This is a genomic window from Terriglobus tenax (assembly GCF_025685395.1).
Classification (GTDB): Bacteria; Acidobacteriota; Terriglobia; order Terriglobales; family Acidobacteriaceae; genus Terriglobus; species Terriglobus tenax.
Genome location: NZ_JAGSYA010000003.1, coordinates 862,008 through 1,323,380 on the forward strand (window position 1 = coordinate 862,008; position 461,373 = coordinate 1,323,380).

General features: G+C 57.6%; 342 protein-coding genes, 5 tRNA genes and 7 pseudogenes (2 of these 354 running past the window's edge). 177 read left to right on the top strand and 177 right to left on the bottom strand.

Annotated features, from left to right (window positions below; all coding sequences use genetic code 11):
- Both OHL13_RS03700 and dnaX read right to left on the bottom strand, forming a co-directional pair.
- On the bottom strand, nt 1–323 hold the 5' portion of the coding sequence (locus OHL13_RS03700) for a YbaB/EbfC family nucleoid-associated protein (RefSeq protein ID WP_263408761.1). The gene continues 10 nt to the left of window position 1, outside the view; 323 of the gene's 333 nt are visible here — the first part of the coding sequence; the start codon lies at nt 321–323; its stop codon lies beyond the left edge, outside the window.
- A gap of 41 nt (nt 324–364) precedes the next feature.
- Entirely contained in the window at nt 365–2,425 is a 2,061-nt protein-coding gene (dnaX, locus tag OHL13_RS03705) for a DNA polymerase III subunit gamma/tau (protein ID WP_263408762.1), read from the bottom strand.
- A gap of 147 nt (nt 2,426–2,572) precedes the next feature.
- Here dnaX and OHL13_RS03710 point away from each other — a divergent pair, with 147 nt between their 5' ends.
- Both OHL13_RS03710 and OHL13_RS03715 read left to right on the top strand, forming a co-directional pair.
- Nucleotides 2,573–4,048, top strand: a complete 1,476-nt coding sequence (locus OHL13_RS03710; RefSeq protein ID WP_263408763.1) for a carboxylesterase/lipase family protein — start codon at nt 2,573–2,575, stop codon at nt 4,046–4,048.
- Between the two features lie 208 nt (nt 4,049–4,256).
- Nucleotides 4,257–4,733 carry a winged helix-turn-helix domain-containing protein gene (locus tag OHL13_RS03715; protein WP_263408764.1) on the top strand — a complete coding sequence of 159 codons (477 nt, stop codon included), beginning with the start codon at nt 4,257–4,259 and terminating at the stop codon, nt 4,731–4,733.
- Between the two features lie 4 nt (nt 4,734–4,737).
- Here OHL13_RS03715 and OHL13_RS03720 read toward each other — a convergent pair whose 3' ends face one another.
- Nucleotides 4,738–5,202 carry an SET domain-containing protein gene (locus OHL13_RS03720; protein ID WP_263408765.1) on the bottom strand — a complete coding sequence of 155 codons (465 nt, stop codon included), beginning with the start codon at nt 5,200–5,202 and terminating at the stop codon, nt 4,738–4,740.
- A gap of 121 nt (nt 5,203–5,323) precedes the next feature.
- Here OHL13_RS03720 and OHL13_RS03725 point away from each other — a divergent pair, with 121 nt between their 5' ends.
- Nucleotides 5,324–6,070: a tetratricopeptide repeat protein gene (locus OHL13_RS03725; protein WP_263408766.1), complete on the top strand. Its 747-nt coding sequence runs from the start codon at nt 5,324–5,326 to the stop codon at nt 6,068–6,070.
- 11 nt (nt 6,071–6,081) lie between these two features.
- On the opposite strand, the gene OHL13_RS03730 is transcribed toward OHL13_RS03725, so the two are convergent.
- On the bottom strand, nt 6,082–6,495 hold the full coding sequence (locus OHL13_RS03730; protein ID WP_263408767.1) for a hypothetical protein: 414 nt from the start codon (nt 6,493–6,495) through the stop codon (nt 6,082–6,084).
- Between the two features lie 106 nt (nt 6,496–6,601).
- Here OHL13_RS03730 and OHL13_RS03735 point away from each other — a divergent pair, with 106 nt between their 5' ends.
- Nucleotides 6,602–7,831 carry a tetratricopeptide repeat protein gene (locus OHL13_RS03735; protein WP_263408768.1) on the top strand — a complete coding sequence of 410 codons (1,230 nt, stop codon included), beginning with the start codon at nt 6,602–6,604 and terminating at the stop codon, nt 7,829–7,831.
- Between the two features lie 17 nt (nt 7,832–7,848).
- Here OHL13_RS03735 and OHL13_RS03740 read toward each other — a convergent pair whose 3' ends face one another.
- Together OHL13_RS03740 and OHL13_RS03745 are read right to left on the bottom strand one after the other, a co-directional pair.
- Nucleotides 7,849–8,493 carry a YqaA family protein gene (locus OHL13_RS03740; protein ID WP_263408769.1) on the bottom strand — a complete coding sequence of 215 codons (645 nt, stop codon included), beginning with the start codon at nt 8,491–8,493 and terminating at the stop codon, nt 7,849–7,851.
- A gap of 52 nt (nt 8,494–8,545) precedes the next feature.
- On the bottom strand, nt 8,546–9,394 hold the full coding sequence (locus OHL13_RS03745) for a menaquinone biosynthetic enzyme MqnA/MqnD family protein (RefSeq protein ID WP_263408770.1): 849 nt from the start codon (nt 9,392–9,394) through the stop codon (nt 8,546–8,548).
- Nucleotides 9,395–9,508: 114 nt separating this feature from the next.
- Between OHL13_RS03745 and dprA the strand changes: the two genes are divergently transcribed.
- The 4 genes from dprA to OHL13_RS03765 all read left to right on the top strand — a co-directional run bounded on the left by dprA (nt 9,509) and on the right by OHL13_RS03765 (nt 14,442).
- Complete coding sequence (dprA, locus tag OHL13_RS03750) at nt 9,509–10,669, top strand: DNA-processing protein DprA (RefSeq protein ID WP_263408771.1); 1,161 nt, start codon at nt 9,509–9,511, stop codon at nt 10,667–10,669.
- Nucleotides 10,670–10,829: 160 nt separating this feature from the next.
- Nucleotides 10,830–13,685, top strand: coding sequence for a type I DNA topoisomerase (gene topA, locus OHL13_RS03755; protein ID WP_263408772.1), 2,856 nt, complete (start codon nt 10,830–10,832; stop codon nt 13,683–13,685).
- A gap of 135 nt (nt 13,686–13,820) precedes the next feature.
- A complete protein-coding gene (locus OHL13_RS03760) occupies nt 13,821–14,105 on the top strand; it encodes a DUF427 domain-containing protein (protein ID WP_263408773.1) in 285 nt (94 codons plus the stop codon).
- A 97-nt stretch (nt 14,106–14,202) separates the two neighbouring features.
- Entirely contained in the window at nt 14,203–14,442 is a 240-nt protein-coding gene (locus tag OHL13_RS03765; RefSeq protein ID WP_263408774.1) for a hypothetical protein, read from the top strand.
- Nucleotides 14,443–14,504: 62 nt separating this feature from the next.
- On the opposite strand, the gene OHL13_RS03770 is transcribed toward OHL13_RS03765, so the two are convergent.
- From OHL13_RS03770 to OHL13_RS03785, 4 genes are all read right to left on the bottom strand, one after another.
- Nucleotides 14,505–15,953 (bottom strand): sensor histidine kinase, encoded by a 1,449-nt coding sequence (locus OHL13_RS03770; RefSeq protein WP_263408775.1) that lies wholly within the window; start codon nt 15,951–15,953, stop codon nt 14,505–14,507.
- Between the two features lie 198 nt (nt 15,954–16,151).
- The gene (locus tag OHL13_RS03775) at nt 16,152–16,778 is read right to left on the bottom strand and encodes a hypothetical protein (protein ID WP_263408776.1); all 627 of its coding nucleotides are present in this window, start codon (nt 16,776–16,778) and stop codon (nt 16,152–16,154) included.
- 268 nt (nt 16,779–17,046) lie between these two features.
- Nucleotides 17,047–18,177, bottom strand: coding sequence for a DNA polymerase IV (dinB, locus tag OHL13_RS03780; RefSeq protein WP_263408777.1), 1,131 nt, complete (start codon nt 18,175–18,177; stop codon nt 17,047–17,049).
- Between the two features lie 83 nt (nt 18,178–18,260).
- Nucleotides 18,261–18,860 (bottom strand): class IV adenylate cyclase, encoded by a 600-nt coding sequence (locus tag OHL13_RS03785; RefSeq protein WP_263408778.1) that lies wholly within the window; start codon nt 18,858–18,860, stop codon nt 18,261–18,263.
- A gap of 56 nt (nt 18,861–18,916) precedes the next feature.
- Between OHL13_RS03785 and OHL13_RS03790 the strand changes: the two genes are divergently transcribed.
- Nucleotides 18,917–19,909, top strand: coding sequence for an L-threonylcarbamoyladenylate synthase (locus OHL13_RS03790; RefSeq protein ID WP_263408779.1), 993 nt, complete (start codon nt 18,917–18,919; stop codon nt 19,907–19,909).
- Here OHL13_RS03790 and OHL13_RS03795 read toward each other — a convergent pair.
- The 4 genes from OHL13_RS03795 to tmk form a co-directional block, all read right to left on the bottom strand.
- Nucleotides 19,906–20,286: an Hfq-like protein gene (locus OHL13_RS03795; protein WP_263408780.1), complete on the bottom strand. Its 381-nt coding sequence runs from the start codon at nt 20,284–20,286 to the stop codon at nt 19,906–19,908. The genes OHL13_RS03790 and OHL13_RS03795 overlap by 4 nt on opposite strands.
- A 155-nt stretch (nt 20,287–20,441) precedes the next feature.
- On the bottom strand, nt 20,442–21,554 hold the full coding sequence (locus OHL13_RS03800) for a DNA polymerase III subunit (RefSeq protein WP_263408781.1): 1,113 nt from the start codon (nt 21,552–21,554) through the stop codon (nt 20,442–20,444).
- A 28-nt stretch (nt 21,555–21,582) separates the two neighbouring features.
- Nucleotides 21,583–22,968 (bottom strand): cytochrome P450, encoded by a 1,386-nt coding sequence (locus tag OHL13_RS03805; RefSeq protein WP_263408782.1) that lies wholly within the window; start codon nt 22,966–22,968, stop codon nt 21,583–21,585.
- A 14-nt stretch (nt 22,969–22,982) separates the two neighbouring features.
- Nucleotides 22,983–23,612, bottom strand: a complete 630-nt coding sequence (gene tmk / locus OHL13_RS03810; protein WP_317889896.1) for a dTMP kinase — start codon at nt 23,610–23,612, stop codon at nt 22,983–22,985.
- A 158-nt stretch (nt 23,613–23,770) separates the two neighbouring features.
- On the opposite strand from tmk, the gene OHL13_RS03815 reads away from it, so the two are divergent.
- Nucleotides 23,771–23,926, top strand: a complete 156-nt coding sequence (locus OHL13_RS03815) for a hypothetical protein (protein WP_263408784.1) — start codon at nt 23,771–23,773, stop codon at nt 23,924–23,926.
- On the opposite strand, the gene OHL13_RS03820 is transcribed toward OHL13_RS03815, so the two are convergent.
- The 5 genes from OHL13_RS03820 to lpxD are packed head-to-tail and all read right to left on the bottom strand — an operon-like array spanning nt 23,927 to nt 28,099.
- Nucleotides 23,927–24,286, bottom strand: a complete 360-nt coding sequence (locus OHL13_RS03820) for a hypothetical protein (RefSeq protein WP_263408785.1) — start codon at nt 24,284–24,286, stop codon at nt 23,927–23,929.
- Between the two features lie 13 nt (nt 24,287–24,299).
- A complete protein-coding gene (locus tag OHL13_RS03825; protein WP_263408786.1) occupies nt 24,300–25,184 on the bottom strand; it encodes an intradiol ring-cleavage dioxygenase in 885 nt (294 codons plus the stop codon).
- A gap of 18 nt (nt 25,185–25,202) precedes the next feature.
- The gene (locus OHL13_RS03830) at nt 25,203–26,210 is read right to left on the bottom strand and encodes a zinc-dependent alcohol dehydrogenase family protein (RefSeq protein ID WP_263408787.1); all 1,008 of its coding nucleotides are present in this window, start codon (nt 26,208–26,210) and stop codon (nt 25,203–25,205) included.
- A gap of 32 nt (nt 26,211–26,242) precedes the next feature.
- The gene (locus tag OHL13_RS03835; RefSeq protein WP_263408788.1) at nt 26,243–27,055 is read right to left on the bottom strand and encodes a response regulator; all 813 of its coding nucleotides are present in this window, start codon (nt 27,053–27,055) and stop codon (nt 26,243–26,245) included.
- Between the two features lie 33 nt (nt 27,056–27,088).
- Nucleotides 27,089–28,099 (bottom strand): UDP-3-O-(3-hydroxymyristoyl)glucosamine N-acyltransferase, encoded by a 1,011-nt coding sequence (lpxD, locus tag OHL13_RS03840; RefSeq protein WP_263408789.1) that lies wholly within the window; start codon nt 28,097–28,099, stop codon nt 27,089–27,091.
- A gap of 46 nt (nt 28,100–28,145) precedes the next feature.
- On the opposite strand from lpxD, the gene OHL13_RS03845 reads away from it, so the two are divergent.
- The 4 genes and pseudogenes from OHL13_RS03845 to OHL13_RS03860 form a co-directional block, all read left to right on the top strand.
- Complete coding sequence (locus OHL13_RS03845) at nt 28,146–30,623, top strand: glycosyl hydrolase 115 family protein (protein WP_263408790.1); 2,478 nt, start codon at nt 28,146–28,148, stop codon at nt 30,621–30,623.
- Between the two features lie 54 nt (nt 30,624–30,677).
- Nucleotides 30,678–31,541 carry a helix-turn-helix domain-containing protein gene (locus tag OHL13_RS03850; RefSeq protein WP_263408791.1) on the top strand — a complete coding sequence of 288 codons (864 nt, stop codon included), beginning with the start codon at nt 30,678–30,680 and terminating at the stop codon, nt 31,539–31,541.
- A gap of 59 nt (nt 31,542–31,600) precedes the next feature.
- Nucleotides 31,601–33,268 (top strand): cytochrome c oxidase subunit I, encoded by a 1,668-nt coding sequence (locus OHL13_RS03855; protein WP_263409120.1) that lies wholly within the window; start codon nt 31,601–31,603, stop codon nt 33,266–33,268.
- Between the two features lie 51 nt (nt 33,269–33,319).
- A pseudogene (locus OHL13_RS03860) lies at nt 33,320–34,051 on the top strand (YoaK family protein); the annotation flags it as partial.
- Nucleotides 34,052–34,119: 68 nt separating this feature from the next.
- Here the strand turns inward: OHL13_RS03860 and OHL13_RS03865 are convergent.
- Together OHL13_RS03865 and OHL13_RS03870 are read right to left on the bottom strand one after the other, a co-directional pair.
- A complete protein-coding gene (locus OHL13_RS03865) occupies nt 34,120–34,872 on the bottom strand; it encodes an ABC transporter ATP-binding protein (RefSeq protein WP_317889897.1) in 753 nt (250 codons plus the stop codon).
- Nucleotides 34,873–34,942: 70 nt separating this feature from the next.
- Nucleotides 34,943–36,328, bottom strand: a complete 1,386-nt coding sequence (locus OHL13_RS03870) for an efflux RND transporter periplasmic adaptor subunit (protein WP_263408792.1) — start codon at nt 36,326–36,328, stop codon at nt 34,943–34,945.
- 222 nt (nt 36,329–36,550) lie between these two features.
- Between OHL13_RS03870 and OHL13_RS03875 the strand changes: the two genes are divergently transcribed.
- Nucleotides 36,551–38,281: a GWxTD domain-containing protein gene (locus tag OHL13_RS03875; protein WP_263408793.1), complete on the top strand. Its 1,731-nt coding sequence runs from the start codon at nt 36,551–36,553 to the stop codon at nt 38,279–38,281.
- A 154-nt stretch (nt 38,282–38,435) separates the two neighbouring features.
- A complete protein-coding gene (locus OHL13_RS03880; protein WP_263408794.1) occupies nt 38,436–40,124 on the top strand; it encodes a carboxypeptidase-like regulatory domain-containing protein in 1,689 nt (562 codons plus the stop codon).
- Nucleotides 40,125–40,191: 67 nt separating this feature from the next.
- Here OHL13_RS03880 and gnd read toward each other — a convergent pair whose 3' ends face one another.
- Complete coding sequence (gene gnd, locus OHL13_RS03885; protein ID WP_263408795.1) at nt 40,192–41,655, bottom strand: decarboxylating NADP(+)-dependent phosphogluconate dehydrogenase; 1,464 nt, start codon at nt 41,653–41,655, stop codon at nt 40,192–40,194.
- Nucleotides 41,656–41,879: 224 nt separating this feature from the next.
- Between gnd and OHL13_RS03890 the strand changes: the two genes are divergently transcribed.
- Nucleotides 41,880–44,423, top strand: a complete 2,544-nt coding sequence (locus OHL13_RS03890; protein WP_263408796.1) for a hypothetical protein — start codon at nt 41,880–41,882, stop codon at nt 44,421–44,423.
- 51 nt (nt 44,424–44,474) lie between these two features.
- On the opposite strand, the gene OHL13_RS03895 is transcribed toward OHL13_RS03890, so the two are convergent.
- Together OHL13_RS03895 and OHL13_RS03900 are read right to left on the bottom strand one after the other, a co-directional pair.
- Nucleotides 44,475–47,672, bottom strand: coding sequence for a TonB-dependent receptor (locus tag OHL13_RS03895; RefSeq protein ID WP_263408797.1), 3,198 nt, complete (start codon nt 47,670–47,672; stop codon nt 44,475–44,477).
- Between the two features lie 282 nt (nt 47,673–47,954).
- A tRNA-Ser gene (locus tag OHL13_RS03900) sits at nt 47,955–48,046 on the bottom strand.
- Between the two features lie 30 nt (nt 48,047–48,076).
- Here OHL13_RS03900 and queG point away from each other — a divergent pair.
- Nucleotides 48,077–49,213, top strand: coding sequence for a tRNA epoxyqueuosine(34) reductase QueG (gene queG / locus OHL13_RS03905; protein WP_263408798.1), 1,137 nt, complete (start codon nt 48,077–48,079; stop codon nt 49,211–49,213).
- On the opposite strand, the gene OHL13_RS03910 is transcribed toward queG, so the two are convergent.
- Nucleotides 49,210–49,416 carry a cold-shock protein gene (locus tag OHL13_RS03910; RefSeq protein ID WP_263408799.1) on the bottom strand — a complete coding sequence of 69 codons (207 nt, stop codon included), beginning with the start codon at nt 49,414–49,416 and terminating at the stop codon, nt 49,210–49,212. The genes queG and OHL13_RS03910 overlap by 4 nt on opposite strands.
- A gap of 277 nt (nt 49,417–49,693) precedes the next feature.
- On the opposite strand from OHL13_RS03910, the gene OHL13_RS03915 reads away from it, so the two are divergent.
- Both OHL13_RS03915 and OHL13_RS03920 read left to right on the top strand, forming a co-directional pair.
- The gene (locus tag OHL13_RS03915; protein WP_263408800.1) at nt 49,694–50,638 is read left to right on the top strand and encodes a YihY/virulence factor BrkB family protein; all 945 of its coding nucleotides are present in this window, start codon (nt 49,694–49,696) and stop codon (nt 50,636–50,638) included.
- Nucleotides 50,635–52,716, top strand: a complete 2,082-nt coding sequence (locus OHL13_RS03920; RefSeq protein ID WP_263408801.1) for a PP2C family protein-serine/threonine phosphatase — start codon at nt 50,635–50,637, stop codon at nt 52,714–52,716. Before OHL13_RS03915 ends, OHL13_RS03920 begins: the two co-directional genes overlap by 4 nt.
- A gap of 4 nt (nt 52,717–52,720) precedes the next feature.
- Here OHL13_RS03920 and OHL13_RS03925 read toward each other — a convergent pair whose 3' ends face one another.
- Together OHL13_RS03925 and OHL13_RS03930 are read right to left on the bottom strand one after the other, a co-directional pair.
- Nucleotides 52,721–54,016 carry an alkaline phosphatase family protein gene (locus tag OHL13_RS03925; RefSeq protein ID WP_263408802.1) on the bottom strand — a complete coding sequence of 432 codons (1,296 nt, stop codon included), beginning with the start codon at nt 54,014–54,016 and terminating at the stop codon, nt 52,721–52,723.
- Between the two features lie 62 nt (nt 54,017–54,078).
- Nucleotides 54,079–55,266 carry a YncE family protein gene (locus OHL13_RS03930; RefSeq protein WP_263408803.1) on the bottom strand — a complete coding sequence of 396 codons (1,188 nt, stop codon included), beginning with the start codon at nt 55,264–55,266 and terminating at the stop codon, nt 54,079–54,081.
- Nucleotides 55,267–55,402: 136 nt separating this feature from the next.
- On the opposite strand from OHL13_RS03930, the gene OHL13_RS03935 reads away from it, so the two are divergent.
- Nucleotides 55,403–56,272: a proline dehydrogenase family protein gene (locus OHL13_RS03935; protein WP_263408804.1), complete on the top strand. Its 870-nt coding sequence runs from the start codon at nt 55,403–55,405 to the stop codon at nt 56,270–56,272.
- A gap of 72 nt (nt 56,273–56,344) precedes the next feature.
- On the opposite strand, the gene OHL13_RS03940 is transcribed toward OHL13_RS03935, so the two are convergent.
- The 4 genes from OHL13_RS03940 to OHL13_RS03955 form a co-directional block, all read right to left on the bottom strand.
- A complete protein-coding gene (locus OHL13_RS03940) occupies nt 56,345–57,580 on the bottom strand; it encodes a TlpA disulfide reductase family protein (RefSeq protein WP_263408805.1) in 1,236 nt (411 codons plus the stop codon).
- A gap of 269 nt (nt 57,581–57,849) precedes the next feature.
- Nucleotides 57,850–58,437 carry a DUF3106 domain-containing protein gene (locus OHL13_RS03945; RefSeq protein WP_263408806.1) on the bottom strand — a complete coding sequence of 196 codons (588 nt, stop codon included), beginning with the start codon at nt 58,435–58,437 and terminating at the stop codon, nt 57,850–57,852.
- A gap of 184 nt (nt 58,438–58,621) precedes the next feature.
- Nucleotides 58,622–59,113, bottom strand: a complete 492-nt coding sequence (locus OHL13_RS03950; RefSeq protein ID WP_263408807.1) for an anti-sigma factor — start codon at nt 59,111–59,113, stop codon at nt 58,622–58,624.
- Between the two features lie 28 nt (nt 59,114–59,141).
- Nucleotides 59,142–59,795 carry an RNA polymerase sigma factor gene (locus OHL13_RS03955; RefSeq protein ID WP_263408808.1) on the bottom strand — a complete coding sequence of 218 codons (654 nt, stop codon included), beginning with the start codon at nt 59,793–59,795 and terminating at the stop codon, nt 59,142–59,144.
- A gap of 202 nt (nt 59,796–59,997) precedes the next feature.
- On the opposite strand from OHL13_RS03955, the gene OHL13_RS03960 reads away from it, so the two are divergent.
- Nucleotides 59,998–60,072, top strand: a tRNA-Val gene (locus OHL13_RS03960).
- A gap of 99 nt (nt 60,073–60,171) precedes the next feature.
- On the opposite strand, the gene OHL13_RS03965 is transcribed toward OHL13_RS03960, so the two are convergent.
- Nucleotides 60,172–61,428 (bottom strand): tyrosine-type recombinase/integrase, encoded by a 1,257-nt coding sequence (locus OHL13_RS03965; protein ID WP_263408809.1) that lies wholly within the window; start codon nt 61,426–61,428, stop codon nt 60,172–60,174.
- Nucleotides 61,335–61,697, bottom strand: a complete 363-nt coding sequence (locus tag OHL13_RS18675; protein WP_399255175.1) for a helix-turn-helix domain-containing protein — start codon at nt 61,695–61,697, stop codon at nt 61,335–61,337. Before OHL13_RS18675 ends, OHL13_RS03965 begins: the two co-directional genes overlap by 94 nt.
- Nucleotides 61,698–61,996: 299 nt before the next feature.
- On the opposite strand from OHL13_RS18675, the gene OHL13_RS03970 reads away from it, so the two are divergent.
- The 17 genes from OHL13_RS03970 to mobF all read left to right on the top strand — a co-directional run bounded on the left by OHL13_RS03970 (nt 61,997) and on the right by mobF (nt 81,059).
- Nucleotides 61,997–63,007, top strand: coding sequence for a LysR family transcriptional regulator (locus OHL13_RS03970; RefSeq protein WP_263408810.1), 1,011 nt, complete (start codon nt 61,997–61,999; stop codon nt 63,005–63,007).
- A 142-nt stretch (nt 63,008–63,149) separates the two neighbouring features.
- A complete protein-coding gene (locus OHL13_RS03975) occupies nt 63,150–63,530 on the top strand; it encodes a hypothetical protein (protein ID WP_263408811.1) in 381 nt (126 codons plus the stop codon).
- Between the two features lie 15 nt (nt 63,531–63,545).
- The gene (locus OHL13_RS03980) at nt 63,546–63,809 is read left to right on the top strand and encodes a VirB3 family type IV secretion system protein (protein ID WP_263408812.1); all 264 of its coding nucleotides are present in this window, start codon (nt 63,546–63,548) and stop codon (nt 63,807–63,809) included.
- Nucleotides 63,790–66,159: a VirB4 family type IV secretion system protein gene (locus OHL13_RS03985; RefSeq protein ID WP_263408813.1), complete on the top strand. Its 2,370-nt coding sequence runs from the start codon at nt 63,790–63,792 to the stop codon at nt 66,157–66,159. The genes OHL13_RS03980 and OHL13_RS03985 overlap by 20 nt, the downstream gene beginning before the upstream one ends.
- A 20-nt stretch (nt 66,160–66,179) precedes the next feature.
- A complete protein-coding gene (locus OHL13_RS03990; RefSeq protein WP_263408814.1) occupies nt 66,180–67,013 on the top strand; it encodes a TrbG/VirB9 family P-type conjugative transfer protein in 834 nt (277 codons plus the stop codon).
- Nucleotides 67,014–67,015: 2 nt separating this feature from the next.
- A complete protein-coding gene (locus OHL13_RS03995; RefSeq protein ID WP_263408815.1) occupies nt 67,016–68,284 on the top strand; it encodes a TrbI/VirB10 family protein in 1,269 nt (422 codons plus the stop codon).
- Nucleotides 68,285–68,525: 241 nt separating this feature from the next.
- Nucleotides 68,526–69,311, top strand: a complete 786-nt coding sequence (locus OHL13_RS04000; protein WP_263408816.1) for a hypothetical protein — start codon at nt 68,526–68,528, stop codon at nt 69,309–69,311.
- A 9-nt stretch (nt 69,312–69,320) separates the two neighbouring features.
- Nucleotides 69,321–69,569 carry a hypothetical protein gene (locus tag OHL13_RS04005; RefSeq protein ID WP_263408817.1) on the top strand — a complete coding sequence of 83 codons (249 nt, stop codon included), beginning with the start codon at nt 69,321–69,323 and terminating at the stop codon, nt 69,567–69,569.
- A gap of 17 nt (nt 69,570–69,586) precedes the next feature.
- On the top strand, nt 69,587–70,504 hold the full coding sequence (locus OHL13_RS04010) for a type IV secretion system protein (RefSeq protein ID WP_263408818.1): 918 nt from the start codon (nt 69,587–69,589) through the stop codon (nt 70,502–70,504).
- A gap of 174 nt (nt 70,505–70,678) precedes the next feature.
- Complete coding sequence (locus OHL13_RS04015; RefSeq protein ID WP_263408819.1) at nt 70,679–71,485, top strand: type IV secretion system protein; 807 nt, start codon at nt 70,679–70,681, stop codon at nt 71,483–71,485.
- Nucleotides 71,482–72,450, top strand: a complete 969-nt coding sequence (locus OHL13_RS04020) for a CpaF family protein (RefSeq protein WP_263408820.1) — start codon at nt 71,482–71,484, stop codon at nt 72,448–72,450. The genes OHL13_RS04015 and OHL13_RS04020 overlap by 4 nt, the downstream gene beginning before the upstream one ends.
- Nucleotides 72,451–72,993: 543 nt before the next feature.
- Nucleotides 72,994–73,368, top strand: a complete 375-nt coding sequence (locus tag OHL13_RS04025; protein ID WP_263408821.1) for a single-stranded DNA-binding protein — start codon at nt 72,994–72,996, stop codon at nt 73,366–73,368.
- Between the two features lie 103 nt (nt 73,369–73,471).
- The gene (locus tag OHL13_RS04030; RefSeq protein ID WP_263408822.1) at nt 73,472–74,419 is read left to right on the top strand and encodes a RepB family DNA primase; all 948 of its coding nucleotides are present in this window, start codon (nt 73,472–73,474) and stop codon (nt 74,417–74,419) included.
- Nucleotides 74,420–74,443: 24 nt separating this feature from the next.
- Nucleotides 74,444–74,770 (top strand): hypothetical protein, encoded by a 327-nt coding sequence (locus tag OHL13_RS04035; RefSeq protein WP_263408823.1) that lies wholly within the window; start codon nt 74,444–74,446, stop codon nt 74,768–74,770.
- A gap of 279 nt (nt 74,771–75,049) precedes the next feature.
- Nucleotides 75,050–75,385 carry a plasmid mobilization protein gene (locus OHL13_RS04040; protein ID WP_263408824.1) on the top strand — a complete coding sequence of 112 codons (336 nt, stop codon included), beginning with the start codon at nt 75,050–75,052 and terminating at the stop codon, nt 75,383–75,385.
- Nucleotides 75,366–77,423 carry a type IV secretion system DNA-binding domain-containing protein gene (locus OHL13_RS04045; RefSeq protein WP_263408825.1) on the top strand — a complete coding sequence of 686 codons (2,058 nt, stop codon included), beginning with the start codon at nt 75,366–75,368 and terminating at the stop codon, nt 77,421–77,423. Before OHL13_RS04040 ends, OHL13_RS04045 begins: the two co-directional genes overlap by 20 nt.
- 3 nt (nt 77,424–77,426) lie before the next feature.
- Complete coding sequence (gene mobF / locus OHL13_RS04050; protein WP_263408826.1) at nt 77,427–81,059, top strand: MobF family relaxase; 3,633 nt, start codon at nt 77,427–77,429, stop codon at nt 81,057–81,059.
- 396 nt (nt 81,060–81,455) lie between these two features.
- Here the strand turns inward: mobF and OHL13_RS04055 are convergent, their stop codons facing one another.
- The 14 genes from OHL13_RS04055 to OHL13_RS04120 all read right to left on the bottom strand — a co-directional run bounded on the left by OHL13_RS04055 (nt 81,456) and on the right by OHL13_RS04120 (nt 104,840).
- Nucleotides 81,456–83,873, bottom strand: coding sequence for a DUF262 domain-containing protein (locus OHL13_RS04055; RefSeq protein ID WP_263408827.1), 2,418 nt, complete (start codon nt 83,871–83,873; stop codon nt 81,456–81,458).
- A 38-nt stretch (nt 83,874–83,911) separates the two neighbouring features.
- Nucleotides 83,912–84,721, bottom strand: a complete 810-nt coding sequence (locus OHL13_RS04060; protein ID WP_263408828.1) for a phosphoadenosine phosphosulfate reductase family protein — start codon at nt 84,719–84,721, stop codon at nt 83,912–83,914.
- Complete coding sequence (locus tag OHL13_RS04065) at nt 84,708–88,217, bottom strand: hypothetical protein (protein ID WP_263408829.1); 3,510 nt, start codon at nt 88,215–88,217, stop codon at nt 84,708–84,710. The genes OHL13_RS04060 and OHL13_RS04065 overlap by 14 nt, the downstream gene beginning before the upstream one ends.
- Nucleotides 88,217–89,170: a DUF4007 family protein gene (locus OHL13_RS04070; protein WP_263408830.1), complete on the bottom strand. Its 954-nt coding sequence runs from the start codon at nt 89,168–89,170 to the stop codon at nt 88,217–88,219. The genes OHL13_RS04065 and OHL13_RS04070 overlap by 1 nt, the downstream gene beginning before the upstream one ends.
- A complete protein-coding gene (locus OHL13_RS04075) occupies nt 89,171–89,365 on the bottom strand; it encodes a ribbon-helix-helix domain-containing protein (protein ID WP_263408831.1) in 195 nt (64 codons plus the stop codon).
- A 204-nt stretch (nt 89,366–89,569) separates the two neighbouring features.
- On the bottom strand, nt 89,570–90,262 hold the full coding sequence (locus OHL13_RS04080) for an SIR2 family NAD-dependent protein deacylase (protein WP_263408832.1): 693 nt from the start codon (nt 90,260–90,262) through the stop codon (nt 89,570–89,572).
- A 155-nt stretch (nt 90,263–90,417) separates the two neighbouring features.
- Nucleotides 90,418–91,473, bottom strand: a complete 1,056-nt coding sequence (locus OHL13_RS04085) for a DUF262 domain-containing protein (protein WP_263408833.1) — start codon at nt 91,471–91,473, stop codon at nt 90,418–90,420.
- Nucleotides 91,474–91,795: 322 nt separating this feature from the next.
- The gene (locus OHL13_RS04090; RefSeq protein WP_263408834.1) at nt 91,796–95,023 is read right to left on the bottom strand and encodes a DNA polymerase III subunit alpha; all 3,228 of its coding nucleotides are present in this window, start codon (nt 95,021–95,023) and stop codon (nt 91,796–91,798) included.
- Complete coding sequence (locus OHL13_RS04095) at nt 95,016–96,527, bottom strand: DNA polymerase Y family protein (protein WP_263408835.1); 1,512 nt, start codon at nt 96,525–96,527, stop codon at nt 95,016–95,018. The genes OHL13_RS04090 and OHL13_RS04095 overlap by 8 nt, the downstream gene beginning before the upstream one ends.
- The gene (locus OHL13_RS04100) at nt 96,524–97,555 is read right to left on the bottom strand and encodes a DNA recombination/repair protein RecA (RefSeq protein ID WP_263408836.1); all 1,032 of its coding nucleotides are present in this window, start codon (nt 97,553–97,555) and stop codon (nt 96,524–96,526) included. Before OHL13_RS04100 ends, OHL13_RS04095 begins: the two co-directional genes overlap by 4 nt.
- A gap of 609 nt (nt 97,556–98,164) precedes the next feature.
- Complete coding sequence (locus OHL13_RS04105) at nt 98,165–99,073, bottom strand: hypothetical protein (protein WP_263408837.1); 909 nt, start codon at nt 99,071–99,073, stop codon at nt 98,165–98,167.
- A 221-nt stretch (nt 99,074–99,294) separates the two neighbouring features.
- Entirely contained in the window at nt 99,295–99,750 is a 456-nt protein-coding gene (locus OHL13_RS04110) for a GNAT family N-acetyltransferase (protein WP_263408838.1), read from the bottom strand.
- A gap of 273 nt (nt 99,751–100,023) precedes the next feature.
- Nucleotides 100,024–101,436: a phospholipase D-like domain-containing protein gene (locus OHL13_RS04115; protein WP_263408839.1), complete on the bottom strand. Its 1,413-nt coding sequence runs from the start codon at nt 101,434–101,436 to the stop codon at nt 100,024–100,026.
- Complete coding sequence (locus OHL13_RS04120) at nt 101,433–104,840, bottom strand: serine/threonine-protein kinase (protein WP_263408840.1); 3,408 nt, start codon at nt 104,838–104,840, stop codon at nt 101,433–101,435. The genes OHL13_RS04115 and OHL13_RS04120 overlap by 4 nt, the downstream gene beginning before the upstream one ends.
- 630 nt (nt 104,841–105,470) lie before the next feature.
- Here OHL13_RS04120 and OHL13_RS04125 point away from each other — a divergent pair.
- From OHL13_RS04125 to OHL13_RS04155, 7 genes are all read left to right on the top strand, one after another.
- Entirely contained in the window at nt 105,471–106,379 is a 909-nt protein-coding gene (locus tag OHL13_RS04125; RefSeq protein WP_263408841.1) for an ArdC family protein, read from the top strand.
- Nucleotides 106,379–106,795: a DUF6908 domain-containing protein gene (locus tag OHL13_RS04130; protein WP_263408842.1), complete on the top strand. Its 417-nt coding sequence runs from the start codon at nt 106,379–106,381 to the stop codon at nt 106,793–106,795. The genes OHL13_RS04125 and OHL13_RS04130 overlap by 1 nt, the downstream gene beginning before the upstream one ends.
- A gap of 89 nt (nt 106,796–106,884) precedes the next feature.
- A complete protein-coding gene (locus tag OHL13_RS04135; RefSeq protein WP_263408843.1) occupies nt 106,885–108,558 on the top strand; it encodes a ParB/RepB/Spo0J family partition protein in 1,674 nt (557 codons plus the stop codon).
- A 1,097-nt stretch (nt 108,559–109,655) separates the two neighbouring features.
- Nucleotides 109,656–110,264, top strand: a complete 609-nt coding sequence (locus OHL13_RS04140; RefSeq protein WP_263408844.1) for an RNA polymerase sigma factor — start codon at nt 109,656–109,658, stop codon at nt 110,262–110,264.
- On the top strand, nt 110,257–111,984 hold the full coding sequence (locus OHL13_RS04145; protein ID WP_263408845.1) for an anti-sigma factor family protein: 1,728 nt from the start codon (nt 110,257–110,259) through the stop codon (nt 111,982–111,984). The genes OHL13_RS04140 and OHL13_RS04145 overlap by 8 nt, the downstream gene beginning before the upstream one ends.
- 48 nt (nt 111,985–112,032) lie before the next feature.
- Nucleotides 112,033–115,152 carry a TonB-dependent receptor gene (locus tag OHL13_RS04150; RefSeq protein WP_263408846.1) on the top strand — a complete coding sequence of 1,040 codons (3,120 nt, stop codon included), beginning with the start codon at nt 112,033–112,035 and terminating at the stop codon, nt 115,150–115,152.
- Nucleotides 115,153–115,225: 73 nt separating this feature from the next.
- A complete protein-coding gene (locus OHL13_RS04155; protein WP_263408847.1) occupies nt 115,226–117,613 on the top strand; it encodes a hypothetical protein in 2,388 nt (795 codons plus the stop codon).
- Nucleotides 117,614–117,968: 355 nt separating this feature from the next.
- On the opposite strand, the gene OHL13_RS04160 is transcribed toward OHL13_RS04155, so the two are convergent.
- The 3 genes from OHL13_RS04160 to OHL13_RS18685 all read right to left on the bottom strand — a co-directional run bounded on the left by OHL13_RS04160 (nt 117,969) and on the right by OHL13_RS18685 (nt 120,385).
- Complete coding sequence (locus OHL13_RS04160) at nt 117,969–119,225, bottom strand: type II toxin-antitoxin system HipA family toxin (protein ID WP_263408848.1); 1,257 nt, start codon at nt 119,223–119,225, stop codon at nt 117,969–117,971.
- Entirely contained in the window at nt 119,225–119,575 is a 351-nt protein-coding gene (locus OHL13_RS18680) for a helix-turn-helix domain-containing protein (RefSeq protein WP_399255187.1), read from the bottom strand. The genes OHL13_RS04160 and OHL13_RS18680 overlap by 1 nt, the downstream gene beginning before the upstream one ends.
- A 567-nt stretch (nt 119,576–120,142) precedes the next feature.
- Nucleotides 120,143–120,385: a helix-turn-helix domain-containing protein gene (locus OHL13_RS18685; protein ID WP_399255188.1), complete on the bottom strand. Its 243-nt coding sequence runs from the start codon at nt 120,383–120,385 to the stop codon at nt 120,143–120,145.
- A gap of 211 nt (nt 120,386–120,596) precedes the next feature.
- Between OHL13_RS18685 and OHL13_RS04165 the strand changes: the two genes are divergently transcribed.
- The 4 genes from OHL13_RS04165 (at nt 120,597) to OHL13_RS04180 (ending at nt 128,247) form a co-directional block, all read left to right on the top strand.
- A complete protein-coding gene (locus OHL13_RS04165; RefSeq protein ID WP_263408849.1) occupies nt 120,597–121,265 on the top strand; it encodes an RNA polymerase sigma factor in 669 nt (222 codons plus the stop codon).
- A 137-nt stretch (nt 121,266–121,402) separates the two neighbouring features.
- Nucleotides 121,403–122,563: an anti-sigma factor gene (locus tag OHL13_RS04170; protein WP_399255278.1), complete on the top strand. Its 1,161-nt coding sequence runs from the start codon at nt 121,403–121,405 to the stop codon at nt 122,561–122,563.
- Between the two features lie 99 nt (nt 122,564–122,662).
- A complete protein-coding gene (locus OHL13_RS04175) occupies nt 122,663–125,776 on the top strand; it encodes a TonB-dependent receptor (protein WP_263408851.1) in 3,114 nt (1,037 codons plus the stop codon).
- A gap of 74 nt (nt 125,777–125,850) precedes the next feature.
- Nucleotides 125,851–128,247: a hypothetical protein gene (locus tag OHL13_RS04180; RefSeq protein ID WP_263408852.1), complete on the top strand. Its 2,397-nt coding sequence runs from the start codon at nt 125,851–125,853 to the stop codon at nt 128,245–128,247.
- A gap of 80 nt (nt 128,248–128,327) precedes the next feature.
- Here OHL13_RS04180 and OHL13_RS04185 read toward each other — a convergent pair whose 3' ends face one another.
- From OHL13_RS04185 to OHL13_RS04210, 6 genes are all read right to left on the bottom strand, one after another.
- Nucleotides 128,328–128,462: a hypothetical protein gene (locus OHL13_RS04185; RefSeq protein ID WP_263408853.1), complete on the bottom strand. Its 135-nt coding sequence runs from the start codon at nt 128,460–128,462 to the stop codon at nt 128,328–128,330.
- A 125-nt stretch (nt 128,463–128,587) separates the two neighbouring features.
- Nucleotides 128,588–130,456: an asparagine synthetase B family protein gene (locus tag OHL13_RS04190; protein ID WP_263408854.1), complete on the bottom strand. Its 1,869-nt coding sequence runs from the start codon at nt 130,454–130,456 to the stop codon at nt 128,588–128,590.
- A gap of 11 nt (nt 130,457–130,467) precedes the next feature.
- On the bottom strand, nt 130,468–130,842 hold the full coding sequence (locus OHL13_RS04195; RefSeq protein WP_263408855.1) for a lasso peptide biosynthesis B2 protein: 375 nt from the start codon (nt 130,840–130,842) through the stop codon (nt 130,468–130,470).
- 76 nt (nt 130,843–130,918) lie between these two features.
- Nucleotides 130,919–132,289 (bottom strand): phosphotransferase, encoded by a 1,371-nt coding sequence (locus OHL13_RS04200; protein ID WP_263408856.1) that lies wholly within the window; start codon nt 132,287–132,289, stop codon nt 130,919–130,921.
- Between the two features lie 17 nt (nt 132,290–132,306).
- On the bottom strand, nt 132,307–132,561 hold the full coding sequence (locus OHL13_RS04205; RefSeq protein ID WP_263408857.1) for a PqqD family protein: 255 nt from the start codon (nt 132,559–132,561) through the stop codon (nt 132,307–132,309).
- 204 nt (nt 132,562–132,765) lie between these two features.
- The gene (locus tag OHL13_RS04210) at nt 132,766–134,328 is read right to left on the bottom strand and encodes a hypothetical protein (RefSeq protein WP_263408858.1); all 1,563 of its coding nucleotides are present in this window, start codon (nt 134,326–134,328) and stop codon (nt 132,766–132,768) included.
- A 650-nt stretch (nt 134,329–134,978) separates the two neighbouring features.
- On the opposite strand from OHL13_RS04210, the gene OHL13_RS04215 reads away from it, so the two are divergent.
- Complete coding sequence (locus OHL13_RS04215) at nt 134,979–135,533, top strand: HD-GYP domain-containing protein (protein WP_263408859.1); 555 nt, start codon at nt 134,979–134,981, stop codon at nt 135,531–135,533.
- A gap of 95 nt (nt 135,534–135,628) precedes the next feature.
- On the opposite strand, the gene OHL13_RS04220 is transcribed toward OHL13_RS04215, so the two are convergent.
- The 6 genes from OHL13_RS04220 to OHL13_RS04245 form a co-directional block, all read right to left on the bottom strand.
- Complete coding sequence (locus OHL13_RS04220; protein ID WP_263408860.1) at nt 135,629–136,051, bottom strand: winged helix-turn-helix transcriptional regulator; 423 nt, start codon at nt 136,049–136,051, stop codon at nt 135,629–135,631.
- A 260-nt stretch (nt 136,052–136,311) separates the two neighbouring features.
- Nucleotides 136,312–136,674: a DUF5666 domain-containing protein gene (locus OHL13_RS04225; RefSeq protein ID WP_263408861.1), complete on the bottom strand. Its 363-nt coding sequence runs from the start codon at nt 136,672–136,674 to the stop codon at nt 136,312–136,314.
- A complete protein-coding gene (locus OHL13_RS04230; protein ID WP_263408862.1) occupies nt 136,671–137,117 on the bottom strand; it encodes a c-type cytochrome in 447 nt (148 codons plus the stop codon). Before OHL13_RS04230 ends, OHL13_RS04225 begins: the two co-directional genes overlap by 4 nt.
- A gap of 179 nt (nt 137,118–137,296) precedes the next feature.
- The gene (locus OHL13_RS04235; RefSeq protein ID WP_263408863.1) at nt 137,297–138,961 is read right to left on the bottom strand and encodes a TolC family protein; all 1,665 of its coding nucleotides are present in this window, start codon (nt 138,959–138,961) and stop codon (nt 137,297–137,299) included.
- Between the two features lie 22 nt (nt 138,962–138,983).
- Nucleotides 138,984–140,471, bottom strand: coding sequence for a multicopper oxidase family protein (locus OHL13_RS04240; protein ID WP_263408864.1), 1,488 nt, complete (start codon nt 140,469–140,471; stop codon nt 138,984–138,986).
- Between the two features lie 755 nt (nt 140,472–141,226).
- Nucleotides 141,227–141,610, bottom strand: a complete 384-nt coding sequence (locus OHL13_RS04245) for a winged helix-turn-helix transcriptional regulator (RefSeq protein ID WP_263408865.1) — start codon at nt 141,608–141,610, stop codon at nt 141,227–141,229.
- Nucleotides 141,611–141,763: 153 nt separating this feature from the next.
- Between OHL13_RS04245 and OHL13_RS04250 the strand changes: the two genes are divergently transcribed.
- The 3 genes from OHL13_RS04250 (at nt 141,764) to OHL13_RS04260 (ending at nt 143,750) form a co-directional block, all read left to right on the top strand.
- The gene (locus tag OHL13_RS04250) at nt 141,764–142,414 is read left to right on the top strand and encodes a DsbA family protein (RefSeq protein WP_263408866.1); all 651 of its coding nucleotides are present in this window, start codon (nt 141,764–141,766) and stop codon (nt 142,412–142,414) included.
- Between the two features lie 65 nt (nt 142,415–142,479).
- On the top strand, nt 142,480–143,355 hold the full coding sequence (locus OHL13_RS04255; RefSeq protein ID WP_263408867.1) for an MBL fold metallo-hydrolase: 876 nt from the start codon (nt 142,480–142,482) through the stop codon (nt 143,353–143,355).
- Nucleotides 143,356–143,357: 2 nt separating this feature from the next.
- Complete coding sequence (locus OHL13_RS04260) at nt 143,358–143,750, top strand: nuclear transport factor 2 family protein (RefSeq protein ID WP_263408868.1); 393 nt, start codon at nt 143,358–143,360, stop codon at nt 143,748–143,750.
- Between the two features lie 108 nt (nt 143,751–143,858).
- Here OHL13_RS04260 and OHL13_RS04265 read toward each other — a convergent pair whose 3' ends face one another.
- From OHL13_RS04265 to OHL13_RS04275, 3 genes are all read right to left on the bottom strand, one after another.
- Nucleotides 143,859–144,911: a quinone oxidoreductase family protein gene (locus OHL13_RS04265; RefSeq protein WP_263408869.1), complete on the bottom strand. Its 1,053-nt coding sequence runs from the start codon at nt 144,909–144,911 to the stop codon at nt 143,859–143,861.
- A 9-nt stretch (nt 144,912–144,920) separates the two neighbouring features.
- Nucleotides 144,921–145,454, bottom strand: coding sequence for an Rrf2 family transcriptional regulator (locus OHL13_RS04270; protein WP_317889898.1), 534 nt, complete (start codon nt 145,452–145,454; stop codon nt 144,921–144,923).
- A gap of 517 nt (nt 145,455–145,971) precedes the next feature.
- The gene (locus tag OHL13_RS04275; protein ID WP_263408870.1) at nt 145,972–146,598 is read right to left on the bottom strand and encodes a hypothetical protein; all 627 of its coding nucleotides are present in this window, start codon (nt 146,596–146,598) and stop codon (nt 145,972–145,974) included.
- 144 nt (nt 146,599–146,742) lie between these two features.
- On the opposite strand from OHL13_RS04275, the gene OHL13_RS04280 reads away from it, so the two are divergent.
- On the top strand, nt 146,743–147,294 hold the full coding sequence (locus OHL13_RS04280; RefSeq protein ID WP_263408871.1) for a superinfection exclusion B family protein: 552 nt from the start codon (nt 146,743–146,745) through the stop codon (nt 147,292–147,294).
- On the opposite strand, the gene OHL13_RS04285 is transcribed toward OHL13_RS04280, so the two are convergent.
- Nucleotides 147,291–148,166 carry a site-specific integrase gene (locus tag OHL13_RS04285; protein ID WP_263408872.1) on the bottom strand — a complete coding sequence of 292 codons (876 nt, stop codon included), beginning with the start codon at nt 148,164–148,166 and terminating at the stop codon, nt 147,291–147,293. The genes OHL13_RS04280 and OHL13_RS04285 overlap by 4 nt on opposite strands.
- 54 nt (nt 148,167–148,220) lie before the next feature.
- Here OHL13_RS04285 and OHL13_RS04290 point away from each other — a divergent pair, with 54 nt between their 5' ends.
- From OHL13_RS04290 to OHL13_RS04305, 4 genes are all read left to right on the top strand, one after another.
- A complete protein-coding gene (locus OHL13_RS04290; protein ID WP_263408873.1) occupies nt 148,221–151,130 on the top strand; it encodes a tetratricopeptide repeat protein in 2,910 nt (969 codons plus the stop codon).
- 581 nt (nt 151,131–151,711) lie between these two features.
- A complete protein-coding gene (locus tag OHL13_RS04295; RefSeq protein WP_263408874.1) occupies nt 151,712–154,489 on the top strand; it encodes a hypothetical protein in 2,778 nt (925 codons plus the stop codon).
- 145 nt (nt 154,490–154,634) lie between these two features.
- The gene (locus OHL13_RS04300; RefSeq protein ID WP_263408875.1) at nt 154,635–155,165 is read left to right on the top strand and encodes a cupin domain-containing protein; all 531 of its coding nucleotides are present in this window, start codon (nt 154,635–154,637) and stop codon (nt 155,163–155,165) included.
- Between the two features lie 175 nt (nt 155,166–155,340).
- Nucleotides 155,341–155,901, top strand: a complete 561-nt coding sequence (locus tag OHL13_RS04305; RefSeq protein WP_263408876.1) for a hypothetical protein — start codon at nt 155,341–155,343, stop codon at nt 155,899–155,901.
- A 252-nt stretch (nt 155,902–156,153) separates the two neighbouring features.
- Here the strand turns inward: OHL13_RS04305 and OHL13_RS04310 are convergent, their stop codons facing one another.
- Complete coding sequence (locus OHL13_RS04310; RefSeq protein ID WP_263408877.1) at nt 156,154–158,313, bottom strand: penicillin acylase family protein; 2,160 nt, start codon at nt 158,311–158,313, stop codon at nt 156,154–156,156.
- 280 nt (nt 158,314–158,593) lie between these two features.
- On the opposite strand from OHL13_RS04310, the gene OHL13_RS04315 reads away from it, so the two are divergent.
- The 4 genes from OHL13_RS04315 (at nt 158,594) to OHL13_RS04330 (ending at nt 167,631) form a co-directional block, all read left to right on the top strand.
- Nucleotides 158,594–161,458, top strand: a complete 2,865-nt coding sequence (locus tag OHL13_RS04315) for a TonB-dependent receptor (RefSeq protein ID WP_263408878.1) — start codon at nt 158,594–158,596, stop codon at nt 161,456–161,458.
- A 75-nt stretch (nt 161,459–161,533) separates the two neighbouring features.
- Nucleotides 161,534–165,418 carry a penicillin acylase family protein gene (locus tag OHL13_RS04320; RefSeq protein WP_263408879.1) on the top strand — a complete coding sequence of 1,295 codons (3,885 nt, stop codon included), beginning with the start codon at nt 161,534–161,536 and terminating at the stop codon, nt 165,416–165,418.
- A 260-nt stretch (nt 165,419–165,678) separates the two neighbouring features.
- The gene (locus OHL13_RS04325; protein ID WP_263408880.1) at nt 165,679–166,626 is read left to right on the top strand and encodes a LysR family transcriptional regulator; all 948 of its coding nucleotides are present in this window, start codon (nt 165,679–165,681) and stop codon (nt 166,624–166,626) included.
- Between the two features lie 48 nt (nt 166,627–166,674).
- Nucleotides 166,675–167,631, top strand: a complete 957-nt coding sequence (locus tag OHL13_RS04330; protein WP_263408881.1) for a DMT family transporter — start codon at nt 166,675–166,677, stop codon at nt 167,629–167,631.
- A 473-nt stretch (nt 167,632–168,104) separates the two neighbouring features.
- Here OHL13_RS04330 and OHL13_RS04340 read toward each other — a convergent pair whose 3' ends face one another.
- From OHL13_RS04340 to OHL13_RS04350, 3 genes are all read right to left on the bottom strand, one after another.
- Complete coding sequence (locus OHL13_RS04340; protein ID WP_263408882.1) at nt 168,105–169,574, bottom strand: ATP-binding protein; 1,470 nt, start codon at nt 169,572–169,574, stop codon at nt 168,105–168,107.
- Complete coding sequence (locus OHL13_RS04345) at nt 169,555–170,232, bottom strand: winged helix-turn-helix domain-containing protein (RefSeq protein WP_263408883.1); 678 nt, start codon at nt 170,230–170,232, stop codon at nt 169,555–169,557. The genes OHL13_RS04340 and OHL13_RS04345 overlap by 20 nt, the downstream gene beginning before the upstream one ends.
- 104 nt (nt 170,233–170,336) lie before the next feature.
- Entirely contained in the window at nt 170,337–170,804 is a 468-nt protein-coding gene (locus OHL13_RS04350; RefSeq protein ID WP_263408884.1) for a PepSY domain-containing protein, read from the bottom strand.
- Between the two features lie 363 nt (nt 170,805–171,167).
- Between OHL13_RS04350 and OHL13_RS04355 the strand changes: the two genes are divergently transcribed.
- The 3 genes from OHL13_RS04355 to OHL13_RS04365 all read left to right on the top strand — a co-directional run bounded on the left by OHL13_RS04355 (nt 171,168) and on the right by OHL13_RS04365 (nt 173,668).
- Complete coding sequence (locus OHL13_RS04355) at nt 171,168–172,229, top strand: type III polyketide synthase (RefSeq protein WP_263408885.1); 1,062 nt, start codon at nt 171,168–171,170, stop codon at nt 172,227–172,229.
- Nucleotides 172,219–172,932 carry a methyltransferase domain-containing protein gene (locus OHL13_RS04360; protein ID WP_263408886.1) on the top strand — a complete coding sequence of 238 codons (714 nt, stop codon included), beginning with the start codon at nt 172,219–172,221 and terminating at the stop codon, nt 172,930–172,932. Before OHL13_RS04355 ends, OHL13_RS04360 begins: the two co-directional genes overlap by 11 nt.
- A 100-nt stretch (nt 172,933–173,032) precedes the next feature.
- A complete protein-coding gene (locus tag OHL13_RS04365) occupies nt 173,033–173,668 on the top strand; it encodes a DUF2306 domain-containing protein (protein WP_263408887.1) in 636 nt (211 codons plus the stop codon).
- A 40-nt stretch (nt 173,669–173,708) separates the two neighbouring features.
- On the opposite strand, the gene OHL13_RS04370 is transcribed toward OHL13_RS04365, so the two are convergent.
- Nucleotides 173,709–174,488, bottom strand: a complete 780-nt coding sequence (locus OHL13_RS04370) for a hypothetical protein (protein ID WP_263408888.1) — start codon at nt 174,486–174,488, stop codon at nt 173,709–173,711.
- Between the two features lie 167 nt (nt 174,489–174,655).
- On the opposite strand from OHL13_RS04370, the gene OHL13_RS04375 reads away from it, so the two are divergent.
- The 4 genes from OHL13_RS04375 (at nt 174,656) to OHL13_RS04390 (ending at nt 180,166) form a co-directional block, all read left to right on the top strand.
- Nucleotides 174,656–175,786 (top strand): NAD(P)/FAD-dependent oxidoreductase, encoded by a 1,131-nt coding sequence (locus OHL13_RS04375; protein WP_263408889.1) that lies wholly within the window; start codon nt 174,656–174,658, stop codon nt 175,784–175,786.
- A 32-nt stretch (nt 175,787–175,818) separates the two neighbouring features.
- Nucleotides 175,819–176,382, top strand: coding sequence for a YceI family protein (locus OHL13_RS04380; RefSeq protein WP_263408890.1), 564 nt, complete (start codon nt 175,819–175,821; stop codon nt 176,380–176,382).
- Nucleotides 176,383–176,590: 208 nt separating this feature from the next.
- Complete coding sequence (locus tag OHL13_RS04385) at nt 176,591–178,267, top strand: TIGR03435 family protein (protein WP_263408891.1); 1,677 nt, start codon at nt 176,591–176,593, stop codon at nt 178,265–178,267.
- 90 nt (nt 178,268–178,357) lie between these two features.
- Entirely contained in the window at nt 178,358–180,166 is a 1,809-nt protein-coding gene (locus OHL13_RS04390) for an ABC transporter ATP-binding protein (RefSeq protein ID WP_263408892.1), read from the top strand.
- 40 nt (nt 180,167–180,206) lie between these two features.
- On the opposite strand, the gene OHL13_RS04395 is transcribed toward OHL13_RS04390, so the two are convergent.
- The gene (locus OHL13_RS04395; RefSeq protein ID WP_263408893.1) at nt 180,207–180,989 is read right to left on the bottom strand and encodes a Rossmann-fold NAD(P)-binding domain-containing protein; all 783 of its coding nucleotides are present in this window, start codon (nt 180,987–180,989) and stop codon (nt 180,207–180,209) included.
- A complete protein-coding gene (locus OHL13_RS04400) occupies nt 180,986–182,146 on the bottom strand; it encodes a glycosyltransferase (RefSeq protein WP_263408894.1) in 1,161 nt (386 codons plus the stop codon). Before OHL13_RS04400 ends, OHL13_RS04395 begins: the two co-directional genes overlap by 4 nt.
- A 225-nt stretch (nt 182,147–182,371) precedes the next feature.
- Between OHL13_RS04400 and OHL13_RS04405 the strand changes: the two genes are divergently transcribed.
- From OHL13_RS04405 to OHL13_RS04415, 3 genes are all read left to right on the top strand, one after another.
- Nucleotides 182,372–182,947: a class I SAM-dependent methyltransferase gene (locus OHL13_RS04405; RefSeq protein ID WP_263408895.1), complete on the top strand. Its 576-nt coding sequence runs from the start codon at nt 182,372–182,374 to the stop codon at nt 182,945–182,947.
- 68 nt (nt 182,948–183,015) lie between these two features.
- Complete coding sequence (locus OHL13_RS04410) at nt 183,016–183,942, top strand: glycosyltransferase (protein ID WP_263408896.1); 927 nt, start codon at nt 183,016–183,018, stop codon at nt 183,940–183,942.
- Between the two features lie 71 nt (nt 183,943–184,013).
- Nucleotides 184,014–184,697: a class I SAM-dependent methyltransferase gene (locus OHL13_RS04415; RefSeq protein ID WP_263408897.1), complete on the top strand. Its 684-nt coding sequence runs from the start codon at nt 184,014–184,016 to the stop codon at nt 184,695–184,697.
- Here the strand turns inward: OHL13_RS04415 and OHL13_RS04420 are convergent.
- Nucleotides 184,694–185,641, bottom strand: coding sequence for a glycosyltransferase (locus OHL13_RS04420; RefSeq protein WP_263408898.1), 948 nt, complete (start codon nt 185,639–185,641; stop codon nt 184,694–184,696). The two genes, OHL13_RS04415 and OHL13_RS04420, sit on opposite strands and share 4 nt — an antisense overlap.
- Before the next feature lie 40 nt (nt 185,642–185,681).
- Complete coding sequence (locus tag OHL13_RS04425; RefSeq protein ID WP_263408899.1) at nt 185,682–186,596, bottom strand: glycosyl transferase family 90; 915 nt, start codon at nt 186,594–186,596, stop codon at nt 185,682–185,684.
- Nucleotides 186,597–186,907: 311 nt separating this feature from the next.
- Between OHL13_RS04425 and OHL13_RS04430 the strand changes: the two genes are divergently transcribed.
- From OHL13_RS04430 to OHL13_RS04470, 9 genes are all read left to right on the top strand, one after another.
- Nucleotides 186,908–187,957 (top strand): MupA/Atu3671 family FMN-dependent luciferase-like monooxygenase, encoded by a 1,050-nt coding sequence (locus OHL13_RS04430; protein ID WP_263408900.1) that lies wholly within the window; start codon nt 186,908–186,910, stop codon nt 187,955–187,957.
- Nucleotides 187,958–188,017: 60 nt separating this feature from the next.
- Complete coding sequence (locus OHL13_RS04435) at nt 188,018–188,941, top strand: hypothetical protein (RefSeq protein WP_263408901.1); 924 nt, start codon at nt 188,018–188,020, stop codon at nt 188,939–188,941.
- A 137-nt stretch (nt 188,942–189,078) separates the two neighbouring features.
- On the top strand, nt 189,079–189,858 hold the full coding sequence (locus OHL13_RS04440; protein WP_263408902.1) for a glycosyltransferase family 2 protein: 780 nt from the start codon (nt 189,079–189,081) through the stop codon (nt 189,856–189,858).
- Between the two features lie 294 nt (nt 189,859–190,152).
- Nucleotides 190,153–190,395 (top strand): acyl carrier protein, encoded by a 243-nt coding sequence (locus tag OHL13_RS04445; protein WP_263408903.1) that lies wholly within the window; start codon nt 190,153–190,155, stop codon nt 190,393–190,395.
- A complete protein-coding gene (locus OHL13_RS04450) occupies nt 190,392–191,711 on the top strand; it encodes a hypothetical protein (RefSeq protein ID WP_263408904.1) in 1,320 nt (439 codons plus the stop codon). The genes OHL13_RS04445 and OHL13_RS04450 overlap by 4 nt, the downstream gene beginning before the upstream one ends.
- Before the next feature lie 49 nt (nt 191,712–191,760).
- Nucleotides 191,761–192,609 (top strand): class I SAM-dependent methyltransferase, encoded by an 849-nt coding sequence (locus OHL13_RS04455; protein ID WP_263408905.1) that lies wholly within the window; start codon nt 191,761–191,763, stop codon nt 192,607–192,609.
- A gap of 364 nt (nt 192,610–192,973) precedes the next feature.
- Nucleotides 192,974–193,846, top strand: a complete 873-nt coding sequence (locus tag OHL13_RS04460; protein ID WP_263408906.1) for a glycosyltransferase family protein — start codon at nt 192,974–192,976, stop codon at nt 193,844–193,846.
- A complete protein-coding gene (locus tag OHL13_RS04465; protein WP_263408907.1) occupies nt 193,843–195,006 on the top strand; it encodes a radical SAM protein in 1,164 nt (387 codons plus the stop codon). The genes OHL13_RS04460 and OHL13_RS04465 overlap by 4 nt, the downstream gene beginning before the upstream one ends.
- A 69-nt stretch (nt 195,007–195,075) precedes the next feature.
- The gene (locus OHL13_RS04470) at nt 195,076–196,260 is read left to right on the top strand and encodes a radical SAM protein (protein ID WP_263408908.1); all 1,185 of its coding nucleotides are present in this window, start codon (nt 195,076–195,078) and stop codon (nt 196,258–196,260) included.
- Between the two features lie 67 nt (nt 196,261–196,327).
- Here OHL13_RS04470 and pgm read toward each other — a convergent pair whose 3' ends face one another.
- A complete protein-coding gene (gene pgm, locus OHL13_RS04475) occupies nt 196,328–197,965 on the bottom strand; it encodes a phosphoglucomutase (alpha-D-glucose-1,6-bisphosphate-dependent) (RefSeq protein WP_263408909.1) in 1,638 nt (545 codons plus the stop codon).
- 260 nt (nt 197,966–198,225) lie between these two features.
- On the opposite strand from pgm, the gene OHL13_RS04480 reads away from it, so the two are divergent.
- The 3 genes from OHL13_RS04480 (at nt 198,226) to OHL13_RS04490 (ending at nt 210,567) form a co-directional block, all read left to right on the top strand.
- Nucleotides 198,226–201,357: a DNRLRE domain-containing protein gene (locus tag OHL13_RS04480; RefSeq protein ID WP_263408910.1), complete on the top strand. Its 3,132-nt coding sequence runs from the start codon at nt 198,226–198,228 to the stop codon at nt 201,355–201,357.
- A gap of 30 nt (nt 201,358–201,387) precedes the next feature.
- Nucleotides 201,388–202,530: a glycoside hydrolase family 88/105 protein gene (locus OHL13_RS04485; protein WP_263408911.1), complete on the top strand. Its 1,143-nt coding sequence runs from the start codon at nt 201,388–201,390 to the stop codon at nt 202,528–202,530.
- Between the two features lie 489 nt (nt 202,531–203,019).
- Nucleotides 203,020–210,567: an FG-GAP-like repeat-containing protein gene (locus OHL13_RS04490; protein WP_263409124.1), complete on the top strand. Its 7,548-nt coding sequence runs from the start codon at nt 203,020–203,022 to the stop codon at nt 210,565–210,567.
- A gap of 85 nt (nt 210,568–210,652) precedes the next feature.
- Here OHL13_RS04490 and OHL13_RS04495 read toward each other — a convergent pair whose 3' ends face one another.
- Both OHL13_RS04495 and OHL13_RS04500 read right to left on the bottom strand, forming a co-directional pair.
- Nucleotides 210,653–210,940, bottom strand: coding sequence for an Hpt domain-containing protein (locus OHL13_RS04495; RefSeq protein WP_263408912.1), 288 nt, complete (start codon nt 210,938–210,940; stop codon nt 210,653–210,655).
- A 6-nt stretch (nt 210,941–210,946) separates the two neighbouring features.
- Nucleotides 210,947–211,315 carry a response regulator gene (locus tag OHL13_RS04500; protein ID WP_263408913.1) on the bottom strand — a complete coding sequence of 123 codons (369 nt, stop codon included), beginning with the start codon at nt 211,313–211,315 and terminating at the stop codon, nt 210,947–210,949.
- 67 nt (nt 211,316–211,382) lie between these two features.
- Here OHL13_RS04500 and OHL13_RS04505 point away from each other — a divergent pair, with 67 nt between their 5' ends.
- A complete protein-coding gene (locus OHL13_RS04505; RefSeq protein ID WP_263408914.1) occupies nt 211,383–211,823 on the top strand; it encodes a nuclear transport factor 2 family protein in 441 nt (146 codons plus the stop codon).
- Between the two features lie 100 nt (nt 211,824–211,923).
- On the opposite strand, the gene OHL13_RS04510 is transcribed toward OHL13_RS04505, so the two are convergent.
- Nucleotides 211,924–212,994, bottom strand: coding sequence for a 1,9-bis(guanidino)-5-aza-nonane synthase (locus tag OHL13_RS04510; RefSeq protein ID WP_263408915.1), 1,071 nt, complete (start codon nt 212,992–212,994; stop codon nt 211,924–211,926).
- 159 nt (nt 212,995–213,153) lie between these two features.
- On the opposite strand from OHL13_RS04510, the gene OHL13_RS04515 reads away from it, so the two are divergent.
- The 3 genes from OHL13_RS04515 (at nt 213,154) to OHL13_RS04525 (ending at nt 215,793) form a co-directional block, all read left to right on the top strand.
- Nucleotides 213,154–214,080, top strand: a complete 927-nt coding sequence (locus OHL13_RS04515) for a phospholipase C/P1 nuclease family protein (protein WP_263408916.1) — start codon at nt 213,154–213,156, stop codon at nt 214,078–214,080.
- Nucleotides 214,081–214,238: 158 nt separating this feature from the next.
- Nucleotides 214,239–215,024 (top strand): GNAT family N-acetyltransferase, encoded by a 786-nt coding sequence (locus tag OHL13_RS04520; protein WP_263408917.1) that lies wholly within the window; start codon nt 214,239–214,241, stop codon nt 215,022–215,024.
- A 13-nt stretch (nt 215,025–215,037) separates the two neighbouring features.
- Entirely contained in the window at nt 215,038–215,793 is a 756-nt protein-coding gene (locus OHL13_RS04525; protein WP_263408918.1) for a lysophospholipid acyltransferase family protein, read from the top strand.
- Between the two features lie 114 nt (nt 215,794–215,907).
- On the opposite strand, the gene udk is transcribed toward OHL13_RS04525, so the two are convergent.
- The 3 genes from udk to ispG all read right to left on the bottom strand — a co-directional run bounded on the left by udk (nt 215,908) and on the right by ispG (nt 218,723).
- Nucleotides 215,908–216,528, bottom strand: coding sequence for a uridine kinase (gene udk, locus OHL13_RS04530; RefSeq protein ID WP_263408919.1), 621 nt, complete (start codon nt 216,526–216,528; stop codon nt 215,908–215,910).
- Nucleotides 216,529–216,531: 3 nt separating this feature from the next.
- The gene (locus OHL13_RS04535; protein WP_263408920.1) at nt 216,532–217,353 is read right to left on the bottom strand and encodes a purine-nucleoside phosphorylase; all 822 of its coding nucleotides are present in this window, start codon (nt 217,351–217,353) and stop codon (nt 216,532–216,534) included.
- A 122-nt stretch (nt 217,354–217,475) separates the two neighbouring features.
- Nucleotides 217,476–218,723: a flavodoxin-dependent (E)-4-hydroxy-3-methylbut-2-enyl-diphosphate synthase gene (gene ispG, locus OHL13_RS04540; RefSeq protein WP_263408921.1), complete on the bottom strand. Its 1,248-nt coding sequence runs from the start codon at nt 218,721–218,723 to the stop codon at nt 217,476–217,478.
- A gap of 62 nt (nt 218,724–218,785) precedes the next feature.
- On the opposite strand from ispG, the gene OHL13_RS04545 reads away from it, so the two are divergent.
- From OHL13_RS04545 to OHL13_RS18690, 3 genes are all read left to right on the top strand, one after another.
- Nucleotides 218,786–218,862: transfer RNA gene (locus OHL13_RS04545), tRNA-Arg, on the top strand.
- A gap of 700 nt (nt 218,863–219,562) precedes the next feature.
- Nucleotides 219,563–219,865 carry a LysR family transcriptional regulator gene (locus tag OHL13_RS04550; RefSeq protein WP_263408922.1) on the top strand — a complete coding sequence of 101 codons (303 nt, stop codon included), beginning with the start codon at nt 219,563–219,565 and terminating at the stop codon, nt 219,863–219,865.
- Nucleotides 219,866–219,909: 44 nt separating this feature from the next.
- Nucleotides 219,910–220,089, top strand: a complete 180-nt coding sequence (locus OHL13_RS18690; protein ID WP_399255280.1) for a helix-turn-helix domain-containing protein — start codon at nt 219,910–219,912, stop codon at nt 220,087–220,089.
- Nucleotides 220,090–220,267: 178 nt separating this feature from the next.
- Here the strand turns inward: OHL13_RS18690 and OHL13_RS04555 are convergent, their stop codons facing one another.
- From OHL13_RS04555 to OHL13_RS04565, 3 genes are all read right to left on the bottom strand, one after another.
- Nucleotides 220,268–220,558, bottom strand: a complete 291-nt coding sequence (locus OHL13_RS04555; protein ID WP_263408923.1) for a hypothetical protein — start codon at nt 220,556–220,558, stop codon at nt 220,268–220,270.
- The gene (locus OHL13_RS04560; protein ID WP_263408924.1) at nt 220,545–220,772 is read right to left on the bottom strand and encodes an OB-fold nucleic acid binding domain-containing protein; all 228 of its coding nucleotides are present in this window, start codon (nt 220,770–220,772) and stop codon (nt 220,545–220,547) included. Before OHL13_RS04560 ends, OHL13_RS04555 begins: the two co-directional genes overlap by 14 nt.
- A gap of 80 nt (nt 220,773–220,852) precedes the next feature.
- Nucleotides 220,853–221,989, bottom strand: coding sequence for a helix-hairpin-helix domain-containing protein (locus OHL13_RS04565; RefSeq protein ID WP_263408925.1), 1,137 nt, complete (start codon nt 221,987–221,989; stop codon nt 220,853–220,855).
- Here OHL13_RS04565 and OHL13_RS04570 point away from each other — a divergent pair.
- Nucleotides 221,988–222,563 carry a TetR/AcrR family transcriptional regulator gene (locus OHL13_RS04570; protein ID WP_263408926.1) on the top strand — a complete coding sequence of 192 codons (576 nt, stop codon included), beginning with the start codon at nt 221,988–221,990 and terminating at the stop codon, nt 222,561–222,563. The two genes, OHL13_RS04565 and OHL13_RS04570, sit on opposite strands and share 2 nt — an antisense overlap.
- 279 nt (nt 222,564–222,842) lie before the next feature.
- On the opposite strand, the gene OHL13_RS04575 is transcribed toward OHL13_RS04570, so the two are convergent.
- A complete protein-coding gene (locus OHL13_RS04575; RefSeq protein ID WP_263408927.1) occupies nt 222,843–223,724 on the bottom strand; it encodes a LysR family transcriptional regulator in 882 nt (293 codons plus the stop codon).
- A 92-nt stretch (nt 223,725–223,816) separates the two neighbouring features.
- Here OHL13_RS04575 and mdcA point away from each other — a divergent pair, with 92 nt between their 5' ends.
- From mdcA to OHL13_RS04625, 10 genes are all read left to right on the top strand, one after another.
- Entirely contained in the window at nt 223,817–225,478 is a 1,662-nt protein-coding gene (gene mdcA / locus OHL13_RS04580) for a malonate decarboxylase subunit alpha (protein WP_263408928.1), read from the top strand.
- 2 nt (nt 225,479–225,480) lie between these two features.
- Nucleotides 225,481–226,368, top strand: a complete 888-nt coding sequence (locus OHL13_RS04585) for a triphosphoribosyl-dephospho-CoA synthase (RefSeq protein WP_263409125.1) — start codon at nt 225,481–225,483, stop codon at nt 226,366–226,368.
- Nucleotides 226,369–226,370: 2 nt separating this feature from the next.
- Nucleotides 226,371–226,667, top strand: coding sequence for a malonate decarboxylase subunit delta (locus OHL13_RS04590; RefSeq protein ID WP_263408929.1), 297 nt, complete (start codon nt 226,371–226,373; stop codon nt 226,665–226,667).
- A complete protein-coding gene (locus OHL13_RS04595) occupies nt 226,664–227,539 on the top strand; it encodes a biotin-independent malonate decarboxylase subunit beta (protein WP_263408930.1) in 876 nt (291 codons plus the stop codon). Before OHL13_RS04590 ends, OHL13_RS04595 begins: the two co-directional genes overlap by 4 nt.
- A complete protein-coding gene (mdcE, locus tag OHL13_RS04600; protein WP_263408931.1) occupies nt 227,536–228,369 on the top strand; it encodes a biotin-independent malonate decarboxylase subunit gamma in 834 nt (277 codons plus the stop codon). The genes OHL13_RS04595 and mdcE overlap by 4 nt, the downstream gene beginning before the upstream one ends.
- A gap of 4 nt (nt 228,370–228,373) precedes the next feature.
- On the top strand, nt 228,374–229,321 hold the full coding sequence (locus OHL13_RS04605) for an AEC family transporter (protein WP_263408932.1): 948 nt from the start codon (nt 228,374–228,376) through the stop codon (nt 229,319–229,321).
- A gap of 18 nt (nt 229,322–229,339) precedes the next feature.
- The gene (locus tag OHL13_RS04610; protein ID WP_263408933.1) at nt 229,340–229,963 is read left to right on the top strand and encodes a malonate decarboxylase holo-ACP synthase; all 624 of its coding nucleotides are present in this window, start codon (nt 229,340–229,342) and stop codon (nt 229,961–229,963) included.
- Nucleotides 229,964–229,965: 2 nt separating this feature from the next.
- A complete protein-coding gene (mdcH, locus tag OHL13_RS04615; RefSeq protein WP_263408934.1) occupies nt 229,966–230,898 on the top strand; it encodes a malonate decarboxylase subunit epsilon in 933 nt (310 codons plus the stop codon).
- A gap of 634 nt (nt 230,899–231,532) precedes the next feature.
- The gene (locus tag OHL13_RS04620) at nt 231,533–234,616 is read left to right on the top strand and encodes a ligand-binding sensor domain-containing protein (RefSeq protein WP_263408935.1); all 3,084 of its coding nucleotides are present in this window, start codon (nt 231,533–231,535) and stop codon (nt 234,614–234,616) included.
- A 345-nt stretch (nt 234,617–234,961) separates the two neighbouring features.
- The gene (locus tag OHL13_RS04625) at nt 234,962–235,993 is read left to right on the top strand and encodes an IS110 family RNA-guided transposase (RefSeq protein ID WP_263408936.1); all 1,032 of its coding nucleotides are present in this window, start codon (nt 234,962–234,964) and stop codon (nt 235,991–235,993) included.
- Nucleotides 235,994–236,347: 354 nt separating this feature from the next.
- Here the strand turns inward: OHL13_RS04625 and OHL13_RS04630 are convergent, their stop codons facing one another.
- Nucleotides 236,348–237,301: an alpha/beta fold hydrolase gene (locus tag OHL13_RS04630; protein WP_263408937.1), complete on the bottom strand. Its 954-nt coding sequence runs from the start codon at nt 237,299–237,301 to the stop codon at nt 236,348–236,350.
- Between the two features lie 151 nt (nt 237,302–237,452).
- Here OHL13_RS04630 and OHL13_RS04635 point away from each other — a divergent pair, with 151 nt between their 5' ends.
- The 5 genes and pseudogenes from OHL13_RS04635 to OHL13_RS04655 all read left to right on the top strand — a co-directional run bounded on the left by OHL13_RS04635 (nt 237,453) and on the right by OHL13_RS04655 (nt 242,250).
- Nucleotides 237,453–237,947 (top strand): RNA polymerase sigma factor, encoded by a 495-nt coding sequence (locus OHL13_RS04635; RefSeq protein ID WP_263408938.1) that lies wholly within the window; start codon nt 237,453–237,455, stop codon nt 237,945–237,947.
- An 89-nt stretch (nt 237,948–238,036) separates the two neighbouring features.
- Nucleotides 238,037–238,537: a hypothetical protein gene (locus OHL13_RS04640; RefSeq protein ID WP_263408939.1), complete on the top strand. Its 501-nt coding sequence runs from the start codon at nt 238,037–238,039 to the stop codon at nt 238,535–238,537.
- A gap of 835 nt (nt 238,538–239,372) precedes the next feature.
- Nucleotides 239,373–240,275, top strand: a pseudogene (locus tag OHL13_RS04645) (ArdC family protein); the annotation flags it as partial.
- A 2-nt stretch (nt 240,276–240,277) separates the two neighbouring features.
- Nucleotides 240,278–240,690: pseudogene (locus tag OHL13_RS04650) on the top strand (DUF6908 domain-containing protein).
- Nucleotides 240,691–240,774: 84 nt separating this feature from the next.
- The gene (locus tag OHL13_RS04655) at nt 240,775–242,250 is read left to right on the top strand and encodes a ParB/RepB/Spo0J family partition protein (protein WP_263408940.1); all 1,476 of its coding nucleotides are present in this window, start codon (nt 240,775–240,777) and stop codon (nt 242,248–242,250) included.
- Between the two features lie 394 nt (nt 242,251–242,644).
- On the opposite strand, the gene OHL13_RS04660 is transcribed toward OHL13_RS04655, so the two are convergent.
- The 3 genes from OHL13_RS04660 to OHL13_RS04670 form a co-directional block, all read right to left on the bottom strand.
- On the bottom strand, nt 242,645–244,795 hold the full coding sequence (locus OHL13_RS04660) for a DEAD/DEAH box helicase (protein ID WP_263408941.1): 2,151 nt from the start codon (nt 244,793–244,795) through the stop codon (nt 242,645–242,647).
- Between the two features lie 76 nt (nt 244,796–244,871).
- The gene (locus tag OHL13_RS04665; RefSeq protein WP_263408942.1) at nt 244,872–246,167 is read right to left on the bottom strand and encodes an ATP-binding protein; all 1,296 of its coding nucleotides are present in this window, start codon (nt 246,165–246,167) and stop codon (nt 244,872–244,874) included.
- A 2-nt stretch (nt 246,168–246,169) separates the two neighbouring features.
- A complete protein-coding gene (locus OHL13_RS04670; RefSeq protein ID WP_263408943.1) occupies nt 246,170–249,361 on the bottom strand; it encodes a TerB N-terminal domain-containing protein in 3,192 nt (1,063 codons plus the stop codon).
- A 598-nt stretch (nt 249,362–249,959) separates the two neighbouring features.
- Here OHL13_RS04670 and OHL13_RS04675 point away from each other — a divergent pair.
- Together OHL13_RS04675 and OHL13_RS04680 are read left to right on the top strand one after the other, a co-directional pair.
- Nucleotides 249,960–251,693, top strand: a complete 1,734-nt coding sequence (locus tag OHL13_RS04675; RefSeq protein ID WP_263408944.1) for a hypothetical protein — start codon at nt 249,960–249,962, stop codon at nt 251,691–251,693.
- Nucleotides 251,690–253,426 (top strand): hypothetical protein, encoded by a 1,737-nt coding sequence (locus OHL13_RS04680; RefSeq protein WP_263408945.1) that lies wholly within the window; start codon nt 251,690–251,692, stop codon nt 253,424–253,426. Before OHL13_RS04675 ends, OHL13_RS04680 begins: the two co-directional genes overlap by 4 nt.
- Nucleotides 253,427–253,577: 151 nt before the next feature.
- Here OHL13_RS04680 and OHL13_RS04685 read toward each other — a convergent pair whose 3' ends face one another.
- Together OHL13_RS04685 and OHL13_RS04690 are read right to left on the bottom strand one after the other, a co-directional pair.
- Nucleotides 253,578–254,198, bottom strand: coding sequence for a hypothetical protein (locus tag OHL13_RS04685; protein WP_263408946.1), 621 nt, complete (start codon nt 254,196–254,198; stop codon nt 253,578–253,580).
- Between the two features lie 39 nt (nt 254,199–254,237).
- Entirely contained in the window at nt 254,238–254,789 is a 552-nt protein-coding gene (locus tag OHL13_RS04690) for a hypothetical protein (RefSeq protein ID WP_263408947.1), read from the bottom strand.
- 327 nt (nt 254,790–255,116) lie between these two features.
- On the opposite strand from OHL13_RS04690, the pseudogene OHL13_RS18695 reads away from it, so the two are divergent.
- The 3 genes and pseudogenes from OHL13_RS18695 to OHL13_RS04700 all read left to right on the top strand — a co-directional run.
- Nucleotides 255,117–255,380, top strand: a pseudogene (locus OHL13_RS18695) (PadR family transcriptional regulator); the annotation flags it as partial.
- 27 nt (nt 255,381–255,407) lie between these two features.
- Complete coding sequence (locus OHL13_RS04695; RefSeq protein ID WP_263408948.1) at nt 255,408–259,487, top strand: tetratricopeptide repeat protein; 4,080 nt, start codon at nt 255,408–255,410, stop codon at nt 259,485–259,487.
- A gap of 15 nt (nt 259,488–259,502) precedes the next feature.
- The gene (locus tag OHL13_RS04700) at nt 259,503–261,443 is read left to right on the top strand and encodes a hypothetical protein (protein ID WP_263408949.1); all 1,941 of its coding nucleotides are present in this window, start codon (nt 259,503–259,505) and stop codon (nt 261,441–261,443) included.
- A 49-nt stretch (nt 261,444–261,492) separates the two neighbouring features.
- Here the strand turns inward: OHL13_RS04700 and OHL13_RS04705 are convergent, their stop codons facing one another.
- From OHL13_RS04705 to OHL13_RS04725, 5 genes are all read right to left on the bottom strand, one after another.
- A complete protein-coding gene (locus OHL13_RS04705) occupies nt 261,493–261,807 on the bottom strand; it encodes a helix-turn-helix domain-containing protein (RefSeq protein WP_263408950.1) in 315 nt (104 codons plus the stop codon).
- Nucleotides 261,804–262,130, bottom strand: coding sequence for a type II toxin-antitoxin system RelE/ParE family toxin (locus OHL13_RS04710; RefSeq protein ID WP_263408951.1), 327 nt, complete (start codon nt 262,128–262,130; stop codon nt 261,804–261,806). Before OHL13_RS04710 ends, OHL13_RS04705 begins: the two co-directional genes overlap by 4 nt.
- A gap of 40 nt (nt 262,131–262,170) precedes the next feature.
- Nucleotides 262,171–262,506, bottom strand: a complete 336-nt coding sequence (locus OHL13_RS04715; protein ID WP_263408952.1) for a TonB-dependent receptor domain-containing protein — start codon at nt 262,504–262,506, stop codon at nt 262,171–262,173.
- A 51-nt stretch (nt 262,507–262,557) separates the two neighbouring features.
- Nucleotides 262,558–264,777, bottom strand: a complete 2,220-nt coding sequence (locus OHL13_RS04720) for a GH92 family glycosyl hydrolase (protein WP_263408953.1) — start codon at nt 264,775–264,777, stop codon at nt 262,558–262,560.
- A gap of 290 nt (nt 264,778–265,067) precedes the next feature.
- Complete coding sequence (locus OHL13_RS04725; RefSeq protein WP_263408954.1) at nt 265,068–265,724, bottom strand: TetR/AcrR family transcriptional regulator; 657 nt, start codon at nt 265,722–265,724, stop codon at nt 265,068–265,070.
- Nucleotides 265,725–266,039: 315 nt separating this feature from the next.
- Here OHL13_RS04725 and OHL13_RS04730 point away from each other — a divergent pair, with 315 nt between their 5' ends.
- Nucleotides 266,040–267,671: an oleate hydratase gene (locus OHL13_RS04730; RefSeq protein WP_263408955.1), complete on the top strand. Its 1,632-nt coding sequence runs from the start codon at nt 266,040–266,042 to the stop codon at nt 267,669–267,671.
- A 38-nt stretch (nt 267,672–267,709) separates the two neighbouring features.
- Here OHL13_RS04730 and OHL13_RS04735 read toward each other — a convergent pair whose 3' ends face one another.
- Nucleotides 267,710–269,908, bottom strand: coding sequence for a DPP IV N-terminal domain-containing protein (locus OHL13_RS04735; protein WP_263408956.1), 2,199 nt, complete (start codon nt 269,906–269,908; stop codon nt 267,710–267,712).
- Nucleotides 269,909–270,132: 224 nt separating this feature from the next.
- On the opposite strand from OHL13_RS04735, the gene OHL13_RS04740 reads away from it, so the two are divergent.
- The 3 genes from OHL13_RS04740 (at nt 270,133) to bglX (ending at nt 277,478) form a co-directional block, all read left to right on the top strand.
- Complete coding sequence (locus OHL13_RS04740; protein ID WP_263408957.1) at nt 270,133–273,624, top strand: TonB-dependent receptor; 3,492 nt, start codon at nt 270,133–270,135, stop codon at nt 273,622–273,624.
- A 242-nt stretch (nt 273,625–273,866) separates the two neighbouring features.
- Nucleotides 273,867–275,123, top strand: coding sequence for a glycoside hydrolase family 30 protein (locus OHL13_RS04745; protein WP_263408958.1), 1,257 nt, complete (start codon nt 273,867–273,869; stop codon nt 275,121–275,123).
- A gap of 69 nt (nt 275,124–275,192) precedes the next feature.
- Complete coding sequence (bglX, locus tag OHL13_RS04750; RefSeq protein WP_263408959.1) at nt 275,193–277,478, top strand: beta-glucosidase BglX; 2,286 nt, start codon at nt 275,193–275,195, stop codon at nt 277,476–277,478.
- Between the two features lie 91 nt (nt 277,479–277,569).
- On the opposite strand, the gene OHL13_RS04755 is transcribed toward bglX, so the two are convergent.
- The gene (locus OHL13_RS04755) at nt 277,570–279,909 is read right to left on the bottom strand and encodes a xanthine dehydrogenase family protein molybdopterin-binding subunit (protein ID WP_263408960.1); all 2,340 of its coding nucleotides are present in this window, start codon (nt 279,907–279,909) and stop codon (nt 277,570–277,572) included.
- Nucleotides 279,909–280,433 (bottom strand): (2Fe-2S)-binding protein, encoded by a 525-nt coding sequence (locus OHL13_RS04760; RefSeq protein ID WP_263408961.1) that lies wholly within the window; start codon nt 280,431–280,433, stop codon nt 279,909–279,911. Before OHL13_RS04760 ends, OHL13_RS04755 begins: the two co-directional genes overlap by 1 nt.
- 284 nt (nt 280,434–280,717) lie before the next feature.
- Between OHL13_RS04760 and OHL13_RS04765 the strand changes: the two genes are divergently transcribed.
- The 7 genes from OHL13_RS04765 (at nt 280,718) to OHL13_RS04795 (ending at nt 290,515) form a co-directional block, all read left to right on the top strand.
- Nucleotides 280,718–281,500 carry a coiled-coil domain-containing protein gene (locus OHL13_RS04765; protein WP_263408962.1) on the top strand — a complete coding sequence of 261 codons (783 nt, stop codon included), beginning with the start codon at nt 280,718–280,720 and terminating at the stop codon, nt 281,498–281,500.
- On the top strand, nt 281,490–282,278 hold the full coding sequence (locus OHL13_RS04770; protein WP_263408963.1) for a tetratricopeptide repeat protein: 789 nt from the start codon (nt 281,490–281,492) through the stop codon (nt 282,276–282,278). Before OHL13_RS04765 ends, OHL13_RS04770 begins: the two co-directional genes overlap by 11 nt.
- A gap of 235 nt (nt 282,279–282,513) precedes the next feature.
- On the top strand, nt 282,514–284,001 hold the full coding sequence (locus OHL13_RS04775; protein ID WP_263408964.1) for a sulfatase family protein: 1,488 nt from the start codon (nt 282,514–282,516) through the stop codon (nt 283,999–284,001).
- Between the two features lie 64 nt (nt 284,002–284,065).
- Nucleotides 284,066–287,362, top strand: a complete 3,297-nt coding sequence (locus OHL13_RS04780; RefSeq protein WP_263408965.1) for a carboxypeptidase-like regulatory domain-containing protein — start codon at nt 284,066–284,068, stop codon at nt 287,360–287,362.
- A 15-nt stretch (nt 287,363–287,377) separates the two neighbouring features.
- Complete coding sequence (locus OHL13_RS04785; RefSeq protein WP_263408966.1) at nt 287,378–288,805, top strand: sulfatase family protein; 1,428 nt, start codon at nt 287,378–287,380, stop codon at nt 288,803–288,805.
- 81 nt (nt 288,806–288,886) lie between these two features.
- Nucleotides 288,887–289,789, top strand: a complete 903-nt coding sequence (locus OHL13_RS04790) for a formylglycine-generating enzyme family protein (protein ID WP_263408967.1) — start codon at nt 288,887–288,889, stop codon at nt 289,787–289,789.
- A 54-nt stretch (nt 289,790–289,843) separates the two neighbouring features.
- Nucleotides 289,844–290,515, top strand: a complete 672-nt coding sequence (locus tag OHL13_RS04795; protein WP_263408968.1) for an SGNH/GDSL hydrolase family protein — start codon at nt 289,844–289,846, stop codon at nt 290,513–290,515.
- A gap of 39 nt (nt 290,516–290,554) precedes the next feature.
- Here OHL13_RS04795 and OHL13_RS04800 read toward each other — a convergent pair whose 3' ends face one another.
- From OHL13_RS04800 to OHL13_RS04810, 3 genes are all read right to left on the bottom strand, one after another.
- Nucleotides 290,555–292,684 carry a winged helix-turn-helix domain-containing protein gene (locus OHL13_RS04800; protein ID WP_263408969.1) on the bottom strand — a complete coding sequence of 710 codons (2,130 nt, stop codon included), beginning with the start codon at nt 292,682–292,684 and terminating at the stop codon, nt 290,555–290,557.
- Nucleotides 292,685–293,035: 351 nt separating this feature from the next.
- Nucleotides 293,036–294,301 carry a D-alanyl-D-alanine-carboxypeptidase/endopeptidase AmpH gene (gene ampH / locus OHL13_RS04805; protein ID WP_263408970.1) on the bottom strand — a complete coding sequence of 422 codons (1,266 nt, stop codon included), beginning with the start codon at nt 294,299–294,301 and terminating at the stop codon, nt 293,036–293,038.
- Nucleotides 294,302–294,399: 98 nt separating this feature from the next.
- Nucleotides 294,400–295,446 carry a 6-phosphofructokinase gene (locus OHL13_RS04810; RefSeq protein ID WP_263408971.1) on the bottom strand — a complete coding sequence of 349 codons (1,047 nt, stop codon included), beginning with the start codon at nt 295,444–295,446 and terminating at the stop codon, nt 294,400–294,402.
- Between the two features lie 179 nt (nt 295,447–295,625).
- Between OHL13_RS04810 and mtgA the strand changes: the two genes are divergently transcribed.
- Complete coding sequence (mtgA, locus tag OHL13_RS04815) at nt 295,626–296,273, top strand: monofunctional biosynthetic peptidoglycan transglycosylase (RefSeq protein WP_263408972.1); 648 nt, start codon at nt 295,626–295,628, stop codon at nt 296,271–296,273.
- A gap of 6 nt (nt 296,274–296,279) precedes the next feature.
- Here the strand turns inward: mtgA and OHL13_RS04820 are convergent, their stop codons facing one another.
- Nucleotides 296,280–297,008, bottom strand: a complete 729-nt coding sequence (locus OHL13_RS04820; RefSeq protein ID WP_263408973.1) for an arylesterase — start codon at nt 297,006–297,008, stop codon at nt 296,280–296,282.
- 44 nt (nt 297,009–297,052) lie between these two features.
- Between OHL13_RS04820 and OHL13_RS04825 the strand changes: the two genes are divergently transcribed.
- The 6 genes from OHL13_RS04825 to OHL13_RS18700 all read left to right on the top strand — a co-directional run bounded on the left by OHL13_RS04825 (nt 297,053) and on the right by OHL13_RS18700 (nt 302,572).
- Entirely contained in the window at nt 297,053–297,733 is a 681-nt protein-coding gene (locus tag OHL13_RS04825; RefSeq protein ID WP_263409126.1) for an ABC transporter ATP-binding protein, read from the top strand.
- A 50-nt stretch (nt 297,734–297,783) separates the two neighbouring features.
- Nucleotides 297,784–300,303 (top strand): ABC transporter permease, encoded by a 2,520-nt coding sequence (locus tag OHL13_RS04830; protein WP_317889900.1) that lies wholly within the window; start codon nt 297,784–297,786, stop codon nt 300,301–300,303.
- Nucleotides 300,304–300,346: 43 nt separating this feature from the next.
- Nucleotides 300,347–301,366 (top strand): Atu2307/SP_0267 family LLM class monooxygenase, encoded by a 1,020-nt coding sequence (locus tag OHL13_RS04835; protein WP_263408975.1) that lies wholly within the window; start codon nt 300,347–300,349, stop codon nt 301,364–301,366.
- 231 nt (nt 301,367–301,597) lie between these two features.
- A tRNA-Gln gene (locus OHL13_RS04840) sits at nt 301,598–301,671 on the top strand.
- 203 nt (nt 301,672–301,874) lie between these two features.
- Complete coding sequence (locus OHL13_RS04845) at nt 301,875–302,168, top strand: Arm DNA-binding domain-containing protein (protein ID WP_263408976.1); 294 nt, start codon at nt 301,875–301,877, stop codon at nt 302,166–302,168.
- Between the two features lie 98 nt (nt 302,169–302,266).
- Nucleotides 302,267–302,572: a tyrosine-type recombinase/integrase gene (locus OHL13_RS18700; protein WP_399255225.1), complete on the top strand. Its 306-nt coding sequence runs from the start codon at nt 302,267–302,269 to the stop codon at nt 302,570–302,572.
- Nucleotides 302,573–302,934: 362 nt separating this feature from the next.
- Here the strand turns inward: OHL13_RS18700 and OHL13_RS04850 are convergent, their stop codons facing one another.
- Both OHL13_RS04850 and OHL13_RS04855 read right to left on the bottom strand, forming a co-directional pair.
- Entirely contained in the window at nt 302,935–303,579 is a 645-nt protein-coding gene (locus OHL13_RS04850; RefSeq protein ID WP_263408977.1) for a response regulator, read from the bottom strand.
- On the bottom strand, nt 303,579–304,514 hold the full coding sequence (locus OHL13_RS04855) for a sensor histidine kinase (RefSeq protein WP_263408978.1): 936 nt from the start codon (nt 304,512–304,514) through the stop codon (nt 303,579–303,581). Before OHL13_RS04855 ends, OHL13_RS04850 begins: the two co-directional genes overlap by 1 nt.
- A gap of 525 nt (nt 304,515–305,039) precedes the next feature.
- Between OHL13_RS04855 and OHL13_RS04860 the strand changes: the two genes are divergently transcribed.
- From OHL13_RS04860 to OHL13_RS04870, 3 genes are all read left to right on the top strand, one after another.
- Nucleotides 305,040–307,976, top strand: coding sequence for a TonB-dependent receptor (locus OHL13_RS04860; RefSeq protein ID WP_263408979.1), 2,937 nt, complete (start codon nt 305,040–305,042; stop codon nt 307,974–307,976).
- 134 nt (nt 307,977–308,110) lie between these two features.
- A complete protein-coding gene (locus tag OHL13_RS04865; protein WP_263408980.1) occupies nt 308,111–309,556 on the top strand; it encodes a M20/M25/M40 family metallo-hydrolase in 1,446 nt (481 codons plus the stop codon).
- A gap of 37 nt (nt 309,557–309,593) precedes the next feature.
- Nucleotides 309,594–310,859: an aminotransferase class I/II-fold pyridoxal phosphate-dependent enzyme gene (locus tag OHL13_RS04870; protein ID WP_263408981.1), complete on the top strand. Its 1,266-nt coding sequence runs from the start codon at nt 309,594–309,596 to the stop codon at nt 310,857–310,859.
- 690 nt (nt 310,860–311,549) lie between these two features.
- Here the strand turns inward: OHL13_RS04870 and OHL13_RS04875 are convergent.
- Nucleotides 311,550–312,290: an SDR family oxidoreductase gene (locus OHL13_RS04875; protein ID WP_263408982.1), complete on the bottom strand. Its 741-nt coding sequence runs from the start codon at nt 312,288–312,290 to the stop codon at nt 311,550–311,552.
- A gap of 132 nt (nt 312,291–312,422) precedes the next feature.
- On the opposite strand from OHL13_RS04875, the gene OHL13_RS04880 reads away from it, so the two are divergent.
- From OHL13_RS04880 to OHL13_RS04905, 6 genes and pseudogenes are all read left to right on the top strand, one after another.
- Entirely contained in the window at nt 312,423–313,403 is a 981-nt protein-coding gene (locus OHL13_RS04880) for a LysR substrate-binding domain-containing protein (protein WP_263408983.1), read from the top strand.
- Nucleotides 313,404–314,081: 678 nt separating this feature from the next.
- Nucleotides 314,082–314,895 (top strand): annotated as a pseudogene (locus OHL13_RS04885) (DUF1738 domain-containing protein).
- Between the two features lie 170 nt (nt 314,896–315,065).
- Nucleotides 315,066–315,629: a carboxymuconolactone decarboxylase family protein gene (locus tag OHL13_RS04890; RefSeq protein ID WP_263408984.1), complete on the top strand. Its 564-nt coding sequence runs from the start codon at nt 315,066–315,068 to the stop codon at nt 315,627–315,629.
- 60 nt (nt 315,630–315,689) lie between these two features.
- On the top strand, nt 315,690–316,121 hold the full coding sequence (locus tag OHL13_RS04895; RefSeq protein ID WP_263408985.1) for a DUF4437 domain-containing protein: 432 nt from the start codon (nt 315,690–315,692) through the stop codon (nt 316,119–316,121).
- A 333-nt stretch (nt 316,122–316,454) separates the two neighbouring features.
- Nucleotides 316,455–316,841, top strand: coding sequence for a glycine cleavage system protein GcvH (gene gcvH / locus OHL13_RS04900; protein WP_263408986.1), 387 nt, complete (start codon nt 316,455–316,457; stop codon nt 316,839–316,841).
- A gap of 72 nt (nt 316,842–316,913) precedes the next feature.
- On the top strand, nt 316,914–317,480 hold the full coding sequence (locus OHL13_RS04905) for a TetR/AcrR family transcriptional regulator (protein WP_263408987.1): 567 nt from the start codon (nt 316,914–316,916) through the stop codon (nt 317,478–317,480).
- Between the two features lie 89 nt (nt 317,481–317,569).
- Here OHL13_RS04905 and OHL13_RS04910 read toward each other — a convergent pair whose 3' ends face one another.
- The 7 genes and pseudogenes from OHL13_RS04910 to OHL13_RS04935 form a co-directional block, all read right to left on the bottom strand.
- The gene (locus tag OHL13_RS04910) at nt 317,570–317,956 is read right to left on the bottom strand and encodes a limonene-1,2-epoxide hydrolase family protein (protein WP_263408988.1); all 387 of its coding nucleotides are present in this window, start codon (nt 317,954–317,956) and stop codon (nt 317,570–317,572) included.
- Complete coding sequence (locus OHL13_RS04915; RefSeq protein ID WP_263408989.1) at nt 317,907–318,260, bottom strand: hypothetical protein; 354 nt, start codon at nt 318,258–318,260, stop codon at nt 317,907–317,909. The genes OHL13_RS04910 and OHL13_RS04915 overlap by 50 nt, the downstream gene beginning before the upstream one ends.
- A gap of 31 nt (nt 318,261–318,291) precedes the next feature.
- Nucleotides 318,292–318,414, bottom strand: a pseudogene (locus tag OHL13_RS18705) (hypothetical protein); the annotation flags it as partial.
- Nucleotides 318,415–318,435: 21 nt separating this feature from the next.
- Nucleotides 318,436–319,023 (bottom strand): peroxiredoxin family protein, encoded by a 588-nt coding sequence (locus tag OHL13_RS04920; RefSeq protein WP_263408990.1) that lies wholly within the window; start codon nt 319,021–319,023, stop codon nt 318,436–318,438.
- 77 nt (nt 319,024–319,100) lie between these two features.
- Nucleotides 319,101–319,991: an HvfC/BufC N-terminal domain-containing protein gene (locus tag OHL13_RS04925; RefSeq protein WP_263408991.1), complete on the bottom strand. Its 891-nt coding sequence runs from the start codon at nt 319,989–319,991 to the stop codon at nt 319,101–319,103.
- Complete coding sequence (gene bufB, locus OHL13_RS04930; RefSeq protein ID WP_263408992.1) at nt 319,988–320,854, bottom strand: MNIO family bufferin maturase; 867 nt, start codon at nt 320,852–320,854, stop codon at nt 319,988–319,990. Before bufB ends, OHL13_RS04925 begins: the two co-directional genes overlap by 4 nt.
- A gap of 72 nt (nt 320,855–320,926) precedes the next feature.
- On the bottom strand, nt 320,927–321,211 hold the full coding sequence (locus OHL13_RS04935; protein ID WP_263408993.1) for a hypothetical protein: 285 nt from the start codon (nt 321,209–321,211) through the stop codon (nt 320,927–320,929).
- 234 nt (nt 321,212–321,445) lie between these two features.
- Here OHL13_RS04935 and OHL13_RS04940 point away from each other — a divergent pair, with 234 nt between their 5' ends.
- Genes OHL13_RS04940 through OHL13_RS04950 form a run of 3 tightly spaced genes read left to right on the top strand, consistent with a single transcriptional unit; the run spans nt 321,446 to nt 322,799 of the window.
- Nucleotides 321,446–321,919, top strand: a complete 474-nt coding sequence (locus OHL13_RS04940; protein ID WP_263408994.1) for a DoxX family protein — start codon at nt 321,446–321,448, stop codon at nt 321,917–321,919.
- Nucleotides 321,916–322,545 carry a sigma-70 family RNA polymerase sigma factor gene (locus tag OHL13_RS04945; protein WP_263408995.1) on the top strand — a complete coding sequence of 210 codons (630 nt, stop codon included), beginning with the start codon at nt 321,916–321,918 and terminating at the stop codon, nt 322,543–322,545. The genes OHL13_RS04940 and OHL13_RS04945 overlap by 4 nt, the downstream gene beginning before the upstream one ends.
- An 11-nt stretch (nt 322,546–322,556) precedes the next feature.
- Complete coding sequence (locus tag OHL13_RS04950) at nt 322,557–322,799, top strand: anti-sigma factor family protein (protein WP_399255232.1); 243 nt, start codon at nt 322,557–322,559, stop codon at nt 322,797–322,799.
- Here OHL13_RS04950 and OHL13_RS04955 read toward each other — a convergent pair.
- From OHL13_RS04955 to OHL13_RS04970, 4 genes are all read right to left on the bottom strand, one after another.
- A complete protein-coding gene (locus tag OHL13_RS04955) occupies nt 322,796–323,116 on the bottom strand; it encodes a hypothetical protein (protein WP_263408996.1) in 321 nt (106 codons plus the stop codon). The two genes, OHL13_RS04950 and OHL13_RS04955, sit on opposite strands and share 4 nt — an antisense overlap.
- Before the next feature lie 329 nt (nt 323,117–323,445).
- Nucleotides 323,446–324,945 carry an efflux transporter outer membrane subunit gene (locus tag OHL13_RS04960; protein WP_263408997.1) on the bottom strand — a complete coding sequence of 500 codons (1,500 nt, stop codon included), beginning with the start codon at nt 324,943–324,945 and terminating at the stop codon, nt 323,446–323,448.
- 2 nt (nt 324,946–324,947) lie between these two features.
- The gene (locus tag OHL13_RS04965; RefSeq protein ID WP_263408998.1) at nt 324,948–326,189 is read right to left on the bottom strand and encodes an efflux RND transporter periplasmic adaptor subunit; all 1,242 of its coding nucleotides are present in this window, start codon (nt 326,187–326,189) and stop codon (nt 324,948–324,950) included.
- Nucleotide 326,190: 1 nt separating this feature from the next.
- Complete coding sequence (locus tag OHL13_RS04970) at nt 326,191–329,355, bottom strand: efflux RND transporter permease subunit (protein ID WP_263408999.1); 3,165 nt, start codon at nt 329,353–329,355, stop codon at nt 326,191–326,193.
- Nucleotides 329,356–329,636: 281 nt separating this feature from the next.
- Here OHL13_RS04970 and OHL13_RS04975 point away from each other — a divergent pair, with 281 nt between their 5' ends.
- Entirely contained in the window at nt 329,637–330,659 is a 1,023-nt protein-coding gene (locus OHL13_RS04975; protein ID WP_263409000.1) for a sensor histidine kinase, read from the top strand.
- Nucleotides 330,652–331,293 (top strand): response regulator, encoded by a 642-nt coding sequence (locus tag OHL13_RS04980; RefSeq protein WP_263409001.1) that lies wholly within the window; start codon nt 330,652–330,654, stop codon nt 331,291–331,293. Before OHL13_RS04975 ends, OHL13_RS04980 begins: the two co-directional genes overlap by 8 nt.
- Before the next feature lie 684 nt (nt 331,294–331,977).
- On the opposite strand, the gene OHL13_RS04985 is transcribed toward OHL13_RS04980, so the two are convergent.
- From OHL13_RS04985 to OHL13_RS05020, 9 genes and pseudogenes are all read right to left on the bottom strand, one after another.
- Nucleotides 331,978–332,400 (bottom strand): type II toxin-antitoxin system VapC family toxin, encoded by a 423-nt coding sequence (locus OHL13_RS04985; protein WP_263409002.1) that lies wholly within the window; start codon nt 332,398–332,400, stop codon nt 331,978–331,980.
- Nucleotides 332,397–332,642 (bottom strand): type II toxin-antitoxin system Phd/YefM family antitoxin, encoded by a 246-nt coding sequence (locus tag OHL13_RS04990; RefSeq protein WP_263409003.1) that lies wholly within the window; start codon nt 332,640–332,642, stop codon nt 332,397–332,399. Before OHL13_RS04990 ends, OHL13_RS04985 begins: the two co-directional genes overlap by 4 nt.
- A gap of 82 nt (nt 332,643–332,724) precedes the next feature.
- Complete coding sequence (locus OHL13_RS18710) at nt 332,725–332,943, bottom strand: helix-turn-helix domain-containing protein (RefSeq protein WP_399255236.1); 219 nt, start codon at nt 332,941–332,943, stop codon at nt 332,725–332,727.
- 54 nt (nt 332,944–332,997) lie between these two features.
- A pseudogene (locus OHL13_RS04995) lies at nt 332,998–333,489 on the bottom strand (integrase core domain-containing protein); the annotation flags it as partial.
- Between the two features lie 589 nt (nt 333,490–334,078).
- Entirely contained in the window at nt 334,079–335,017 is a 939-nt protein-coding gene (locus tag OHL13_RS05000; RefSeq protein WP_263409004.1) for an alpha/beta hydrolase, read from the bottom strand.
- Between the two features lie 9 nt (nt 335,018–335,026).
- On the bottom strand, nt 335,027–336,262 hold the full coding sequence (locus tag OHL13_RS05005) for an MFS transporter (RefSeq protein WP_263409005.1): 1,236 nt from the start codon (nt 336,260–336,262) through the stop codon (nt 335,027–335,029).
- Nucleotides 336,259–337,755 (bottom strand): L-fucose/L-arabinose isomerase family protein, encoded by a 1,497-nt coding sequence (locus OHL13_RS05010; RefSeq protein WP_263409006.1) that lies wholly within the window; start codon nt 337,753–337,755, stop codon nt 336,259–336,261. Before OHL13_RS05010 ends, OHL13_RS05005 begins: the two co-directional genes overlap by 4 nt.
- 43 nt (nt 337,756–337,798) lie before the next feature.
- On the bottom strand, nt 337,799–340,351 hold the full coding sequence (locus OHL13_RS05015; RefSeq protein WP_263409007.1) for a hypothetical protein: 2,553 nt from the start codon (nt 340,349–340,351) through the stop codon (nt 337,799–337,801).
- 276 nt (nt 340,352–340,627) lie between these two features.
- Nucleotides 340,628–341,728 (bottom strand): substrate-binding domain-containing protein, encoded by a 1,101-nt coding sequence (locus OHL13_RS05020; RefSeq protein WP_263409008.1) that lies wholly within the window; start codon nt 341,726–341,728, stop codon nt 340,628–340,630.
- Nucleotides 341,729–341,939: 211 nt separating this feature from the next.
- Here OHL13_RS05020 and OHL13_RS05025 point away from each other — a divergent pair, with 211 nt between their 5' ends.
- Entirely contained in the window at nt 341,940–345,272 is a 3,333-nt protein-coding gene (locus OHL13_RS05025) for a TonB-dependent receptor (protein ID WP_263409009.1), read from the top strand.
- 98 nt (nt 345,273–345,370) lie between these two features.
- The gene (locus tag OHL13_RS05030; protein ID WP_263409010.1) at nt 345,371–347,542 is read left to right on the top strand and encodes an outer membrane protein assembly factor BamB family protein; all 2,172 of its coding nucleotides are present in this window, start codon (nt 345,371–345,373) and stop codon (nt 347,540–347,542) included.
- Nucleotides 347,543–347,764: 222 nt separating this feature from the next.
- Here the strand turns inward: OHL13_RS05030 and OHL13_RS05035 are convergent, their stop codons facing one another.
- From OHL13_RS05035 to OHL13_RS05070, 7 genes are all read right to left on the bottom strand, one after another.
- A complete protein-coding gene (locus OHL13_RS05035; RefSeq protein ID WP_263409011.1) occupies nt 347,765–349,300 on the bottom strand; it encodes a chemotaxis protein CheW in 1,536 nt (511 codons plus the stop codon).
- Nucleotides 349,301–349,314: 14 nt separating this feature from the next.
- Nucleotides 349,315–349,779, bottom strand: coding sequence for a chemotaxis protein CheD (locus OHL13_RS05040; protein WP_263409012.1), 465 nt, complete (start codon nt 349,777–349,779; stop codon nt 349,315–349,317).
- A 32-nt stretch (nt 349,780–349,811) separates the two neighbouring features.
- Nucleotides 349,812–350,651, bottom strand: coding sequence for a CheR family methyltransferase (locus OHL13_RS05045; protein ID WP_263409013.1), 840 nt, complete (start codon nt 350,649–350,651; stop codon nt 349,812–349,814).
- The gene (locus tag OHL13_RS18600; protein ID WP_317889901.1) at nt 350,638–352,185 is read right to left on the bottom strand and encodes a methyl-accepting chemotaxis protein; all 1,548 of its coding nucleotides are present in this window, start codon (nt 352,183–352,185) and stop codon (nt 350,638–350,640) included. The genes OHL13_RS05045 and OHL13_RS18600 overlap by 14 nt, the downstream gene beginning before the upstream one ends.
- 133 nt (nt 352,186–352,318) lie before the next feature.
- The gene (locus OHL13_RS05060; protein ID WP_263409014.1) at nt 352,319–355,327 is read right to left on the bottom strand and encodes a ligand-binding sensor domain-containing protein; all 3,009 of its coding nucleotides are present in this window, start codon (nt 355,325–355,327) and stop codon (nt 352,319–352,321) included.
- Nucleotides 355,328–355,851: 524 nt separating this feature from the next.
- The gene (locus tag OHL13_RS05065) at nt 355,852–357,408 is read right to left on the bottom strand and encodes a carboxylesterase/lipase family protein (protein ID WP_317889905.1); all 1,557 of its coding nucleotides are present in this window, start codon (nt 357,406–357,408) and stop codon (nt 355,852–355,854) included.
- Nucleotides 357,409–357,437: 29 nt separating this feature from the next.
- Nucleotides 357,438–359,801: a TonB-dependent receptor gene (locus OHL13_RS05070; protein ID WP_263409016.1), complete on the bottom strand. Its 2,364-nt coding sequence runs from the start codon at nt 359,799–359,801 to the stop codon at nt 357,438–357,440.
- 1,176 nt (nt 359,802–360,977) lie between these two features.
- On the opposite strand from OHL13_RS05070, the gene OHL13_RS05075 reads away from it, so the two are divergent.
- The 4 genes from OHL13_RS05075 to OHL13_RS05090 all read left to right on the top strand — a co-directional run bounded on the left by OHL13_RS05075 (nt 360,978) and on the right by OHL13_RS05090 (nt 371,807).
- Nucleotides 360,978–364,997: a fibronectin type III domain-containing protein gene (locus OHL13_RS05075; RefSeq protein ID WP_263409017.1), complete on the top strand. Its 4,020-nt coding sequence runs from the start codon at nt 360,978–360,980 to the stop codon at nt 364,995–364,997.
- A gap of 154 nt (nt 364,998–365,151) precedes the next feature.
- Complete coding sequence (locus OHL13_RS05080; RefSeq protein ID WP_263409018.1) at nt 365,152–366,420, top strand: helix-turn-helix domain-containing protein; 1,269 nt, start codon at nt 365,152–365,154, stop codon at nt 366,418–366,420.
- A gap of 61 nt (nt 366,421–366,481) precedes the next feature.
- A complete protein-coding gene (locus OHL13_RS05085; protein ID WP_263409019.1) occupies nt 366,482–368,101 on the top strand; it encodes an FAD-dependent oxidoreductase in 1,620 nt (539 codons plus the stop codon).
- Between the two features lie 145 nt (nt 368,102–368,246).
- The gene (locus OHL13_RS05090; RefSeq protein WP_263409020.1) at nt 368,247–371,807 is read left to right on the top strand and encodes a TonB-dependent receptor; all 3,561 of its coding nucleotides are present in this window, start codon (nt 368,247–368,249) and stop codon (nt 371,805–371,807) included.
- 122 nt (nt 371,808–371,929) lie between these two features.
- Here the strand turns inward: OHL13_RS05090 and OHL13_RS05095 are convergent, their stop codons facing one another.
- Nucleotides 371,930–373,378: a GH1 family beta-glucosidase gene (locus OHL13_RS05095; protein WP_263409021.1), complete on the bottom strand. Its 1,449-nt coding sequence runs from the start codon at nt 373,376–373,378 to the stop codon at nt 371,930–371,932.
- Between the two features lie 145 nt (nt 373,379–373,523).
- On the opposite strand from OHL13_RS05095, the gene OHL13_RS05100 reads away from it, so the two are divergent.
- From OHL13_RS05100 to OHL13_RS05110, 3 genes are read left to right on the top strand one after another with little or no spacing between them, the layout of a single operon-like run.
- A complete protein-coding gene (locus tag OHL13_RS05100; protein WP_263409022.1) occupies nt 373,524–374,966 on the top strand; it encodes a hypothetical protein in 1,443 nt (480 codons plus the stop codon).
- Nucleotides 374,967–374,983: 17 nt separating this feature from the next.
- Nucleotides 374,984–376,528 carry a hypothetical protein gene (locus OHL13_RS05105; protein ID WP_263409023.1) on the top strand — a complete coding sequence of 515 codons (1,545 nt, stop codon included), beginning with the start codon at nt 374,984–374,986 and terminating at the stop codon, nt 376,526–376,528.
- Between the two features lie 21 nt (nt 376,529–376,549).
- Nucleotides 376,550–377,995, top strand: a complete 1,446-nt coding sequence (locus OHL13_RS05110) for a phytoene desaturase family protein (RefSeq protein WP_263409024.1) — start codon at nt 376,550–376,552, stop codon at nt 377,993–377,995.
- A 195-nt stretch (nt 377,996–378,190) separates the two neighbouring features.
- On the opposite strand, the gene OHL13_RS05115 is transcribed toward OHL13_RS05110, so the two are convergent.
- Nucleotides 378,191–379,546 carry an alpha/beta fold hydrolase gene (locus OHL13_RS05115; RefSeq protein WP_263409025.1) on the bottom strand — a complete coding sequence of 452 codons (1,356 nt, stop codon included), beginning with the start codon at nt 379,544–379,546 and terminating at the stop codon, nt 378,191–378,193.
- Nucleotides 379,546–382,842: a TonB-dependent receptor gene (locus OHL13_RS05120; RefSeq protein WP_263409026.1), complete on the bottom strand. Its 3,297-nt coding sequence runs from the start codon at nt 382,840–382,842 to the stop codon at nt 379,546–379,548. Before OHL13_RS05120 ends, OHL13_RS05115 begins: the two co-directional genes overlap by 1 nt.
- Before the next feature lie 137 nt (nt 382,843–382,979).
- Here OHL13_RS05120 and OHL13_RS05125 point away from each other — a divergent pair, with 137 nt between their 5' ends.
- A complete protein-coding gene (locus OHL13_RS05125) occupies nt 382,980–383,603 on the top strand; it encodes a TetR/AcrR family transcriptional regulator (RefSeq protein WP_263409027.1) in 624 nt (207 codons plus the stop codon).
- A gap of 33 nt (nt 383,604–383,636) precedes the next feature.
- On the opposite strand, the gene OHL13_RS05130 is transcribed toward OHL13_RS05125, so the two are convergent.
- From OHL13_RS05130 to OHL13_RS05150, 5 genes are all read right to left on the bottom strand, one after another.
- Nucleotides 383,637–384,725, bottom strand: a complete 1,089-nt coding sequence (locus OHL13_RS05130; protein WP_263409028.1) for an efflux RND transporter periplasmic adaptor subunit — start codon at nt 384,723–384,725, stop codon at nt 383,637–383,639.
- On the bottom strand, nt 384,712–387,858 hold the full coding sequence (locus OHL13_RS05135) for an efflux RND transporter permease subunit (protein ID WP_263409029.1): 3,147 nt from the start codon (nt 387,856–387,858) through the stop codon (nt 384,712–384,714). Before OHL13_RS05135 ends, OHL13_RS05130 begins: the two co-directional genes overlap by 14 nt.
- A 22-nt stretch (nt 387,859–387,880) precedes the next feature.
- The gene (locus OHL13_RS05140; RefSeq protein ID WP_263409030.1) at nt 387,881–389,332 is read right to left on the bottom strand and encodes a TolC family protein; all 1,452 of its coding nucleotides are present in this window, start codon (nt 389,330–389,332) and stop codon (nt 387,881–387,883) included.
- Nucleotides 389,319–389,627: a PadR family transcriptional regulator gene (locus OHL13_RS05145; RefSeq protein ID WP_263409031.1), complete on the bottom strand. Its 309-nt coding sequence runs from the start codon at nt 389,625–389,627 to the stop codon at nt 389,319–389,321. Before OHL13_RS05145 ends, OHL13_RS05140 begins: the two co-directional genes overlap by 14 nt.
- A gap of 176 nt (nt 389,628–389,803) precedes the next feature.
- Entirely contained in the window at nt 389,804–393,109 is a 3,306-nt protein-coding gene (locus OHL13_RS05150; protein ID WP_263409032.1) for a TonB-dependent receptor, read from the bottom strand.
- On the opposite strand from OHL13_RS05150, the gene OHL13_RS05155 reads away from it, so the two are divergent.
- Genes OHL13_RS05155 through OHL13_RS05165 form a run of 3 tightly spaced genes read left to right on the top strand, consistent with a single transcriptional unit; the run spans nt 393,080 to nt 395,850 of the window.
- Complete coding sequence (locus OHL13_RS05155) at nt 393,080–394,738, top strand: ATP-binding protein (protein ID WP_263409033.1); 1,659 nt, start codon at nt 393,080–393,082, stop codon at nt 394,736–394,738. The two genes, OHL13_RS05150 and OHL13_RS05155, sit on opposite strands and share 30 nt — an antisense overlap.
- Nucleotides 394,735–395,436, top strand: a complete 702-nt coding sequence (locus OHL13_RS05160; RefSeq protein WP_263409034.1) for a response regulator transcription factor — start codon at nt 394,735–394,737, stop codon at nt 395,434–395,436. The genes OHL13_RS05155 and OHL13_RS05160 overlap by 4 nt, the downstream gene beginning before the upstream one ends.
- 54 nt (nt 395,437–395,490) lie before the next feature.
- Nucleotides 395,491–395,850 carry a hypothetical protein gene (locus tag OHL13_RS05165; protein WP_263409035.1) on the top strand — a complete coding sequence of 120 codons (360 nt, stop codon included), beginning with the start codon at nt 395,491–395,493 and terminating at the stop codon, nt 395,848–395,850.
- Nucleotides 395,851–396,069: 219 nt separating this feature from the next.
- Here the strand turns inward: OHL13_RS05165 and OHL13_RS05170 are convergent, their stop codons facing one another.
- From OHL13_RS05170 to modA, 9 genes are all read right to left on the bottom strand, one after another.
- A complete protein-coding gene (locus OHL13_RS05170; RefSeq protein ID WP_263409036.1) occupies nt 396,070–397,863 on the bottom strand; it encodes a hypothetical protein in 1,794 nt (597 codons plus the stop codon).
- A 422-nt stretch (nt 397,864–398,285) separates the two neighbouring features.
- Nucleotides 398,286–399,785, bottom strand: coding sequence for a PepSY domain-containing protein (locus tag OHL13_RS05175; protein ID WP_263409037.1), 1,500 nt, complete (start codon nt 399,783–399,785; stop codon nt 398,286–398,288).
- Complete coding sequence (locus tag OHL13_RS05180) at nt 399,785–399,928, bottom strand: hypothetical protein (RefSeq protein WP_263409038.1); 144 nt, start codon at nt 399,926–399,928, stop codon at nt 399,785–399,787. The genes OHL13_RS05175 and OHL13_RS05180 overlap by 1 nt, the downstream gene beginning before the upstream one ends.
- Nucleotides 399,929–400,323: 395 nt before the next feature.
- Nucleotides 400,324–400,399 (bottom strand) — tRNA-Lys (locus OHL13_RS05185).
- 215 nt (nt 400,400–400,614) lie between these two features.
- A complete protein-coding gene (locus OHL13_RS05190) occupies nt 400,615–401,040 on the bottom strand; it encodes a BrxA/BrxB family bacilliredoxin (protein ID WP_263409039.1) in 426 nt (141 codons plus the stop codon).
- A 34-nt stretch (nt 401,041–401,074) separates the two neighbouring features.
- The gene (locus OHL13_RS05195; RefSeq protein WP_263409040.1) at nt 401,075–402,085 is read right to left on the bottom strand and encodes a UDP-N-acetylmuramate dehydrogenase; all 1,011 of its coding nucleotides are present in this window, start codon (nt 402,083–402,085) and stop codon (nt 401,075–401,077) included.
- Between the two features lie 121 nt (nt 402,086–402,206).
- Complete coding sequence (locus OHL13_RS05200) at nt 402,207–402,848, bottom strand: ATP-binding cassette domain-containing protein (protein ID WP_263409041.1); 642 nt, start codon at nt 402,846–402,848, stop codon at nt 402,207–402,209.
- Nucleotides 402,841–403,488, bottom strand: coding sequence for a molybdate ABC transporter permease subunit (gene modB, locus OHL13_RS05205; RefSeq protein ID WP_317889902.1), 648 nt, complete (start codon nt 403,486–403,488; stop codon nt 402,841–402,843). Before modB ends, OHL13_RS05200 begins: the two co-directional genes overlap by 8 nt.
- 147 nt (nt 403,489–403,635) lie before the next feature.
- A complete protein-coding gene (modA, locus tag OHL13_RS05210) occupies nt 403,636–404,373 on the bottom strand; it encodes a molybdate ABC transporter substrate-binding protein (RefSeq protein WP_263409043.1) in 738 nt (245 codons plus the stop codon).
- A gap of 50 nt (nt 404,374–404,423) precedes the next feature.
- Between modA and thrC the strand changes: the two genes are divergently transcribed.
- From thrC to trxA, 3 genes are all read left to right on the top strand, one after another.
- The gene (gene thrC / locus OHL13_RS05215) at nt 404,424–405,755 is read left to right on the top strand and encodes a threonine synthase (RefSeq protein ID WP_263409044.1); all 1,332 of its coding nucleotides are present in this window, start codon (nt 404,424–404,426) and stop codon (nt 405,753–405,755) included.
- Nucleotides 405,752–406,651 (top strand): homoserine kinase, encoded by a 900-nt coding sequence (gene thrB / locus OHL13_RS05220; RefSeq protein WP_263409045.1) that lies wholly within the window; start codon nt 405,752–405,754, stop codon nt 406,649–406,651. The genes thrC and thrB overlap by 4 nt, the downstream gene beginning before the upstream one ends.
- Nucleotides 406,652–406,897: 246 nt before the next feature.
- Nucleotides 406,898–407,224 carry a thioredoxin gene (gene trxA / locus OHL13_RS05225; RefSeq protein WP_263409046.1) on the top strand — a complete coding sequence of 109 codons (327 nt, stop codon included), beginning with the start codon at nt 406,898–406,900 and terminating at the stop codon, nt 407,222–407,224.
- 109 nt (nt 407,225–407,333) lie between these two features.
- On the opposite strand, the gene OHL13_RS05230 is transcribed toward trxA, so the two are convergent.
- Nucleotides 407,334–408,878: a GGDEF domain-containing protein gene (locus tag OHL13_RS05230; RefSeq protein WP_263409047.1), complete on the bottom strand. Its 1,545-nt coding sequence runs from the start codon at nt 408,876–408,878 to the stop codon at nt 407,334–407,336.
- A 191-nt stretch (nt 408,879–409,069) separates the two neighbouring features.
- Nucleotides 409,070–409,783 (bottom strand): HAD family hydrolase, encoded by a 714-nt coding sequence (locus OHL13_RS05235; RefSeq protein ID WP_263409048.1) that lies wholly within the window; start codon nt 409,781–409,783, stop codon nt 409,070–409,072.
- 144 nt (nt 409,784–409,927) lie between these two features.
- Between OHL13_RS05235 and OHL13_RS05240 the strand changes: the two genes are divergently transcribed.
- A complete protein-coding gene (locus OHL13_RS05240) occupies nt 409,928–413,065 on the top strand; it encodes a serine/threonine-protein kinase (protein WP_263409049.1) in 3,138 nt (1,045 codons plus the stop codon).
- A gap of 24 nt (nt 413,066–413,089) precedes the next feature.
- On the opposite strand, the gene OHL13_RS05245 is transcribed toward OHL13_RS05240, so the two are convergent.
- The 3 genes from OHL13_RS05245 to OHL13_RS05255 all read right to left on the bottom strand — a co-directional run bounded on the left by OHL13_RS05245 (nt 413,090) and on the right by OHL13_RS05255 (nt 417,606).
- Nucleotides 413,090–414,763, bottom strand: coding sequence for a SpoIIE family protein phosphatase (locus tag OHL13_RS05245; protein ID WP_263409050.1), 1,674 nt, complete (start codon nt 414,761–414,763; stop codon nt 413,090–413,092).
- A 77-nt stretch (nt 414,764–414,840) separates the two neighbouring features.
- Nucleotides 414,841–417,138, bottom strand: coding sequence for a xanthine dehydrogenase family protein molybdopterin-binding subunit (locus OHL13_RS05250; RefSeq protein ID WP_263409051.1), 2,298 nt, complete (start codon nt 417,136–417,138; stop codon nt 414,841–414,843).
- 9 nt (nt 417,139–417,147) lie between these two features.
- Nucleotides 417,148–417,606 (bottom strand): (2Fe-2S)-binding protein, encoded by a 459-nt coding sequence (locus OHL13_RS05255; RefSeq protein WP_263409052.1) that lies wholly within the window; start codon nt 417,604–417,606, stop codon nt 417,148–417,150.
- Nucleotides 417,607–417,884: 278 nt separating this feature from the next.
- Between OHL13_RS05255 and rocD the strand changes: the two genes are divergently transcribed.
- A complete protein-coding gene (gene rocD / locus OHL13_RS05260; protein ID WP_317889903.1) occupies nt 417,885–419,087 on the top strand; it encodes an ornithine--oxo-acid transaminase in 1,203 nt (400 codons plus the stop codon).
- Between the two features lie 66 nt (nt 419,088–419,153).
- Here rocD and OHL13_RS05265 read toward each other — a convergent pair whose 3' ends face one another.
- On the bottom strand, nt 419,154–422,588 hold the full coding sequence (locus OHL13_RS05265; protein WP_263409053.1) for a TonB-dependent receptor: 3,435 nt from the start codon (nt 422,586–422,588) through the stop codon (nt 419,154–419,156).
- A 608-nt stretch (nt 422,589–423,196) separates the two neighbouring features.
- Between OHL13_RS05265 and OHL13_RS05270 the strand changes: the two genes are divergently transcribed.
- From OHL13_RS05270 to OHL13_RS05280, 3 genes are all read left to right on the top strand, one after another.
- Complete coding sequence (locus OHL13_RS05270) at nt 423,197–423,631, top strand: CHRD domain-containing protein (protein WP_263409054.1); 435 nt, start codon at nt 423,197–423,199, stop codon at nt 423,629–423,631.
- A 39-nt stretch (nt 423,632–423,670) separates the two neighbouring features.
- Nucleotides 423,671–425,122 carry a lanthionine synthetase LanC family protein gene (locus OHL13_RS05275; protein WP_263409055.1) on the top strand — a complete coding sequence of 484 codons (1,452 nt, stop codon included), beginning with the start codon at nt 423,671–423,673 and terminating at the stop codon, nt 425,120–425,122.
- Between the two features lie 122 nt (nt 425,123–425,244).
- Complete coding sequence (locus OHL13_RS05280; RefSeq protein WP_263409056.1) at nt 425,245–426,609, top strand: MFS transporter; 1,365 nt, start codon at nt 425,245–425,247, stop codon at nt 426,607–426,609.
- Here OHL13_RS05280 and OHL13_RS05285 read toward each other — a convergent pair.
- The 3 genes from OHL13_RS05285 to OHL13_RS05295 form a co-directional block, all read right to left on the bottom strand.
- The gene (locus OHL13_RS05285; RefSeq protein ID WP_263409057.1) at nt 426,524–427,480 is read right to left on the bottom strand and encodes a LysR family transcriptional regulator; all 957 of its coding nucleotides are present in this window, start codon (nt 427,478–427,480) and stop codon (nt 426,524–426,526) included. The genes OHL13_RS05280 and OHL13_RS05285 overlap by 86 nt on opposite strands.
- Before the next feature lie 177 nt (nt 427,481–427,657).
- Nucleotides 427,658–429,022, bottom strand: a complete 1,365-nt coding sequence (locus tag OHL13_RS05290) for an amidohydrolase family protein (RefSeq protein ID WP_263409058.1) — start codon at nt 429,020–429,022, stop codon at nt 427,658–427,660.
- 19 nt (nt 429,023–429,041) lie between these two features.
- Complete coding sequence (locus OHL13_RS05295; RefSeq protein WP_263409059.1) at nt 429,042–430,940, bottom strand: pyrroloquinoline quinone-dependent dehydrogenase; 1,899 nt, start codon at nt 430,938–430,940, stop codon at nt 429,042–429,044.
- A 618-nt stretch (nt 430,941–431,558) separates the two neighbouring features.
- Here OHL13_RS05295 and OHL13_RS05300 point away from each other — a divergent pair.
- Nucleotides 431,559–434,513 carry a TonB-dependent receptor gene (locus OHL13_RS05300; RefSeq protein ID WP_263409060.1) on the top strand — a complete coding sequence of 985 codons (2,955 nt, stop codon included), beginning with the start codon at nt 431,559–431,561 and terminating at the stop codon, nt 434,511–434,513.
- 150 nt (nt 434,514–434,663) lie between these two features.
- On the opposite strand, the gene ggt is transcribed toward OHL13_RS05300, so the two are convergent.
- Nucleotides 434,664–436,505, bottom strand: a complete 1,842-nt coding sequence (gene ggt, locus OHL13_RS05305; protein WP_263409061.1) for a gamma-glutamyltransferase — start codon at nt 436,503–436,505, stop codon at nt 434,664–434,666.
- Between the two features lie 280 nt (nt 436,506–436,785).
- On the opposite strand from ggt, the gene OHL13_RS05310 reads away from it, so the two are divergent.
- Nucleotides 436,786–438,651, top strand: coding sequence for an outer membrane protein assembly factor BamB family protein (locus tag OHL13_RS05310; RefSeq protein WP_263409062.1), 1,866 nt, complete (start codon nt 436,786–436,788; stop codon nt 438,649–438,651).
- 12 nt (nt 438,652–438,663) lie between these two features.
- On the opposite strand, the gene OHL13_RS05315 is transcribed toward OHL13_RS05310, so the two are convergent.
- Complete coding sequence (locus OHL13_RS05315; RefSeq protein WP_263409063.1) at nt 438,664–439,083, bottom strand: hypothetical protein; 420 nt, start codon at nt 439,081–439,083, stop codon at nt 438,664–438,666.
- A 136-nt stretch (nt 439,084–439,219) separates the two neighbouring features.
- Between OHL13_RS05315 and OHL13_RS05320 the strand changes: the two genes are divergently transcribed.
- The gene (locus tag OHL13_RS05320) at nt 439,220–440,197 is read left to right on the top strand and encodes a glycosyltransferase family 2 protein (protein ID WP_263409064.1); all 978 of its coding nucleotides are present in this window, start codon (nt 439,220–439,222) and stop codon (nt 440,195–440,197) included.
- On the opposite strand, the gene OHL13_RS05325 is transcribed toward OHL13_RS05320, so the two are convergent.
- Together OHL13_RS05325 and OHL13_RS05330 are read right to left on the bottom strand one after the other, a co-directional pair.
- Nucleotides 440,157–440,414 (bottom strand): FliM/FliN family flagellar motor C-terminal domain-containing protein, encoded by a 258-nt coding sequence (locus OHL13_RS05325; RefSeq protein WP_263409065.1) that lies wholly within the window; start codon nt 440,412–440,414, stop codon nt 440,157–440,159. The genes OHL13_RS05320 and OHL13_RS05325 overlap by 41 nt on opposite strands.
- Nucleotides 440,411–440,752 (bottom strand): FliM/FliN family flagellar motor C-terminal domain-containing protein, encoded by a 342-nt coding sequence (locus OHL13_RS05330; protein WP_263409066.1) that lies wholly within the window; start codon nt 440,750–440,752, stop codon nt 440,411–440,413. The genes OHL13_RS05325 and OHL13_RS05330 overlap by 4 nt, the downstream gene beginning before the upstream one ends.
- Nucleotides 440,753–440,854: 102 nt before the next feature.
- Here OHL13_RS05330 and OHL13_RS05335 point away from each other — a divergent pair, with 102 nt between their 5' ends.
- Complete coding sequence (locus OHL13_RS05335; protein WP_263409067.1) at nt 440,855–441,733, top strand: flagellar motor switch protein FliM; 879 nt, start codon at nt 440,855–440,857, stop codon at nt 441,731–441,733.
- Here OHL13_RS05335 and OHL13_RS05340 read toward each other — a convergent pair.
- Both OHL13_RS05340 and OHL13_RS05345 read right to left on the bottom strand, forming a co-directional pair.
- The gene (locus tag OHL13_RS05340) at nt 441,711–443,861 is read right to left on the bottom strand and encodes a WD40 repeat domain-containing protein (RefSeq protein ID WP_263409068.1); all 2,151 of its coding nucleotides are present in this window, start codon (nt 443,859–443,861) and stop codon (nt 441,711–441,713) included. The genes OHL13_RS05335 and OHL13_RS05340 overlap by 23 nt on opposite strands.
- Complete coding sequence (locus OHL13_RS05345; RefSeq protein ID WP_263409069.1) at nt 443,862–445,676, bottom strand: SpoIVB peptidase S55 domain-containing protein; 1,815 nt, start codon at nt 445,674–445,676, stop codon at nt 443,862–443,864.
- 266 nt (nt 445,677–445,942) lie between these two features.
- Between OHL13_RS05345 and OHL13_RS05350 the strand changes: the two genes are divergently transcribed.
- From OHL13_RS05350 to OHL13_RS05360, 3 genes are all read left to right on the top strand, one after another.
- Complete coding sequence (locus tag OHL13_RS05350) at nt 445,943–446,482, top strand: sigma-70 family RNA polymerase sigma factor (protein WP_263409070.1); 540 nt, start codon at nt 445,943–445,945, stop codon at nt 446,480–446,482.
- A gap of 93 nt (nt 446,483–446,575) precedes the next feature.
- A complete protein-coding gene (locus tag OHL13_RS05355) occupies nt 446,576–447,706 on the top strand; it encodes a VWA domain-containing protein (RefSeq protein WP_263409071.1) in 1,131 nt (376 codons plus the stop codon).
- A 120-nt stretch (nt 447,707–447,826) separates the two neighbouring features.
- Nucleotides 447,827–448,447, top strand: a complete 621-nt coding sequence (locus OHL13_RS05360; RefSeq protein ID WP_263409072.1) for an FMN-binding negative transcriptional regulator — start codon at nt 447,827–447,829, stop codon at nt 448,445–448,447.
- 3 nt (nt 448,448–448,450) lie between these two features.
- Here the strand turns inward: OHL13_RS05360 and OHL13_RS05365 are convergent, their stop codons facing one another.
- The 7 genes from OHL13_RS05365 to OHL13_RS05395 form a co-directional block, all read right to left on the bottom strand.
- Nucleotides 448,451–448,957, bottom strand: coding sequence for a DinB family protein (locus tag OHL13_RS05365; protein ID WP_263409073.1), 507 nt, complete (start codon nt 448,955–448,957; stop codon nt 448,451–448,453).
- 81 nt (nt 448,958–449,038) lie between these two features.
- Nucleotides 449,039–449,713: a TetR/AcrR family transcriptional regulator gene (locus OHL13_RS05370; protein ID WP_263409074.1), complete on the bottom strand. Its 675-nt coding sequence runs from the start codon at nt 449,711–449,713 to the stop codon at nt 449,039–449,041.
- Nucleotides 449,710–450,117 (bottom strand): hypothetical protein, encoded by a 408-nt coding sequence (locus OHL13_RS05375; protein WP_263409075.1) that lies wholly within the window; start codon nt 450,115–450,117, stop codon nt 449,710–449,712. The genes OHL13_RS05370 and OHL13_RS05375 overlap by 4 nt, the downstream gene beginning before the upstream one ends.
- 91 nt (nt 450,118–450,208) lie before the next feature.
- Entirely contained in the window at nt 450,209–450,817 is a 609-nt protein-coding gene (locus tag OHL13_RS05380) for an HAD family hydrolase (protein WP_263409076.1), read from the bottom strand.
- Between the two features lie 3 nt (nt 450,818–450,820).
- Entirely contained in the window at nt 450,821–451,741 is a 921-nt protein-coding gene (locus OHL13_RS05385) for an HAD-IIB family hydrolase (RefSeq protein WP_263409077.1), read from the bottom strand.
- Nucleotides 451,738–452,067 carry a type II toxin-antitoxin system RelE/ParE family toxin gene (locus tag OHL13_RS05390; protein WP_263409078.1) on the bottom strand — a complete coding sequence of 110 codons (330 nt, stop codon included), beginning with the start codon at nt 452,065–452,067 and terminating at the stop codon, nt 451,738–451,740. The genes OHL13_RS05385 and OHL13_RS05390 overlap by 4 nt, the downstream gene beginning before the upstream one ends.
- 194 nt (nt 452,068–452,261) lie before the next feature.
- Nucleotides 452,262–453,182 carry a DMT family transporter gene (locus OHL13_RS05395; protein WP_263409079.1) on the bottom strand — a complete coding sequence of 307 codons (921 nt, stop codon included), beginning with the start codon at nt 453,180–453,182 and terminating at the stop codon, nt 452,262–452,264.
- 75 nt (nt 453,183–453,257) lie between these two features.
- Between OHL13_RS05395 and OHL13_RS05400 the strand changes: the two genes are divergently transcribed.
- Nucleotides 453,258–454,580: a hypothetical protein gene (locus tag OHL13_RS05400; RefSeq protein ID WP_263409080.1), complete on the top strand. Its 1,323-nt coding sequence runs from the start codon at nt 453,258–453,260 to the stop codon at nt 454,578–454,580.
- Nucleotides 454,581–454,639: 59 nt separating this feature from the next.
- Here the strand turns inward: OHL13_RS05400 and rpsT are convergent, their stop codons facing one another.
- The gene (gene rpsT / locus OHL13_RS05405) at nt 454,640–454,963 is read right to left on the bottom strand and encodes a 30S ribosomal protein S20 (RefSeq protein ID WP_263409081.1); all 324 of its coding nucleotides are present in this window, start codon (nt 454,961–454,963) and stop codon (nt 454,640–454,642) included.
- Between the two features lie 159 nt (nt 454,964–455,122).
- Between rpsT and OHL13_RS05410 the strand changes: the two genes are divergently transcribed.
- A complete protein-coding gene (locus OHL13_RS05410; RefSeq protein WP_263409082.1) occupies nt 455,123–456,097 on the top strand; it encodes a 2-hydroxyacid dehydrogenase in 975 nt (324 codons plus the stop codon).
- Between the two features lie 13 nt (nt 456,098–456,110).
- Here the strand turns inward: OHL13_RS05410 and OHL13_RS05415 are convergent, their stop codons facing one another.
- The 3 genes from OHL13_RS05415 to OHL13_RS05425 form a co-directional block, all read right to left on the bottom strand.
- Nucleotides 456,111–457,691 carry a bifunctional metallophosphatase/5'-nucleotidase gene (locus OHL13_RS05415; protein ID WP_263409083.1) on the bottom strand — a complete coding sequence of 527 codons (1,581 nt, stop codon included), beginning with the start codon at nt 457,689–457,691 and terminating at the stop codon, nt 456,111–456,113.
- 198 nt (nt 457,692–457,889) lie between these two features.
- Nucleotides 457,890–459,425 (bottom strand): monocarboxylate uptake permease MctP, encoded by a 1,536-nt coding sequence (gene mctP / locus OHL13_RS05420; RefSeq protein WP_263409084.1) that lies wholly within the window; start codon nt 459,423–459,425, stop codon nt 457,890–457,892.
- Nucleotides 459,426–459,642: 217 nt separating this feature from the next.
- On the bottom strand, nt 459,643–460,191 hold the full coding sequence (locus OHL13_RS05425; RefSeq protein WP_263409085.1) for a hypothetical protein: 549 nt from the start codon (nt 460,189–460,191) through the stop codon (nt 459,643–459,645).
- A 40-nt stretch (nt 460,192–460,231) separates the two neighbouring features.
- On the opposite strand from OHL13_RS05425, the gene ribH reads away from it, so the two are divergent.
- Both ribH and nusB read left to right on the top strand, forming a co-directional pair.
- Nucleotides 460,232–461,077 (top strand): 6,7-dimethyl-8-ribityllumazine synthase, encoded by an 846-nt coding sequence (ribH, locus tag OHL13_RS18605; protein WP_317889904.1) that lies wholly within the window; start codon nt 460,232–460,234, stop codon nt 461,075–461,077.
- A protein-coding gene (gene nusB / locus OHL13_RS05435; RefSeq protein WP_263409086.1) for a transcription antitermination factor NusB crosses the window boundary here: on the top strand, nt 461,077–461,373 show its 5' portion. It continues 138 nt past the right edge of the window; 297 of the gene's 435 nt are visible here — the first part of the coding sequence; its start codon is at nt 461,077–461,079; its stop codon lies off the right edge, out of view. The genes ribH and nusB overlap by 1 nt, the downstream gene beginning before the upstream one ends.

Below are 461,373 nucleotides of genomic sequence, written 5' to 3' on the forward strand. Positions count from 1 at the left end.
CCGGGGATGTTCAGGCCGCCAAGCGCGGACTGCACGCCCTGCTTGATCAGTTCATCGGCCTTTCGGCCGGCCTCGTTGATGGCCGCCTTGATCAGGTCTTCCAGCAGCTCAATGTCAGCCGGGGTGCCCATGCCGGAGGAGAAGGCCGTCGGGTCGATCTTGAGGGCCAGCAGCTCCTTCTTGCCGTTCATCTTCGCGGTGACCATGCCGCCGCCGGAGCTGGCTTCGACCACCGTCTGCTGGAGCCGCTGCTCCATCTGGTCCTGCATCTGACGGGCCTGGCCCATCATGTCTTTCATCTTCGCAATGTCGGAGAAGTTCATAAATAGTTGGATGGTTGGATAGTCATCTGGTTGGATGGTTTCTATTTTTCCCGCAGGTCAATCACGGTGCGGACCTCGGCGTTGAACAGCTTCTGCGCCTGCTGCACGATGGGATGCTCCATGGCTGCGGCCTTGATGGAGCCGGCGGCAGCTGGACGGTCTTTCTTTGCGGCAGCGTTGGCGGCTGAGCCGGGAAGGAGGATGAGCTTCAGGTCGCCGGCGCCGTTCAGCCGCAGCGAGGTCTTGATGATCTTCTCGGCTTCGGCGTTGATCAGCAGCTTCAGCATGCCGGCCGAGAGCGTGGTCTGGATGCGGAGCTCGTTGCCTTCGATGCTGAAGGTGAACTCGTCAAGCTGTTCGGCGGCAGAGCTGTGGCCCTTGGAGGCGGAGAGCTCATTGACGATGGCGTTTTGCAGGGCGGCAACATCGTAGGAGCCGGTTGGCTGGATGGCTGGTTGGCTGGATGGCTCGTCTTCAGAAACCAGGGTTTCAGTGGCGGAGCTGTCTACCCCTTGCTGCGCAAGGGATGGGCCACCCGGGGTCGTGGCTGTTTCAGGAGCAGGAGGTCCTTCGCTGTCGCTCAGGATGACAGGAGATATTTCAGTGGCGGGCTCTCCCACATCTGCTTTTGCCAGATATGGGGCACCCGGTTCCTTGACTGGCAGCACCGGTTCCGGGGCCAGGGCCAGGTTGCCAGCGGTCTGGTCAATGGGGATGACGTTGTTCAGCGTCGGCCGGGTGGACATCTCCGTCTTACGAGACCGATCGGTCTCAAAGGGGGAGAAGGCCGGCTTGGCCGGGGCGGCTGGCGATGCCGATCCCTCCACTCCGCTGCGCTCCGGTCGGGATGACAGGCCCGGAGTGGGGCGCGCGGGAGGTGGCGTGGGGCGTGGGGATGCAGGGGCAACACCCGGCTTTGCGGCGCTGGTCGGAAGGGCGCTGAGCAGGTCTTCGACCGGGAGCAGGCGCTGCAGGTGGACCAGTTTCAGAAGGCCCAATTCGAGATGGAAACGCGGTTCCTGACGGAAGCCGAGGTCGTCAAATGTCCGAAGTATAACTTGAAGAAATCTCGTTAACTCTTCTTCTGAAAAGAGTTGTGCGCTGCGAGCAGCCCGTTTGCGTTCGTCCACGCTGATCTGCAGGAGGTCGGTCTGGTTGTTCTCTTCGGTCAGGTTGGCGATCTTGGCGACGACGCAGTTGCGCAGGTAGCGGACGAACTGGCGGGAGATCTGCGTGGGCGAGTTTCCGGCGTCCAAAAGGCGGGCAGCGGTCTGGATGACCACGGCTGACTGGTTGGCACTGACGGCTTCAAGGATCTCTTCAAAGACGGTGTTGGGTACCGAGCCCATCAGGTCGCGGATCTGGGAGCCGTCGAGGACGGGCTTGCCGTCGGCGATCGGGGCGGAGGCGATGGCCTGGTCCATGATGGACAGGGCGTCGCGCATGGAGCCGTCGCCGGCCTCGGCCAGCAGGGCAAGCGCGGTGTCATCGGCAATGACACCTTCGTGCTGGGCGATGCCGCGCAGCTCGGCCAGGATGTCGTCATGCTTCACGGCGTGGAAGCTGAAATGCTGGCAGCGGGAGCGGATGGTCTGCGGGATGTTCTCCGGCTCGGTGGTCGCCATCATGAAGACGATGTGGTCAGGTGGCTCCTCCAGCGTCTTGAGAAGGGCATTGAAGGCGGCATCGGTGATCTGGTGCGCCTCATCGAGGATGTAGATCTTGAACTTGTCGCGGGCCGGGCGGTAGCGGGCGGCGTCGCGCAGCTCGCGGATCTCGTCGATGCCGCGGTTGGTAGCCGCGTCGATTTCGATGACATCGACGGCGTTACCCTGGCGGATTTCGATGCAGGAGTCGCATTGCAGGCAGGGCTCGGCGGTGGGCCGTTCGGCGGAGCCGATGGTGTTACGGCAGTTCAGCGCGGAGGCCAGGATGCGGGCGATGGTCGTCTTCCCGATGCCGCGATGGCCCGAGAAGATGTAGCCGTGGGCGATGCGCTGCTGCTCGAGCGCATTGATCAGCGTCCGGGTGACGTGGTCCTGTCCGGCCACGTCGGCAAAGCGGAGAGGGCGATACTTTCGGGCGAGAACCTGGTAGGCCATTACTGGCGTTGATTGTATCGCCGCACGGGGTGTGGAGAGGTGGGGACAGAAGTTGCGGGGTGTGGGATGAGTCAGGGAGCGGATAGAATTTCGCGGAAGACGGGTGGCGGAATGCAGGTAACGCGAAGGAAGTTTCTTGGATTGACGATGGCGGCGGTTGCGATGCCATCGTGGGCAAGTCTGACTCCGGTGGTGGCGAAGACGCAGGCAGGAGAGGTCGAGGGAGTCCTGGAGGGAGGAGTGCGTGTCTTCCGCGGGGTTCCGTTTGCCGAGCCTCCGGTTGGCACATTGCGTTTCCGGCCTCCGGTGCCGGTGAAGCCATGGAAGGGGGTACGGCAGGCAAAGTCATTTGCAGCGGCGGCCATGCAACCCGGCAGCGGAGTCAGCGAAGATTGCCTGTACCTGAATGTGTGGGCTCCGGCAGAGAAAAGACCACATCCGGTCTATGTGTGGATCCATGGCGGCGGCATGACCGGGGGACGGTCTTCCGACCCGATGTTTGATGGCCGCGACTTTGCAAGGGAAGGCGTGGTGGTGGTCACGATCGCCTACCGGCTGGGCGTCTTCGGGTTCCTGGAGATGGAGCCGATGCTCGGCAAGGCTTATCGTGGCAGCGCGAATAACGGTCTCCGGGACGCAATTGAGGCGCTGCGCTGGGTGAAGACGAATATCGCGGCCTTTGGCGGCGATCCGTCACGGGTGACCATTGGTGGCGAATCGGCTGGGGCCAAGATCGTGGACCTGCTGTTGGCCAGCGAGCAGGCGACGGGGTTGTTCCGGCAGGCGATCTCGCAGAGCGGAGGGGAAGACCGCTGCTTCAGTCTGGAGGCTTCGCACAAGGTAGGCGAGGAGTTCGGGGCGTTCTGGGACAAGAGCGGCGAGGATGAGATTGGAACCGTGGAAAGCGGGAAGCTTCTGGCGCGGCAGACGGCATTTCTCGCGCAGTGGCCGGGGTGGAAGTATCCGCTGCGGGCGCAGGCCGATGGGATGCTTCTCCCCATTGTTCCCCTGGAGGGAGTGGAGCGGCTGGCCAAAGGACGCCGGGTGCTGATTGGTACGAATCGCGATGAGAGCGCGGCCTTTATCGGAGCGCATCCCGGCAAGGAGCCAGTGCAGGCGGAGCTGTCGAACCTGTCCCTGGAAAGGTTTGCGCCCGTCTATGGACGGTATGAAGCGGTGTATCCGCAGATGGAGACGGATGCCCGGCATGTGCGGGCGGTGACGGCGGAAGAGTACTGGGTGCCGACTGTGCGTGTGGCCGAGGCTGTCGCGCGTGGCGGCGCGGAGGTCTATATGTACCGGCTGGACTACCCGCAGACGGGCGGGGCTTTGGCGGGAACCTCTCCCCATGGGTTTGATCTGCATCTCACGTGGGAGCGTCCGCAGGCGAACAATGTGGATGCGGCGGTGGATGCCGCGATGGCACAGCGGGTGCATGCCGCCTGGCTTGGCTTTATTCGCGGAGAGACGCCGAAGCTGGAAGGTGCACCCCTGTGGCCGGGGTTCGAGGTGAGGGAGAGGAAGACGATGGTGCTGGATGTGGCCAGCCGCGTGGAGACGATGCCGCAGGAAAAGGAACTGAGCCTGTGGGAAGGGCTGCTGGAGGGAGCGCCGGCGGGGTAAGGGGGAGGGTACCCGCAGGGAGGAATGCGGATTACCTTCACGTACAGTCCCTAAAAGTTGTAATTACAAATTTTAATCTTTCCCGGTAGGATGATCTTCCAAAATGGGATGGACTACTCCGCGTCTTGAAAAGTGGGGAAGTCTTTCGTGAACGAGAACTGACAGCGAATGTAGAGAAATAAATTGCAGTCTTTTCCTGGAGTTTGTTATGCACGGAACAACCTACTTCTTTGGGGACTATGTCTTCGAGGCAGAGACGAGATCCTTGACAAGCAAGGGAAGCAAAGTCAAAGCGACTTCGCGGCAGCTTGACCTGTTGCATGCATTGCTTCGTGCTGACGGCAAGATCGTCAGTAAAACAGGCCTGATGAATGAGGTCTGGAAGGATGTCTGCGTCGAGGAGCACACCCTGTTGCAAACCATGTTTACCCTGCGGCGCACTCTCGGCAAGCTGGCGAGCGGGGAAGAGTACATCGAGACGGTTCCCCGGCTTGGATACCGGATCGCCGCCGAAGCGTACTGCTCCATCTCGGAGAAATCTTTGAAAAAGCGTCCGCCACAACGGGTGCAAATATCTGTTGCGGCAGGGCAGCTCGAGGAAGCAGACCGCCAGGGGACGATTCGCGCCTGGTGGAGCAGGATGAGTCTGGCGCTTCAGGCCTACACGCGGATGCGCGTAGGCTAGAGCGTCAGGCTCTGGCTACTTTGGCCATGCGACGGGCTGCGAGGCGTTTGCGGCGCTTGACCTCTTCTTCGCTGAACATGGTGCCGCGGCAGTTGGTGGCGCTGCAGTAGCAGGGCTGTTCCTCGTCGTCGGAGTCATAGAGGTTGTACTCGTAGGTCAGTTCTTCTCCCGCGGCGATATTGCGCAGCGCCACGACGAAGACGCGCTCGTCCTCCTCCTGCGTCTCGCAGTTGGGATTGCAGGAGTGATTGATGAACATGGCCGCGCCAAAGCCGTCGATGACGGTATTGCGATCACCTACACCGAACAGATACGTGACAAAGCGGTCGGCATAGCGTTCGTCAGCGAGATCTTTGCTGATGCGTGGGCCGTCGTACTCGCAGACACGCGCGCCCTTGCGGATGGGCGTGGTGGTGTAACAACCGGCGGCGTGGATAGAGCTGGAGCGAATGAGAAGCGTCGCTGGCATAGATCGTTTGAGGTGTCCCCGTTGGGAGAGAGTAGCACGGTTTTATGGCGCGGTGGTGTCACGCTGCATTGGGCAACGGAAGCAGTAGCGTGACAGGCGTTTGTAGCGTCTAATTTCTTGTATGCGTTGGATGGTTCTGAGTTCGGTGATGGTGTTGAGCAGTGCCTGCTGGGCGCAACAGCCGCAGCCTGCCAGGCCCTGCCAGGATGCGGCAGGCAAGCCGGTGGCGTGCGAGGATGCGAAGCCGAAGACGGGTACTCCGCAATCGCCGAAGGATGTGAAGCAGGCCTTTCCCTTCCCCGAGGATGAGTCGCGTAAGGCAGCCGAGGGCAAGGACACGGATGCTCCGCAGGCTGATGCTCCTTCGGCCCGGAAGCCGGCGACGACTCCGGCGGATGTAAAGAAGAGCTTTCCGTTCCCCGGAGAGGATGCTCCAACGCCGGGCGACGCGCCTTCTTCCTCGTCTTCAGCGCCGGCGGGTGAGAGTTCGAGCAACCCGAACAATTCGAATGCTTCGCCCGAGGATGAAGATGCCGGCCCGGCGACTCCGACGGGCATCAAGTTGAAGGACATGGGCAGCCGTGGTGAGATTACCAAGAAGCTGACTCCGGAACAGCGGTTTGACGAGGACCTGAAGGTCGCGGATTTCTACCGCAAGGATGGCAACTTCGAGGGAGCGTATGGCCGTTACCTGGACGCGCTGGAGCAGTTCTCCGATGACCCGGAAGCTCATCTTGGCGCCGGGGACATGGCGCGAAAGCTGGGCAAGAAGGATGAGGCGAAGCAGCACTACGAGGCCGTGTTGAAGGCTGATGCCGAGCCGAAGGACAAGAAGGCTGCACAGAAGGCACTGGCGGAGTTGAAGTAGGCCGGCTGCGGCTAACTTTTTGTCTCTGCCGTCGCGGGGTCTTCGAAGTCTTCTTCGATATTGAGGTAGCGGCGCATGTAGCGCAGTGGTTCTTCAGCCATGGCCATCTCGCGCAGGTGGTACTTCCAGGCGTCGGAACGGGCTGAGCGGCGGGTGTAGGGCTTGCGATTGACCGTGCCGATGGTTCCGTCGGCCATGCGGCGCTGGAAGCTTTGCGAGGGCACCTGGAAGGTGATGGGCTCCCCGGGCTTCCAGAAGGCGTGCGCGAACTCGTGTGAGAAGAGCAGTGCGTAGTAGCGGCGCTGTTCACACAGGGTGGCTATGGCGTCGTCGCCACCGGTCCATGGCAGACCGAGGCGGCTGGAGTACCACTTTCGAAAAGGGAAACCGTTGGTACGGGCTTTCCCCACAAGCAAAGTCAGCAATTCAAACCGCGTCATATGGGCAGAAGGTGCGTCCAACTACAGGTACGGCAATGCCCCTAACCCTAGGCCGCCCGCAGTGGATGGTCAAGACAAAAAGGCGTGTTTGATGATGAGATGGAGTCTGATGAGCGTGCGCAACGTGGTGGCAAGTGTAGCAGCGGTATGTGTCCTGGCGATATCGCAGTCCGGGTGGTCGCAGACCTATCACACCAACCCATTGAATCTTGATCCGACGGTACGGGAAGGGTTCCAGGCGTTCTACAACCTGGACTACGATACCGCTTTGCAGCGGTTCGACAAGGTTCAGGAGGCGCACCAGGACGACCCGATGGCTGTCGGGTACCAGTTGCTGGTCACGCTGTACCGCGAGCTGTACCGGCAGGACCTGCTGGACACGACGTATTACGCGCACGACAGCTTTATCTTCAACAAGCGTGAGACCAATGTGAGCCCGGCGGCGCGGCAGCGGATTGAAGAGCTGACCAGCAAGGCTGTGGACCTCGCCGATCGCCGTCTCAAGGCGAATCCCCGGGACAAGGACGCCCTGTTTGCGCGCGGCTATGCCCGGGGAATGCATGCTTCGTTTGCGACGCTGGTGGACCACTCCTTTACCAAGGCGGCGAAAGAGGGGCTATCGTCCCGTTCGGACTCTGAGGATGTGCTGAAGATCGATCCGCAGTACGTGGACGCGAAGATGGCGATGGGGATTCAGCAGTTTGCCGTGGCCAGCCTGCCTCGCTTTGTCCGGATTATGGTGGGTGTGTTCGGTGTGGGCGGCAACAAGGAAAAAGGGCTGGATATGCTTCGCGACTGCGCGGCGCATGGCACGGTGACCAGCGTGGAGTCCCGCACGGCGCTCAGCCTTTTTCTACGGCACGATGGCCGCTATGCCGAGGCACTGGGGGTAACGCAGACCCTGGTGACGCAGTATCCGCATGACTACCTGTTCCGGCTGGAAGAAGCCAACCTGCTGAAGGATGGCGGCACCGGCATGCGCGCCGTGGAGTCCTACCGTACGGTGATTGCCGATGCGAACAAGAAGGGCTACTTCAATGAGCCGCGGCTGCACATGGCGTACTACGGCATGGCCGAGGCCGAGCGCGGGCAGAACCTGGTTCAGAATGCGGCGGACCACTACCTGGCCGCGGCATCGACCAATGGCGTCAGCGACTGGGTGAAGAAGCGTGCGGAGCTCAACGCGGGCCAGATGCTGGACTTGCTGGGGCGTCGCGCGGACGCCGTGCGGCAGTATCAACTGGCGTCAGCCCCGGTGGGCGACCAGACGCAGGCCGACGATGCGCGGAAGTATCTGAAGAAGCCGTTCACCGGGAAGTAGAACTCAGCCGATACGCTCTAGGCGGAGATGTGTTCGTGTGCCTCGCTGCGTACGCGCTTGATCAGCTTGTAGATGCCCCATGCGGACGCGACGATGATGACCGCCCAGAGAGCAATCAGCAGGGGCATGGACCATTCCCGGGAAAATTTTGTCCATACATGCAGAATGGGACGGCCGTAGCGGTAGCCAAGCCATGCGGCCAATCCATACCGGATCATCCGGCTCAGGGCAAAGGCGGCATAGAACTTTTTCTGGGGAACCCTCAGAACTCCTGCCGCGATCAGGAAAGGGGTCAGCGGCACAGGGGGCGGCAGCAGAGCCGGCACGGCCACGGCCAGAAAGCCCCTTTTCTCTGTCCAACTGGTGATGTCCTTCAGATACTTCTTTGGGACGTATTTTTCGAGAGCACGCATTCCGCCCGCTTTGCCCAGGTGGTAGGTCATGCCGCCACCCACCATGGCGCCCGCCGAAGCGACCACAGAGATCCCGAGCCACGCATGGTGCCGTGCCGCAAGAATCACCAGAAGGAGATCGGTTGCGCCTGGAATCGGCAGCGGGATGAACGATGAGTCCAGTGTCGCCAGCAGGAACAGACCTGCCATCCCCATCCCTGCAACCAGTTGGAGTAATCCACGATGCGGATGGGCGGCCTGCAGGCTCATACCTGCTAGGACGTCAACCTGCCGTACAAAGTTCTCGTAGGACGAGGAAAAGTTATTCGACGAACCGCAGCGGAGGCGGGGCGGGGATGGCTCCGGTGGCCGCGGCCAGCTCAAAGAAGAGCTTCATGGCTTCAATGCAGCGGTCGTCCAGCACGTAATGGATGTTCTCGGTCAGGTAGGTGCGGATGACCGGCTGGGAGACGGCGATGCGTGTCTTCCAGTGCGCCACCAACTCGTCAATATGGGCCATACCGGCGTCACGTGAGGCCGTCAGGTCGTCGATGAGCAGTTTTGAGTCGGTCTGCGGCAGCGCCTCGCCGCGCAGGGCCCATATGGCGGCTACCCAGGGCAGGCCGGTGCGTGTGGTCCACTCATCGGCGACGTCATACCAGTAAAGCCGCTGGTCCGCGCGCATCTCGATGGCCGGGTGCGATTCGCTGGCCACCAGGGCAGGGTCGCCGATCAGAAGGGCGGCGTCGGCGCTCTCCAGCATGGTGTCGACCAGGGGGGCGTGGGGTTTGAACTCGGGGTCTGTGCCGAGGAAGTGACGGAAGAGCACCTTGGAGTATGCCACCGAGGAACGCGACGAGGTGTCCGCGGCCAGGGTCCTGATCTTGTCGAGAGGAACCCGGCTGACGATCTGGATGGAGCGCACGCGGCGGAGGGAGGCGATGGTGCAGCCGGGCACGACGAGAAGGTCTGGAATGCTGCCGAGCGCTGCAATCGGGATCAGGCCAAGGTCGGCTTCGCCTTCGGCCAGTTCGCGCGCGCACTGCGAGGGCAGGGTGTAGTGAATGTCATACCGGCTGGCCAGCTCATCGCGCTTCGGAGAGTGCTCGAAGTCGTACAGCAGGGGAGCGGGATTGAGAAAACTGATCGCCGAAATGCGTAAACGTCCCACAGTTCCAAGTTTATCGAAGAACGGCCTGTCCGGTGTGATGGGTGTCACGCGAGGGCATGGTGTAAGGTGGCTACAAAACGCTGTGCAGGAGCTGAGCTGGATATGAATGCACGCATGACTGACGCCCGTCTGGCGTGGATGGCACTGGTGTTGACCCCAGGGATGGGAGCGATCCGTAGCTGGCGCGCCATGCAGCGCCTTGGAGACGCTGCGCGGCTGCTGAGCCTGCCGCTGACCGGGTTGGAGGGGCTGGGCCTGCCTGCGGCCTCGGCACAGTTTGTCGCCGATGGCCGCGCACTGACCGCAGCCGAGGCGGAGATTCGCAAAACGGAGGAGGCCGGAGCGGCCTTCCTGACGCCGGAGGATGAGCACTATCCGCAGCGGCTGAAAGAGATTTATGACCCGCCCGCGGTGCTGTGGATGCGGGGCGATCCCACGATTCTGAACCTGCCGGGCATTGCCGTGGTGGGAACACGGCACCCTTCGACCTATGGGCAGGGCATGGCGGAATTATTGAGCCGCGACCTGGCGGCGCGAGGTCTGGTGATCCAGAGCGGCATGGCCCGCGGAGTGGATACGGCCGCGCACAAGGGGGCGATGCTGGCCGGTGGAAAGACGGTGGCCGTGTGGGGAACCGGGGTGGATGTGATCTACCCGAAGGAGAACAAGCGGCTGGCGGAGGAGATACTGGAGAAGGGCGGTGCGATCCTGAGTGAGTACCCGCTTGGGACCTTTCCCGCACCGCAGAACTTTCCGGTCCGGAACCGGATTTTGAGCGGGATGAGCGTGGGTGTACTGGTGGTGGAGGCCGGGGAGTATTCCGGCACGCGGGTAACGGCCCGGTGCGCCATTGACCAGGGGCGGGATGTCTACGCGGTGCCGGGTAACGTGACCAATAAGAACGCCTGGGGGCCGAACACGCTGATCAAACAGGGAGCGGCGCTAACTGCAACATGGGAAGACATTTGGGAGGGTTTGCCGAGCCATGTCCGGGTGCAATTAGCGGCCGGGGATGAATCTTCACCGGGGGGAGCCGCATCCTTATTCCCCGAAGACAGCCCACAGAGTGCAGGAAGGCTGGCAGGGTTGGGGGAGCAGGAGCTTGAGGTGCTCGGCGCTCTGACCATGGACAATGCCCTTCAACTGGATGAACTGATTGAAAAGCTGGAAGGATCGCTTGGTTCGGCCGAGATTTTTGCGGCATTGTTTGAGTTGGAATTAGCAGGGCAGGTGCGGCAATTACCGGGCAAGAACTACGTCCGTGTGATGGTCTGAACCGTTCGGGCTTCCGTTACGTTTTCCTCTGCGAAGCGTCGAAGGAGCCATGCTGCCCATTTGACCGCAGGGCCGGGAGCCGTGTTAGGTTCTCCAACAGTATTAAGCGAGAGTTGGCCGCCACCTGCAGCGGCCGGTTTGCAAGACAGAAGGAAGACCCATGGCGAAGTCACTAGTGATTGTCGAAAGCCCGGCAAAGGCAAAGACAATCGGAAAATATCTCGGCAACGACTACACGGTGGAGGCCTCCATTGGCCACATCATGGACCTGCCGAAGAACGATATTGGCGTAGAGCTCAAGAAACGTACCTTTGAGCCGACGCTGATCGTCTCTCCGGGCAAGGAAAAGGTGGTCGATCGCCTCAAAAAGCTCGCCGCGAAGGCGGATGCGATCTATCTGGCGCCTGACCCTGACCGCGAAGGCGAGGCCATCGCGGCCCATCTGAAGATGCAGATCGCACCCGCGGTCCGTAACAAGAAGATTCAGCGCGTGACCTTCAACGAGATCACGCCCAAGGCCGTGAAGGCGGCTTTCAGCCACGCCCGCGACATCAACGACAACCTGATGTATGCGCAGCAGACGCGGCGCGTCCTGGACCGTCTGGTGGGCTACCAGATCTCGCCCCTGCTGTGGGACAAGGTCAAGCGCGGCCTCTCGGCCGGACGTGTGCAGACGGTGGCTCTGCGGTTGATCGTCGAGCGGGAACGCGAGATCAACGCTTTCAATCCGGTGGAGTACTGGACCATCGACGCCGAGCTGATGCCCAAGGGCGGCAAACAGAGCTTCCTGGCGCGCCTGGTTGGCATCAACGGCGAACCGGCCCGTGTGGCCAACGGCACGGACAAGGAAGGCAAGCCGCAGTTTCTGTCCAACGCTCTGGCCGACCAGAAGATTACTGATGCAACCATCGAAGCCCTGAAGAAGGCGACGTGGACGGTGCGCGGCGTTGAGAAGAAGGAGCGCCGCCGCAATGCTCCTGCTCCGTTTACCACCTCCAAGCTGCAGCAGGACGCTGCCGGACGGCTGGGCTTCAACGTGCGCCGCACCATGGGCGTGGCGCAGCGTCTGTATGAAGGAATTGACGTCGGCAAGGATGGCACGGTGGGTCTGATCACCTACATGCGTACCGACTCGGTGCGTGTGTCGCCGGATGCCATCACCGAGGCGCGCGACTACATCGGCAAGAAGCTGGGCGCGAAGTACCTGCCAGCCTCTGCCAACCAGTTCAAGGGCAAGAAGGACGCGCAGGATGCGCACGAAGCCATCCGTCCGACGCACGTGGAGTACACGCCTGAGTCAATTCGCCGCTATCTGACCGATGAGCAGTTCCGGTTGTACAAGCTGATCTGGAACCGCTTCGTTGCCAGCCAGATGACGCCGGCGGTCTTTGACCAGACCTCGGTCGACATTGCCGCAAAATCCGACAAGACCTATGATTTCCGCGTATCCGGTTCGGTACTCAAGTTCGATGGCTTCCTGAAGGTCTACGAGGCTCCGCAGGCGGTTGCCGCAACGGAGAAGAAGGCCGAGGAAGAGTCGGGTAAGCAGAGTGAAGACTCGGAAGATGCCGAGACCAGCCTGCCGGCGCTGAACCAGGGCGATCCCCTGGGGTTGAACCGGCTCGATCCGCAGCAGAAGTTTACCGATCCGCCGCCACGCTTCAACGAGGCCTCGCTGGTCAAGACGCTGGAAGAGCTGGGCATTGGGCGGCCGTCGACCTATGCCTCGATCATCAACACCATCCAGGAGCGCGACTACGTCAAGAAGATGAAGTCGAAGCTGGTGCCGACCGAGATCGGCATGGTGGTAACGGAGCTGCTGGTCAAGAACTTCCCATACATCTTCAAGTTCGATTACACGGCGCAGCTTGAGAGCGAGCTGGACGACGTGGAAGACGGCAAGGAGAAGTGGACCGACCTGCTGAAGGGCTTCTACGACCACTTCGAAAAGGAACTGGTCGTCGCCGACAAAAACATGGAGGAGATCAAGCGGTGGGAGAAGCCGACCACCGAGATCTGCGAGAAGTGTGGATCGCCCTTGATTCTGAAGTGGGGCAAGTTCGGCAGCTTCTTCTCGTGTTCGAACTTCTCGAAAGCCAAGCCGATGGCCGTGGCTATTGGCCCGGTGAAGAAGGACGTGAAGGCCGTTGTCAAGAAGGTGACCGCCAAGCTGGGCTTCCCCATGACCGTGAAGGGCATGGTGGACGATGCCGAGGCCTTTGCCGAAGAGGTGGAGGACGACAAGCACCTTCGGGATGCCCTGACTGAGGCTGCCGAGCGGTCGAAGAAGATCGTGGTTGAGCCATTCTCCTGTGACTACACCCGCGAGAACTTCGCGGACAAGCCGGATCTGGCTTCGCCGGATGCTCAGGACGCCGAAGCGGAAGAGGAGTACTGCGATAACTGCGGCAAGCAAATGGTGCTGAAGAACGGGCCTTTCGGGCCGTTCATGAGCTGTCCGGACTACAGTGCGGACCCGCCGTGCAAGACCATTCGCAAGCTGAACCAGAAGCAGCAGCAGAAGCCGCCGGAGCCGACAGGGGAGATCTGCCCGGAGTGCGGCAAGCACGAGCTGGTGAAGCGCCAGGGGCCGTATGGAGAGTTCATCTCCTGCTCGGGTTACCCGAAGTGCAAGTACATCAAGCAGAACCTGCTGGAGGTGCCCTGCCCGAAGGACGGAGCTCCCATCGCCGAGCGTCGTACGCGTCGCAACACGACCTTCTACGGTTGCACCAACTATCCGAAGTGCGACTTCACCTCGAACCAGAAGCTGGTTCCGGGACCATGCCCCAAGTGCAAGTCCAGCTACCTGCTGGAGGTGGAGCGCAAGGACGGTGTGTACCTGGTATGCCCCAACAACGTGGAGGCTCTTCCGAAGCGCAAGGCCAAGGCGGGGGAAGAGGCTGCCAAACCGGCTACGGAGTGCCACTTCGAGAAGCGCATCGGGGACAAGCCGGAGCCGAAGGAACTGGAGCGTCCTGACCCGGAGAAGACACGTCCTCTGGTTGAGGCATAGCCCTTCTAAGTTGATGAGATGAAAGGCCGGGGAGCTACCCGGCCTTTCGTTTTTGCTCCGAACCTGATAAAACATACATCTGGGAACTAGGTTCCCAATATCTTGTAAGTTGCTGAAAATACTAGGACGCTTTTCATGGCGAAGGCAGTATGGAACGGCCAGCTTCTGGCCGAGAGTGACAAGTTTGAGACGGTCGAGGGGAACATTTATTTCCCCGAAGAGTCCGTTAAGCGCGAGTTTCTGCGCTCCAGCTCGACGACTTCGAGCTGCCCCTGGAAAGGCCAGGCCCGCTACTACACCATTGTGGTGGACGGCCAGGAGAACCCCGATGCAGCCTGGTACTACCCGGATCCGAAGCCGGCAGCTCGGCAGGTTAAGCACCACATCGCCTTCTGGCGTGGCGTGGAAGTTTCCAAGTAATCAAACTCTAGTAACTTTCTGTTGATTTGATCTTGCAAGTCGTGCCTTACAGCAATTAGCGTCTTGATCCGTAGTCCGCAGAAAGGGTTGAGACGTTATGGTTCTGGGGTTCGTATTGCTGTATCTCGTGGTGAATGCTCTTCTTGGTTTCTCGATGCACGAGTCGCTGCGGCACTCGTCCTTGACGGAGCCTAAATCCGGTGAGCTGGCGATGTATTCGCTGGTTTTCCTGTTTGCCGGTCTGCCCACTGTGCTGGTTGCGCTTGCGTTCGGAGCTCTTCGGAATGCCGTGCGGAATTACCAGCATCACCACCATCATCCTCTGCACCACAGCTAAGAGTCCTCCAAACGCAAAATAGCCGCATCGCGCGGCTATTTTGCGTTTGGAAGACTGCTTTCTCAGTAGGCTTGCATCTGTTCGATGGGCAGGCGTACCTGGAAGCAGGTGGCACCGGGCTTTGATTCCACGGAAATGTGGCCGGAGTGCTTGGAGATGATGCGCTGCACGGTATCGAGTCCAAGTCCGAGCCCGAAGCCGGGAGCCTTGGTGGTGAAGAAGGGCTCGAAGATGCGTGACTGGAGCTCGACCGGGATGCCGGGGCCGGAGTCCCAGATCTCGACCAGTGCCAGCTGCCCGGAGGTGCGGGTGCGCAGCCGCAGGGTGCCGTTGTCCTGCATGGCGTCCAGTGCGTTTTCAATAATGGCGGTAAAGACCTGGTTCAGTTCGCTGCCGTAGGCAGGCACGGGAGGGAGCAGGGGATCGAAGTCACGCTCCACCGTGATGTGCGTCAGGCGTGAGCCGAGCATTGCCAGCGTGTTGTCGAGCGCCGCGGCAAGATCGATGTCCTGAATCGGAGCCTGGTCCATATAGGAGTAGTCCTTGATGGCCGTGATCAGGTCAAAGATGCGCACGGTGGCGTCGATGACGGTCTCGGTCATGCGCTCAGTGCGGATGGCCGACGAGATGGTCCCGATGGCGATGGGCAGGATATCCGCGCCGATCAGCGACAGTTCATCCAGGTCGCAGACCTCAAGCGTCGTCTCGGCGAGCACGGGAGCGAACTTCCAGGGATCCGCCACATTGTGCTCGGTCAGCCACTGACCGAAGTCGTCCTCGCGGTTGGAGATGGCGATGGAGTCGCGTGCCAGCACGGGGCGGCTGCCGGTGGGCGACTTGAGGCGCAGGCGCGTGACCCACTGGCGGTACATCGCCTTTTGCTCTTCTGTAAGGCACAGGGAGCCGAGCTGGTATTTCAGGTCGCCATAGGTGCGGAGTTCGCCCAGCAGAGAGGAGGCAGCCCGCTGTGCGGCCGAGGCGGGGTTGTTGAGCTCGTGCGAGAGGTTGGCGGCGAGCTTGCCCAGAGCGGCAATCTTCTCTGACTGCTGCTCCATGCGCGTGACCTCGCGGACGCGGTTCAGCAGGGTAGAGACGCAGCGCTGTCCCATGCTGGGAATGGCGCGCAGCAGGTCGTCAAACTGGTTGCGGAGAATGTGCAGGCCCCATACGTCGCCGACAGCGTAGCCGGTGCCGCCGTAGGTCTGCATGCGGGAGTAGGGCAGAAGGCCGGAGAGCTGGCCGACACGCGAGATGAAGAACGCAACAGAGCCGCGTTCGCGGCGGCGAACGTGAACCTCTCCCTGGAGAAGGATGGTCATGCGATCGGCAGGATCACCTTCCTGAAAGACCTCCTGGCCGGCAGAGAGCTTCTGCTCGGTGCCATTTTCGGCAAGCCAGAGATAATCAGCGTCGGTGAGCCCATCCAGAGCCTCGACGCGGCGCAGCGCAACGATGATCTCATCGACCGGGGTACAGGCGGGGGTGGGTGCTTCCGGAGTAGCGGTAGCCATGCGTGCAAACTCTCCTCGAGCTTTCAACTACTGATGTTAGCTGAAGCTTAGACGGAGTTCCGGATGATTGGCAGCGAACGGTGGAAAGTTGACGCTGAGATGTCGAAACTTCGCCTTCACAAGGGCATACGCGGGGCAGGATGCGATGGTTCCAAAAAGGCAAGACCAGCCCCGGCGTCATGCCGGGGCTGGAAGGAGCTACTCGACAATACCGGAGTCATTTCCAGCGCCGCTGCCGGCCTTGGTAAGCTGCCATCCCTGCGTGGTGTTCGTCAGGGTAGCCGTCGCGGATCGGGGTCCTGCCAGAGCAGTCTGAATGGAAGGAAATGCGGTCTGCGTTTCCGCGGCCTTTGCCCAGTCAGGAACACTGTCGAGGGTGTAGTGGTACGCGACACTCGTGGTGGCTCCCGGCTGATCGTTGGTCGGCGTGTTGCTGTCGATGGAGCTGACCTTGCGGTGGCCATAGCAGAAGTTGCCATAGCCGGGCTGCGAGGAATCGGCTGTCCATGCGGAGCGGCCCTTCTCGCTGACGTCGTAGTTGTTCATCTGCTTGGAGACGATGATGATCTTTTTCTCGGTGGAGGTACGCGTCAGCAGTCCCTGGTCAACGAGCGCATCGAACTGGCGGGTCTTGTCGTCATCCGAGTGCGCTACCTGCACGGGAAACTGCTGGGGCGTGCTCCATACACAGGACGGGTGCGCGGCGTAGTAGGTGTCAATGGCACCGGCATAGTTGGGCTTCACGTCGTCTGTCTTTTTGCAGGCAGTCAAGGCGAAGGTCAGAGCACTGACGGAAAGGGCGGCAACCTGCAAACGCTGTTTCATCTTCCGGTTCATGGAGGCTTAGTTGCCCGCGCGGGAATTGAAGTTGTCATGCGGAAGGGATTTCTTTCTTGTCCTGAGGCCTCGGTGCGGCTGGTTCTAGAGGATGGGGGGAGCACTCCTCCACTGGTTGCCAGAGTTGAGGTGCGGATGAAGAAGACTGTTCCGGAAGAGTCTGCCAGTGCACGGATCGACGCGACGATTGGGGAGCTCGAAGACTGGCGTGGAGAGATGTTCGCTCTGGTGGTGAGTAAGCGGATGCAGCCGCTGGCTAGGCCGTCTCCACGCTGCAAGCCTCCAGCAGCGGCTGGAACAGCGGCGGGTCTTCTTCATCCTGGAAGTTGCTGAGCCCCACCCCGACGAGACGGAAGAGCGAGTCCTGCTGAACCTCTACGCGGTCGAAGAGTGAGAGGGCAGCCATGGCCAGCTCCTCCTCCGTGGAGGGCATGGCGAGCGGAGTCATGCTCCTGGTCAGGGTTTCAAACTGAGCCGTCTTGAGCTTTAGAACGATGGTTCGTGCCCGACGCGCGTTTGCGCTGGAGGCGGCCCATACTTTTTTCGCCAGCTTGCGCAGGGCTTCTTCTGTCTCGCGCAATGGAATATCGGCGGGGAAGGTATCTTCCGCGGAAATCTGCTTGCGGATGCGGTTGGGGACAACGGGGCTATGGTCGATGCCTTGCGCCAGACGGAAGAGGCGCTGGCCAAAGCGGCCAAAGACAGCCTCAAGCTCCGGTAGTTGTTTTTGCCGGACGTCGCCAACTGTCCTGATGCCAGCCTGCAGCAGAGACTGCTCGGTGACTTTGCCGACGCCGGGGATCCGGCCGATGGGCAGATCTCGCAGAAACTCCACAACCTCGTGCGGCTGGATGACGAAGAGTCCGTCGGGCTTTCTCCAGTCCGATGCGATCTTCGCCAGGAATTTATTCGGAGCGACCCCGGCGGAAGCGGTCAGGTTCAGCTCCTGCCGGATGGCCTCGCGAATCCGGCTGGCCACCTTTGTGGCGGTTGGCAGGCCGCTCTTGTTGGTCGTGACGTCGAGGTAGGCCTCATCCAGCGAGAGCGGCTCGATCAGGTCTGTGTGCCGGCTGAAGATCTCGCGTACGGCGACAGAGACTGCTTTGTATCGGGGAAAGTCGGGGGGAAGGAAGATCGCCTGCGGGCACAGCCGCTCGGCGCGCAGCGCGGGCATCGCGGAGCGCACACCGAACTGCCGCGCTTCGTAGGAGGCGGCACAAACTACGGACCGGGCACCGCGCCATGCAACCACGACCGGCCGTCCCTTAAGCGAAGGGTCATCGCGCTGCTCCACGGAGGCGTAGAACGCGTCCATGTCCACGTGGACAATCTTGCGAGGCTGCGATTCGGAAGAACCTTCCAGAACGGTCATTGCGCGAACACTCACCCGTGCGATCCGGAGCCGGTTCAGGCTCCAGATCTATTCTGGCATATTCGCTTCTTGTTCGCCTTGGGAAAGTGGGGGGCTCTCTAAATCGCGGCGACCGGATCGAGGGCAATTTCTTCAAAGGTAAGGTTCTCGGCGGGATGGCCGGTCTGTTCTTTCCAGGAAAGGAACAGGCGTCCATAGCTGTCCGTGATGGAGCCGTCATCCGGGATGCCGAGACCGGCGAGCATGGCGTCAATCCACTCCGGCGCGCCTTCCAGTTCAGCCCAGGTGCCGATCGGGGTCTCGTCGATGACCATATGACCGCCGCTGCCGGAGTGCAGCCACTCTTCGCGGTACTTTTCGTAGCGGAAGGCAGGTGCGTAGCCCAGGTGTTCGAAGACTTCACCCAGCGCGGGGCCGTCGGTGACTTCGGTCTCAGTCTCGTAGCGCAGTTTGAAGCGGGTATCCAGCGGGTGCTCCTCGCTGGGAGGGCGCTTGTAGGTCAGCGTCCAGCGGCCGCCGTAGTTGCGGATGCGCAGAATCTGTTTCCGCTCGCGCAGGGCGCGGTCTGGCGTATCGTACAGCGTGTTCTGTTCGAAGGTACGCGGGGTGAGGAGGGTGAGTCCGAGGGCAGGGAGTTGAGCGCGGAGGGTTTCTACGGAAAGTACGGCGAACTTCAGCTCAATCTCGGCTGAGGACATGCTCGAAGTATAGGCCCGTTTCTTCTTCGGCGGCTAGGATGGAACATGTGGATTTTGTGAACGAAACGAAACGATTCCGGGAAACAGATGCCGATATAGCCCAGGCGGCGGAGATCCTTCGACACGGAGGAACGGTCGCCCTGCCTACGGAGACGGTGTATGGGCTGGGAGCCAATGCGATGGACCCGTCTGCGGTGGCGAAGATCTTTGCCGCGAAGGAGCGCCCCAACTGGGATCCGCTGATCGTGCATGTGTCGGATGAGACGATGCTTCATCGCGTGGTGCGGGAGGTTTCGCCCGCGGGGCAGAAGCTGATGGACGCTTTCTGGCCGGGGCCGTTGACGCTGCTTTTGCCGAAGTCGGATGCCGTGCCGGAGAGCGTGACGGCTGGCCGCTCACTGGTGGGTGTGAGAATGCCGCGTCACCGGGTGATGCTGAGGGTGATCCGTGAGGCTGGGGTGCCGGTAGCCGCGCCCAGCGCCAACCGCTTTGGCCGCACCAGCCCAACGACCGCCGCGCACGTCCTGGAGGACCTGGACGGCCGCATGGACGCCATTGTGGACGGCGGGGCGACCGAGGTCGGCGTGGAGTCGACGGTGGTCGATCCGTCGCAGAGCCCGATGGTCGTCTACCGGCCGGGAGCGGTGACGCTGGAGATGCTGCAGGCCGCAACCGGCATTCCGGCGGTGTTGTTTGATCCTCCTGCCACACAGCAGCAGCCCGAAAGCCTGCCCTCGCCGGGGGTGGGTATACGGCACTATGCCCCGCGCGCGCGGCTGCTGCTGGTCAAAGATGAGGCGGCGCTGGCGGAAACGGTGAAATCCCTGGCTCCCGAGCGCGTGGGCGTTTTGCTGCCGGCAGGCTGGAGGCCGGTGGGCGAGGTCTTCCACTGGGGCAATACGCCGGAGGAGATGGCGCAGAGGCTGTTTGCGGGGATGCGGGAGCTGGATGCACGCGGTGTGACGGTGATCGTCTGCCCGCTGCCGGGAGAAGAGGGCGTAGGCGCAGCTCTTCTGGATCGCTTACGGAAGGCGTCGCGAACCAGCTAGAGCAGCGTCGAGGTGGGGACCTCGCTGGCCTTGTAGATGTACTTGACGGAGCTCTTATAGATCAGCATCCGCTGGCGCGAGGTGGTGCAGAACTTGATGGCGCTGCGGTCGTACCATTCAATCTGCCCTTCGAGCCGTTCGCCGTCGTCCAGAATAATGACCATGTCGGTCTTCTGCTGAATCTGCTTCTGGAAGTAGAAGGCTTCGGCGTGGCTGCTTTCGCCAGGGTGCTGCTCCTGCGTGGCGGCATTGGAGAGCGGCTCTTCCTGCCGCGTGTGAGGTCGGCGGAGCATACGTCCTACCAGGGAGGGGCGAACCAGCTTGCGGTTGCCATTGAAGCTCTGGTCGGCAGGCGGAATGGTGGTGTGATCACTCATGAGGACAGCGCAAACGGGCAATGCAACAAGGGCGGGCTCAAAGGCTCGACATGCCCGCGGGGACGAATTTAACTAAGTAGAGCTCTTAGTGAGAGAGATGCCCCTAGTCTAGCGGAGGTCGCAGCAGGTTGGCGACTTTTTGTGCGAGACCGTACTTAGCGGGCCACCAGTTGCGTCGCGAAGGCATCCAGCGAGAGAGACCGCAGAAGGTTGCGGCGCATGCCGGAGTAGACCTGGTCCAGCGCGCGGGAGGCGCCTTCAATCCACTCAAACGGCACGGCTTCGGCGGTGCGCGCCAGTTCCGCCTGCAGATCCACGTTGCGGATCATCTCCGGCGTGCCGGCCTGCAGAAGCAACATATCTTCGAGCAGGGAGGCCAAAGCTCCAAGCAGGGACTGTGTTTTCTGCTGGCCCTCGGCGCCGGCGCGGTAGCTCTCCGTCATTTTGAACAGGACGGTATGGTCGGGGTCACCGACGGCGTTGCGCAGGATGACGAGTGCATCGGCGCGCGCGGAGGTGAAGGCTTCCAGGTTGAAACCAAGGGCACGCCCCGCGGCTCCCTGGGCAAGCCGTGCGACCAGCTGGCGCTGGGCAGGCTTCCACTCCGGGTGCTCGGCGGCGAGCAGGCCTTCAATCTCCTGCGGGGGCAGCGCCCCCAGCCGCACCATGGCGCAGCGTGAGCGGATGGTGGGCAACAGCTCTCCGGGGTTGTCAGCCAGCAAGATCAGGTGAGCGTAGGCGGGCGGCTCCTCCAGCACCTTAAGGAGCGAGTTGGCCGCCTCCTTCATGAAGCTGGACGCGGTCAGGATGAAGACCTTGCGGTTGGCCTCGGCCGGGGCGCGGTAGGAGGAAGAGATCAGGGTACGGATCTGGCCGACCTTGATGAGCAACTGCGGCGGGTCGGGCGGAATGATCAGCACGTCCGGGTGCGTCTGGATCAGGACGCGGGTCTCTTTCTTGTCGGTCTCACGCATCTCCTCGCGTGTAGCGACAGCTTCGTCGACGAGCGTGTCCAGAGCCATGGCGGCGGCGATGCGTGTGCAGTTGACGCAGGTGCCGCAGGCCAGCGCGGCCGGCTGGCCGTTGGCCAGTGTCTCTCGCGGCTGATTTCTGCAGAGCAGCGCCTGCGTCAGCAGGATGGCCAGCGTGTATTTTCCGGCACCCTTCGGCCCGGCAAGAATCATGGAGTGCGGCAGGCGTCCTGCGGCGATGGCCGAGCGAAGCTGGTCGACAGCCGCGGTGTTGCCGATGAAGCTGGAGAAGTCCACGATCAGATTTTACTTGGGTGCGGGGATTTCATGGGTTGCGGGCGTTTATCCGCATCATGATGGGGTACCGGGGGCGCAGGGTGATCTTCTCCTGCACATCGATCTTCTGGCCCGGCAGCACGTCGAGCCGCCAGCGCTGCGCCATGGTCGCCAGGCTGAGGATGCCCTCCATCCAGGCAAAGCTTTCGCCGATGCATTGACGCGCGCCTCCGCCGAAGGGGAAGTAGGCGAATTTAGGGCGGCCTGCCTTTGCGGCTTCCGTATGGCGCGCGGGGTCAAAGCGCAGAGGGTCGGGGTAGAACTCCGGATTGCGTTGGATCATCCATTGCGAGAAAAAGACGTGCGTTCCGGCGGGGAAGCGGTAGGGGCCAAGTTCGACATCGACGGCTGCCTGGCGGCCCATGGCCCATGCCGGTGGATAGAGTCGCATCGATTCCGCGAAGACCTGCTGCGTGTAGGGCAGGTTCGGATAATCGGCCAGCGTGGGCAGGCGACCGCCCAGAACATGGTCCAGCTCAGCGTGCATCTGTTCCCGTGCGTCAGGATTTTGCGAAAGCAGGTACCAGGTCCAGGTCAGGGCATTGGCCGTGGTCTCATAGCCGGCCAGGAAAATGGTCAGGACCTCGTCGCGCACCTGTTCGTCGCTGAGAACGTTGCCGTCCTCGTCGCGCGAGAGCAGGAGCATCGACAACAGGTCCTGGCGGTCTACCGGGTTGGCGCGGCGTTCACCGATGATGCGGTAGACGACGGAGTCAAGGTGCGCGCGTGCCTTTCGGAAGCGCGTGATGCCGGGGAGCGGCCAGTCGAGATAGCTCTCAAGCTTTGGCAGCAGCACCAGCAGGTTGTAGAGCCCCATAATGGCGTTGGTTTCGTCATTGATGGCGCGGACGTCGTCCGTGACCTCGCTGGCGAAGAGCGTGCGCGCGACAATCGTCAACGAGAGCTGCATCATGGACGCGCCGATGTCGACGATCCCTCCCGGTTCCCACCCCTCGGCCATCGCGGCGGCAGAGCAGACAATCTCGTCCGCGTAGGCGGCGATGCGCTGGCGATGGAAGGCCGGAGCGACAATGCGCCGCTGCTGCATGTGGCGCGGCTCATTGCTGGTCAGCAGGCCCTCGCCCAGCAGAATCTTCATGCGGCGCAGCGTGCGCTCGCGGATGAAACTGCTGTACTGCGTCACCAGAACCTCCTGCACAAAGTCAGGATGGTTGAGGAAGACGATGTTGGTGCCCATCATGCGGTAGTGGGCGGCGACTCCGTAGATCTTCGCCAGGTGTTCAAACAACAGGATGGGCCGCCCGATGCGCGCCCATGGCTTGCGGCCGATGTAGAAAGGCAGATTGTGGGCGAGACCCGGCGGAAACCGATAGCCTCCGCGTTCGATCACCGGAAGTGTGGCCGTGCTGCTCATCTTTTTATTGAACTCTACGTAAACAGCCGTGACGCCATTTCCTGACGAATCCTTACGTGCACATCCTCAATCGAGGCATTTCCTTCGATGAGAGCAACACGGTGTGGCTCGCGGGTTGCGATGGCCCTGTAGGTGTCCCAGACGCGATGGAAGAAATCGTTATGCTCCTGCTCGAAGCGTGACTCATCGCCGTCTCGACGGCGGGCACGTGTGAGCGATGCATCGAAGTCCGGCAACAGGAGAATGGTCAGGTCTGGCTGAAGGTTGCCGCAGATTAGACGATGCAGACCGAGAATCGTTTCGCTGCCAAGCTGGCGGCCTCCGCCCTGGTAGGCTTCGGACGAGTCCGTGTAGCGGTCGCAGAGCACGACATCGCCGCGATCCAGCGCCGGCCGGATGATCTCGGCGATGGACTGCGCGCGGTCGGCAAACATCAGGGCCAGTTCGGTGTAGGAGTCGATCCGTCCAACGGCAGCTTCGCCTTTATTAGAGACGATCAGTTCGCGAATGCCTTCGCCGAGCTTTGTTCCGCCCGGCTGGCGAAGCGTTGTCACGGTATGACCCTGTTCCAGCAGCCACTTGTGCAGCAGACGAAGCTGCGTTGTCTTCCCGGAGCCGTCAAGCCCTTCAAAAGTGATAAACAAGCCGTTCGGCATGGGGCAAGTGTAGTCGATTCCTCGCCTTGCAGGTGGCAAGCGCGCGGCGGCACAAATAAAACCGAGGTAATTGCAGACGGTTCTCCCGGCAGGCAACGAACCGCGATGCCCACGAGTCTGACAGTCAGTCATCTGGAGGTGCTGTCATGCTCTTTTATGGCTTCTTCATGCTGCTTCCGCTGTTCGCCATTCTGTTTCTGCTGTACATGCTGATGACCAAGCAGAACAGGCGTCCGCACATGTACAACCAGCCCCGGACGGAGTATCCGCAGACCGGCCGCGCGAACGGAAGTGACGATTAGTTACTTTGCTGCTGCTGTGGGAGTAAAGGCAAAGCTGGGGTCGGTGTCTGTCCGCAAGTGGATGACAAGCTGACCCTCTTCGCCTTCAGCAAGCTGCGGGCCGGTGGCATGCAGTTCCTTGCGATCGGCGGACAGCCAGGTCATCTTGACCGGACCTGAACCCTGAACCTTAAAGCGGTAGTTGAAGGTCTGTCCGGGCGCGAGCGACTGCGTGCCGAAGCTGGCAGAAGGGTAATCCACCTGGACCACGCTGATGGAGGTCTGCGTGTCGTTGGTGATGGTGGTGGCGATATAGCGAGAGCGGCAGCCCGCAAGGGTGAGTGGAAGTAAAAGAAGGGCCGCCGCTTTCATAAACCGCATGGGTTGAGTATAGCTACTGCCGCGGTGGGGGCGGCCCTCCCGGCCCAGGAAAGCCCTCTGGCCCCGGTTCGGCCTCCGGATCGACCCAGAAGGTGATGGAGCCATAGAGACCGTCTGAGAGCTTCTCCGGGGTGACCTGGCTGGAGTGCAGCATCACGCCGGAAAGATCGCCATGAAAGACGGTATCGTGGTTCGGCCGCGTGCGGGGAGCCTTGTGATGCGTATAGGGCTCCAGGAGCGCGACTTTGTCCGAGAGTTCGTCCGGAAAGGCAATCTGCCCGATGTGGCGCACGTGTCCGCCAGCATATTTGGCGTCCTGTGCGTGGCCTCCGGTATGCACCTTCAGGTGGATATGCGTATCCCGTGTGACATACCAGCCGGGATAGATCGTAAGAAATTTGGCGACTCCGTTCTTGCCGGTCCTCTGTACGCCGCGCAGGAAGGTCTCATTGTCGGTGGTGTGTGTCTGCGGCGGTCCATGCTGCCCATCGCCTGCGGGAGGCGGTCCCTGATGGCGCTCGGATCCCATGGGCGGCGGAGGTCCGCCTCCAGGGCCGAAGTCCATCTTGTCGGGGTTCATCTTCGTGTAGCCGGAGTAGATGCCGCCAGCATCGCAATGCCAGATATCGACCGCGGCGTCCGCCAGAGGCTGACAGGTGCGTGCATTCAGAATGACGATGGAGAGATGCAGCGGAAGGCCTGGCTTGTTCTCGCGGATATCGCTGCGTAACAACTCTTTGTCCACGTAGTACGGCCCGACGGTCAGCTCTGGTGTCAACCTGCAGGCGACCGCAGGAGCCGCGAGCAGCTCACGCGGGCTCAGAAGGGTAGCAGCGGAAGTGGCTGCCGCTGTCGAAAGTAAACGGCGGCGGGACCAGAGAGGTTGCGAAAGCGTCATGCCTTCTAGAGACGGGATTTATGCAACGCGGATGACGACCTTGCCGAAGGGGCCTGCGTCCAGATGTTGATAGGCGGCGTGCGCATCCTTGAAGTCGTATACCGCATCAACGGCCGGGTACAGGCCGAGGGCTTCGTACTTCTGCAGGAAGCGTTCAAGGGCGACACGAGGGCCTGTGGAGATGCCACGGATGACAGCCTGCTTCTGAATCGCCGTGAACATGGGCAGCCGTGCATCGGTGGACTCAAGCACGCCGATGATGGAGATCTGTCCTTCCGGACGCAACGCGCGCAGGGACTGTGCCAGGTTTTCGCCGCCCACTACTTCGAGAATGTGATCCACACCGCGCTTGCCGGTCAGCTCCAGTGCTTCTTTGTCCCACTCCGGTGTGCGGGTGTAGTTGATGGTCTCGTCGGCGCCCATCTGTACAACACGTTCCAGCTTCTGGTCAGAGCTGGAGGTAACAATCGTTGTCGCTCCAACGGAGTGTGCGATCTGCAGACCAAACAGAGAGACGCCGCCGGTACCCTGCAGAAGGACGGTGTCTCCGGCGCGCAGGCCTCCTTTTTCAATAAGAGCCTGCCATGCCGTGACTCCCGCGCAGGGCAGAGTCGCTGCTTCTTCATCGGAGAGATGCGCGGGGGCCATCACCAGCGCCTGCTCGCGCAGCACGAGATACTTCGCCAGGGCTCCGGGGTAGACATTGCCAAGGGTATAAAGCGATTCTTTGCCCTGGGCCGGTCCGTCGACCCAATGTGTTGCGTATTGCGTCAGCACACGGTCGCCAAGGCGGAAGCGCGAGGTTCCCGGGCCAAGTCCGACGACGGTGCCGCAGGCATCGGCCCCCTGCGTGATGGGGAACTCAAGACGTGGGTTGTAACCTCCGTCCATCAACAGCTTGTCGCGGTAATTCAGGGAAACGGCATGTACTTGAACCAACACCTCACCCTGGGCGGGAGATGGGTCAGGAATGTCATTCAGCCTGAGTGCGTCGAGACCAAAGCCTGTGAGCTGCCATGCCTTCATGCTTATGGGATGCCCGAGCATCCGCGATGGACTCAGGCAATGCTCAGGGGCGAGCTGATGCGTTCCAGAACGCGTGCGGTGAGTACGACACCGGTCTCACCCGAGTGCAGCGTCATGGGAAACGCCAGGATAGACCAAGTCCCCGGCCGTTCATCCGGTTTGGGAATGGAGAGCAAGCCCCGCCGCGTGCGATCGATATAAGTCTCTCGCGTGGTGGACACGGTAGCGATCACTCTCCGCCAATCACGCAGAAGCGTGGGCATCTCAACGAACATATTGCGGCCGGGGAACCATTCGCGCGGGTGGTTGAGGTAGTCGGAAGCGGCTTCATTCACATACTGCCAGGTGCCATCTGCGTCCAGAATCTGAACAAGGATGTCGTTGCCAAGCGCCATGGAGAGGCGCTCATAAAAGAAGTCCCGCGCGTCGACGACGACAGGTTTTCCGCGACGCTTTGCGGCCAGGGAGCTAAGTGCATTCAACAGATCGTCTACCGAGGAGTAGCCCTTGAGCAGGTGCATGTCCTCCGGGCCGCCGAAGCGATGCTCCAAGGTAGCCGAAAGAATGATGATCGGTACCTCGGGCCGGCGGCGGCGAAGCTCAGTCGCGACCTCCGTGCCGAACTTGCCATGGCCCAGGTGATAGTCCAGTACGGCGACATCGATCTGATCCAGAAGGTCGTTGGCCTCTTCCACCGTGGCGGCTGGCAGGCAATCGTAACCGTTTTTCCGCAGAATGGCGGTGCGCAGCAGCAGGTTCGCCGGTTCGTCGTCCAGCAGCAGCACTCGTACCATAGCAGGCACGGAAGCTTCCTGCAGGAGTTCGTCCATCGTGTCGTTGGCCATCGGTGTCTCTTTCTCTTAGAGACCCGCCGGGGTCTACTGGTTGCCGGAAGGCTCTTTCTTTTGCCGAAGCTCGCGGATTACCTCAGGCAGTTTGTTGAAGATAGCCGCCGACTTCAGCCACTGGCGGTTGTCGATGGCCGGATATCCGGAGACGACCTTTCCCGCGGGAACGTCGCTGGGAATGCCTGTCTGAGCCGTGGCGATGACGCCATCGCCGACATGCAGATGTCCCGCAACGCCCACCTGTCCGGCAAGGATGACATTTTTGCCGACAGTCGTGGAGCCCGCAAGGCCCACCTGTGCGCAGAGCAGGGTGTTTTCTCCCACACTTGAACCATGGCCGACCTGGACAAGATTATCGATCTTGGCGCCTGACCGGATACGGGTTTCGCCGATGGAGGCGCGGTCGACGGTGGCGTTTGCCTGGATCTCGACGTAGTCCTCCACAACGGCGGAGCCCGACTGCAGAATTTTGTGCCAGTCCCCCTGGCCGTCTTTGGCAAAACCAAAGCCGTCGGCGCCCAGAACCACGCCGTTCTGCAGCGTGACGTGATCGCCGACGATGCAGTGCTCCCGCACGGTGACATGGGCGTGGGCGAAGAAATGGCTGCCGATCGTTGCCCCGGGATAGAGCACCGTATGGGGAAGCAGGGTGGCGTTGTCGCCGATGGTCACGTTGGCCATGACCACGACATACGCGCCGATGTGGGCATCTTTGCCGATAGTCGCCGAAGGGTCGATGACTGCCGTGGGATGGATGCCCGGAGCATATGCGGGGGGCTGGTAGAACAACTCAATCGCGCGCGCGAAGGCGTAATACGGATTGGCGATGCGCAAGGTAGCGGCTTCGATCTCAAGGAACTTCGGGTCCACCAGTACGGCTGAAGCCTTTGTATTGCGCGCTGCCGACGCGTACTTCGGGTTGGCGACAAAGGTCAGGTGTCCGGCGCCGGCCTCTTCAATACCGGCCAGACCGGTGATTTCTACCTCGCCATCGCCAACCAGCGAGGCGCCCAGTGCCGCAGCAACCGCAGAAAGCTTCATGCTGGAAATTGTAGAAGTTGGGTCAGACGTTGGATAGTGGAAGCAGATGAAAGCTCAGGTTTGGTTGCTTACAGCCGGAATGCTGTGCGCTGTTGCAGGCGCACAGGTGGTGACGGATACGCCCAGGTCGGCGCAGACGTTTGACATGGCGCGGGGAGGCAGGGCGGTAAGCATCGTTGTCTCGCCGGAGGACTCCGCGACGGTCCGCCTGGCGGCAAAGTTGTTTGCCGACGATGTGGAGCGCGTGACGGGTACGCGTCCGCAGGTGGTGGATGCTCTTCCGGCAACCGGGGACGGGATCGTCGTGGGTTCGGTGGGGCATTCCACGGTTGTCGATGGGCTGAATCTTGCAGCTGTGACCGCTTTGCGCGGCAAGTGGGAGAGCGGGCTGGTCCGCGTGGTACCGCAGGGCGGTCGCCGGTTGCTGGTTGTCGCCGGAAGTGACCGTCGCGGAACGGCCTATGAGCTGTTGGGCATTTCTCGCGCCATGGGTGTTTCGCCCTGGTACTGGTGGGCCGATGTTCCAGCCAAAAAGCACGCCTCGGTCAGCATCCAGGACGGCTGGCAGACCGCCGGACCCAGCGTGCCCTATCGCGGCGTTTTCCTGAACGATGAGGATTGGGGTCTGCGTCCGTGGGCTGCCAGGAAGATGGACCCCGAGCTGAAGAACATCGGGCCGCATACCTACGAACGCATCTTTGAGCTACTGCTGCGCCTGCGTGCCAATCTGTTGTGGCCTGCCATGCACCCGGGCACGCTGGCATTCAATGCCGTACCGGCGAATGCAAAGCTGGCCGACGAATGGGGCATCGTGATGGGGGCTTCACACTCTGAGGCGCTGCTGCGTAACAACGTAGGAGAGTGGGATGAGCAGCGAGACGGCCCGTGGAACTACCAGCTCAATAAGCCCGCCATGGATGCCTACTGGGACAAGCGCATCGCCGAAAACGGCAGATACGAAAACTTCTACACCGTCGGTCTGCGCGGTGCGCATGACTCGGGCTTAGAGGCCACCGGAACCAAAGAGGTGAAGGCGCAGCTGGTGGAGAGCGTGATGGCCTCGCAGCAGGCCATCCTGAAGAAATACGGGCAGCAGGAGGCTCCGCAGGTGGACTGGCTCTACAAGGAGTCGATTGACCTGTACCGCGTGGGGATGAAAGTCCCCGAGAACGTGACGCTGGGCTGGACGGACGATAACTACGGCTACATCCGCCAGTTGCCCAACGCGGAAGAGCAGAAGCGCAAGGGAGGATCGGCGGTCTACTACCACGTCTCCTATTGGGGCTTTCCTCATGACCACCTGTGGCTGGCCACCACGCCTCTCTCGTTGATGCAGGAGGAGCTGACCAAGGCGTACGCCCACAATGCACGCAAGCTGTGGGTGCTGAATGTCGGCGACATCAAGCCCAGCGAGATTCAGATTGACTACTTCCTGCAGCTTGCCTGGGACGAACCGAAGATGGCGCAGCTGTCTCAGCGGCAGTTCCTGGAAGACTGGATGCGCGAGCAGTTCGGTGCCGCTTCGGCAAAGACCGCGGCAAGTGTGATGGCGGACTTCTACCGGCTCAACTTCGTTCGTCGGCCGGAGTTCATGGGCTTCAATGGGTACGACGACGATGTGAATCGCACTGCCTTCAACCCGCTGGCCTGGGGAGACCAGAACCAGCAGCGCATGGCAGCATGGAACGGGCTGGTCAAGCGCGAGCAGGCGATTCCGGTTCTTCCCGCAGCGAAGGCGGCCTGGTATGAGCTGGTGAAATATCCCATTGAGGCAGCCTCGGCACACAACGCGAAGTTCCTGTGGGCTGACCGCGCCGTGCTGGATGCACACGCGGGGAAGGCGGATGAGGCCAGGGCCGCAGCCGGAAAGTCACAGGCCGCGTATGATGCTGTCCAAAGCATGACCGCGGCGTATAACGCCCTTCAAGGCGGCAAGTGGGACGGAATGATGCCGGCGCACTCGCGCGATCGCCACGTCTTTGACATGCCGAAGATTCCGCTTGATAGCAGCACCGCACTGCCTGTGAGCTGGGGCAAGGGCGACGAGCATTTGGTCTCGTCCGTCAATGCCATGCAAGTTATCTTCAAAAGCAGCGGGGTATTGCCGCGTCCAGAGCTTGGTATCACTGGCGGATCGCTGGAACTGCGCGAGGACGGCGAGGCCGAGTTCGAACTGATGGCGGAGACATCCGGCGACGCGACTCTGGCGATCGACCTGCTGCCGGACTTCCCCATCGACAGCGACCATACGCTGCGCTACCAGGTGCAAGTGGACGGTGGCGAGTGGGTCCCGCTCGACGCTTCCGGCACCGAGCAGGAGCGGCCCGGTATCTCTACGTGGAAGACGAACGTGCTGCGTGGCTTTGCCGAGCAGACCCTCGCTTTACCCGCATTGAAGGCGGGCAGGCATACCGTCAAGCTGCGTTATGCGGGTGATCCGGGCGTCGTGATTGAGAATGTCTCGTTGCGGCTTGCGGGTGCGCCTCCGGCCTATCCGGTGGCCCCGGAGATGGCGCACCCGTAGTTCACCGCAATTTCGTACAAAACGGCTTTGCGGCGGCAGGCGCATACTGAAGTTGTGAACCTCTGCTGCGAAGCCGTTGCGGTTTCCGGGAAGACTGTCGCCGGCCGCGCGCCGGGGGAACAGGCGGCGCTTGCCCGCTGGGAAGACCTGCAGGGGCTCGAAGTTCTGACCGCAGACTTCTGTCGCCACGCCTTTCTTCCGCACTTCCATGACACCTACATGCTGGCCACGGTGGAAGAAGGCCGTGCCCGTATGCGCCACGAAGGCGGCCTCGCAGAGATACTGCCCGGCAGCACCGTCCTTTTGAACCCAGGTGCCCTGCACGATGCCGAGGGGATCGATTCCCGGCAGCGCTGGCACTACCGCGTCTTTTTTCTCACGGAGGCGATGCTTCGGCCGCTGTCGGAGAAAACGCATCTTGCCTTCAGGGCGCCGGTATCGGCTGACGGTCCACTGTGGCGGCGGCTGATGACGCTGCATCGCTCGCTGGAGGAGCGTGTGACGCTGTTGGAGCGCAGCACGGCATTGACCCGCCTGCTGGAATCGCTGGCGCCGCAGGTGGTTGGCTCTGTCATGGACCAGGACAGCCTGGCTCCGCGGGTGCCTCTGGACCGTGTCCGCCAGTTCCTGGAAGCCCACTGGATGGATGCTGTCTCGCTGGAAGAGCTTGCCGAGGTCGCCGGCCTGAGCCGCTTCCATTTGCTGCGTATCTTCCGCAGCCGGTATGGCCTGGCGCCGCACGCCTTTCAGTTGCAGCTTCGTGTCCAGCATGCCAAGACGATGCTCTTCGACGGGTTGCCCGCGAAGGATGCCGCTGTCGAGTGCGGTTTTTTTGACCAGGCTCACCTGACGCGCACCATGCGGCGCTACACGGGCGTGACGCCCGGCCGCATCGCAGCAATATCGTCCAAGCCTTAAACCTCACCTTGCTCCTACGCTCGTGGGTGTCACGCATCACGTGAACAGGGAGCCAGATGATGGGAAGCACGATCCTGACCTTGCCGCCGGTAGAGACAGCGTCTCTGCCGAAAGAGCACTACCTGAACAGCAGCCACGGACTTAAGAGCTGGCTGCTGACGCAGGACCACAAGCGCATTGCATGGCTGTATCTGATCGCGCTGAGCTTCTTTTTTCTGATAGGCAGCTTCTTCGCCGGCATGATCCGTCTGGAGCTGCTGACGCCCCTGCCGGACCTGGTTGCGTCTGACACCTACAACAAGCTGTTCACCATGCACGGCATCATCATGGTCTTTCTCTTTCTGGTGCCAAGTGTTCCGGCGACACTCGGTAACTTCCTTATCCCCATCATGATCGGCGCGCGCGATCTCGCCTTTCCGCGCATCAACCTGTTGAGCTGGTACCTGTACATGTTCGGCGGGCTTTGTACGCTAACCGCCATGGCGATGGGAGGTGTCGATACTGGCTGGACCTTCGTCGCGCCTCTGTCGACGCACTACCTGAACTCGAATGTCGTCATGACCGGCGTGGCCATCTTTATCGCGGGCTTCAGCTCCATCTTTACCGGGCTAAACTTCATCGTCACCATCCATCGCATGCGTGCTCCGGGAATGACGTGGTTCCGCCTGCCGCTGTTTGTCTGGGCCAACTACGCTGCAAGCATCATCATGGTGCTGGCGACTCCGGTGCTTGCCATTGCCGTGGTGCTGGTGGCCATTGAACGCCTGCTGAACTTCGGCATCTTCGATCCCACCAAGGGCGGCGACCCGCTGCTGTTCGAGCACCTGTTCTGGTTCTACTCACATCCGGCGGTCTACATCATGATCCTGCCGGGCATGGGCGTTATCAGCGAGGTAATCTCCACCTTCGCACGCAAGCGTATCTTCGGCTACACGGCGGTTGCCTTCAGTTCGGTCAGCATCGCGGTCTTCGGCTTCTTTGTGTGGGAGCACCACATGTTCATCATGGGCGTCTCCAACTACTCAGCGCTCATCTTCAGCCTGCTGACGATGCTGGTCGCCGTGCCCTCCGCCATCAAAGTCTTCAACTGGGCCAGCACGCTGTACAAGGGGTCGATCACCTTTGAGACGCCGATGCTCTACGCGCTGGGCTTCATCGGCCTGTTCACCATCGGCGGATTGACAGGGGTCTTTCTCGGGTCGATGGGCATGGACGTTCAGTTGACGGAGACGTACTTCCTGGTCGCGCACTTCCATTTTGTGATGGTGGGAGGCATGCTCATGGCCTTCCTCGCGGGACTGCACTTCTGGTGGCCAAAGATGACCGGCCGCATGTATCCGGAGTCGATCTCGAAGCTGGCCGCGGTGACGACCTTTATCGGCTTCATCCTCACTTTTATGCCGCAGTTCGTTCTGGGCTACATGGGCATGCCGCGGCGGTATCACTCCTACCCACCGGAATTCCAGGTGTTGAACGTGCTCTCGACCGCTGGAGCAACGGTTCTCGGCGTTGGCTACCTGATGCCGGTGCTCTACTTTGCCTGGTCGCTGAAGTACGGCCGAATTGCAGGCAGCAATCCCTGGCATGCCACCGGGCTGGAGTGGCAGATGCAGTCGCCGCCGCTGACGGAGAACTTCACCACGGTTCCGGTCGTGGAGCAGGAGGCCTACGACTACGAGTGGCTGGCAAAGAAGGAAGCCGAAGAGCGCCAGGAAATCACGGTATAGCGATTCCTGCGGCCCGGACTTGCGATAATCAAGAGCAGGGAAGGGCTGCGGGTGCCGATACCATATCTTCGACGGCTGACGGGCAAGGAGCGCGAGCGCTCCTTCAACCTGCGCCTCGCCTTCCTGCTGGCGTTTATTGCAGGTGCAACCAATGCAGGCGGACTTTTTGCCGTTGGCCAGTACACCTCGCACATGTCGGGCATTGTTTCCTCCATCGCCGATAACCTGTCGATTCACGAGGTGCGCCTCGCGCTGTCCGGGCTTGGTTCACTGGCTGCGTTCATGCTGGGCGCTGCCTGCACGGCTCTGTTGGTCAACTGGGGACGCCGCCGCAACCTGCAGAGCCAGTACGCCTTTCCCCTGATGCTGGAGGCAGTTTTACTGCTTTGTTTTGGGGTGCTGGGGAACCGGTTGGTGCGGCACGAATGGTTCTTCGTCTCCGCCACCGTGGTTCTGCTGTGCTTCATCATGGGACTGCAGAACGCCATTATCACCAAGCTGTCGCAGGCGGAGATCCGCACGACTCACGTGACCGGCATGGTCACCGACGCAGGCATTGAGCTGGGGAAGATGCTCTATTGGAACCGCCGCAAGGGGGAACCGGTCGGCGCCGACCGCACCAAGCTCTTCATTCTGATGGGACTGATCGGTCTCTTTTTTCTGGGAGGCCTGGTGGGAGCCGTTTCCTTCAAGCGCGTCGGCTTTGTCTCGACGGTGCCGTTGGCGCTGTTGCTTGTGCTGCTGTCCGTGGTGCCTATCGCGGACGACCTGCGCGCGCGTCTGCACTAAAACGAAACGATAAAAAGGCCGCCTGTCAGAAAGGCGGCCTTTTCAAGAGCAGGGAAGCTGGATTAGCGTGCGCGGCTGCTTGGGTTGTCGCTTGCGATCACGCCATCCTTGATGGTGACGACGCGGTGCGCGTACTCGGCGATGTCCGGCTCGTGCGTAACCAGGACGATGGTGTTGCCGCGGGCGTGCAGTTCGTCGAACAGCGCCATGATCTCGTCGCCGGTCTTCGAGTCCAGGTTTCCGGTGGGTTCGTCGGCGAGGATGATGGACGGCGAGTTGACCAGGGCGCGGGCAATGGCCACGCGCTGGCGCTGACCGCCCGACATCTCGTTCGGCTTGTGATCCATGCGGGTGCCCAGGCCGACCGAGGTCAGCACCTCCTTGGCCCGTTCAATGCGCTGCGCGGCGGGGGTGCCGTTGTAGATCAGCGGCAGCTCGACGTTGTGCAGCGCCGTGGCGCGGGCCAGAAGGTTGAAGGTCTGGAAGACGAAGCCGATCTCCTTGTTGCGGATACGTGCCAGTTCGTCGTCATCCAGCTGCGAAACATCGTGACCATTCAGCCAGTAGCGGCCCTTGGAGGGCGAGTCCAGGCAGCCGATCAGGTTCATAAAGGTCGACTTGCCGGAGCCCGACGGGCCCATGATGGCGACGTACTCATTGTGCTTGATGCGGAGATTGACGCCACGCAGGGCGTGGACCTCCTGCTCGCCCATGACGTAGGTCTTCCACAGGTCGTCGGTAACGATGACTTCGCCGGCGTGGGGGCCATCGGCGTTCGGGGTCAGGGTCGGTTCCACTTGAGTCTCCGTGAGCATGCGGGTTACATCTCCAATCGTCGTATGCGTGTTGGTACGCTGGCAAGTCGGGTTTGGTTCCCGGAATCGCCTACGAGCTGGTTTCCGTTGCGGTCTCCGGGGTATTGTCGCGTTTCACCTTCATGCCCGACTTCAAAGTCCGCAGCACCTTGAAGCGGCCAATCACGATCTCCTGACCCTGGGTAAGCCCCGAAAGAACCTGGATTTCGGTTGTTCCGGTGACACCTGTGGCTACGGGGACAAAACGCACCGTGGGCTTGCCGTCCTTGTTCTCCACGACATAGACGCCCTGCACCGGGTTGGCCTTGATTTCGGCGGCCTTGGTGGCTGCCTCTGTGGTCTTCTTGGTGGTGGCGTAAATGTTCTCAATCACCGGATCGCGCTGCACCAGGGCCTGGATGGGCAGGCTGAGCGCGTCAGCTATCTTGGCAGTGGTGATCTTGGCCGTGCAGGAAAGGCCCGGCTTCAACTCCGGTGAGACCTCATCCAGCGTAACGACGACCTTGAAGTCCTTGGCCTCTTCGGTTCCGGTGGTGGACTGGGAGGTCGCGATGCCGGTGGTGCGCAGCAGCGCCTGGTCGCCAACCTCGGTCACATGGCCCCGGAAGCTCTTGCCGGGCAGGGCGTCGACGGTCACGTTCACCGGCTGATCCAGCTTCAGGTTGACGATGTCGGTCTCGTCGACCTTCACCTCCGCCGTAATGACGGACATATCGGCCAACGACATCAGCGTGGAGCCCAGCGCGTTCTGGATGCCGGTAACCATGGTCTCCCCCTCGCGAACCGGGACATTGGTTACCAGGGCGTCAAAGGGAGCGCGGGCGACCGTTTTGTCCAGAGTGTCGAAATTGGCCTTCTGGTTGGCGACTGCCTGCTGGATCTTGCTGGCGGAGGAATCTGCCTGCGCCTTGGACTGGTTCACCGAGGCTTCCCGCTGGGCCAGCGTGGCGACGGCCACATCAAAGGCGCCCTTTTTGGCGTCGTAATCCTGCTTGGAGACCAGCTTCTCGCGGTAGAGCTGGACGTAGCGCTCATAATCAAACCGCTTCTGGGTCAGGTCAGCCTTCGCCTGCTCCAGGTTGGCCTCCGCGGTCCTGATGGCAGCCTGCGAGGAGGCATAATCGGTCTTTGCGGCAGAGATATTGGCCGTCTGTGCGGCGACGGCGGACTCCGGCTGCACGCTTTCGATCGCCGCCAGGGTCTGCCCCTTCTTCACGTGGTCACCTTCTTTGACATAGAGGTGCGTGATGCGGCCAAAGGCGGTGGCGCCTACGTTGACATAGGTTTTGGGCTTGATCTGGCCGGTACCGCTGACGATGGAGACCAGCTCTTCCCGCTTCACCTTGGCCGTGGCCACGGGAGTGACGCCGGAACGGCTTTTCATGATCGACGCGATAACGATAATGGCAACTACAAGGACAACAGAAAGGGTAATAACGATTTTTTTAGCGCTCATGGATGCCTTGGCAGGGACCTCTGCTCAGCTTCTCTACGCAGACGAATGCTCGTAGGTTTCATGGTTTGGAGAAAGATTCCATGACTGGCGAATCATAGGGCCTTAAGATTGGTGACCATCATAGCAGCCGAACGTCCAACCGATACACCCCTGCGAAAGTTGAGTTCGGTCGAAAACCGCACTAAAATGGGGCGTACAACTCACGGAGTGTTGTTATTCGCTATGAAGACCTGTGGTTTCCTTCTGCTCGGCGCAAGTCTGGTATTTTCTGCGACAGTCGGAGGTGCGGTCACCTACGGTCAGGACGCGCAGTCCGGCGAGGGCGCGCCTGCCGCCAAACCGCAGGTTGTTGAGCATCCCGACCCTTTGAAGCGCCGTCTTTCCGACCGCGAACGGATCCAGCAGCAAAAGGATCTTCGCAAGGAAATCAAGGGCGAGTACAAGAAATGGCTCGACCAGGACGTCATCTGGATCATCACGGACGAAGAACTCCAGGCATTCAAGCAGCTCTCGAACGACGAAGAGCGCGATGCGTTCATTGAAGCCTTCTGGCAGCGCCGCAATCCGAACCCGGATTCGCCTGACAACGAGTACCGCGAAGAGCATTATCAGCGCATTGCCTATGCGAATGAGCACTTTGCAGCCGGTAAACCAGGCTGGAAGACCGACCGCGGACATATCTATATTGCTTTCGGCAAGCCGGATAGCACCGATTCGCACCCCTCGGGCGGCAACTATGAGCGTCCCATCGACGAGGGCGGCGGCTCTACGTCGACCTACCCGTTCGAGACGTGGCATTACCGCTACCTTGAAGGTATCGGCGACAACATCGACATCGAATTTGTAGACACCTGCATGTGCGGTGACTACCACATGACCATTGACCGTTCCGAAAAGGACGCGCTCAAGATGGTTCCCGGCGCCGGTCTGACCATGTACGAGCAGTGGGGACAGGGAAGCAAGACCGATCGCTTTACCCAGGGCGGTCTGGAGCAGCTTGGTCTTGGACCCCGCAGCTCCATGAACCAGTCCAAGCAGTTTGACCGCCTGAATACCTACGCCAAGCTGATGGCGGCTCCGCAGATCAAGTTCAAGGATCTGGAGCAGTTCCTGACCAAGTCAACGATTCTGAGCGGACCTCCGTTCCTGTTCGACGTGCGCACGGACTATGTCAAGGTCACCAACGAGACGGTTCTGGTGCCGCTGACCCTTCAGGTGAAGAACCGCGACGTCACCTTCTCCAATAAGGACGGCGTTGCGACCGGCACGGTGAACATCCTGGGCCGTGTCACCAACCTGAACCACAAGGTGGTGCAGACCTTTGAAGACACGGTCAGCATTCAGGTGCCCAGCGAGCTGCTGCCGCGCACGCAGGACAATGTTTCGGTGTACTGGAAGTCTCTTCCGCTGAAGCCGGGCCTGTACAAGGTGGACATAGCCATCAAGGACGTCAACAATCCGGACCACATCGGAACCTGGAAGCGCAGCGTCAATGTTCCGAAGTTTGACGATGACCGCCTGGCGGTCTCCAGCCTGATCCTGGCTGACAAGATGGAGCGTGTCAGCACGCACGAGATCAGCGCGGGCAACTTCGTCATTGGTAACACCCGCCTTCGTCCGCGCGTTTCCGCGGGTACGGGAGTTCCGGTGACCTTCAAGCGCGATCAGAGCCTGAACTTCTGGATGCAGGTCTACAACTTGGGCATCGATGAAAAGAGCAAGCAGAACGGCGCCAAGATCGAGTACCAGATCACCGATCTGGCGACCAACAAGCAGCTTCTGGACGCGACGGAAGAGACGGTCAAGATGAATCCGCACGCGGATCAGGTCACGCTGGAGAAGAGCGTTCCCCTGTCCAGCCTGCAGCCGGGTAAGTACCAGGTAACGATCAAGGTGGATGACGGTGTATCAAAACAGCAGATTGCTGAGTCAGCACCGTTTGTAGTGGAGTAAAATTACAGGTCAGGAAGCTGGAGTGTGCTGCACAGCCGTGCCGAGGGAGTACGGCGGCAGAGGCAACCTGAGAAACGCTGTTCTTGCCATTTGGCAAGGGCGCGGATTTTTTGGAATTGGCCAACGGCGCAGTGTTGTGGTCTGTACAAGCGCAGTGAAGCGAGTCCGCCTCCAATCCGTAACGTTGCTGCTGGTTTTGCTGCCAGTAGCCGCAAACGCAGCAGCACAGACCCGTGCCGCAGGCGTGACCGGCGTTGTGCGCGATGCGAAGGGCATTCCGCAGATGGGTGCGCTGGTGCAGGCATTGCTGCCGGACGCTACTCCCGTGGGCCAGGCCATTACGGACCTGAAGGGCCACTACCTTATTCGCAATCTGAAGCCGGGCAAGTACCAGGTGCGCGCCAGTGCGGCTCTGTATATGCCGTCGATGCGCGGCGATCTTCGCCTGCGCGCCGGCGCCCAGGCCATTGTTGACCTTACGCTGACCACCCTGTTTGAGGAGAGCAACTGGCTTCCGGCCGAGCGCCGCCAGCCGGACGAACCCGCTGACGAGTGGAAGTGGTCGCTGCGCACGGCGGCCAATCGCCCCATCCTTCGCCTGGCGGATGAGAAGGACGTGGTGCTGATTTCAGCCAGCGCGGAAAACAACAAGCGTGCGACCCATACCCGCGTGGAGATTCTGGGTGGCAACGGCTTTGCCAATGGCGGTCTGCAGAACGCCGTGACCTACGGCGAGGCCTCCCGCGATGGACATGGGGTGCTGATGCGCGCCAGCGGTGGCGTTGTGAGTGGCCCCTCTTCCCTTGGTTCCGCGACGAAGGGCTCGGTTGTTTACCAGCAGCCGGCTGGGATGTTCGGGTATTCCCGCACGCGCATTTCCTTCCAGGACCATCCGGAGATTGTTGGCCAGGGCGGTGGAAACGGCTACCAGGCCTACACGCTGGATTCAGCCGAGGTGATGAACTTTGGCGACACCCTTGCATTGGAGGTAGGCAGCTCGCTGCGCGCCGTCCGCATGGGAGCCGCTTCCATGGAAGCGCGTCCGTTTGTGAAGCTTGCGATGCAGCCGAACGAGATGCTGGTCTTCAGCTATCGCATGGCACGTTCGCGCGAACTGCAGGGCGCCGATGATATTGATTCGGCCGATGCGCCGCTGCCTTTGGCGGTGCTGCAGAACGGCCGTATGCTGCAGGAGCGTGGACTGCACCAGCAGCTAGGCGTTACGGTCAAGAACAGCAAGGGAAGCATTCGCACGGCGTATTATCGCGACTCGATTGAGCGGCCCATGATTGCCGGTTTTGGCTCGGTTGAAAGTTCTGGCCTGGCACGCGGCAACATGCTGGTCGATGCCAATACCAGTACAGCCCGCGTGATGGGTGATGCATATAGCTCCGTTGGCTGGAGCATTGCCGCGACTGAGCAGCTTGGCCAGAATCTCTGGACGACGCTGGAAGTGAACACGGGCGATGCGCTCTCCGTCGTGGACTCGCCCGTGATTGGCCCGAAGCTTCATGCTGGCCGTGCCAAGTCCGCGGCAGTAGGCTTCAAGGCGCAGATGCCGGCCTCCGGCACGCAGCTTCGGGCCAGCTACCGCTGGCAGAGTGAGCAGACCGTAACCCCGGTGAATATGTTCTCGGGTATGAGCCGGCAGCCATACCTGAGCTTCTCCGTACGGCAGCCGCTGCGCATTCGCCGCTTCCGCCTGGAGAACATGGAAGCCTTCCTTGATGTCACGAACCTGCTGGCGCAGGGCTACCAGCCGTTCCTCTCCTCGGATGGCAAAACCCTGTACCTGGCGCAGTCGCCGCGCATGCTGCAGGCGGGTGTCGCCTTTACGTTCTAAGCATTTTCTTCTGCAAAGCAGAAGGGCGAGGGCCATTGGCCCTCGCCCTTCGTGTTTTCGCCGAAGCTCAGGCGTTATAGGTGCTGGATGAAACGCGTCCGCCGCGTCCGGTCCAATTGGTGTGGAAGAACTCGCCGCGGGGCTTGTCGACGCGCTCGTAGGTGTGCGCCCCGAAGAAATCACGCTGCGCCTGCAGCAGGTTGGCCGGCAGACGATCCGTGCGATAGCCGTCGTAGAAGGCCAGCGCGGTGGAGAACGCCGGGGTCGGAACGCCACTCTCGATGGCATGGATGAGCGCCTTGCGCCAGCTGGCGTGGTACTCGTTCAGAATGCCCGAGAAGAAGCTGTCCAGCAGCAGGTTTTCCAGCTTCGGATTCTTGTCATAGGCGGCCTTGATGTTGCCCAGGAAGACCGAACGGATGATGCAGCCGCCGCGCCACATCAGCGCGATGCCACCCATGTTCAGGTTCCAGCCCTGTACCTTCGCGGCTTCGCGGAGAAGCATGTAGCCCTGCGCATAGCTGATCAGCTTGGAGCAGAAGAGAGCACGGCGTACCTCTTCGATGAAGGCCTTCTTGTGATCAGCGGAGATGGCCACCTTGGCGGGTCCCTGCAATACCTTCGACGCCTCAACGCGCTCTTCCTTCAGCGCGGACAGGCAGCGAGCGAAGACGCTCTCTCCGATCAGCGTGACCGGCATGCCGTTGTCCAGCGCATCAATGGCGGTCCACTTGCCGGTGCCCTTCTGTCCGGCGGTGTCCAGAATCTTATCGAGCAGCGGGGAACCGTCTTCGTCTTTCTTGGCGAAGATCTCGGCCGAGATCTCGATCAGGAAGCTGTCCAGCTCGCCCTTGTTCCACTCGGCAAAGACCTCGTGCAGCTCGTCGGCGGACAGGCCCAGGCCGTCCTTCAGCAACTGGTAGGCTTCGCAGATCAGCTGCATGTCACCGTACTCAATGCCGTTGTGCACCATCTTGACGTAGTGGCCAGCTCCGCCTTCGCCTACCCAGTCGCAGCAGGGGGTTCCGTCTTCTACCTTGGCTGCAATGCCCTGGAAGATGGCCTTGACGTGCGGCCATGCCTCGGGATTGCCACCCGGCATGATGGACGGGCCGAAACGCGCACCTTCTTCACCGCCAGAGACGCCGGAGCCGATGTAGAGAATGCCCTTCTCGGCGAGGTCCTTGGTGCGGCGATTGGAGTCAGTGAACAGCGAGTTGCCGCCGTCGATAATGATGTCGCCCTTTTCGAGGAAGGGAACGATGGAGTCGATCGTCTGGTCCACCACCGAGCCGGCCTTCACCATGATCATGATGCGGCGCGGGCGCTTCAGCTTGGAGACCAGTTCTTCGATGGAGTGCGCGCCCTCAATGGGAGTGCCCTTTGCTTCGTTCGCCAGAAACTCGTCCACCTTGGAGGTGGTGCGGTTGTAGACAGCGACCTTGAAGCCGTGGTCGTTCATGTTGAGAACGAGGTTCTGGCCCATGACGGCAAGACCAATCAGGCCGATATCGCAGGTTGCTTCAGACATTTCTTTGAAACCCTTTCAGCTAACGCTTCCTGTATTGCGGGGGATCGTTGTTGCATACAAGCATAGTCCATATGTCCTACGGCTGGTCTGAAAGTGTATGAAAGAACAGCAGTAAGATCGAAGCGTAAACGATTGCGCAGCCTCTTTTCCCCATACCCGCCACAACCTGCCAGCCGTTTCCGCGTCTCAGTCAAAGAACTGTCTTTCCCCGGGAGAGTGCTTTCATGCCGTCGTCTGCTCGTCTGTTTCTTCTGCTCGCTTCGTTTCTGCCGGTCATTCCGTTGGCCGGACAGCAGCCGCAGGCCGCTCCTACAGCGCCTGGCCAGACGATTCAGGTCGATGCTGCCAGCAGCATCAGCGCGGTCAATGCACGTCGTTTCCAGCAGACCCATCTCTGGACGCGGGCCGGCGGTGTGGAGGCGCATGAGATGTACGACATGCCTTACAGCGTGCCGGGATTATTTGCCGCCGGTCAGAGTGTCGGTTATGGCGAACTGCATCGCTGTGTCCAGAACACAAGCTCGCCGAAGGCGGTCGGTGGCCAGTTCTGCAATGTCATCATCAACATCGGCGACCAAACCGGGATGAGCCTTGGCAACGCGGGCGGATGGATGAGCACCGGCCTGCTGCATCTCACCAACTTTACGTCGTATGCCGGTATCTCCCAGGCACTGCAGATCCAGCATCACCACAGCGGCGTGGGGGATAGTTCGATGATCTATGGCTATCCCTTCTGCGCGGGAGGAACGACGGCTGCTTCCGATGAGGGCTGTGCTCATTGGAGCTCTGTGGGTGGTCAGTACTCGGAATACTTTTCCGGCCGGTTTCCCGCGAACACCATCACAGGGCAGACCACCTTTGCAGACTTCGATCAGAAGAGTGGCACCTGCTACAACAACTCCGGCCAGGGAGACCGCTATTGCTATGGGCAGGGCGAGTACCTGGTCGACAGCAGCGCGCCGATTGCCAGGGGATCCATTGCATCCGCGCAGCCTGAAGCGAAAGACAATATGCCTGCCCTGATGCGTGTGGAGCCTGCTGACCTGGTTCCCGTCGATACGTGGGGGTACATTCCGGCAACGGTAGAGATACCGCGTGCGCAAACGCAGAACCTTCCCAAGCCGACAGCGGATCTGCCGGTGAATATCGCGCGTGGGCGTGGTTTTACCGCGGGAGATGCTGTCTGCTTTATGGGCAGCTCTTTTCCGGAGAATTCAACGGTGCTGTCGGCGACAGCCCTGGTGGACGGCCACCAGACGATCACCCTGTCCTTGCGCAAGCCGCAGAGCAAGGGGACGCCGCACTTCCTCTATAAAGCCCCCGCCTGCGGACAACTGAGTCCGACAGCCGAAGAGGAGCAAACCGGATGGCCGGCCGGGTATTTTGCGGTACCCGTGGACGAAGGCCACCTGGCCTGGGCGTTTTACAGCCGCGGTACCCGCACCGGGATCTCGCCGCCTTTCAATGTCCGCGGTGGAACTTCGGAGTCGCCGTTCGTGGTTCCCGTACAGAACCGTGCGGTGAATCTGGAGCGCGCGCCAGACGGTGCAGTGACCATGACGGAACGCGGCGGAGGTCTTCCGATTGGCTCTTTTGCGCATCTCAAGCAGGTCAGTGTGAGCGGATGCCAGGATGCTTCCTTCAACGAGGTCATCCAGCTTCCGGAGCCGTCGGCGGATCTCTCCAGCCTTACGTACAAGAGCGTCTCTTCCCGTAAAGGCTCCTGCAATACGGCGGTAGTGAATATTACCGGCGCCAATGGCTATGTTTTGTACTATGGCGCGGAGATTGTCGCGACCAGTAACCCGGATGCTCCGGGTAACGGCGTGAACGGCTATATGCAGGTGGAGCAGAACCGGATTCCGTGGCAGCCCGGCCACCTGGCCAAGGTTGGCCACTCGGAATCGTATAACGGCGCCGTGCTTCATATTGACCAGACGCAGCTGACCCCGAGCAATGGCCTGAATCACAGTGGAGCGATCCTTCGCGCCAACCTGCATGGCGTGGACTCCGGGTGTGCTCTTTGTGTCGATAACTTCGTCCCGGCAGATCACTACGAAGGGCTGGGCGGATGGCAGATGATGCCCAGCTACCTGTTCTGGAAAGGGCCGCTGGGGACGATGGCGGAACTGATCTATGCGCCGAAGACCGTGATCGCTGCGGGCCACTCCATCAACTACCCCAAGGGAAGTCCGAACGAGCCAGACTACCGCCTGTTTTCGTTGAGTGGTTATCAGGCAGACGGCACGGTGATTGCTTCTCCATCGGCATTCAAAAGCCTGACAGCGCCGTCATGGAGCTTCTCCGGAGCGGCGCGCTTCCAGGGCGCCGTGATCAGTGGCACTGGCTTTTCAGTACGAGCGGAGAAGGGTGGAAGCTGGGCTCTTCAGACGGATGCACAGGGCAGGAACCTTGTGCTGAAGGATGAGGCGCATGGCAATGCCGTGATGTCGGTAGACTCCGGCGGCAGTGTGACCTTCGCGCAGCCAGTCACGGCGCCCAATCTGAAGGGAGCGCTTCGCGGCACCACGCAGGGCATTGGAGGAGCATCGCTTGCGGCGGGCAGTTGCGCGAGTGGAATCGTCAAGGTGAGCGGCGCGACGCCGGGCGATCCCGTTGCAGTCTCTGCAAGCGATGGCAGTCTTCCGCCGCCCACCGTCCTGCTTTCAGCCGCCGTAGTGGCTGCGGATACGGTGAAGGTGCAGCTCTGTGTCGTCGCTCCGGTAACACCGCAGGCAAAGGCCTACAACGTTCGCGTGATTCCTTAAGGTATCCGCGGATGCGCCGTGCAACAGGTGTTGGCACATCCGCGGATCCGGTTAGAAGGTGACCTTCAGGCCGCCCTGCATCACGCGCGGCTTGATGGGGCCGGTGCCCGTAATGCGGCCATAGGTGCCGCTCGAAGGATTCGCATCGGGCAGCGCATAGGAGGTGCGGTTGAAGGCGTTGAACAGCTCCCAGCGGAACTGGATTTTCAGACGCTCACGCGCGCTCCAGTTCTTCATCAGGGCTGCATCGCTGTAGTTGATCCCCGGTCCTTGCAGGATATTGCGTCCGGAGTTGCCGAAGGTTCCAGCGGCGTTCTGCTGGAAGGCGGCGGTGGTGAAGTACTGGTTCAGCCACTGCTGCTTGCTGCCCTGGTGAGTCTGCAGCACGGAACCCGGAACGCGGTCTGCGCGGTCGCCATAGATGAGTGCGCCGGAGTTGTTGTTGCCGTTGCCCCCGTTGATGCTGAACGGGCGTCCTGACTGCAGCGTATAGATGCCGCTGACCTCCCACTCGCCCAGTAGACCGCGCGCCAGCCCATTCCACCCCTTGAGCGCAGGTGTTGTGTAGACGAAGTTGGTTACGGAGACGAACGGGTAGTTCAGATCAGAGAGACCGCGGTTGAAGCGGAGATCGTACGGGTTGGCGATTCCGTTGCCGGTAAACGAAGCATTCCCGGAGGCGGAGACATCGATGTTCTTTGACCAGGTAAAGCTGCTCTGTGCCTGGAAGCTGTGCGAGAAGCGTTTTTCAAACTGCGCCTGCAGCGAGTGATAGCTACTGGTGCCGTTGCTATTGATGGTCAGGATCTGGCCATAGTTGTTCAGCGCGCGCGTGCCGCGAACAGCCGCCGCCGTCTGGCCGGGGTTCGCATCAATGATCAGCGTCTGGTGGTACGACTGGCTGCCTACATAGGCAAGGTGCATGACCAGGTCACCGCTGAACTGCTGCTCCAGTGATGCGTTCCAGCTCTGCGTCATGCCGAGCTTGAAGTCCGGACGGAAGGCAGCGGGAACGGTTGTTTGCGCTGGAAAGACATAGTTCGGTGAAGGCTTCACGTTGTCATACGCAAAGGGAGGGAAGGGACTCGTTCCACCGGTGGAAGAGAAGTTCGACCACGGATTGGAGAAGTCGATGGGGTTGGATGCGCTGCCGTTCAGAGTGAAGGTCGGGCTGAACGGGCTGACGTCGGCTACGTGGTTGTACGCCGAGTAGGGCAGCGGAGCCGTGAACATACCGAAGCCCGCGCGGAAGGCTGTCTTGGGGCCAACCTGGTAGGCAACAGCGATACGCGGCTCCCAGTAGCCATAGGTGTTTTTTGCAAGACTGTTCGGAACACCACGGTCGCCGGGGAAGACCAGACCAGTGGGGGCGTTGGGGAACATCGTGCTCTGCTGACCGGGGTTGTAGACTGCGCCACGGCCGTCCTTCGAGGCAGGAGCAAGGTTCGGGTCCCAGCGCAGGCCAACCGTGATGGTCAGGTTCGGACGCAGACGGAACTGGTCCTGGCCGAAGGCGCCCAGCAGGTTGCCGCTGACGTCGGCAATTTCGCCGGCGCCCTGCGTATAGGTTCCCACGCGGCCCAGCAGAAAGTCCGCAAGACCGAAGCCGGTGGAGTAGCCGTTGAAGCCGATGATCGGCGCTGCGGGGTAGTACGTCTGCTCCCGCGCACGCTGGTGCCACAGGTCTACACCGAAGGAGAGAGTGTGGTTGCCAAGCGTCTTCGTGATCGAATCCGAGAAGCCCCACGAGCGGCGCATCTCACCGGTGTATTCCGAGTAAGGTGTGCTGAAGCCTCCGTTGGCGTTCAGACCCTCGGAGTAGCAGGTGCCCGCCGGATCGCTGACGTTGATGTACTTCGACAGGCAGAAGGCGTTGCCGCTGCTGTCGAACTGCGTGCCTGCGTTGTAGACATGCATCTGGTTCCAGAACAGAGAGAGCGCATTGACCAGGCTCGGGCTGAGGGTCCAGGTATGGTTCAGCACCTCGTTGAAGAACTTACCCTGCTTTCCCGGATTGATGGCGAGAATGTTGCCGGCAATGGCCGACTCGCCACGGTTGTAGTACTGGATGTAGCTGCGCAGCGTCAGGCGTTGCTTATCGTTGATGACGTAGTCCAGGCGGCCCGTGCCTTCGTCGTACTTTTCTACCGAGGCAGGAGCGGTGTAGTACACCAGACCGCTGGCCGGGTCCTGCCCGCGAGGCAGCGCCGTATTAGCAATGCGAACCGATGCTGCGTTGAACAGGCTGGGGTCGATGCGGTTGTTGACGAAGCCGCCGGTCAGCGTCTTGGGATAGGCGGAGAAGTCGCCCGCAAGCATCGCCGCCGTCGGTGTATTTGTGCTGTTGGAGGTTGCCGTGGTGGACTGACGTGTGCCCTGATAATTGCCGAAGAAGAACAGCCTGTTCCTCTTGATGGGACCACCCAGGAAGCCGCCAAACTGGTTGCGCTTCAGAGGGTCCACTTTCTTGGAGAAGTAATCGGCGGAGTTGAGAGCGCTGTTGCGCAGAAACTCGAAGGCTCCTCCATGAAACGCATTGGTGCCGCCCTTGGTGTCAATGCTGACAACCGCGCCAGGAGAGAAGCCGTAGTGCGCGTCGAAGTTGTTCGAGATGACACGGAACTCGCCGGTAGCATCCGCGTTGGGAGACGGAGCGGAGAGCGCCATGTAGGTGTCCATGTTCGGTACGCCGTCCAGCAGGTAGAGCGTGCTGCCCTGGCGTCCGCCACCGGCAGATGCCCCGGTCTCATTGGGAAAGGTGGTTTCTCCCTGCAGAGTGCCGGCGCCGGTATTCAACACATTGATGGTGCCCGGCGACAGCAGGACAAGGCTCGATGGATCGCGTCCGTTGAGCGGAAGCTCCCGGATGGCATGTTCGCCTACCGTATTGCTGACTTCAGCGTTGGTGGTGTTGATCAGCGCGGCTCCGGCGGTAACGTTCACGGTCTCAGTCTCACTGCCGATCTGCAGACCAATGTCCAGCGTCGCCTGCTGGCTTACCGTGAGCTGAATACCGGTCTGCTGAAACTTCTGAAAGCCGGATAACTCCGCTGTGATGGTGTAGTGCCCTGGAGGGATGGTTGGGAAACGGTAGAGACCGGATGAGTTTGTCTCGCTGGTAAGAACAAGATTGGTTTCAACGTTCGTTGCGGTCACATGTGCCGAGGGAACAAGGGCTCCGGTCGAGTCCGTTACGGTTCCGCTTAGAACAGCGCTGCCACCTTGTGCCAGAACACCTGCCGACGTCATGCAAAAAGCAAGCGTGCAGAACAAAAGCCTTAACAGCTTTTGGATAGTCATAGATTTTGGGCCTCAACGTATAGGGGAGTTATGGGGAGTTCGAAATCGTGTGCTTGCTGCACATCTGCACGAAACAATTTCTTTCAACAAGGCAGGCCTGGGGAAGCCTTCAGTAAAGTTGATGGCCATCATAGTAGACACAATCGACAACTGTCTAACGCAGGACTGGAAGCCCGGAAGAAGGTATTTAGAGATTTCGAAGGAGACCGGCTCTAGCGGATGAGGAAGGAGTGGCGGACAGGGAGGGATTCGAACCCCCGGTAGCCTTGCGACTACGTCTGATTTCGAGTCAGGTGCATTCAACCGGGCTCTGCCACCTGTCCGTACAATCAGTTTATCGCAAACCTGCGCTTATGGGGAACCCTGCTACCTTCATCCCGCTCGAACTACGCGACGCCCTTGTGGCCCATGCGAAGGAGTGTGGTTTTACGGCTGCGGGAATTGCCTCTGTTCCCGAAGACGATCCTGAAGCGCGCCACCGTTATGAGGCCTGGGTGGAGCATGGTTATGCCGGCGAGATGGAGTATCTGCAACGGCGCGATGAAGCCGGAAGATTATTGCGTTCGTCGCTGCGGCTGGCGATTCCGTGGGCTCGTTCGGTCATCGTTTGCGCGCTGAACTATAACGCCGCTCAGCCGCGTTCAATTGATCCTGCGCCCGAAGGCTCGGGCTGGATTGCCCGTTATGCGTGGAGTGGACGACCGGAAGGCGAACGCCTTGTGCCCACGGATTATCACGATGTTCTGCTGGAGAAGCTGCGCCGCCTGGAGAGTTTCGTGAGGGAGCGCGTGGGCGATGAGGTCGAGCTTCGCAGCTATGTCGATACCGGGCCGGTGGTGGAGCGCGGCTTTGCCGAGGCTGCAGGCATTGGCTGGGTAGGGAAGAATACCTGCATCATCCGGCAGGGAACTGGTTCATGGATGCTGCTGGCGGTTATTGTGACCTCTCTTCCGTTGGCGGAAGACGCTGTTCTGCTGCCAGCCGCGGATCGCTGTGGCAGCTGTACCCGTTGCATCGACGCGTGCCCTACGGATGCGTTGATTGCCCCGCGCAAGATGGATGCGCGAAAGTGCATTGCCTACCTGACGATTGAGAAGAAGGGCGAGATTGAGGAGTCGCTGCGGCCGCTGATGGGGCGCCAGATTTTTGGCTGCGATATCTGCCAGGATGTTTGTCCGTGGAACCGCAAGGCTGCCATCGGCGGCAATGCCGAGATGCAGACGCGTATGGAACTGGTGAATCCTGACCTGTCGACGCTGGCCACCATGACGCCCGCGGAGTTTCGCCGCGGCTTCAATGGATCACCGCTGGAGAGGACACGGCTTAAGCGGCTGCGGCGGAATATCGCGATTGCGATGGGAAACAGCGAAGACGCGCGTTATCTGCCACAGCTTAAAGCCTGGCAGCAATCGGAGGATGCGGCATTGCGCACGACGGCGGCGTGGGCTGTGGAACGCATTGCCCATCACCGCCAGACTGCTGAAATCTAGGCTCCGCGAACTACGTTTGCGGCACTTAGACCTTTAGGACCCTGCTGGCACTCGAACTCAACCGCCTCGCCCTCGTTCAACGTCTTGTAGCCCTCGTCCTGGATGGCGGAGAAATGCACAAAGACATCTTTTCCGTCAGCACGCTGGATAAAGCCGTAACCCTTCGTTCCGTTGAACCACTTCACGACACCCTTTTCCTTCACAACTAGTCCCTTCTTTTTTCGCGAGCCTCTCCCTGGACGATCAGAGACACCTCGGAGACGTTCGCGGTAAGCGGAACAGAGGGGCCCCATCACCCGAAAGAGGATATGGAGGTTTTTTGAGTTACACGTGGAGTTGCAAGACAGCCGAGTCCCAGCAATTTTGATTGTGAGTTCGAATGTCTTATGCCTTTTATGGCAAAAATTGTCCTGTCATGCAACACAAATCTTTCAATCGTTCGGCTCTGCTAGCATCAAAGATTGCGGACTCCACCCCCTGATGCCATCGATTCTGCCATCCAATGAGGAACGCCGCGACGCCACCACCATGTCTGCCGGAGAGCTGGCGGAGCGCCCAGCCGTGCTGGAAGCCGGTTCCTGGCCGCAGATCAAGGCGTTGTTGAAGTACCTGACCAAGACAGAAGTCCACACCTATGCCTTCAGTGTCGCGGCACAGGTCATCCTCTCGCTGTTTCCCTTCATCGTGCTGATGCTGACGCTCAGCCGGCGCCTGTTTCATTCACGCGCCATGGAGGATGTGGTCGGCGACATGATGCACAACCTGCTGCCTGTGGGGCAGGACTTCATTGTGCGCAACATGCAGATCCTGGCCCATCCCCACAAGGGAGCGCAGTTGTTTTCGGTCTTCATGCTGCTGGTCACCTCCACCGGCGTATTTCTGCCGCTGGAGGTAGCGCTGAACAACGTGTGGGGGGTGAAGGAGAACCGCAGCTACCTGCACAACCAGGTCGTCTCGCTTGGGCTGGCGGGCGCTGTGGGTGTGCTGGCCATGGCTTCGGTTGCCGGCACCGCCGCCCAGCAGAAGCTGCTGAGCTGGATCTTCTTCGGCCACACGGAGAACTGGGTATACCGCTTTTTCTCTCACACCGTTCTTGAAATTCTTTCCATCATCGCGGGTATCCTGTTGTTCTTCCTGATCTACTGGCTACTGCCGAACCGGAAGATACCTGCAATGGCCGTGTTGCCGACCGCGATCGTGGTTGGGCTGCTGTGGCAGATTGCCAAGGTGATCTACGTAAAGGCGCTTCCGTTGCTGGATTTTCAGGGGGTCTACGGGCCGTTTTATATTTCGGTCGGGCTGATGACCTGGGCCTTTCTTTCCGGCCTGTTGTTGCTGGCAGGAGGGCACTTTTCGGCAAACCGCCATGCTGTGCGGATGGCCCGCATTGTGGAGCGGAAAGAGGCGGTAAAGGACGCGGCATGAGTGTGACACTGAAAGCCATGTGGAGACGCTGGACGCTGCTGACGCGTGTCGTCATGCTGCTGACCACGCTTTCGGTCCTGCTATGGCCGCTGAGCCGCCTTCAGAACTCGCTGGGGAGCACCGCACAGGACCTCTGGATCCTGGTGACGGGCGCCCTGCTGGTCTGCTTTATCCCATGGGGCATCCGGCAGGCACGGTCACGCTTTCTTTGGAGCCTGCGCAATAAGCTGGCGATTACCTATCTGCTGATCGGCCTAGCGCCGGTGGTGCTGTTTGTCACGCTGGTGCTTGTCTCGGCGTACGTGGCTGCGGGACAGTTTGCCATCCACCTGGTGGCACAGCGCATTCAAACGCAGCTTGAGCAGATGCAGACGGAGAACACGGACGCGGCCATACACTTTGCGCGCGTTCTTGCCCGGCCTGAGACGAAGGCCGATCTGCACAATCTCGATCCCAGCCTGCTGGGTTTTGACCGTTCCGAAATAGCCCAGGGGCAGGTGGCTATCTTTGTTGACCGGCAGCCGGCCCTGCTGGCGGCCGGCACCGGCATTGAGCACTCCAACCTGGGCATGCCGGACTGGACGCCTCCCCGTGAAGGCTTTCATGGCATCGTGGTGGACGACGGGCACTTGTATCTTGCAGCCGTGACGCAGCGCCGCAGCCGGAACGGGCACTCGGTCACGATCATGCGCAGCATGCCGCTGGACCGCCACATTATGGAACTGGTGGCGCAGGGGCTGGGACGCGCCTCGTTGGTGCCGTCGCTGGCGGAGACCACAAGCAGCACCCTGCGCACGAACCTGTCCATGGCGCGCCGCAATGATCCGAAGGCGCAAAGCGTCTCTGGCGGCAGCTTTCCCGGCGGGGTCAACCTTCTCGATCTTCCGGTCCATTTCTTCTCGACCATTCCGTTGACGGTGTGGGACACGGCAGCGAAGGAGAACATCCCGGTCGAGGTGGACTCACGTCCCTCGCTGCTCTACACGCAGTTATTTGCCGTTTCTATCGAAGGCCTGGTGCCGGAGCTGATCCGCGTGCTGCTGATCGTGCTTTGCGTGGTCTTTGCCGTGATCGAGGCCTTTGCTTTCTACATGGCGATGCGATTGAGCAGCACCATCACGGCGTCGGTATCGGACCTTTACGGTGCGACGCTGGCCATTGATCGCGGCGACTTCGCGCACCGCATTCATGTCACCCGTACGGATCAGTTGGCGGAACTGAGCCGCGCCTTCAACCGCATGACCGGCTCGCTTCAGCGGCTTCTGCTGGAGCAGCAGGAGAAGGAACGGCTGCAGAACGAGCTCTCCATTGCGCAGGAGGTGCAGGCCAACCTGTTCCCGCCGGGCGATGTGAAGGTGCCCACGCTGGAGCTGCACGGCGTCTGCAGGCCGGCGCGTACCGTCTCCGGCGACTACTATGACTTCCTGGTCTACCAGGACGATGACCAGCCGCCCACGGGCGTTGGCATTGCCATTGGTGACATCAGCGGCAAGGGAATTTCTGCCGCTCTGCTGATGGCTACGCTGCACTCGGCCGTGCGCGCCTATCGCTTTGCCAGCGGGGAGATTTCGCAGTTGCCCAACGGCTCGGACGAGCCCTGCGAGGAGCTGTTCGACTCGCCCGGGCATATCCTCGGCCTGCTGAACCGTCACCTGTACCGCAGCACGCAGCCGGAGAAGTACGCCACGCTATTCCTGGCGCAGTATGATGTTGCCCGCTCACTGCTGACCTACTCCAACGCTGGGCAGCTTCCGCCGCTGGTGCTTCGCCGCGATCGCTCCGTACAGCGTTTGGAGGAGGGAGGCACGGTGGTCGGCCTGATGGACAACATGTCTTACAAGGATGGCTCGGTGACGCTGCAGGCAGGCGACATCTTCATCGGCTACTCGGATGGAGTCACCGAGCCGGAGAATGACTTCGGCGACTTCGGGGAGCAGCGCCTGCTGGAGGTGGTGTGGCGTTATCGCAACGAGCCGCTGCATGTGATCTCAGCCCAGGTGCTGCAGGCGCTCGACGCCTGGATTGGCGACGCCGAGCAGCCTGACGACATTACGCTTGTGCTTGCCCGCCGCGTCTGACGGACTACTTCAGAATCTGCGTCAGCGGCGTGCCTTCCACGTTCTCCAGCCTCAGACCTAAAAGCTTTGCAATCGTAGGCGCGACCGACAGGTTGCGGATCGGCTCCAGTTGCCCGGCAGGCTTGATGCCGTTGCCCGCCGCGATGAAGATGGCCTGCATCAGCGGCTCGGTGTTGGGATAACCGTGCTGGCCGACCTCCTTGGTGTCGGTTACAAATGGACCGTCATTGCCGCCGGCAAAGGCATAGTCGTTGGCTGCATACAGCAGCAGGTCCGGGGCCTGGTCGCTCTGCTGCGGCGTCGGCCAGCCATCTTTGGCCGCTTCGTCCGGCGTCAGGGCTGCGCGGATGCCGGCCTGTGAGGCGAACAACGTCTTCAGCTTGGCGATGGACTCCTGCGTGGCGTTCTTTTGGTAGATGGCGGCAAAGCCGCCATCGGGAATGGCGAAGACGGCCTGCGCGCCCTGTTGCAGCCCCTGCGCGGTGAGCAGGGCATTGGGGTGCAGCATGTGGTGCGTGCTCTGCTGCCCATGGTCGGAGACGACAAGAAAGGTCGTGTTCGGCAGGTCGCCGGCTTCACGCACGGCCTCCACCAGTTCCTTCACGCGGTCGTCGAGAAAGGCGATAGTGTTGATGCCGGAGTTGTTGCCGTAGCCGGTCTGATGTTCGATCGAGTCCAGCGCAAGCAGGTGAAAGAGCATCAGGTTCGGGTGATGCTGCTTCAGGATATGTACGGCTGCCGCGGTGTAGAAACGGTCGCGCTGCGCCTGGGAGGTCTTGTTCCAGTGCCCGAGCTGCTCCTGCGTGATGAGCCTGGAGTGGAGCATTTCCTGCACGACGGGGCTGGCCGGCTCGGGGTCTTCGGCAAAGGCAAAGTCGATTGCGCCCGAGCGCTTGATCGCCACCCAGTCGATCTCTGAGGTGGTCATGCCGGCCTGGTGGGCGAGCTCGTACACCGTGGGGACGGGAACCATCTCCTGCTTGGCGGCATTGCTGTCCTGCTTCGGCATGGCATCGCCGCGCTGGCCGCGAATGACCGCATTCACAATCAGGTTGAAGTGGGAGTCATTCTGTCCGGTCACCATGGCGGAGTGATTGGGCCAGGTCACGGTCGGGTTGATGGGCTGCATCTGCGCCCACGCTCCCTGCTGCATCAGCCTGTGCAGAGTGGGAGCAGGAAGGTCAGGATTCTTCAGGCTTTCAAAGGCAAAGGCATCCAGCGAGATGACAACCACGTGCGGCCTGGGTTGCTGGGCGGCTGCGGTAACGGCGAGCAGGGAGGCGAGAAGGAAAGAACGCATGACCCGTCTATGAAAACAGATCATGCGTTCCGTGTGCATCAAAGTGCGGTGAGGAAAATTCTTTACCTGGCGTTGAACGCCTTGACGGCGATGGCATTGGGCTGCGGTCCGGCGGGCAGCATGGTGAAAAGCTCCGGTTGCCCGTTGCGGCCCGCAGTGCGGATGACAGCAACGTCGCCCGATTTTGCGTTGGCGGCCAGCAGCAGGTGCTCATCGGCGGAGAAGGCCAGGGCATCCGGAGCCGAACCGGCGCGGATGCTGTTGATGCGTTTGCCGTCGTCGATGCTGTAGAGGCTCAGATTGTCCGCACCGAAGTTCGAGATCCAGAGGCTGGAATTATCGCGGCTGATCACACCATGCGTGGGATGTGTGCCGATGGCATAGGTGCCGCTGACCTCGTTGGTCCAGGTAGAGATCTCCGAGATGGTGTTCGACTCAAAGTTTGAGACGAACACCTCGCCGCCATCCGGCTTCAACGTGAGCTGCAGCGGCATTTCGCCGACGTTCAGCATGGCCAGCAGGGCATCGTGCTGCAGGGAGGGGTCCTGCTTGCCACGCCACTCGTTCGGATCGGCGGAAAGCCATACAGCCATGACCTGCTTGTTGGCGGAGCAGGTGACGAACACCTTGGTCGAATCCTTGATGATGGCCGCATCGGTTGCGCCAGGGCAGTTGCCCCAGGTGCTGCGCAGTTTGAGTGGCGGTTGTGGTTTTTCCACGGAGACGGCATAGACGGAGACCGATCCCGAGGCCCGGTTGGTGACGACGACAGCGCGATTGTCCGGCGCGACGGTCACGACGCCCGGCTTTTCGCCTGTGCCCACGGCAGCAATCTGCCGGCGGGTGTCCAGGTCAATGACGGAAACGGTGTTCGAGCCGGAATTGGCGGTGTAGGCGCGCTTGCCGTCCGGCGAGACCGCGATGGAATACGGCTCGCGCTGTACGCCGATGGTGGCTTCAATGCGGTTGAGCTCGGTGTTGATGACGGTCACCGTGCCGGAGCCGGCGTTGACCACGTACACTTCGTTCCGCACCGGGTTGACGGCGATGCCGGAGGGCGAACGGCCCACCTGCAGGACCTTGTCCTGGCGCAGGTAGACGAGGTCCAGAACGGTGACGGTGTTGGCCGCTCCGTTGGAGATATAGGCAAACTCCCGGTAATTGGCGGGATACTCCGGAAAAGCGCCGCGCCTGCAGCCGGCGGCAAAGACCAGCAGCACGGGAAGGGCGGCTCGAAACAGCGATTTCACAGGCACATGTGCGAGTGTATCAACCCCACGCCCTTGCAAAGCAAGGTGAGCGGACGCTACATTGCAAGGAAGCCCCCAGAAGGAAAATCAGGCATTGCTTCGTAGCTTTTTTATTGCACTTTCTCAGAACAAACAGATGCGCTCTTTCTCAGAGAGCTCCCCGATCGGCAAGCGGATGTCGAGCCGGTTTGTAGCCGGCATGACCCTGGACGAAGCTCTGCATGCCTCGGATGAACTGAACCGGCAGGGAATGGCCGTCACGCTGGATGCGCTTGGCGAGAGCGTGCTGTCAGAAGAACACGCCCGCCGCACCGGCAAGCTATACGCCCAGATGCTGGAAGCAATTGCACTGCGCGGCCTGAATGCCAACGTCAGCCTGAAGCTGACGCAAATGGGGATGGATGTCGATCCTCTGATGGCCGAAGAAGTGGTTGGGGAGCTGGTCGAGCAGGCTTCGCACATCGATAACTTCGTGCGCCTCGACATGGAAGGCTCCGGTTACACGGAGGCCACCGTCGCCATGACCGAGCGTCTGCATGCGAAGTTCGGCCCGGCCGGTACCGTGATGCAGGCCTACCTGTATCGCACCGAACAGGATATTGAGCGGCTGCTAGGGCAGGGAATCCGTATCCGCCTGTGCAAGGGAGCCTACAAGGAGCCCGCGTCGCTGGCGTTTCCAGACAAGATCGACGTGGACGGCAACTACGTTAAGCTGGCCAAACGCTGCATGACCAGTGGTGTTTTCTGCGGCATGGCGACTCACGATGAAAAGATCATCGAGGAGCTGAAGCGTTTTGCCACGGAGAAAAAGCTGCCGAAGAACGCCTTCGAGTTCCAGATGCTCTATGGCGTGCGCCGCGACCTGCAGCGTGCGCTGGTGAAGCAGGGCTGGGGCGTCCGCGTCTATGTACCCTTCGGGCCGGAGTGGTACCCCTACTTCATGCGACGCCTGGCCGAGCGTCCGGCTAATGTACTGTTTCTGGCAAAGAACTTTTTCCGGAATTAAAGTCCGGTCAGCAAAAACAAAGCCCTCGTCCAGGATCAATGGACGAGGGCTTTTTGTGTGAGCGGAGAGGGATTACTTGCTGGCGCTCAGAGTCTTCGACTTCTCTGACAGCAGCTTCTCTACCAGTGCCGTAGTCTCCTGCACCAGCTCCTCGTGTGCCTTGCCGGTAGCAGGGCCGGAGAATCCAGCGTGGATCTCGCGCACCTTGCCTTCGCGGTCCACGAAGAAGCTGGTGGGCCAGCAGTTCAGGTTGTCGGCGCCGGTAATCTTCTCGTTCAACTGATCGGTGGTTCCGGCCAGCAGCACGGGGTAGGTCACACCGTAGCGCTTGATGAAGGCCTTGACGCGCGTGGGGTTCTTGATCTGCTCGTCGTCCTGCTCGAAGTCCAGGTTGATGATCTCCAGACCCTTGGCGTGGAACTTCTTGTAAAGCGATGCGAGCAGCGGAGCTTCGTCGTGGCAGTTTGGGCACCAGGAGCCACCAATCGCTACGAGAACGACCTTGTTCTTGAACTGGGCATCGGTGCTGGAGACGGTTTTGCCATTCAGATCAGGAAAGCTGAAGGTGAGAGGCGTGGCAGGGTCTTTCCACTTGGTCTGCTCCGTGGTGCCGGTCGGCGGGGCAAGGTTTTCCTTACGGGCTTCAGCAGGACGGCGTGCGGTCCACTGCTGGCCGTCCCGCAGGGGATTGATGACCAGAAGCGTGCCGTCTTCCTGGGGCTTGAAAGCGAAGATGGCCGGGCCGGCAGCGGTGAAGTGCGTCAGCACAAACTGCTTATTTTCGGCATCGTAGTTGCCATAAAGACCGCCGGTATCGCCGTCAATACGCAGGATGGCTGCCTTGACCAGCGCGGGGCTCTGGTCGACCTTCAGGTTCCAGGCCGACTCCCCCTTGGGCGACTTGCCTACGGCAATCTCCCAGTCGCCATGAATGTCCGGCGCCTTGACGGCAGCGGGCTTTGCAGCAGCTCCGCGATGCAGGCTCAGCGGGGACTTGGATTTGGCATTGCCGTAGGTGCCGGTCAGATCGTCACCGGTCACGGTAGCGTCAAGCTGGCGAGCGAAGTAGTCAAAGTTCAGCAGCAGGTGCCCGTTTTCCGCGGTTCCGCTGGTTGCTTCCCAGCGTTCGGGGCCACTCAGGAAAGCGCCTGAAACTCCGTTGGCCTGCTGCTTGATCTCCAGGGTGACCGGAATCTTCTGGCCGCGGATCTCCGAGAAGCCCTGCCAGGTACCGGTCAGCGCCGACTGGCCCAGGGCCGGCAGAGTAAACAGAAGGGCAGACGCGAAGGTTGCAAGACGTGCATTCATGGTTGTTTTCCTTGCTGGTTTGCGGTTTGGCTCTATCTCCGGGCAGACATAAGAAAGCCCGCGGACTTATGGATAAGTGCGCAGGCTCGCGGAGAATCGGATGTTGTCGGGTTGGATGGGAATCAGGCTACAGGCCTGACTCTACCGTCCGGAACGCGATCCAAGGGCGGCCTGCTGCGAACAGCAGCGGCAACAACAGCCCAGGATGGCGCGGGTAAACATTGTCGTTAGGGTAGTCAATAATCTGCGGCAGGTCAAGCAATGCCGGATTACGGCCGGGGCGGCATCATGGTTTCCACCATGGGCGCCACCTGCACCAGGTTGCTCAGGGTAGCTCTTTCCTGCGGAGTGAAATCACGGTAAGCAGGGGAGTTAAGGGCATTTTGCCGCTGCTCCGGGGGCATTCGGCGGATGTCCTGGAAGGCGCGAGCCACCATCCGGCGGCGCTCCAGGGGAAGCGTTCCGAGCTGGCCCAGCGCGCCACGTACCTGCTGCCGCTGCTGCGGCTCCAGCTTTTCCATCGCCTCGGCGCGGTTAATCACGCGCTCCCGCTGTTGCGGCGGCATGGCGTTCAACTGGCCCAGACGGTTCATCACGCGCGTCTGCGTCTCCGGCGGAAGCTGCTGGAAGCCCGGCTCACTGCGCAGGGCGTTCTGCTGCTGCTGCGGCGTCAGGTTGCGGTGCATATCCATCCACTGCGAGAGGTGCTGACCACGGACATTACCGGTTGGAGCGGCGGAACGTGGCTGCTGCGGCTGACGCTGTTGCGAAGGTGGGCTGGACGGACGACGAAGCTGCTGCGACAACGCAGGCACGGTCAGAACAGCCACCAGGGTGGCTGTTGCCAGACTACGCATTGTTCCCATGCAGTTCATTGTTTTTCCCAAAGCCGGTGTTTGCGTACAAAGAGTAGCAATGTTCGCGGCAAAATCCGCTGAAAATGTTAAGTAAAGCATTCATTTTCAGCTTCCAAACCTACATTTTGGGGCTCCTCTCACTCAGAAGGAACCCCGATTTCCATCAAAAGATGCGGGTGCAGGCCTAGGTCTGCGGAATCCCTTCGTCGTCCTGAGAAGCGTCGTCCAGAAGGTCCATCTCCTGGATGGCCTGGTCATTGCGGTCCAGAATCTGGAGGTCTTCCACCACCGCGGCACGCGGCGCCGGCGTGGACTTCACGCTTGCCAGGTAGGTTCCAGCGCCACCGACCATCAACACCAGCGCCATGGCAGTCGCCATCATCGGGCGGAACTGCGCCCCGGTGTTGTACAGCAGGCGAGCGCGCAGGCGCTCCAGGAAGTTGGCCGGAGCGGATTGCTGCTCGGCACGGACACGGGCAGTGACGCGGGTATCAAACCAGGGAGACGGCTCCGGAGCTGTCCAGGCATCCATCGCCGCAAAGGTGGCACGTAACTCCTTCAGCTCCGCACTGCATGGATCGCAGTTGGACAGATGAGCCTGGGCTACGGGCGACGGCGCCTGGGCTGGGTTCAGGACCAGGTCTTCGAGCTCGTTTTGGAATTCATGGCAGTTCATAACAGTTCATCCCGGCGCGCAGCGCGCCTTATACAAAATCCTTCAGCTTCACTCGTAACGTCTGGTACGCGCGAAACAACAGCGATTTGGTGGCAGACTCAGACAGTTTAAGCACTTCGCCAATCTGTTTGTAGTCCATCCCCTGATACTTATGCATTAGCACGGCGTTCCGCTGACGTTCCGGCAGCTCCATCACATGCTGCCGGATGGCCTTCATGCGCTCCTCGTGCAGCAGGTCGGCTTCCACGCTCGGTGTTCCATCGGCGACATCCGGCATCGTCCCGGTCTCATAGTCCGGCTCATCCAGGTGGATGGTCGGGGCAGAGCGCTCATTCTTCGTATCCCGGGCATGATTTACACCCAGGTTGGTGGCGATGCGGTACAACCAGGTGGAGAAACGAGCCTCCGCACGATAGGTCTCCCGCGAGCGGAAGACGCGCAGAAAAACCTCCTGAGCCAGTTCCTCGGCAATGGCCTGGTTGTGAACCATGCGGTACATAAAACTCACAATCGGCTTGCGATACTTGGCCAGAAGGACATCAAAGGCTTCAAGATTGCCGGCCTTCAGGGCCAGCATGGTCTGGACATCGTCGTTCGCGGTAAAGTCCGTCTGCGCGCTTGCCACGACTGCGTCCGGCAGTGTCACGTTTTTCAAATCCGGATTGAGCGCCATCGTGCCCATGTCCTCTTGAACACAGTCTTCTTCCAGAGGTTGCGCGCGGTCCTGACTGGAATTTGATTTTCGCGGTTCGGACATCCGTTTGCCTATTCTACTGTCTCAGATGCCGGGTACCACAGTAGCGTCAACGACAGGTCTTTGGTATCTTGAATAAGGCAGTTGATGCGGCGTGAGTGATGCTCCGCGGCAGGGTGCCACCCTTCAAGGGCGCATAACTCAGCGGTAGAGTGCCACCTTCACACGGTGGAAGTCGTAGGTTCGAATCCTGCTGTGCCCACCATCAAATCAACAACTTAGAGCCGACGATGCGTTCCCAAGGGCGCAAAACGGGCACAGAATGGGCACAAATCCCAAATCTGACGCTCGGTGCGTATCCTCCTCATACCATCGTCCTTTCCCGCCCAAACAGAACGTCCACGACCTTGCTCTGCGCCTGTCGCTTCTTCTCCATTCGAGCGTGCGTGTAGATCTCCATGGTGGTGTTGATCTTGGCGTGGCGCATAAGCTCCTGAACCACCTTCACGTCGTCCCCATATTCCGACAGCATGGAGCTGTAGGTATGGCGGAAGATGTGCCAACCGATGCGCTTGGTGATGCCTGCCCGTTTCGCGACCGGCTGCAAGATCTTCTGTAAGGACGAGACCGCCCAGACAGGCATCTTGCCGAAGGCATGATCGCTGGCAAACACCCAGTCTGTGTCGGACGAGTACATTGTGATCGTCCGCCAGGTCTGAAGCTCCGCCAGAACCAGATCGTCGAGCGGGACGGGCTGCTGTGAGACCTCTGTCTTGCAGCGGCCGACGGCTCCATCGACGACCGAACGAAGAACGTTTGCCTTCCCCGTTTGGAAATCGATGTCGCCCCACTTCAGTCCAAGCGTTTCGCTGATGCGGAGGCCTGTGGTCGCACAGACAACACCCATCGCCCGTTCCCGGTCTGGGAGCTTTCCCAAGAGAGCCAGAAACTCTTCAACCGTGAGCGTCTCAGGGATGCGCGTCCGTTTGGAACTGACACGCACCATGGCGATCGGATTCTCGTGCTGCCCGAGCCACTCCCACCGTATGCCATGGCGAAAGACCGTGCTCATGACATTGCGGAGCTTGGCCCTCGAACTAGGAGCCAGGCTGACGCGGTCCAGCCACTCCTCGACATCCACACTGCGGATGTCGCGAAGCCGGAAGGAACCCCATCGTGGAAGGATATGGTTCTTCAAGTTGCCCTCGTAGTTCTTTTTGGTCTTACGAGTCTTGCGTTGGTGATTCTCTTCAGGGAGTTCTTTCGAACGATAGTGGTTGACGAGATCCGAGAAGGTTTTGGGGCCGGCCATTCTCTGAAAGCCCTGCTGGTTGATTGTCAGCCTGAGCGATTCAATCGCTGACGATGCAAGGGCCTTCGTCGGATATTGCGTGACCGTTCCGATGACTTGCTTCCGCAACTGGCGCTCACCGTGCTCATCGGTTTCACGCCAGCGGTAGATCCAAACAGAGGCGCTACTTTTGCGGGGCATAAGTTTCAAACTGCCATTTTGATAACGAGGTCTGCTCAAGAAACTCTCCTTGAACAAGGCCCCGGCCGCTGGCATAAGTTTACCGCCGCCGACATCCAATGATCGAGCTCCGAGATACGGAACTTCCACATCCGTCGCTGCCCGGATCCTACGGGATGACCTGGCAGCCTCCCTCGACGAGCGAGTTCGAGAAGCGTCTTGCGTCGCATGGACAGAAAGCTAGCGGCGCGCTCTGCATCTACAAACGGCTCCTGCACCAAGACGTCCGGTGAGGCAGAGGTCGGCGGACGGCGATCAGGTATCTTGATCCCTCTCTCGTCCGAACGGCTAGCGACATCTGTGTTTGTGGGTACGACATCTCTGGTTCCAATTTGTTCGACGCTTGCGGCTAAGGCCATAGAGCATCTCCAAAAGGGGAATGCCGGTATCTGGCGATACCGGGAAATGTGCCTAGCCTCTCTCCGCTACCCCCTCGTGTCTAATACTTCTTATTTATCGGGTGATGCGTTTCATTTATCACCCCGTCTTTGTTGGCAGTTGCGGCGACGGAGTTCCGCAGGAGTAAGTTTGGCCAAAATGGACTTTCCTGTTGAAACCATGGGTGACGATTGACACAATCTTCCGCAGGTCGGAGATAGGATTCTCTCCGCTGTTGTGGAGTCAAATCGGAAGCGCTTTATCGACCGGGCAGAGCGCTATGTATGAATGGGCCGAGCTTCGCCACTTTCGGTATCTGCTTGCCATCCTGGAGAAACAGGGATTCAGGGCGGCAGCGGAACAATTGCGTACCGCCCAACCGAACCTCAGCATTCAAGCCAAACAGTTTCAGGAAAACGCCTCGGTTCGTCTCTTCCGCAAGATGAAAGGCCAGCGTATCCGGCCGACGGAATCTGGAATTGCGTTCAAAGTCCTTGCCCGGTATCTCTTAGAAACGCTCGAAGAGGTACTCGATGCACTGATCGCGATCGAACGTGGCGAGATTGGCTCCGTGCGATTCGGATGCACTCCCTTGGTCGATCAGGGCTTGTTTCGCACCTTTAGCGATCTACACCAAGAGATTCTTCCCGGCTGCCGGATTCGGCCCACCCATGGTGATACTGCCCAACTCGCGGATGAGGTTCTGCTAGGAAAGGTCGACGCCGCCATTGTGACTCTACCTCTTCATCATCCGGATTTGCGCATCGAAGAGGTGCGGCGAGACCGGCTTGTCGTGTGCCTGCGGCGAGACCATCCGCTGGCCACGAAAGCCTCGTTGCAAACCGCGGATCTGCAGGGCAACCTTGCCGTCCTCTATCACCCCCAACGTCACCCGGATGCGCACGCGCGTCTGCTCGAACTGCTCAGAGATGCCGGCGTGCAAATCGAAGAGTATTCCTGCGTCTCGCACCCAACCGAGATGCAGACGCTCGTCAAAGGCGGCCACGGCTTCGCGTTGATCCGCGAAGGAACCCATCTTGACGATGAATTGATGACACGTCCGATCGCAGGAGTGGACTGGACCGTGGATACTGCTTTGATTTACCACAAAGTGCGCCATCCGAAGACCATTCCCATCCTTGTCAAGCGGCTCAAGAAGCAACTCTCCAAGAACGAAAAAGAGAGGCCACTGAACCAGGTACCTGCTTACTTGCAGGCCTCCATGATTGCTGCTCAACGACCTCCTCAACCTGTGAAAGAAGGTCCGGTTCAGATGACGCTCTTGAGCTGAAAAGACCAAGAGCAGCACGGAGATAGGACGAGGTGATAGCTCGCAGCTATCACCCGATAAATAGGAAGTATTAGACGAGAGGCCCGAGCCGACCCAATCATCATGGCAGTTTCCCGACTGAGACCAGTCGACGGAGGTGCCGATGTCTCGAAGCAATCACGTTCTATCTCGCAGAACAGCCCGCCTTGCCAAGCGATTGGCGCAGCCTTCACTTACACCGCTACTTCTCCGCGCCGCGCGGACGGTGGGACCGACGCTCGTCGCGCTTACGTTCGCGAGCGTTGCTCACGCCCAGGGAACGATGGATTTTTCTGGGGCAACCACGCTGATGCAAACGTTCAAAACCTTCGCCATGTATGCCGGGGCTGTTATCTGCCTTGGCGGACTCATCTTTGCGGGGATTCGCATGATGAGCGGACGGTTTCAGGACGCGATTCCCGGACTCTTCGGCGCGCTCTTTGGCGCTGGAGTCCTCGGCTGGGGAGCCGGCTGGATCGGCTCACTGACCGGGCAGTCGATGTAGGAGGTGACATCGGCTATGGGACGGCGAGGAGAACCGCAGGCAATTAATCAGGCCCTGAACCGACCGAGAGCCAAGCTTGGTCTCGATCTTACGGCATGGATGGCGATCGTATTCGTCTGCATTGCGGTTTTCCTCGTCGGGTTTCGTCTCCTGGCGATGATGGCCTTCCCAACGCTCGCTGTTGGCGCGTGGCTCATCATCCGCAAACACCCAAAGATGTTTCAACTCTGGGGCTTGAGCCTCAACCAGAAGAGCTACTATGACCCGCGCAAATACTGAGCACGCAAAATTCGTTCCGTGGTTCGCCAAGGCAGGCGCAGCGTGCAGCATCGTGCCGATTGCACGCTTCGTGAGTGACCACATCTTTGCGCTGAAGGGTGGCGGCTACGGATCCCTCTTTGCTCTCACGGGCATCGATGAAGAAGGCTTGACCGATCAGGAGCTTGAGTCACAGCTCCGCATGATCGAAGGCGCATTGCGTGGCATGCCGGAGGGAGCTTGCCTCCACCAGTACACGCGCGTTCGCGCTGGCTTTGAGATTCCTCGCCAGCAGAGCTACACGAATCCCGTGACGCAGGTCTTCGTTGAAGAGCGTCTTCGTTTCCTCGAGCAGACTGCGGGCTTTCGCCGCATTGATCTCCACTGGTGCCTGACGCTGGAACCGTCGAAGGTCAAGTCCTTCGAGCGGAAATCGGAGGAGAACGCCGCTGGAACTTCACGGATACTGGCCGAGTTGCAAAAGACAGCCACGCTATTGGCCGGAAATCTCGGCAGCTCCATTGGACTCCAGTTGCGGAGCAAACAGGACACCTTCCGTTTCTTCAGCTACCTCTTCAATCTGGAGGACTGGGCCGAACAGGGGCAGCTACGCGCCGATACGGGCGTAGACCGCCAGATCGTGCAGGCACCTGTCTCGTGGGAGAGCGATCATCTGCGTGTCGGCAAGCGATACGTCCAGATGTACTCCCTGAAGACCACGCCAGAAGCATCGCGGCCGAGTCTTTTCGCAGACTTGCTTATGCTGGATTGCGACAGCATCCTCTGCTCGACGTGGAGGCCCAAGTCGAGTGCCACCGCGCGTCGTGAGATCGACCAGCAGGAAAAGTTCATCTCGTTCTTTAAAGTAGGGGTGCTCTCGCGCGTGATGGCCGGTAAAGACACGGCCTCGCTCGACACAGGAGCCGGAGCGAAGGCCGCCAATAACGCAGTCGATGACCTCAGCGATGTCATTCGGGCGCTCGATAAGAAGGCGCAAGGCGAATACTCGCTTCGTCTGTTGATCGCGGCACGCAGCGTAGCTGACCTCCACAGCATCGCTCCCGCTGTGCATCGCGTCTTCGTCGAAGCGCGTGCCCAGATCATGGAGGAGACGCTCGGCAATCTCTCCGCGTTCTACGCCATGTTTCCGGGCAATGGAAAGTTCAATGTATTCCCCATGTGGCTGGGAGAGGATCATCATGCGCGCTTGTCTTCCATCTTCGCACCGCATCTTGGACATCCCCTATCGGAGGACCTTGACCACGAATACCTGAATGTCTTCGAGACGCGCACAAGGACTCCCTTTTTCCAAGTTGCCTATGTCGACGGTGTGCGGGTCCAGCTCATCCTCGGGCCCACAGGGTCCGGGAAGTCAGTGATGGGTAACAGCACCATTGCGCACGAGCAAAAGTATGGCGGGTTCACCTACATCTTCGACATCGGCGGCAGCTATGAGAGTGTCGTCGAGCTGTACGGTGGGCGTGTCGATCGCATCGGCAAAGACGGCCCACGCGTGAATCCGTTCATTCTGGAGCCGACACAGAGCAACATCCAGTTCCTCTATAGCTTCATCAAGCTGTTGCTGACCAACGGCGGCGCGGAGCTTGAGCCAGAAGATGACGACGTCATTCATAAGGCCGTGCAGGACATGTACCTACTCGATCCGGGCAATCGTCGTCTGTCGAATCTCTATCTGCCGAAGAAACTTGATCGTTACCTGTCGAAATGGGTTGGTCGCGGCGTCTATAGCGCGATCTTCGACAACGTAGAAGACAGTCTCTCCCTCTCTCGACTGCAATGCTTTGACTTCCAGGGTGTGAACAACGCGCAGTATGCGGATCTGATCGAGCCACTGATGGTGTGGCTGCTGCGGCGCATCAACGACGTGCTGTTCAATCCCGCTAATTTAGGTGTTCCCAAGCACATCCTCATCGAAGAGATCTTCTCTTCGATGAAGAACCGTCAGCTCTTGGAAGCCGCGCTGGCTTCGATCAAGACAGTGCGTAAGAACCTTGGCGGCGTCACGATGATCGGTCAGTCCGCTGAGGATCTCGGTGCCAATGCCGACTCCATCGTCAACTCCTGCACATCGTTCCTCTTCCTGCGCGATGCGACATTCAACCGGAAGCGTTACGCCGAGCTCTTCAAGATGAACGAACAGCAGCTCGCTCTCTTCGAGAGCTTGCAGGATCGCGAAGCGCTCTACATGCGCCGCGATGGGCTCACCAAGGTCATTCGCCTAAATCTCGACAGCCGCAGTTACGCTGCCTTCTCCACCAAGCCGAAGGATCGTGTGCGCAGATCGAAGTTGATTGCCAGGTACGGACTCGCCGAGGGCATCGCCCGCTTTGCCCAAGGCGAGACGGAGTAGCCATTTCAGAAAGGACAAACATGAAACCGCCCATCCCCATCGCCGTTGCTCTCCATCTTGTGCTGGCTTCCGCATCGTTGCACGCGGCTACGCCGGTGCATGCTCTCCAGCCAAGTGCCCCGCGCACGGTCACCGTGTCGGAGTCGCAGACCCCGCCCGTAGTGCGCGCAGGCTTATTGCAATCGACGCTGATTGTCCTGCCTGCCGAGGAAAAGGTTGCGAACGTCTTCGCTGGGGACACGGTCGATTGGGTCTTCGACGGTGGTCATGTGGCTTCGCGCTTTATCAGCGTGAAGCCGAAGACGGCGAACGGATCGACCGACATCCATATCGTCTCCGACCACGGCAACGAGTACACCCTGCAATTGCGTGAAATCTCGGATGATGCCGATGCGCACTATGACTCGAAGGTGCTGATCGAGCCCGGCGACAAGGTGGCGAAGAACCGCTTGGCACAGTTGCCCGTCTTCGTGCCTGCGGCTGACCTCGACAAAGCCAGGCAGGAAGCTACGGCGGCGCAGGCGGCCCAGGCCGCCACGCTAAAAGCCGAGCAAACGAGGGAGGAGACCTATCGCAGCCAGTATCCCGGCTCGCTTCACTTCGATTTCGTCTGGGATGAGAAGAAAGGCAAGGAGCTTGGTCTTCAGCAGATATGGCGCGATGACAAGTTCACGTATCTGCGCGGGCACTTCCAGGAAACACCCGCCCTCTACGAAGTGAAGGATAAGAAACCCTCGCTCATCAACTTCGACTTCGCGAACGGTCTGTACATCGTGCCGAAGGAAGTGGATGCGGGTTATCTCGCCATCGGCAAACAGCGCGTGGACTTTCATCGCAGCGCAGAGGGGAGGTAGATATGTCGGAACTGAATGACAACACCCCCGCAACTGTCCCCGAACAGCCAGAGTCGAAGCCGCCACTGCGGAAGAGTATGCCCGTCGTGATCGCTCTCGTGGTGATCGTGGCCCTCGTCGGTCTCGCCAACCTCTCCAGCCTTCTGACCGGCAATAAGAAGAACGCCCCGGCCAGCGCCCTGAGCATGAGCCCGACGACGCCCAATGCCCAACAGGTGTCGAGCTTCCAGACCCAACAGCAGATGCAGGCACGGCATGATGCCGAAGAGCTGCAACGGCAACAGTCGCTCGCTGCCGCGATGCAGCAGCTCCAACAGGAGCAGAGCGTTCCCGGTCCGGAGAGCGCAACCGCTGCGCCGATGACTCCCGCCCAGCGGGATGCCATCTATGGCGGAAGCAGCAACGCTCCGCAACATACCTCCAATGTCTCGGAAGCCCAGGCGGAAGCGAAGCAGAAACGGCTCGCGGTCGAGAAACAGCACCAGGACGCCCTCAACAGCGATACCGTTGCGATCGATTTCTCTCACGCGGGATCGGGGGCGCCCGCCGCGGTCCTCAGTGCCAAAGCGGAGAGCACGGATAAAGCATCTGCGGAAGATATTCCCGGCAAGCTGCCGGCAAAGGATGCGTCCGCCTCAGCAGCCAAATCAAATCCGATGTCTGCTTACAACTTCGACCAGTACCAGGGCCAGCTCTATCGCATCTTCGAGGGCACGGTGCTGGAGGGCGTCGTCACCAACCATATCGACGGCGGATTGTCGGGGCCGATCCTCGTCATGCTAACGACGGATTATTACTCTCACGACCACCAGCAATTGCTCATGCCGCAAGGCACTCGCCTGATCGGCAACGTGCAGAGTGTCGGCAACGCCCAGCAGAGGAAGATGTTTGTCACCTTCCATCGCGCTGTCTGCCCCGATGGATTTTCGCTGGACTTCGACAAGTATCTCGGTCTCGACCAGATGGGGACCACGGGACTGGCCACCAAGGTAGATCACGGGTACCTGATGGCGTTCGGAGCAGCCGCCGCCATCGGTGGCCTCGGCGGCATGGCCCAGATCGGTAACAACGGCTCGGTGCTGTCTCCCTCGACGCAGATTCGGAATGGCATCTCGGAGCAGTCCGCAGCGGAAGGGGAACAGGTCCTCAATCACTTCCTAAACCGCCTGCCGGTCATCACGCTTAAAGAGGGATCACGCGCCCGCGTCTACATTGGCCGTGACATCCTCATACCGTCTTACGCAGAGCATCGCGTCGATCCCACCCTGTAAAGAAAGGAGGAACCATGTATCCCCGTATCCCCCGTTCGTGCCGTCCCTTGATTCTCGTCCTGCCGCTTGTGCTCATCGTCGCTTCCATCGGACTGTCAGGAGGCTTTTGGACACTCGCGCGAGCGGGCGTTGCATCGCTTGAATCTGTCGGCCACCTCATCACTAGGTTCCACGAATTTCCACTGGACCCCCTTGATCTGATGAACCCACGTTGCATCTGAGCCCCCACATCGGAGAGCCTATGAGTCTCGACCTCAAAAAACGTCGTAAGTGGATTCTGGGAGGCGGCTTGTTGCTGCTGACCGCCACTCCCAGCTTCGCGCTCTTTGGCATCGGAGACATCGTCTTCGATCCAACGAGCTACGCCAGCCTCGTCTCGCAGCTCACGACGCTGCAGACGCAGTACACGATGCTCAAGAACAATATCGAGCATTTCTCCATCAAGCAGCAGTGGCAAACCACATTGACTGCTCTCAAGAATGCGAACGTCAAAAACATGTTCGGTGAAACCAACGGCATGACGACGGCTCTCAACAGCAACTCGCCGTCTGCTTCGTCCACGGGATGGACAGCTGCGACCGTCCCGGTTAGCTCTGATCTGCCGACCTACATCGGTAGTCAGACGCCTGGAAGCCCGCAGCTCTCCCAACTCGCGATGATCGAGATGTCGGACTCCGTCTCACCGGATTGCATCACGGCAGTCGGTCAATACCGCGCCGCCCGTTTACAAAACACGGCCGCGACCACGAGCCTCACCGCCAACCAGCTCGACGGCACCAGCAGCACGAACAGCGAAGTCCAACAACTCAACATGCTCAACGCAGCAGAAGCGCAGAAGAGGTCGGAGGCGCAGAATCAAGGCGCTTTGCAGGCCTGCGTCGCGTCGCAGATGGCCCTCGCGAACATGCAGCAACGCAACGCTGCCGCCACCGACCTCAACACGGCCGTCTTCGTCCAGTCCCAGCACGCCACGCACGATATGAGCGCCGCGAGCGAAGGAAACACCTGGCAGACCTACTTGCCGTAACGGAGAGCCATGCTGAAACTGCTCAATAGCAAACTCTTACTTGCAATCGTTGCGGTGCTGGCTGCACTCGCCAGCGCCGCGATCTGTCAACGCCATGAGGCTGCCAAAGCCGCAGCCATCCTCGAACAACAGCAACGCGAAGCCGAGCGCCGCAGGCAGGAAGATGAGCTCTTCCGTAAGAAGGTCGAAGAAGACAAGAAGCGACACGACTCCGCTGCTGGCAACGAAGGCAAAACCTGGAAGAGCTATATCCCCTAGTCCAACGGGAGACCCTTATGAGCATCGCCGTTCTCGCACAAACACTACCGTCCGCAAGCTCGGGCATGGACTGGCTCTATCAGTTCACGAACAACCTCACCAATCTCACCACGCAGAACGGCGGCGCGCTCACCCAACTGGGTTGGACGGAGCTGAGTGGTATCTCCCTCTTCACCCTCGTGAACATGGTCATCAACTGGAACACGAGTACGATGACGTTCCGGCTGCATCATCATCCAGTACGTGCCGGCGACCTTACCCACTTCCTGCTCAAGCTGATCGTGTGCAGTCTGCTCTTGAATTACTGGGTCAATCCCTTCCCAGGTGCTAGTTTCGGCATCAATCACTTCTTCTCGTACATCGCGCAGGCGATGGTCGCAGCCTTCGATCAGCATTCTCTGGACCAGCTGCTTCAGCTTCTCAAGAACGCGGGCGATGGAACATCGATGCCGTCCTTCACCGCGCCGGTTCAGATCCTCTGCTATGTGCTCGTCCAGATCATGCTTGGACTCGCCTCCGCCATCTTGTTCGTCATCAATTGCAGCGCCTTCATCCTCTACGGTGTGACCGCACTCTTCGGTCCTATCTTTGTGCCGCTGCTCATGACGCAGACCTTCAAAGCCAAGTTCTTCCATTTCCTCGATGTCCTAATCTCGTTCGCCATGATTCGTGCTGTCGCTGCCGCCTTCATCTATGTCTGGGCCGGATTCATGAACGGGTTTCTGCAGCAGACCTTCAATGGCAACTATTCGATGGACATGTGGATCGCCAACCTCGTCCCTTGCTTGATGGTTTTCGTCGCGTTCATCATTAATATGCTGTTCATCCCGAGCATGACGCAGGCAATTTTTGGCGGTGCGGCGGGACTCGCATCATCAGGCCAACAGGCGGTCGGAAATATCGTCAGGACGCTCGCAATCACTGGAGGCGTCTAGATATGTGGAATAACGGAAACGGAAGCTCAATCGGCGATGCACTGGGAGCATTGGGATTTGGCCGTGGATTCGTCAAACCTCTTCTCAAGCTCCTCCTTATCGGAGTCGTGGTCGCGGGTCTGATCTATGCCTACGTCGTTTTCAAAGCCGTCTCGGAAAGGAGTAACAGCCCCCATGTCCACGCACACAGTACCCATTGAACGCGCGCTAACGCCCGAGCAAGCTCTTCTCACCGACCAGGTCGGCAATGAGGTCTATTCCTCGCACTATGCGGAGCGGAAGGCCTACCGTCTCATCATCGGTTGCGGGACTGTCTTGCTCTGTGGCTCCATGTGGCTGAACCTCTCCTTGGCGCATCGCCCGGTCGCCAATCGCTACATCCGTATCGATGAGATGGGGCGTGCGCAGGCGATCCAATACACCGACCTTAATTACAGTCCGCGCGAGGGCGAAGTCAGAACCTATCTCACTGACTGGGCCAACTATCGCTACACCATCAATCGGGACGTCATTGCGAAGAAGTATCCGCTCAACTACTACTTCCTCTCCGGCCCGCTTGCCTCGCAACTAATGGGAACGGATAACCAGAACCATCTCGTCTCGCAAGTGGCTGCAGGCCAAGTGGAATCGAGCGACGTGCAGGTGCGCAACGTGACCATCACATCGATGTCCGAGGAGATGGTTCAGGGCGTTCGCATTGCGCGCGGAACTGCACTTGTGACCTTCGACAAGATCTTCTCCGAGGAACACTCCCATCAGCCCCGTACCGAACACTGGTTGCTGTCTGTTACGTATTACCTGAACCCCAAGCAGGTCAGCGATCAGGCGAAGATTTATCCGCAGTACGAGTTCATCAATCCGTTGGGATTGACGATCACAGAGTTCCATGACAACCGAGTGTCAGTGGACCCCATGACACCTGGGACCACCGCCTCAAACCCGAACGCAATCGCCCAGCCTACAGCGGGAGCAGCGCGATGAGCTTCCAGCTCATACTCCCGTTCTTTCCGGAGGAGCTTCGAGCGCTTCTCCTGGACCCGTCGATCTCGGACTTGATGATCAACGGGACGACGGGAGTGTTCGCGGATCGTGGCGGCGTGGTCGAGCATATTCCGCTCTCCACGCCGTACACCAATGACCGTCTGACGGCGGCCATTGAGCGCGTCGCCCGCATCCTTGGACAGGACCTGACCGGCCAGAATCCCATCCTGAATACGCGCTTGCCGGACGGCTCGCGCGTGGCTGTTGTCGGCCCGCCCTCTTCGATCAACGGGCCTACGCTGACGGTGCGCAAATTCAACCGCTGGTACACGTCCGATGAGCTGGTGAATGCGGGCGGATTTCCCGCACACGTCCGTGACAGAGTTCTCACTCTCATCCAGAAGAGAAAGAACGGCATCATCAGCGGTGGAACCGGTTCGGGTAAGTCGACCCTGATGAAATCTCTTCTCGACCATGTTCCGCTCCATGAACGGCTGGTCGTGATCGAACAGCCGGCGGAGTTGAAGATCGCCCATCCAAACGCCGTTCGCTGGGAGGCGGTCGATGCGATTCCGGGCCAGGTTGCCATTACTCCGAGCCAGTTGGTGGCGGCAGCTCTCCGCCACCGTCCCGACCGCATCATCATGGGTGAAATCCGTGACGAATGCGGCTATGACCTGCTGCAGGCCATGAACACTGGCCACGGTGGGACCTTATCCACCTTGCATGCAGATTCCGCCGTGGATGCGTTGGATCGGTTGGCTGATATGGCCCTGAGTGCAAGAACGAATTTGGACCAGGCATTTGTCCGGTCCCAGACCGGCAAAGCCGTGGACTTCGTGTTGCATTGCGAGCGCGATCACACGGGCCGCCGCCGCGTCCGAGAACTGATTACCGTCTCCGGTTACAGCCACGCGGAGCAATGCTTCCAGACGGAGGACGTCTATCGTGCCTCCGACGCCTGACGCGCAGGCTTTCCGCTAGAGAATCCCAACCCGACCGAGGTCACTCCGATGGTCTTTCATGCGGCTCATTTAGCTGCACAGCCCAACTCGTCCCTGAACGCGCCCAGCATGGCGATTCCGGCTGGCGAGACGCTGTGGTACGGGTGCCATTCCGTGTACTCGAAGCCGTCCCAGACCGAGGATGTTGCGGGGTTCCATGAGTCTGCGATAGGTGGAACTTTCCGTCACAGGAATCGTCCGGGTGACTTTGGTGCATTTGGGCACTCACCGTTCGTATCCCGTCCTCTGCTTCGGGTTCACGCTTCGGGGCCAAACCGGCGCCCTGCGGCTCGGCGTCGTTCTGCTTTGGCTGCGCCGCCCCTGCGGGGTCTCGGTTCCTCCCAGAAAAAGTTTGAAAGCCGCAGCCAAGAACGCCGCTCAAACTTTTTCCGGGCCCCGCCAAGAAAGCACTCCTTGGCACTTGGGAGCCGGGCCCACTCGCTCGCTTCGCGAAGGGTGACCCGAGCAGGATACGGGAAATACAACGAAACGGAGATTACCACCATGTACTCAAACAAAGTCACCCTCATCGGCTTCCTCGGCAACGACGCAGAAGTTCGCACCAACGGCGATCGCAGCCTCACCACTCTCTCCCTCGCAACCAAGTCCTCGTACAAGAAGGACGGCAAGTACATCGAGCACACGGAATGGCACCGTTGCGTCGTCTTCGGCAAGCTCGGAGAGTTCGCCGCCAAGCTGACCAAGGGCGCTCACATCCAGGTCGAGGGCGAGTTGCGCAGCCGCAAGTACGAGAGCAAGAAGACCAACTCGGAACAAACCATCTGGGAGATCCGGGTGAACTCGATTCTCAAGCTGGATCGTGCCGCCAAAGCGGCAGCGGAAGACGACGAAGAACTCTCCGAGGAAGAGGCCGCATAGCCCCTTCCTTTCACCGAAGAGGTCCGGCATCGAGCCGGACTTCTTCGACTGCTAAGAGCCTGTGTGATCGCGCTCGCAATAGACGCGGATGGAGGGAATGCAGATGAACGAAACAGCCACGGACTTTCTCGCTCGGAGCTTCGCTCCTTGCTCGACAATTGCTCTCCTGCTGCGTACGGAGAGCGTGGGAAAGACTCAGCAGCGCGTCGTGACGCTGGAGCAGGCGCTCGCGCCTCGTTACCTCGGCTGGCTCGCTCACGAGAATCATGCAGGAGCCAATGTCTACGTGGCTGCCAATCCGCTTCGCTCTGGCAGCCGGAAGCGCACGAAAGAGTGCATCGACATCGTCCGGCATCTGTATCTGGACATCGACGAAGATGGAGATGCCCGGCTCGCTGCGCTCCGGGCATCAGATGGCCTGCCCGTTCCGAGCGCTGTCCTCTCCACATCACCGGGGAAATATCAGGTGTTGTGGCAGGTCGATGGTTTCGACGTTGAGGACCAGGAAGTCACGCTCAAACGGCTCGCCATCGCTTTCGGCGGCGATCCCGCCTGCACGGACTGCAACCGGGTGCTTCGCGTTCCCGGTTTTCGCAACCAGAAGTATTCTCCCGCTCACTGCGTCGCGGTCGAGTATCCCTCCGATGCAACCTACAGTCCTGCGGACTTCCGCTTGCCGAATCTTCCTTCCATTGCCGCGCTGCCGCTTCGCGGGAACGCGCGCCTTGGTTGGGCTCACAAGGACAGCCATTCGGAGTTGGATTGGGCGTGGGCTCGCCACCAGCTCGCCCTGGGCAAAGATGCCGGCAAGCTGACCCACGAGCTGGCTTCGCGCCGCTCGGACAAGCCCAATCCTCTCTACTACGCGCAGCGCACGATTGACGTCGCTTCCGCTCGTCAATGGCTGCGTGAAGGAGCCCCCATTGACGACGTCATCACCATGCTCAAGGTTCGCCGGGATGCCGAACTTCCCGCTGCACTTTGCTCCGCTCGTGCGCGGGAGATTGCCGCCACCGCAGTGCGAATGGTCGCACGTAGAAAGCTTGCCTAATTTCATCACCCAAAGGAGAACGTCATGCCGTTACTTGAAGTCACTCAAACCCGTCACCTCAGCGCTTCCATCCGCCTCACTGATTCGACTGCCACGCAGGTCGACCAGTACGCCGCTTTCATCCGGGCTTCTGCCGACGATGTCGTCGAGCAAGCGCTCGCCTACGTCTTCGGGAAAGATCGCGACTTCCAGGACTTTCTGAAGACGCCTGAAGCACAGCGGATTAGGCCGACACTTCGCGTTCGCCGTGGCGCTGCAAATGATGCCTCGGAGCAGCCCGGAAAGAAGCCCGCTGCTTCAGCATCATCGCCAGCACAAACACCTGCATCTGTGGCGGGATCGAAGGCATGATCCCGCTCCTACATCTGTGGCAGAGCCACAGCGGTGCTGCGCACCGGAAGAAGATTGACACTCCATCCCTCGGATGGGCGTGTTTCGAGCAGATACGAAAACAACCGTTTACGTGTTTGTCTTGTGAGCGACATAGCAGCATCGCGTAAACAACTGTTTTCTTTCTGAAAACTATTGTTTACGCGCGTTGGGGAGGAGTTTATGAATGCGCCAAAGAGAGACATAGTGCCTATCGAGATCAGGCTTGCACGTTCTGCGGGGCGGGCAGGCAGGGACAGGATGGCCAATGCGCGCGTCACCCACGCAGAACAACAGGAATTACAAGAGGCCGCGCGACGTTGCGGAAAATCACTGAGTGAATGGTCGCGCGACACCCTCTTGCGAGAAGCCCGCCGTGGCCCTGGGGATGCCGTCTTCACCGAGCTCATCGCCACCAGGATGCTGCTCGTGAACCTTATCAAGCCGCTCGCGCTTGGCGAGAAAGTCTCGCCTTCGTGGATCACCGAGGCCATGACCATGGTGCGGAAGGAGAAGCACAAGGCCGCCCATGAAGTCATGCAACAGTACACGCAACAGGCAGGAAAGGAGCCCTCCGATGGCAACACAATGGGGTAGAAAAGAGACGATCATCTGGCCGCCGCACGTTCCCTTGATGAGCTATTGCGCCATCGCCGGAACGCTTTTCCTCACGCTATTCTTCGCTTGGCAACGGTATGCCTTTCAGCTGTCACCTCTCCAGAAAGCGTATGTGGTGGATTACGTTCGGTCCGGTGTAGGCGATGTTTTTCATGCCCATCAGAGCTACCGGCTGCTGTATCTCGGAGGGGCCGCTACTAAGCCGCGTCTTGCACTGCCATCGGACTTCGCGGACGGGACGATGACATTGCCGGGCGGCAAGCGTATGCCGTTTGCCCTAGCAGCACTTCCACAGGCACAGGGCTACCGTTTCCCGTTCCGTGGCCCCGTTGAGAAGTTGGCCGATGCCTCGATGTACCGTTGGCTGCACGATGCGATCTTTGATCGTGAAAGTCCGTGGCGGGTGTTCACATTGAGCTTCGTCGAGGGCGTTGCTTGCCTCATCGGCCTGCTTGCTCTGGCGATACCGAAGGACATCCGGCGCTTCAAAGAGATGAAGTACGGACGCGTCCTCCGCGGTCCACGTTTGCTCGACCCAAAGGAGTTCAACAAGGCACAGAAGGGCGATGGTCTGGGCTTCAAAACCACCGAAGCCGACCAGATGATGCGCATTCCTCTGCGCAAGGAAGCGCAGCACCTTCAGCTCATGGGCGATACCGGAGTTGGGAAGACGCAGCTAATCATGCAATGCCTCCGCCAAATCCGGGGACGTGGCGATTCCGCTATCGTCTATGACCCTGCCTGTGAGTACATCCAGCGTTTTTACGATGCCGAACGCGGCGACATCGTGCTCAACCCCCTCGATGCACGCTGCCCTTATTGGGGACCGGCGCAGGAACTGGAATCGGAGGATGAAGCCTATGCCATCGCGGCATCTCTCTATGCGCCGAAGACCGATAAAGTCGATGAGTTTTTCCATGAGACCCCGGCGCAGATCTTCGCGCATCTGCTCAAACGTGGTCCAACTCCGCACCGGCTTGCCGAGTGGATGTCGAATGACCTGGAGCTAATGAAGCGGGTCGAAGGCACCGAGATGGCCTTCTATATCGACCGCAAGGCAGGACCACAAAGAGCGGGCGTTTTGTCCTCGCTCGGACTGGTCGCCAAGTGCTTCCGGATGCTGCCGGAGCGTGATGAGAAGCGCGATGTCTGGAACGCACGCACCTGGTCGAAGAATCGGCAAGGATGGATCTTCATTACCTCACGCCCACCGGAGCGGGATACGCTTCGTCCACTGCATTCTCTCTGGATCGATCTTCTTGTGATGCGGTTGCTGACCGCGCCGCAGCCGGGTCAAAAGCCGGTCTGGTTTGTGATCGATGAGTTGGCGAGCTTGCAGAAGCTGCCTCAGCTTCATACCGCAATCACGGAGAACCGGAAGTCGAAAAATCCGCTCATCCTTGGTTTCCAGGGCAAGGCTCAGCTCGAGGTCATTTACGGTCACCTCGCCGAGGTCATGCTGTCCCAGCCCGCAACCAAAATCTTCATGAAGACGGCGGAGCCGAAGGCCGCCGAGTGGATCTCCGAAGCCATCGGCAAGGTAGAAATTGAGCGTCTGAAAGAGACTAAGTTCGACGGCACCCGGTCAGGACATAACTTCACCGTCGAGCGTCAGATCGAACCCCTCGTCATGGGATCGGAGATCAGCGGCTTGGACGATCGCCACGCGTATCTGAAGCTGGGTAACAGCGTCGCCCGGTTCGCCTTCGAGTACATGGACCTGCCCACGCCCACGCCCGGATTTCTTCCGCGCAAGACTGCTGGCGGCCTCAGTTTCAACCCCGACACGCTGAAGCCCATTACTCCTGAAATTGCCGCCGAGGAGGGATCAGGCGAACCGGAGGATGCAGAGGTGACGACCGAGAGCGGAGGTCCACACGATAAGGAAAGGGCTCCTATTGCGTGGCCGAAGCCGGGCAAAGATCCCCAGCCAGAGCAGCCCATCGTTGGCACGCCCACAGAGGAAGACCTGGACGAGGAACAAGCGCTTGGTCCTGCGCTCATCCGGGAGACGTAGCTTATGCTCGATATCTCGAAGCACCTCAATGCCTCTCAGGCGCAGACGTATCACAAACTCGATTACACTTCGTCCACCCAGAGCTACTACGCCCAGGGCGACAGCGTAAAAGGCGAATGGCAAGGCAAACTTGCAGAGTCGATGGGCGTGTCTGGCGAAGTCTCCGCGCTGGAGTTTTCCAGGCTGACCGAAGGACAACATCCGGTGACTGGCGAGCAGATGGTGCGCCATCGTATCGCTACCGAGTACACCAATCCCGATGGCTCGACCACCAAGGCCGTCGCCCATCGCGCAGGTTGGGATGCGATGTTTGCTCCGACCAAATCGGTATCGTTGACCGCCTTGGTGGGCGGAGACGATCGCATCCGCGAAGCCCACCGAGCGGCAGTCACTGTCGCCCTGGATGAATTGGAGAAGTACACGCACGCTCGGTTGGGTGGCAACAAGCCCGCCGAGCAGACGGGCAAGTTTCTCGCGGCGAAGTTCGAGCACGATACCGCCCGCCCCGTTGACGGGTACGCCGCTCCCCAACTCCATACCCACGCCGTCATCTTCAACGTCACGCAACGTGCCGACGGTAAGACTAGCGCTTTGCAGGAGCAGCCATTCTTCGAAAGTCAGAACTTTGTCACAGCGGTCTATCAGTCGGAACTGATGTATCGGCTACGCTCACTGGGCTATGAGATCGTGCCTGGGGAGAGCGGCGCTCCCGAAATCAAGTCCTATTCTGCCGACTACCTCAAAGCTTCCAGCCAGAGGCGCGAAAAGATCAAGGAAGAGATGGAACGGCGCGGCTTCTCAGGTCCGGAAGCCGCAGAAATCGCTGCTCGTTCGACACGCGAAAAGAAACAGACGATGACTCCCGCCGAGGTATTAGCAGCCCATCGGGAGGTCGCTGCCGAACATGGCAACCAGCCGCAGCGGGTCGTAGCTGAGGCCCGGGAACGGGCTCGAGTCCAGCAGCACAATCCTGATCGCATCGCCCATGCGCGGGAGGCTGTCACCTATGCCAGGAGCAGCCTCTATGAACGTGAAGCCGTTCTAGACGAACGGGCCTTGCTGCGGGACGCGCTCCGTCGCGGTATGGGCAACACCACATATTCCGAGGTCCGTTCCGAGTTTGAGACGCGGCATCAGCGTGGCGACTTCCTCTCCGTGGAATCACAGAAACACGCTTCGAGCCGAAGCTTCACCACGGCGGAAACCATCGCGGCCGAACGAGCAAACATCGCCTTCGTTCGTAGCGCCAAGAACACCGTTGAACCGATCATGTCCGCCGAGGCCGCCCAGCAAGTGGCACGAGCCAAAGAGTTCCTGAACGATTCCCAACGCCTTGTCATCGAAGAGGTGTTGAATTCTACCGACCGCATCCACGGTTTGCAGGGGCGGGCCGGTACCGGCAAAACGTCAGTGGTTCGTTCCATCCGTGAAGGTGCCGAAAAGAGTGGTTATACCGTCGAGGGATTTGCTCCAACATCCCGCGCAGCGGCGCAGCTCCGCGAAGCTGGAATTGATGCTGGGACCTTACAGAGCTTTCTTGCGCGTAAGACAGAATCGCCCACCGAGCGGTCACAACCGCGCTTGTATATGCTCGACGAGTCCAGTCTTGCGAGCACGAAACAGATGCGCGATTTCCTCCAGAGAATAAAGCCAGAGGACCGTGTTCTGGTGATAGGTGACACGGCGCAACATCAGGGCGTGGACGCGGGCCGTCCGTTCCAGCAGATGCAGGAGGCTGGCATGCGAACCGCATTGCTCGACCGCATCATGCGGCAAAAAGACCCCGAGTTGCTCAAAGCTGTCGAGCACCTGTCGAAGAACGAAACCCGCGAGGGTATTGCGCTCCTCCAGCAGCAGGGCCGCATTTCCGAGCTGCCGGATCGGCGTGAACGCATCGCGGCAATCGCCAGGGACTATGCCGCAAAGCCGGAAAATACCATCGTCGTCTCTCCGGACAACAAGAGCCGCCAGGAAATCAATGACGCGGTCCGCTTAGAGCTGTTGCTATCGGGAACGCTAAAGGCCGATGGTAAGACCTTCTTAACCCTCAGCCACCGTTCTGATATGACTGGCGCAGACCGTACCTGGGTGGCACGGTATAACGCAGGGGATGTGATCCAGTACAACACCGGAAGCAAGGAGCTGGGTATCGAGCGCAACTCGCTTGCCACAGTTCGCGCGCTCGATGCCAAGGCAAATCTCTTGACCGTGGAAACCGAACAAGGAAACACCATCGCCTACGATCCGCGCCGCCTACGCGGTGTGAATGTCTTCCGCGAACAGGAACGTGAGTTCGCTACGGGAGACCGCATCCAGTTCACAGCCAGTCTGAAAGATCTTGGTGTAGCGAATCGTGATCTCGCTACCATCCAACGGATCGAAGAAGGACGCATGACCGTCTTGATGGAAGGTAAGAGTAGGCGCACGCTCACCTTCGAGACGGACAAGGTACGGCAATTCGATCATGGCTATGCCGTGACCTCGCACAGTTCACAAGGGCTGACTGCAGAGCGTGTGCTTGCCCACTTCGACACCGATGGCCCACGTGGTCTCATCAACACCAGGCTTGCGTACGTCGCTATCTCCCGTGCGTCCCACGAAGCCCATATCTATACGAACGACGTCACCCGCCTTGGCAGACGTCTCTCCAATGACGTTTCAAAAACGGCGGCCATCGACCTTTCGCAGCCCGTCCCGAAGAACGAGGCAGAGCGCGCTGTTACAGCCTTCCGCGCAGGCGATCCGGGGACTGCCACCACCATCCTGCAACAAGAGGATCGAGTCCACCAATTTGCCAACTCAGAACACCGCCTCGCCGCAGTTGCGCTTGCGTATGTGTCGCGTGAGGACCGTGCCGTGGTCGTAGCGCCTGACGCCAGTGAGCGCAAGGAACTAACGCAGCTCATCCGCGATGAGCAACGCCAGAGGGGACGACTTTCGACAGAGAGTCACGTACTACCCGTGTGGGTTGAGCAGCACTTCGGCAATCCGCGCCTGGCCGCCAACTATGCCCCCCGAGACCAGATTCGCTACAAGTCGGGCAGTCTGGAACATGGCATCGCCGACAACAGCACCATCACCGTCCTGTCGGTCGATGCGAAGGCCAATCGTCTCACGGTGGGCAGTCTTGATGGGTGTGAGGTGAGCTACAACCCTGCGTCGCTAAGGACTCAAACCGGGCAAAGTCACGTCTTTCGCGAAGAGTTACGTGAGATCTCAGAGGGTGAGCGCATTCGCTTCACGGCCACCTCAGAGCAGTTCCATATTCGCAAGGGAGAATTCGCCACCGTCGAGCGCATCGGCGAGGATCGTTCCTTGACGGTACGCAGCGACCAGGGAAAATTGATTGCACTCCCAGACAGAGAATCTCGGCACATCGACTACGGCTACGCAGTGGATCGGATACCGCAACGTGGCATGCATCGAGTCATTTTCAGCGGTGAGACGGCGCAGATCGTTCAGATGAACTTCGCTCGTCTGTCCAGGCAGACCCGCGGTATTGAGCTCTACACGACACCGGACCAGCAATTCCGTATGCAGAAGACGGCAGTAGGTAGGTTCAAAACAGAAATCCCGATTCCCACCGAAGAAAATATCTTCGAACAGGTGCGGGAAGGGTTTGGACGAGACCGCTGAAAGTCATACCTGAAATAGAATGAGAGCCTTTCGGACCTGGTGTGGGCTGCATCACGTTGACTAGACGCGATCTCGTTCCTTGGCAAGCGTGGATTCGGTAACTTAGCACCCGAGGGCGATCAGGTACTAAGGTGCGAGACGGCAATCGCGGACGTTCCAATTGCCGGTATATGGAACGTTGGTGCGGCCAACCGGGTCTCCATCGTCACACCACTCTAGCCGGGTCACCAGATAACTTGGGCATTCCGAATGGAACACTCAGGACTCTGCCTGCATAGAGGTAGGTCGATGACCGACGCGCACATTTTTGCGTACCACGAGACTAGCTAGATCCCTAATATCAACTGGCTACGATGCCCTCCTTCCATGGGAGGGGCAATTGCGGAGAGGGTCGCATCAACCAACTAGTGGCAGCCAAGACGATAGGCGCTTCCATGCAAGCTCGGCCAACGTACGACCACGAGCTTCGACCATGTCCGAATCCCAAACTTTCGTGACTTTGGTCAATGCCTTCAAATGAGGCAAAAACTGTCCCGAGTGTATGGCCTTCGCGACTTCAGAAACATTGACTCCGTTAGACTGAAGCTCGGCCAAGAAGGTCTGTGCCTCTTCAGGAGTGGCGGCAGCTAACGCGCAGAACAACAGCTTCTTGTGATTCCACGGACGATCGCTCACGGACTGGTTTGCACTTAAGGGCAAGAGGGTGAGGTTTCCAAGTCGGTCAATCTCGTCGTTCTCGTAGAGAGCGGCAGACCAGTCCTTCGACTTAGATTGCGGGGCAATGTGTTCGACAGAAGAGTAGCGGTCGCCAGCCCAGCGTTCGAAAGTCAGCGTGGGGTGACTGCCTTCCTTTCCATTCACCAGCAAACCTTCCTCCGCGTCAACAGAGTCATGAAACGCAATGAACAATAGAAACCTGGCAAGCGTCTCGTTAACCTCGTACAGGGGTTGCGTGACGACCTTGTCCACCCACTCCTGTTTATTGGCTATACCAGCGCCTCCGTCTGCTCGATCCGCCTGTAGGCGGGACATTAAGATTTCCTTGACCGTCTTAGAATCGGGCAGGGGCTTGCCATCTCGAAGTCCCCTAGCGAGTCCCCCAACACCCCTGGTGGGGTCGCCCTGACTCATCAGATTTCGATAAACCTGGTCAATTCGATCCGTCGTCGTGCGAGAAGCTCGCCACAAAACAGTGAACGCGGTAACAGCCTTCACCACGCTCTCAAATTCTGACAGGGCGATCTCGTTACGCTCCGGGTCACCTAGTGTGGCTGTGACCTCCGCAGCATATTGAGCGAGAAGGGGGGCCGTGATCGTGTGGTTTAGATCGACGAGGAATTGAATGCACAGGGCCGCAGGATCCCCGATCTTCACATTTCCGATATGAGGATACACCCCACTGTCGGACCAGACGCTGTCAAGAAAACCAGCCAAATCTGCAAGATGTCGAATAAAAGCCTGCTTCTCAGACTTGTCCTTGCATGTTTCGAAGGTGTCTCTCATGAAGCGACGCTGTTCAGCCAGATTTTTCGATCGTTTCTCGCCCTTTTCTGCGAGGGCAAACGCGACGATCAACTCCGCGGATCGTTTTTGCCGCTCCTCCGCCTTTGTGACTTTTCGAAGGTAGGATGAAGCCTTGTCAAGAAGTTTCTTCTCTTCGGACGCGTTGTAACTGGCTAAACCGACCGTCTGCACCACTTTTGGAGTGAATGTTTCGATCGCAGTAAGGGGCTGCCCAGTGGTGTTCAGGGCCTCGAAGACATCGAAAGCGAAGTCCTCTGTAGTGGCCTTCACTACAACCAGTGTGATGCGGTACAAGGCAAATCTAGAAAAGACCAACAGCGACAGGAGCTCTGTTGCAGCTTCCCACCACTTCTTATGTTTCGTATCTTCGACCTGTAGCTCAAGGTCGCCACGCTCGTCGAGCATCAGACCGTGTTCTTGTTTAGCCAGAATCGATTCAAGAGCAATCCGCATGGCATCGGGGAATTCCTCACCAAATAGAGCTTCCTGCTGAGCTGGCTCGCGCGCAATCTTCAGTAGCGCCGGAAACTCGTCGTTTGTTGGAAGCGCTTTTAGTTGAGTTTGTAAAACCTTCATCATCTTCAATGCGTGCCTGCGCCCTGGCCCCTCTTCTGACACTGCATCTTGGGACTTTTTGAGCTCGTTTAGAAATTTTCCCCAAGGAGCGTCAGGGCGGTTCATCAGCTGAACGTATTCAAAGAGTAGCCACGCAATCGGCGACTGATACGAAGCTTTATCTGCTTCGTATGACCAAGTGTCCTTAAACGCACGTATCATCTTTGGGAAATAGCGGTATGCACCTTCGCCGTTGTTCTGTCGCTCCGAAAGCATCTGCGAGAGAAGACCACGCATATCGTTCACGCGTGTTTCTAGCCAGAATTTCGTTTCCTCGTTGGGACACGCCTTCGCCCGATTCAACTCGGCCCACTGCGTCTCCATTTCGACGAGCAGTGATAGAACAAGCATCAGAAGTGTAGTAAGGCGTTGCTGACCATCGATGATGGTCATGACTTGGCTGTAGATCTGGTTTCGCACAAGCGGATTGATCGTGCTTTTCTTCACATCGTTCATCGCGATTATCGTACCGATAAACGTTATCGACTCGTCTGGTCGCTTTAGAAGCGCGCTCAACCCCTGCACTGTGTCGTCAATCAAGCGCTCGACGTTATCCTTATCCCAGGCGTATTCGCGCTGATACGGCGGAATATAAAGACCTCTTCCGTTCTTCGACACGAAGTCGTAAAAACTTTCTGAGTCGGCCTCAAAGATTTTCTGGGCTGGACTGATCACTTATGTTCTCCAAAGTTCAAGGGTTGAACTACGGCTAGCTAAAGGCTGCAGATAGTGCAGGGCTCCGTGTCGTCCTCTTCATCAAAGGTCGAACTGAGTATAGTGAACAAACTGTCCCCGGGTCTTGTCTTGGGAGCATTTGCAAGTGCCTTCTCATGCTTTTCCCAAATTTCCTGGAGACGGTCGGGGCGTGACAATTCCTCTAGACTCTCGCGCTGATTCCACGTGAAACGTTGACCAGTTATAGTGTCAAGCTTTTCATATTCCATCGCTTCCGCGAACGCATCTGGATGGCGCTCCAAGAGCCCCGCCCATTCCGCCTTTCTCTGGAAAAAACAGAAATAGCAGCCTGACCGGCTGCGCCATTCGTAGTACTTTGGGATGCCTACTCCGCTGTCTTCAAGGATGCGATAGATATCGTTGATTCGTAGATTGTCCTCGCGAAACGGGAATACGGCTTCAATGTTCGGCTTCGTGGAGATGTAGCCTTCGCGATCCTCGTCAGCCCTGATCCCCACATAGCTAATTACCGAATCTTGGCCAACAAAGTTCTCGAACGGCTCAATCTTGAGCTTGCGTGTGCACCAACGCATGCGTGACGAAGGAAGGTAGTTGCCGAAAATTTGTAACCAGTGATCGAAGTCTCTCTCTGGAAGCAACCTCGCAATCGGTTTCCCAAGATAGACCTCTAGCTTGTCGATGTACTCATAGGTCTCCTTGAGCTCCTTTCCCGTATCGCAGAAGAAGTACTCCATTTGTGGAACTTTGTCCCGCATATAGATCGCCAACGCCGATGAATCTTTGCCGCCGGAGATACCCAGAACGTGCCGTTTCTCAGTGTTTGCCATGGGCGACCTCCAAAGTCTTCGTTGCGTTTTGTCCTAGATATTGCTCCAAAGCTGCTTTTGAAACCGACGCAAGCGCTGCTAGAAAAACCTGAGGGGACACATTCGAGCGCAGGCGCTCGTCTTCCAATGCCTCAATAACGCGCTGGAAATCACCTAGAGAATCTTGTTCGACGGTTACGACTGCGCCGACCTCCATCGAGAGCCGGTCGGCTACACCTATTCGATACACAGCAGCAGAAGTCTGACCGGAGTCGACACGCTTATGTTCCTCGTAGAGAAGAGCTTCTAAGTGGCGAACGTTCCGCGATAGTTCAGCAATGCCAATCTCAAAACGAACTCGGTCGTCATCGGTCCACGATTTTGGTGCCTTCCCCACGATCGTTGTTGCTACCGCTTCAATCCACAAGTTGTCATCCATGTGTTCGTTTGAAAGATGATTCACCACTGCCTTGAATCGGGGATCCACGCAGTAAGCAAGTACTGCTTTAGATCGGTCCTGGAGACCGGACCTGTTGGGAGCATCAAATGCACGGCATAACAGTTGCGCGAGATCTTGCAGAAGTTCGTCGTACGCTCTCTGTAACTCAGTGATGGAATTTCTCAATGCCGAGAAAAACTTCGAGACGCGGCCACGATCGTTTACCGACGGATCGAACGGCTCCATACCGCACGCTTCAGGTAAAGCCACAAAAAGCAGCTTGTCCGGCTCCTTGGCTGTCATAAGGGCTAAGCGAACCCTAGCGGTCTGCTCCTCAATCCGATTAGTGTTCTTGCAGAACTCGGGGAGTCGATGAAGGAACAAGAAAAGAGGTCGGATCACGGACAGCAGGCTCTCGCCTTTGGTCGGTGTTGGCTTTCCGAAGAGATGGGCAAGTTCTATGTAGACATCACGCCTCAGCCCTTCGATGCGATAGTGTCGGATCTCAAAGGTGTCGGGAGCTTTGACCAGACGTTCAAAGGTGCTGGGAGTCAGGTCCGCAACAAATGCGCCATTCTCGTAGAAGGCTATCTCGCTATCAAAAGCAAGTGCAGCAGCACAGAAGAAAATGGGAATCACACCCATCTTGAGCCCAAAGGGAGGTGCTTGCAAGGTAGAAAATAACGATGCAACCGATGTCCTTTGATGCTCACAGTCTGCAAAAAACTGCGTGATCGCATTCCAAACGGCCGAGAGTGCTTTATCGTTCTGGCTCGGCGGTCCGAAGGCAAATAGCTCGCCCTCTGGGCGATGAATCCCGGTCGCCTTGAGGATGGAGCTGTATATGCTCATTTCTGGCGGGGTTCCCTCGATACCGAGGTTGGCTTCTGCATGCTTCGCGATCATCGCTGAGAACAAGTTCCCTCTGGCCGCCGCAGCGGCGGAAGAAAGGACACGCCGGTTTACCAATTCATTCAGCAGGATTGGGGTTGCGGGATAAACGTTGTTACAAATTGTGCTGATTTTGTGAGCAAGGGTACGGCTGGTTGGAACCGGTTGCCTAAAGCCTCGATGTAACCATGTAGTGTTCTTGGCTGTTTGCTCTTCGGGAGCAAATAGGCGCTGAACCTCTAGCGAGACACGGGCCTCTGCGATTGAGATTCGTGCTCTAAGCTCTCGTCGAGCAACGCCGTCTGCTTCTAGCTCGCGGGTGTGTAACTGAACGTAACGAAGGGCCTCGAGTTCTCTGACGGCCTCGGATAGCGCGCTGACTTCAGATGGAACCGCAACTAGAATTTCGGGGCGATCTTTAGCGAGGCCTTCCGAAGCCAGATCGATGAGGGTTGCTCGTTCATTGATACCCTGCGGCAAGCAGTACAGTAAGAGCCCATCGGCACCCGGATCCACAGTAAGGCTCTTTCCGTAGGTGGCCACGTCGGCAAAACGAATACCGAAATAGCGAAGTGTACCTGTCTTGAAGGAATGTTCTTTTGCAACGAGCGGTCTGGGCGCCCAAAGCTGGTTAAGCTTCTCCGCCAGAGACGCGTTCGACGCGACCAGTCGGGTAGCCTTGCGGACCTCTTCGTTCAGATCGAGATCACTGCCCTCCCAAAGGGCGAGCGTATTGTTATGGCGTCTCTCAACAATCAGTGAGCGATCAAGTAGGAGTCTCTTGATTCGCTTGAACTCAGGTGCTCCAAGGCCCAGAGCAAATCGAATAAGTTTCTCACTCGCACGGAAAGCGCCAACCTGTCCAATTGCGGCAAGAAGCCCTAATACTTTGATGAAGCTCCGCTCAGCTTTTCCTAAGTCAGCACCTCGATCGAGGGCATTTTGGACCTCGGCCCAGCGAGCAGCGGATTCACCGACTGCTAGGCCACTCCCAAACCCTTCGGTGAGAAAGTCATACAGATCGGCAAGCCCGAAGAACGACGGCGCTTGAGCAGGCCGTTGGAGAAAGCTGCTAAAACCGAATTTTTCCCGAGAGGTGAGAAACGAAAACAGGGATCGCTGATTTTGCCCAAACTTCTGGCATAAACGAACAAGCGCAAGGGCTGCCAGAGGATGAAGAGGTGCACACCTGGAAAGAACCGCCTCAAATCTACGTGGTGCCATTCCCCGCGGGGTCAGCTCGAGCTCAACCGCCTCGTGCGCCAAGGCTTTCGCTGCATTCACTAAGGGGCGTACAGCCGGGTGTGAGCGCACGACTATGGCGCGCGAAATCAATTCAAGTAGCTGTTCTGGCGTCTCTTGGAAGGCTACGTCTTCAAAACGACCTTGGACCTTGGCCCACTCATCTCGCGTTGAAGCTGCTAACTCAGCTGCATAACGTTCGAATGACTGATGCAGAACAGTTACGAGATACAACCCCTCAGCAGACGTGTGATTTGTCGCTTCGGCGAGTTGTTGCAGGAGATATATATCTCCTGCAGTGCTTGTCCGAGCAGCAAATTCTAAGAACTTACCAAGTTCGTCAATGATAAGCAGTAAGCCCATAGACCGCCCTGAGGAGACCAAGCTCTCAGAAAGTTTATGTATGGCTGCCATCACATCCGTGGTCGTAACCGATTTCCCGACAGTAAAACGCTCTTGAAGATTCTCAAGCTCGCGAAGAACGTCCGGCTTTCGGCCGCGACCAAAATATTCCCAAACGTCACGGATCACACAACGTAGGATCGCGCCCACTAACGGCTCGGATGCGCCGCTGACCACTACTGCGGTGAACCCTGCGGCGCCTAGGAGTCCTTTATTGCGCTTCTCGAAGAGTAGTTTGTGGGTAGATCCATGCTGCTCCAATAGCAATTCGCGGGCGGCGATGGAACCGCCAAAACCTTCGGGGCTGAACAGATTTGCTAGAAAGAGGGCAAACGATGATTTTCCCGCACCATAGGGGCCGGTCAGAGTCCAAGCGCGATGGCCGCCTTTCCCGGACAGAGCCCGCCCCAGGCGTTGAAGAAACAGGTCCGCCGTGGAAGTAATCACATACCCGTCTACGGCCGCATCCGTAAACCCGTCGCGCTCCAAATTGACGGACCGTGCGTAGCGAGGAGCGACCGAGACTAATTCATTTAGATTCATCAGATTCCAACTCCTATCGGGAGAGTCTCTTCGTAATGAGACCTTAGCCAATTCAGTGGATTGATCAATCCTTCTTTCCGATAGACCTGCTTGAGACCCGCTCCTTCCGCGTAACCAAGTAAGCCCTTTGTCACAAATTGCAGCTGCTCAAGGCGTTCCACAAGACTGTTCTCGTCCAGTTTGAAGATCACTCCCGGACTGTTTTGGGCATATGCAATTTCGCCGAAAGCGAGGCTAGTCAGCCCTGGAGCAGTGGCATTCCAAAATTGCAGCAGGCAGTAAGCAAAAACCTCGTTTGAAAGAGTGCTCTTCGGGCCCCGTCGGATTCGGTAGAGCTCTGTACCCGCCATCTCATCCATCAAACCAAGTTCCGTAAGGGGGCACGCGAGCGAATCTTCGATCGTCGCTGTCTTCGTTGCTCGGCTTCCGACATAAGTTCGTATGAAAACCTCAACGTCGCGGCGGAGCGTCCCATCGCTTGGGGGAGCGACATTTAGGCGATGGCATTCGTCGACGATGCTTTGTATCAACCCCTCCCGAGTGAACTCGTTCGACGGAAACCGGTTGAATGCCCATTGCCAAGTCGTGCTTCGTTCACGATTCGAAACCAAATTCCAATGGAGCTGCCATAAAGAACTAGGGTCTTCCAGATATGGATCAGCTCCCGCCTTCGCTTCATCTCCCAGAAGAAACAGCCCGTACTCTGATACACGTAAAGCGGTTCCGCGGCTTCTTGGTTCTTCTTCCAGAACACCGGTGGCAAGTCCCCAATGCCTGATGGATCTCACCATGTTTTTCCCAACACCCAGAGTCACGATGGCATCGTCGCGCGTGAATATCTTCGGATCCTTACGGACCGCATCGGCGCCTTTTTTAACCCACGGGTAGCGAAACACGAAGGTCTCGTGCCCCGAAAAGGAAAAGGAATGGCCGGCGAGTTCGAAGGAAGGCATCTACTGTATTCCCAGCGGCAACTGAAGCTGACCGCTTTCCAATTCATTGAGCAACTTCTCGATCGCAATGCGCACGATCACGGACTTGTCGATCTTCCGCCGCTCGGAAGCAGAAGCGAGTGCGGAGCTCAACTCGTCAGACAGGTAGAGGGTGTACGGCTTGCCATTCCGTTTGGCTGCTGTAAGCGTTCGCACCTGTGTCGCTCCCTGAGTACGCAATCAAAGCGCTCCGTAAAGACATGTAATTACATGCAAGTACAACTTTACTCTCCCCGGCGGACCAATGCAAAAAAAAGAGAAGAATGAAGCGTCCGAAAAATGCTTTGACGGGCCATTAGATCAAAGCGAACGGCCGCCATCTGTGGCAGCCGGAGCGTTCACGAGCCTTCCGCCACCATCTCAGGATGTCGCAAGTGCCAAAAGAAACTCGGTCACCTCAGCATAGTCGTCCGCTTTGCTGACCGGAACAAGCTGCACATTGAGGTCCTTTAGCCAACGCTCGCGCTCTACCTCAGTCGTATCTTCAGCGGCCATCAGGGCGTAATGCGTGGGCCCCGAACCGGGGGAGAATGAGTCGGCGATGTATCCAAGAAGGAGATTGACCTCAGGGTCCGTCATGGAAGCTCCTACAAAAATAATCGTAAACATCGTGAACATAGCCGAAAGCAGGCTTTGATATGCCCTCTGTCCGTACAGGATGTTTCGGTAATCTCCATCGGTCAGAATGATGCCGTTGCCGGAACGCGCCGCATCGCCATGAGCCTTCAGAATGAAGAATTCTCGTTTCGACAGACGGCGCTGAACTTCGCCCACGTCCCGAAATGTGCAGACCGGTACATCTGGATCCCTCGTGCGGAATGAGCGCTCGATGATTGTGTCGTAGTTGGTGGTCAACGCGAATTGAAGCTTGTCTAACGTAAGTAACGCATCATGCAGCGCTGTGGGTTTCGGCTTCGGTTCGATGAACGTATTGGTAATGAATTCATCGAAGTAAGGACCTAAATCTTCTTTGAGTCCAGAGGCGATCATGAGGTACTTACCGGAATTGGCAAGTAACTTTCGGTAATCCTCGGCTTTTTTGTCGTGAATCACACGATGTCTCTCTCCGGTTCTGATCATCTCTTCAAGGAGTGCACCCCAAAGAGGTAGGCCCGCCCCTTTTGAAGCTCCGGCTCCTACGAGGACAGCACATCTTTTCTTGGTATAAGCCTCTCTTAGGCCGTCCGGAATCACTGTTGGGTCAAAACTCACTTGGACCTCCCGTCAATGTCTGGGCAGTGTGCGCGCAAAGCTGCATTTCGTATCTTGAGATTCTCCTTCAGGCCGCCCTGTGAACGAAAGGCGTTGATGTACTGGTAGAGGTGGCGATCCAAGGCAGCGTTCGGGCGGCGACCTCGAATGAGGGCCTCTGGTTCACTATTGAACTGTCTACGCCTGCTTTCAAATGCCTCGTAGCACGCCGCCAGCTTCGTTGCGTCGACCGTCGCACCAGCGGCCTGTCTCTGCATGATCAACCACCCAAGATCCACGAAGATCCATTTTTGAGTAATTCTCGAATCCACAATCGTGTTGACTTCATGAAGCGTATTTAGCGCGTCCCCTACCCTGGCAGAGAGCTCTAGTGCTTCGTCCGCCCTCGTGTGGTCATATTCCCGCAGCATCGCCTTGAGATCCGGCGCTTTGATGTCCTTTGTGCCCTCGTAAGCGGCCATCGCAAAAGCGTGTGAGGCGTAATCCTGCCGTTTGTATCTCGCCTCTGGGATGCGCGAATCAATAAAGAATGCGTGAGACGTCGCAATCGCGGAGACGAGATGCCGAATTGGCGACAGAATAGCATTCCGCAACTCTGCTGGGTTCAGCGGCATACCCATCTGAAGCCGCGCAAACAAACCTGTTATGTCGTCGTTCGAACCTTGTTGTATCTCGGCCACGCTGACTTCGAAGTTATCGAATCGATCCCTTAAGTCTTTGTGCAGCTCAGAATACACAAGATTCTGCACGGGATGCCCATCGATTGGTGATAAGACCTCTTCATACTCAAGGCGCAGATCGTCGTTTCCGAATAACCAGATAGCGCGAAGGCGCTGCTGCCCATCGACTGCATCGAACTTATGTGCGCCGACTCCGGTGAGTCGGCGTAGATATACCTTCGGTATATCCATTCCTCGCAGAATGGAGTCGATCAGAAGTACCTGCCGAGGCGCCCTCCAGGTTGGACCCCGCTGCCAGATGGGGTTGAGGTTGATCGACTGCTGCTCCGTCTTGATCTTGCTGATAGGCCAGGATTGTTGTTTGATTTTCATTCGGGATTTAGACGTCGAACCAATTTACACTATGTCCGCATATCATCTCGGATGATCTTCGTCGTTCGCAACGTACCACGGCACTTGCTTCGCCTGAAAGAGGCCGGGGTATCTCGTGGTGAGGTGTGAGAGCACCAGGCGACCGATCCGAACGCTGTGCTCGACCTCTTTTTCCCACTCGGTATTCGAGAGCCCATCGCTATGAGTGGTAGGCCACCTCGCGGTACGGATTGCCAAGATCAGACTTGATGCGATGACGAGCGCAGGGCCGAGTTTTTGCTGATCTATTTCGGGGCGGTAGCCGCCTACGTGAGTCCCGTTCTTAGTGGAAGTCATGAGATATCACCTGAAGAGGGCCTGCCGCACTCTCGTTAGAGAGCTCTTGAAATGAACTCGCCATTACGTGGATCACTGGCCCTTGCTTTTGCAGCGGCCCTTCGACGGCGATGAATCTCGCCTTCGAAATCTCCCGCCGATGCCTTTCGAAAAACTCGGGTGCCACGAAGACGTTGAACACTCCGGTTTCGTCGGCTACGGAGAGAAAGACGACTCCGGATGCCGTGCCAGGGCGCTGTTTCACGATCGCAAGGCCCGCTACCTTCACATAGGTACCGTCAGGACGGTGCACGAGATCAGTCGCACGCAGATACCCCTTCCGTTGGAGTTCTTGTCGCCGGAACGACATTGGATGGGGCCCGGTCGTAACACTGCTTACGGCATAGTCTGTGACGAGTCTTTCCTCAGGCGTCATTGCTCGGAGCGGTGAGTCCGATGTCTCTTCTCGTAGCCACTGACTTTGCTGCATCAGCAGCGGCCCTTCCGGCTTACCGGCACGCTCAACTTGCCAGAGCGCGTCCCGGCGATGCGTCACACCGTTCAGGCTATTCAACGCGCCGACGCTCGCAAGAAGCGACAACTCCTTTCGATTGAGCTGCGGCACGCGCAACACGAGGTCATCGACGGAACTGAAGTTACTGTGAGCGCGGGATGCGACGACGAGTTCAGCGCAGTTTTTGCGCAGTCCTCGCACATAGCCGAGGCCCAGTCGCAGCGATAACGTGTGATCTGCTTCATGCTCAATCGAGCAGGACCAGCCGGAGACCTGAACATCGATAGGTTTGACCCGCAACCCATGTCGCCTTGCATCTTCGATGATGACCGACGGGCTGTAGAAGCCCATTGGTTGGTTATTGAGCATCGCGCAAGTGAACGCAGCAAGATACTTCACCTTCACGTAAGCGGACGCATAGGCGATGAGCGCAAAGCTAGCCGCATGACTCTCCGGGAAACCGTACAGAGCGAACGAACTGATGTTCTGAATGATCGTTTCCTGCGTTGCATCATCCAGTCCGTTCGTTGTCATACCGGCACGAAGACGCCCTTCCAGATTCTTCATCCGCTCCCAGGAGCGTCGCATGCCGACGGCGCGACGAAGCTCTTCCGCCTCCGAGCCTGTGAAGTTGGCAACCACCATCGCCATGCGCAGCAACTGCTCTTGGAAGAGCGGAACGCCGAGTGTTCGCTTGAGAGCCTGCTCCAATGACGGATGGGGGTAGGTGACCTCTTCCTGCTTCTGCCGGCGACGCATGTAGGGGTGCATCATCTTGCCAACAATCGGTCCCGGCCGAATGATCGCCACTTGGACGACCAGGTCGTAGAACTTCTCCGGCCGATTTCGGGGCAAGGATGCCATCTGCGCCCTGCTTTCGACCTGGAACATCCCGATGGTGTCCGCACGCTGGAGGGTCCGATAGACTTCATCGTCCTCAGGGAGTTGGGCCAAGTCGATGGGCTCACCATAGTGCTGTGGAATCAGCGTCAGGCAGTCTTTGAGTACCGCCATCATGCCCAGGCCGAGGAGATCGACCTTGATGATGCCGAGATTCGCGCAGTCTTCCTTGTCCCACTGGACAACGGTACGGCCCACCATCGATGACCGCTCCAGAGGAACGACCTTATTCAGTTGCCCTTGGCAGATCACCATGCCGCCGGAGTGTTGCCCAAGGTGACGCGGGAGATCTTGCACGCGCATGCAGAGTTCGAGGTATTTCGCGATGCGTGGATGCCGCACGTCGAAGCCTGCGTTCTGAAAAGAACGGGCCATCGTATCGTTCGGTCCTTGCCATTCGTAATTCGCAACGAGCCCAGAGAGGCGTTGCAGTGATTCGGGATCGAATCCGAGCGCCTTGCCTACCTCACGTGCTGCCGACTTGCCTCGGTAAGTGATGACGTTTGCCGTCATCGCCGCTCCCAGTTCGCCGTACCGCTGGTACACGTACTGGATTGCTTGCTCGCGCTTCTCTTCGGAAGGAAGGTCCAAATCGATGTCGGGCCACTCACCACGGCTCTCCGAAAGGAATCGTTCGAACAGAAGTTCCATGCCAACCGGATCGATCGCGGTGATCTCCAGCGCATAGCAGACCGCAGAGTTCGCCGCGCTTCCGCGACCTTGGATAAGGATGCCGTGCTTCTTACAGAATTCAACGATGTCCCACACGATGAGGAAGTAGCCAGCGAAGCCGAGCTTGGCAATGAGTTTGAGTTCGTGGGCTACTTGGCTCTTGGCTCGTTCGAGGAGTCCGGCATCGCGCTTCTGTCCATAGCGCCGTGCCACGCCTTCTGCGACGCGCTTCTCCAGAAAGCTGTCCATCGTTTCGCCATCGGGTACGGGATACCGTGGGAATTCGTACCCCAGATCGGACAGTTGGAATTGCAGCCGGGATGAGAGTTCGAGCGTGTTCTCGATTGCTCCCGGCACGTCCCGAAAGAGCGCCGCCATCTGGCTGGCGGGACGGAGATGCCGCTGATTGTTCAAGGCAAGCAGACGTCCAGCATCATCAAGGCGGGTATGGTTTCGTACAGCAGTGAACAGGTCGGCGATCTCCCGGTCATACTTCGTGGCGTAGCGCACTCCGTTCGTCGCCAACAGCGGCAACCGTAGCGATTGAGCGATACGGATCGCAGCCTGATTCCGCCACTCTTCCGCGCGTTCGCGGTGACGTTGCAGTTCGACATAGACGTTCTTTGGCCCGAAGATCCCGACGAGTCGTTCGACGACTTCGCGGCCTGCCGATTCGCCGCCGCGCATGAGTGCCGCTGCCAACGGTCCCTCATCGCCTCCGGTGAGGCAAATGACCCCACGGCTGTAATCCTCGATCTCTGCCAGCCTGGCCGATCCCTCTTGCTTTGTCGCCTCCCGCATTTTGAACCGCGTGATGAGTTGGCAGAGGTTCTGGTATCCCTCTCGTGTTTCACAGAGCAGTGAAAGACGAGCAGGCTCGGCGAGATGTTGATGAGGCATCCACATCGGCGGCGCAAGTCGATGGCCTAAGCCTGTAAGGGAAACCTCGGCTCCAACATGCGCCATGATCTTGTTTTCGGTGGCGATCTTGTGAAACCGCGCGGAGCCATAGAAACCGTTCCGATCCGTGAGGGCCATGGCGGGCATCTCGAGCGCGAACGCTCGTTCCGCGAGAGCTTCGGGTTGAGACCCACCTTCCAAGAATGAGAAGGCGCTTGCCGCATGGAGTTCAACATAGCGATCAGTCATAAAGACCTGCAACGTGCCAATCGTTTTGAATGAAGTCGCGCGCCAACCGGCATGCCAGGAACGCCCTGTCTTTCGCGCGAGCCACGACATCCCACTGCTCGTTGCCCCAGATGGCTTCGTTCCACCAATCACCACCGCTCAGCCAGGGTCCATACACCTGTTCAACGGCATACTGTCGCGAGCGGAAATAGATCGCACACGGACGCCCAGAGCGCATTGCCACGGTCGTTCTCTCAGCCGGGCGCAACACACGCAGGCAGAGCCGCGAAGCCGTGTTGGCTGAGACAGGCTCCGAGGATGGAATCGCGAACCGTTCGACATGGAAGTCGCTAGCCCGGCGCGTGTCGTCGAGCACTGCTTGGCCGACGTTGCCATCCCCGACGATGGCCGCGATGCGGGCCAACGTGACATCGAGCCGGCCTGGCTCCGGCAACTGTGGCGAGAAGAGACCCAACTGGACCTTGCTGGTGGCACCCGGTTCGGCATGGAGATGGACCGCGAGGATTGAAGCAGACGGAGGATAGCCTTGGAGATCAAGATGAAGCAGCTTCAACCAGAGCTGCTTGTCGTTCGTCGGAACCCGCGGATTGACTGTCCGCTCGTGCGAGCCGCCACCATCCAGGTGCAAAGTAATCGTGACCGAGGCGAGAGCGTACACGCGAGACTTAGCGCGCAGAATCAACTGCTCCAGCATCGTTGCAAGACCGAAGAGCAACGACTCCAGATCATCGAGCGGGAAATCGAGCTCGATCTGTTCCGCCAGTACAAAAGGCACATCCATCGGCTGCAGGAGGTGAGGCCGCTCGCCGCGTGCCAGTTGGAGCAGACGTTTGCCATCCTGCCCTAGACGCGAGATCAACGACTTCTCAGGTAGCGCTGAGAGTGCTCCGACCGACCGGATGCCCCACACGCGAAAGGTCTCTTCTTGAGCTTCCGTCATGTCGAGCACGGCAATCGGCAATGTAGCCAGAGCCTTGGCCTCCTCGCCTCGACGTACGACCTGCAGCGGAGTTCCGCCCGTCATTCCTCTGGCCAGGCAGATCGACGTGTGCAGGTTGGCGCTGATCGTCACAAAGGCCGTGATCCCGACTGCACGTACGCGCTGCCTAAGTTGCTTCGCCAGCATGAGCGGGGGGCCAAACAAGCTCTCCGTGCCGGACGCATCCAGCACACAGACAAAGACGCCATCAATACTGCGATCTTCGATTCGTGGCGAGAAATGCCCCGCACACTCCAGGAGAATCTTGCGCACCGCGTCTTCGGTTCGCAAGGAGCGTTCGAGGACGGCAACGCTTTCGAAGGTGTCGACCTCAACCTTGGTCATGCCACGACGCAGTCCCTGCAAACGCGCTCGCGTGTTCAGAGCACACACTGTCTGCGCGGGCGCTTCGCCTTGAAGGACGACAGCAGGTTTATCCTGCACCTCTGGACGCAAGCGCAGGAGTGACTGCGCAGGAAACTCCCGGGCGTAGATGCAGGCATAAAGCTCGGGCAGTTTCTTCATCGCGGCCCCACCCAGCTTGCCCGCTGACTCCACTCCGTCTCACGCACACCTTGGGGTGGCTTCCGCATCGGCACCACCTTGCTGGGCGCTTCCGTGAATCGCTGGCGCAAGACTTTGACCCGGGCCTTGAGGCCCGTGAACACCGTCCGTTCCTCGCGTGCATCCTCCATGGGGTGCAGCCGCAGCTGGAGTTCGGAACTGCTCTTCGCGCAGGGATACTGCGAAAGCAGAACGATGCTCGATTGGGTCTGTTCGGCAGCAACACGGTAGCGGTGCCAGGTCGATAGCTCGATGCGGGCGGCAAACTCCGGGGAGATGCCGCCAAGGTCGAGCACGATGGCGCTGAACCCGCCGGCTTGGATCAGGAGGTCCGTGCTGCGCAGGGCTTGCTCAATGGCATCGTAGGCCCGGGCGCGAGGAGGCACCCGCGTTGCCGTCGTCGCGGGTTGAAGACTCGATTCGAAGTGGGTTGAGGTCGGTCGGGCTCTTGAGATGGGCTCCGCACAACGGGCGGCAACCGTTTCGTCGTTGAGGAAGCGATTGACTGCGGCAGAGAGTCCCTTTGCCTCCGAACGGGGATGCGTCCCATGACCACCGCCGTGGAGGCCCTTCGTGATCGTCTTCGGCGCAAAACATGCAGCGGGCAGAGTGAACTTCTTGGTTTCCAGTTGAGCAACGGTTTCCTTGACCCCACAACGCACCCAAAGCAGTCGCTTCAGATCGACGCCTACGGACGCGGCAGCGGTTGGATTGAACGTATCCGATGCGTCGATCCAGGCGCAGACCCTGCCGGACGACGTGATGCCTGAGAGAAAGGAGAGTGCGACCGTGGTTCGGCCGGAACACTCCTCGCCCACAAGTTCGGTAAGGGCACCAATCGGAAAGCCACCGCCAAGGAGATCGTCCAGCGGGCCGATACCCGCGGGACTCACGGGACGAAGGATCTTCGGGGCCGGGGTGAGTGCAGAAGGGATCCGCGCGGAAAGCGCAGCTTCGATCTGGACACGGACTGTGTGAGCGGAAGCCATTATGTTCGCCTTATCTTCGCCCAAGGTGACCGGTCTCAGTCAACTGGCTTCTGCACCTTCATCGGGCATTACAGGGCTATGTCTTTGAAATGAAAGACAAAAAGAAATACTCGGATGTGTGATGTTATGGCAAAGTCCCACGGAGCGGGTTATCGTACGAAGGTTCGTTCCACGCGCCGCGGTTGAGCGAATACCTCTGTGAGGCCGCTCGTAAGGAACACCAGTCTTTTTGCTCTGGGCAGACTCAACCAACCCTGACGAACAACTTGAACCGCCAGCGACGCCAGTCCAGACATGCTTGGGGGGCTTTCGGTCCTTCTCACGAAGGTTTCTGGAGGGAGGAACTCCGCTCCTCGCCGGTCTCCAGCCGCTCATGCGGCTTCCGCCCTCCTCCTCAGCGGGGCTCGTTCCTGCCCGGCCACGCCGGCCCTGGAAGTGCGCTCACGTTCCGCACCGGTTTCGCTACAAACACGTCTTTTGACGGGAGTCGCGTTTCTCGGGATTAGCGCGAGGTCGGTTCCAACCTTTGCTCGATGAGCGAATTGGCCTGTTCTCGTCAGTCGAGCTCTTGATTAATCAAAACACGCCGACTTCTCGTTATCAATTGATTTAGCTGTAAAGACGCTCAAACTTGCGAAGGTATGGCTTCCACTTGTCGATTTCTGAAAGCAGATGAACAGCCTCAGTCCTCTCTGCGAGCTTTACCCGATACCGCCCCGTCAAAATTGTATTCAATAGCGCTTGAGCGGATTTCCTAGCGTTGGTTGCGATGGGACGTTTGCTCAGCAGCGAATGATGAGCCGCCATATATACGACCCCTTCATCACCCAGGTAGTTCAGTAAACGAGCGTTTGAGTCTATTGCGATTCGGCGACTGACCTCGCACGCCAAGATGGCATGCCTCGGCAAAACAGACACGAACTCCCCGAGGACGACCGCCGGGAGGGCCGGAAGCTTCTTTTTGCGAGGACCCGACCAATTTTCAACACAAGACTTCAGCCGCGCGCCAGCAGCATATCTGTTGAGCTCAGCATTCGCTCTACCAGAACGGTGCACGATGCAATTTCGAAGCTTCGCGAAGTATTCGTAGAGAGGCTCAACCTCTTGAATGGAGCTGGTATTCCAGCCAAGTTGTTTGTACAACGCCTTTGGCGAAATGCCTTCTGCGTCATCCTCTGACTGTGGCTGCTGCGAAACGGGCTTTCCTTGAAGTGCAGCCCAACGGCTGTGCTCAGCTTGAACGCCAACGCAAAAATCTTCAAGGATCGTCACCATACGGGCGACTCCCATCGCAGCGACGAAGCCTTTTGCCGATGGCACTTCCTTTCCAGGGCTATTCCATTGATTCTTTCCAAACGGTTCGCCGTCTGACGGAAGAGGGACTGGGCCTGACGCTGTGCGTTGTTGTTTGCGCACGTAAGCCAAACCGGCTACCGAAATGCGCACATTACGATTGAATTCCTCGCTAAAGCGATGGAATTGGTAATACGGCTCAGTGTTAGCAAGCGTGACGTCCATGAATACCTACCAATGATGGGTAATGATAATCGCCGTTCTCGGAAGTGAAATGACTTATATTGGTGCCAAATCGCCAATGCACTTAAGTACGACAACGGATTGCTTCCGCCATGCCGACATATCGTTACTAATCTTGCTCTGAGGGGCATTCAGGGGTCCCAAGAGTCGCCTTGAATGCGTTCAGGCAATCATCGCGGTTGAGAGTTGCGCGGTCTGGCCCGCTATTGCCGATGCAATTTCAGCAGCATGCCGTCCAGCTGCGGCTCGAACTCGAGGGAGCGATAGAGGGCACGTCCATCATCCGACGCGGTCAGCGTAACCTGATCGACCCCAGACTCCTGACACCAGCGCAACATCGCGTTCAGAAGAGATCTCGCAACACCTCGTTTGCGATGCTCCGCATGGGTGTAGACATTCGCTATATGGGCGCTTCTGCCTACCCGAAAAGAGCCGGGTAAAGGTCCAATCTCCGAGAGATGAAGGCCGCCTCCGGCAACGATTTGGCCGTTTTGCTCTACTACCCAGCCTTTGTACAGACCGCTTTTCATGACATCGATAAACCACGGAGCAGAGGCGGCAACTAGCCTTTCGGCATCGTCCTTGTCTACCAGCCCCATATCCAGGAACATCAGACCCCGGTGCCTGGCGATCTCATCAGCATCGGCTACGTTAGCCATCCTCAGAACGTACGGACTTTCCATTCCTTATTATGCTCATAAGCGATTCCGCACCGAATTAGCCCTTATCAGCGCCGTTCTAGCCAGTATTTGGCTTGGGTAAATGGCAAATCGCCAAGCTACTCATCTACCTGGGGCGTTCCAGATACACCCCTAAGACTTGTGCATGCCAATACCCAGTCCAAAAACTTGATTCAGACCTGGCGATACGGTGCTGTTACTGGCACCGATGACTCTCCGCAGGAGGAAGTGCTTTGGTCAATCCGTCGCGCGCTACGTGAGCAACCTTACTCGATCTTGAAATTTGAGTTCAACCATGCTGGGCAGAGAGATAAGGACGCTTTGCTCATCACGAAAGGCACGATCAGGATCGCCTCGGAAGGAGAGCCAATTGAAGCTTCCTAGTACGACAAAGAGGTCATCTTGAAGGAGTATCTTTGCGTGCGAGTCTACCTTCTTCAGAATAAGGTTGCGGAAGGTTCCGGCCACTTTTTGAAGGCGCTCAAGGATCTTGACATGACTCTTGGTCGGCTTATGTGTATCGCTGTCCGGCATGCCGTATCCGATATATACCTTGCAGTTGCGGCGAAGCAAAGCTTTCAGGTCGCTTAGAAATTCCTCCGTAACCACCTGTTCGTGTAAAAAAGGGGACACGATCACTAGCCGGAAACGGGCTGTCTTCAGCGCGTTCCGCAATAGCGGATAGTGATCCGAAGCATCGAGAAAAGAGAGTCCGGTGGATTCTATTTGTGTATGTTGGCTAGCCGATAAACTGGGCCATACTTCAGCCGGCACCACCTTAAGAGCCCTCATGATCGCGTTTTCCCCGCTCCCCTGTGATGATGAAAGAGCTTCTCGGATTTCGGGCGCTTGACTCACTTCTCGTTCGATGGATTCGATCTCACGCAATTCGCTCGCAAAGCGGTTCATATCGCGCTCGATATGCAGACGTCGAGTTCCATCCGCTTGAGCAAAGGCTTGGTCATGCTCAGGGGAGTGACTACCATCGACAAAGAACGACACCTGAATCTCTCCGCCGTCGATGGCGCGGTAGATGACGCAGACCGCTGGCAAGAAGTATAAAGTCCGTTTGTAGAGCTCACAAACACCAAGAACAACGCGACGGCTATCTCGCCTGTAGGAACTTTCGCTCATCGTCTTCTGAACGTCGCGGAGTGGAAGGTCGCCAATCACGATTTGGCGCTTCAGCAATGGTCTAACCTGCTTGATTCCGCGTTCGCGACACTGTTTGCCCGTCATTAAGGTATTTGGCGGATTTCGGACGACCTTCTGTAAAAGAGCGTCGAACTCAACTGTCAGGGAGCGCTCTTCGGGAAGCAGTGTTTCTTCTCCGTCAAGGAAACCTGAACCCTTTATGCTCAGCGTTAAGCGCTGCGTTCTATCACTTGTTGGCGTTAAGGAAAGCAATTCTCCTGCGATGAGTGAGGACAAAGTGCCATCGATGAACGGCACTGGAAGTCCGAGGAAGGCCGCTATTTCTTCGGTACGGTGAACGCCAGACGACACCAGGCGAAGTACAAATTCTTCAATTGCAGAAAGCTTCTTAGGAGCTTGGGCATACACGCGTGTTGAAAGCTTATAGATTGGTAGTCCCACTTCTGCATAGTCCGCGATACGGAAGCCAGGACGTGGCGGCAAATTGCGAACCGTCTCATCGATTCTCATGCTCTCTCCTCGATCAGGAGACAGTTCTTCGGATGAGATTGAACGAACGCAATCACCGGGCGGACGGGGTTCGGGTCGTCCGCCACCTGGCAGAAATAATGGTCGCCAACGATGACTAAGTATTCGCGTCCCCGCGAAAGTGCAACATTGAGCCGCCTCATTTCGCCGAGAAACCCCAATTCATGCTTTGAGTTTGACCGGGTGATGGAGTAAACGACAATGTCGACCTCTCTTCCTTGAAAGGCATCCACCGTGTTGCATTCGATCTTAAGGTGACGGTCGGGACCCATTCGGCTAGCAAGAGCGCGCTCGAGCGCCTCTTTCTGTGCCACATAGCCCGAGAGAACTCCTACGCTGTACGTCGCGTTGGCATTGGCGGCTTGCTTTTCGAGAGAGTCGATGAGCTGTGTGATGATGCGAACCTCCGCAGGATTGCTGAAGCTCGGGGTGTGACGGGTCTCCTCGCGGTTCCTCAGCTTGGAGGTTGTTATCCAAACGACAGGCTTGGGAAGAACCGGCGATAACCGTGAATCCCAAACCCGCTCCTCGCTCTTCAATTTATCGTCATAAAAACAATGACTCACGAGTTCGCCGATTGCGGGTGTCATGCGATGTTGCGTGTACAACTCAACATGACTCTGGTCGGGTAGACCGTTCTTCAGGTGCGTGAACAATGTGTCTCGGAGAGCTTTCTCATCGAGATCGTAGGTGTCTAGAAGCTTTGGCACAATCAATTTGTCATCGACGAAGGGTGGAAGTTGCCGATCGTCACCCACGATGATCCAGCGTCTCGCTTTAGCCATAGGAATCAGGAGTTCGGTAGACGCTGCCTTTGAGGCCTCATCAATGATGCAGAGATCGAACTGCACGTCTCGGGTCCCTCTCGAACTATCGATGCCGACACATGTACCGGCCACTAATTGCACTGAAGAGAGAATCGGTTCCTGAAAATCGGCAGTGCGCCCGCATTGCATCTCCCACTTTGCATGAAGATCGACGAGGCGGCGCAAGAGGTTTGACTGAGGAGTGGCAGGAATCTTTTCATTTGCCCACCGTTCTATGTCTGGTTCCTTCGCACTCAGAAGAGGCTCCGGTACCCCTGCCGCGACGGCCTCCTGACGCATCTGCAACACTAAGCGCTTGCTACGCTCTAAACTCATACGGTCGACATCTACCTGATCGCGGAGGAGCTTGGCTTCTTCTGTGCGAGAACGTCGTTCTTCGGCTGTCAACTCGGCTTCGACACTGCTCAGGCTTGCAAGCTTTGTCTCAAGCTCAGTAATGCTGTCGCGTAGCACCAACGACCTGTTGCGCTCCTCCATCAGCCGTCTCAATTGCAAAATCATATTCACGGTAGCAAGTGAAACGCCTGCAAGTTCGGCTCGCTGCTGAAGATATCGCCGGCCTGATTCGAGCGCCTCCTTCCTCCACTCTTCCATCTTGTTTTCCAGAAGGAAGCCTTCTGCCACTGATGAGATTCGGACATCTCCTAACCGTCCGATGCGGACAGTTGAAACGTCGCGCCCCGTTTTCTGGACGGCACCAATGACGTGGTCTAGGGCAACATGCGTTTGAGACGTCAGAAGTATCCGGGCACTCGGGTTATCCTCAAGCGTTTGCAAAATTACTTCAGTGATGAAGGTAGTTTTCCCGGTTCCGGGCGGTCCTTCGACCAATAGAACGTCTGGCGTCCCCAGCGCCGCTATCACGGCTGCCTTTTTGTCTGGTGATAAATTCTCCCGAAAGAACGTTCTCGATGTGGACGGGGCATCCGGAGGTCTCACTTCACCCGGAAAGACCAAAAAATTCCTTAGTTCAGGACGAACACATCGTTGATACCTTACGGCATTCAGCGCCCCTGTCTGACGTTCTAATGCGATTGTCGCGAGGCTCGCATCATAGGCCAGTATGCCAGTGAACGATTTGAGATCGGGATCCATGTCCTGCACGCGAAGGACAAGTCGTGTTCCCGAACTCAGCTCTACCTCTCCTCGAATCACTGTGCGCCCCCGGTTCCTTACGTGCCTTGGAAATCCGGCAACAATGTCCCTTACGGGCTCTAAGAGGTCGAAGACGATTCTCGAACCATCGACCTCGAATCCACGGAACCCGATGGGCGGCTGTTTCTCGCTCTCGACTTGAGCTTTCGCGCGGAGCGTTCTGGCCCACATGTCGAAGAGCTCATTCTCGCGAGCCGTTGCCTCCGCCAGCCTCATCTCTGCTTGATGGTTTTGGAATTGGATCAGCAGCTCGTTGAGCGTAGAGGACGCTTGCAGGGAAAGCTTTGGCTTACCGAGAGACCACGAGCAGTGGAGGGGAAAGGCTTTGTTCCTTCGAAATTCAAGAGACGCAGCCGGATGGTGAGATGCATCTTCCAACATCAAATAATCCGCAGAAGATCTTCCGACGGAAACGCGATAAACGAACTCCCCCCCGTATAGCTCCATCAGCTGTGCGGAGCCCTGCCCCGTACCGAGCGCGGGCATTTCCTTGAGATCGTTGAGGATTGCCTGTTCTACCTCGTTCGAAAGTATCCCTAGAGAAGTGCGAATCCTTTGAGTCACTTTCCCAGATGAGACGAGGTGAACCGAGGTGCGCAACTTTTCGCGATGACGCCGCTTTTCTGCAATCGCATCGATTGAGCTGAGAAGGAGTCCGCCGAGAACAGGCCGTTCGTGGGGCTCTGACAGGCAAAGCGCCAACTCACTACGGATTTCATCTGGAACCGGAGCAGATCGAAGCGCCTCTTGGACTCCCTGCAGATCTTCCAGCATGCCATTCGTTAGGCAACGGACTGTCAAAACCGCATAGCTGAAAAGGTCCTGGCTATAGCTTGATTCGGTGGTATGTTCTGGTGCGGAATAAAGCTGAGTTGCAAATTGGTTGAGAGTGTATCCCTCGTCGTGCCAAGTCTTCAGTTTTGCGATACTGAAATCGGAAAGCTTTGGAACCCCATTCGCATCCAGAAGAATGTTGCTTGGCTTGATGTCGCGATGGATAACCTGGCGAGCGTGCGCGAGTGCGAGAGCATCGAGGATAGGGCGTCCAAGTGATGTGTAAAATTGATCCCAATCACGGAAGTATTCGCGCTGGAGAAGCTCGCTCAGGCTGTCTGGCATCCACTCAAAGACCAAGTAATGTCGCTTTGAATTAGGTTCAATGCCACTATCGAGAAGGCGAAGAATGTTCGGGTGGGAACAATTCTTCATGGCTTGTGTTTCGCGGCGGAAAGCCTCTGCGATGAGAGCGTCGCTCAGGACGTCAAAACGAAATACTTTGACCGCTACCTCATTATCACCCGATAAATCCATCGCTCTGTAGACATCAGCCATCCCCCCGCGCTTCGGTTGAGCATGGAGAACGTAACGATCGTTGATAATCCTCGGTAATTGCGGAGCTGTCATAAGGACATTCCATCTTTTGCTGGCAATGAAAGCTAGTGTATTCTCTCCCCGGCTGTGATTCATTCTCTTGGCCCATGCAATGGGCGTGGCCGAGGGCTCGGCATCCAATTCTTCAACCTGGGCACCACGCGCAATAAGTACTCCAGCCCACTCCAGCCGTCCCCACCGGCGAGCCCAGCCGAGCGGCGTCGACTTGAGCAGATCATCCCGCAGATCAGCCGCAGAGCGAAGCGGAATGTTTCGCTGCAGCGGCCCTGTAGTAGGGAGGGGCTTTGCCCCTCGCCTGTCTCCAGCCGCGGACGCGGCTTCCGCCACCCACCCCAGCGGGCCGTTCCTTCCCGCAACGCCCTCCCGATAGTTCCCGTGCGCTGACGCGCACCCGTGCGGAAGACAAACCTTCCTAAGGGTGGCGCCGCCCCCTCGCGCGCGCAAGGAGTCTCCCCAGGCTTCCGCGCTGCGCTTGTGCAGCCCTTCGCCCTTTCCGCTCCAGCTTTGCCTGCGCTCCAAGGGTGGGAGATCCCCCTCTCCTTGCACTTGCTACCCCCCGCCTTCGCCAGGTGGCGTTCGGCATGTACATGCCGCGTTCAACGCGGACGTGCAAAAGCAAATGCCGACAAGGAGAAGCCCACCATGAGCAGCAATGCAAACACCACCGTCACCCCCATCGACAGCAAGAAGCCCATCACGAAACAGGAACTGATCGCCGCCAATATCAAGCTCTTGATTGAGCAGTTGGAGGCCGGACACTCCGACGCCCTCACCCACTACCTCACGGCGATGAGCCGTTTCCATAACTACAGCTTTGGGAATGTGCTGGAGATTGCACGACAGATGCCCACGGCCACCCGCGTGGCCGGGTTCTGGACGTGGAAGAACCTTGGCCGCTCCGTCAATGCGGGAGCCAAAGGCATCCGCATCCTCGCCCCGATTGTTGGCGTTCGCCGCAAGAAGGACGAGGAAGCGCAGAAGGACATCACCAAGCAGAATGAGCGCGTGTTGCTTGGCTTTCGCAATGCCTATGTCTTCGATATCTCGCAGACCAACGGCGTCGACTTGCCGAATCTGCACGAGGTGAGCGGCGACCCCGGCGAGAATATCGACCGCTTGGCCGCGTTCCTGAAGAGCAAAAGCATTCAGCTTGTCTACAACGAGACGATTGCTCCCGCTCTGGGCATGAGCTATGGCGGACGCATTGCGATTCTTCCCGGACAGTCCAAGGCCGAGGAATTTTCGACGCTCGTCCATGAGACGGCGCATGAACTCCTGCACAAGGCCGAACGCCGCACCGCGACCACCAAGACCGTTCGCGAACTGGAGGCCGAGGCCGTGGCCTTTGTCGTCGGCAAGGCCGTGGGGCTGGTGAACGGCAACGCCTCCGCCGACTATATCCAGCTTTACCAAGGCAACGCCTCACTCTTGGCCGAGAGCTTGGAGGTTATCCAGCAGACCGCCAGTGTGATTCTTGCCGCGTTGGAGCCGACCATCGCTGAAACGGAGGAGGAACCGCAGAGCGCAGCGGCAGATGAGGAGGCGGCCTAATGGATACCGTTCTCCGCATCCTCCACGCCGCAGGAGGCTGGCATCACGGCCTCCACCTGCGCATCGAGAGCCCACCCTATATGGCGTTGGTCATTGAGGCGACCGACGAATCCGGCCCCTGCGGTCTCCCCGCCCTCTCGGTCTGTCACTACGGAGAGCAGAACGGCGACGCCATGCGCGACCCGGAGATGTGTTTCGAACTCGGCTTCGCCGGAGGCGCACACCTCAATCCGTTCTATTGGCGGAACGACTATGTCGGCGTCGAGCAGTGGAGCCGCTTCCTCCGTGAGGACAACTACTGCGTTCACACGCAGCTTCACGCGGAGCACGAGCGCTTCGCCAGACTGTGGGACAACAACCTGCGGCAGCAAGGCTTCGCCGAAGCCTTCGAGCGGCAGCGCAGCCAGCACGCCTAACCCCGAGTTTCCCCGCCCACGGAGCGGATACAGGGTCAGCGTGTGCGCTCCACCAACCGCAAACCTCAATAGCCCACAAGGAGGGCACCATGCAGGACAGCAGCGCATTCCAATACATCGCCATCGACCAGATTCACGAGTCCACCACCAACCCCCGCCAGACCTTCGAGCAGACCAAGTTGGAAGAGCTTGCCGCGTCCATCCGCCAACATGGCCTGATCCAACCCATCACCATTCGGCCCAACGCCAGTGGCTTTGAAGTCGTTGCGGGGGCAAGGCGCTTCCGCGCCGCGCAGCTTGCCGAACTGTTTTCTCTCCCCGCCCGGATCGTTGAACTGGACGATGCCGCCGCGATGGAGTGGCAGTTGGTCGAGAATTCGCAGCGTGTCGATGTGCACCCGTACGAGGAGGCGCAAGGCTTTCAGCGTCTCTTAGACCTACCCGGCTATGACGTGGCCGCGCTTGTCGCCAAGTCCGGCAAGAGCGCCAGCCACATCTACGCCCGTCTCTCGCTGTTGCAACTCATCCCGGATGTTGCCCAGGCATTCGTCGACGAGCGCATCACGGCGAGTCACGCTAACCTCATCGCCCGTCTGCCGCAGGAGCATCAGGCCGAGGCCTTCGAGAACTGCTGGCGCAAGGACTGGCAGGACAAGGAAGCGCACCTGCTCCCCGCCAAGCACCTGAGCGCATGGATTCAGGCCAACCTGTATCTGAATCTTGCCGAAGCTCCCTTCGACCGCGAAGACATTACCCTCAAACCGGAGGCCGGGGCTTGCACCACCTGCCCACGGCGCAGCGGTTTCAATACCAGCCTGTTTGCCGATGTGCAGGGTGATCAGTGCCTTGACGCGCCTTGCTTTCAAGCGAAGGTGTCCGCCCACATCGACCGCGAGATTGCGGCGCGGCCTGAACTCGTCACCATCGAGACCGCATGGCGAGCGCCGAAGGAGCAACACCCCGGAGCCTTGCAGAAACACCAGTACCGGGAACTCGACATCCCCGACAACCCGGACTCCGATCCGCCCTGCAGTCACACGAAATCGGCCCTCATCGTCTTCGGCAAACACGCCGGACATACGTTGACTGTCTGTGTGGACCCCGATTGCCCGGTCCACAATCCGCGCGAAGCTGCCCGCATTGCCGCCGACCCGCCCCCCGTCATGGCTCCCCCTGCGGAGGAGGAGACGGAAGAGGAAGCAGCCCAACGTCAAGCCGACCATGAACAACGCATGGCCGAATACGCCGCCGAACAGGAGCGCAAAGGGGAGGAGCGCAAAGCCGAGTTCGAGCGCCAGCAGAAGGAGTACGAGGCCGAGCAAGCCCGCCGCGAAAAACAGCGCAAGGCGCGGATGGCCATCTTCGACCGCATCCTCGATCAGGCTCCCGCGATGTTCACCGCTGCGCAACTTCGCGTGTTTCTGCGTTTGCTGGTCTACATCGACCCCTACAGCTTCCTTGAGGATGTGGCCAGCCACTTCGCAGGGGATGACGAGAATCACGAACAGAACGAGCAGGAGACCGTCCTTTCCGCGCTCGAAAACACCACGGACGACAAGCTAACCAGCTTCGCCCTGCGTTTCGCCTTGACCGATCATCGCGGCATCCCGCGCGACACCGACCCCGACTTGCTCTCGGAAGCCCAAGCCGCATTCGCTCCAGTCCCAGCCAAACCCAAGAAAGCCAGCAGACCCAAACCCACTTCTGCCGTTGCCAAACCACCGTCGAAGATAACAGCCACGAAGAAACAGAAAGCCGCCTAATCTATTCCCTCTGGCCCCGGATTCGTCCGGGGCCGTTTTGTCTCCCGTGTCGTTTCCAAATTGCGGCGGGAGAAACCGCTTCGGTTTCTCCCGGCCCTCATCCCGCTTACCTCTCGGCCCCCGCTCGCCGGCTGCGCGGCAAAGAGTCAAGTTCCTCCTCTTTGCAATCTTTCCCTTGACTGCCGAGCAACCGGAGGAGTCGCCCCGTGCGGCTCGGAAACTGCATTGGTCGGCTCATGACTTCCCACCGTCCGCCCTCCATCAGCCAGGAACTCCGCCAGCAACTTCCGGGCGCTTTCGAGCTTGCGAGCGTCTGCTTGGTCGCGGATTCGGAGGACGGAGTCTGGGAGCAGATGCTTGCCCTCGCCGTTCGCCTGCGCGGTTGCGTGGAAGAGATTCAGGAGCATGTATCGGGTGGCCGACACCTCCGAGAGCAACAGCTCATTAGGGCCCGCCAGACGTAGCCGGGCCGTCTGGAACGCCAGATCGCGGAGCCATTCGGCGAGCGATTTGCCGTCGCGCGAAGCGGCGGCTTCGACCTCACGCAGCTCCTCCGGCGTAAGCCTCGTTGCTATGGTTTCGGCGCGAAGAGTAGGGCGAGTGTCGTCGTTCAACGACGCGGGAGGATCAACCGGAACCGGGATGCGGGGAGTATCCATGGGAGGCCCGCCCTCAAAAGCAGAGTGCCTCCACTCGCTCATCCAGTCAAGCCCCGGAATCGTGCGTAGCGTGTAAGGTATGCCTATTTAATGCGTTTACGCGACAGCATGAAACACAGCCCATACGCGTTTACATATGTAAACAGCTATGGGCTAAGTGTTTGAAATTCATCGTGTTCACCGACAGAGAGCAGCGGTTTCTCGCAGTTCCCAAATGGGGGTAAGATGTCGGCTCTTCTCCCGCCGCAAAGCAGCGTACCTCAGAAGTTGCCAGGCACGAAGTTGCGAGTCGCAAAGTTTGCGACGTTTCGCCGAAGACGAAAATATTTCTCAGGACCTCTATAAAAACGAGCTGCTCGATTGTTCTTACTGCAAGCGGAACCAAATACCTGGCCGTAGGGCTTGAGTTGGAGGGCATAGCAGAGGATGGTTAGTCGCATGAGTTTGGCCATGTTGTTGATGGCACAATTCGCAGGCAACGGCGACAACGCCATCCGACACGGGATGTTGGGTATCTTTTCGCTCGAAGAGCATGGGGGCCTAAGGCAGGGATCGAACATTGTTGAGCTGTACGACGAACTGCGTCCCTCTCTCTACGGATACCTGATCTGTCTTGGGCTGACACCGTATGAAGCTGACGACATCATCCAGGAAGCCTTCCTGAGTCTCTTCCAGCATCTCGAAGGAAGCGGAAAAACCGAAAATCTGCGCGGCTGGGTCTTCCGCGTTGCGCATAATCTCTCCCGCAATCTCCAGCGACGCGAACGCCGTCTCGTATCCGACACTCGCGCCGAAGGCGAACAGGCGACTCTGGAACTGCCCGATGCAGCCCTCAACCCAGAGGACAGCTATCTCTGGAAAGAACATCTGGAGCGGTTGGATATTGCCCTCGCCCAGCTCACGGAACAACAACGCCAATGCCTGCACCTACGCGCCGAAGGACTGCGTTATCGAGAGATAGCGACAGCGCTGGGCGTCGGCGTCTCTCGTGTCCCCCAACTGCTACAGCGCGCGATGGTGCGCATCATGGACGAACTCTATGGGTAATCTCTTCAATAAATTCTGGAGGATGTCGCGCGAGCATGTTGGCGAAGATGTCCTCCTCAGTCTGCTGGACGGAGAACTGTCGACCTCGCAGACAAAGAACGTGCAAAAACATCTGGAACGCTGCTGGACCTGTCGCGCGCGCCGCGATCAGCTCGAAAAGACCATTGGAAGTTTTGTGGGCTATCGGAAGCAGCTGATCAGGCCCTACATGCCCCCACCTCCGCGCGGACGCGAGATGTTCCTTGCCAGCCTCGATGAACTAACTAGGGCCAGGAGGCGGCCCTGGTACTCAGGACCGTTGCACACTCTCCGACGATTCACCCCACAAACTATGAGTCCAATCATTGCCAGTTCGCTCGTCGTGGGAGTGGCTGCCGTTCTTCTGCTCCTCATTTGGCAACGCGGTCGTCCACCCGTTTCAGCACACCAGCTTCTTGCGAAGGCTCAGGTGTGGGACATACAGCCCTCCCCGGCAGTGCCGTCCGTGGTCGTGTATCAGAAGGTTCAAATACGCACGAAGGCAAAGAAGCTGGAACGTGCGATCTATCGTGACGTCTCTGGAAAGCGCAAACCGCGTACAGTTGCCCTCGATGCGACCGACCGGGCGATCCAGCGGGAAGTTGAACTGGCTGGAGTGAACTGGCAGGAACCGCTCTCTGCTGCCAGCTTCCGGGATTGGCATGACCGTCAGCCTGTGTTCTCCGACAAGATCACGCGTACTGGCGACCGTCTTCTTACGCTGACTACGTCGTTGCCGTCGGGATCAGTTGCGAGTGAATCGTTGACGGTTCGCAACAACGACTTCCATCCGGTAGGGCGGACGATTGAACTGCGGGATGACGACCGTATTGAGATAGCGGAACTCAACTATGCCGTCCTGGGCTGGAATGAAGTCAACCAGGCGCTCTTCGAGCCACTGCACTCTGGTGCTCCTGTAGTGGCAGCTATTCATCTGCCGACGGTTCTGAGTCCAGAGCAACTGGACCTTGCTGAACTACAAGCCCGTCTTGTCCTCAATCGCCTCAATGCGGACTCGACAGAGCAACTTGACTTCTCTCGGTCGAACACATCGGTTCAGATCAAGGGCATTGTGGAAAGCACACAGCGCAGGAATGCCCTGGTGGCCCAGCTCCGGCTTGTGCCGCATGTCATTCCGGCGATCTTCAGTGTCGAAGAACTCAGTGCTCCTAGAGATTCCACGTCAAGGGCCTCTGGGGTCAAGGCGTATTCCATGGTGGGGCAGCCATCTCCGCTGGAACAGTTCTTCAAGACACATGGCAGAGGTCAGGACGCAGTAAGTCAGATCTCCCAGAAACTCCTTGATGCCGCCGCTTCGGTCAGGCAGGAGAGCAGCGCAATCCACGATCTACTCGAACGCTTCTCATCGGATGCAAACCTCGGCGATTCAGGAAGAGCAGCTTTAAACGAACTGATCCATAGTCACGCGACAAAGCTCCAGGCAGCCCTTGACGCTGAAGATCGTGTGATCGAGGACAGCGTGCCACTTGCGCATGCCGCTCGTCCGTTATCCCCAATGGCGGAGAGTACTCCAACAGGTCTTCGAGCCTTCGGAGATCACAACATGGCTCTCTGTCGAGAGTTCATTACCGGCAGTGATCGTACGTCACGTCCTGCTGAAGCTATTGCTTCCGATCTTCTTGCTTCCTCGGCGCAGTTGCGGACGCTGCTCCGCAGTATTTCAAGCAACAGCAAAACCTGATCCCAGGTTCCACCAGCATCGCCAAAAAACCAACAGGAGCACGACATCATGCGATGGATCATTCGCTGTACCCTTGCTGTACTCTTTGCCAGTTCGCTCAGTCTGACTTCGGTTGCCCAGACCGCACAGTTTCAGGGACGAGTCACCGATCCCCAGCAACGGGTCGTGCCCGAAGCCGAAGTTCGTATCTTTAACCAGGCGACTGGCGTAGAGCGGAAGGTCAAAACGAATCAGACCGGTCTCTATACAGCGCCGTTTATTCAGCCGGGTGTATATCAGGTCTATGTGCAAGCATCCGGCTTTAGCACGGTATCGAGCTCACCATTGACGGTTAGTGTCGGGCAGACGCTCGTCTTCGACGTGCAACTCAAGGTGGGAGGCACCCAGCAGGAGGTTACCGTCGATTCAGCCTCGCCTGTCATGAATACGACCGACGCTTCTGTATCCACCGTCGTAGACAGGAAGTTCATAGAGAACCTTCCTCTGAACGGAAGAAGTTTCCAAGACCTGATCTCGATGACGCCTGGAATCGTGACGCAGAGCCCGCAGAGCTCTAGTCAGGTTGTAGGTACCGGTGGCGACTTCAGCGTGAATGGGCAGCGGACGCAGTCGAACTACTACACCGTCGATGGCGTGACAGCGAATACCGGCTCGGGCAACGGCGGTGGCGTAGGAGCAGCTGCCTCCGGGGGAGCGCTCGGAGGATCGACGGCTCTCGGAACGACGCAGACACTGATATCGGTTGACGCGCTGCAGGAGTTTCGCGTTCAAAGCTCAACGTACTCCGCTGAATTTGGCAGATCACCCGGAGGGCAGTTTTCTCTCGGAACCCGCTCCGGCACCAACTTCCTCCACGGAAGCGCCTTCGACTATCTCCGCAATAACGTTTTCGATGCCAATGATTGGTTCAACGCGCATTACGGCAAGGCAACACCGGCTCTGCGCCAGAACGATTTCGGCGGTACAGTCGGAGGCCCGGTTTGGATCCCTCATCTTTACAGCGGTCGGAGTAAGAGCTTTTTCTTTGCCTCGTATGAAGGGCTTCGTCTGACGCAACCCACCGCCGCGACCATCCAGTATGTTCCGGACAGATTCATGCGACAGCAGGCAGTTGCTGCCATGCGCCCCATCTTGAATGCCTTTCCGCTTCCCAACGGAGTCGATTACGGGACGGCCGCGAATCCAAACCTGGCGCAGTTCATCACGACGTTCTCACTGCCCAGCACGATCAACTCGACCAGTGTCCGGATCGACCATACGCTGCGTCCTAAAGTCGCGCTGTTCTTCCGCATCGGCAACACGCCCAGTTCTACCGGCGCGAGGCCATACTTCGCTCGGACAACCACGAGTATCAATGCACAGAGCTACACCTTAGGAGCAACCGTCCAATTCTCAGATCAACTGACCAACGAGTTCCGACTTGGATATGCACGCTCCGATTCCACACAGGTTGGGGTATTGGACACCTTCGGAGGAGCCACTCCAATCGATCTGGCAGGGGCGATGGGTGCCGGAGCCTATCCCCAGGCGCAGCCGGTGATCACAATCTCCATCGCAGGAATCGGATCACCGCTGATGACCCCGTACAACGGACGGAATTCGAGCCGCCAGTGGAACGCCGTAAACACGGTCAGCCTGCTGAAGGGAGTTCACGCGCTCAAGTTTGGTTTCGACTACCGCCACATCAAGTCACCGATTGCTCCACCGACAGTGGAACCGTATGCCATCTTTCTCAGCACGCAGGAGGTTTTGAGTGGTGTACCAAGCCTTCCGTATGTCTATAACTTCGTTCCCGCTACGCCTCTCTTCCACCAGGCCGCCGTGTTCGCGCAGGACGAATGGCGTCTGTTGCCGCAGCTTCACCTTTCTGGAGGACTTCGCTGGGAGCTAAATCCTCCGCCAACAGAGCAACACGGTCAAGATGCCTATACGTTGTTGGGCGATATCAATGATCCCGCTTCACTCGCGCTTGCACCGCGGGGGACTCCGTTGTGGAAGACCACCTGGTATAACTTTGCGCCGCGGTTGGGCTTGGCTTGGACGGCACACGATCAACCGGGAGCTGAAACAGTCCTTCGTGTGGGAGCCGGTGTATTCTTCGACTCCGCCAATGAAGTTGCGACCCTCGGTTATAGCGGTCTTGGATTTCGATCGTTTCAACTTCAGTCCGGTGCGCAGATTCCGTTTACCGCGAACCAACTCGTCGTTCCGATTAGGGTGACTGGACCCTACAACAGCGGGACTATCACCGCGTTTCCTTCCCATCTCCAGTTGCCCTACACGTTGCAGTGGAACGTCAGTTTGCAGCAGGCGCTTGGAAAGAATCAATCGTTCACAGTCTCCTATGTTGCGGCAGAAGGACGGCGGCTGACTGGAGTGCAACAAAAAGCGCTCGCGAAGCTCAACCCCAACTTCGGGACCGTGCAGTACTTTGCTTCAGGGCTTACTTCGAACTATCAGTCGCTGCAGGTGAAGTTTCAGCGCTCGGTGGTGAAGGGTGTCCAGGCGCTCGGGTCCTACACTTGGTCTCACACGCTGGATTTCGGCTCCAATGCGAATGCTCTGCCGCTACTGCGAGGGAATGCGGACTTCGACGTTCGCAACAATCTGCAGGGTGGGGTCAGTTGGGAACTCCCCGATGTCCACGGTCGGAGACCCGTTGCGATCTTCTTGAGCAACTGGGGAGCGGATGCGCGACTGAGTACCCGCTCTGCATTTCCCGTAACGCTTGGCGGAGCGCTTACAACCAATGTGGCCACGGGTAGCCAGTACGCCGGCGGGCTGAATGTAGTCCCAGGCATCCCGATCTATCTCTACGGGGCGCAGTATCCCGGAGGCCGCTCCATCAACAAGGCCGCGTTCAGTCTTCCGGTCGCCGGTTCCGCCGGAGACGCTCCACGCAACTTCGTGCGAGGTTTCGGTATGACGCAGGTCAATCTGGCCCTCCGGCGCGACTTCCAGCTCCATGATGGCGTGGTCGTTCATTTTCGCGCGGAGACATTCAATCTGCTCAACCATCCGAACTTTGGATTCGTTGACTCGACCTACACAGACGCCACCTTTGGCCAGGCGATGAAGATGCTGAATGCGAGTCTTGGAACCGTTGCGTCGCAGTATCAACAAGGTGGAGCCCGCTCAATGCAGTTTGCGCTGAAGCTCACATTTTGACATGAGAGCACTACCTCCTCTTCGAACTAAAAGCTGACTCTCCGTCCTGCTCACAACCCCCATGGAGTTGAAGATGAAGCTACGTTTGCGTCTCGTTGGGATCAGCCTGGTCGCACTTTCCCTCCTGCCTGCCAGAGGTCAAGATCACTCGTTCTCCGTCAAGGACGATATCGCCATGGTGCGTTTCAGTGAGCCACGCTCTGATCCTGGCGTCGCGGGCAGTGAGAAGGCAACACCCTCTCCAAATGGCGAGTACGTCGCGCTTGTCACGACGAAAGGCCTTCTCGCATCAGACAGGATCGAATCCGATCTATGGGTCTACCGGCTCAGGGATGTATCGACCTTTCTTAGAGGAACACGGGCGCGGCTCCTGCCGCGCGTCATTGCCTCGATCATCTCGTATCCTCACCGCGAACAGACAACCGCGTATGCACCCGTGATCAAGGATCTTCGGTGGTCTTCGGATGGAAAGAGTATCTACTTTCGAGGGGAAAGCGTATCGGGTGCCTATCGGATCTATGAAGCAAGGTTGGACCGGAGGGATTTGCAAGCCCTCACGCCCGTAAATCAGAGTGTGGACCGCTTTGACGTTGTGAGAAACACGATCGTATACAAAGCGTCGATCTTTCCGGAAAAGCGTGTTCGACCCAGTAACGCGATCAATTCCGACGCCCTGGTAGCGACTGGCTCGCGGATTCAGGATCTGATCCTTCCAGATCAGCTGACCACGTTGACGCCCGAGACATTTACGATTTCGACTCTGCGCTACGCAAATGCCCACTGGAGTGCGAGATCGGTCCCGGGCTATTCGGACCGGGATATGACCTACCTCTCATCCCTGTTTCCGTTTGTGCTATCCCCCACGCAGACAAAGCTCATTGCTCTTTCTCCTGTCTTGAGCGTGCCTGATGCATGGAAGCGCTATGCCCCGGCAAACGGCTTCGAACATTTGCGCCTGTCCGAGAGCGTAGACGGTCGCCTTACGAGCGCCGACAATCTGGCGCGGCCCGAACAGTTGACGTTGATAGACCTCGTGACGGGAAAAAGCACACCGCTCGCGGACGCTCCTGCGGCTCGTAGCCTTGCGTACTACCTCGATAACAGCTCCGTCACGTGGGCTGCGGACGAGAAGCGAGTCCTGGCGACAAATACATTCCTTAAACTGGAGGAGCCCGATGGGTCTGACATAACAAGGCCCTGCGCGGTTGCAAGCTTCGATCTGCCAACGCTCAAAGCTCAGTGCCTCTTCTTCGAGACGGGGGACCTCGACCCATTTGCCTTGCATGTGCTTGCCGTGTCCTTCGGCTCCACGAGCGACCAGGCCACAGTTACATTGAAGCGAGGCGTGCACGAGCAAGTGATACAGCAGTATCGTTTGCGCGAAAACGTGTGGCGTCTCATCGCATCGAGTACCGTGAGTGGCGAGAACTGTGAATCTGCGGTCTCGGTTCAACGCACCACGACCGTGAGTTGCGATCTCGAAGTGACTGTTCGACAGACCCTCAACGATCCGCCGACCCTTTGGGCGTCCAGCGCGCGAACTGGGAAGTCCCTAAAACTATGGGACCCCAACCCCCAACTGAGCCGAATGCGTTTCGGAGAAGCGTCACGGTATGAATGGCAGGATAAAACTGGCCGAGCATGGTCCGGCATACTCGTAAAACCCGTAGGCTACGAGGCAGGAAAGAGGTATCCCCTTGTCGTGCAGATGTACTCCTATGTGGAAGGCGAATTTTTGACCGACGGGCTTTACCCAACCGCGTTTGCGGCGAGACATCTCGCCAGCGTAGGGTTCATTGTTTTGCAGATCAAGAAGAAGCCGGACACGCTGACGGAAGCCGATCCCCAGGTCCATCTGGAGGGCTATCGCAGCGCCATTGCAACGTTGGATGCGGCTGGAATGATCGATCGTAGTCGAGTTGGAGTGGTGGGATTCAGCTGGACCTGTTGGTATGCCATCAATGCCCTGATCAAGGATCCGAATCTTTTCGCAGCGGCGACGATAGCCGATGGGCTGGACAATAGCTACCTGCAATACCTGTTGTTTGGCGTGGGAGCCCACTCCATTCTTCGCCAGATGGAACGTATCCGGGAGACGAGTCCCTTTGGAGACGGACTCCAAAAGTGGATCGACGAGGCGCCAGGTTTCCATCTCAATCAGGTCCGATCCCCCGTCCGCATCGAGGCGATCAATCCAGGCTCGGTCCTGCAGGAGTGGGAGCTGTACGCCTCTCTCCGCATGCAGAAGAAACCCGTCGATCTGATCTACTTCCCGCATGGGACTCATATCCATCAGAAACCACTGGAAAGACTGGAATCGCAACAAGGAAATGTGGACTGGTTTCGTTTCTGGCTGCAAGGCTATGAAGACCCCGATCCAGAAAAACGGGCTCAATATCAACGGTGGCGAGCATTGGATCGTGGGCCGATCACAACTCAACCCGCCACTTCTTCACCGTAACCGATTGCTTCCTGAAAAAAGCCCAGCCTCTCCGGGAATCCGGAAAAGGCTGGGGCTGGCCATGCGACTGGGTTGGTCTACTCGTCTGCCTGATATGCGGCACCGTTCGTCATGAGGTTGCTGCTGACCTCCGAGTTGGGTGCGATTTTGACACTCTTGATGGTCGACGTGGCACTGAAAGTACCGAGGAGTCTCGGTTGGATAATTAAGCGGCCCGCGCCGGATTTGGATAACGTCTCCCGGCGTCTATGGACAAACCACGAACTCACTTGACGGCAGCTTTGGAGGGATGGCACGCATTCTATCCATGGATCCGCTTATTGTGCGATTTCGGAAGGAGGTGCCGCGATGCGCCTTAGCTCTCGTCGAACGCCGCGGCCATCAAATCCAGTTCATCTTTTGAGATACCAAGTGCTTTTGCTTCTAGTCTCCAATTGGAGACTGCAGCTTCGACGTCATGCAGCGCAGCTTTGGCTTGCGCAGCGGTGATCCCGTAGCTTTTGAAGGCTTCCATTGCGATCGCGACATCGCATGTTGCTTCCGTCTCATCGATGGAGAGGGAGAGATAATCTCGTTCGACGGAAGGGTTGAGATCATAGGCAGGTGAGAGAGCAATGCCTCGTGCATCGATGAAGAAGCCATGATTGCGCAGATGGTCGTCTGTGTTGTGAATGCGGATATTGAAGAGTACCCGTCGGAACAACTGCTCACAATCAGCAAGCGTTTGTGCACCACGCTGTTGCAACAGTTCAACGAGCTCAAGGTAGCTGGCGCCGTCCTCTCCGTCTTTGTGTTGGGTTAATGTCATGGCCGAGACAAACCCGCGACGGCGTCCATGGTGCGTGCGGTCAAAACGCTTCACGAGAAATGTCGTGTAGGGGCTTTCCGGAAAATGGAGCGGTCGAGCGTCGGGTACCTGAATACCGGCTTCGCGAGCCAGGGAGTTGGCAACCAGTTCCCATGCGCCGATATCGCGGAGGTCTTGTCGGCTCGGAAACTTGGCGATGCAGAGTGTCCCTTCCTCATCACGGACAGATGCTTTTGGACGTGCTCCACCGAGTGAGCTACCGGGGGCAATGAGCTGTCCTAGCCATTTTTCATACTCCGGATGATCCTGCTCGTTGATGTGTTCCTCGAACTGAAGACTGACAGCCTGCAACTCCCTCAGCGAGGTCAAAGGAGGAGCCGCAAATCTCTCGTCGCTATCGACAAAAGGCCCTTCGGGGAATCTGAAGCGGAGCGCGCCCAGTCTTGTCTCGTCGTGAACGCCTAAAAGAAAATCCCATTCCGTAAGAGTCCGTGGACGCGCTCCCTCCCGGCGCGCGCGCGCGTTCTCCCGCCGTTGCATGAGGAGACGCCCCCAACGATCGGGGGATGAGTCGGTAAAGATGCCAAAGTTGGTTCGATCGCCAGAGGGATACTGATGGCCGCTACCGAGTTGCAGATCAGGATCAAAGGCAAATGCCTCCGCGCGCGCCATCCAACTCTTGGCGTACTCGAAGGAAAACAGCTCTCCTTTGCCGCTTCTTTGCCGGTGAAGCATGCCCATCAACTCCGGTTCCGGCGCCGTTTCCAGATCGACGTGGACTTCGATGGAATCGAGACCTGCCATCACTTTTGTCCTTCCATTTCATCCGACTTTTTTGAGACAGGCCGCTTCGGGGACCGCAACTTGGGAGTAATTTCAGCGTCCTGCAGCTTGCGGCCAAGTTCATCGTCGACAGCTAACAGGGCGAGGTCCTCTTCGAGACGGAGCACCTGCATGACACGGGCGTACACCCCCAAAGCGACGCCTGGGTCGCCTTGTTCTGCTTTCCAGAGGGTCGTACGCGTAATGCCAGCCCGTTGGGCTACGGTTTCTGCTGAGTATTTTCTCCGCAAACGGGCAAGCTTGAGCCGACCTCCCAATTCACTGAGCAGCCGGGATACGCGCGGAACAAGCACTGGAGTGGTTTTCCCCATAACGTCTATTATTATAGACACAAAGTCTAATATTTGTTCATAATAATAAACGTTAGCGGGACCGGCTTCCTGATTGCCAGACACTGGTGTTCAAGAACTCTGTTCTGGATCTCTCTTGGGCAGATGGCGTGTCCGGCCTCTATCGGAACGGACAACGCCTCTCTTTGCGAAACGTTCTTCAAGAGGGAACATGCTCCGGATTCGCTGCTCTGTGAAATCGAACGCATCACGTACCTCAACGCCGAGGCCAACACAGAGAAGCTCTAAGTTTTCAGGTTCGGGCCACACGCCGTATAGTTCGTAGTCGGCAATTTGCCGAGGATCAAGCCCAGTCCGTCGAGAATCAAGTGCGGTCCGTTTGGCAAGCTCATCGCGCGTTAAGTGTGCCCAATTTCGCAATTCTTCCAATCGCAGACCTAGCATAAGCCTCAGATCGAGCATCCCTTTAGCGTGCCGATCTTAGGCGTCTTATAAAATGATCTTGGAGATCATAAAATATGATGCTATAGTTCACGAAACTGTTGAAATCCCCGTGCTGTCAAGGAAGGGAGCATGTTCTCTAAATCCTCAGAGCGGCTTGCGTGGTATCAGACGCGAAGAGGAGAAGTCGAAGAGGTCTCGCACTTGGACGTTGAAAGACCGAGCGATACGCTCCAGTGTGTCCGCTTTAGGCCAGCCGTTTCCCAATTCCAAGGTTGCAATACGGCGAGCGCTAAGATGTACGCGTGCAGAGTATTCTTCACGGCTCAACCCTGTGGAGTCGCGTAGCTCCCTGATCCTTGCACCAAGTTGAGTTTGAAGTTTGGACACAATCAAGTGTCGGAACAATCAGCGGCATAGAAAATGATCTCGGAGTTCATAAAGCAGGAATTGATGTTGCAAATCTGCTCATTCTCGAACTTACAGGTTGCCTATCAGGCTCATGCTTCTGAGCTATGCCAATGTCTCGTCCCTCTGGAGCTTCACCCTCCTCCCGTAATCACTATCGTTTTTTCTCATCCCAGGCGTCCCGAGGCTGCAGATGAGCTCTGAAGCGACCCTCAACATATTGCAATCACTAGCCGAACCTGCGGATGTCTCCCAGGAGCATATGCCTGCGTGTATGCCCCCTGCTGTCGATGTGTGGACAGATACTTCCTCGTCGCTCTCAGATGAAAAACTGATTGAAGCGGTAGGGAAAGGAGACAAGGCGGCCCTCGGTGTGCTCTTTCAGCGGCACGGCCGCTCCGTCTTGAACGTCGCAAGGCGGATATTGCGCGATGAGGTGGAAGCGGACGACCTTCGCCAGGACGTGTTCCTGTACCTGTTTGAGCGCGCACAGCTTTACGACGCCCAGAAATCTTCGGCAGTGTCGTGGATCATGCAGATTACGTATCACCGCGCCTTTAACCGGCGAAAGTTCTTGAGCCTCCGCCAAGGGAGCGGCGTGGAAGTCTTCGACGAGCAGCACATCGAGCAAAGCACCACGCAGCCCTCAACGGATCGGATCGATGGCCAAGCCATCCTCGGTAGACTTGCAGACCAGCTATCGCCAACCCAGCAACAAACCCTACACCTGCACTTCTTCGAGGGGTACACCCTCCGTGAGATCGCAGAGCAGAGCGGCCAGGCCATCGGCAATGTTCGACATCACTACTACCGCGCATTGGACACCCTCCGCTCCAACCTCTTTCCGAAAAAGCGTGGGTAGAGTGAGAGAATTGGTTGGACATTCGCAGCGCAAAGGGAACCGAACCGGTGAATCCTCTTTTGCATGATGAGTTCGTCGCACTCTGTGCTCTCTTCTACTCCGGAGAAATCACGGACGAGGAGTGGGCCTTGCTGCAGGTGCACATGGCCTATTGCGACTCCTGCCGTCGCACCTTCGAGGAGTACAGGCTCGTCGCACACGAAGTGATCCCCGCGATGGCCGCATCGGCTGCCGAGTCCGCCAATGGACCACGAGAATCCGCGGCCTCCCTGGACGATGCCGAGCGACGCCTGATGAACCGGTTAGATGCCGTTCCAAGGCCCCAGCCATCCCGGGGCTCTAAGGTCACCCCCTGGCGCATCCTGAGTGGCACATTCGCTGCCGGCGTCCTGGTCCTTGTAGCGTTTGCCAGTGCGCACTTCATTCGAGGGAAAGGAGTGGGGAGACGGGAGCCGTCAGCTTCCACCACGACCGGGCAACTCCCGGCGCCACAGGCGGCACCACGCAGTAACACGGAGGAGTCGCCTGTACTGCAGCGCGATGCGAACGAAGTCGCAGGGCTCCAGCAGCAGATTCGTGATCTGGCAAGCCAGTCGGCAAAATCCAGCTCTGCCTCGGCGGTCTTGCAACAGCTCCTTCAGAAGGAACAGGCCCAGCGCGAACAGCTTGCGTCTGAGAAAGACGAGCTGACGCGGCAACTCGCGAATGCCCAAGCGGGCATGCAAGCGTTGCAGGAGAAGCTGCGATCTGCCGATTCCAAGGCGGAGCAACAAGCGGTACAAGTCGCTGCCCTGGAAACAAAGGTGCATGCTCTGAACGTGTCGCTCGACGAAACCAAGAGCACACTCAACGACAGGGAGCGAATGCTTGCGCTCGACAAAGACTTCCTCGCGCACGACCGGGACATTCGCGATGTTGTAGGCGCACGCAATCTGTATATCGCCGATATCTACGACACGACCGAGAGCGGCAAGACCGCCAAGCCGTTTGGCCGCATCTTCTACACCCAGAATCGGTCATTGGTCTTTTACGGGTTCGACTTAGAAAAGCAACAGGGACTAGGACGCTCCGTAAATTTCCAGGCATGGGGCAGCGGAACGGACCGTCAGCCGGTAAGCCTCGGTCTGTTTTATCAGGACGACAGCCATCAGCGCTGGGTCGTGCGATGCAGCGATGCGAAGACGCTTGCCCGCCTCAATATGGTCTTTGTCACTGTGGAACCCCCGGGCGGGAGCGGCAAGCCAACAGGCAAACAGCTTCTTCGCGCCTATCTGCAAATCAATCCGAATCATCCATAATCGACAGGGAGTGCGACACAAGAAAGTTTGGTACACATCGGTGCGGTCAGTTGTAGACGGAGTGTACCCCTCACTTCCGCCCCTTCGGAGCGCCTTTCCATGAAGCGTTGCATTCTTTCTCTTGGTCTGTGTCTCACCTCTGGCCTTGCCCTATCTCAGTCGACAAACGCGACGATCAGTGGCGGTGTCGCCGATCCATCGGGCAAGCTCATTCTCGATGCCAATGTCGTCATCCAGAACGATGCGACAGGAGTTGTTTACTCCTCGAAGACCAACAGCGTTGGCATGTATCTGGTTCCGATTCTTCCCCCTGGCCACTACCACGTCCAGGTATCGAAGACCGGATTCAAGACCATCATCAAAGCCGATGTCATCCTGAATGTTCAGAGCGCCGTCGCGCTCAACTTCGTTCTGCCGGTCGGAGCGACGTCCGAGAGTGTAACCGTTGATTCCGCATCGCCTGTCATGAACACAACCGACGCTTCAGTATCTACGGTCGTGGACAGAAAGTTCGTAGAGAACCTTCCTCTGAATGGAAGGAGTTTCCAAGACCTGATCTCCATGACGCCGGGGATCGTGACGCAGAGCCCGCAGAGCACGTCGCAGGTGGTAGGGACGGGCGGCGATTTCAGCGTCAATGGGCAGCGAACGCAATCCAATTACTACACCGTGGATGGTGTCACGGCGAACATCAGTTCTGGTAATGCCGGGGGTGTCGCTGGACCTTCCACCGGAGGCGCCCTCGCAGGCTCTACCGCCCTCGGCACGACGCAGAGCATGATTTCAGTCGATGCACTCCAGGAGTTCCGCGTCCAGAGTTCCACATATTCCGCTGCCTACGGGAGGTCACCCGGCGGGCAGTTCTCTCTTGTGACGCGCTCCGGGACAAACGTGCTCCACGGGAGCGCTTTTAACTATCTCCGCAACAACTTCTTCGACGCCAACGACTGGTTCAACAAGTATTACGGTAAACCCACTCCCGCTGTACGCCAAAATGACTTCGGTGGCACGTTAGGCGGTCCCATCCTGATTCCGTCGTTATATGACGGGAGGGACCGCAGCTTCTTCTTCGCCTCCTATGAAGGACTTCGGCTCAAGCAACCCACGGCCGCGACGATCCAGTATGTTCCCGATTTCTTCATGAGACAGCAGGCAGTCGCTGCCATGCGCCCCATCCTCAATGCGTTTCCGTTACCGAACGGTCTCGACTACGGGTCGTCGGCCAACCCGAGCCTTGCACAATTCATCGCCCCGTTTTCTCTCCCAAGCTCCATCGACTCGACCAGCATTCGGATCGACCACACGTTGGGTTCGAAGTTGACCCTTTTCTTCCGGGTCGGCAATACCCCCAGTTCCACGAAGAGCAGGCCGAATTTTGCTCTTGCGAACACAACAAGCAACGCACAGACCTATACCTTGGGCGCCAGCAGCCAACTCTCCGATCGCTTCACGAACGAATTCAGACTTGGGTATGCTCGCTCCGACTCCACCCAAACTGGAACATTGGATAACTTCGGAGGAGCTACGCCAACTGATCTGGCAGCGGCGATGGGTGCAGGATCGTACCGTCAAGTCCTGCCTGTCGTCATCTTCTCGATCTCCGGAATTGGGTCTCCGCTTCTGTCCGAGTACAACGCACGGAATGCTGGACGGCAGTGGAATCTGGTCAACACGTTGAGCGTCCTCAATCAAACGCACCGCTTCAAAATTGGTGTCGACGATCGTCATATCAAATCGCCAATCTCGCCTCCCGACATGGAGCCCTACACCGTCTTCTCGACGACGCAACAAATCCTCAGCGGCGCACCGAGTACTCCGCTTGTCGTCCGCTTCTTGCCAGCGACTCCTCGCTTCCATCAGACGGGTGTTTTTGTGCAAGACGAATGGCGGCTGCATCCGCGGCTCAATCTTTCCCTGGGATTGCGTTGGGAATTGAATCCACCGCCGACCGAAGAGCACGGAAAGGATGCGTATACCCTCCGAGGCAACATCAATGATCCAAGCTCTCTCACCGTAGCTCCGCGCGGTACTCCATTATGGAAGACCGGCTGGTATAACTTTGCGCCGCGGCTCGGCTTGGCATGGACGGCGCACACGCAACCCGGTGCCGAAACCATTGTGAGAGCGGGTGGCGGAGTGTTTTTTGACTCTCCGAATGAGGTCGCAACGCAGGGCTATAGCGGCCTCGGGTTTCGGGCGAACAAAATCCAGACGGGAGCTCAGGTCCCATTCACGCCGAGCCAACTCGACATTCCGGTCACGGTGACCGCCCCCTATACGTCGGCAACGATTACAGCGTTTCCAGAGCATCTTCAACTGCCGTATACCTTGCAATGGAATCTCAGCCTGCAACAAGCGCTGGGAGCAAACCAATCGCTGACGATCTCTTATATTGGTGCGAATGGCAGACGCCTCATGGGGCTTCAACAGAAGAACTTGACGGCACTGAACGCGAACTTCGGTGCTATCCAATACTTTAGAACCGGGCTGTCCTCAAGCTATCAATCTCTCCAGGTCCAGTTCCAGCGGTCTGTGACGAAAGGCGTTCAGGCGCTTGCTTCGTATACGTGGTCACACGCTCTCGACTTCGGATCGAATGCAAGTGCGTTGCCGCTGCAACGTGGCAACGCGGACTTCGATGTCCGCAACAACTTCCAAGGTGGCCTGAGTTGGGAACTCCCAACGGTCGCGCGACATCCGTTGCTCCGCTCGGTATTGAATGACTGGGCGCTTGATCTCCGGGCCAGCACACGCAGCGCTTTCCCAGTAACGCTTGGCGGAAACCTCATCACTGATCCGACGACGGGAAGCCAATACGCTGGTGGCTTGAACATGGTGGATGGACGTCCGACATTCCTGTCAGGGCCGCAATATCCTGGAGGGCGAGCGCTGAATAAAGCCGCCTTCAGCTTGCCGGCATCAGGGACCTCGGGCAACGCGCCGCGCAACTTTGTCCGAGGCTTCGGTTCCAATCAACTCAACCTGGCAGCTAGGCGTGAAATCAGACTCCATGATCCAGTCGTATTGCGCTTCCGAGCGGAGACCTTCAATTTGTTGAACCATCCGAGCTTTGGCTATGTCGACCCCACCTACACTAGCGCCACATTTGGCCAGGCGACAAAGATGCTGAATGCAAGTCTCGGCACAGTGGCCTCGCAATATCAACAGGGCGGCGCTCGCTCCATGCAGTTCGCCGTGAAGTTGGTCTTCTAGCGCCCCGCTTGCCAAATCGACGATAGTTCCTCACTCTCCACGAACCTACGCTCCCCGAGCGATGGAGGCTTTCGATGAAAGCATCGCCTTTCTGCGTTCTCATGTTGTCTCTCGTGTGGCCTATCTACTCCGCACTTTCGCAGCAGCGTGCGTTTTCTGTCGTCGATGACATTGCAATGGTCCGCTTCAGCGACCCCTCTCCAGAGGAAAGCGATGCAGCGGCGAAGAGCGCCAGTATGTCACCGGATGGAAGGCACATCGCGGTTGTAACGACGAGGGGCCTGCTCGACTCGAACCGGATCGAGTCGAGGATCTCTGTCTTTGCAGTCTCTGACATACAACGCCTTCTGCGTGATCCGCTTCAGAAGTCCATCCAGCCTCGCCTCGTCGCAACCATCGCGTCGTTTCCGCACCACGAACAGACGGTACCGTACGCACCAGTGATCAAGGATCTTCGCTGGTCAGCAAATGGAAAACTCCTCTATTTCAGAGGCGAAAGTCTCAGGGGCGCCTATCAACTGTATCGGGCAAACACCGATGGGAGTGGGTTCCATCGTCTGACACCCGAGACCTTCAGTGTCAACCAGTTCGACATGACGAACAGTAGAGTCGTCTACACGTCTGCCCGAATTGGCCTCACGATCCCAGAGCGGGGCACCATCCTCAATGCAGACGCACTGGACGTAACCGGGTCCCGTCTCATCAATATTCTGTTCCCAGGGCAGATGGCATCTTATGAACCGGAAAGGTTCACCCTGTCTTTCTTCGAGAAGAACGAAAGCAAGACGGTGCCGCACCACGTCCCTGGCTTCTCAGTTGCGGAACTGTCCACGCTGCTGCACTTCCTTCCGTTTCGCGTATCGCCGGATCGACGCTATGTGCTTTTAACTGCACCGGCGGAATCTGTTCCCGACCACTGGAGGCAGTATGATCCAGCCCCTTCCTTCGAACATCGGCGACTGAGTAGCAACGATCCTGACCTTGTCAAAGCCAATAACCCTCTTCGCCCGCGACGATATTCATTGATCGACCTAGCGACCGGCAAGCTCACTCCACTTCTTGATAGCCCCAATGCCTGGATCCTTGGCTATTTTGCCGATAGTAACAACGCAGCATGGGCTGACGACAGCAGCCGAGTGCTGGTCACCAACACCTTCTATCCGCAGGCGCCAGACGAGGCCAACGCTTCCGAGCAACATCCTGAACCATGCGCGGTGGCCAGTGTTGATCTGCCGAACCTCAAGCCGCGCTGTCTCTTCTTTGAAACGAAACACGCCACGTCGACTTCTGTTCATGTGGACGATGTTTCGTTTGGCCACAACCGGGACGAGGCCCAAGTCCTGCTCCGGACGGGAGGAGCACAGTACGTGGTGAAGACATATGTGCTCCAGGGCAAGGACTGGAAACCTGTCGCAGAGGGGCCGGTCATGGATACGAAGCCGCTCACATTCGGCGCTCCCAGAACACATTCTGGATCGAAAACGCCGCCCAGAGTATTCGTCAAGCAGGGCCTTAATGAAAGACCCACCCTCTGGGCGAAAGATCCGAACACAGGAGCGGCGCGTCAGATTTGGGACCCCAATCCTCAACTGCAACATGTGAACCTCGGCGAAGCGAGTGTCTATCACTGGAAGGATGAATCAGGCAGCGGTTGGACGGGTGGACTTGTGAAGCCTGTGTCGTACGTCGCAGGCCAACGCTATCCTCTCGTGATCCAGATGTATCAATTTCACGAAAACCAATTCCTTACCGATGGAACGGACCCGACCGCATTCGCGGCAAGGCAGCTCGCGAGCGCGGGCTTCATGGTGTTACAGATCAGAAAGAGACCAAGCGTTCTTTCCGAAGAGGACCCCAAGGTTCACCTTGAAGCCTATCGAAGTGCCATCAAAAGCCTATCCGACGCCGGGCTGGTCGATGCGAGCAACGTCGGCGTCGTCGGCTTTAGCTGGACTTGCTGGTATGTCATCAACGCACTCATCAAGGCTCCTCAACTCTTCCGGGCAGCGACGATCGCTGACGGACTGGATAACAGCTACATGCAATATTTGATCTTTGGGCCGGGGCCGCCGGTCACGCATGAACAGATGGATACGATTCGAGGAACGAGTCCATTTGCTGCCGGCTTGCAAAAGTGGGTCGAGGACGCCCCGGGCTTTCACCTTGATCAAGTGCAGACTCCTGTTCGCATCGAAGCCATCAACCCTTCCTCAATCCTGCAAGAGTGGGAACTGTATGCCTCCCTCGCGATGCAACACAAACCTGTCGATATGATTTATTTCCCGGCAGGAACCCATATCCACCAGAGACCGCTCGAACGATTGGAGTCGCAGCAGGGCAACATCGATTGGCTTCGCTTTTGGATGCAAGGGTATGAAGATCCCGCGCCTCGAAAGCGAGCGCAGTACGAGCGCTGGCACATGCTAAAGGAGTCCTTGAAACGGGATCGCTCTGGTATGGGAATCGAGTAATGGAAAGAACGATCCGGTCCTTCGGTAAGACGCACCGAAAGACCGGACTGGTTGATCGTCAAGAGCACATCTTGATCGGCCTACTCGTCGGCTTGGTAGGCAGGACCATTGGTGAAGAAGACGCTGCCCATCTCTTGCTGCCCTGCGCCTTTCTGATTCTTGATCGCAGAGACAGCACGGAAAGTACCGGTGATTTGCGGACAAACGTAACGCATAAGATGGTTCCTCTCTTTTGTTTCGAATTTCCGTGCGATTCAGATCGTCTCCGATCTGTCCGCCCGGACTTGATGGCCCTACCAACGCGGCCAAACTCGGTTGGAGCAAAGCCCATAAGGTTCACTCAAGGGCGAAGCAGAGACTCTTGGCAGTCACTTGCTTTCAGCCAGAGCTCATATGCGATCGTTCTCAAAAGTGGCTGATACCATTCCGCACTCCCTGCTGCGGTACGCTTCAGTTCATCGAGCAATGCAGTCACATCCACGAGCCCTCGACGACCGATCTCGGAAGACTCCAGGACATGCTGAAGCTTGTGATAGGCCTGACCTATCGCATTCAAAGGGGCGCGAAGTTGATACGCTTTGCGTCGCCGTTCCAGAATCTCGGGTGGGACGATCGAGCGCAGGGAGCGCCGCATCAAAGACCGCCGCCTTCCTGGCCGCAGCAACTGCTCGCGCGGAATGCTAAACAGATAGTTCACCAGATCTTTATCGAGCATGGGATATAGGTATTCCGGTCGGAACAGAACTTGCGGTATCGCATGCGGAAGACCCTCCAGAACGGAGGACCAGGTGGATGCATTGACCAGACAATGGGGAGCGACTCCGAGCCGGCGATGGGTCATTCCTCGAGGTCCGACCGAATCCTGAACGTGACGGCGAAGCCGGAATGACATCCACGGCGGCAGCTTGCGAGAAGGCGAGTTCCTCTGCAGATACAAGCGGTGGGTGTAGAGAGCCGTCTCGCAGAGGGTGAAGATGATTGGGTTTCGGTCAACGAGAGACCATCGTAGGGATTGGGAAATGAGCCTACGAAGATCTCCCGAAACGAGATGGTCCGCAAGTTCGGGGAGCGGGTTCGGAACGCCTCCCATGACCTCATCTCCACCAATCCCGGACAGGAGGCTCCTATATCCCTTTTGCGAAACGAGCCGGAATAGCTTGCGTTCCTGCGTGACGGAGAAGCTGTCGGCCCCTGGCACGCGATAGACTCCATCGTCAACATAAGGCGGATCAAACGTTCGCTGAGAAAAGGCGTTATTGATATGAATTCCTGCTTTGCCGCGACGAGCCTCGGTGAGGGTGAAGTATGGCCTCTCGTTCAGAGAGGCCTCGGAGTCGTCGAAATACGAAAGTGTATCGAGGATCTCCGCGTGAGGATCGGCAGCACGGCGAAGACAGTCGGACATACAGACAATCGAGGTCGAATCCATTCCCCCACTCAGTTGCGCAAGTATCGGCGCACCCGGTCCTGTACGCCGCGTGACGGCCTGCCCGAATAAGGCGAGAAAATGTTCCTCATACTCTGCATCGTGCTTGTATCGAGTTGTGCCGGTGGTCACGGGGTTCCAATGGGTACGCCGAATCATCCCGCGGTGGCCGAAGGCAATGGATTGTCCGGGGAGAACGGAAAAGATTCCCTCATAGGGAGTGAGATCTCCGATCGGGAGGTGGGCCAGGTAGGAGGCAGCATACGGTTCCGAGAGCCGAACGTCTCCCTCTGCGGACAGGAACGGTTCAAGATACGTGGACCATAGAACTCGGTGAGGTAACTGCTGGTAGTAGAGCGTTCTGCTTCCTGCGTGGTCTCGCGCAAGAAAGAGTCTCTGATCTCTCGTGGACCACAGCGCCATGGCCCAATCGCCGGTGAAGCGCTGGAAACAGTTTTCTCCCCAGTGCTCGAAGGCTGCCAGCACGATCTCGGAATCGGAACGATCGACAGAATTGATTCCAAGCTCACGCGCAAGTTCTTGGTAGTTGTCCAAACGTCCATCAAAGCCGAGGATGTTCCCGCGGATGTCGGCGGAAGGGCCAGCATCCATCGCGGAACGTTCATGACTGATATAGGGCTGAACGCACATGGCCAACCGGCCGCTCATATAGACCTTGCCCGTGGCCGTGGCGAACCGCTCGGTCGAAAGCGAGAGATGGCGTAACTCGGACTCGGAGGCGAACGCTTCCGGATCATGCAACAACCCCAGCAGAATGCTCATGGCGACCTCGCTTAGCAGCGCTCCAGCACTTCAAACATCTCCGTGATGTAAGGCCTATCGTTGACGACTCGACCCTCAACTTCCACCCAGGCATGGGATTGGAATGGAAGGAGCTGTGCGCCGATGACCAACTCTGCGTCCCAGCTATAGCGGCGCAGAAGGACAGCCAGGGCAGCCGAACGTTGCAGGCACAGCACACGTTTGAAATAGAAGACACAGGCAAGATCCATCGCATGGGATAACATGCTGTCGTTCTGTAGTGCCCTGGATGTGTGCCGTATCGTCTGCGCCCGAACGACGGTGTGAACTCTCTGAAATCCGCGGGCGCGCATGAGCCAATCGAAATAGGCCAACAGCAGCCAGCTCTCAACAACCCGTCGTCTCATGACTCGCCTCCTGATGTTCTCGCACAGTGCATGCATAGAACTCGTGTACGACCTTGCCGACGAAGACCCTTCGCAACTAACAGCGCAAGCGCCTTAACAACGCAGGTTCCCGAGCCGCTCGATCCATATGCCGCGCAATCGCGCGCACGTAGGCCTGGCGTCTTGGATCGTCCCGCAAATGCGTCCGGAGCCAGTCTCCCCGGCCCAGGATGGATGATGCAGCGGCAATCATGGGCGCACACGCGAAGCCTTCATCGACTGCTCTTACGTCGAGTATTTTGCCTAAAGCTCCCCGATACACCTGTCGAAGGCATGCATCACGAGACGACTTTAGGGAGGGACAGTCGACTTGGTTCAGAAGCAAGATGTGTTCAAAGGTCACGAGCGGACTGCCCACGTAGGCTTCACTCCAGTCGATAAACACGCAACGGCCATCCGCGACGAGGATATTGCCGAGATTCATATCGCCGTGAAGAACCGTTGGCGGAAGGCCGAGCTGCTCCATGTGACCGCAAACGTCTTCGAAGATTCTCCGGAGTTCACAAAGCCTGCTTGCCCCAAGACGCGGCACCTTGGTTGAGGTTTGCAAAGACATTGCTTCGTCGATGTAGGCGAAGAGCGTTTCTGCTTTCGCTCGCAGGACATGCGTTCCGTGGTCGCATGCACCGACGGCAAATAACGCCTGCTCCGATCCCACCGTGTTCATCTGGAGCGCGGCCAGAGACTTCACCGCTCCCCGCAGTACATGCCAGATACCGGTCGCCTCGGTCGGCAGAGCCCTGCGAACACTGCCCTGACCGCGCATCATCCAGGCATTCCACTCTGGGATCTCCGCCACGACTTCAGGAACATGGCCCGCGCAAAGCCTAGACAATAGTGACGTGATGTTGCGCTCATGAAGGTTGGGCGCTCCGGTCGCTTTTAGCCAATAGTCGCAACCATCCTGCGTCCGAAATCGGAGCAGCGTGAAAGCTCCTCCAGCGTTGTGCTGCTCGATATCAGCCTTCGACGACAGTCTTCTCCCCGTCGCAGTCTCCAGCCACGCAATGGCTCTATCAATCCAACCGATCTCAGTGAAAGGGCTTCGTACAGTACCGCGGAGCATGTCCTGGAACAAACTGCGCCCCTCTTCGGATAGCTCGTCACGCCGAATCTGTTCGGGGAGGACGGCCCTGAACTCCGCAGGGACCTCACCGGCAAGAAGTTCAGCGACAGCGCATGGGGACATATTGTCGTGTACGGCGAGGAGATCCAAGATGAGGATCGTTACGCCCCATGACGTGCGAAATGTCTCCTGCAACTGGCGTGCGGGACGCGTCCCGAGAGGCACTGCAACGCGGGCCAGACAATACTCTCCGCATCGCTCCTGGGCGAGCAAGGTGTGCGACTTCGGATCTACAAGGAGCACTCGATACTCGTTGGTGATGACAGGGAGCGTGGTTGCCATAGCGGGCCTCTGTATCGTCACTGGGATAGCAGCTGCTGCGTCTTGAGGCTTGCGATGAACTCTCTGACGTCGCGTCCTACGACTTCGGAGGATTCACCCGTCTCGCGGGCGAGGTTCGCGACGATGCTTTCCTCACTCTCGCCCCGCTCCAACGCCTGCCAGACATAGCCGCCCGTAACGTTGAAAGTCGAGATGACGCCTCGCTCGGTATCAAGGACCGCCGCACCATCCTCATTCACAATCGTCCGAAGGGAAGCCTTGTCGGTGGCCATGCACACTCTCCGCGGCCAAGCGCGATTGGATCCGCAGCTGGCGGTGAAAGTGAGCTTCAACCTGTCTCCCGTCTCTTGCAAGCAGAAAACAGCAGTTGGCCAAACTTACTCCCGCGTGGCAGGAGCAGCAGTTATGGACAAAGCATGTTGCATGATTGGTGCGTGCCGAGAGCTATTTTGGCCAAAGTTACTCCTGTTCGATTTCTAAACCGGGATCACCACACCGCAGACACGGCGAAGCTGCAACAACTCGCTTGGGCCGAAGAGCGCTTTGGGGTGATTTGCCTCGCGACCGTTCAGCAGAGCAAAGCCGTTGCCGTCCCGGTCCAGGTATCCCAACACATGCTCCACTCCGCGACGCATCACGTAGAGAGGCCGGGCCCAGCCCCGTTTGCTCGTATCGATCCGTGCGTCCGGCAGCATCGAGAGATCTTCGAGAAGCACCCACGAACCTGGACGGAGAGGGGGTTGCATCCCGACCAACCCGGTCTCCTCCCCGATACGCAACACCCGCTCTCCTAGAAGGCTCGGCCGCGGAAACTTTCGCGCGAACAGTGCGGCATACTCTACCATCTCTTCGCGCCTCGCATCCCAGACCTCGGAAGGCATGGGAACCGCCGCCCTTGCCCGTGTCACGAACAGGTCGGTCGCATCGTTTGCGTGGAGCATCGTTTCAAGCGAAAACCTGTCGGCGTCCCGAATCGCATGCCCTCCCATCCGTAACGAGTCGGTGTATCGCGCGAAGTGCTCCACAGTGATCTGCATGAGAGCATCAGCATGGGGATTCGAATCCGTTTCACTGCGATACCGCCGCCGCGTTCTCTCGCTGACCTTTGAGTGCAAGTTCTCCTGAAGGAACTGCTGCACATAGCGTTCCTCGTCCGGGGATCGTACGAATCGCTTGTGCTTGTTCGCTAGCATCTGCCACCGGTGAGCGTGCTCCCAGGGCAAGAGGAGGTCCGCGTTGCCGTCATAAGACCAGAGCCCCCGCGGGGATGCATGGTGCTGCAACGGAAGTCCAAGGGCGAAGGCGCGGACGCGGCCCACGATCCGCACCCCACCACCGGGATACGAAAATTCCTCCTGCCCGAAGTAGGAGCGGTCGACGGTAAGCAACTGCAACTTGCCCCGCGTGGCGACACAGCGACTGCACCGATACCCGTTGCGGAATTGAAGCAGATAGATCGAACGCAGGTCCGGACGCATCTCCTCTTCTTTGTCGATCAGTTCCACCAGTGCCATGGACCCCGGAGGAATGCTCGATCCCAGACTGTCTTCCGTTCCTACATGCACGTAGAAGGCACCCGGATGGTGCCACTCGGAACGACTCAAAGCACGGATCGGAATGTCGCCTTGCCAGCTTCGCACCAGCGTGTCGAGCGAGGCCGTCCGTGAGAAGGCTTCTGCAGGAGCCAGTTCCAACGGCAGTTCCACGAGGTAATCCCGTTCGAAAACGTAAGACTCAACGACATGGGTCCGTCCACCGTTGAGAAAGAGGTCGTACTCACGCAAGGCATCGAGTGAATACCCAAAGAGACGGTAACCGCCATCCTTTGTCAGCAGGCAGTGCGTTCCCAGATCATCCACCATCTGGACCATCGCGCGGCTCTGCGTACGTCGCAGATTCGTAATGAAGTCTTTGAGCCGCTGTTCACGCCGTTCAAAGGCAAGGTGCTCGTGCTCATTCCTTGGTCGGATCTGCCGTAGCAGACCTCGGATATGCTCCACGCGTTCGATAATTTCATTGCTCGTGACAGGTCGATACACAGCGAAGGCGTCTCCTCTTGATTCACTGCAGCGGAGTAGCTACATCGCACAAAGCCGGGGGACAAGCGATACAACATCGAACACTGATAGAGCCTCAACCTTTGCTGAGATGTGCAGCATAGGTTTGAGAACCTGCAACTCGCCTGCGAGATCGATGCAGATTGAATCTGCGTGCTGGGTCTGATGCGCCCTCGTGTTCGGAATGTCTAGCAAGTGTGCCCGTGTCGTGCTCAATCCGCAAGCGTGAAGAAGCGAGCGTAGCGTGTCTAAGAGTCTTGTTACATCTCGTCGACCCTGAAGAAGGTTAGATAGATATGACTAAGTAAGACAGAGCAGACTTCTTGCGGAATCATTCCCTACGCATATAGCGTAGGAACATCTCTTCATCAGTTCGCAGTTAGGGTTTAGCGAGTGCATCGAGAGGGTACGACGATCCATCTCGATCTCTTGGTCTGCAATCACCCCTCCGTGAAGTTTCTTCAACCGATACGTCATTGCATGTATCCGACCGATCCACTTCAGATTCCGAGTGCAACTTTGCGAGGACGATCGCACGGCTCACTTGGGGAGGAAAGCGAGCGATGCTCATAGACCGGAGTGTGGTCCGAAGGGTTGGAAGAGAGCGAGAGATCGCTCCTTGGATGAAATTGTTGGCGCTGCACGATAAACAGGCTTACCGGCATAGCCTCCTCGTAGCCGAGATCACTGGAGCATTTGCAGCCACCATTGGCCTCAGTAGCAGAGCTCAGAAACATCTTGTCAGAGCGGCTTTACTGCATGATGTCGGAAAGATGGAAGTCCCCGTCGACCTGCTCAATAAGCCGGGCCGCCTCACCGAAGGGGAACTGCGGATCGTGCATTCCCACGCCGAGCGTGGTTACAGGATGCTATTGGAAACGGAAATGTTCTCGCCTGACATCCTCGACATCGTGTTGCACCACCATGAGAAATTGGATGGCTCAGGTTACCCGGCGGGGCTGCGCGGTCGATCCGTCCGCAACGTCGTGCGCATGGTCACAATCTGCGATATCTATGCAGCCCTCATCGAGCCGCGTGCATATAGAGCGTCCCTAAGTTCCCAGAAGGCGTTAGAGATCATGGTCGGGATGAGCGATGGACTGGATCGCGATCTTTTCGACATATTTCGGCTTCTTGCGCCGAGGTGGACCAACATCCCCATTGGTCTTCTATTTCTCCTTGCCTAGATCAGACCGCATCCTAGAGATCTTTCATTTCTTACAGTCGAGACGATTGGGATCGGCTAAACAGCGAGCAGCAAGTCGAAGCGGCACGAGAAAAATCATCTCCTCTCTGGTGCCTCAGCTTGTGCTGAGGCTTTCAAACCCTCTTGTCCCTCTCGATAGATCTTCCGTGCCGATTGGATCGACATATGGTTCTCGTTGGCCCAGGTGATCAGCATGAGGAGTGGCTCCAGAAATGATTTGCCCAAGGGTGTCAGAGCATAGTCGACTCGGGGCGGAATCACCGGAAAGACCGTCCGCGACACAAACCCGTCTTGTTCAAGCTGTTTCAGTGTCCGCGACAGCATATGCTGCGACACATCCCCGATCTCCCGTCTCAACTCGTTAAAGCGCATGGTGCCGTTGGATAAGGCACCGAGCACTAAACCACTCCATTGGTCGCCGACGCGGTCGAGGACATCGCGGATGGGGCAGGCCTCGCCCTTTGCTAGATCCGGTTGCTTGCTGAAATCGCCCTTCAATCTGCTTCCTCTCCTTCACTCCCCATGAGTCACATTGAGTCGACTTCGGAAGATAGGTTCAACTGACGATCACGACGGAATCGCACCGAACGAAGAATCATCGACCCGCTCGCCGACAGAGCGCGATGACTTCTCAGAACGCGACATCGGTTACCGAAGCACACCGCAGGTGGCTGCGAGCATCAGTTCTCGATCGAGATCGATGCACGTGAGTGAGGCGAATTGAATCGCCTCACTCCCACACACAATCTGTCGCGCTCTCAGTGAGGGGTGGTCGTCGCAGGATGGTCCATCTTCATCCCGTTCATGCCACCGGAGTCGCCCGTCATGCCCATGGTTCCAACCTTGACCTCAGCAGCAATCAACTGGTCAGCCTTTTTTGTGGCGTGAATGACGATAGGGTCCCCAACTCGGATGTCGCGAAGGGTGGCAACCTTGTCCCCCTTGGTAAACTTCGTCGTTGCCACCAGCACAACCGTTTGGGTCTTGCCGTCCGTCCCTTTGACGCTGAGGCTGGTATCCGCAATCGCGGTGACAGTCCCCATCATGTGGATCATGCCGTTGTGAGCAAATGCCGCGGTTGCAAATAGGCCGAATAGGACCGCCAGAAGAAGTCGTTTCATTTTGTGTGTCCTTTCATGTGATTCATCGTTTTGGTTGGGACGGACGGGAATCCGCCATTCAGGAACTGCTCTTCTGCTTTGTCCTCTTCGGACTCTTCAGAGGTCTTCGGATTAAGGGCTTCCATCTCTGTCTCTTCTGCAGCGGTCAGTTGCGGAAGGTGACGAATGAAATACACAAGCTTCCAACTGTCATCGCTCGAATCGTCCCCGCCGAAAGCGGGCATTCCTGACATCCGAATCCCGTTCTCCACGATGAAGAAGATCTCCCCATCGCTGAGACTTTGGGTGCGAGCGAGTCGGAGATCGGGAGGCTTTGGATAAAGGCCACTGCCGAACATCGTCTTGCCGCTCCCGTTGTTCGCGTGGCAAACCGCACAGTGATCCGCGAAGTGGCCTAAGGATTCGTGAAGAATCGAGGGAGTCATCGGCACCGGATTCTTCATTGCCTTTGCAGACGACGGCATAGCGGTTGCCCGCGCGTAGGTCGCGAGCAATCTCTCGATGCTGCTGGGGTCCTTCCTCGCACTGAATCCATGCATCGCCGTCCGAACATAGAAGAGAGCCCCGAAGAGAGCAGCGACAAACGCCAGGATCGCAACGATTCCAAGGACAGACCGGCGCCTCATTCCGCCCCCCCGCCGGATCCAGGTAAGTTGATCGAGGTGTTGGAGGTGCCGCGGGACTGGGGCTGATTCAACCCGCCCGTGAGCGCAAAGTTCTGGAGTGCAATCGCGCTCTGCCACGTCTCATGAAGGGACTGCAGATAGCTCACTTGAAGCTGAAACAGAGTTCTTTGTGAGACAAGAACCTGTGGGTAGGCTTGAGCCATGTTCTCGTACTTCGTGAGATAGAGCTCATAGGCTCTCTGAGCGCGAGGGATGAGTTGGTTTCTAAATCGTTCTGACTCGAAGCGCGCCGTCTCGTAGGACTGAGCAAGCGGTGCGGCTTCGCGTTGCAGATTGAGTTGTGTTCGTTGGACGTCTTGACGGGCGCGTTCCACTTCGACGCCGGCAGCGCGCTTGTTCCCTTGATTGCGATTCCAAAGCGGAATGTTCATCGCAGCGGTCGCAAAACTCTGCGCCCCTGTGGGTCGATTTGGGTTATCGCTGACCAGTTGTCCGTTGTACTGTTCGCCTACTTTCAGTTGAAGATCCGGGATCGACTCGCGCCGAGCGTTCTTCAATCGCGCCTCCGCAACGGTTACCTCCTGCTGGGCGCGGCGCACCTCGGGACTGTTCGCAACCAGCATGGTGACTTGCTGTTCAGCATCGATGATGGGAGGGTGTTCGAGATCGCCTTCGAGCGGCGAAACCACCATGTCTTTCTGACCGGCCAGCGCCGCGAGCATCCGGTACTCCTGCAAGAATGCTCTCTGGGCCCTAACGAAATCGACTTTGGCCTGTTCCGATTCAACTTCCGTTTGAAGGATGTCCGGTGCGTCGGCTTGGCCCACGTTCGCGAGCTGATGGACGGTCTCCACCGCATCAAGCGTCAGGCCGAGCAATCGTCGCCTGACATTCACGAGGGCCTGGGCTGTGAGCGCAGAGTAGAAAGCCTGGGTCACATCGCTGTGCACGCGAAGAGTCTGCTCCTCGACGTTGATTTCATCCGAGCGTTTTTGTTGCTCATAGATATCGCGGCGAAGAGCCAGTTTTCCTCCAAGGACGACCGTCTGCTGGACGAATCCTCCGCTCTGGCCTCCTCCGTAACTACCGCCACGGATCTGTTCTCCCTGATACCCCACGGTCGGGTTGGGGTAGAGTCCAGCCTGCGTTGCTTGAGCGGCGGAACGTCGGACAAGCGAGGTCGCTTGTGCGATCGTAGGGTTCGTTCTGTCTGCCATCCCCAGAAAATCCGCCAGAGATTTCGCCGGACGACCAGCTACATCCTTCAGGAGCTCAGGGGCCGGATGATTGCTTCCGGTCCTGCGCGAAGGATCTTCCGGTTCCTGAAGCGTCATCGTTGAATGTGTGACCGAAGGCTTCACAGGAGCTTGTGCATCGGAATCATCCATATGCATACCCGGCATAGGCTCCATCTGCATCCCGTTCATCTTGTCCATCGGTGCATTCTTGTCGTGAGCATGATCATGGTCTTTCATGTCCATCCCGGACATGTCCTCCGTCTTGGGAGCCGTCTCCGTGGTCTTCTTGGCCGGCGTCCCATGCTGGTGGGGTGGGGTTACGGGCTTCTGTTGTGCCGGCATCGGCATACCCGGCATCGTTGGATCTTGAGCGGCCGCGCCCGTCGCTATCAACAAGGCAGCGGCAAGAACTAAAGTCTTCATCGTGAATCTCCTCTGGATTGGCTTAGGCGCGGGTAAGGATGGAGGAATAGGGATCGTTCGGGCGATTGGCCTGCTTCATCCGCGCGATGACCTCGTCGTACTCATCCGGTGGCAATACGCGAACGAAGTTCATCATGCCTTGCATGAATTGGCTCCATCCCGGCTTCAGACCATAGTTCTCTGGTCGATCCACCCTCTTGTCCATCGCCATCATCGGCCCCTCCATGTACGCGTCTTGAGGGAAGTTCGGAACGTCGTTGGCATTCGGCGCGATATCAGGTTTCATGTCGCCCATGTCCATTCCGGACATCTCACCCGGGGTATGCTGCATGCCTTTCGTTGCCGCCTGCGCCTTGGCCTCCGAGAGGGGACCGTTCGTCGTAGCCGTCTCAGAGGTTCCACCGACCCCCATGCCACGACCAAGGATGGGTCCATAGTCCTCGCCCAAAGGCGCACCGGGTGCGCCTTGAAGCATCCCCATACCGGTATTCATTCCCCCACCCGCAGGCATTCCCGACATGCGGGTCATCCTTCCAACAGTCGAGGACATTTGGTTCATCATGTGGTGGGGGAGATGGCAATGCAGCATCCAATCACCGGGGTTGTTTGCAACGAACTCAACTGTCCGGCTCTGCGCTACGCCGACCAGAACGGTATTGCCCGGCCACCATGCAACCTCTGGGATCCTTCCGCCTTCTGTGCCGGTCGTATAGAAGGTGTGACCATGGATATGCATCGGGTGATGATCCATGCCGAGATTTACGAATCGGACCCGCACTCGATCGCCCAGGCGAACGATGAGAGGAGTCGCCGCTGGCCCGGCTTTGCCATTCAAAAGCAGCCAGTTATATTCCATGCTCATCGTGTTGGGAACGCTGTTGTTGGGGAGAACGGCGTACTCCTGCAAGTTGATTGCAAAGTCCTTTTCGCAATGCGGTTGGTACGGCTCCTTTGGGTGCATGATGAAGATCCCGAGCATCCCGGCCATCTCTTGCATCGCCATGTGAGCGTGATAAAAATAGGTGCCCTCTTGGTGGATGTTGAACTCATACACGAAACGTCCACCTGGCTTGACGGGCGGTTGACTGATTCCGGGTTGACCGTCGTACTGGATACGGTCTTCGAATCCGTGCCAGTGCAATGAGGTCGGTTCAGGCAGTTGGTTGTCGAAGATCACGCGAACACGGTCTCCCTGTGTCACCTGAATCGTCGGACCCGGCGCTGAGCCGTTAAAGCCCCAGGCGTAGATCTTCTTGTCGGGGGAGATTTGTTGTTCCACCACTTGTGCGATCAAGTGGAAGACTTTGACATCGCCGTCCATCGTGTACGGCAAGTCTCCAATGTCCGGCGTTACGACGGGAATATTGAAGGCCGTGCGAGCATCACGCGTGCGATGTTGTCTCAGCTTTTCCGCAGCGCTTTGCGTGACCTTAGCTTGCAACGTTTCCGTGGCAAATAGCCCTGCGGTGATACCGAGGGCACTTTGAAGAAATGAGCGACGATTCGACATGGACAACTCCTGGGACAGTGGGGGCTTGATAGGGGCGCACTGGCACAGGACGTCTCAGAGGTGCTTTCGCCCGCAAACGATCGCGGGTGCGCACACGCAGTGACATAATCCGGCCAGGACGAAATACGTCTGACAGGCGGGAAATGCCGAACTAGATGCGGAGGGAGGTAATTGAGGAAGGAGGGGAACTTGGAGGCGACCGGTACGCGAGAGTGCTCGACACGAATGTGTCCAACCGCTCTACCTTTGTCAAAAGAACAGTCGCAATCACATAGACGTGATCGAGGCGAACTGCCGGATCAGTGTTGGCAGCCGCTTCATCATGGCTGCACACGACATGAGGGCAAGTGGAATTGACCTTCATGTGTGCCAGGTCGTCTTTCCCGCCCTGCTCGTCTTCGCTATCTGTCATGCCAACGCAATCGCTGGACATAGAAGCAGTGTCGAATGATGTTGACTGAGACGGAGCGATACGGGAAGAGTCGTGAGATGAAAGAGCCTTGGCATCGCACTTGGCCGCACAAAGCGATGAGGCACACGTCATCAGCATCAAGATCATTGTGAAAAATGACGTCGCTGTTTTCATCTGCCGCACGTTTTCACTTTACTCCTACTGTGTGAATATGCAAGCAGTTTGCGCTTGAAGTAATCGGATGGATAGATTCGCTCAGTCCCGCCGTGACCCAGATGACATTGAAGGGCCACCACAGAGAAGAGAGACGTAGGAAGTGCGGTCGGTGCTTCCGCGATCCCGGTCAATCCGTTGATGCAGCCCGATAGGCTTTTCGGGCCGATTGAATCGAAACGTGATTTTGCTCGGCCCATCCGATGAGGACCCGCATTGGTTTGAGGAAAGACTCACCTAACGGGGTCAAGGCATAGTCGACTCGAGGTGGGATCACCGCAAAGGGTGTCCGCGACACGAGCCCGTCTTCCTCAAGGCGTTTCAAGGTTCGCGACAGCATCTGCTGGGACACGTCGCCGATCTCCTGTCTTAGTTCGTTGAAGCGCATCGTCCCCTTGGATAACGCACCGAGCGCCAATAGGCTCCATTGATCGCCGATGCGGTCAAGTACGTCACGGATGGGGCAAGCCTCTCCCTTTGCCATGTCCTGTTGCTGAGTGAAGTCGTCTTTCAATTTGCTTCTTATCTCCTTTGTTTCACCAAAGGTCACATCGATGTGACTTAGGAAGACTCAACAGACTTCTTGTGGAATGTCGTTCAATGGGTAATAGTCTTACATGAATTACAAGACCACCTACGAATTTCGGACTAAGTAGAAATTCTGATATTGCAGACCGACATGCCAGAGAAATCCATCACCTATCTCTTCGATCCGCTTTGTGGTTGGTGCTACGGCGCGTCCTCCGCGCTCCACGCATTGAGGGATGCAGGCGTCTCCATCGCACTCAATCCGACTGGGCTGTTTGCTGGAGCGAATGCACGAGCTGTGGACGCCACCTTCGCTGCCTTCGCCTGGAGCCAAGACCAGCGGATCGCGGAGTTATCCGGACAGAGCTTCACGCAAGCGTACCGGGATCAAGTCCTCGGTGCCGCGAATACCCGGCTCGATTCGAGCGCCGCTACACTTGCGCTGACGGCTATCTCCCAGGACGAGCCTGATCGCGAACTGGACGCCCTCAGCCTCATTCAGTCTGCTCGTTACCGCGAGGGAAGAGACATCATCCAGGCAGCAAGCCTGTCACAGATTCTGGCGGAGGCAGGCTTCGTCCGAGCGGCGGAGCAATTGGCGACACCAACTCCAGCGCTCCAGATAGCCAACCAGGAGCGGATCGCCCGTGGTCGAGCTTTATTGGTTTCGGTCGGCGCACGAGGGGTTCCCACCCTGGTTGTTACCGATAGGGATGGGGTTCGCGTTGTTGGAGCGGATGTTCTTTTTGGAGGAGTGGACCGGCTCCTGCCCCAACTCGAAATGGCCTAACGCCGGAACCAGAAGCCTGCCCTCACTGGAGGAGATTCCACATCGATGCGACAAGGAGAGAAAACATGAAACCGACGCTTGCTGTTGGAGCAATGGACCCCGCTCCGTCCGGGATTGCCAACGTTGCCGTCACACCCCTGACATGGAAACATTTTCCTGCAGGGCCGAATGGATTCTTTCGCGCACCAGTGCTCGTGACTGGTCCGACCGAAGCTCTGCTGATCGACGGTGGTTTCACCCTGCCCGACGGCCGTACGGTCGCGGAGGCAATGAAAGCCACAGGGAAACGACTGACGACGATCTATGTCAGCCAGAGTGACCCCGACTACTATTTCAGCTTGCAATCAATCAAGGATGCCTTCCCGGAGGCACGTGTGATCGCGGCGTCGGAGACTGTGTCCGCCATACGCGCGAGCGTGGAGAAGAAGCTTGCCACCTGGGGGCCGCAGCTCAAGGAGAACGGCCCCCAGACGCTCGGCGACGTTGTGATCCCCGACACCTTTGACGGCAAGACGCTCACAGTCGATGGACAGACGATCGAGATCGTGGACGCCGCCGGACTTACCAATCGCCGCTTTCTCTGGGTTCCTTCACTCCATGCCGTCTTCGGCGGTGTGCTGATCTTCGCAGGCGTACATGTCTGGACTGCTGATACCGCAACCAAGGAACAGCGCGCGGCCTGGATCGCCAACCTTGATGCGATCACCGCACGCAAGCCTCTGATTATCGTGCCTGGCCATATGGTGTCGGATGCCGCAACCAATCTGGCCGGCGTCGAGCACACCAAGGGCTATCTCATCGCCTTCGAGGAGGAGTTGGCCAAAGCCAAAGATTCGACCGCGCTCATCGCGGCGATGAAAGCCCGCTACCCCGGCCTCGGGATGGAGGTGGCTCTCGACATCGGGGCGAAGGTGGCTACGGGCGAAATGAAGTGGGGCTGATCATGGGCGCTCATCTCGACCTCATCCGTTCCACCTACGACGGCTCTTCTGAAGAAAACGGTCGCAATCTCCTGGCGGCGCTTGCTCCCGATGCTGAGTGGACGGAAGCCGAAGGCTTTCCGTACGCCGGCACCTATGTGGGCGCAGAAGCGATTCTTGCCGGCGTCTTTCATCGTCTGGGCACCGAGTGGGTCGGCTACCGTGCAGAGGTTCACACCTACCTGGAAGACGGCGACCGAGTCGCCGCCTTCGGAGTCTACTCCGGAACCTACAAAGCCACCGGGCAATCCATGCGTGCGGCATTCGCGCATCTCTGGGAACTGCGAGACGGCAAGATTACGCGCATGACGCAGTATGTCGATACCGTGATGGTGCGAAAGGCACTCGGCTATTAAACGTATTCATTGAGGTGGGTTTGAAGCGCGGCGGCGTCGCAGCGCTTGCTGCCGAACGATTGAATGCCGACCGCTCCAGAAGAAGATGCGGTCGGCACGTTGTGACGTCTATGGGATCAGCACGACTTTTCCTGTGGTCTTGCGTTCTCCGAAGAGAGTGTGGACCTTGGCCGCATCTGCCAGTGGGTAGTTCGTGATCTCGATCTTGAGGGTCCCGTCGGCGAAGAACTTGAAGAGATCACCCAGCGCGCGAGGGATATGTTGGAGGCTGGCTCCAAGGTTGTAGCCACGCAAGGTGATGTTCTCCTCAATCATTCTGCCAATAGCTTCGGGAGGAAGCGGCTTGCCGGCAGATCGGGCGCCGAAGACAATCCAATGGCCGAACGTACTGAGAAGGGAGAACGCTTCGGTGGAGGGGTCGCCAATGGAGTCGAGATAGACCTGTACGCCCTGACTTCCCACAGCCTCGCGCACCGAAGCAGCCCATTGAGCGTCGTTGTAGTCCACGACAAAATCTGCGCCGAGCTGCTTCACGGTGCCGAACTTTGACTTCGAAGCAAGGCCAATGACCGTCGCGCCTTTTGCTTTCGCCAGCTGAACCGCGATACTTCCCAGACCTCCCGCGGCAGCCGAGATCAGGACGGCGTCGCCCGCTTTGACTTTGGTTTCTTCAAGAAGCATGTATGCTGTGAGGCCCTGGACCAGGAGTGCAGCCACATTCGCGGGATCGAGTCCGGGAGGAAGAGGAATCGTTGCTGCGGCAGGAATCACAATATGAGTGGCATATCCTCCGCCCTCCATCGTGATTGCGGCAACGGAATCGCCTTCCTTGAAGCCCTCCACGCCATTGCCAACGCTCTTGACCACACCGACGATCTCAAACCCTGGAGAAAACGGGGCTGCGGGTATTTGCGGATAGAAGCCGGAGCGAGCCGCCAGATCCAGATAGTTGACGCCTGCGGCCTTCACTTCGACCAACAGCATTCCGTCGCCTGGGGTAGGGGTTTGTGTCTCAAGAAGCGTGAGGACCTCTGGCCCACCGAACTTTGTAGCTTGGATATATTTCACGTTTGTTTTCTCCTGTTTCAAACCCGGCAGAACCGAGTTGGACGATTCATGTATGTACGTATGTAGAGTACATACGTACATATTGCGATGCAAAAAAATGCATTAGCAGCCGTTCCAGGGAATCGTGAATTTGCCGAGCCGCGCCACTTCCTGTGCGATATCGGCAACGGTTACTGAGGCAAGTTGACGTTCAAGAGCCGCAGTCGCCTGGTCCAAGGAAGGCCGAATGGCTGCCTGAATGTTCTTTCCGACGACACAGGATTCGTTCGGGCCCTGCCGGTGAAAAGCAAAGACTTCGGAGTCTTCGACCGCGCGGTAGACATCGAGTAGACGGATTTTCTCAGCGGGCTTTGCGAGTAAGGCTCCTCCACCTGTTCCCATCTGCGAGGTCGTCAGGCCTGCTTCCTGGAGTCGGGAAAGCAAGGATCGGATAAAGGCAGCGTTGGTGTTGACACTGAAGGCCAAGTCCTCCGAGCGCATAGGTCCCCCTCCCGTTACCGCCAAGGATGCCAAGACGTGAATGGCCAGAACGAAACGCGTACTCGTGGGCAACGGGCACCTCTCAAAGTGTGTACATGTATATATTACACACTGGACGCGGCGCATCTTCCCTGGAAAAAGCATCGGCAAACTCATTCCCAAAACGTGGCGGAGACGACCGATAGAGGAGGCGAAAACGATACAAAAATGGATTAGAGAAGTGCCTTACCGCTCCGGAATGGTTCCAACCTGCGAGGGCACAAAACCGACACAGAGAGGGCACAGAATTCAACAGCTTACGCGGTTTACAAGGATTTAGGGGGCGGCCAGGGCCTTGTAAGTCGTTTTATTTCATAAAGTTAGGCTCTTCACACGGTGGAAGTCGTAGGTTCGAATCCTGCTGTGCCCACCATCAAATCAACAACTTAGCTTGTGAATCTGGGAACACGGTGAAAAGCGTGGGAACAGATGGGAACACTAGCGGCACACTTGTGCGGCAATGAGGTCTTGGGCCTCTCGCTTTGCCGGTGTAGGCAAACGGGCTGCCCTGTTCGGCCCGGCGAACGACGAACTTGGGGAAGTCGCCGAACGCGACCGGATTGCGGGCCGCGAACGTGCCGTCAGCATCGACGGAGTCCATATCGTTGTTCAAGACGATTGGGTAGGCGCGTGGCTAAACGGGCATTTGAGGGGGAAATGAGATACCGAGGCCTTTCCGAGCGGCGTCGATAATCGGGTCTAGTTTTAGCTCTACGTCGGCAACAACTTCGCCATAGTCCCTTGTAGACAGTGTCGCGGCGCGGGAAAAGGCATCGGCAACGGACTTGCGATATTCCATCGTAGCGACGCTCAGGGGGTACATGCCGAGAAACTGGCAGCGCACCTGTTCATGCTCCAAAGTATCGATTTCAGACCATAGGGCGTTATTTGCCTCTAACTTCTTTTCCTGGAAAACTGCGATATCTTCCCCTGTGCTTTTGGCGAGTGCTCGAACAACGGCGTCGAATTGCATCAACCTGTGGTTGATCGCATGAACTGTTTCTATTATTTGGAACGCAACATCGCGCTTCATCTCCCACAGCCGCTGTCTATTCCAGACGTCATCTGAGATCCGTGCCTCAATGGCTTTGGTAGCTTCCGTGGTGGCCCTCACCTGGTCAACTAGGATCGCTATGTCTTCGTGAGTCGCGAGGTCTTCACCCTTTTTCTTCATATACGAAGAGAGGTAGCCGCGTACAAAAAGCCGATCTACGATCACTCCAAGTAGGAAGAGAGCTACAGCAAACAATGTCTCAAGCATGGTTCAAATGATTGTAGGACGGGAGACGCGATGCTGGCACGATGAGTTCCTCACTATGCGAGATCCATTGAGGCTTTATCATCTCTACGAATCTGGAGTCGAGAATATTTTTGCCGCGCATATATGACAGAAGGACAACCCGAAATGCCTACCTGGATAACAACACTGTGGAACTGGCTCACCGGCAAACTATCGTTAGTCGCTCTTGCCATGTGGATTTTTCTTCTCGCGCTGCTACTCACGACGCTGCCAGCCCATTACCTTCAAGTGCTCCAAATAGATGCGCTTGTGCATCTATACCGTCCTTGGATATCGGGGGCATTGCTGCTTACTCTGACGCTGCTTATTGTCATCGGTGTGCGCAGTCTATCAGCATGGATAAAGGGCAAATGGCATGACAAAAAACATCTCCGAGAAATGAAAGCGCACCTCACCGCTTTGCCTCCCGATCAGCAATACATACTTGCGACCTATTTCCACAGAAAGTTCAATTCGCAAAAATGGAGCATAGAGGACGGGGCTGTTCTCGAATTACAGGCTCGTGGGTTTATCTATCAATCGAGCCGGTTGGGTAATTTCGCGGAAGGTTGGGCGTTCAACTTATCGAGGAAGGGTGCTGAACTACTACGAAACCCGGAGTATCGAAATCTGTGGGGTGAAGAAGCTCCATTGCCGCGCAGTTGGTGGGCACGCTAGGATGCTCGTATTCGGAACGTGCCTTCCGGTGGTTGGTATTCGAGTCCGATGAGGGTAGGTGCTCCAATCCGTCCGCGTGGGAACAATAAGAAAATGATCTGGGAACAATCTGGGAACAATAAGAATTCCCTGGTGTTCCTTTTCAAGGATTTAGCGGGTGTGGTGTTGCTCGTAAGTCGTTGAAAATGCGTGAATCGCAGATTTCGCACGGTGGAAGTCGTAGGTTCGAATCCTGCTGTGCCCACCAATCCTTTCAACAACTTAGGCGGCGTGACGGTCGAGGCATTTGCAGCTTTTTGTGGCAAATCGTCGGAAGACCGATCTTCTCCTCCTTTCATCAGCATTGCGTACACCGATCCGACCATCTCCTGCACGCTCTCAGGCAGTTCCTGCATGTACTCGTGGGCCGTCGTGTCCGGCCTTGAGTGTCTGAGATGCGTCTGGATGTCTTTCACCGATCCCATCTTCTGGGCCTGGGTCGCCATCGTCCGTCGCATCACCTGGAAGTTCAGCTTCGGAACGCCCAAGGCTTCCGCCAGCGGCTTTAAGACCCGGAAACGGTAGTTGTCCGCGTCCATGAATCCGCCATCCGCGTTCGGGAAGATGAACTCGTCCGGAGAGGCCTTTCGGTGTTCCGGTTTCGTGCAACCAACCTTCTTGCAGGAGGTCTTCTTGCACTCCATCTTCCAGAGCAACAGCTCCTCGGCGAGGCCGTCCGGCAGATGGACCTTAGTGAGGCTACCGGGAGTCTTGCCAAACGGCCTGAGGGTTCTCCGGTAGACAGTTTCGGTGAGGGTTAGCGTGTTCTGGTCGTCGAAGGATCGCCACCTCAGAGCGAATAGCTCGCTCGGCCGGAGCGCCTCCGTCACCATCGTAGCGTCAGATGCAGATGCCTCGTCTGCGATGATGCCACCGGCCCTCCACTTTTGGGGTCAAAGGTACACTGGATTTGCCAATATTCCATTTCTTCGTGGAATGGGGAGTCCTCGATTCGAGTTGGTTTTCATTCTTACGAGCTAGACCTCGAGAGCGGAGAGCTCTGGAAGGAAGGCTCGCTGGTCCGACTGCCTCCGCAGCCTGCAAAGGTCCTGTGCCTTTTAGTAGAGCAAGCGGGCGAACTCGTGACTCGTGAAGAAATTCAGAAAAGACTTTGGCTGAGTGAGACCTTCGTCGACTTCGATCAAGGGTTGAACTACTGTATCCGTCAGATCCGCGTGGCGCTTGAGGACAGCGCAGATCAACCGAAGTTTATCGCGACCTCTCCCAGGCGAGGCTATCGGTTCATTGCCGAAGTAGGCGAAGTTTCGAACTCGCGTCGTCCGCCTCTCGTACCTCGTGTTGCCCCATCCACACCTGAGAGTCCAAAGACCGAAGACGTGCAGCCGCAGATCTTGGCTGAAGAGCCCCAAAGATGGCTAGGGAAACTACAAGGCATTTATGTGGTTGCAGGGATAATCAGCATCCTGATTCTGGGAGGACTGATCTACCAAGCTGGATGGCACAGAAATGTGATCCGGGCTGTCGTGTCGGCAGGTGGCGTCAGCACTCCCCGGAGAGCGTCTGGGATTTCCCCACGGACTTCGGTGGCCGTGCTGCGCTTTGCCAATCTCGATGGGAAGCAGGAAGATGCGTGGCTCTCGACGGCCTTGTCGGAGATGCTGTCCACAGAGCTGTCAGAAGGTGGGAAACTGCGCCTGGTTTCCGGTGAAGAAATTGCTCGCGCCCAGCCCCCAATCCAACTGTCCGAGAGCCTCTCCATCAATACACTGAGCAGCCTACGCCGGCAGCTTGGAGCGGACCTGATCGTCCTGGGCTCTTATGCCGTTCTCCCACAAAGCGGCGGGAAGAAGATTCGTCTCGACCTGCGCCTCGAGAATGCTCAAAATGGGCAAACCTTGGCGGCGCTTGTCCAAATCGGGGATGAGGCTGAACTGTTCGACTTGATTTCGAGCGCCGGAACCAAGCTGCGACACATACTCGGCGCAGGAGCCCTCTCACCACTTCAAGAAGCCAGTTTTGATCGTTCGTTCCCATCTGACGCGGATGCGAGGCGGCTTTACGCGGTGGGGCTGGATCACTTGAGGCATTTCGACGCCTTAGGCGCCCAGGTGCCATTCGAGCAGGTTATTGAGCTTGAGCCACGATTTGCTCCTGCACATTCATCGCTGGCTTCCGTATGGTCGGCCCTTGGATATGATCTCAGGGCCAAGGAAGAAGCGAAGAAGGCGACGGACTTGGCTTCAGGCCTTTCACGAGAAGAACAGCTCTCGATTGAGGCGCAATATTACGAGATGACACTAGATCGCCCGAAGGCGGTGGAAGCCCTGCGGGCGCTTGTATCGTTCTTCCCGGACGATATCGATTACGGGATTCGCCTGGCGAATGTACAGTCCCAGGCGGATCAAAATCGAGATGCATTGGCCACCCTGGCGAGGCTCCGTACATTGCCTGAGCCGCTCGGCAACAGCCCAAGGCTGGACATACTTGAGGCGCAGATTTTGAACCATCAGGGAGATTTCAAAAAGGCCCTGAATCTGTCGGAGGACGCTGTTCGAAAAAGCAAGGCCATAGATGCCCGGTTCATGCTTGCCCAGGGGCTGATGACGAAGGCGGCAACGCTGGAGCGTTTGAGCTCTTTCGATGCGGCCCTTGTAACAGCCAGCGAAGCCAAGCAGGTGGCAACCGACGCGGCCTTCTATCGAGGAGTTGCCATTTCCTTGTTGACGAGCGGAGGTGCTCTCAATGGCAAGGGGGACTACGACACAGCAAGACAGCGGCTTGAAAGTGCGCTCTCTATATTTAGAGAGATCGGCGACAAGAAAAACCAGGGGCTGGCGCTGGAACAAATCGGGAACAGCTTCCACGACCAGGGAAAGTTCGCTGAGAGCCAAAGCGAATATCTTCGGGCGATCGAGATATATCGCGAAATCCAGTGGCCCAACGGCATTTCGAGCGCTACCGGAAACCTTGCCAACACCCTTGATGCGCTCGGTGATCTCAAAGGCTCTCTCAAGATGCACCAGGAGACCCTGCAAGCTCTCGAGCAAATTGGGAACAAACGAGCCATTGCTTCGGAAATCAATAATATTGCCTTTGTTCAGCAAGAGATCGGTGATCTACCGGCGGCGGCAGAAGGACATCGGAAAGCCCTTGAATTGCATCGGCAGACCGGACATCAACGAGGCGAAATGTATGCCCTGGGCGGACTAGGAGATGTGCTCCTCCTGCAGGGGAACCTCGACGCCGCCAGAAAACAATATGAAGCAGCGCGAGCTATCGGTGAAAAGACAAAGGAAGATGACAATGTTGCCCTGTTCGATATTGAGCTGGCGACAGTCGATCTACTCGAGCAGCGCGTACCGGAGGCGGAAGCACGCGTCCGCCACTCGTTAGCCCAGTTCCAGAAGAGCAACGATCCGGAAGGAAGCGCCGAGGGGTATGCCGTCCTGGTCGGCGTTCTGTTGGCCGAGAAGAAAATCGCCGCAGCCAGCGATGCAGGAAAACAGGCAGCGACCTGCTCGGGACAGATTACCTCACTGCCACCACAGTTCGAGGTGGAGCTTGCCCTTGCCGATATCGAAGTGGCTGCAGGGAAAAAAGACGCTGCCCGGGGGAGACTCATCGGGCTGTTGGAGCGAGCTCGCCGAGGCGGCTACATGCAGTATGTATTGGAAGCACGACGCGAATTGATTGGTCTCGAGACCGGGAAATCGCGTAACAGTCATCTTTCCGACTTGTCTGACGAAGCCAGACAGCAGGGCTTTGGTCTCGTTCTGGCTGAAATCGCGACGATGCCGGATCTAGGATCTGGTAGTCGCGACGCTGCAAAGCGCTGATTCTAAGCAACGTCAGTTCACTCATAAAAAACTCATCGGTTCTCACTTGACGGCAAATGGCTTTCGGGCCGACTTGCGGGCAAGATCAACCCGTCTCTGAATGGAATTCCATGTTTGATCCTCTTCAGTGCGGGGTTCACGCTCACATGGCTCTGAGAATCAGATGGATTCGTCTTCTGGCCATTCTGATTGGCGTGCTCGTGGTGCTGGCGGTAGCTTGCTTTGCCGCCCCGCTCACTTCGTCACGACCAATCGGAGATTGGTGAGGGAGCGAACTTGCGGCTTCGGTTGCGACCGGGGCCGCGGGATTTAGATGAGGAAAGGTTTCTTACATCGCTCCAACTGGAAACACGGCGGCAGCCGCACGATGCGGCGAGAGATAACGGTCGCGCGGGAAGAACGAACGCTTCTGGTTTTACACGACTTGGATGGTTGTCCCCTCTGTGGCCGGAAACCCCAAAACCGCCGAGGGCAACGAAGGAAATGACGATGGTGTACATATCGATTCTCTGTGAGCGCAGCTGCAGGCAGTTCGCTCTTAATTTTTCACGGGTTCGACTTGAGGTCTGCCAGGAGGCCCTATGCAGCTGAAAAAATTGCTTCTTGCTTTCTATTCTGTTTCAGTCCTCTTCACGTTCGCGCTCATAGGCTGCGCAGATAGTTCGCCCACGCCGACAATCACCTCTCTGTCTCCAGCCAGCGCCAATGCCGGATCGTCAGCGTTCACCCTGACTGTGACCGGAACGGGGTTCTCCAGCGGAGCAGCGGTTCAGTGGAACGGAAGCTCCCGCAGCACGACAGTGGTAAGCGCGACGCAGTTGACAGCCAGCATTCCGGCGGCCGATGTAGCAAGCGCAGGCACAGCCCAGGTAACGGTATTGAGTAAGGGCAGGACCTCGACGGCATCGTCCTTCACGATCAACGCGCCCGTTAATCCAAATCCGGCGCCAACGGTTTCCTCACTGAGCCCGGCAACTACAGTAGCGGGTGGGGCGGCGTTCAATCTTACGGTGAACGGCAGCAACTTCGTCTCCGGTGCGACAGTGCAATGGGATGGCGCCGCCCGGCCAACCTCATTTGTAAGTTCGACCCAGTTGACGGCGAACCTCACGGCAGCGGATATCGCGTCTGCTGGCTCCAAAGCAGTTACCGTAGTTAACCCTTCACCCGGTGGAGGCGCATCGAACGCGGTCGCCTTCACCATCACCAGCCCTCCCCCAACGCTGTCATCGCTGTTGCCTGCAACAGCGACAGCGGGTGGAGCAGCTTTCACGCTCACGGTGAACGGTTCAGGTTTTCTTACAGGAGCTGCCGTTGCCTGGAACGGATCGACAAGACCTACGACCGTCGTCAGCGTAACCCAACTCACTTCTTCCATTACCGCTGCGGACATTGCCACGGCCGGAACCGCTCAGGTGGACGTCGTACAGGGCAGTCTGCGCTCGACAAATCAGTTGAGCTTTACGATCAACGCCGCGCCGCCGACGCTTACATCTATCTCACCCAGCACCACCGGAGCGGGCAGTGCGGGCTTTGACCTCACGGTGAATGGAACTGGATTCACCAACTCCGCGCAGGTGGCCTGGAACGGCACACCTCTTACGACAACCTTTGTCAGCGCTACACAGTTGAAGGCTGCGGTGCCGGCTGTCAACGTGGCCTCGACTGGAAGCGTGAAGGTCGATGTGGTGCAAGGCGGTATCCACACATCCAGCCAACAGACCTTTACGGTGACAGCAGCTCGGCCTGTAATCTCAAGCATCTCTCCGACAAGTGTGCTGGTGAATGCGGCGGCCTTCACGATGACGGTCAATGGGACAGGCTTTACGTCGAACTCCGTTTTGCAATGGGGCGGTTCAGCGTTGGTGACCCATGTGCAAAGTAGCGCGGTGTTGACTGCGGACATTCCCGCAGCCGATCTCACCACGGCTGGTACCTTCCAGATCACCGTGTCGAATCCCGCAGCCGACGGAGGTACGTCGCAGCCGGTGAACTTCACCGTGGCACAACCGGTAACCGGCAAGATCGTGCAGCTCGTCTCTACGAGTTATCTCTCTGGAGGAGTCGCAAACAATAGCAGCTACGGCCAGACAGTAAGCCAGGATGGGCGGTATGTAGGATTCGCTTCAGCAGCAACCGACATCGTCGCCAACGATATAGACGGTAACAACAGCGGCTTTTTGCGCGATACCTGTGTGGGCCCCACGGCGCCGGCCGGATGCACGCCGGGCACCATCATGGTGTCTCAACCTGGCGCATTTACGACCGGAAGCGGAGTAGGGCCCCTTGTGATGGTCAGCAACAGCGGGCGGTATGTAGGTTTTGACACAGCAGGCCAGGACAAGATCGACGTGTACGATAGCTGCCTCGGCGCCACGACGTCCTGCACCTCCGGGATCACGCAGGTTCAGGAGCCATTTCCGGGCGTGTCCGGTTCGTATAGATACAACAACGGTTCGTCCTCGCGCATGAGCCCTGATGGGCGATATCTGTTCTACACCGTGCTGTATACTGAGACGGATAACACCGGAGCCACGGCACTGGTCGTAAAGGACACCTGCTTTGGTGCTTCCGCAGGTTGCACTCCCACTGTCAGGCGAGTAGCGACAGGCAAAGGAATCACTCCGCCCAAACAATCATTCCAGTCGGACGTCAGCGAAGGGGGGCGTTATGTGCTTTTCCGCGCCTACCTCACTGCCGTGGATCCGGCACTGACATCCGACGGTACTGTGCTCCATATCTGGCTCGAGGACACCTGCATCGGCGCACCGGCAGGATGCACGGAGAGCTATACCTTAATCGATATACGTGCCGACGGTACGCCCAGCGAGGGTAACCAGGCCAATGATTCGATCGCGGATGAGGAGCCTTCCTTCAGCCGGGACGGCAGATATGTAGTGTTCAGCACAACAGACAAGAACATGATTGCAGGACGGACCATCAACAACGGATCGCAGGTATACCTCCGCGACACCTGCATCGGAGCGCCTGCGGGCTGTACTTCCTCCACCATCCTGATTTCAGAATGGCCCGACATGGCTACTGCCGCCAGCAGGGCATATGTGGGCTGGCGCAGCGTGAGCGAACATGGCCGCTATGTTGCTTTCATGCACCAGGGAGATCAGGTCGGGAACTTCTATGCCCCCAATATCTTCGTGCGCGATACCTGCAACGGGGCGCCTGCGGGCTGTACTCCCTCTACCAGCATGGCTAGCAGCGACCCGGATGGCATCAATCCGGCCACAAATAAGGACTACAGAAACCCATCCATCAGCTCGGATGGCCACTATGTAGTAGTCCGTACCCCTGAGGGTGTCGTAAATGGCGGACACATTTTCCTGGCGTTGACGGGGTACTAAGCCGCATGGAGACACGTAACAAAATATTTTTAACGGTAAGTCCAGATGGTTAGAGTAATTACGATATCGCACGCCATATGTAGATCCGGATATTCAACCCTCTCGGACTGCTTGGGTGAATTCAGATGATGCTTGAGGAGACAACATGAAACGACGGGATTTCGTGAAGATGGGCTTGCTCTCGGCACCTGGCCTCGTACTCGCCCAATCGAAACAAGACCAACCAAGAGTGAAGACGGTACCGGCCGGTGCAGATCGCTTAGGCGAGACGCACTCACTTGGTTTCAGCAAGATCGCCTTCAAAGTCTCGCCTGCGGAAACAGAAGGGAACCTCTTCATGATGGAGCATTCCAATCTTGGCAAGGGTGGGCCGTTCCGCCACGTGCATCCTGCTCAAGATGAATGGCTGTATGCCATGGAAGGAGAATTCCGGGTTGAGATCGGCGACCAGAAATTGATATTGAAATCCGGCGATTCCGTGCTCATGCCAAGGAAGGTTCCCCATGTCTGGGCTCAGGTAGGCGATACTCCCGGCAAGTTATTGATTGCCTTCACGCCTGCTGGACGGATGGAGGAGTTCTTCCGAGAATTTGGGAAGACAGGCAAAATGCCTACGGATTCCGAAGTCGTGAAAGCCTACGGCCTCGAACGGGTTGGCCCTCCGCTCAGCATTTGAGCGTGCTCGGCCCTGTCATCCTTCCAACGTAATTCGAATCGGGGTAAACACTATGGTACACAACACATCTGGGATGCGACTCTCCTGGAAGGTTTCTGTTTTCCTATCATTGTTGATCTGTACTTTGAGTGCAGCTCATGCACAACAGCCACGCGATCTTGTGAGTTGTAAGCCTGTGAGCCAGAAGACGGGTGAGACCGGGTGCTGGATTCTTACAAGTCACCCACTTGGTATTCCCGATGGCCTTGTTTACTGGACGATTGATCTGTTCCCGACGAGGGATCTCGCGGAACAGGCGAAGGGAAAACATGGAACGGTTGTCGAATCGCTGGGCAAGGTATGGCTGCTCACTATCGGCGAAAAACCGAAGCCCTCTCCCCGTGGTACACGAGTAACCCAAATTGGGCCTTTGGCCGTGGAACCGGAGCGCAGCTACACCGCTCAATATATGGAAGCGAGTCTGCAACCTGGGATGGTGAGCAAGACTCATCTGCATTCAGGAGTTGAGGCGTTTTTCACCGACAGCGGTGAGACCTGCTTAGAGACCCCAAGCGGTATGCAGCTAGGAAAGAAAGGGAGCGACATCATTGTTCCTGAAGGCGTTCCCATGGAACTGACGGCCGTCGGACCAGAACCTCGTCGTGGCCTGATCCTTGTACTTCACGACACCTCTAAGCCTCCAACAACCTTAGTGGACACTTGGCAGTCAAAGCACCTTTGCTCGACTGCGCATTGAGAGACTGGCGGCGCGGACCAGGGAATCGTGAATTTATCGAGAATGAGGCAAATGTTTCAAGACAAAGACACGACAATCACCGCCGACGCAGCCCGCATTCGGTCCGTCGCGCTCTTTAGTCAGCTGGTTGGCAGTGTTTTGCTCTTCCGAGCCACGCCGTTGGGGTCGCTGCCCGTGACATCTTGAAAGACGGTAAGACTGACCGTAGTGAATGCCGGGCGCAACCCTATCCGGCCCCGGCATTCAATGTGGCTAAAACGACCAGCTTGATTCTTTATGCGTCTTGACTTCAGCCAACGTTCTCCAAAATGGACGGAACTTCTTTTCCGACAGGAACTGCAGCTGGTCTCCCTGGTGCGGTGATCCCGGCTGGCTCGACTCCCCATAGGCGGTGATGCCAACGGCCTTTGCTTTGTTGCCAAACTCCACCAATGCAATGAACGTCTCACCGTGAATGGGGGTGCGTTCGCCGTGCGACAGCGCGCTCCAGGTAATGACGCGAAAGATGCCCGTGTTGCCGAAGCCACCATTCCCCGGGAGGTTGACATTACCGAGATGGAAGCGGGAGACATCGCCGAAGGGACGATCGATTGCCCCATATTTGGCAATGGTCTCGCGGGCTGCGTCAGCCAGCATGCTTACGGCCTGCTGGGGATCTTTGATCCCGTTCGGCGTCCCCAATGGATCGCTCATAGTCCAGGGATGAAGATAGTTCTTATTGCTGCTGAACTGTGCGCCGGCAAATTTCGCAGCCCAGATTTCAAACAGCAGTGCTCCCCGTGCATCGTTGTCGTCGGAGTGGTTCCATGCGGCCAGCACGGATGCCGCCTGCTTGACCAGCGGATCGGTGTTGGAAGCGGCGGCGCGCAAGAGATCTGGCAGCAGGCGGTCTGCCATGAGGGAACGGGTGGAGAGCTTGAGGCTGACAAAGTCCTCAAAGGTCAGCTTTCCCTTGCTCTCCAGCAGCAGGGCAGACTGTTCGGAACGCAGCGACAAAGAGATGGGAGACATGTACGGCGGATACTTCGAGGGGTCCAGCAAAGGCAAAGCCGTGTTCAGCCAGGGAGGATTGTTGGTGTTCTGGATCCACCCGGCCGGCGGGTCCAGAACACGGGGCAGGTCTTCGTAGGGATGGACCTTGGTCCAGAGATTCTCAGACGTGTCACCCGGCACAAGTCCCGACCAGTAGGCGAAGTCTCCATGCGTCCTTACCGGCGAGACGCCATTGAACTGGTAGAGGATGTGTCCATCCTTACCGGCGTAAAGGATGTTGAACGTGGGGACCTGCAGCCGCTTGAGCTGAGCCTCCACCGCGGTGAAGCCCTCAGCCCGATCTATATTCCAGTACTCTTCAATACCGAAGGGACGATCGAGCCCGGCGACACGAATGGCCACCGTGGAGCCGTCTTTACGGGTGAACACCGGGCCGTGCACCGATGTGCGCACCTCGAAGTTCTCTTCCTTCAGAGAACCATCCGGTTGTCTGATCTTGATGGACCTGCTCTTGATCTCGAAGGGGTGGGTTGAGCCGTCAAAAACGTATCCATTACCGCTCAGCGTGAGTTTGTAGATCGTTCCGGCAGAGATGGTATTGACGGTGTTGGTGATGCCGTGATCATCCGTAAAGCAGAAACGCAAAACAGGGAAGCCCACCTGGGTAGCACCGTACATATCAATCCCAGGCGCGCTAAGCTGCGCTTCAAAATAGGTCTGGTACGAGGGTGCCCAGCCAAGATGGGGATTCATCAGCAACATGGGGTGGCCGTTTGCTGACTTGACCGGGGCAATGGCCCAGCCGTTTGATCCGTCCTCGTCGCGCGGAGACTCCAGTACATTGGGCATGTGCAGCTCCGCTTCATTGGTGGGCGTATTGGCGGGAAGCGCCCTTTGCTCCGGCATGATGTAGTTGAACTCCATGACGCGCTCCCAGTGAGTCATCACGTCGATGCCAGTGACGGGGAGTACACGTTTTGCCTCGCTGCTCAACTCATCGGGATGCTGTGCTGCAAAGTCATTGATGCCTTTCGCAAAGGCGTCCAGATACAACTTCATCTCCGCACTTTGCTGGCCGAACCACTCTGCACCGCGCTCGGCGACATTATTCGCTGCATAATAGCGGTCCGTGGCCGCGTACTCAGGCCCCCAGTATTCCGCTGCGCGACCGCGCGACTCGCCATACAGATGGAGCAGGAGGCTTCCATGTCCCTTGGCCTGCGCGTATCCAAAGCCATAGAAAAGCCCGGCCGTGTTCTTTGCGAAGATGTGCGGCACACCGTAGGTGTCCCATACGATCTGTCCATGCGGGCTGGATTCCGATAACTTCCGGCTGCTTTGGGCAAGGGTGGTTGTCCCAACAAAGATGGATGCTGCGAGGGCCGCAAGCGCCCCGCAGATTCGATGCCGTAGTTTCATGACAAATTTCCTTCCGGGGCAGATGACTTTCATCATGCCGGCTATGCGCAGAATCCCATGAAGACAAGAGAAGTTGGCGTACGTAGGTTCACTATCCTACGTCGGCCAATCCAGCGGTAATCGTTTGTTTCTATCGAAGGGAAGGAAGCTTCTATCAGTGAGTTTGTGAAAGCCCGCTTACACTCCGGCTTACAGATATCAATATGTGCGACGCCAGGCGGCCTTTAGGGAAGCGTGTGCCTCGCTCTCTTCAGGTATCGGAAATCTGGAGGTTATGGTGATGTTGAAGCGTCTTCTGGTCTTGTTTGGTCTTGTCCTGCTGCCGTTGACGGTGCGCGCTCAGACGGCGGAAATCCGTGTGGATGTCTCCGATGCGACAGGCTCCCTAATTGTGGGCGCGAAGGTCACGGTGACCAACACGGACACAGGTTTGACCCAAGTGCTTACAACGGATCAGGCGGGTATCTCCCGTGCTGCCGCACTCCCGCCCGGACCTTACCAGGTAGTCAGCAGTATGAGCGGCTTCAGCAATGACCGCAGCACCATCAACCTGACTGTAGGACAGGTCGGGGAACTGCATGTTCGCCTGGCCACAGGCAGCGACACGCAAACCGTTTCTGTTGAGGCGGCTCCCGCGGGCTTGGCGGTCGAGACCTCGACCACGACAGTCTCCGGCGTGATCACGCGGCAGCAGCTCTTCGACCTTCCCGTCATCAACCGCAGCTTTATCGCGCTGGCGCAATTGCTTCCAGGGGGCGCTCCATCGCTTTCGGGCGACGCGCGTTTTGGTACGCAAACCACAGTAGGCGGCAGCAACGTGCGCAGCGGCTACTCCACTCTGGTGGATGGAGCATCTCTGGACCATCCCATCTACGGCTTTTCCATCGTCGATGTGAACCAGGATTCCGTCCGCGAATTCCGCGTTCTGCGCAACCAGTTTGACGCTGAATATGGACGCGCCGGAACAGCGGTAGTGGATGTTGTCACCCGCTCCGGGACCAACAAATACGACGCACTCTTCAACTACTTCGGACGCCGCGATCCCCTGAACGCGCGCAACTACTTCAATAACGGAAACCAACCTCCGTTTTCGCTTAATCGCTACAGTACCGCGCTAGGTGGCCCTGTCGTTCATGACCGGACGCACTTTTTCGTTGCTGACGAGTACATCAAGCAGACGTCCGCCTATTATCAGTCACTGGCAGCTAGCAACCCGTTCGCCTCGCAGGTGAACGGGACCTATCCAAATAACACAACTGAGAAGACGCTGCAGGCGAAGCTGGATCATCAGATCAACAGCAAGAACTCCGGGTATTTGCGCTATCTGTGGGAGCAGCAGAACATCAATGAAACCTATGCGTACAACGACAATTACTCCATTACGTTTCACGATGTCCTTGGACAGTGGAGTCATATCTTTACGCCGTCCATGTTGAACAGCTTTCAACTGGAGTTTCTTGACCAGAACACATACCGATTCATCCTTGCGCAGGGGGCACAGCAGGTGCGTCCATCGTTCACGTTGGGAGCGCAACCGAACAAGCCACAGGGCTACCCGCGTAAGCGGGTTGGTTTGAACGATACTTTTTACCTGACCAAAGGACGCAACACGATCAAGTTTGGGACTCGCCTGACGTACGAGGTGCTTCACTTCGACTCGAACTATTATGGGCAGGGTGTCTGGAACTTTAATACGGATGCCGCGTTTGATATCAATAATTCTGCTACCTGGCCAACCCGGCTCACCATCGGTTCAGGCTTCTCCAGCAAGGTCTACAAGAATTCAGAGCAGAGCTATTTTGTACAGGATGACGTCAAACTGTCGCCACGGCTGACATTGAATGCCGGTCTGCGGTATGACATCGAAACCGACCTTCGTAGCCAGCGGTACGTCGACCATCTGCTGACGAATCCTGCCTATACGGGGCTCTCGAACTATGTCTCCGCCAATCGGGGAAACGACTGGAACAATATCCAGCCGCGTGTTGGACTGGCATACGACCTGATGGGCAAGGGAACCACCGTGCTGCGAGCGGCCTATGGCGCGTATTCAGTCCGGAACCGGCCGTTCTTCAACATGCAGGGGCAGACAGTGACCGACAACTTTACGGTGCAGATCAGCGATCCGAACCTGCTTAAATATTATCCGGATACCACGGCAGTGCTGGGTGGACTGACGTTGCAGCAATATGTGGCGCAACAGGGCGGTCGACTTATCTATCTGCCTGGCGATCATCTCAATATTCCATACGTGCATGAGTTGACCGCCGGCGTACAGCAAGGGTTTGGCCGCAATTCGGTGCTGGTTGTCGATTTTGTCCGCCAAATTCAAACGGGATTGCAGACAGGCCATGATGCCAACCTTCCCACGGTGGGCCCGTTGAACTCAACTCATCCCCGTCCGCTCAAGCAGTTCAGTACGGTGACCCTCTTCGACAGTACAACGACCTCCTGGAACACTGCGCTGCAGGTGCAGTTTCGCACGCGCTACCGTCGGGCCAGCGTGCAGACATCGTATGCCTTGGACAAGGTTGTCTCCGATGGTTTGAACGACAACACCAGCGCGCCTTCTGACCCATTTCACATCATGGGCAATACAGACCGTGGGCTGGACGAACTGGATCGCCGGCAGGTGCTCACCGTGGCGCCCATGATCTATTTTCCCTGGGGCATACAGATCTCTGGTGTCGCGGCTGTGCTGACGACGACTCCCTTCAATATCACCTATGGCCGTGATCTGGATGGTGATGGAAATACAAGCGATCGTCCTGCGGGTTTGACCAAGTTTGCAGGAGGACATGCAAACCAGCACAATCTCGACCTGATCAATGCGGCGCGCACGTTGAAGACGGCCACATCGTTCAATGGAGTGACATTGCCGGCCCTGAATCTTGCCGCGGTGACGATGAAGCAGCTTGCGCAGGGCTCGGGCGGGTCGCGCGTGGATGTTCGCGGAGGGAAAGAGTTCAGTTTCCACGAGGCGTTCAAGGTAAACCTCTTTGCCGAGGCCTACAACATCTTCAACACTCCTGTCTTCAACGCGCCTACCGCCACCATTTCCTCCTCGGCATTTCTTACTCGCAGCTCTGCGGGCGATCCCCGTCAGCTTCAGTTCGGGGTCCGTGTGACCTGGAACAACCGCTAACACCGTTGGTACGAGGAGTGGATGATGAGTGTTCGCAGCGCTGCTAAGAGATGGGTTGCAGGTATAGGTCTGTTGATGAGTGCAACTGCGTGGGCGCAGTACCCGCAACCGGTCCCAATCAATCTGCAGCAGACGACACCACAGAAGGTGTTGACGGTGGCGAGGGAGAACCTTCCCGAAACCAGCGGAATGCTCCTGGTAAAGGGCGTGAAGCAATCGGTGCGGGTTGCACGAGACCAATACGGCGTTGCCCACATCTATGCACAGAACACGGCGGACCTGTTCTTTGCGCAGGGGTATACGGCGGCACAGGACCGCATGTGGCAACTGGAAATGTGGCGTCGTATTGGTGAGGGAAGGCTCGCCGAAGTGCTTGGATCGCAGTATGCGGAGCGGGATCGCTTCGCGCGCACGCTACAGTTCCGCGGTGACTTGCAAAAGGAGATGACGAAGTACCACCCCGAAGGGCAACTTATCTTCGAGTCCTTCGCGCGCGGGGTGAATGCTGCCATCATCGACATGTTGGAGTCGGGTAAACTTCCCGTCGAGTTTCGGCTCATGGGCTTCAACCCGGAGCCTGTCTGGACGGCCACCACGCTCTTGAATCGCATGGTCGCATGGAACCTGACTCGCAATGTTTCCAGCGAGGTAGCTCGCGCCCTTGCACTCAAAAAAGGCTCTCCGGCTGATGTTGGCAGCGCTTTTGTGACTGAGCCCAGCCACAAGATTGTGGTGCCCGAGGGGCTTGACCTGAATGACATCACGCCGGAGATACTGAACATCGCACGCAATGCCAGTGATCTTCACTGGAAGCTTCAGAGTGACCCTGCAAAACCAGTGGCTCCGGCTATGGGAGCGTTGACGAGCGATCAGCAAAAGCTGGTAGATCAAACCCTGGCTGCGCTGACAGAGCAGATAGCCAACAACAGCGACCTTGGCAGCAATAACTGGGTGATCGGCGGTGCCAAGTCGACAACGGGCATGCCGCTTCTGGCCAACGACCCGCACCGCGAAGTGGTGAATCCCTCTCTGAGAAGTTTTGTCCATCTGGTTGCACCTGGATGGAATGTTATTGGCGCTACCGAGCCAGGCCTTCCAGGGGTCTCTGTTGGCCACAATGAAAACATTGCATGGGGTTTCACCATTCTTGGAGTAGACCAGGAAGATCTCTATGTTGAGGAGACCAATCCGAAAAACACGGCCTATCTTTACCGGGGCAAATGGGTCCCGTTTACCGTGGACCGGCAACTGATCCGTGTAAAAGGCAAGTTGTTCCCGGAGATCTATGACGTCAAGTCAACCCAGCACGGACCCCTGCTTTATCTGGACACGCAACGTCACCGTGCCTATGCACTCAAGTGGGTCGGCTCCATGCCGGGTGGGGCAGGATATTTGGGAAGCCTAAATGTGATGCAGGCCAGGAACTGGGATGAGTTCACAAAGGCCGTGGCGAAGTCATGGTATCTGCCCTCTCACAGTCTGGTATATGCAGACGTGCAGGGCAACTATGGGTACATTGCCGCGGCGGCTTCGCCGGTGCGTACAGGCTGGGATGGCTTGCTGCCCGTCCCTGGTAAAGATGGAAAGTACGAGTGGCAGGGAATTGAACCGCTGGAGTCCTTGCCGCGGGAACTTAACGGCAAGCTTGGATATTATGCATCGGCCAACAACGACGTTGTCAGCAGGTACTTCCCCGCTTCCCGCAGTTCGCTCGGGTACGAGTACAGCGCTCCCTATCGCTTTGATCGCATCACTGAAGTCCTAAGCCAGAAGCGCAAATTCAGCCTGGAAGAGATGGAGCACCTGCAGTTCGACCATAAGTCAATGGTGGCCGCGAAACTGGTTCCCATGCTGCGAGGTGTGCGCGGTACAACAGCCGCTGAGCAGGACGCTTTGGAAACGATGCTGCGATGGAACAACGACGTCGCCATGGACTCGGTGGCGGCCACCCTCTACGAATTCTGGTACTACAAACTCGCGGACATGGTGTATGGGGACAAGTTGCCAGCGGCCCTGAAATCTGAAATTCGTGGCACGGACCCAAGGAGAGTGATTGTCTGGCTTTCGCAGGAAAAGGATACGGTAAAGCGCAACAGGCTGCTGCTAGAGGCGCTGGATGCTGCGCTTGCCGAGATACATAAGCGGTTTGGTGCCGACCGTACCGCATGGACATGGGGTAAGGTACACAAGGCCGAGCTGAGGCACCCGTTACAAAATGATAAGACGGGTCTCGTTTTCTATGTCGATCCAGTGCCGCGCGGGGGAGATGCCTTTACTGTGCAGGCGACGAGTAATGTTTCTGCGGATGGCTCAGACGAGCAGCACGGAGCCTCCGCGATGTTCGTGCTTGACCCCCAGGACTGGGACCGTTCGGTGGCACTGAACACGCCCGGCAACACCGCCAATGGCGGATCAGTGCATTCGTCTGATTTAGCTGAGCGGTGGGGTATCGGGGCGTATTTCCCGTTGGCATTCACCAGGGCCAGGGTCGATGCCATAACGGAAGAGACCATGACGCTGACACCTTATAGCGAAGCAGAGAGCAAGGAAAAAGGTGCGGCGTTCGAGCGGGTGCAGACGGAGACGCTCAATATCCCTGCTGCCGTCACCATCGTCTTCGGGGATTATGACGGCGATGGGTGGCCAGACATGTATGTCGGCTATCGTAGCGAGATGAATCGCTTGTACCACAATGATCACGGTAAGTTCGTCGATGTGACTCTATCGAGCGGCATTATCGATACAAACGAAGTACGCTCGGCCGCGTGGGGCGATTACAACGGAGACGGGTTGCTTGATCTGTATGTTGGCTTTGGCATGAACTCCACCGTGCCCAACCGCCTGTATCGCAATGATGGCAACGGACACTTTACCGAGGTCGCGCTGGAGAGCGGTCTTTACGATACCGGCGAGTCGCGGCAGGTCAGCTTTGTAGACTACGACAACGATGGGCTGGTTGACCTGGCCGTTGCGTTCCGCGAAAAGGCAAACAAGGTTTATCACAACGATGGCAATGGCCACTTCCGTGATGCGACGGAGAATACCGGCCTTGGCGATCCACGGAAGACCATCGCAGGGGTGTGGTTTGACTACAACCAGAGCGGTTTCCTAAGCCTATTTGAGGCAAACCAGAATGGAGACGCGAACGGGTTTTATGTCAACGATGGGAAGGGCCACTTTGCAGACAAGGCGAAGGAGCTGGGCGTTGCGGCAGAGAACCGCGGAAGCAACTTCGGCAGCGTGGGCCTTGGCGTCATTGATGTGAATAATGATGGGAAACTGGATGTCTTCGCCGCCAATTATGGACCTGCATGGCTTCTGATGAATGACGGAACCAAGTTTCATGATGTGGCTCCTTCGGTTGGTCTGGGCATCAGTGCGCATCTGGTAGCCACGGGATGGGGCGACTACGACAATGACGGCAAGCCTGATCTGTATGCGGATGGATACTTGAGCGGTCATGAAAATATCCGTGACTACCTGTGGCACAACGACGGAGGCATCTTCACGGACGTGACACCCGGTTACATGCTGAAGCATGATGCGGACCACGCAGTCGTGTGGGTTGATTTTGATAACGATGGTGCGCTTGACCTCGCACTTGCCGATCATGAACGCGAAGGCGGAGTTAATCTCTACCGGAACCTGCTGCCGGTAGCTGCGCCTGGCCGATCACTCGCGGTCCTGGTCCTGGATGCCCAGGGGCACTATACGCGTCCGGGCGCCGAGGTGAAGGTCTATCGCGCTGGCAGTCAGGAACTGCTTGGCTATCAGCTTGTTGATACCGGGAGTTCGTACAGTTCGCAGAGCGCGCTACCGCTTTACTTCGGCTTCCCGCAACCTGTGCTGGTGGACGTTGAGGTCATCAACCTGACCGGGGAAGGTCGGCGGTCCACCTGGATACGGAATGTGAATCCGGCCGACTATAAGGGCAAGTGGTTGCGCGTAAAGGCGCAGTAGCCTTGATGGGAGCAGCTACGTGGCTTGCGTAGCTGCTTCCTGTGTCATCATGCGATGGCGCGTTCTGCAGGCGCGCTCCATGTGCATCATCCTTGTGTTGAATTTCCTTGAAGCTCATGTTAAAATTGCGTGCAATAGTTTCAATTCAGCGTAATTCCGACAGAAATCTTCATCACCGTAGCTGATTGGTTGAACGGGTAACTTGCATCGTTTGCCCATGTCATCGGCGGAGCTGTATCTCGCGACAGAGGAGGCTTCGAATGGATTTCAGGATTGGCCAGTTCCGATCATTTCTTGTGCTCGCGAATACGCTCAACTATGCCAAGGCCGCGCGCATGCTGTACATGTCGCAGCCGACACTTACGGCCCAGATCAAGTCGCTGGAAGAAAACTTTCAAGTGCGCCTGTTTGAGCGATCGCGGAAAGGTGTTGCCATTACGGCTGCGGGGAAAGAACTGGCGACAACCGCACGGGCCTTACTGGACCAGTTAGAGCAGGCCGGAACTCGCATGAAACAAGCGGAAATGTCCCGTCCTGTCCGCATCTGTTGCAGCCAGGCGGGCCAGTTTGAAGTGCTACCGCAGCTCTTGCGGAGCATGGCGGAGAATCATCCTGAAATACCGATCGAGATCCTCGCCATGGTTCCCGGGGAAAGGCTGGAGGCGTTGCGTTCACGGCGTGTCGACCTTCTCATGATGACGCTGCCGGTTTATAACGATGACGTCGTGTTCGAACCGCTTTGCTCCGAAGCGATGATCGCCGTGGTCCCGGACCGCCAGCCGTTTTCCTCCATGAAGGACATCTCCGTGGCGGAGTTTGCGCGCGCTCCACTACTGACGGTCAGCGAGAAGGAGTGTTCCCGTTGTACAGCGAATGCTCTTGCGGCGTTGGATCGGCATGGCGTTACGCCCGTGCACTTGGTGGAGGGTCCTATCGACCACAACGCAAGGATGGCGATGGTAGCCGGCGGCAGGGCTGTCGCCATGGCAGGAGAATCGTCGTCCTTGGCAGGATTCCCCGGCGTCCGGCAGTTGCCATTTCGTGAACAGGTCCAGGGCTCTCAGCTCGGAATGGGATGGAGAAATGAAACGGTGTCAGAAAATCTCCAGGTGGTCTTGGAAGAACTTCGACGGCTGACCGTGTCACGGCGCGAGATTCCCATTCCAATCTTTCGCCCAGACAATTTTCTGGAACGTATCAGTGCTTAGGGATTCGCGGACGGCAATTCCTTGCCGCCAAGCAGATGGTCATAACGTATGAACCTCGTGACGTTGCGCTCATTCCGGCAACTTGGGGGACTGCTGCTGCTCTCGCTTATTTGGGGAAGTACATGGGCGGCCATCCGTATTTCAGTGCAATGTATGCCCGTGCTGCGCTCGGTTGCCCTGCGCTTTCTTATCGCAAGCGTTGTCCTGGTGCTCGTGATGAAGTTACGCAGGGAAGCATTTCCACCGCTGCGTGATCTGCCCATGTTGATCGGCTTCAGCCTGGTGACCATCGTTGTGCCGTTCAACATCATCGCATGGTCTTCGAAGCGTGTCTCGTCCGGATTGACCTCTGTCTTGTTTTCCGCCTCTCCACTAATAGTGCTCCTGATCGAGTTTGTCAGCTTCTCGCCTCCGCAACGTCCTCGCTTCAACGCGCGTCTGATATTTGGACTGGTAGCTGGTTTGTCGGGCATTGCGCTCATTATGCATTCGGCGAGCTCAACGACCTCCCAGGGGAGCGGCGTCGTGGGGATTGTGCTGGTTGTTGTGATGGGGTCGTGGTCAAGTGTTTTGGCGCAAAGAAAACTTCGACATTTATCTCCGCTCACGGTCAGCGCCTGTCTTTCAACCTGCGCGAGTGTGATTGTGGGAGCCGCCAGTTTGTTCATGGACCGGGGACGTCCATCCACATGGACCATTCATGCTGTTAGTGCACTTTTATTTCTCGGGCTGGTCAGCAGCGCCCTGGGCTTCTTTCTCTTCTACTGGCTTTTGCGTGATGTCCGGCCATATCAGTTGGCATCTCGTTACCTGCTTATGCCTGTGATTGCAGTATCAGAGGGGGTGCTGTTCCTGGGCGAGACAATTTCTTTCGCGTTTGTGGCCGGAGCAGTCTGTATTCTCGTGTCACTTGTGCCGATTCTTTCCGAAGTAACGCCGAAAATTCTGCCTCGACCGAACAGCAGAACTGGCGCCATAGGGGGAACATTGTCCGGTGTTGACTAGGGGCACAGTAGTTCTGACCGGATCGCGAAATCCGAAGGCAGCAGGCAGCTATCTTGCATTGCTGGGAATGCCATAGAAGCGAGCTTGAGTCTATCTGATGCCGGAAGCTTGTCGAAATCGGCGGTAGCCCGCTGCATTTCGCATATCAGGGGCTCAGACATGAGTGCTTCTTTTGAGGAAAAGTGGTTGTAGAACGGACCATGGGGTAACCCGGCTGTCTTCATCACCTCGCTGGCCTCGACAACGGCGAGGCGGTCACATTGCCTTCAGTTGAAGACGCTTCGTTGATGGAGAGCTTCGATGCCGCACGTATCAAGATGATGCAAGCATCGCAAACAAAGCATGCAGCTTCGCGCTACGGGTTGCACAAGTAAAAGCCAAGTGGGTTGCGGACTTTGTTCACAGCCACGTCCCTTTGAGGTCGGGTGGGCACCCGCTTATCCCGGCCTCACCACTGCCACGGCGTTATGGAGCTATCCCTTTGCCAGAACGAGGGGATGTGATTCTGCGTCGGGGGCCGCCTTCCACAAGGGGAGCGTGATGGAGAGCCGAGCACCACCTTCGTCACAATTGTCTGCCGTGACGCTCCCTCCATGAACGCGGACGACGGCCTCAACGAAAGCAAGACCGAGTCCGTGTCCGCGCGACTCGCGCCCTCTGACCCTTCGCTCGAAGAGATGGCGTCGAACGTCGATATCAAACCCAGGCCCATCATCCTCTACGATCAATATCGCCATGTCTTCGTTCGCGTGGAGCAACAGGCTGACCGTGCAAGCTGCGGGCAGGTGCTTGAGTTCGTTGTCAAGCAGGTTGGAGATGACACGATGAAGAAGTGCAGCGTCGGCCAGCACTTTGACTGAACCCGCACTGCGGACCTGGACACCGAGGCCCTTGTCGCTCATAGACGGTTCGTAAAGGCCAACCATACCTCTCACAAGTTCATCCAGGTCGATCTCGGTACGCGAAAGTCTGAGGGCATCTGCCTTTGCCTCAGCCACATCAAGCGAAGTGTTGAGGAAATCGGTGAGCCGGTCCAGTTCATCGATCGCCGAAACAATCGGTTCGGCTTGATCGGCTCTCACATCGTTGGACAAGGTTGTTTCCAACTTGCCGCGGATCGCGGTAAGAGGGCTCCTCAGGTCATGTGCGAGAGCGTCCGTAATGGTGTGCAACTGATGGACGGTGTTCTCGATTCTGTCGAGCATATGATTCAGGGTGCGAGCCAGGTGTCCGACTTCATCGTTCCGTTTGCTGGTCGGAACTCTGCTGCTCAAATCAGATTGCCCAATCCGGGAGGCTGCTTCGGTCATATCGCGAACATGGCCCAGCATGCGTCTGGTTACGAAGAAGACAATTGCGGCGCCGAACGACACGATGAGTAGCCAGAGGCAGACAAAGCGGATGCGGAGATTTCTAAGGACACGCAACTCATCGCGTTCTGAAAGTCCGAGGTAGATGTGGCTTCCATCATCGAGCCGTACCGATGCGACTCGAAAGGGGTAATTGAATCCTTTGACATTCAAGTCGTAGGGAACGTCGGAAGCGAACTTGCGCGCGCGAATTGCGGCTAAGTTTGGCATCCCGTCACCGGTGCCTACCCAGAGTTTCAAAGGTCCATCGTCCCCGGCCTGCAGAAAGAAGACGGAGTCATTCTCATTGCTGCTGGAGCGGGTTTTATCAGGCACCTCTCTGCTTGCAAGTTCCGCGACTTCTCTTACGACTCTTCCGTAGAGGCGGTCTTTCGGCGTTCGAGCAGCAACGTCGCCGAGGACCGCAACCTCTCCAGAAAGCCAAGCGTCACTCCGCTGCTGGATATCGTTCGCGACAAAGCGATGAAGCATCGCAAAGACCAACATGGTTCCAATCGCAAATGCCAGAGTTGCCCACAGAGAAATACGCCATGCGGCGCTATGCAGGATTGGATCAGGTACCTTTGAGGACATATCCGATACCTCGCAGTGTCTTGATCAATGGCTCACGTCCGACCGTATCGATCTTGCCGCGCAAACGGTAGATATGAACATCGACCACATTCGTGTCTGGTTGAATCCGCATTCCCCAGACCTCTTTCAAAAGCATGGAACGGGTTACAACTCTGCCTGCGTGCCGGCAGAGGTACTCAAGAAGCACGAACTCCTGCGGGCTCAGGTTTAGAACTTCATCGCCCCGGGTAGCCCTGCGCTTGAGCATATCCAGTTCCAGGTCGCAGATTCTGAGCCGCGTCGGGTCTTCTGGTGGAGAGGAGTTGCGGCGAAGGAGGTTCCGCATGCGCGCGAGCAATTCTGCGAGGGCAAACGGCTTGGTGAGGTAGTCATCACCGCCGAGCTCCAGGCCTTTCACGCGGTCGTCTACTGACCGTCGCGCCGAAAGGATGAGTACGGGACTCGTGACTCCCGATCGGCGCAATTGCAGGATGAGTTCGATACCATCCTGGTCTGGGAGTCCTAAGTCGACAATAAGGCCGTGGTAGACGTGTTTGGACGCCAATTGAATCGCGGTAGTTCCGTCTTCCGCCGTGTGCACTTCGTATCCCGCCTCGACCAAGGATTGCTTGACGAAGCTCTGAATCTCGGGTTCATCCTCGACCAGCAGAAGTCGCATAGATCATGGTATGACAATTTCAATTGCGGGTTACAGACTTCGAGAGGCGGCAAGATGACGATTGTGTCATCTACCTATCCCACCAGGGAAAGAACCGGAAAAGGCTATACAAGGAGCAGGATGACCGGAATAAAAACTCCTGCCGCAAGTACGAGCAGGACGGTCAATTTCCGACGCGCATACTTCCATCCCATCATGATGCCCGTGCACGTCGATATGGCAAGTGCAAGCGCCGTAGCGGCAAAGAATACCTTCGTGGGGAGCGAGTTGGGTTGCGGTGTGGCTGGAGATGCTTGCGGTAGCTTTGCGGCTTCAGGCTTTGGCCCATCCGGCTTGGCAGAATTGGGCGCAGTAATCTTTCGGGGAGGAAGGTAAAGTGTACCCTTCTTATGCAATTGCGCAAGATGAACAAGGATGTTGGGAGGCACGTAGGAACTGCCGCGGGTAGTCTCGTGCAAACTGAACATCTGTAGACCACCTGTGATGGCAAAGAAGAGAATGGTGGGCGAGAAGAAGAGCCCCAGATAGCGGTGTGTCAGGCGGACAGATTTGAGCAAAGCTGCAGATGTCATCTTGGAGTATCGACCTCTTAAAACGTAGGCATTGGCAGTGGGCCGAATGCTGACCACAATCAAGACTCGAGGTCATGCACGTTGCCTTACTGCTCCGTAACGTAGCATTTCGACGGAGGAATTTCTGTGATCACTTCGCTAAAAGCGGCTCCATGAACGAATCGTCATCCTTTATTCCTTCTGCAAAGTGCTATCAAAGGAATAAAGGTTTCGTCTCAACAAGTAGTGATTGTATTGAGAATCCGGAACCTGTTTTCTTAAATAGTCGACTGTCGCCGGATCGTTGTCTCTTCGTGGTCCAGCTTTCCCGAGACACCCACGCGACATCCAATCCGAATCATCCGGGCTGGGGGCCCATTGTGCATGACTACGGCTTACCTGAACCGCATTGCCACTGCCGTGCCAGAGCACGATGTGCATGACGCCTTTGTCATCTTCGCTGAGAAGATGCTTGACGATCCTCGGCTCCGCACGGTCTTTCGCCGCATGGTGAGCCGCGCGGACATTGCACATCGTTATTCATTCCTCGATCCGCAGCACGGCTCCAGCCAATTCTCATCGCATGACGCGAACGAGTTTTATCGGCTAGGCGACTTTCCTAATACAGCGCGGCGTATGCAGCTGTTCGAACAGACGGCTCCAGTGTTGATGAAGAGGGCGGTGGATCGGCTTGCGTTGAGCGAAGAAGAGCGCTCCGGTATTTCGCACGTATTGGTGACCTGCTGTACGGGACTCTATGCTCCTGGACTGGACTTTGAAATTGTCGACCACCTCGGGCTCTCAGAGGGGGTGGAACGCACGATGGTTGGATTCATGGGGTGCTATGCCGCGATCAACGCGCTGAAGCTGGCACGGCACATTGTGCGCTCGGATCCGAAGGCGGGTGTCTTGATGGTCAATCTGGAACTGTGCACGCTGCACTTCCAGGAGACACAGGATCTGGAGCAGGTGCTTTCCTTCCTGGTCTTTGCCGATGGCGCGGCGGCGAGCCTGATTACGGCTCGCGAGCAGGGGTTAGCGCTGGATAGCTTCAAGGCTGTGATGGTGCCGGAGACACGTGGGCTGATTACCTGGAAGATTCGCGAGCTAGGTTTCGACATGCTGCTCTCCGGACAGGTGCCGGGGGAACTGGGCCGCGCATTGCATGAGGGCGGACTGATGGCGGAGCGCGACGGCGTCGATCTATGGGCGGTGCATCCCGGCGGACGGTCGATTCTGGATGCGGTAGAGAAGGGACTGGAACTACCGGCGGATGCACTGGCAGCATCGCGCGAAGTGCTATCGCGCTTCGGCAATATGTCGTCGGCGACGGTGATGTTTGTGTTGCAGCAAATCATGCAGCAGGCACGCCCGGGGCAGCGTGGATGTGCGATGTCATTCGGGCCAGGGTTAACCGCGGAGACGATGCGCTTCTATGCTATCTAAAGTACAGACCGACTTCAGTCGACGGGTCTCTCCGCGTGAGTTGCCGGAGCTGATGGATGGTGACTGTAGTTATGAGGATTTCCGTGACTGTTTGCGCAGTCTGGAAAAAGTCAATCGCTGGCTGCTGGGCTATCGGCCAACGCTTGCGTGGCTGGAGCGGCTACCGCGCGGGCCGCGTGAGCCTCTGCACATCGTCGATGTGGGGTTTGGCGGTGGTGATCTGTTGCGGCGAATTGCAGCCTGGGCACGAAGACGGAGCATTGCTGTGCAGTTAACAGGGATCGACTTGAATCCCTATGCTGCGCGCGCAGCAGCGGAGTCAACGCCAAGGGAACTCGGAATCGAATGGGTGACCGGAGATGCTCTGGAGTATCGGCCGAAGAAGCCGGTCGATATCGTCGTAAGCTCGCTGCTGACACATCACCTGGAGGACGAGGAGATCGTCGCTCTGCTGAGGTGGATGGAAACAACCGTCCGGTTAGGGTGGTTTATCAATGATCTGGAGCGGTCGGAGCGGAGCAGCCGGATGTTTGGGTGGGTGCGTTGGCACAGGATTGTGCGGCATGATGGGCCGGTGTCGTTTCGTCGGGCTTTCCGGACGGAAGATTGGGTGAACCTGCTGGCTGCGGCTGAGATCCCACGAGAAGCGGTAACAGTGGAGAAGTGGCGGCCAGGGCGGTTGTGCGTGGGGCGGTGGAAGTGAGGTTGGAGACTCTCAAGCACCGTGTGAGACGCAAGGACATGAAGCAGCCATTTGCCTTCATGGCGTACCTCATCATGTCTAACTCCTTGGGATACGAATCATGCCAGAACCCACTCTACTAGCGCCCAGCACCGCCGGGACCAGATTCAAGACGATTCTCTGGATTTCGCTTGGTCTGACGGTAGTCTTTGTCTTCATCACTTCAGAACTGCTCCTCATCACCGACTATCCGATGTACCACGCTTATCGTCTCCAGGTGATCGCGGACCGTCATCTCCTCATCCCGCATACACTCGCCGGGATCTTCGCTCTTTTGATCGGCCCCATTAATTTTTCCTCGAGGATCCGTCAGCGTTATCTCCGGCTCCATCGCATCCTCGGCTATGTCTATGTCATCGCAGTGTTTGTTGGTTCCTTCACGGGGATCGCTCTCGCAGCTGGCCGGCCGGGGCTTCCAGGAACCTCCATGCAGGCCGCCGCATGGATGGTTTGCACTGCCGCTGCCTTCATCACCGCGCGCAACCGCCAAATCATCCAGCATCGCCAATGGATGGCGCGCTCGTATGCCGTCACTTTTACCTTTGTCTCCAGTCGTGTGCTCAACCTGTGGCCGCGTTACTGGAGCCACCTGGGTGACGTCTTATCCGCTGTCGGGGTGATCGCTTTCACGCTTGCCTCGCTGCTGATCGTGGACCTCGGGCTCAACTGGCGTGAACTCACGAATCGTCGTAATTAATCGCCGGTCCCCAGTACGAAGGGTGTGGGTCTGCAAGTGCCTATTTCTCTAAGCTGCTCTCCACCAGGTCGGAACTGATGACAGGCCCGTAACCACCGAGTTGTCCGACAATTACCGCCACCGCGGGCTCCTCACCCTGTAGTACCCACACCATTACATCTTTCGGCTGAAGGCCGATCAGTCGAGCAAGGATACTGACCATGCGGCCCAGTTCCGGATGAACGCGAAACACTGTCGCCTTGTATGTCCGCCCTGCCAGGTGAACCGTCTGCTCGTCCTCCGGAGAGACCAGGAGCCGAATCAGCCGTCCGCCGCCAACTGGTGCCAGCATTCCTACCCGAAACGGCTTCGTATTGTGTGGCACGTTCAGCAGCAATGTCCCAACCAAGCCATTCGCAAGGTCATCCGGCAGGTCCATGTGCTTGCTTTCAAGGTGCATCCTGCCATTCTTGTCTGTTGTGCGGCTGATGACTGTGCCGGTAGCGGCTTCTATCGAAAAGTCGATGGGCTTTGTAAAAAATGGTCCTTTCTGGATGTGATGGTTGCGCACTAACCGAAACGTACCTTGCTGCCGGTACGTTGTCGTTTCATCGTCAATCGATCCATCCACAAATTTGTAGGTCAGGCGCATCGTGACTTCATCGCCCTGCGCAATTTGCGAAAATTCGCCACTGGCAATGGTTTTTCCATCTTCGGAACGGGCCACCATAAACCGATGCATGGGCCGTTGAATATGTCTCACTGAAATGGGTTCAGCAAGCGCGGCGGTGCCTACCGTCGTCGTCCATAAAACGGCGACCAGGAAGTCGCTTCGCCTCATCGAATACCTCGCTCTAACACCTTAGACGTCTTCCGGTTCCAGCTTTACCTGATTCAAAATGACGATTTGTACAGAATGGCGCTCCGAACCGTTTTTTGGCCGTCTACTAGAGAGATGGAATCCCATTGCAAATCGCTGGAAGATTGAGTGGATCAGGAGCAATTGCTTTGCAAGACGAAGTTCTCGTTCTCGGTGGAGGAGTGGCAGGCTGTGCCGCTTCGATCGCGCTCGCTCGAAAAGGACGGAGTGTCACGCTAATCGAGCGGGAGCTTATGCCTCGCCATAAGGTCTGTGGAGAATTCCTAAGCGGTGAAGCGCTTGAAGACTTGCACGCACTTGGTATCGATGTGGCCTCTCTTGGCGCGGTACCCATTGAGTATGTTCGTCTTGCCGCAGCCAGGCGCGCCGCGGAGGCTCCGTTGCCGTTTCCCGCGGCCTCGCTCACGCGCAAGGCGCTCGATACAGCACTTATCGCCGCAGCCCTCGCCGCAGGGGTCCGCATTAAGCGTGGCCGCGGTGTACAGTCGCTCAGCCGCACGAGCTCCAACCTTTGGCAGGCTACGCTCGACGACGGCTCCACATACGAAGCGGCAACCGCCTTTCTCGCTACGGGCAAGCACGACTTGCGCGGCCATAGTCGCCCGAAAGATCCTCACCAATGGGTCGCCTTCAAGATGTATTACCGGCTGTCTGCCGCGCAGACAGCCGACCTGGAGGACGCGTCCGAGTTGACACTTTACGACGGAGGCTACGGTGGTATTCAACCGGTGGAGGACGGCATTACGAATTTCTGTTGTGTCGTGCAACGGCGGTATTTTGCACGTGCGGGGCTTCGCTGGGAACGCCTTCTTGCGAAGATGCAACAGGACTGTCCTCACCTCGCGATGCGGCTTGAGGGTGCGGAGCCGCTGCTTGATAAACCGATCACCGTCACTCATATCCCGTACGGTTACCTCCGACGCGCAACCGAGGAGGGGCTCTACTGTATCGGCGATCAGGCAGCCGTAATCCCATCGTTTACCGGTGATGGTATATCCATCGCCCTGCATACTGCCCGCCGTGCTGCTGCTGCCTATCTTGGTGCGGAACCGGCGCAGGTCTTTCAGCCGAAACTGCGCTCCGCAATGCTGCCGCAGATGCGCCTTGCCGAGCTCGCCGCCGACGGTTTGAACAACGCATTTGCACGCGCTGTGCTGCCATTCTGCCTCAGGGTCTGGCCCGGCGCGATGCGCGTAACGGCCAGACTCACACGTGTCACGCAACCCGGGGCTACCGCTCCTCAGACAGTCGCCGGCTGAAATCGGTAGTCGAGACTCTACAGGGAGATGAAATGAGATGCTTCGCAGTCTTAGCCCTCGCTGTCCTACTCGGCCCAGCCGCACTCGCCCAGCATCAGACCTTCACAGTCAACCCTGATGCCAGCGAGGTCAAAATAAAGCTCAACACGACCCATGAGGTTGTCGAAGGCATGTTTCACCTTCAATCCGGATCGATTGAGTTTGACCGCAGCAATCCTAAGATGTCGGGTGTGGTGGCCGTACTGGCCGGCAGCGGAAAGACGGGTAACGACAGCCGCGATAAGAAGATGAACAGGGATATTCTCAAAGTGAGCCAGTACAAGATTGTCTCTTTCATGCCCAACAACTACACCGGGACAATCGCCACCTCTGGCGACTCAACCATTCAGGTAAGCGGTGTGTTCGCCCTGCTCGGCAATCCTCACGATCTGACGATTCCTATGCAGGTCCACATGGATGGATCGAAGGCAACGGTGAAGGCGCATTTCGTTATTCCTTATGTACAGTGGGGTCTCAAGAATCCGAGCTTCCTGTTCTGGAAAGCCGAGAATGACGTCGCGATCGATCTTAATCTTGTTGGCCAGATTTCTAACTAGCGGACCAGGTTGTCTTCCGGTGTCATAGAGCCACTAGAAGCGCCTACGATAAAAATCCAGTATTTCAGAGTGAGGACAAGCACCGTGGTGAATGTGCGATAGAGGCTCCTTTACAAGACCGGGGTAAGCACATAATAATTGTTGTCTTCCTGTTCCATCCTGTTATGCATGTGGCGCTCTAGAAGCTGCGCTTATTTGATCGAGGCCTATGAAGATCTTTCCCCTTCCCGCGGTTCTTCTTATTGCTCACCCTTGCATCCTTCTCGCACAGACAGCATCTCCTGCAAAATATCAGGCTGCTGGATCTCCAGAAGCACCTCTCATCGTTGATGTACATGCGTCGCCGTATCGTGCTTCGATCAATTACACGGTGAATATAAGCAAGCGACGCTTCGATATGCACAATGCAACGATCGTGAATATGATCGACTTCGTGTATGGCCGTGAGGATGATGATGGCCGTGAGAATGAAGCCGTCTCGGGCGGTCCTACCTGGATCGACCTCGATCGCTTTGATGTGGTTGCGGTGATCCCCGCAGACAGGCCGGCTTTGCCAGGGGCAGGCCCGGATAACAATGTCCGCTACGGAGCAAATGCTTACGACAAAATGAGGCTTGTCATGAGGCGCGTGCTCACGGAGCGCTTTCGTCTGAAATACCACACGGCGGACCGCGTGCTGCCGGGCTACGTTGCAACCGTAGCGAAGGAGGGCTCGAAGCTGGTTGAGGCGAAGGACGCGGCTGCTCCGAGTGATTGCCGCCGCGCCCAGGAGAAGACTGATACGGAGCAAACCGTTATCACTTGTACCTCTGAGACGATGGAACATTTTCTTCAATCGTTTGGAGGCGTATTTCCTCATCCCATCATCAATCGCACAGGGCTTACGAAGCCCTATAACTTTACTTTGAAGCTTTCCTCGCAAGAGATGCAGACTCGGGCGGGATACATCCATGCCCTGACAGATGCATTCAGAAAGCAACTTGGCATCGTCATCGCACTTGGTGGAGCGCCGCAACCTGCAATCGTCATTGATAGGGTAGAACAGCCGACGGCGAACCCTGCGCAGATTGAGACGCAGATCGGCGCTCTTCCGGATCTTGAGTTTGAGGTTGCGAGTGTTCGGCCTGTCTCAGATCAGGAGCCGCAATCGCAGTCGCAGATCCGCCATGTCGGCTCACAGATCGACTTTATCAATATGACCATGCAGGAACTGCTGACGCAGGCATGGTCGTTGCCCACGGGAGCGATGCTGGGCAACGTTCCGCCATGGCTTGGCCGGGCGCGATATACCATTCGCGCGAAGCTTCCGCAGGAACTGGATGCCCGTGCAGCATTTCAGGACCAGGACACACTGGCCAGCATGCTGCAGAAACTTCTGGTCGACCGCTTTCAGATCAAGTACCACTGGGGCGAGCAGGAGCAGGATGGCTGGGAACTGGCATCGGATAACCCGAAGATGAAGAAGGCCAACCCTGGCTCGCGAAGCTTTTGTAAATACGGGCCGCCGGAAGGCGAAAAAGATATCCGTACGGTCGACTCGGCGTTCAACGCGCAGTTTCATTGTCAGAATGTGACGATGGGGCAGTTTGCCGACCTATTGCAGCCCATGGCACGGTCTGAGATCAAGAACCGCGTATCGGACGTGACTGGATTGACGGGATCCTACGATTTCTCCCTTTATTACACAACAGGGCGCAAGATGAGAGTAGATGCTGCTGCTGCCCAGGCAGCGGCGAAGCAAAACGCCTCGTTGCCTGATCCAGTTACTGGCCTAAGCGTGGAGGATGCTTTTCGCCGGGAACTCGGGCTCAGGCTGAAGAAGCGCCGGGGAACCTACCCCGCTCTCATCCTGGACCACATTGAACAGGTCCCCACTGAGAATTAGTGATTTGTTGCCCGTGAGCGGCCTGGGAAAGCAGAGACCATATTTACTGCGCGTGGATGATCGAATGAAGTAAATTGGAAGCAATTTTGCATGCTTAAGAAACCTTCGAAGCTATCCGACCTTCTGGATTCCACTCGAAATATCCCCCTGTTGCTGCGCGAAATATGGCAGACGGCACCTGCGGTGTGTACTGCAATGGTGTTGCTTCGCACGGTTTCTGCCGTTCTTCCGATGATGGCTCTGGCGGTTGGGGGGCTATTGATCGATGCCATCAACATGGCGCAACGCACCCATGTTTTCCCCGTGAGGGTATGGTGGCTTCTGCTGGCGGAGGGGCTGCTGACGCTGGCGAGTAATGCAGCGTCGCGAATGGTGGCCCATTACGATCTTGTTCTGGGCGACAAGTTCAACCTGAGAATGAGCCTTAAGCTCATCACCCACTGCAACAATCTTGATTTGGAAACATTCGAGAACTCGGAGTTTCAGGACAGGCTGCAGCGTGCCAGGTCGCAGATTACCTCCCAGGTTTCTCTCATGAGAAACCTGCTGCAGGCGCTGCAGCAGTTTATCGGGGTTGGCGTCGTGCTTTTCGGTTCGCTGCTCGTCGCTCCGGGACTTATCGCCGTGCAGTTTCTGGGTGTTTTGCCTATTGTGGTGGCGGAAAGCTACTACACGCGTCTTCGGTACAAGCTGTACAGAAACAGGACGCCGCTAAAGCGCTATCTGGACTACATTATCGGCCTGGTACTCAGCGTAAATGCTGTAAAAGAGGCCAAGCTTTTTGCGATAGGCGATTACATCTATGGCGAATATAAAGGGGTAGCGGAGAAGCACAATACGGAAGACGCCGTGTTGTCAAAACGCGCCATGAATGCGGCACTTCTTTTAGTGGCGCTGGGAACGCTTGTCTACTACGGGACGTACATCGTTCTTATCTTCAGCGCCATCGCAGGTGCGTTCAGCATCGGTCGCCTGGTGTTTTTCGCCGGGATTCTGATGCGCTTCCGAAACCAGCTGAGCGCCCTGTTTACGAATCTTTCGCAGGGTATGGACCAGCTGCTATATATCGGCGATGTGTTGGAGTTCTTCTCTTATCAACCCCGCCTTGAAGCGGCCGCATCTGGACGCTCAGTCGCTGAGACGATCTCTACTGGAATAGAGTTCAGAAATGTTTCTTTCTCGTACCAGGGGGCTGCGAAGCCCGCACTCAAGAATGTGTCGTTCCATATCGCTCCGGGAGAAGCGATTGCTCTGGTGGGAGAAAACGGGGCGGGCAAGTCGACGATCGTCAAGCTGATTACCCGGCTCTACGACCCGAGTGAGGGACAGATTTTGCTGGATGGGATCGACCTGCGTGAATACTCTTCCAGCTCGCTGCGCAATGCTATGTCAGCCGTATTTCAGGACTATGTAAAGTACGACCTGAGCGCATCCCTGAATATCGCAATCGGAAACCTTGAGGCAAAAGAGGATGGCGACCGGATTATGAAGGCCGCGAAAGGAGCGCGTGTCGCGGCGCTTATCGAAGGCTTTCCGCGGCAGTACGAGCAGATTCTTGGGCGCCGGTTTGACGATGGAATCGACCTTTCGGGTGGACAGTGGCAAAGGCTGGCACTGGCCAGGGCGTATATGCGGGATGCCAAGGTCCTGATTCTTGATGAGCCTACCGCCACCATCGATGCCCGCGCAGAAGAAGCCGTGTATCAGGATGTAATGGGAGTGATTGCCGGCAAGATGACTGTTCTCGTATCTCATCGTCTGTCCACGGTACGTTTTGCGGACAAGATACTGGTTCTAAAAAACGGATCTATCTGCGAGCAGGGAACTCATGCCGAACTGATGGAAGCCGGTGGCGAATATGCTGATCTGTTTACGTTGCAGGCAAGAGCGTACGCCTGAGGGTTGTATGCAGGCGTGACGGGAGGATAGGCAAATCTCTTTAAGCTTCTTCGCGGCGAAGTGCGGTATTGAACTCTGAGACTGCCTGGAGGAATTCGATCTGACCGCCGGACTCAAGCGTTCTGGCGATAATTGCAGAGAGATCTTTGGGCAGGCATTTGCCTCCAAACCCGAGCTTGCCGGTGACCGTGCTATGGGAACGTCCAACGCGTGTATCAGCGGTCCAGATCTCTCTCATCTGTGTAAAGTCGGCTCCAAAGTGCGAGGCGAGAAGATAGAACTGTGCAACAAAGGCGACCTTCGTCGCGAAAAAGCAGTTCTCCATATACTTCGATAGTTCCGCCGTAATGGCGTCGGTGACGAAATAGTGGGGCTCAGGGCCAAGGACATCGCGATAGGCCGAGATGAAGCGCTCGCACAGACAGCGCTCTCCTCCAACTGCTACCAGGTCAGGTACACGGGTTACCAGCGATTTGTGAAAAGGCGTTTCGCCAATATATTCCGGGCTGAAGACGATCTGCTTGCCGAACTCTTCGGTGAGTGCCTGCACCGTTCCTGGAGGGATGGTGGACTTGATACACATTGGAGGAAGAATCCACGCGACAACCTCGCGGACGGCCGAGATATCGCAACTGCCATCTTCGGAGGCAGGCGTGGGGACAGAGATAAAAACGAGATCGCAATTGTTGATGTCACGTTGGCGGCTCTCGCTCCCCATCTCCGGATCAAACTTGTCATAGATGACGACTTCACGATGTCCATCAAGGAACAGTTGAGCCAGATGTTTGCCGACAACGCCATACCCCACCACACCTACTTTCACCCGCGGTCTCCTCTTTTTCGTGTACTCGGACGTGACGACAGTAGAAACAGACGTTTGTATACATTTGGCCGATAGCGCTTTTGTAAACGGACGTTGGATCGCATACTTGTGGCGATGTTCTGCATTCCTTCCACCTGTATTCCCGCCAGCAGCGCACGTTCCTTCAACTTATCAATCGGCCGCGATACCGGTAGGCGTCGATGGCCAATCGATTGGAATAAGTTCATCCAATCCTGGCTCACCTGTTCCAGTCCAAAATAGCGTTTCGCATAACGATACCCAGTCCAGGCAAGGCGCTTTCGGATCTCGGCCCTGGAGATTGCTCGAAGTGCATCTATCCATTCCTGCTCGTTGCCAGCCAGCAGACCGTTGCGGCCATGACGGATGATAGGTTTGTACGCCGGAAGCGGATACGCGATGACCGGAAGCCCGAGAACCATGGCCTGAATAAGTCGGTTGGACGATTTGCAGAAGCTCGTCAGGCACTCGGTGCCGGTAATGACAGCGAAATCGCATCTCTTGATCTCATCCCATGAGAAATCCCAATTGATGGTTGCATGGCGTGTGTTGGAGATAATCTCCAGGGTCATCTCCGGAAACTCGCGCTGGATGAGCTTCTTCAGGGCATAGAGTTCCATCTGCTTGATGTTGTCCATGGCTCCGAACCAAACGCATCTCAGTTTTTTTGATTCGAACTTGCGACGAGGACGCTGGCTTGCTTCAAAAGCTTCGCCGATGACCCTGACATTCGAAATTCCTTCATCTCGATACAGCTCTGCAAGAAATTCTGAAGAAACAACGGTTAATGTGGCGAGGCTGGCCTCCGGGATCTTAGGAGGAAAATCGCAATCGATGTAGATCGTTGCGATACCTCGATCCCGCAATTGTTGGAGCGCTTCCAATGTAGCGACTCCGACGAGTTTTTGGAAGACCACAATATCACCTTTGCGAAAAAGCAGAGGTGACTGGAACCAGCTTGCCGGCAAGGGTAAATCATCGATTCTGTGTTTCAGTTGGAATAAAAGGTGACTTTCCCATCCCTGGGACTGCAATGACTCGTGGATGCTGTATCCGTGCAGGCGCGAACTCGCCATCTTCATGGGGCCGGATAGCGCCCAGTACACTCTGGGGCTGTCGTCCGGAACACGGTCTTTCATCGTGAACTCCTTCATGAGTTGGAACCACAATACTATGACAGCCGATACAGAGGTCGCGAAGCATTAAGCTTCTTGGCGAAGACACGCATTTACTTTTTTGAGATGGATGAACTGCGCCGTAACCACCTCGTTGATTCACGTGGATGGTAGCGCAGATCAATAGAGAAATAGTTTTTGACTTCGCGTTCTTTGAGATGCTATAAGGCTTCTACTGTTGAGATCCCTATGTTTACCTACAAAGACATCCCGAATCATTTTTCATTTGAAGACGTCTATGACCTGGTTCTTAACGAGGCGCCAGATGGTGCTGTGTTCGTGGAGATTGGAACATGGCTGGGGGCATCTTCTGCCTACATGGCGTCTAAGATTCGGCAAGGTAACAGGGATGTGACCATGTACGCGATTGACAACTTCACCGCGGAAGGGTCGAATGCTCCGCTGCCTCAACAGGCCATGGAATTCGGCGGAAGCTTCTTTCACGTATTCCGTGAAAACCTCGCGAAGTGCGGTGTTGCAGACATGGTGAAGCCGATCGTCGGAGATTCAACCGATACGGCAAAGCAGTTCGAGGATGGATCGCTCGATTTTGTGTACATCGATGCGTGCCACCAATACAAAAAGGTCAAACAGGATATTGAAGCATGGTTGCCGAAGGTGAAGCCCGGTGGAACCATTGCAGGCCATGACTATGACGATCATCACCCGGGCGTGATCAAGGCAGTCGACGAGATCTTCGGGAAAGATGGTATCCGTGTGATGACGCATTCCTGGGTTCGTAAGATGCCGGTTGCTGCATCGTAGCCAGCAAAGGCTATGCCTTGGTTCACGCATTTCCACGAAACCGCAAAGGACCCCCGGAAAGCGAGTCAATGGGACGAATTCTGTACGAGTGCCTCGATTTAGAGATTCCTGCCGGCGGTATGCGGCGCCTTTACAGGCATGTTGAAGTGCTTCGCAAGCATGGGTTCGATGCGCGCATGCTGCATCATAATCCCACCTATAAAAATCCCTGGTTCTCGTCGACAGCTCTTGTCGATTATTGGACTGAGGACTACGAGTTCTTCGCAGACGATGTCCTGGTAATTCCTGAAGGACATGTCAAAACCATGCGAGCTTCGATGACTCTACCGTGCCGAAGGCTGGTGATTGCTCTTAACTGGGCAAACATCTTTCGCAATGCGCGTGTGGGTGAAGATTGGCGGACGTTCGGCATTACACACGCCATCGCGGGAAGCGTCTATGAACATGACTTCATTCTTTCGACCATGGGGATTGAAAGTACGACGATCGTGTCTGGGATTGATACGGAGCTATTTGCGCCAGCCAAAGAAAAGCGCTGCATGATTACGTACATGCCGCGGAAGAATCCTGATTACGTTCACTTGATCATGGCAGTCTTCCGAGCTAAGTTTCCGCAATATTCGTCTATTCCATTTGTTCCCATGGAGATGCTTCCACATGCGGAAGTAAGCGCAATTTTCGCCGAGAGTGCGATCTTCCTGGCGCACACCTTTCCCGAAGGTCTGTCGCGAAAGACCCTGGAGGCCATGGCCTGCGGCAATATTGTGGTGGGTTTTGCCGGACATGGATCGCTGGAGTGTATGGACCATGGAAAGAACTGCTATCTTGCCGATGACGGTGACGTTCTGCGTGCGGCTGAGCTTCTGAGCGTTGCAGTGCAGGACTTTCTAGAGCATCGATCTGGCGCAATGCAGCAAGAGGCGATCGCAACAGCGCATCGCTATTCGCTGGAAAGAGAAGAAGAGACGGTGGTCAGGTTCTGGTCGAATTTCTAGATCTCAGCGGCAACGGTCCGGGCCGATTTTTTCTGGAACAAGCGAAGGCGCAGCTATGAAGAGGAGAGTGTATGGTTGCGGACGAAATGGTGCCGAATGAAGATCGTCTTCAGAGTGTGAAGGAATACTACGCAGGGGTGGCCGACATCCTGTTGCCCATTCTTGCGCTGCCGCACGGGCCTGAGAAGTCTGCGACCTGTCGTGCCAATCAGATCGACCCCGGCATTATCAGGACAATGCTCGACTACTCCCGCTACCATGAGGCCAGGTATGTTGAGAAGGCCTTGTCCTCTATCGATGTCTCCATCCAGGGATTGAGGATGCTCGACTTCGGGTGTCTTGTCTCGGACTATGGTCTTTACTTTGCAAGGCGGGGAGCCTCCGTTGCGATCTACGATAACGAGAGCGCAATCAACTTTGCGGAGTTCCGGTATACCCGTGAAGGTCTCCAGCCGCTAGCCTACCGCATGCCCACATCCTACGACGAGCTGTTTCGCGGCCGCGAGTTGGTGGTGTTCGGCGAAGTGCTGGAACACGTGAATGATCCAGTCGACATTGCGAAAGCCTGCATCGATAACGGGGTGCAATACATCTTCACCTCCTGTTATCCGTATGGAGATGATCGGTACTTTGCGCTCCCTGGCCACTCGAAGAAAGCGCAACAGCAGCAGGGAGAGTTCATTGAGTTGATGGAAACGTACTATCAGCCAACCATCACTCACGATAAAGCACGGTTCTGGCGCCGAATTCGTTAGCCCACAAGCGACAACCGGCGTTCCCAGTAACTCAGCACACGTTTTTCTTCGGTAGCAAGGTCATACTGCAGAGCGGTTGCCCTGGCTGCCGCCGCCATGGGTTGAGCGGCACCCGTTTGGATCTCTTCTACAGCTCGTTTCAATCCATGGACCGCGCCAAGAATGTCACCATCTTCGGCAACATAGCAGTTATAGCCATGCTTCATGTACTCCGCCGCGCCGCGTCCGTTGAAGCCAACGACGATGCAGCCGCTTGCCATCGCTTCCAGTGGTGGTCGGGCGAGACCCTCGGGAAAGGTAGCGGACAGGAAGATGGCTGCCTTCGTGAGGTATTTTGCGACTTCCTTATGGGAGGCGCTTCCGATCTCGACAAAGGGGACCATGCAATGCTCGGGACACATGGAGCGAAAGGTGCCTAAAATCGCCGGCGCCAGCCACTCCTTGCGCGGCATGTAGGCGATCTGGAGGTGCTTTTCCGGGGCGGGGCTGAACAACGTTGAGTCAGTGCCGGAGGCGATAACAGGGGCGTCGATCCCCATCGACTCCAGGATGAAATGTCGTTCGTACTGGCTGCCGGCGATGGCTTCTGTGATGCCAAGCTTGGGCCAGTTGATGCCGATGGGCATGTATTTGAAGATGTTGGCCCAGTTCAGGGCATACACGATCCTTTTCGCAACAGAGGAGCGCAAATCGATCATCAGGCGTGTCATCACCTCGGAGATGACGATCGTGTCTGTTGGTAGAAATTCAGGGCGGTCGTCGAGGTAGAGGATCTTTGCGTCCGTCTCGAACCAGGTGATTGCGAATGCCCGCGACTGATGCATCACGTAGGCTTCTACCCCATTGCGCGTCAGAATCTCCACATGCCGGTAGAGTCTGCGTACACCTCCTGACGGATTGGGGTTGTCCGGGCAGGCATAGATGATGCGTCCTTTGTTCGGCATACGAATGTCGCTTTCCTTTTGGAGAATGGGTGTTCCTACGCTAGGCGACAAGGTACTCTTCGCATGCATATTCGTAGGTAAGCCGTGCCGCTACCTGCCTGCCGGCCATCGCGATTCTGCTTGCTTCTGCATCGTTGTTTCTGAGCCAGTCATAGGTGGTCTCGAGATCGAGATCGGTGAAGATGACGTTCTCACGATCACGAAGAGAAGGGTAGTACCACTGCTCCCAATGGGATCTGAATTTCACAGGGACCGAGTTCGCATAGAGCTTCCAGAAGCATCCGCTCCAGGCATTCACAAAACCATCGGCGTCCAGAATGTATTTACAGCCGAGCTGCTCGGAGATCGGTATGTCCTTCGAGTAGCAGGCGTCCACGAACGGCCAATGGCCCGATGTGATGTATTCCCTGGGGTGTGGATCAATCTGTTGCGGGTAGTTGGTGATATGTTTGCGACCCCGCCAGAAAAGTATCTCGGCTTTGGCCTCCCAGGGCAGGTCATGCAGGTCAATCTGCTGCCGGTAGTTCTGGAACCTGGTATTCAAGAAATGCGGATCAGGAATCAGGAGTGTATTCGTATCACCCCTGTGCCTGCAGAATGCCAGCACGGGCAGAGGAAGCACTGGGAAAATCCCGTTTGAATCCAGATGCATGAAGCGGGGCTCCCCCATGGATCCAAGGCCTGTAAACCGGGCAGGATCCACGTCGCTCCATGGAACAAAGGTGGGATTCGCGAAGGGCGTGGAGTATTCTCGCCAGCCATCGTACAGGCACACGAAGAACTCTCCCTGAAGCCGTTTCAGGGCCCCTTGCTGGGTGAGGAATTTCAGAACAAAGCGAGATCGTGCCTTGCACAAATTGTAGCGAGGGGGGATGTATTCAACCCCGTGTGCGTCTACCTGGACCCAGGCTAATTCTGGAATGGTATGTAGAATCCGTGAGACATCAGCCTTCATGCCTTGCAGTAACTGCCTCCTTGCAGGTGTGGTTCAGATTTCGCATGGAAACTTCCAGATCATCCTACGCGATTCTCAGTGAACGATAGAAGGCAATCGTTCGCCAATAGGAGTTCTTCAGATAGCAAGAATCCTCTATTTCTCAGACGCGTTGTGCAGGAATGAAATGTTAGAGTTGACCTGCTGCAAAAGGGCCGGCTTAGCAGACTTGCTTATCCAGTAGTCCCACCCTCTCCAGCGTATTCAGGTTTCCAGAAACGATATCGGTCAAACTTCAGAGCAGAGAAGAAGGGGGACGAGTGATACCAGAGTTGAGCCTGTTCTTTTTCAGCGCCGACGCTTCAGAGCAGCCGGATGAGAAATATCGCATGCTGCTGGAGACCTCGAAGTTTGCTGATGAACACGGGTTTACAGCTATCTGGACACCCGAACGGCACTTTCAACGGTTTGGCGGGCTTTACGGAAATCCTTCGGTCACAGGCGCAGCCCTGGCGATGGTGACCAAGCGGATATCGATACGAGCCGGAAGTGTCGTGCTTCCTTTGCAGGACGTCCTCCGCGTTGCAGAGGAGTGGTCCATGGTGGATAACCTTTCTCAGGGGCGAGTTGCGATTGCCGCTGCATCCGGGTGGCATGTGAACGACTTTGTCCTGAATCCCGGATGCTACCAGGATCGCAACGAGGAGCTCTACACGAAGATCGCTCTCGTAAAAAGCCTTTGGCGAGGGGAGAAGATCTGCCGTCCAAATGGTGCTGGCGTGATGACGGAGGTGGGCATTCTGCCCAGGCCTATTCAGGCTGAACTTCCGGTCTGGGTGACGGGCCGCTCCGACGATACGTTTCTGCAGGCTGGAAGGATGGGCTTGAACATCCTTACCGGGAGCTATGCGGTCAATCACAATCTTCCGGAGTTCATTCGCAAGGTAAAGCTGTACCGCGCCACGATGCAGGAGCACCACAACCGGCGAGGCCATGTTACGTTGATGGCCCATACGTTTGTGGGAGAAGACTGGGATGCTATCTCTGCGATTGCTGAGCCAGCTTTGCTGCGCTACCTCTCGATCAATCTGCAGTTACAGAAAGACAACTCGGCTGGTCTGCAGGACGAACGAGGATTTTCGCAGCTCGGAGATCGAGAAAGCCGTTTCATCATCAGGGCACAGGCCAGGAGCGACCTAGCAAGTCCGTTGAGTTTTATCGGACCTCTCGAGCACTGCAGGACGCGCGCGGCAGAGCTGCACGAGTACGGGGTGGATGAAATCGCCTGCCTTATCGATTTCGGCGTTTGCCTGGACGAGGTAATAGCGAGTCTTCAGCGGCTCTCCCTTTTATTGAAGGATCGCACACCAGGCAGTTTGTAGAAGGTACGCGGTAGACTTGGTACGCATTTGTATCTGACAGGACAGGCTAAGGAGAGCAACGTGAAAATAGCCGTGATCTGCAGCCATTTCAACTCGGCGGGATTCCATGTTCCGCGCCGCAACCTGCTTCGTTTTCTTCGCCAGCTTGAGGCGAAGAAGATACCGGTGTTCGTCGCTGAACTTGCCTACGAGGACCAGGAGTTTTTCCTGCCGGCCGGCCCTGCCGTTTTCCAGTTTCGGACGGATAAGCGCAATGTGTTGTGGCACAAGGAAAACCTTCTGAACCTGGCGGCCGGGCTGGTTCCTCCTGAATACGACTGCCTGGCATGGATTGACCCGGATGTGTTCTTTATGTCGGAAGATTGGGTCGAACAAGCACAAAGACAGTTGGAGTTCTATCCAGTTGTGCAGTTATTTTCAGAAGCCTGGTGGACGGATGAGGATGGCCGCTGCATCCGCTGCTCCAGAAGCACAATGGCCGACGGAACGTTGAAGATGGGCATAAATCATCCTGGGTTTGCATGGGCGGCGCGCAGAAGCATGTGGCGTGAGGCAGGGGGCTTGTGTGAGTTGGCCATCCTTGGCAGCGGGGACGCCCTCTTCGCCGCGGCCTGCTTGGGGGAAGAGATTCCGAAGTGGGTGCATTATCCGCAATGGAAAACCTGGACGAAGCATCTTACCGAATGGGTACGTAGCAACGGCGGGGCAAGCGTGATTCCAGGGGCGGTCGTCCATGAATGGCATGGTGCAGAGAGAGACCGTGCGTATGTTCCCCGAAATTTACTGCTGAAGGATGTCGATATACCTAAGACCGTGCTGAGAAGAGAAGATGGTCTTCTGCAGTTTGCGCAGGGTGTTCCCAGCCGGCTCCGTGAAGCCTTCCTGGACTATTTCATCTGCCGGCGGGAAGACGGAAGAGTCTCGCCACCCGCGATAACTTCGCAGAGTGAGAGTGGGTCGCCGATCCTTAAGGCATTGAGTTGAAAAGAGTCCGGATGATTGCGCCAGGTCTATGTGCCGGTGATATGCTCGTGTATCAATTTTTTTTGCGGTTCAGATGTTTTGATCCAAAAGTAGGAGATAGCCTGACAAGGTTTTCTCTCTCAGGTGGAGGAACTTGATTGCCTGCTTCTGACATTTTGGTGATTGTGCCTTCGTGTGGGCAGTTTGATTTTGTTTATCGAACTGTGGCATCGCTGGAAGGGGCCAAGAAAAACGCACCTGTTGACTACGTTGTGATTGACGATGCGAGTGAAGAATGGGATGCGGTGGATTGGGATTGCTTTCCAGATCCTGATTGCCGCAAGCATCACTTCGAAACGCGTGAAGGCCTGACTCGATCTTGGAATAAAGGACTTTCAATCGCGCGGGAAGAGGGCTATCAGTACGCGGTCTGCGCAAACAGCGATCTTGTGTTCTCTCCTGGATCTCTGACGCATTTGATATCTGCCTTAGATGCCGGTGCATCGCTGGTAGGACCGATGACAAATGCTCCCGGGCATTGTCCATGGCAGAATGTGCGGCCTTTCCTTGCTGGGGAAGAATGTCCGATTGATGATTCAGTGGAAAGCATCTCGGCGATTTCAAGCCTGTTAGCGCTGTGCAGGATCGGGCCTATTGAATGCTCTCTGAATGGGTTCTGCCTGGCTGCACAAACGCAGACATGGTGGGCCGGGGCTTTTGACCAGACCGCCGTCTTCAATCCGGCTTTCCCTTTGAAACACAACGAAGTTGAACTGCAAAGACGCTGGTATGCCCTGGGACTGGAAGCGGTGATGGTTCCGCAAAGCTACGTGTTCCATTACAGAAGCGTATCGCGCCCGGAAGGTTTGAAAGGCCGTGTTTCCAAGGGAGCGTTTCGCCCGATTGCGGAGAAGAGCATCAAGGTATTGAAAGACTGATGTGCCGGGACGAGGAGTGTGCTTCGCGGGGCTCATCCCAGCCCATAACTGATTCGGAGCCGCGCGAAATGCCTGTGTAAGACAAGGTGTGACAAGACCGCAGGAGAGCAGATATTATCCTCCTGACTTTCTTCATCGTTCTTTGTGTGCTGGGTTTTCATTCATATTTTCGAAACGTTTTGTTTGGATGTGGCGCACGAAGAAATAGCATGATCCTGATCAGAATCACCCGGAACGTAGTCGATCTGCCATAAAGAGAATTGAGTTTCACCACTCCGAATGAAAGGGCTTTCTGTGGAAGAGAAAATCTCTGCGTTGATTGCACAAGTGAAGGGAGATAGCACACTCCCAACAAGACTGAAGAGCTCCAGCAATCTACTGGAGGAGGTCGGTCTGGATTCGCTGCAGACGATCAACCTGATCCTGCTGGTCGAAGGTGAGTTTGGAGTCGAAGTCGACTTTGACACATTCGATATGGATCACTTGAGCACACTGGGTAGCTTTGCAAGCTATATCAAGGGCCTGGAGACGGTGTGAGTTCTCGCGTCTTCTGCGGACCTTTTGAGGCAGAGACATTCTGGCGGCCATCCTGTCTTGCTGTGCTTCCGTCTTTGCCGGATCCCGCGGCATCGCATGTCATTCAGGCGATGGATGAACTCCTTTTTGCTCTGTGCTCCCCCCAGGATCGTGTGCTGACCACGCGCCGCATGAATGATTCGCACGTGGAGTATCTCAATGCAATCGGATTTCAGTTCGAGCGAAACCGCTTCGATCTCGTCCCTGCATTGCGCGCGCGCGGCCGTTCGAATCCGTATGAGTCCCTTGAGGAGCGTGACATCGATGGGCAACTTACGGATTTCCTGTCGGTGGCCGATGAACTTGAGCCTTTTGCCGTAGTATCGGGGATTGCCGGTGTGGCGCAGCGCTATGGTCTGTGTTCCACGTTTCCTGCGGAGGATGCCGTACAGCGCATCAATACGAAGAGCTATTGCCTGGAAGTGAGAGAGGTCGTTGGTATCGGGAATGTCGGACTGCTTGTCGACAGTGTCGAGGCCCTGCTACGTGAGGGAACAGCACTGCTGGTCAGCGGGCCATTCCTTATCAAGGATGACTACGGCGTATCGGGCAAAGGAAACCAGATCATCACCCAGCAAGGCTCGTTGGAACGTATTGCGCAGTATCTCTCCGGACAGGTCCAGCAGGGGAAGCACGTTCGCTTCGTTCTTGAACCATACCTTGCAAAGAAACTGGATTTCTCCTGCCAGTTCCAGGTGGGCAAGGATGGCTCGTTTCACCTGATATCCGTTCAGCATCTCGTCAACGATGGGCTCGCCTTTGGGATGTCGACATCTCCTGGCGCCGATCTCTTGGCCAAGCTGGAAAGCGAAGAATACTTCCGTCAGATGGAGGAAATCGGGAAAAAACTCTATGCGGACGGCTACTTCGGGCATGTTTGCGTCGACTCAATGTGGCTGCAGGATGGAAGCTTGATACCGCTCGTTGAGATCAACGCCCGGCGATCCATGAGTCTGATCAAACATGCCATGGATCAGCATCTTGCGCGGGAAGGGAAGACAGGCTCGTTAACTTCGATTGCGGCGGCCCATGATGGGAGCATCGGGTTCACGGACTTGCTTCATGCGTTGCGGCAGAGTGGATTGCTTTTTGAAGCGGGACAAGGGGCTGGAATCATCCCTCTTACCAGCGGAACGCTTTTCCCGGAATCTTCCCAGGGAAAAGTAAGAGGCCGTCTTTACGTGGAGGTCGTTTACGAAGCGGTGGAGCAGCGTTCCGCTTTATTGGCAGACCTCACCACCGCGATGCAGCAATCCGGCTTCCAGGTAAGAGTTTAAACAGAGATAGACAAGCACTTCCCGCTCGATGAGAGGAACATTGCAAACTATGTCTCATGTCAGTAACCAGAGTGAACAGTCTCTTGAGATTCTCTCCACGGCCAGGATGCCTGATGTGACGCCAAATCGTTTCAGTGTTTTCCTGCTTTACGCATCCTTTGCTGTTCTATTCGGCTTGCTAAGCCCCATTTATTACCTGAACCGGTGGGACTTCAAGCGTAAAACCAGGAAGAATCCTTTCTACACAAGTGTGATCGTCAGGCTGCTCGAGCGGTATCCCATCCTGTATGAAGTGGCGATGTTTGCGCAGAATTTCCCCATTCCACATCACGTATATAAGGCATTGCCGAATTTTTCCGGCGATGTGCTGCAGGTGGGTTGCGGAACAGGTTTGTTGAACAAGCAATTGCGTAGCCGCACCGATATCAGGTTCACGAACTTCGATCCAAATGGTCATTCTTTGAAAACCGGCATGAGGTTGAAGAGGTTTTCGACATGCGTGCAAGGCTATATCGACAAAGGAACCCCGTTTCCGGACGAGTCATTTGACGTGGTTCTTTTTGCGAGGAGCTTTCATCACGTACGCCAGCATCGCAAGGCATTTCAGGAATGCTCCCGGGTCTTGAGACCCGGAGGGGTGATTCTTGTTGTAGACCCGGTGATCCTGGAGAGTCGAGCCGAGGAGTTCTCAAACGGATACATGGCGAATTCCTCGATTGATGGAGTGATCTGGCGATTTACGCAGAGATCGTTTGAGAAGCATGTATCCCAGGTTCTTCCGGATTCGCTGAAACTGGTATCTGTGAATTGTGTCCGGCAGTTGCACGTGACGAACTACAATCTCTTCGTGCCGCAGACCGATGTCATCGCGGTTATAGAGAAACAAAGGGTTCCATGATCTTCTTCGATCCAGGCCTTGCTGGACCAAAGGTTATTGAGCAGGCAGCTTTAGAAATCATCTCCGTTCTATTGGAAGGGGGCTAGAGATCGAGCATTCTTTGCACACCCGGACCTCTTCAGGCCCTGTTACCGTGCTCTGTTCCGGGTTCGGACTGGGGTTCTATATTCCTGGGATTCTGATCCGCAACCATCTCCGCAGCCTGGATGTTCCGGCTCGGTCGGAGGTCTTCGAGAGCCTGATCGAAGAGTCGAAGCTGAGCGCGGTTGATAGAACCCGGGATGCGTATGCGAAAGACTTCAAAGTCGCGCTTGCTTCGCAACGCATCCCCAACGATATCCGCAATAACATTGATTCGGAACGTTTGCGTTCGACACTTGCGCGATGGCATGCGGAAGATCGACGGAGCTTTATATGCCTGTCGGGACACTGGGTACATGTTCTGGACATTTATCGCCAGCAACGCCCGGATGTCGAGCTGTTAGTCGATCTGCTGCATCTGGATGCGGATGACTCCCCCTCGTGGAAGCAGGTGCGAAAGCTTGTGCCGAACTATGAAGCTCCTTACCGGGTGGTGCAGCTATACGACGTGGGCGCAATGCAGATCAATTACAGGGTCAATACCAGCACGGTTCCTGCACTGCCGTTTGACAAGCGAAATCGCAGGCTGGTTGTTCACGGTGGCGGATGGGGCATTGGCACCTACAGGGATCGCGTTGCAGAATTGGAGTCCGCGGGTTTTGCGCTGGACATGGTGAGCTACGGACCGCAAGTGCCAGATCCGGATGCCACGAGCCGCCGCCGCTACTTCTCCGAAGATCCGTTTTGGAGACCCTGGCATCTGGAAACTGGTGGTGACTGCGGATTCCCTCCGCCCGGAATACTTAGCACCGGCCTGGACGAGACACGTATTTCGGTTCAAAGTGGTTCGCATGGCCTGTACGAACTGATTCGAAGTGCATCTGCCATTGTCAGTAAGCCGGGAGCTGGAACGTTGATTGACTCTCTGGGTTCATGTACCCCGCTGGTGATGCTGGAGCCTTTTGGTGCGCACGAAGAAGCCAATGCAAACGTGTGGTCTGCACAGGGATTTGGTATTTCTTACCGCGATTGGGCTGCTGCCGGCTATGCGAACTCCATTCTGGAGACGATGCATTCCCGGTTGATGGAGCGTAAAGAGCGTATCGCGGAGTACGTATCAACATTGATCGAAGATATGCAGGAGGTCGCGCAATGAGCGATGGAGTCGTTTCGTCGAGTGCCCTGAACTCTCCACTTCCTCGCTGGATCTTTCTTCAGCTGCTGGAGCACTGCAACCTGCGGTGCCACATGTGCTACGAATGGGGCGATTCGGGAGCTTACAGGGAAAAGACGTCGCTGAAGAAACTTGACCTGGACGTTATCAAAGCCATCATCAAAGAGTGCGAACCTGTTCGTCCGTACTACGAACTGTTCGGCGGCGAACCTCTGATGTACCCCCATATCGAAGAAGTTCTCTTCGCGATTCAGCGTGCGGGAAGCCGTGTGCACCTGCCAACGAATGGAACTCTTCTGGAGCAGATGGCGGAGATGCTTGTTGCGACAGAACCGGACAAGCTATGGGTCTCTCTGGATGGCCCTCCGGAGATCAATAACAGGCAAAGAGGAGAAGGAGTTTTCGAGAAGGCCGTCAAAGGGATGGATAAGGTGCATGCCCTTCGAAGCAAGAAAGGGTCTCCTTATCCGCATATCGGCGTGGGCCTCTGCGTTACACCGACAAATCATCTCCATATCGAAGACCTTTTTTTCGAGGCACTCGATCTCGGCAAACTCGACTGCATCTCATTAGAGCTGCAAAGCTACATGACGCAGGACAATCACAGGAGTTACGAAAAAGTGTTGCAGCAGGAGTTTGGCGTGTTGACCGCGCCTCTTGCCAAAGGATTTGTCGCCAACCCGGAACAGTTTGCAGATATGGACTTCCGGCGGATTGCGCAGCAGATTGCCAAGCTTTCGGAGCACTGTCACCGCGCCGGAATTTATCTCAATACCTATCCTAAAGACCCAAGCGAAGAGAACATTCGGAAGTACTTCAGCGCCGACTGGTTTTCCATGTCGCGCGTCAAAAAGCGTTGTTCTTTCCCCTGGGTCAGCACGGAAATTAACGCTCGCGGCGATGTGACGTCCTGTCATGCTTTCTACGACCTTACGTTGGGGAACGTGTATCAATCTTCGATTGGGGAGATCTGGCGGGGCGAGAAATATGTCAAGTACCGCAACCACCTTCGCAAGAAGCTTTTTCCAATCTGCCAGGCGTGCTGCCTGTTTTACAACGAGAAACCTCCCGAAGGAGCACGCGAAGCGGTACAGTACGTCTCCATTGGAGAGGGACAGGCCGGGCACAACCTGGTTTCTTAGCGATTGCGTTTTGAAATAGCTGTGAACGGCAGTTGGTTGTGTTTCTTTGTGCAGAGAAGGAAGGCGAATATGCAGCCGGAAAGCAAACTCGAACTCAACGCTCAACGCCTCGAAATTATGCGACGCACTTTGCGTATGAATGTGGAAGCGCAACGGCTGCGAAAGCGCTACCAGGATGAACTGCCGCAGGTGCTCGGAATCAAGCTGACGAACCGGTGCAATCTTCGCTGCAAGCATTGCTACCAGTGGAACGAAGACGGATATCACCAGGATATGGAGAAGGCTGAACAGATGCTGGACCTTGATCTGGCGGTGTTCGAAAAGCTGCTAACAGAGACTCGGAAGATGAAGTCCCGTCTTTATCTCTGGGGTGGCGAGCCGCTTTTCCATCGGAACATCGGTCAGATTCTTGAGATGCTGGCAGAAGACAACCGGGAAACCATCATCTGCACCAACGCGCACTATCTCGATCAATATATCGACGCAATCTGCCGGATATCCGCGCAGCTCGAGCTGTTGATTGCCGTGGAAGGTTTTGAGGCCCAGCATGATGCGCTTCGTGGCAAAGGTTCCTTCTCCAAAGTGATGGCGCAGATCGATCAACTAGTCAGGCTGCGGAAGGAAGGGAGGTATCAAGGAAAGATTTCGATCCACTGTGTCATCAATGACAGTATGATCAACCGGCTTTACGAGTTGATGGAGTTTTTTGAACACAAAGGCGTTGATCTGGTTCTACTGTGCTTCCCCTGGTTTATCTCGGAAGAGACCTCCCAGGATATGGATGGGTTTATGCAGGAAAACTTCCCGTCGATCATGGATGCTGGAACCGGGACGAAAAGGCATACGTGGGATGCCTTCAAGTATCGGGTCAGTCCTATCAACGTCCCTGCATTGATGGAGGATTTGAAGCGAATCAACGCGCGGACGTGGAAGATGCGTCTGAGATATCAGCCGGAGTTGGACTTCGACGAAGTCGAGGATTTTGTACGTGGTCGCACCATGACCGCGCGATGCGCCACGGAGTGCACCGTGCTGAGCACTCGAGTCGATGTCATGCCATCCGGCAAAATCAGCGCCTGCAAATTCTTTTCAGAGTTTGTCGTTGGGGATTTAAACGAGGACTCCCTTCAGGACATCTGGATGTCAGATGCCTATGCCAACATCCGTCAGGTCTTCGCAAACGGGCTCTCGCCGGCGTGCTCCAAATGCAATGTGCTTTATCTGCAAAAACATTCGGTGCCGCTTCACCTCTAAGGCGTGACCTTCGTGCGAGTGTCGGCTCCGCTTGCACTTTTGCAAGTAGAGCCGATGCCCGGTTGCCTTAGCTGATTGCAGCTGTTACCAGTTCCTGGGCTTCCTTCTGGATCTGCTTCAGGTGGTCTTCGCCCCTAAAACTTTCGGCATAAATCTTGTACACATCCTCGGTTCCAGACGGGCGTGCGGCGAACCAGCCGTTTTCCGTGGAAACCTTCAGGCCGCCGATGGCTGCCTTGTTGCCGGGGGCTTCCGTGAGCACGGCTGTGATGGGTTCGCCGGCCAGCGAGGTGCTGGTGACCTGCGAGGGGCTCAGCTTGCCGAGCTTGGCCTTCTGCTCCCGGTTGGCCGGCGCGTCGATACGCTGGTAAACGGGAGCGCCATACTTTGCTGTCAGGTCGCCGTAGAGCTGGCCGGGATCCTTGCCCGTGCGGACGGTCATCTCCGCGGCGAGCAGGCCGAGGATCAGGCCATCCTTGTCGGTGGACCAGACGGTGCCGTCTTTGCGTAGGAAGCTGGCTCCGGCGGACTCCTCGCCGACGAAACCGAGGGAGCCGTCGACCAGGCCGTCGACGAACCACTTGAAGCCGACGGGGACCTCCAGCATTGGGCGGCCCAGACCGGCGGCGACACGGTCGATCATGGAGCTGGAGACCAGCGTCTTCCCGATGCCCACCTTCTCGCTCCAGCCCGGGCGGTGCGTGAACAGGTACTGGATGGAGACGGCGAGGTAGTGGTTGGGGTTCAGCAGACCGGTCGACCGGGTGACGATGCCGTGGCGATCGTGGTCGGTGTCGCAGGCAAAAGTGACGTCGAAGCGGTCTTTCCCTGCAATCAGTGAAGCCATAGCATAGGGCGAACTGCAGTCCATGCGGATCTTGCCGTCCCAGTCGCAAGTCATGAAGCGGAATGTAGGATCAACAGTTTGCGAGAGAACGGTGAGTGGCAGCTTGAACTTTTCCGCAATGCGCGGCCAGTAGGCAACGCCGGCTCCGCCAAGCGGATCGACGGCGAAGGAAAGTCCGGAGGCTGCGATGGCTTCGGTGTCGATGACGGAACCGAGGTCGTTGACGTACTCGCTGACGAAGTCGTGCTTGTGCGTGGTGGATGCCGCCAGGGCCTTGGCCAGGGTGACGCGCTTCACGCCGTTGAGGCCGGCGGCGACCAGTTCGTTGGCGCGGTTCTCAATCCACTTGGTGGCGGTGGTGTCGGCCGGTCCGCCGGAGGGCGGGTTGTACTTGAAGCCGCCGTCCTCGGGAGGATTGTGCGACGGCGTGATGACGATCCCGTCCGCGAGTCCGGAGGTTTTACCGGCGTTATAGACCAGGATGGCATGGGACAGAGCGGGAGTGGGAGTGTAGCCCCGCTCGGAGTCGATCATGGTCGCAACGCCGTTCGCGGCAAGAACCTCAAGCGCCGAGGCCCAGGCCGGGTCAGACAGTGCGTGCGTGTCGGCGGCGAGGAAGAGAGGGCCGGTGGTGCCTTCGCTCTTGCGGAACTCGCAGATGGCCTGCGTGATGGCCAGGATGTGGTCTTCGTTAAAACTGGTGTGCAGGCTGGAGCCGCGATGGCCGCTGGTGCCGAAGGCTACCTTCTGCGCGGGGTTGGAGACATCAGGCTTCTGCGTGTAGTAGGCGGTAATCAGGCGCGGGGTGTTGACAAGAATGGATTCCGGGGCGGGCTTACCAGCGAGCAGGTGGGTCATAGAAAACAAGGATGACAGAGTTGCCGTCCGGGATGGAAGCGGCTCCTGTTTTGGAACGATTTTTGTTGCTCTTTCCGCAAAGCGATACTAAAACGGGAGTACTCCCAGTATGTGTCAGGATCCGGCACGGCCAAGATGACGGCCTGGCCGCGACGTGCATCGTTGAGCAGGAATCGTTGGAGGCGGCGGCGCAAGAGCGTCTGGCCGTGCATGGATTGCACAGAAGGCTCTTTCCTATTGCGGGACTTCTGTTCGGCTGGTTGTCCAGTGTCCCGGCGTGGGCGCAGGCCCTGCTGACGGCGGATACGCATGTCTCCAATATCCGGACCTCGGTGAATTATGGCGGGATCTCGAATCTGAGGATCAGCGGAGAGTACACCTCTCTGCTGCGTTTTGACCTGGGGATGTTGCCTGCGGGGTTGACGCGGGACCAGGTAACGCGGGCCGTATTGCGGGTCTATGTGAACCGCGTGAATACGGCCGGGACGGTCCAACTGCGGACGGTAGGTTCGGCGTGGGCGGAAGGTGAGGTCACCGGTGTCTCTCTGCCTGGATTGGGAACGACTATAGCCAGTGCCTCGGTGGGTTCCGCGGACAGCTATGTTGCCTTTGACCTGACCAGCACGGTGCAGGGATGGATTGCCGCGCCTGCAAGTAATTTGGGGCTTGCTTTGGTCACCGCAGGCGGAGCGGATGTGCAGCTGGACAGCAAGGAGAATGACCTGACCGGGCATCCCGCGCAGTTGGATATCACGCTGGCGGCCGGTGGTGCGGGAAGCGTAGGCGCTACCGGCGCAACGGGAGCCACTGGAGCCACAGGAGCGGCGGGTGCCACGGGGGTTCAGGGCGTGGCCGGACCGGTAGGACCGCAGGGGCTGACAGGGGCCACGGGAGCGATTGGAGCGACGGGCATGGCCGGACCGGCTGGTGCTGTGGGAGCCACCGGTGCTACCGGCGCAACGGGAGTTCAGGGCATTCCGGGAGTAACGGGATCTGTAGGCGCCACAGGAGCGGTGGGAGCTCCGGGACTGGTGTACCAGGGGCTGTATATCGCAGGAACCAACTACGCGCAGAGAGATGTGGTGCAGTGGCTGGGGTCGTCCTGGGTAAGCCTGCATGACGGCAATGCTGGGCATACGCCCGGGGAGAACCCGCAGGACTGGGCGCTGGTCGCGAGCGCGGGCACAACGGGAGCGACGGGAGTAACGGGTGCAACCGGGCAGCAGGGACCGGCGGGCTTCGGCGTGCAGGGTGCTACCGGAGCCACTGGCGCGGCAGGGGCTACCGGAGCAACTGGTGCTGCGGGCATGGTGTACCGGGGCGCGTACGACTCGATGGTGATGTATGGGCAGGGCGCTGCGGTGAGCTGGCAGGGGTCGACTTGGCTGTCCCTTGCCGATGGCAATCACGGGCAGACACCCGACGCAAGTCCATCGTGGTGGGCCTTGCTGGCCCCGCGCGGAGCAACGGGAGCCACGGGCGTTGGCCTGACTGGCGCGACCGGAGCAACCGGTGTGACAGGTGTCACTGGAGCAGCCGGGGCTGCTGGCGCGGCAGGTGCCACCGGAGCGCAGGGTTCACAGGGAATCCAGGGCGTACAGGGGCCAATGGGAGTGACAGGCCCGACGGGAGCTTTAGGTGCGACCGGGGCAACCGGTGCGAACGGTATGAACTTTGCCGGAGCCTATGACGCAGCACATAACTATGTGTCGCGCGACGCTGTGTTCTGGGCGGGGTCAACGTACCTGTCCCTGGTGGATGGCAACCGGGGCAATGTGCCGGATCAGAACCCTGCTCTGTGGTCGTTGGTGGCACAGGGTGTTGTGGGTGCCACCGGAGCGACCGGAGCCACTGGACTTGCCGGGCCGCAGGGCGTGCAGGGCGCCAATGGGCTTGCCGGAGTGGCGGGAGCAACTGGAGTGACTGGTGCGACTGGCGCCACTGGAACATCGGGGCTGATCTATCGCGGCAACTACGACACCGCGACGGGCTATGGGAAGGGTGACGTGGTGGCCTTCAATGGGTCCACGTATGTGTCGCTGGTGGAGGGCAATGCCGGGAATACGCCATGGGCCAGTCCATCGCAGTGGTCGGTGCTGGCTTTGCATGGCGATGCCGGTGCGACGGGCGCCACCGGTGCCACCGGAACGCAGGGCTTTCAGGGCGTTGCCGGAGCTGTGGGAGCGATGGGCGCCACAGGGCCTGCGGGAGCGCAGGGAAGCCAGGGAGTGGCCGGTCCGCAGGGGCCAGCCGGGGTGCCGGGGCCGCAAGGTGTAACAGGAGCAACGGGGGCTACGGGTGCTGCCGGCGTCGGGTTGAGTTGGAAGGGAACATGGACGGCTGGCTCCGGCTATGCGCAGAACGACGTTGTTTTCTATCAGGGCAGCAGCTACCTGGCGGCGAGCGCGAGTGTGGGAGTGAATCCGGCGTTTGATTCCGGCGGAACGTACTGGACGCTGCTGGCTGTAGCCGGGAGCAACGGGGTGAATGGAGCAACGGGAGCCACAGGAACGACCGGGGCGCAGGGCCTGCAAGGCCCGCAGGGTGTTACGGGAGCGGCTGGGGCTGCCGGGCCGCAGGGAGTTCAGGGACCGATTGGTCTCACCGGAGCCACCGGGGCCGTCGGTGCGGCGGGAACGACTGGAGCCACTGGAGCGCAGGGTGCGACCGGGCCGGTGGGGATGACCTGGCGCGGGGTGTGGCTGACGGGAACCTCCTATGCCGCCAATGATGGCGTGTCGCGGTTGGGATCGAGCTACATTGCGCGCGTTGCCCTGGCCAGCGTGGATCCTTCGACCGATGGTGGTGTGAACTGGATGCCGCTCTCCTTGCAGGGGGCGACGGGGGTTACCGGTGCACAGGGGCCTTCTGGAAACGCAGCAACAGTAACTGTGGGGACGGTGACAACGGGAGCGGCGGGATCGCAGGCCTCTGTCACGAACGTGGGAACATCGAGCGCGGCGGTGCTGAACTTTGTCATCCCGCAGGGAGCCGCCGGAGTGAGTGGATCGGGCGGTGGCGGAGGTGTGATCTCGGCGGTGCATACGGTGACTTCGGCGGTGAACTTCCATAACCCGTGGACCAATGTAGCGGCGGCGACGGAGACAGGGGTTGTGGTTGGCTACCTTCCGGCAGCGTGCACCATCAGCGGCTTTCGTGTGTATAGCGCGGTGACTCCGTCAAGCGGTGGCCAGGTGGTGGTGACGTTGCGCAGCGGCACGGCGCCGAATGCTTTGAGCGATTCTGCGTTGAGCTGTTCAACGAACTCGGCATATACGGCGTGCTCCGCAAGCGGATCGTTGTCCCTGGCGGCGGACAGTTTTATCGACTTCAAGATCACGGGCGGAACCTTGTCGAACCAATACCTGTGGACGGCCGTCTCCTGTCAATAGGTCTGACCAATCCTGTATGCTGGCATGGCTATGAAACTTGCATCGATGCTTGGTTTGCCGCTGGTTCTGCTGGCGGGTGTGACGTTTGGACAGACATCGCCGTCGCGCCAGATGGCGGACGCTGTGATTCAGCGCAACCCCGCTCCCCGCTGGGTGTATGAAGAGGGCACCATGCTCGATGGCCTGACTGCGGAGTGGCGCTCGTCGGGCGACAAGAAGTACTTCGACTACGTGAAGCAGACCGTGGACTCTCTGATTGATGAAGAGGGCACGATCAAGAGCTTCAAGCCGGAGGCGCGCTCGCTGGACAACCTGGAGATGGGCCGCGCTGCGCTGATGCTGTATCGAGAGACCAAGGACAAGAAGTACGAGGCGGTGGCGAAGTTTGCGCGGGCCCAGTTGAATGAGCAGCCGCGCACCCCGAGCGGCGGTTTCTGGCACAAGGCAATCTATCCGAACCAGATGTGGCTGGATGGAGCCTTTATGGCCGAGCCGTTCTACGCCATGTATGCCGCGACCTTTGATGACAAGGCGGCGTGGGACGACATTGCCAAGCAGTTCCTTCTGATGGACCAGAACATGCGCGATCCGAAGACCGGCCTGATGTATCACGGCTGGGACGAGAGCCGGAAGGAACGCTGGTCGGACCCCAAGACGGGCTTGTCCAAGGAGTTCTGGGCGCGCGCCATGGGCTGGTACGTGGTGGCGCTGGTGGATGTGCTGGAGTACTTCCCGAAGGACCACCCCAGGCAGCCCGCGCTGGTAAAAGATCTGAATGACTGCATTGCGGCGCTGGCCAAGGTACAGGACAAGAAGACCGGCGTGTGGTGGGATGTGCTGGACAAGGGCACACGGGAAGGCAACTACGTGGAGGCCTCGGCTTCGTCGATGTTTGTCTACGGCATGGCCAAGGGCGCGCGGATGGGTTGGGTTCCGAAAAAGTACCAGGCCAACGCGGTGCGTGGTTGGGCCGGGATTCAGAAGGAGTTTGTGAAGACGCTGCCGGATGGCACCATCAGTCTGACGGGGGTGGTAGCAGTTTCAGGCCTTGGCGGAAAGCCGTATCGTGAAGGTACGTATGACTACTACATCCATGAGAAGACGGTGGCCGATGACCTGAAGGGCATTGGTGCGTTCCTGATGGCGGGCAGCGAGATCGAACGGATTCGATAAAAGTTGAATAGCTGAATGATTGAATAAGAGTGCCGGCCATCGCGGCCGGCGCTTTTTGTTTTTAGAGCTGGCTGTTTACCGGCCTGAAGATCGTTCCCGGAATTCTGCATGATTTGATTTACCGATTAATCAGTCCAGCCATGAGCACGTGCTAGACTTCTCCCTATCAATAAAATATGGACTTTTAGCAGGCCCTCTTTCATGGGCCTTCACGGGCGTTGATGCGCTTTCCTGAAGGCATTTGGGTGTTGTCCTGTGCTTTCCATTTGTGGAGTGGTTTCTATGGTTGGCGGTTCCTTGTCTCGGTTCTCCGGGAAGATCTTCTCTTTCTCTGGTCGCATTTACAGCAAGTTTGCTTTTTGCTTCTTCGTCTTTTTTACGATGATGGTTGCAGAGGGGCTAGTTACTTCAGCGCAGATTGCTGGGCCGCAAGCGGTGCAGACGTTGCAGCATCACGTCATGCCGGCCGTACAAAACGGAGCGGCACCGATGGTGAGCGCGCTTCCTGAAGAGCAAGCGATGAGCTTCGCGATCGTGCTGCCGCTGCGTAACCAGGCAGAGCTGAATGATCTGTTGAAGCGTCTGTATGACCCGTCGAGTCCGGACTATAGAAAATTTCTGAGCGTCGCCCAGTTTACGGAACAATTTGGTCCGACAGCGCAGGATTATGAGAGCGTTGCGAGCTATGCCCGGGCCAACGGATTCAGCGTGGCGGCAGCTCCGGCCAACCGCATGGTGCTGTCTTTGACCGGAACCGTGGCGCAGGTAGAGTCTGCCTTTGGGGTGCACATGAACTATTACCAGCACCCCACCGAGAACCGTACCTTCTTCTCCCCTGACCGGGAGCCGTCGCTTGCTCTTCCCATCAGGATTGCGCATATCAGCGGCCTGAATAACTTCTATCTGCCGCAACCGCAATCGCATGTTAGCAGTGATGTGCAGGCGATGGCCGCAAATGTCACGGGTTCAGGACCGGGAGGGTCTTACCTTGGAAGCGATATGCGTGCGGCCTACTACGGTGGCACAACGCTTGATGGCAATGGCCAGGTGGTTGGCCTGCTGGAGTTTGACGGCTACTACAAGAGCGATGTGGACTTGACGTTCAGTAACGCCGGGCAGACCTACAACGTACCGATCAACAACGTACTGCTGAGCGGCATGACTAGCGCGCCTAGGACAGCGGGCGGCGAAGCAGAGGTTGTGCTCGACATTGTCCAGGCCATTGGTATGGCGCCGGGTTTGAGCCAGGTGCGTGTCTATATCGGCGCTAATGACGCGGCCATTCTGAACTCGATCGCATCGGAGAATATCGCGAAGCAGATTGGCTGCTCGTGGAGCTGGCGTCCGGACGATCCTGATGTTGCCGATCCATTTTTCCAGGAGATGGCAGCGCAGGGGCAGAGCTTCTTTGCCGCCTCGGGTGACAACGGCGCGTTTTCCTCCAGTGTTCCGTTTTACTTTCCCCAGGAGGATGCTTATGTCACAGCAGTCGGCGGTACGCACCTTACCACTAATGGCGCCGGGGGAAGCTGGGCGTCAGAGGTAGCGTGGAACAATGGCGGCTATGGCACGGGCGGTGGCGTCAGTCCTGACAGCATAGGCATTCCAAGCTGGCAGACAGGAATCGCGAGCGCGGCCAACGGTGGTTCCGCGACCCTGCGCAACGTTCCGGATGTCGCGATGGAAGGCGACTTCGATAACTATATGTGTTCGATGGGCACATGCCGCACCACGGGTGCGGGTACCAGCTTCGCCGCACCACGGTGGGCTGGCTTTATGGCCATGGTGAACCAGCAGGCTATCGAGGCTGGTAATGCTCCTGCGGGCGGCCTCGGTTTCATCAATCCGTCCATCTACGCTGTTGGCGCGGGAAGCCGTTATGCCACGGATATGCACGACGTCACCAGCGGAAACAATCAGACAGCGGGACAGTCTGTCTGGTACAGTGCTGTGGCCGGCTATGACCTGGTGACCGGATGGGGCAGCGCCAATGGGCAAAGCCTGATTGACGAGCTTGCAGGTTCGCAGGTGCCCGGCTTCTGGCTTGCAGCCTCGAACGGAGCACTTGGGCTCGGGCAGGGGGCCACAGGCACAACGACCATTACAGTAACCAACGCGGGTGGTTTTACTGGCGATGTGAACCTGGCGATTACATCGATCCTGCCGTCTGGAGTTACTGCGTCGTGGGGAACCAATCCCACCACCAGCACCAGTGTTCTGACATTTGTTGTAAGTGCTTCAGCTTTGGAGAGCTCCACCCCGATTACGATTACGGGAACCTCCGGCAACCTGAGCGCGACCACGACGCTAACGTTGGTGGTGCATCAGCCGACGTTTACACTTTCCGCAGCGCCCACGCTTCTTCCCGTTGCTCCGGGCAATTCTGTAAATTCCACCGTCAGTGTTGCGCCGAAGTTTGGCTTCAATGGAAGCGTAAGCCTTGCGGCCTCCGGCTTGCCGACTGGAGTTACTGCGTCGTGGGGAACGAATCCGACGACCGGGACAAGTGTGGTGACCTTTGCGGCCAGCGCTAACACGCCTGGTGGAACCTATCCTGTCACGATCACCGGAACCTCGGGAAGCATCACCGCGACTACGACGGTGTCTCTGCTCGTCCAGGCCCCGAGCTTCACGCTCTACGGATCCAGCAGCCTCAATGTCGGACAGAACAGTTCGGTGAGCGGCTACTTTTACGTGAGTCCGGCGTATGGCTTCAACAGCATCGTCAATTTTTCTGTGTCCGGTTTGCCGGCCGGCGTTTCTGCAAACTTTTCGCCGGCTTCCAGCATCTCGTCGACGAACCTCATCCTGCGGGCCAGTTCGGCTGTGCCCGGTCAGTACCCGGTTACAGTGACCGGAACATCCGGCAGCCTGACATCCTCGATCACCTTCACTCTGAATGTGTATGAACCGAGCTTCACACTCTCTGCCAGCAGCGTGAACATTGGGCAAGGAAGCACCGGATCATCATCGGTTTATGTCAATGGACAGTATGGATTCAACAGCAGTGTGAATCTCTCGGTGTCCGGCCTGCCCTCGGGTGTGTCTGCTATCTGGAACCCCAATCCGACCACTTCCTCAAGTTCTTTGACGCTGATGGCCAGCAGCAGCGTGCCCACCGGCCAGTACACGCTGACCGTTGCTGGAAGGTCCGGCAGCCTGGTTGCCTCCACGACACTGACGATGGGCGTTTATGAGCCGACGTTCACGTTGTCGGGAAGTTCGGGTGTCTCCATCGGCCAAGGGGGTACGACAACTTCTTATGTCTATGTGAATCCACAGTATGGGTTTGGCAATGCTGTAATGCTTTCGGTTGCGGGGCTACCAGCCGGGGTCACCGCTTCGTTTGTGCAGAATCCTACGACCGGCTCGTCTACGCTTAACTTCTCTGCCAGTTCAAGCGCAGCCATCGGTCAGTATCCGGTGACGATTAGCGGCACATCCGGTACAACCATCAAAACCATGACGCTGACGCTTGGCGTCTATGCGCCGACTTTCACCCTCTCAGGTGGCGGCAGCGTGAATATCCCGCAAGGCGGTGGTACTGGTAACGGCTATCTTTACGTCAATGGTCAGTACGGTTTTTCCAACCCCGTCACCTTCTCCGTATCCGGTCTTCCCTCGGGGGTGACTGCGAATTTTTCACCGAACCCGGCGACTTATAGCTCGACAGTTACCTTTAGCTCAAATGGCACGGCTGCCGCCGGACAGTATCCGCTGACGATTACAGGTACGTATGGTTCACGCACGGCAAGCCTTGCGATGACCCTCATTGTGTATGAGCCGACGTATACCTTGTCGGCAAACAACACGACGATAGGTCAGGGAACTTCAACCAATGTCTACGTCTATGCAAACAGCCAATACGGATACAACAATCCCATCACGCTGTCGCTGAGCAGTTTGCCGGCCGGTGTAACTGCCACGATCTCTCCCAACCCGACGACGTACTCAAGCTCCATCAACTTTGTTGCGAGCAGCTCAGCAGCTGTTGGCGCCTATCCCATTACGGTAACGGGAACCTCTGGCGCAACCGTTGTCACGACGCAGTTTACGCTTACCGTCGCGACGCCAGCGTTTACTCTTTCTGGATATTCGGTTGGCATGGGACAGGGGAGTACCGCTTCCGGGTATGTCTATATGAATACGCAGAACGGATTCTCGGGGAGTGTGACGTACTCTGCCACAGGATTGCCGACAGGCTTGACTGCTTCGTTCTCCAATAACCCAAGCACGAATTACTCGACCCAGATAGTCTTTACGGCCAGCAGCTCACTGGCTCCTGGTCAGTACCCGGTCACAATCACAGGCGTCTCCGGCAGTCTGACGGCTTCGACCACGATTACGGTGACCGTATATGCGCCGAGCTTCACTCTCAGCGGACCGTACTTTGGAAGCGTCAATCCTGGAACGACGGCTACGGGATCCGTATACATTTCCTCGCAATACGGCTTTACTGGGGCGGTCAATCTTGTTGTTTCGGGTCTGCCGAGTGGTGTGACGGCTTCTTTCTCACAAAATCCGGCAACAAGCACCAGTGTGCTGACCATTACGGCCAGCGATAGCGCTGTTCCGGGAACGGCATCACTGACGATTACCGGAACCTCGGGGACTCTGAGCGTTGCGACGACATCCTCCATCACCATCAATCAATCTGGCTTCAGTATCTCCAGTGCTCCGAATGCTGTGACGATTTCTCCAGGAGGCACCGCGAAGTCCAGCATCCTGGTCAACCGGACCAATGGGTTTAGCGGAAGCGTCAGTTTTACAGCTACCGGCTTGCCGGCTGGCGTGACGTCATCGTTCTCGCCAGCCGCAGCGACCAACAGTACTGTTATGACCCTTTCTGCCGATAGTTCTGCGGTGCTGGGAGCAGCCGTCATCACCGTCACCGGAACCTCCAATGGAGTAACGGTTCCCACCTCGCTTACCCTCAGCGTAGCTGCTGCCGGCTCCGCCACGACGACTGGCCTGTCTCTTACCGCGAATGGAGGCACTCCCAACTCCCTCGTATCCGGAACGATGGTATCTTTGACGGCCACGGTGCAATCGAGCGGGACTGCCGTCAAGAATGGCGAGGTAGTCTTCTGCGAAACCACCGGCGCATGTGACTTTGATCACCGCATTGCGTCAGCATTGCTTTCCAGTGATGGAAAAGCTGTGGTGCGTTTTCTGCCGGGACCTGGGGACCATGCGTACAAGGCAGCCTTCCTGGGGGCGCCGGGACGGCTTTCAAGCAGCTCGGATGCTTCAACTTTGAATGTCACAGCTTCGGTTCCAACCAGAACGCTGCTGACCTCCAGCGGCAGCCAGGGGAACTATACGTTGTCGGCAACTGTTACTGGTCAGGGAAGACTTGCGCCAGGTGGAAGCATCTCGTTTGTGGACACAACCAGCAACGGAGCTACGATTCGTTCCACTTCCTTGTCTGCGGCGCAGAACAACATCAGCTTTGACACGACACAAAGTGCTATTGGAAATACTTCGTCGTATAGCCTTTCTTCCGGCGATTTCAATGGCGATGGCATTATCGATCTTGTTACTGGAAACTCAACGAACAAGCAGGTTGTCATTCTGCTGGGACAGGGAGATGGCAAGTTCACTGCGAGTGGCCAGGGGATTACGACGGCCAGCCAGCCGGTAGCGAGTGCGGTCGGCGATTTTAACGGCGATGGCAACCTGGATCTGGCGCTGGCCTACTCCAACGCTAATGTGGTGGCGTTCTATCTCGGTAATGGAGATGGTACCTTTACGCCGTCTTCGACGATTCCGACAGGAAGCAGTCCCATTGCGCTGGTGGCAGAGGACTTCAACCGGGATGGAAAGCTGGACCTCGCTGTGGCCAATAACTGGACAGATACAGTGAATATCTACGTGGGGAATGGCGACATGACCTTCGTCAATACCCAGAGCCCCCAGACGGGAGATGCGCCGCGCGCGATGGTTGCCGCGGACTTCAATCGCGACGGCTTGCTAGATCTTGCCACCGTGAATCAGTCAGGCAATACACTGACAATCCTGCTTGGAAGCGGGGATGGAACGTTTACCCCTTCTTTTTCTCCGGCAACAGGATCTTCGCCATCCTCCGTTGCCACAGCTGATTTCAATGGGGATGGCGTGGCCGATCTTGCGGTCGCGAACTCCAACGGAAATACGGCGACGATTCTGCTTGGAGTCGGCGATGGCACGTTTACCACGTCACCTATCGTTGCAATCGGCACCAATCCTGGAGCGATTGTGACTGGCGACTTCAATGGCGACGGCAGGCAGGACCTTGCCGTTACCGGCTACTACCAGATTGGAGTAGGACTGTTTTTCGGACAGGGAGATGGCACATTCCCGACGTCGCTCTTCGCCTCCGCGGGGAGCTATGCGACGGCGATGATCGCATCGGATCTCAACGGCGACGGCGTCCAGGATTTCGCTGTCCTGAATGCTGGCAGTGGCATCGTCACAAGCGTTCTTTCGAAGTGGTCCAGAAATGCCGGCGTTACGGCCTCCGGTATCTCTCCCTTTGGGCAGGGTGCTCATCAAGTCAAGGCAAGCTATGGCGGTGACAGCATCTATCAGGGTAGTGCTTCCAACACCGTGTCGCTTACAGCGCAAGCTGGAGCTCCGGTGGTGACCGTGACGCCATCTGCGGCTAGTGTCTTTACGCAGCAGCCGTTTGTGGTGACGGTCAAGGTCGCTGCCGGCAGCGGATACCCGGATGCGACTGGAACCGTTACGTTATCTCGAAATGGCTACAGCGCACGGCAGGCGTTGAGTGCCGGCACTGCTGTCTTCAACATTGCTGGTGGCGCATTGAGCGTGGGGAACGATCCACTGACAGCTTCTTATGCGCCAGATCCTTCCAGTATTTCTACGTACACCAGCGCCAACGGCAACGCCGCATTGACGGTTGCCGATGTGGTGAGCCCGACGGTCACGGTCACTCCGTCGGCATCGACCGTGACTACGTTGCAGAGTCTGTCGGTTGCGGTGGGTGTCTCTGCAGGCGGCAGCAACCCGGTGCCAACCGGAACCGTTACGCTTACCAGCGGCACATTCAGCGCACAGCAGGCACTTACCGGCGGAGTTGCCACGTTCAACATCGCATCGGGAATGTTGGCTGTTGGGAATGCAGCGCTGACGGCCTCGTATGTTCCGGATGCGACCGGATCCTATATGTACAAGAACGCCAGTGGGGCCGGATCCGTCACAGTCACGGCGGGTACAGGAAGCGGTTCCGCGGCCCTGGCGATGACTGTATCGCCTGCTACGGTCACCGACCAGCAGTCCGTCACGGCTAATATATCGGTCGCAGGCGCAAGCGGAGCAGCGACTCCAACGGGGACTGTGGTCCTGACCAGCGGATCGTATCGTGCGAGCGGAACGCTCGTGAACGGTGCGGCCACTTTTACGGTGGCCGGTGCGATTCTGAGCAGCGGGTCGAATACACTGACTGCCACCTACCTGGGCGATAGTACGTATGCGTCGACCAGTGGGATGGGAGCCGTTTTGGTCGCTCCGGTCACGATAACGGCGGTCGCTCCATCACCTGTGAACCGTGGATCGACGACAACCAGCAATCTGACCTTCAATGCTGGAAGCACCTATTCCGGGACATTGAGTCTTAGCTGCTCTGTAACGTCGTCTCCCGCAGGAGCGCAAAATCTACCAATCTGCAGCCTTAACCCATCGAGCGTGTCATTGAACGCGAAGGGAAGCGGATCCGCGACTGTGTCGATCAGTACCTCCGCTGCGACCTCGGCGGCACTAAGTTTGCCGTGGCAGGAGGGTGGCCTGGTTGTTACAGCGTTTGTCCTTCCCGTCATGCTTGGGTGGCGCCGCCGGCGCATCGTCCTGCCTCTACTGTTGTTGCTGGTAGCGGTGGTAATGAGCAGCAACGGATGCGCTGGAGGTAAGGGAGTTTCCGGGGGCGGATCGATAACAAATCCGGGGACAACGACCGGAAGCTACACGATTACCGTAACGGGAACGGATAGCACCGCCAGAGTAACGGCCGGTACGACTGTGGTGGTGACCGTGCAGTAAGGACGTCGCAACGGTTTGCGGTTCCAGTCAGCCTGGGCAGGTTTACTCTCTGCCCAAGCTGATTGTTTTCGATGCAGGGAATGCCTTAGGAAGGGAGAGCATTGCGCAGAGCAGTGATCAGTTCCGGCAGATGGGCCAGGTGGTTGCGGCGGAGGGCGTCTTCGATCCGCGAGGCAGTGGCCGAGGCTTCCGGGTAGCCGTACATGCCGAGCGCTCCTGCGAGTTTGTGTGCGGCTTCGAGCATGGCCGTATGGCCATCCTGCGTGGTGGGGTCACTGGACGCCAGCAGAGCGATGCGTTCCTCGATGACAGGACGGTTCTTCTGCCACAGTGCGGCGATGAGGGCGGCGGTCTTATCCTGGGCCGTCGACATGAGCAGCTACCAGCCGAGCGCTTCGGCCATCTGGTCGGCCAGCGTCATGGGATCAAAAGGTTTGAAGAGGACGGCGGTGACGCCCAGTCCGGCGAAGCGGCGCTGGTCGACACCCTGCACCTTGGCCGTGAGCAGAATGACGGGAATGCCCGCGGTGGCGGGGTTTTCCTGCATGGCCTTGAAGGTTGTGGGGCCATCCATGCCGGGCATCATCACGTCCATCAGGATGGCATCAGGCTGCTCGCGTGCGGCCACTTCCATGCCTTGCTGTCCGCCTGAGGCCGTGAGTACCTCCCAGCCCGCGGTGGTTTCAATGGCAAGCGAGGCGACCTCGCGGATATCGTCTTCGTCGTCGATGATGAGGATGCGGGGCACAGAGGCAAGCGTACAGGGCGCGATTATGCGGTGCAAGATGGAATCAGCCGGGGTAAAATTTGCAGCCATGAAACGGATTGCGTGGTGTGCGGTGGTGTGGATGGCGGCGGCTTCAGCGGGTGCGGCGGTTCCTGAGGAAGATGCGGTGCTGGCGCCGATCCAGGCCTTTTTCAAGGGGCTGTCGGCACGCGATGCGGCGGCGATGAAGTCCCCGTTTTTACCCGGCGGAACGCTTGTTCTGATGCGTGATGGCAAGCCCGGCCAGATGACGATTGAGCAGTTCGCCGAACGGGTGGGTAAGCCCGGAACGACGAAGATCGAGGAGCGGATTCACGATCCGCTGGTGAAGATCGACAACGACCTGGCGGTGGTGTGGGCTCCGTTTGATTTTTACGTGGATGGCAAGGTAGACCACTGTGGGACCGACCTGTTCAACATGGTGAAGAAGGATGGGCAGTGGGTGATTGCCGGGATTGCGGATACGGGGAAGAAAGAGTGTGGAAGGTAGGGAGAGGCATGTCCTTCGCCGCGCTCAGGATAACAAAAGAAGATAGGCAAAAACGAAGGCCGGGCGTTTGCCCGGCCTTTCCGTTGAGCATGGTGGAAACTTATGCCGTGACCGGCTCGAGCAGGCTGGCGAAGTTCTTGCCGGTGCGGGCGGCCTGCGCGTTCTTGTGGAAGGCGTAGCCGGTGATCAGTGGCAGGGCCATGGTGGCTTCGGCGTAGACCATCTGTTCCCAGGCCAGGTCAACTTTGCCCCAGCTGGAAGCTTCCTTCAGCGTGGAGCCGGAGAGGGCGCCGTCGCGGGAGTCGGCTACGGTGATCTGGATGGCGTACTTGTGCATGGCAACGTCGGCGTCGTCTCCGAGCAGAACCTCGGCGGCCACGACGATGTCCTGGGCGAAGTTCTTGGGGACGCCGCCGCCGACCATCAGAAGACCGGTGACAGGATTTTCCAGTTTGATCTTGGTGATCTCGTAGAAGTCCTTGGCGGAGTCAATGGCGACGACCGGCTTGCCGGCACGGTGGTGCTGGTGGGCGACCAGACCGAAGCCAGCGGAGCAGTCGGAGAAGGCCGGGCAGAAGATGGGCACGTTCTTCTCATAGGCAGCGAGGACGATGGAGTCGACGCCGCCGGCGGCCGGGGTCTTGCCGTTCTTGACCAGGTACTCACCCATGGCGACGATGAACTCGCGCGAGGAGTAGGCGCGGGGCTCGAGAGAGTCGGCGATGATCTTGGTGGTCTCGTCGCAGATGCGGAGCTCGTCTTCGTCGATGAAAGTGTCGTAGATGCGGTCGATGGCCAGGTCGCGGAGATCGGCATCGTGCGCTCCGTACTTGTAGTCCTCGGAAGCGATGTAGTGCTTGAAACCGAGGGCTTCGAAGAAGTCCTGGTCGACGATGTTGGCGCCAGTGGAGACGATGGCGTCGACCATGTTGTTGCGGATCAGGTCAATGAAGATCTGCTTGAGGCCGGCGGAGATGAGCGAGCCGGCGAGGCAGAGGATGACGCCGCAGTCCTTGTCCTGGAGCATCATCTCGTAGATCTTGGCGGCGCGGTTCAGGTCACGCGACGAGTAGGCCATGTGTGCCATGGCGTCGACCAGCGGAACGACGTTGTGCTGCTTGATGTCGATGTGCTGGATCGGGGTAGTGAGAATCTCTTTTTTCGTAGGCATAACATTAACTAGGATAGCAACGTTTCGAGCCGGGTTGGCGCGGGTTTTCCATGAATTTCAGGTTGCCGTCCAGGCAGAGTTTTGGACGGGGTCGCCGGAGGGAATTTTTGATGCCGTAAGGGCGTGGCCGGGTGGGATGGGTGTGGCTATACTTTCGGCATGCGAGTTCTCTCTGCTCTTCGTTTTGGCGCCGCTCTGGCGCTTGTTGCCGTAATGTCCGCACCGCCCAGCTATGGCTGGGGCATGGAAGGCCACATGATGATCAACCGGCTGGCCATGCAGGCTCTGCCGGCGGATATTCCCGAGTTTCTGAAGACGCCGGCGGCGATTAACGAGGTGGAGTACCTGGGGCCGGAACCGGACCGCTGGCGCGATTCGACCGAGCCGGAGCTGAATGCTGCGCAGGCGCCTGAGCACTTTATGGACATGGAGTGGGCTGACCTGGCCGGCCCGCTGCCGCGAAAGCGGTACGACTTTATCCGCCAGCTTGCCGCCGCGCAGCCGGAGCATAAGGATATTCCCCTGACGCCGGAGAAGGTGGGCCTGCAGCCATACGTGACCACCGAAGTGTGGGAGCGCCTGAAGGCCGCCATGCGTGCCTACCGTACACTGAGCACCGAGAAGAAGGACACCAAGCAGGTGGAGGCGGCCATTCTGTTCTACGTGGGCTGGCTGGGCCACTATGTAGGCGATGGATCAAACCCGCATCACACGTCGATCCAGTACAACGGCTGGACCGGACCGAATCCGAATGGTTATACGACCGAGCATAAGATCCATAACTTGATGGAGAGTACCTATGTGCGGGCGAACATCAAGATCGGCGAACTGACGCCGCTGGTGGAAAAGCAGCCGAAGCTGCTGGGCGACGTCTTCAATGATTATGTTGCCTATCTGCACCACTCGCAGACGATGGTGGAGAAGACCTATCAGCTGGAGAAGGCTGGCGGCTTTATGGGAGCGGGGACGCCGGAGGCGCGGACGTTTATTGACGAGCGTCTGGCGGCCGGAGCGACGGAGCTGCGGGACATGGTGTACACGGCCTGGGTGAGGAGTGCGGATCCGGTGCCGCCATATCGTTCGTAGACGTATTTTGCCGTTGAACCTGTTCGAAAGGAGAGTTTGTAACTCTCCTTTCGTCTTTTTGCAGGGCATTTACGTGATCTGAACCAGATGTTGACCGCAGTTTTGCAGCTTATTCGCGGAACGGTGTCACTCTTCACCCAGCAATCAGCGAGGTGAGGATGGCAACTGCGGTTCTGGCTCCGGTAGTCGTACAGCCGGCGGTATGGGTTCCAGCGGATGCGGTTTTGCAGGCCGGGCCGTACCGGGCCCGGCTGGCAGTGACGGAGGCGGACAGGCTGGCGGTCTATCGTCTGCGCTTTGTGGTCTTCAACCTGGAGCTGAATGAGGGATGCGAGGCTGCGTTCGCTACCGGACACGACCGCGACAGGTTTGACGACGTCTGCGACCACATTCTGGTGGAACGCGTGGAGTGCGGATCGGTGATCGGCACCTATCGTCTGCAGACCGGCTTGCGTGCGTTGCAGGCGCATGGCTACTACAGCGCGCAGGAATTCGACCTGAGCCCCTATGAAGTCCTGCGCGAGCGCACGATTGAACTGGGTCGGGCGTGCATTCACCGTGACCACCGCTCCCCAGAGGTGCTGAACCTGCTGTGGAAGGCGATTGCGCGGTACGCCAAGGAGCGTAATGCCCGCTGGATGATGGGCTGTTGCTCGCTGAACTCGCAGGATGCCGTGGAAGGCTGGAGCGTGTTTCACGGTCTGCGCGAGTACCAGGTGGAGGAAAGCCTGCGGACACTGCCCCTGGAAGCCCTGCGGATGCAGCGTGTGGAAGGCGAGATCGAGGCGAAACAGCCGCCGAAGCTACTGCGCAGCTACCTGGCGCTCGGGGCTCGCATATGTGGGGAACCGGCCATTGACCGGGAGTTCCGCACGATTGATTTTCTTACCCTTATGGATCTGGAACGGCTTCATCCTAGAATGGCAGTAAGGCTTTTTGGATGAGGTAAGTGGATTGATGGGTGTTTTACGGGCGCTGGTGCGGCTGCTGGTGCTGGCCGGAATGGTCGTCTTGGCGATGCTTCAGGCAGCTTTGCAGCGTGACAAGTCTGCCCGCGGACGGGCGGTATGGATGCATCGTTGGGCTGGCCGCGTAGTGCGGATGGCTGGAGTGCGCCTTCGCGTGGTGGGGAAGCCGGCAACCAGCGGTCTGCTGGTGAGCAACCACGTTGGCTATGTGGATGTGCTGGTGATCGGCTCCATTGTGCCGACCGTCTTTGTCTCCAAGGCAGAGGTGATGAAGTGGCCCGTCTTTGGCTGGTTGACCCGGATTGCCGGAACCATTTTTGTGAACCGTGAAAGCCGGATGGCGACGGCAAGCGTTGCCGAGCAGATGCACAAGCGGATGGAAGAGGGACTGATGGTCTTGTTCTTCCCCGAAGGCACCAGCTCCGACGGGGAGCAGATTCTGCCTTTCCGAACCTCCTTGTTTGAAGCTCCGGTGCGTGCCGAGGCTGAGATCTGGACCTGCTGCGTGCGCTACACGGTGCCCGGTCAGGGCCGCGATGTGGTGCGCGAGAAGGTTGCGTATTGGGGTGACATGAGCTTTGGCCCGCATGTCGCGCGGCTTTTCACGATGAAGGAGTTCGAGGCCGTCGTGGAGTATTCCCCCATCTCCATCCGTACCGACGACCGCAAGGAAGCAGCCCGTAAGAGCGAGGCTCTGATGCGCGAGATGCATGCGGAACTGGTGGGCGAGACGGTCGGTGTGTAGGCAAGCTTCGCGAAGCGGCGAATAGAGTTCTTCGTTTTGCGGCGGCATGACACCGAGAGATAAAGCGGAAGCAGGTCCTTCGCTGCACCTCGGGAGGACAAGCAAGGCAAAAGGCTAGTGGGGCAAAAGGTTGCGCTTGCGCAGGGTGACGCGAATGCTCTCGATGGACCAGTCGAGCGCTTCGGTGCCTTTGACGACCATGTCGGCGCGGTGTTGCGAAGGGATCACGTAGAGCTCGGCCATGGGGCGCGCGGTGGCATCAAACTGGGCCCGAACGGACTCTTCCGTGCGTCCGCGTTCGCGCATATCGCGGTAGATGCGGCGGTTGAGGCAGATCTCGTTGGGTGCGTCCACGTAGACAGAGAAGTTATAGAAGGGAAGCAGCTCCGGGTAGTGAAGCGCGAGGATGCCTTCGACGATGACGACCTGCGTCGGTGTAACCGGATCGAACTGGTTGGGCACGCGCGAGTGGGTCTTGAAGTCGTAGACCGGGCGGCGGATGGGCAGGCCGTCGGAAAGCAGGCGGATGTGCTCAAAGATCAGTTCGGATTCGAGCGAGTCCGGATGGTCAAAGTTGGACTTGTCCCGCTGTTCTTTCGGCAGGTGTGACAGGTCGCGGTAGTAGAGGTCGAAGGGAAAGATGGTGGCTTCGAACTCGGAGGCGAGTTCACGCGCGAGGGTCGTTTTTCCTGACCCGGAGCAGCCGGCGATAGCGATGACAAGTGGCTTGGGCATGCGTTACAGCTGGGGTACCAGGGCGGTGAGCAGGGCGGTGAACTGGCCTTCGATGCGCTTGCCGATCTCCATGACCTCTTCGTGATTGATGACCTCATCGAGCACTCCGGCAGCCATGTTGGTGACGACGGAGAAGCCGAGAACCTCGATGCCCATGTGGCGGGCAATGATGACCTCATGCACGGTGGACATACCGACCAGGTCAGCGCCCAGGGTGCGGAAGGCGCGGATTTCGGCAGGTGTTTCGTAGCTGGGACCGAGGACGGCGAGGTAGACACCTTCGTTCAATGTCCAGCCCTGATTGGCCGCCTCAGCAATTGCCAGCTTGCGGAACGCAGGCGAGTAGGCCGTCGACATATCGAAGAAGCGCGGACCGAGAGCATCAATATTCGGCCCAAGCGCGGCATTGGTGCCTGTCAGGTTGATATGGTCACTGATGCCGACGATGGCTCCTTGCCCATAACGGACGTTGATGCCGCCGGCGGCGTTGGTGACGATGAGCTTCTTTGCGCCGAGCAGGCCGAGCACACGCGTAGGGAAGGTAACCTGCGCCATGGTGTAGCCCTCGTACGCATGGACGCGACCCTGCATGACGGCAACCGGAACGCCACCGATGGTTCCGAGGACAAGCTTGCCACTATGCCCGGCGACCGTGGACTGCGGGAAGTTCGGAATCTCGGCATAGGGAATGGTGACCGCGTCCGCGACCTGCGAGGCAAAGCTGCCAAGGCCCGAGCCGAGGATGATGGCGAGCTGCGGCTGGAGCGAAGTTTTGGAACGGATATAACTGACGGCGGCTTGAGCTTGCGCGAGGATGTCGGACATGAGGAGTTGCGAAAAGGGTATCAAAGACCGGGGAAGAGTGCAGCGAAAAGACTGCGTCGGGTGATATCGCAAGGAAAAGGCCACGTCCTGCTAAAGACGTGGCCTGCTTTCAATGCCGGGGGTTACGCGTTGACCAGCTCTTCGACGTGCGCCTTATTGCCGTAACGCTTCTGTACGTAGTGATCCAGAATGACCTGGAACTCTTCCACGATGTTGTCGCCGCGCAGCGTGGTGGCCAGTTTGCCGTCGATGTAGACGGGAGCGACCGGGTCCTCAAAGGTGCCGGGAAGGGAGATGCCGATGTTGGCATGCTTGCTCTCGCCGGGGCCGTTGACGACGCAGCCCATGACGGCCAGCTTCATCTCTTCGACGCCAGGGTAGATCTTCTTCCACTCCGGCATGGAGGCAACGAGGTAGTTCTGTACCTTTTCGGCCAGTTCCTGGAAGTAGGTGCTGGTGGTGCGCCCACAGCCGGGGCAGCTGGTGACCTGCGGCATGAAGCTGCGTATGTTGAGTGCCTGCAGAATCTGCTGGCCGCAACGGACCTCTTCACTGCGATCGCCGCCGGGCGTAGGCGTAAGCGAGACACGGATAGTGTCGCCGATGCCGGCCAGCAACAGGGGAGCGAGTCCGGCGGTCGAGGCGACGATACCCTTCATGCCCATACCGGCCTCGGTCAGGCCCAGGTGCAGGGCGTGGTCGGTGCGGCGCGCTAGCTCGGAGTAAACATCGATCAGGTCGCGAACGTTGGAGACCTTGGCGGAGAGGATGATCTGGTCGCGGCGCAGGCCGTAGCGCTCAGCTGCGGCTGCGTTGTCGAGCGCGGAGACGACCATCGCCTCCATCATGACATCGCGGGCGTCCAGCGGTGAGGCGGACTTCGAGTTCTCGTCCATCATCTTGGTGAGCAGTGCCTGGTCCAGAGAGCCCCAGTTGACGCCGATGCGGACCGGCTTCTGGTTCTTGACGGCGCACTCCACCATGGTGCGGAAGTTGTCGTCGTCCTTGCGGCCGATGGAGACGTTGCCGGGGTTGATGCGGTACTTGGAAAGGGCCTGGGCGCAGTCCGGGTACTTGGTCAGCAGGATGTGGCCGTTGTAGTGGAAGTCACCGATGATGGGCGTGTTCCAGCCCTTCTTCTGAATGCCTTCGACAATATAAGGAACAGCCTTGGCGGCATCCTCATTGTTGACAGTGATACGAACCATTTCAGAGCCGGCGCGCGCGAGGGCGGCGATCTGCTGGACTGTGGACTCGACGTCGGCGGTGTCGGTGTTGGTCATGGACTGCACGACGACGGGTGCGTCGGAGCCAACGCGGACGCCTCCTACAGGAACGGTTACTGCTTTGCGGCGATGAATGTCAGGCATGGGACTCTCTACCCTTAAGTTTACCGCAGTGGGCAAAAAGGCGGGTTAGACTGTAAAGAAGTGGCCCGGTAGCTCAGTTGCATAGAGCGGCGCACTCCTAAGGCGAAGGTCGCAGGTTGGACTCCTGCCCGGGTCACCACTTATAAGCAATAAAATCAATAATTTACGCGGATGGCGCAGATTCTCTCGCTATCCGCATTTTGCCGTTTGGGATACTTTTGGGATACTTTCGCACGCGATTCCTGCAATCGTCTGCAATGCCCTGCGACCCGGGCCGGGGTCTCGCCCCCAAGCAGTCCGCTGACAGACCAGCAATGGGAAAGCCCTCCTGATTGGGAGGGCTTTTCGTTCCAAGACCGAGGCCGGACTATCCAGTGAGCCTCTTATGGTCAAAACCTGCATACCGTTTCAGCTCGGCGAGAGGGATGAGGATGCGGGCACCGATTCGGCGAGTGTTCAGCTCCCCATGGGCAAGCAGATAGTCCAGGCTTCGCTGACTAATCGAAAGGTACTGAGCGGCATTCCGTCGATCAACAAGCAGCCTCTCCTCCGTGGGCATGGTCACTCTTTGAACAGGCTTCCTCCGCATTGATCCTCCGGCAACAAGAGATTCCCTCTCAGCATGGAGTCGCAAAACTATTTCGTCCAATGGTTTGTAGAGATGGCGGAGGAATCGCTTTTAGCGATGGCTAAATTCCACAATGGGAAAAGGGTTGCCTGATTAAAGCAACCTTACGGTAACTATTTTGAGTCCATATTAGTCACACGGTAAGAGTAGATGAGGGCTACTCAATACCACGGGGTAACACACTTCAACCATCAGAGCTGGAGGTGTGCAGTTGAGCATCTACGACTATTTGGAATTTCGCCATCTGCGGTACATCGTGGCGGTCGCTGAAGAACTGAATATAACGAGGGCAGCAGAGCGATTGAATGTTGTTCAATCCAACCTCAGCAGGCAGATCAGTGACATCGAAGAACTCTTCCATGTGAAGCTCTTCATCAGGGTTCATAACGGAGTTCAGCTTACGTCCGCAGGACAATCTTTCTACATCCGAGCCAAGCAGTTATTGGAACTCCGCGAAGAGACCATTAACTCTCTTCATGCTGTCCAGGACGCCGAAACAAAGGCGTCCGTGTGAAACAACTCAGAAAAGAGCGTGGACTGACCCATCGAGCACTTGTCATGGACCACAATTTCCATCTCACCCACCTCCAACGGATCGAGAGTGGCAAAGGACTTTCTATACCGACTCTATTACGGGTCGCCGAAGCGTTGAATGTATCCGCGGCAGACCTGATCGACGGGCTGGGCATGTGTGCAGACATTGAACAAGGTGCAACAGGAGGTAAGGATTGCAAATGAACAGTTGCAGTCCGTCGACGGCAAAACCGTTTAATCTTCTTGCCTCCATCACGGATTGAATGCGCGCACAGTCGTTTTCGTATATCCAGTGCTGAACTGCGCCTCAATCGTCTTCTCAAATATTGAGCGCGTGGCCATGATCCAATCATGAATACGGGAAGACTAAGACGCATTATCACTATCGCGGTACATCGTCGTCCGTAGCGACATAGAACGGTACTTTGCGGGATTGAAACAACTCCGGATGCCGTGTTGTCAGATGCGAAAGCATGGTTCGGGCAATCCGGACACTGTGTTCAATCTCCCGTTCCCACTCCGCATCCGCCAGACCGTCGCTGTGCGTGATTGACCATCGGGCCGTCCGCAATCCAAGAATCAGGCTCGCGGCAATCGCGAGCGTCGTCCCAAGCCGTTCTTGATCGACTTCGCGGCGGAAACCACCTACCCGCGAGCCCTCAGTGGAAGTCATGCGATTCCACCTCCAGTCCCCGTCCGGGCAGAGGTGTCATCCGCTTGCAGCGAACATGAACCACACCCGCATCGTTCTGCAAAGGCCCTTCCACGCTGATGAACTTGCAGAGGGTGACCGTTTGACGGTTTCTCTCAAAGAATTCCTTCGTCACCATCACATTGAAGATGCCCGTCTCGTCAGCTACTGAGAGAAACACCATGCCTTTTGCCATGCCAGGCCGTTGCTTCACAATGGCCAGCCCAGCCGTCCGCACATACTCGCCTGTGCGCCTGCGTCGCAGGTCGGATGCTGTCAGGAAGCCCCGGCATCGAATTCTGTCCGCCGATAGTGCATGGGATGATGGCCCACCGTTAGGCCAGTTCCCGCGTAGTCTGCGACTAGCCGCTCTTCATCCTTCATCGCTTGCAAAGGCAACACCGCGTCCTCTTCGCGCAGCCATTCGCTTTGCTGCCGCAACAATGGTCCTTCGAGCTTTCCGGCTCGCTCCACTTGCCAGAGAGCATCTCGGCGATGGGATACGCCATCCAGCGTGTTCAAAGCACCGACCCGCGCCAACAAAGAAAGGTCACTTCGACTCAACGACGGGACATGCAACGCAAGATCTTCTACAGAACGGAAGAGCCCGTCTTCATTTCGCGTTGCTACCAAGGCTTCTGCAACATGCTTCCGTAAGCCCTTCGCATAGCCAAGACCGAGCCGCATCGACAGGCTAAAGTCCTTTTCCTGTTCTATCGAACAGGGCCATTCGGATGTTTGCACATCGATGGGCTTGACGCGCAACCCATGGCGCCGCGCGTCTTCCACGATGACGGCTGGGCTATAGAAGCCCATCGGCTGGTTGTTCATCAATGCCGTCGTAAAGGCCGCTAGATAGTGCTCTTTCAGGTAGTCCGAGTCATACTCGATCATGGCGAAGCTCGCGGCATGACTCTCTGGAAACCCATACAACGCGAAAGAACTGATTTGGTCGATGATGCTTTCCTGTATGTCCGGCGCAACCCCATTCGCGGTCATGCCGGCGCGGAGCTTTCCTTCGAGATTTTTCATGCGCTCCCAGGAGCGGCGCATTCCTACGGCGCGGCGTAATTCATCTGCTTCAGACGGAGTGAAGTTCGCCATGACCATTGCGATCATCAGCAGTTGTTCTTGGAATAGAGGAATACCTTTCGTTCGTTTCAATGGCTTCTCAAGAGCCGGATGGAGATACGTGACCGGCTCTAAGGCCTGCCTGCGGCGAATGTACGGATGCATCATCTTGCCCACGACGCTACGGCTGGTGAAACGCTGTCTGCAGCCGAGTACGAGCAATTCATCGCCGAAGAATCCGGCACCTAAAAACTCGAGGTCTAGCGATGGAGAGGGCATGCTCTCTTTCCATCGCTTACGATAGGTAAAGAACGAACGATCTGTACGGAGGACGTCCGCCATGCCTGCAGCCCTGGATGCAAAAGAGAAAGCCGAAATCGTTGGACGTCTCTTCGTCGTATTTCAGGACCGAGGCTATGAAGGCGCATCTCTGGCAGACCTGTCACAGGCGACGGGGCTCGGAAAATCAAGCCTCTACCATCACTTCCCGCGGGGGAAGGAGCAGATGGCAGAAGCCGTTCTCGAACAAGGCAGGACATTCATCCAAACGGCGATCGCGGATGTTGCGAAGTCCAACGAAACACTGAAATCGCGGATACGAAAGATAGTTGTTGCACTTGACCAGCTATATGCGAGTGGCAAGAACCCGTGCGTGCTGGGGAGACTTGCCGTTTCAGAGATCGGCCCCGCTGGTAAGAAACTCGCGCGAGAGATTTTCGCCAATTGGACTGACGCCGTTGCCCATCTTGCTCATGAGAGCGGCATGACGGAGTTGAAGGCGCGTCAGTTCGCCGAGGATTGGATTTCTCGGGTGCAGGGATCATTGATCCTTCATGCGGCGACGGGCGACTGCAAACCGTTCGAGCGAGCGATGAATGTTCTGAGCGATCTCACGAAGCCCTCGAAGAGAGATTGAGGTTCTTTTAACAGGCTAGCTCCCCTTCGTGCACCTTCTTTCTTTGCTACCTGCGGCGCTGCTCCCGAGAACGGCGTGTAGGAGGACCGATGCTGAGAATGAACAACTCACGTTTGATGGAGTGCATTGGCCTGATATCACCAAACGAGTCTTTGTACTGAGAACGATTCGCGTCCACGGGAAATAGTTCCGGCAAAGTTCCAGATGCTCGTCTTCAGTCCAGAGCTCATTTTGGGGTGGCTAGAATGCGCGGGTGGTGGGCTTACGGTGGGTTGAAACTTAGGCTGGCGCGCGAACGCTTTCGTAAAATTGCCAGACAACAGGCGTCTTGTTTGTCCGCGCGATGGCCATCCCGATTTCGGACTCGGGGATTTTGTCATCGATCGTACTGATCGACACTCTTGAAACGAGTCTTCGTGCGGCACTGTTGGGCACCAAAGACACACCGACCCCGGCATCTACAAGGGAGATAAGGGTGGACATCTCACCCGCACTCTGCACGACTTTGGGCACGATGCCCGCTCGACTTAGAATCCCCGTCAGCATGTCATGGAACCCGGGCGCATGCTCTCGCGCATAGAGCACAAATGGTTCCCCCTGTAGCTCGCGCAGCCGGATCGCATCCTTCCCTGCAAGACGATGACCTGCCGGCACGACCGCGACGAGCTTTTCTCGCAGTACCGTTGTGATCTCGAGCGAGTCCACGCGCTCCACGGGCAAGCGTAGAAACCCTATATCGAGCTGATCCTCTTCAAGCATCTGCAGTTGCTGCTCGGTGAGTACACGCTTGATAGCGAATTCGACGTCCGGGAACCGCTTGCGAAACTTACGGATCATCTGCGGAACAAGTTCATAGCCAGCGGTCGAGATGAATCCGAGGCGTATGCGCCCAAGCCGTCCATCGGAAGCCCACTGTGCCTTTCGCTTTGCTAACTCCAGGCGGTCAAGTGCGATTTCAGCATCATGCCGAAAGGCAACACCGGCTGCTGTGAGCGCCGTGCCCTGGCGGTTGCGCTTGAACAGCGGCACGCCTATGTCTTCTTCCAATGCTTTGATCTGAAGGCTGAGCGCTGGCTGGCTGAGGTTCAGTTGCCGGGAACTTTTCCCGAAGTTCAGCGTCTCGGCGACGGAGAGGAACGAGCGAATGTGTCGAAATTCCATGAGAACTCCTCATTGTCAAAAACTATCACGGAGACCAGAAATACGCATGACTGCGAATCACACCTCTGGAGTCAAATGAAAGAGTACGGAGGATGAAGCGAATGGACAACGGTCGAGCGATACCGCGCAGCTGGGATACGCGGAGGGTGGACAAGACGAAGCGGCTGCAAGCTGCGGCCAAGTGGATGCAGGGTCCTATTCTTGATCGGGAGCGGATCGTCGACGCCCTGGAAGCGATCCTTCAGCCAGGAGACCGGGTGGTGCTGGAGGGAGATAACCAGAAGCAGGCAGACTTCCTTTCGCGCTCACTGATCAAGGTCGACCCAGCGAAGGTGCATGACCTGCACCTGATTCTTTCCAGCATCAGCCGCCCAGAGCACCTGACGCTTTTTGAGATGGGTATCGCGCACAAGGTGGACTTTGCGTTCGCCGGTCCGCAGAGCCTGCGTGTCGCTCAACTCTTGGAAGACGGAATCCTGGAGATCGGTGCGATCCACACGTATGTGGAACTCTACGCCCGTTTGCTTGTCGACCTTATCCCCAAGGTGGTTTTGGTGTGTGCTGAGATGGCCGATGCAGAGGGCAACCTCTTCACCGGTCCGAACACGGAGGACACGCCCGTTATCGTTGAAGCGGCGGCCTTCCACGACGGGATTGTCGTGGTGCAGGTCAATCAGATCGTCGACAAGCTTCCTCGCGTCGACATACCGGGTTCGTGGGTAGATATCGTCGTGGAGGCGGATCGACCGTTTGCCGTAGAGCCGCTGTTCACACGCGACCCTCGGCACATCACAGACCTTCAAGTGCTTACAGCGATGATGGTGATCCGCGGTGTGTACGAGCGGCATAACGTTCAGTCGCTGAACCATGGCATCGGTTTCGACACTGCAGCCATCGAACTGCTGCTTCCCACTTACGCTGAATCACTCGGACTTCGTGGCAAGATTTGCCGTCATTGGGCACTGAATCCACATCCCACGTTGATTCCGGCAATCGAGAGTGGATGGGTCGAGAGCGTTCACTCGTTCGGCAGTGAAGTGGGCATGGATCAGTACCTGAGGGCGCGGCCGGATATCTTCTTTACCGGCCGCGATGGCAGCCTTCGTTCGAACCGCGTTCTCTGCCAGCTCGCCGGTCAGTATGCTGTGGATGCCTTCATTGGGGCGACGTTGCAGATGGATGGCGATGCGAACTCGTCCACAGTCACGACGGGACGGCTGGCGGGCTTTGGTGGCGCTCCCAACATGGGGCACGACCCTCATGGGCGCCGTCATGCGACCCCTGCGTGGCTTGATCTCAAGACCAACGATGATCCACTACTGCGTGGCCGCAAGATCGTCGTGCAGACACTAGAAACATTCGCCAGTGGCGGCGTTCCGGCCTTTGTGGAAACGCTGGATGCGGTCCAAGTAGGCCGCAAGGCGGGAATGCCCATTACGCCCATCATGATCTACGGCGATGATGTCAGCCATGTGGTGACTGAAGAGGGCATCGCTTATCTCTACAAAGCAGAGGGGCAGGAGGAGCGTCGCAGGGCACTTGCAGCTGTCGCGGGTGTGAGCCCTATCGGCCTCAAAGCGAAGCCCGAAGAAACAGAGGCGCTGCGCAAGCGCGGAGTCATTGCCTATCCGGAAGACATCGGGGTCCAGCGGTTGCAGGCGAGCCGTTCTCTACTGGCTGCCCGCAGCATGGAAGACCTTGTGGCATGGTCTGGAGGCTTGTATCAGCCGCCCGCAAAGTTCAGGAGCTGGTAGCCATGCACAGACTCTCCCAGAATCGTGTTCCTATTTCAAGAGCCGTTGTCAGTGAGTATCTTGGTGCACTGGCGGCGAGGGTTCTATTGGCTGAGGCCAACCTGACTCCGAAGCCTGGCCTTGTGGATCAGCGAGGGCAGGGATGTCACACCGACATGACGCTGGCGCTCATGGAGCGATCTGCATGTACTCTTGAACCCTTCTTCACGGAGATGGCTCTCGCAGCATTGCAATTACCCTTAAGCGCAATGCTGCGTTGGGAACTGGGCTCAATCGGGCGAAACGCAGAACGCGCGATGCTCCGCTCCACGGCTGGTGTGAACACGCACAAGGGAGCAATCTGGGTGATTGGCTTGCTGGTCGCTGCCGCAGCACAACTGCCCGCTGGAGATGCAGAAACGATCGCTGAACGGGCTGGTCAGATCGCCTGCATTCCTGACATTGCTCAACCTGTTCCGCTATCGCACGGGGAGATGGTGCGGCTCCGCTTTGCGAAGTCGGGTGCGCGAGGAGAGGCAATGAGTGGGTTCCCGCACGTTACTGGTGTTGGCCTGCCGCAACTGCGGAGATCGCGCGCAGAAGGGCACACCGAGATTATCAGCCACCTGAATGCTCTCATCGCGATTATGTCTTCGCTGGATGACACCTGCGTGCTGTATCGCGGTGGCGTCGAGGGACTGGCAGTGATGCACGCGGGGGCTCAAGCTGTCTTGACGGCTGGAGGCGTTGGTACTCCAACCGGAGACGCCACACTGCGTGCTCTGGATCGGAAGATGCTAGCCAACTCGCTCTCACCTGGAGGCTGTGCCGACCTGCTCGCAGCCACCATGCTGCTGGATGAAATAGAACGACGCAGCAGATATGTCACTGCAGATAACGAGGAGAAGTAGCAATGGAAAACATGGAGTTCAAGTATCCGGAGGCAACCCGTCCTATAACCGGCCGCGCTCATGTTGGCGTCGTGGCTTCGGGCGACATGGAAGTGTTGATCGAGCCATCGCAAGCTGCCGGTGCAAGCGTATCGATCACAACCAGTGTTCAGGGCTTTCAGGGTACGTGGCAGGCCGTCTTCGACCGCTTCTTCAGCCGCTATGATGGCGCGGTTCGAATTGTAATCAACGACTCAGGGGCGACACCCGGCAGCGTCATGCTCAGGCTTCAACAGGCGGCGGAGGTACTAGGCAAATGAATACCGAAGACACGATCATGGAATTCATCCATCGCCGCAGCTTCATCGAACTCGATGCACGCGGTCGCGCGCAAAGCCTTCTCGATGAGGGCTCATTTAAAGAGCTCGCAGGACCTTTTGCCCGGATGCAGTCTCCGTGGCTCCCGATGCAGGGTGTGGCTCCTCAGTCCGATGATGGCTGCGTCGTGCTGAAGGGCAAGGTCGATGGCAAGCCAGCCGTAGTCATCTCACTCGAAGGTAAGTTCCAGGGCGGCAGCATCGGTGAGGTCTCCGGAGCAAAGATCTGCGCGGCATTGGATTTAGCGACGCGCGACTCTGTTCAAGGAACGACGACACCGGCCATCCTTTTGCTCGAGACGGGCGGCGTCCGCTTGCAGGAAGCCAACCTGGGGCTTGCTGCTGTTGCAGAGGTGATCGCCTCTGTGCTCAGCCTGCGTCCCCATGCGCCTGTCATCACGATCATTGCAGGCACGGTTGGTTGCTTCGGCGGTATGTCGCTCGTCGCGGGCCTCTCCAGTTACGTGCTCATGACACGCGAAGCCCGGCTCGGCCTGAATGGCCCCGAGGTGATTGAGCAAGAGTCCGGTGTGGACGAGTTCGATTCCAAGGACCGCGCTCTGATCTGGGCGATCGACGGTGGCGAACAGCGCGTCGGCATGGGGCTTGCAGATGCTCTGGTGCAGGACAGTGTTGAAGAATTCGCCACCGCGGTACGGAAGCTTCTCGCGAAAGGTATTCCTGCCGTTCACCGCAGCGAGCTTGTCGAGCGGTACCGGGCTCGCATTGCGGCGCTGGACGTTTCAACGCAGATTGATCCCGCCGGACTGCGCGCGCAATGGAAACAGGCGGATGTAGAAGGAGGTGTGCGATGAAGCATCAGATTGGTGTTCGTGGTCGCGAGTGGTTTCGGGCCTTGACGGGGAGCGGTACACCTCAGAGCGGCGATCCCGCCTCCGTATTGGCGTCGAAGGCATCATTGGGATCAGGCGAGGCGCTCTTTCTTTGTGTGGTGCCGAATCCCGAGAGCCGCTTTCCATGCGTTCGTGATGGACAGGTCGGACTTGAAGAAGCCTATGCCCTTGCCTCCCACATTCGTGCGCTGATTGCAGAGGACGAAGGTAAGCCACAGGAAGAGAAGCGCCCAATCATCGCAATCATCGACGTAAAGAGCCAGGCCTATGGGCGCCGTGAAGAGACGGTCGGCATCTTTCTGGCTGCAGCGACAGCAGCCGATGCTTATGCGACTGCGAGAATGAAAGGGCATCCCGTAGTCAGCTTGATCGTTGGCCACGCTTTCTCCGGCGGGTTTCTCACGCATGGCTACCAGGCAAATCGGTTGGTGGCCTTCGATGATAAAGAAGTGGTCATCCACGCGATGCATGAGGAGGCGGCAGCGCGCATCACTCGCCGCTCCGTAGCAGATCTACTTCGTCTCGGCCACGAGATTCCACCGATGTCTTATGATGTCCACGATTATGCCAAACTTGGTCTGCTCTACGAATTGCTGCACATAGAGAGTCCGGAGGAGCCGGTTGAATCAGACATCGCAAAGGTCTCCCAATCTTTGGTTAGTGCGATTGCAGACTGTGCAAACGGCGAAAGGGATCTGAGCAACCGCTGGAAGAACCCCCAGGCCAATGTCATGCGGAAGGCCGGCAACGCCGTTCGAGAGCGGATGGAACAAGAATGGCTGGGGGCATGATCCGATGGCGCCAGCCTTAGCCAATGCACTCGTACCCATCTTCGTTGGTCTCCTGCTTGGTTACTGGGGGGGCAAACGGGGATGGCTCGACATCAAAGGAGTAACTGCGCTCATCGCAGTCGTGATGAACGTTGCCGTGCCGTGTGCGATGTTCTCTGCGATCATCCGTACACCGTGGCCCGCGGTCGCTCGCGCTGCGAGCGCCTGCTGGATCATTGCATTAGCCTTCCTCGTCATCTATACCGCAACCTACCTGATTGCTTTGCGAAGCGGCAAGGTTTCGCTGAGCGAATCAGCGGTGCTGGCCTTGACGATTGGATTTCCAAACTGTGCAGCCGTTGCGATCTCCTTGCTCTCCGATTTGTATGGTCCATCGTCAAGGGTGCTTGCTTCGCTATCCATCGCGGTAGGAGCACTGACGATCTCTCCCATCACGCTTGCGATTCTGGAGATGCAGGCGAACCCTGAGAACCGAGGCTTTGATGTTCGCAAGTTCCTGAAGTGCATCCTGCTCTCCTTCAAACGTCCGGTGGTGTGGGCGCCACTTGTTGCGCTGCTGCTGCTGGCAGTTCACGTCTCGCTGCCACCCTTCGCGCTTTCGAGTCTGGGCGTGCTGGGAAATGCTTCAACAGGAACGGCGCTCCTGTTGACGGGACTCATCCTCTCGGAGCAGAAGTTGAAGATCAACCTTGGAGCCATCATCTCGTCGCTGGCGAAGATCGTTGTGCAGCCGCTCCTCGCTCTCGGAATCTGTCTTCTGCTGCATATGGAAATAAGCACAGTACGGCAGGTGACGATGATCTGCGCGATCCCCGCCGGATTCTTTGGGCTGGTTTTTGGCAAACGCTTCCAGGCGGCGCCTGCGGTTGCCGGTTCCGCTCTAATTCTGACTTATGTGCTTAGTCTTGCGACTCTACCCTTATGGGCAGTTATCGTCACCTACATTCACTAACGCGTTTCGAGGTTCAAGATGGGTTCGCCACTCGTACACGACCTGATTCGAATCCATGCTGGCTCTGTGAGTCCTGCATGTGTGGCTAAGCCGGATTGGGTCGAGCAGAGTCTCGAGAGGAGTCCGTGGGTCGTGGTGCGTCGAGCGGAAACGACTGCCGGACGCATCGCCGTCGGCGTTCGTGGACACGAGCGCAACCAGCGCTGGGGCGGCTTCATCCAGCAACAGCAAGTAGAGCAGCTTGTCGCACCCGCAGAGTTGAGATTGAAGGATCTTCCCCATTCACGCTCCGGCCTACCAGCCTCCCGCGCCCTGCGGACGCTTGAACAGGCTCTCGCTTGTTTTGACCTTGATTGGGGCCCAGGCGGCAGCGTGGCATTTGAACTTGCGAGCGGACAGGAGACCGTAGGCATCGCTAGTGATCTCGACCTTGTGGTGAGATCTCCTGAGCGTCTGGATCGGGCGAATGCTGCAGAGCTTCTGGATGTGGTATCCAAGGCGCCGGGCCGAGTCGATGTGCGGCTAGAGACTCCTGTGGGTGGGTTTGCCTTGGAGGAGTATTGCCGCTCCTCAGCAGGTCCGCTGTTGGTACGCACTTCGACTGGCAGCCTGCTTCTGCAAGATCCTTGGGAGATGCCCTAACCATGATGGCTGCGTTTCTCTTTCCAGGTCAGGGTGCTCAGCGCCCAGGTATGCTGCACCAGCTTCCTCGTCATGAGGTCGTCGAAAACACCCTTGCCGAAGTAACCAGCGCGCTGGGTGACCACATCACAAAATTTGACACGTCAGAAGCGCTCCAGTCCACGGTAGCGACGCAACTTAGCCTGCTTGCGGCAGGGGTTGCAACTGCACGTTATCTTCAGGCACAGGGTATCGACCCCACGGTGGTACTGGGAATGTCAGTAGGAGCCTTCGCTGCTGCCGTGACCGCAGGTGTGATTTCACTTCACGATGCTGTATTGCTGGTGAAGGAGCGCGCCGAGCTCATGCAGGGGCTCTTTCCCAAAGATTATGGGATGGCCGCGATCGTTGGCCTCAGCGAATCACAGGTGCAGCAGATCACCGAGACCGTGTATACCGACAAAGCTCCCGTCTTTGTGACGAACATTAATGCCGCGAAGCAGATCGTAACGGCGGGAGCACGGGCCGGCTTGAGTCAGCTCATCGAGCGAGCCGAAGCAATGGGAGCACAACGCGCCGAACTGCTGAACGTATCCGTTCCGTCACATTGTCGCCTGTTAGAGCCCGTAGCTTCTGCGTTACGAGAACGCTTGCAAGCCGTTTCCCTAAGCAGGCCAAATTGTACTTACATCTCCAACGTGCAGGCCCGCGCAACTTACACGGCAAAGGGCGTTCAGTCCGATCTGGCGAACAATATCGCACACGGTGTTCGCTGGAGTGATGCAACCGAAGTAGCCGTAGAACTGGGCTGCGATCTCTTTCTCGAAATGCAGCCGGGGCACGCTCTCACGGATCTCATTCATCAAGCTCATCCAGGTAGCGAAGCAATGGCAATCACAGATGCCATGATGTCTCGCATCCTCAGAATGACCACAAAGGCTTCCGGCCAATCATGATGAGGCGCATTCAAAAGAATCTTGCCGGGTAGGGCAAGAGCGACTTGCCGAAAATAGCGAATGAGAAACGCGTATCTCGTAATTAGGACTTTTCAATCATCGAAAATCGTCCGGTCACATTTCGAGGTGGGGCCGGCATGTTGGCGTATACCGAGGATCGGAGCAAGTGGATCGGCAGTGTCCTTTCCGATCTCCTGGGCCTCCCGATTTCCCGCTGTAGAGCGATTACTTCTCGGTGAGCGTTAAATCGCCATTCGACGCACAGTCTGGACAGACAGCGCATCAACTATCGCCTGCCGCAAAGATATGCGACAGGATTGGCAATGGTTGAGTCGTGGTGGATATGGCATTTCTCTAGGACTGTCTGAACTGTGATGCACACCTGTAATGGATCTGTTTTTGGGATCTCGAAGAGGTGCAGGAAAGCGACTTCGCAAGCCGTAGCAGACAGTTACTTTAGTCTCGTTTCGCTATTCGTTCTATATCTATACTTAATCGCTCGTTAATCTGATTTGCCAAGACGCTATTGTGTGGGCCGTCAGGGCGATGGACCTTACCGATGAATGCGATAAGTGAGGTAACGGGCGTAATCGCGAGGGTGACACCGACCGAGAAGACAGCAGAGGTGCGCTTTATGGGAGTGTTTGATTTCGGAGTGTTGGCGGCGCTCGTGGCGGGCCTTGTAGTCCTGCCCTCTGGAGTTGCGGCACAGCGTTGGGAGAGTGTTGCCGATTCGGTCTTTAAGCATCCCATCTCCGATACCACCCTTCCGAATTCACCTGTCCTAGCAATTGCACAGGATCACGATGGCTTTCTTTGGATCGGAACAGAAGGTGGGGTGGCACGATGGGACGGCTACCGCTATCGCATCTATCAGTCGGATGCCAAGAATCCGGGAAGCTTACCCGATAACTACATCCAGAGCCTGCACGTTGATAAACGTGGCAATCTCTGGATTGCGACGCTTAGTGGTGGCCTCTCGCGTTATGATCGCCTCAATGATCGTTTCATAAACTACTCAACCGGTCCAGGTGGGTTGAGCAGCGTCGATGTTCTCGCAATTACCGACGATGGCAAGGGGGGCGTCTGGGTAGCAACAAATCAAGGACTCGATGACGTCGACCCGGAACGTGGTGTTATTGGGCATCTGCGCCATAACGACGCGGACTCAACCAGTCTTCCGGATAACAAAGTGCGGGCAGTTCTTACGGATCGTGAAGGACGTCTCTGGATTGGTACGCACAGTGGCGCTGTTCGCCAGGATGCATCAGGATCGCCCTTCGTAAGGGTATCCCTACCCGGGCTCCAGAACCAGAGCTCCGCCGTGATCTGCATGCACGAAGATGCCAGCGGTCGGATGTGGCTCGGCACCACACATGGCGCGTACGTCGTCCAGCCGGGATCGCATTCCAGCGTTCTGGTCCCACGATTTGTCGAAGCGTCGAGGGCGGAAACAGTTCAATCGATGGCTGAAGGCAGGCCTGGGGAAATGTGGCTCGGGACCTATGGAAACGGCATCCTGATTGTTAACGAAGCCACCTTCGGAGTCCGAAACGTCCGCCACGATCCGCTTCTTCCGCAGAGCCTTGACGAAGATACCGTCTGGGCAATTTTCCGCGACAAAGTTGGCGATATGTGGACGGGGACCAATCGCGGATTTTCCCACAACAACCCAAATCAATCGGCAATCATGACCGTCTTCGGCGTCCTCACCCGGACCAAAGGCTTGTCAGATACCGATGTGGAGTCGGTATTGTCTATGTCCAACGGGCAACTGTGGTTGGGCCTCGGTGCAAAAGGTGTGGACATTCTCGACCCAGTTGCTGGGCGAGTCGGCCAGATGAGGCTTGGGATCGATGGGACTGGAAAGACGAGGGAATTGAGTGAAGTCCGCGGTCTCGTCTCCGCCGGAGCTGACGAAGTGTACTTATGCGCCCGCAGCGGTCTTTATCGAAAAACGCCGCAGGACGCGTTTCCGGTTCGGATTGAGTTGCCAGGAAGTAATTCCGTACAGGCAGCAGCGTATTTACCCCAGACCCGAACAGTCTGGATCGGCACCATCGGGGATGGGCTTTGGTCTATCCGTTCCAACGAGCATGGGCGGGTGTCCGCGCAACATTTTGAGGGCTCCAGTAAACTGGCCGATTCCCGAGTCTCGGTCATTACTCCAGGGTCCGCCGGCTCCCTCTGGATCGGTACCTACAATGGTCTTGATCGTCTAGATCCCGCGACGGGCTCAATTGAACACATAAGAGTAGAGCCTGAAACGGCGACGGCAATCGCGGCACCCTATGTCAGTTCCCTTATGAATGATCGCCAAGGTCGACTTTGGGTCGGGATGCAGAACGGTGGTATCTCCATCTTGGAGGGTCGCACTCCGGACGGACATCCGCGCTTTCGCCACCTTGGTCTGCCTGAAGGACTGCCAAATCTCAATGTCGACAAGATTTTGCAGGCACCGTCAGGAGCTGTATGGGCCGCGACTGACAACGGATTGGCGGTCATCGATCCGAAGCAGTTCACTGTCCGAGTGCTCGGAGAGGCAGAAGGTGGAGTCATTCCCAGCTATTGGATTAATGCGGGTGCCACCACTGCGGACGGCGTGCTTGCTTTTGGCGGAGCCGGGGGCCTCAGCTTGGTTCTGCCGGACAATTTGAAGAATTACGCTTACCATCCTTCGATTGTTGTGACTGACATTCGGATTGGCGGCAAACCAGAGCCCTGGGGACGATTTGGCAGTGGTGGCGCGATCGGGACGATCGAAATTTCTCCGGACGCCAATAGCGTCACTGTGGAATTCGCCGCTCTTGACTATTCGGCACCGGAACGAAATCGCTATAGCTACTGGCTCGAAGGGTATGACCACACCTGGAATGAAACCGATTCGAGGCACCGGGTTGCGGCGTATACCAATTTGCCACCCGGACACTATGTCTTGCACCTACGCGGCTCGAATCGTGATGGTATCTGGACAGAATCCCAGTTATCCCTGCCGATTCGAGTCTTGCCGACGTGGTATCAGACGGTATGGTTCAAGATTGCCGGGTTGATAGCTCTCTTCGGGATGGGCTTCCTCTTCGTGCAGACTCGTACAGCGTATTTGCGTGCTCGTCAGCGGGAGCTTGAACGACAGGTCGCCAGTCAAACGGCCGAATTGCGGAAGCGCGAGCACCAGCTTGAGCAAATGGCCTATTCCGATCCCCTGACGGGGCTGCCGAACCGGCGAATGTTTACTGAGCACTTCAATCAAGTCTCAGCACTTATGCGTCGACAGGAAGGAAAATTTGCCCTGCTGCTCATCGACCTGGACCGATTCAAGCAGATCAATGACACGCTAGGCCATGATGCTGGTGACGCACTTCTGATTGAAGCTGCTAGCCGGCTCAAGGCCGCAGTGAGGGAGTCGGATCACGTCTTCCGGCTGGGAGGGGATGAATTTGCAGTTCTCGAGGTTGGTTTTACGGAACCATCCTCAGTTGAGATGATCTGCCGCAGAATTACGCGGTCATTCGAAAAACTTGTCACGGTCAATGGGGCATCAATGAACACCAGCCCCAGTATCGGCGTCGCTACATTTCCTGTTGATGGAGAATCGCTTGAAGAACTCTATAAAATCGCCGACATGGCTCTCTATCAGGCAAAGGGGGCCGGACGAAACACCTGGCATTGGAAGGGATACCCGACTAGCAACTCGGACGATGCCCCCAAAAGCAGCTGACTCATCGCAACGAATACCCTCGCAATTTAGAGCATGTCTCATGCATTGGTCGCAAATGTCCCAATGTTAGCCTCAGCCAGAGTGGACTTCTCGGCCAGAAGCCCCTCAGAACTGCCAACCCTCGATGATTTGAAATCTATGCTATTTCCTACCGTCGATTGGTGCATTGTCATCGCCTAGTCACTCACCGAAGCTAGGCTCGCTGAGTGCATTGGCCTGTTGTCGCCAATTGAGACCGGGCCGAGCAGATTACTGATGATAAGCCGACTAATGAGATGGTCCGCCGCTGTAACTCTCCGCTGAGGCGGAGTATGGACGCAGCGGTTTCTAAGGAGGATCATCGATATGCAGATTCGTTCCGTTGGCATTGATTTGGGCAAGACGACGTTTCACCTTGTTGCGTCGGGAGCATCGGGCAAGGTTCTGGTGAAGAAGAAGTTCACGCAGAAGCAGTTGCTGGCGTTCACCGCTAACATGCAGCAGTCACTGATCGGTCTTGAGGCATGTGCGGGAGCGCATTTCCTTGGACGGGCCTTGAAGGAGCAGGGCCATGATGTCAGGCTGATCGCGGCTCAGTTCGTGAAGCCGTTTGTGAAGTCCAACAAGAACGACTTCGTCGATGCGGAGGCTATCGCTGAAGCTGTCGAGCGCAAGAACATGCGTTTCGTTCCGATCAAGACGGATGACCAGCTCGACCTGCAGGCGATGCACCGGATTCGCGATCGGCTTGTCTCCCGGCGCACAGCAGTCATCAACCAGATACGAGCCTTTCTGCTTGAGCGCGGCATGGTCTTTGCGCAGAAGCCCGCGAAGCTGAAGGCCGGGATGGCCGACGTGCTCGAGAACGCGGACAACGCGCTGACGCCGATGATGCGCAACCTGACCGCCATACTTTGGGATGAGTGGAAGACTGTCGAGCAGCAGATCGATGAGTTAACCGACAGGCTCGAACAGATCGCTGCGAGTGACGCCGGTTGCTGCCGTATCCGGCAGATCCCCGGCATCGGCCCCATCGTAGCGACGGCTATCGTTGCCGCCATCGGCAACGGTGCGGCATTCCGCAAGGGACGAGACTTCGCAGCGTGGCTCGGACTCGTTCCAAGGCAGTACTCGACCGGAGGCAAGGCCAAGCTGTTGGGTATCAGCAAGCGCGGCAACATCTACCTGCGCAAGGTTCTCATTCATGGTGCGCGAGCTGCCGCGATGCGCATAAAACGAGATCGCTTTCCGATTGGCGCATGGATGAACGCGCTCGAAGCACGAGCGCCACGCAACGTGCTGGTCGTCGCTATGGCCAACAAGCTCGCACGTATCGTCTGGGCTGTGCTCTCCAGCGGTGAAGATTACAGGCCTGCCGTGAGCATCGCGGCAGCATGAGATAGAGCGGAAAAGACGCCTGCGGCTTGGAAGCGCTACGCGCTTCCACTTTACTGCTCTACGACGACTTTCCCCACCGAGGTCTGCATAGGAACAGTACGGACGAAAGAACAGTCACAACGGCGCATCTGAAACCTGCTCCTGATAAGGGTCTTCAACGACCGACCGACTTGTAAGGACAGATGCGCAGCGGAACTCATCCTGGCCAGGAGCACGCGGCTCCATCAAAGGCCGAATACATTGCCGCAGACTTGTCTCTCGACCAAACTCAACCTTGCAATCACGCGGCGGACCATACATTATGAGGACTAACCGAACAGCAAGAATTCCCGAACCTCGGGAGCCACACTTATATTAATTACCAAGAAAATGCTCGATCGCTTCCTGGAACTTCGCGGGCTGGTCGAGCATTACCATATGCGCCGAAGGGCCTATCCCGACATAGGTGATCTGCTGAACGGCCGCATACTGCTGACGAAAGAATGAGTCGACACGCTCCTTGAGTGGATACGTGTTATTCCACGCGTAGACGACAGTCACCTTCGCGCGGATCGCAGCCAGTTCGGGGCGCACGTCGGTAGTAAGGTTCTCGTAGAGCGCCTGTGCCGTCACGCGGGGATCGGCAGTCGTCGCCCACTCCTTTATCCTGGCGTGGTTCTCGGGATTCAGTGTCAAGCGCGCAATGCTCGCTTCCAAAGCGGCAGGGTTTGCCGGCTTGCCGTACTCGGCGGCCGTCGTATCACGCATCTGCGCTGCCCGCGGTTCGACCATCGAAATCGTAACATCGGTGCCAGGTGGGGCCAGCATCACCGCAGCGAAGGGCAGCTCATCGACGATCATCAGCCGTTCCAGATTCGCCGGATGTCGTGCCGCAAGCAGGAGCCCCGCGATTCCCCCCATGGAGTGACCGACAACAGCAACATGGGTGAGTTTGCGGCTGCGAATCAGCTCATCAAGATCGGCCACAATTCCCGTCAGGATACCTGGCTTGAGATTCGCTCCCGGAGCATCTCCGCCGAACCCATTGACCTGCACCAGGTAAACCCGGTGGGTCTTCGCGAGTTCGGGTGCTATTCCATCCCATACAGCACGTGGACTGGATAGACCCGGGATCAGGAACACCGGGCTTCCGGCCGTTCCCATCACTTTTACGGAGAGGTGATCCGTTTGGTAAGTCGATGGAGCGGCCAGAAGATCACTCTTGTCACGTACAGCTTTCTGCGCAGGAGCTTGATACGCGAGGAGGACGAACAACATGGCGATGAGTCTGGCAAAGATGGCACGAGCATTGACAAAGGGCGTTTTCATGACTGTACAGTCGCGCGGCGCCGAAACTTCTTACAGGTTGTCGATTCAAACGTCTGTCTCACAGGATTTTGTCTGTAAGATTCTGCCGGTGTCAGCGACTGTATTGAAGACTGTATGAAATGGTGACTACGACGGAAGATAAGGGTTGGATGTGAGCACTGGGGTCAAGCTAGAGGAGATCGTTGAGGTCCATGCCGCCATGGTGCGCCGCATTGCGACGGTGTATGAGCACCATCCCGACAGGGTCGATGACCTTGTGCAGGATATCTGGATCGCCGTTTGGCAAGCATTGCCCCGCTTGAATGACCCTACGATGCTGAAGAGCTACATCGCCCGCATTACACAGAACATCTGTGTCACCCATGTCCGGCGCGCTCTTGTGCGGCAGACCCAACCGCTGAGCGATACCTTACCCGATCTTGCCCCTGCTCCCGACGAAGCCACGACTCATGCCATCCGTCTAACCCGCCTGATCGAAGCAGTGCGGAGCCTTCCGGAGAGCCTCAAGGCCGTTACAACCCTCTATCTCGAAGACATGCCGATCAAGGACATTGCCGTGGCGCTGGGCATAAGCGAAGGTAACGTCTCTGTGCGGCTCCATCGTGCGAAATCCGCTATCAGGCTCAGCCTCGGAGATCTTTTATGATGCCTCTACCCTCACAGGACCCGTTAGCTGCCCTTTGGCAAACAGCCCCAAAGTCCGATACGTCCTCTCTCATACAGGATTTACAGCGCGTGAACCGGCACCACCAGCGGCTCTACCGGATCGTATTTGTGATCCTGTGCGGTACAGGCCTCCTGCTAATCTTCGATGCAGTCACGGAACGTTCCATGGCGCACGGTGCGCTCGCTGTGATCTGGATTCTTGGTCTGGTACTCGGCGTCGCCCGGTACCGGCGCGCCCGCTGTAACCGCGCAGAAGCGATCACGTTTGATACGGTTCGCCTATTGAGATTCATGATCGCTCGGGCCCAAAAAGATCTGCGTATCGCACGGTGTCTTTATGCTGGAGCCCCCTGCGGCGCTGTGGCTGGCTTCATCATGGCAAGGCTGACCGGCTTCGGAGCAGCACCGAACGCAACCGCCGTCTCTCCGCACGTGTACTTGATTCGGACAGGCGCGGCCTTGGCTGCTCTGATTGCCATGATGGCAATCGGCCTTGTTGTGGCGCGCGACAGACGCCTGCAAGTTCAAGAGCTCAGAGAAAAACTGAGATCCATTCACGAAGACATGTAAGTTCTGCGGCGGTGGCGCGACTGGAGTACTGACGCCTGCACCATGGCAGACGCTCTGTTTCTTCGGGAGAACCCAATGCTCAGAAAAACCAGCAAAAACATCATCCTGGCCTTATGTGTAAGCGGCATCCCCATTGCGGTTGCGCTCTATAAACGTCATACAGCTTCGTCAGTGCCCTTAGAGGCCTTCTACATCATCGCGGCAGCCGTATTCTTTCTGTTGAGATGCAGGATTTGTAGAAAGCAGTGCGGAGCATAGGTATGCTCGGCACGTTGGATGTCCTATTCGCTTCCAGCAAGCGATTCATGTCCAGTTCGATTGATCCTGAGAAACGCCGTTCTCATCAGTTGAGACCTCGGTGAGCGAGAAATCGCCAACTCACTCATTTAGCCGTGATCGGCAAGCGGAATCGGATTCCGCCAGTGAAGTTCTTTGGCTGAGATCAGCAATCCGTCTGCTTTCATGATCTCGCTGCGCTCCCTCTGAAAAGAGAAATATCCCCTCTGGACACCCCTAAAGAGAAAAGAAAAGTCTAGACAAGCGAGAGAGAATCTCTGCGGGCCGTTCCCGCCCGCAACGCCCACCCTGAGATAGCTGTGCGCCGCTGCGCACGAATAACGAAGACAAGCCTCGCTAAGGGGCTCTGCCCCGATCGCGCTCTCCAAGGCCATCTGCCCTCCGGGTTTTGGCTCCCCCGCAAGCGGTCCCCCCAAAAAGCTGTGCTCGAAGACCTTTCCGTTTGCTACCCCCGCCTTCGCCAGGAGGCGTTCGGCATGTACATGCCGCGTTTCAACGCGGACGTGCAAAAGCCAAAGCCGACCAAGGAGCAGACATCATGACCACCGCAGCCGCCAACCCCATCGACAGCAAGAAGCCCAGCACCAAGCAGGAACTCATCACCGCCAACGTCAAACTCTTGATTGAGCAGTTGGAGGCCGGACACTCCGACGCCCTGACCAACTACCTCACCGCTATGAGCCGCTTCCATAACTACAGCTTTGGAAACGTGCTGGAGATTGCGCGGCAGATGCCCACCGCAACCCGTGTTGCCGGATTCTGGACGTGGAAGCAGCTTGGCCGCAATGTAAAGGCCGGACAGAAAGGCATTCGTATCCTTGCCCCGATTGTTGGCGTACGCCGTAAGAAGGACGAGGAGGCCAACAAGGACATCACCAAGCAGAATGAGCGCGTCTTAGTTGGGTTTCGCAATGCCTACGTCTTCGACGTTTCGCAGACCGAAGGCGCAGAGCTACCCGAGATGCGCGGAATTTCCGGCGACCCCGGCGAGAACTCGGAACGGTTGGCCGCTTTCGTTCGCTCACGCGGCATCACGCTTGTCTATAACGCCAACATTGCTCCCGCACTTGGCATGAGCTACGGCGGACGCATCGCGATCCTGCCGGGACAGTCCAAGGCCGAGGAGTTTTCAACGCTGGTGCATGAGACAGCGCACGAGCTGCTGCACAAGGCAGAGCGGCGCACGGCAACCACCAAGACCGTGCGCGAAACCGAAGCCGAGGCCGTGGCCTTTGTCGTCGGAAAGGCCGTGGGTTTGGTGACGGGTTCCGCCTCCGCCGATTACATCCACCTCTATCACGGCAACGCATCCTTGCTGGCGGAGAGCTTGGAAGTCATTCAGCAGACCGCCGCTGTCATCCTTGCAGCGTTGGAGCCACCTGCTGAGGATGAAGAAGAAGAGACAACTTCCACCGAGGCCCCGGAACTCGCGGAGGTGGCGGCATGGAGACCATCCTTGCCATCCTGCATAAGGCCGGAGGTTGGCGACCCAATCTCTACGTCAAGATTGAGAACCCGCCCTATCTGCCGTTGGTCATCGAAGCGGCGGACGAGTCGGGCCGCTCGGTTTGCCCGCGCTCTCTGTCGCCCATTACGGCGAACAGAATGGCGATGCCATGCGCGACCCGGAGATGTGTTTTGAGTTGGGCTTCGCCGGGGGCGCACACCTGATTCCGTACTACTGGCGCAATGACTACGTTGCGGTCGAGCAGTGGAGCCGCAACATCATCCGCGACCACTATGTAGCCCTTCTGGAGTTGCAGAAGCAGCACGAGAAGTTCGCGGAGACATGGGACAACAATCTCCGCTTGCAGGGCTACGAAGCCGCCTTCACGGACAAGTGCATTCTCGGCTAGTCCGCTCTTTTGGAGCGGAACCATGCCCGACCTGTGCCGCTCTGTGACCATCCCTCCCAACCGCTCGAAAGGAGCACATTCATCATGGAAACCCAAATCGTCAATGCCACCGAATACCGCGAAGTCTCGCTCTCGCTACTGACCGAATCGAAGACCAACCCGCGCCGCGTCTTTGAGAACGAAGCCCTCAAGGAACTCGCCGCAACCATCCGCACCAAAGGTGTCTACTCTCCCTTGCTTGTTCGTCCACTCACAGAACGAGGGTTTGAGATTGTGTTTGGAGCGCGGCGCTTTCGTGCCGCCCAGATGGCCGAGGCCGCAACCGTTCCCGTCCGCATCAAGGAGATGACCGATGCAGAAGTAATCGAAGCGCAGTTGATTGAAAACCTGCAACGTAAGGATGTTCACCCGATGGAAGAAGCCCAGGGCTTCCGTGCGCTTCTGAACTTGGAGGAGCCTACTTACACCGTCGAGCAGATCGCCGCCAAGATGGGCAAGAGTCCAGCGTATGTGACCACGCGCCTCAAGCTCACTGACCTCGCTCCCGTTGTCATCGAAGCCTTCTATGCCGAGGAGATCGGCGTCGGCCATGCCTTGCTTTTGGCCAAGCTGCAGGCCGACCAACAGGAACAGGCCCTCTCCGCTTGCTTCAAAGAGGTCTACAACGGCGAACGCAAACCAACGCGCATTCTCCTGCCTGTCCGCAATCTGCAATTCTGGATTGATACCAACATCATTCTCGCGTTGAAAGATGCTCCGTTCGACAGGAGGGACGCGCAGCTTGTGCCAGCGGCGGGAAGTTGTGTAGATTGCCCGAAGCGCACCGGACACAACAAGCTCCTGTTTTCGGACATTGGCGGCAAGCTGGATTCCTGCACTGACCCGACCTGCTATCAATCGAAGGTTGCAGCGCATGTTGCCGACAGGGACAAGGCAAAACGGCCTGAGTTCAAATCGTGCAAGTTCACCACGGACGCGATTGTGACCGATGGAACGGAAGTTGGCACCATGCGCAAGGTCTGCACGAATGCCGCTTGCCCCGTCCATCATCCCAAGCCACAGCGCAATGACCGGGATGAGGAGAAGTGGAAGGCCGAGCAGGAGAAGCGCCGCCGCGAGGAGGCGATCGCCAACACAACCGGGCTTCGCGTCCTCACCGCCATCAGTGCCGCCGTTCCGGTGCGTCTGATGAAGCGTGACCTTCTCTTCATCAATACTCAACTTGCAGAGCTTGTTGGGGAACCCCGTCTGGAAGCCCTTGCCAAACAGCACGGCATCAAGCGGTCGAAGGACACGGAGAACATCGGCAAGGTGTTCGCCGCCTATCTTCGCCGTGCCGATGAAGGTACGCTTTCCCGCGTCGCGGTGGCGCTAACCATCGTTCTTGCCGCCGCTCGGACGAATGCTCCAAGCATCCTGCGTGAAGCAGCAACGGTCTACAAAGTGGATACTGATGCCATCGCGCAGAAGGTCAAAGCGGAGTTTGCAGCGAAAGCGAAGGCAAAGAAAGAACCCACGCCAACAGCCCGGCCCGTTCCGAAGGCCAAGAAAGCCGCATAACTGAGATGGCCGCGAACCTGCGGCCTTTTCGCTTCAGCCCGAAATCGGCGGCAGGGAGAGACCGCTTCGGTTTCTCCCTACAACCCTCATCCCGCTCCGGTCCGGCCCCGCTCGCCGGCTGCGCGGCAAGGAGTCAAGTTCCTCCTCCTTGCATTCTGTCCCTTGACTGCCTGCGGCGCTCGTTCCAACCAGACTGATGTAAGGGTTGCATCGGCCCGCTCTGCCTTCTTCCTCATCTGTTATTTTGGTGGCGACTGCGATCACACGAGCCATCCCGAAGCAAACACCAAAGACAATCAGTGCGTTCCAAACTGGAGCGGATTCGGAGCACCTCGCGCTGCATCTGAAGATTGCAGGTGGGCCGAACCAAAAGTTGCGGCGCCATCCCTAGAACTCAGCGGATGCTGTCAACGAGCCGAGCCGCGAGAACCTTGGCCCCCGCAAGATCTAAACGTGCTGACGCATAGGATTCGATACATGTTGCCTTCGACAAAGCCCAATCCCACTTCTCGATAGCAGCCATCTCGGGCGCGATGCCGAGTTCACTCGCGGACGGCACTGTCTGCTCCGCGATGGCACTCAACTCTGTGAGCAGCCGACTTTCGTCAACCTCGGTCGAGATTGCGAGGGCCACGCCCTCATTCGTACACTCCAGACCCCGTTGCGCCAACATGAAGGCGAGCGTGCTGTTCACGGCATCTCCCATCCAAGTGAACAGCAAAGTGTTCTTACCGTCCCGGAAGGATTGCCGCTCCGCCAGGCGTAAGTCCTGATACGTCCTTCGCGCCTCATACAGCAACTCCTTGGCTGCTGTGTCCAGGTAAGCGATCTCACTGGTTTCGCTAAGTACGAGTTTCATCTCCTGCCGGATCACGTCGTGCACCTCGCCTCCGTTGGACTCAAATGCTGGCGGAGCCCCACCTCGGTCGGCAGAGACATAGATGACCTTGTGTTCCGAATCGACATCGCGCACGCGCCACCGTCGTCCACCGAAGATCATTCGCTGTCCAACGGTAAGAGGCCGCGTGATGGGCAGGGAGCCAAGTACCCGCTCTCCCGCGATCAGCCGGAACTCATCCGGAGAGGAGAAAGCGCTGTAGAAGTCGTAGTGATTGATGAGCTTCTCACCAACGATTCCGGGCAGTAGCAGCCCGGAGTTCTCCTGTTGCAGGATGTCGCGGCCGCCGAGACCGCGCAGGATGTCCGTGAACATCTCCCGCGAGATCCGGTCAAAGGTTCCGCTTTGTACCAGAACTTTCCAGAGCTCCGCGGCGGTGGCACCACCACGCTCTGCAATCACTGACAGTGCCTGTTGTACGAAGGTCGACGCATGAATCGCGGTGAGCCGTGGCGGTTCGACCCAGGGGCGCATCAGGAGGCGCACCATGGCTATGGTCTGTACCAGGCCTTCCCGAATGCGATCTGAAAGTGGTGAGTTCGGAGTGAGCGGCTTCTCGATGCAGAAGCATCGCAGGATTGCTGGTTCGCCAGCGCGTCGACCTGACCGCCCCAATCGTTGGCGAAGGCTCGCAACGGATGGCGGGGGGCCGATCTGGGCGACACTCTTGATGTTTCCGATGTCGATCCCAAGTTCGAGTGTGGTGGTGCAGATCGCTGATGCAGATGTCGTGCCACCCTTGAGGGCAGTCTCCGATTCTTCACGCAGCTCACGAGACAGGCTTCCGTGGTGTGTCCAGAATTCGTTCCGCACGCCCTCGCGCTCGGAGCGATGACGCAGGCGGTCCGCGTATTTCTCGACCTTAGCACGACTGTTTGGGAAGATCAGATGGTTGGATCCGCGCAAGTGTGTGAACAGGTAGTCAGCGATCGCCAGCTCCGCAGTACTCGTCATCTGTTTTTCGGGTGGTTCGTCCGAGTCGATGGACGGATCGTCGGACCACGATTCGTCGTCGACCACTTGCCCGTCGACATACCCCTTCACGGCAAGCTTCATCACATAGCCCTCGCCACCGGCATCGACGGTGAAGACCTTGTCGCCGGAGCCTGGTCGGAGGAAAGTCGCGGCAAGCGTCTTGTCGCCAAGCGTCGCAGACAGACCGGCACGGGGAATGCGTCGCCCTGCAGCACATTCCAATCGATGCAGGAGGGACTGGACCTGCTTGCCGCGCTCCGCTTCGAGGAACGAATGCAACTCGTCGACAACGATGTGGGCAATTGCTCCCGCGAAGGCGGGCATCATGGTGCCCTTGTTCACGAAAAGCGATTCCAGCGACTCCGGTGTGATGATGAGCACTCCCCGAAGGTTCTTCAGGAACTTCTGCTTCCGTGTCTGCGAGACATCGCCATGCCATCCAAGTACCGGGAGGTCGAGGGCTTCGCACAAGTCGGTCAGACGATCCGCCTGATCATTGATCAGTGCCTTCAACGGGCTGATGGACAAAACGAAGCCTGAGGACTCGCCGCCCTTGAGAAGGCGTGTAAGGATAGGGAAGAAGGCAGCTTCGGTCTTACCGGCCGAGGTGGCTGCTGCAAGGATGACATCCTGCTCACCCTTCAGCAGCGGTGCTGCCGCAAACTCCTGCACGGCCCGGAGGCTGGTCCACCCGCGTTCCCAGATCCAGTGCTGGATGCGCGGGTCAAGGAGATGAAAGGCGGCCGTCTCAGAGTTTGAAGGTGGTGAGGTCATCCTCGGTCTCCAGGGCAATGTCACCATCGCCGCCGTGATCAGGTTGCACGCTAATGCCACCGAGCAGGGTTTGCCATTCCGCTCCTGGATTGCTCTCGAGAACGCTCAGGAGATCGATGAAGGAGGTGATGGTCGTGCGTGGCGTGCGGAAATACTCCGCTCCGAGTCTCTGGCTCACAAATTGCATGAACGCCGGTATACCTTCCTCGGGAAGCGTGTACTTCGCCGGATCTCCGAAGGCAAAGACGTCGCGCAGCTTGTGCAGGAGCACATAGAAGTCTTCTTGCGTAAGCGCGGTCAGGCGTATCACCGGCCCCGAAAGATCGGTGAGACCACCCTGCGCGAAGGTGTTCTGCGAGAGACGCGACTGCAACGCGGTGTAGCTGTACAGACCACGACGGGTGTCGTAGAGGAATTCTGGCGTACCGCCCAAGATGAATCCGAGGCCTTCCGCCGAACCCTGCAAAGAATCGTTGAGGATGCGAAGGATCTGTTCGTAGTTCGACGTACGTGCCTGTGTGTTCGCCAGCTTGTACAGGTTGACCATCTCGTCGAGGCAAACCAACAGACCGCTGTAACCGGCCAGACGCACGAAGCGAGCAAGAAGCTTTAACTGGTCGTAAACCGTTGCGTCATCCACGATGGAACGGACGCCGAGTGCCGCGCGGGCATCGGTACGTGTCGTGAACTCTCCGCGCAGCCATCGCACGGCATCTGCGCGCAGTTGCTCATTACCTTCTTCGTGGCCACGCCAGTATGCGAGCACAACCTCCGCGAAGTCGTATCCATTGACCATCTCCGTCAAGGACTGGACCTGCTGACGGACGACGCGTTCGATGGTCGCGCCTGATTCTTCCGCGATCGTACGAGCCGTCCCGATGAACTTTTCAAGGATCCCAGCGAGGGCACCGCCTTCTGGTTTGGTGCGTGTCGCCATATTGCGAGTGAGCTCCGCGTAGAGCGAGCGTGCCTGGCCACCGGATGCGTGGAGACGCCGATCCGGGTTAAGGTCGGCATGTACGGTCACGAGCTTCTTCTCAAGAGCGATGGAGCGCACAAGGTTCAGGAAGAACGTCTTGCCGGCGCCATACTCACCGATGACGAGCCGGAAGGTGGATCCACCATCGGCTATGCGGTCGATGTCCGCCATGAGCGCTCGGATCTCCTGGACCCGACCGACCTGGATCAGATGTTGTCCTTGCCGAGGCACCACTCCGGCACGAAGCGATTGCAGAACTGAGTCGCGGTCACGAGGACGTACGGGTGGCATGGTCAGGCGTTCTCCAGAAGCATGGTTTGTACATAGATTGGATCATGGCCATCGAGCAGGGCTTCCCCGAGGACATCAAACGAGGATTCGTTGATCACCTCCAGCGTGCCGTCGAGCATAAGCTTTCGTTCGGCAGCTGCCGCAGACAGTTCTTGTCGCGTCCACTCGGTCCGGGTGAGAAGCAATGTAAGGAATTCCGTTTCAGCCTTGCCAAGTCCCGGCCAATTCATAGGCGCGGCGCAGTCGCCGGATTCCGCGATGGCCGATACTCGCTCTGATTCGGAGACGACAGAGGCTGCGGCACTTGGCTCTTCCTCTTGAAAGACCTCTGCAAGGATCTGCGAGACCTGTTCGCTCTCTGCCTTGAGGCGCTCGATGCGTCCGAGGTCCAAACTGAAGCCATTGGTGGAGGAACCCGGTTGTGAGAACACTCCGGAACGGTGTGGTTCCTGTTGCACCGGAACATTGCCTTTATGGAGAGCGGCATACAGCTGGCTCTGATCGACACTCAGCATCGTGTAGACCTGCTCCAGGAATTTGACCTCGGCGGGGCTCACAACATCATCCGAGGTCACCATCTGCGCAAGGATTCCCAACAGTTCGGTCCGATCGTCCTGCGGCATGGCGAGCATGCGGGTCTTGAGGTTGCTAAGACGAGTTGGTTGTTGAACCTGATGACGGTAGATCGCTTGCAAGCGCGACTGGTGGTCAAGATGCAGATGCTTCCAGGAAGTGATCATGCTCACGGCGGTGGCTTGCTCGGTGTCGCTCGCATGGCCATCGGCGGCAGCCACACAGGCCATCAGCGAGACCGCAAGGGACGCGTTACGGTACGCAGCATCCGTACGCACCGGTTCTTCGGCAACCGTGAGAGGGAACAGAGTGCACACTTCGCCAGCTTTCGGTCTGCGTGCACCTTCCAAGAGGTCAGGTTCAATTCCCAAGCCCATCGCCTGTAAGCCGCGCATCATCTCTTGGAGCTGGCCCGCCGGGAGCGGCTCCGAGGCGCCGAGTAGGCCGAGGAACTGACTCCATTCCATTGATGCAAAACCTTTGGCAAGTTCCTGTAGCTCTTCCAGTGTTCGCCGTGCGGCCTCTGGCCATATCTCAGGCGGCAACAGGAGGCTCGCTTGTACGGAGTTGGCCTTCTCTGGAGAGCGGCCACAGAATCTGCTGTAGGCGTCAATCTTGGCTGTGGCCTCGTTCGCGAGAGCGCTCAGCTCACTCCGTATGTTTGCCCACTCACGGGCGTCGGGAAGTGCCTCGAAGGTCAGCTCGAGACCTTTGCTCCGGAGAAAGTAGTTCGAGGGATCGTACTGGAACGTCAAAGTCTTTCCGCGAGCCGGTAGTGTCATGCCCTGGTCAAACTTCTGGACGTAGAGAGAGAGGAACAGAGAATTGAATTGCTCTGGGCAGCGGGTGACGGGGGTCCGAGGATAATAGTTTGGCTCCAGCTTCAACCAACGCAGAGCGAGGGCCGGAGGAACGGGCCGTCGATCCGCTGCGAGGCGGCCGAGGTCATACACCAGTCTCCAGGGCAACTCATAGGAGCGGTGGATAGAGCCGTCAAGTTCTACCGGGGCATCTGGAGGGAGGCTCCGCAGTTCATAAAACGCTAAGAGACGATTTGCGTAGTGCGACAACGGAATGTTGAACTCCGAGAAGTCCGAGGTGATCCTCTTGACTTCGTTGAGCACATCGCGTTCGTCCCAAGCGGAATCATTCTTGGTCTCAGCGATCTGAACGAGACGACGCTCCAGACCATGGAAGTAAAACACAGCAAAGTGCGGGAAGTCTTTCGAGCGAGCGCCGTCTGCCAGCCAATGGAGATAGTGGTAACGCTGCACGGGAGAAAGTCCCGCATATCCCTGCCAATACATCTCCGTGCCGCCGGGCTGGTACTCCCCGGCCCGCACCTCCAGAGAGGGGTAGATCACTCCGGGGGTAGGCTCTTCGGTTCCCTCGTTGACGAAGATCATTCCGCCGGCCAGAGTGACGCCTTGGATCACGACGGACTCGTTGCGGGTTATCCACCTCTCTGTCTTCTTGGTGCGGCCCATCGGGCGCGTAGGGACCGTGAAGTCTGACAGGGTACCCAATGTGCCGACGCGAAGCGATGTCAGGTCCTGATCCGCTGCGGGCTTCGGCTGGTCGAACTTCGCTGGCGCTATCGAGTTAATGTATTTCTGCAACTGCTCTCGAACTTGGTGTTTCGACTCATCGAGAGCGACCGTCGAAGCCTTTGTACTCTCCAACGCACTGGCTCCTTCTTGTCGCAAAGCACTTCCTACGTTCGTGTTCGTCGGAATGACCTGTTCAGTTCTTGAGGGTACCGGAGGAGGCGGGAACCTCCTCACCCTCTCATTGTTGCCAACGCTGCGTCCAAGTGCCTTGTCATAGTCGGCCCAATGCTGGTTGTACTCCTCGCTCAGCTTCGAGGTCTCAACACGGTTGGAGCGAACGGTGTTGCACTCAGATAGCAGGCCACGTACTTGTTCGCAGACCTGGTCGGCCTCGTTGCCTTTCTCGTACGAGCGGGAGGTGGCTTGTGCTGCAGCAATCGCACTCCGGATATCCTCGCTCCTCCCGAACGTCCACACCCAGCGAAAGAATCTTGTCTTCGAACTCACCTGCTCCCGTATCTCGTTGGTCTCGCTCCGAAGCTTATGGAAGTCGGATGGCACCCTGTCCAACAACCGTTCACACTGGATTTCGCGGTAGATCGCCAGCACAAGAGCCCGCTCCTTATCGCGATGAAATGGAGGTTCGGGATCAGCGATGGGTTGTGATTTCACCGACGAGGAGATCCGCCGAACGATGCCGGGGATTTGAGCCGCAGACTTCGGTCCTACCCCCCGCAATCCCTCAAGGCGGCCCTGACTCCAACCTTGCAGGTCTGCCATGCTGCGTATGCCAGCGTCACGAAGCGACTGCAAACGGAGACCTGTGGCATGTTTCTTGAGGTCTTCTATGGAAATGGCTTGGAGGCGGGACAGCTGGATGTCATCCCTGCGAGAGGAGACTGCAGATGAGAGCTCTGCGCGGCAGTTCGAGCGACAGGCATCTGCTTCCGATTGGAGAGCTTCGACTGTCTTGGCGGCTTCTCCGACAAGACGTGCCGCCTTCTTCGCGGGGGAAATTGAGTAGAGCGCCCAAATTACAGTGAATGCGGCGGGCGCGAGCAACCAAAGCATAGGGTTTCCTGAGGTGGGAAGCAAAAGCTAGTATGACGGTTAAATCTGAACTTTTCTATATCAAATTAGTTCGTCAGCGGCGGTTCTGAAGTGCGCGTGCAAGCAGAGGCCGCCCGATGTCGAAGAAGAGCCCTTAATATTCGGGGGCTCACTCTTCGCGTGATGCTTCATCGGACCGAGCGGACTCACACGATGCCTGGTTCGATTAGTGCGTTCCAATTTGGAACCAGCCGCTTGGAGCTCTGGTGGCCTGAGCCTAGGAACACCCGACTCCCAAGAACTTCATCAGGTCCAGCTTGAGCACCGCATCCTTCGCAACATCGGTTGACTTCCGCTAAGGGCGGTTCCCGATACTAATCAGTGGCACGATGGCCGCTTGGCTGTGCTGAACCACTTGCTGTAAAGCAAGAATCAGAGCTCCACTAGTCCGTCGCCGGAATCATCCGTCCTGCCATTGACTGCCTGTTGCGTTTTCAGCTTCGACGAAGCCAAGTTCTCAGTACTGCTCGGAGCACGTTGAGCTGGGTTAGGGTTAGCGACTTGCACTTTTCGCCTTCTCTCTTTCTTTGCTTATCATTCCTTGTGAGTGAGGGATACCGTGAAAGCTCTGGATGAATTGATCAATAATCCGAAAAATGTAGCGCAAGCAGGTGGCCTGCCCAGAGCACTCCTATCTCTTGTCCCAGCAACGGCTGATGAGCGGAAAAGCTTTTGTAGCCGAGTTGCCGAGGCACACAACAGAGGCAAGATCGATCTCGTTGCTGATTTTGCATCACTGCAAAACGGTACGGATGACACTGACTTCTTCTTGACCCGCCAAATTTTTGTGGACGCTTTGCCGGAGCTGACTACCGATTCCGTAGCAGTCGCCAGAACTGTAGCCCATCTTGTGATTGCTGCTGGAGGAGATATGGCAGCATCGTGGCCGCTGGGAGATTTTCGGCGCTTTCTCGACCAAGATCCCAAGCGGCCAGTCGAAATACTTGCAGCACTGGAAGGCGAGCCTGCCTCGCTCGCGATTCTGCTGCCTGTCGTGGCGGCAGCAGGCTTTGAGTCTGATCGCGCGTACTTCCTCGGAGAAGTCATTCGCTTGACGAAGTCCTCTGACGGATTGCTTCAGCGCATGGCACTGGCCGCTCTTGCGAATGTGCCTCTAGCCGAAGGGGAGGACGGCATGCCTTCCGACGTACTACAGACGCTCGAAACAGTCGTGGCAAACTCCGATGAAGACGGAGCGCTCGCCGCGTCACTTTCCGCTGCTCTGACGCTTTCCATGAAGGCAAGCTCCGATCGCAAGCGCCTCACGGACGTTGCGCGATCCAGTCTGGGCAAAGGTGGCGAGTGGACGTTGAGCGTGGCAGCAGAGAATTATGCCACGAGTGCCGAAAAGCTCGATATTTCATTGGTTAGCTTGCTTTCCGATGCGTTGAAGACAAGAGCGAGTGAAAACAACCTGGCTCATCTGGATATGGGAATCGCATCTCTCCTTGACACCACTAACTGGTCCGTCGGAATGGACGTGCTGGACGAGCTGCTAAGGCGTTTCTCAAAGACTGTGAAGCTCAAAGACTTCCAGTCTTCAAGGGCTAGAATCGCAACTTCAGATACGCTTCGGTCTCAGGCGGTGACTCGATGGTTGGCCTCCGGTGAGTACACGCTTTGCGAGGCCGCAGCCGATGCAGTCCAAAACGTAGCCCGGGCCCAACTGACTGTGGATGTCGATACCGCGCAGGTCAATTTTCAAGACGAAGAAAGCATCGAATTTATCGCGCGAAAAGCTGCTGGCTTCTTGTTTTTCAGCCCTGTAGCGGCAGCGTCCTTCCTGATCTCGCTCCTGCGAGGTGGACCGATTGAACCGATCAAGCAGCTACTCCTCGACCCCCTCCTCTTGAACTACACGAGTTCCGTCCGTGAGCTCCTTCTTCAAAGAGTCGAAACCGAATCGGTGGAGGTTGTCGCTGCTCTTCGAGATTGCCTCCAGACGATAGAGTCTTATCTCGATGGGCTCGGCAAGGCCTCTGGCCTCAAAGAGGTACGAATGAGTGACGAGGAAAGGGCCATCTTCAATCGCTCTCTGAGCCAAAAGATGTCGAAGTCGTTCGATGTCGCACGTTCAGAAATGCCGTTACTGAGCATGGTCAAGCGATCGGTCGTTCTGTATGGGCGCGGATCAGTCCAACGGGTCGCTCGTCCCGACGGTTCGACCTATCGTGCGGACATGATGTTCAAGACGCAAGGAACTGAAATCACGTTTCCAAGGATGATGCATATAGACGAGCTAGGTCTGCACTTCCTCTTGCGCGTCCTCCGTGCAGAGAAGAGAGTCAAATGAAACTCATCATTCGCCAGTATCTCGCTGGCTTACGTGAACGCAACGAGTTGGATGCTGTACTTCCAGACCTGCTCAGCCAGATGGGGCTAACTGTCTACTCGCGTCCAGGGCGCGGTACACGTCAGGATGGCGTCGATGTGGGCGCTGTTGGCAGCATCGACGGCGGCCCGGAGAAGGTCTATGTGTTTTCGATTAAGTCTGGAGACCTGTCGAGAAAAGAATGGGACGGTGACACCGTGCAATCGTTGCGGCCTTCGCTCAACGAGATCATTGACGCGTATATTCCCAACCGCCTCCCGCCGGAGCACAAGGACAAAGAGGTCGTCATCTGTCCGACTTTTGGCGGAGACGTCCAAGAGCAGGTTCGCCCTCAATTCAACGGCTTCATGACTCAGAATGCAGAGCCGGGACGCATCTCTTTTGAAGAATGGAATGGCGATAAGCTCGCAAATCTGATCCAGTCGTATTTTTTGCGAGAGGACCTCATCGGTGAAGGCAGTCGATCCGATCTACGGAAGACCTTGGCTCTGCTCGACGAACCCGATACTTCCTACGAGTATTTCGCAAGTCTTGTTCGGGGCATCGATTCGGCCTGCACGAAAGACGAGGAGAGAGTTCGCGGACTTCGTCAACTGAGCGTCTGCCTCTGGATACTCTTCTCCTGGTCTCGCGATGCCGAGAACCTTGAGTGCGCCTATCGTGCATCGGAGCTTGCTCTCCTGCATGGGTGGAATATTTGCCGATTGTTTGCAGGCAAGAAAAGCAAAATCAGCGAAGCGGCGACTGCCTCCTTCATGGCGATCTTTCAGGTCTACCGTCAGATCACCTCCGCGTATATTGCAAAGGTCGCTCCTCATCTCCGAAGCGAGCACGCTTTATCCTCGGCAGTTCGAGGCGGGTCGCCTATCGACGTGAATCTCAAACTGTACGATTTGCAGGGCCGTGTCGCAATCGCTGGCATCTGGACACTCAATCAACTGCTTGCCGTGGGTGACGAAAGCCCAGACCGGCAAATGCTCTTCGAAGAGGTGTCCGCTGCGGTGAATGCCATCGACTTGCTCATCAAGACGAACCCGACCCTGAACTCACCAATAAAAGACGATCAGGCCATCGAGATCGGGCTGGCCGCGTGTCTCCTTTTCTTTAACGATGACGGTCGGGACGTCCTACGGTCCTGGCTACCCGAGATGCTGAGACGAATCCGGTTTGCTTTTGCAACGAACGAAAAGTATCCGTCGATCCTCACGTCGTATTCGGAATTGATGGATCATCCGGGTAGCAACGAATTGAAGTACCGGGAAAACGTGACGAGTGCAGCCATTCTGTACCCGGTCATCGCCCATGTAGCCGTGATCTTGCAGTATGACGCATTGTTTCAATTGGTAAGCGACTTGCAGACCGAGTTCCTGCAGCACACCAATTTCCAACTGTGGTTTCCGGATGCGGCAAGCGAGGAGAACATCTATACGAACAAGGACCTCCACGGGATAGCCTTAACCGACATCAAACTCCAAAGCGGAAGTGGCGCATTTGAAGAGATGATCGTTGCAGAGATCGCGCAGTTCCCGCAGACCTTTGAATTGTCCTGTTTTAAGAGTGGTTGGTGGCCATTGATTCTGGTGGCTTGTCGGCACTTCCGGCTGCCCGTGCCGCCAAAGCTCCTTCAGCTTTACGTCGAGAAACCGAACACGGAGGCATCTGCGATTTCGCAGCAAGGTAACGCCAGCGACTAGGTCACAAGAGTCCCCATAACAGGTTGTCCAGATCGCTAACGATATGTCGGCATATTGGAAGTAGTCAGTCCGCTCGACGAGCGCCTTGACGATTTGGCATCAAGTGATGAGAGCTGCGTTTCTCAAGAGGAATCCTCAGAATTGCGAAGAGTTACGGATGCCGATGAGGCAGGCGCATGGGTTTAGAAACGCGCCAGATGTAATTTGGAAACGTCGACGCATAATGCACGAGCGCAGCGGCCGCAAACGCCCGGAACTTTTCATCGTTCCACAGCGCGATGATTTTGCCGCGAGGCTCACGACCCACTTGTTTGTCTTTGTCCGCTGGATATATCCAGCCCCTATATGCGTCCAACTTCTTCGGTCTCCCAGAAGTCGTATGGCCATGTGGGATGGACGGGAAGAAGTCGACGTCGCCTTGATGAAAGATCCATTGGGATAGGCCTGTACTTCCAGCCGCCTGAAAATGAAGAAGTCCTGTGTTGTCCTTCTCTAGGAGAGAGTCTTTAAGAGCGGATGGATTGCCATTGGTGTCTATATGCTCAGACCCGATAAGCGGCCATTCTTCTTCGTTGTCAGCATCATCCGAATGAAGAATTTGACGTATTGAGCTCGCTTGGAGCGAGCCGGCCTCAGCATTGTCTCTGACAAATTTCAGCCGAAGAAGATATTGGCTCCATGGCAGAGCTCCAACCGTCAATGAAACACTACTCGTCATCAAGTAGATATCTATAGCGGCTGAGTTGAGGCGGTGTTCTTCATTGATGGGCACCACCGGGCGATTATACCTTTCGCAAGGATGCTACGAGGATTAGTCTTCGGGCGGCTGCGGTACTTCGAGGATGCGACAGTCCGTCCATCGTTTGATGGGGACCAGTTCACCACGTACTTCGACATTGTGTCTTCGGGCGCGAAGTCTGTTCGCAACTGGTCCAGCGTGCATGTCTCCAACGAGCACGAGCACATCGCCGTCGACATCCTCCTCAGTTAAGATTTGCTCCACAAAGTACTCTTCACGGACTTCATCTTCTGGAATCCGTTCCTCGATCGTGTACTCCATGTTGTCGTCTGGACGGCTAGGCCGATTCCTCAGAGCGTCGTATATCCCAGCCGCCTTCCGCTCGTCCTCCGTCATGCAGATGTTATGCCAAGGAACCTTAGGATCATGCGCCCGCGCCAGTTCTGCAGCAATTGATTCCTTGGTAAAAGAACATTCTTCGAAGATCGCTCCGACAGATTCTTTGGCAAACTCGGCTTCGAGTATCGCGCGAAGCTGGGCCTTAGATGTCTGGAGGTCTTCCGTATCAGCAGGGTCTTCGAGTAGTTGAAGCGCATGAGTGATGGAGAGAACGATGATCTTCATTGTGTCTGGACTTCCGTACAGCGCTCGGACTCATTCGATCTGAACGCAAAGCGGGATCGAGATTACTTTGTAGCGCTATTCAGCGCTTCAACATCGCTGACTTCGTGTGACCTCGTTCATGATGTGTTGCTGCCCGGCCACTTCGTCAAGAGCGGCCAGAAGCAGTTCACACTTGAGCGAAGTCCTAAAGCCCTCGCTATTGCGGCTCACCAGCGTTCCATACCCTTTCAGGACGAATTTCCTCAGATCCCAATCCCGCAACCCGGCTGCTGCTGGCAGCGATGGATTACTTGCGTTCCATGCGGAATCGTGCCAAGATACTACTCCATGGGTACTACTTCACAAGTAGTAAATAATTATGGTCAGAATTTAGGGCATTTTTCGGATACGCCGCTCCTGGTTCTGGCATGTCTCGAATCCGGACCTATGCACGGCCATTCCATGCTCCGCGTCATCGAGTCCACGTACCGTACCCGGTTAGGGCCAGGAGGCCTCTATGGGGCGATCTCGCGTCTTGAGGCCAAAGGTCTTATCGCACCACTTCCGATGGAGGACCGACGCCGCCCGTACCAGATCACTCAGGACGGTCTTCGACTGCTCCGCGCTCAGTTGGACACCATGAGCCGGCTGACCAGCCGCGGCTCTACACCCGACCAGCCCCTGCCGATGCCGAGCTTTTACATGCCGGAGTCAGACGAGGACGTCTTCTCCGAGATGGAGCAGCGGCCGGCTGACAAGCCCACGCCGTTCAACAAAGATCAGCTTCCGTTCCTCCAGCTCGGCGGTCGCGGGTTTGAGATCCTCACGTACCTTCTGAAACAGGCTGAGGAACCGAAAGGGGCGGTGCTGACGCTGGTCAAAGCGTCACGGGATGCTGGCAGGGATGTACTGATTCATATCGGTGGGAAGCTTCGGGTCGTCGTCCAGTGCAAGAACCTCGATAACCGGTTCTCCCAACCCTCTCTCCTCGAAGAGTTGGTCAAGTTCGTTCTCTACGACTATACAGAGCGCTATATTCCCGAGGACGGGATTATTACGTACGAGTTCTGGGTTCCTGGCGGTCTGACTGATCAGGCGGACCGGTGGCTTGCCGAATTCCCGAATTCGCTTACAGATGAGGAGTTGCAGAAGGCATTCGACCGCGTCGTATCGGCCAATAAGACCTTGAGCACCTTGGAGTGGGCCGAGGTCGGCGCCTACCTGAAGGCTACGCTTACGCAGCGGATTCGCCTCGATCGGCACGAAAGTGTATCCCTCACCAGAAAGGTGAAGTCAGGGCCGGACGGGCTCTATGAAGACTTTTTTCAGATTACGGTACAGGCTTCGCTCAGCCAGGTCACCGATGTGCTCGGTGCGCAGTTTCGAGCTCAAAGTGACCAGCTTATCGCCCAGCTTACGGATGTCTTTCGCGGGCCTCAGATTGACGAGAGAATCAACGAGGCCCGGGATCTGGTCAACAAGCGGGAGTTCCGCGACGCCTCTTTCGTGCTTCGGCAGGAGGAGTCGAAAAACGGACATCTCTTCAACGATCGTCAGCGGTTCAGGCTTGCCTCCAACTACGGGGCCATAGCCTTCGGCGAGAACCGCATGGAGGACGCGGCGCGCCACTTCTTGGAGGCGGTTGGCTATGCTCCTGAAGACGAGCTTGCACAGATCAATGAAGTCTTTGGCTACTTTCTGCAGGGCGACCGGGATCGAGCGTATGAGCTGGGAACTCAGCTACGTCTGCGCTACCCGAAATCCGCTCGGCTTGCCGGGATTTGGATCAACAGTGCCCCGGCCACGCAGACCCCGGATCAACTCAGCTCGCAGCTGGACGTTGCTTTGCTTGAAGACGCTGAGGTCTGCATAGCGCTGGCCCGCCGCTGCATGATGGCCGATCAGTTGGATAAGGCCGATGAATATTGCACGAGTGCCATCCTTTCGAACGCGAAGTGGTCGCAGTCATGGCTGGTCCGTGCACAGGTTGGCGTAGGCATGCTGATGGAGGAAGCCGCGGGCCTCCGAACCTTAAATGCTCCCAGGGAGACGATCCTCTCGAATGCCATCGAAGACGCTACCAAAGGGATTGAAATTTGCACGAGCGAAAACGAAGGAGTATGGCCGAAGGCGGAGGGTTACGCTCTAAGGGCTCAACTGCGCTTCATCAACGACGAACGCGATCTCGGGATTCAGGATGCTGAGGCCGCTTATAGGCTGACTCCTGATGTGCTGCACGTCATTCTGTTGAGGGCACAAGCGCATCTGATGGCTGGCGAAGTCGACAGTGCCATTAAGCTGTTGGCTCAAGGTTATGCGCAGGAAGCTCGCCCGGACATCGTACTCCTCTACGCGAAGACGTTGGGCGGCCGGGCGAAGGACGGCGACTTGGCTCGCGCGGTTGAAGTGTCCGCCGCGATCGATGTGTCAACCATTCCAGCGCGAATGCGGGACTCCTTCGTCATCAACGCAACGCAATTCATGGCTCAGATCGAAGCGTGGGATACAGCTGGCATATATCTCGAGCGGCAGCGCGCTGCAATCCATCCTGCCACGGCGTCTGCAGTTGAGGGACTTATCCATCTCGGCCGCCAGGACCGCGATGCCGCAAACCGTTACGCCGATGAGGCATTAGCCCGACTCTCTGACGAAGTGCAGGCAGGGACGAAGGAGTTTCTTGCTGGGCTGCTGATGCAGCTCAAGAGGGCAGAGGAAGCACTACCCATCTTCCAAGAGCTGTTCGACAGTAACATCCCCACCTTCGATGCCCGCCAACTCGTCGCATGTGCGGATGAACTGCGCTTGCACAAGAAGGTTCTCGATATCTGCGAACAGCTGAATCAGAGGAGGCCGCCGGATTGGCAGATGCTGGAGTTCGAGGTCCAGCATCTGGAGCTGTACAACCGGGACAAAGCGATTGAACGGCTTCAGGAATTTCTGCAGCGTCACCCTAACCACAAGATGGCTCAACTACGGCTGTCGATCACAGCACTGCTTCACGGGAGGCGGGACCTGGTGCGCACATCGGTCGCCGAGCTTCCTCCAGTAGAAGAACTACCCGCCCGCTACATTATGGCTGCGCTGGGGCTCCTCCGCGAGGGGCCGAGTTATCAGGATGCAATCGACTATGCCTATCGCTACCTTCGTTGCCATTTCGACCGGCAGGAGGCACACGAGGCTTTCATTCAGGTCGTCATCATGCGTCCGCATGAGCCCGGTGAGACTGCCGAGATCGACGTTGTGGGAATGGACGCTGCGGTCCACTGCCAGGAGATGGGAAGCGGCGAGTTCCGCTGGTTCGTCTTGGAGAACACCGACAAGCCGGTCAGAGACTTCGAAGAGATTGCTCTGGGCGACCCCCGCGCAATCGACCTGATCGGCAAGAAGGTCGGCGACACGTTCGTACTCGCTGCAGCTCCAATGGGCAACCGTGAAGCGATCATCCGGAAGATCCAGACGAAGTACGTTCGCCGGTTCCAGGATTGCATGACAGAGCTGCAGATTCGATTCGGTCCGAAGACGATGTTGCAATCGGTCTATGTCGGTCCACCTGATGCCATCGATCAGCCGGCCATGGTCACGATGATGACGGACCTGCAAGAGCGGGCAAAGAAGCTCGAAAAAGTTCAGGAGCTTTACGCAGCTAACCCGGTCTCTCTTCACATCTACGGTGCTAGCTTCGGCCACAATGCCTACGAGGCCCTCATCCATGTGGCCCAGACGCCTACACTGCCGGTGAAGTGCTTCGAGGGCAACCTTGGCGAACCTGATGCCAGCCTTCGGTTTCTGCGCGAAAGACCGCTAGTCCTCATCGATCTCACAGCTATTGCCACCATTCGCCTTCTGCGGCTCGAGTGGCTCTTTACGACGAAGCTCTATCGCTTCGCCATCACTCAGAGGACCTGGGAAGAGCTTCACGATACCTTGCTCGACGAGCATAACCGTTCTGGTAAACGGGCCAGCATGCGGTATGAGAACTCTCAATACCAAGTGATCGAGCACGATCCGGAAGCCGTCGAGCAGTTGCGGCTTGAGAACGAGGCATTCCTCGACAGCTTCCGCCAGCATGTCCAGATCGTCTCCGCTGTTGAACTTGCAGCAGTCCCACCGGCTGAACGCGACCAGATGAAGGATTGCTTCGGTGTTTACGGTTCGGAGACCATGGCGGTCTCAGGGAAGGAGCAGACTGTCCTCTGGTGCGACGACTCAACGCTCGGCATCCTGGCTTCCTCGCAGTTTGGGGCGCGGCGGACATGGACCCAGATCATGTTGCTTTCCTTCGTTGAAGCAGGTCTCCTTTCACGCGAGGACTACAACAAAGCTGTAGCCCGGCTCATTGGCTGCAACTATAAGCTCACGTTCTTCGACTCTGCGAGCTTGTTGGAAGCCTGCAGGCTTTCCGACTATGGCGCCGCGCGGTTTCCACTGAAGCAATCGATCGAAGTCTTCCGCGACATCGCGATGCCCAACGATGTATTAGTTCGGCTATTCCTGGAGTTCTTTGTCGGCCTGCAGCGTGAGCCTCTGCTGTTTCAAAAGAAGAGCCTGATCATTCGTGCACTCCTCGACGCACTATGGGCCAACCCTGCGTCTCACAACCTTGTCGGCGCATTGCGTCAGATGAGCCCGCGGCTGTTTGGGTTGAATGTAGTTGCCGAAGCTGAGTTCAACGCGATGTTCGACGAGTGGATGCGCTCTCTCAATCGCGATGCCATCTAGCGACTGAAAACACTTATGTCGACCAGCGAGACCAAACCGATGGAACTTCGAGCCCGGATTGAGCGGGCACTGATACCCATGGTGCAGGAGCTGCGCTTGATCTTGGCGAAGTACCCCACGGTCGTGGTTTTGAACTACTACCTGGCAAAGGCACATGCCATTCGGCTCGGTGAAATCGAGCAGCCCGATGGCTTTTGGCCAAAGGTCCGATATCTCTGGGCGAACCTGCTGGCTCTGCCATGGAAGCCATACGATGGCGTCGACCCTGACACTCTCGACTTCGATGAGATCGACGAGAAAATTGAAGTCATCTTTGATCTCTATCGGGTCGGAGCAATCTACCATCCCGGCAAGATTCCGGGGTCCCGGAGAGAGTTCATAGCCCGCATGGGATGGGCAATCCGCGTGCGAGAACCTGACGCGCTTGCGTTTCCAGAGCAGATCAAGAACTGGGCAATGACCAAGTTAGCGCCCTTTGATGGCTCGTTCCTGAGTCCTCAGTTTGGCAACGGTGCATCGGACATCTTTTCATGGGTCACCTCTCTGATTGAGACGGTTAGCGATCGTTCCGGGCAGGCGATCAGCGAGGGCTACAAGATACGGCAAGAGCTCGGGCTACTCCGCGACCGTTATGTTCAAGATCCTTCGAGCCTGGCTTCTATCAAAGAAGATGCTGAGAAGCTGCACCTTGAGCAACGTTTGATTGAGAACACCAATGATCTGGCTCATCTTCACATCTTCACTCGCGATGAACTCACGAAGGGATTGTCTCCGGAATCAGAGAAGCTGATCGATCTCCTGGCGGTTGAACCAGGAGGTGTGTCGGCTGAGTACAGGTTCCCCCACGATGAGAATCCGTTGGAGTTCAAATCTCTGATCGCACTCCCGGACGGGTCGTATTCTTTCCTGGATCCTGCCAACGCATACCGGCTAGTTGGAAAGGCATTAGAGCGGAATATTCTCGCAACCGACTCAATGCGAGATCGCTACCTGAAGAAGCGAGACAAGCTCACGGAGGCATTCGTCGCCGCCCGGCTCAGAGAGATATTCCCGGATGCTGAGATTCATCAGAACTATTACGTCGAAAGGGGACAACTGGAGAAAGACATCCTCGTCCGGCACGGTGACACTGTCTTTCTGGTTGAGTGCAAGAACAGTCGAGTCCGCGCGTTTGCTGGCGGTGGTGATGACCTCCTCAAGTATGAAAATGACTTCGAGAAGTCCGTGCAGTACGCATACGATCAGGCGCTCGATGTGAAGGGGCGGGTTAATAGTTGCGATGAAACGGTCTTCTTCGATCAGAAGGGCCGGGAGGCCTTCCGGTTACGCCGATCAGAAGTTCGACGCTTCTTCATCATCTGCATTGCGATTACCCCTCGTAGCGAGTATGGTACCGACCTCTCTTATCAACTACAGAAGACATCGCAAGAGCCGTATCCGATATCGATCAATCTCTTCGATTTCGAGACGATCGCGAAGTATTTGAAGACTCCGGGCCAGTTCCTCGGCTATCTGGCTGCTCGAGAGCCAATCCACGGCAAGGTGTCGACGGGCGATGAGCTGAACTTTGCAGGTTACTTCTTCAAGTACGGGAATCTCGACTTCCCGGACGGGATGTGGGTTGACGATATCTACTCTTCTGTATTCGATCGCCAGTGGTATGCAGAGAAGGGCATCCACATAGAGGAGCCCACCGGCGGTCCAGTCATCACCACTGTTGAGCGCAAGGGCAACACCATCGTCGTGTCGGACCCCAAGGGAAAGCACGAGATCACGGTGTCACCTCATATCAGAGAGTTTGTCGCGCGTTCCCGCGGTGTTCCGATGACTGGAGCTGATCGCAATCGCCCCTGCGCGTGCGCAAGTGGGAAGAAAGCTAAACATTGTTGTGGGCTAGTCAAAGCAGAGCGACGAGGTGACGTAAGACATACAACGATCTTCTGGGGAGAGATGTAAGCGGAAAGGCTGACCCGTTAGGTCAGCGTCCAAAGTTTCGAATGAGTATTCAGCGCTTTGCAGCTAACGCAGGTTGATTGGACTCGAAGCTGATGCGCAGACGCGAGCGAGTTGCACGAGCGAACCGCTCCAAAGTCCGCGTGGACGGCAACACCTTGCCGCTTTCAAGCCTCGCAACAACAGCCTGCGTTGTCCCCATGGCAGCCGCAACTTCTTCCTGGGTCATATCGGCCTTACTCCGTGCTTCGATCAATGCGGAGGCAAGGGCAAACTCATTCTCCAGTGCGTCGTATGCGGCTACATACGATGGATCTTTCTTCCACTCTCGAAATGACTCTTCTGCCGGAATCAACTTACGCTTCATTCGACCTCCTTTGCCCGTCTCAAGGCTAGCTCCAGTTCACGCCGAGGTGTTTTCTGTGTCTTCTTCACGAAGACATGCACCACCACGATTCGCTTCCCAACCGCAGTGACATAGCAGGCACGTGCGATGCCGCTCTTGCCCTTCATTCGCATCTCCCACAACGGGCCTTCGAGATGCTTCACGTATGGCTCTCGAACCCGCTCCAGCCCGTGTGCCTGAATCAACTCCACGATCCGCTGAAAGTTTGCCCGGATGTCCAAGGGAAGGGCATCGAGAGATGCTTTCACTCCAGCATCCAAGAACTCAATCAACCAGTTCGCCATAGCCATTATACCTTTTTTGCGATAATTCTGTTACCCGTGTTCACTCCTTGTAGGCAGCAATTGCAACAGCGGCAATCGGACTGGCCGAGGTCGAGTCGAAACCGTTGACTACGCGTCCCCGACGCTCGGTTGGCGAGAAGTCCTTGTCGTAACGAAGCCCCATATTCAGGGTCAGGTCAGGACGAATACGCCAGTCATCCTGTGCGAAGAACGACAAATAATGCTGGCGGGCTACATAACTGCTGTTCAGATCATAGGTCGCAGTCGTAGGCAATCCGAGCAGCATATAGCCTCTAAAAAATTGGTATTGCTGTTGATGAGTGACACGTATCCAACTACGGGCCGAATCCTGCCGAGTAGGAAATTTCGTCGGCAAGTGAATTTACAGTGAGAGGCACGTTAAGAGTCCGGCGGGGGGCCGGTGCCACTAATGTGCCGGAAGAATGGTGGGTTGAAGCTCGAAATGGAGCTCGCCGCCGGCCAGAAGCTCGTCGTGGAAGACGTAGGTCCGCCCCAGCGGCTTCCCGTTCAGGCTGACGGACTTCACCTGGTACCGGCCAGAGGATGCTCCGGGAGCCGTAATCCGCAGCGTGTGCCCATTGGGCAGGTGCAGCGAGAGCTCATCAAACAGCGGGCTGGCCAATTCATACCGCGGAGTGCCGGGAGTGACCGGATAGAAGCCGAGCGACGAAAAGACATACCAGGCCGACATCTGGCCGGCATCATCGTTGCCTGCCAGGCCGTCGGTAGAGTTGCGGTATTCCTTCTGGAGAATCTGCCGGACACGGAGCTGGGTCTTTTCGGGTGCCCCGGCAAAGTTATAGAGATAGGCGATATGGTGGCCGGGTTCGTTGCCGTGGTTGTAGAAGCCTCCATCGAACAATGCATCCAGCTTGGAGATAAACTTCTGCTTCCCGCCCAGATACTCCACCAGGCCCGGCAGATCCTGCGGAGCGAAGAAGGTGTACTGGCTGGGAAGACCTTCGGTGATCCACTTGTAGGTTCCGTTGGGGTCAAAAGGCGTCTCCCAGCTTCCATCGGCATGTCGGCCGCGAGCGTAACCTGCTTCAGAGTCAATCACTTTCCGGTAATTCTGAGCGCGATCCGCAAAGAGTTTGACGTCCTCTTTATGACCGGTCCACTTGGCCATCTCGCTTACCAGGAAGTCGTCGTAGGCGTATTCCAATGTGCGGGAGACCTGCTCGTCCGTATGGAAGGCATCGGAGATGTGATCTTCCAGGGGGATGTATCCATACTTGAGGTACGAATTCAATCCGCGGCGGCCGCGGCCATCCAGGTACGCAGCGTGGTCTTTGGGACGTTCCGTGGCATTCTTCCGCATCAGACGATAGGCCGACTGCACATCAAAGCTACGGATGCCCTTGGCATATGCATCCGCGATCACCGCGTCCGCATGGTCTCCCACCATCTCCGAAGTGTAACTGTTCCAGGCCGGAAAAATGGGCAGATATCCACCTTGCTCACCCTTTGTAATCAGCGACTTGACCATGTCCAGGGAGCGGTTTGGGGCAACCAGGGTGAATAGCGGCTGGATCGCCCGGAAGGTATCCCAGATGGAAAAGTCGTCGTAATAGGTAAAGCCCTTTGCCGTCTTTACTGTCGTGCCGCCGGCGAACTGGGGATAGCTTCCGCTGCGGTCGCTGAAGATGCGCGGAAGCTGGAAGGAGTGATAGAGCGCCGTGTAGAAAACCGTTCTTTTTGAATCACTTGCGGACTTCGCCGAAAGATCGAACGGATGCAGCGCCTGCTCCCATGCCGCGCGCGTTTTCTGCACCGTGCCTGCAAAATTCCAATCCGGAATCTCTGCCAAATTCCTGCGGGCTTCCTCAACACTGGTGAAGGATGTTCCGATGCGGACGAGAACTTCGGAGCCCTGAGTTAAATCGAAGGAAACAAAGGCGCCTGCCGCGCTCTTCGCGCCATCCTGGCTGACGCTGCCGATATGGCGCTCGTCTCCGCTCCACGTACCGCCGGTCTTGAATGGTTGGCTGAACTGGACGACAAAATATCCGGAGAAGCCAGCCGGCTTTCCATTGCCGGCATAGATACGGTAAGCCGGGTTCCATCCCGTAACTTCCTGATTCTTCTCGTCAACCCGAATGCTTCCTGTCCCAAGACGATGATTCTCCTGAATGGCCAATACGGCAGCTTTTACCGAAGCAGGATAGCGAAAACGCATCAGGCCGCTACGCTCGGTGCCCGTCAGGTCCACATGGATACCACTTTCCAGCAGATCAACGGAGTATTCGTAGGGATGGCTCTGTTCCTTCTCGTGGGAAAAGCTCGAGGAGCGCCCTGCGGGATCCAGTTTCTCCGCGGAGAGAAGCGGCATGATGGTGACGCTTCCGTAGTCCTGCGTGCACGACCCGGTAAGAAAATGGCTGCCGCGGAACCCCTGAATACGCGTATCAGCCGCGTAATAGGGAGCGATGCATTTGGTTTCGCCGTCCCGCGTCTGCGGTGTCCACTGCGTCATGCCAAAGGGCATGCCGGCGGCGGGGTAGGTCTGCCCATCACCCGCAGTTCCAATGAGCGGGTTGACCAGATCGACCGGTGCCGATTGGGAGAGTGCGCTGAAGGGGACAGTCAGGATTCCGGCGAGCAGAAAAATGCGGGTCGATGTCATAAGCACCCCGCATTCTCTTTGTCGATAAAGCCATTCACAAGTAAATGAGTCCGGATGGACTGCTTTCCAACGTAGAGGAGAAAGTCCCGGAGCCGGCTGGCCCGCCGCAGTTGGCGGCTTGCGGCGATACGATCCAACAGTGCAAGCCGCTCTTCCGGACTCGCAACTTCCGATACTCCCTCTCCGATCACACACCAGTATCTCACTGATCCGCGAAGGTGGTTACGGTTACGAGAAATGCAGTGCGAGAGTGCTTCCGATAGAGCGGTAAGTCTCTATTGAAAGCGGCACTATGTGGCCGAAATCCCCAGGCATCGCTTGACGGAGCTGATGGCGAAGTGATCCTGCTTGCCGTAGGGTAGACGACGGCTCAGCGGGCCGGCCGCACTTAAGGTGATCATGCCGTGCAGGAACGACCAGATCGTGACGGTTCGTTCTGAAACCTGTTCCTGTGTGAGCTGGGCGTTGTGCTGGCTGATGAGTGTACAGATCAGATCAAAGCTCCGGTTTGCCGCTGCCCGCAGCTCTGGAGTCAACGCCGCGGAGACCTCCGGAAGGAACATGGCGGTGTAATAGCCCTTTTCGCGGCGGGCGAACCCCAGATAGGCCAGGGTCAGAGCTTCAATCTGGAGGGAGTACTCGCTGCTTTGTTGCGATGCCCGGACAAACTCATCGTGCAGATGACCATAGCCATCCACGGCAAGAGAGACAAGCAGCCCTGTACGGTCTTTGAAGTGATGGTACGGAGCGCCGGTGGTCACACCGAGTCTGCGAGCAAGGTCGCGAAAAGACAGCAGATGGGCATCCGGACCGGAGAGAACTTCCAGGGTCGCGCGCTTGAGCGCCTGGGGCAGGTCTCCATGATGATATGCGGAAGCGCGGCGAGTCTTGACGCGGGGAGCTTTGGTCGTTGAAGACGCTTTTCCCTTGGAGGCTTGTATCGGCACAGGAAACATTTTATACTTTCTAAGCGGTGCTTAGATAATGTTTCAAGCTCCTTCCCACTCGCGCTTCGTGCAGGTTTTACCTGTACCGCGCGGTGTGCGTGCTGCCGCTCTTAAGGCCCATACGGCCTCTCCCTGGCAATCCAGACGATCCTTTCCAAGGGGTGTGCGATGACAAAGTCCGCTCTCGACTGGTTCTTATCCCCGTTCACGATTGACATTGTGTTGGACTTCACCGTGCAGTCCGGCGATCTTCTGAATCACAGAACCCACCTCATGCTCGGCTGTTCGGGCCAATAACTGTAAGGAGAATTGACGATGGCGGATTTGCAAAAGGAACAGGCACAGGAACGTGCGCGCAATGCTGATCGCAGCCGTACGCACTTTTATTTAGTCGGCGGTGGAATCGCTTCGCTTGCGGCTGCGGCATTTCTGATTCGCGATGGCGGCATTCCCGGAAGCAACATCACGATCTTTGAAGAGCTTGATCGTTTAGGCGGAAGCCTGGACGGCGCCGGTTCGCCAGAGCAGGGGTACGTGGTTCGTGGCGGGCGCATGATGGAGTCCAAGTATCTCTGCACCTATGACCTGTTTTCTTCCATTCCCACGCTGGACCGCACGCGCACGGTCACCCAGGAGATTTTTGAATGGAACGAGATCATCAAGACGCATTCGCATTCCAGGCTTTTGCGCGACGGACAGCCGATCAATGCTCCGGAGTTTGAGCTGACAGAGAAGCAGATTCTGAAGATCGAATGGCTGATCGTCGAGCCAGAAGAGCTGCTGGGCAAAACGAGCATTGCCGACCAGATGGGAGAAGAGTTCTTCAAGACAAACTTCTGGCTGATGTGGGCCACGACGTTTGCCTTTCAGCCATGGCATAGCGCGGTGGAGTTCAAGCGTTACCTGGCCCGCTTCACGCACATGGTGCAGGGCTTCAACCAACTGCACGGCATTATGCGCACGGTGATGAACCAGTACGACTCTTTGGTGCGTCCGCTGCAGCAGTTCCTGGCGGAGCGCAATGTGAACTTTGTGCTGAATAGCAGGGTTGCCGATCTTGAGTTTGGCAAATCAGCGAGTGGCGAGAACGTTGTTACGTCCATCCTGCTGAAGAAGGCAGGAGCGCAGGAAACGATCAAACTTGGGGAACTGGATCAAGTGATCGTGACTCTGGGATCGATGACCGAAGCCTCGGCCCTCGGGAGCAACGAAACTTCTGCGGCGCTGAAAGGCAAGCGTGACGGCGGTGCATGGACGCTGTGGGAGAATATTGCGAAGGGAAGGCCGGAGTTCGGCCGCCCCGAGGTCTTTACGGACCACATCCAGGAATCGAAATGGGTCTCCACGACAACGACTCTTTATGATCATCGCTTTGTCGAGTACGTGAAGAACCTTACGGGCAATATTCCCGGCGAAGGCGGTCTGGTGACCTTTACGGACTCCAACTGGTTCTGCTCGATTGTGGTTCCGGCACAGCCCCATTTTGCCAATCAGCCGGAAGATGTGGATGTCTTCTGGGGATATGGTCTGTTTGTGGACAAGCCCGGCAACTTCGTGAAGAAGCCGATGCAGGAGTGTACCGGCAAAGAGATCTTTGAAGAGTTCCTCGGACATCTTCACGTACCGGAAGATCTTAAGCGATCCATCCTTGAAAACTCGAAAACGATTCCCTGCATGATGCCGTTTATCACCAGCCAGTTTCTGCGACGCGAGACCGGAGACCGTCCCGATGTTCTGCCGAAGGGATGGAAGAACCTTGCGTTCACGGGACAGTTCTGTGAGCAGCCGGATGACGTCGTCTTTACCGTAGAGTATTCCGTCCGGAGTGCCGCCAATGCTGTCTACGGTCTTCTGGGTCTGGACCGCAAACCGCCCGCGGTCTACAAGGGGCAGTATGATCCTCGCGTTCTCTACAAGGCTTTCAAGGGGCTGCACGATCTTACGTAATGTGGAGGCCTCCCTAAAGGGAGGCCTCGTCGCCTCTGCTAACGCGAGACAGCTTCGGCGAGTGTGATGTGGCGGCCGATGTCCCGCTCCTGTGTCAGCAGCAGTGTGCGACCGTCTTTGAAGACCGACATGCCCTGGTAGGGAGGCGGAGTCAGTTGCAGGGTTGCGAGAACCCGCGATTGCCGCGTCTCCGGATCAAGCACGCGAATCACTGCCGGGGAGACGGTCGTATCGAGGGCATATATCCCGGTCGCTGTTACCTGCCAGTATCCCCAATAGCCTGCGGCAGGAACCGATGCCACCTGCGTCTCATCGCCGCCATTGGTAGGAACGCGCCAAAGGCCTGCCTCGTCCCCGCGGGTGAAGTAGAGCCACTTTCCATCGGGAGACTCCAGGGGAACGATGCCATCATCACGTGTGACCGGCTGCGGCTCGCCACCGTCTGCAGCCACCTTCCAGACCTGCCATCTTCCACCGCGGTTTGAGCGGAAGTAAACCGTGCTGTCGTTGGCGGACCAGCGGGGAACAATGTCATTGACGTTGCCAAAGGTCAGTTGCCGCGCTTTGCCGCCTGCTGCCGGAATGACGAAGATATGCGAATGACCATCGGGGCGTGAGTCGTAGAGAATCTGGTCTCCGTGGTGAGACCATGACGGGCTTCCGGTGACGGGGCCATTGGCCGCGGTGAGTTGGCGGAGCTTATCGCCATGGATCGACGATATCCAGATCTCCTGGCTGCCGGAACGGCCCGACTGGAAGGCGAAGGAAGAATCATCCGGCGACAGGGTAGGAGCCGAGTCTTCCTGTGTGGAGGAGAGAACGATCTGCTGTGCTGCTGGTTTTCCCGCGAGCTGAACCTGGTCAATGCTCCACAGCGCGGAGCCATGGGTATAGGCCAACTGGGAAGGAAGGGGACCGGCGGCTGGTTGGGTGGCGTCCTCGGTGCCTACGGGCATGCGCGCAGGCACCGAGTCTTTCAGGCCGATTCGCCACAGGGAAAATCTTCCGGCGCGGTTGGAAGAGAAGATGAGGTGCTGGCTGTCGCGATCCCAGGTAAAGCTGTCGATGTTGACGCGATCGTGCGTCAGTTGCTGGATGGGGCCGTCCGGCAGCTGCTTGATGAAGAGGTCGCGAACTGCGGTTTCACTGGCGCGGATGAAGGCGACGCGTTTTCCATCAGGGGAGTAGGCCGGGGCGAGGTCCCCCTCGGCTCCGGCTGGAGGCGAAGTAATGGGCTGCGTGCGCAGTGTCGCCAGCTCAAGCTGGTAGATGGAGGAGCTGGCCGCTTCGCCCATGTGGTCAGGGAAGGCCAGGGTGGCGCCGTCAGCAGACCATGTGAGCGCACGCTGGTCCCAGTCGCTGGCTGCTTGCGGGATGAAGATCTTGCGCGGCGCGCTGTTCCCGGTGACGGGTGAGATATAGATCCCGAGTCCTGCCGAAGAGCGGCCCAGGTAAGCGATACGTTTGCCATCCGGTGCCCAGACCGGGCTGAACTGCTCGGCAGGATCCTGGTTCAGCTCGCGGGAGGCTTCACTTCCAATCTGCTTAATGTAGATACGCCTCGAGCCGTCCGCAGGAGAGGTGCGGGCATAGGCGATGAATTGTCCGTCCGGAGAGAACGAGGGCTGCGTCTGCTCCCCGGCATCTCCCGTGAAGGCAGAGGTCTTCAGCATCGCTGCGTCGGAGACGGCCGGATGATTTCTTTGCCACAGAAGAGCGGCCCCACCGATGAGCAGGATCGTGACCGCAAGCAGGGGAAGAGCCCATGCGGGCCGCGAGCGTTTGCCTTGCGGGAGGATGGGGTGAGAGGGAACGGGTGCGGCTTCGATCTCCGGCATTGGGGCAGCAGAGGGTAGCAGGACCTCCCCCGGCAGAGACGGAGACAGGGAATCCGCAGACGCTTCTGTCTCGCTCAGCTCCGTAATGGGGGCGACCAACCGATAGCCGACTTTGGGCACCGTCTGGATAAAGCGTGGCTCGTGAGCATCGTCTTCCGTGATGCGGCGGAGGATTGAGATGCAGCGGGTCAGGGCGTCATCGCTGACAAAGGTATTTGGCCAGACCGCGGCGATGAGTTCTTCCTTGGTGTAGACATGCCCCGGCTGCAGGGCGAGCGTCAGAAGAACCTTCATCACTTTTGGTTCGAGGTGGCGCTCTACATCATCCTTAACCAGGAGATTGGCCTCGGGAAGAATCGTCCATTCGCCAGCCCGGAACGGTAATCGCTTATCTTGCACTGTCTGAAACCGCTATATCTAAATCAATAAAAATAAAAGACTTAACATCCATCAGAAAACCATCAGACAAATATCGGGCAATCATCGGGACGATCGTATGACGCGATCCATACCGTTTGGGACGCTCTTGTTCTACCGATTTGGAGGTCGTTTTGTACAACTCTGAAATACCTATTTCTACGCAGCCGGCGCCACGATGGCTGGGCCGGGCACCTCAGAAGCTCATGCTCTGGGTCCTCATTATTTTATGCGGTTTTGGACTCACTCTGCCGGGAAGCGCCCAGGTCACCTCGGGTACCATCTTCGGCACAGTGCAGGACACCACGGGTGCGGTGATCCCCAACGCAAAGGTTGTGGTTACGGCGCCGGCGATTGGCGTGACGCGCACCATCAACTCCGAAGGCAACGGAACCTTCTCGCTGCCGAATCTTCCCGCGGGCACCTACCAGATGACGGTTACCGCCACGGGGTTTGCGACCCTGGTGAAGGACGGTATTGTGCTGAACTCGGCTGACCGGTTGAACGCCGGTTCGCTGGCCCTGAACGTCGGCGCGGAGACGACCACCGTGAGTGTGGAGGCCGATAGCGGGCAGCTCCAGATCCAGGCAAGCTCGGGAGAGCGCTCGGACCTGATCACGGGCAAACAGATGAATGACATCGCCCTGAACGGTCGTAACGTGCTGGATCTTCTGCGCGTGATCCCCGGTGTTTCGGGTACGGGTTCGTTCGGCGCCTCCGGTACGGGCGGTCTGGACACCTACTCGGTGAACGGAACCCGCACGAACCAGCATGAGTTCACGATGGACGGATCTTCGAACGTCGACTCAGGCAACAATGGCGGAACGCACGTCACCATGAACACGGACGCCATTGCCGAAGTGAAGGTACTGACCTCCAACTACCAGGCCGAATTTGGCAAGGCGGGTGGCGGTTCGATTATCGTCACCTCGCGTGGAGGCACCAACGACTTCCACGGCAATGCCCACTTCTTCCACCGCAACGAAGGCATGAATGCCAACGACTGGGTGAGCAACCATAACGGTACGGCGAAGCAGCTGTTCCGCTACAACACCTTCGGCTACCAGGTCGGCGGCCCGGTGCTGAAGAACAAGCTCTACTTCTTCTTCTCCAACGAGTACTATCGTCAGCTTGTACCGGGTTCCATCATCCAGTACCGTACGCCCACGGCGGCTGAGCGCGCCGGCGATTTTTCGCAGAGCGTGGACAGCAGCGGCAATGCTCTGCAGATCTACAACCCGGCTACCGGCACACAGTTCACGGGGAACCGTCTTACCTCCGCGCAGATGACACCGGCGCAGCAGGCGGCTTTCGCGCAGATCCAGCGGGTGCTGGCGCTTTATCCTCTGCCGAACGTAAGCGGCAACAACACCTATAACCGGCAGGACCCTACCTCCTCCACGCATCCGCGTACGGAGTACATTGGCCGTGTCGACTACCAGATCACGCCGACCGAGCGCATCTTTGCCCGCTACATCAATAACCGTGACGAGCAGACCGGCCCCATCGGCAGCTTCGGCCTGCCCTGCAGCGGCAGCCTGCTGATTCCCGGTGGCTGCACGAACCGTCAGCCGGGCTGGAACCTCTCCGTTGACCTGACGAGCACCCTGCGCTCAAACCTGGTCAACGAGGTTAGCGTTGGACCGAGTGTGTACAGCTCGCGCACCCAGGGAAACAACGGCAACCTTTCCGTTCTTGCCAACAACATCAACCTGCCCTCGCTGTACCCGGTCACCGGCGATACGTCGATTCCTGACCTCTCGTTCAGCGGCAACGGTGCAAACTATGCCTCCACATACTTTGGCGCAACGCCATGGCGTCAGGCGGCAACCACGATCAACGCCAACGACAACCTGAGCTGGATCATCCACAGCCACACCCTGAAGTTCGGTGCCTTCTACCAGCGCTCGCGTAAGGACCAGATTGCGTGGGGCAACTCGAATGGACAGTTCAGCTTCAGCAACTGCTCCACCGGCCAGGGAGGCTGCGTCTCCGGCGTCAGCTCGAACCAGGGTTCTCCGATTGCCAGCGCGCTGCTGGGTTATTTCCAGAACTACGCGCAGTCCAGCGCGCGTCCGGTGGGCTACTTCCGCTACAACCAGTTCGAGTTTTATGCGCAGGACACCTGGCAGGTTACCCCGCGCCTGACGCTCGACTACGGTGTTCGCTTTGTCTACATTCCTCCGCAGTACGATGCGAAGAACCAGATCGCACTGTTCACGCCATCCGCCTATGACCCGTCTTCCGCTGTGCAGATCGACACGAGTGGCAACGTTGTTCCCAATACCGGCAACCGTTTGAATGGTATGACCTATGCCTCGAACGGCACACTGCCGAAGGGTGGATGGAACAGCCAGGGCATTATGCCGGAGCCGCGTTTGGGCTTCGCATGGGACTTCCGCGGTGACCACAAGGGCGTTCTGCGTGGTGGCTTCGGAACCTCGCATGACCGCTCGCAGGGCAACCTGGTCTTCAACACGGTCTTCGGCAACCCGGCCGTGGTGACCACGCCGAACATCTATAACAGCACGCTGGCCAACATCTCTTCGACTGCCGTCGCGGCAAACACCGGTGTTCTGAACGGTATCTACGGTGCCGACGTCTCCGGGCAGGTGCCGGTGACGTACAGCTATTCGCTGGGGGTACAGCGCGAGATTGGTGCCGGTATCACACTGGATGTTTCCTACGTTGGCAACGTGTCGCGCCACCAGGTAACAGCGCGTGACCTGAATACCATTCCTTACGGAACGACGTTTACGCGCGCGGCACAGAACCCGGCGAACTTTGCAGGTGGTGTTGTGCCGGCGGTTGAGCCGAACCTTCCCCCGGAGTATGCCGCGGCTGGTTATAACTTCAGCGGTCAATACGCGTACGCGCAGAACTACCTGTCGCCCTACAAGGGATACGGCCAGTTGGAGTACTACAAGTTCGACGGCACCTCCAACTACAACTCGCTGCAGGTTTCGGTGCAGAAGCGTTACAACCGCAACCTGACCTTTGGCGGCTTCTATACGTGGTCGAAGGCTCTGACGACCTCCACCTCGGATGAAAGCTTTGTCGATCCTTTCAACCCGCGCAAGTACAGCTATGGTGTTGCTGGCTTTGACCGCCGGCATGTTGCCGCCATCAACTACGTCTACAGCCTGCCGAACTTCTCGCAGCTTTTCCATGCCCCGCACTGGACCTCGTATGCCTTGGATGGTTTCCAGCTTTCGGGTTTGGCGAGCATTCAAAGTGGGGCGCCCGTGATGAATGCTCTGTGGTATCCGGCCAACCAGTTGACCGGTGGATCGCAGTGGAGCAAGGTGCCTCCGGCATATGTTGGAGTGGATGCTCAGGGCAACCTGTTGAAGCCGACGATCGGTCAGCCGACACTCTCTGGACGCGGAAGCCTGCGCCAGGGTGGTCTGGTGACGTGGGATCAGTCGATCTTCAAGAACTTCAACATCGGTGCGGAGGGCAAGGGACGCTATGTCCAGCTCCGTGGAGAGTTCTTCAACATCCTCAACCATCCCAACATTGCAACGCGTGACTACAGCGCGAACGTGACGCTGCCCAGCTATAACAGCAGCACCGGATCGTTCACTCCGCTGTCGGTTACCAAGAGCACCAACTGGGGTCAGCCAACCGCAAGCTTCAATCCTGCTGGTCCGGGTGGACCGCGCGTGATTCAGCTGGCTGCGAAGGTCTACTTCTAAACCGCATCTGTTGCATCTCCACCGGGCCTTCAGCGATGCTGAAGGCCCGCTTGTATCGCTGTCTTTTTCTTTGAGGTCTTGTGCGCGCTCATCTTTTATTTCTCTCCGCCACCCTGCTCTCGCTTGCACTGCCTGTCCCTTCGCAAACAGTGTCGTCTTTTCAGACCTCCGCGGATGGCAGCAGGGAACTTGCAAAGCAACCGGTCTTACACTTCTCCTCGCGTTCGACGAAGGAAGAGAGTGTGCTGACGATTGACGTCGACGGCAGCCAGCGTTTCCAGAGCATGGATGGATTTGGCGGCTCTATTACAGATGGGACAGCATGGCTGCTCGACAAGCAGGTCTCGCCGGATGTCCGTAACCGTGTGATGACGGCACTGTTCGACCCGAAGCACGGCATCGGGCTCAGCTTCCTGCGGCAGCCTCTTGGCTCGACGGATCTCTCCCGCTCGCCCTCCACATACGATGATGTTCCCACGGGTGAGGAAGATTTCGCGCTGCGCCACTTCTCCATTGAGCACGACCGGGAATCGATTCTGCCGATTGTGCGCCAAGCACTTGCATTGAATCCTGCAATCACGGTGATGGGGAGTCCATGGAGCGCCCCCGCATGGATGAAAAGCAACGGCTCCCTCAACGGAGGCCAACTGCGCGAAGATGCCATGCCGGCTTTTGCGAAGTATCTTGTCCGCTCGATTGAGGCATACAAGGCGGAAGGTGTGCCCCTGCGGTACCTGACGGTGCAGAATGAGCCGCTGTATGAGACGAAGGATTACCCAGGAACGCTGATGCTTGCACCGCAGGCGGCAGCATTGATTGGGAAGAACCTTGGGCCGGAGCTGAAGCAGGCGAAGCTCAACACCATGGTGCTTGCCTATGATCACAACTGGGATCACCCAGAGTATCCGCTCTCCCTGCTCTCAAATCCTTCCGCCGAGCCGTATCTCGCAGGATCGGCGCTGCATTGCTACGGAGGCAATGTCAGCGCGCAGAGCGAGATTCACAAGCAGTTTCCGCAGAAGGGCATCTGGATGACGGAGTGCTCCGGCGGTACATGGGACCAGGAGCCTGCGTTGATCAAGTCATCGCGATTACTGATTGAGTCGACGCGCAATTGGGCGAAGGCGGTGTCGCTGTGGGGGCTTGTGCTGGACTCAAAGCATAACCCGCACTCCGGCGGCTGCGGAACCTGCCGCGGCCTGGTTACGCTTGACCTGCATAGCTCGCCTGTAAAAGTCACGTACACGGGCGACTATTATGCTCTTGGCCATGCCAGCAAATTTGTTCATCCCGGAGCTGTGCGGATTGCATCTTCATCGGAAGGCCGCGACGGCATTGAAACAGTCGCGTTTCAAAATGCGGATAAGAGTGTTGTTTTGATCGCGCTGAATAACCTGGCGCAAAGCAAGCAAATTCACGTAAGGTGGGCCGGGCGGGAGTTTGAAGCAGAACTTCCCGCGTCGACCGTCGCAACATATATCTGGCAACCCCGGAACTAACTTTTTGAGAGGTTGATACATCCTTTGAATCCCTTGCTATGCACCGGAAGACGACTGTTTGAGTCTGTCGTGAGCGCTGCCTTGCTGCTTACGCTTGTAGCACCATTGTCGGCGGAGAGCGTGCTGTCACCCAACGCACCACCGCCACCGCCTGCTGAGGCAGTTGCCTTTGCCAACAAGCTTCTGGCGAAGATGACGCTCGAAGAGAAGATCGGCCAGATGAGCCAGGTTGCGATGAATACCGATGATCGCAAGGGGGTTGAAGAGCAGATCAAGGCAGGCAAAGTTGGGTCACTGCTCTTCATCACCGATCCCGCAGAGGTCAATCGGCTGCAGAAGGTCGCGGTGGAACAGTCGCGGCTTCATATCCCATTGATCGTGGGCTTCGACGTGATTCATGGCTTCCGCACCATCTTCCCGGTGCCGCTCGGGATGGCTTCCTCGTGGGATCCGGCCCTGGTGGAACGTGCACAGTCGCTGGCTGCCCGTGAAGCGCGTTCCGTGGGCGTGCACTGGGCTTTTGGGCCGATGGTCGACATTGCCCGCGATCCGCGCTGGGGCCGCATCATGGAAGGCGCCGGCGAGGATCCGTACCTCGGTTCGGTGATTGCCGCAGCGCAGGTGCGTGGCTTCCAGGGGAAGGATTTATCGTCGAACGACAGCATCATTGCCTGCGTCAAGCACTTCGGCGGCTACGGAGCAGCCGTCGGAGGCCGTGATTACGACTCCTCCGACATCTCAGACAACCAGCTCTACAACGTTTATCTCCCGGCCTACCGCGCTGCGGTTTCCGCGGGTGCAGGCTCCGTGATGAGCGCGTACATGGACCTGAACGGCGTGCCTGCAACCGGCAATAAGTATCTGCTGACGGACACGCTGCGGAAGCAATGGAAGTTCCAGGGTTTTGTTGTCAGTGACTGGGAGTCCATCAAGAGCCTGACTACGCACGGCTTCTCCGCGGATGAATCGGACGCGGCGATTCGTGCCGTCAATGCCGGTGTGGATATGGAGATGACCAGCCACACCTATAACGATCATTTGCCCCAGGCTGCGCGCGAGCGCAAGGTCAGCGTCGCTACGATTGATGAGGCCACGCGCAGAATTCTGATCGCCAAGTATGAGCTGGGTCTGTTCAAAAATCCTTATGTCGATGCGGATCGTTCAAAGACGGTCATCGGTTCGCAGGAGATTCGCACTGCGGCACGCCACGCTGCCACGGAGGCTGCGGTGCTCCTGAAGAACGAGGGCAATCTTCTGCCACTGAAGCGCGACCTGCGGAAGGTCGCACTGATTGGACCTATGATCGACAGCAAGCAGGACACGCTGGGTTCGTGGAGCCTGGCAGGGGATGTGGCTTCGACGGTCACGTTGCTTGACGGCCTGAAGCATGCTTTGCCCTCGACAACGACGCTGCTGAGCACAAAGGGTGTTGAAATTGAGCGCGTTCAGCCGTCCATCTTCGATGCGCAGTTTGCCAGTCCCAAACCGCAGTTGAAGACCGATGCCGAACGTAAGCAGGAGTTTGACCATGCGATTGACCTGGTGAAGCAGGCCGATGTTACGGTGCTTGCGTTGGGTGAGACGCAGGCAATGAACGGCGAACGCGCCTCGCGCTCTTCGCTGACGCTGCCAGGCGAGCAGGAGCGCCTGCTGGAAGCGGCTGTGGCGACCGGCAAGCCGGTGGTGCTTGTGCTGATGACAGGTCGTCCGCTGAATATTACGTGGGCATCGCAGCATGTCCCTGCCATCCTGAATGTCTGGTATCCCGGTTCGGAAGGAGGCAACGCGGTTGCCGATCTGCTGTTGGGAGCGGCGAATCCTGGTGGCAAACTTACGGTCTCCTGGCCGGTGGATGTGGGTCAGGTTCCTGTCTTTTACGCGCGCCAGCTTACGCAAATTCCGGATCATCCGGAGACGCGTTACTGGGATGGATCGAGCATGCCGCTGTACTCGTTCGGCTATGGGCTTAGTTATTCTTCGTTCTCTATCACTGGCCTTACGCTGAACAAGACTGAGGCAGCGCCAGGGGATGTTCTTCATGCTTCCGTGGAGGTGGAGAACACTTCGGACCGTGAGGGGAGCGAGGTCATTCAGCTTTACACGCATCAGCGCGCGGGCAGCGCCTCGCGTCCGGTGCGGGAGCTGAAGGGATTCACGCGCGTAACATTGAAGGCGCACGAGCAACGCCGGGTGGACGTAACACTGAACACGCAGGACCTTGCATTCTGGAGCCCTCAAACTAAAACGGTCGCCGTAGAGCCGGGTGAGTTTGATCTTTGGGCAGGCGACAGCTCAGATGCCACGCTACATCAGAGCTTCCGGATCACGAGTATCTCTGCGATGAAGAAAAAGTAAGAGCGAGGCTCTTTACCAGCGCCGCATCATGAAACGAGGCCGCCGAAAGGTGGCCTCGTTTCATGCAGGTCGCAAGCGTGTGACCATCTCACTACGCTTTCATCATTTCCTTCACATATGCTGGCCGTAGCGGTAGCTTGCGCATCGGCTTTCCCGTGGCGTTGAACACCGCCGATGCAATGGCCGATGCTGCCAGCGCATTGGCCGCCTCGGAACCCTGGCCATAAGAACCAACCTCCGGACGATTCAGGAGAACAACATTCATCTCCGCCGGAATCTCGGCCATTGTAAGAATCGGATACGACATCCAGTCCTGCGCGGTGACGGCGCTTTCGTTGAAGGGCACTTCTTCATGGAGCGCGATGCTGATGCCCATCATGGCTCCGCCTTCAACCTGCCGCTTCAGTTGTTCGGGATTGACGACGATGCCGGGATCAACCACCATGGTGTACTTATCCACCTTGACGGCGCCGGTATCGAGCGTAACGATGACTTCGCACGCGCATCCCCAATAGGTTCCCGAACGAAGCATTGCCGAGACTCCACGGCCGCGCGCGGTTGCTCCGGTAGGCGCGACCTGTTTTGGCTGTGACTTCCAGCCTGTCTCCTTCTGTAGCCGTTTCAAAACGGTAATCAGCCGCTCTTCCTTTGCGTGGTCGATGCGGAACTGCAGGGGATCGGCACCCGCCAATGCCGCGGCTTCGTTCATCGCCATCTCGCGTGGAAAGTTCTGCTGGAACTGCGTTGGTGTTCGCATGCTGTGGTCACGCAGACCGATTGCCAGGGGAGACTCTTTCTGTCCGACCTGGTAGGTGCCGTGGCAGCGCTCATCCAGGTTCGCAACGGTGTCGTACAGCCATGCATCCGAACTGCCGTTGGCGATGGTATTCAGCATGGTGCCTTTCTCACTCGGAGCGCTCATGGCAGGCAGCCCCGCGAGAACGGCCCCGATGGGGCGATCATCCTGCATGGCCGGCTGATAGTGATCGATCTCATAGGCCACGATCTTGCCATGAGTGTCGAGCCCGATTTTGACATCGGCATAGGCCGCCGGAGACTGCGTGGACCACTGCATCTCATCGTTGCGCATCCACTGGACGCGCACAGGCTTGCCAAGCTCCTTCGACAGGATGACGGCTTCATCTTCGGCGCCAGCGTTTCCGCCGTTCGAGCGTCCATAATGCCCGGCGCCTGCATATGTTTTTACGACAACCTTATCCACGGTCGTACCCAGCATCAGCGCCATCTGGCCTCGAAGAGCCTGCGCATTCTGCGTGTGGGTATGGATGGTCACAGAGCCATCCGGGCGGTAATCGGCGACTGCCAGCGTCGGTCCGATGGGCGCGTGCTTCCAATAGGGAAGCTGGTACGTTGCTTCCAGCGTCTTCGCTACTCCCTGGAATCCGGCTGCGATATTGCCTTTGCTCTTGCGGCTTTTCTGTACAGGAGCTGTTTTCCAGTCGGCGTTCTGGCGCAGGTGATCGAAGAGCTTCGCTTTTCCGGGCAGACCCTTCCATTCTGACCATTTAGTGTTGCCGGCGACCTGCCACGAGGCCTGCACGGCCTCCCACTCGGTGGGAGCGACTACCGCGACCATGTCACCTTTTACGATGACCTGGGCATTCGGATATTTGGTCTTATCGACTTTGCCAGCTTCAACCAGCCGCGAGCCCAGGGTGTTGGGATGCACCACGCGCGCATGCAGCATGCCCGGCAGCTTGACGTTCGTCACCCACAGCTCATCGGCCTTCACCTTGGAAGTGACAATACTGTTCTTGAATGACTTGCCGACCACCTTGTAGGAGCTTGCAGGCTTCAAAGGGGGATTGCCACCAACGCGCAGGCCGAAGATGCTGGTCAATTCGCCACTGACGGGAATCGTCAGACTCAGGTTCCGATTCCTGACAAGCTCACCGTAAGTGATCGATTTGCCGCCGCCGGAGACTACTCCGTCGCTGGTGACGAGCTGGCTGGCTGGTACGCCCAGCTTCTCCGATGCGAGTTGCAGCAGCGCCTGTCTGGTATAAGCGGCGGCCTTGCGGATGTTTGGGATGCCTTCTCCCAGCAGGCCAAATGTGCCTCCACCCTCAGGCGTGGTATCCGTATCGGCGGAAATCACCGTATCAATAGCTTCAAAGGAAACATCCAGCTCGTCCGCAACAATCTGACGATAGGCCGTATAGATTGTGCCCTGACCGAAGTCACTCTTCCCGGTACGGAACAGGACAGTATTGTCCGGTCGAATCTCGATCCACGATTCCGGCAGGGATGCGTCGAAGGCATTGCCGTCTTCCCGTAAAGCCGCAGCACTGGCGATGCCCGGCTTCAGCAGACCAAGGCCCACAACAAGGGCTCCGCCGGCGCGAACGAAGCTGCGGCGGCTCAGCTTTGCACCATAGATGTCTGTCATCTGTTCCAGTAGGTGTTCCATTACACGCCTCCCTTGGTCATAAGCGTTGAGGCAAATCGCACGGCATCCACGATGGCGATGTAGCTTCCGCAACGGCAGAGATGCGCAGAAGGACCATCCGTCGTAAAAGCGCCTTTGATCTCTTCCATGCTGGGGTTTGGTTTGCTCTCAAGCAGTTCGGTGGCTTTGATCATCATGCCGCTCTGGCAGAAGCCGCACAGCGGTACCTGTTGTTCGATCCAGGCCTGCTGCACCGGATGCAGTGTCTTTTCCGCGTCTGCTGCGCTCAGGTGGTTCCGTGCCGCCCAGCGGAGTGGAAGTCCCTCGAGCGTAGTTACTTCCTTGCCTTCGGCCATCATCGCCGGGGTAATGCAGGAGCGGACTTCCTTGCCGTCCAGCAGTACCGAGCAAGCTCCGCACTGGGCAAGTCCGCAACCAAACTGCGGGCTGTTCACATCCAGCTCATTCCGCAATACGTACAGCAAAGGTGTATCCGGGGGCGACTGCACATCGCGGCTCTTCCCATTCACAGTGATCTTCAACATGGACTTTCCTCCACACCCTGGCAGGTGGCTCCTTCCATGGGAGGCTGCGCCGGTGGCTCCGCGCCCTTGGGAATGCAGAGGGAATCGGCGATTCCGCATGGAATTCTGTGCATGAGGGTACAGCAGCATGATCCTCAGAATCCACCGCAGTAACAGGTTCTGCATGGAATTGGCGGATGGTGAATGTCTTTGGCGCGCTTTGCTGCCGGGTGAGTCAAAAGCACCCCCGGTAGAGCAGGGGAGTTCATTTCGATAAACTGGAATCTCCGCCCGACGGAAGCCGTATGCCCGCTGAAATCATCCTCCAGGAAACGCCGGACGCCGCCGCACTTGTTGACAAGCGCGAGCAGCTTGCCGCTGTTCGTACGACGCTTGCTGAGCGTGAATCGGAGCTTGCCCAGCTTCGTGCCCAACTCAAAGCATTCGAAGACCGTTACTTCCGCCAGGTTGGCGTTCTTTACGCGGTACTGGATGAACTGGAAGCACGCATCGCCGAGCGCGAGGTGGACCTTTATGACTCCGATGCTGCCCGCAGTAGGGCTAAGGAAGCTCGCCAGCGTGCGCAGGAGACGCGGGATGCCGCACTGGGCCATGATCCTGAGGCCGAAGAGTTCGATCCGCCGCCTAGCCTCAAAACCCTGTTTCGCGATGTCGCCAAGCGTATTCACCCCGACTTCGCGCGCGATGAGGCCGAGCAGCAGCACTTCACCCTGTTGATGGCACGGGCCAATCAGGCTTATCGCAGGGGAGATATCGAGGTTCTGCAGCGCCTGCTCGATGATTACCGCGAGATCAGCTCCTCCATTGCCGGAGAGGATGCCGCCACGGAGCTGCTGCGTCTTACGCGCCAGATCCAGCATGCGCAGCGTGACATCGCAAACCTGGATGCGGAGCAGCACACACTGATGGCCAGCGAAATAGGTCAACTCCACCTGGACACGGAAGCCGCCGCAGGCGAGCACCGTGACCTGCTGACGGAGCTCGCCACCAGTCTCCGCGACCAGATTGCCGACGCGAAGTACCGCTTCGAGTTCGTAACCCGCCAGATCTACGCCCATGGACGATAAAACCAAGCCCGGCCTGCAGCACACCCCGACCGGTAACGGCCTGTCGCTCCATTCCACGCGTTCGAGCATTGTTGCGCGCGGCCGTCGGGATGCCGGGAGTGCAGCCGCGAACCCGCACTACCGGCAGGGTGTCACTGCGTATGGCGCTGGCAACTTCACGGATGCCGTAGCCAGCTTCCGCCTGGCTGCCGAGCAGGGCCATGCCGAGTCGCAGTACCTGCTCAGCACGATGTACGACGAGGGGCAGGGTGTGTCGCAGGACACGGCGCAGGCCGCCTATTGGGAGCGCAAGGCCGCCGAACAAGGACACGCCTACGCGCAGGCCAATCTCAGCTACCGTTACTACACTGCGAACGACTTTGCAGAAGCATTCGCATGGTGTCAGCGCGCAGCCCACAGCAAACTGGCCTGGGCGCAATACAATCTCGGCCTCATGCATCACAAGGGCGAAGGCGTTCCGCCGAACAATACCGAAGCCGCTTTCTGGTACCGTTTAGCCGCGAATCAGAACTTTCCTGAGGCACAGCAGAAGCTGGCTGATCTTTATTACATCGGGCAGGGTGTTCCGCACAGCTATGCCAAGGCTGCGGAGTGGTATCGCAAAGCCGCCGCGCAGGGCAACGCGGAGGCCCAGTTTCAGCTTGGCCATCTTTATTACTTCGGTCAGGGTGTGGAACATGACTACACCCAGTCCCGCCACTGGACACGGCAGGCAGCGCTGAAGGGGCACGAGCAGGCGATCCGCGAACTGAAAAAGCGCGAATACCGCGACCCGTAAGACCCCTCCACGTCAAAGATGTAAGGGTGTGCTACACTCTGGTTCGTGCGTAACGTATTCCAGCACTGTAGCTGTTGTTGTACTCCGTCCCTCGCGTGACGTTGAGTTCGCATGGCCTTTGGCCATAGACAGCGAATCTCCCTCCCAAAATCAAGTGTGTCGTTCAAGCCTGTACCTCCCATTGAGCAATAGAGGGTAAGACTGGCACCGTTCGCGGTATCCCCTTGGAGTGTGCATGGATCGGCGTGCATTGTTGCAGAACAGTCTCCTGATGGCGGCGTCGAATTTTGTCAGCCCGTTCGCCAGGGCGCAGCGGCGGAGTTCTCCGCCGAATGTTCTGCTGATCATGTCTGACCAGCATAAGCGCAGCTGCATGGGAGCTTATGGCGATACGGTTGCACGAACGCCGAACCTGGATGCACTTGCGCGGAAAAGTGTCCGGTTTACTGATGCGTATTGCGCAAACCCTGTGTGCACGCCTTCCCGCGCTTCCTTGATGACGGGGCTGTACGGCCATCACCACGAGGCGCAGGACAATACACATTCCTATGCTGCGAAGCATAAAACGATGGCGCACCATTTCGGCGCGGCCGGTTACAGTACCGCCCTGATTGGCAAGATGCACTGGGTTGATGCGCAGACGCACGGCTTTGATTACCGTCTCGAGTTCAACGACTGGTTCCAGTACCTTGGGCCAAAAACCGCTCTGTACGCCGACGAACTTGGACGGCCAAACTCAGGTTCCGGGCAGCCGGAGATCGATGATCTGTGGCGCGAATCCGGTGACCCATGGAAGGATGCACGTCACGAGGATGAGCGTGAAGGGTCGGTTCACGTAGGCCGCGTATCGCGTCTTCCTGAGGAAGACCACTTCGATTCTTTCGTTGCGCGGGAATCGATTCGATTCCTGCACCAGCATCGCCGCGAGGATGGTCCCTTCTTCCTGGTGAGTTCTTTTCTCAAGCCGCACGATCCGTTCATGCCTGCGCAGCGCTTTGCCGATATGTTCAAGCCGGAAGAAATGAAGCTGCCCGCAAGCTGGGGCAAGGCGGATCTCGCTTCGCTTCCGAAGGAAGTAGCGCAATCGATCCAGTACAACGGGCCGACACCTGAGGTCAGAGACGAAGCCAGAGCTAAAGAACATATTGCGTACTACTATGCCAACCTTGCGCAGATGGATGACTGCGTCGGCCAGTTGTTGCGCGCGCTGCAGCAGACCGGCTTTGATCGCGACACGATCATTCTGTACACCTCTGACCACGGCGAGATGCTGGGTGATCTCGGCCTCTGGCAGAAGTTCGAATTCTACGAGGGCTCCTGCGGAGTCCCGTTGCTGATGCATGTGCCCGGAGGCGCAAATGGAGTGGTGTCTACGCCGGTCAGCCAGGTCTCACTCAGCGCAACCCTGACAGAGTTGAGCGGTGTTTCGCAACTGCAGCCGAATGATGGAAAGAGCTTTGCGTCTCTGGTCAAAAATCCTGCAAAGCCCGCGACCCTTGGACCGGTCTTTGCGGAGTATGCCCTGAACACTCCGCGGGCGAAGTACATGGTGCGTGATGGCGACTGGAAGTACACCTTCTGGGAGCATGATCGCGAAGAACTCTACAACCTGAAGTCTGACCCCGCCGAGCTAAGCAACGTAGCGGCGGATCCGCGATGTCGCAAGGAAGCCGAACGCCTGAAGGCTACGCTGTTTGCCTGGCATCGTCCAGCAAACGTGTAGCAGGAATGACCCGGAGCCACAGCGCCCGCTTGTGCGCATGGCCTAACCCGTTTGGAGGCTTCTCTTGCTTTCTCGCTTGCTTCGTTTTTCTCTCGTCTTTTTGTCGCTTTCTTATGTCGCCCTTGCACAGCAGACATCCACCCTTGTCGGCACGGTGCAGGACTCCTCTGGCGCTGCCATTGCGGAAGCAACGGTAACGCTGCTGAATACAGCCACCGGCTTTCAACGCACGGTGAGCACCAATGCGGAAGGGCAGTACACCGCGCCTTCGATCCCCGCAGGGAACTATCGTCTCTCGGTGGAGAAGCCTGGCTTTCAGCGGCTGGAGCGCAGCAACATTACGCTGGCCAGCGCCGCTACGACGGATGTCGACCTGACGCTGCGTGTGGGCAACAACTCTGAGACAGTTACGGTCACAGAGTCTGCGTCCCTTGTTCAGTCGCAGAGTGGTGTTGTGTCCTCACTGGTCGACAGTAAGCAGGTTGTCGCGTTACCTCTGGCGACGCGCAATTTTACTGATCTGGTGCTTCTGACTCCCGGTGCTCATACCGGATCAGCCTCCAACCTCGCCGAGGGCGGTAGCGCCTATGCGATTCGTGGTGGAGCGAACTTCAGCGTGAATGGTTCGATCGCCGCTGCGAATTCGTATCTGATTGACGGAATTTATGATCGCAACCAGTGGCTGAATACGCTGGTGCTGGTGCCCATTGTCGACTCCATTCAGGAGTACCGTGTGATGACCAGCAACTTCAACGCGGAGTATGGCGAAGCTGCCGGAGCCGTCACGACCGTCTCCACTAAGTCTGGCAGCAATCGCTACCACGGTAGTGTGTGGGAGTTCCTGCGCAACGACCAGATGAACGCGAACAGCTACTTCGCGAAACAGAATGGAATTCGCAGGGCGCCGTATCGCCGCAACACCTTCGGCGCTACGCTGGGTGGACCTATTCTGCATGACCACACCTTCTTCTTCGCTGACTACCAGGGAATTCGCCAGTCTGTGCCGCAGACTTACACAACCACGATTCCGACCCTGGCGCAGCGGGCAATGGTGCGTACCGGAAACTTCTCCGCTCTGGGCACACAGCTTTATAACCCGTATGCAAGCAGCACGGTGGGTGGTGTAACAGCGCGCGCCGCATTTGCCGGGAACCAGATTCCGACCTCTCTTCTGGACGCGGCAGCCGTAAAGTTCGTGGATCTTCTGCCAACGCCTACCAACGGAAATGCAACCAACAACTACACCATTACACCGGCGCTGACGCAGAACACGAACCAGTTCGATACACGCATCGACCAGAATCTTGGCAGCAGCGACCGGTTGTTCTTCAAGTACTCGTTCGACCAGACGGAGCAGGTATCGCCGGGCACGGTGGCTACCGCGCCTTCGGGTGTCTCGCTCATCGGTCCGTATATCGGTACCGGAGGAAATGGAACCCGGACGCCGGTACGCACGCAGTCAGGAACGCTGGGATACTCGCATGTGCTGTCACCTGCAACTCTGCTTGAAGCACACACGGCCATCGTCCGCTGGCGCGCAGAAGTCACTCCGCTGGGCCAGGGATTCGCGGCTGCCAGCGCTCTCGGGATACCCGGCATCAACTACAACGCTATCTCCGGGGGATTGCCGGGAATTACCATTTCGAACTTCTCTGCGCTGGGTGATACCTCGTCGTATCCGGAGAACAGCTACATCACAACCTTTCAGTACGATGGCGATGTAATTCACACTGCGGGCAAACACACGGTCAAAGCCGGTCTGCTTTTCCTGCGTCATCGCTTCAACGGATTCTCTGCTTTTCCCGTGCGCGGTACCTACGATTTCAATGGTCAGTTCACGCGGCAGATCGGATCCACCAGCGCGGCCTCCGCCCTGGCCGACTTTGCGATTGGAGCGACGGATGCCGCGAATCGCAACATCCTTACCGGTGAATTCGGAATGCGAACATTCCAACTGGCGCCGTACCTGCAGGACACCTGGCGTGTCACCGATCGGCTGACCCTGGAGTATGGCGCGCGTTATGAGATCAGCGCTCCGCCGTATGAGGTCAACAACCATTGGGCGAACTTTGATGTGGCGTCGGGAACCCTGCGCGTCGCCGGGCTGAATGGCAATAGCCGTCGTTTGCGGAATTTTGACTGGAAGACCTTCTCTCCGCGTGCCGGCGTTGCGTACAGTCTCGATGCGCAAAAGAAGACGGTTCTGCGGGCAGGCTTCGGTCTCTCGTTTGTCGATACGCTCGCTGGTGGAGCGCAGCTCTACAAGAATCTGCCCTACTACTTCGCGCAGGTCATCGCAACGGATAGCGCCGCCGCTCCCGTTTCGCGGCTCAGCGATGGCTTCTCGACTCCCGTGCAGCCCGACCCCAACAATACCACGGCTATCTCTACCGGAAGCCCTACGGCATGGGATGTGAATACGCGGCAGACGGGCGTGTATCAATACAGCCTTGGCCTCCAGCGTGAACTGCGTCAGGATACGATTTTGGAGGTCAGCTACGTTGGTACCCGTTCCCAGCATCTGCTGATCAACAGCCTGAACCTCAACCAGTCCCGGCCAGGAGCAGGCGCACAGAATATACGCAGGCCGTATTACAGCATCAATCCGAACCTGGTGAACGTCGCTTATCGTACCGGTGCGGGCGATGCTTCCTACAACAGCCTGCAGGTGCACCTTGAGAAGCGGACCTCGAAGGGGTTGAACTTCGGCGCGTCTTACACCTATGCGAAGTATCTCTCCGATGCGGGGAATCCGAACGGCGGCGGTAATGCGGACATTCAGGATCACCAGTGCGTCCGCTGCAACTGGGGTTCGACACCGGACGACTTCCGGCACACGCTGGTCTTGAACCATGTGTATGAGCTTCCCTTCGGACGTGGCCGCCAGTTCCTGTCGCGTGGTCCGGTCTCTTACATCGTCGGTCCGTGGAACTTCAGCGGTGTCTGGTCGTTGCATTCCGGCTCGCCTTTCACCGTCTTCTATGGTTCGAATGTCTCCAACTCTTCCGGCGGCGGAACGCAGCGTCCTAACCGCATTGGCTCCGGCCGTCTGAGCAGCGGACGCACGGCAGCGCGTTACTTCGATACCAACGCATTTACCGCGCCGTCGCTGTATAGCTTTGGAAACTCCGGTACGGGCATCCTGACCGGGCCTGGCTACTTCAACGTAGATCTCACGCTGGAGCGGCGTTTCTTCATCACGGAGCGTGTGAGTGCCGACCTGCGTGGAGAATCCTTCAACACCTTCAACCGGGCAAATTTCAATAACCCCAATGCAACCATTGGCACCACGACGGCGGGCGTCATCAGCAGTACCCAGTCTCCGCGTGTGCTGCAGGTTGCCCTGAAAATCAGCTTCTAGAAGGAGACTTCCGCAATGGCAAACGAAAACCATCCAAGCCGCCGCCGCTTCCTGCAGACCGGAGCCGTGGCGGCTCTTGCGGCAAATGCGTTTACGCGTAAAAGCGCGGCGGCGGCGCCTTCCTCAGAAGGGAAGTACAACATCGTCTATCTGCACTCGCACGACTCAGGCAGATATCTTCGTCCCTATGGACACGATGTTCCTACGCCAAACCTGAGCCGCCTGGCGAAACAAGGCGTTCTGTTTCGCAATGTGCACAGCGCCGCGCCAACCTGCTCGCCAAGCCGGGCTGCACTGCTGACAGGACAGTCCTCGCACGCGTCGGGCATGCTGGGACTTGCACACCTTGGCTGGAGCCTGAGCGATTACAAGCAGCATATTTTGCATACCCTGCGCGAGCACGGGTATATCTCCGCGCTTGCCGGGGTACAGCATGTTGCGGCGGATCCATCTGTCATTGGCTATGACCAGCTTCTTCCGCACGCCACCACCAGTGCGAAGGATGTTGCACCGGCCGCGGTGAAATTTCTGCGCAGCAAGCAGGACAAGCCGTTCTTCCTGGATGTGGGCTTCTTTGAAACGCATCGCGAGTTTCCGGAGCCGGTCGACAATCCCGACTACATTCAGCCGCCTGCACCATTGCCTGATGTTGCGGAGACGCGGCTGGATATGGCCGGCTTCCACGCCAGTGCACGTATTCTCGATAAAGGAGTGGGTGAGGTTCTGGATGCGCTGGAGAGTGCAGGCCTCGCAGAGAACACGCTCGTCATCAGCACAACCGACCATGGCATCGCCTTCCCGAATATGAAGTGCAGCCTACGCGATACCGGCACAGGCATCTCGCTCATCATGCGTGGGCCGGGTGTCTTCGCAAAGCCGCAGGTGTCAGATGCTCTGCTGTCGAACATTGATGTGTTTCCCACTCTCTGCGACTATCTTGGCATTCCGCATCCGGCGTGGCTTACCGGCAAGTCTTTCCTGCCGGTCCTTCAGGGCAGCAGCAAGCAGGTCAATGAGGCTGTCTTTTCCGAGGTAACTTATCACGCGGCCTATGAACCCAAACGGTCCGTCCGCACAACGCGCTGGAAGTACATTCGTCATTTCGATGACAGGTCCAACGTTGTTCTTCCCAATTGCGATGACGGCTACAGCAAAAACTTCTGGATGGACAATGGGTGGAAGTCTCTCCCCAGCGTCTCGCATGAAGAACTCTATGATCTGATCTTCGATCCGAATGAGCAAAACAACCTGGCAGCCAGCTCCGAATCACGTGCAAAGACTGCTCTTGCGGATCTGCGAGGAAAGCTTGATGTCTGGATGAAGCAGACCGGCGATCCACTGTTGCATGGACCGGTGCCGCTGGTGCAAGGCGGCCACATCATGCCGCAGGACGCCGACTCTCCTAAAGGGCTAAGCCGCTATGTGCCGCGAACGCTCAAATAGGCATCGCTCGAGTATCGTGGAAGAGACATCATGATGGATAAGCCTGTATCTTGCTGTGCAGCTCGACGTGCCGGTTCCGCAATGGAAGAGGTCATTGCAGAACCGGTACGTCCTGGGCAGCAGGTTTCGCTTGTGGGCATGATTTCGCTGGCTGGCGGCTCCTTCCTGATGGGAACAGACTATCCGTATGGCTTTCCCCAGGATGGGGAAGGGCCCGTACGAGAGGTCGTTGTCTCGCCCTTCCACATGGATGCCTGTCCCGTCACGAATGCGCAGTTTGAGGCATTCGTGCGCGAGACGAACTACAGCACGGAGGCGGAACGATTTGGCTGGTCTTTCGTCTTCTGGATGCATCTTCCGGAGGATCGTTTCGAGGAGCTGGCCAAAGATACCGTGGCAGCGGCGCCGTGGTGGTGCCAGGTGGAAGGCGCCAGCTGGAAACATCCGGAAGGCCCAGGCTCGTCTTTGATCGGCCGGGAGAATCATCCGGTGGTGCATGTTTCGTGGAACGACGCCATGGCATTTGCGCGCTGGGCCGGCAAGTCGTTGCCGACCGAGGCACAGTGGGAGTTTGCGGCGCGGGGTGGGCTGGAGCAACAGCTCTACCCCTGGGGCAACGACCTGACACCATCCGGCAGACACATGTGCAACATCTGGCAAGGGCAGTTTCCCAACGAAAACACTGTGGAGGATGGCTTCAGCGGAACATGTCCGGTTGACGCCTTTCCGGCGAATGCGTTTGGCATGTACTCCGCGGCGGGGAATGTCTGGGAGTGGTGCTCCGACTGGTTTACGGCGGATGCCCTTACGCGGAGCGGCCATGATCCGGCCGGGCCGCAAGCTGGCGATGCCAGAGTGATGAAAGGCGGCTCCTTTCTATGTCATGCGTCGTACTGCAACCGCTATCGTGTTGCCGCAAGAACCTCAAATACGCCGGATAGCTCGACCTCGAATATCGGCTTTCGCTGTGCTATCTCCGGATAGGAAGATCCCCCGGGAACTATCGTTATTCTGCCTGTCTCTTATATAAGGGGATACATGCGAAACTGTGTTGTCTTTCTATTGCTAAGTGTTACGGCCTTGGCGCATGGACAGATCCGTGTCATCAACAGCGGGTGGCCAGGAAGAAACACCGCTCAGATTGAAGAGCATCTCGAGCACGAACTGGTTGCCGTGAAGCCGGACTTTGTCGTGATTCTGGCAGGCGGCAACGATGCGTTGAATGAGAAGGCATTTCTGCCTCCTGCGCAGACGCAGCAGAGCCTGACGAAGATGGTGCAGCGTGCGGAGAAGTCCGGGGCGCAGGTCATCATGGTTACCGTGCATGACCCCGATCTTGCCCGGTTGATGACACGGCACACGCCAGAGTCATACGGCAGCATTTCTCCGCTTGAGCGGCAGGCACAGGTCAATCGCATTGTGCAGCAGGTCGCGCGCGAAAACCACGCCACGCTGGTTCCATTCAACCAGGTGCTGCGGGATGCTGGTGGCGCAAACGCCGAACTCAGCACGGACGGCGTTCATCTTACCGCTCGCGGATATGGCTTACTCGCCGGGGCCGTGCGGTCTGCCTTGCCAAAGTCCTTGCCCGCGAACACCACGATTCTGTGCCTGGGAGACAGTCTTACCTATGGCATCGGCGTGCGTGTGCAGGATACGCCGGAAACGCCCGATACCTACCCATCGCAACTGAGGGCGCTGCTTCGTTAGGACAACGCTTCCTTGAGTAAAGCAAGCATGTGCGAGTGGCTACGGTAACTCGGCCTGCAGTGCGTAGACTTCATGGATGCCGGCCTCTCGCAGCAGAACAGGAGAGTCGTCGGGAGCAAGGTTGAGGCTCCAACCAAAGAAGCCGGTACGGCGTATCCCTTTCAGGCTCGCATAGCGTTCCAGGGTGTGCGTCTTCAGGTGGTAGCGGAAGATCGTAGGTTCCCATGGCGAGTCGAAGTAGATGGATTCTCCATCATGGCTCCAGACGCAGTCATTGACGCCAACATCGGCAAGCTCCATCCATCGGGAGCTCTGCACGTCATACAGCTTGAGCTTGTGGTTGTCCGCGGTCACGGCGGAGATAAAGTTCCCGTCCGGACTCCAGCGGGCTTTCCATAAGCCTTCCGAGCCAGTCAGAGGTGAGAGTGCATGGGTCTTCAGATCGAGGATGCGAAGCTGGAAGGATTGCTGGCGAACGCCAAAGGTAACAACCTGGCCGAAGACGAGCTTGCTGCCGTCTGCTGACCATGTCGGAACGCCCTGGTTCATTTTGTCAGAGGCAAGAAGCTCGTGAGTGCCTCCGCCGGATGGAACCTGATAGATCTTCCAGAGGTTATCTTTGCCCGGGCTGATATAGGTAAGTTGTTTTCCGTCCGGTGACCATTCTGGAAAGCGGGCGATGCTGCCCGGATCTGTGAGCCGGATGCGCTCCGTTCCATCAATGCGGCTGCGCCACAAGGTGCCTTCCGGATACGCCGTCCAGGCCATCCACTGGCCGTCGCGGGAGAAGGAAAGCGTGTCGGTGGAAAGACCTCCGAGGTAGGGCAGGAACTGACGCGATGCCGCGTCGTAGCGCATCAGTTCACCGCGTGCCTGTTCGCCGAGCGCGAAGATCTGTTTGCCATCCTGCGAGAAAACCGGTGCCCGCCAGAAGTCTGCAGGGCCTTCCGCCAGCAAGCCAGGCTTGCCGGATTGCCAGAAGTTGCGGCGGTCGCGCGCAATCCAAAGGCTGCTGCGGCGGGCTTCATTGACGACAAACACGTAGTAGCGGCCATCCGGCGTCCAGTCGCCGCAGCAGGCAATCCGTGCCCATGGCTCTTTTGCAAACAGTGGGTGAAGACTGCTTCCATCCGCGTTGATCTCCCACAGGCCCACATCCTGCGTCCAGTGTTGCGTGGAGAAGCGGATGCGGGCTCCATCCGGCGACCATCGTGGCCACGAGGGCGGCTCGTCCATGCGCGCAACCGGCTTCGAGTGACTGCCGTCGCTGTCTGCAAGAATCAGTTCGTTGCCCTTGATGTACGCGATGTGCAATCCATCCGGAGACCAGCTTGCAGCATGCCCGCTCAACTCGCCTACCGAACGCAGTGAGCCGCCGCTTAAGGACATGGCTGTAAAGGCGTGTTCGGACGACTGCTCCCATAGACTGCCAAAAAGAATCTCATTTGTGCTGCGGGAGTAGGCGAGCGCCGTATCGATAGGGTGGGGCGCTGGCTTACGGCTGGTTTCGCCGCCCTCCGTGGAGACCTCGGCAAGGTAGCTTTGAGCATCTACATCCTCGCTGAAGTAGATACGGCTGCCATCCGTGAGCAGGGAGATTAGGCGTTCCTTATAGGCGCCATCGTTGGTCAGGCGCGTAAAGCGGAGGATCTCCGGCTTCTGCCAGATAAGTCCGTTGCGGGAGAGCACGAAGAGAGTCGACGCGACGACGGCAATGCCTGCGGCTGTGACCGCCCACCAGGGAAGTCTGTTTCGCGTGTCTGGAACATCCGGCGGAGCCTCCGCTGCAGAGGGAAGCTCAATCGTCCGTACAGACTCTGCTGAGGGCGCCGGGGTCTCAGAGACGGGCTCAATAAGGTCCACCGGAATGCCGATCCGGTAGCCGCGGCGAGGAACCGTCTCAACGATCTCGATCCCTTCGTCGGTCTTGCCCAGTGCCTTGCGAAGAAGGAAGATGCACTGGGTCAGGCTGCTGTCTTCCACAAAGGAATCAGGCCAGATTGTTTCCAGAAGTACGGTCTTTGAGACGATGGCTCCCCGGCCTTCGACCAGCAGTTCCAACGCCTGGAAGGGTTTTGGGGGGAGAGGGATGCGTTCCCCGTCCTTGAGTAGCAGGCCTTGTGCCGGATCAAGGCAAAAATGTCCAAAGATATAGTGCCGATATTGCATCAAACGCCAGTGCCTTGAGGGAAAAATGATGGTTTCGTGAGGCTGCGTTCAAGACCAGTTGTGATCCTGCAGCCTAGATTACAGCCTGGACAGCGTAGATCCCACAGGTTTTCCCTGTCCCGCGGCACCCTCCCCGTCTGTTTGGTTCAAGGGGTCTACTTGGCCCTTGAACCAAACAGGAAGTCCTTGTGTCTCACGTCGTTGGCTGTATCGGCTGGCGCAGTATCAGCGAGCATGGACGCTACGTGGCCTTTCTGATCAACGAGATTCCCATCTTCGATCACACCAGCCTGATGGTTATGCTGTTGGAACGATCCGAAACCACTCCCCTCCGGTCGCCCGTGCGGGTGCTTACTTCCGCTTGCGGGGCTTATGGGGTTTGGCAGGCGCCTTCTTTGCACCTTGTCCTGCTGCTTTCTTCGCACGCGGAGTGGCGGCCTTCGGCTTGCGCACCGGCCGTGCAGGAGGCTCGGGAATCGGTGGCAACCCGGCGATGGTGAGAAGCAGGTTGTTCGCTGCCCGGAACAGGTTCTGGTGTGCGGGTACGCCGCCGTCGGTTGCCGCCAGGAAGATGGCCGTGTCGCGCTCGTGGTTGATGGCGATGTAGGTGAGGAAGCCCGCGCCGCCGCCCGTCTTCTGAACAATATGCCGAAGGTCTTCCTTCGGCTGAATGTGTATCCATCCCAGCCCCAGCCCCGTCGGCAGACCGGCATGATCCAGACCCACCTGGCGCAGCAGTTGCGAGGGCTGCATGTAGACATCCTGGGCACCGGGGTCCTGCGCGGGGAGAGTCTCGCTCTTGTCGCGCAGCAGATACTTCAGCCAGTTCGTCATGTCCTTCGCGTTGGAGTAAAGTCCGGAGCTTCCCGCAGTCTCTTCGGTGGAGGTACACGGTCCCTGGTCATGCACTCCGGTCAGCAGAAGTGCGCACTGCTGGCTGGTAGGGAAGTAGGTGGTGTTTGGCATGTGCAGTGGATTCAACGTGCGTTCCGCCAGCAGTGCCGCATATTGCCGGTGCGTGGCCGAAGCAAGGGCATCGCTTAGCAGGTCAAAGCCAATGTTGGAATACAGTGAGACCGTTCCCGGGACACTCCTCAGCTTCTGCTTTGGCAGCCACTCCCAGCGTGTCCTGTGGTCAGGGAAGGTGAAGTGTGGCGTGCCCTTTGGCATCGGCCCCAGCTCGCGGGGCAGGCCTGAGGTATGCATGGCAAGGTCTGCAAGAGTGATGGGGTGAACGCGCTCCGGCACCTCTATCCTGGAGGGCACAAATTTCTGCAGCGGGTCGTCCAGATGGACTGTCCGGTCGGCGGAGAGCTTGAAGAGCACGTCCGTCGTAAAGATCTTGGTCAGCGAACAGAGCCGCAGGACGGAATCCTGCGAAGGCAGCGCCTGTGACCCGGGAGCCGTCTCTCCATAGCCACGGAAGAAGCTCTGGCCGCCGCGCACCACTACCAGTACCATGCCCGTTGAGCCGGACTGTGCGAAGAGATCCTGCCCCAGAGCACCGGCATCCTGCAGATCCGGCAGAGATGGTTCGTCTTTAGCCTGTCCATAGGCAGGCGAAAGGGAAGGCAGCAGGAGCGCAAGCAGAAGGGGCAGCAGGGGAACGGGTTTCATGTGGTCTTCAGTTCGAAGATACTGTGCCACACCAACCCATGGAGCCTGTCTGCAACAGGACGCCACTGGTTTGACAACCGTGCCGTCGCGCGTAGGGATCAGCCGCTGGCGTCCGCCGAATAACTGGTGTAGCTCGCTACCGGCGGCCGCAGGCCACGGATCACCTCCAGCAGGCTGGGATCTACGCCGCGAGGAGCCGCAACGGCGTCCTTCAGTGGGATATCCACGATGGTGGAGTTTCTAAGAGCGACCATGCGACCAAATCGTCTCTGTGTGGCAAGATCCACTGCCGCAACCCCGTACCGTGTCGCCAGCACCCGGTCAAAGGCGGAGGGCGTGCCGCCGCGCTGGATGTGGCCGAGGATCGCGCTCCGTGTTTCGCAGCCCGTACGCTCTTCAATCATCTTTGCCAGGGCCGAGGCAATGCCGCCGAGCTTCTTTGTCGGGCCCGCCCAGTCAGAGTTAGGCAGAGTGGCTCCTTCGGCAATCACCACAATCGCATACTGGTTGCCTTTCTCCCACTCGTACTGGACCTGTCCGCAGACCTCGTCAATGTCGATCGGGACCTCGGGCACCAGGGTGACGTGCGCCCCGGCCGCGATGCCGGCGCAGGCCGCAATCCATCCCGTGTGCCGTCCCATGACCTCGCACACAATCACGCGGTTGTGCGCCGCGGCGGTCGTGTGTAAACGGTCAATCGCTTCCGTCGCGATATTGACAGCGGTATCAAAGCCAAAGCACATATCGGTGCCGCTCAGGTCGTTGTCAATGGTCTTCGGGACGCCAATGCAGTTGACACCCATATCGCTGAGAATCAGGTTCGCCGCCTGGGTTCCATTGCCTCCCAGTGCAATCAACGCATCCAGGCCATGGCGGTCCATGGTCTGCGCGCAGCGTGCGAAACCGGCATGGACCTGGCGGATATCCACGCGTGATGTCCGCAGAATCGTTCCGCCGCGGGTCAGAAGGTCCTCGGTCGCCCGCAGATCAAGGGGTATGTAAAGGTCTTCAACCAGGCCGCGCCATCCCTCCATAAAGCCGAGGAACTCGTGGTTATGATGCAGAATCCCTCGTTGCACCACGGCTCGTATCACTGCATTCAGGCCGGGGCAGTCACCACCGGCAGTCACTAAACCAATACGCATTCGCCGACGCAACCTCGGCCATTGTTATGGCGCGTCAAGGATAGCACCGCGAAACGCGGCACTTTGTCTGAGACGAATCAACCCAGACTCCGCGTGTGCCTCCAGCTATGATTCAGAAAGTGATCACCTCATCCGGCATAGAGCCCAGGACCTGGCTTCGCAAGGAGCGTTTGCTCTCCATGGCGCGTTGGTTTGTTCTTGGCCTGGTCTCGCTGTGGCTGCTTGCCGCGCTTACCCTGGTTGCTGCCCGCTGGATTGATCCGCCCACGACTGCGGTGCAGACGGAGCGCCGCATCCAGTCCTGGTTTCAGCCTGCGCCCTATGCCAAGCGCTACACGTTTGTTCCTCTCAGCCAGATCTCGCCCGACCTGCAGCATGCTGTCATCGCCGCGGAGGACGGCCGCTTCTATCAGCACCATGGCTTTGACTGGCACGAGATTCAGCTGGCTGCACACGAGGACATGGAAGGCGGCCGCATGCGCGGTGGCTCCACCCTGACGCAGCAACTGGTCAAGAACCTGTTCTTCGGCACAAGCCGTTCTATCCTGCGCAAAGGCGCGGAAGCTTCGCTGGTGCCGGTGGCGGAACTCGTCCTCGGTAAGCGGCGCATCCTTGAGCTCTATCTGAATGTTGTGGAATGGGGCCCTGGAATATACGGTGCAGAGGCGGTGTGCCGCGCCGACTACAAGACCTCGGCCCGCGGAGTTGGTCGGCAGCAGGCGGCACGTCTCGCCGCCATTCTTCCAGCGCCCCGCAAGCGGAGGCCGGAGCGGATGAACAGCTACAGCTCCATCATTCTGCGCCGCATGGGCCAGATGGGCTGGTAGTTCCGGCTACTTCTGCAGAACCGGTTCCACCAGCGGCAGGACATTTTTCACAATCATCTGGCTGCCCATCACCGTCGGATGAATGCCATCCTTCTGGATGGCTCCCTGTACCCCGTAGATGTCCTTATAAAGGAACGGGAATAGCGTCATGCCGTACTTTTTCGCCATCAGGGCATAGGTCTGGTTGAACTGGTCAATGTAGACCTTTCCGTACTGTGGCGGCAGCGTAATTCCGAGCAGAATGACCTTCGCGCCCGAGGTTTTCAGCTTTGCCAGGATGCCGTCAAAATTGGCCCGCGTGCTGGCAATCGGAATCCCCCGTAACCCGTCGTTGCCGCCCAGTTCCACCAGCACGACCGCCGGATGCAGAGCCACGGCGTCTTCTACGCGGTCGAGGGCGTCTTTCGTGGTATTGCCGGAGATTCCCTGATTGACGACGCGGTACTTGTATCCCTTCTCATCCAGCGCCTTCTGCAGGAAATCCGGATAGCTTTCGCCCGCGTCGAGGTTATAGCCGGCGGTAATCGAATCGCCGAAGCATAAAATCACAGGACGTTCGTCCTTAATAGAAGCGGTTTCTGCCGCAAGGCCGTTTTTTGACGGCTGACGGGCTAGTTCGCTGGCCGCCCGGGTACTGCTGGAGTAGTCTTCAGCGCGTTTTGCGCCATTGCTGGTCTTGCAGCCAGTAAACGCAAGCGACAATACGAGGGGAAGCGCAGCACCAAACAGTTTCACTTGAGCAGTGTAGCGAATTGAAGGAGAGTACGTTGAGCCCAGCCATGATCGAAGTCACCGGCCTGACGCGGTCCATCCGCAACGGCCGCCGCACGGTTGAAATTCTGAAAGGCATTGATTTCACCGTCACCCAGGGCGAGTTCGTCGCTATCATGGGTTCCTCCGGTTCTGGCAAAAGCACGCTGCTTGGCCTGCTGGCCGGACTCGACACCCCGACCTCGGGCGATGTGAAGATCACCGGCGAAAGCATCAGCTACCTGCCCGAAGACAAACTGGCCCAGGTCCGTGGCAAGAAAATCGGCTTCGTCTTCCAGTCCTACCAGCTCATTCCAACGCTCACGGCCCTGGAGAATGTTCTGCTGCCGTATGAGCTGAACGATGGTTCGGACGGTCTTGCACGCGCCAGGGACCTGCTTCTCTCCGTTGGGCTGGAGCGCCGTATGGATCACTACCCGGTCCAGCTCTCCGGCGGGGAACAGCAGCGCGTCGCCATCGCGCGCGCCTTCATGCTGCGCCCCCCCGTTGTGCTGGCGGACGAGCCCACCGGAAATCTTGACTCCGCCAATGGCTCGCACGTTCTCGATCTTCTGCTGGAGATGAACCGTACCTCCGGCACCACGCTTGTCATGGTGACACACGATCCCACCATTGCAGCGCTCGCCTCCCGCCGTATCGTGCTCAAGGACGGCCTTGTCGTTTCTGACGAGCTTCAGGCGGTGCAGTAACGATGGGTTCCCTTAGCTGGACATCCGCCCGTCGCATCGCATGGCGTGAGATGCGCTCTTCGAAAGGCAAATTCGCCTTCGTCATTCTGTCCGTTGCCGTGGGTGTCGCCGCTCTCACCGGCGTCCGCGGTTTCAGCGGAGCTTTTCGCACTGAGCTGCTCGTCCGCGCCCGCTCCATCATGGCCGCCGACTTGTCCGCCCGCATGTTCGCGCAGCCAACACCCAGGGAAGAAGAAGGCCTTGTGGCGATGGAGAAAGAAGGCCTTCGCCTGACCACCGTGACCGAGATGGTCGCCATGGCCTCGGCCGAGCATTCGCTTGATCCGCTTCTGGTCTCGCTCAAAGCCATTGACCCGGCCGTGTATCCCTTCTATGGCTCCGTCGATCTTGCTTCAAAGGCCAGCCTCCGCAATGTGTTGCGCGACAACACGATTGTCTGCGCCGAAGATCTGCTGATCCGCTTGAATCTGAAGCCCGGTGACCGTGTGAAGATCGGAGAAAGCATCTTCACTATTGCCGGGATCGTCACCAATGAGCCCGATCGCCTCTCCGGCTCCTTCGCCGCCGGCCCCCGCGTGCTCATTACACAGAAGGGTCTTGAAGACGCTGGTCTTATTGTCGAAGGCAATCGCTCCAACGAGCGCTTCCTCTTTGAACTGCCGCAGGGAAGCACCGAGCAGCAGGTTGCCGCCTGGAAGGCGCGCCTGGTGGCTCTGCTGCCTGAGGCCCAGGTCTCTGACTACCGTGAAACCAACCCGGCCCTGACGCAGGGTCTGGATCGTGCCACCGGCATCCTCAGTCTGATGAGCCTGGTTGCGCTTGTCCTCGGCGCCATTGGTGTGGCCATGGCCATGCGTGCGCATCTGCAACAGCGCATGGATACCATCGCCATCATGAAGTCCCTGGGCGCGGGCAGCTCGCAGATCATGCGCATCTATCTGCTGCAGACAGTGCTCCTGGGGTTGATGGGCGGCATTGTCGGTGTGACGATGGGCACCGCGGTGCAGCGTTTCCTCCCCGTTCTGCTCAAACGGCTGATCAATGTGCAGCCGCCCTTTACGCTGGACTGGCGTGCCGTCGCTGTCGGCCTGGTCAGCGGCCTGCTTACGACGCTGCTGTTCACGCTGCCGCCGCTGCTCGACATCCGCAAAGTCCGTCCCATCCTGATCCTGCGTCGCGCCGTGGAGCAGAGCGACGAGCCGGCGCACAAAGCCTTCTTCACACGGCTGAAGTCCAACTGGGTGCAGTTCGCGGCAACGCTCTTTATTCTGCTCGGACTGGCGGGCATAGCTGCCACACTCAGTGATTCGGCCCAGACCGGATGGACCTTCGCCGCCGGTCTAGCCTCTGTCCTTGTCGCCCTGCTGGTCGCTGCCGCTGCGCTGCTGGCGATCCTTCGCCGTTTTCTCCGCGGGGCAGGTCTCTCGCTGCCCTCGGCCGTTCGCCACGGACTCGCCAATCTTTACCGCCCCGGCAATCCTTCTGCCGCGTTGCTTGCCGCTGTTGGACTCGGCGTGATGCAGATCACCACGGTCGTGCTGATGCAGCAGGCAGTGGTGCGTGAACTCAAGGTCGTTTCTTCGCCCAGGATCCCGAATATCTTCCTGGTCGACATCGCCAACTCCGAGGTCGACGGAGTTCGCAAGGTGCTCACCAGCCAGCCCGGCATCACCGCCGAACCGGAGCTGATCCCGGTTATCAGCTCGCGCATCACTGCTGTGAACGGCGTACCGGCAAAAGACCTGCGCCTCACCAACTTTCCCAAGCGCATGCTGCAATCCATCCAGCTCACCTGGAGCGATGAACTTCCGCCCGGCACCATCATGCTGAAAGGGAACTGGTGGAAGCCCGGGGAGACCCTCCCCCTGGTCGCGATTGGCCAGCGCATGAGCGAGCGGCTCGGTGTTCAGATCGGTAGCCACATCACTTTCTCCGCGCAGGACAAGCCCATCAATGCCATTGTGGGAGCCATCATCAAGTCTGACGGCCAACACGCTTTCTCACGCGCCGAGTTCATTCTGCCCAGGGCTCCGTTGCAGGGCTTTCCTGTCGTCTGGTATGGAGGAGCGCATGTCGACCCCAAACAGGTAGGTCAACTGGAGCGCGCCATGTATGCGGCTTATCCGACGGTGACGGTTATTGACGTGGCGCAGGCGCTGGAAACCATCCGGCAGGTTGTCCTGCAGATCACTGTGGTCATCCAGTTTCTTTCGGCATTCTCCATCTTTGCAGGTCTGGTCATCCTGGCCTCGTCCATCGCCGGCACGCGCTATCGCCGCATCCGCGAGGTGGTTGTGCTCAAGACGCTCGGCGCGACACGCTCCCGCATTGCAACGGTCTTCTCCATTGAGTTCGCCGTGCTTGGCCTGGTCTCCGGCGTCACCGGAGTGCTTTTCGCTACCCTGGTCGCCCGCTTCCTCCAGCGGCAGATGGAGATCGAGTTCCATCTGCCATGGGGTACTGATTTGCTGATGATCCTTGGTTCCGCCTCGATGGCTGTGCTCACCGGCTGGATCGCCAGCCACCGCGTTCTCGGTCAGAAACCGCTGGAGGTTCTGCGGGAAGAGTAGCCCACTGAATCTATTTCGATATCGAAGCATCTATTCTACTGTTATGCAGATCGGAATCGACAGCTTCGTGGATTACACGCCGGACGAGTCCGGCAACATCGTCTCTCCGCAGCAGCGTATGGCAGACCTGCTGGAGGAGATCGCGCTCGCCGACAAGGCTGGCCTTGCTGCCTTTGGTATCGGCGAGCATCATCGCCCGGACTACCTTGCCAGCTCCCCGGCCACGATCCTGGCTGCAGCTGCGGCCATCACGAAGAACATTCGCCTGCAGAGTTCGGTCACGGTGCTTAGCTCGGACGAGCCCGTCCGCGTCTTTCAGCAGTTCGCCACGGTGGACCTGATCTCGAATGGCCGTGCGGAGATCGTCGTTGGCCGTGGCTCGTTTACAGAGAGCTACCCGCTCTTTGGTTACGACCTGAAGCTCTACGACAAGCTCTTTGCGGAGAAGCTTGACCTGCTGCTCCACCTGCGGGAGGAGACCAACGTCACCTGGGAGGGGGAACTGCGTCCGTCCCTGCACGGTGAAGGAGTCTACCCGCGCCCGGTACAAAAGAAGCTGCCTATCTGGCTCGGTGTAGGCGGAACGCCGCAGTCATTTGCGCGTGCCGGCCTGCTCGGCCTGCCGTTGATGGTTGCCGTCATCGGCGGAGAGCCGCACCGCTTCCGCCCGCTGATTGACCTCTACCGTAAGGCTTACCTGCAGTCCGGCCACCCGGAGCAGGAGATGAAGGTTGGCCTGCATGTTCTCGGCTTCCTGGCGGATACCGACCAGAAGGCAGGCGACACGATGTTTCCAGTCTGGCAGCGCCAGTTCGCGAAGATCGGCGCCGAACGTGGCTGGGGTGCTCCGCAGACCCGCGCACAGTTTGACGGCAATGCATCGCCAGCAGGAGCGTTCTTTGTCGGCAGCCCGCAGACGGTCGCTGCCAAGCTGAAGTACGTCAATGAAGTGCTCGGCGGAGTCGACCGCGTGAATATCCAGCTCACCTCCGGCACCCTGCCGCATGAGGACGTGATGCGCGCGGTCGAGCTTCTGGGCGAAGCCGCAAAGCTGACCGTCTGAAGTTCTGCTCACATAAAGCAAGCCGCGTTCTGCGGCGACACTCCCTGTACCTGCCCCTGGATGGCAAGTACAGGGAGTATCAGCTGTTCTTCAATATTTCTCAGGATCAGGCGCTAAGCTTGCCGCGACCGGTGTCATAGCGTTGACCAAAAACGTCCTAGGCAATACACTGACTTAGGTGAGTTGATCGCGCGGCGGTAAGCGCAGTCCTCGCTGGCCAATCTTAAAGATTGCCCTCTCGTTCAATGGTAGGACAGTCGGCTCTGAACCGATCAATCGGGGTTCGAATCCCTGGGGGGCAACCAAGCGCGCACTTCCGCGCATCTTCTCGCACTACTTAGAATCCTTGAAAACCAATAAAACCAATAAAAACAATGATTTACTTCTCTCTTGAGTGCGCTGACGTCCGAAAACGGACGGGGACAGCCGCGCTTTTTTGTGGGTACGATTGTGGGTATATTTAGGCAATCCTGTGGGTACGCGAAATACCCGCGTTTGGGAGGCATAAATGGGACTCACTCTCAAAGAAATTGAGAACGCTAAACCACTAGCCAAGCAATACAAGTTGGCGGACAGTCGCGGCCTCTGTCTCTTAGTCACTCCTTCGGGTGGAAAGCTGTGGCGTTGGCGTTATCGGTTCGCTTGTAAAGAGAAGATGATGGCTTTCGGGGAATTCCGGACGGTGTCTCTGAAGGAAGTTCGCGACCTGCATTTCGCCGCTCGTCAGACATTGGCTAACGGGATCGACCGTTGCGATTTCGCCTCTACCTCGAGTCTCTGGGCCTGGCAGCTGGAACCGTAACCAAATGCCTAGCCGCGGTAAGGGCGGCTCGCCCACGAGGCTGTAGATTCCGGCTTGCTCAGCTGCAGGTATTCATCGGGTGAAAGGAGCAAAACAGCTTGGAGCCCGCATGGGATCTGCGCAGTGCATGCGATCTCGCAATGTTGTCTGTGCTTGTGGGCTGCGGCTTACGCCGGGCGGAGCCCTCTGCGCTGACAGTTGAGGATTTACAGATCAGACAAGGGCATTGGGCGATTGTGGACCTCGTCGGCAAAGGCAGTCATGTCCGTACCGTGCCGATGCCTGCTTGGGTGAAGGATGCTGTCGATCATTGGAGAAGTCTGGCGAAGGTGACCTCAGGCCGAGTATTCCGAGCTGTTAGCCGGCATGGGACGCCCTGGGGCAGGGCATATCCGAGAACGTGATCTGGTACGTGGTGCGAAAAGTCGCTGAACGGCTTCACTGGGACAATCTCGCGCCATACGATCTCCGACGAACGTGCGCTGAACTCTGCTATGTAAATGGCGGCGAATTAGAACAGATTCAGTTCTTCCTTGGTCACGTATCCCGCGCTGACCACCGAGCGGTACCTTGGCTGCAAGTGGAATCTGGAGAAGCCGGTCAACGATCGCTTTGGGTGTCTCTTCACTCGGGCGGCCGCGAGCTTACGTTGCTCGTGCGGCCGCGACCTGTTCGGCTGCCCATGAAGTAAATTAATGTCTCTTCATTTTCCTAGTCAACAGCAGATGGTTCCTATCCTTATGAGACTCGTGTAGCAAGAAGAGTGTCACGACTTCAAATACCCAAGCTCAAATGCTTTTAATACCGCTCTGGTCCGATCTCTAACACAGAGCTTTTCGAGTATGTTTGAGACGTGATTTTTGACAGTTCCTTCTGCTACCCTAAGCGCGAAAGCGATCTCTGAGTTGCTGAATCCCCCCATAAGCAGTTGCAGGATCTCGATCTCGCGGTCGGTCAGTCGATCTTGTTTGGGGCGTGATGCGGTTGACTTCCGAGACTGCAAGGCTCGAAGCAGACGCTCTGTTAGAGCAGCTCCAAAGAATTTTTCACCACGAGCCACACTTCGTATTGCGTCGGCAAGACGCACCAGGCTTACATCTTTTAGAAGAAACCCCTTTGCACCAAGATGAAAGGCTTCCAGAACAATCTCGTCATCGTCAAAGGTTGTCAGGACGATGACGGGCATGGAAGGTCCTTGCGCCTCGAGATGGCGAAGCACATCAATACCGTCCATCTTCGGCATGCGCATATCCAGCAGGACAACATCGGGCTGATGTTGCCTGAGGACGGAGATGGCATCGAACCCATTGTCGGCTTGTGCTACGACGCGGATATCTTCTGTAAGTAGTAGAAGGTTTTCGAGCCCTTCCCTTACGATGGTCTGATCTTCAATGAGCCCGACTCGAATCATCAGTTGCTCCTCAGGGGCATGAGTGCCCGGACGGAGAGACCGGGATGTTCTCCACTGGATACCTCCACGTCTCCACCGAACTCGCGGAAGCGTTCGCGCATCCCGCGTAGCCCAAGTCCAAACTCCGGAACGGACTCTAACGTGGTGCCATCGTCGTGAGCATGTACCTGGACTTTATCTCCGTCGAGCCGAAGATCAATCCAGACCTGGCTGGCAGTGGAGTGCTTGATGGTGTTTGTGATGATCTCCTGCACACAGCGGATGAGGACGTTCGCCTGCTCCGGATCATCAACGGTGAGGTTGCTGGGAGCGTGCAGATGGATCTTCAGGTCTGGGAGTGCGGCGGTAAGAGCTTCAAGTGCGCCGGCAAGGTTGACCCCGGAGGTTTCCCTTAACTGGCGGACGACGCTTCTGACATCGGCGAGAAGTCCCTGCGACACATCCTGCGTTTTCTTGATCAGGCTCCGGATGTCTTCATCTTTGCAGCGGTTGATTGCGATCTCCTGGTGGAGATACAGGGCCGTAAGCCGATGGCCGAGCGCGTCGTGCAGTTCGCGAGAAATTCTGAGGCGTTCATTCGAACGAGAGCTTTCTGCCAGCAATTCACGCGTCGCCTGTAGCTGTGCGTTGACCAGAGCCTGCTCTGTACGCAGATGAACTTCTTTTTTTGCCATCATCACGATGACCGCTGTGAACGAGTCCAGCGCAAAGATGGTGAAGTGGGAGAGCGTGTTCATGAAGTCGTTCGGAGAAAAGCTGGAGTTCAGCCACAGGTGGGCGATGCTCTGAACGACGATCCAGATGGTGGCCTGCCGTGCAGGCAGAACCAGCGCAACCTGCCAGCTGATAACGATCAGTGCGACAGCGATTGCAGAACCTGGCTGCAGCCAGGCAAAGTACATGACAACAGCAACGCAGACCGCGCAAAGAGTCATTTGTACGGACCTGCTCTTGACGCGTTCAGTAAGCGATGCCCAGAAGCAGATGGCGTAGACACACCAGAGTGTCCACCAGATTTGCTTAGGATCTGAGTGGGTAAACGCGTCTCGCGCCGCGGGATGGATGCGCGACGGGATAAGCAGTAAAGCCCAGATTGCTATGCCAACGTAGCGAAGCAGTCTTCGATACGTGTTGATGGTCCCAACTCCCATTGCTGTGATTACAGCACCGCGTGCATCTGGAGTCTGTATGCCAGAAGTCATGGTATGAGTCCTATGCCATATAGCACTTTCGCTACGTAGTGTCGAACGATATTGTGACGTTATTCAACGGGACAGCAAGACACTGGGAACGGAATCGCGGCGTGGTGAAGCTCCCAGGATTGGTTCGATCAGGATAGCAGAGGCTCCTCTAAAGGAACGCCATCTGGGATGCCGAGGTGTTTTCGCTAACCGTTGCGATAGCCGTACAGACGCTGCGTAGTGCAATTCAAAAATTCTTGATTTTGGGGGTACTCGGTGATGAGGCTTCGTTGCATTTCTCCATCCGGTTCGGTTGATTTTGTCAGTTTCTGTCGCTTCTATCGGCTGGTCTTTGCGGTCCTTGTGCTTTGTTGCGCATTTTCCGCGCATGCGCAGCAGACGGCTATCCAGGGCACTGTGGCAGATGCGAGTGGAGCAACCATTACGGGTGCTGAAGTTGTGGCGGAGCCTGTAACTGGTGGCACGCCGTATAAAACGACAACGGATTCTGACGGGCATTTCAAGTTTCCTGTGGTGTTGGCTGCAGAGTACGAGGTGACGATTACAGCAAGCGGATTCGCGCCAAACCGTCAGCACTTCACACTGCTCATCGGACAATCATCCGATCTGGCATTTTCTCTCTCTCCGGCATCAACATCTTCCGCGATTACGGTGACTGACGCGCCCGTGCAGATTGATACAACTGCGTCCCAGGTCTCTGGCAATGTCGACCCCGTGGCCATGACGAAGCTTCCGATTAATGGCCGTAACTGGATGGAGCTCTCTTCGCTGGTTCCGGGTGTACGTGTGAATTCGTTCTCGAATGGAACGCCACTTGGCGGTAACAATGCTGGAAAGCTGCAGATGAATGTTGATGGCCAGCAGGTGACCAACAATACAGCTTCCGCTACTTCATCTACGGCGCAGGCGCAGTTCAGCCGCGATGCGATCTCGCAGTTTCAGATCATTACCAACCGCTTTGATGCGACCCAGGGACGTTCAGCCGGCATCCAGGTCAATGCTCAAACTAAGTCAGGTGCGAACGAGTTTCGTGGAACGGCGTTCCTGTATGCGCGTAATGATGTCTTCAATGCCTCTGACCCAATTACGCGGACCGTCCTGCCATTCAAAGATACGCAGTACGGAGGCACACTCGGTGGGCCTATCCGGCACGACAAACTCTTCTACTTTGGCTCATTCGAAGGCGAGCGCCAGCCCGGAACGATTGTAAGCAATCCGCAGGGATTCAACTACACGTTTACACGTCCTTCGAACATGAGCCTGAACGAGTATCTTCTTCGTTCGGATTATCAGCTGAATGATAAGAATCATTTCTTCGTGCGCGGTTCGGCCTACACCTACGACATGCCTTTCACAGGCGTATCAGGAACAGCGGACCCAAGCACAGGCTATTCCACTACACGTCAGTACTGGAGCGTGTGGGGCGCTTGGAACCGTGTCATTACGCCAAACCTGATCAGCGATCTTAAGGCGGGCTACAACCACATCGGCTATTCCAATATTCCGTTCCAGAGCGGGATGCAGTTGAAGTTTCCTACCACAACTATTGGCGCGGGATACAACATTCCGCAGGTGCGTAATCAGAACTCACCTTCATTTCGCGAAGACATGTTCTGGCTTCATAAGAACCACAGTCTGAAATTTGGTGCGGAGTACTCGCACGAGTCGCACTCTGGTGAATACGGGCAGAATGTACGTGGCTATGCCTCCATGAATGCTGACCCAACCTCGATCGGGCTGAAGTGGACCGATGTCTTTCCGGACACGACAAATCCATCGACATGGAAGCTCTCCCTGGTCAACTCGCTTGTGGGCACGTACACGCAGGGTTTTGGAGACTTCAACCTGAAGATCCAGCGCAATACCATCGGCCTATGGCTGCAGGATGACTGGAAGCTGTTTCCACGCTTTACGCTCAACCTTGGTCTCCGTTACGACAATGATCTTGGTGTGTTCAACCCTCAGCTCCGCATGCCTGCGAGCACTGGAATTCAGCAGCCGACCGGCGGCGACAATAACAACATCTCGCCCCGTGTAGGCTTTGCATACGATCTGTTTGGTCGCGGAACGACGGTGATTCGCGGAGGTGTTGGCATGTACTATGCCGACATCGGAGCCAACCAGATCTCGAACTCGGCACTGTACAACGGGGTCCGCACGGTTCAACCTTCAGTCTCGAAGACATCGACAACGACCGTTGATTTGAATAATCCGTTCAATGGCAAAACTGCCGCGGACTTCCTCGCGAATCCTACGGCTTACGTACAGTCGGTGCAGGTGATGGCGCCGGATGTGAAGACTCCTTGGTCTGCACAGGCAACCATCGGTGTGCAGCAGGTACTGTTTACGGACTGGACCATTTCGGCAGACTTTGTTCATACACGTACGCACAGCGACTGGGTACGTGGAGACGCGAACCTGGCACAGAACCCGGCCAACGGTTTCAACTACGATCCCAGCAAGACCACGAGACCCAACACAAAGTACACGCAGATTCTGACCTTCTATACGCCGAACAATGTTGGCGCCATCTATGACGGCCTGCAGGTAGGCGTTCAGAAAAGGCCGTCACATCACTTTGTATCGGGCGTTGCGTATACGTTCTCGCGTATGAAGGACAATTCTGGCAGCCCGTTCTCTTATCCGAACAATCCCTTCGATCTCAGTTCGGAGTGGTCAAAGTCAACGGACAACCAGACGCATGTGCTTTCAGCCAACGGCAACTATGACTGGAAGTGGGGTTTCCATAGCGGACTTCTATACCGTTTCGGATCGGGCAATAACTTTTCAGCGACGGCTGGATCAAGCCCGACCGGGCTTGGTGCTTACACCACAAACCGGACCTTCTGCGGAACTGGAGCAACGAACTCGCTTTGCACCACCACGGTCAAGGTCTACAACGATTCGAAGTTCAATCGCTATGACGCGAAGTCGGGCTTCATTATCACGGACAGGAACCAGTTTGTTGGCCGTCCTATCCATCGGGTGGATGCCAACGTGGCGAAAGACTTCACCTGGCATGACCGGTACCGTGTCACGTTGCAGGTAGAAGCATTCAACCTGCTGAACCACTCGAACTATGGCGCCTACAACACTGTCATTACGTCCGCGACATACGGTCAGCCGGCAGGAACTTCCAACGAACTTGCCTACTATGCCCGCATGTTTCAGTTCTCTGGACGCTTCTCCTTCTAACAACGAACCCTTCGCTTCTTAGGAGACCATTGATGTTCAACCGGTTTACTTCCTCACAGAACAAGGCTGCCATGGTTGCAATGGCGGTCTTGTTCCTCTTTTCCTTCTTACTGGCAAGCGCTCAGTCGCCGGAGATGTCTACGGTAAAAAAGTATGTTGACACTCACCATAAGGAAATCTTTCAGGAATTTCTTGCGTATGCGAGTATTCCTGATCTCCATGGCGACAACAAAAATCTGACGAAGAATGCAGAACTGCTCAAAAGCATGCTGGATAAGCGCGGCATGCATGGAGAGCTATGGCCCGCTGAGGGCGGAGCTCCCGTGGTGTATGGCGAGAAGATTGTGCCCGGAGCAAAGCATACTCTTCTTTTCTATATCCACTTTGATGGACAGCCGATTGAGCCAAAGCGGTGGGCTCAGCCTGATCCGTTTGTGCCGGTGGTTCGTACTGGAACGATCGAAGAAGGTGGTAAGACGATTACCGATCCTTTGGCAGCGGCCGATGTGCCTGGTGCGTGGCGGATCTATGCTCGTGGGTCCGGAGATGACAAGCTTCCCGGTGAGTGTGTGCTGGGTGCAATCGATGCCCTTGGGCCAAACCTGAAGGAGAACGTAAAAGTCTTCTTTCACGGCGAGGAAGAGGGTGGCGGTCCGAGCATGAACGCGGCATTTGCAAACCATGCGGACAAACTGAAGGACGCCACGCTCCTGATCATTTTAGATGGTCCGCAGCATTCGACCGGGCGGCCCACCATGTACTACGGAGCGCGTGGCGGAGCGAATGTAAATGTCACCGTGTTCACAGCAAAGAACAGCATGCACAGTGGTAACTATGGCAACTGGCTGCCCGATGCAAATGTGCGAATGGCGCAGTTGATCTCGTCCATGGTCGACGCCACTGGAAAGGTGGTGATCGAGCATTTCTACGATGATGTACTGCCATTCTCGAAGTCATCGGAACAGATGATGGACGCTGTTCCTGAGAACAGTGCGCAGATGCAGAAAGACTATGGCGTCGGCTCACTGGATGGTGCTGCGAAGTCCCTGCAGTTTGGCCTGAACATGCCTACTTTCAGCATTCACAAGATTGAGGGCGGCGAAGAGGGGTCAGTCATCGCGGCCAAATCAACGGCCGAGATTGCGATGCGTCTTGTGAAAGAAAACGATCCCAGTGTTATGGCGAAGCGGGTGATCGATCACATCAAGAAGCAGGGCTACTTCATAGTGGATAAGGATCCCGATGTGGCGACGCTCGCAGCACATCCGCGTATTGCGAAGGTAACATCTCGTTCGCTGCAGGCACGCGGTGGGACGGGTGCGTGGCGTACAGACGCTGAACAGCCGGAAGCAGCTTTCGCAAAGGCTGCGCTCGACAAAGCATGGCCGGGCAAGATGGTGTATCTCCGCACGCTTGGCGGAGGTGTTCCTGCGGGGCCATTCATCGATAAGTTCGGTTTCCCGGTCATTGGGATTGCACTAGCAAACTACGACGACAACCAGCACTCTGACAACGAAAACGCAAAGATGGGCAACATCTACGACGGCATTATCACTCTGGCTGGTCTGATCAGCCAATAACATGAGCAACCAGAATTCTCGGGAGAACAAGTAGATTATGGACCGTAATTCAATCTTTAACTCAGCCATCTCACGCCGTAATTTCGTCCGTACATTCGGTGCCGGCGCTGCCGCCGCTGCATTCTCGCCCGCAATGCTTGCTCAGCAGGCAAAAGCCGGTATGGATGGCGAGGCCCGCCGTAAGGAACTCGGCGAGATAAGCCGGCTTACAGCACAAAACGGCGGTGTGACCGTATGGATCAGTAGCAATGAGAATCCGCATGGCCCCTGCACTGCCGCGCTGGAACTCATGGCAAAGACCGGGCCAACTGGCGGACGTTATGACAAGCAGCATCTTGGCAATCAGGTTGTCGATCTGATTAGCAAAGAGTTTTCTCTGAAGCCAGGTTATGTAGAGTTTTACCCCGGCTCTACCGGTCCGCTGGATATGGCTCTGATGTCCAACATCGGTCCGGACAAAGGCATCATCTGTGGAGATCCGGGATACGAGCAAGGGCCTTGGGCCGCCGATGCCTGTAAGGCACCGATCAAGTTCGTCCCATTGACGTCTACGTTCGCGCACGATGTGAAGGCCATGCTCGCTGCTGATCCTAAGGCCGGCGTCTACTACATCTGCAATCCGAATAACCCCACCGGCACCATGACTCCAAAGGAAGACATCAAGTGGTTGCTGAAGAACAAGAACCCGGGATCGGTGGTGATTGTTGATGAAGCCTATCACCATTTTTCGCCGGATGATTCATGCATTGACTTGGTTGCGGCCGATCAGGACATCATCGTGGTGCGTACCTTCTCCAAGCTGTATGGCATGGCGGGTATCCGCGCTGGGTTCGTGTTTGCCAAGCCTGAATATATCGCACGGTTCCAGACAATCTCCCCCTTCATCAAGCTGCGCAGCGTAGCCAGTGTCTCCATGATGGCTTCGGCGGCAGCATTGGCAAGCTTACAGGACAAGACAGTCGTACCCACGAGGCGGAAAGAGAACGCAGACATTCGCAGCGAGACGCTCGAATTCCTGAGCAAGAAGGGATACAAGTTTATTCCTGGATCACAGGCGAATATGTTCTTTGTCGATACCGGACGTCCGGGTAAAGAGATGCAGATTGCCATGCTCAAAGAAGGTGTGTCGATTGGACGTACATGGCCAAAGATGCCGACGTATTGCCGCATTACGGTGGGCACTGCGGATGAGATGAAGAAGTTCCAGGTTGCATTCGCAAAGTGCATGGAAGAGACGCCCGGAAAGCATGCTGCTCTTGTACAGCACTTTGCCGGAAATCCGACAGAACTCTATCGTTCATAAAACAACAGAGGTAGTGTTTCCGACTGGCAGCCCGTGGCGAAAGCCACGGGCATTTTTCTGGGGTGCGGTAACTAGACAAGTGATCAAACAAGGGCATGTGCTCTAAGTACAACCGGATCGGAGGTTCAATTGCCGAGAACGTCGAGAGCATCCGAAAAATGTATAGGTACAAGTGTGGGTCCGACTGTGGAAATAAGTTATATCCTTTTTTGTAATCAACACGAATGAATCCCTGGAGCAGGGAAGCGCGTACCTCGGCGCACTTTCTCGCACTACTTAGAATTTCTGAAACCCAGTAAAAACGATGGTTTAGCGCCCTTTCGAGTATCGCTCGCCGTTGAAGCATTGGGAATGTGAATCCCACATGGATTTCCACTCCTAGTCATTCTTTCAACGCTTTCTGGCTTTGCAACGATGTCGCCGCCGCGTATAACCAACTGACGAAAACGACGTTTCAGAGAACTAATTTCCCGATATCGGCTCAAGTCTAGCTCGATGAGTGCATTGGCCTGAATGTGTCAGTGGAGCTTCTGCGGTTCCAAAGATGAGGAACCGGATATATGGCCACTAGCCATTTCACAACCGACTGAGCACCGACAGAATCCATAGCAACGCTCCGAAAATGAGCGTTGAAGCACTCGAGAGCTCCCGCAACACTGCTTGCACAAAAGAAGCGAGATGGAAACGAAGTTACCAGGGCAAGCTTTCTTTCATGAAGTAGTACCCCCCGGTTGGACCATCGGCGGGGAGGGTGGCGAGGCGGACCGAGGTCTTGGCTCCATCAGCAATCTCCATCGGAGCATATTGCGTCCCAAGCTCTGTTTTTACCCAACCGGGATGGGCCGAGTTTACCTTGATGGGCGTGTCCTTCAGATCGACGGCAAGATGAATGGTGAAGAGGTTGAGCGCAGCCTTGGACGCGTTGTAGGCAAGGACCTTGCCGGCATAGATGGGCGATGCGGGATCCGCATGCAGGGTAAGCGAACCCATGATGCTGGAGACGTTCACGATGCGGCCAGCGGGACTTTGGCGGATCAGTGGAAGGAGCTTTTGCGTCAGTGCGATCAGGCCAAAGAAGTTTGTGTTGAAGACGCGGTGCAGCGTGTCCTGCGTAACGGTAGTGGATGAGTTCTCCACCCAGCGGTCGCTTTCTGCAATTCCGGCATTGTTGACGAGGATGTCGAGCTTGCCGAATGTGGACTCAAGGAATTGATATGCGTGGTCGAAGTCGGTGTGTCGTGTCATGTCCAGGACGAGTGGATAAACGTCCACGCCAACCTCTTTGAGCGTCGAGGCTGTCTGCTGAACCTTGGCCTCATCGCGGGCGGCGACCACAACAGTGATGCCTTGTTTACCCAGTTGCAAGGCTGTCTCAAAGCCAATTCCTTTATTCGCGCCCGTAATCAACGCAATCTTTTTCTGATCTGTCATGTGTCAAGCTCCTGTGGCAAACTTATGCCGTGCTCTGTCATATTTCAAATCGATACGACCGATACTAATTATCGATATTTCGTATATTAGTGTGTAAAGCATGATTCTTTGAGGGAGCGAAGAAGGAGGCCCATGATCGGAGTACTTGAATTGCCGGAGCAAGACGAAACGAATACGTCGCGGCAAGTGGAGGTCATCGATCACTTCAATCTACGGAACTTCGATCTCAATCTGATGCTTGTGTTCGACGCATTGATGAAGGAGCGAAGTGTTACCAAGGCAGCAGCGAGACTGCGCGTCCACCAGCCCGCAGTGAGTCATAGTCTCTCGACCTTGCGTCTCCTTCTGCAGGATGATCTGTTCGTTCGAATCGGACAGTCGATGCGGCCTACGCCCCGAGCCTGTAGCCTTGCCCAAGGCATAAGCAAGGTTCTTTCTCAAGCGCATCAACTGCTTCTGACCTCGCAGGGTTTCGACCCTATGCTTGAGGAGCGTACCTTCCGAATCGGTTGCTACAGCGAGATTGAGGTGCTTCTTATCCCACTGCTAGCAGAACATCTGCGTGAGCGCGCTCCGAAGATGCGGTTGCACGCTCGTACCACCTCTCCCGAGACAGTTGCTCGTATGCTTGACGATCAAAGCATTGACTTCGCGGTTGGCTGTTTTCACAGCGAGCAGAGCCGCTTCCGGAGAAGGGAGCTGTTCGGGCAATCCCTGATGTGCTGCTACAACCCAAAGCTGCTCAATTTTCCTAAGAGACTAACGCTGAAGCATTACCGGTCCGCTCGTCACGCCCTCGTTTCACAGAGTCAGGACCTTGGAGGCTGTCTCGACCAGGTATTCCGGCAACACGATCTGCAGATTGATGTTGCAGTCGCAGCGCCTGAGTTCCTCAGCATTCTTGCTGCTGTAGAGCGAGCTCCTTTGATTGCGACCCTTCCGCGATGGATTGTCCAGCGCTTTGCGGGAATGTTCAAGCTTCAAAGCTGCGAAGCTCCGTTTGAGAATCAACTACCCCCTGTAACCGTTATGTGGCCCTCACATGTAGATAAAGAACCGGCATCGGAATGGATACGAGAGCAAATTGTGTTGATTACATCGGGCCGCTTCTAGAAGTTGACGGGAAAGGCACCTCAGTTTTGAAAACGGCTTTCTCGTCATGGCCCCCTGACTGACGACAGCTTTGGAAAGATCAGCTCGGCTTTTAGATAAGCGCAAAATCGCCAATGCGCTCATCGACCAGATCAATCCCGGCGAGTCGACATCTTGGAACGCACCTAAAGGTTTTGAGACGCGAGTGGGATGCGAAGCACTTTCGGGCTGTCTATCCCGCCCCGAGGTTACGGACGAAGTCCTGGTCGAGCGCTTGGTCGTGAGATGCCGGACTCATGACGCAAACCGGTCAGCAAATTCTCCTCCTTCTGATAGTTCAATGAGAACTGCAAGCGTTGGTCCACAACGCGACTCTCTTTCCAGGGCCTAAACGCATCTTCCTGCGTTACGCCTTCGGTGAAGATCCACTCCTCGCATATCTGTAAACCCTGTCTCCGGTCCTGCGTGTAAACCATGTCTTCGGTACCTGCTGAGGGCTCCGCCCTGGCGCGGCGCAAGGGGTTTCCCCATAATTTCGTTCCGAAAATCACTGCGCTCCGCTGGCCCTTCGCTTCGCTGCGGGTGGGCGATACCCGCTCCCCATTGCGCCTTGCCGCCCCGCCGTTCGCCACGTGGGCGTTCGGCATTTGCATGCCGCGTTTCTACACGGAAAGGCAAAAGCAAAGGAGAAACAACACCATGAGCACCACAGCCACCCCCATCGACAGCAGGAAGCCTTCCAACAAGCAGGAACTGATCGCCGCCAATATCACGCTCTTGATTGAACAGCTGGAGGCAGGACATTCCGACGCCCTCACCCGTTGCCGGGTTCTGGAGTTGGAAGAAACTCGGACGCAATGTCAATGCCGGAGCCAAAGGGATTCGCATCCTGGCTCCCATCATCGGAGTTCGTCGGAAGAAGGACGAGGAAGCGGAGAAGGACATCACCAAGCAGAACACGCGGGTCTTGCTTGGCTTCCGCAATGCCTACGTTTTCGATATCTCCCAGACCAACGGCGTAGACCTTCCCAATCTGCACGAGGCGACGGGCGATCCCGGAGAGAATATCGAGCGCCTTGCCGCATTCCTCAAAGGCCGGGGGATTCAGTTTGTCTATAACGCGAACATCGCGCCCGCGCTTGGTATCAGCTACGGCGGTCGCATCGCGGTTCTGCCCGGCCAGTCCAAGGCCGAAGAGTTTTCCACCCTCGTGCATGAAACCGCGCACGAACTGCTGCACAAGGCGGAGCGGCGCACTGCAACGACGAAGACGGTTCGGGAGCTGGAGGCCGAGGCCGTAGCCTTCGTCGTCGGCAAGGCCGTAGGTCTGGTGAACCAGAGTGCATCCGCTGATTACATCCATCTCTATCAGGGCAACGCCTCACTTCTTGCTGAAAGTTTGGAGGTCATTCAGCAGACCGCCAGCCTGATCCTCTCTGCCCTGGAACCGCCTCTCCCAGCAGAAGACGTTGAACCCGCCACTGATGCGCAGCCTGCGGAGGTGGCGGCATGAAGACCATTCTTGAAATCCTCGCCCGCGCCGGGGGATATCGGCGCGAGCTCTGCCTGCGGAGCTCTGCAAATAATAGAGGCGATCATTTGCATTTGTACCGATTGTTCGGTACATTAACTTCAAGTCAGCATGGTGCCGCAGTGAAGACGCCATGCCCAAGGAGAGACAACATGGCACGCATCGCAATCCCGACCAAAGAAACCGCCCCTGCAGTCACCAAGCCCATCCTCGAACGCTACGAGCGCAACCTCGGCGTCACCCCTAACTTCTTCAGCTTGATCGCAAGCTCTCCCGATGTGCTGAGCGCCGAAGCCAACATGCACGCGATCTTGGGCAAGAGCCTCGGGCATGACACGCGCGAACGCATTCACATCATGACCGCCGAGGTGAACGGCTGCAATTACTGCCTGTCGGTGCACACCTACGTGGGCGGCAAGTTCAACAAGATGTCCCAGGAAGACATGGAACTGAACCGGGAAGGCCACTCCACCGACCCCAAGGCCGACGCGGCTGTGCAGTTTGCCTACCAGGTTGCCAAAAACCGGGGCCATGTCACCGACGCTGATTTCTCGGCCGTACGCGCGGCGGGCTTCACCGATGAGCAGATCATCGACATCGTTGCGGAGACCGCGTTCAGCTTTACCACCAACCTCTTCAACAACACCTTCCAGACTGACATCGATTCGATCGTGACGCCGCTGAAGACAAACTATGACGAGCACAGCGCGAAGTAATCGCGCACCCTCTCCCGCCACTCAAGTTGACCACCTCGCTGCAAAACAAGGAGAACTCCAATGAGCTACGCAGAAAACCCCACAAACACAACCAAACCAATCGTCCATGAAGGTCCGTCCGTCAGCATCCCGGCCAGCGAAATCTCCTTCATCAACACCGGTGTGAAGACGGAGAAGGGTGAACTGCGCGCAGGTCCAGCCTATGGGGATCTGCAGAATGGCCGCCACGGAACCTTCGTACGTATGCCCGCCGGGTTTAAGAGCCCAGTCCATACCCACACCGAGGACTACTTCGCGGTCGTCGTTGAAGGCGTCGGCTCCAATCACCCTGTCGGTGCCGAAGCGGAACCATTGCCAAAAGGCTCCTATTGGTTTCAGCGCGGCGAGGAAGCGCACGTCACGGAGTGCCTGTCTGAGACGGACTGCCTCTTCTTCATCGTGCAGCCTGGCAAATTCGATTACGTGATTGAGCAGTCTGCCGACAAGAAGTAGCTCACAATCCCGCACGAACAAAGCTCGCGAGGCGGTGAGGCAAAGTAAACCTCACCGCACCCATTACCGAAATTGGATCGGTTCTATGAAAGAGAATCCCTATGACTACTGTTGTCATTCCCGTCTATGACGAAGTCACACAGCTCGATTTCACCGCGCCGCATCAGTTCTTGTCGATGGTGCCCGACATCACCGTGACCGTCGCATCGATAGGCGGCGCGCCGGTGGCATCGCAGGGACTTTCCTTCGCCAAGTTCAGTGACTTAGAAGCGATCGAGAGTTGCGATGTGCTCTGTGTCCCCGGAGGTCTGGGCTCTATCCGGAAAAAGCACCATGAGTTATCCCACAGACTACCGCTATACGAAATCCCACCAGTGGATGCTTCTCGAAGGCCAAATCGCAACCATCGGCATCACGGACTACGCACAGGACACACTCGGTGACATCAAGTTTGTCGAACTTCCGGCGGTAGGCCAGACGGTCGAGGCTGACGGGACGTTTGGCTCCATTGAGAGTGTCAAGTCGGTAAGCGGCGTGTTCTCTCCTGTCTCTGGCGAGGTCGTAGCAGTCAATGACGAACTCAAGACTAAGCCCGAACTCCTGAACCAGAGTGCGAATGAGACCTGGATCATCAAGGTTTCGGTGAAGGATGGGAACACTGGCGAGACGCTCTCGGCGGCCGGGTACGAGCAGTTTATTGCTGAGGAATCCGCAACCTAGAAACTCCGCGTTTAGCGATGCATCGCTTACGATGTCTAAAGAACGAACGATCTATACGGAGGTACGCCTGCCATGCCTGCAGCCTTGGACCCAAAGGAGAAAGCCGAAATCGTCGGGCGTCTCTTCGTCGTGTTTCAAGACCGAGGGTATGAAGGAGCATCCCTTGCGGATTTGTCACAGGCTACCGGGCTTGGAAAATCGAGTCTCTACCATCACTTCCCGCGAGGGAAGGAGCAAATGGCAGAAGCCGTTCTGGAACAAGGCAGGACATTCATCCAAACCGCGGTTGCTGACGTGGCGAAGTCCAACGAACCCCTCAAATTGCGGATACGGAAGATCGTCGCTGCGCTCGATCAGCTCTACGCGAGTGGCAAAAATCCATGTGTTCTCGGACGACTTGCGGTTTCAGAGATTGGGCCGGCTGGCAAGAAACTTGCACACGAGATCTTCGCCAGTTGGACCGATGCCGTTGCCCATCTTGCGCGTGAGAGCGGGATGACAGACTTGAAGGCGCGCCAATTTGGCGAAGACTGGATTGCCCGCGTGCAGGGATCGCTGATCCTGCATGCTGCAACAGGTGACTGCAAGCCCTTTGAGCGAGTGATGAGCGCACTGGCCGATCTCGCGAAAACAAAATAGCCGCAAGATCCGATTTTCGTGACAGACTTGTTTCCCAGCCCAACATTTCCCGCAGAGGGCCACTGATACTTGGCTCGTGAGTTAACGCCTCAATCTGCGGCAAATTTCTGTACGGCGTTGACGTCGAAGTAGTCCCTCCACTCGATAATCTTGTCGCCTTCGATCTCGAAGATGCCCATGACCATCGCGCGTCCGATTTCACTGCCGTCCGCACGCTCGAACCGGTCAAGCCTCTCGGTGAGAACTCGAGATCCGTCGGCGGCAATCGCGAGGATGTCGATACGAACCGTCGCGATGCCCATCGACGCCCCAAGTCCGTCGATCAGGGCGATGGACTCTTCGACGCCCTTGGTGACTGCAAGGCCTTCATTGACCCAACGGGTGTCCGGTGTGAACCAGCGACGGACAGCAGGCCTTCCGCTGTCTTCAAAGAACGTCGCGCAGAAATCTGAAACAGTTTCGATTGGGGTGGGCATAGCAGCTTCCAAAGGCTGGATTTCGCTCCTGCAAGTCCTCTCGGGTTAACTCTAGCTCTCCAAGCGTTTCAATCGACATGAACAGGATTCTGTACTCAAAAGGATTCTCCTCGGCATAAGCGATGTAATCGAGCAGTATCTTCCTGATAGCCGATAGCGGATCTCGACCAGCAGTGGAATCGAATCGTTTGGCCACCTTTTCCTCTTCTCCGGCCTTGTAGAAGCAAAGGCCGGTCAGCTTGGAGTCGTGCCACGAGATCGAGTTGAAGCGTTGTGCAGTCGGATTTTCTAATTGAACAGTCATGTCTACCTCGGATTATGGGATATGGAGGCGCAAGAGAGGGCAAGAACCTGATAACCCGGTAGATTATGTATCCGGCAGCAGCTCCGCTAACAACAGCACCGGCAGTTCTCTTTACGTTAGCTTGCTCCTCCGGCCAAACAATTGAGAAATTTATGAAGTCTCATCGCCCTCTCCGCTAGGGTATTTTAGCCAGCACTTCCTCGGCAGAGATACGATCTCCGTGACTGTGACTGATCTTTTTGTAGAGCACTTTGCCGGTTCTATCGAGAATGAACGTGGATGGATATGCGGTCTCGTGTGGAGCATCCCAGCGCAGGCCATAGAGCTTTGTCACGGTGTAGTCCGGATCGATGACAAGTGAAATATTTTCGGGAAGGTTTGCCTGTTTCGCCAGACCCTCCTGAGCGCGTTTGTCCAGATCGGCAGGCGGCCCAGGATAGACGAGGAGGACATTGGCTTTCTTGGCCGCGAAGTCGGCGTCGTGCTCGATAAGGTCATGAATCTGCTTCTGGCAATACGGGCACTGGTAGCCAGGAAAGCCGCGAAGAATGATGAGCACGGTGGTCATTGATCGACCCAACTCCTTCGAGAGCCGAACGGGAGCACCGACGGGCGTATTGAGTGTGAAGTCCGGCACCCTGGAACCGACGGCAGGGGTCTGAGCCAATGCCGAGGAGACACTGATTGCCACAGCGCCGGTCAGCATAAGAAGGGCGCCCATGGTGCGGCGCACGAGAGAGGAATGTATTGTCGAAGTCGTCATAAGAGCAACCAGTCCCGATCTGATCGGTTGAATTTCTCGTGTGACTGTTGGGCCGTGCGAAAGGTTACAGACGGAAATCAGAGATCGTTGTCGTTCGAAGGGCGGCAGAACCATCCGAGCTCGGAAGCATGCGTGAAGCACTCCTGGATCTTCGCGACCGTATACTCAGGTTTCTGTTTCTTTCCTGCTAAAACAGCCTGTAGCGCATCCATTATCGCTGATCCATCCCGTAGCGCTGTCAACAGCAGAAATGCCTCGCGATCGATGCGCCGATAGTAGACGGAGTCATCAAAGCGATGAACTGCAAGGTAAAGCGTCTTTCGCCGGATACTGGGTAGGCTAAGTTTATCCCGGTGCTTGTGTGTGACGGAAGTGTTGCTGACGATGTCCTTTGCCGGCGCGTTGCGATGAACTGCAAGGACGAGTTCATCGACTGGATAACTAAGTTCAAGCAATTGAAGGTGGGGCTGCAACGCGAGCGTCTTATCGGGTCCTAATGAAGCCAGGTCTTCGGAGGAGAGCGAAGGCATAAGACGGTTATCGAAAGCTTCAATATAGGCCCACTCCAAACGAGCCACATCGATAGCGAGCCGGTGACGCCGGCCAGCGTGTCCGGGATTTTTCGCCAACCATGCAGGCAGACGGCTGGACAGGTTTCGTAGCGTCCACGAACGAGATGGGTTCTCACGTAAATACGCAAGAATCAGCGCCTCAAAACGTGAGTCTCCAATCACTGCCCGTAGTGCGGGAAAGTCTTCAGAGACAGCATCCATGGCGCGGAACCAGTATGACCGGTTGTAGATCTCAAGTCGTTCAAAGGAAGAAAGATGATTATTCGGTGCAATGTAGCTTGCGGCAATCTCATGCATTGCGGACCCATCTGCGGCAGTTTGTTGCATCATGAAATCGGGGGTAAGCGGACGGCAGACATCTTCACGCATGCGTCGTTGAAGTTCAAGGAGAGTCATACCGTTACCTCCTCGTCAACGCGGAGTCTTGGATGAGCAGTAAGGTAGCGGCTAGCCTTCAGGGCCTCCGTGTGAACGTCTTCAAAGCTTGGAATCTTGTCGTCCCATTCCAGCAGTGTTGCGGTTGGGCCGGTACGTTCGATGGCACGTGCGTACATCTCCCAAACGGGGTCGAGAACAGGATGGTCGTGTGTGTCGAGGATGTACTTCTCGAACTTCGAGTGGCCTGCAATGTGAATCTGTGCCACGCGATCAGCGGCGACAGCATTGACGTACTCCATCGGATCGAAGCCGTGGTTCTGCGATGAGACGTAAATATTGTTTACATCAAGCAGGATGCCGCAGTCTGCACGATGAACGACTTCATTCAGGAACTCCCACTCGGTCATCTGCGACTCGTGGAACTCGGCATAGCTGCTGACATTTTCGACGGCAATGGGAATCTCAAGAAAGTCCTGTACTTCTCGAATGCGTTGCGCCGTTATACGCACTGCTTCAAAGGTGTACGGCAAGGGGAGCAGATCGTGGGTGTAGGTGCCATCGACGCTTCCCCAGCAAAGATGATCTGAAAGCCACGGAGTCTTTGTGCGTCGCGTGAGGTCTTTCAGTCGCTTCAGGTGGTCGCGATTGAGCGGCTGTGTGGAGCCGAAGTACATGGAAACACCATGCTGTACGACACGATACTGGTCGAGGATCTGGTCGAGCATGCGCAGTGGGCGCCCGCCATCGACCATGTAATTCTCTGAGATGATCTCGAACCAGTCTACGACGGGTTTCTCCGACAGAATGTGGTCGTAGTGTGGAATGCGAAGACCAACTCCAACCCCATAGTCCGTGAATCCGTTATAACGATTTGCCGGCATAGCTCTCACCAATACTTGAAGGAGGAAAAGAAGAGGCTCGACGGTACACGAGCCTCTTTATCGGGCAAATAGTTACTTGCCGGAAGGCTTGGAGCCATCCGTGGCACAGTCGCCCTTGCCTTTGCACGAGTTCTTACCGGGGTGCTTGCCGCCACCCTGACCCTTGCAGTCGTTCTGGCCTTTGCAGGCGTGCTTGGGAAGAGGCGCAGCGGCAACCAGAACCCCTGCATGTGTGGAGATGGAAGGTGTATCGGAGACGCCCGTAACAGGTTGTGCGTTGAGGCGGGTGGCGGTGCCAGCCAGCAGACCGGCAAACGCCGCGGCCAGTGCAAGCGAGCTAACAGAAGAAGTCTTCATGGGTAATTCCTTTCTGGGTTGGCCACCATCGCTGGTGGGGTATGGATGGATACGGCATAACAAATCGAAGCCGGTCATCTGAAGCGCGGAACCCGAAAGAGTTACAAGGTTTCTGAAAAAGTCAGCGATGACCGTCTATACTCCCACGACACATCGAAAGGGATCGCCAGCTGTAACTATCTGGCGAACCACGGCTCTAATCTGCTGAATGCACCGGAAGATGGAGTTGGTTCGATGAAAAAAATGATCGAGATCTATGGCCGCGGGGTAATACTGCTTTCAGCATTGCGTTCGCCAATGCTTTTACTGGTTCGCCTTTACTGGGGCTTTCAGTTCGCACAGACGGGGTGGGGCAAACTGCATCATCTCGGCAAAATCACGGAGTTTTTCGCCAGCTTGAACATTCCGTTTCCTGCCTTCAATGCCACATTTGTTTCGGGGCTTGAGCTCTTCGGCGGCATCTTTTTGATGCTTGGGCTGTTTTCGCGACCAATCTCCTTGCTGCTTGCCGGTAACATGTTTGTTGCATACTGGACTGCGGACCGTGAAGCGCTGGTGTCCGTCTTTTCCGATCCCGGCAAGTTCTACGTGGCCGATCCGTATACGTTTCTCTTCGCTTCCGTCATGATCTTCATCTTTGGCGCGGGCTTTTTCGCATTGGATACACTCATCGCAAAACGACTCAAAGGAATCGGCATCACCGCATGAACAATCAGCTCGACAATAGAGATGAGGAAGGCATGATCGCCTCAATTCTTGCGGGCGATACTCAGCTCTACCACGAGCTGATTCGCCCCTACGAGCGCAGTGTTTACATGATGGCCCTGACGTACATGAAGAACGAAGCTGACGCCGAAGACATTGCGCAGGAAGCCTTTCTCAAGGCATTCCGCAACCTTGCGAGCTTTCGTGCAGAGGCCAAGTTCAGTACCTGGCTTATCAGCATCACATTGAATGAAGCGCGTAGCCGGCTGCGGCAAAAATCAGCGGTTCGCATGGAATCTATTGACGAGCCAGTGGAGGAAGGAGGCTCGGTCTCTCCGGCAATGCTGCGTGACTGGAAAGAGATTCCCTCGGAGACGGTCGAGCGCGGAGAGGTCCGTCAGCTGCTGCAGGATGCCGTCACCTCGCTGCCCGAAATCTATCGCGGGGTGTTCATTTTGCGCGATATCCAGGAACTAAGCGTGAACGAGACCGCAGAGGCTTTGCAGATCAGTATTTCATCGGTCAAGGTACGGCTGCATCGTGCACGTATGATGCTTCAAAAGCAACTCGCGCCCCAATTGCGCCAGGTTGCGCCGAAATCGAAACGGAGGTGGATGCCATGGTCATAGAGTGCAAGCACGTGTGGGGTTACATCTCTGAGTACCTGGATAATTCGCTTCCCCCGGAGACCCGTGAACTGGTGCAGAAGCATCTGGATCACTGTGAAATCTGCTCAGCTATTTTGGACTCGACCCGGAACATCGTCATTCTCACGGCAGATGATCGTGTCTTTGAGCTGCCCGCCGGTTTCAGTGATCGCCTGCACGCACGGCTCAATGAAGAGTTGCTAGCCGGAAAAGATGAGTCTGAAGGCTCTTCCTAAACAATGTGGACGATGCGGTGAGTAAGCCACTCCGCGATAACCAGCCCTAAAGACAAAAGCGCCAACGTGATCTGAAATAATTCGGTCCGGCGCTGTTTGGAAGGGATGGTCTGCGCCCGCCATTGCGCCGACGGCCGGTTGCGGAGCGTACGGATCCGCCAAAGTACATAAAGATTGATGAGTGACCCGGCCACTGCAAGGATCATCATGGGAATCCTGATCATGTCCCCATGAAAGCCCTTCGCTGGGCGATTGAGTCCGGCGGCCGCGGCAAGGGCTCCCAGACCAATGAGTACGCGAACACCGCTGATGGCCATGACGGCCGTGCATGCACTTTGCAAAACGATAAACGCGAAGCTTGTCAGACTGACAACCCATCGTGATCTATTCGTTCCACTCGTATTCGAAGGCGGAAGGCTCAAGGAAGAGTGCATCTCAGTACTTTACATCTACCTGATGAGCAGTGAGAATCAGCAATTGCACGGTTTAATTGCGCGTCTTCATCGGCCGGGTGGTGTAAACCACTTTGCTTATCCTCTTCGTGCGGCTTGAAGATGCAGGCACCTCATTTGTGGCGCCCGCATCTTCAAGAGGGATATCCAATCATCGAATCTATGGAGTGATCAAGGGAACTTCCGCTAATCCGTTATGGGGTCGGCTTGCCCAGGTTGTGATATTGCGTTGCTTTCATCGGAGCAACTGACTTCATCGTAGGCAGCTCCGAAGGATCCCATCCGCCCCCAAGGGCGCGCACCATACCCACAGCGCCTTCCAAGCGAGCTGTTTGCACTTCCACCTCGAACAAGCGCGCATCCAGCGCCGAGATCTGTGCCATGACCACATCCAGGTAGCTGGTAAGGTCACCGGTGTAGAGCTGCATCTGCATGGTCTGCGTCTGCACGGCCGCGGTCATCGCCTCATGCCGCTTCTCCTCCTCTCCCTGCAGATAGCGCAGGCGCGAGAGCGAGTCTTCGACTTCGCGGAAAGCATTCAGTACAACGGAGCGATATTCGTCGGTGGTCTGGCGGTACTCCGAGTAGCTGCGCTGCAGCTCGGCACGGCGAGCTCCGCCCTGGAATAACGGAAGGGCGCCGCTCATGCCATAGCTCCACAGGCTGTTCGCGAGGTTGGCGAGTCCAAAGCCGTCGTCCGAGAACCCGGCCATGGCTCCGATGCTGATGTCCGGATAGAAGGCAGCTTTAGAGACGCCGATTGACGTGTTGGCCGCAGCCATACGGCGTTCCGCGGAGGCGATGTCCGGCCGGCGCTGGAGCAGAGTCGACGGTACGCCGATGGGAATGCTTGGGACATGGACCGTGAAGGTGTCTGCAGGGGCGATGTGAAAGGTGGTGGGCGACTGATTCGTCAGGATGGCAATGGCGTGTTCAAGCAGCGAACGCTGCATACGAACATTGATCTCCTGCGCCTCGGTTGAGCTGAGCTGGTTCTGGGCGCGTGTGACGTCTGAGCGTGGAGCAATCTCACCCTTCAGACGCGTTTGCGTAATATCGACCGCGTTCTTGTAGGAACTGATCGATTGCCGGTAGACGGCGTCCTGCACATCGAGACCACGCAAAAGCATGTAGTTCGAGGCGACCTCTGCCTGAATGCTCAGCCGGGTCAACGCCAGGTCCGCGGCGCTTCCCTGTGCCATCTCCTTGCGCATCTGCGTGGTGTTGCGGATCTTCGACCAGATATCAGGCTCCCACGAGGCGACCGCTCCGTAGCTTTCATCCGTTCCATAGAGAGGATCCAGCGGAGAACGGAAGAGTCTGTGTTCCGAGCTCTTATTGTCCGTCGTCGCTGCCCCTATGCCTACATGCGGAAAGAGGCGGGACTCGGCGATGGTGGTTAGATAACGGGCCTGGGTGTAACGCTCAGCCGCTGCCTGCAAGTCAGGGTTGGCAGCCGCTGCCTGCGTCTCAAGCTGGTTAAGTTGTGAGTCTCCGAACAGCGTCCACCAGTCCTTGCGAAGCACACCGTCCTGCGGTGTCGCGACTTTGAAGACGCCCTCTCCGCTCCAGGTGGGAGCAAGCGCCATCTGCGGAGGTTTATATGCAGGTGGGCGATTGCAACCAGCCAGAAGCAGCACGGAGAGAGCGCCCGAGACAACTACCGTGGGCGAAAAGCTCATCTTCTTGATCATGCTTACTGTCCCTCGCCGGGGATGGTGGTGGCTTTTGGTTCACCGGAATTGAAGGCTGTGGATGCCGTTTCAACCTGGTTGTATCCAGGCGTTGCGTGAGGAACGATCCTGACAGCCTCGCCGTTCAGCATGCCTGCTGAGGGATTATTGATAACGCGATCCTCTGGAGACAGACCTTCGAGAATCTCGACATCCTGCCCCAGGTTGCGGCCCACCGTTACTTTCTTCAGGACGACGTGGTTGGATTTGTCGACCACGGCAATTTGTTCGCCTTCCTCCTGGAAGATGAGAGCGTTCTCCGGAATCTGCAGGGCGGCAGATTCAGAGGGCACACTGAAGTGGACGTCCGCGTACGAGCCCGGCCACACCTTGTTCCCCGGATTGTCCATCACGAGTTCTGTGGTCACAGTGCGGGAGTCTTTATCGAGAGCCCATGCCGCGGTGAGAAACTGCGCATGGAAGACCTGGCCGGGATACTGCGGCACGGTGATGGTCGCGGTCACACCCTTCTTCAGGATGTCGATATAGTCCTGTGGGACGCTGACAAAGATGCGCAGCTTGTGGACATCGGCAACGGTAAACAACTCTGTTGCATCCCCCTTGTCACCAAGCTCTCCACCGGCCTCGCTGACATAGTCGCCAACGTTCACCTTACGGGCGGTGACAATGCCGTCAAACGGAGCGACGATGGTGCGGAAGCGTTCAAGCGCTTCAAACTGCGCTAGATCATGTTTGGCGGCTTCTGTTTCAGCATGCTGCGTGCGGGCGTTGGCTGCCTGCACGTCCACCTGTTGCCTGGAGACGGCCTGTGTGCCTTCCAAGTTCTTCCAGCGTTTCGCGGTCAAGTCCGCCAGATCCATCTTGGCGGTGGCAACGTCTACCTTGGCGCTGGACGCACGGTACTGCGCGTCCAGCTTGGGTGTATTGATGGTTGCGAGGATTTCGCCACGGTGTACCGAAGCGCCGTAGTCCTTGTCCCACATCTTCACGTAGCCAGAGACCTGGGCGTAGATGGGAGCCTCATACCAGGCGCTGATATCACCCGGTAGATCGAGCGTGCGCATGGAGTCACCCCTGCGCGGGATAATGACGCTGACATCCTCAATGGAGGACTCATCCGTACGGGTCTGCAGGGCGGCGAGCGCCTGCTTCCTTGAACCGATGCCAGTCACCACAAGGGTGATGGCAATGCCCAGCAGAACCACTGCGACGATAACGATTACACGCCGGCGTTGATTCATCATGTTAGGCTACCTCTTCCGTCGTTACTTTCTTATGGTGAAGAATTGCGAAGACGCAGGGCACAAAGAGCAACGTGGCAACCGTTGCCATCGCCAGGCCGCCGATCACAGCACGGCCAAGCGGTGCGTTCTGCGAGTTGCTCATGGACATGGGCAACATGCCGATCATCATGGCAAGCGCGGTCATAATGACCGGGCGGATACGGCCGTAGCCTGCTTCAATCGCAGCTCTCAGCGCATCGCCGTGCTCTGCAAGCCGCTCACGGGCAAACGCCACCACAAGGATGGAGTTTGCTGTTGCCGTTCCCATGCACATGATGGTTCCGGTAAGAGCAGGGACTGAGAGCGTAGTGCCCGTGATGAACAGGCTCCATACAATGCCAGCCAGAGCGGCAGGCAGCGCGGTGATGATGATGAACGGATCGAGCCAACTATGGAAGTTGACCACGATGACAAGGAAGACCAGAAGTACAGAGATGGCCAAGCCGATGAGCAATTGCTTGTAGGCACCATTCATCGTGTCAGCCTGTCCACGCACGCTCATCAATGAGCCGTGCGGCACCTGGCTCTGTGCGTCATCAATGATCTTTTCCACGTCTCTGGCGACCGCGCCTAGGTCGCGACCCTCGTTGGAAGCGTAGATATCGATGACGGGTAGGATGTTGTAGTGTGACACTTCTCCCGGCGTTCCTACCGTGCGGATGGGGCCAAGAGCGCCCATCAACTGCGGCTTCGTGTTGTCCGGATTTCCATCGCCCGTGGTCACAGGAATGGTTTCGAGGTCATTCATCGTTGTGAGCGACTTCTGCGGTGTGTAGATGTTGATCAGGTAGGAGAGGCCGGTCTTTTGGTCCATCCAGTAGTCCTGCTTTACCTGCTGGCTGCCGGAGAGCGCCACAAGTTCATTGTTGGCGATGTCGGCTTCCTTCACCCCGGTCTTCAACGCGTACTGACGTTTTGCGTCGATGAAGAGAGTGGGAGTCGTCATCGTCTGCTGAATAGAGACGTCGGCAATTCCGTTGACTTTGCGCAGCCTCGCTACCAACTCCTTGGCGAACTGGTAGTTGCCCTGCATGTCCATGCCGGAGATCTTGATATCAATCGGCGCGGGCATACCGAAGTTGAGGATCTTATCGGTCAGTTCGGCAGGCTGGAAGGTAAACTCCGTTCCGGGAAACTTCTCCAAGAGTCCTTTGCGAAGCGTGTCACGGTAATCCCACACGGGAGAAGCGGGGTTGTGTAATGCAATCGTCAGATCGCAGTCCTGCGTCCCAACGCTTGGAGTTGGAATAAAGGCCTGGTTGTGCGGACCTACGGGCAGACCGCAGTTGTCGAGCACGTCGTCGACCTGCCCTGGTAACAGGCGCGAGATCTCCTTGTTGACCAGCACGGATTCGCGATCGGCAACTTCGAGACGGGTTCCGATGGGAGCTCGCATGTGCATCTGCAGCGTTCCGCCCTTGATCTCTGGGAAGAAATTGCGACCCAGGAACGGGATGAGCGCCAGCGAGACAAGGGCCACGCCGAGGAAGAGCGGAATAAAGATCTTCCTATACCGGACGGCGCCTTCCAGCATGATGCGATAGCTTTCGCGGAAGGAGTTGAAGCCTGCCTCAAAGCCTTTCTGGAAGCGAGCAAAGATACCCGGCCTGTAGTTGGGGTCATGCCTCTTCTTATGCTCTTCAATCTGCTTGCCGAGCATCCAGTTCGCCATGGCGGGAACCAGAGTTTGCGACAGAAGGAAGGACGGGACCATGGCGAAGATGATCGACAACGCCATGGGCATGAAGAGGAAGCCGGCAACTCCGTCAAGCTGGAACAGGGGCAACCACACGATGCAGATGCACACGGTTGAAACCAGCGTGGGCAGAAGCATCTGTCCGGCGGCGTCGACGATGGCGATGTGTAATGGTTTGCCGTGCTCGATATGGATGTCAATGTTTTCGATCATGACGGTTGCGTTGTCGACAAGAATGCCAACAGCGAGCGCCAGGCCGCCGAGCGTCATCACGTTGATCGTCTGGCCTGTGATATGCAACAGAATGACGGCCGTAAGGATCGACAGAGGAATTGAGACGGCGATGATGAGTGTTGACCGCCAGGAACCAAGGAACAGCAGCACAACAACGCCGGTGAGGCAGGCTGCAAGAACCAGTTCGCGGACGACGTCGTTGACCGAATCTTTCACAAAGGAAGAAGCATCGGTCAGTACCCGGACGTGGACACCTTTGGGCAGCGTGCGATTCAACTGCGGTATAAGCGCTTTGACGCCGTTGACGACGTCGAGCGTCGAGGCATCGCCGCCCTTCATGATGACGACCATGACGGCCTGCTTGCCTCTGACCAGAACGGCGTTGGTCTGCGGTGGACCACCCAGGTGGACCCAGGCAACGTCGCGCAGGCGCACAACAGCGTTGCCAATCTGCTTGATCGGCATGTTGTTGAACTCGTCAATCGCCTCTGGCATGGCATTGGTCTGTACCATCCAGTCGATTTTGCCGATCTTCTGATCGCCCGCGGGCAGAACGATGTTCTGGGTGTCGAACATGTTGGAGACATCCATCGCGCTGAGTTTGTGCGACATCAGCCGTTGCGGATCCAGCGAGACCAGAATCGTACTGGATGCACCGCCATACGGGTGAGGCACAATGGCGCCGGGAACCGTGACAAGTTGCGGACGAAGCTGGGTGATGGACAGGTTGTAAAGCTTGGCCGGCGTCATATCGTCGGCCGTCACCTGCAACATCATGACGGGCACGGACGACGCGTCCAGAGACATGACCATCGGTGGCGAGATATCCGGAGGAAGCTGTTGCACGATGGTCTGTGAAACAGAGGTCACCTCGGCTTCGGCTTTACCGATCTCCGTCCCCGGCTGGAAAAAGATGCGGACAACATTCCGGCCGAAATACGAATCGCTTTCAAGATGCTCAATGCCTTCTACCGTAGAGGTGAGGGCGCGCTCGTAGTAGTAGGTAATACGACCGGAAACGTCGTTTGGAAGCAGACCGGTATAGCTCCAGACAGCCGCGACGACAGGAATTTTAATCGTGGGAAAGACATCGATTGCAGTCCCTAACAGTGACTGCACACCGTAGACAATGATCAGAATCGCGAAGACGACGAACGTATAAGGCCGCTTCAGAGCGAATCTTGCGAGAGCCTTCATCTGCACCTATCTCCTGCGGCCCATCATCTGCCGCTGCTGACTACTGGGAAGGGGCTTTGGCACATACTGAACCAGTTACAAAGTGTGCGTGCAAACCCATTCCAGCCGGGTTTGCACGCGTGTAAAGGGGAGGGTTCCCCAAATGTAGTTCGACTATGACAGCCGGAGGGGGCACAGCAACATTCCGGTAATTGGGTAATTTCCACCCGATTTTCAGGGGGGTACCTAAAACTGTCGCTTTTGCCGTGACATGCGACAGCACTGTGCGCTTACATAGAGTCATGGGCCGTCTGCCTGTTGCTTCCACGAGTCCGGGACCTACCACATCCACGTACCTGGTGCGGTCAGTCTTCGGCGGCTTCGCCGCAATTTCCTTGCTGATCTGTATCGCGGCGGGACTCAGCTTTGAAGGCATTGAACATATCCATGCCGAGGCATCTCACTCCCTCCAGTCTCTGCAGGATGAAGACCTGACACATACAAATGTGGATCAGCTGATTGCCGCGCAGTCGCGCCGCCTGCTGGGTCGCGTGGAGTTGATTCTGGGAATCTGCGAGTTTTCCGCCCTTGCCTGCGGTGCCTTTACGTTACTCACGGTACGGTCAAACCTGCAGCGCATACAGATGCAGAGTGATGAGCTAAACCTGCTGAGTTGGAGAATGTCACAGGAACATGAGGTGGTGGCGCGCCGCTTCTCGCATGAGATCCATGACGAGTTTGGTCAGATGCTGACCGGGTTGCGCATGATGTTGCAACACGCATCGTCGGAAGAGTTTGAGAAGCGCCGGCCAGAGTGCCTGTCGCTGATTGATGATGCGATCGGCAATGTTCGGGAGTTGTCGCAGCTGCTTCGTCCTGTGATTCTGGATGACTTCGGTTTGAATGAAGCGCTGCAGTGGATGGTACGCCGGCTGGAGGACCAGACGAGGATTCGCATTGTCTATACCTCGCAGTATCAAGGACGTCTTCCGGAGGATATTGAGACGCAGTTCTTCCGTATTGCACAGGAGTCGCTTGCGAACATGGTGCGTCACTCCAAGGGGACAGAAGCGGAGATGCATCTGTCCGCCACGGGAGACTGGGTCTCTTTGCAGGTTCGCGATAATGGAGTTGGCTTTCCCGCCTCCGGAACCACGGTATCGCCGCGGAGAGGGATGGGACTTGTGAGCATGAAGGCGCGTGTTCGCCACATGGGAGGAAAGATGAAGGTTGAGAATCGTTCTGAAGGTGGGGCCAGTCTTTTCTTTTCTGCTCCACTTACAGGGGCGAGATCCGCACAGGAACTGGAAGGCGCTGATGGCTGACACGGTGACACGTGTTTTGCTCGCCGATGACCACGCACTGGTAAGACGAGGGCTTGCGCTCATCCTCGGAACGGATGCGAAGGTGCAGCTTGTAGGCGAGGCGCGTGACGGGAACGAGACGCTTCAACTGGTCGCAACGCTGCGGCCCGATGTCGTTGTGATGGATATCTCCATGGCCGGCATGAATGGGCTGGAATGCACACGGCTGCTTTCAGAGCGCAGTCCCAACACCAAGGTGATTATCCTGAGCATGCATCGTGATCCGGTCTATGTGCGGGAGGCGCTTCGCGTGGGTGCGAAGGGGTACCTGGTGAAGGAAGACACTGACGAAAACCTTCTGAGTGCTATTCGCAATGTCGCCAAAGGCAATGCTTTTCTCAGCCCTGCGGTGGCGGGCGTTGTGGTGACCGACTTTCGCAAGCATGTGAGCAATCCGCTGGACCTGCTGAGCGCGCGCGAACGAGAGGTGCTGTATCTGATTGCCGAGGGACTTACCAACAAGGAAGTTGCCAAACGATTGGGGCTAAGCGTTTACACCATTGAGGCTCACAGGAGCCGCGTGATGGAGAAGCTCAACCTTCAGTCTTCGGTTGATCTGGTACGTTTTGCGATCCGGCATGGATTAATCGTGTAACGGCAGGGGCAATCCACGGACAGACAATGGTCTCGGACTGTGGGTGACTCACCAGATCGTCGAGAAACACAAAGGATCCATCCGCATGCGAAGCCGGACGGAAGCCTCGTACCGCGGGACGGCCTTTTATGTCGCGTTGCCGCTTTAGCACAACCTTCCTTGTGTTGTTGAGGAGGCCTGCAACACGGAGATTGAAGCGGGACCTGCTGTTTGCCATTGAGAGGCTGATATCGATGCTCGATGAGGGCCGCGTCGGGATGCTGGCTCGGCAACACGGCATCCGGCAGAAGCGCGACGATGGAAGCTTGTAGAAGACCGTGAACGCTTTCCTCCACCGTGCTGAGGAAGGCACCCTCTCCCAGCTGTTGGTCGGGGCTTGCATTCTGCTGGCGTCCTCGCGTGGCAATCCGAGCTCCGTCCTCAAGGAAGCCGCGAGTGCCTACAAGGTGAATACGGATGCCATCGCGGCGAAAGGACGTCAGAAGTTCGCTGCAAAAGAACAAGCGAAGAAGGCACGGCAGCTAATAACCAAGACCACAACGAAAGCAGCCGAGATAATTCCATTTTTTGGGGGCGGGGAATCTGCTGCCCGTCTTCCTGTACCATCATTCGCTTGGCTGCGGCCCTCGCTCGCAGGCTGCGCGTTAGGGCAGTGTGCTCAATCCGTGTGCCACGAGATGGGAGCTACTTGCGGCTCCACGGATCAAGGAGTCTCACAGGTAAATCCACCACATCTCGTAGATTGCGAGTCACGAAGGTGAAACCATGGACGACTGCAGTGGCTGCTAAGAGGGTGTCAACCACGGAACGTGGACGCTGCGCTGACCATTCTCCCCAGAGCTTTGCCACAGCAGTATCAATGACGAGAATCCGGTCAGCAAAGTTCGCTTCTAGACCATCAACCCAGGCACCGATGGCTTCGCCTGCCGCCTTGTCCGTTTTGAGCTTCAAGGAGACCCCCTTTTTCAGTTCGCCAATCGAAAGAACGCTGAGAAAGAGGGAATTGGCGGGAGCGTTTGACAGGAAATCCATGACACGAAGCTCAGGGCGCTTTCGTCTCGTTTCGGAAAGCACATTGGTGTCGAGCAGGAAACGTTCGCGACTCAAAGGCGAACCTTTCGTCCGGTATCCTGGTCGCGCGTGGCTTCGAATGAGTCCGTTTTAGGGCCTCCCAGAAGATAACTCTTGAAGTCTGTCTGGATTGCCGTCAATGCCCGGTAGTCCGTTATCGAAAGCAATACAGCTCGTTCGGAGCCGTGTCGGGTGATGATCTGCGGCCCCTGAGCGTCTGCTTCTTCCATGAGCTCGCTAAAACGCGTCTTTGCTTCTTGAACCTGCCAAGTCGCCATCGGCCACCTCTCCGAGTATTCTGACTAGAATCTACTCGGTTGTGGTCAGAACTGCAAGGAGAGTGTGGGATTTGCGTAAGGCTCAATATTGGCGCCGCTTGCGTGGTGCTCTCCATAGAAGTCCTCCTCCATTAACGAACGCTTGATTTCCAGAATAATCGAGCAAGCTATAGACGGGGACTCGCAATGCGCGGGCTAAGAATGCCAGGCTCACTTCACCAGTCCAGTTCTTCCCCCGCTCAATATTGGAGATTTGATCGACCGACAGTTCACAAAGATCAGCTAATTTCTGTTGGCTCATATTTCGTTCGAATCGAAAGTGTGGCCTGACCGATCTTTTGTACCAGTTGGATTGTTAGTGTAGCGCAACGCTCTCCGAGATCGGATCGATGCAGGATGCGGCAGGCGAAGCGAACGGCTCCTCCGCCTGCCGAGCGTTTGATCCCAGCCATGCCTCTGGTGCCGGTGGCCTGTAGCCCAGCGAGGAGTGTGATCGGACCGTGTTGTATTGTTTGCGCCAGCGCTCGGCCAGCACGCGGAGTTCTTTCATCGAGTAGAAGATCTCACCGTTCAGGAACTCGTCGCGCATCTTCGAGTTGAAGCTTTCGCAGTAGCCGTTCTCCCACGGAGAGCCGGGTTCGATGTAGGCTGTTTTCGCGCCCGCATCCGCAAGCCACTTGCGAAGATCATGCGCCACGAACTCCGGGCCATTATCGGAACGAAGATGCTCGGGCACTCCCTTCATGACCATGACGTCGCTCAGAGCCGCGATCACCTTCGCAGAGGACCATCGTCTCTCCACCCGCACCAGCAGCGCTTCTCTCGTATGTTCGTCGATCAGGTTCAACTGAGCTCATATCTAAGGCGTACGAAGGATAGGCCAACTTTTTGGGGTATGAATCGGGGTACGGCGGTGGAAATATCGGCTATCTCGTTTGCTATCAGCAGAAGTGAATCCCTGGGGGCAACCAGATAAAATCAACAACACACATGATCCTCTGGTCTTATCCAAGACCTTGGGGACGGGACTGCCTTATTTCGTAGGCTCCGTCTACGTGTTCGCGCAGCACGTCGATATCGTAATGGCCGTATTTCCTGGCCATTGCCCATATCGTTGTGGGACTTCAGCCAACCCGCGTGGCAATGATTGGAATCGCTACCTTGCCGTCAATCAGGTGTGTGATGCTTGCAGGCGTTGGGACGATGCCGAAGCGCGTGGCTCACTCATTCTCTGAACGGCCAAAAGTTGGAATGATCTTAACGTCGCTCGCGATGTCGTCTTGTTGTGTATAGAGCAGCGTATTGCAATCAGGCCGTGCCATGCGCTGGCGCAATCCCTCGATTGAGCGACGAGATTCTCCTTGGATAGGGCCTTCGGAGACTGAGTTGAGAGCGAGATTGTCTGTGATGAACATCGAACACGTCAAAAGTCCTGCTTAGGGTCTTGATGACACCCCGTTCTTTTCCAGGAATGTAAGAATCTCCTGGTAGATCTCAATCTGCTGGTCTGGTGTAAAGCGACCATGGTTACCACCCTTCACGATGTGAAGCGCGGTTGCCTCTCCTGCTTGATTCAGTGCTTCATGCATCTCGACCGACTGGTGAAAGTCCAGGACCGGGTCTGCATCGCCGGCGATGAGGAAAACTGCCGGACCGTATTTCCGCACATAGTGAATTGGAGAGACACGGCGAGCGAGTTCTTCGCGGTTGGGCAAACTCCCAAACCATGTGATCGCGTCGTCACGCCCGAGCGGAGTGTTGTCCTGATGAAGCAGCTTCTCCATGTCCCCTGCGCCAAACCAGCTGATGACAGCGGCAACCTTAGGAAGAGGGACCCCTGGGCACTCGCGATCCAATCCCTCTGACTGTGGGATCATTCCGGTTGTCATGGCAAGATGGCCGCCTGCTGACTCGCCCGCAACGACAAGCCGCGTGAGATCGATGTGTTTCTCTTTGGCATGGGCTGCGACCCAACGCAGGGCGCACAGGCAGTCCTCCACGGCCGCTGGGGCCAAGGCGACTGGCGCCATCCTGTATTCGACACTGACTACATTCCAGCCCATCATGACCCAGGGTAGAAACGCACCGATTGCGTATTCCTTATTGAGACCGATCCACCCTCCTCCGTGAATAAAGATCAGGGTGGGCATTGGCTTTTCCGTATCGATACGTTGATACAGGTCAAGCTTTGCGTCGTAACCGCCCGCCTGAAGGTAAGTGATGTTCGGAGTCATTGAGTAACGGGAACGGAGTTGAAAGCCCGCCTTCATCCCTTCCGAAGTCGGAAAGGTGGCATTCTGGCCAGCCGCCGGATGGGCAAGAAAAAGCGATAGAGTCAATTCCAACAGGCCAATGATGCTGCAATATTTGCGCATAGGCACTCCTTAAAGAGAAGGATCATGCTGTACGGGGTGATGGACGAGGCCCGGCAGGGGATCTTCTGTACGGACTGCTTGTCTCACCAGCAGATAAGCTGCTGGATAAATAAATCCGGAAACGATGAAAACAGGTAAAAACGTGTAGCGGTCGACTGTGGGGCCGATCACGAGTGTAGAGAGCATACCCGCAAACCCACCGACCATTCCGGTCAAGCCTACGACTGAAGCATTCCGTTCGGCGGGGAAGATATCTGCAACCAGTGAAAGATAGTTGGTGATCCAGATGCCGTGCGCAAAGAGAAGTACGCTCATGTAAAAAATCGCCAACCCGATGTTTGTCGAAGTACCGGCAACCAGCGAAACCGGTGTGAGCGCAGCGGCCAGCAAGAGCATCCGGGTTTTTACTTTCACCGGGGTGCCCCTACGCCCTACGAACCAGTCCGTGACCGAACCACTGAAGACCTGACTAATTCCGAGTGTCAGGAATGGGATCCAGAAGAGTTTGCCTATCGAGTCGAGCGAAAGGCCGCGTTCGCGGGACAGAAATTGGGGAATCCAGAACATATAGAAATAGAAAACCGGATCGAATACGAACCGAGCGGCGAGCACCCATTGCAGGCGTCTGTTACGCAACAGATCGACATAGCGAACGGACTGAGACAACGCCGCTGTGCGCGGCGTACTGCGAACTCCCGCCATCCACAGAACACACCAGAGACCGCCGACAATGCCTGTCGCCAGAAATGCCCCGCGCCACCCATAACGCGCCGCTAGCAGCACAGTAAGGGGTGGGGCGATAACAGCTCCGAGGGCGGACCCCCCAATAGCGATGCCTGTCGCGAGTGACCGTGACGAGGCTGGGGCATAACTGGCTGCGCCTCGCGTAGCCGCCGGAAAACATGCTCCTTCACCGATACCTAGAACGAAGCGCGCCGCAGAGAGCCCTGCGACGCCTCTGACCCAGGCATGTGCCGCTGAGGCAGCGGACCATAGGGCAAGAGAGATAGCTAGTCCTTTCTTTACCCCGATCCGGTCAATCATGTATCCACCCAGGGCTGACATGATTGTGTAGCTCAGTTGGAAAGCAAAAAGTACATGAGAGTACGACGTATTGGTGATGTCAAATTCAGACAGGATGCGAGGCGCAAGAATGGACAGCACCTGGCGGTCCAGGAAGCTGAGCGCTGTTGCGGTGAACAGAAGTCCGATTGTGAACCAGGGGAAGTCGGACGGCTTTCTCATTGCGCGACCACTTGAATCTCCATATTTAAGATTCGCCCAATCTTCTTCAGAATGCCTACCTGGCTGCCGACTCCAAGAGCGAAGTGGTGCGTCACACCAGCGTCCGTCCAGTTCTCGATAAAAGTCGGCATATCTGGATTGAATTTCGCTCGCGTATTGGTATTGCCTGTCTCGGGAATGTCGCCAGGAAGCGATTGCCCTTCGGCGGCAATCATGGCGAAGCGTCCATCTTCGCGAACGGTGATGCCCGCAATCGTGATGGGACCGTTTTTTACCTTGAACTCAACCGAAACGCCATTTCCAAATTTGCCATGATACAGGCTGAGTTCGCGCAGGGCAGGTGCCTCGTTGCTGATGCCAATATGGCCAGGGCCATCATGTCCAATGAAGACGAAGTCTTCCGTGAAGTCCGCCGGATGTAGTTCGCAGAACGATCCTCCCGCGTCGAGCCGGTCCATGATGAGCATCGCAGCGCAGTTCTTTAGGTCGCCCTCACCGGCCACCGGAATACCCTGTGCTGTAAGCAAGGAAGCTCCCACGATGATGTTAGCGATCAGAAACTCATCCTGGTTTCCAGGAAGGCCGCGATAATAGTGCGAAAGACCGTCCAGACCATAGTCATGGACGAGCTTTTCAAGACCTACGGCGACTCGGGCCGCGTTCCTCATAGACTCAGGCGTCACTTTGCCGGTGATGGTCGAGTCCGAGCCAGGCTCTGGGAAAGTAAAGAAATCTTCGATCCGGCGGATCATTCCGCCAATTTCTTCTTCAGTCACTCCGGCGACGCGGGTGGCAAGGTCCCCCATTTCAATCATGTCTACGTGCATCCCAAAGGCCACGGTAAAGGAAGTAGGATCCACATTCATGTCGAGCATCCCTTCGAAGGGATGTCCAAGCAGACCGATGCGAGCGTTCTTCAATGCGTGAACGGCTTTGGCTGCATAGACCCACTCTCGAACCAGCTTTTCTGACCGGGGATCATCGTGGAGCTTGCCAAAGACCGTATCGGCACGAAGGTGGCAACGGCGCAAGGCATACATGATCTCGGGCAGGGAGGTGCAGTTGTCGTGCGCCAGTTGGAGATGTGTCGTGACCTCCTTCACATTCATACCGGCTGTTGGCTGCAGGCCAACTAGCACCATATGGGCCTTACCGCGCTGCGCGACGGGAACCACAAATGCGCTTTGAACATAGGTGGTGACGAAGCAGAAAATCAAATCTACATTCTGTGATGCGAAGTAATCGCCGGCATTGCGGCCACTTTCGACGGTATCGACAAGACCGCCTGAGATTACCTCCACGTCAAGACTGCGTAGCCGCTCTTCGAACTCAGTCCGGTATCCATTCAGTTCTTCTCGCAGACCTGGAAATTGTGGCCAATAACGGTGGAAACCTGCGTTGAACACGCCGATGCGTGCACGAGTATGACGTCTCCCGATTGGCAAGGACGATTTTGCGGGGGTCTGTGCGGCATCTGTCAGCTCATCGATCATAGTGTTGCTCCTCATGGAATGTTTTGACTTCGACTCGAGAGATTTACCAGGAAACCAGGAGTGAACCCGTGATGCCTCGGACCGTCAGCTTGCGGCCATCATCGCTTTTGGTAACCGGCAGAAGGCTGGTTTCGATATGGAGGCGCATATCGTTCGCCTGAAAGACCACGCGACCGTCGTCTTCAGGAAGGAACGTGACCGTAGCATTTCTCAAACCGCCCACAAGCATACGGCGACGGAAGCCAACCATTCCTGCGTAGTGTTCCGTGCAGGAAACCTCGCTCGCTTCCTGCTGTTCGACAAACAGACGCACTTCGTTGTGCCATGCGCGGGGAAGCGTGTAAGAGGAGTGAGCGTCTTCCAGCCATGTTTCTCTACCCAGTAACAGCGGTGCTCCAAGAGGAAATTGCAGGCTGATTCTGGATAGCGAGGATGGCATGTAACCGGATAGAAAATAACCATTGCGGCAGCGTGCAGCCGTAATCACAGGCAATCGGGATGCGGCCGTAGGCTTCGTGATCGCGATGGAATAGCCAAACTGTGCCATAGCCATTCTCAGCAGAGATTCTGCGAGGAAGAACTTTTCCGCGCTGTCAGGGACCGGTATCTGCGAGCCAGACTCAATAGAGGAGCAGAACGTGCCCCTTAACCAGACAGCGCTGCCGCGCTTTACCGCATACGTTCTTTCGTTGCCATTGGCTCTTACGCTTGCCAGGACGCTGGACCGGTCGCTCGCAATCGTGTCGACTGGGCCTGCATTGGTGAGACTGCGGTGAAGGAAACGCACCGGAGTGCTGCCATGTTCGTTGGAGTCCATTGCCAGCGAAGTTTCCAACTCCATCAGACCTTCGATACCGGTGGTGATTTGCAAGCCGAGCAAATCCTTCATCGTCTGGCTGGCATGTTGGACCGGACCATAGAAGAGCACCGGTAGGCCCTGGCGAACCCTGGCAAGAAGACTTTCCTCTAAGGGGGAACCGGCTGTTGGCAATAGCGTGACGAGAACAGTCTTATCGAAGAACTTCGGATCTTTCTTCAGCGAAGACAGATAGTGTCCGGTAGAGACGACGGTATTCAAAGGGAAGCCGCTATTCACGGCCCCGCGCAGAAACCAATCTGCGAAGAAGGCAAGGGCTGGGTTCGGGGCTTGACCAAACACAAGATCGTGATATTCGCGGAACGGGCAAAGCCAGGTGGCAACACCGGGAGCATCAGAGAAAGAGTCCATCGCGTTGAGGATGTGCGGCGTGACCTCGTTCGCTGTCTGCTCAGGAATCTGGCCGTAGCTGTTGTCCACGGTAAGAAACTCAAGAAAGGAAGGCCGGGTGATTTTAGCTTCAGCATCCACGCGCGCCAGAGACAGGGGCAGGTAGATGTCGTGTGGTTCACGTCCGTAGCGGTCAAACCACGGACTGTTCAGCCACCAGGGGTCATGCGTGTAATAACGAAAGGGGAAGCGGCCGTTCGCCGGAAGCTCCGCGATACGCGAAAGATAGCCGACGAGTTCTAAGCCAAAATCGCCGTCCAGAGCAGCCCACGGTGAGTTTGGCGGCGCTGTCATATTGAAATTGCCGTCGTAGATCTCCTGCAGCGGACAGGCATTCGTAGCCAGGTCGCTTCCGAGCAGTAGATTTGTTCCACGGGTCTCAATAGGAATCGAAGGGCACTCGCGCCGGTAGTCTTTCCAGAAATTAACAATGGCATCGCGATACCTGGGGGCGTTCGCTGCATCGAACTTAGTCCCGTCAAACAAAGGGCCTTTCACGTTCCACGGGCTTACCGCAAAGCCGAAACCATTCGAGAACCAGAGATAGTCAAACCCAAGATCAGTCAGGAAATGCTGTGACTGTCCACCAAGAAATGTGCCTAAGCTCATTCCTTCGGAGATCCCCTTGGGAAATGCTGCATATGCTTCCTTGTCAGCATGCAGGCGTGTCACACAGGTAACGAATGTTCCGCTGCCCATCGTGTTGTCGTTGGCAATCTCTGGATGACGTTTGTACTTGAAGGCCGACCTGGCGAACTCGGGTCCCGGATCAAACGTTGCGCCTACTGAGATCGGCTTGCCGGTGAGTTCATTGCCAACTTGTTTTAGGATCCTTACGATTTTTGCCAGAATGCCGTAAGTCATGCGCGGTGGGTTTTCTGTATAAAGGTGCGGCGTAGAGTGCAGGTCAAGGCGATTGGGATCATCTGCCGTGGCCTTATCGGGTGGATTCGCGATACCAATCCACTTTGCCCATTCAAACTCGTCGGACATGCGCCCACGGTAGTCGAGAATTTCACTTCCATCGGCCGACCACAACATTACAGCAACGCCATTCACCCGGCGGATGAGAGGTGCCCATTGCCGAAAAAGTTCTGTGCAGACAGCGCGGATAGAAGCATCGTCCGTCTGTCGGAAAGGCTTTAGGCTCATCTCCAGGGTCACTCGCTCAAAAGCGATGGCCTCCCGATTCAAGCCCTTAGAATCGCGAGCATTGCGCGTAGCTTCGCGCGTTTCTTGCGCTTCTGCATATCCGAATTTCCTGCTGACACTCAATGCGGCCGATGCAGTCGATAACAGAAGGGCGTCGCGCCGTGTGATCTTAGGCACGATTCCACCGCCCTGGCCGCATAAAGCCACTCGCCAAATATCCAAATTCGAGGAAGAACCCAGAAGCCTGCGCGAGTAGGAGCGTCGAGGCAGGGAAGGCAAAAAAGTCTGGCGTATGGTTATGCAGCATGTCCGCACGATCCTTCTAATATTCGAAATGTGAACATTGGGGTTCACATTTCGAATGAGATCATACGGTTCTATCCATGTTCTGTGTCAAGCGATTTTTGCAAGGATGGGATGAACTCAACGCTGAATCCAGCGGGCGACAGGTTTCTATCGCGTCGCAGGATACAGCTTCTTGAGGTTGTTGCGATTGAGCAGCACGTGATCGACGTAAACGGCGAGCGGTGTCTTTTGATGTGCAATCACGGAAGCCGCAATCTTTATCAACTGCTCACCATATCGCTCAGGGAAATACGCAACGGAAGCGATCAGTGCGCTTGAGCGGTGAGCCAATTCGGAGCGGCTTTCTTCAGTTCCATTCTGGCCGACAATTGCGCAGGACGCGGCACGGCCGGATTCGTTCACGGCAGCAAGCGCTCCAATGGCGCTGGGATCGTTGAAGCAGGAAACGAGAACGCGGCTTTTCTGCGGTAGAGATTTGAGGGCACGAAGGCACGCCTCCCGGCTCGCTTCGCGCGACGCTAAACCATCAACGTGAATGATCTTTTCAGGAGGAACCTGGCCGACAATGCTATTGATTCCTTCGACCGTGCCGGTAAGGCGCGCCATATTCTCTACCGCGGACAAAGATGATTCAATCAGCAGGAGTCGGTCAAACTCCCCTTTCCAATGTCTCTGCGCATATCCGCCTAAGGCTTCCCCAGCCATGAGGCCGGCACGATAGCTATTGCCGCCAAAATAGATAGCCCCTGCGATCGGCGTTTCAACGCTGATAACGGGAATCTGCTCCTGTAGGAAGCGATCTGCGAGCACATGGGCCAAAGAACCGCGTCGCTGGAAAAGTATGACAGCATCCGCCGCAGAGCGAATGGCTTCATTCACCTGATCGCGCGGAATTTCGGTGTCAGCGGTATCGATCATTTCGAGGTGAATGCCGTGGTTAAGGGCAGCCGCTCTCAGGCTCGCGGTTACATCCACTCGAAATGAATTTCCTGCCAGTGGGGCGATATAGAACACGCGTGGCTGGCGCTTCCTGTTCTTTACGGAATAGCGTTTGTCGTCAAGGCGTTCGACGTACCCGCGGTCCTCAAGCGTACAGAGGAGCCTGAACACGGTTGCTCGATCAAGTTTGGTTAGATTTGCTAAATCGAGAATACGAAGCGGTTCAGTGGCGCGTTCGAGGGTTTCAAGGACGTCCAGGCCCTTATCGAGTGTTCCGGAACCGTACTGTCTCTGTTCTTGTTTAGCCATTGGCGTTCTCAGTTTACGTCGCTGAGTGTAACCGAACGCGCAGCCCTAAAAATCACCTTTCAAAAAACACTTGACAACCGCTCAGGTGGAGGATTGATATGGGCGGCGGTGAAAATTTGAATGTTGATATTCATTTATTGAAGATTTCTGAGGGGCTCCTCTGATGCGCAAATCGCATCAGCGGGATCCCTGGGATCTTCAGGAGGCAAGAATGCAGTTTCTGAAGGTGATACCAGCGGCAGTTTTCCTATGTTTCCTTCTGGCTTTCCCGGCCTGGGGCCAGGTGGTCACAGCTGATGTGACTGGCGTGGCGATGGATCCTACCGGAGCGACACTTCCAAACGTGAAGGTCACGGTTGTTAATGTCGAAACCAATCTGACCAAGGTTGCGACCACCACGGGAGACGGATCATTCACTGTGACGCTCCTTCCGCCCGGCACGTACAACATAAAGGCAGAAGCGGAGGGGTTCAAAAGTTGGGAAGTACGCGGTCTCAAGCTCGCGATTGGAGACAAATATCGCATTGATCCCAACCTGGCCGTCGGTCAAGTGAACGAGACAATCCAGGTGAGTGCTGGATCTCCTTCGATTCAACGCGAAGAGTCGAGTATCGGGACTTTAGTGGGGGAACGAGCTGTGCAGGACCTTCCTTTGAATGGCCGCAACTTCGTTCGTCTGGCTCAAATTGCTCCAGGCGCAACTGAGGGCGCAGCGGGCTCGACTCAAAGTGGCACGCGACCTGACGACCGGAGGCAGAGTTCCTCCGTCTCCATCAATGGACAGACGAGCGACCTCAACAATTTCCTTATCGACGGAACGGATGACAATGAGCGTTTCCTGGGAAATGTTGTCGTGAAGCCATCGATCGATGGAATTCAGGAAATGAAAATTGAGACGAATTCCTATTCCGCCGTGTTGGGACGTACCGCAGGTGGCGTAATCAGCATCGTCACCAAACCAGGAACGAATGCGCTCCACGGCACAGTGTACGAATACTTCCGTAATGAAGTGCTCGATGCAAGAAACTACTTCGCACGCACGGGGCCAAAGCCTGCTTTCAAGCAGAACCAGTTTGGAGGGAGCATTGGCGGACCAATCTTGCGCGATCGTCTTTTCTACTTTGGCGACTATGAGAGGTTTACGCAACGAGTAGGACAGACGTACAACGTAACCGTACCTACCCTTGCACAAGCTGGAGGAGCGGACCATACCGGCCCAGCATGCTTCACGCAAAACATCTTTGATCCTGCCACGACAGTGCAGGTATCGCCCGGTGTGTATACCCGGCAGCAATTCGCCGGAAACTGCATTCCAAACAGTCGGTGGAACTCCGCGGCTCGCAACTTCATCACCCGCTGGCCTGCTCCAAACGGAGGCAGTACGAACAACTACAGTTCTTCGCCTGCTAAACGTCAGGATTCCGACAGTATGGATACGCGTGCGGATTACAAATTGTGCGATAGGGATTTCTTCTTTGCGCGCTATTCCTACAATGACACCCGAACAATCACCCCCGCAGCGCTTCCAGTCATCAATGGCGTGAGTCTCGTCGGGAATGCTGGTGTATTTCCGGGGCCATCCAAGCAGCGTTCGCAGGGGATCCAACTCAACTACACCCATCTGCTCACGCCAAACCTTGTAATGGAAGCCAAGCTGGCGTACACGCGGTTTGCAAATGCAGCTACGTCAACCAACACGGGCACAAACGCCGCAGCGACTCTGGGAATTCCGGGACAAGGCACGGATCCGACTACCTCTGGTGTTCCGACGATCTCAATTGCTGGTGGGCCAGCTGCGGGCGACGCAACCTTTGTCCCGATCATTACGAAAGACAACACCTATCAAGAGATGATTGGGATCACGTATACGCAAGGCCGTCAGACAATCCGGTTTGGAACCAGCTATATCCAACGCCAGGTTGCGTCGAGTCAATCGAGCGAAGGGCGGGGACAATACGCATTCGGAGCAAATACGACTGGACGTATTACAGGGAATACCTTTTCCGAAGGCAACGCGTTGGCTTCCTTCATCCTCGGTCTACCTGGGTCGGAGAGCCGGAACATTCTGCTCGCAAAACCCCAATATAGCTCGCACGAAGGGGCGTTTTATTTTCAGGATGACTGGAAAGTCATGCGCAAGCTGACCGTGAATCTTGGTGGCCGCCTTGATTGGTGGACTCCCATGACAGAGAAGCGTGGCAATATCGCGAACTTCAACCCAGGCACGATTCCCGCGCCTGGTACACCTGCTATTACTCCCGTGCCCGGAACCCCGGTGCCATCGATCATCCAGGCGGGTGTGAATGGCGTCAATGCTTCGGCAGGTGTGAAGACATATCGCTGGAACCTTGCCCCTCGCGTGGGGTTTGCATACAGCATTGACGATAGAACAGTCGTTCGCGGTGGCTTCGGTATCAGCTACTATCCGCCTTATATGGGGAGTGCGCTGGCATTGCGAAATCCACCATTCGTTAGCCTCTATGGCCCAAGCTACTCAGACTTCTTCGGAGGAGCACTTCTGTCCGATGGAATGCCGACTCCGTCAGCCACCTCTGCGTCGGCTCCCACTGGAAGTCTGACCGTAGTCGACTCGAGCCTAAAGATGCCCTATGTCGAACAGTTCAACCTTACGCTCCAACGCGAACTTCCAGCTGGCTTCATTGCTACAGTGACTGGCGTAGGCGCTCTGACGCGCCGCAGCATTCTGGCAATGGATATCAATCCGGCGCCGCCCCAGGTAGGCAGCACACTGCCGGTCAACCAACGTCGTATCTATGATGTTGCGTATCCCACCATCCTGGGCTTCTCAAACGGCAATCCGCTCGGCGGTATCGGTTCGGTCAGTCAGAGCCGCAACTGGAATAAAGCGAACTACTTCGGATTGCAGACAGTGCTGGAGCGCCGTTTCAACAACGGCCTGAGCCTCACCGCTCAAAACACGTGGTCTCACAGTATCGATCTCGCCGCGCCCTTGTATTTTTTCAACGATCCAAAATCACAGCGCGGCAACTCCGATCTCGATGTTCGCGAGCGATTCACTCTTAGCTTCAACTACCAACTTCCATTCTTTAAGAATGCAAACGGTGTCATCTCCCTGGTCGGAAAAGGATGGCAGGTGAATGGGATTACGCTTTGGTCGAGAGGGTTCCCGTTCACGGTTACCAATGCGACAGCACGGAACGGAGGCAGCGCAGCCGATCGGCCGAATCTGATCGCCAATCCCAGGCAGGGCGATGGCACGATTAATAAATGGTTCAATACATCTGCTTTTGCTTCCCAACTTGCTGGGACTTTCGGGAATTCGCCGAGAAACCTCCTTACCGCCCCCAGCTACTACACGCAGGACGTCTCTCTTTTCAAGAATTTTGACGTCATCGGCGATAAGCTGCGCGCTCAGTTTCGTGCGGAAGCATTCAACGTCTTCAATGCGCCGAATTTCGTAGCTCCTGGTGCCGCTTTTGGAGGTGCGAATTTCGGAGTAATTACCAGTACGGGAAACTTTCTCCCACGCAATCTGCAGTTTGCTGTAAAACTCAACTTCTAACGTAGAAAGGCGGAGCAGCAGTCGTTTGTTGTTCCGCCTCCTTTTCTCTAAACCGCAGGGCATCTTCTAGTACTCGTATCGTCTGGAGAACGTAAAACGTGGCCATTAGGCAAATACCCACCCGCCATTTTTTTACTGCGGCATGCGTCTTCGCACTTCTGTCTGCCCCCGTGATTCTATTAAGCCGGTACAGTGCATATGCAGCATCCACCCCCGCACATCAGGCAGAAGATGCCGATTGGGCGGTTTATGGTGGACACACCGGAGGGGATCACTATTCCTCCCTCTCCCAGATCAATCGGTCCAATGTGAATCGGCTCAAAGTCGCCTGGACCTTCGACACGAAGGAAAAAGGTGGCCTGCAAACCAACCCTCTTGTGATCGACGGCAAGCTGTTCGGCTATACGCCATCGCAAAAGGTGTTTGCGTTGGACGCTGCAACAGGAAAAGAGGTCTGGCGGTTCGACTCCGGTCTTACGAGTGGTCAGCCCGACCGCGGGCTCTCGTATTGGACTGACGGTAGAAACCGGGTACTCTTCGCCACAACGCTATACCAGGTGTGGGCGTTAAATCCCGATACCGGCAAACCGGTCGAGACATTTGGGAATAAAGGATCGATAGATCTGAGAAACGATCTGGGATCTGAGTCGCCTTCTGGCTTAGTTGCCATCACCTCACCTGGAACCATTTACAAAGACCTCATCATCATGGGGTTCCGCACGGGGGAATCGGCACCGGCGCCTCATGGAGACATCCGGGCCTATGACGTGCATTCGGGCGCGCTCCGATGGGTGTTTCATACGATTCCACACCCCGGGGACCCTGGCTATGAGACATGGCCGAAAGATGCCTGGAAGCATAGTGGCGCCGCGAATAACTGGGCCGGTATGGCACTTGATGAAAAACGGGGCATTGTCTTTGTACCTACAGGTTCGGCGACGACTGACTTTTATGGAGCAGAACGGCTAGGCAACAATCTATATGCAAACTGCCTTCTGGCACTGGATGCCGGAACCGGCAAGTTGATTTGGTATTTTCAGGGAGTTCATCACGATATCTGGGATCGCGATTTTCCTTCTCCACCCTCGTTGGTCTCGGTAAGACACGATGGCAAAATCATCGATGCTGTCGCACAGACCACAAAGCAAGGAGTGCTGTATCTCTTTGATCGAGCGACGGGTAAATCAATTTTTCCGATTGAAGAACGAGTCATTCCTCAGACGGATGTTCCAGGAGAGGTCTCCTCGCCCACGCAGCCAATGCCGGCTCTGCCTGAGCCTTTTGCGCGTCAACAGCTCACAGAGGACCTGTTGACCAACCGCACACCGGAGGCCCACGCTTGGGCAGTGAATGAATTCAAGCATTTCCGCAGCGGCGGGCCGTTTGTTCCGCTTACAGTTGGGCAACAAACGGTTGTTTTCCCCGGCTTTGACGGGGGTGCTGAGTGGGGTGGGTCTGCCGTCGATCCTAAAACAAGCACGATCTATATTAATGCGAATGATCTTGCATGGACTGGCGGACTGGAGAAAGTAAGCACTGGATCCGGAAAATTCGAAGCGCTCTATCAGAACCAATGCGCTGCGTGCCACCAGGCAAACCGGAATGGTGTTGGCGGCACATTCCCTTCGCTGGTAGAAGCCAGCCAACGGATGACCGCCGAGCAGATGGCCGAGGTTGTGAAGAGTGGCAGGGGACGAATGCCAGGATTTCCGCAGATCCAGGAGGAAGACCTGCGTGGGCTGCTTCAATTCGTTCGTACCGGCAAGGAACCAGTAGCAAGGCGTTTGTCGGATAAAGAAGAGCCCGGATCGGAAACCGATTTGGTCCGCGCTCCATCGGCAGCGTACAGATTCACCGGCTATAGGAAATTTCTAGACCCTGAAGGATACCCGGCGACCGCCGCACCGTGGGGAACATTGAACGCAATTGATTTAAACACTGGCAAATATCTGTGGCATATTCCGTTTGGCGAGTATCCAGAGCTGGTCGCAAAAGGGTTGAAAGACACAGGGAGTGAAAACTACGGTGGCCCCATCGTGACTGCCGGCGGAATCGTTGTCATCGGTGCAACAAACTTCGACCGGAAGATTCGAGCGTATGACAGCAGAACAGGAAAGCTCCTTTGGGAGTCTGTCATGGACTTTGCAGGAAATGCTACGCCCGCAACCTACATGGCAAATGGAAAGCAATACATCGTTATCGCGACAAGCAATGCAAAAGCCAGGAATGCGCCTCAAGGTGCGAAGTATGTAGCCTTTACTTTGCCATGACAGATCATTGACCTGATTCTGCAACAAGCAGTGTGCTTTTTCGAATGTGGGGATGAAAATGGCGACGGGTTTCTCTAGAAGGAGACTGCGGGAGGCATCGGCTTGAACGCAAAAAGATTTCTCCATCTTGCGACGCCTGATGCCCGGTTTCCATTTTCTGAGGAGCCAAATGGCATGGCGCTTTCCCGTACCCAATAGGCTGACGATGAAGGAAGTCTGCATTTACAGAAGGTTGTGCGGCGACGATAGTGCCATGGCAAGCCGATCAACCACCTGGTCTGCGCTGAGCACAAGCACTGCGTGTTGTTCCCCATTGGCTGAAAGGTGTACACCGCGTTCGAAGGTTTCTTGCAACAGGGGTCTGTCTTCGCTAAAGAAGATCGATGGCAGGTTATCCTCCGTCCCAATTGAAACGTGTACGATGCTCTCAATCGAGTCAACCCGCATTCCCACCTTACGGGACTGATGCTGGAAGAGTAATAGATAGCTATCGCTGCCAGTTTCCTCTCCTGATGGCAAATGGAACAATTGCTTTGGATCCACCACGGAGACGGGAGTACCTCTCAAATTCAGTACACCCAACACGGCAGGCGGAGTGTCCGGCGCACGCGCCAGATCGCGCGGACAAGTCTTTACTTCCAATACATCCTTTAAGCGGATGCCATATACCTTGCCCATTTTGAAGGTCAACAGGGGAACACGCGCAACAGTCGTCGGCGATTGAGATCCCTCTTCGGCCTGTTCAATCAGCTTTCTGTGGTCCAGAGAGATCGATAGAATTTCATCCTTTGAAAGGATGCCCTCTTCATTTAGAACGATGAAATCCCGTCCCTCGCGATCCGTGAAGCAGCCACGAAAGATTTCGGAGCGATAGTCGTCAAGCACAGGCACAGGAACTACCCTCTCCTTTGCGTAGGGAATAATGCTGTTTGTCGCGTCCACCTCAAGGCCGATGCAATCGGTGCCTATCCGGCAGATCAGGATGTGTGCGCACTCCGTAACGACCGGGGCCACGCGAAGCAAGCGGTTCATGCGGATAACGGGGAGTGTACGGCCTTGGAAATTGACGACTTCACCACATAAATCTGAGATTCGCGGACTAGGTGCCTTTGCCTGGTTCTGAACAATAGCGACGACGCACTTCATCTCCAATGCCAGCAGGCACTCTCCCACAGAGAACCCGATCAATTTTTCGCGATAGAGATCCTGCATCCGTGCCGTGAAGTGGTAATTGGCATCCTCCGTGCTGGTCTGCTGATTGATGATGGGAAGGTTGCGAACGCATAGGATTGCCGAGAGATCGAGCACCTGAATCAAACGCTTCCCATTGTCGCGGCAAATAATAGCTTTGACAGGCATCTTTGGTACATCGGGTGACAGATTACGCTGGTCGATCGGGGATACTTCGCTCAGCTGCATACGCAGGATTTCGCCCACACTATCGAAGAGGAGACCCAGTCTTGCGTTGGCATCCCGCAGTACCGCTAACCGCTTTCCTTGAATATCTTGGGTGCGTTCCTTGCTGCAGCCAAGCAGAACACTTAGGTCGATGACCGGGATGACTTGGCCTCGCAAATTGAACAAACCCAGCAGATAGTTCGGCGCCAGGGGCATGGATTGCAGTGTGGACGGTACTGTCACTACTTCCTGAAGATCAGACATCTCCACGGCGTATTCGGTTCCACTCAGATGGAAGGTGCCGTACACCTGTTGGAGAAGATTCCGTTTTTCAGACTGAACTGCGATGCGACGTTCCATGGAAAAATCCTTCTTCACTCTGTTGTCATCGGATCGATGAAGCAGCACGTGAGCAATTTTGTGTTGCAATCGAGTACCACGGTGTAGCCCTGCATGCCCCCAGTTTCCAGCTCTTCGAATGAGATCTGATTCGCCTTGAAAGCAGTTCTGGCAGCCTCCAGGTTCAGCGACCCGACAGTCCGTTTTTCGGTGTCTGCGGAATGAATCATGTTCGCTCCGCCGGCAAGAAAACCCTTCAGATGGCGCCGCACCGGATTGAGCCCGCCAACAATCCGGATGAGATTTGGAAGGGCGCGGTCAACATAGCGCGCGTCTGCTACATCTGCTCCAGCAGGAGCATGCGCCAACAAACAGTGGGCCAGGCCGCAAAGACCGGTTTTGCGGTTGATGAGACCAAGAGCAACGCATGAACCCAGCGTTGCTTTCAACATGCCGGCGGACGCTGCTTTGAGTTGCGCGATCATGACATGCTGCACCATGTCTGTTTCTTCCTGTACGTGGATCGGGCACACTAGAGTGTTCTCCTGTAGATCTGAGGTGCAACAAAGACAAAGGGCACATCGAGAGCTGCAATGGATTCCGACTCTCCCAGGATCAGAATTGTCCCGGGACCCATAGTGGACGCTACATTCTGAAGGATCGTTGTCTGCTCCTGTGGGCGGAAGTAGATCAACACGTTCCTCAAAAAGACAATGTGATGTGGCCCCAGCAAACGAGGACGATGCATCAGGTTATGAGTTGTGAAACGGATGTGGCGCAGCAGATCTCCATTTGCCTGATACCCATCTCCTTCGTGAAGGAGAAAGTAACGTTCCGCCAGATCGGGATTTGATGCCTTCAATTTATCGACAGTTCGGCTTCCGAAGACGCCATTCTTTGCGCGATTCAGCACCTCGGTGTCCACATCGGTTGCCAGAATGTGATAGCGAAACTCGGGGTTATTGCGGAGGTGCTCGTTGCAGCAGATCGCAATCGAATATGCCTCCTCCCCGGTAGACGCAGCCGCGGACCAAGCGCTGAGTGTGTTTGTTGGATAGGATGTCCTGAACTCCGGAAGGTATACATCGCAGAAGTATGTCCACACCCGTTGCGTGCGGAAGAACGACGTTTCATTGGTCGTCAGCAGGTTGATAAAGTTCTGCTGCTCTTCGGAGTTTCGCCGGATCATGGAGATATACTCAGCGCAGTCCGGATGACCAAGTTCGGTAAGCCTCTTCCTGAGCCTTCCTGCCACCATTGCTATCTTTTGCGGTGGAATTGTGATGCCGGTCAGTTCTTTGAGAAGGGGCAGCAGCGGTTCACATTTGAACTCGCTGCTGCCGTGAAGAACGTTGTGATCACTGGTTGGCATGGAGAAGGGTCTCCGTCAGTTGCGTGGACGCCTTGCGCAGTTCCTTGATGGAGTTCGCGATACCCTCCGATGCATTGGCAGCCTGCTCCGTGCGATCTGTTACGTTCTGAATCGCGTTGCCCACATCCTTTGAGGCGATCAACTGCTCATCAGCAGCGCTGGAGATCTCAGAGATGGCGTCTGTCGTTTTGGCTACTCCGTCCACAATGCGATGGAAGGCCTCGGCAGCCTGGCGAGAGGTCTCGTTGCCGGCTTCGATCCGCTTGACGGACTCCGCAATGAGCTTCGAGATCTCGCGCGTTGCCTGGGAGCTGCGCTCCGCCAGCTTTCGTACCTCATCTGCAACAACCGAGAAGCCCAGTCCCATCTCACCGGCACGCGCCGCTTCGATAGCGGCATTGAACGCCAGAAGATTGGTCTGCGAGGCAATCTCGCCAATGACCTTGACAATCTCTCCGATGTCTTCACTGGACTTGCTGATCAACTCCATCGCGTTGATGGAGCGATCGATCATCTTGGTGCCGGAGTCAGCCTGTTCGCGGGCGGCCCGCGCTAGACCATCCACGTGCTTCACATTCTGTGCGATGGAATGAATGGAAGCAGTAAGCTCTTCCATCGAAGCATTCATCTCTTCAGAGGTTGCCCCAAGTGCCTGCGCGCCTTCCGCCACGGCGGTAGAACGCTTGGCAATATCCTGGGTGCGGTTGTCGAGTTCTGATGCGACCGAGCGGACAGATTCCTCCATCTCCACCTGGCGAGTAACATCGGAAGCAATCTTGATGACGCCGACAACCTTACCGTTCTCATCATGTAATGGATTGTAGGTAGCGAAGAGCCACAGAACATTCCCGCGCTGCGTCAGACGTTTGAAGCGGCCAGCCTGGAACTTGCCCTGTCGCAACTCCTCCCAGAACTGTTGATAGGCCTGTGTCCGTGTGTAAGATTCTTCGCAGAAAATGCGGTGGTGCTTGCCAATAATCTCCGACAAACTGTAACCAACTGCGGCCAGGAAGTTATTGTTTGCTTTCCGGATCGTTCCATTCACATCGAACTCGATGATGGCCTGGGACTTATCGATGGCGCGGCTCACGCTGGCATCTTGTGCTGCGCGCGTCTGCTGCGCGGTGATATCCGTGGCAAACTTTACGATCTTGACCAGATTGCCGGTGTCGTCGAAGACGGGGTTGTAGCTTGCCTCTACCCATACACGAGTACCGTTTTTGGTAATGCGGGGAAACTGTCCAAGCCGGTTTTCTCCCCGGCGCAATGACTCCCACAGTTCGGTGTAGTCAGGACTGTTGACGTACGTCTCCTCACAGAGAACACGGTGGTGCTTCCCGGTGAGTTCGGTCAGGGAGTACCCGAAGATCTTCAGGAAGTTCTGGTTTGCAGTAAGGATAGTACCGTTAAGAGAAAACTCAATTACAGCCTGGGCACGATCAAGTGCGTCCAGGATACCCTTGATGTCCGAAGGCACAAGAGTGTCTACGCTGTGAGAAGGAATGCGTCCATTGGGCTGAGTGGTCGATGGCATGGTCTGGTCTAGCTCCAAACTCTCTTATCGACGCTTTTCAGGGAATCTTGAGAGACCAGCGGACCGTTGACTCGGAATTAGCTTCTGGCCTTCTTTGGCAGTTGGGCGAAACGAGGGGAAAACTCCTGTCTACCTAAGCGAGACAGACCCGGTTCTTACCGGAATTTTTGGCCTGATACAGGGCGCGGTCTGCGCGTGACAGCAGTGTTTCAAGCGGTTCCTGTATGTGGAGCGACGTCGTAACTCCAATGCTTGCGGTGGTATTGAGCGTAAGCTCGGCATGCTGGACAAGATGGTTTTCGACGGCACTGCGAAGCCGGTCAGCAAGTTGATGAGCTGCCTCTTGGTCCGTCTCTGGAAGGAAGACTACAAATTCTTCCCCTCCATAACGGCCAACGATATCGGTAGCACGTACAGATTGCGCAAATTGCACGGCAACAGACTTCAAGACCGCATCCCCAGCGCTATGTCCCATAATGTCATTTGTCTGTTTGAAGTTATCCAGATCAATCAGCAGCAAACTGAAAGCTTGACCTGATCGTTTGGCCCGCATCAGTTCGAACTCCACGCGTTCAAAAAAACCGCGGCGGTTAAGGATGCTCGTGAGCGGATCATACAGTGCCAGCTTTTCGAGATGCTCATTTGCAGCGAGCAATTCCTGGCGGCTTAGCTCTAGTTCAGCGGTACGGGCAACCACTTCTGTCTCAAGTTCACGTTGACGGCGTGTCATATAGATGAGCCGGAGCCGGACAAAGAACAATACCGCGGTGAGGGCAATAAGAGTGACCAGGGTCTGGAACCACCAGCTCTCTGTGATTCCAGGGGAGACGTGAATGGGAACAGCGATCTCAGAGGTAGGGCCAGCGCCATGGCGGCTCGTGGCTCGAATATGAAACTGGTAATTTCCCGTCGGTAGATTCGTATAGGTCGCCGAACGTCTCGAAGTACTTGGGCTGCTCCAGCCATCATCGAAGCCTTCCAGTTGATAGCTATAGAGCGTCTCCGCCGGACTCGTGTAATCCAATAAAGAAAACTCCACATCAAAGCCGCGGTGTGAAGGGAATCGGAGAATACCAGCAACCGCTTGCTGGGCAAGTTGTACCGGGGCCTCCTTTGCGCCTTGCACATGCACTTCGGTCAGCACCAGAGGAGCCTTCAAATTCCAGGGATGAAGAAGATTTGGACGTACGATTGCGAGCGAGGCGTTTCCTGGAAACAGGATGGTGCCGTCGGGTAAGAGTGCCGAGCTGAACAGGTTCTGCGCCGTGGTCTGCAGGCCATACGAATCACCATAGACGCGGACGGTATAGGTCTTTGGATCAATAGCCGCCATGCCGTGTGGTGTATTAACCCACATGGTCCCGTCAAGACCACGACGTATCAGCAGCACGACATCATCGGGCAATCCATTATGTTTGTGGTCAAGTGTCTTAAAGCGCGGTTGGCCGCCCTCTGGCCAGTTTTCGAGAATCGATAGACCGGATCCGATAGTACCAACCCAGAGGCGCCCCTGCGCGTCCTCTTCGATAGGTTGCACGTTATCGCTTGCGATCGAAAGAGGATTCTTTGGATCGTGCGTGATGTGCCGAAAAGCTTCAGTTGCCGGTTGATATAAGTCCAGGCCTAGCCGGGTCGAAGCCCAGAAGCGTCCGTGTGAGTCTTTGAGCATGTCGCGAATGTAGTTATCGGAAATGCTGTTGGGATCTTCCAGGGTATGCCGAAATACTTTTACCTGGTGGGTATGCCAGTTATAACGAACAAGGCCTGAATAGCGTCCAGCCCAGATCGTATCTCCATCGCAATATACGGCATTGATGATTTGCTTGTTCAGCTCGGGGTGGTCAATGGGACGATAGGTGCGGCTAGGAATATTGATCGAATACAGCCCCACTCCAGCTGCAATCATCGTGTTTGCGTCAAGCGGATACATGGCGAGGACTTCCCGGTGAGAACGCTGGTCTTCGCGTACACCGGGTGCAGGCTGAATCCGGTGGGTGCTTCCATCCGGGGCAATTTGTACAAAACCACCCTGGTCAAAACCTACCCAGACGCTTCCTGTGTCATAGCCAACGCTTCGCACCTCGGTACCGAAAAGCCTGTCTCGCTGCGCGAGATCGGCGGGGTGCAGGGAAGAGGTCCTCATGTTGAAGATTCCCTGCGACATGAGCGAGACCGAGGAGACGCCGACATCTGTCCCAGCCCACATGACACCTGAACTGTCGATAAAAAGGCTGCGGACAAAGTCGTTACTCAAAGGCAGTAGAGCTGTTGGGTTTCTTCCCCAATGCAGGAGGGCTTGTTTTTCAGAGTTGTACGAGAACAAGCCCGCACCGTAGGTTGCTATCCAGAAAACGCCGGGTTGCGCCTCAACGATTGCCCTGATGGTATGTGGACCAAATGCGGACTCCGCACCAGACAGGTTCTTAACCCCTCGGACGTGATTTGTCGGTGCATCGTAAAGTCCGATGCCCGAACCGTCTGTGCCCACCCATAGCCGTCCGGACGAATCTTCTTTCAGTACCCAGACGGAAGGAGCTTCTCCAATTTCACCCGGTCCCTTCAGTCCGGGGATGAAGCGAAACTCATTTTGCCCCGCAGTCCGTTCATATAATCCCGTGTCAGAACCAACCCAGAGATTGCCTTTTGAATCCTGAAGGACAGAAAGAATCGTGCCCTCCGGAAAATTCACATCATTCCTTCGTCCGCTCAGTTTGCCAAAAATCTCAAAATCCTGGGTAGCAGGACGGTAATGACCCAGACCATTCTGCATGCCAAACCAGACTCCGTCCTGTCCATCCGCCGCAAGGGAGTACACCCTTGCTTTTCGTACCTGTTCCGGAGTCTTGTTGGGAATGCTGAATGTATCGGTCGCGGCGGCGTAAAGAACCAGCCCAGAGCCTCCGGTACCTGCGTATAAGTCTCCATTGCGGCAAGGCAGGATGACGCGCACATTATTGTCTGGCAGTGAGGTCGGGTCGTCCGGGTCATGAAGATAGCTTCGGAACCCGTAGGCATCGAAACGGGAGATTCCACCAAATGTGGCAATCCAGATATAGCCGGGATTGCCCTGAGTGACCCAGTAGACCGAGTCGTGAGGAAGTCCTTGTTTCATCGTCATGACTTTGAAGTTCATCTCAGCCATGGACTGCAGTATTTCGCCGGTTATCGTGGAAACAGGGGTATTTGCGCGAGGAGAAGATGGTCCTTGCGCATTTGCCCCGCTGCAACCCCAGAATGCCGCCAGTACTGCAAAGGACAGTACCGTCCGGCTAAAAAGATACCGCTCAAGATTCAAGTTGACCGCCGATGTATCAATCTTGCCAGAGAGAAAGGTCAGGTAACCATCTGCTTCTCAATCAGGCAACCCCGGTGTGCAAATCTCCTCTTGATAACACCATAACGAGCGATGGGTTTGATCAAGGCAAAAATTCCCCGGGAGGACACGACGATTGTTTTCTCATATTCGCGCGGCATGACCTTGCAGAAACCTATAGCAAGTTGCTATGCTTCGGCTACTGCAGAAGACCACTCCCCACCAGGGCGCAGACTCGGCAAATTCAGGCTCTCGATGGTTTGGGCCCTTCTGCCGCGCTGACTTGGCTGCCTATTTTGTCCAGCCCGCCTTCCCATGCCCTTGTATCGAGGGGAATCTTGTCGAAGTGGTCGTTATCGCGAGGCTGCTTTTTCCGTCAGGTCAAGTTCTGGTCGTCTTGGGTCCGGAGAGGCAACGAGACGATCTGGCGTGAAATTCAAGAGGCAATCATCATCGAGATCGTACGTTGGCCAATGCGGCAAACCAATCCCATTGGGATCGCCTGTTTTCACAAAGTTCGTCCAATATGCGTTGGCTTGTTTGGCCACTCGTTTGTCCTCTATCGAAAGCTCCAAACCGTAACGTGATTCAACAGTGTCGAAAACATATGGAATCTCACTTCCGTGGCTTGCCCCCGGGAGTTTGGGGCGAAGTGACGTTGCGACATAGCTGAAGCGATATTCCCACACTGGAACTCCTCGATATGTCAGCGTGCGGGCAATGAAGCGCGCCGGTTCCAGCATAAGAGCATCGGCTCCTACTGCTTGTCTCAACGAGCCAAAGGTTGCGCTGCCCGAGGGATCATAGCGTTTGCGTGCGATAGCGGCATCGGGACCAAACGTGCGAAATAACGCATCCACGGTTGCTCCCGTTGGAAACGCAAGGTCCATGTCGTTTGCCCCGATCAACAGGGGAATCTTCCTGTTTCTTCCGGTGAGATAGTCGTTCGCTGTTTCACCGGGAATCATAGAGCCGTCGATTATTGGGCCGGAGAAGTGCGAGGACGGAACTTGTGCCGTTGAGACGTCCAGCTGCTGCACCAAAGCCTCGGCTGGAAGCGCACGTAGTTTGGAGAGCGCTTCCGGGCCGTCGCCAGATATCCCGGCGGTTTCTGCGAAGGCCGCACCGATCGCTTCGGCGGAAGGCCTTCCATTCGCACTCTTGTGCAAGCCTGTCGCTCGCACAAGAGTGCGACCGCCACCGGACTCTATGATTGCTCGTTGAAAGAGCCCTTTTGACAGCGAGGAAGTCATGAGCACATGCACTGCGTATCCACCCGCACTCTGACCAACCACTGTCACCTTGTTTGGGTCGCCACCGAAGGCCGCGGCATTCTTACGAATCCACTTGATTGCGGCGATTTGATCCATGTATCCGTAATTGCCCAGCAGGCCATGGTTATGTTCTGCGGTCAGCGCGGGATGCGCAAAAAAACCGAACTGGCCCAGGCGATAGTTGAAGCTGAAGAACAGAACTCCTTGCCTCGCAAACTGGGATCCGTCATAGATCGCTGCCGAGCTGCCGCCGTTTACCCAGCCGCCGCCGTGAATCCATATCAGGATCGGCAGCTTTCCGGACGAGTGAGCGGGCCGCCAGATATTAGCGAAGAGGCAGTCCTCTGACGGAGTGGTGGTCAAGATAGCCGGATCGCGCGCAAATGGCTTCTGCATGCAATCGTGGCCAAACTCAATCGCTGCGCGCGTGTCGTCCCATCGGGCAGCTTGCTGGGGTGGCCTCCAGCGAAGCTCCCCAATGGGTGGGGCGGCATAGGGAATTCCCTTGAAGGAGGTGACGCCATCAACGGTTATCCCTCTGACTCTTCCGCGGTCAGTCTTCACGGATTGGCATGGAGCAACAGTGCACACAACCAGTAGAAACATCACTGCGAACAACGTCTTTGCTCTGCACATCTTCCGGTCCTTACGCTGGATCAGTGTGTTTATCGCCACCCAAACCGTTGCGCCACTCGAAACTCATAGGACCGTGCGCCACCGACCGAAACAAGGCCGTTGCCGCCTCCAATCCAGTAGTCTGCCCCGACGATATTCTCGATGAGCAACGACGCGGTAAAAGATCCGTCACGCCCACCAACGTATCGCAGGGTTGGCGTCATCTTCCACCACGCAGGCAGCCACCGGGTGTTCGAATTTTCATAGGGAGTGCCTTTATTCGCTTCCAGGTACGCACCAGCCTGCAAGGTACGACGTAGCACCGGCAGCGTCGTAAGTCCTGAAACTCTTGCGGAAAGGCGTGGAATTCCAGGTATCTGTTTGCCGTTGAAGGTTCCACCGGAGGTTCGGATGAGCACAGCGTCGATATAGCTGAGTGCGACCTGCAACGAGTTTCCGGATTTCGATTGCACCCAGAAGCGGCCATCGACTCCGCGGTTCTGCTGTAGACCATTCTGCGTATACGTGTTGTTGCTCAGTTCCAGGTATTGATTGCCACGATGGATGCGGAAGATCGCCGCTTCGGCGTTGATGCTGCCTCGATGGTATTTCGCTCCAATCTCCTGTTGCTGGCTCTCAAGAGCGGGAAAGATCGCGTTTGCATTTGCTGCGGTACCAGGAGCCATTCCGGCAGGCTCAAGTGCTTGCACGATATTGCCGTAGAGGGAAAGCTGAGGCAGAAGCCTGTACGTAACGGCCAAAGCAGGAGACCACTGCGATGCATCTGTGCTGGTAGAGATTGTGCCGTTGCTCAGATAACTTCTTGCGGAAGGAGCAGTGAAGCGTCCACCTACGGTTATCTGCAGCTTTTGATGGAAGAGGCCTACGGAATCAGCGAGTACAACGCTGCCTGTCCTCTGATAGGCCGTTAAGTATGTTTTGGGACGCACAGCCCGCAGAAGAGAAGCTTGAGGACGATCTCCGCTATAGATGTTGATCAGAAGCGGTGTCTGAGAAAGGACCAACGTCCCGTATGTATCCGTCGGATAGCTGAGCCGGTCAAACGCAGCAAAGAACCGGTGTGTCACAAATCCAGTTCGCGCATGAAGCGTAGTCCCCGCTTCGACACTTGAGATCGATGCAAGATTCGCCGACTGAATCGGAAGACATGTGGCGGCACCTGTTGCTGCCACCACGGTTGCCTGGCAGAAGCCGCCGTACTCGAACCGCGAATCTGTGTGGCCAGCGCCCGCAAACAGATTCCATTTTGTGTTGATCTGGTACCGCGCACGGCCCAGCACCCGGATGTCTCTATCCCAGGCCTCCATCCACGGTAGCTGGGTCGAAAGGTTACCGCTCGGAGCTTTCGGTATCGCGACACCGGCTGCAAATCCATCGTAAAGACTGTATCCGCGGTTCAAGGTTCTATCGTGCTGTAGATCGAAGCTGGCTGTGAGCTTCTCGCTGCGATAGTCCATGTCGAGAGCACTCGCCGTCTGCCAAAGATGATTCGCCTTGATGGACGTATTACCGGTCCGGTACATGCTCGTTGCACGTATGCCGAAGCGCTCTTCCGAACCGAAGCGCGACGAGGCGTCTCCATGAATTCCGAAGATCGTGTTGCTGGTGTACTCCGGCGTAACTTTGAACTGACGTTCGACCGCACGTTTGGGCCGTAGATTGAGGGTCCCGCCCACATTGCCGGGTACGCCACTCAGAAAGGCTGCCGGGCCGGAGAGATGCTCGGTGATCGCAACAGGATCGGTGATGGGAAGAGTTCCACCCAGACCATAGAGTCCATCCACCGCGACCCCTGTGTAGTTATTGATTGCAAGGCCGCGCGAATAGATCATCTCGAAGAATGGAGAATTCTTTTGAGAGCCGGTAGCAAGAAAAATGCTTGAGTCGCCCTCGAGCGAGTCCCCAATCGTTTCAGAGCCGCGTCGCTCTGCGTTCTCTGACGAATACGCTGTGACAGAAAATGGCTGGTCGAGCAGGTTCCGGTCACCCAGCAGGCCGGCAGACCCGTGGTTCAAAGGAAGTCCCTCCGCGCCCTCGGAGTCTGCTGTCACTGAAATGGACTCCTCCACCTGCGGACGAAACAGGAACTTCTTGACCTCGGTTTCGCCAGCTCCGATATGCAGCGTCTCAGAACGTACCGAGACGCCATTGCGGCTGAGATCAACCCTGTAGTCACCTGCGGGAAGGTCAATACCGAATGCGCCCAGGGAGTTCGTATGGATCTCCTGCGAAAGATGGCTCTTCAGCTCCTCTATGCGGACGGTGACATTTGGAAGTGCAATCCCAAATGGATCGATGACGTTGCCTTCCAGATGCCCCGGTGATACATCTTGGGGCGATGGTGTTGCGTGCTGAGACGATGTTTGCGCGGTGACATGGCCGGCAAGCAGCACAATAACGACGAACCTGAGAAGGCACGAATGAGGGCGTAACCCATGCGAGTACAGCATGTATTGAAAATGAAGAAATTGAGGGAACTTTGCATCGCTCGTCCAAGCAGGATGGCCACTACTCAATGGAGTGATGCCGATAACATTGTCGTGTGAGCAGGCATTCGAGAGTTGCCGCGAGCGTAGCTCTGCGGCTCCGATCATATTTGGTTCGGAAGCAGAACCGGTTGCGATGTTGGGGTGGGGTTCTACTACGAGGGGCCCCGGAGTTTTAGCAGCTGGCAGAGCACTTTCATCTCTCGCGCGGTCATATCTTTCGGGGTGTCGAAGGCTCCGCGCTTGTCCATCTTCCAGATCTCTGCCAAGTTCAACTCTACTGGCCAGGGTGGTCGCTTTTTTGCTCCTCCTATATTAAGGATGCGCTCCTGCTTCCTCTGGGTGGAGCACACGGCTGGTTCCAATGGCGGCCCTGGACCCTCCGGGGCCGGAATTTTTGCTGACGCCCTGAAAGCTGGTTCCGGAGACTCCAATCCGCCCGGTGACCTCGGTGGTCCCACTGGAAAGTCAGCATTCTCCCTTAGCCGGCCGAATGCGAAGCTTAGCCCCGGCGCTGCGGACAGGACCGCTGTGGCGTGCGGCGGCTCAAGATGGCATTTCGGCGGACTTCAAACGTGAGCTGAGGTCGCCCCTCAAACGGTAGCGATGCGCTCCCCAGCGGGTGGTGGCCTTCAGATCGACCCGCATCTGGGGAAAAGCCCGCCTGAATACCCGGAAAACGGCAAGCTGTTACGTTACGTAACCGCATGAAACTTCTCAGGGATGCTACGAGGGCCTGATAGTTCTCAGCCGTGCGAGGGTAGGTGTCTGCATGGACGCCAATCCTGATTGCTTGGCTCGCAAAGTACTGCGTTTTCTAGAGGCTCCTCATGACGCTCCTTCTGTTTACCATCCGCTACTCTCCGCCCCAGCTTCCAGGGATCGACCGTCCGCCAAGTGGCTGACGAATTTCCGCTCATCCTGATTCAGGTTCCGATCCCAGCTCTCAACTCTTTCCGGAAGTGACACGGAGCGCCAAAGACTCCTCGATCTTTCGCTAAGGACGTGTGCGTCTTTTCAACCCGAAGAGATGGAGATCGCCCGCAACAACAATCGCACGATAGATGGTTTTCGGAGAACACAATGAAGCAGTCGATAAAGGCTTTCTGGCTTGTCGTTCTGGTAATAGCAATGGCGTCGTCTCTGGCGGCTCAGACGTATTATGTTTCGCCCATGGGAAGCGACACTAATAGCGGAACGTCAACGGCCACCCCGTGGCAGACGATCGGCAAAGTAAACAGCTTTGTCTTCCCGCAGGGAAGCTCCGTCTTCTTTCAAGGTGGACAGACATTTACAGGATGTCTGGTCTTCAGCCCGGCCAATGTTCCATCCTCATCGTCGTCGACGCCGTTCACGGTCACATCGTATGGAAGCGGCGTCGCGACAATTCAGTCGAATTGTTCGGGAACGACGGGGGCAGCCGTGACAGTCGATAACGTCAGCGGCTTCACCTTCGATGGCCTGAAGGTCGTGAACGGAAGCAGCACGATCTACGGGATACTGCTGGAGAACCAGACCTCCAATACGCCGACGCAGACGATTGTCATCAAGAACTCTGAGATCACCGGGTTTGGTCCGGTCAGCGGAAGTGCAAACGGTGGCGAGATCTGGATCATCGGCTATGCCCTGAATGGTAACAACGGCCCGATGAACAATATCCAGATCCTGAACAACAGCCTGCACGGAGCGACCGTGACCTCTCCGGATGGTGGCGGCGTGAACGGCTGGGGCTATGGCAAGAACATTACCAATGTTCTGGTGCAGGGCAACACCGTCTACAACTCGGGCATGGCGGCCACGTCGACATGGGCTGGCATTGGTGCGAATGGATGGAATGGTGGAACGATCCAGTACAACATCATTCATGATGTAGGCGCGAATGTCACCTCGTGCGGCGGGACCTCCGGCATCGAGGTCTACACCGCGAACAACGTGACCATCCGTTACAACGAAATCTACAACGTGCAGCCATCGCCCAGCTATACCGCGGGATGCGACTGGGATGGCATTGATCTGGACGGAGGTACAACCAACTCTCTGGTGGAGTACAACTACACGCATCACAACGCCGGCAGCGGATATCTTGCCTACACGTTGAAGCCTAGCGGAACCACATGGGGGCCGAATACCTATCGCTACAACATCTCGGAGAATGACGACTGGGCCAGAATCCAGGGCGGCCTCTTCGACGTGGTTCCGCAGGTGCCTGCGAATGCGCTGCAGATTTACGGCAACACGCTGTTCACCAATGTCTCGCAAAGCACGAAATCCGGCGGCAGCGCTTGTTTCAACTTTGGCTATGCAGGCGGTACATGGGCCAGCGGATCACTGGTCGCCGACAACATCTGCTACATGGGCAACCGGGACCAGTACGGAAGAAGCGGAAACTTCTACTACAACCCGTACGGTCAAACGGGCATGACGATCTCAAACAATCTCTACTATGCCACCAGCAGCCCAACGTGGCGCTGGAGCGGGACGAGCTACACCACTCTGGCGGCATGGGTGACCAAGGGTGTGGAGACGAATCCGGCGTATGGAAATCCTCTGTTCACCAGCGGAGGAACCGGAGGTACCTGCAGTTGGACTCCGTCACTGGGGAATGGACCGCAGTCCTGCCCCACGGGATATTCGTTGCAATCCGGCTCTCCGGCCGCCGGCACAGGAATTGTCGTCAGTGGCAATGGGGGAGTGGACTACTACCAGAGCACACTCTTCAGTCCACCCAATATTGGCGCGTACTCCGGCACCGGTGGAAGCGGCGGCAGCGGAAGCACCACACCTCCCGGAACGCCATCCATTTCGAGTGCTACGGCAACCTCAGTCAGTACGATCGACCTGATATGGACAGCGTCGAGCAATGCATGGAGCTACAACCTGTACCGAAGCCTGACGAGTGGATTCACGCCATCGCCCTCCAACCTGGTGGCGCAGGGCATCGCAGGATCACCGTATACCGACACGGGCCTTACCCACGGCACGACTTACTATTACGTGGTGCAGGCCGTCAACGGTGCGGGTACATCGTCTGCGTCCAACGAGGCCTCCACCACCACCTTCAGCCAGGCGCAGTTGCAGTACTACGTCTCGCCAGGCGGAAACGATAGTAACGATGGCATCTCTGCTGGAACGCCATGGCAGACCATCGCCAAGGTGAACAGCTTCACCTATCCGGAAGGCAGCACGGTTTCCTTCGAAGGTGGACAAACCTTCACCGGATGCCTGGTCTTCAAGAATACGATTGTGCCCAAGTCCTCGGTGCCGAATCCGTTTACTGTGACCTCGTATGGCGGAGGGATGGCGACCATTCAATCATCGACGAGTTGCTCCGGAAAGAACACGGCGGCGATCATCGGCGACAGCATCAACGGATTCACCGTGGATAGCCTGAAGGTCATCAATGGAGCAAGCACGAACTGGGGCATTCTGCTACAGAATGGATCGACGTCGTGGGCAACGCAGGGCATGACCGTCAAGAACTCCGATATCAGCGGCTTCGCTACAACTGCAGGACAGGCAGGCGGCGAGATCTGGATTCTGGGTTATGCCCTGAATGGCAACAATGGACCGCTCAGCGGTGTCCAGATACTGAACAATACCCTTCATGGCGCCACGGCTACCTCAACGGATGGAGCGGGTGTCGGCGGTTGGGGCTATGGACGAAATATCAGTACGGTCCTGATGCAGGGCAACACCGTGTACAACCTGGGTAACCCAGCTCCATATGGTGCGCTGAACGCGAATGGTGTGAATGGAGGGATCATTCAGTACAACATCGTTCACGACATCGGAGCGAACACGACGGCCTGTGGTGGCACCAGCGGTATCGAGACCTACAATGCCAACAATATCTACATTCAGTTCAATGAAGTCTATAACGTTCGGCCGCTGCCTGCGTTCACGGCCGGATGCGACTGGGATGCCCTTGATCTGGATGGCGGGACGACGAACTCCACGGTGCAGTACAACTACACCCACAACAACGCCGGCCCCAGCATGCTGGCCTATAATTCGAATCCCAGCGGAACGACATGGGGCCCTAACACCTATCGCTATAACATCTCGGAGAACGATGATCTGGCGCGCGGAGTAGGAGGACTTTTTGTGATTACTCCGAATCCGGCACCGAATCCGATTTATGTATATGGCAACACCTTCCTGAACAACATTCCGCAGAGCTCCATCTCCACCGATCCAAGTGCATGTCTGTACCTGGCCATGTGGAACGGTTCCGGAACATTCGCTGCAGGATCGATGTTCCAGGACAACATCTGCTCCATGGCCAACCCCAACTCCGCAGGAAATGTGGAGTTCGTCCGGGACATCAATACCATGAGCGGGTTGAACTTCAGCAACAATCTCTACTACACGCCGAACTCGCCCCAGTGGATCTGGAACGGAACCACCTACACCACGCTTGCTTCATGGACGGGATCCGGCACGGAGTCCAATGCTGTGTCCGGAGATCCTCTGTTGAGTAGTGCAGGGAACGGGGGAACGTGCACCTGGACAGCCGCGCTCGGCAGTGGTCCTCAGCCCTGCCCGGCAGCGTATGCCTTGCAGCCCGGTTCCCCGGCAATTGGTGCGGGTGTAGCTGTTTCCGGCAATGGAGGTGTCGACTATTACCAGAACACGCTCACCTCTCCGCCCAGCATCGGCGCCTACTCCGGTAGCGGGGTTTGCCATTCCGGGCTCTGGTGCCTGCAGGCGACGATCCCGGCACTGCCCAATTGGACATCAACGCACGAGGAGATATCGGTAGCCACGGGCCAGACCTATACAGGCAGTATCTGGATCCGTGGATCGGGCTCGGTGTCGTTAGACGTGATGAACAACTCGACATATCTCACAACGGTTAAATGCACGGCAACGTCGAGCTGGACGCAGTGCTCGACACCGTCGTTCAGCACCGGAAGCTACACTTCCTTACGATTTCAGGTGAAGAATTCGTATGGAGTTGCGGGGACACTCTCCATTGATGATTGTTTCCTTGGCGTCTCGGGCGGGACAAACGTCTTGGCCAATCCCGGCTTTGAAAGCGGGGCGACTACCTGGGGCGTGGACAGCGGAGGGGCAACCACCTGGGTGATTGCGCAGTACTAGCTGGCCAAATAGCTGGACAAGCCCCGCCGAGATTGGGCGGGGCTTGCCGTTGTCTGCACTTTGCAGGATCGCGATGAGAGCATTGAGCCACGCTTCTACTGGACTCCTCTTGGATAGGTGACGAAGATAGGTCAAAAGGACTAGAATTTCGCCGATGGCTGCCACGTTGACCCCTCCGCTCCCGCAAGAGACCGCAGAAAACGGAGATGCGCTCGAAGCGCATGTCCAGCGAATCCTTGGGAGCCCGCAGTTTGCCCGGGCAGAAACGCAACGCCGCCTGCTGGAGTACCTGTGGCAGCATCGTCACGAAAATCTTAACGAGTATGCTCTCGCTACCGAAGGGCTTGGCCGCAGCCACTCGTTCGACTCGACCGTCGACGCATCGGTCCGGGTACATATCTCCCGTCTTCGCAGAAAGCTGAAAGACTACTATCAGGAGACGGGTGAGCCGGAGATGCTGGTCATCCCGACCAGGACGCACCAGTTGCTTGTCGTCGATCCTCATCGGGCAGAGCATTCTGAGGCAGTTGAGTCTCCGGTAGAGCCCCTGGTCGATTATCGACGTCTTCTGTGGATCATGTGTGCTGTGGCTGCTGTCTTTGCAGTCTCCACCGTGTGGCTGCTGATCGCCCGTAAGGGAGCGGAAGCCAATGCTCCGCAACCTACCGCCTTCTGGGCAAATTTTCTGCAGGGCAACGCGCCTGTTCAGATCATCCTTCCTACGCCGACGTTCTTCCAGTTTTCCAATAGCCCGAGTCTTCGCCTGCGCTCGACCAGTGTTAACAGCTTTGAGGCAATGAAGACGGACCCGGTCTTTGCGGCGATGACCAAAGACCTCGGCACGCCACGCTTGGAGCAGAGCTATACCGTCACCTGGGATACCCTCGCTGCCATCGATATGGCGCGCTACCTGGACACAATCGGGAACAACAAGCAGCGCATCAGCTTCCAGGTCACACGGGATTCCAGCATGCTGATGCTTGAGCAGGCGAACGTCATCGCCCTTGGGACCCATCAGACACTCGAACCGTTGAACCAATACCTCAAGGCAATGAACTTCACTCTGTCTCTGGAAGAGGCCGAGGTCGTGAACGCGCATCCGGCCGCCGGAGAGCCTGCCCGCTTCGATGCCGTGGAGCAATCAACAGAGCGTGCGGTACGGCCATCGATTATCGCCCTTCTTCCTGGTCGTAAACCTGGCCTTAAGGTGCTCATCCTTCAATCGCGTGACACCGCGGCACTCGTCTCAATGTTGTCCTCCTCCGCTGGATCGAACTCGATCCAGGAGATGCTTCGTAAGAACGGCAACCCGCCGTACTACGAAATGGTCGTGCAGACGGAGATGGCAAACAATCGTGCGGTCCGCTCATGGCCGGTTGCGGTTCATGCTTTCCGCTCTGGAGCACCGAACAGCACGATGTAACGCCGTAACAAACCGGCAGAAACGTCATTTTTCAGGCGCTTAGTGTCATAGTCAGTGGACTATGCTGCGGAAACTGCGCTCCCTTGCCCTCCTCTCGTTCATTGGTTCTTCCTTTCTCCCGGCCCAGGTCAAATCTACAAGTGCCGACCTTGTCGTGTATGGCGCGACGGCCTCAGGAGTTGTAACTGCGTACACCGCCGCGAAGCAGGGCATGAAGGTCGTCCTGCTCGAACCTGGCACGCATGTCGGTGGCATGGTCACCGGCGGTCTCTCCGCCACGGATGTGGCCTACTTCCCAATCATTGGTGGCTATGCCCGCAAGTTCTACGTCGAGGCAGCGGAGCACTACGGCGTCCACACCCTCAGTCATCACGATGACTGGCTGAGCGAGCCGCATGTCGGCGAAGAAATCTTCAACCGCTGGCTGAAAGAGAGCGGCGTACAGGTCCAGTTCGGTACACGTCTCAAGGAGCGCAGCGGCGTCCAGAAAAAGGGAACACACGTGGTCTCCATTACCACCGAGGACGGCAAGGTCTGGAGCGGCAAGATCTTTGCCGACTGTACCTACGAAGGTGACCTGATGGCACAGGCCGGCGTGAAGTACATCGTCGGACGCGAGGGAATGGAAGTCTACAACGAGAACCTGGCAGGCGTTCGCGAGGACACCCCCATGCACCAGTTCCGCTGGAAGATCTCCGCCTACAACGACAAGGGCAAGCTGATGCCCGAGGTCGAGTCGGTGCCCATGGAGCCGAATGGCAAGGGCGACAAGAAGGTGCAGGCCTATAACTTCCGCCTCATCCTCACGGACAACCCCGCCTTGAAACTGCCCTGGCCTAAACCGGCCGACTACGATGCCTCGCGTTTTGAGCTCCTCCTTAAATATGTACAGCAATGGAAGGAACACATCGGCAAGGAGCCGACCTTCCGGGATGTCGTGAACCCGGTCTTCATCCCCAACCATAAGGCTGACTTCAACAACAACGGTGCCTTCTCGACCGACTACCTCGGCAAGAGCTGGACCTACCCGGATGCCTCCTATGCCGAGAGGAAGAAGATCTGGGACGACCACATGCTCTACACCCAGTCGTTCTTCTATTTCCTCTCCACGGACCCGCGTGTTCCCAGACCGCTTCAGGACAGTGTCAATCATTGGGGTCTCGCTAAGGATGAGTTCACCGATACCGGCAACTGGCCGAACCAGCTTTACGTCCGCGAAGGCCGCCGCATGGTAGGGCAATACGTCATGCACCAGGCCGACCTGCAGACCGAGCGGACCAAGCCGGATTCCATCGGAATGGGGTCGTATAACAGCGACTCGCACAACGTGCAGCGTGTCGCCCTTAAGGACGGCTCAGCGCGTAACGAAGGCGATATGCAGGTTCCTGTAAAACCCTACGAGATCGCCTTCGGAACCATGATTCCCAAGGATGATCAGACCGACAACCTGCTGGTGCCGGTTTGTTTTTCCGCATCGCACGTCGCGTACTCTTCGGTCCGCATGGAGCCGCAGTACATGATGATCGGCCAGGCTGCGGGTGATACCGCATGGCTTTCCCTCAAGTCGGGTGTACCGGTCAGCAAGGTCAGCGTCCCCGAACTTCAGAAAACTCTTCACGCACAGGGTGCGATTCTCCATCTTTCCGAGCGCTCGAAAGAGGGGCCAGAACCGCCTAAGTAGTTCTATCTAAAAGAAGTGCAACGTAACGTAACAGCTTGGAACTTCTCATCGACGCGTAACAAACTGATAGTTCATTGCCGTGAAGATTTGATGCCGGTGGCGGTTCTCTAAAAACCACACCGGTCTTCTTCCAGAGAGGCCTTAAATGAAAGCACCATCCATTAGAAAAGCTGCCGCACGCATGGTGGCTCTGCTCGTTGTTCTGATGACATCTGCCTATGCAATCGCTCAGATCGCCACCGGAACTATTACCGGTCGTGTTACCGATCAATCGGGCGGAGTCGTAACGGAAGCCGATGTCTCAGTCATCCGCCCGGATACCGGGCTCGTCATCAAGACCAGAACCAACGCCTCCGGCATCTACTCGGTTGGCTCGCTCAACACCGGCGACTACACCGTTGAGGTCACTCACCCTGGCTTCGCCACCACTCGCTCCGCAACCACTCTCGCCGTCGGACAGACCTCGCAGGTCGACATTGCTCTCGGCGTAGGCGCCGTCACCGAGATGATCGATGTCCAGGGCGATGGCTCTGCGCAGCTTCACACGCAGGACTCCACCCTGTCCTTCGTCGTCGGCGCGCGGCAGGTTTCTGACCTTCCTCTGAATGGACGCAACCCGTATGGCCTCGCCGCTCTTTCCCCCGGCATCGTTCCCGGCGGAAACTTCGGTGCTGGTCTCAGTAGCACACGCGGAGCCGTCGTTGCCGCAGCCACCAACAACTTCCAGTCCAACGGTGGCTACGGCGGATCGAACGAGATCCTGCTCGACGGTCTTTCCGTTATCGTCTGCTGCCAGGGCCAGCCCCCGCTGACGCCCTCCGTTGAGATCGTCGACCAGTTCAGCGTCATCACCTCCGTGCCCGCAGCCCAGTTTGGCCGCTCCAGCGGCGGCATCCTCAACATCGTCACCAAGACCGGCACCAACCGCCTGCATGGCGACGTCTATGAATACTTCCGCAACGACCAGCTGGATGCGGCGAACTTCTTTACCAAGCGTACTGGTATCTATCCCATCCCGACCCGCAAGGATTTCCGCCTGCCGCGTAAGTTCAATCAGTTTGGCGGCTTCGTCAGTGGTCCGGTGCGCATTCCGTGGCTCTACAACGGCCACGACAAGACCTTCTTCACCTTCGGATACGAGGGCCAGCAGAACCGCAATTCCACCTTCGCTACGATCACTGTGCCCACTGCGCTGGCGCGCCAGGGCATCTTCACGGAAGCGCCGAAGCCGATCTACGATCCGAACAATGTGAACAACGGAACCCGAACGATCCTTCCGGCTGCATGTGGTGGCGGCACCTGCTACTCAGCCGGCCGCTACGTGGCCAACATCAATCCCGTGGCGGCAGCTCTGCTCCCGTTGATCCCGGCGCCGAACGCTTCGGGACTCGTGAATAACTACAGCTTCTCGCGTGGCATCAGCGATACGGACCACCAGTTCAACTTCCGCGTGGACCACAACTTCACGCCAACGCAGCGTACGTTCGTGCGTGGAACGCGCTCTACCAATAAGCACCATGAGAATGACCTGTTCAATCGGGCAGATGGGCCTTACGGAATCAACCAGAAGATTACGGCGTACTTGTTTGCGCTTGGGCATTCATGGACGGTATCGCCGTCGCTCCTGGTGCAGTTCTCCTATGGATTCAACTTCCAGCGGAATCAGCAGATCCCGCAGAACATTGGACCGAATCCTGGTAACTATGGCTTCTCCTCCACCTTTGCTTCGCAGCAGCAGGTTTCTGGCATTCCCCTGATTCAGCTGGGTGGTTTGCAGCAGATCGGTAACCAGGCTGCAGCTAACTACTTCACGCACTTCGCGCATATGCTTGGCGGTTCCGCCATTCTGCAGCGTGGTAATCACACGTTGACGTTTGGTTATGACGGACGCTTGAACATTGAGAATACACAGACGCTTGCCAACCCGGCAGGAAGCATCTCATTTGACTCAGCGCTCACCAACGGTCCGGGAGTGAATGACACGGTGCCTGCGAACCAGTCGCAGTTCAACTCTTTCGCAGCCTTCCTGCTGGGCGCTCCGACAACCTCGAACATCACCCGCCAATCGACCATTGCTTTGACACAGCCGTATCATGCGTTCTACCTGCAGGATGACTGGCGTATCCTGCCCTCACTCACGCTGAACCTCGGCGTGCGTTACGACCTGGAGTTCGGCTTCAAGGACCGGTACAACCGCTGGGCCGATTTCGACCCCAACGCAACCAACCCCCTGGCACAGCAAACGGGTCTCTCCTTCACTGGTGGAGCCGCGTATGTTGGAACTGGCAACTATAGCTCACGCTTCTTCAAACCAGGTAAGACATCCGTCGGTCCGCGTGCAGGCTTCTCTTGGAAACCGTTGGCCAATACCGTTGTGCGTGGTGGATTCGGCATTCTCTATATCCCCACGACGCAGCGCGGTTACTCTGCCGGAACGATGGGCTATTCGCAGCAGACGACCTTCCAGACGGTCAATACTGCGTCACCTGCCAACACCTTTGCCAATCCGTTTCCGACGGGAATTTCTTACCCTGCTGGAGCGGCTGCCGGAGTGCAGGTCGCGAATGGTGGTTCGGTCAACGCTCTTCTCTATAACAATCCAATCTCCTACCAGGAGCAGTGGAACTTCGGCATCGAGCAGCAGCTTACGCGCAAGCTGATTATGACGTTGAACTACGCTGGTGGACACGGTGTACATCTTCCCATCAACGGACGCCCGAACGATCTTCTGCCAAGCCTGTTCGGTGCGCCGGGAGATCAGAACCAGGTTGCCTACCTGCAGGCGAATGTAACGAATCCCTTCCAGGGGAAGGTTTCGCCGGGATCTCTCAACTCTCAGCCAGTCGTTCAACGTATCCAACTGTTATCGCCCTTCCCGCAATATGGAACGAACAATGCGATGCAGAACTATTCGCTGACGTACCAGTATCAGGGGCAGGGAACCACGAGCTTCAACGGTCTGCAGGCAGGCCTGCAGTTCCGCGGCAAGAACGGTTCGGGATCGGTCTTCTACACCTGGTCGAAGCTGCTGGGTGATGTCAGTGATCTTACGAATGGATTCCTGAACAGTACCGGCAATCCGTCGTATCAGAACTACTATCTCCGCAAGCAGTATGAGCGCTCGAACCTGGCAACGGACGTGCCTCACCGCATCGTGGGCAGCATCACGTATGCGCTGCCTTTCGGCAAAGGACAGTTCTTCGGAAGCAATGTGCCTGGGTATGTCAACCAGGTTATTGGCGGATGGCGTTTGAACCTGATCGCTTCTGTCCAGTCCGGCTTTGCTTTGAATATCGGGCAGAGCGGTGGGGCAGCATTCTCAGGAGCTCGTCCGACGTACACGGGAACTGCTTCTCCGCTGACCAGCGGCAACACACACAATCGGCTGGGGGGCACCGGACAGACTCAGAGCTATCTGAATCCAGCGGCCTTCCGTTTGAGCCAGTCGTTTGAGCTTGGCAATGTGCCTCGCTCTGCGGCGGCGATCCGTGGTCCCCTTGGCTTCCAGGACGACCTTTCAGCCATCAAGGAATTTCCTATCCACGAGGACATCCACCTGCAGTTCCGTCTGGAAGCCTTCAATGTGCTCAATAAGGTACAGTTCGGTCTTCCGAATGGGACCTTCAACACCTCATCCTTCGGTCAGATTACATCGCAGGCAAACACACCCCGCAATGTACAGCTGGCTTTGAAGCTGATGTTCTAACACGCACACTTTACTGGCCGGGCCGAAGAGAGAGGTCTCTTCGGCCCCTTCTTTTGCGCGCTCCAAACAGAAAGCCTTCGCTTCTAATACTGAAGCGAAGGCTTTATCTTCTGGATAGAAATCTATGCCAGCCGATTGCTGGCGATCACAGCCTGGTAGAACTCGTAGGACAGCTTCGGTGTCCGCTTCTGCGTCGCGTAATCCACATACGTAATGCCGAAACGCTGCGAGTATCCCATCGTCCACTCAAAGTTATCCAACATACTCCAGAGAAAATACCCGCGTACCGGAATTCCTTCCGCGGTTGCTCGCTGCAACTGGGTCAGATAGTTCCGAAGCAGATTAACCCGGTCCGTATCCAGAACGCGGCCATCCGTCAGAGTGTCATCTGCCGCGCAGCCATTTTCCGTAATGTAAATCTCCTTCAGACCCCACACATCGCGCATCAGACGCGGGGTCCAGTACAGTGACTGCGGATTGTAATAAAGCCAGTCAGCCGTTAGGTGCGGATAGGAGGCAGGACGTTTCGGAACGATATATCCATCCTCGTTGTCGGCAGCCATTACCTCGGTCGTGGAGTAGATGTTCACTCCATAGAAGTCGAGCGGCTGCGCAATGGTCTTCATCTCTTCTGAAGTGAACCGTGGAGCGTCGGCGCCGAGCTTGCTGAGATACCGCTCCGAGTACTTGCCTTCCAGCATTGGAACTTCGTACGCCTCGTTGAAATGACGGATCGCTTTCTTAGCCGCTGCAATGTGTTCAGGTGTTTCGACAACAGGCATTGCCCCATTCGTATTCTGTGCAATCCCAACGCGGGCTTTACTCGCGTTCGCCCGGATCGCCTGCACAGCCAATCCATGCCCCAGCAATGCGTAGTGCGATGTCTGGGCAAGCTGCTTTGGTGTGGATTTGAGTTTAGGCGCGTGGATAGGATTCTCGCTATATGCCAGGTTGATATAGCTGTTCAGCTCGTTGATCGTCATCCAGTAGCGAATTCTGTCGTTCAACTGCTTTGAAACATAGCTAGCGTATTCGCCAAAGGCCTCTGCCGTCTCACGGCCACGCCAGCCCGCGTATTGGTCTTGCAGCGGCTGAGGCAAATCCCAATGGAACAACGTGCAAAATGGCTCAATGCCATTGGCATGCAACTCGTCAATCAGCCGCTTGTAAAAGTCCAGACCTTTCGGATTCGCAGAGCCCTTGCCTTCAGGAAAAACGCGTGGCCAGGCAATGGAAAACCGGAAGCCCTTGACACCCAGGCGCTTCATCAGCTGGATATCTTCCTTGTAGCGGTGATAAAAGTCATCCGCCACATCGCCGGTATCGTTGTGGACGATTGCCCCGGGAAGATGCGAGAACGTATCCCACACAGACGGCCCACGGCCGTCTTCCTTTACAGCGCCCTCCACCTGGTATGACGCGGTTGCAGTGCCCCATACAAATCCTTTTGGAAAAGCGAGAGCCTGCGGAGCACTGGAAGGTTGGGGTGCAGCGATGGCCTCGGGCAGAGAGAGCGCGAGAGGCGTTGCAGCAAGAAGAGAACTGGATTTCAAAAAATCGCGGCGGCGCATTCATTCTCCATGGTTCTGGTTTCAAACTGTATCTACCGGATCACTTAACGCCTTAGGCGTCTAACAATAGTTTCTCCTAAATAAATCGCTTAATCCATGGTTATGCGAACAGCAGCGAGCGATAGTGCAGAGCTAACTCCAGATAATGTCGCAGCCTGCCGTGGATGGTGTGCACGATCTGTGCAATTCAATCTCTTGCAACGGCTCGCTTTGCATGAATAGAGCGAGCCGCATTTGGATAGCCACCCTAGAATGGGAGCAAATGGCCAAAACAGAATCTCTCGAAACGGACATCCGCTGGTCTCCGCCTCTGCGGTTGACCTTTCTTTGGGTCTCGAGCTTTCTGTTGTTCCTCATGCTTCCTTTGGACTGGCATTTCTGGCGGGGGTTGAAAGGGCTAGCACCGTGGCAGATATGGTTTCATCTCGCCACGTATCTGCCCCACTTCATCCGGGCTCCTCGCTGGGGGATTGCGAGCTTTCTGAATATCTGGCTATGCCTTGCCGCGGGATTCTTGTTGGGAACCCTTGTTTCCTGGCGTTGTGGTGAACGCATGGCTTATTCGAACGCCTATCGCTGGATGAGAGCCCTGCTGCGCTATCGCCTGGCGCTCGCGCTTTTGGTTTACGGTCTGCTGAAGATCTTCATGCTGCAGTTTCCATTGCCCACGGTCAGTGATCTGAATACGCAATACGGCGACCTGATGCAGTGGAAGATCTACTACCTGACCGTTGGTGTAGGAAAAATGGGGTATCAGCCTCTTCTTGGAGGTCTGGAGATAGGCGCAGCCCTGCTGCTTTTATGGAACCGTACCGCCATCATCGGAGCCTGCCTGAGCGGCGCCATGCTGACGAACATCGTTCCGGCCAACTTCGCCTATCAGTTCGGAGACCATGTCTTCGCCACCATTCTGATGCTGTTCGCGGCAGTCATTGCAGCACATGATGGCTGGCGGCTGTTGCATCTGCTGGTATTGCAAACGGCGGTCAAGGCCGACCGTACCAAAGATCTCTCCCTCCTCATGCCGCGTTTGGCCATGTGTGCCCGTGGAGGTATCGTGACTTTCGCCATGCTCTTTGCCGGTTCACTTTCTATCGGCCTACGCCACTCCCGCTGGCCATATCCGGACGAGGCAGGCATGGCCGGTATGGCAGGCGTCTACAACGTGCGGGAGTTCTCCCTGAACGGCGAAGTATTGCCCTACACGCTGACCGGCAATCGCCGCTGGCAGGATGTTGTCTTCGAAGACTGGAACACCTTCAGCGTACGCGTGAACCGCCCCATGACCATTGAAGTCGCCAAACCCTCCATCGACAATCCGGAAGCACAACGACTGTACGAGATAGCGGGGAACGGCGGACGGCATTTTTACAGCTACCAGGAAAACGCCGCCACTCGCACTCTGCTGGCCAAAGGGAAGAACGATCCGGCGGAAATACTCTCGCTGCATTACAGCAAGCAGCCTGACGGAAGCTTTGTTCTGGAAGGGAAGGAGGCCAGCGGGGCAAAGCTGCACATCGTGTTGGAGCGGGTGGACAAGAGATATCTGTTGGACGCAGGCCGTCGGAGACCAATCAGCCTTTATTAAGAAAGAGCGGAGGGAAAGTGTTGGATACACATTGCGACGAATACCGCCTGGCGTCCTCACGCCCTGACGATCCCGCTCAGCGGCCCTGGACCGCCGCACAGCTCGTCCTCTTCCGTATCTATTTTCTGCTCGTAGTACAGGTCATTCTTCCGGTGCAGCCCAGTCGCTGGAAGCGTTTCTCGCTGATACGCGACCTGCGTGATTTCGTGATGTGGCTGAACCCGTTGCCTTCAGAGCGCTTCGGTTATGTGACGGTTGCAGGGGACAGCGGCCGCTACGGCATCGGAAGCTTCGCTTCATGGGGCATCGCAATCGGGGCGGCCGTGCTTGGTGGCTTGATCTGGACATGGCTGGCACGTAACAGCAGCCGCCGGGAATATCACAAGCTCTATTACTGGACGAATCTCTGCAATCGCTACTTCCTTGCGCTCAACATGCTGGACTTCGGATACATGAAGTTTTTTCCAGAACAGATGCCCTTTCCAACCATCGCTAACCGTCACACGCTTTTCGGAGAAATCGCAGCCTTTCGTCTCTATTGGCATTCGGTTGGCCTGGTCACCTGGTACCAGGTATTCCTGGGCTTTATGGAACTGATAGGCGGAGTACTGATGCTGTTTCGACAGACAACTGCCATCGGCGCGGTGGTGCTCTGCGGCATGCTCTTCAATATTGCGCACTCGAACTTTGCCTATGATGGCGGCGTGCAGGTCCACAGTGCAACGATCTCGCTTCTCGCCGGATTTCTCTTTGCGGAATATGTTCCTGATCTATGGAAGCTGCTGATCAGGCGCGAAGACGTCATCCCATGGCACTATCATCCCCATTTCGATGTGCCTTGGAAAAAGATCGCGTTCTATGGCACACGCACGGCAGCATGGATATTTCTGCTTCCGGTCTATGGTTATGTCCGCTACGACCTGCACTACAACACGAATATGGGCAAGGAACCGAAGGCGCCAGGCATTCCTGGAACCGTGGGTTTTTATCAGGTCACCAGGTTTATCCGCAATGGAGAAGAACTGCCTTACTCCCCACTTAGCCCGGTCCGTTGGCAAAGCGCCAGTTTTGAAGCTGCCAGTACCTTTGTCTACAAGGTGAACTGTGCAATGCCTGTCCGTCTCGATAACGGAGCCGACACCTTCTGGGATATCGAGAAGCGATACGAGATGGCGGGCTTTGCGGGAGGCCGCAAATACCTCTTCTACGATTACGATCTTTCAAAGCAGTTGCTTTTCTTGAGAGACAAAAACATTCTCACCCTGCACGAGCGGCAGCTTTATCCAGGCGCCGCTGCGGCGAAAGGCTGGAAGCCTGCGAAGGTACTGACATGGCACTACACTTTTCCGGAAAAAGGACACGTAACCCTCTCAGGTATGGATGAGGACGGTACCACCATCGAGGCTGACCTGGAACTCATTGAGGAGCAGCAGGCGATTCACATCGATTCACCCGTCCAGGGCCAACCCCTGCACTACGATCGCACCTTCTATCGGCGCATTCCCATGTCCGATAAAAGCTTTGATGGATACGGAGCATCGCCCGCGCAAGGCCCGAAGTAGGACAATGGACTGGTGGACAGTTTGAATCCAGAATGGGATGCCATTATCGTAGGCGCTGGGCCAAATGGCTTCGCCGCAGCCATTACGCTGCAACGTGCCGGCCTGCGCACTCTGCTGCTTGAAGGGGCTGCCACGACCGGTGGAGGCACGCGTTCAGCGGAACTCACGCTCCCAGGCTTCCTTCATGATGTTTGCTCTGCAATTCATCCCATGGCGGCAGTTTCTCCCTTCCTGCGGTCGCTGCCGCTGCAGGAACTCGGCCTCACTCTCATTGAGCCTCCCGTGCAGGCCGCTCATCCTTTTGACGATGGTGAAACCGCCGCACTCTATCGCTCACTTGCCGAGACAGAAGCAACACTCGACGACGCTGATCGTAGCCGCTATCACCAAACCTTTGCTCCACTGGTAGAGGCATGGCCCAGGCTGATCGACGATGTTTTGGGCCCGCTGCATCTCCCCAGGCATCCCATGGACATAGCCCGGTTCGGGCTACAGGCTTTCCGTTCCGCAAGCAGTTTTGTCGGGCAGTTCAGCGGTAAAAAAGCAAAAGGGCTTTTTGCTGGAATGGCGGCACACTCCTTCCTGGAACTCGACCAGGCCGCCTCTGCCGCCATAGGTCTTACGCTGTCGATCGTCGGCCACACGAACGGGTGGCCAATTCCAAAGGGAGGATCGCAGAGCATCGCGACGGCTCTTGAGCAGTATTACCTTTCCCTTGGTGGCGTTCTGCACACCAATACAGAAGTAAAGTCCCTGGCTCAGCTTCCCACTGCTCGCGCTGTGCTCTTCGATCTCACGCCAAAGCAGTTACTGCGTATCGCCGGAGAAAGTTTTTCAGACTCCTATCGCGGAAGACTGACGAAGTATCGCTATGGGATGGGAGTCTTCAAGATGGACTGGGCGTTGAGTGGGCCCACTCCTTTTACAGCGGAAGCCTGCCGCCTCGCCGGCACCGTACACATCGGCGGCACCTTTGAAGAGATTGCCCGGTCGGAATCCGATGCGGCGAAGGGCCGCCATAGTCAGCGCCCTTTCGTGTTGTTTGCGCAGCAGAGCATCTTCGATGCGAGCCGCGCACCCACGGGCAAACACACAGCCTGGGCATACTGCCATGTGCCCAATGGCTCTACGGTCGATATGTCTGAAGCCATCGAGCGGCAGATAGAGCGTTTTGCACCGGGTTTTCGTGACCTGATTCTGGCTCGTCGCACGGCAAACACCGCCCAGATGGAGCTCTACAACCCGAACTTCGTCGGAGGAGATATCAATGGCGGGGCCATCGATATCACGCAACTCTTCACCCGGCCCGTTGCAGCAATCTCGCCGTACCGCACCTCAGCCAAAGGCATTTATCTCTGTTCTTCTTCCACCCCCCCGGGCGGTGGCGTGCACGGTATGTGCGGCTACCACGCGGCTCTACGCGCAATGAAAGATATTTTTCCTGGGACGCTGCCAAAACACGGCTGAGGATTGCTTTGTGATCAGTTGGAGTTTCTTCTGCTCTTTCGTAGAGCTGCATTCGGCTTGCACCCTGATCCCATTTCAAAGGCGCAGCCACATTGAAAACGTGACCGTCTATCCACTCTTAGCAGCGAAGCAATACCAAAAAAAGAGACATGGAAGCTGGTACAAGCCTTCCATGTCTCTTTTCAAGGGGATCTCCTACCAAAGAAAGTCGATGATTGGCAGCTCCTTTGAAAGATCATTCGAAGGTTGAGCAATGATCGTTTCGCCGCGTAGCGTAACGTAGACGGCCTTCGTGCCGTTTACAGCAGTCAGAAACGAATCGCGGACAGGAAGTCCCTGTGGCTCTTCCGAAAGTGGATTGCCGTTCACTGTGACAGGATCACGTTCGCGCGAAAAGTAGCCTTGCGGACGAGAGATGAGCAGAAGCTCTGCTCCCGCCGGACGAGTCGCCGTATCGCGGGGAACCGGAGCGAACCGCAGGTTCAGCAATGCTGTCGACCGTGGCAGGGGGGCTTTGTAATAGCGGACATGACGACCTTCCATCTCCAGGTCGAAGCAGTACTCCTGCGTGGAAGAAGCGTTGAACGGCCCCCATTGCCCATCCGCACTGGTGGTAACGGCGTACAGGGGGGCTGCATCGCCAACGCCGTCTTTCCCAACAGCAAAGATCTTGAGATGAATCCCCTGCAGGGGCAGGTTCGTTGGAGCAATGCCGGCAAACCCTGTAACGACGCCGGAGATTTGTACCGTGGGCTCAGGCTGTACGGTGAGCGTTTTGGGTTCTGCTCCAGTAACAAAGCGGAACATCTCGCGGAAGGCCGCAGGTGCAAAGGCGAGCTCACGGTGGTCCAGGTTAGGAAGAACCAGGTTCGTCCCTCCGCGTAATGCGGGGCCATCGAAGCTGATGCCGGTACTGGTTTGCGGCGCCCCGGAGGCGATGCCTGTGGGTTGCGCATATTTATCCAGCTTGTCGCTCCGCAGTGTCAGGAAGCGGACGCCTGCAACGACTTCATTGCCATCTTCACCGGCCTGGTTCAGGTCTTGCAGATAGTGGCCGCCACCGTTGAACTCTCCGTTCGGGTTAGCGGTTGAGACAAGGACACCATGATTTGGTGTGCCTGCAAGAATGGCCGCTGCCACATTGTTGCGGCCGCCACCATGTTGAATGTAGTTGCGGATGGTAAGGCCTCCTCGACTGCTGCCTACCAGGATGACCTTGCTGCTGTGCGTCTCAAGCAAAACCCGGGTGACTATGCTGCTCAACTCCGCTGCCGCATCCACGGTAGAAGAACGGTTCGCTTCCGGCTTGGTGTCATCCGTACGCGCCGCGGGATTTGAGAAGCGGATGGCATAGAGCCGGTCCTTGGGATAGCCATTCGACTCAAACAGCCAGAGGATGCCAACCCATTTGGCCGCATCGTCTCCGTTGCCGTGAACAAAGACGATGGGGTAGTTGGCTTCCGCCTTCGGAGCGGTGTTCTGCCCGAAGGTCGGAAGCGTAACAAGAATCAGCACAGAGGCCAGGAAGAAGGTTCGTCGATTCAGGATCATTAAAACTGCACCTTCAGAGCAAACTGGAGCTGACGCGGAGGATAGGTGGAGGTGATGACACCGAAGGTGGCGTTGGAGATATTGCCATCCGGTGCAGCGAAGTTAGAGCGGTTGAAAAGATTGAAAGCCTCTGCACGGAAGAGTAACCCAATCCGTTCCGTGATGGGGAAGCGCTTCGAGATGCCAAGGTCAGTCTGGTAGAAAGCGTATCCACGGACCGTGTTGCGACCCGAGTTGCCGAAAGGGCTGTAGTAGAGCGGGACGCTTACGTTGGCACGGTTGAGGTAGTTGGTGGGGCTGCGTGTACCTTCCGGTGCCAGCACGGAGCCGCTCACGTCCGGACGATAGCTGTTGCGGCCAAGGACGGAGAGCACCGGCACCACCTGCTGCTGTGCGTTGGCGGTGTACGACAGGGTAAAGGGTTCACCGGAGCGCATGTTGACGATCGTATTTACATCCCAGCCGCCCAGCGCGTAGTCGAGAAGACGTGAAGTATTGGCAAGGTAGCTGCGTCCACGGCCGAAGGGCAGCTCATAGACAACGCTGGTGACATTGTTGAAAGGACGGTTGTAGTTGGATATTCCATGGTCAGCCTGGACGTTGTTGATGTTCTGCACGCTGGTACCGTTGCCGTTGTTGCTGTCAAAGGCCTGCGATGCGATATCAAGCGTCTTGGACCATGTAAAGCTGTTCAGGAAGTAGAAGCCTTTTGAGGCCTGCTTTTCGAGTCGGATCTGCAGACCGTTGTAGCTGGAAGTGCCATAGGGCAGTGTCGCGGCGATGGAGCTGAAGGCCTGGTTGGGGCGGCGCAGCTCCACGTTGGTGTTTTCGTTCAGCGCGTTCGGGCGAGCCTGGTTGATGTCATTGATGATGATCAGGTTCTTGCCATTGTTGCCGACATAGCCTACATCGATAAGCCAGCGGTATGGAAGTTGTCGCTGTACGGAGACGTAGTAGCTCTGCACCTGCCCGGACGGCGTATCGCGGGGAATGTACTGCACCGTGCTGGCGCGGGGATTGAAGGTGGCCGACGAGGTAAAGTCTGCCGGGAAACCCTGCTGCGTTGTACGGAAGGACGACGCCCGGGGATCGGACTGCGTTACCGTGGCAAGGATAAAGCGCGGTGCGTTGTACGCAAGGTAGCTGGTGCCCGTACGGTTGGTGTTGATATAGCCCATCGAGAAGCCGCCATGCACAACCGTGCTGGGACTAACGCTCCACGAAGCTCCGATGCGCGGAGCGAAGTTGTTGGTGTCCATATTGACCAGGGCGCGATCATAGATCGATCCGGACTTCGCCAGAATCATGGAGTTGCTGACGGGATCGTAGTTGGAGAGCAGGTTGTCCTTTTCATAGAACGGAGTCACCAGTTCGTAGCGCAGGCCAAGGTTGAGTGTCAGGGTCTTATGCAGCTTCCAGTCATCCTGCGCATAGAAGAAGCCAGCCTGCTGGCGGTGATTGACGTAGCCGGGGTTCACAAGCTGGTACTGGTTGCGAGCTCCATAAAGAAAGTCGGCAAGGCTATAGAGTGCCTGGTTGGCGCTGATCTGTGCTGCCGTAACCGTGCTGCCATTCGGCAACAGCGTGCCAACAGCAGGGGCAGAGAAGAGGGCGGAGTAAACATCACGTCCCAGGATCGGATTGACGTCGAGGGTGCGCACACCCAGCCACTGGTACTCTGCGCCGGCCTTCAGCGTGTGAGTGCCAAAGATATGCGTCAGGTTAATCTTGGGGTCGTAGAGCTTTGGGTGCTGAAACTGCGGACTTGTGGCCTGGCGTCCCAATGCGCTGAAGCCAATAAGCGTTTCAGAAGAGATACCGCCCGTATAGGCAGGGTCCGTGGGAAGGCCAGGGATGCCGAACAGGTCCAGCATGCTGGGTCCGCCGGCCAGCGGCGGGCTCTTTCCGGCAGAAGACTGCGAGTAACCGAAGCCCACATCCAGCAGGGTACGATCGCTGATCGTCCAGGTCAGGCCGGCGGCCATCGCCTGGATCGGAACGATCTGTGTGCCATTGCCGCCGCCGCCTGCCAGGCCCGTAATCAGGCCCGGATCAAATACATTGAACTGGCTCTGATCGTAACGGCCGAAAATGCGGATCTTATCCGACATGTAATGGTCAATGCGGATGTCGCCCTTGTTGCGACGATCGGTAATGCGATAAAGGCTGGTATAGTTGGCTCCGCTGGTGGCAGAGGTGAGCGCAGGAAGCGCCGCCAGCACCGTGCTGGCGAAACGGATGATATCCGTGGAGGGAATACGTCCATCGGCATACAGTGCGCCGGTATAAGGGTTCCGCACGGGCACACCAAGCGATCCCTGACGCTGAGAGATCGTAGGCAGCGTCGCTGACGCAACAGTCGAAGAGACCTCGCGATAGCCTTCATAATCGGTAAAGAAAAAGGTCTTGTCCTTCCAGATCGGTCCGCCAAAGGTGAAGCCAAACTGGTTCCGGTTCAGACGAGGCTTGCCGTTGGACGCCTTGAAGTATCCGTTCGCGTTGAATTCTGTATTGCGAATGAACTCCCAGACAGTTCCATGAAACTGGTTTGTGCCACTGCGCAGGCTGGCGATGATCGTGCCGCCGCCACTGCGTCCGTACTCCGCTGGCTGGTTATTGGTGATCAGGCGGAACTCCGCAATGGCGTCTGGCGGCGGCTGCACAACCTGGTTTGCAAATCCCTGGTTCGAAGTACCAAAGTAGTTGTTGTCCAGGCCGTCGAGAACAAAATTATTCGTTGTGCTGCGCAAACCGTTTACGTTGAACGATCCTTCACGGAACGAACTGCTGGTGCCGTAGGAACTGGGGGAGCGCATGACGCCTGTGCTCAGCAGCACAAGGTCAGAGTAGTAGCGTCCATTCAGGGGAAGTTCGCGGATCTGTGCGGAACCAATCGTCTGGCCGCGGTCCGAGCTGTCAATCTGGACCAGCGGAACACTGGCCTGCACGTCCACCACCGTGAGTACCTGCTCCGCGTGAAGCTGGAAGTCGACGCGCTGCCTGGAACCGATTGTGAGGTCGAAGTCCTGGCTCACCTGCGCGCCGAAACCAGCATGCTCGGTACGAATGTGATAACGCCCAATGGGCACGGATGGAAATTGAAAAACGCCGCTTGCGTCCGAAACAATCGAGAAGCGGGTCCCACGATTCACATCCTCGAGCGTGATCTTTGCGTCTGAAACCGGAAGCTTTGCTTCGTCGGTAACGCTTCCGAGCACGGCGCCCGTATCGAACTGGGCAAGACCTGCGACAGAGAGGGAGATGAGGCAGACCAACAGAGTAAATAGTTTGCGCATGGGGGCGAACCTAAAGTCGCAAGATCAACCGTGGATGTAGTCCCGGTTACGAAGCTGTAAATTAAGTAATTACTTACTTTTTCACGTAATCGATTTGCACCGGAACCCGTCTGTGTGGTTTTCTGGGAGTGGAAAGCATGAAGGGTCCTGAGAGACGCGCGCAGCTCATTGAAGAAGCAACTAAACTCTTTTCACAAAAGGGTTTCAATGGAACCACAACCAAGGAGATTGCGGCTTCAGCTGGCATCAATGAAGCCCTGATTTTCAAGCATTTTGAGAATAAAGAGGCGCTTTACCGCGCTGTCATTCACGAGTACGTGGAACGCTCTCAAAGGCAAGGCTGGCACGATGGCATCCGCGACTGCATGCGGCGGAATGCGGATGCAGACCTGTTCCGGAAGCTCATCTCATACGTCATCGAAGCCTATCGGGCTGAGCCGGTCATGCAGCGATTGGTACTGTTCGCCATTCTTGAGGGATACCACGAAGAAGCAGACCGCGCCTGTCATCTGCCGAAGACGCTGCAGCGGGAAGTCATCCAGTACATCGTCCGCAGGCAGGGTGAAGGGAAAATTGCCCCGATGGATCCTGCCGCGGCCTTCCAGATTCTCTTCGGCATGTCCCGCAGCTATGCCATCGGAAAGTATGTCTACAAGCTGAAAGAAATGAAAGTCTCCGACGCCAGTGTGGAAGAGGAGTTCACACGCTTTGCCGTGAGAGCTCTTGTGGTGGAGTCAAAGCGAAAGCGTCGCCATCCATAAGGATATGGATGGCGACGTGAAAGATTGAGATTGTTACGGCAGGAAAGCTCCCTCGCGGATCTCATCGGTTGCTCGTTTGACGACGAACTGTCCCTCCGCGATTTGGCCGCGAATGGACACCTGCTCACCGGCTGTCGCTCCTTTGCGAACATCGACCCAGTGCGCATGCCGGTTGACGGAGGTAATCACAAAAGTCCGCTCAGTGGTCGACACAACGCTCGTAGCCGGAACAAAGAGGGACGTATCGTTCGTCCCTACTGGCCAATCCACCGTGGGATACATTCCTGGAGCCAGCGCACCCTCAGCGTTGTAGACATCCAGTTCAACCATCATCGCGCGATTCTGCTGATCCAGCGCGTTCGGGATACGGGCAATCTTGCCGGTAAAGGTTTTTCCCGGATAGGCAGGCGCATGAAACGTCACAACTTTACCCTTCACCGTCGATCCCACATAGCTTTCAGGCACCGGCACGATGAGACGAAGATGGCTTGTCTGTTGCAGTTTGAGTAGAGGGGTATGTGCTCCGGCATTGACCATCATGCCCGGGTGGACAAGGCGGTCTGTAATCGTTCCATCAAAGGGAGCAACGACCCGGAGATAAGATTCCATTTCACCCATTGCCTGCATCTTCTCCTTCGCGGAGCGAACAGCAGCCTTACGGCTCATCACCAGGGAATTCGCGGCGTCTTTCTGCTTCTCTGCCTGGATGAGTTCGTTCCCGGCCACTGCGCCTGGAGTCTTTGCCGCCTCTTGCATTCGTGTGTAGGTGCTTGCCGCTGCGGCCGCCTGCGCTTCGGCCTGGGCCTGGTCTGCCTCAGCTTGATGAAGTGCGGACTCCGATGCGTTTGTCTGCGATCGCATCTCCGGTGCGGATAGCTGCACCAGAAGTTGACCGCGGCGGACCACGCTGCCACGGTCCACCACGACCTTTTCCACGTAGCCTGGAACGCGAGCTTCGATCTCGGTCTGCAGAAATGGCGCAAGCTCACCTGTTAGTGGAACGGTACGAGCCGCGGAACGGCTCTCCACCTTCACCATCTCGATCCGCGCGGCACTCTGGCCTTGTGCCGAAAGATATAGCGCAAAGGGCAGGGCAAAAAAAACAAGTTTAGGACTGGGCATAGTAGCGGCTCGCAGGATCTTCAGGATTGAGAGAGTTCGAGGTAGTTGCTGCCTTCCGTTGTAGAAGCGAATAAATCAGCGGAAGGATCAGAAGCGTCGTGAGAGTCGAGAAGATAAGGCCGCCGATCACCGCGCGGCCCAGAGGAGCGGACTGCGCCCCGCCTTCTCCGAAGCCAATCGCCAGCGGAACCATGCCGCATATCATCGCCGTTGCTGTCATCAGAACGGCACGGATGCGGCCTGTTGCTCCTGTTCGCATCGCAGCTTCAACATCCTGATGCTCATGGCGCGCCTGTTCAGCAAAGCTCACCAGCAGAATAGAGTTTGCCACAGAAATGCCCACTGCCATAATGGCGCCCATGAACGATTGAAGATTGAGCGTGGTGCCCGTCAAGAGCAGGATCAGGACAACCCCGCTCAGCACGCCGGGAATGGTCGACAGAATGGCCAGTGGAAGCCGCAATGATTGAAAGTTTGCGATAAGCAGAAGAAAGATAGCCGCAATCGCAAGCAGCAGGCCCGTCCGTAGGCCTGCAATGGTCTCTGTCAGCGCCGGAATCTGTCCGCGTAGAACCACGGTCGTGCCCTGCGGTGGAGCGGCAATCCGTTTCAGCGCAGCATTGAGTTTGCTCTGCGCTTCGCCGAGCGAAATCCCATGAAGGTTCGCCGTAACGCTCACAATGCGCTGTCCGCTGAGGCGTTGAATCATCTCGGGCATCGTGCCGTACTGCAGCTTGGCTACCTGGTCAAGCTGTGGCTGTGTCTGTCCGTCGCGCATCAAGGGAAGTGTCGACAAGGCGTCCACTCCCTGCACGCGGTTGGACGGAAGCTGAACTTGAATCTGGAAGGCATTGCCGTTCTTGGGGTCACGCCAGTAGTTCGGAGCAATGAACCTCGACGAGCCGGTTGCCGGCACAAGAGAGTTGCTCACGTCCGCCATCGTTAAGCCGAATTGGCCGGCGGAATCACGATTCACCGTCACATCGACAATTGGGTACGACTGCGCTTGAACAACCGAGATATCCCGCAGAAAGTCCAGCGTGTGCAGCTCTGCTTCGACCTTGGCAAGGTAGGCATAGTCCTTATCGAGGTCGACACCCTGTACATCAATCTGTACTGGAGTTGGCGATCCAAAGCTCATCACCTGGGAGACGATGTCGCCGGCTTCGAAGGACATCCTCAGGTTCGGCATCTCCTTGTGAAATGCCGAACGGAGTGACTCGCGGAGCTGTTCATCATCCGGGTGTCCAGGACGTAACTGAATCTGAACAAGGGCCTCTTCCGGGCCGCTCGTAAAAAGATGGATCAGATTCACAGGGTAGCTCGATGGTTGAACACCCACATAATCGGAGGTGACCTCTATGTTCTCCTTGCCGATGGTCTTGCGGATCAGATCAAGCGCCTGCATCACCATCGGTTCTGTCTTTTCAATGCGGGTTCCGACTGGAGCCTTGAGCCGTAACCGAAGCACGGGGCCATTCGAGTCGGGGAAGATCTCTGTTCCAATGCGTGGCGCAACCAAAAGCAGAATGATGGCTGTCAGCGCCAGGTAACCGCCGATCAGTGGCCACCGCCAGCGGCTCGCGGAACTCAGGTAGCGTCCATATCGCTCGCGTAGTGTACCGAATATCCCTTCCTTCTCTTCACCGCGATGCGACTCTTTCATAATCCATGTCGCAAACACCGGCACCAGGCTGCTCGAAAGAAAGTAGGAGGCAATCATGGCAAATCCAACCGCGAGCGAGAGAGGAGCAAAGAGCTGGCGTCCAATCCCATTCATGAAGAACGAGGGAACAAACACCGCCACCACGCACAACATTGAGAGCAAGCGGGCAGTTACCGTTCGGCGGCACGCTTCCAGCACAGCGCGAGCGCGAGAGATACCGGGCAGCAGTCGCGTATGAATGTTTTCAATCTCAACGGTCGCTTCATCCACCAGGATTCCTACCGCAAGGGCCAGCCCTCCCAGCGTCATGACATTGATTGTCTGACCGGTAAGCCACAACAGGATGACCGCGCTGGCGAGTGCGAACGGGATATTTGCTACGACGATGAGCGCGCCACGCCAATCCCGTAGGAAGAGCAGAACGACCAGGCCCGTCAGGAAAGCTCCCAGCAGAGCCTCGCGCACCAGGCCGTTGATTGCATTCGAAACATAGCTCGACTGGTCGAAGGCCAATTGCACATCGACACCGTCTGGCACGACATTTTTGAAACCCGGAAGAGCAGCCTTTACCGCTTGAATCACCGCAAGCGTGGAGGCATCCGAACGCTTGGTTACCGGGATATACACTGTTCTGCGACCATCTACGTGGGCATAGGCAGTAACAATGTCGGTGCCGTTCTCAATCGAGCCAATATCACGTAGATAGACATTCGCTCCCGAATGCGGATGAATCGGCGTCGCCATCAGGTCCGTCAGCTCCGGTCCAAGAGTGGCATTGGTACGGACAATTCGATTCAGCGCGCCGTCATACAAATTTCCGGAAGGAGCCACAACGGTGCCTGTACTCACAGCCGAAATTGCCTGCTCAGGCGATACCCCATACTGCTTGAGTTTGTCCGGGTCAAGCGTAACAACAATCGTTCGCTGATTACCGCCAAAGGGAGGAGGAGCAGAGACTCCAGGCAGCGTTGCAAAGAGCGGCCGGACCTGATTGAGTGCAATATTCTGCAACTCTCCCTGGGTATGCGTAGAACTTGTGAATAACAAAAGTCCCACCGCCACGCTTCCGGGATCGAAACGCGTAATGAACGGAGGAACCGTTCCCGGAGGCATGAACGCTCGCGCGCGGTTCACATAACCAACCGTTTCTCCCATCGCCTGCTCCATGTTCGTTCCTTCACGGAACGTGAGCTTCATCAAGGCGGCTCCCTGGATACTCTTGCTGTCCACGGATTGAATGCCGGTGATGTAGAGAAAGTGGTACTCGTAGTAATAGGTGAGAAAACCCTCCATCTGGGCTGGATTCATTCCTCCATAGGGTTGGGCCACGTAGATGACCGGGTTGCCAACCTGGGGGAAGATGTCCATACGCATCCGCCCAACCGCCATGAAGAAGCCCGCGATGATCGCGATGAGCGCGACGATCAGAGTCAGCGGTCGGGTTAGGGCTGCGAGTACAAGACGCATTGCAATCGATCTCCGGATTTCTTTATTGGCTGGCCGCTTGTAAAAAAGGTTCAAGATCTCCACGGACGGCCTGGAGATGCAGAAATGCCCGCCATACATTCAGTCTGGCAATCGCATCATCAATCTCTGCTTGAACAAGCAAACGTTGCGCCTGCGCCACATCGTCAATCGACGTGAGTCCGGCTTTGTACCTGGCATTTGCCTGGGCAATCGTTGTTTGTGCGGCGTTCAATGTGATCGGTGTATTCTCTGCAACGGTATAGCTTGCGCGAAGCACGGCCTGGGCCTGGGAAAACTGCTCCTGCAGTGATCGGCTTGCAAGTTCTTCGTTGGCCCGGGCCGCCTTCAAAAGGGAGCCTTGCGTGGCTTCACGGGCATGGATACTGGCAAAGTCCATAAACGGAAATGTGACATTGACGCCGGCAGCATAGTTCGCAACATTGGGGGCAAGGCCATTCGCTCCAGTCAGTCGCTGACCGTTCGTCTCCGCGCCAGATCCTCGAGCATAGCCGGCGGCTTCCAGGTTAAACTGCGGAACCCAGCTTCTCTCGACAGCACGCAACTGGGCTGCTGATTGGGCAACGGAGGCCTTCCGTTCTGCCAGTAACGGATTGGCAGACGGCTGAAATGGAACGCCATCGTCCGGAATCGCCGGAAGGCGCGTAAGGACTCCAGCAGAAATAAGGGAACTGGGATGAACGTCGGGTTTGATCAGAAACTTGATCAGTGTGGCACGGCTCATCTCGACAGCTTCATCCGCAAAGGCAAGTTGAACCTTGGCCAACGATTTTTCAGCTTCCACGCGCGACTCATCCGCTCCCGGTCTTAGCTGTGCGGTGGCAAGTGCATGAATGTTTTGCCGGATCGTCTCCCAGTTGTCCACGGCAGCTTGTGCCGCTATCCGTGTCTGACTCGCGACAATGTATGTCAGATAGGCATCGGCTGCGGCAGTCGATACCTCGAGTTGAGTTCTCTGTGCCGTTGCTGTGGCCTTGTCCTTTGCTGCAATCGCCGACACCACGTTGGCGTGACGCAATCCGAAATCGAAAGGCTGCCAGTTCACCAGGAATCCCGCGGCGCTGCCCCACACAGAACCGCCATTGTTGCTGCCAATCACGGGTCCCGAGATAGAAGGCAGTGTCGCCTGGGGCAGCATGGCTCCAAAAACATTGTTTCGCGTGCCACGATTGAACTGGACGATCCCATCAATACGCGGCAGGTATGCCGAACGCATGAGTCGTATATTTGCCACTGACGCATTCAACTCAGCTTCGGTGACATGGATCAGTGGATAGTCCCGTTCCGCGTCACGTACAACCGTGACGATGGACAGGGGCGCGTCTGGTCCGCCCGAGCTCACTGCGACCTGGGCAAAGATGGATGATGCCGCAAGAGCCGCTCCGCAGCCACAGATCATCCGGGTTATCCAGCGGCAGGCGAAGACTTTTGCGAAACTTGTCCTATTCGTCTTCAATCAGTTCTCCAAAGAGTTCACGTACGCGTTTTTTCGCTGTCTTCAGAGCTCGCCGTCCAGTTGGGGTAATGCTGTAGACCCTGCGGCTGCTTTTCCCGGACCGCTCTTCACTCGACTTGAGGTAGCCTCGCTTCTCCAGGCCATGCAGAATCGGATAGAGCGTTCCGGGGCTGATCTTGTACCCGTGATGGGCAAGCTCCTCCGCCATGCCGGCGCCAAAAATCAGCTCTTTCTCCGCATGGTGCAGAATGTGAAGACGAATCATACCAGAATAGAGATCGCGGTCGTCTGTCATGGAAACGCATTTCGATATCGAACAACGATACCAAAATGCACAAACCCCCAAATAAACGTTCTATGAATCCAGATCTGCGCCGACTCCTCAGTACTCCTTCGCGATGCGTGTGTCACGTGCCGTACAAACAACAAGGCGGAGCCGAAGCTCCGCCTTGATCAAACCAACACTTTGTCTTAGAAATCGAGGCGAAGTGCAAGTTGCCCGGTTCTGTTTCCGGAATTCTCCGCTGTCTGCGTCGATGTGATCTGCCCGAACGAGTCCGGAGCAGAAACATTCACCGCAGGCGGCGCGAAGTTAGGATGGTTCGGCAGGTTGGTGAAGGTCGCTTCGAAGCGAAGCCGCAAAGACTCCTTCAGGTTGAACGTCTTCGCCAGCCCACCGGCAACGGCGGTTGTTCCGGGCCCAACAAGACTGCCAACCGCGCAGTTGCCAATGCGGCCGGCGCCGGGCACCGGGTTGAAGGCATCAATATTGAAGTAGTTCGCAAGCGAGCGGCTTGCCGGGACTGGATTCCCAATGCAATCCGGTCGAAGCGCCGCCCCACGAAACACAAGGTTCAGGTTCGCCGTGTCATAGCTGGGACTGGTCGTTGGCGTAAGGTACGGACCTGTCTGCCAAAGCGAAACCGTACTCACCTCCCAGCCGCCCAGCAAGGCCTCCCCAACGGAATTCATTCCACCCAGGTAGGCCCGATGACGGCCAACGGGCAGTTGATAGATCGCGGATGCAAGAAAGCGTTGACGCCGCGTTCCAACAACGTTGCCACGATTCGCGCGCAGGTTGAAGCGGTCCGCGACAGGAGTTCCGTAGTTGACCTCCGGTGCGAAGACAGAAGGTGCATCGCCGGCGGCATTGCTCAGGTTTTTCGCCCAGGTGTGATTCACCTGGAAGAGAAGCCCATGGCTCATCCGCTGGTTGAACTCCGTTTGAAATGCCTGGTAGTTTGCCCCGCCCGCGTTCTCGCTCGATAGAATGCGTGCCCAGTTAGGATAAGGACGCTTACTGTAGTCGTTGGCCGTGGTACTGGCATGCTGCTGGTTCAGATCAACCGTCTGTCCCATGCGATACGAGTTCATGCCGACGTAGCTGATACGAAGACTCATCGCATCCGTAAGCTGACGCTCCACCGTAAAGTTCCACTGTGCGGCCTGCGGATCGCGGAAGTGCAGATTCACGTTCTGATAGAAATCACCGGTACCCGCGCTTTCAGCGGCTGTCTGCGATGCCTTTACATACGGAAACTGAAACGCCGGCTGTCCATTGGCCTGCAGGTTCGACGTAGTCTGCACCACGCCTACGTTGATGTTTGTCGTATTGAAGGAGAGTTGTCCAAGGCTGGTCATCGTGAAGATGCCGAAGCCCGCACGAAGAACAGTCTTGTTGTCGCCAAAGGGGCGATACGCAATGCCTAACCGCGGCTGAAAGTTCTTTTTGTAGAACGCACGAAGGCCATCACCAACACCGACACTGCTTGCCTTCTCGATCGGGGCGCAGGGAAGCGACGGATTCACACCAGGGCAGGCATTGATCGTATTGAGCATCGCTTGTCTGGCATTTCCATGGTTCGGCAGGATAAAGCCTCCATTCGAAGGATCGAAGGCTCCAAGATTGTTGTTCTCACTGACAAACGGTGGCAGTGCCTGCCAGCGCAAGCCTGCGCTCAATGTAATGTATCGCGTCACATGCCATTCATCCTGAGCATAGAGTCCAGTCTGATAGGCATGCAGCTTCGTGTCAGGGCCGGACTGTGCCACATAGCTCTTCGAAGGAAGTCCAAGCAACAGGTCAGCGAAGGCATTGCCGCTGAAGGTCGCAGCATTGAAGGTAAATGCTCCGAAATCGTTCGAGCCGCCAAAGCTTTCAAGATCCGTGTAACGAACCCGGCGTACATCTACGCCAAACTTGATGGTATGGCTGCCCTTCACCCACGAGAGATTGTCTGTGAACTGCAGCGTTTGCGAACGGAGAGTCCCCGTCTTGTCCCGGCCGATTGTCGTGAAGTTTGTTCCGTCGCTAAAATCGAAAGTCGGAAAGGCATTGACTCCCGGAACATCGCTCAGGTCCAGCCCTTGCAGGCCAAGCGTTTGAACCGCGCTTGCTCCGCTGATGGGGAAGTCAACGACCGACGTGTAAAAGGTAAGGCCAAAGCGCGCCTCATTCAGCAGCGTCGGACGAACAGCATAGTTATGCGAAAGAATGAGGTTACGATTTGACTCGCGCCGGACCTCGTTCGGCAGCAGGTTATTCGTAATGCTTGAGTCCACATTCTTCCAACTCCAGCGGCCATAAAGCTGCTGCTTGTCCGTCAAGGTGCGGTCAATGCGGACATCGTATCCATTGATGTTCGCCGGAGTGGGTGCCTGCACACGGTAGTTGCCGGTCAAATCTGGACCGCCACCGGAATTTGGAGCAGGAACGTAATTGTTGAAGAGCGACCTGGAAACTGCGCTGATGCGGTTCGCAGGAATTTGATTGTTCGCAAACGGCATCCCGGTCGAAGGATCAACAACTGACGGCCCCGGCAGGTTATTGAGGTTGCCGCTGCGCATATCGAGCGTGGGGACGCTGAGCACCAGGGGTGTCGTAAACCGGCGGCGATTCGCCTCGTAGTCTGCAAAGAAGAAGGTCTTGTCTGCTCCGGACTTTATATGGGGCAGACGCAGCGGCCCACTGAAGCTGCCGCCAAAGGTGTTGTAAGCTTTGTGAGCCTTGCTATCGAATCCCCACGTCTTCGCATCGAAGGCGCTGTTCTGCAGATATTCGAACGCGCTCCCATGGAAACGATTATTGCCGCTCTTGGTGATGATCGTGACATCGGCCATCTGCGAGAACTCGGCATTGTTGTTGAACTGCGTCACCTTCATCTCGCCAATCAGCTCGGAAGAAGGATTCATATTCGCCAGCGCTCCGTTCTGGCGGATGTTTACCGTGGATGTGCCGTCCACCGAATACTGAATCTGCGCCGAAGTGCCGCCGCCAATGGATACATTTCCGCTGCTGTCCTGCTGCACGCCGGGAACTGCAACCAGTGCAGCCAGCGGGCTGTCGTTTCCGCCACGGTAGTTCATCGGCAACTGCACCACCTGGTTGAACAGCTTGGTATCGCCGATCGTTCCATTCTCCGTGTTAACGGTGGCCGCATCCGCTTCAACGGAAACACTCTGCTGTGCATCGCCAAGCTGCACTTTCACATCCACGCGCAGCTGCTGGCGAGCATCAAGTGCAATGTTCGTGATGGTTGTATCCGCAAAGTTCGCAGCAGTTCCTGTGACCGCGTAGGTGCCAGGATTCAGGTTCAGTACCTGGTAGTCGCCGTTCGAATCGGCAACGGTGTCACGTTGCGAATTGTCATTCAGGTTTTTTACGTGCACCGTCGCACCTGGAATAACCGCACCCGAGGGGTCCTGCACTGAACCGATAATGCTGCCAAATGTGGATTGCGCCGGTGCATGTCCAGCGAACAGCGCAATCGCCATCATCAAAATGGCGATTCTGCGCACCCGCAATACACTGCAACCTCCAAAGAATTTCATGGTCTATCTCCTGACTCGTCAGCCAATGGCCCGGTCAAAACGATTGCAACCCACAACGCATCAGGGAGGCATAAATGCGAAGCCGGCATTTTTCCTTTACGCCTTTCTTATGCGCCTCTCATTAGCCTCAAAGGTAGGGATGACGTGAAGCGGATTCGCTCAAGGTCGGTGCTCATTGGCGCAGCTGCATGTGCGTCGGTTTCCGTGTTCGGCTACCTCTTCAACTCCCGGGTCGAGCTGGCTTTTGCCAGTGTTCTCTACCTTTTGCTGACCATCTTTGTTGCCTGGCAGGCCCGCCTTCGCGCTGCCATTGTGACCGCGGTATGGGCTACGGTATGTCTCGACTTCTTCTTTACAGAGCCCAAGCTGGCGCTCCGGATGATCTCGCTTGCGGACTTCTGGTCCGTCGTCGCGTTTGCCTCGGTGGCGTTGCTTGTCAGCCATCTTTCCAGCCGGATCCGGCAACAGGCAGAAAATCTGAAAACCCAGGAAAAACGCCAGCGGGCCTTGTATGAGCTTTCCTCGGCAGCACTGTCTCTTTATTGGGGTGATGGATTTGGAGAGCAGCTCGCCTCTCTGGTCCGAAAGACTCTGCACGCAGAGTTTGTCCATCTCTGGACCGTTCGCGATGAACGAAACTACATTGCCGGTTGGTCCCATGTTGAGCCAGGCTCGATCCGCGCGGCCTTCATGGCTGGCCGCGACTTTGATCTTTCGCGAAATGATATTTACGTTCGCTTGTTGAAGTCCGGCGTACGCGATATCGGTTTGCTTTGGATCAAAGCCGCAGACACGGACCCCTTCATGGCGGATTCTGTGGTGCCCATCATCTCGTCGGCACTGGAACGTGCACGGGCCTTGAACAACGAGGTCACGGCGCAGTCGGAGCAGCTCTCAGAGCAGCTCCGCACCTCCGTGCTTGATGGACTCGCCCATGCGTTCAAAACCCCGCTGACAACCATCGCTTTATCAAGTGCTGGTCTGGCAGAGTTACCGGATATGGCGCGGGAGCAACGATCCGGCCTCGCGAACATCATCCGCAAAGAGGCAGATCGTCTGAATGAAATCACGCAACAGGTTCTGAAAACCGCTCGGCTGGAATGGAACCAGGTTCTTAGCAGGCGGGAAATCTCCTTGAGCACCTTGCTGGAAGAGGTTATTCATTCGCTTGGAAGCGAAGCGCAGATGCGGATTCACGTGACAAGTCGCAATCCCGCGCTTGTGGAAGCAGACCCGTCGGTGCTGAAGATCGCGTTTGAACAGATACTCGAAAACGCACTGAAGTATGGACAGGCCGGGACAGAGATACCGATCGAAATCCGGAGTGTGAAGACCTTGGTATCCGTGTCGATTCACAATACCGGCTCGTACATTCAACCCGAAGAACAGGAACTCATCTTCACGCGCTTCTACAGGAGTCCGAGCATGGCGTATCGCGCGGCTGGAACTGGACTCGGATTATCGGTGGCGCGTCACGCCGTAGAGGCGCACAGCGGGAAGATTCTTGTGCAGAGCGATATCGAAGCAGGAACGACCTTCCGCATTGATTTGCCCGCGATAGGAGAAGAAAAATGACACGAACAGTGATGATCGTCGAAGACGACGCCGCATTACGGGAAAGCCTGTCAAGCACCTTGTCCGCAATGGGGCTTGCAACTATAAAAATCGCGAGCGGGGACGAATGTCTTGCGTATCTTCATGATCAGCACGAGGATGTCGACGTCGTGCTGCTGGATCTGAATATGCCCGGGCTGGGTGGAATCGCGACCTGCCGCCAGCTTCGCGAAGCCTTTCCACATATCGGCATCATCGTCTTAACTGTTCGTGATGCCGAGGCAGATAAGATTTCGGCGCTTGATGCTGGCGCTGATGATTACGTCACCAAGCCATTTCAGCTTGGCGAGCTCTTCGCACGCATCCGCGCGGCATTTCGTCGCCGAAGGATCATGCTTGCGGAGCACGAAACTCCAATCGAAAGCGGTGAAATCTTTCTCGACCCGGAACTTTATCGTGTGACAAGGCGCGGCTCTCCGCTACACCTTACGCCAACAGAGTTCAAGCTATTGCATCTTTTGATGCAGCACATGGGACGCCCTCTCTCCCACCAGTTTCTGCTCACGTCTGTATGGGGTCCAAACTACGGAAACGAACGCGAGTACCTTCGCACTTATATCAACCAGCTGCGCCGCAAAATCGAAGAGGAACCGGCGCGTCCAAAGCTTCTGCTTACAGAGAACTACATCGGGTACCGCTTTAACGACACGACCCTGTGATCCTTTATGCCTTCTTCATCTCTTTGGTAAGACGCTGACTGAAGGAGATATCGTATGTTTCGTTCCGCTTGCGCCACGGTCGCACTTGTATGCACTTTGCTCTCGTCTGCCACGCTTCGATCCGAGGTCCCGGAGCAGTATTCACGCAAAGAGCTCAAGTCTCTGATTCAATCAGCCCGCTCTCCGGAGCAGTATGCAGAGCTCTCAAGGTACTTCCATAATCAGGCGCATCATTTCAAAAATCTTGCCGCCGTACAGGAAGCCGCCATGGAGAGGGAATTGAATCATACCTCCGGAGCGAAGTACCCCTCCGGATATGAAAGCGCACTTCACCTGCGTGATTATTACAACCAGCGTGCGGCAAAGTTTGAGACGATGGCGAACAGCTACGATCGTCTGCTTAAATCCTTCTAAATCCTTACATTGCCAACTTCGGAAGCCATAAGATCCGCGAAGTATTTGCCAGTAACGGATTGATTGCGACAATCGCCGGCACCAGGGGGGCAGTTTTGCTGCCCTCGCGCTGCTGGCTGCTCCGGCAGGCATCGCGCTTTGGGTCAGCTATATGCCCAGGCACGAAGAAGGCCCCTGTCTTCAGGGGCCTTCTTCGTGAGCAGAAATCCGGATGAGGGTTTACTTGGCTACCTGGAAACGGTGCTGAATCGTCTGTTCATCTGGCTGCATCCAGTGGTGAGCATCGGCCTTTAGCTTGAGCGGCACACGGAGCAGTGCAACGGCGTATTCAATTTTTGTCTCCGGTGCATTGCGGTAAGGGTTGTACGGATAAACCGGCCACTGCAGCGTCGCTTCCGCATCCGGCTTCAGCACCCAGCCATTGTGCTCGATCGATCCGCCAATCTCCTGCGCGCTCAGATCGATCTTTCCTTCGGAGACCTTGAAGGTTTTTCCAGTACCGGTTCTTAGTACCTGGCCTGGCTTAAGAACGAGTTGCAGCGCGAAGTAGCCCTCCTGCGGAGGTTTTCCGCGTCCGCTCAATTGTGCACGAACGACGGTCTCATCCTGGCTCGCATTGACGGAAGCCGACAGCTCTGCGGAGAAGGTGTTGAAAGCAATGGCCAGGGCTGATCCATCTTGAAACTGGGCCAGACGCGTTCCTTTAGGTTCAATCACCCACTCGTTCTCCAGCTTTTCTGAGAAGGTGGACAACTGCGGCTGGTGCTTGGAGTTGGCTCCGCTGAGAATCAGACCGGTCTTTTCGTGGAAGAGAGAAAGGTTGGACTGGCGATCCAAAAACCACTGGCTGCGCGGCAAAGGCGTGTCCATGATGCCGCTCATGCCAATCACCCAGGGGCCATCTTTCACCACGCCAGACTCGTTCTTCAGTTGGTGACGATAGGAAGCCTGGAGTGGTGGCGGAGCCGTTGACGGGCCATTGTGGTAGTAGAGCGCATTCATTCCCAGCAGTCCCAGGCAGTCCACATCAATCTCTTCATCCTGAACATTGCGCATAAGCAGCTCGGCGTAGCCACGGCCATCGGGGAAGCTCGAGAAGGCGAACTGACCCCAATAGCTGACATGCCAATAGCGGTTACGGTCATTGAAGAGCTCAATCAGGTTGCCGTCCGGATATGTAAGGTTGGCATGGAAGTCCGTGGCGCGGCGCAGAGCCTTCAATGCATCAGGATCTTTGGTGTGTTCCCAGTAAACGCCAACAGCCATTGCCGTCAGATAGTTGTATCCGCCGGTCGGGCCATTGGGATTATGTTCACCCCAGTAGCCGTCTGCATTCTGTTCGGTGCTGGCAAAGCGCTTCAGGATACCGCCCCCAAGCGCAACCCACTCACGCTTCTGCAGGTAAAGACCGGCAATCATAACGGTCGCAGCCCACCAGGCCAGGTGATTGGGAGAAGAGGCGATGAAGTTTTCCGTGTAGGCCGGCATATCCTTCGAGGCGATCATCTCTGGCAGCAGAAATGAGACGTTGCGCTCCATGGCCGCGCTCCAGCTCTTACGCCGCTCCTCGCCCAGTTCATCCTTCAGCAGGGCATAGGCCTCAAGCCACATGTACACATCGCGGTAACTGTCCAGCCGTGGAGCAAAGGTTCCGTCCTTGTCTTCCCGTGCCATCAGATCGCCAAGATCAAACGCGAGCTTGAGCATCTCCGGCTTTTTGTAGAACGGATTGGCCGGGTTCTGGCGGCTGTACAGCAGGGCTGAGGGAAGAACCATGTATGGCAAGTGATACCAGCCATGCTCGGCCTCCAGGTCGTGCAGCGAGGCGCCGTGCCCATCTTTCAGCTTCTTGATGACGACCGGGCACCATTTGGCCAATCTTCTGAAGTACTTATCGGGCAGTGCACCGGTCGAAGTAAGGCTCTTCTGCTCTGCCTCCATCCATTCCGGCTTCAGCAACCATGCAGCAGAAACTGCAAGCCCCTGTTTGAAGAAAGTCCTGCGATCCGGCATTTTCCTTGTGGCTCCTGACTAAAAGTTGTTCGCTATGCTATGGATCTCTCCTTTGGAATGTCCACGATGGCGGCAGGAAGATCCCATTAGGAGGTACATTTCCGTGGTGGCTGCGTTTACTCCTCAGGATAGCCGCGGTAGATGCGGAAATTTCCGTCCGCCACGGATTGCATCCGGTATTTGGGATGATGCGGGATTCCGGCTTGTCTGGTTTTATCGTCAGGGCGCAACCCTGTGGCAACACTAAAAAATATGGGGAGCCACCCGCGCATGAAGGGAGTTTTCGCTCTGCCGCATCCGCGTGGAGATTCGCAAGGATGTCGTCAAACTGGTGGGCCGAGGAGTCACGGTGATCGATGGCAAATTACGCCTCGAAAGCTCGAGATGAGACGGAGGGCGATGGCTCTATCCGAATGATTCAGCTAATGAGCTTTCCTGGTGGTCACAAGTTTCGAACGGACTCTTCTATAACCGATCGTGACTCCCGTCCATGACAACGCAATGCCTCCACCCATGAAGAGGAGGATGATCGCGTCCCAAAGAGGGCGAGAGCGGTAAAGTATGGGAAGGTCCAGGGAGTGCAGACCGTGGTACAGCCAGCGGTTCCAGCGTGCGACGGCTGTGTAGGTCTGCACAAGCCTGCCTGTCCTCAGATCGATGTAAAAGGCGGCGGCAGAGGGTGAATCTGTCTGCAGGTATAGTGCCGGCAGAGGCTTCTCTCCATGCCGGTCAACGTAGTAAGTCTCGTATCGGCGGACAACGCGGCTATCGATAACGCGATATGGAGAGATGGCCCTTGCGACTGCATCGGTTAGGACAGCGTCCTGAACAGTGGTTGCCTTGGTTCCGGAACTGAATACCAGCGCTGAAGTGGCAGGGCTATCTGTGGCCAGGTACACCGGCCTGTCCAGGTAGCGGAGTAACTCGATCTCGCGAAAGCCACCCTGGTGGCTGAGGAGTGTAAGCGCCTGCGGCAGTTCTGCCTCCTGCCATTCTTTTCCATGCCATGTACCCCCGGTCAGCATGTGCTTGACTGGAGCTTCAATGGGATCAGGCGTGCTCTTCAGAACGCTCATCGAGAACATGCCGCTCAGAATCCATGTAAATGTCGACAGGCCAAAGATCAGGCCTAGCATCAGGTGCCATCGCTTTTGTCCGCTGTAGGGAATGTAAGAAGGACCACTGGCAAAACGGTATTTCTTCGAGGGAGAGTAAAGCCATAAACCGGCGATGATGCCAAGCAGCGTCATCACTGCTCCGCTGGCCGAGAGCCAGATCACAACAGCATTCCATTTTGCCGCGTCCTTACGCAGTTGCGTGAAATAGATCCAGTGCGGAATCGCTCCGAAGTATGAGATGAGCCGCGACGTTCGCGTGGTGACCTGCACGATTTCACCCGTTACGTTCGAGATATAGACCTGCTCGCCAGTGGGCCAGGTAACCTTCCACAATGGCCGGTAGGGGCGGTACTTCTGCGGCACCGTCCACTGATCTTCTTCGTTGAGTCGATCAATGGATCGTACCTTGGCAGCTTCCAGCCCCGCCCACGTTGCGGCAATGGTTTTAGCGGACTCACCATCCAGTCCGCCGAACAAACTGCCAGTATCTGCAAAGACCGTCGTCAGTCTGCCGGACGCTCGCACCCGGTAGACGGGCCTGCCCTCCAGCGAGGACAGGACGACCTGCTCTGGCTTGGCAATCCCAGCCAAAGAGAGTGCCGTGTCTGGCTGCACACGTATCAGTGCCGGTTTCAACACAGGCAGGTGTGTGAGCCGCTGCGCTGCTGTCAGCACCGGGTAGCTGCTATACATCATCACAATGCCCGATGCGAACCACATCAGGAACAGAAGACAGAAGACGACTCCCATCCAGCGGTGCAGCAGCATGGTGTACTTGCGCAGCTTCAGCAACGAACGGCGCATTATTGGAACCTCCAGCGCATGCTGGCAAAGACACTCACTACGACCTGACCTTCAATGGTGTTGCGTGGCGACTGGGCAGATAGGGTGGCTTGCAGAGAAGCAAACATCAAAATGGCTGTGAACACCAAAATTTTCGCAGACATGGAAGCCCTTCCTCGTGTAGGACAGGCGCGCCGTCAGCAGCTTAAGTAATCCATGCAATCGCCGCGAAGAGGAGAAAGCCGGAAGCTTTACAGACAGATGGAGCTGTCCTTTTTTGAAATATCAAAGGATGTTTTTAGGAGAAAGATGCGGAAGACATACCTGCACCGGCGACTTACTTTGAGTCAGGTCCGGTACAACATCCTGCGGGCACAGGGCGGCGACAACAATATGTCATCGACATAAGAGGCATGGGAGAAGTATAGAGGACATTCGCAATGATTCCCAAGCAGACCCTGCGGACAGTGCGGTACGCACAAACACCCACCGGGCCGGAAAAAGACCGAAGCAAGTCATGCTTTCTCTGGTCTGGCTTCTCGGTTTACTTGGCTTTAGATGGTGGACGCGGAAGGAATCGAACCTTCAACCTGTCGATTAAGAGTCGAATGCTCTGCCAATTGAGCTACGCGTCCGATGGGTTGTCGTTCTCACTCGCCGATGTCCCGGCCAGCGCTGAACACTTTATTGAATATAGCACAGATCCCGCGCAATGCGAACAACTCCTGTTGAGAACGTGGTTTTATCCGCGCCCAGCGTGGCAATTCTTCATCATTCCATTGCAACGAAATGAGGCTCACATCCTCATAGGGAAGTGAGCCTCTGTACAACGAATGATTCTTCGCTATGCCTAGACCGTGGTCTTGGCACAGTAGGTGTCAAACGCGCGCTGCAGTTCCTGCGCAATCACCGGAGCGGTCGAGGTCTCGATCGCCGAGCGCTGCATCAGGTATACCAACTGGCCGTCGCGCAGAATCGCAATCGCCGGCGATGTCGGCGGATGTCCGCCAAAGTAGCCGCGAGCCTTCTCCGTCGCTTCGCGATCCTGGCCGGCAAATACAGTAATCGACTGGTCCGGCAGCGTCGGGTTCGACAATGCCATACGGACGCCCGGGCGCATCTTGCCCGCGGCGCAGCCGCAGATCGAGTTCACAACCACCAGGGTGGTGCCAGGCTTGGCCAGGGCTGCGTCAACTTCAGCCGCCGAACGGGCTTCGGAAATGCCTGCGCGGGTCAGCTCCTCGCGCATGGGGATGACCATAATCTCTGGGTACATTGTTGGGTGTTCCTCCAAATTCATTGTAAATGGTCTACAGCTCCACCGGTTCCTGCTCCAGCCGGATGCCGAACCGCGTCTCGACCTCCGCCCGCAGATGGTCACGCAGCTTCATGACCTCCCCCGCCGTCGCTCCGCCCCGGTTCGTCACCGCCAGCGCGTGCTTGGTCGACAGCCCCGCATGGCCCAGCGCAAACCCCTTGCGGAACCCGCTGGCCTCCAGCAGCCACGCCGCCGACATCTTCACCCCGCCCGCGGCCGCCCAGTGGGGAACCGTCTCATACCGCGCCGCAATCGACTCGTAAACCTCGCGTGTCACCACCGGATTCGTGAAGAACGACCCCGCCGACTGCGTATCCGCATCGCCTGGGATCAGCACCATGCCCTTCGCCGCGCGGATCTTCCGCACCATCGCCGCAGCCTCCAGCAACGACGGCGACTCTCCCGGCAAGAATGCCTTCTGCAGGTCCGCATAGGCCAGCAGCGGGGCGCCTCCCGGCGTCAGCCGGAAGCTCACCCGCGTCACAACATACCGGCCCGCATCCTCACGGTTCAAGCGCGAACGCCGATACGCAAACCCGCACTCCCCATTCGCAAAGTTCACCGGCGACAGCGTCTCGCGGTCAATGCAGCGCACCTCCGTAATCGTCTGCGAGACCTCCTGCCCATACGCACCAACATTCTGCACCGGCGTCCCGCCCACGGTTCCCGGAATCCCTGCCAGGCACTCCACGCCCTGCAACCCACGCTCGCACGCAAGCTGCACCATCGCATCCCACTCTTCGCCGGCCTCGGCAATCAGCGTATGCCCCTGCTGCGCAATGCCCTTCATCCCGATACGGATGACCAGCCCATCAAAGCCCTTGTCGCTTACAAGAAGATTGGACCCGCCGCCCAGCACAAACACCCCAAGCCCTTCTTCGCGCGCATACCGTAGCGCATCCAGAACCTCAGCCTCACTCGCCACCTCAACAAAAAAACGCGCAGCCCCACCCACTTTCAACGTGGTGTACGGCGCAAGCGGAATGTCTTTGAGCAGATGCATGGTGCAAGCTACAGGGTACAAGGTCTGAAGTGTCTATGTCGGATGTCCTGTCGTCCCAACCGGAGTGAAGGGACCAGCATTTATCTTTCTTGTCTTTGGTCATCCAGGAAGCCGGCGTCCCTCACCGCAAACTCGCCAGCAACCGCTCCCGCTCCTCGGCCAGAACCTCACACGCCGGCCCCTGCGCCACCACACGCCCTTCGTGGAGTTTGATCACCTCGGCATCCAGCAGAAGGCAGTCCGCAACCTCATGCGTCACCATCAGCACTGGCAATTGATTCCGCCGCGTCCAATCCCGCAACGCCAGTAACAGCTCGTTGCGGAACGATAACTCCAGCCCGGTAAACGGCTCATCCAGCAGCACCAGCTTTGATCTTTGCGGCATCAGGGCGCGGGCCACATTCACCCGCTGCGCCTGTCCACCGGAAATCTGGGATGGATAACGCTCCAGCAGATCCTCCAGGCGGAACAACGCCACCAGTTCCTCGAAGCGCACCGCATTGGTCTCTCCGCCCCATCCAAATGTCAGGTTCTGCCGCACGGTCCTGTGCGGAAACAACGCCGGCTGCTGTGCTGCCAGGGGCATTTGCCTGCGCCACGCCCCTCCACCCACAAGTCCGGCAAGATGCCGGAGCACCGTCGACTTGCCTGTACCCGACGGCCCAAATAAAACCGTCCACGGCGCACGCAACGCAATCATCAGGTCCAGGTGCAGGGTGCCAATCCTGGCGCTCACTCGCTCATGCAGAAAAACTTCAGACAAGGCGCGTGCTCCTCTGTCCAGCGCGCCAGTTCACCAGCAGCAGGGAAGTGAACGAAATCACAAGCAGCAACAAGGCCGTGCGGTTGGCCTCCGCAAAGTTGAAGTCCGCGACCTGGTCATACAGTGCAATCGACAGGGTCCGCGTAGCCCCGGGAATATTTCCACCCAGCATCAGCACCACGCCAAACTCTCCAACCGTATGGGTGAAGGCAAGAATCGTCGCAGTCAGAATCGAAGGCCGGATCAACGGCAGCGTAATCTCACGGAAGACGCGCATCGGTGATGCGCCCAGCGTCGCCGCCGCCTCCCGCAACGCCGGGTCCACCGCCATCATGCCGCTCACCAGCGGCTGAATCGCAAACGGTAGGCTGTACAGCATTGACCCGATCAGCAATCCCGCAAACGAGAACGCCAGCGGATGACCCAGTATCCGCATAATCATGCGGCCCACCGCCGTCGTTGGCCCCAGCAGCACCAGCAGGTAAAACCCCAGCACCGTCGGCGGCAGCACCAGCGGCAACGAAACCAGTGTCTGCACCACCGGCCTCATGCGGCTCTTCCCATACGTCAGCCATGCAGCCAGCGGCAATCCAAACGCCAGCAGAATCGCGGTGGCCGTCAGGGCAAGCCGGAATGTCAAGGACAGCGCATCAAGATCCATCGTGCAACCAAGTGTAACGGGGAAGAGTTTGGGTACCGGGTGGGTTCGCTGTCACAAATCTGGGTGCCCCATGCATCGCGCCGCGATGAGTGGGAAATCGCGCAGTGCGCGACCTGAACCAACAAACTACTGCACTGCCACCAGCCCCAGCTCCGGCAGCTTCTCCTGCACCTCTTTGCTCAAAAACCACTTCAGAAACGCATGCGCCGCATCGCGCTGGGAAGAGTTCCGCAGAACCACCGCCGTCTGGTTGATCGGCGTATAGCTGGCAAACGGAAAGAGCACAAACACGCCGCTGTCCTTGAAGTTTGGAGAAACCGCCAGTGTCTTTGAAATAATCGCCACCTGCGCATTGCCCGTCAGGGCAAACTGGCCGGACTGCCCCACATTCTCCGCCCGGACAATCTTGTCCTTCACCTTCGCGTCCAGGTGCAGCTTCTTCAGCGCCTCCATCCCCGCGCGGCCATACGGCGCATGGTCCGGATCGGCAACCGCAAGCCTCTCCAGCTTCGGAGACTCCAGCGCATTTAGGTGCAGCGGGTTGAACGCCGAATCCTTGCGCGTCCACAGCACCAGCGTGCCCTTCGCATAGGGAATCGGGCTTCCGGTATCGGCCAGGTTCGCCGCAACCACCTTTTCCGGGAAGAAAAAGTCGGCGCCCATGAACAGGTCAAACGGTCCGCCCGCGATAATCTGTGTCGCCAGCACGGACGAGGCCGCATACGAAATCTTCAGCTGGACATTCGCCTTCTTCTCATACACCGGCCCCAGTGCGCCCAGCACCGGCTGCAGGTCGGCGGCGGCGGCAATGCGCAACTCCGTCGGCTTTGCTTGTCCGAATACTGGACAGACCAGCAGCATCATCAGCAGCGCTTTGAGTAGGGAAGAGGCTTTACGATACCCTAGAGATACCCATGATAGTGAAGTCACACGAGCTTAGATGCACAGGGTGCGGTGTACGTATCGCAGGAACCGATGCGACCAGCAACTTTCGCTGTGCCCAGTGCGGCGAGCTGTATGAAGTCGTTTACCCCTGGTCGACCGATGACACCAACCTGCCCAACGCTGGCGCACTGCGCTGGCTCTGGCAGGAACGCCGCTCTTCGACCCTCGCAATAGATCAGAGCGGTGTATGGCGCTTCCGCGACCTTCTGCCCATCCTCGAGGATGCAAACAACGCCGTAACCCTCCGCGAGGGAAACACGCCGCTCTATGATCTGCCGCGTTGCGCGAAGATCGCTGGCATCGACTGGTTGTTGGCCAAGCACCAGGGCCTGAATCCCACCGGCAGCTTCAAAGACACCGGCATGACCACCGCCCTCTCCGTCGCTGCCGAGCGCGGTTACAAGGTCGTCGCATGCGCCTCGACGGGGAACACCTCCGCCGCCATGGCCGCCTATGCCGCCCGCGCCGGTCTTACCAGTATCGTCTTCATCCCCGAAGGAAAGATCGCCTGGGGCAAGCTCTCGCAGTCCATGGACTACGGCGCGCTCACCATTCAGCTCAAGACTGACTTCGATGGCTGCGTCCGCGTCCTCAATGACCTGGTCAAGCGCTTCCCGATCTACATGCTCAACTCCGTCAACCCCTATCGCCTCGAAGGCCAGAAGACCCCGGCGCTTGAGATGGTGGAGCAGATGGACTGGCAGGTTCCGGAGCATGTCATCGTGCCGGGTGGCAACCTGGCCAACAACGCCGCACTCGGCAAAGGCTTTGAAGAGATGAAGCGCCTCGGCCTCATCAGCCGTGTCCCGAAGATCTCCGTCATCCAGGCCCACGGAGCCAATCCGCTCTACCGTGCCATGCAGGCCAACGGAGGCGAGACCCTGGAGCCAGTCGTCGCCGACACCCGCGCCACCGCCATCCGCATCGGTAACCCCGCCAGCTGGAAGAAGTCCGTCAAGGTCATCAAGGCGACCGGCGGCTGGGTTGAGGAGGTTTCCGAGCAGGAGATCGCCATCGCCAAGGCCGAGATCGGCTCCGAAGGCATAGGCTGCGAACCGGCCTCCGCCGTCACCCTCGCCGGCCTCAAGAAGCTCACCCGCGACGGTCGCGTCGGTCGCGAAGAGCGCGTCGTCCTCCTCCTGACCGGACACACCCTCAAGGATCCCGAGTACACCATCGACTTCCATCGCGGAACTCTGTTGAGCGACCAATCGGTCTCTTCCTTGCAGAAGCCGCCAGTGGTTCTCGAAGCCGATACGGACGTGGTCCTGAAGGCACTCGAGTCCAGCATTAAGTTATGACCGTATCTGTAAGAGTTCCAGCAAGTTCTGCCAATTTAGGTCCCGGTTTTGACGCTCTCGGCATGGCCTTGGCCATGTACCTGGAGATTGAGGCGGAGGTCTCTGAAGAGACCTCCATCGCTGCCTCCGGGCGGGATGCACACCTGTGCGGCCGCCTCGACCGGAACCTGATTTTAAGCACTATTTTTGACCTTCTAAGCGCCTCCGGGCGCTCCATCCCCGGCCTGAAGCTCACTTTAAAGAACGAGATTCCGCTCGGCCGTGGGTGCGGATCCTCTGCGGCCGCCATCGTCGCAGCGGTTCTTCTGGCCAACGAACTTGGTCAGCTTGGCTGGGACGAAGCTCGCCTTCTCCGCGAAGTCTCGCGGATTGAAGGACATCCGGACAACGTCGCAGCGGCCCTTCTGGGCGGCGTCGTAGCCTCCGCCATGCAGCCGGATGGGGAAGTCGCAGCGGTGAAAATTGCCGCTCCCTCGGTCTGGCAATTCCTGGTAGCCATCCCAAGTGCTTCGTTATCAACAAGTAAGGCCCGTGGCATGCTGCCCGACGCGTACTCCAAGGCCGACACTATCTTCAACGTCCAGCGCAGTGCTCTCTTAATGGGCGCTTTCGCCGCCGGCCGTGGCGACCTGCTGCGCCTTGCCATGCAGGATCGCATGCACCAGCCCTACCGCATGGAAGCCTGCCCATTATTGAAGGCACTGCTGCCCATGTCAGGGAAAAATGGTGTTCTGGGAGTGGCTTTGAGTGGTGCCGGACCGTCGGTTTTGCTGGTCCTGGACAAGGAAACCGACCCCCAAACCATCATTGCCGAGGCCCAAAAGCTGAGTGGTGATCCCGGCTTGGAAGTTGTCGTTACAGCGGTTGCAGAGGGTGCTGTTTCCCAAAATAGGTAACACGTTACCCTCAAGTTACCGAAGATTACTTTACATCTGTTGATCACACCAATACTTTCAACACGTGGGCAGTTCTGGGGGAGGGCTGCTCCGGCGCCCGTTGATCTTTTCGGAGATCCGGGCGCTTTCCCTTTTAACCTGAAAACAAAGGTGTTTAGTTGACTGGCCGGTAGGCTGGACTGCGGCGATTGAATCGCAGCGGGGGCTGCTGCATCCTATAATCGGAAGGAAAACAAGGGAGGAACGATGGCGAACGTAGTTGATGTAAGCGATGCGACATTTGAGAGCGAGGTGCTGCAGTCGCAGCAGCCCGTAATGGTTGATTTCTGGGCCGCCTGGTGCGGACCCTGTCGAGCGCTTGCTCCCATCGTCGATGAAGTGGCCACCACCTACAGCGGACAGCTGAAGGTGATGAAGATGAATGTTGACCAGAACGCGCAGACGCCGGCCCGCTACGGTATCCGCGGCATTCCGGCCCTGCTGATCTTCAAGGATGGCAAGGTTGCCGAGCAGATCGTCGGCTATGTGCCCAAGGACACCATCGACAAGAGCGTGACCAAGGTCCTGGCCTAATCCCAGATAACAAGGTTGCGAAGAGCCCGCCCCTCGAGGCGGGCTTCTTTGCGTCTCGAAGGGGGTAACAGGTCTAGGGGGGAGCTCTGCAGAAAGTTTATGGGGGAGGCTATTTGCCAGCGAGCTTTATCTGGACCTCTCTGTTTTGCTGGAGCGATGGTTCTTCGTAAGCGGGCACCAAGGTTAGATCGATGCATTCGATTCGGTCCCGGCCAGATGCTTTGGCTCTGTACAAGGCTGCGTCGGCAGCCTTCAGCACGTCCTGAGGAGAAGCGGTATTCATGAAACTGCCCAGCGCGGCCCCGATACTAATCGTGACAGGTCGCGCAAAATTCTCGAACACAAGCTCATGCACAGCCGTCTGTAATCTGCCGGCAACGCCCTCCAGCCCGGAAAAGTTCACTCCTGGAAGAATAGCGGCAAACTCTTCTCCTCCATATCGGCCGATAAAGTCTCCAGTACGAGGGAGAGCGATTTGTAATGTGAGGGCAATACGCGAAAGGACTTCGTCCCCTGCACTGTGGCCGTAGGTATCGTTTAGAGCCTTGAAGTAATCGATATCAATCATCAGAATGCCGAGTGGCTGGCCAGAGCGTGAGATGAGATGCCACTCCCGATCAAGTGTCTGGTCGAAAGAGCGACGATTTGGGATACCAGTCAGGCCGTCGAGAGCCACCATCACTTCCAGCCTGTCTTTAGCCGCGAGCAGTTTTTCTTCCGCCTGAACAAGACTTTCCTGAATGAGGGCATTGCGCAGACCGTACCCAATGAGCGTTAGGAACAGGCCTGAGGCACCCACAAAGAAATGATGACGTGCGACGCTGATGCCGAGTACGGCGAGGGTTATTCCAACGAAGAGGGAACTGGAGACACGGGAGATCTGAATACTCTTTTTCGATGGTGGGTGGTTGCGAAACCATTCCGGCGGCTGATAGATCGCAACGATCATGACCAGAATGATGAGGGCTCTCATATCCGCAACGAGATCCCAGAAGATCTCCATGAAAGGGCCAACCTGGCCGAGGGTCATGTAATTGCGCGCACCGGTGAGTATGACCGTGATCCACGAGGTCGTGGTCATGATGAAGAAAAACCGGCGTTCTTCTTCATCCACTGTTCCCCACAATCGCAGGGTTGCGCCAGCCGCGATGAAGACACCCTGAAGAGCAAGCACCAGGTTCAGTTTGCGTAGACCAGCGTCGTCGATATGGCCGATCAGGTTGACCAGCGAGAAGATCAATATGACAAAGAGGACTCCCGTCAGAAGTGCAAGAGCAATATCGAGCGCACGAACCGGCAGTGTCTCTCGAGTGTTGAATTCACAGGAGATCGCAAGCAGTGAGGGAATGCTGGCCAGGATGAAGAGCAAGACGGGAATTCCCATCGAAAAGGCCTGCTGTTCCGTGAGCAATGCCCGAATGCCATAGAGCACCATGGCGACCATGCCCAATACCTGATTCAGCAGTAAAAGGAGCCAGCGCAGACGTGTCGCCGGGGAAGCTATCTGGCGAGCAATCCAGATTGTGGCAATGATTCCGAACACCCTGGTCAATGCGTAGGCAAACCATGTCGAAGAGTTATTCGCGCGTAGCTGTGGGAAGTAGGCTACTGACCAAACAAGAAGAAGGTTGGCCGCGCAGATAGCGGTGACCAAGAGTTTTGCCCTTTTGCTGCCGGCGGCAAATGCATCTGATCGGGGAATCGGCGTTCTCCTTGCAGCAGCAGAATAGCGTGACTCCTTGAACCCGTCATCACCAGAATGAAAGGGACGTTACTTAAAGGGATAAGTCTTGCCAATTCGCTGATTGGCGACTGTCGCATGCGATAACAGTGCTCTTCTCCGGGCTAAAAGTGCGTGGCCAGGTGGGCGAAGCCGGGCAGTTCGAGGAAGGTCTGCCCGGCGGGAGCCGCGGACAGTTCCTCGTGTTCGAGCATCCAGGTGTTGGCATGCGGAATGAAGATGGCGTTCAGACCGGCCTCAAGAGCGGGGTTGATGTCGCTGCGGGGCGAGTTGCCGATCATCCAGGTGCTTGATGCGTCGCAGCGGTGCAGGTCACGCAGCGACCGGTAGGCGTCGCTGTGCTTCTCCGGCAGGACTTCGATCCCGTGGAAGTAGGGTTTCAAGCCGGAGCGCTCCAGCTTGTCGCGCTGTTCCCAGTCATCGCCCTTGGTGACCAGGATGATGCGGTGGCGCGTCGTCAGCTCGGCCAGGGTCTCAGCCACGCCCGCGAGCAGCTCGATCTCCTGCGTGGCGATGGCGTCGGCAAAGCTGGCAATCTGGTGGTGTTTCTCTTCTGTGACGGGCTCGGTGCTGAGCTGCTCAAAGCAATTGCGTAGAGACATGCGGAAGCTCTTGAGGCCATAGCCGCGCTGGCGGATGGTCTCATGCTCGCAATTGTTCAGGTGATGCCGTACCTCTTCGGGAGAGTAGGTGTGATGATTGAGCAGGGAAATGAAGCCGGCGATCGCCTGCTCAAAGTAGATATTGTTCTCCCACAGGGTGTCATCCGCGTCAATGAGCAGGGTTTGGCTGCTGCTCAGGCGTTGCGTGTTGATCATGCTCATACCTTCTGATTTTATCCAGTGAAATGCACCGTGAAAGCGGTATGAGATCGCCGCGGCTGGCGGTATGATGGACGCACTTCCCCAAGGTACGTGTTGGGCCTCTGCCGCAAGTTGGCGGCAAGCTGCGATGTTTCGAATATGAGTATTGCAATCGGCAGTTCTGTAGGCCCGTACCAGATACTGGGCTCGCTCGGGTTTGGCGGCATGGGTTCGGTTTACCGGGCCATGGACACCCGTCTGCATCGTGAAGTCGCTCTGAAGATGCTGCACGACGACCTGGCGATGCCGGGGCTTCATGAACGTTTTCTGCGCGAAGCCCGGGCTGTTTCCGCGCTGAATCATCCCAATATCCGTGCCATCTTCGACATCGGCGATCACGACGGCGTTCCGTACATGGTGATGGAACTGCTGGATGGCGAGACCCTGCGCGATGCCATCAACCGTGGACCGCTGGCGCTGGGCGATGTGGTGAGCTACGGCAGTGAGATAGCCGAGGCGCTGGCGGCGGCGCACGCCAAGAACATTGTCCATCGCGACATCAAGCCGGCAAATGTCTTCCTGGTGCCGCGCCCGAACGGGACATCGCAGGCAAAGGTTCTGGACTTTGGCCTGGCGAAGATAGACCGTCCTCTGGACCACTCGCACCTGACGCGGGACCTGACGGTCTCCGGCTCGACGGTGGGAACGGTTTGCTACATGTCCCCGGAGCAGGCGCGCGGTGAGCAACTGGATGCCCGCTCGGATTTGTTCTCGCTTGGGGTTCTGCTGTACGAGATGGTGACGGGGCAGGTGCCGTTTGATGGCGCGACCAGCGCGGTCATCTTCGTCAACATCCTGAGCCATGATCCGCCGGCGATGAAGAGCTTTGGAGCCAATGTCCCGAAGGACCTGGAAAAGATCATCCTGAAGCTGCTGGCCAAAGACCGGAAGAACCGCTACCAGAGCGCGCGGGAGGTGGTTGCCGCGTTGGATGCGATCCGCGATGGGGGGAAGAAAGCCTGGTGGGCGCAACGCGCGAAGTCGCCGGTCAACGACCCTGGCGATCCGCAGGCCGTGAATCGCCGGGCCCGCCGTCCGTCGAGTCCCGCGGTCCCGGGTGGCCGCCGTGCGAATGACCTGCCGGAGCGGGCATCGCAGCCCTTTGTGGCGCCTCCGGAACAGCATGTTTCCGGGCCGAATGATGTGACGGAGATCAGCATCCCGGCTGCAGGATGGCGGCCTCCTGCGGCGCGTGTGAATCCGGCTCCAGTGGTGTCGAAGCCCGTTGAAAAGGAAGCCGCGGCCGTTGCCGTGGTGTCGGGAGCACGATCGGCTGTGCGGCCTGCCATCTCAGCGGAGAGTAATTCAGAAGAATACGAAAGCGCTTCGTACGACGAGCCGCAGAAGAAGAGCAGCCGGAAGCTTCTGGTCGCAGCCGCTGCTGTAGCTGTGGTGGCCGCGGGTGCGTTTGGCTATGTGAAGACGCGGAGCAGCAGTGTCGTTTCTGACGTGATGGTGCCGGGGCAGGCGGTCATGATTACCGCTCTGCAGAACCAGACCGGCGACGCGACGCTGAATGACTGGGTTGCGGCAGGGCTGGCCATGGAGTTGTCGCAGTCGCAGACGATTGTCTTCCGTGGGCCGGAGTCTTTTGCCGCTGAGCTTGCCGCAGAAGGAGAAGGCGCTGGAAACCAGCCGGTAGACGCAGCCAGGGCTCGCCAGGTAGCGTCTGATGCCGGTGTGCCGGTTTTTCTGTTTGGCAGCATCTCGTCAAGCGGCGCAAGCTACGACATCGCGTTGACGCTGAATGAGACCTCGTCCGGAAGGACGCTGGCCAGCTTCAGCGAACGCGCGGCAAGCAAGGAACAGATTGGTGTAACGCTGGACCGGCTGGCGCAGCCGCTGCGTGCGGCGTTGGGTGAGTCGAACAGCGACATGGAGAAGACCAGCGTCCCGTTCAACAGCCTGGCCAGCTCCTCGCAGGAGGCTTTGCGGGAGTACGCCCTGGGCGAGTTGGCGCTGAGCCGCTGGCAACCCATGCAGGCGATCCAGGCCTACGAGCGGGCGTCTGCGGCGGATGCCGGTTTTGCGCAACCGCAGGTAAAGCTGGCCATGCTGTATGAAGCCATCGGCGCCGAAGATGCGGCTTCGGCGGCGGCGCGCTCTGCCGGAGCGAATACCGGGAAGAGCGGGCAACGGCTGACAGCGCTGGGCTCGGTCGTCGATGAGCTGTACGCCAAGGGCAACCTGACCAAAGCACTGGAGTTGCTGAAGAGCTACAGCAAGGACTTTCCTGACGATACCGACGGCCTACGTCTGCAGGCCGTGGTGAACCGCAAGCTTGGCCATTGGGCGGATGCGGGACAGGCGGCGCAGGAAGGGTTGAAGCGCAATCCTGCCGATGGAGAGATGTATCGCGAAGCGGAGCAGGCAATGATTGCTCTGAACCGGTACGAGGCGGCGCTGGAACTGGAGCGGCAGGCGGCGAAGGCAGGATCGCAGCATGGCGGCCTGCAGTTGCTGGCGGCGTATCTGCAGGGCAATAACGATCTTCTGGACACGCTGGTGGAGAGCGCAAAGCAGCATCCGGATGCCCTGATGCTAAGCCCGGCCTATGCCATGTACCTGGATAACACGGGACACCTGCAGGCAGGAGCGGCGGTGTGGCGCCAGGCGATAGAGCGTGTTGGACAGAGCTCGAAGCTGTCTTCGGTTGCTGCGACGTATGCTGCGCAGGCCGCGCTGGATCGTGCGCTGGTGGCGGACTGTGCCGGGGCAAAGGAGTTTCTGGGGTCTGCGCAGACAACCACCGCTACGGCGGCCTACGATGCAGGGCTGGCGGCGGCGATGTGCGGGGAAGCAGAGCTGGCGCGACAGCATCTGGCTACGTTGAAGAGCCAGCCCGGGATGGCGGCGAAGGAGTATCTTGCGCCGATGGTCGCCGCGGCCATTCAGTGGAAGTCAGGAGAGGCTGCCGCCGCGCTGGAGGTTCTGTCCAGGGCCAAGAGCTACGACACGGTGACGATTGGAGCGTATCTGCGGGGACAGGCGCAGGTGGCGACGGGCAAGCCGCAGGTGGCGTTGATTGATTACCAGGTGCAGTTGCAGCATCGCGGCCAGTCGTTGCTGAGCGGCGGTACGGCGTATCCGGCGGCGCAGATCGGGCTGGCGCATGCCTATGATGCGATGGGCGACCACAACAACGCGGTTCCGGCTTATAAAGCGTTTGCCACGCTGTGGAAGGATGCCGGGACGGGTTCGCCGCTGCTGGCGGAAGCGAAGGCGAAGGGGAAGTAAGTCAGACCCGGAGCGTGTGCCGTCTCAGGCGCGAGGCTCGGTGCGGCGGTCGTGGTAGCGCAGCTCGATCATGGTGCAGTCGTCGGTGGGCGGAGCTCCGTTCATGAAGCGCTGCACGGAGTCGAACATCTCTGCCACGGAGTCGAACTGGGAGGCGGCCTCTTCCAGACGGTCGTCGCCAAAGAATTCGCCGTCAGGATCTTCGGCTTCGGTGACTCCGTCGGTGACGAGAATGAGGCGGCTGTTCTGCGGCATCTTAAGGTAAGCGGCGTCGTAGTCGGCGTCCGGCAGCAGGCCCACCGGAAGGTTGGTGGCGGTGAGCTTTTCCACCTTGCCGTCGCCCACCAGCAGAGGCATGACGTGACCGCAATTGATGTACTGCAGGTTGCCGTTTTTGCTCAGCTTCAGAACGATCATGGTGGCGTACTTGCCGATGTCTTTTGCGCAGATGAAGCGGTTGCACATGCGTGCCACCTGCTCCAGCGGCTGGCGCGCCGCGAGCTGCGAGTAAACGAGGCCCTGCAGCGTGGAGGCCAGGAGAGCGGCGGAGACACCCTTGCCGGAGACATCCGTAATGACGAGCGAGACTCCGTCTTCATCGACCAGAACATCAAAGAAATCGCCGCCGACGTCCTTACACGGCACGTTGCGGGCGTTGATGCGGGCGTAGGGGATGTCCGGGATCTGCACGGTCATCAGGCCCTGCTGGATGTGCGCGGCGATGTTCAGTTCTTCGCGGTAGCGGCGCGCGGCTTCATCGGCGCGGGCCAGGGAAGCGTTTTCGATCAGCGATGCGGCTTCTCCGGCGATGGTTTCCAGCAGGCCGCTGTCGACCTCGTTGAGTGTGCCGGCCTTCAGGCGGCTGTCGAGATAGAGCACGCCGAGAATTTCACCGCCGAACTCGGACTTGCTGTCGTCGTCGCCGCCAAAATCGGAATGACGGCTGCGCAACGGAATGCAGATGACGGTGCGAATGCTTCCGGCGACCATGGAGTCCGACAGGCTGCCTTCAGCCGAGAGCGTATCGGTGATGATGTATTCGGCGGCGCTGCGCGTGGCCTGCTGAATGGCGGACTGCGAGACATCGCGTGCGTCCGGGAGAGTTTCCCCGGCCAGTGAGAGTCCCACGGCCATGGTCAGCTCGCTGGTGTCGGTATCGCGCAGGTAGACGAAGCCGCGCTCCATCTTGGTCAGGTCCAGTGTGATCTCGACCAGGGATTTTAGAACCTCTTCGACCGCGCCGACGGCGTTGAGCTTGCGTGCTGCTTCCAGGAACCAGCGCAGCTTCTCAAGGTCAGAGCCTTCACTGGGCATGGCGATGGACTGCATCTGGCCCATCAGGTCTTTCAGGCTGGCGGTATCGCGGGCGGGCTTGCCGAAGCGCAGCAGGGGGCCGTCGGAAGAGCCGAAGCGAATCTTGTCGCCGGGGGAGAGTACCTGCGGGCCGGCCATGGCGTCCAGGCGGCGACCGTTCAGATACGTACCGTGGGTGCTGCGCAGATCTTCCAGCAGATACTGGCCGTTCTGGTGATGAATCTGCGCATGGGCGCGCGAAATGAACGGGTGGTCGAGCACCAGCGAACGGTCGTTAAGCCGTCCAATGGTGAATGGCACGCTGTCCAGCGTGCGGGGGAAGCGGTTTCCGCGATCCTCCAGCAGCATCTTCATGGGGGCAAACGTGCTCTCGGCCATGGTCATTTAGGTGGAGCCGCCAGTGTAGCAAACTCATGGCACGCTGCCGCACAGAAGCTCAGATGCGGCAGCGTAACCGAGGGCTAAATGGAGTATCCCGCCCGTTTGAACGGCATGGTGCGGACGCGATCTCCGTTTGCGGCGAAGAGCGCGTTGCCGAGTGCCGCGGCCAGCGGAGGAACGCAGGGCTCTCCCAGACCGGAGGGACGGAAGTCCGACTGGATGAAGTGAGCCTCGACCGGCGGAGCGCTGCGCATGCGAAGGATGGGGTAGTCGCCGAAGTTGGTCTGCTGAATGCGGCCATTTTCGACGTTGATCTCCAGCCCCATGGCGGTGGACAGGCCGTCGATGGCGCCGCCCTGCACCTGGTTCTCCGCGCTGCTCATATTGATGATCGGACCGATGTCGGCAACGGCGGTGATCTTATGTACGGTGATCTTCTTTTTGGCGTCGACGCTCAGTTCCACGGCTTCGGCGACATGTCCGCCGTAGGAGCAGGCAAAGGCGATGCCCAACCCATGTCCGGCAGGCAGCTTTTTACCCCAGCCGGCCTTCTCCGCGCACAGCTTCAGCACGGCCACGGCGCGCTGCGGGTTATAGCTGCGGCTCGGGTCAGGCCGGGGAGCGCCGGGTTGTTGTGCGGGCGCAGCCAGCGGGCGGGAAAGCCACTCTTCCAGGAACTCGACGTGGTCGCGTCCGGCGGCGAGAGCCATCTCATGCAGGAAGCTGCCGATGACGAACATCTGCACGTTGTCTGTGGGAGCGCGCCAGGGGCCGCAAGGAATCTGCAGCGGCATCTTGGTGAGGGCGTAGCGGACGTTCGGCGCGGCGTCGGCCGGGAAGCTGTTGTTGCTGAGGAAGCCGCCGGAGACGGCGGTCTTGCCGCCATCGGCCGAAAAGCTGACGAGATGGTTCTGGATGGCGCTGAGCTTGCCGTTCTTGTCTACTGCTCCCTTCAGGAAGTGGTGGCCACCGGCGCGGAACATGTCGTGCGCGAAGTCGTCTTCGCGCTTCCACTGCAGTTTGACGGGAGCGTTGACCTTCATGGCGATGGCTGCTGCCTCGCACATATAGTCATTGGCCAGACGGCGTCCAAAACCGCCACCGGCGCGCGTCTGGTGCACCATGACCTTGTCTTCGGTCAGGTTCAGCATCTTGGCCACCATGCCCAGGCCGCGGTCGGCCATCTGGCTAGGGGTCCAGATCTCCATGCAGCCGTCGTGCCACCATGCGGTGCTGGTCTGTGGTTCAAGCTGCTGGTGCGAGACCATGGCGTAGTCGTAGGCCACGTCGACAATCCTGGCGGCGGAGGCAAAGGCGGCGTCAACGTCGCCGACGTTGGTCATAGGAATGGGTAAGGTGGGGGCGAGTTCCTTGGCCTTTGCGGCGGCCTGCGTCAGGGAATCCTTGGAGGCTTCGCTCTCGTCCCACTCCACCTTCAGGGCGGCTTTGGCTTTGAAGGCCTGCCAGGTAGATTTGGCGATGATGGCGACGCCGGGCATGACTTCCGCAGGGTTGCCGGTGCCGTCCAGAACGAATGCATCAACAATGCCAGGCATCTTCTTGATCTCGTCCAGGTTGGAGCTCTTGACCTTGCCGCCTACGGCGGGGCATTTCACGTAGTTGGCGAAGAGCATGCCCGGCATGGTGACGTCGATGCCGAAGACCGGCTTGCCGGTAACGATCTTGTCGTTATCAACGCCGGTATAACGCTTGCCCAGCAGGGTGTATTCGGAGCGCGTCTTCAGCGTGAGGCTGGCAACCTCGGGCACCGGCATGGTGGCGGCATCCTTTGCCAGGGCGCCATAGCTAAGCTTGCGCTTTGACGGTGTGTGGATCACGAAGCTGTTGGCCGCGGTGCACTCGCTTACCGGAACCTTCCACTGCTTTGCGGCGGCGGCGATCAGCATGGAGCGCGCGGCTGCGCCGGCCTGGCGGAGCTGGTCCCATCCGCGCGGAATGGAGGTGGAGCCGCCTGCGCCCTGGTAGCCGTAGACCTTGGGGTTGATGGGAGCCTGATCGACCTTGACGGTCTTCCAGTCGGCGTTCAGTTCTTCTGCGATGATCAGGCCAAAGGCCGTCTTGATGCCCTGACCGATCTCCGGCCCCTTGGAATAGATGGTGACGATATTGTCCGGTGCGATGCGGACAAAGGCATTCAGCCCGGAGACAGTGGTCTCGTGGCCTGCCTCTTCGGCGCGGGCGGAACGTGTATCCAGATGGAAGGCCAGGACGAGTCCACCGCCGGCGAGGCTGGCCAGCTTCAGGAAGGAGCGGCGTCCCATGGCGGTGGCCGTGGCGGGAGCCGGCATGGTTGTCACTTCGGCGATCAGGGCCTGCATGTCGGCGTCATACTGAGCGAATCTCTCGATGGTCTGCATGGCGGCTCCTTATGCTTTCGTGCCGGCTGCCTGGTGGATGGCGGCCTTGATGCGGTTGTAGGTGGCACAGCGGCACAGGTTGCCGGTCATGGCGGACTCGATGTCGGCATCGGTCGGTTTGGGCGACTTGGCCAGCAGGGCAGAGGCGGCCAGGATCTGGCCGGCCTGGCAATAGCCGCACTGGGCCACGTCCTGGTCGATCCAGGCCTGCTGCAGGGCGTGGAGCTTTCCGTTTTCAGCGAGGCCTTCAATGGTGGTGATGCTGCCGGTGACCTGCGAGACCTGCGTCAGGCAGGAGCGGATGGGCTTGCCGTCCATCAGCACGGTACAGGCGCCGCACATGCCGACGCCGCAGCCATACTTGGTGCCTTTCAGGTCGAGATCGTCCCGGAGAGCCCATAGCAGCGGTGTGTCTTCGGCAACGTCCACGCTGCGGAGCTGTTTGTTTACCTTGATCTGGAATGCCATGACGCCACTCTCGCTTTCTCTCAGCGCGATGCAGACTCGCAATTGTTATGGGGCCGGGGGCTTTCCGCAGCAATGCGCAGGCCGCCCCGAAAGTCTGGAACATCATCGCATACCGGCTTAGACCTTCGGAAGCCGGGACGGATAGCGTTTTGCGCAGTATTCCGATCGCGCCTGAGCTCATTCTTCCTGTCCGTGCGGATGGCTGGTGAGGGGCATCGTGTGGCGGAGCAGAGGGTGCATTTGAGACACTAGGCAGAACCGACAAGTTTGAGGGTGTTATGAGTATGGAAACGCGCCAGTTCATTGAACTGGAAGATCAGTATGGAGCGCATAACTACCATCCGCTGGATGTCGTGGTGGAACGGGCCGAGGGCGCGTGGCTTTTCGATGTGGAAGGAAAGCGCTATCTCGATTGCCTGGCTTCGTATTCGGCGGTGAACCAGGGGCATTGTCATCCGAAGATTCTTGCCGCGCTGGTGGAGCAGGCGGGCAAAGTGACGCTGACCTCACGTGCCTTCCGCAATGACCAATTGCCGCTGCTGCTGAAGGAGTTGCATGAGCTGACCGGCTACGAGCGGGCGCTGATGATGAACTCTGGCAGCGAGGCCGTGGAGAGCGCGCTGAAGATTGCGCGCAAGTGGGGCTACAAGCACAAGGGAATTCCGGAAGGGCAGGCGGAGATCATCGTCTGCTCCAATAACTTCCATGGCCGCACCATCACGATTGTCGGCTTCTCTTCGGAAGACCAGTACCGCGATGGCTTTGGACCGTATCCCGCGGGTTTCCGCACGATTCCGTTTGGCGATGCCGAGGCCCTGCGGGCCAGCATTACGCCGAACACCTGCGCCTTCCTGGTAGAGCCGATCCAGGGTGAAGCGGGAGTGCTGATGCCTCCGGATGGTTTTCTGAGCCAGGTACGCACGATCTGTTCGGAGAACAACGTTCTCTTTATCGCGGACGAGATCCAGTCGGGCCTGGCGCGTACGGGTAAGATGTTTGCCTACATGCACGACGATGCGCGTCCGGATGTGCTGATCCTGGGCAAGGCGCTTGCGGGTGGTTTCTATCCGGTATCGGCTGTGTTGGCTTCGGATGAGGTGATGGGCGTGCTGCATCCGGGCGATCATGGCAGCACCTTCGGCGGCAATCCGCTGGCCTGCGCGGTGGCGCGTACGGCGCTGCGTGTGATTGTGGATGAGGACCTGGTGACCCGTTCGGCCAGGTTGGGATCGTTGTTCCTGGAGAAGCTGCAGGGCATCAAGAGCCCGGTGATTCGCAGTGTGCGTGGTCGCGGACTCTGGCTTGCGATTGAGCTCGAGGTTGCGGCGAGGCCGTATTGCGAGGCTCTGCAGGCCGAGGGTCTGCTCTGCAAAGAGACGCACAGCAACATTATTCGTATTGCTCCGCCGCTTTGCATTACGGAAGAAGAGATTGCGTGGGCGATGGAGCGGCTGACGCGCGTGCTGGAAACAGCGAAGTAGGGAAGCTGGACAAGAGAAAGAGGCCACCGCGGTTGCGGTGGCCTCTTTGTTGGCTAAAAGGAACGTTTAGAAGCTGAACTTCGCCGCCGCCTGGAAGATACGGGGATCGGCAGCCGTGGTGGCATTGCCGAAGGTGCCGGAGCTTACCGTGGTGGTGAAGCCGTTCAGGAACGGGTGGTTGAAGACATTGAAGCCCTCAATGCGCATCTGCAGCTTCAGGCGTTCGTAGACGTTGAAGTTGCGGCTGAGCGAAAGGTCAAGGTTGTAGTAGTTCGGCTGGCGGAAGGAGTTGCGGCCTACGTTGCCGAAGGTGCCCACGGCGTTCTGGGTGAAGGCAGCTTTGTTCAGGTAGCCCAGGTTGGCGCGGCGCTGAACCTTGTTACCGGTGTAGATGGCGGTTCCCGTAACGTAGTTCGGGCGGTCAAGGCCCTGGCCGGTGCGGGAGTTGTCGATGCCGCTGGTGACGTTCAGCGGGGTGCCGCTGAGGATGCGGACAATCGGCGCAAGCTGCCAGTCGTTGAGAACAGCGCGTGCAAAGCCGTTCATCGATTTGAAGTGACTGGAGGCAACGATGGAGGTGTTGAAGATATGCCGCACATCGAAGCCGCAGTTGGCGCGATCTCCACGCGGGTAGGCGGGGTTCTGGTTGATGATGCCGGCAACGTCGCCCGGCGCATCGCCAACGGAGATGCAGTGTGACCAGGTGTAGTTGGTCAGCAGGCTGAAGCTGTCAGACATACGGTGCTGTACGGCGGCAATAACACCGTTGTAGCTGGAGTCATAGCCATCGCTGATTAGCGTCATGGTAGGGCTGAAGAATGCACCCTGCGTCGGGTTCGCCAGGGCCAGGACCGTGCGCTGCGGAGCGTTGCCCACGGTGGAGCAAGCGCTGCCAGTACCCGGCGAAACCGTCAGAGCGCCGCAGGAGCCTGCGCCCGTCCAGGTGCCGGGAATATACACAGCCGGATTGATGGCGCGGCCCAGCCACAGGTGTGCGTTGTGGTTGCCAAGATAGCTGAGCGACATCATCCATCCGCGGCCAAGGTCCTGCTGGACCGAGGCGGTCCACTGGTAGACGGTTGGGGTCCGGATGTTCCGCGGCAGCAGAACGTAGTAGGCGTTGGTGGGGAAGACTGCCGAAGAGTTCGGCGGGAAGGTCCCCGGGAAGGGATTGCCACCTGCGTAATTGGCATAGGGATTGGTGAAGTCGACGGCTCCGGTGGTCGTACTCCCGTTCACCGCGATTTCATTGACGAACGGCGGGCTGGAGGTCAACCGCTGCGAGGTGTACAGGTTGGGCGTGTCATACATGATGGCTCCACCGGCCCGGAAGACCGTTTTGCCATTGCCGATGGGGTCGTAGCTGAGCGAGAAGCGCGGCGAGAAGTTGTTCCAACGATTGTTGGTGAACTTCTTCGGCACTCCCGCGTCGCCGTAGAAGAAGATGCCAGCGGGTGCATTGGGATAAACGGTGCTGTGGGTATTGGCGTTGAATGCGCTCTGGTCAAAGGTGGAACCGAGTCCGAACTTGTCGGTCTGGTAGAGCATGGGCTCGTAACGAACGCCAAGGCTCAGAGTAAGATGCGAGTTGAAGTGGAAGGTGTCCTGCGCGTAGAGCGAGAAGATGTTCTGGCGATAGGTGGTTTTCTGCTGACGGCTTTGCCCGAAGCTGTTCTGCTTTCCGGTCAGGAAGTCGATCATCGGCTCGCCTGCGCTGGTAACCACGCCGCCGCCTACATACTGTCCGCCGCTGGCTGCTCCGGTGAACGAGAAGTTTCCGTTCTGCAGGTAGCCGGCGTTGGTGTTGTCACCGGTGCGGATGTATTCACCGCCGAAGGCGATCTGGTGCTTGCCCCTGATCCAGTCGATGTCATCCGAAAAGGTCTCGGTATTGACGTTGAAGAAGCCGGGGGAGCAGGTGCCGCAACCGACGGAGAACTGGTTGGTGACGGACAGGCGTAAATCCACGGGAACGTAGGTGTAGATGTTGACGCCGATCGTGTTGGCGTTGATGCCACCTGCTGTCGGTCCCCGGTTATTGCGGCGACGTGTATAGCTGGCGTGCGCGCTGTTGACCAGATGGGGTGTCAGGGTGATCGTATCGCCCAGGGTGAAGGCCATCACACGCTGATCATTGCCGGCGGTGGTAGTAACCAGGAGGTTCGTCGGCGAATAGTAAGCGGGGGCCTTGTAGTTGGTGATGTATGAGCGGAAGAAGACGTTGTGGTTGCTGTTGATGTTGTAATCAACGCGACCGATGTACTGGTCTTCCGTGTAGTTCGCCGGGATGGCAACGCTGAAGAAGCCGGTCGTGGGATCGGCCAGGCTGGTAGGAAGATACTTGACCAGCGCGAGCGATGTCGGCGAAAGGCTGCTCGTTGGAATCTTACGGTAGTTAGCCAGGTTCGGATTGGTGTTGATCTTGGCGTTTGTCTTTGGATCGTACAGATTGCCGTTGTCGGCGATGGCGCGGGCGCAGTTGCCGGAAGCCGGCATCTGGCTGAAGTCTCCATTCAGTTCCGCTGCCGTCGGCAGGCAGACGTTCGTGGAGTTGCCGACCTGACGATTGCGCGTTCCCTGGTAACCGAAGAAGAAGAAGGCCTTATCAGAGACGATCTTTCCGCCGAAGGTGCCACCGAACTGATTGCGCTTGACGGTGTCCTTGCTGCCGGAAAAGAAGTTGGTCGCGTTGACAACGTTGTTGCGGATGAACTCAAAGGCCGATCCGTGCCACTGGTTGGTGCCCGAGCGTGTAACGGCGTTCACCAGGGCTCCGGGGTGCAGACCGTTGCGCGCAGGCAGCGAGTTTGATTCAACGGAGAATTCCTGCAGAGCATCCGGGAAGGGAAAGGGCAGGTTCACATTGGTGAAGTTATCGGTGTGGCCTCCGCCATCCAGCAGGTAGTTGTTGTAGTTGCCCTGCGATCCTGCGACCGAGATCACCACCGAGGTGATGTAGTTCTTGGAGCCGACCATGTCGTTGTTCGGCGCGGCGACGGCGCCACCGGAGAGCAGCACAAGCTGCGTGGGCTGGCGGCCGTTCAGCGGAAGCTCGGTGATGCGCTTCTGATCGATGACCTGCTTGTAGGTCGCCGATTCGGTTTCGATGGCAACCCCCGAGGAAGCAACCTCGATGGTTTCCGTCGATGTGCCGACGCTGAGCGATGGGTTGATGGTGATGCTGCTGCCTACCTCCAGCACCAGGCCGGTCTGCGAGTACCCCTTGAACGATGCCGCCGTGACAGAAAGGGTATAAGCGCCCGGCGGGATGTTCGGCAGCGAATAGCGGCCTTCCGAATCAGTAACCGTGTTGCGGGCAATTTTGGTGCCGTTATTGGTGAGGGTGACACTGGCGCCGGTGATGGCGGCTCCTGTGGGGTCTGTGACTCCCCCTTGAAGGCTGGCCGTGCCGCCTGTCTGGGCGAACACAGAAGCCGTGGTCATCAGCAAGAACAACAGCACCATCCATGAGGATGCGATGCGTCTTTGGCCAAAAGTCATACAAGGACTTCCTTTCCGATTTTGGTCAGACCATTTTTTTGAAACTGCAGAATTGGCCTGCCAAAATTCGACGGAACTATAGGAGTCCTACGGGTCGAGGGTCAACGGAAATCTTGTCCTCTATTGGATTTTTTCCCGCGATGAAACGTCCCAATTTCTCCATATGCTTCATAAATATTGATTAGTTACTGGGTTGAAATAAAGTTCGGAGCTCGTACGATGCCTCTTTCCGCCTTCCGCCTCTCTCTGCGAGAGAGCATGCTGAAAGTTTCTTATCGAATATCCCAAGGTCATACCAAAGAGAGAGAAAAAACCACGGCCAACCAGTTATGTTCAACAATATGGGCGGATGCTTGACGGAATGGGCAGGCCGGTCTACGATCTTCTCCATGACGCATCGTCTGTATCCGCATCTGCGTTGTTGTTGCTCCCGCTAGCCCACAGGGCCTGGCAGGTTGAGCACGCACATCTTTCCGTACATATCCCATGAGATGAGAAAGTCGGTCGGGTTTTTCCGGCATGGACTCGCGCGTATTTCCCTGCAGGAAGCAGCGTCACGGCCGTTTCCGGCCTCCAACCCAACAGTTTCCAATTTGAGAGGTAACGCTATGACCTTTTCCGCAGTTCGTTTCGTCGCAACCACGGGAGTTCTTGCACTCGCATCGTTGCATGCCTATGCCGCCAAAGTTCAGTTGAAGGCGGAGTTGACCGGAGCTCAGGAGGTTCCGTCCAAAGATGTAGCGGGGAAAGGAACGTTGACGGCCACGCTGGATACGGAGAGTGGTGAGTTGACCTACCACGTCACCTTCAGTGGATTGACAGGTCCGGTGACCGCGGCGCACTTTCATGGTCCGGCGGCTGAAGGAGTGAACGCCAAACCGCAGGTGCCGGTCAAGGTGAATCCGATTGAAAGTCCACTCGATGGTACGGCCCAAATTACCCCCGAACAGGGGAAAGACCTGGTGGAAGGTAAGTGGTACTTTAACCTCCATACTGCGGCGAACCCCGGTGGAGAGATTCGCGGTCAGGTCCTAAAGCAGTAAGCAGAAAAGCCGAGTAAGGATGTAAAGGAGAAAGACCCCATGTCCCGGTTCCATCTGCTACAGCAAGATCGTTCGAGACGTTCCTTTTTAAAGGGTGTGCTTGCCGCTGCGGCGGCAAGCTACACCTTGCCTGCCCTGGCGGTTCCAACGAAGATGGCTGCGGTGCAGCCCGGCAACGAGTTGCTTCACGGAGCGATGGAGGCGGCACGATGGGTGCGCGCGAGTGAGATGAGGACGGCGCAGGGGAAGTACTGGCTGCCCGATCCGACTCATCCCAGCCGCGAACTTCCGCCAGCGCAGAGCAGAAGCATTCGCCGCGGCAGTGCGGGGATTCTGCTTTTCCTGCTGGAGATGTACTCCGCTACCGGAGATCCCGCTTATCTTGATGACGCGGTGAGCGGAGCGCGGTATCTGGCCGCTACGTGGCAGCAGATGCTGCATGATTCGTCCGTTGCTCCGGGAACGCGGCTGTCTTTTTATGACGGGCTTGCAGGCGCGGGTTTTGCGCTGACGCAGACCTGGAGTTACAGCAAGGAAGAGCCGCTGCGCCAGGCGGCGGATGCGATTACCAGCTATTTGAGCGAAGCTGCCGTGCGCGACAGCGATGGTGTGAGTTGGTCGGAGACATCGAGCATTGCGGGCGACAGCAGCGTGATTCTGTACCTGCTGAATGCCGCGCAGGCCTTGCAGGATCCGGGCTACCGGAAGGTGGCGGCCCAGGGGGCTGACCGCCTGGTAGCGCTGCAGACCGATGGATCGGCCGATCATTCCTGGAGCGAGTTGCCATCTCGTCCGGTCCACTCCACTGAGCGTGCCTATATCCCGAACTTTGAGTATGGGACTGCGGGGATTGCCTACACCCTGGCTCGTGTTTATGAAGATACCGAGCAGGCCGACTATCTGCAGGCTGCGCGTGAAGGCGCATTCCGTATTGAACGGGTGGCCTGCCGTCAGAAGGACGGTGTCCTGATTCCGTACTGCGTGCCGGATACGATGTCGAACTTTCAGATCGGTTTCAGCCAGGGAGCGGCGGGTACGGCGCGTTTGTTCTACCAACTGCATAAGGTCACCTCGGACAATGCCTATTTCCTGATGTCAGAGAAGCTGGCCGACGGTATTCTTGGGGCGTTGAAGCGTCCTTTGACCGCCCTCGCTCTGGAGGAGAATGCGCTGTGCCAGCACTCAGGCAAGGCCGGCGTGATGGAGTTTCTGCTGGGGATGGGCAAGGTGACGGGCGATACGCGCTACACGCAGGCCGTCAACCGCATTGGCCGGGAGACCATCGAAGAGATGGACTTCCATGGGCATCGCAGCCGCTGGTTCGATAACTACAGCCATGTTCCGGCGCCGCAGGATACATGGGAGACGGGGTATTCGTTTGGCGCGGCCGGCATTGGAAGCGCGCTGTTGCACTCGGCGATGGTGGAACATACGGCGTGGCAGCCTATTGTCTGGCCGGACAACCCGTTCCCTCATATTTCCGCACTCTAAAAGCCATTCTGGCTAAAACGGATCAGCTTTTCTGCCGGGCCCCGAGCGCAGGTGCGCTACACTAGCGCCACGCCGGGCCCGCGGAACGCTACCGAAGACATGTCCAACTGATCGGAGACGAGATGTACCCATCGCGCCCTGATACCGATGTCTCGCGCCAACCCCTGCCCGTCGGTGTTTTGATTGCAGCCTGCTTTGGCAACGCGCTTGAGTTCTACAGCGTGACGGTCTACGCGTTTGTGGCGACGACCCTTTCGCCCCTTTTCTTTCCGCATAACAACCCGGCAGTCTCCATCCTGTTGACCTTTGGGTTGTTCGGTATCTCCTATCTGGTGCGTCCTATCGGCGGCATTGTCGTGGGAGCCTATGGAGACCGCAAAGGACGCCGCGCCGCGTTGCTGCTGACATTGGAGATCACGCTGGTGGGCACGGCATTGATGGTTGCCACGCCATCCTACGCGAGGATCGGTTTGTGGGCACCGCTACTGGTGCTGATGGCGCGTATTCTGCAGGGCTTTGCGTTGGGCGGTGAGTTGGGAAGCGCAACCGCGTACCTGATGGAACAGGGCCCGGCGCATCGTAAGCCGTTGTTTGCCAGCCTGCAGTTAGCCAGCCAGGGGCTGGGCGGCATTGTGGCTGCGACCGCAGGACTAATCTTTACGAATCTGACGCCGGAGCATCGAGCAAGCTGGGGATGGCGGCTTATGCTGGCCATGCCGCTGTTCCTTGCACCCATCGGGATCTATATCCGCCGTCATCTGAATGAGAGTTACGAGTTTCTCAACAGTGAGCGGGCACGCGTGTCGACGGCGAGGCTCATCTATCACTACCGGTCGATGATTGTGCTTTCCGCCGCGACCATTGCAGCGTTGACGGCCAATATTTACTTTCGCGTCTATCTGCCGGCGTTTGTCAGCAGCAACCTGGGACTGCCAGCCTGGTCTCCGTTTGTGTTGATGTACATCACCTCCGTGATCAACATGATCGTGGTGCCGGTGGTGGCGCGTATCTCCACACCGGAAAACAGCCGCCGCATCATGATGGGAGCGTTGGTGCTGCTGACCCTCGCGGTGTGGCCCGCGATCGTGATGGTGACGCGGCACCCAACCGTGATGCACATGCTGGTGGGATGCAGCATTCTTACCGTGCTGGGTGCAATTTACAGTGCGCCGCAGAGCTACGTGATCGCGAGTATCTTTCCGACGCAGATGCGCAGTGTGGGGGTTGCCACAAGTTATAACGTCGCCGTGTTGGCCTTTGGCGGCTTTGCTCCGGCGATCTACTCCGGGCTTGTCCAGATGACAGGCAATCCGCGATCACCAGCGGCGTATCTGCTGGGTGCGTGTGCCGTCAGCTTCGTATCTCTGTTCTTCCTTCCGAACCGGACGATTGCGCCGCCCACTAGGCAGGCCGCAACGCCGCTTCCGCTGGCGCTGCTTCAACAGGCGCATGTGGGAAGGAGATCGATGCAGCATTCTGGGTGCTGACGACATCCTCCACGACCTCCCGGAAGAGTTCGAGCGCATGGGAGGCGTTGCCTTTCTGCCACATGAGACCCAGCACCATGTTGTGAATGGCGCGATCAAACGGAATAACACGGATACCGGGGAAGTTGGCGCGTGCCATCGATCCAGCGGCCAGACCAACACCTTTGCCTGCGGCGATCATCGCATAGCGGATGCCGGTTTCAAGCGGCGCTTCCACCAGCTCACCGGTGAGGTTCTGCTGCTCCAGCAGACCGGTGACAAAGCCACGATGTTTGTGGCAGTCTTTTGCGGATGCGATGAAGATCGGGCTGGTGGCGAACTCTGCCATGGAGATAGTGCCGCGTTGTACGGCAGGATGTTTCTCCGGAAGCACGGCCGAGAGCTTCTCAGCGCGCAGGGGAGTGAACTCCATGCCGCGCAGCTGCCAGTCAGGCGTCATCAGCAGGGCATCGACCGTGCCGTTGACCGCGGCCATTTTCATGGCTTCAGGCGACAGCATCATCACTTCAAGATCCAGACCGGTGTCACGCAGGCGCAGCTCGCGCAGCACATCCGGCAAAACGGTGTGTTGACCGACCGGGCCGCAGGCAATGGTGAGCCGCTCGCGCGGCTGCTCTTCCATGTCGCTCATGGCTCGCCGCGTCTGTTCCAGAATGACGCGCGCGTGCGATTGCAGGCGCATCCCTTCTGAGGTCAACGAAACGCGACGTTGCGTGCGGTCAAACAGGGTGACACCGAGCGAAGTCTCCAGAGACTTGATCTGAAACGAAAGTGTAGGTTGCGCGATGCTGAGGGAACGCGCTGCGCGGCCAAAATTCAGGTGTTCTGCCAGGACGAGGAAATACTCCAACTGCCGGATGCGGAAATCCATCCTACCTCCGTGAGTCTGTTGTATTGCTTGGGGTTTTACTGGCTTCGTGCGAGGAATTATTTGAAAAATCGCAGATTTCATACGCCTCGTCAACCTAAATCAGGATTTTGTTCGAATAGGGGGATAAAAAATCAGGTGCCGGAGACCGGCACCTGAAGCCAATGCTGGATTCCTCGTCTACTTTTTCTTTGCGGCTGGCGCAGGTGCGCCTTTGTAGATGACGCCATCCTTGACGACCACATCGACGCGGCCCAGAACGGAGATGTCCGCAAGCGGGTTGCCATCCACGGCGATAACGTCGGCCAGCTTGCCGGGTTCTACCGTGCCCAGGTCGCGCATACCCATCACATTGCGGGCGTTCACGCGCGTGGCATCGATGATGGCGCGCATCGGTGACATGCCGTTATCGACGAAGACCTTCATCTCGCGCCAGAGGGCGTCTTTATGGAAGTTCGCCGGGGTGCCGTTGTCGGTGCCCATGCTGACCACCTCGCCGCCGTCAATCCACTGCTTCAGCGACTTCTGCGCGAAGAACTGCTCGCGGTCGACCCGCTGGAAGTAGGCCAGGCTAGGAAAGTTTTTGAATGAGTCCATCATCTCGGAGTAAAGCGGTTCGCCCAGCTCTTCCTTGAACTCGGGATCATCCAGACGCTCGGGGAAGTCGATCGTCTCGGGGTAGAGCCATGCACGGTGATAGACGGTGGGAACGACGGGACGACCGGACCGTGCGATGTCGTTCTGCAGCTGCTCAGAATAGGGCGGAAGGCCTGCCGAGCCAACGTGCTGCAGGATATCCACGCCGGCGTCAAAGGCATTGCGCACCGACTCCTCGTCGTAGATATGCGCGTGTACCTTGATGCCACGCTTGTGGGCTTCCTGCACCAGCGCGAAGTAGTCTTCGCGCGTCAGGCCGGAGTGGGCCTTGATGACGTCCACGCCCGCATCCGCCAGCTTGTCAACGAATGCGGCAGCGTCAGCCGGGCTGGTGACATCGTGCTGGTAGCTGGCAGGGAAGATCGCGACATGGCGCGTAAGCCAGGGGCCGCTGACCTGCAGGCGAGGGCCGGGCATGCCCTTCTTGATGCGCTCGCGGACGTCGAGGATCTCCTGCAAGGGCGCACCAAGATCGACGCCGGAGGTAACGCCGGCGAGGATGAGCTGTTTTGCGGAGATGTCGAGAATACGGCTGAGCGGATAGTCCTTCTTGTGATCGTCCAGCCACTTGAAGTAACGCGGATAGTCGCCGTGACCGACCAGCACCATGTGAACGTGGGTATCGATCAGACCGGGCAGCATGGTCTTGTTGGTGGTGTCGAGCACGGTTGCGTCCGCCGGAATCTTCACCTGGTCCATGGGGCCGACCGCGACGATGCGGTTGCCTTCAATCAGAACCGCGGCATGGTGCAGAGGCTGTTCTTCGCGGCCGGTGATCAGCATGCCGCCTACCAGCGCAACCTTCTTGGGCGCCTGGGCCAGCACAGCGGTAGCGCCAAGCGCCAGCGTGGCCGCGGCTACCGTCAGTTTGCGAAACATGGAATGCATAGGTTTACTCCCTCAGTGTCTAAAGCGTGAATACCATCAGGCTCGCGGTATCTCCGGAGCCGACCGCGATCGCAATGTACTGCCTGCCGTTGATCATGTAGATCATGGGCGTGCCGCCGGTGCGGACCTTGGTGTCATAGGTCCACAGGTCTTTGCCGTCTTTTCCATCCAGCGCGTGGAAGGCCGCATCGCCGCCACCCACAAAGACAAGACCGGTCTTCGTGGCAACGGCACCCATGGTTCCAACCGCTCCCAGCTTCTCCGGAAGCTTCAGACCTTTCAGCGCGGGATTGGCGCGCATCTCGGCATCGTCGCCAAAGGGAACCTGCCACACCTTCTTGCCGGTGTTCATGTTAATGGCGGTGACCATGCCGTAAGGCCCCTTCAGAATGGGGAGGCCATCGTGGAAGAGACCGTTGGTGCGGCCCTCGGTCACGTAGTCGGAATCAACTTCCTTGGCGCGTGGGCCTGTGTGGTCAAAGACACCGAGCTTGGCGACGGCGGCCATGTTATTGGCCTTGATGTAGAGTATGCCGCTCTGCGGGTCGAAGGCGGCTCCACCCCAGTTCGCTCCACCCAGAATGCCGGGCCGCATCATGGTGCCCTCATACGACGGCGGCGTGTAGAGTGGTCCAAGCTTCATGGTCTTCAGGCGGGCCACGGCCTCTTCATGAAGCTGCGGGCTCAGATCGAAGGCATCGTCGAGCGATACGCCCTGCGGCGCAAACGGTTCCGGCAGAGTGGGGAAAGGCTGAGTCGGCCACGACTCTTCGCCCTTGATGGTGGACTGCTCCACGGGCTTTTCGAGGATGGGCCATACCGGCTTGCCGGTTACGCGATCGAAGGTGTACAGGAAACCCTGCTTGGTGGGCTCTGTGACGGCATCGATCTTCTTGCCATTGACGGTGATGGTGATCAGGCTGGGCGGCGATGGCGGATCGTAGTCCCACAGGCCATGGTGAACAAGCTGATAGTGCCACTTGCGCTTGCCGGTGGCGGCGTCCAGGCAGACCAGCGAGTCTGCAAACCAGCCCATGCCCTTGCGGCGGGCTCCGTAGAAGTCATTGCTCGGCGTGCTTACGGGCATATAGAGCAGCCCACGTTTGTCGTCCAGCGTCATCGGGGCCCATACGTTGGTATGGCCGGTGTATTCGTTGGCGTTGTCTTTCCATGTTTCGGCGCCAGCTTCCCCGGTCCATGGCACAGTGTGGAACGACCATATCTGCTTACCTGTGGTGGCGTCATAGGCACGCACATCTCCCGGCGGGTCATTCTTGTACATCAAACGATCGCCGACACCATTGCCTACGATGACAAGGTTCTTATAGACAACAGGTGGCGAGGTGTTGGTATAGCGCTTGGGATCGACCTCCCAGCGAAGACCTTCCAGAAGATTGACCTTGCCGTCCTTGCCGAAAGAGGGAATCAGTTTGCCGGTTGCGGCATCAAGCGCAAGCAACGTCGAGCGTGTGTTCAGGTAGATGGAGAGTTTGCCCGTCGTTGTATCCTTGCGCACGGCAAGGCCGCGATGCACAAAGCCTGTACCGTTCGGCGGCTGCCCGCCCTTGTAGGCTTCAGGGTCATAGCTCCATTTCTCTTTACCTGTGACCGGGTCCAGGGCAACAACCTTGTTGTAGGGTGTGACCAGGTACATCGTACCTTCCACAACGAGCGGCGTTACCTCGAAGACGCCGGGTTTGACGCCGTACTCTTTCAGGTCCTTCTCCCCGGTCTTCCACTCCCATGCCAGCTTCAACGAGCTGACGTTCTGCTTGGTGACCTGTGTCAGGGCAGAGTACTTCATGCCTCCCTGGTCGCCGCCATAATAAGGCCAGTCAACCGTCTGCGCGCCGGCGGTGGCCACGGCGAGGATCAGGCCGGCGGTGGCGGCTGTTCTTCTGATAAGGGTGGAACACATGTGCGTCGTATCTCCTCGTGGAATAGTGTCCACGGCGACTTGTCGTAAAGACGTGTGGCAGTAGTGTGCGTACAAAAGGCGCTCAGATGCTGAGAGGGGGCCTTCGCATCACAGATGGGAACGTGCGTGTGTGCAAACCATAAACAGAAGCAGGGACTGCGTCTAATCGAAATTTTTGTGGAGGCTATAGCGAGTGTTGATTGAGGGAAGGGATGACTCCTTAATCAATAACAATCGCTATGGAGATGAAAAATCTTTGAATTAGACCTGCACCGGAATCACAGCTACTATCCACTCATCCATGAAAAAAGGGCCAGCAAGAATCGACGTGAATGCGATGAATCTCTGTCGTCCATGTCGCTGTTGTCTCTAAGAAACGCAAACTGCGTGCCCTTCGGTCCCGGCTCGATTCGATGAATCGGATGATCCCCTTAGGTATCGAGCCGGCAGTGCAGGTGTTTCCACCAAGACGTAGCAGTCTCAACCAAATTGATTGATAACAGCCACGCATCGCGTCGTGGTTCATATGAGTATTTCCAAACCGTCCAAGGGGCCGGAGCGATTGCTCTGTTCAGCCCGAAGGCCCCGTGCGTTCAAAAGCAATTCAGGAGAGTCCTTATGCCGCATTTGTCCCGCTTCTTTTCAGGCTTGTGCAGACGCCCCGTCGTCCGGTCGATACTTCTTTTTGCGGTTGGTATTCTTGCCGCCGCAAGCGCCCATGCGCAGGTTGGCGCAAATCTATCCGGAACAGTGAAGGACACAACAGGAGCCGTCATCGCCGGTGCCTCCGTGACCATCACCAACCTCGCGACCAGTGAATCCCGCGTGCTGACCAGCGGAACGCAGGGCGAGTATCGCGCCGTTAATCTGCCGCCCGCACAGTACAGCGTGACGGCCCAGGCCGCAGGCTTTGGCACGACCAAGAAGACGGTCGAGTTGCTTGTCGGCTCAGAGTTGACGACCGATATCGACCTGGGAACAGCCGGAACCTCCGAGGTTGTTTCGGTTGAGGCCGGTGGCGCCGATATTTTGATTGAAACCACCAAGTCGCAGCCCTCCTCCATTATTGACAACCGCCAACTTGCGGCGCTGCCAGTACTGAACCGCAGCTTCCTTGCCATTGCGCAGACGATGCCGGGTGTAGCGCCTGTAGCCGCCATGGCCGTGACACAGAAGTTTGCCGTGTCGAAGTTCGGCGGTGTTGCTGACCAGCGCAACGGCTATACGACCATCATCGACGGAACTCCGCTGGACGACTCGACCTGGGGCGCTCCGATTATCAACATCTCGCAGGATGCGATCCAGGAATTCAAGGTCTTCCAGCACCAGTTCGATGCGCAATACGGTAAGGCCATGAATGCGGTGGTCAACGTGGTTACCCTTGCCGGTGGCGAGAAGTATCACGGCACGACGTACTACTTTGGCCGCGATGCCTCCGTCAATGCCGTCAATGCACTGGCCACGTCGATGCCTCCGTACAAGCTTCTCCGTACAGGCGCCACAACGGGCGGCCCTGTTCCCAAGATCGATCGCACGCACTTCTTCGGAAGCTTTGAATATGTGCGTATCAATACCGCTCAGGTAACCGCTCTTCCCGCGAGTAACCCCTACGCATCCCAGCTGAATGGCAACTATCCCTACACGCAATGGGAGTCGATTGCGGATGTGAAGGTGGATCACACCTTTTCTGACAAGCACACGGCGTATGGCCGCTATGCCTACGATCACCAGTTCCTGCCGAACGGCGGACCGCAGAACTCGGCCAGCAATACGACCGACAACAGCATTGCGCACAGCCTTGTGCTGGAAGATAACTACATCCTTTCGCCCCGGATGGTGAACACGGCTCGTTACGCCTACCTGAATCACAATCTGTTCTCGACGCCTGGGAACAACAACCTGAATATCGTGCGTCCGGGTTACACCTTTGGACAGAACAACACGCTGCCGCAGTACTTCCCGCGCACGAACCATACGCTCAGCGATACGTTGTTTCTCTCCAACGCCAAGCATCAGTTGAAGCTGGGTGCGGAGCTAACGAAGGTGTATTCCACCTACGAATCGCACTATTACGAAACGGGCCAGTTCACCTTCACGACGGAAGCGCCCTTTGATGCGAACAACTCGGCCACCTGGCCGACGGTCTTCACCATGCAGACCCCGGGTGAGTATTTCTATCGCCAGCTGCAATACACCGGCTTTGTGCAGGACGATTACAAGGTCCTTCCGCGCCTGACGCTCAACCTGGGCCTTCGTTATGACTTCAACTCGAACCTGCGGAACAACAAGTTCTACAACAACCTGCTGATCAATCCCTTCTTTGCCGGTGTGAATAACTTCATCTCCCCGAGCCGCGGTACGGACTGGGTGGGTGGACTGCAGCCCCGCATTGGTTTTGCGTATGACGTGGATGGCCGTGGCAAGCTGGTCATCCGTGGCGGCTTCGGCATCTACTACACGCGCATGCGTCCTTACTGGGCGCTGCAGGACCAGACGCAGACCCTGGGTGCGGCCGTCCGTATTACTAATCCTCAGCAGTTGAGAAACTATCCGAATGTCACCGCCGTTCTTGGTGGTCAGTCGCTGCAGGATTACGTCAACTCGGGCGGAGCTCGTGCAGCCAACACCCTGGCGAACGATTTCAGCCTGCCTTCTTCGATGAACTTCTCCGCGGGCATCGGCTGGCAGATCGATTCCAGGTCATCGCTCAACCTGAATTTCGTTCATGACCATTCCACGAAGGAGATTGCCACGCGCGATCTGAACCTGCCAGCCAGCGGTGTGATTACACAACTGGCGGGAGCTGTTCCGACCGGTGGCGTTGTCAGCCGCCCGGTACCTCGCTTCACCACCTTCGGTTCTGTCTATAACAATGGCCAGTCCCGTTACGATGCCCTGGAGCTGCAGTACCGCACGCGACCGAAGTTTCTGGATACGGCTGTCATCTCCTACACCTACTCGCGCAGCATCATTGATGCCTTGACCTATTACTCGCAGTACGTCGGTACGATGCGTACGCCGCAGAACTACTCCTACAACCCGACCGACACGCCGAACAACCTCAGCGTCTCGCTCGCTTCGAAGGAGTTCCTGAAGGGCTTCCGCGTCAGCACCATCTTCCGCGGACTTTCCGGCAGTCCGTTCTCGACGCAGGCGGGCATTGACCTGGATGGCGACGGTATTCCGAACAACGATCGCCCCCTGGGGCTTCCGCAGTATGTGGGACGCGGCGATGTGACCGGGCAACTTGCTCTGATCAACGCGTTCCGTGCGAATCCGTGCCGTTATCTCTACTACTCCACCTCAAGCTGCACCATTGCTGCTTACGGTGGGGGCACCATCCGTCGTGACCAGCTCGTTCCGGATGCAACGCTCACATGGGATGCCCGTATCACCAAGGCCTTCCATTTCGGCGACCACTACCTGGTTGAGGGATTCTTCGAGGGCTATAACCTCGGCAACCATCCCACACGGTATGGGCAGAATGCAAACATGAACTCCACTGCTTACATGCAACCGACGTCGGCCCTGCCTGCCCGTCAGTTGCAGTGGGGTGCTCGCGTCCGCTACTAACCTGTATCCCTCCGGCAATACCTGCACAGGATGCGCCTTGAGCGGCGCATCCTGTTTTCTTTGCGGATACGAAAGGGCTTGCAGCGTTTACAGGCATAAAGGCCGGATCAAAAGATCCGGCCTTTGTGTGTTTGAGGTGCAGTCGTTGTGTTACCAGCCGATGGCATATCCCGTGCGGCGAGGGTCGGCTCCAGCGGTCATGGCTCCCGTCTCGGGATCGATGGCTACGGCCTGCATACCTCCGACGGCGGCGGTGAAGTCACCGCCGGGCTTCAAGATGTAGCCCATGGCCTTCAGAGCTTCCATCGTTTTGGCTGGAACACGGTTTTCGATGGTGATCGAGATCTCGGAGCCCGGCTTATAGAAGTTCGGTTTGGCATCGACGGCAAATCGGGGATTCTCCACCGCCTGTTGCACCGGCAGCTTGAAATCGATCAGGTTGACCAGCATCTCAAACTCGGTCTGGCCAATCGTCTCGCCACCGGGAGTCCCGTAGACGAACGCAGGCTTGCCGTCTTTCAGCACGATGACAGGAGCGTTGTTCAGCAGCGGACGTTGTCCAGGCTTCACATAATTCACGTTGTCAGGGTAGGGAGACGAAGAGCCAAGCCGCATGCCGTTGTTCAGCAGCAGCCCGGTATTACCCACGACGACACCATTGCCGAAACCGCCGCCGATAGTGGGCGTGCAGGCAACGGCATTGCCGAAGGGATCGACGATGGAGAAGCTGGTAGTATCGCGCTCAATTTCATAGTCATCGTTGTAAAGCGGCCCTTTGGGCTTCTCGAGAGCAGCCTGCGTGGTGTCCTTCGGAAGCTCTCCCCACGAGGGATAGGCAACGGACTTGCCGGGCTGGATCAGCTTGCCGCGCTCTGCGGCGAACTGCTTGGAGAGGAGCTGTGCCGTGGGAACCCTGGTGGTGCGTGTGTCGGCCACGTAGTGGTAGATGTCGGCCTTCGATACCTTGATGGCTTCCATCTCCAGGTTAAGTGCCTCCGGGCTCAGGTTGCCCATTTTGGCAAGGTCGTAAGGTTCAACCAGGTTCAGCGCCATGGCCAGCTCAAAGCCGCCGCGGCTGGAAGCAGGATTACTGTAGACATCGTAGCCGCGATAGTTGATGTGTACGGGCTCAGCCCATTCAGGCTTTACGGCAGCCATGTCCGCCTTGGTGATCAGGCCGCCGTTCTCTTTGAAAAAGCGTGCGAACTCATCGGCAATGTCTCCCTTGTAGAAGCGGTCATAGGCAGCCTGGATGGCTTCCTGACGCGACTTACCTTTCTTGAGCGCAGCCTGCTCGGCTTCGACAAGCTTCTTCAGCGTGTTGGCCAGGTCCGAATTCTTGAAGGTGTCGCCGGCCTTAGGAACCTTGCCCTCGGGATAGAAGAGCTTTGCTGAAGTAGGTGCCTGCATCAGGCGCTTCTGTGCACCGGCAATTGCGGCGGCCAGGGTGCGGTCCATGGGGTAGCCATGCTCGGCATAATCAATCGCAGGTGCCAGGGTGTCTTTCAGGCTCATGGTGCCGTACTTCTGGAACAGCACAAGGTAGCCGCCGATGTTGCCCGGGGGCAGGCCGGCCTTGATGCCCCAGTCCAGAGCTTCGGGAGTCATCTCTTCCGCCTTCAGGGCAAGCGGCGCCGCGCCAGCCATGGCAAGCGACTCCACCTTCCCGGTCTTCTTGTTGTAGAGGGTCATGAAGCCGTTGCCAGCGATGGAGTTCATCTGCGGCTCCATCATGTTCAGGGTGGTGCCAACGGCCATGGCCGCATCAAACGCGTTGCCGCCCTTCAGCAGCATCTGCAGACCCGCGGAGGCTGCGAGTGGATGGCCGGCGGTGACGATGCCGTGAATGGCAGGAACATTCGGCCGATACGCCGGAAGAGGACGTCCGCGTCCACCTCCACCATCGGGATCCTGGGCTACGAGCGGAGCAGTGCAGGCAAGGGAGACAGCTGCAACGCCGAGTGTAAGTGCGGCACGATGGCGACGTTTCATGAAGCGAAACTCCTAACGTTGTCTATGTTTTTGTCGGGTAATGTTCCAGTCGGTGTGCGGCCATCGTAGACGGAAGTTTGCCGGTGAACAAATACTTTCTATCGGCGTGATAAGCGGCTCAGAATCATATCTTTGTAGCCACAAAAATCTAATCATGCCCAGCAAGGAAGTGGATTGCAGACCTGTGTTTAGGCATGCAGAATGAGTCATTTCACTTTTCGTCAGGTTGATCGATTAAATCGAATACAGCGTATCTTCACCGCAACGTATGCTGGGCGAAATGAAGATCGTATCTTTCGCCGTTCTGGCAGCTTCCACGCTGCTCTCTGCCGTCGTGTCTTTTGCGCAGCTGAGTCCTGCCGCGCCCAGTGCCGCGAATGATCCGGTCCATCCGCAGGGAACGAACCTTGGCATCTATGCGTTTTCGGCGCGCTGCGCCTCCTGCCACGACTCTCACAAGGCCGGTGTGCCGGACCGCTATGAGCTGAATCGCTTCACGGCGGAGGACATTTTCAAAAGTGTCACCGATGGATCGATGAAGCAGTATGCGCAGGACCTTACCGATATTCAGAAGCGTGTGATGGCGGTGTATGTTGCGGGGCGTCCGTTCGGGTCCTCTCCCGCAGGCGATGCAGGCAACATGGCGAACCGTTGCAAGGCGACGGTACCTAAAGCTGCATCGCGGGAAGGAGACTGGAACGGCTGGGGCATCAGCCTGGACAATGCTCGCTTCCAGCAGACGACTTCCATTACGGCAGAGAATGTTGCAAAGCTGAAACTGAAGTGGGCCTTTGGATTTCCGAATGGTAACTCGGCCTACGCGCAGCCAACAGTGGTGCATGGCCGTATCTTTGTTGGTGCTGATACGGGTTACGTATATGCGCTCGACGCAGACAGCGGATGCATCTACTGGTCCTTCCGCGCCAACGCCGGCGTGCGTACGGCTGTCTCAGTCGGAGATGGCAAGGAAAGTCGTGCGAAGCAGGTTGCGTACTTCGGCGATATCAAGGGGAATGTCTATGCCGTGGATGCAGGTACCGGCAGGAAGCTCTGGATGGTCCGCGCGGACACGCATCCGCTGACGCGTATCACGGGCGCTCCAGTTTTATACAAGGGCACTCTCTTTGTTCCCATTGCATCGCTGGAAGAGTCAGGCGGCGGCAATGCGAACTATCCGTGCTGCACCTTCCGTGGCTCCGTTGCTGCGTACCAGGCTGCCAGTGGCAAGCTGCTGTGGAAGACTCATACGATCGCCGAGGAACCTCATCCGGTGAAGAAGACCTCCATCGGCACGCAGCTCTGGGCTCCCGCAGGAGCAGGGCTATGGTCTTCTCCAACGATCGACGTGAAACGAGGCGCGCTCTATGTCGCGACGGGTAATGGTTACACTGAGCCGGCAGCTCCGGAGACGGACGCCATCATGGCTTTCGAGATGAAGACCGGCAAGCGGCTGTGGTCGCGGCAGATGCTGGCGAATGACCACTATGTTCGCGACTGCCCTGGCAAATACCGTCCGAATGTGACGTTATCCCAGAAATCGGAGACCTGCCCGGACACGCTTGGCCCGGATGTGGACTTCGGCAACTCGCCCATCCTGCGGGATCTGTCAGACGGTCGCTCGTTGATTGTCATCGGGCAGAAAGATGGCAATGCGTGGGCGCTTGATCCGGACAAGCAAGGGGAGCTTGTCTGGAACAGGCAACTGACCGCCAGCTTTGAGAATGGCGGTGGCGGCATGCAGTGGGGCTCGGCCGCGGACAAGAAGTCTGTCTACTTCCCGGTGACGCGTGGCGGAGCAAAGTTTGGTATGGCCGCCGTGAAGCTGGCAACCGGGGAGGTAGAGTGGCGTGCGAATCCTCCGCTCGGCGCACAGGCTCCGGCAACGGTGATTCCGGGGGTAGTTTTCTCAGCAGCGTCCGCGGGTGTGCTACACGCCTATGCGACAGCCGATGGAAGGTCCCTGTGGAGCTTCAACACCAGTCAGAGCTTTGAGACGGTCAACCAGGTAGAGGCCAAGGGAGGCGGCATGGGTGGAGCTTCCGGCCCTGTGATCGTGGGCGGAATGCTCTTCGTCACTTCGGGGTCGTCCGACTTGTTCGGAGGTCCGCAGCGCGGTAACGTCCTGCTGGCGTTTGGTCTGGAATAAGGAAGGGAAGAGCTAGCGGGAGTTGCAGCCGCGTTCGTACACGCGCGGCTTGCGCCACTCTTCGTCCGTTGCCAGAAGCACGCACTCCTGGCCGCTCTCGGTATCGACGCGGTAGGTGATGTTGCCCTGGCGGTAGACCTGGTATTTCCCTGACCCCGCGAAACGGCTCCCGTTAACCGCATTGGGCTGCTGCGAATCCATCGCCGGGGCCGAAGGTTGAATCACGATCGGCTGAGTGGAAGGCGAAGGGGCAGCGGAAGCCGTACTGGAGGGCGTATCGCTGGAGGTAGTGGCGGACCGGGAGGCTGCATCATCTGCAGAGGTGATTTCGCCGTTCGACATGGAATGCGATTTACGCCAGTTCATATAGCTGGCATAGCCAAACCAAAGAACGACCAGCACAACCGCAGCAGCGAGAATTTTCCGGGCCATAGGGTATCTACCTTTTCATGATGCCAGAGTATGGCTGTCCGTTGTCCATTTTTGTGAACTAAATTGAGTGCAACGATGGTGCTATGTGGACGGTGTGAAAACCCCGAAAGCGGAAAAATGGGCGTAAAATGAAGATGTGCCTAAGTATTCCGTCGTCGTGCCGTTTCATAATGAGGAAGAGAGCGTCACTGCGCTTTATGACCGCCTGAAGGCGGTGATGGAGCAGACGGGTGAGAGCTTCGAGCTTGTCTTCGTGGATGATGGTTCGCGTGACCGCACCTATCGTCTGCTGCGCGAGATCGCCGCGGTGGACAGCCGCGTGGTGATCGTGAAGCTGCGCCGCAACTTCGGGCAGACCTCCGCGCTGGCGGCCGGCTTCGATCATTCGCAGGGCGACTTCATTCTGTCGATGGATGGCGATCTGCAGCACGACCCCTCGGAGATTCCGCTCTTCCTGGCCAAGCTGGAAGAAGGGTACGACGTTGTCAGCGGCTGGCGCGCCCGCCGTCTGGACAACATGATGATGCGGCAGATTCCGTCGCGCATCGCCAACTGGGCCATGGCGCGGCTCAGTGGTGTGGAGATTCATGACTTCGGCACCACCTTCAAGGCCTATCGCCGCGAACTGATCCAGTCCATCCCGCTCTACGGCGAGATGCACCGCTTCATCCCCGCGCTGGCCAGCTGGTATGGCGCCAGCATCTGCGAGCTTCCTATCAAGATCAGCAACCGCGAGCATGGTAAGAGCCACTACGGCATCTCGCGGACGATCCGTGTCTTCTTTGACCTGCTGACCATCCGCTTCCTGCTGAAGTACATGACGCGTCCGCTGCACTTCTTCGGAAGGATCGGCCTGCTGGGATTTGTGACTGGCGGAGCCATCACGCTGTGGCTGCTGGCGTTGAAGGTCTTCCTGCACCAGCACGTCATGACGGCGCATGGACCTGCCATGGCCTTCGCCGGAGTTCTGGTCCTGGCTGGTATTCAGATGATCGGGATTGGCCTTCTGGGTGAGTTGCAGGTACGTCACTTCCACTCCACGCAGCATCGCGCTCCGTATGCGGTCGACCAGGTTATTCGTTCGCGGTCGTCGGAAGAGTCTCTGATGCAGTAGTGGTCAGGATGCGGACGGCATAATTGCCGTCCACAGCCACCACCTCTCCGCGTGCTACTTCTTTTCCTCCGGCCAGGATGCGGACAGGTTCTTCCAGCATCCGGTCCAACGGAAAGACATCTCCCTGGGTTAGTTCCAACACCTCGCCCAGGGGCATGACGCGCGTTCCGAAGCAGAGCGTCATGGGCAGTCGCAGATCGTGAAAGCGATCGTTCACGGCTGAACTCCCATCTGGAAACCGGAGATCCGGACGCCCAGCTGGTCGCCCGCGCGTTCGAAGTCCACCATCGCCAGAAACAATTCGCCAGCCACCAGGGGAACATCCTGGTTCGTCGGGAAGTTGCTGACCAGCACCTGCCCGGGTGCAAGCTGCATCAGCTCTCCCAGGGAAATGCTGGGGAGCGGGATCGAGACCGCGAGTGGTACCGGCAGTTGCGCCAGGTAGCTCCACTCTTCCGGAGCCGGATTCTGCTCTGCGGCAACCTCAGGTTCGGGCGTTGCCGTATGTCCGGTCTCGATGACGTTCTCCATGCCGCTGGTAAGTGCAAGCCGCATGCCACATTCTCCCGTTCAGCATTAGTGTGCCTTCATGGGAGATCTCTCAGCATTCGCTCGCCCGGCTGGCACGCTATGTGTATCGGCAACAGCATGGAAACGATGAATGCAGCCGTCACGCCGTTGAACCTGGCTACCCGAAAATCCATTACCAAAGCGCAGACGCAGGCGCTGCACGAGCTGAACCAGGCCTTTTCGCGCACCTTCAGCCTCAGCCTGTCCGCCTGGCTGGGGTCGAATGTGCAGATCGTCATGACTGGTGCGCAAAGGGTGATCTTTACTTCCATGCTGGAGACCTGTGATGTGGAAAGCACCTACTTTTCGCTTTGCCACTTTTCACCGGTGGAGGGAAACAGCATTATCTCGATGGAGATGAAGCTGATCGCTCCCGTCATACACCTGGGCCTGGGCGGAACGGAGTTGACGGAAGAGGTGGAGGCTCCACGGGAGCTGACCGATATCGATGTCGCCATTATGGACACACTGATGACCCGTCTGTGCGGCGAGTTGAATCACCTGTGGGCACAGTGCGGCCTGCGATGCGAGTATGGCCAGCGCATTCTGCCGGCCACCCTTGGGCGGCTTTTCCCACGCATGGAAGACATGCTGTGCCTGACCTACCAGATGCACATAGGCAACATGAAAGGCACCCTGCAGATTGCTCTGGGTACGGCGGTCAGCGATATGGTGCTGCGCGAACTGGTGCGGCAGGACAGCAAGCGCGTCCAAAGCCCGGCGACCCGCGAAACGCTGCGCACCCGGCTTTCAGGGATGAGCGTGGAAGGCACGCTGGAGACAATGCCGTTCAAGATTTCAGCTGATGAAGTGCTTGCCCTGGAGCCGGGTGCGATTGTCCGCACCGGACTTTCGGAGGGAACGGACTTCCTGTTGTCGCTCTCCGGCCAGAAGGTGTGGCAGGCTGGCGCCATCGCCCTGGGAGAGCGGCGAGGCGCGCAGCTTATCGAGCGGCGGAGCGAATGACAGTCTTCGCCGTTGCCGCGTTCTCAAACCGGTCATAGACCCGCACGGCCAGCGTGTGCTCGGCGGCAGGACCGCTGAGCGGCAGCGTGAAATCGTAACGTTCGGTGGGGGAGTCAGACAGCTTCCCGGCAGGCTCCAGGTACTGCCAGGGGCCGGCATCGAGGGAGTATTCGGCGTGGGCAATGGCCGAGCTGGCATCGGTAGCCTCCAGCGTTGCGTGGATCTGTCCGTTGAGCAGTACAGCCGTCAGCGTGCCGGGGACGGGAGGTGTGGTGTCCACCTCAAAGCGTGCGCTGACGCGATCGCCGGACAGCGTTTCCCCGGAGTTGTGGCTGGGAGCGTCAGAAGCGACAACGCGCAGGGTGTAGCCTCCGTCAGGTAGCTGCGAGGTATCCCAGGAATAGTACTTCTCGCTCACCTTATCCTTCAGCAGACGCCAGGCGGTCTCGGTGTCTCCACGGTAGTAGAGGGTGTAGGTCAGCTCGTCGCCGTTGTCGTCGTGCGCGGCCCAGCGGGCGGTGATGGAGTCTTTGTCTTTCTGCGCCGTCAGCGGGGGATAGGGGTCCTGCTGCATCACAAAGCCGGGGTTGGAACTGGCGCGTGGAAAGGCCACCTGGACGGTTTGTCCCTGGTTCACGGGCGGGGGATTCATCTTTGCCCCGGGCTGCACCACCACATCGTCCACTGCCGGGGCCAGGTTCTTCGGCAGGTAGTTCAGGGTGACGGAGTCGATGTTGCTTCCGGGCAGGAGCGCGGTCTTCCATTGCACGTAGCGTGCAGAGGTGGAGGAGGCCGGTTTGCTGTTCGGAGTGACCTTTGCCCAGTCGGTCCAGTTGATCTCCGGGTTTTCGACGTTGCCGGAGCGGAGATAAAGCTCCGCGTCCTTTGAGCCGCGAAGCTCTGCACGGCCCCACTGCGAGAAGACGCCTGCGTCAAAGACATCGGAGATGTAGGTGCTGGTTGCGGCGGGTTTGTCCTGCATCCGGAATAAGCGGCCGGAGTTGCTGGTCGCAATATAGAGGCCGCTGGACGTGGGGGCGAAGGCCATGCCCTGTGCTGCGTCCAGGTGTGCGACGTCTGTAAAGACGCCAGGATTGGCAGGATCAATGGAATAGACGCGACCGCGGTTTCCGGTTGCCACCAGCAGCTTACCGTTGCGAACGGTAAGGGCATAGACCACGTCTTCGCGGAAGGACTGCAGGCGCTGCGGAGTTCCGTCCGGAGCGATCTGGTAAATGTCGGAACCCTCGGGAATCAACGTGTTGGCGGAGGCGGCGTTGGCGGAGCCGGGAAGAATGGTGATGGAAACCGCCTGATTGCCCTGCACGGGAAGCGGCGGCAGGTTGGGGCTGCGCTTGTCGCCGACACCGGCGGCGTAAAGTGAACCATCGGGGCCAAGGGCCAGGGCGGTGATCTCGTGCCGCGGAGCGTCGTACAGCGCAAAGGGCTTTTCGCCCGGCTTGATGCGGTAGATGACACCGGCTCCGTCAGACCCGGCGTAAAGGGTGCCGTCCGGACCGAGCAAAAGGCAGCGGATGTGCTGATCACCGGACTTGAGTACTAGTTCCGGCTTACCACCTGCCGGAATCCTGTAAATAGCGGCGGGAGCTCCGGTTGCGACATAGAGGTCGCCCTTGGGAGTGAGAGCGATATCCCATAGATACTTCGGCTTCTCGGGAAGTGTAGAGGGGTCAAGCACCACGGCGGATTTGCCGGGACCGTCAATCTGGTAGACCATGCCGCCGGGCGAGGTGGCGGCGTAGAGTTTGCCGCCGGGCGAGGTGCGAATGGCCTGAACTGCCATCTCCTTGGTTTCAAAGAGCTTGGTCGCTTTGCCCTGCGGGTCGACCTTCAGGATGGCGGCGGTTCCGCCGGAGATCGCCCCACTGCCCAGGTAAGCGTTCCCCGCATCGTCGGTTACCGCGGACCACAGATAGTTGCCGTCGCTGGTATAGAGCAGGGTGGTGGCGGGCGCGGGCTGCAGATGGCCGTCCGAGCGGATGGCAATGCCGCTGGGCTTGCCCTTCTCAAACTCGTCGTAACGGGACTGGGTCCACTGGCGCGTTCCCTGGGCGGAGACAGCGGTGGCAGCGAGGATGGGCAGAAGAGCGAGGGTCGTCAGCTTCATTTAGCGAATGTTCAGGGTCAGGACCTGTGCGCCGGTCAGAGCGTTGTCAAGAGGGGCCGAACCAGCCTCGGTCAGGCTCTCACCATTCAGGTTCATACGGCGGGAGTCCTGCAGGGGCTGGTAAATATTGGCGACAGAGAGTGGAACCTGGGGCAGGGCCTGCGCATTTACGACGGCCTGTGCGGCATGGTCCAGTACGGTAACGTAGACGCGGTCATTGGCATGCCGCTGATTCAAAAGGGTGATGGTGTCTCGCAAGGGCAGCGAGGTGGGAAGCTGCTGGGCCATCAGGCGATCGAGCGTGGCTCCGTCCGAGACCAGGATACGGACCGGGCCGGATGGAAGCGTTGAAGGCAGTTTGACCGGAATTCTGAGGATTTTTGCGGCGCTTTGGTACGGATTAACGGTCATTTCCACGCTTATTTCGTCTCCCGGAGAGGCTTCTACAACGCTTAAACGTGCCGATTCAAGCTGGGCGGTGCGTCGTCCGGGCAGGGTTTCCACCTTCAGATCGAGCGCGGTGATCTTCGGCTGCTCAGCCGGGGAGCCATAGATGGGCTGGAAACGATCGTTGACGGTGAGTGCGGCGATGACGGCGGCAGGGGCGAGATCCGTCTGGGCGGCGACGGTGGAGAAGGTGACGGCAGGGTATCCGGCGAGGCTGACCGTGCCCTCCAGACGATAGGAGAGCTCCGATGCGTAGGTGTTGGTGCCATGGATGGCCTGGTAGACGGAGGCCAGCAGCGCTTGCGGGGTGAGTTCGCGGTTGTTGAGCACGCGGAAGCGCATGGGTTTGGCGCCGTTGACGGCGACGGTGACGGGGATCATCTCGGCGGTCTGGCCAAACTGGCCGAGGATGGCGGAGGCGCGGTCCTGGGTGAACGCACCGACGGTCTCGGTCGTATTAATGATCTTGAAGGCGTTCAGCGGCGAAGCCAGTGTGGCCAGTACCTGCGCTTTGGTCATGGGCATGGAGACATTGCCGTACTGGGTAATGGGATGTCCGCAGGCCAGAAGCTGTTTCGGGTCGACGTAGGTGACGGTGCAGGTGCCTGCAATCGACAGGTCGCCATCAACCAGAACGGCGGAGACAGCCGAGCCTGGCACGATGGGCTCAGGCTGTTTCTCGTCTGGCGCCGAGGAGCCGATTCCGGCAACCGGATGCAGGCCGAGAGCGGTGAACCGGTCCTGGAAGAGAGCGATGGTGTCCTGCGAGAAGCCGGTGAAGACGAGGGAGGTCTCCATGGGCGTTACCTCTGGGGAGGTGACGCGCATGGCTGGAGGGCTCGATGTCAGGAGGGCTAGTTGCGAGGCGGAGCTCTCCACTGCGGCGCTTTGCGCCTCCGGCCGGGATGACAAACTTTGGGAAGTGGTTGCGGGTGTTGCGGGGATGGCGGGTGGCGGGGAGTTGCGCACCTGCAGCATCTGTTCAATGGGGGTGATGCCGGCGATAGGTTCTTTGCTGAACTGGCCGATACGGTAGCTGAGTGCGCCGAGCAGCTTGCCGTCAATGTATACGGGCGAGCCGGACATGCCGGCGACGACGCCGGTGTATTCGGGCTTGGCGCCGTGCAGGCGGGCGAGGATCATGTCCTGGCCGGGGCCGATGGCGTTGCGCAGCAGGCCGAGGATCTCAACGTCCATGGGTTCGGGGTTGACGCCCTCAAAGACCGTCCACGCGGTGGCGTGCTGGCCACGGTGAACCTGGGCCAGGGGATAGAAGCTGGTGGTGGCTGGCGGGGCAACAGGCGCAGACTGGCCGGACGCGGCGAGCGGCAGGGTAACCAGGGCGAAAGCAAGTGTGGCACGAAGCATCGGCTTGAGGAGAAGTGTACGGGATTCTGTGGGTAGTTTTTGCCCTTGTGAGCGAGGGAAGGTGTAATGTGCGGAGCGGGTCTGCGTCTTTATGGGCAAACAGCGGAGAAGTTCCCAGCCGCGAAAGGAGAGACGATGATCTACAAGTGCGATGATTGCCCCTGCGGAAACGCCTGCACCTGCGTCCTGTGCGCCTGCCTGAGCCGCCGTTAGAACCAAGGGCGGAGGGTACCAGAATGTGCCCTCCGCCGAGTTGAGAGAGAGATATGTCTGAGACGATGCTGAGTCCGTTGCTGGAACAGCGAAAGCAATTTCTGAGCTTTGTGCGCCGCCGGGTGAACGACCCGGCTCTGGCGGAAGATATTCTGCAGGCCGCGTATCTGCGGGCCATGAAGCATGAAGGGGATTTTGAGGGCGAAGAGTCCGCTGTGGCCTGGTTTTACCGCGTGTTGCGCAACGCGGTGATTGACCAGTACCGCCGTCACGCGACGGAGAACAAGGCACTGGCCTACTGGGGCCGTGAGATGGAGGGCGAAACGGCTCCGGCGCCCGGGATCCGCGATGAGATCTGCGCGTGCCTGACGAAGGTGGTGGACGGGTTGACGCCGAACTATGCGTCTCTGCTGCGGGCGGTGGACCTGGGAGAGCAGCCGCTGCATGCTTTTGCAGAGGAACATCATCTTTCCGGAGGGAATGCTGCCGTGCGGGCGCACCGGGCACGTGCGGCGCTGCGGAAGGAGCTGATCAAGACCTGCGGATCATGTTCCGAGCATGGTTGCATGGACTGTACCTGCCGCCGGGCGTAGAACCCCCACGCCGTCCGGACCGTCTACTGAATGAGGACCTCCGCGGAGCTGCGGGTACACCCTTGTGGGACGAGTGGAGTAGAGTCGATATCGATGAACATGCGTGAATTTATCCGTTTGGCTTTGGTTGGGATGCTGGGTGTGGTGTTGTGCGGTTCTGCCGCGGCGCAGCAGGCGCCGGGGGATGACAGCGGGCCGGTGCAACAGAACGACGGCATTGTGCTGAAAAAGAAGCAGCCGAAGGAAGATGCTCCGCCACCTCCTCCTGCCCCGGAAGAGGAGAAGATCAAGAACCCGAAGGGCATGGATATGCCCGTGATCCGTGTGAATACCTCCGTGGTGACGGTGGACGTGAGCGTTCTGCTGGATAAGAACCGCCAGTTTGTGCCGGGGCTGAAGCCGGGCAATTTCCGCGTAACGGAAGATGGCGTGGACCAGAACATCAGCGATCTGCGAACGATGAAGGCTCCCATTACGGCGGTGATGCTGCTGGAGTTTGCCGCTAACAACTGGTTCTTCATCCAGGACATGCAGAACACGGCCGCGGCCTTCTTCCGTTCGCTGAAGGAAGATGACTATATTGCCGTGGTGACCTATGACCTGCGCACGCGCATTTTGACCGACTTTACCAAGGACAAAATGACGACGCTACAGGCGCTGCAGACGCTGACGATTCCGGGCTTCAGCGATACGAACATGTTCGACGCGCTGTACGAGACGCTGGACCGTGTGAGCCGGATTGAGGGCCGCAAGTACATCATCCTGATTGGCAGCGGCCGCGACACGTTCTCAAAGATCACGCTGGACACCATTCTGAAGAAGGTGAAGGCGACGCCGAATGTGACGATCTTCTCGATCGGCACCGGGCAGCTTGTACGTACGCTGGCCGAGCCCGGGATGGGCGGCATTCAACGGCTGGACTACCTGCAGGCCGACAACCAGATGAAGACCTTCGCTTCGATGACCGGCGGTCTGTCGTTCTTCCCGCAGTTCCAGGGAGCTCTGCCGGATATCTTTGCTTCGATCAACGACTCCATCCGGAACCAGTATGTGCTGAGCTATAAGCCGTCCAACATGAAGCAGGACGGAACATACCGCAAGATCAAAGTGACGCTTGTGGACAACGAAGGCAGGCCGCTGAAGATGGTGGATGAGAAGGGCAAGCAGCTGAAGTACTCCGTGATTGCGCGTGATGGGTATACGGCGCGAAGAGAAGTGGAATAGTTCTTAGGTGCAAGGAAGGGCGAGGCGGAAGCTTCGCCCTTTTTCTTTTGCCTGGAAAAGCAGATCCCTGCGGGATGACAACAAGAAAGCAAAGGCAAAGGGCCAACGTAGAATTGCGGGATGTATATCCCTTCGTACTTTCGCGAGGAAGATCGCGCCGAGATTGTCAGCTTCCTGAAGTCACGCTCGTTTGCGAATCTGGTGACCGCCGGGCCGGGAGGGCTGGTGTGTACGCCGCTGCCCTTCCTTCTGGATGAGGCTGAGGGGGAGCATGGCGTGCTGTACGCGCACCTGGCCAGGGCGAATGACCACTGGAAACGCGCGGTGGAGCATGAGGCGCTGGTGATCTTTGAGGGGGCGGATGCGTATATTTCGCCCAACTGGTACGAGTCCAAGAAGCGCGACGGTATGTCGGTGCCAACGTGGAACTATGTCACCGTGCAGGTGTACGGGCCGGTGGAGTTCTTTCACGAAGAGGAGCGGCTGCTGGAGGTGGTCTCGCGGCTGACGGATCGTCATGAAAGCGGACGTCCGCAACCGTGGGCGGTCAGCGATGCCCCGGAGGAGTTTATCCGGGCACAGCTTCGCGGCATTGTGGGTGTGCGGATTCCGATTACGAAGATTGATGCCAAGCGCAAGCTGAGCCAGAACCGCAATGCGGCCGACAAGGCTGGCGTGGTGGAAGGGCTTGCGCAGGGCAGCGAGCGTGACCGAGAACTGGCTGCGCTGATCAAGCCGTAGCGACTAGCGCTTGCGCGGGGTGGTCAGGTCGAGGTCGGCGTGTGTCATCTGCTTGGTGAGCAGGATGATCTGCCCGGTGTGCTGGTGCAGGTGGCCGACGACGAGGTAGATGGCTTCAAGCTTGGTGACGGCTCCCCAGCCGCCGCCGGGCTGCGGGTCGGTAACGGACATCAGATCATCCAGCGGCAGCGTGGCGATGACCGCACGGGCTTCCTCCAGCGTGGTGTCGAAGATGCGCAGGACGGCTTCGCGGGGCAGACGTACGTTGAGCGCGAACTCTTCATCGCGCTGGCGGACATCCGGCTGACCGTCGACGCCGTGCATGATCCACTGGCGGATATTGCCTGCCAGATGGAGCAGCAGGTTGGCGATGGAGTTCTCGTGGTCTCCGCCGCGCTGCCAGAGTTGGTCATCGCTGAGGCGAGCGAGGCAGTCGTGAATGTTCTTCACGGCGAGCCCCATGCGGCGGTCGGAGAAGGCGAGGAAGGTGGTGGCGAGGTCGTTTGCCATGGCTTCTATTGTGCTCTCTTGCGAAGGGCAAATCTCACTCATGCTGCGTATGGATGGGCACCCAGAGTGGTGGTTGGCCCTCTACTCGGGGCCGTAGATGGTTTCCAGCAGCTCCACGGCGAGCTTGCGCAGGGGGCGCATCAGCGGCAGTGAGGAGAGCTGGATGAGGCGTGTGACCAGCGGCAGGGATTTTTCCAGCAGCTTGTGAGTGCGGCGCTGCGCGGGTGACTGGTCGTAGACCCAGTAGAGGATGATGCCCATCTGGTAGATCCAGAGCACGGCCGGCAGGTGCGGCGCCAGGTCGGTGGGGTACTTGATCTTGTCGGCGTCGAGCGCCTGCTGGAAGCTGAGGATGTCGCGCTCGCGGATTTGTCGGGAGTCTTCGCTGAAGGGCGAGAGCGAGTGACCGGGGTTGGTGTGCGCGGCCAGGGCCGAGAGCAGCGACCGGTTGGGTCGGAAGTAGTCCAGCTTGGCGGTGATGAGCGCGTGCAGCCGGGCCTGCAGGTTCTTGTGCTTCTGTGCGAGAACTTCGTTGAGCCGCGGTTCCAGGTCTGCCTGCGACTGCGCGTAGAAGGCGAGGACGAGCGCGTCTTTCGACGCGAAATAGTAATAGGTCGCTCCGAGAGCGACACCGGCCTCGGCGGCGATCTCGCGCATGGTGGTCTTGTCGAAGCCCTGTTCGCGGAAGAGCGCGAGCGCGGTGGAAAGGATCAGCGCTCGCGTCTCTTCGGATTTCTGTGTCTTGGTGGTTGTCATTCGGCCTGCGGTTCCGGTGTTGTGCGCTGTGCGTAGTATGCCTGTTCGGTGGCGGTTCTGGGGTGACGTGCCGCTTTGCGGGCGCGGTTGAAGAGGTAGATGTTGAAGAAGTGCATCAGGCCGAGGAGCAGGAGCACCGTGCCGATCTTGGTGCTGACGACTTCGATGGCGTTCTGCAGACTGCCGACGCCGCTGTTCTCGCGCAGTGCCAGAGTGACATATCCGATGTTGATGAGGTAGAAGCCGACGACGAGCAGGTGGTTCACCGAGTCGGCCAGACTGGTGTTGCCGTGGAAAGCATCCAGGAGGAAGGGACGTCCGTTTTTGTGCAGCGTCTGGGCGACCCAGACGACGGTGACGAGGCTGAGCAGGAGGTAGGCGACATAGCAACCGACGAGATACATGGTGGTTCTCCTTTCGGCACGCCTTACTGAACGTGTTCAGTTTAGTAGATGCGACCTGTGGCGGTAAAGTCCGCATTTATTTTGAACTTGTTCAGTATTGATGGGAGGGGACGGAGATGGGTACGCGGACCCACTGCATTCCGGCGGCTTCTGCGGACCGGATGCCGGCGTCGGCATCCTCAAAGACAAGGCAGGTGGAAGGATCGATATGCAACCGTTTTGCGGCGGTGAGAAAGGGTTCGGGATTGGGCTTGCCGAGGGTGTAGTCTTCCGCGCCGATGATGACGGGGAAGTAGTCGAGCAGGTTCAGAGTGGTGAGGGTGCGGCGGATGGAGTCGCGGGGAGAACCGGAGACGATGGCAAAAGGAATCTTGCCATGTGCCGCGAGGATGCACTCGAGAACGGAGGGCACGGCGGTGACCTGATCGAGCATGGAAAGGTAGATCGATTCCTTGCGGTGGGCGACGGCGGGCGGATCGAGCTTATAGCCGAAGTGCTTGTTCAGGTTCTCAACCACGCCGATGAGGGGAACTCCACCCCAGGCGTAGAAGAGGTCTTCGGGAAAGGTGCCACCAGCTTCTTCGACTGCCTGCCGCCAGGAGAGATAGTGCAGCGGCATGCTGTCGGCAATGGTGCCGTCCATATCGAAGAGATAGGCCTGAAAGTTTCCTTCGGGGAGAACGAGTGAATTCTTGCTCATACTCTATTGTGCCGTGGCGAGCAGGTTTTCGATCAGCCACGCGACGCCGTCCTGGGAGTGTGGGGGCAGGATGGGCCAGCCGTTCCGCTGTGCCAGGGTACGCAGCTCCGGAGGGGCATTGGACATAAGCGCGGCGGAGCCTGCGGCCTGCAGCATGGAGAGATCGTTCCAGTTGTCGCCGATGGCGAGCGTGTCTTCGATGGGGATATTGAGATCCTGGGCCAGGCGAGTGATTGCGATGCCCTTGGAGCAGCCGGCAGGCAGAATATCGACGATGCAGAGATCACGTTCCGCGTATTCGGTGCGGTGGATGGCGATGCGCGCCGTGTGCAACCGCTCGAGGGGGTCGTGGTTGGTGGCGTAGACATGCTCGTGCGAGAGCAGATGGGCTTCAGCCTGTTGCATGTGGGCGATGGTGCCGCAGAGCATGGCCTGGATGGGTTCATTGCCGGTGAGGGCATCTTCGATGGGGTCGATGCGTGCGATGTAGGGTTCGTTGGCGATCATCCAGCGCTCGATGGACTGGTGCAGGTGATCCAGGTGCTCGACGACCAGGGCGCCACGTTCGTCTTCTCCGTCGGGGCCGACGAGGTCAAAGGTCATGACGAGGGTATCCCGGTAGTCGAGCAGGTGCTGTGTGAGCCAGAGAGAGGTGTCGAGCGCCAGGGTCGACCGATGCAGCAACTGGTGATTGAAATCGCGCAGCACGGCTCCGTTGGAGGAGATGAGGGTGTTGTGGACACCGAGGCCGACCTCGCGCAGGACGCGCAGGGCGTAGCAGTGGCGGCGTCCGGTGGCGATGGCGATGTGGATGCCTGCCTGTTCGGCGCGGAGGAGAGCTTCCGTGGCGCGTGGCGTAATGCGGCCCTCTGGCGGCAGAAGAGTTCCGTCGATGTCGATGGCGATGAGGCGGGGTCGTTTCACAGGGTCGATTCCAGAAGGGCGCGTACGTCCCGGGCTCCATGCAGGACACGCACGATCTCCACGGTCGTGCCGTCAGCAATGTAGAAGATCGGGTAGTCCGAAAAAATGTTGACGGGAAGAACGTGGAGCGTGTGCAGGAGTTCGTGTGGCAGGGTATACAGGCGACCCGCATGAGGACAGCTTCTTAGGCGCTCCGCGGTGTGTTTTGCATAGTGAAGAAAACGGGAGGTGATGGCTGATGCGATTCCCGGTGAAGAATAGCAGGCGGCGATGTTCGCCAGGTCTCGCTGTGCTTCTGGAGAATAGATAAGGCGAAACAATCTCACGAAGCTCGTTTGCCTGCAGCTCTTAGCCTGGCTTCTTCCAGAAGACGTTCCGAGGCAGCTTCCGACATTTCTGCCGACGGGCCGCTTTCCAGTCCTTTGAGTAGCTCCTGCTCAAGCCACTCGCGGGTCTTGGCAAGCTGTTCCGGAAAGTACGCGGAAGAATCAGGGCGCTCCATGGGGACATTGTATCCCGACTAGGTGGGGATGCAGTCGGGCTCCTTGGTGCGGGCTTCAGACTTGGTGGTGAGGGTTATGGCAGCGACAAGAATGAGGATGCCGCCGGTAATGCCGGTGGGACCGAGGGATTCTCCGAGAAGGACGATGCCCAGGATGGAGCCGATGAGCGGCTCCATGTTGAGGAAGACACCGGCCTGTGAGGCGGGGATGTGAGTGATGCCGTAGTTCCACAGGAAGGTGGAGGCAGCGGTACAGAGCACTCCGCTGGCGGCCAGAGCCAGCCACGTCTTAAGCGAGATGCCGTGGACGGGTGGAAGGCCGTACATCGCCGGAACGATCAGGGCGAGCATCAGGAGGCCGCTGAAGAGACTGTAGGCAGTGACAATCAGCGCGGAGTGGGTGGCCATAAGGCGCTTGTTGCAGAGGATCCAGAAGAGCGCGATGACCAGCGACAGAACCACGAGCAGGTCGCCTGCGAGACTGGGGTCACCGGCGGCATGGCTGTGACGGCTGCCGAGGGCGATCAGGCCTGCTCCGGTGGTGGAGACGACCAGCGAGACCCAGCCGATCCAGTCCAGCCGTTCGTGCGCGAACAGGGTGGCGCCCACCGCCAGGATGACGGGCATCATCCCGACCATCAGAGCGGCATGGGAGACGGTGGTGAGTGACAGGCCCTTGAACTGGAGCAGGAACTGTACTGGAATGCCGAGGAAGGCACCGAGAAGCAGTATTCCCCACTGGGAGCGGTTCAGACCCGGGCGATGCAGGCAGAGCACAGGCAGCATGGCCAGCACGGCAAAGAAGAAGCGGTAGAAAACCATGTGGCCGACGGCCATCTCCGCCAGGGCGATCTTGCCGAAGTAGAAACCCATGCCCCAGAAGGCGCCCGCGGTGGCGCAGGCCAGAAATCCGGAGGCCCGGTTGTGTGTGGGAGCCATCTCTTCAATGTCGCACACCTTGGGGGAGTGGCGGGTAACAGTGCGGTTGTGAAAGAGTGGGAGTCAAAAGCAACGATGCGATTGAGCCATAGCAAACTGGTGGGGGGAATAGCGGGGCTTTGCCTGCAGGTGGTCGTGCTGGCGCAGCAATCGCCCTATCAGTTGCAGATTCCGAAGACACAAAAGGCCGATACCCGGATCGAGTTGCCGGGACTGGTTCCACCGCAGTCGAAGTTTCTGCTGGACCGTACGGTGTACGAGACGGTGGACTTTGTGGACGACAAGCACCTGCTGGTGACCTTCCCGGTGAAGGAGCTGCTACCGCGCATTGTCGATGACCCCGAAACCGATCAGGACCGCGTGGTGAAAGCCCTGCTGATTGAGATTGCTTCGGGCAAGGTTGTGGGTGAGACCAAGTGGCGGCTGCACGATGGCTGGCGGTACCTGTGGAGGCTGGACCGGGGACAGTTTCTGTTGCGCATCCGTGGGCGGCTGTCCTCATTTTCTCCGCTCGAGCAGATGAAGCCTGGAAAGACCTTTGAGGACAGGGAACTGCTGATTGCCGAAGGAGTCTTCAAGGGCATTGCCGTCAGCCCGGATGGGACGTTTCTCCAGGTGGAGATGCAGGAGCAGCCGGACGCGCTTGAGGGAGATCCTGGCAGGCTGAAGCAGCGGCTGAAGACCAAGGCGGTCTTCCTGGAGCAGCTTGAGCAGAACGGGCAGATTCTCTACGGCTTGCGCGGTGACGCGAACTTTCCGGGCGCCGCGAGTGTTCCCATGCTTTCCGCAGGTCTGCTGGATATGGTGCGTGAGGATGGCGACCACTGGGGCTTCGAGTGGAAGCCATATGGCGGAACCAAGGCTGTGGACCTGGCCGGGCTTGAGAGCAGTTGTACCCCGGGCGCGATGTTTGTCAGTGGATTCGAGTTTATCGCGCTGGGCTGCCGGGGCGACGTGGCTCACTCCGAGATTGGAGCCTTCGACCTGGAGGGCCATGCGCTATGGGTGATAGCTCTGGCCGGAGAGTCGAACTCGCCGATGCTGAAGTCTGCCGGTAAGTCTGGCCGCATGGCGTATGGACGGCTGCTGACGATGATGAGCAGCGGAGCAAGTTCGAACACTCCGGATACAGTGCTGGGGCAGGAGATACAGATCTACCAGATCAGCAGCGGGCGTCCGTTGGCAAAGGTGCTTGCCGTCCCCCCGCAGCAGGCCGGGTTGAACTTTGATCTTTCGCCGGATGGGTTACGACTGGCTGTTGCCCAGGGCAAGACGATTGAGATCTACAACCTGCCGAAGCCGACGGCGCAGGAGAAGAAGGAACTGGAGCACGCTCTTGTGATGACGCCGAAGCCGGGGGAAAGCATGATCCATCTGCGCAGCGGGGAAAAGGAATAGTAGAGAGCAGCAAAAAGCCCACTCCTGAGAGTGGGCTTTTTGCTTGAAGCTGAGAGAGCTTATGCCTTCTTGGCAGCCTTCTTCGCGGGCTTGGCCTTGGTGGCGGCAACGGGAGCTGCGGTAGCGGCAGCCTTCACGCGGGCGTTCAGGCGGCTCTTGTAGCGCGAAGCGGTGTTCTTGTGCAGAACGCCCTTCTGGACGGACTTGTCGAGCACCGAAACGGTGGCCTTGTACTGCTCGGCAGTCGCGGTGGCATCGCCAGTTACGAGAGCCTCGCGGAGCTGACGCAGCGAACCACGCAGCTTGGACTTGTTGGCGCGGTTGACCGCGGTCTTGCGCTCAGTCTGACGGGCGCGCTTGAGAGATGAGACGTGATTCGCCATCGATAAACCTTTTCTTTCAACCCGGTTGTCGGGGATTTGGGAGAGGCTGCGGCTACTCACGCGCCACATTCCCTACGAGTGTTAAGAATAAGGCAAATTGGTATAAGGTGCAAGGTTGATCCTGCACAGGGTATGGTGCAGAAGAGCGAGGGGTGACGGATGGTGCGAGTTGGGGTTCAGGCGGATGTGCCGGAAGGACTGCTGGAGTTCTTTCCAAAGGATGGCGTGGAGCTGGTGCGGATTCCGAAAGGCCTGCAGGAAAAGGTCGAGGTGGAGTTCTGGGTGCTGCCCTTCAACCGGCCTGAAGCCGAGGCGCAGATGCCGTTTGTGGAGGGCGTGAAGGTGATGCAGTCGGGCCTGGCAGGCATTGACTGGGTGTTGCCGTGGAAGCGCGAGGGTGTGACGCTCTGCGACGGGCGAGGCATTCACGATGTATCGACCAGCGAGTGGGTACTGACGGCGATCCTGGCGTCGTTGAAATGGTTGCCGGTGTATGGCAAGGCGCAGGCCGAGGCAAAGTGGGTGGGCGACTGGAAGATGCGGAGTCCGTTCCTGAGTGAAGAGACCCATACACGTGGGCGCTATCGCGTACTGAACGAGGAGCTATGGAGCAAGACGGTGCTGATCGTCGGCTATGGGTCGATTGGAGCGGCGACCGAGCGGCGGCTTAAGGCGTTTGATGCGAAGGTGATCCGGGTGGCGCGCTCCGCAAGGACGGAGCAGGAGGTGCATGCGTTCACGGAACTGGATGATTTGTTGCCGCAGGCAGATGTGGTGGTTCTGCTGCTGCCGCTGACGGCCGAGACGACGGGGATGTTCGGACGAGAGCGGCTGGAGAAGCTGAAGTTTGGCGCCCTGCTGGTAAATGCGGCGCGCGGTCCGATTGTGGTGACCGAAGACCTGATGGCGGTGCTGGCGGAGGGAAAAATTCGCGCGGCGCTCGATGTGACTGATCCGGAACCGCTGCCGGAGGGGCATCCGCTATGGAGCGCTCCGAACTGCCTGATTACGCCTCATATTGCGGGGCTGACGCCGAACTTTATGGAGCGGGCGTATGCGCTGATCGGGAAGAACATTGAGCGCTATCTGAAAGGCGAGCCGCTGGAGAACACCGTGGGTGAGGCTGGGTATTGAGACCGTTTGTTCGTTAGTCGAGTCGTTCGATGCGGTTGACTGGCCTGGGGCTGAGTGGCGTGTGGGTGTGGAGGTAAGCGATGAGGGCTTCGAGGTCGAGGGGGCCGTTGACGCGGTCAGTGGCCTCCTTGAAGACGGTGAGGCCTTCGGCGCCTGAGGCCATGAAGTCGCTGGCTTCGATGCGGAGCTTGTCCGTCGGCTGGATGGGGTTGCCATTCAGCTTGAGGGAGCCGGGAACGATGTGCTCGCCCTGCGGAGCATCGAGACGGTACTGGTAGGTAAGGCTGGATGAGACCTGGAGGATATGTTTGCCCTTCTCCGGGAACTGCTGCTCGAGCAGACGGCGGATCTGGTCTCCGCTCAGGGTGAAGACAGTGAGGCGGTTGCCGAAGGGCTGCACGGTGTAGAGGGTGCCGTACGTGACCTGGGTTATGGAGCCCTGGGGCGCGGTCAGCAGGTCAGCACGGATACCGCCGGGGTTCATGAAGGCGATCTGTGCTCCGCCGTTGGCAGGGGCTCTGGTGGCGGCCAGTTGGGCGTCGGCGATCAGGTCGCCCATGGAAGACTCGCCGGCGGCATTCTCCTGCTTGGTGAAGTCACCGGATAGGGAGCCTTCGACGTGGGCAATCTTCTTTTCGGCCAGCGGACGGTACTTGCTGAGAATGGTGGTCTGGACCGGGTCTTTGGGGACGTCGCGCGTGGTGATCTCGTTGTGCGCCGAGGCGGTGAGAACCCTGTCGGTTTTTGGATCGATGGAGAGCTGGATGCGGGTGAGTGCGCGCCCGGCATGGCCGGAGTTGGTGACGATGCGTCCGTTGAGGGTGCAGTTGTAGGCGACATGTGTGTGGCCGCTGAGCACGACCTTGATGGCGGGTGTGAGCTGGTCGAGCAGAGGCGAGAGGTCGCCGCTGTAGTGGTCGCAGCTGTTGGGCTCCTGCGGCCCGCTGGCAGGGTGCTGGAAGCCGCCTTCGTGAATGAGCAGAACGATGGCGTGCACGCCCTGGCGCTCCAGGCTGGCAGCGGCGGTGTTGCCGGCTGCGGCTTCCTCGGTGAAGGTGAGACCTTTGACGGACGCAGGCATGAGCATGGCGGGAGTCTGGGTGGTGGACTCACCGATGAAGCCGATCTTCACGCCGCCGATGGTGCGGATGGCGGTGGGGAACAGCAGGGTTTTTCCGGAGGAGGTAAGGACGTTGGCTCCTAGGTAGTGAAAGCGGGCGCTGCCGGCCTTGCGGAGGAACTCTTTGGGGCCGTGGTCGAGCTCATGATTCCCCAGCGCGGTGAGGTCGAGGTGCATGGCGTTCATGGCCTCGATGGTGGGCTTTTCGTCGAAGAGGGCGGAGAGCAGTGGAGAGCCGCCGAAGACGTCGCCTGCGGAGACGAAGATGGAGTTGGGGTTCTCGCGGCGGGCGTTCTTGAGGTGGGTGGCGAGATATTCTGCCCCTCCTGCCGGTGTGCCGTTGAGCATGCCTTCGGAGCCGGTGGAGATATCGACTGCGCCGTGGAAGTCGTTGACGGCGAGGATCTGGATGGAGACGGGCTTTTGCGCGAAGGTGGTGGTGGTGAGGGCGAGGGTGAGAAGGAGACGGCGCACGAGGAGATTGTAGGGGAGTTGTGAGGTGCGAGGTGTGAGTTATGCGTGAACGGAGGTCGCGCTTTGCGCGTTGCCCCATCCTTCGTTTCGCGAAGGATAGGGCAATAAATGAAGGTCCGCCCACTGGGGCACATTGTGCCTCCGGTCGGGATGACAAGAGGTTTCATTAACAACTGAGAACTGGCAACTGGGAACTCATCAAGCGATATAGTCTGCGGGCTGTGTCTGGTCGGTGCCTTTGCAGAGGCCGAGGGTGTTGAAGAGCGGTGTGAGCGCTAAGGCCAGGGCCAGGTTGACGAGCAGGGCCGGGATGGCGGCGTAGGCAGCGAAGGTGTGGCCGAAGATGTGGAGCGGGTAGACGGAGCTCTTGAGCTGCAGCGACCAGGCCATCCATGTGCCGGTGAGCATGCCTGCTCCCCAGCCTGAGAAGAGTGCCCAGGGATGAAGCTTGCGGGTGAAGCAGCCGAGGACGACGGCGGGGAAGATCTGTCCGATCCAGATGCCGCCGAGCAGCTGCATCTCGATGGCGTAGGAGGATGCCGCCATCAGCACAAAGACCAGAGCGCCGAACTTGATGACCAGCGAGACGACCTTGGCGGTGGAGGATTCCTGCGCGGGGGTGAGTTTGCGGCCGATGATCTCTCCAAGAAGGTTGCGGGTGAAGAGATTGGACGCCGCGATGGACATGATGGCGGCTGGAACCAGAGCGCCGACTCCGATGGCGGCCAGGCAGAAGCCGGCGAACCAGGCGGGGAACATGTTGAGGAAGAGAGTTGGGACGACGGCGGTGGTGTCGAGCGCGCCGGTGGCGGTCTTGGGTGCGATGCCGGCGGCCAGGGCGACGAAGCCAAGCAGGGCGATGAGTCCCAGCAGAAAGCTGTAAGCGGGCAGCAGGGCTGCGTTGCGGCGTACGACGTTGGCGTGGCGCGCGGAGAGCACGGCCGTTGCGGTGTGTGGATAGAGCATTAGCGCGATGGCGGAGCCGATGGCCATGGAGGAGTAAGCCAGGTATTGTTGCGGCTTCAGCAGCAGCGAACCGGCGGGCTTATGCGTTGCCAGCGCGGTGGCGGCGGTGGAGAAGACGTGCGAGTAGCCGCCGAGCTTGATAGGAAGAATGACGATGGCGGCGAAGACCATCACGTAGAGCATGATGTCTTTCACGATGGCGATGACAGCGGGTGCGCGCAGGCCGGAGGAGTAGGTGTAGGCGGCCAGGATGATGAAGGCTGCGACCAGAGGCCACTCGCCGTGGATGCCCATGGCGGCGATGACGGCCTGCATGCCGACCAGTTGCAGCGCGATGTAGGGCATGAGCGCGAGAATGCCGGTGATACCGATTGCGATGGTGAGTGCCTTGTTGCCGAAGCGGCCTGCCACGAAGTCGGCAAAGGTGACATAGCCGTGGCGGTGGCTGACGGCCCAGAGGCGCGGCAACACCATCATCATGTACGGATACGCAATGATGGCGTAGGGCACGGCGAAGAAGGCCATGGCTCCGCCGCCGTAGAGGGCCGCGGGAACGGCGATGACCGTGTAGGCGGTGTAGAGATCTCCGCCGATGAGGAACCAGGTAATCCATGTGCCGAAGCTGCGGCCGGCAAGGCCCCACTCTTCCAGCGAGTGGATGCCGCCGTCAGGACGTCTCCAGCGGGCGGCCCAGAAGCCGGCAAGTGTGACGAGGGCGAAGAAGGCGCAGAAGACGGCCAGGGCGGTCGTATGAATAGTCGCAGGCATGATCAGGGTTCAGGCTGAAGGGTACTAGGTGCGTGGGGAGCGGTGCAAGGCAAGTTGCTCATGGAGGGGGAAAAGCATGAAGAACGCCGGCCATCGAGGCCGGCGTCGGATTGGTCCTGGGGCGAATTGTTGTCAGGGCTGAAGCCCGGATCTGCCAGTGAAGCAGATCCGCTCAGGATGAGAAACGACAAGAAAGGCAAGCTGTCGCGGTTTGGATTTATCGAATGGAGGAGCTTCCCGGGGTGTTCCATTCGTTGATGACGATGCCGAGGTCGTTGAGGGTCTGCATGGCTTTTTCCATGTTGCGGCGCACGGTGGGGCGGACAGAAGCGGGAGCGTCGTGGGCTTCCTCGATGGCGATAACGCGGCCGTATGGCCAGGCGCTGCGCGGAATGGCATTGAGGGCGGCGGGAAGGTCGGCGACGCGGATGGTCAACTCCTGCTTGCGAGCGGCGACGGGGCGGATCATGGTGCCCTTGGCGTACTCGCTGGGGTTGGCATCGGCCATCAGGACGTGCACTGAGAGCATGCTCTCCTGCACGGTGATGGATGGGTTCTCCCAGTTGGAGAGATCCTGCACGCCCAGGTACTTATTCTTTGTGGGAGGCGGAATCTCGCGATCCAGCTCAACGCGAATCTCTTCCATTTGCTGGCGGCTGATGGTGCTGGCCGTTCCAACACTGCTGGCGGAAGCAGAGCTGCGGCAGCCGGTGAGCAGGGGAAGCGTGATGGCGGCGGAGAGAAGAGCGATAGAGATGGGCTTCAACACAGTGTCTAGGATAGCAAGAACGGTACAATAGATCGTTATGATCAAGGGTTTAACGTTGGTGCGGAGTGTTGCCTCCGCGGAAGACTTTGAGCGGTTGATGAGCCTGTTCGAGGCTCTGGGATTTGAGCACGGCAAGGGCTGGGAGCTGGATGGCGGCAAGGGTGCGCCGTTTCTGGCGCCGCTGGGCAACCTGGAGCTGGTGACGGGGCGCGATCCCAAGGCTCCGCCGATACTGGTAGAGGTCACCGAGCTGGACGGCGTGTACGAGGTGGTGAAGAGCTGGGCCGCGTCGCATGGTGCGCCTGCTCCGGCGGAGATTGAGCTGCAGCCGTGGAAGGCCCGCCTGTTTACGGTGGAGCCGGTTGCGGGCATGGTGCTCGGCTTCTGGGAGTGGGACGACCCGGTGAAGGGCAAGCCGGCTGCTATTGAGGGCGACCTGGTAGCCACCGGGATGAAGTTTGCCATTGTGGTGGCTCGCTGGAATGCGGTGATTACGGACCGCCTGCTGCAGGGCTCGCTGGATGCGTTGCTGCGCAGTGGCGTGAAGCGCGAAGACATCCTGATCATCCGCGTACCGGGCTGCTGGGAGATTCCTTCGGCGGCGCGCACCCTGGCAGAGCAGAAGAAGTACGACGGCATTATCACGCTGGGCCTGTTGCTGCGGGGTGAGACGGCGCACTACGAGGCGATTTACAACGAAGTAGCTCGCGGCATTGGCCAGAGCCAGCAGGAAACCGGGGTTCCGCATGCGTTTGGCGTGCTGACCTGCGAGACGCTGGAGCAGGCGCTGGACCGCGCCGGCGTAAAGGCCGGCAACAAGGGATTTGAAGCAGCGATTGCGGCCATTGAGATGGCTTCAATCCAGAAAAAGGTGGGTGCCTAATGGCAGCAGGAACGCGCCGTAAAGGCCGTGAAATGGCGATGCAGATGCTTTACCAGAGCGATCTGGGCAAGCAGACTCCGGAGCAGGTACGGAAGGTTTTCTGGGATTCGCGCGAGGAAAAGGAAGTAGACGAGGAAGCACGCGGCTTTGCCGAGGACCTGTTCCGCGTAGCGAGCGAGCGTCAGGAAGAGATCGACAAACTGATTGAGAACCACTCGGACCGCTGGAAGATTGAGCGTATGGCCGTGGTGGACCGCAATCTGCTGCGCATGGCGACGGGCGAGTTGCTGGCCTAC

Coding starts and splice junctions, on each gene's coding strand:
- OHL13_RS05115 (WP_263409025.1), bottom strand. CDS start 379,546: ATGATCCTGAATCGACGAACCTTCTTCCTGGCCTCTGTGCTGATTCTT.
- OHL13_RS03735 (WP_263408768.1), top strand. CDS start 6,602: ATGATGAGATGGAGTCTGATGAGCGTGCGCAACGTGGTGGCAAGTGTA.
- OHL13_RS04895 (WP_263408985.1), top strand. CDS start 315,690: ATGAGCTACGCAGAAAACCCCACAAACACAACCAAACCAATCGTCCAT.
- pgm (WP_263408909.1), bottom strand. CDS start 197,965: ATGACCCACCTGCTCGCTGGTAAGCCCGCCCCGGAATCCATTCTTGTC.
- OHL13_RS03795 (WP_263408780.1), bottom strand. CDS start 20,286: ATGAGTGATCACACCACCATTCCGCCTGCCGACCAGAGCTTCAATGGC.
- OHL13_RS05365 (WP_263409073.1), bottom strand. CDS start 448,957: ATGGCAAACGACCTCGCCACCACCTTCCTCGCCTTCTCCGACCGCCGC.
- OHL13_RS04990 (WP_263409003.1), bottom strand. CDS start 332,642: ATGGCGACTTGGCAGGTTCAAGAAGCAAAGACGCGTTTTAGCGAGCTC.
- OHL13_RS18710 (WP_399255236.1), bottom strand. CDS start 332,943: ATGAGCCAACAGAAATTAGCTGATCTTTGTGAACTGTCGGTCGATCAA.
- OHL13_RS05145 (WP_263409031.1), bottom strand. CDS start 389,627: ATGACAGACGACCGCGATCTCTATTCTGGTATGATTCGTCTTCACATT.
- OHL13_RS04030 (WP_263408822.1), top strand. CDS start 73,472: ATGAACGAAACAGCCACGGACTTTCTCGCTCGGAGCTTCGCTCCTTGC.
- OHL13_RS04300 (WP_263408875.1), top strand. CDS start 154,635: ATGAAACGACGGGATTTCGTGAAGATGGGCTTGCTCTCGGCACCTGGC.
- OHL13_RS04255 (WP_263408867.1), top strand. CDS start 142,480: ATGAAACCGACGCTTGCTGTTGGAGCAATGGACCCCGCTCCGTCCGGG.
- topA (WP_263408772.1), top strand. CDS start 10,830: ATGGCGAAGTCACTAGTGATTGTCGAAAGCCCGGCAAAGGCAAAGACA.
- OHL13_RS04345 (WP_263408883.1), bottom strand. CDS start 170,232: ATGCGACTTCTGCTGGTCGAGGATGAACCCGAGATTCAGAGCTTCGTC.
- OHL13_RS03950 (WP_263408807.1), bottom strand. CDS start 59,113: ATGAACTGCCATGAATTCCAAAACGAGCTCGAAGACCTGGTCCTGAAC.
- OHL13_RS04060 (WP_263408828.1), bottom strand. CDS start 84,721: ATGGCAAACACTGAGAAACGGCACGTTCTGGGTATCTCCGGCGGCAAA.
- OHL13_RS05080 (WP_263409018.1), top strand. CDS start 365,152: ATGGCTGCCACGTTGACCCCTCCGCTCCCGCAAGAGACCGCAGAAAAC.
- OHL13_RS04785 (WP_263408966.1), top strand. CDS start 287,378: ATGGCAAACGAAAACCATCCAAGCCGCCGCCGCTTCCTGCAGACCGGA.
- OHL13_RS03815 (WP_263408784.1), top strand. CDS start 23,771: ATGCTCTTTTATGGCTTCTTCATGCTGCTTCCGCTGTTCGCCATTCTG.
- OHL13_RS04260 (WP_263408868.1), top strand. CDS start 143,358: ATGGGCGCTCATCTCGACCTCATCCGTTCCACCTACGACGGCTCTTCT.
- OHL13_RS04045 (WP_263408825.1), top strand. CDS start 75,366: ATGGCAACACAATGGGGTAGAAAAGAGACGATCATCTGGCCGCCGCAC.
- OHL13_RS04085 (WP_263408833.1), bottom strand. CDS start 91,473: ATGAAAATCAAACAACAATCCTGGCCTATCAGCAAGATCAAGACGGAG.
- OHL13_RS03775 (WP_263408776.1), bottom strand. CDS start 16,778: ATGAAACAGCGTTTGCAGGTTGCCGCCCTTTCCGTCAGTGCTCTGACC.
- OHL13_RS05020 (WP_263409008.1), bottom strand. CDS start 341,728: ATGGCTAAACAAGAACAGAGACAGTACGGTTCCGGAACACTCGATAAG.
- OHL13_RS04155 (WP_263408847.1), top strand. CDS start 115,226: ATGAAGCTACGTTTGCGTCTCGTTGGGATCAGCCTGGTCGCACTTTCC.
- OHL13_RS03835 (WP_263408788.1), bottom strand. CDS start 27,055: ATGGCCAACGACACGATGGACGAACTCCTGCAGGAAGCTTCCGTGCCT.
- OHL13_RS04280 (WP_263408871.1), top strand. CDS start 146,743: ATGCCTACCTGGATAACAACACTGTGGAACTGGCTCACCGGCAAACTA.
- OHL13_RS03955 (WP_263408808.1), bottom strand. CDS start 59,795: ATGGGCACGATGGCGCTCAATCCGGATTTGAAAAACGTGACACTGCCG.
- OHL13_RS04205 (WP_263408857.1), bottom strand. CDS start 132,561: ATGGCCACCGACAAGGCTTCCCTTCGGACGATTGTGAATGAGGATGGT.
- OHL13_RS04400 (WP_263408894.1), bottom strand. CDS start 182,146: ATGAAAGACCGTGTTCCGGACGACAGCCCCAGAGTGTACTGGGCGCTA.
- OHL13_RS04135 (WP_263408843.1), top strand. CDS start 106,885: ATGCAGGACAGCAGCGCATTCCAATACATCGCCATCGACCAGATTCAC.
- OHL13_RS18690 (WP_399255280.1), top strand. CDS start 219,910: ATGGACCACAATTTCCATCTCACCCACCTCCAACGGATCGAGAGTGGC.
- OHL13_RS04970 (WP_263408999.1), bottom strand. CDS start 329,355: ATGAAGGCTCTCGCAAGATTCGCTCTGAAGCGGCCTTATACGTTCGTC.
- bufB (WP_263408992.1), bottom strand. CDS start 320,854: ATGCCGGCAAATCGTTATAACGGATTCACGGACTATGGGGTTGGAGTT.
- OHL13_RS03925 (WP_263408802.1), bottom strand. CDS start 54,016: ATGCGTTCTTTCCTTCTCGCCTCCCTGCTCGCCGTTACCGCAGCCGCC.
- OHL13_RS04730 (WP_263408955.1), top strand. CDS start 266,040: ATGGCGGATTTGCAAAAGGAACAGGCACAGGAACGTGCGCGCAATGCT.
- OHL13_RS03995 (WP_263408815.1), top strand. CDS start 67,016: ATGTCGGAACTGAATGACAACACCCCCGCAACTGTCCCCGAACAGCCA.
- OHL13_RS03805 (WP_263408782.1), bottom strand. CDS start 22,968: ATGAGCAGCACGGCCACACTTCCGGTGATCGAACGCGGAGGCTATCGG.
- OHL13_RS03890 (WP_263408796.1), top strand. CDS start 41,880: ATGCCGTCGTCTGCTCGTCTGTTTCTTCTGCTCGCTTCGTTTCTGCCG.
- OHL13_RS05280 (WP_263409056.1), top strand. CDS start 425,245: ATGTACCCATCGCGCCCTGATACCGATGTCTCGCGCCAACCCCTGCCC.
- OHL13_RS04585 (WP_263409125.1), top strand. CDS start 225,481: ATGCACAGACTCTCCCAGAATCGTGTTCCTATTTCAAGAGCCGTTGTC.
- OHL13_RS04095 (WP_263408835.1), bottom strand. CDS start 96,527: ATGAAGAAACTGCCCGAGCTTTATGCCTGCATCTACGCCCGGGAGTTT.
- OHL13_RS05065 (WP_317889905.1), bottom strand. CDS start 357,408: ATGTGCAGAGCAAAGACGTTGTTCGCAGTGATGTTTCTACTGGTTGTG.
- OHL13_RS04570 (WP_263408926.1), top strand. CDS start 221,988: ATGCCTGCAGCCCTGGATGCAAAAGAGAAAGCCGAAATCGTTGGACGT.
- OHL13_RS04770 (WP_263408963.1), top strand. CDS start 281,490: ATGGACGATAAAACCAAGCCCGGCCTGCAGCACACCCCGACCGGTAAC.
- OHL13_RS05095 (WP_263409021.1), bottom strand. CDS start 373,378: ATGCGCCGCCGCGATTTTTTGAAATCCAGTTCTCTTCTTGCTGCAACG.
- OHL13_RS04700 (WP_263408949.1), top strand. CDS start 259,503: ATGTCGACCAGCGAGACCAAACCGATGGAACTTCGAGCCCGGATTGAG.
- OHL13_RS04005 (WP_263408817.1), top strand. CDS start 69,321: ATGCTGAAACTGCTCAATAGCAAACTCTTACTTGCAATCGTTGCGGTG.
- OHL13_RS05135 (WP_263409029.1), bottom strand. CDS start 387,858: ATGCGTCTTGTACTCGCAGCCCTAACCCGACCGCTGACTCTGATCGTC.
- OHL13_RS04420 (WP_263408898.1), bottom strand. CDS start 185,641: ATGCCGAACAAAGGACGCATCATCTATGCCTGCCCGGACAACCCCAAT.
- OHL13_RS03875 (WP_263408793.1), top strand. CDS start 36,551: ATGAAGACCTGTGGTTTCCTTCTGCTCGGCGCAAGTCTGGTATTTTCT.
- OHL13_RS04710 (WP_263408951.1), bottom strand. CDS start 262,130: ATGGCGAACTGGTTGATTGAGTTCTTGGATGCTGGAGTGAAAGCATCT.
- OHL13_RS05150 (WP_263409032.1), bottom strand. CDS start 393,109: ATGATGGCGATTGCGCTGTTCGCTGGACATGCACCGGCGCAATCCACA.
- OHL13_RS04965 (WP_263408998.1), bottom strand. CDS start 326,189: ATGATGAATCAACGCCGGCGTGTAATCGTTATCGTCGCAGTGGTTCTG.
- OHL13_RS04185 (WP_263408853.1), bottom strand. CDS start 128,462: ATGCGTTACGTTTGTCCGCAAATCACCGGTACTTTCCGTGCTGTCTCT.
- OHL13_RS18680 (WP_399255187.1), bottom strand. CDS start 119,575: ATGGGGAAAACCACTCCAGTGCTTGTTCCGCGCGTATCCCGGCTGCTC.
- OHL13_RS18600 (WP_317889901.1), bottom strand. CDS start 352,185: ATGCCATCGACCACTCAGCCCAATGGACGCATTCCTTCTCACAGCGTA.
- OHL13_RS05250 (WP_263409051.1), bottom strand. CDS start 417,138: ATGCAGACCATCGAGAGATTCGCTCAGTATGACGCCGACATGCAGGCC.
- gnd (WP_263408795.1), bottom strand. CDS start 41,655: ATGTCTGAAGCAACCTGCGATATCGGCCTGATTGGTCTTGCCGTCATG.
- OHL13_RS04935 (WP_263408993.1), bottom strand. CDS start 321,211: ATGAAGACTTCTTCTGTTAGCTCGCTTGCACTGGCCGCGGCGTTTGCC.
- OHL13_RS04505 (WP_263408914.1), top strand. CDS start 211,383: ATGAAACGGATTGCGTGGTGTGCGGTGGTGTGGATGGCGGCGGCTTCA.
- OHL13_RS05120 (WP_263409026.1), bottom strand. CDS start 382,842: ATGCGCAAACTATTTACTCTGTTGGTCTGCCTCATCTCCCTCTCTGTC.
- OHL13_RS03945 (WP_263408806.1), bottom strand. CDS start 58,437: ATGCGTAGTCTGGCAACAGCCACCCTGGTGGCTGTTCTGACCGTGCCT.
- OHL13_RS04330 (WP_263408881.1), top strand. CDS start 166,675: ATGAACCTCGTGACGTTGCGCTCATTCCGGCAACTTGGGGGACTGCTG.
- OHL13_RS04875 (WP_263408982.1), bottom strand. CDS start 312,290: ATGACAGATCAGAAAAAGATTGCGTTGATTACGGGCGCGAATAAAGGA.
- OHL13_RS05155 (WP_263409033.1), top strand. CDS start 393,080: ATGTCCAGCGAACAGCGCAATCGCCATCATCAAAATGGCGATTCTGCG.
- OHL13_RS05410 (WP_263409082.1), top strand. CDS start 455,123: ATGGTGCGAGTTGGGGTTCAGGCGGATGTGCCGGAAGGACTGCTGGAG.
- OHL13_RS04275 (WP_263408870.1), bottom strand. CDS start 146,598: ATGCTTGAGACATTGTTTGCTGTAGCTCTCTTCCTACTTGGAGTGATC.
- OHL13_RS04565 (WP_263408925.1), bottom strand. CDS start 221,989: ATGGCGGACGTCCTCCGTACAGATCGTTCGTTCTTTACCTATCGTAAG.
- OHL13_RS04225 (WP_263408861.1), bottom strand. CDS start 136,674: ATGAAACGACTTCTTCTGGCGGTCCTATTCGGCCTATTTGCAACCGCG.
- OHL13_RS04945 (WP_263408995.1), top strand. CDS start 321,916: ATGAACAATCAGCTCGACAATAGAGATGAGGAAGGCATGATCGCCTCA.
- OHL13_RS04165 (WP_263408849.1), top strand. CDS start 120,597: ATGAGCTCTGAAGCGACCCTCAACATATTGCAATCACTAGCCGAACCT.
- OHL13_RS04355 (WP_263408885.1), top strand. CDS start 171,168: ATGACTACGGCTTACCTGAACCGCATTGCCACTGCCGTGCCAGAGCAC.
- udk (WP_263408919.1), bottom strand. CDS start 216,528: ATGCCCAAGCCACTTGTCATCGCTATCGCCGGCTGCTCCGGGTCAGGA.
- OHL13_RS04295 (WP_263408874.1), top strand. CDS start 151,712: ATGCAGCTGAAAAAATTGCTTCTTGCTTTCTATTCTGTTTCAGTCCTC.
- OHL13_RS04110 (WP_263408838.1), bottom strand. CDS start 99,750: ATGGCTAACGTAGCCGATGCTGATGAGATCGCCAGGCACCGGGGTCTG.
- OHL13_RS05315 (WP_263409063.1), bottom strand. CDS start 439,083: ATGGCCCGGAAAATTCTCGCTGCTGCGGTTGTGCTGGTCGTTCTTTGG.
- OHL13_RS05360 (WP_263409072.1), top strand. CDS start 447,827: ATGTATATCCCTTCGTACTTTCGCGAGGAAGATCGCGCCGAGATTGTC.
- OHL13_RS03740 (WP_263408769.1), bottom strand. CDS start 8,493: ATGAGCCTGCAGGCCGCCCATCCGCATCGTGGATTACTCCAACTGGTT.
- OHL13_RS04905 (WP_263408987.1), top strand. CDS start 316,914: ATGCCTGCAGCCTTGGACCCAAAGGAGAAAGCCGAAATCGTCGGGCGT.
- OHL13_RS04940 (WP_263408994.1), top strand. CDS start 321,446: ATGAAAAAAATGATCGAGATCTATGGCCGCGGGGTAATACTGCTTTCA.
- OHL13_RS04855 (WP_263408978.1), bottom strand. CDS start 304,514: ATGACTCTTTGCGCGGTCTGCGTTGCTGTTGTCATGTACTTTGCCTGG.
- OHL13_RS05165 (WP_263409035.1), top strand. CDS start 395,491: ATGTTTCGTTCCGCTTGCGCCACGGTCGCACTTGTATGCACTTTGCTC.
- OHL13_RS04120 (WP_263408840.1), bottom strand. CDS start 104,840: ATGACAGCTCCGCAATTACCGAGGATTATCAACGATCGTTACGTTCTC.
- OHL13_RS04195 (WP_263408855.1), bottom strand. CDS start 130,842: ATGAGACGACGGGTTGTTGAGAGCTGGCTGCTGTTGGCCTATTTCGAT.
- OHL13_RS04105 (WP_263408837.1), bottom strand. CDS start 99,073: ATGGACGTCACGCTTGCTAACACTGAGCCGTATTACCAATTCCATCGC.
- OHL13_RS04610 (WP_263408933.1), top strand. CDS start 229,340: ATGGGTTCGCCACTCGTACACGACCTGATTCGAATCCATGCTGGCTCT.
- OHL13_RS05125 (WP_263409027.1), top strand. CDS start 382,980: ATGAAGGGTCCTGAGAGACGCGCGCAGCTCATTGAAGAAGCAACTAAA.
- OHL13_RS04680 (WP_263408945.1), top strand. CDS start 251,690: ATGAAACTCATCATTCGCCAGTATCTCGCTGGCTTACGTGAACGCAAC.
- mdcH (WP_263408934.1), top strand. CDS start 229,966: ATGATGGCTGCGTTTCTCTTTCCAGGTCAGGGTGCTCAGCGCCCAGGT.
- OHL13_RS04340 (WP_263408882.1), bottom strand. CDS start 169,574: ATGTCCTCAAAGGTACCTGATCCAATCCTGCATAGCGCCGCATGGCGT.
- OHL13_RS05375 (WP_263409075.1), bottom strand. CDS start 450,117: ATGTATCTCGTCGGTTGCTATGTCGCCTACCTCCTGCTCAGCCTCGTC.
- OHL13_RS04270 (WP_317889898.1), bottom strand. CDS start 145,454: ATGAGTTTGCCGATGCTTTTTCCAGGGAAGATGCGCCGCGTCCAGTGT.
- OHL13_RS04955 (WP_263408996.1), bottom strand. CDS start 323,116: ATGGCCATCAGCGGTGTTCGCGTACTCATTGGTCTGGGAGCCCTTGCC.
- OHL13_RS03940 (WP_263408805.1), bottom strand. CDS start 57,580: ATGAATGCACGTCTTGCAACCTTCGCGTCTGCCCTTCTGTTTACTCTG.
- OHL13_RS03870 (WP_263408792.1), bottom strand. CDS start 36,328: ATGAGCGCTAAAAAAATCGTTATTACCCTTTCTGTTGTCCTTGTAGTT.
- modA (WP_263409043.1), bottom strand. CDS start 404,373: ATGATGCTGCTGGTCTGTCCAGTATTCGGACAAGCAAAGCCGACGGAG.
- OHL13_RS04765 (WP_263408962.1), top strand. CDS start 280,718: ATGCCCGCTGAAATCATCCTCCAGGAAACGCCGGACGCCGCCGCACTT.
- OHL13_RS03970 (WP_263408810.1), top strand. CDS start 61,997: ATGTATGAATGGGCCGAGCTTCGCCACTTTCGGTATCTGCTTGCCATC.
- OHL13_RS04865 (WP_263408980.1), top strand. CDS start 308,111: ATGTCTACGGTAAAAAAGTATGTTGACACTCACCATAAGGAAATCTTT.
- OHL13_RS03720 (WP_263408765.1), bottom strand. CDS start 5,202: ATGCCAGCGACGCTTCTCATTCGCTCCAGCTCTATCCACGCCGCCGGT.
- OHL13_RS04455 (WP_263408905.1), top strand. CDS start 191,761: ATGTCTCATGTCAGTAACCAGAGTGAACAGTCTCTTGAGATTCTCTCC.
- OHL13_RS04180 (WP_263408852.1), top strand. CDS start 125,851: ATGAAAGCATCGCCTTTCTGCGTTCTCATGTTGTCTCTCGTGTGGCCT.
- OHL13_RS05000 (WP_263409004.1), bottom strand. CDS start 335,017: ATGCGCAAATATTGCAGCATCATTGGCCTGTTGGAATTGACTCTATCG.
- OHL13_RS04010 (WP_263408818.1), top strand. CDS start 69,587: ATGAGCATCGCCGTTCTCGCACAAACACTACCGTCCGCAAGCTCGGGC.
- dnaX (WP_263408762.1), bottom strand. CDS start 2,425: ATGGCCTACCAGGTTCTCGCCCGAAAGTATCGCCCTCTCCGCTTTGCC.
- OHL13_RS04620 (WP_263408935.1), top strand. CDS start 231,533: ATGGGAGTGTTTGATTTCGGAGTGTTGGCGGCGCTCGTGGCGGGCCTT.
- OHL13_RS04000 (WP_263408816.1), top strand. CDS start 68,526: ATGAGTCTCGACCTCAAAAAACGTCGTAAGTGGATTCTGGGAGGCGGC.
- OHL13_RS03845 (WP_263408790.1), top strand. CDS start 28,146: ATGAAAGCTCAGGTTTGGTTGCTTACAGCCGGAATGCTGTGCGCTGTT.
- OHL13_RS05335 (WP_263409067.1), top strand. CDS start 440,855: ATGAATGCAGCCGTCACGCCGTTGAACCTGGCTACCCGAAAATCCATT.
- mdcE (WP_263408931.1), top strand. CDS start 227,536: ATGAAGCATCAGATTGGTGTTCGTGGTCGCGAGTGGTTTCGGGCCTTG.
- rpsT (WP_263409081.1), bottom strand. CDS start 454,963: ATGGCGAATCACGTCTCATCTCTCAAGCGCGCCCGTCAGACTGAGCGC.
- OHL13_RS04365 (WP_263408887.1), top strand. CDS start 173,033: ATGCCAGAACCCACTCTACTAGCGCCCAGCACCGCCGGGACCAGATTC.
- ggt (WP_263409061.1), bottom strand. CDS start 436,505: ATGAAACGTCGCCATCGTGCCGCACTTACACTCGGCGTTGCAGCTGTC.
- OHL13_RS05235 (WP_263409048.1), bottom strand. CDS start 409,783: ATGATCAACACGCAACGCCTGAGCAGCAGCCAAACCCTGCTCATTGAC.
- OHL13_RS18675 (WP_399255175.1), bottom strand. CDS start 61,697: ATGGCCTTAGCCGCAAGCGTCGAACAAATTGGAACCAGAGATGTCGTA.
- ampH (WP_263408970.1), bottom strand. CDS start 294,301: ATGAAACCCGTTCCCCTGCTGCCCCTTCTGCTTGCGCTCCTGCTGCCT.
- OHL13_RS04370 (WP_263408888.1), bottom strand. CDS start 174,488: ATGAGGCGAAGCGACTTCCTGGTCGCCGTTTTATGGACGACGACGGTA.
- OHL13_RS04705 (WP_263408950.1), bottom strand. CDS start 261,807: ATGAAGCGTAAGTTGATTCCGGCAGAAGAGTCATTTCGAGAGTGGAAG.
- OHL13_RS05035 (WP_263409011.1), bottom strand. CDS start 349,300: ATGGAACGTCGCATCGCAGTTCAGTCTGAAAAACGGAATCTTCTCCAA.
- OHL13_RS03865 (WP_317889897.1), bottom strand. CDS start 34,872: ATGCTCACGGAGACTCAAGTGGAACCGACCCTGACCCCGAACGCCGAT.
- OHL13_RS04525 (WP_263408918.1), top strand. CDS start 215,038: ATGGGTGTTTTACGGGCGCTGGTGCGGCTGCTGGTGCTGGCCGGAATG.
- OHL13_RS05170 (WP_263409036.1), bottom strand. CDS start 397,863: ATGCCGGATCGCAGGACTTTCTTCAAACAGGGGCTTGCAGTTTCTGCT.
- OHL13_RS04130 (WP_263408842.1), top strand. CDS start 106,379: ATGGATACCGTTCTCCGCATCCTCCACGCCGCAGGAGGCTGGCATCAC.
- OHL13_RS04760 (WP_263408961.1), bottom strand. CDS start 280,433: ATGTTGAAGATCACTGTGAATGGGAAGAGCCGCGATGTGCAGTCGCCC.
- rocD (WP_317889903.1), top strand. CDS start 417,885: ATGAGTATGGAAACGCGCCAGTTCATTGAACTGGAAGATCAGTATGGA.
- OHL13_RS04845 (WP_263408976.1), top strand. CDS start 301,875: ATGGGACTCACTCTCAAAGAAATTGAGAACGCTAAACCACTAGCCAAG.
- OHL13_RS04100 (WP_263408836.1), bottom strand. CDS start 97,555: ATGGCTTCCGCTCACACAGTCCGTGTCCAGATCGAAGCTGCGCTTTCC.
- OHL13_RS04360 (WP_263408886.1), top strand. CDS start 172,219: ATGCTATCTAAAGTACAGACCGACTTCAGTCGACGGGTCTCTCCGCGT.
- OHL13_RS03825 (WP_263408786.1), bottom strand. CDS start 25,184: ATGACGCTTTCGCAACCTCTCTGGTCCCGCCGCCGTTTACTTTCGACA.
- OHL13_RS04145 (WP_263408845.1), top strand. CDS start 110,257: ATGGGTAATCTCTTCAATAAATTCTGGAGGATGTCGCGCGAGCATGTT.
- OHL13_RS04425 (WP_263408899.1), bottom strand. CDS start 186,596: ATGAAGGCTGATGTCTCACGGATTCTACATACCATTCCAGAATTAGCC.
- gcvH (WP_263408986.1), top strand. CDS start 316,455: ATGAGTTATCCCACAGACTACCGCTATACGAAATCCCACCAGTGGATG.
- OHL13_RS04350 (WP_263408884.1), bottom strand. CDS start 170,804: ATGACATCTGCAGCTTTGCTCAAATCTGTCCGCCTGACACACCGCTAT.
- OHL13_RS04520 (WP_263408917.1), top strand. CDS start 214,239: ATGGCAACTGCGGTTCTGGCTCCGGTAGTCGTACAGCCGGCGGTATGG.
- OHL13_RS05060 (WP_263409014.1), bottom strand. CDS start 355,327: ATGGCTGAGATGAACTTCAAAGTCATGACGATGAAACAAGGACTTCCT.
- OHL13_RS04605 (WP_263408932.1), top strand. CDS start 228,374: ATGGCGCCAGCCTTAGCCAATGCACTCGTACCCATCTTCGTTGGTCTC.
- OHL13_RS04035 (WP_263408823.1), top strand. CDS start 74,444: ATGCCGTTACTTGAAGTCACTCAAACCCGTCACCTCAGCGCTTCCATC.
- OHL13_RS04665 (WP_263408942.1), bottom strand. CDS start 246,167: ATGCCACCCGTACGTCCTCGTGACCGCGACTCAGTTCTGCAATCGCTT.
- OHL13_RS04385 (WP_263408891.1), top strand. CDS start 176,591: ATGAAGATCTTTCCCCTTCCCGCGGTTCTTCTTATTGCTCACCCTTGC.
- OHL13_RS04235 (WP_263408863.1), bottom strand. CDS start 138,961: ATGAAGACTTTAGTTCTTGCCGCTGCCTTGTTGATAGCGACGGGCGCG.
- OHL13_RS03725 (WP_263408766.1), top strand. CDS start 5,324: ATGCGTTGGATGGTTCTGAGTTCGGTGATGGTGTTGAGCAGTGCCTGC.
- OHL13_RS04415 (WP_263408897.1), top strand. CDS start 184,014: ATGGTTGCGGACGAAATGGTGCCGAATGAAGATCGTCTTCAGAGTGTG.
- OHL13_RS04830 (WP_317889900.1), top strand. CDS start 297,784: ATGCGCTCTTCGAAAGGCAAATTCGCCTTCGTCATTCTGTCCGTTGCC.
- OHL13_RS04315 (WP_263408878.1), top strand. CDS start 158,594: ATGTTGAAGCGTCTTCTGGTCTTGTTTGGTCTTGTCCTGCTGCCGTTG.
- OHL13_RS04490 (WP_263409124.1), top strand. CDS start 203,020: ATGGTGAGCGCGCTTCCTGAAGAGCAAGCGATGAGCTTCGCGATCGTG.
- OHL13_RS04655 (WP_263408940.1), top strand. CDS start 240,775: ATGGAAACCCAAATCGTCAATGCCACCGAATACCGCGAAGTCTCGCTC.
- trxA (WP_263409046.1), top strand. CDS start 406,898: ATGGCGAACGTAGTTGATGTAAGCGATGCGACATTTGAGAGCGAGGTG.
- OHL13_RS05005 (WP_263409005.1), bottom strand. CDS start 336,262: ATGAGAAAGCCGTCCGACTTCCCCTGGTTCACAATCGGACTTCTGTTC.
- OHL13_RS03920 (WP_263408801.1), top strand. CDS start 50,635: ATGAGTGTGACACTGAAAGCCATGTGGAGACGCTGGACGCTGCTGACG.
- OHL13_RS05100 (WP_263409022.1), top strand. CDS start 373,524: ATGTCGCAGCCTGCCGTGGATGGTGTGCACGATCTGTGCAATTCAATC.
- OHL13_RS04535 (WP_263408920.1), bottom strand. CDS start 217,353: ATGTCCGACATCCTCGCGCAAGCTCAAGCCGCCGTCAGTTATATCCGT.
- OHL13_RS04390 (WP_263408892.1), top strand. CDS start 178,358: ATGCTTAAGAAACCTTCGAAGCTATCCGACCTTCTGGATTCCACTCGA.
- OHL13_RS05270 (WP_263409054.1), top strand. CDS start 423,197: ATGACCTTTTCCGCAGTTCGTTTCGTCGCAACCACGGGAGTTCTTGCA.
- OHL13_RS04140 (WP_263408844.1), top strand. CDS start 109,656: ATGAGTTTGGCCATGTTGTTGATGGCACAATTCGCAGGCAACGGCGAC.
- OHL13_RS03785 (WP_263408778.1), bottom strand. CDS start 18,860: ATGTCCTCAGCCGAGATTGAGCTGAAGTTCGCCGTACTTTCCGTAGAA.
- OHL13_RS04125 (WP_263408841.1), top strand. CDS start 105,471: ATGAGCAGCAATGCAAACACCACCGTCACCCCCATCGACAGCAAGAAG.
- OHL13_RS04740 (WP_263408957.1), top strand. CDS start 270,133: ATGCTCTGGGTCCTCATTATTTTATGCGGTTTTGGACTCACTCTGCCG.
- OHL13_RS04090 (WP_263408834.1), bottom strand. CDS start 95,023: ATGACTGATCGCTATGTTGAACTCCATGCGGCAAGCGCCTTCTCATTC.
- mobF (WP_263408826.1), top strand. CDS start 77,427: ATGCTCGATATCTCGAAGCACCTCAATGCCTCTCAGGCGCAGACGTAT.
- OHL13_RS04025 (WP_263408821.1), top strand. CDS start 72,994: ATGTACTCAAACAAAGTCACCCTCATCGGCTTCCTCGGCAACGACGCA.
- thrB (WP_263409045.1), top strand. CDS start 405,752: ATGACCGTATCTGTAAGAGTTCCAGCAAGTTCTGCCAATTTAGGTCCC.
- OHL13_RS04115 (WP_263408839.1), bottom strand. CDS start 101,436: ATGAGAATCGATGAGACGGTTCGCAATTTGCCGCCACGTCCTGGCTTC.
- OHL13_RS04595 (WP_263408930.1), top strand. CDS start 226,664: ATGAATACCGAAGACACGATCATGGAATTCATCCATCGCCGCAGCTTC.
- OHL13_RS04560 (WP_263408924.1), bottom strand. CDS start 220,772: ATGGCAAAAGGCATGGTGTTTCTCTCAGTAGCTGACGAGACGGGCATC.
- OHL13_RS04405 (WP_263408895.1), top strand. CDS start 182,372: ATGTTTACCTACAAAGACATCCCGAATCATTTTTCATTTGAAGACGTC.
- OHL13_RS03760 (WP_263408773.1), top strand. CDS start 13,821: ATGGCGAAGGCAGTATGGAACGGCCAGCTTCTGGCCGAGAGTGACAAG.
- OHL13_RS05175 (WP_263409037.1), bottom strand. CDS start 399,785: ATGCGCCGTTCGTTGCTGAAGCTGCGCAAGTACACCATGCTGCTGCAC.
- OHL13_RS04915 (WP_263408989.1), bottom strand. CDS start 318,260: ATGACTGTTCAATTAGAAAATCCGACTGCACAACGCTTCAACTCGATC.
- OHL13_RS04810 (WP_263408971.1), bottom strand. CDS start 295,446: ATGCGTATTGGTTTAGTGACTGCCGGTGGTGACTGCCCCGGCCTGAAT.
- mdcA (WP_263408928.1), top strand. CDS start 223,817: ATGAAGCGAATGGACAACGGTCGAGCGATACCGCGCAGCTGGGATACG.
- OHL13_RS04240 (WP_263408864.1), bottom strand. CDS start 140,471: ATGTCGAATCGTCGCTCATTTCTTCAAAGTGCCCTCGGTATCACCGCA.
- OHL13_RS04800 (WP_263408969.1), bottom strand. CDS start 292,684: ATGCAATATCGGCACTATATCTTTGGACATTTTTGCCTTGATCCGGCA.
- OHL13_RS04495 (WP_263408912.1), bottom strand. CDS start 210,940: ATGTCGACGGCCCAGGATAAGACCGCCGCCCTCATCGCCGCACTGTGG.
- ispG (WP_263408921.1), bottom strand. CDS start 218,723: ATGCCTGACATTCATCGCCGCAAAGCAGTAACCGTTCCTGTAGGAGGC.
- OHL13_RS04190 (WP_263408854.1), bottom strand. CDS start 130,456: ATGAGCATTCTGCTGGGGTTGTTGCATGATCCGGAAGCGTTCGCCTCC.
- OHL13_RS04020 (WP_263408820.1), top strand. CDS start 71,482: ATGAGCTTCCAGCTCATACTCCCGTTCTTTCCGGAGGAGCTTCGAGCG.
- ribH (WP_317889904.1), top strand. CDS start 460,232: ATGATCAAGGGTTTAACGTTGGTGCGGAGTGTTGCCTCCGCGGAAGAC.
- OHL13_RS04470 (WP_263408908.1), top strand. CDS start 195,076: ATGCAGCCGGAAAGCAAACTCGAACTCAACGCTCAACGCCTCGAAATT.
- OHL13_RS05380 (WP_263409076.1), bottom strand. CDS start 450,817: ATGAGCAAGAATTCACTCGTTCTCCCCGAAGGAAACTTTCAGGCCTAT.
- OHL13_RS04850 (WP_263408977.1), bottom strand. CDS start 303,579: ATGATTCGAGTCGGGCTCATTGAAGATCAGACCATCGTAAGGGAAGGG.
- OHL13_RS04880 (WP_263408983.1), top strand. CDS start 312,423: ATGATCGGAGTACTTGAATTGCCGGAGCAAGACGAAACGAATACGTCG.
- OHL13_RS03710 (WP_263408763.1), top strand. CDS start 2,573: ATGGCGGCGGTTGCGATGCCATCGTGGGCAAGTCTGACTCCGGTGGTG.
- OHL13_RS04320 (WP_263408879.1), top strand. CDS start 161,534: ATGAGTGCAACTGCGTGGGCGCAGTACCCGCAACCGGTCCCAATCAAT.
- OHL13_RS04070 (WP_263408830.1), bottom strand. CDS start 89,170: ATGCCTTCCTTCGAACTCGCCGGCCATTCCTTTTCCTTTTCGGGGCAC.
- OHL13_RS04065 (WP_263408829.1), bottom strand. CDS start 88,217: ATGAATCTAAATGAATTAGTCTCGGTCGCTCCTCGCTACGCACGGTCC.
- OHL13_RS03990 (WP_263408814.1), top strand. CDS start 66,180: ATGAAACCGCCCATCCCCATCGCCGTTGCTCTCCATCTTGTGCTGGCT.
- OHL13_RS05370 (WP_263409074.1), bottom strand. CDS start 449,713: ATGACAACCACCAAGACACAGAAATCCGAAGAGACGCGAGCGCTGATC.
- OHL13_RS05350 (WP_263409070.1), top strand. CDS start 445,943: ATGTCTGAGACGATGCTGAGTCCGTTGCTGGAACAGCGAAAGCAATTT.
- OHL13_RS04325 (WP_263408880.1), top strand. CDS start 165,679: ATGGATTTCAGGATTGGCCAGTTCCGATCATTTCTTGTGCTCGCGAAT.
- OHL13_RS05255 (WP_263409052.1), bottom strand. CDS start 417,606: ATGGCATTCCAGATCAAGGTAAACAAACAGCTCCGCAGCGTGGACGTT.
- OHL13_RS04310 (WP_263408877.1), bottom strand. CDS start 158,313: ATGAAACTACGGCATCGAATCTGCGGGGCGCTTGCGGCCCTCGCAGCA.
- OHL13_RS03855 (WP_263409120.1), top strand. CDS start 31,601: ATGGGAAGCACGATCCTGACCTTGCCGCCGGTAGAGACAGCGTCTCTG.
- OHL13_RS04040 (WP_263408824.1), top strand. CDS start 75,050: ATGGCCAATGCGCGCGTCACCCACGCAGAACAACAGGAATTACAAGAG.
- OHL13_RS04690 (WP_263408947.1), bottom strand. CDS start 254,789: ATGAAGATCATCGTTCTCTCCATCACTCATGCGCTTCAACTACTCGAA.
- OHL13_RS05275 (WP_263409055.1), top strand. CDS start 423,671: ATGTCCCGGTTCCATCTGCTACAGCAAGATCGTTCGAGACGTTCCTTT.
- OHL13_RS04795 (WP_263408968.1), top strand. CDS start 289,844: ATGCGAAACTGTGTTGTCTTTCTATTGCTAAGTGTTACGGCCTTGGCG.
- OHL13_RS05340 (WP_263409068.1), bottom strand. CDS start 443,861: ATGAAGCTGACGACCCTCGCTCTTCTGCCCATCCTCGCTGCCACCGCT.
- mctP (WP_263409084.1), bottom strand. CDS start 459,425: ATGCCTGCGACTATTCATACGACCGCCCTGGCCGTCTTCTGCGCCTTC.
- OHL13_RS04285 (WP_263408872.1), bottom strand. CDS start 148,166: ATGGTGACGGAGGCGCTCCGGCCGAGCGAGCTATTCGCTCTGAGGTGG.
- OHL13_RS03830 (WP_263408787.1), bottom strand. CDS start 26,210: ATGAAGGCATGGCAGCTCACAGGCTTTGGTCTCGACGCACTCAGGCTG.
- OHL13_RS05290 (WP_263409058.1), bottom strand. CDS start 429,022: ATGCATTCCATGTTTCGCAAACTGACGGTAGCCGCGGCCACGCTGGCG.
- OHL13_RS03915 (WP_263408800.1), top strand. CDS start 49,694: ATGCCATCGATTCTGCCATCCAATGAGGAACGCCGCGACGCCACCACC.
- OHL13_RS03895 (WP_263408797.1), bottom strand. CDS start 47,672: ATGACGTCGGCAGGTGTTCTGGCACAAGGTGGCAGCGCTGTTCTAAGC.
- OHL13_RS04695 (WP_263408948.1), top strand. CDS start 255,408: ATGAGCCGGCTGACCAGCCGCGGCTCTACACCCGACCAGCCCCTGCCG.
- OHL13_RS04175 (WP_263408851.1), top strand. CDS start 122,663: ATGAAGCGTTGCATTCTTTCTCTTGGTCTGTGTCTCACCTCTGGCCTT.
- OHL13_RS05190 (WP_263409039.1), bottom strand. CDS start 401,040: ATGTACCCAGAGATTATGGTCATCCCCATGCGCGAGGAGCTGACCCGC.
- OHL13_RS04835 (WP_263408975.1), top strand. CDS start 300,347: ATGCAGATCGGAATCGACAGCTTCGTGGATTACACGCCGGACGAGTCC.
- OHL13_RS04670 (WP_263408943.1), bottom strand. CDS start 249,361: ATGCTTTGGTTGCTCGCGCCCGCCGCATTCACTGTAATTTGGGCGCTC.
- OHL13_RS04200 (WP_263408856.1), bottom strand. CDS start 132,289: ATGGCAACCACGCTCCCTGTCATCACCAACGAGTATCGAGTGCTCCTT.
- thrC (WP_263409044.1), top strand. CDS start 404,424: ATGATAGTGAAGTCACACGAGCTTAGATGCACAGGGTGCGGTGTACGT.
- OHL13_RS05160 (WP_263409034.1), top strand. CDS start 394,735: ATGACACGAACAGTGATGATCGTCGAAGACGACGCCGCATTACGGGAA.
- OHL13_RS04150 (WP_263408846.1), top strand. CDS start 112,033: ATGCGATGGATCATTCGCTGTACCCTTGCTGTACTCTTTGCCAGTTCG.
- OHL13_RS05285 (WP_263409057.1), bottom strand. CDS start 427,480: ATGGATTTCCGCATCCGGCAGTTGGAGTATTTCCTCGTCCTGGCAGAA.
- OHL13_RS03975 (WP_263408811.1), top strand. CDS start 63,150: ATGTCTCGAAGCAATCACGTTCTATCTCGCAGAACAGCCCGCCTTGCC.
- OHL13_RS03935 (WP_263408804.1), top strand. CDS start 55,403: ATGCGCTCTTTCTCAGAGAGCTCCCCGATCGGCAAGCGGATGTCGAGC.
- OHL13_RS04015 (WP_263408819.1), top strand. CDS start 70,679: ATGTCCACGCACACAGTACCCATTGAACGCGCGCTAACGCCCGAGCAA.
- OHL13_RS05085 (WP_263409019.1), top strand. CDS start 366,482: ATGCTGCGGAAACTGCGCTCCCTTGCCCTCCTCTCGTTCATTGGTTCT.
- OHL13_RS03980 (WP_263408812.1), top strand. CDS start 63,546: ATGGGACGGCGAGGAGAACCGCAGGCAATTAATCAGGCCCTGAACCGA.
- OHL13_RS05310 (WP_263409062.1), top strand. CDS start 436,786: ATGAAGATCGTATCTTTCGCCGTTCTGGCAGCTTCCACGCTGCTCTCT.
- OHL13_RS05265 (WP_263409053.1), bottom strand. CDS start 422,588: ATGACTTTTGGCCAAAGACGCATCGCATCCTCATGGATGGTGCTGTTG.
- OHL13_RS04860 (WP_263408979.1), top strand. CDS start 305,040: ATGAGGCTTCGTTGCATTTCTCCATCCGGTTCGGTTGATTTTGTCAGT.
- mtgA (WP_263408972.1), top strand. CDS start 295,626: ATGGCGCGTTGGTTTGTTCTTGGCCTGGTCTCGCTGTGGCTGCTTGCC.
- OHL13_RS05395 (WP_263409079.1), bottom strand. CDS start 453,182: ATGGCTCCCACACACAACCGGGCCTCCGGATTTCTGGCCTGCGCCACC.
- OHL13_RS05025 (WP_263409009.1), top strand. CDS start 341,940: ATGCAGTTTCTGAAGGTGATACCAGCGGCAGTTTTCCTATGTTTCCTT.
- OHL13_RS04630 (WP_263408937.1), bottom strand. CDS start 237,301: ATGAAAACGCCCTTTGTCAATGCTCGTGCCATCTTTGCCAGACTCATC.
- OHL13_RS05090 (WP_263409020.1), top strand. CDS start 368,247: ATGAAAGCACCATCCATTAGAAAAGCTGCCGCACGCATGGTGGCTCTG.
- OHL13_RS03820 (WP_263408785.1), bottom strand. CDS start 24,286: ATGCGGTTTATGAAAGCGGCGGCCCTTCTTTTACTTCCACTCACCCTT.
- OHL13_RS04590 (WP_263408929.1), top strand. CDS start 226,371: ATGGAAAACATGGAGTTCAAGTATCCGGAGGCAACCCGTCCTATAACC.
- lpxD (WP_263408789.1), bottom strand. CDS start 28,099: ATGAAGCTTTCTGCGGTTGCTGCGGCACTGGGCGCCTCGCTGGTTGGC.
- OHL13_RS05010 (WP_263409006.1), bottom strand. CDS start 337,755: ATGATCGATGAGCTGACAGATGCCGCACAGACCCCCGCAAAATCGTCC.
- OHL13_RS04380 (WP_263408890.1), top strand. CDS start 175,819: ATGAGATGCTTCGCAGTCTTAGCCCTCGCTGTCCTACTCGGCCCAGCC.
- OHL13_RS04975 (WP_263409000.1), top strand. CDS start 329,637: ATGGGCCGTCTGCCTGTTGCTTCCACGAGTCCGGGACCTACCACATCC.
- OHL13_RS04790 (WP_263408967.1), top strand. CDS start 288,887: ATGGAAGAGGTCATTGCAGAACCGGTACGTCCTGGGCAGCAGGTTTCG.
- OHL13_RS04230 (WP_263408862.1), bottom strand. CDS start 137,117: ATGAAGAATCCGGTGCCGATGACTCCCTCGATTCTTCACGAATCCTTA.
- OHL13_RS04825 (WP_263409126.1), top strand. CDS start 297,053: ATGATCGAAGTCACCGGCCTGACGCGGTCCATCCGCAACGGCCGCCGC.
- OHL13_RS05180 (WP_263409038.1), bottom strand. CDS start 399,928: ATGTCTGCGAAAATTTTGGTGTTCACAGCCATTTTGATGTTTGCTTCT.
- OHL13_RS03985 (WP_263408813.1), top strand. CDS start 63,790: ATGACCCGCGCAAATACTGAGCACGCAAAATTCGTTCCGTGGTTCGCC.
- OHL13_RS04980 (WP_263409001.1), top strand. CDS start 330,652: ATGGCTGACACGGTGACACGTGTTTTGCTCGCCGATGACCACGCACTG.
- OHL13_RS04960 (WP_263408997.1), bottom strand. CDS start 324,945: ATGATCAAGAAGATGAGCTTTTCGCCCACGGTAGTTGTCTCGGGCGCT.
- OHL13_RS05130 (WP_263409028.1), bottom strand. CDS start 384,725: ATGCCCAGTCCTAAACTTGTTTTTTTTGCCCTGCCCTTTGCGCTATAT.
- dprA (WP_263408771.1), top strand. CDS start 9,509: ATGACTGACGCCCGTCTGGCGTGGATGGCACTGGTGTTGACCCCAGGG.
- queG (WP_263408798.1), top strand. CDS start 48,077: ATGGGGAACCCTGCTACCTTCATCCCGCTCGAACTACGCGACGCCCTT.
- OHL13_RS05045 (WP_263409013.1), bottom strand. CDS start 350,651: ATGCCAACCAGTGATCACAACGTTCTTCACGGCAGCAGCGAGTTCAAA.
- OHL13_RS04465 (WP_263408907.1), top strand. CDS start 193,843: ATGAGCGATGGAGTCGTTTCGTCGAGTGCCCTGAACTCTCCACTTCCT.
- OHL13_RS04575 (WP_263408927.1), bottom strand. CDS start 223,724: ATGGAATTTCGACACATTCGCTCGTTCCTCTCCGTCGCCGAGACGCTG.
- OHL13_RS04890 (WP_263408984.1), top strand. CDS start 315,066: ATGGCACGCATCGCAATCCCGACCAAAGAAACCGCCCCTGCAGTCACC.
- OHL13_RS03770 (WP_263408775.1), bottom strand. CDS start 15,953: ATGGCTACCGCTACTCCGGAAGCACCCACCCCCGCCTGTACCCCGGTC.
- OHL13_RS04755 (WP_263408960.1), bottom strand. CDS start 279,909: ATGGAACACCTACTGGAACAGATGACAGACATCTATGGTGCAAAGCTG.
- OHL13_RS04775 (WP_263408964.1), top strand. CDS start 282,514: ATGGATCGGCGTGCATTGTTGCAGAACAGTCTCCTGATGGCGGCGTCG.
- OHL13_RS05345 (WP_263409069.1), bottom strand. CDS start 445,676: ATGCTTCGTGCCACACTTGCTTTCGCCCTGGTTACCCTGCCGCTCGCC.
- OHL13_RS05355 (WP_263409071.1), top strand. CDS start 446,576: ATGAACATGCGTGAATTTATCCGTTTGGCTTTGGTTGGGATGCTGGGT.
- OHL13_RS04555 (WP_263408923.1), bottom strand. CDS start 220,558: ATGACTTCCACTGAGGGCTCGCGGGTAGGTGGTTTCCGCCGCGAAGTC.
- OHL13_RS03765 (WP_263408774.1), top strand. CDS start 14,203: ATGGTTCTGGGGTTCGTATTGCTGTATCTCGTGGTGAATGCTCTTCTT.
- OHL13_RS03715 (WP_263408764.1), top strand. CDS start 4,257: ATGCACGGAACAACCTACTTCTTTGGGGACTATGTCTTCGAGGCAGAG.
- OHL13_RS05295 (WP_263409059.1), bottom strand. CDS start 430,940: ATGTGTTCCACCCTTATCAGAAGAACAGCCGCCACCGCCGGCCTGATC.
- OHL13_RS04625 (WP_263408936.1), top strand. CDS start 234,962: ATGCAGATTCGTTCCGTTGGCATTGATTTGGGCAAGACGACGTTTCAC.
- OHL13_RS04485 (WP_263408911.1), top strand. CDS start 201,388: ATGAAACTTGCATCGATGCTTGGTTTGCCGCTGGTTCTGCTGGCGGGT.
- OHL13_RS04410 (WP_263408896.1), top strand. CDS start 183,016: ATGGGACGAATTCTGTACGAGTGCCTCGATTTAGAGATTCCTGCCGGC.
- OHL13_RS04515 (WP_263408916.1), top strand. CDS start 213,154: ATGCGAGTTCTCTCTGCTCTTCGTTTTGGCGCCGCTCTGGCGCTTGTT.
- OHL13_RS04510 (WP_263408915.1), bottom strand. CDS start 212,994: ATGCCTACGAAAAAAGAGATTCTCACTACCCCGATCCAGCACATCGAC.
- OHL13_RS04925 (WP_263408991.1), bottom strand. CDS start 319,991: ATGACTCTCCTTGAACTTCAACGACGCATGCGTGAAGATGTCTGCCGT.
- OHL13_RS04870 (WP_263408981.1), top strand. CDS start 309,594: ATGGACCGTAATTCAATCTTTAACTCAGCCATCTCACGCCGTAATTTC.
- OHL13_RS04910 (WP_263408988.1), bottom strand. CDS start 317,956: ATGCCCACCCCAATCGAAACTGTTTCAGATTTCTGCGCGACGTTCTTT.
- OHL13_RS04160 (WP_263408848.1), bottom strand. CDS start 119,225: ATGGCAGGTCTCGATTCCATCGAAGTCCACGTCGATCTGGAAACGGCG.
- OHL13_RS05400 (WP_263409080.1), top strand. CDS start 453,258: ATGCGATTGAGCCATAGCAAACTGGTGGGGGGAATAGCGGGGCTTTGC.
- OHL13_RS05075 (WP_263409017.1), top strand. CDS start 360,978: ATGAAGCAGTCGATAAAGGCTTTCTGGCTTGTCGTTCTGGTAATAGCA.
- OHL13_RS04720 (WP_263408953.1), bottom strand. CDS start 264,777: ATGACATCGACCCGCATTTTTCTGCTCGCCGGAATCCTGACTGTCCCC.
- OHL13_RS05240 (WP_263409049.1), top strand. CDS start 409,928: ATGAGTATTGCAATCGGCAGTTCTGTAGGCCCGTACCAGATACTGGGC.
- OHL13_RS05245 (WP_263409050.1), bottom strand. CDS start 414,763: ATGACCATGGCCGAGAGCACGTTTGCCCCCATGAAGATGCTGCTGGAG.
- OHL13_RS05330 (WP_263409066.1), bottom strand. CDS start 440,752: ATGCGGCTTGCACTTACCAGCGGCATGGAGAACGTCATCGAGACCGGA.
- OHL13_RS05300 (WP_263409060.1), top strand. CDS start 431,559: ATGCCGCATTTGTCCCGCTTCTTTTCAGGCTTGTGCAGACGCCCCGTC.
- OHL13_RS04920 (WP_263408990.1), bottom strand. CDS start 319,023: ATGACGACTTCGACAATACATTCCTCTCTCGTGCGCCGCACCATGGGC.
- OHL13_RS05040 (WP_263409012.1), bottom strand. CDS start 349,779: ATGGTGCAGCATGTCATGATCGCGCAACTCAAAGCAGCGTCCGCCGGC.
- OHL13_RS05195 (WP_263409040.1), bottom strand. CDS start 402,085: ATGCATCTGCTCAAAGACATTCCGCTTGCGCCGTACACCACGTTGAAA.